We start from the raw sequence: 461,373 nt of genomic DNA, 5'->3' as shown, positions 1-461,373 counted from the left end.
CGTTGCTTACAGAAATCACTAAATAATTTACTTGTGAATTGACTCCCTTGATCACTATGTAAAATTAATCCCTTATCTGGATAATAGCGTAATAATGCTTTATGCAACGTATTAATAGCTAAACGAGAATTAATCGAAGTGCTATTTTGAGAGGCAACCACTCTGCGATCATATACATCAATTATCGTGCAATTATATCGAGGTGTTCCATTCCTCAAGTACAAATAAGTGAAATCAACACACCAAAGACGATTTGGTTTTGTTACATGAAAATTCTGTTGAATAAGATTTGGAAACACTTTATGTTGCTTGCCTGTCTTGAATGGTTGCTTTTTACGCCGAATAATTAATGAAATATTAAGTTCCTTCATATATTTTCGTATAGTTGAAAGGAAGTAGGAGTATCCATGATTAGCACAATAATACGACATCATTTTAACTCCCATCGTTCCGTTACTTCTATGAAATGATTCACTAATAAAGCGTTGTACTTTAGCTTTTTGCTCGTAGTATGGCGCTTTTCTCTGTTTTAGATAGTTGTAGTATGCATTCGTACTTACTTTTAATTTTCGGCATAACCAACGAACCCCAGAGTTTTTACCATGTTCTTTAATAAACTGATACTCACTTAATCGATTTCCTTTGCAAAGTATGCCGCTGCTTTTTTTAAGAATTCATTTTCCTTTTTAAGTGCTCTAATTTCTAGAATAAGTCTTTTTGATTCTTCGAGTGATAATGTGACTTCTTCGATATAAGGGTTGTTTTGGCATTCTTTGCGAAGTTCTCTAAGCCAGTATTGTAGTGTTCCACTTCCACGATGATACTCTTGAGTAAGACTTTTAATCGTTCTTCCTTCTTTAAGATGTAATCGGATGACTTCATCTTTTGTTTCTTTACTATAATTTTTCATAAGTTGCTCCTTGATTTGATTTTATCATTACTCAACCAAGGTGTAGCAATTTTAGTTTACTAGAACAAGTTTATTTATTTGAGATAAATAGGTTCCCTTTCATTTCGTATTGATTATGATTTTTCCTATTTACAGCCTATATTTACAGTATATTACCAGTATTTGAAGTAAGAAATGATGTCGACTCATAATTTGCTAAAATTATTGTAGAAATTAGATGCAGTTCTGAATAGGTATAGTTTAAGAAGAGAGAATTCTATCATTTTATTATGTAAGCAACCGCAAGTTGCGTTACGAATTCTATAAACAAGGATATACTTCTGGTATACGGAGGATTACAAAATGAAAATAAATGAATTACTACGACTTCATCGAGAAAAGATTGGCTTTACACAAGAACAGCTCGCTGAGACAATTTATGTTACAAGGCAAGCAGTCTCTAAATGGGAAAGGGGAGAATCATTACCTGATCTGGAGAATATAATTATTCTTAGTGATTTGTATGATATATCAATAGATGAACTTTTGCGAGGAGCAAAATTTTTGGTGAAACCATTCCAAATTGGAGAGCACTCTTTCAGAAGAAATTTGCTCATTGGTATAATAATTTCATTATCGTTTTCTTTCATAGTATCTGGCGGAAATAATCTTGTTGTGTTTAGTTTCGTGCTAATTTTTCTCGTGTTAATAACGGTAACATCTATTAAGGAAGGCAAGATAATCATTACAAAGCAAGGGATTAAAGTTGTTGACTATAAAAATACAATTCAAAAAATTCGATCAGTTTTTTCTAAAGACCGTAATGTGCTAAATTATTCGTTCAATGAAATAAACAGTTTTTCGATAAATTATGTGAAACGTCTAAGAATGAGTCCATTTGATTTTCATCCAGATATATTTCAGGTAGTGTTTAGAACAAGTGATGGAAAAGTTCATACTCAAACATCGACACCTCAAGTGACAAAAAGTTTACCAATAATATGTGATTACCTAATGAAAAAGGGAGTCACGGTTTATGATGATAATGAAATCATAGAAATCATTATCAAGGGAGAGAATATATACGAAGTGCTGCATCGAGATAACTAGAAATTGTTAATGTTCAAGGTTTTTTTTTTTTTTTTTTTTTTTTTTTTAATACTGTACGAAGGTTGAGCTTTGTAGCATTGTATTTTTCATAATTTATGTTATAACATACTTAAATTAAAGGTAACCGTCCACTGAGAAGCTCAATAGACGGTAAGTAAGGAGCGACATAATCATATAGGTGTGATGTAATCATGAGAATGATTTAGGGCAATGTCCTGGTAGGCATCAAAAAAACATTCAAACAAAGAGGACACTCATTACAAGTGTCTTTTATTACAAAAAGAAAACCTCTGATACTGTTTAATACAGAACTGTATGTTCGTAATTACAGTAGTTGAGGTTTTAAAATTGTAAAAAGTATTAAATGATTGCTTGATTGAAATTCGTGATTACTTTGAGCTATTAATGTTGTGAAGCGAATACAACGAATGGTGTAATATCAGACATTCGTTTTTCTCGTATTAAATAATCTAAAATCATATCAATCGTTTCAGTATCCACAAATGGTGCGAGAGGAATCAAGCCTTCAACACGCGCATTCGGCATAGACAGAGTAAGTTCAACGTGTTTGCGTAGTACAGCATCTTCTACAAACGGATATAGGCCTTCAATACCTTCCATGTCACTTTTCTCGTGAGCATAAGTGAATAAATTATTAATAGTCTCTGCATCCATAAATGGAGCAAAAGGTACGATGTCTGAGAGTTTGAAATCTTCTCGTAGTTTTAATTTTCGGATGATCATATCTAGATCTTCTTCATCTATAAACGCAACCAATGGCACAATGTCCTGAATTTTATAACGATCAATGTTTTCAAGAATCCAGGCATTAATTTGACTTGTTTCCATAAAAGGAGCAATTGCAATCAGTGATTCGACCGTGAAATCTTCAGGGTCAACTTTACTAAATACTTTTTCGAAAAGATCGGGCTTTGTAATTGGAGCAATATCAATAATTTCTTTCTCGTTTAATGGTTCATCATTTTCTATCTTTCGAACAGATTCTGCCATCCTTACATTTCCAAGTAGTTCATCAATTGAAATTGAAAAAATTTGTGAGAGTTCTGATAATTTTCCAATATCGGGACTTGTTAATCCATTTTCCCAAGATGATACTGCTTGATGGCTTACACCAAGTGTTTCTGCTAGTTCTCCTTGAGTAAGGTTTCGTTGTTTCCGTTGTGCGGCAATTACCTTACCAAGGCGATCCATATTAAATGTACTGACATTGTGAGTGATTTTCATAATCATACCTCGCTTTCTAACTAAATCTTACAATCTGAGTGTCACATTATAAAGCAAGCGCTCCTTGAATTATAGATTCAAGTAACGCTTGAATTAGTGTTTACTTATTGTTTTCATAATAATACGGTAATAATCTTCTGTCAATGAGATGTCATGATAGCGATCTTTTGGGAACTAATCAATCCTAGAAATTCACTTAAAATATTCTACATCTTACGTTGGGAATTATTAATTGTTATAAAAGTGTTTAAGGTTAGCGATAAGCATCGTAGTAGAAAAAAGCTATTTTGATAATGGAATACCAACTCGACTTTAAACTGTCGAATGACTTAGCCTTGACTCTTGCAAAGCATCAGTCTGTTTAAAACTACCAAATAAGTGCAAATAACGACGACTTGGACAGATATACTGTAAAATGAAAATTTTGTTTGGTAGTATTTTACTATAAGTCTTAAGATTAATGTATCGAAATTATCATGTGTATCCTGTGATGATGAGAGGAAAAGTAAATGAGGAAAACAATTAACATGATCTTATTAAGTGTTTTTACTTTTACGTTACTAATGTCAATTTTCCAAGTAGATAGGTTTTCTGAGTCAATGACTATCGAAAACTATGATAACGAAGAAGTTGAATCTTATTACATGGTTTTTGATAGTGATTCAGCAGATAGCAACAATAAAAATCGACTGTTGAATGAACTTGATATCTTATCCAGTCAGTTAGAGTTTAATATATATATTATAGATGTGAGTAAAGTGCGCGAAGACCGTTTAAGTATTATAGCAAAAACGAACGATAGATCGTACATTAATAATCTACCGATTCGGAACGCTAAATTGATTGAAATAGGTAATTTCTCAAGCATAAATAACGGATTCACCAATTTATTTCAAGTTTTCTCTAAAAGCGTACTTAGCTTAGACTTGGTGGATACTTTACCCACGAGTCTGCAGTTAGAAAATTTTAAAATTAATGTGACAATACCTCTAAATATTGAAAATAAGCAAATAGTATCTTTACTTAGCTCAATTGCAAGCAATTATAATGCACAAATTGTTAAATCAGAAGTGTATGTGCAAGATTCCTTCATTTTAAGAATATTTAATATGAACACATTTATTTACTTTTCTTTTTTGTGTATCCAGGTACTAGTTGTTTTTAATGCAATTTTATCAAGCTCTAAAGAAATAATCATAAGAAAAATTGAGGGATATAGTTCTCTCAATATTTGGAAAAGTCTCACAATTAATAAACTTTCACTGTGGCCATTCTTTATAATTGTACCGATACAGTTAGGATTAATTCTTTATGTTTATCCGTACAGGAGTATCACAAAATATCTTATCAAAATCGAATTGATTTATTTGATGTTTTCAATCATTGTGTTGCTTATAGCTGCTTGGCTCATGATTTGGATCATTTGTAAGCACAAAGAAAGTGAACTAATTAAAGGAAGATTACCTTTAAGAAGAATCCAATATCTCGTTATGATTCTTAAAATAGCTACTGTATCCATGCTCTTAACCACAGTTTCTGCAGTGGTTGATGATGTTATGAGGTACACTTCGATGCGTTCTAATTCACGAGAATACTTTGAGAAGAATGATGGATATTATGCAATAGACGGAAGCAATAATGATTCTAGAATGATGACAGAAGAATTGTCTCGAGATTTGTATGAAAGCATCGACTTGGAAAAATTTGTCTACAGTGCATATGAAAATGATAATGGGCAAATAATCGTAAGCGTAAATGAGGATTATTTTGAAAGAGCGAAAATTTCAGTGATGGATTATGAAATATATTTTTATGCTCCATCCGATAAAACATTTTTACCGAGTATGTTAGCGGACTACTTCCCTAACAACTTTAATGAATTTGCGTTTAATGAACTTGAGAAACCATTAGGAGATTATGCTCTCAAAAATAGATTGATGATTGTTGATGGCGATGATAGGTTAATAATATATATACCTACTGAGAACACAATCTATCATTCAATCATAAAGTTTGATGGAAGTGAGAGCGATTTTCAAAACTACATTAATTCTCTGACTTTAAGTAAAAACTTGGGAACTCCTCTGACATCAATTAGTTTAAATGAAGCATATGTTGAAGTACAACATATATTTGCGAAGACTGCGCTAAGAGCGATTTGTGTTTTGATTGTGACACTAAGTGTTCTGCTATTGTGCAATTTTAGTAATGTCGCAATATCTAGAAAGAACTATGTAAGCGTAGATAGAATATATATATCGGAAGGGTATGCTTTAAAAAAATCAACGAGAGATTATCTCGTAAACAATATGTTTATGTACTTACTTGTGTCAATATTTGGAAGTGTGATTCTGAAAATAAGTCCAATGAATTATATACTACCGTTGATATTAATATTATTATGTGATCTGCTGGCTATTGTAGGAGGCAACAAATGAAAATTCAAGCTGAAAATATCGTAAAGAAATATGGTCAAAGAGTGGTTCTAAACAACTTCAACATTTTGATTGAATCTGGAGAATTTATGGCTTTAATGGGTGAAAGTGGTTGTGGTAAAACCACATTGGTTAATATACTTGGGCTCATTGATTCTGAATTTGAAGGGGTAGTTAAATATGATGGAAAAATAGTTTCAAGATCGAGTGATAAAAGACAGATTTTGAAAAATGACATTTCTTTTATCTTTCAAAATTACGGGCTTATTGATAATAAAACCGTAGAATACAATTTATCTTTACTTCTAAACGTCAAAAAAATGAGAAAAGTGGAGAGGCAGGAAGCAATTAATTTAGCATTGAGTAAAGTAGGTTTAATTGATATTTTAGATAAAAAAGTTTACGAGCTGTCAGGAGGAGAACAACAAAGAGTCGCATTATCAAAAGTCTTCCTTAAGAAACCTAAGCTAATTATTGCTGATGAGCCAACAGCATCGTTAGATAGTGAAAATGAAAAAGAAGTGATGCAATATTTTAATGAGATAAATCAGGAAGGCTGCACAATTGTTGTCGTAACACATAGTGCAACTGTTGCGAGTTATGCAAAGAGAACCGTGAAAATTGAGTAATCACCAGAGTGAGGGTTAATGGATCGTGTATCTAATAGTATATCTTTAGATAGTGTTCCACAATATCACTTTCGACCATCAAACTATGCCATGAAACTGAATTTTCCAATAATTGATGATGCAGGTATGCAATGATTATATGTATTGAGTGCTACTTATGTTAGGTTGATACATAGCACTTTTCAATGAAGCTACGTCAAAACCTTGGAAATAAGATAAAATATCAAGTATTTCGAAGGAACGAACACTAGTAATTGAGGTAGGAATATTTTAAACAATAGACTTAGTTCAATTTGAATTCTTATTGCTCTACAAACGCTTCATCATCGATCGTATCAGGAATAAGTGTGAAATAGAGGAGGGTGATAATATGAAAAGAGTAACTGTAATCAGTATACAGCTATTACTTGTAGTAGGGTGTGCTTCGAATAATGATTCGTTAAGAACTGTTACAGTATGCAAGAATAATTATTCTTTTTCAAACTACAGTGCATTCACGCATACAATAATTGCCCAGGGTGATGAAATACAAAAAATGGATGCTGTTGGAATACTAAACTTTGATTCTATGGAAGATAGAGATTCGGCTTTTAAAATGTACAAAGAAAGTGAATCAGAGTTTAATGAAAATAATGGAATAAGAATATCAAATGAAATCTATGAAGATACATCAATAGTACAGAACTATGAGTATGATTTGGAATTAGTGAAAGACGAAAGTCTGATCATGAGAAGTATAAGTCCAAATGAAAACATAAATCGAGGGACCTATTTATCTCGCGATATGATGATTAAACAAATAGAGTCTACAGATTTCACTTGCAATACAGAATAGGTTCTTTCCGCATCAATCGAACCTTGAAGTGTCTTGTAGTTTTTATGGTCTTTAACACCACAGGGTGATAACTGGGATATGCGGTTCTTTTACATAATTGTATGTTAAAAGAAATATAGATTATTGTTAAAATTCGGATACTTTTCACGACTTCGACAAGGATATCCAAGGGTAAAAATCAAAGGTTATTAAGAGTAATAGTGATTTTGTTGGAGAAATGCTGCATTCTAATTAAAAGGAGATAATAAGTATGGATCAGAAGCAATACAACGATTTAATCAACCATCATATTGATTACCAAAAATGTATAAATGGTTATTTGGCAGGGGTTTCGAAAGAAACTCTATTGTCACTCAAATACATGTGGGGTGGGGTGGAGAAGCAACTATTTGACGCACAACTTTTCGATCGAAATTCGGTTGTTTCTACATATTCAAGTTTCGTATATTTTTATCCTAATAAACCATCAAATAAAGCGCGTTGCCAGGAGTTTGTAAAGACAATGTCAGATATGAATGCATTTAGCAGGGGAGATTTAAGTGCACAGTTAAATTTCGATACCGTATTCTTCGCACTCAATGCAGGCTCGGGTGGTGAAAACTACTATTTTAGTAATTTTGAAAATTTTCACTATAATGGAGCAAAACCTTCAGCCTCAAAGGCGTACTCACTTCATAAATTTATTTTTAATGAGCGTTCTCACTTACACGGTGCTTACATTACCGATGCATTCAAAGGGTTAGCAACATCGAACGGGAGCGAACTTAAATCAGCCTTTAAACAAATTTCAAAGGTGTGTCCTAATTTTGAAAGTGATATCATTAATGCATATGTTGATGCAATAATTGAAGAACTTACTGTTTTACGCGCTAAGCCAAAGGTGATTTATTATTTGGGAAAAACAGATTTGCTTAATAAATTCATGTCGGTCTTTAAAAAGAAATGGCCTCATCATACAGAGCTCGTCAATATCTATCATTATTGTGCGACTGGAGTATTTAACAAAGATATTAATCGCGTCGTGTCACGAAACGACAATTGGAAACAATACATTAAATAGAGAGTCTAACAAGTTTCAAGTTCGATATCCAATTTCAATTGAAACTAAAATATATGAATTTTATAGTTAATAAAACTGACATGAAATTCAATATTAAAATTACATACAGAAACAGTGTTTTATAAGAAATTAGAGTTCTAATTTCGTTCATATTGGGTCTTTCTGGTAACGATTCGTCATCAAAACTAAATGCTAAATAGAAAGGAAAGTAGAGCATACCTCGTATGCTTAGTGACTTAAAGGTAAACCTATTATAGATACACTCTACTCATTAATTATTAACGATATGAAGCATAAAGTTCTCAATTTACATCGATATACAGACGAGCTATATGGCTATTCATCTGATTTACCAGAGTATCGCGTTATTATGCGGAAACTGTATGTTGATTATAGAGATAGTAATGGAAATATCGTGAAAAATGTATTACTTGAATGTCCAAAATCACCTCTTGAAAGAGACAGGTATAAAAGTCTGATTGAGTTAAGAATATATACGGGACTTCTATATTTACCACTGCACTTGGATGACTTAATGGTGGAGGAGTTTGGCAGGGATTTGTGTGTGATCATTGATGGTATGTATGATAACGAATATGATTTTGTTGCTTTCAGACTTGTCGTGGAGAAATCTATGATTGAAGAAATGTACGAGCAAATTGCCCATGTATTTGAAATAGTGTAGGTTCATACCGAGTAAAAGTGCCTACGTTAGGTTCAAAATAAAGGAAAATTCTCAATTCGGGGGTTTTCTTTTTTTCTGATTATCTGCACATTTTTTGAAAAGTACAGATGAAATATCTCGAATGATAAGATACGTGAAGTTAATGATACCTAGTACGATTCCTAAATAAATGTACAATTACATTCATTTCTTTTAGAACTAATCTGCGTTGACGCAAATGCTATGATACCCTTTTTATTCGTGCATATTTGATAATTTTGGGATTTCTTAGATTAATTACCAATGCTATGACTTATAAAAATATTTTAAAAATTCGCATAAATCACATTCTGGTGCTATTATATTAGTGTAGCGTCAAATCACTACGTGGGGGGAAATATGAAAAAAGGAAAAATCTGTTCGACTTTAGTCGCACTGACACTCTTACTTATGAGTGTTGCGCCAATGGTCGAACCAGTTTTAGCTCATCAAGTTACGATGGGTGGAGCAATACAAGGTGGCGAAACATACGGGGAATTCAATAGTATTCTCGTATATCCGAATTCTGAATCGTCAATTCTTACAAGAACCAATATGTTCAATATGAGACGATTCGATAATTGGGATACATCACATGCATGGTCAAAAAGCTATGCGCCCTTAGACGGAATTCAAAGTATTGCACCAGGTATGGAAGTAAGTCTTCTACTATTGGAAGAACCAAGTAAAATTGAAGATTTCTTGACGAAAGACTTAGAATTTGTGTTCAGCATTACAAATGATGGTGAAAACTATACTGTTGCTACACAAGATCTTCAATACAATGAAGGTACACAAACGTACATTTATCCTAATGAAGTTCAAGGATATAAATTAGAATTCATTAATCATTCATCAGAGACTCAAGCAATTGATTCTGTGGCGAATGTTCAACATACGATTAAATTAAATTATAACAATATGAGTCAAGACCAGCTTGCTGGGAAAGAACCGCTTGCTTATTGGGTTGATTCACAATTTGTCAATCAAGAACCAAAACCAACGACACAAAAAATTTATGTCATCCAGCCTAAAATCTCGGGTCAAGTTAAGTACCAAGAACTTGAAAATGAAACCGATGCACCTCAGTGGGATACAGCAGTTGTAAAAGAAAATGCTGTTGTTCAACTGATTGAAAATACACCGGCTGGTAATGCAGTAGTTGGCGAAACAAAGACCGATGCAAACGGACAGTATACATTCTCAAGTTTGAAAAATAACGCAGACTCCTACAAAATCTCAAACAGTGAAAATAGTCTCAGTGTTCGAGTCATGGAAGATAATGGTGAAACATGGATTCTGTCAGACAACATGTCTGATTTTGTAAAAGGAAATGGCGTTTCCATAGGCCGTATTACAGATATAAGTAGATATGATGAATCATTTGAAACTGCTTTTGCGAAAGTTCGATGGAACCCAGAGTTCAAGACCATAAATGAAGAAGGATCTCATGCGGTAGATATAAAGACAATCATAACTGAGACTAAAGAAGAGCCACAACCAACTGAATTAACTGTTAGATATGTGGATACATTCGGAAATACGATTGCTCCAAATAAAGCAGTTCAAGGTCTTGTCGGTGATGCTTACGATGTTTCAACAGCTGATTACAAGTTAAATATCGAAGGCTACTCATTCAAAGAAACTGAAGGTCTATTGATGGGGTCATTGACTGATGAAGAGCAAATAGTTACTTATATCTATACTAAGAATCCGGTTAGTCCATCAGTATTAACTGTAAATTACATTGATAAACTTGGAAATACAATTGCGCCAAGTAAAGTGATTCAAGGACATGTTGGTGATGTCTATGATGTCTCAACAGCTGAGTTCAAACTAGAAATTAAAGGTTTCACTTTTGATAAAATTGAAGGGGTGTTAAGTGGAACACTTGTTGAAGCAAAACATACTGTTACATTTATATATGATAAGATACCCGCAAACACATCAGAGTTAACTGTAAATTATGTCGATACTTTTGGAAATACGATAGCGCCAAGTAAGGTTGTTCACGGTTTAGTTGGGGATGCATACGATGTATCAACACCAACTTTCAAACTTGAATTAAAGGGTTATACGTTTAAAAATGTTGAAGGACTCGTTGTTGGAAAATTAACACAAGAGTCACAAGTCGTTACCTATATCTACGAACAAGATACAGTTACACCTGTGAAACCGGTCGAACCAGAAAAACCTGTAGAGCCTACATTACCCGCAACCGGAATGAACAATTCATTCATGGTATTAGGTAGTTTAATACTTACACTCGGTCTACTATTGATTGTCAAAGAAGAGACGAACAAATCAACGCGTCAACAATAAAACTTTACGAAAAATGATATCGGAACGAATTATGCAAATAGCATATCTGATTCATTCGAACTAAAAAGTAGTTGCACTAGCATTAAACTATAATAAAAAGCATCTCTTATGGATACTGAATGCCAATTGGCAAAGTATGAACACGAGATGCTTTTTTTTGTGCTAAGTGTTTTTACTTACGTCGTTTCAATGCAATAGTTCCAAATCCCGATATAATTGCTATATAAAATCCAAGGTTATACGTGAACCCCGTATTGTATACTTGGTAAATACTTAACTCGGGATTAAAAAAAGATAAAATTAAAGAAAATGGTGCGATCCAACCATGCCATAGTCCGCTAAAAAAACCAGCAGGATTTACTTCAGTTGCCACGTTATTGGGTACGCATCCTGTGAGTAAAATAAGACTAAAAAGGACTAGTAAGCCAATTCGAATTTTTTTCATAAATGAACTCCTTTCTTTAATAATAGCATAGATAATAGAGGTCTGTTGTTTATTCCTCGTCGTCAGTATTGTGATTCGTTCAATTTTTAAATTCAACGATGTGACAGAACTAATTAATGCCGTGAATCTTAGTGATTACCCAGTGTGTTCTGCATTCATTAAATAATGAGCGTAAAATATCAATGAACAAAGCCACGACACCATGCAGTACTTTAATTTCGAACGATAATTTTTAAAATTTCAAATGAATTGAACCACTGTGGTAACTTAAAGGAAGATATTGTCCTCGTTAACAATTTTTCATGATATATGTCGAAAGTTATGATATGGTTAGTATTATAGAAAGAAATCAAAATGGGGGTTTTGATATGAAAAAATCATTTAAGATTTTGAATAGTTTTCTTGTATTAGTTCTATTGTTCGGTCTGTTATCCATTCATACAGTTGCGGCACAAGAAAGTTTAACACAACAAGAAATATTTGAAGCAATTGTAAAAAAGGCCAATGGCTTCGATCCGAATGAAGATATGGTTCTGGAACAAGAACATTATGATGCTGCAGAACGAGTCTCAACAATGCTGGAGTATCCAATGAATGGCTGGAATAATCCATTTGAGTTGGTATACTTGAACGACTTCAGTTATCTTGAAAAACTTACGAATATGAAGGAATTAAGCATTCATGTTCCAACAGAAATTGATGCATTTGAGTATGATGTCAATTATTTAAATACACTCCCTTACGAACGTTTAACATTAGGTACACGTATCGGCTACAGTATAAATGATTCAGAAATAGTCAACATTCAGAAGAATCAAGTAAAATTACTCGAAATGCTTGATCGTCCTGACAAAGTTGAAGTTAGGGTTGCGAAATTTGGTGTCCTTGATAATGACTTTTTACTTGGTGTCGATTTGAAACCAAGCATTGCACTGCTCACTACAATTGACGAAGAAGCGAATATGCGAGATTTAGCACTCGATTTTGCATTTAGTCATGAAGCGAATGGCGTTCGCTATTATAAGACACATGTTGCGAACCCTTTCGCTACAACACTGACACTCGACGAATCAGCACATGTTATTGCTGATCCAACGCGCACAAATTCTGAATGGGACATACTGATTTTTGACCAAGACAGTCTGCGTCCTATATTTTATGATGTTAGTGGAAATGTTGTCGCAGGTCAAGACGAGTATTGGTCTTATCTAGGGAAAGCTGTAGATTCCATGGACGTATTCTTCACCGAGGATGAACTCAATGAAATCATTTCCAGATTTGTCGATTATTTATCCTATTTAGGAAGTCAAATCACAAATAATTATGAATTTTTATATGAAACTGAAGCTTTACTTGTTGGCGAAACTGACCCTGCTGTCATCGAAGATTTGAATGAAACAATTGCATTTGCTAAAGAATTAATTGCAGAACTAGAACAAGAACTACTTCAATTGAAGACAGATGGTACGTCTAGTGAAACAAAAGTTGTTGACTTTGCGATTATGCAAAAAGGTGTTGATGCTACCCAAGAACATTTCTTTGAAACCAGTCAAAGATTCTTTGGTAACTTGAGAATCACGGACGATGTTTATCAGACACATACCGTCACATTTGACTCAAATGGTGGCACTCGTATCCCACAATTACGTGAAATTAAAACAAATAGTAAAATTGCCGAACCAGTAACGCCAACGAAAGGTTCGATAGCATTTGAAGGTTGGTTCAAAGAGGCATCTTTAACTACCCCATGGGATTTTGATACCGATGTGGTAACTGAGGATATCACTTTGTATGCAAAATGGGACGAGATTATTCACGATGTACACTTTGATTCTAAAGGTGGTACCGCAATTGATTCACAACGTATAGTCGACCAAGAACTTGTCGTAAAACCATCAGATCCAACATATCTTGGACATACCTTTGAGGGATGGTATCTGGATCAATCCTATACAACACAATATGATTTCACATCACCAGTGTCCAATGGCTTAACACTTTACGCGAAATGGAATAAAATTCCTGTAAATTACACGGTCACCTTTGATAGCAAGGGCGGAAGCTTGGTGGACGCCCAGTCAGTATTGGCGGGTACAACTGCATCCGTTCCGAATAATCCTACACAAAGTGGATACACGTTTGGTGGGTGGTATAGTGATGAAGCGTATGCTTTAAGCTATGATTTTACGACGCCTGTTAATGATAATTTAACACTATTTGCCAAATGGGATAAGGCTTCTGTATCCCACATTGTTTCTTTCGAAAGCAATGGCGGTAGCTCTGTAGATAATCAAACTGTACTAGAAAATACTAAGGCAGTTGAGCCATTGACACCGACTCGTGATGGATTCACATTTAAAGGGTGGTATCGAGATACAACTTTCGAAAATATGTACAATTTTGATCAACTCGTAACTGAAGATTTAACACTGTATGCAAAATGGAGTCTAGACGCGATTAATCCAATTGACCCTGTAGATCCAATTGATCCAGTAAAACCAATTGATCCAGTACAGCCAACAGATCCCGTACAACCTGAGCCAACGCTACCTGAAACTGGAGTAGGTAATATGCTGAATAATTTTGGTATGTTCCTCATAGGATTTGGGATTTTAAGTGCTTTTGTAAGTTATTATAATAAACGAAAAACTGTTTAATGGTTTCAAAACATAAAGAGCTCCGCAATTGATCACGTGCAGAGCTCTTTTTCTTTGCTGAAAGTTAGCAGAAATTCTAAATACCATGAAACTTTAGGACAAGCTTACGAGTTAAAGTAAGCATCATGATATACTATAGTTAATCTAATATATGTAATTAAGAAAGAGGTGATTGTATGGTCTTTTTGAAGTCATTTCAGCTTTTGAATGCTATTGGTGAACACAAAGTATATGAATCAGAAACTAAGAATATTTATGCAACTCGGTACCCATTAGGAATTTTTCCTCTAAAACAACTCGAGACGTTGTCTTTTGCACCAATCACAATTTTCTATGGGAATAACGGCTCAGGAAAAAGTACGGTTTTGAACATTATTGCCCAAAAGTGTCATGCAAAACGAATTACACCTTTAAATAAAGGTATATTCTTTGATAATTACATTGAGAGATGTCAATTTGAACTTCATGATGAAGGCCTTCAAGAGATAAAAGTAATCACAAGTGACGATATTTTCGATTATCTTCTGAACATTAGGGCCATCAATACAGGCGTAGATCGTCAAAAGGAACTTCTGATTCAACAATATCTTGACGCAAAATACGACACTCGAAATATAAATCAGCTTGATACATATGACAGTTTAAAAGAAAAAGTTGATGCACGCAGTAAAACAATGTCACGTTATGTCCGAGAGAAACTTATGACAAATACGATTCAAGAACAATCTAATGGTGAGTCAGCCCTAATGTTTTGGGAAAAAGAGATAACTGAGAACGCAGTCTATATTTTAGATGAACCCGAAAATAGTTTATCCGCGAGTAATCAGAAGAAACTCTGTAAGTTTATTGAGGAATCAGCACGCTTTTACAACTGTCAGTTTATCTTATCGACGCATTCCCCATTCTTATTAAGTTTGAAGGGTGCCATGATTTATGATTTGGATGATGTACCGGTACGCGTGAAAAGATGGACCGAATTAGAGAATATTCAGGAATACTATCAGTTGTTTAAGGATCATGACTCTGATTTTTAAATACGCTCAAATTTTTAAAATACCAGACTCGAAATATATGATCCGTCTGGAGTCAGATTTATATTTGGAAGGAAGCTTCGAAGCTTCCTTTTTTATTGCAACAAATTAGATGCTACTAATGCATACATTACGGTTATAAAATTTATATAGTGTCTTATTTGACAGAAGGCTTGATTCATATTATATTATAAAAGAACGTTCATTCCAGAACAGAGGTGATTATGGCGAGACCAAAAGAATTCTCACGCAGTGAGGCTATAGAGAAGGCAATGTTAGCTTTTTGGCAGTATGGCTATTCTCAAACTAGTATGCAAATTTTGACAGATGCAATGTCAATGAGTCGCTCCAGTATATATAGTGAATTTGAAAGTAAGGAGGCATTGTTTACTTTAGCGATTGACCGGTATGCTGAGAAAAAAATGACAAAACGTAATACTGATCTTGAACACTTAAAGGGATCGGGGCGCGATCGAATTCAAGCGGTCTTTGATATATTGATTGACGATTTACATAATCAATCATTGCCTGATGGATGTATGCTTACAGATACTTTGAGTGAAATTCCTGAAATCGATAAAAGTATTGCTGATTTTATATCACAAAATTTCAGTGAGATTCAAGGCATGTACCAAGATCTAATCAGACTTGGTAAGACGGATGGGAGCATTCAATCAACCATTCCGGATGAACAGTTGGCACGAATGGTGTTTAATCTTCATGAAAGTACAATCATTCTGAGTACAATAGACTTTGATGGTTCGTCTCAAAAACAAGTAATCCGAGATTTTCTGCAACTCATTGCATAATACATCTGAAAAAACAGGGGATAGAGTCCCATCGAGGAGATAATAATGACTAAAAGAATCGCAATTAATGGTTTTGGCCGCATAGGTCGTATAACATTGCGTCGTATATTAAGCGATGCACCAGATATGGAAGTTGTTGCAATTAATGATTTAACAGAACCAAAAGTACTCGCGCATTTATTCCGTTTTGACACTGCGTTTGGACAATTTGACGGCACAGTCGAAGCTACTGAGAATGGTATTATCGTTAATGATAAATTCATCAAAGTTTATTCCGAACGTGACGCACATAACCTTCCATGGGGTGAAGAAAACATAGATGTTGTTATAGAATCAACTGGATTTTATACATCGGAAGCTAAATCGCAAGCACACATTGATGCTGGTGCCAAGAAGGTTATTATTTCAGGTCCAGCAGGACCGATTAAAACGATTGTCTTTAATGTGAATGATGAAATTTTAAATGCAGATGATCGCATTATCTCGGTAGCATCATGCACCACAAACGGCCTCGCGCCAATGGCTAAAGCATTGAATGATGCCTTTGGTCTAGAAGTCGGAACGATGACGACAGTCCATGCATATACGGGAAATCAAGCAATGGTTGATGGACCTAAAGGTGATAATCTTCGTGGAGCTCGTGCTGCTGCGGCAAATATCGTTCCGTACACCACGGGTGCTGCGAAGGCGATTGGATTAGTGCTTCCAGAACTAAATGGAAAACTTCAAGGTCATTCACATCGTGTACCAGTAATCGACGGTTCAGTTGTCGAATTAGTAAGTATCTTAAGCACAAAAGTAACTGATGAAATGGTGAACAACGTTATGGTTAAAGCAACTGATAATAATCCATCTTTTGGTTATACTGACCTCGAAATTGTGTCGAGCGATATCATTGGAACACCATTCGGATCAATCTTTGATGCAACACAAACTGAAGTTACAACTGTTGGAGACTACCAGTTAGTCAAAACAGTTGCGTGGTACGATAATGAATTTGGATTTGTAACACAACTCGTGCGCACATTGCTTAAATTTGCAGCATTATAATTTAAAATTCGAATCGTATTAGGACCATCACAATTGAACTCTTGGAGTCGGGTATGTAAGCGACATACCGATATCCAAGAGTTTTTTACGTTCATAAACTTGAAAAGACCGCTCGACAATACGAATTCATTTAAAAAGCTTATTGAATAACTTATCATTGCAAGAAATGACTAAAAATTTGTGTCATTTAAGCATGAAGCATTTGTTAATATTCTAATTCTAATAAACCTGACATTAGGACAAAATATCATAATAAAGTGCAAAAATGAGAACGCATTTTTGCACGCTTTGAGTGGTATTCTTAAAGTAGGTTAAATCGAAGCGAAAAACACTAAGAAAGAAGGACCATCATTTTAAAATACATGTGTCGAATATTTAATTTGATTGATGTGCGATGTATTTTAGAGATGCCCCAACTTCTTCGTAGTACAACTCGATTAACGCTGTAGATACAGAAAAAGTACTGATGACACGCTATCCCGTAACGTATCATTCATTTTCGAGTTTCTGTATAAATAGAGGGGGAAATACAATGAATAAAAAGATTAAAGGAAGCTTAATCGGCTTACTAACAGTAGTCATTGTCGGTTCTACAGTGCCAACATCAATCTTTGCTTTGGAAAATACCAACGAAGATTCGTTGAATACTGTTGAAACTCGTGTCGATTCTAATGTAGATGCACTAGAAGAAACTACAAAAGTGGACACAAAAGACGCATCCGAAAAAGATGCTATCAAAGAAACTGAATTAGCAGAGCCAGTGATTGAAAAAACTATGGAAACCGAACTGAATGAAGACAAGACATTAGATTTAGATAACTCAGTTCGCGTCAATGCCCAACCAGCAGCTGCGGCACTTGATGAGAATGAAATTGTTAATTTTCCAGATCCAGTCGTTTATAATCGCTTATTGTTACATTTTGCAAAACCTGCAGGATATCAATTTACAAAGAAAGATTTAAAGCAAGTTCGATACATTGATTTTCAAGGTAGCTCCACTGAATTTGATCATGTGACAACACTTTCTGGTTTAGAATATGCAACAAATCTAGAAAATTTAGGATTCACATATGTGACGATGTCAGAATCACTTTTACAAGAAATTGGTACACTTTCGTCATTAAAATCTTTAAACTTTAATTCAGTATTTTTCAAAGGTACAGATGCATCATACAATTATGGTGGAAACACTCCTGTATCAATTCAAAATGATGTAGATTTTTCACCGCTAGGAAAACTCTCGAATCTTGAAACTCTTTTTGTTAACTCTGTTAATTCAGAAATGACAGCAAATTACCAAATTAAAGCGCGCGGACGTTTCAATTTTGAAGGTTTAAAAAATCTCACAAACTTGAAAAAATTAGATATTGCCGTCGTTGGTGACATGCATGATAATAGTGCTGCATGGTTATCTGGATTAGTTAATCTTGAAACATTATCCTTTACCGGATCGTCACTGAATAGCGTTGAAGGCATTAAGGATTTACCTAAACTTACAAACGTGAACTTAACAGGTAATAAGATTACAGATTTCACGGCTGTAGGGGGAAAACCTTATCTAAGAGCTACACAAACAAGAACTGCAGTCGCAGAAACCGTATATTTGGAAACAATTGATGGAAAAGACAACGTGGTCACTCTGGATCATATTGCTAAAGGTGCAAACATTGTAAAAAATGATGTACTAACATACTCCGGTTTTACGAATTTCTTACCTATTAGTAAAGAAGACACAACGTCAGGTTCGAAAATGCTCTTGCAGATGACATCGTCTTTAAATATCTCACGTTATAACTACGTTACTGGTGAGAATGATATCAAAACTCGTGGAATTCTTATTGGTCAAACATTAACAGATCAAAATGGAATTAAACTCACTATTCAAACGATTGTTCCTATCGGAATCCAAGTAACATACGATGAAAATTATGATCAAGGAGCAGTAACAACAGTTGGTTATGATCCTTATACACCAATCGAAAACCGTACACCAGTACGCGCTGGCTATACATTTGAAGGCTGGTTCGTTGATCAAGATACACAAACACCATTTGATTTTGACGCTACAATTCTCGAAAATGTAACACTGTATGCAAAATGGGAAAAAGAACCGATTAAATTATACGATGTAACATTTGATAGTAACGGTGGTTCAACAGTTACTTCTCAAACGGGTCTTGTTGCTGGATCAAGTATTACTAAACCAGCAAATCCAACAAAAGATGGATTTACATTTGAAGGCTGGTATGCTGATGAAACACTCACAACACTGTGGAATTTTGAAGCAGATACTATAACAGGTCATACAACACTTTATGCTAAATGGAATGCAATTCCAGTCGCAACATACACTGTAACATTTGAAACAAATGGCGGTACGAAAGTATCACTACAACTTAACCTATTAAGTGGTGCTAAAGTAATTGCTCCTAAAATTCCATCAAAATTAGGAAACATCTTTGGTGGATGGTATAAAGATGCAACGCTTCAAACACCTTGGAATTTTGATGTCGATACAATTTCAGAATCCATTACATTATATGCAAAATGGAACTTAGCACCCGTTGCTAAATTTGAAGTAACTTTTGATAGTAACGGTGGTTCAGCAGTTGCTACACAAAGTGGACTAACGGCTGGTTCGAAGGTTGTCATGCCGGAAAACCCAACAAAACAAGGATTTGTTTTTGATGGCTGGTTTATGGATACATTATTTGTGACTCCTTGGAATTTCGCCCAAGACACAATCAGTGCATCAATGACATTATATGCAAAATGGCGTGTCGCTCCGGTTACGACATTCGAAGTAACATTTGATAGTAATGGTGGATCAGCAGTTGCTTCACAACGTGATTTAGCAGCAGGGTCAAAAGTTACAAAACCTGCGGATCCTACAAAAAAAGGATTCAAATTCGCTGGTTGGTATCGTGATGAAAGTCTCACAACAGCATGGGATTTTAATTCAAATACTGTAAATGAGTCCCTAACACTCTATGCAAAATGGGATAAAGATAGTAAAGAAGTACTTCCAGAAACAGGAATGTATACACAATCTATGATTGGTCTTGCCCTTGTAATTGTTGCAATTGGCGGAATGATGATTGTCTATAGCAAGAAAAAAGAAACTGAGTAAGATTTCATTTATTGAGTCGAATCAATTCTCAAAAACCCAGACTGTAATAATCGACAGTTTGGGTTTTTATATGCTTTTGATGTATGTTGGTCATTAGAATACTTAATGGTACAATTAACTCAAAAGAATGATTGATTCATTTTCATGAAGGAGATTAACAATGATTGGGAAAAACGCACACAAAGCATTGTTATTAGGCATCGGATTTGAACTTTTTGCAATTTATCTTGGACAGATCAATACTGGAGCAGCATCCTGGATTGGATTTTTCTTTGCAATAGCAGGCTTGTTATGCTTTTATATAGGTGTATTTTCACCTGATTAACTTCACTTATGATTCAAAGAATAGATACATCTATAAAATTGGGTATCGAGTAGTAGACATGCACTGATTACTCAAGTATGCTTTTGATAGAGTATACAGCTGTTAAAAATCGTAAGTGTAAACGAGGAGGATGAAATGAAACGACGTTATAAAGCACTTTTAATAGTTTTAACTTGTCTTGGTGTAATTGCAACAATGGGAATAATTGATTATAAACGCATCGGATATGATAAGGATACAGATAATGGGTTTTCCGAACCTATTTTTGCGATTCGAGTAGGAGATGCAGGTGGTGGATTCACGGATGAGTATCGAGGCCTACTCTATTGGATCCGTGTTGGTACTGATGGTAAGGAAGAACCACTTGAAGGCTTTGTATACAAGTGTATTGATTTTTTTCCGGTATCGTTGATACCTACGATGCATGAGAATTTTTGCAGTAAAGGATAATTTTACCGACGTGACAATAAGATGGGAGAGGGATATGTATGTTTCGATTAGCAACTAATGACGATGTTCCACATTTACAACCGCTATTAAGCAAAGCGTGGAAAGTAACCTATGCGGAGTTGTATCCAGAAGAATACATCAATCGCGTCATTTCTGAATTCTATAATTATGATAGGTTGATGCACGAAACAAGCACCAATTCGAAGGAATGGTCCGGTTATTATGTAATTGAAGTTGATAAAGAGATAATTGGTTGCATTGGTGGTGGTGTGGTGGACGACCAGACTGGAGAAATCTATGTACTCTATATTGATCCAGATCAGAAACGTAAGGGCTATGGAAGCGAACTTGTTCACGAATTTACGCGTAAACAAATAGAAAACTATAACATCAAAATACAAAATGTCGCAGTTACAGAAGGAAACGAAATGGGAATTCCGTTTTATGAGAAGATTGGATTTAAAGCTAAAACCATCAAGGAACTGTATTTTAATGATGGAAGCGTTCAATCAAAATCAATCGTAATGCAAAGACCTGTGTCATAGAAGTAGAATGTTTCGATTGTGATTTTCAAATCAACATGATTTCTCTAGAGTAATCAATTATAATAGAGGTAGAAAATGGGTGGGGACAATGAAAAAAATAGTAAGTACTTTATTCTGTATCTTCGTAATTACAGGATGTACACAGCAATCCAATCAAGTAATAACAACGTGTACGGACACGAGTAATCCAGAATTTACGCAAGAACTGGTGTATATTACAGATAAAACTGGAAGCATGGAAGGATATAAAGCAGCCATAGGCATGAAGTTTGAATCGAAAAAAGATCTTGATGCTGCCGTAGATAGGGCAAAAGAAAGTGAAGGGAAATATAATCAATATTCATGGATTGATTTCTCATACACAGCTGAGAACAATATACTAACAACCAAAATTGTGTATGATTTCAAATCAGTAACACCACAGGAAGTTAAAGATGCTGGATTTACTGGCTTTATTGATGGTGATAAATTTTCAAATATTATTAATGATAAGGAAATAGAAAATATTAAATTGCGTGGAGCTGGATTTGTTTGTGTTGAAAAGTAATGACAGCATTTAATCAAAGAGAAATCGAGAGCGAGTTATCTCGATTTTTTTTCGGGAATTGAAAAGTAGCTAATGATTAGCATTATATAATGTCAAATATACTTGACACAGTTACATGTGCATATGTATAATATATTTGACATATGGGAGGTCATGATATCAAAAACTCAAAAATGAAAGCGTTAAGAAAAGCTAAAAACTTATCTCAGATTGATGTTGCGAATGCGGTGGGTGTATCACGTCAAACGATTATCAGTGTCGAAAATGGCAACTATAATCCAACGCTTGATCTTTGTATTCGTATTTGCAAACTGTTGGACGTGACCTTAAATGATTTATTTTGGGAAGAGGGGTAATTGAAGTGTTTTCAGAAAAAATGGATGAGCGAATGATCATGATTCGTGGAAAAGGATTGTTGTATGGTTTTTTTGTAATGATTGGACTCATAGTTCTTAAAAATTTGGCTGTTGATCTATTCGGGCTATCCCTTGAATCAGCAACACGAACAGATTTTGTTATTATCTATATAGCTTTATTTACAGTTGTTGGTTATATGTTGTTGCACGATGGTGTTGCAGATACTTACATCGAGCGCGTTCGCTATATATTTCTTGCTCTTAGCCTGCTGTTCATTAGCATGATATTGATAGTGATTGTTCAAGGAGAAACAATTGGATTTATGCCACTCTTTACGAATTCAATGAGTTTGATTGTTCAGGCAATTGTAACGGTCGTATTTACTATTCTTGTCTTTAGAAAGTATGCTTCACTAAGAAATATTGAAGATATTTAAGAGTTATTAACGATGCTTTAATCAAGCGTCGTTTTTCTATAATGCGCGTATAAATATTTTCCTAAGTCAATATGCATATCCTTAGTGTGCGAACGAATCTTAAAATGATAAAATAGAAATAACAAGGAAAGAGAGAGCAAATATGGATAATTTGATCGAAGCGTCATTAGCGTTGCATAGCAAACTTAAAGGAAAAATTAGTGTTGAGAATAAGATGGACGTTACATCTCTTGATGATTTAAGTCTCTTATATTCCCCAGGGGTGGCTCAACCGTGTCTAAAAATTAAAGAGCATAAAGAAGCAGTCTATGATTATACATGGAAAGGCAATACGGTTGCGGTTGTCAGTAATGGAAGTGCAGTTTTAGGTCTTGGTGATATCGGTCCCGAAGCGGGATTACCCGTTATGGAAGGAAAAGCGATGTTATTCAAAGCGTTCTCAGGTTTAAACGCTGTTCCACTCGTAATTGATGTCAATAACCCCGATGAAATCATTGCTTTCTGTAAAATGATTGCTCCAACTTTTGGAGGTATTAACTTAGAGGATATCAAAGCACCAGAGTGTGTTTATATCGAACAAACTTTGAAAAATGAACTTGATATTCCTGTATTTCATGATGATCAACATGGCACAGCAATTGTAGTGATTGCAGGTTTAATCAATGCATGTCGACTCGTTCAAAAAGATCTTAAAGATGCGAAAGTTGTAGTTGCAGGAACGGGTGCTGCAGGAAGTTCAATCATTCGGATGCTTCATGTCTATGGTGTAACCAATATTTACGCCATCAACAATCTTGGTGTTGTCGATAAGACAAAACGCGAGTCCTATGATTTTGTCGTTCAAGAATTGTGTGACTATCTTGCTGATGTTCAAGACGAAGCTACATTATCAGATGTGATACAGGATGCAGATATCTTTATTGGCGTATCACTTGCAAATTTACTTTCGAAAGAAAATGTTGCACAGATGAACTCTGATGCAATTGTCTTTGCGCTTGCAAATCCTAATCCCGAAATTTCATATCCAGATGCAAAAGCAGCGGGAGCTCGCATCGTCGGAACGGGACGTTCAGATTACCCAAACCAAATCAATAATGTGCTTGCATTCCCTGGTATTTTCAAAGGGGCTTTGGATGTTCGGGCACGGCAAATTAGCGAAGCAATGAAGATTGCAGCTGCCGAAGGCATTGCTTCCTTGGTTGAAGATCATGAACTAACAGAAGAGTATATTATACCAACAGTTTTGGATCCGCGTGTTGTAGGCGTTGTCGCACAAGCTGTTGCTGATAAGGCCGTTGAAACAGGATTGGCTAAGGAGGACTAAATGTCAACAATCAATGATATTTATGGGAGTGTTGAAATTCCAAGTGATGTGTATTGGGGTGCTAATACACAACGGAGTCTTGTGAATTTTCCGATTGGTGAAGAAACAATGCCGCAACCTCTTATTGAAGCACTTATTGTGGTAAAAAAGGCGTGTGCAGCGGTCAATAAATCACATCACAAACTTGATGTTGAAATTGCTGATGCGATAATAATGGCTTGTGATACGCTTCTCGATGGGGATTACAATAACCAATTTCCACTCTCCGTTTGGCAGACCGGAAGTGGTACACAAACGAATATGAACGTAAATGAAGTGATTGCGAATCTAGCCAATGAGCGTTTAGGAGAAACTAAAGTTCATCCCAATGATCATGTTAACTATGGTCAAAGCTCCAACGATGTGTTTCCAACAGCGATGCATGTGAGTGCTGTCTTGGCGATTAAAAATTACTTGGAACCGAGTTTAAACAGAATCATCGATACTTTTACAGCTTTAGGGAATACCTACGGTACAATCATTAAAACAGGAAGAACACACCTTCAAGATGCAACTCCGATTTCGTTTGGTCAAGAGTTAAGTGGTTGGCAATACATGTTCATCGAGGGAAGACGTCAAACAGATGATGCATTAAAATACTTACGAACGTTGCCTATTGGTGCAACAGCTGTAGGAACGGGTCTAAATGCTTATGAAGGTTTTGATATCGCAGTCTGTGACATGTTGAATCGTTATCTAGACGAATCATTCAAAGCAACAGAGAACAAATTCCACGGAATAAGTTCAAAAGATAGTTTTGTCTTCAGTCACGGGGTCCTAAATACAATTGCAAGTAATGCAATGAAAATGGCCAATGATATCCGTTTCCTTGCGAGTGGTCCTCGTTGTGGATTGGGGGAGATTAACTTACCCGCTAACGAAGCCGGCAGTTCAATTATGCCTGGAAAAGTGAACCCAACCCAAAGTGAAGCATTGATCATGGCAACAATTCAGGTTATGAGTAATCAACATGCCGTGACCATGGGTTCGGCGATGGGCAATTTTGAATTGAATGCGTGCATGCCATTGATAATCTATAATACACTACAGTCGACACGTCTACTTGCGGATGCACTTCAATCGTTTAATGATCGTTGTTTGTCCGGAATTACTGTAAATGAGAATAAAATGAATACAAATCTTGAGACATCACTGATGACTGCCACATTCTTGAATCGTAAATTTGGCTATGATGAAACAGCTACTATCGTGAAAGAAGCACATCAAAAGAGTTTGAGTATTCGGGATGTCGTGATAGCACGTGGATTGATGAGTAAAGAAGCGTTTGATGAATTTTTTGACTATGAGAAGATGATAAAGCCAGATTAGATGTAAGGAGGGATAATCTTGAATTCAAGACAACGAAAAATTCTTGAGTACCTATCAGAGCAAGACGCATGGATTAAAGGAAAAGAGTTGTCCAAAGTTGTGGGTGTTACGGATCGAACAATTCGATCGGATATCGATGCCCTCAACCAAAACTATCCTGGTATCGTTGCATCAAGCACGCGTGAAGGATACTTAATTGAGTTATCAATTTATCAAAAATACAAAGAAGCATCCGATGAAATTATCCCGCAAACACCTAACGAGCGAAGTATATACATTATAAAAGAACTACTATTCAGCAAACAACGACGCAGTATTGTTGCATTGCAAGAAGCATTATTTGTTAGTGAACATACCATTGAAGGCGATATCAAGCGTATCCGCGAGTTAATAAAGCCCTATGGAGGCTTAAAATTGGTGCGAACTGACAATCATATATACTTTGATGGAAATGAACACGTGAAGCGAAAAATTTATCGTGATTTACTAGCAGACGAAATTAAAGACAATTTCATTAATATTAATCGAACGGCATCATTGTATAAGCGTTTTGATCTTGTGCGTGTTACGGAAATATTTGAAGCGACACTTGCCGATTATAATTATCAAGTGCGAGAGACTGCTGTGCCAATGATTGTTGTTCATATTGGAATTACCATCGAACGCATGCTTAGTGGTCACTACTTGGATAAAAGCAATAATAATCTTCAGGACAGTGTAGAGTTTCAAATTGCTCAAGATTTCTTTCATAAGATAGTTACGATGATACCAATTACATATTCAGAAGTTGAAGCTGAGGCACTAGCAACTATTCTTATGGGATATAAGAACGCTGTAAAACTGAGTGACACCCTTCAATATGAAGGGAAGGATGTCAATATCTCGAAGCTACTTGCTGATTTAACGGATGTTATCTTTCAAACGTTTGATTTGGATTTCACAGATGATGAGGATTTTCAAAACGGACTTCGCTTACACTTGCAATCGCTCGTTATGCGCGTCACGAATGAAACCGTAATTCCTAATGCCCATTTACAAGAAATAAAAAAATCATATCCCCTAATTTTTGAAATGGGGTTAGTGGTGAGCCGATTGATTGGAAATGCGTTTGGATTTGAATTATCAGAGTCTGAGGTTGGTTTCATAGCAATTCATATAGGTGCGGCTTATGACCGTTTATCCAGTTCTAAAAAATATCAAGTAATGTTGATTGCCCCTAATAACCGCAGTTTGTCGAAATTGACAAAAGGAAAGATCACCAACATGTTTAAAGACCGAATTGAAATCGCTGAAATTCAGGAGTATTTTGTTGAAAAAGATGTATTGAATCATGACATTGATTTAATCATCTCAATTTTACCAATCGAACATAGTCTTGAAATACCAACAGTACAAATTTCGATGTTTGTCAATCATGATGATGAGAGTAAAATCTTTAGAGTTTTAAATGAAATGGATAAGAATCGCTTTAAACATGAATTTGGAAATCAATTTGGGACGCTAATTGATGAACGGTTTTTCTTCAATAATTTAGATTTGGATACACCAGAAGCAGTCATTGATTATGTTTCAAAGGCACTTCAAGATAACTTTATTGTTTCGGAGCATTTTAAGCAATCGGTCTTAGATCGAGAAAAGATGTCATCGACGTCCTTTATTTATGCCATCGCAATTCCACATCCGCTGGATTTGGAAAGTCATCAGTCTAAAGTTGCTGTTGCATTGTTAAAAAAACCAATACGCTGGGGAAGTTATGATGTTAAACTGGTCATGTTACTCGCAATAACAGAAGAAGATAGTGCAAAGATGTGGCTATTCTTCGATTGGTTGTCAGAAACCATTACCAATACCGAAAAAATGTCGAAACTACTTCAATCAAAAAATAGAAATGAATTTGTTCATTGGATGATGAACGACTAGGAGGAAATTATGGAAGATTTAGAATTAGTGAGTTTTAAAATTATTAGTGCTGTAGGCGCAGCGAAATCATCGTTTATGGAAGCAATGACCTATGCAAATGCATATGATTTTGATAAAGCACGTGCACTAATCGAAGAGGGTGAAGCATATCGTGTCCAAGGGCATGAAGCTCATTTTGGCTTAATTCAAAAAGAAGCTAGTGGTGAAAAGACAGCTTTAAATTTAATCTTGATGCATGCTGAAGATCAATTAATGGCAGCTGAAACAATTAAAATTCTTGCGGAACAGTTGGTTGCAAGCTATGAAAAAATTCATACGCTCGAACAACTAATCCAAACTCAATCTTAAGAACTCGTCAGAGTTCTTTTTTTGTATCACATAAAATCACGTAATTTTGTTCCGTTTACTTAGGAAATGTCCTTAGGTGGAAGCACTTTCATTGTACGGTATACTAAAAGTACATAAAGGAGGGAGAGAATCCTATGAAACGTGTCTATTTATTCTGTAATGCTGGGATGTCTACAAGTCTACTTGCAAGTAGGATGCAATCAGTCGCTGATACCCATAACTTACCCATTGAAGTTAAAGCTTTTTCAGATTCTAAGATGGAAGCAATTGTGAATGAATTTAACCCAGATGTTATTCTTTTGGGTCCTCAAGTTAAATACCGCTTGGAGCCAACTATTGAAAAATTCGGACATTTGGGGATTCCTATTGAAGTCATCAGTCTTGAAGACTATGGGAATGTGGATGGAGAACGTGTTCTTAAACGATCAATTTTACTCATGAAGGAGAATAAAAAATAATGTTTGATACACTAGAGAGAGTGCTTGCTCCGATCGCGGAGAAGCTCAGTAAAAATAAAGTTCTATCAGCTATTCGTGATGGATTTATTATAAGTACACCATTTATTATTGTTGCATCGATCTTCTTACTTATTGCCAACTTCCCGATTCAGGGGTATCCGGAATTCATGGCAAGTATCTTCGGTGCAGGATGGGATCGTCAACTATCATCTGTTGTTTCCGCTACATTTGATGTTATTTCGATTCTAACAGTTGTTGGTATTGGATATGCCTTTGCTCGAGAACTCAAGGTTGATAGAATTTCAGGTGGTGTTGTTGCACTTGTTTCATTCCTAATCCTTACACAAACAAGCTATCCAGAATATGTCAATGAAGCTGGAAAAGCATTCCGAGGATTCTCATTTGGCGTTCTTGGGTCACAAGGTATTTTCTTGGCTATGATTGTTGCCCTAATTTCTGTAAAAATCTTTGCATGGGTTCATCACAAAGGGTGGATTATTAAATTACCTGAAGGGGTACCACCTGCAGTTATGGAATCATTTGCTGCATTGATCCCAAGTGCATTTGTATTCGTAGTTTTCTTCCTTACACGTATCGGATTCTCAGCAACAAGCTTTGAATACGCACACGTCTTTATCTATAAAGTACTTCAAGCACCATTAATGGGCTTTGGAGAATTTAAAGCATTTGATGTTATTTACCAATTCTTAAGTAACTTATTCTGGTTCTTCGGAATTAACGGTCCAGCTGTTACAAATACAGTGTTCCGACCAATTCATGAAGCAATGACATTGGCAAACCTTTCAGCATTTGAAGCTGGACAACCACTACAATATATCTTCACTGGACCATTTAGAGATTTCTTCTCAAACTTTGGTGGTGGTGGTTCAACCTTGTCACTCGTTATTGTCATGATGTTCTTTGCGAAATCACAACGCCTCAAACAATTGGGTCGTCTCTCAATTGTTCCAGGAATCTTTGGTATTAATGAAATGATTATTTTTGGATTACCAGTTGTTCTGAACCCAATTATCATTATTCCATTCTTATTTGTACCTGTGATTAACTCAATTCTATCGACGATAATGATGACGACGGGACTCATACCACTGACAACGGGAATTGCGTTACCGTGGACGACACCATTCTTCTTCTCAGGTTGGCTATCGACCGGAAGTATCTTTGCCGGTATATTCCAAATTGGATTGGTCGTTCTCGACTGCTTCCTTTACTACCCATTCTTCAAGATTCTTGATAAACAATATCTTCATGAAGAAAGCTTAAAAGGTAGTGAAAACGACACAATTGATGAGCTCGATGGCATTTCACTCGATGATATCTCATTTGATGATCTGTAAGAATTCATAATTTGCCAAAGCAGCTTTCCTGACATCGAGACGGGATATAAAGCTGCTTTGCTTTATTTAAAGGAGGTATGCTTCATGCGTACATTATTATTTTTTGATCAAACCCAAGCAGGTGCTGGTGGGAAAGAACGTCCCAATGTTGAACTTGCTGTTGAAAAAGGTGGAATCGGTTCCTATCATATGTTTGAGAGTAACCTTAAAGATGTGAATGCTTCGGTTCTTGCAACGATGTATTGTGGCAATCAGTATTTCTTTGATAATCAAGATGAAGTCGTTCGTAAAGTTGTTGGATTGGTCAATAAGTTAAAAGCTGAAATGGTTGTATGTGGTCCATGCTTTAACTACAAAGATTATGCCCATATGTCCGCAATTTTAGCGCACGCAATTGAAACACAAACGGATGCGAAAGCAATTGTTATGTGCTCTGTTGAAAATGACACGGTTATCCAAGAGTTTAAGGATCTTGTGACTATGGTTAAAATGCCTAAAAAAGGTGGCACGGGATTGCGCGACTCATTTGCAAATATGGCGAAAGTCATTGACGTAAAAACGAACAATGGTAATATGGAATTAATTAAAGACTACATTTATTAGAAGGAAGGTACGCTCTATGTGGGGTATTATTGCAACGTGGCGAATGGCTAAAGAAGGTATTGATGATGCTGTGGTAAATCTTCAAGATGGTGGAAGTGCGGGTGATGCTATAGAAACAGCAATCAAAGCAGTTGAAGATTTCCCGTTTTATAAATCTGTAGGATATGGCGGATTACCAAATGAAGAAATGGAAGTTGAATTAGACGCTGCTTATATGGATGGAACAAGTTTTGATGTTGGTGCAGTAGCAGCCCTCAAAGACTTTGCGAACCCAATTTCAATTGCACGTTCTCTCAGTGCGTTCCCTGTGAATAATCTACTTGTGGGTGCAGGTGCTGAAGCGTATGCTCATAAACACGGTTTCGAACGAAAGAATATGCTAACAGATCGTGCTAAAATTCATTATAAAAATCGCGTTAAGGACTTACGTGATACAGAAATTAGTCCATATTCAGGACATGATACAGTCGGAATGGTATCACTAGATCGTGCAGGTCATGTTGTAGCAGGTACATCAACAAGCGGCTTATTCATGAAGAAAAAAGGACGTGTTGGGGATTCACCAATCATCGGTTCTGGTCTTTATGCAGACAGTGAAGCGGGTGGTGCATCCGCAACCGGTCTTGGCGAAGATCTCATGAAAGGTGTCGTATCATATGAAGTTGTACGACTCATGAAAACGGGAATGAGCCCCCAAGATGCTGTCAATAAAGTTACTTTTGATCTAGATCGTGAACTTATCAAACGTCGCGGAAAAGCCGGTGATATCTCAATTGTTGCTATGAACCAAAACGGTGAGTGGGGCGTTGCGTCGAATATCGATAATTTCTCATTCGCAGTCGCAACCGAAGCACAACCAAACACTGTATACACAACAAAACGTGTTGGTGATACGATGGTTCATGAAGTTGCATCTGAAGCATGGTTGGAGCAATATCTAACGGATCGCATGAAACCATTGGAGGAAAAGTAACATGATACCTCAAATATATGAAAAAATAGATGCATTAATGCCAGAGTTACTGCAGTCGATTCAACGACTCGTAGCGATTGAATCGGTTGAAGGCGTGCATACACCAGATGCACCGTATGGTGAGATGCCTAAAAAGGCTTTGCTAGAAGTATTAGCGATTGCTGAAGAACTTGGCTTTAAAACAAAAAATATCGACAACATTATTGGCTATGCGCAATATGGCGAGGGTGATGGTGACTATATCGGTATTTTCGGTCACGTTGATGTTGTGCCTTTGGGCGAAGGGTGGCAATACCCACCACTTAAAGGTGTCATTGATAACGGTCGTATTTATGGTCGCGGAGTTCTTGATAATAAGGGACCTATCTTAACGAACTTATATGCTCTTTATGCTCTCAAAGAACTCGGAGTAACTTTCAATAAACCAGTCCGCATTGTTTTTGGAACCAACGAAGAGTCAGGATTCGGATGTGTGCAACATTACCTTACCAAGGAAAAACCTCCTGTGTTTGGCTGGACACCAGATTGTAAATGGCCTGCTGTCTACGGTGAACGGGGACGGGCACTCATTCAGTTCGTCAATCATGGATCGCTGGAATCGTTTAACGCATTCGTGAATGAGTACATTCTATCCAGTCCAACGAACGGTGTTAAATTGGGTATTAATGTTCGGGATGATGATTTTGGTGAAATGATCATGCGTGGATACAAACTGGGTGTCATTGAAGAAAATCTAATGTTCCAAATATCATTAAGTTATCCCAATGCCAAACCGATATCCGAATTGATCGAAATGATCAAAGCTGTAGTTCCAGATTCAATTGAAGTGATATGTGCCCATAATTGGGATCCTGTTTTTTACGATAAAGAATCGAATGAAATTACGTTGCTGACAGATGCCTATGAAGAGGTTACAGGAACTCGATTGCTTCCGGTGACGACCACAGGTGGTACTTACGCCAAAATAATTCCAAATATTATTGCTTATGGTCCTAGTTTTCCAGGCCAAAAAGATATTGCTCATTTACCGGATGAATGGATGAATCTTGAAGATATCCGCAATAATGGCAAAATATATAGCAATGCCTTGTATAAACTGAGAAATCTATAACAGGAGATCATGATGATGAACGATAAATTTCGAATTGAGAAGGATTCTTTGGGGGAGGTCAAGGTACCTTTTGATGCGTTGTATGGTGCTCAGACTGTCAGAGCGCTCGATAATTTTCAAATTACGGGTCGTCATGTCAACGATATGATGTACATTGCCTTAGCACAAGTAAAAAAAGCATGTGCACTCGCGAATTATGAAGTAGACGAATTAGATAGTGTTCGAAGTGATGCGATTGTGGAGGCGTGTGATGAAATCATTCAAGGATTGCATAAGCACGAATTTGTTACAGATGCGATTCAAGGTGGAGCAGGAACATCGATGAATATGAATGTGAATGAAATTATTGCCAATCGGGCAGCGCAAATTTTAAATAAACCAATCGGTATTTACGATTTTGTGCATCCCAATGATCACGTAAATCGTGCGCAGTCAACCAACGATATCATTCCAACAGCTGGGAAATTAACAGTTTTAAATCTCGGTATGCTGCTTCTTGAAGAGATGTATTTTCTAGCTGACGCATTTCACGCAAAATCGGTGGAGTTTGCTTCGATTATAAAGGTTGGCCGAACGCATCTTCAAGATGCCGTCCTAATTTCTATGGGTCAGGTATTTCAAAGTTATGAGTCTGTTTTGCAACGAGATATTCATCGTTTTAAGCATGCACTTAGTGAAATGCAAGTCGTAAATCTGGGTGCAACTGCGGTTGGGACGGGAATTAATTCGGTTCCAGGTTATCGCGAGAAAGCTGTGGCTAATTTAAGTAAGATTACAGGGAAATCGTTTGTAAGTGCTGAAGACCTCGTTGATGCGACGAAACATGTCGACGGATTTGCCTATGTTCACGCTTCTTTAAAAACATTTGCGATTGGATTGTCACGAATTTGCAATGATATCCGAATGATGGCATCGGGACCTAAAGTTGGTTTTAATGAAATCTTTCTTCCTGAAAAACAACCTGGAAGTTCAATCATGCCTGGCAAAGTAAATCCTGTTATTCCAGAAGTTGTAAATCAGGTGTGCTTTCAAGTAATTGGTAATGATGCGACTGTCACAATGGCGGCGGAAGCGGGTCAAATGGAGTTAAATGTTTTTGAACCAGTATTATTCTATAATTTGTTTGAATCTTTAGAGATTTTACGTCACGCATGCTCGACACTTCGACTCCATGCTATTCAGGATCTAAAAGTGAATGAACATCGGGTTCATGATTATGTTGAACATTCATTGGCAATGGCGACAGCTCTTGTTAAACACTTAGGATATGCAAAGGTTTCAGAAATAACTAAACAAGCCTTAAAAGAAAACAAATCGTTACGTACAATTGTATTGGAACAGCAACTAATGAGTGAAGCAGAAGTGGATGATGCTTTACGACCTGAGTCCATGATTCATCCACGTTAGGAGACATTATGACATATTGTGTTGAAGTACTTGCGGCATCACCAAGTGATTGCGAAATTGCAGAACAGTGTGGTGCTGATCGTATAGAATTAAACAACGGAATTCATCTCGGAGGGTTGACGCCAAGTATTGGTACCCTCGTTATGGCACGTCGTGTGACGAAACTTCCTATTGTTGCAATGGTTCGACCAAGACCGGGAGGTTTTCATTATAATCCAATGGAAGTTGAAACAATGTTCGTGGATGCGAAGCAATTAATCGCAGCAGGCGCGGATGGTTTGGTCTTTGGTTTTCTCAATGCTGATAGAAGTGTCGATGCATCCTTGACACAAAGCTTTGTCGAACTATGCCATGAACATGGTATTGAAGCTATTTTTCATCGTGCTTTTGATTGTGTCGAGGATCCTTTTGCAGCAATCGAAGTGTTGATCGAATGTGGCGTAGATCGTATCTTAACGAGTGGATTGAAAGATACTGCAATTGAAGGCGTTGCACTTCTTAAAACACTACAAGCTCAATATGGTAATCGTATTGAATTATGCTTAGGTTCAGGAATTAATGCAGCAAACGCACTTACACTCATCAATCAAACAGGTGTAAAACAACTACACGGTTCGTTCAAAGGATGGAACGAAGACCCAACCACTCGCACGGAAAATGTTTCGTATGCTTTTAGTGATCTTGGTGACTATGATGGTGTCGATCCAGAAAAACTGAAAGAAATGATAGATGTTATTAATACTAAAAAAGCAGTTTCAATGTGAAACTGCTTTTATTATTCGTTTTTGTCGATGTGTTCTTCTCGAGATTTGTTACAGCGTTGCTCATAAAAGAGAAAGGCGATAGCAACAATAAGCTGAAGAAGCCCAACATAAATAAAAGACTTAAAGAATATAGCTGCATTAAAATATGCGCTATTTGAAACGCCGAATCGGATGTCAACCTCGGATATCACTGAAGCAAAAAAATAATACACGAGAATATAGATTGAGAGGGCATTCGTTAAACTCTTAATTTTTTTCATTGATAGTTTCCTTTCAGTATAGTTGTTAGCTGCGTTCATTATATCAAGTTATGGCGAAATTTGATAATTGAAAGATAATGTGTGTGTTGCAGGTGCAATGATTGTGGTACGATAAATGAAATTGAACTACAAACGTTAGATGAAGTTAGAAAAGGTGAGGCTGCGATATGAAACGAAAAACGATTCTACAATGGCTTGTTGGAATTATTGGTGTTGGTGTAATTTATGCGCTTCTTGTGTTTGGACTCATATTATCGACATATCGTGAAGTTCCCCCTCAAGGAATCGATACAATGATTGTTCTTGGTGCGAAAGCTTGGGGAAATGAACCATCACCAATTTTAAAAGAACGCTTAGATGCAGCGGTTCCATATTTGCAAACGAATCCTCAGACGGTTGTGATTGTGACCGGTGGTCAAGGTCCGGATGAAATAGAACCAGAGGGTGTAGTTATGGGCAGATATCTGGAGTCCAAAGGAATTGATGCAAATCGGATTATCGTTGAATCGACCTCTACAACTACCGTCGAAAATATTCAAAATGCAGCTAAACTCCACGACATTTCAACTGCAATTGTAGTAAGTAATGATTTTCATATCTATCGCGCAAAGCGAACTGCTACCCAAAATGGAGTAAACACAATTTACGGTCTTGCGGCACCGTCTAAAACGAAAGCAACTTTCGTATCGTATCTTCGCGAGATTGTCGCATTGGGCTATCATTTAATATTTACGCACTAGAACAAATAAATGACTTCGTGATTTCTAATCAAAACTAAAACTCTATCAAATTGATAGAGTTTTTTTCTAAATCATTAAAGCGATTCGAAATGGTTAATAATACATGTAATTGAAAGGATTGTTCCGAAGTAGATTACAAACAGAGGTGCTGTTTTGATTGGCGGAAATTTATGGGAGTTTTCGATAAATAAATAGGAAACCCAAAGTACCATCAATAATATACCCAAAAGATTCATATACTTGTTTTTAGCAACGGTACAATAGGCAAGAATGTAGGCTCCTACTATAATTATGCCAGCTGAAAATTGATGGGTGGGTGTTGGCATAATAAAATCCCAAGTAGTGTACATTGTAATTAGAAAAAAACTAAAAGTAACGATTGGAAGAAAGTCGACAAACCAAAGCAGAATCCGTATTGATTTTGCTATCGCAGGTTTCATTGCACAGTGTTACGATCATCTGTCGTTCTGCCATATTTTGTTGCTAAATAAGCATGGTATCCATACACAAAAATACTTAAATCATAAATAGGATACTTTGCTGCAATGATATTTTTAAATTCCTCGAAGAGCGTTGGATCCTTAACTGCATCAACAAACGAAAGGCCATGATCCGTAATACCAATGATATAGGTTTGTTTCGGATTGTAATCATAGGAATCCGAAAACTCAACAGTTCCTATGTGTTCATTATGGATATGTCTTAGACTATCGGTTACATCTTGTTCTGAGTACATTTCTAGATTCAAGTCAGCTTGGGTGATGATCTTTGAAGCATCAGTTTTCTTCGTAATGTAAGTCATCAATACGTCGCGAATACAATCTATATTTAAAGTCATATGAATTACCTCCTATCTAAATTATACACCAGTAAAGGTGTTTTTAATTTCGCATGAAGATATTTATTGATATTTCTTTGCATCATACTTACTAAGTCGAATCTACTATTAAATGTCATGTTAGAACAAATTGTAGTCTTTGGATTGATTTTAAGTCGATTATGGCTAATATTAATAGAAACTGGAGCCAATTTATATGCATAAAACAAAGTTTCAGAAGAATCAATGCAATTGGCTTGTTTATATTCTGACAAAGAACACAAGTTATGTTTCTTCTATAGCATCTTGGAACTTACTAAAAATGAGTATATCAGCATTGAAAAGGCTTATGAAATTAGTAGGAAACCTAGATAATCAAAATTTACATTTAGCCGTTTGCACTGTATGATAGTCCTAAGATAGAAACGAGATTCCGAAGATACTTATGATTTCATTAATGCCTGTTACCGATGTGTATAAAAATGATGTTGAGATGTTATACCAGAATGCATTTCCTGAAAATGAGCGGAAAAATTTAGCATACATCTATGAAGACGAAGGAAAGAATAGTGAGATTTGTGTCTTACTCGATGATGATGTATTTGTGGGTTTCACGATTGTTCTTTTCACTGATACCCTAGTACATTTAATCTATTTTGCAATTGACCCTAAAGTTCAAAGCAAGGGGTTGGGTTCGTCAACATTATTGTTAATTAAAGCACGTTATCAACGTACGATTTTTGCAGATGTCGAAGTAGTTCATCCTAAGAAATCTGATGCACCAATTCGACGTCGAAGAATTAAATTTTATAAAAAGAATCATTACTTTGAAACGAGAATTGTATATAATTGGCGAGGAGAAGATTTTACCATTCTTTCTACTGATTACCCACTTACAGCTCGAGAGTACCACGATTTCTGGGAATCGATTGAAAAGAGCAATCCAAAGCTTCTGGAATATTAATAAAGAGCATCGTATACGATGCTCTTTTAGTATCAAGTAAAAGGATAGGGGTCCCAAACAGTTGAGTCTTGTCCAGGTTGCGTATAAATACCATTTTTATAATTTGAGGATGCTTTCAGGCGATAAAGTCGGTTCTCGCCATTCGAATCGTATGACGCAACAATCGTTGGTGATTCATCCGATTTCTTATAAATCGTAAAGGGATCGTACTGAAGTGTATTTTGAAGATTCCATCCGAAGTCAACACCCGGTTCGGGATTTTGATTAGATTGAATTGTTTCGTTCGCAACATATAATTTTTGCTCGTGATATGTGATGGAACCTTTAGTATAAACGCGTGTCTTTTGCCATTTCAAATCCGAGATAGTGCCTATCTTCTTCCACCCGTTCCAGCCATCGGACTGTTCGGGTGTCATATTTGATGCACCTCCATTATCTGCACGGTACACGATGTCATTCATAATAACCAAATCATTGATAAAGTAGCGTGCTTGGATGAAATGGTGATTACTGTAGAAACGGTAATGGCCACTATAGCCTTCCGAAATGTCTGGTGAATCTGGAAGTTTATCATGCCATCCTGTTCGATACCGTAGCAAATACATATCCTTGTAATAAACGACGTTGCTTTCAACGTATCGGGTATTCTCTTGAAACTCAGTAGCACCAATTGGGTGAATACTTGGTAACGAAAAAGTTCCGATTTTTAAGGAGATATCAGACGCAGTGTCTATGTTGTTTTTGATCGAAATATCTTGCCAGTAACTGTAAGTGGTCGACACTAAGAGACCTAGCATAAGTAGTAGGGTTCCTAACATTAGAATTTTTTTCATGGTTGTTCTATGACATAATGCATAACGTATCCTTTGGTCAAAGGTGGGGGTTCAACGTAGCATTACTATTCTCCGCATTGTTATCGTGCTAATTTTACCACCTGTGATTGTATCGAGCAATCAATTTACGATAAATTTCCTTTATTTTATAGGAGAAATCACACCAATCAACGGAATATTTGAATTTTAGTATAAGATTTATTTTTTATACAATTGTGATATAATCCCTATTTTTGTTGAATTTAGGTATGTGAAAGCGGTTACCAAACAAGTACTATATGTATATGAAAGACATGTATTCATACAATACAGGAGGAAAATATGAAGAAGTTCAAACGCATTAGTATTCTGCTTCTAGTTACATTAATGCTGGTAGCATGTTCTGGCGGAGGTAAGTCAGAAGAGAATAAAAAGCTTGTTGTTTACTCCCCAAATAGTGAAGGCTTGATTAATGCAGTCGTACCACTTTTTGAAGAAAAAACAGGAATCAAAGTTGAAGTTATTTCTGCGGGTACGGGTGAATTAGTCAAACGAATTCAGTCAGAGAAAGAAAATCCATATGGCGACGTGCTTTTTGGTGGAACCTATACGCAGTATATTTCAAACAAAGATTTGTTTGAGCCGTACGTTTCAAAAGAAGATGCAAACGTTGTGGATGAGTATAAAAACGACACAGGATACATTACATACACAGTTTTAGATGGAAGTGTCCTCATCGTAAACAAAGAGCTAACGAAAGATCTCAAAATCGAAAGTTATGAAGATCTTTTACAACCTGAACTAAAAGGCAAGATTGCGACTGCTGATCCATCAAATTCATCAAGTGCTTTTGCCCAATTAACAAATATTCTATTAGCAATGAGTCCAGATGATGACTACATGAACGATGTGGCATGGGACTATGTTGGAAAATTAATTCAACAATGGGACGGCAAAATTCAGTCTGGATCATCTTCAGTTTATAAATCTGTTGTTGATGGAGAAATGTGGGTTGGGTTAACCTACGAAGATCCTGTAGCAAAACTTGTTAAAGATGGTGCTAAAAATGTCGAAATTGTTTATCCGAAAGAAGGAAGTGTCTTCCTTCCTGCTGGATCTGGAATTATTAAAAATGCTAAGAACAAAGAGAATGCAGAACTTTTCATTGATTTCCTTCTTACAGAAGAAGTTCAAAATATCTTCGGTTCTGAGTTAACAAACCGTCCAGTACGTAAAGGTGCGACAACAGGGGATCACCTCAAAGATTACTCAACATTACCATTAATTTATGAAGACATGGAATATGTCTACCAGAATAAGACACAACTTGTAGAGCGTTACACAAAATTATTTGCAGAATTACAATAATTAGATTAGAAACGGGGTTAGATTATGAGTGTAAATATTTCAATCAAAAATGCTGTAAAACGTTATGGCCAAAATACAATCATTCCGGATCTCTCAATTGAAATCAAGGAGGGTGAATTCTTCACCCTTCTTGGTCCATCTGGGTGCGGAAAAACAACACTATTACGAATGATTGCGGGGTTCAACTCAATTGAAGGGGGCGATTTTTTCTTCAATGAAAAACGTATCAATGACATGGAACCATCAAAACGAAATATTGGAATGGTGTTTCAAAACTATGCGATCTTTCCACATTTAACAGTATTTGATAATGTTGCTTTTGGATTAAAAAATCGTAAAATGGATAAAGAGACAATTCAAAAATCTGTTAACGAAATGTTGGATACAATGCAAATTTCGGATTATGCAGATCGTATGCCAGAACGACTTTCCGGAGGGCAACAACAACGTGTTGCTTTGGCACGTGCAGTTGTCATCAAACCAGATGTATTATTAATGGACGAGCCACTTAGTAATTTAGATGCCAAGCTCCGAATAGATATGCGTACAGCAATCAAAGAGATTCAACAATCAGTCAACATTACAACTGTTTATGTGACACATGATCAAGAAGAAGCAATGTCGGTATCGGATCGAATTGCAGTTATGAAAGACGGTGTTATTCAACATGTTGGAACACCACAAAATATTTACCAGCGTCCCCGTAACATATTTGTCGCAACATTTATTGGTCGATCCAATATTCTAACGGGGAATTTAACGAACGCTTCTTTAACATTAAACAATGGTCCAACGATTAATTTGGATGAAACCAAAATGGTTCGCAACGGCAGTGAAGAATTGGTCAAGATTTCAATTCGACCAGAAGAATTCTTAATTACGTCTGATCCATCAGCAGCCATCACAACAGGAACCGTGAAGAAAACCGTATTTTTAGGTCTCAATACTCACTATACGGTTGAATTAGCAACAGGAGATATGGTAGATATCGTTGAAGAGTCAGCGATCAATCACTTATATCAAGAAGGTGAAACTGTTAAAGTAGGGATTAAAATCGAAAAAATCAACGTGTATACGGCTGATGGAGAAGAGAACTTGATTGTAGGTGTTCACCATGACCTTACTTAATAAATTACGCAAACCCGATTTTTGGAAAGCATCAACATTAGTTGTACTAGTACTTTACGGACTTTTCTTCATTTACCCGATTGTTAATCTTCTTGCTCAATCAATCTATGATCCCAGCCTTGGTGGATTTACACTCACACATTTTAATAAATTCTTTAGCCAACCGTATTACCTCAAGACAATCGTCAACAGTTTTCAAGTAACAATTATCGCAACGTTACTCACGTTGCTAATTGGAATACCGTTAGCATATTTTACGACTGTTTATAAAGTAAGAGGTAAAAAATTCTTAAATATTATCATTATTCTTTGTTCTATGTCGGCGCCATTTATCGGTGCGTACTCGTGGATTCTGCTACTGGGCCGTAGTGGTTTAATTACCAAATTTATGTTGAGTACCTTTGGAATTGTGATTCCAGATATTTATGGATTTAGTGGTATTTTATTAGTCTTAACGTTACAGCTATTTCCGTTAGTTTATCTCTATATTCAAGGTGCACTGAGCAGTGTCGATAATTCACTATTTGAAGCATCAGAAAGCATGGGAATAACAGGATTCAAACGGTTCTTCAAAGTTGTATTGCCGTTAATCAAACCAACCATCTACGCAAGCGCATTACTTGTCTTTATGAGAGCATTTGCTGACTTTGGAACACCAATGCTTATTGGTGAAGGGTATCGAACTTTCCCGCGACTTATTTTCGATGAATTTATTTCAGAAATGGGTGGAGATACAGGATTTGCTGCTGCCATCTCTGTAATTGCAATCCTACTCACTACCGTTTTCTTTCTCTTCCAACGTTGGTTATCAAACCGTAATCAATTCTCAATGAGTGCATTACATAGCATCGAACCGAAGCCGATGAAACGATCATTATCTGTGATGGTTCATACATTCGTCTATGGTGTTGTAGCAGTTGCATTTATGCCCCAAGTTTATGTTTTCTATACATCATTCCTTAAAACATCAGGGTTAATATTTGTAGATGGATATTCATTGGACAGTTATCGTGAAGCATTCTCACGCCTAGGGAATAGTATTCAAAATACCTTCATTATTCCAGGAATTGCACTTGTTATTATTGTAATTATGGCGGTAATCATTGCCTATATAGCTGTCCGTCGTCGCAATCCATTGACCGCGACAGTTGATGCTGTTTCAATGATTCCTTACATTATTCCAGGTACTGTACTTGGTATTGCCATGTTAACTTCATTGTCGAAGCGACCATTCATGCTTACAGGAACATTTACTATTATGATTATCGCACTGGTTGTACGTCGATTACCGTATACAATCCGTTCATCAGTCGCAATACTACAACAAATATCGATTAGTGTAGAGGAAGCAGCGATTTCGCTTGGAACCAGTAACTCAAAAACATTCTTTAAAATCACAGTTCCAATGATGTCTGCGGGGGTAATTTCTGGAGCTATTCTTAGCTGGATTACGATGATCTCTGAACTATCAACAGCAATCATTCTCTATACTTCAAAAACACAAACAATGACAGTATCGATCTATACGCAAGTTATCCGTGGAAACTATGGGATCGCAGCCGCTTTATCAGCAATCCTTACGGGACTCACAATAATTTCGTTGCTTGTCTTTATGAAACTATCGAAAGGAAAAAATATACAAATATAGAAAAAGGTAAATCCTTTTTCTCTTTTTGTCTTTATATATTACAATAGGTCTATGAAACATTCTGAATTCAAAACATTTGAGCAAAAAATCGAAGGTACATTTATCAAATATGGCCGCATCCCATTGCTGGTCACTTTACTCATGGCCGGATTGACATTTTTAGGATATTACATTTACACAAATGTTTTTGAAGTTCGCAATGTTCAATCTTATATAACACAAGAAGTTATGCACATCGAATCAAGTATCGATGAAATTTTCGATTTCAATGCTGAAGGGTATGATTTTTCTGACATGAAAGAAAATATAGAAGCCTATTCGAATGATATTTATCAGAAGTATTATGCCATCAATTCGCGTCTTGATGGGAATGTTCATATGATTATGTATGACGACGCAAACTATCCCATTTTGATTACGCAGCCGTCATTAGAAGGTAATGATTTTCTTCGCTATTATCATCGCCTAGTTTTAGAACGTCTGAATTCAAACGATACAATCGCAACTGTGATTACGAATTTAGGGAGTGATCCGTCTACAAAAGTTGTCTATGGTCGTAATTATACAGACATGCATCAAAACCGGCTTAAAGTTCTATATTTTGTGGATGCGAGTGTTTATAGTGAACTCTTGCAGTATCAAAGGGGAAATCACTTAGTGCTAACAGATCGATTTGATAATGTCATTGCATCAACATCTCGGGATTTTGTGACCAAATCAATGAAGTTTCCAAATGTTCCCAATGATACCTTAAGTCTTGAACATACTGCTTATCGGGTAAACTCGAAAATGTTTGGATCGGAAAACTTCATTATTCGTGTTCTCGTGAAGAAAGATTCACTGGCTTTAACCTTTATGGTTGTCTCAGTCGTTGTAGCGGTTGCTTTATATATTGTCGAGCGTATTAATAAACTTTCAGCTCGCAAAATTGGTCGCGAAGCAAGCCGTTCGATTGCGACTTTGATTGAAGCAGTTGATCGCATGAAGAATGGTGATTTAGAAACACATGTCTCGCTTACAACACACGATGAGTTTGAAAAATTAGCGCATGCATTCAATGACATGGGAACGCAATTATCAGAACTCATTTCGAGTAATGAACGCCTCCTAGAATTACGGAAAAATGCGGAAATCAAGCAACTTGAAGCACAATTCAACCCGCATTTCCTCTACAATTCTCTAGAAACGATACGATATCTGATTGTTGATGATCCACAATTAGCTGAAAAATTGATTTTGAACACAACCCGCTTACTTCGCTACAGTATTACCCCAGATGCCAATGAAGTACCGTTCTTAGAAGATATTGAATACATAAAACTCTATTTAGAAGTTAATAAATTGCGGCTTCAAGAACGGTTTGTGTATACGATTGATATCGGCGAAGATGTGTTGCAGGAACAATTACCAAAGCTATTGATTCAACCATTAATTGAAAACTGTTTGAAGCACGGTTATCGCTATAAAGATACGCTGACTGTGGGCGTTTTAGGATATTCTAATGAAACACATATTTTCTTGCATGTGATTGACGACGGTGGCGGTATGAATCCGGCACAACTCGAAGCATTGAAGTCTTATGACAGTAAATCGCATCATGTTGGATATGGAATTATGAGTGTACTTCAAAGGATGGAACTGTTGTACGGAGATGATGGCAAAGTCATAATTGAGAGTGATACGATGGGAACGCATATATCGTTAATTATTCCCAAAGGAGGTAACAAAGATGTATAGAGTATGTATTATTGAAGATGAGGCAATTATACGTAAAGGTCTTCGCCGCGCAATCGATTGGGACGCACTTAAGTGCACTGTAGTTGGGGAAGCAGCAAACGGGAATGAAGGATACCGCCTCATTGAAAAAGAAAAGCCAGATATTATTATTCTGGATATCAACATGCCGATTATGGATGGCATCGCATTATTAGAACTTTTACCAAGAGAAACATACAGTGTGATTATCATTAGTGGACACTCAGAATTTGATTATGCTAAAAAAGCGATTGAATTTGGTGTCACAGAATATCTGCTAAAACCTTTAGATCATGCTGCATTAACACATAGCATCCAACGTGCAATTAATGAAATTCATATGCGCCGTGCTTATGCGAAGGGGGCAAATGAGGTCGCAGATATATACTGCGTCCTACAGCAAACCCCAGCTGTTGCCTCTGTCACGATAATGAAAGCATTGGAATATATTCAGCAACACTATCATGAAAAAATAACATTGGAAGATATTCGCATGTATACAGGGAAAAGTTCAACTTCAATCAACAATCGTTTTCAAAAGTTTATTGGGATGACCTTCAATGAGTATTTGACTAAGTTTCGCATTCAGCAAGCTCTAGATCTGATTAAGACACAGTCATATCATATGTACGAAATCGCGGATATGGTCGGCTTTTCGGACTATAAATACTTTAATCAGGTATTCCACAAAGTAGTAGGTGTAGCGCCAAATATCGTTAAAACGTACTATTCACGAACATAACATCTCATAATACCAACAACATTTGTTCAAAATATATAAAATATCAAATATATTGAACATTTTATTAAATCTGTTACACTATAGTTATGACAAAACAGGAAGAAATTACTAAAATACTGCATACATTAAACCTTGGAGAACCCTTGCGTGTTTCGCAACTTGGAGGACTCACAAATAGAAATTTTAATGTTGAAACGAAAGACAAAAATCTGGTTATTCGCCTTGCAGGTAAGGATACAGATACAATCATTAACCGTTCTCATGAAGGTCTTATTGTACGTACAATTGCACCGTTGCATATAGATGCACCTTTGATGCATTTTGATGATGTCACAGGTTTAAAGATATCGCAATACATACCAGGTGCACTGACAATGAATGCAACACGTTTACAAGAATCAGAAAACTTAGAGAAAGCTGCAAATTTATTGGCACATTTACACCAATCAGCACCGTCATTACCCATTCAGTTTGATGTTATGGAAATGGTGCAAAAGTATGAAGCATCTCTTTCGCAACTTGAAGGGTACTATCCAGAAGGTTATCAAGCAATTCGCGATGACGTATTATTGCTTTATGCGCATCATGAGAATCATGATGTGAAACGCGTTCTGTGTCATAATGATCCATTACCAGAAAACTTCATAGTGAGCGATACAGGTGATATGTTTCTTGTTGATTGGGAATATGGCGGAATGAATTCACGCTATTGGGATCTTGCCGATGTATCGATTGAAGCAGATTATAACTATGCAATGGACCGACTGTTTTTACATGCATACCTTGGAAAAGAACCCGCTGATGAAGACTTCCTACAACTGCAATTAAACAAAGTGTATATTGATTTATTGTGGAGCCTATGGGGTTATATACGCGAAGCTCTGAAGGAAGCGCATGAAACCGAGGATTTCATCGAGTATGGAAACCTGCGGTTCCAACGTTTAAAAGAAAATCTTAAAAGGATTCATGAAAAATAGAACACACCAATAAGGTGTGTTTTCTTTAGCGCAATTTTCACAGGAAAACTTGTTAGGATACCGATGAAAAGAACATACTTTATGGTGTGAAGCGTCGAAACGGTAAGAAATGTTAAGATTGTGATAAACTGTGTGCTTAAATCGTGAATTATTAAAATAAATAGATTAATATATACAGAGATAAAACAACATAAATAATGTATTACCTATGGGGGGTTATACGCGTGTTGCCGATCCTTTGATTTAGGTAAATTAAAATTTTGAGCAAAAATGTAAATTAATTAAGTCTTTTTTGAATCTCATTCGTCTATTTAATGAGGGGTGATAAGATTTGAGTGAATTTGATATGACTCTAAAGAACCTATTTGTAAGTGACTCCAACAGCTATGAGGTTAGCAATTTTAAAAAAGCTGTGATCTGGTTGATTATCTACCAACAATATCAGTCATATACATTACAAATATGTGGAAGAGGGTCTAGAAATGAAACGTAACAACAATACTACAGAAAACGATTGGCCATATACGGAAACGGGCACACATGATTTTGAGAGGCTTTACAATCAAACAATTCGTGCAGTGTATTATATTATTCGAAGGCTAATCAGAAACCAGCATACAGTCGAAGATCTTGTTCAAGATACATATCTGAAAGCATTCAAAAAAATTGATAGCTTAGAAGTCTATACAGTTGCTAATTTTGCTGCATGGATTAATCAAATTGCTTTGAATAATGCGAAAGATTTCTTGAAAAAGAACAAGCCTGTACTATTCTCAGATATAACGCGTGAAGAAGATGTTGATTTTGAGGTTGAAGACACAGATACCTTTACGCAACCTGACGAGAGTGCAAATCAAGCAGAGATATCGGAAATTATCCAGAATATTATGGATAGTCTGCCTGAAGACCAACGCTTATGTACATTTTTATTTTACTATGAAGATATGACGATTCGCGAAATTGCAGCATATTTGGAGTTAAGCGAAAGTACGATAAAAAGTAGACTAAAGTATGCAAAAGATAAGATTCGGAAAAAGATTACAGAACATGAAAACAACGGCATTACATTCTTTAGCATTGCACCAATTGGACTCTTTGTGTATGCATTAAAAATGATGCAATCACAAGCACCAGTCCCCCCATATACGATTGTTGCTGCTGAAGGTATTGCTGAAGGAGTTTCAGCGAAATCCCAAAAACCAAGTCATGTTGCAAGGGTGATTGTGACTGTTGGTGTGGTTTCAACGATTGCAGCATTCGCAATCATCAATCACCCCAAACCACCGGTAACGCCTGTAGTAGAGAACAAGGTTAGCTTTGATCCCTTTGCATTCGTGAGCATTAGTTTCAATGGTGAATCAACACTAGGTACAGCTTCGTTACAGCTTGTAGGTGCACCGGAATCATTGACAACTGCCGCGTATTCAATCTCCAAATCGTCAGAATTGACAAACGGAGATATAATCAAAGTTCGATTTGGACACAACGATTTTGAATCCAACTATGCAATAACAACACTCGAAAAAAACTATACGGTAACCGGTTTAGAAGAACCAAATGTGATAAATCCGTTTGACGATATCCACTTTATAACTTCGGGGGAAGATGGAAGTGGTTCCATAGATGCAGTATGGAATACAGAAAGTCCATGGTATCCATCACATCTGGACGGTATTAATATCGTGTATTCAAAATCGGAAAGCCTTGCAAATGGTGATCAAATCGATGTGTTGCTTATCAACCTGCCCAAATCGGAAAAATACTATAACCAAACAACGATAAAAATAACAGTACAAGGACTTACACCCCAAATAAGTCAAAAACCCACCGCAATCCCACAACCTCCGAAGCCTGAACCAGACTTTGACCCATATATCTTTGTCAAAAATGAAATGACACAAAGTATCGCTGATCGTAATATTCCATCACTGTTAGCGATGTTTAGTAAAGATTACTATGGGAGCACATTGAATCCTGACGAATGGACCTCATATACCCATCTTGGTCAGTCAATTAGTGTCGGAATGCGTGATAATCAATATATTGGATACGCCGAAATGTACCTGCAAAACCGCAACGGTGAATGGATACAATTAAGTATTGTATCGTCTTTCAATGAAGATTTTAATGGGAAGTATTCCCTTTATGCAGCAAGTTTGGATTCAACCCATAAACTGGAAGCATTTAAAGCATTACATTTCGGAGATGTCACTATTTTAACGAATTAATTATGGATGAAGGTAAAGAAATGAAATTAAAAACATTCAATAAAGCAATCAAAAAAGGGTTTATTTTTATTGCATTAGTTGCTTCCCTTGTAATTACATCAATAACGATTAATGCACAAACACACACTACAAATATACGCAATATTCAAGATTTATTTGAGAACTATAACGTAAATGCGTTGGAATCCGCTTCGATGTCATTTTTAACGAAGACGGGTGAAGCGAGTTCTGATTATAATCCAGAAGGACGTCTGAAATTTTCATTACGTTGGCATGTGCCGCATGAATTACGTGATGAGATCGTTAAGGGAGACTACATCGAAGTGTCGTTACCTAAAACATTAGAAGATTTCGTGCTTCTTGATGCCAAGCAAGAGACTATTATAAATCATGCACTTCAAATCAATTTAGATCATGAACGAGAAGGTGTCATCACATTCACTGCAAAACTTAAAAACAATGAAAACAGTACGGTAGTGAATGTCGAATTCATGAATACACTAGAAGCCTTACAAACTTTCCCGATTACAGTTCCTATTGAACAAACTCAAGGAAACGATAGTTTGAAAGAAACGCCAATCGTTTCTTCAATTGCGAAAGAGGGAGTTCAATCATCTCAATCGGAAAAAGAAGGAGAATCTACAAGACAAATCGAAGCGATAGACGAGACCAAGGCAAACATCGCAGTCTCTAGATTTGATATTTACACATTACCCGCTGATGCAAAATTTCTGTCTGGAGAAGAAGTTCTTTTTTACACAGGTTTATCATTAACAGAAGACAGTGGAACGCTTACCGATGCAATATTAGAAGTTAAGATACCTAAAGAACATTTGGTGAACGGTACGTTTGTTGCTTCAGATATTGCATCACAACTATCAAAGGAAGTCGTCGATGCGGGTGACCATTATAAAGTTATCTATAAACTTGCAGCACTAGCTTCAGGAACAAGCTTGGATATTCCGATGAAGTTTGTGACTCATAATGGTGAAACACCCAATGGCTTCCCAGTGGCCATTGAAGCGACTTTAAAACAGCAAAAAGATGAAACGGTTCTTGCTCAAACCGCAAAAGATGTGGTCATTAGCACAATTCAACCCCGTTTAGACAAAATGATATACGCAGGTTCTTGGACATCTTCCGACAATCGTGTGGTGAATGGTGGAGTTATTCATCCTGATGATGGAACACGTTTAACCGATGATTTAACGAAACTCAATAATGTACAATTTACATATTCTCTGAATGCAACCAATACAACATCGGCACCGGGGTCTCGAATCTATGATGAGTTTATATTTGAGGACATTTTACCAGACGGAGCCGTCTTTATAGCAGAAGATAATCCGGGATGGACTTACGACGCATTGACCCGAACGGCTCGTAAAACATATACAAATTCGGACGGAACGCGACTTTACTACCAAAACTTCTCTAGTAATGTGACGCTTAATCTGAAATTCCCGAATGTGCCGGTTAATGAAACGTTGACGAATACAGCAACGGTTACTGCGAAACCAAAGAACCGTCCAGAATATGAGACGATATTAAAGGGTACAGATACTATTGATTTTAAACTCGAAGCATCCAAACCAGTACCAGAACCCACTGCCTTTTCTTTTGGAAAATCAATTACGCCATGGACATTCTTAGACTATCAAAAAGATCGGGATAGAACCCACGAATGGAAATTGTTTATTGGAAACTTAGCAACATCAGCACATCCCAATCTGAACCTAAATTCGTTTGAAATAGTTGATAGTGGACTTGACTCACGTCTCAAGTATACTTATGTGACAATTGACGCTCAGACAAGTGTTGTTGGAAGACTTGATATAATCGCGAAATTGCAAGATGGCACTGAAGAGATAGTCGCAACCAACGTTGATCCAAGGGTAAAGCATACATATCCTCTGAAAGCAGAAACTCTGTCAGTAATGGTGAAATCGGTTGATGAAACATACCTAGCACCTGGAAAAATCTTAAATGTTCTAATTGGAACAGAATTACGAGATAAAACCGTATCTGTTGTGGGTGAAACAGCCACAACAAGCCGTCTCAGCAATGATGCAGCATTCAAGGCAATGTATTCAAACGGTCTAAACTCTACTGGAAAACGTTCTGATTATATTCAATATTCTCGTGTGAATCCAACGGTTTCTTTACGAAAAGACGTCGTAAACAAGAAACTAAACTATTTTATCAATGACCATGTTGCGTTCCAACTTAATGTCGATGTTGCTAATTTAGTTGGTGATATGGCCTTTGTGGACTCAAATGTTTTAGTTGATATCATTCCTGATGGAACATCTTATGTTCCCGGTACTGGCTTTCTCGTTAAATCACCAGTCATTGAATCTTCGATGACTACAGGATCCCTTGAACCCGAAGTTGTTCCAAATTTTAAAGGATCAGGTCACACAGCACTCATTTGGAAGCTTGATGGTTTAACTTACACAGGAACAAGTACAAATGGTTCACAAACAGGAGTACTTTCGATTCAATATGAAACAAAAATTACCGAACTTACCAATCCTGGAACTAATATTAATACCGCGATTCTTTCATGGAAAAACAATCAACTCGTTAAACCAGGGTCTCGTGCCGTTTCTGATGAGTACGATTTAAATGAAAATGGAGTGACTGATGACTTAATTGCTTCGGCGGTTACACAGTTCAATTACGTGCCGCCTCGAGAATTGATGATTCGTAAAGCGGTCAAAGGTTCCCTAGATACAAACTATATTTTACCGCCAAGTACAGGATTGAGTGAAATTGGCACACAAATGAGTTACCAATTTTCGCTATACAATAACTCGGTAACTGACATTACGAATCTTAATATTCTTGACTTACTACCCAATGTTGGTGATGAAACGGTAAGTACTGACATGTCATTAGAGTCACCGAGTCGTGTTGCTCGTAATTCCACGTTCAAATTGAATCTATCAGGACCCATTCAGGTTCCCAATGAATTAGATGTTTTTTATACAACAGACACGGTAACCACAGATGTCAAAACATTCTACAAGGATGCAAATTGGATACAATCACCAGCAGACTATGACGCTGTTACGGCATTTAAGATAGTTCTGAAACCCGGTGCAATACTTCGAAGTGGTCAAGAAATTCAGTTTGATGTCATTTTTGACGTCCCAGCGAATACACAACTCGATCTTCTAGACAAAGCTTCAAACACCTTTGGTGTCGCAACAACTGCAAATCTTGATTTCTTTGAATCCAATCATTCAACGGTAGATATCGTTAAATACAACGTATCTGGCCATGTCTTCGATGATTTTAATGAAGACGGCTTATTTGATAAAGCAACGGACACGGCATTTGAAGCCTACACAGTGCGTCTTGTTGATGTTAATGGCAATGATGTATATGATCTGTCAGGGAATCCATATGAAGTGAAAACTGATGTTGATGGATTTTATAGTATGGATGTCTACCGTCACGGACAATACCGTATTAAAGTCATAACACCAGATGGCTATACTCTGACACATCAGATGTCTGATGAAAATGGGTCGCATATTGAGCCTAAAGGTAACGATACAACCGGCGATTTTACATTAGATCGTTTGAATTCGACAGCAATTCGAAATGCTGGTTACTTCAAAGGAACTGTAGATGTAACGATTCATAAAATCTTGCATGATTCAGATGGTGCACGCCTTGATCAAGACCGAAGTTTTACCTTTGACGTAAGTTTTGATGAAACGGATGATAATATAGATAACTTCAAACGTTATCAAGGTATAGTTCAAGTCTACGACGAAGCCATGACATTTGTTGAAACGCTCACAGTTCAAGATGGTATTGTTACCATTCCTGCAAACCGGAAAATTGTAGTGAAGGGACTTACTAAGAATGCTCGAATTAAAGCATCTGAGATTGCTTCAGAGTTGTATGAGGTAGAAGGCGGAACGATTGAAGCTACGTTAGAATCCACATCTATCACGTTTACAGTTATTAATACTGTGAAAGTTAATAAAATGGATTTTTCAATGAACAAGGTGTGGGTCAATGGGCCTGAGATAAAACCGGAGATAGTTATTCAACTTTTCCAAAATAATCAACCGTATGGAGCACCTGTAACGCTTAAGAATGGAGAGACAACATATCAATGGCTAGATTTAGATGCCAATGATAAAGCAGGTAATTCCTTTAATTATCGCGTTGATGAAATTACGGTTCCTGCTCATTATGAGAAACATGTAGACGGTACTACCATCACGAATACATACATGCCATCAGTGACGGATTTCACTGTGCGGAAAGTATGGATTGATGGACCAGAATTGAAACCAATGATTTCAATTCAACTGTACCAAAACGGATTACCGTATCGAAATGCAATCAGTTTGGAATCAGGCCAAGAATCTTATACATGGACCGAACTTCCAGTGACGGATTTGATGGGAAATCCATATACATATACTGTCGATGAGATTAATGTTCCATTCGGATACAGTAAACATGTTGACGGAGCAACGATCACAAATACCTTCACACCCGGAAAACTTGCGATGCAAATTCAAAAAGTGTGGATCGGTGGGCCAACTTCGCATCCTACGATTACAGTTCAATTGTATCGTAATGGTGTTGCCTATCAAGAACCGCGATCTTTGCTTAACGGTGAAACGTCCATACTATGGCGTGATCTTGACGCTGTAGATTCGGCAGGAAACGTCTTTATTTATACCGTTGATGAAATCAATGTTCCTGAAGGATACGTTAAGTCTTTAAATGGAAATGTGATTACGAACACATATGTGGAAGATGAACCACCAATAGTTAAAGGTGTCGATAAGGATCCTAAACCTAAAGACTCGTCGCTGCCTAAGACCGGTATGTCAAATTCAATGTTAACCATTGGTTTTGCAAGTGTATTAATGGGTATTCTCATTATGCTTCGTTCGTTATATCGAAAGCGACATAATTAAGAAAAAAGCTACCGCAGTCTTTCTGTCGGTAGCTTTTTTAGTGTTAATGAATAAGGAATGGGATAAAACTAATGAAATCGTACAAGATATGACAAATCCAGCTTACCCATATACTCTCAGATCGTTCCCAAATATAATTTAACAAAAGTCGTAATGGTACGATGGTAATAAGTAATTGCATAGGATTAAAACCATATGCAGGAATGTGCCACAGTGCAAATAAAACAGCCGAAACAAGTGAGGCGATGAAAAATGAAACGTTTGCCTTCCGAAGGGACCGAACGATATTAGTCGACAAAATTTCTTCACCCATAAGCATGAACGGAACTTGTGTTAACATCATGGTGATATTTACACTCCCTGCAATCGAATTGGTCGTTGGTTTTCCGAACAATGATGCATAAATGAGACCAGAAACAACACCAACTAAGATAGTAGCAGGTATTCCCCAAGCAAGGACTTTCCAATTAAAACGTTTCAAACGATCAAGAAATGTGTCTTTATCAAAGAAGTATGCAGCAAGTCCACCGAGTGCCATATTCCAAATCACACCAATTATAAGACCAATCGGTCCAGGCAAGCCATAGGTAGCAAAGATTTGGTATGTTATCCCAATGGCTGCGGTAGCAATAAATAACGATAAAGCATTTTTCTTTTGTGTTAAGACCATATAAGTGTCCTCCATATTTTTAATTTACGCTTCATAAACATAAAATACAATATTTTTTGTATTTGTACACAAAAATTTCTTTTTTTTAGATAAGCGCGCCCTTATAAAGAAAAACTATCAAGCACTCTGTGCGTCGATTAGCCATAGATGCTATGATAGATATAAGGATTTAAAAAATGAAGGAGATAAAAATGAAAATTGCCATAACAGAAATGCTACAATTGGATACCCAAAGCACCAAGACAATTGAAAGTTTAGGATTTGAAATTATCCGGTATCCTTTAGAAACAATCTATGAAGGGAATGCGGATGTCATTGTGGGCATGCATTTACCCAAAGAAACAATCCCAAGTGATCTGAAATTTGCACAGTTGCTCTCTGCTGGTTATGATCACATTAATATTGAATTATATAAAAAAGCAGGGATTCCAATTGCTAATGGTCGCGGGATGTATAGTATTCCAATTGCCGAATATTGCTTAGCCTACATACTTAACCATTATAAAAGTATCCCTGGGTACTTGGATCAGCAAGCTGACCATAAATGGGAGCGGTTGAACCAAAATAAAGCACTTGATACCGCAAAGGTTTTGATTCTTGGGACCGGAAGTATTGCTCAAGAAACAGCAAAACGATTGAATGCATTTAATGCTGAGGTTGATGGTATTAATTCTAATGGACGCCCGATTGAACATTTTTCTCAATGTTTTGCCTTGGATGTCTTAGATAGTCGCTTACCGAATTATGATATTGTGATTTGTACACTACCAAGCAACGATGCCACGTATCATATTATGGATGCAAGTCAGTTTGGCCTGATGAAAAATGACGCGATTTTTATAAATATTGGTCGTGGTGCTTGTGTGAACTTAGAAGGACTCATGACTGTGCTGGATACGAATTTAGCAGGTGTTGTTTTGGATGTTTTTGAAACGGAACCACTCGATACCAATCATCCACTTTGGGATCATCCTAAAGCAACGATAACCCCTCATGCCTCATTTGAAACGAGCAAAATCAATGATTACCGGTTGGAAATCGTGATGCATAACTTAAAACGATTTGCGGAGCAAATGCCATTGATGAACCGTATTATATAAAAGAGATGAATTTCATCTCTTTTTTAATATTGTATGTCCAAAGCATATGCTTCCAGTCGTCTTCGATCCATGATTTTGTAGGAAGTACCAATCTTTGAAAGTAACTTAAGTTCTCTCAGTTGCTTAAAGGTATGCATCAAGTGCCGGTAGCTTGTGCTTAGATACTCTGCAATTTCCGTTGCACTTTCATGATAGATGCCATCGTTCTCAGCGAAAAGAATAAATGCAGCTAGTCGATTAATCATGGGGTAATTGAGTGCGTGTGTGAGACGAAAGGTTCGATCTGTTAATTTCTGTGCAAGATAAACGTTGAGGGCACGCGTAAATGCGAGGTTCAAGAGCAATTGTTCGTGTTTATCACGTGGGACTACAATACAGGTACAGTTAGACTGTGCGATAACTTCTTTCGATTGTTCTTCAACACCAAGTAAGCTAAGTTCACCTAAGATATCACCCGCTTGCGCAAAATGAATGATGGATCGCGTTCCATTCTCGTGGTATAGATAAATTTTGACGGTTCCTTCGATGAGAAAATACAGATGCGTCTCAGCTTGTCCAAAGGGAATAATCTGGTCGTTGCGTACGTAAGATTGCGTGAAGCGATCTGTTATATTAATGGAATCTTCCATAGTATGCAATAAATCGTTATGAATTGATGTCGCTTTCATAGTAACCTCCTAATGTGAGATATCTCCTATAATTATCCTGTGTTGCATGATAAATTTCAAGTGGGAGGTTATTATGAATCAAACAATGAAATTACTTCTTTCTTTTGGCTTTTATATGCTGGCGGGATTTGGAATTAGTATCACAATCTTCGCAGGTATTGGTGTTAGTAGTTTTAATGCGTTAAATCTAAGCCTTGCGACTGTGTTGGAAGTCGAAATTGGCACCGTGACGACGGTACTGAATATTTTCTTTTTAAGCGTGTATGCGCTGTTGACGCATTTTAAGTTACAAACGAAGTATTTGATGCAGTTTAGTGCTGCGATTGCCTTTGGAAGTGTTATAAATATTTTTACTTACTACATTTTCAACAATCTTGTATTGACACACTATTTGACTAAAGTTGCAGTCTTTTGTGTAGGTGTGACGATATCGGGCATAAGTACAGGTATGATATTATACTTGGATATTTTAACTTTTCCGATTGAATCGGTTTGTACCGAGCTTTCATCACGATTAGACGTACCGTTTCATAAACTACGTTATAGCTTTGATATCCTTTGTGTAACTGGATCTATAGTGATGACAAAGTACTTCCGGAATCCTGTGAATGTTCGAGAGGGGACGTTGATTAGTATGTTTCTTCTGACATTCTGGATGCACACTACAGTTGCATGGATGTGTAAAAAAAATACCTAAGTATGCAAATTGGGATTATTATTCTTTACATAATCTAATTTTTGAGATAATATAGTCTCACATGAGACAAAGAGGTGTCATATGACAAATCAAGAAAAAATATTTAAGGCTGCGATGCCGTACCTGGTTATGAATCCAACAGCGAGCATCGAGGCAATCGCTGCGTCAGCATCAATAAGTAAAGCCACATTTCATCGAACATTTGAGAGTCGAGATGCTTTCTTTAACCAGATGGCAGATTATGCTATCGAAATCCTGAAAAATGCACTTGATCAGAATACTTTATCAACATTAGAATCAAGAATCTTGCAAGCCGTAGAAATTCTTGTGGCACATGGTGATATGGTGAGCTTTCTATATAACTTCTCACACGAACACAATTTTGATACACTCAATCAAAAACTGCGACAAGAACTTGCAGTATACTATCAAGATATTGAAAAGGCGTATGAACAAGGGGTCTTAAATCGAGAGGTTCCTTTGGTAATGCTTGAAGACGCGATTCATGCACTTGTTTCCAATGCTTGGGTTCAAGTTTATGTGCAAAATGTTACCTATAAACAGGCATCCAGTGCTATCAAAGCAATAATGTATGGAGGAATTGTTAATGAAACACGTCACAATAAATAATGCAAAATATTTGTTTAGAATCGGTGTGCGTGATGATATTGAAATTCGAAGAAGCTACAATCAACTGGTAAATGCAGTGTTTGAATTTGATTTTGAGTTTTGGTATCAGGCAGGATATTGGACTGATGCGAATGTTCCGTATGTTCTGATTCATAATAATCAAGTGGTTGCGAATGTCTCGGTAAATCACATTACGTTTGAGCGAGGCGGAGCGCTTTTTGAAACGGTCCAACTCGGTACGATCTGCACGCACCCCAAGTATCGAAATCAAGGCCTCATTCGGTTCCTTATCAATCAGATATTCGAAGCATACAATTCTGACACGACATCTTTTTATTTGTATGCCAACGAGAATGTGCTGGAGTTCTATCAGCAGTTCGGTTTCAGCAAAATTCAAGAAAAACAATACCGTATTAAGACAGAACCATCTGTTTCTACCTTTTCAAAAATTAGTAAAGAAACACTGATTCAGTCAGAACAGTATCTTAAATTATTGTCTGAAGGAAATCCCTACACAGCGATTGCAATGAAGGACAACCTAGGACTTCTCATGTTTTATCTTCTCGGTCCATTTCAAGACTATCTATATTATAGTTCGGCTTATAATGTGCTGGCGGTTTACGACGTTGCATCGGGCATGCTATTTGATGTGTTTGGTACGACAAAGGTATCGTTAGATACGATTGCATCGGAATTAAGTAATGTGCAATCCCTTGTATTAGGGTTTATGCCTACCACTACCGTAAATGTATCCAAAAATACTGTAAATTATGATGAAACCGCATTATTTGTACGAAACCAAAATCCCATTTTTGATGGAGAATCGTGTGTGCCGTATTTATCGCATGCATAGATAAAATTGGTGTATACTTTTAGCAAGCGTATCTCAATCCATGAGCGTAAAGGAGATTAACATGAATCCGTTCACAACACCTGAAATTGAAAATGTCTATGCACACTATGATCAACAATCGTATGCCATATTGCAAGAAATCCGCACACGTATTTATGAATTGGCGGCGATGAACGATCAAGTAGGAACAATTGAAGAATCATTAAAATGGGGCCAGCCTTCGTATGCAACGGTTAGACCTAAGTCAGGGACACCAATCCGTCTCGATGTTTTTGATGAACAGCATGTTGGCATATTTGTGAGTTGCCAATCAAATTTAATTGAGCGTTTACGACAAATTTATGGTTATGACCTTGAGTTTTCAAAAAATCGTGCAATCGTTCTTGCGAAGAATAAACCGCTCAATTTCACTGTATTAGACGACTGTCTGATGCGTGCGTTGACATATCACAATACTTAAAAGGATCAAGAGATCCTTTTTTTTTTATAAGAACAATCCATAAAGAACACCAATTCCTGCAGTGCAAGCCATACAAAATAGAATAGGTTTTTTACGATACAAACGCAAGTATGCGTTTGAAACAAGCGTGACTGTAATCAATAAAGGTTGCCCATCGCTGGTATAAGCATTATTGACAAGCGAAAGGGCGACAGATAATATCATTGCAATCGCAGCAATCTTCGTATAATGGAGAAAGGTGTTGAACAATGGCATCGAAAGTAATGTGTCCTCATAAGTAAATAAGAGATAAGAAAATACAAATGACGACATGCAAACAGCGATTGTCGCTATAATTGCACCAATAATACCGAATGTAATAAAACCTACATATGTTGCTGAGTTGACGGCGATCGGACCAGGAGCTAATAGGTCCAATGCATTTAAATCTGCAAATTGTGTAGCACTAATTCCAAGATGGAGTGAGTTCTCATAGATGAGCGAAAGCATTGCATAGCCACCACCAAAGCCAAGAAAACCTATTTTTAAGAATGTTAGAAAAAGTTGGATCATTTGAAGTTTCTCCATGCTAGAACAAAAAGACTTAGCAGAAAACATCCAAGAATAATCCAAGGAATTGATACATTCAGAAAAGTCACTAAAATGAATACAAATATGATCATAAAATACGATTGAGCGTTGCGTGTTATAATGTGTGGAATCATTGATACTCCTGCTTCTAGAATGTAAATGCCAGCAGTGGCACGAATAGCGATAAATAAGTATTGAATGATACCGGTTTGCGGAATCATTTGGTAAAGCACCGTCAGAAGCATCATGATAACCAGGACTGGTAGAATAGCGCCAAGTGCGGCACTGTAGCGTCCACTTCGACCATTTATTTTTTCGCCAAGTAGACAAGCTGTTGTGACGGCCGTTACGCCTGGTATCGACTGCGATATTGCAATATAGTGGTAAAAATCATCACTGGATAAATAGTGATATTGCTTTACAAGTTTGTCATCCAGTAGGGGAACCATGGCTAGTCCGCCTGAGAATGTTAAAGTACTTGCTATTGTAAATAGCTTAAATAGTTCAAAATTTTTATTCATTCTTTCACCTCGTATCTAAGTGTATCAAGCATGGAGCATAATGAATAGTAATGATATGTTATAATATACATAAGGAGTGCTTATATGAATATTGATCGAATTAACATGTTTCTAGCGGTGTGTATTCACGGAAGTATTTCACGTGCTGCAGAGGCATTATACATCAGCCAACCCGCAGTAAGTCAGGGTATTAAGGAATTAGAGCTAGAACTGAATGTTACGCTATTTCAACGCTCAGGGCGAACTATTAAACCGACTCAAGAAGCTTTACAATTTTATCCGTATGCACAAGCATTAATCCAAGCAAATGAGCGAGCATTATCAGTTTTTAAACCAGATACATCGCTACCTGTACTCCGTGTTGGATGCACCGTTACAATTGCTACTTACATGCTTCCGGAAATTATCACGCATTTTGAAACCTTACATCATGTCAAACTTCAGATTACGGTTAATAATGTTGCAACTATTAAGGAAAGTGTGATTAGCAATAACTTAGATGTTGCACTAATAGAAGGGGTGCCGGACAATAACACGTTATCGTATTCTCGTGTTGGCACACTTGATTTGGTGTATGTCGCAAACCCACGTTATCTAGAAAATCGTAAAGGACAATATCTCTTATTGACGCGTGAGATTGGAAGTTCTTATCGGAAGTATATGGATCGTATTATTTATGATGACACGATAGAATCAATAGTTTCTTGGACCGCTAATAATAATGAAACATTGCTTCATGCAGCGATTGGTGGACATGGTGTCGCTGTACTTCCAAGAATTGCTGTTGCTGATTACATTCAAAAGGGGATATTAGACGTTGTGGTGTTTCATTATGCAACATTCACAGAAGAGATTGGAACTATTAATAATGCATTTCGAACCCATGAGACGATTATCAAGGCTTTTGTAGATACAGTTACGCATTTTCTCCAATAACAGCTGACGCAAGATAAAAATGTTGTTGCAAAAGAATTGCAACAACTAACAATTTCATATATTCTAATCATAGACACCAAGTGTCTCTAATATCTAGGAGGAAAATTATGATTAAAGATATTCAAAGTAATGTGATATGTGATGAAGGAAAACCGTTCACGCTTTTGCAGTTTTGGGCAGAGTGGTGCGGACCTTGTCAGATGATGAAGCCCATTGTTGAAGCCATTTCGACTGATGAAGCATTTAATGCAGTGTCATTTCAACGCGTCAATGTTGAAGAAAACAACGCACTTTCAGATAAAATGATGATTCATGGAATTCCTGCACTTATCATCATGAAAGGTTCGGTCGAAGTTGAACGTCTTGTTGGATTCAGACCCAAACCAAAATTGGTGGAAGAACTAAACTTGATCATTCAGCGTGAATCATAAGGAACCTACCCGAATACGTAAAAACATATGATACAATCAGATTAGGAAGGTGATTTAATGAAATACTCTAAAGCAACGAACTATGCATTACATGTCGTACAACGACTGTATCGTGAAGACAATCAAGCAAGTATGAGCGTGACGGCGATTGCTGAGGCAATCCATGTTGCTCCATCATACCTTTCGAAAATTTTAACTAATTTGGTAAAAGCAAATATTCTTGAGGCAGTATCAGGAACCAATGGTGGCTACTGTATCAACAATCAACGTGATGCAATCACAATGCTCGACGTTATTCATGCCATAGAGGGAAAACAGTCCATGTTTACATGTGCCCCAGAACACGGCCCAAATTGTCTCATTTACCAAAAGATGCAAGAGTCGGAAGTACAAATGGAATCATTTTTAGCGAATATTAAAATATCTGACCTAATCTAGATTGTATATCTAGATTGAGAGGGTTATATGATTATTATAAATTATTTACTGATTGGATTTGTGCTGGGAATGATTTTTCCAATCCAAGCAACTTTAGGGGCTCGGATAAATTCAGGAAGCGAGAATAAACTTACAGGTTCAATGGTTGCATTTGTCTTTGGATCAGTTATTCTATTCATTATCAACGTTGTTCAGCAACCAACTGTTTTCTTGAATAGCGCAACATATCAAGGCATTCCTCTATACTACCTTATAGGTGGCGGTATTGTTGGTGTTATCTACAATGCGTCCGTGATGAATCTTTTCACACGAATTGGTGCATTTTATACGACGATTTTTACATTAGTGGGTCAATTAATTATTGGAGTTGTGATTGATGCTTTTGGATTGTTTTCAGCCCCAATTCGCACCATTAATTTAATCAACATTATTGGCATTCTAATGGTACTCGCAGCTGCAGTTTATATTAATACTGCGAAAAAAAACGATGCCCAGAAGCTACAACTTCGATATGTCATTCCAACAGTTATTTTAGGGATGTTACCACCGCTTCAACAAGTTTTTAATCGCGGGTTGAGTGAGTATGTTGGTTCGCCTTTAATTGCAACGTTCATGTCTTTTTTTATCGGAGCACTACTTCTGGTTGTGATGATCCTCGCTAAAACTCATCGCATTGATGTTCCAAGACTTGATGGAAAAGGTAAGAGAATTCCTGTCTATAACTATTTGGCGGGAGCAATAGGAATTGCAATCTTAATGGGCAACATACTAATTCTACCGATTTTAGGGTCGACGCTATCTTCGATTATTGCGCTGGTTGGACAAATTGTGATGGCCATGATATTGGATCATTTTGCTCTTTTAGGAATGGAACTGAAACCAATGCAAATACAGAAAGTGGCAGCTGTCTTGACAATGGTTGTCGGGATTGTCCTTCTAAAACTATAAAAAAGGGTCGCTTAACAAAGCGACTCTTTTCTATAGTTCAATGACTGATTTGATAATTAATGGGTTCCAAATCAATTCCTGAAATTTCTCATCAAGATGGTGGTTGCTTAAAGAATTGTGTTGTGATTGATTCCACATATCTAGAAAATCGATGTTTGCGACTATATACGATGCGTAGAATGCTTGATTACTTGAAAGAATATCATAATAATGTTGTTCAAGATTTTTCATCAATACGCGTTTAGCATTTTTAAGAAATTCAAGGTCGCTGTTTTGCTTCTGAATTAGAAATTGAGCATCTGAGTTGATGAAAAATGACTGTGATGTTGCAAATGGCGTCCTTAAAGTCTCGGGTGTTAATGCTCGAAAATAAGCATCCCATAGTTGCATGATGCCAAATTCGAAAAGTTCAAATTTTGAATCAAAATGGCGGTAAAATGTTGAACGATGATACCCTGATGCAGTACAAATATCATGTACTGTGATCTCATGAAAGCGTCTTGTTGGCGCTTCTGTCATCAACTTGAAACTCACATCCCATATTTTTTGTTTCGTGTCCATTGTACCTCCGTGCGACATATATAGAAAATGTCTCTTTTTGTTTACTCTATTCTACTATACACTTTAGAAGGAAGAGAGGTATTTTCATGAAAAGGAATGTTATTTTATTTATATCAATGAGTCTAGATGGTTATATAGCAGATAAAGAGGGAGGTATTGAATGGCTTTCTGTACCAATAGAAGTTGAAGATAATACCTACGATGCATTTTATAAGAATGTGGATACAGTTTTATTAGGATACAAAACATACCATCAAATCGTGACTGAACTAGCTGTGGATGAATATCCATATAAAGATGCACAAACACTTGTGTTCACACATCGAGATCTGACAAGTGATAAAACAAATATTAAATTTATCAATGATGATGTCGTATCTCAGGTAAAGGCACTTAAACAGAAGCCTGGAAACGATATTTGGATTGTTGGCGGTGCGTCTTTAGTACGACCTTTAGTTGATGCGGATCTTATTGATGAGTATCAAATTGCAATCATTCCAAAATTAATTGGTGATGGTACTTCACTCTTTAATAAGAGCTCACACCAACAAGCTCTAAAAGTAGTGAATACGAATGTTGTCAATGATATAGTTTATCTTACCTATCACAAAGTTGTTGAATAAATTCAAACTTTCCGTAAATTCTTAATATTTTCCGCTAAGTTCTCATTCTTTTAGACGCCCAATACACCGAAGTAACATATAATGGATGTATAAGAAGCGAAAAGGAGAAGAAGATGCGTAACAAATTTCAAAAAGGTTTGCTGAGTATATTCGTCTTACTGATTATTTCTGGTTGTGTCTCAAAGCGTAGTTATGAAGCGCTAGAACAAAATGTTTTAACGCTTGAAGATACGATAAGTACGCTAACTGAGGAAAATGATAAGCTCAATGCTGAGCTTACGACGATGAATTTAGCGAAAGAAAATGCGGTTTTATCGTTTGTTGAACATTATGACGGCAAATTCTCTGAAAATGATTATTATTTATTTCAAATGTTCCAAGGTAGGATGTATCTTTTGAATGCTGATCCGGAAACTGTTAATTTTATTGAAAATGAAACGTATTTGGTCACTTTTGACTCTAATCTAACAATTCAACATTTCACGCTTGCGTCAGACTCTCGCGAATAAAAACCATCCTACTTATTAGGATGGTTTTTTTGTAATTAAATCAAGACATGTTTGTATTTGGTCTGATAATAGATGAAGATGTGTCATTACTTCATTCAAAACTATCTCGTACCGCAATCGTTCTGATTCAACCGCTTGCTCGATAATCTCGAAGTCATGAGAACCTATGAAATCAAACAAGTCGCAATGTGTTGGTTTAAATGTAGTACCCCACATCATATTCGCAGTTTCTGACAGAACATTTTGGGTATGATAATAGTATGTATCGCTACTCCAATGAACAGCGTATTTATTATTGTCGACAAGACTTACATATTCCATTGATCGTTTTGGATCATACAACATATGCTCTAGAACACGAACATTTGTTTGATTCTGTTCAAAAGGGAATAATACATCGTCTTCCCACGATAATCGTAGAAACTGTGTTGCTGCAAATCGGAAGATTTTTCTCACGTGCTGCTTAAGTGCTTCGTTTTCCTTAGCATCTGTAATACTTGTTAGTAGCGTGTATAAAGCGTTTGATTGATTACTAATCGTGATGACCAACTCTTTAAAAGCATTGATATCAATATATTCGCTGGCCATTTCAAGATCGAGGGCATGTTTCAATGCTTGAATTCTTTCGCTAAAGTCCAGTGGCAATACGGTGAGCGTATCATACTGCAACATCAGAAGTCCGTAGACATAATGATGGTATAAAAAGGCACCTTCGTGATAGGTATCAACGGTATCAAATTGAGTATGATAATGCGATGCGGCAAATTTTGGTTTTAAAGCAGAAACAGTCGACGGAATTCCAAATATCTCAAATGAAAAATCATCGGACCATGTTTGAATTGGATTGAGCACTTTGATGCCATTTGGATAGACGTCAGACGCTTGCGGTAAAGTAAGTGAAAATTCGCTTAAGTACCGTTTGAGTTCGTAGCTTGCACGAATCCAGTCTGTACCATCTTCGAGCATTGCTGGGAGCTCAAAGTTTATGTTTGCGAAAATCATATCTGCCCACTCTGGTGTTAATGTACTCATCTGTGTATAGGAGCCTGTTAACCAATCATATCGCGTATCAGTTGCACCCCATTCTTCGGCACTTAAAGCCCCAAACATGAGTGTTTTTTCGGGTTTGATTCCTGATGAACATAATGCTTTTGCAATTCCCATCATTAAGCCAACCGCAACAGAGTTATCCTGAAATCCTTCAAAATAGGCATCATAATGAGCGCTCATAAGAATGATTTCCTCACTTTCTCCAGGAATACATCCGAATACGTTATATGCAGTCCCATTCGGATCCAAAAGACTTGAGACATCAAGCGTTAGAGTAGGCTTGAACTTTAAGGCTTTTCGTAAGATTCTTGCATCATGTCGGGACATGGACAGCGCTGCAGCGCCGTGAGGGATAGAGGTATTCTGTGCATTGAGCGTGTGATCACTTATTTCGCCATAGCCGCCGTCTTGGACGGCAATGATGCCCAAGGCGCCACGATAAAAGGCTTCAGTCGCAGGGTAGTTAATCCACCAATCTTCACGCTGATTAATATCGATAAGAATCCATTTTCCAGAAATGTCTAAAGGGAAATCATGACTATCGGATCGACCAACATCAATTATTTCAATAGTTTGAGGTCCTTGAGTATCTAAATGGGAAGGGTATGCACTGAGTGTAAACGTCAAATCTTGTGATTCTGTCTTGCAACGAAGGCGTGCATGCTTAAATGTCCATGATGTGACGGGATAACTGTACCGCTTGATCTTTTGCAGTCCTATCTCAGTCATCTCAAGTTCTAAAAAATCAGCTGCTTCATGTTCGGCAAATGATCCAACCGTACGAAATCCTAGAGATTCATTTGTTCGAAACGTCCCTAGCTTTTGTGCAAGTTTGTAACCATAATCAACATCAACATGTTCCATGAATTGTGATGCGTTGTGTGGGTATCGATTCGTAAATGTATTATCCATTAGATTTTACTTTAACCCAGTAATCCGCCATTGTGACACGTGTTATATCATCAAAACGGTAATTCTCATCGAGGTTATAATTTTGACGTGTCTCGTATGAGTCAATACCGTAAAACGCGCCGTTAGCACCCGTAACAATATCGATAACATCTTGACGGGCACTGGTGTATCCAATTTCTTCAGTGATACGTTGTTGGCTTTCTTTACTTAAAATGAAGTTAATCCATTCATGAGCCAGATCAACATTTTTTGCATTTTTAGTGATGACCATGGCATCCATCCATGAATTCGTTCCTTGTGTAGGTACATAGAAGGCCATATTCTCATTCTCAGATAAAACATATGTCGCATCTCCAGAATACATGGTTCCGATTGGTTTAACTCCAGATACCATGCTATCAATCATTTCATCACGAATGTATACAGGACGTGTTTTTTGGTTCATATCTTTGAGCCAATCAAACGCTTCTTGTAATTCTGTTTCACTGGTTGTATTCATTGAGTAACCAAGTGCTTTGAGTGCAACCATAAACGCATCACGTTCGGAATCTAAAAAGAAAATTTGGTCTTTATAGTTTTCGTTTTTGAAAATATTCCAACCTTGTTGCTCTAAATCTGTGATTGAAACTTTAGTTTTGTCATAGACTATACCTACATTTCCCCAGAAGTAACCTGCAGTGTATTCAGCTGTGGGGTCCATTGCACGGCCTTTCAAACTATCAAGTGTTGCGGTGTAATTTGGAATTTTTGAGTAGTCTAGTTTTTGAAGGCGGTCTTCAACGCGTAGTCGTTCAATCATATAATCGGTAGGGTAGAGAACATCATAGGAGTCTTCACTTGCGACTTTAATGTACATTGCTTCGTTGGAATCGAACTTGTCATAGATGACTTTCGCATCGAATTCTTTTTCGAATTCTGTAATGAGCGACTCATCAATGTAAGATCCCCAGTTATAGACTCGAAGTTCTTGTTTGGTGGTATTTTTGTTAGCGCAACCTGTAAGGACAAGTAGTGCGATGAATACGATAGATAATTTTTTCATACTGTCTCCTTCATTAGTATTGATTTGTTTAGTATTACTAAACTAAAAGATTAGTGATACATGACACAAGACTTATTATACATCGCCAATTCACAAAATCAACACTTTTTATTATGATTTTTTTGCAGCTCATTCTTGTGTAGAAAGTGTATAAAAAAAGCCTCATTAATGAGGCTTGAAATTTTAAAGGTGCGTGTCCATCCAGGTTGTAATTTCTTGAAGACGTTTGAGTCGTGATTGTGGCCGCCCTGTACGGGATAAATCATGGTTTTCACCACGAATCCAAACAAATCGTGTTTCAACACCATTTTGTTTAACTGCCGTAAAGAGTTGCATCGCTTGTTCGATCGGACAACGGTAGTCTTCTTCTGAGTGAATAAATAAAAGCGGCGTTTTAATTGCGTGAGCATGTTTTAACGGAGATTGTTCCCATGCAGTTTCTAAATTTTCGAATGGTGAACCACCTGTTTGGTCGGGACCAAAGTAAATACCAATATCTGAAGTTCCGTAGAATGAAATCCAATTTGAAATGCTACGTTGCGTTGCTGCAGCTGCAAAACGGTCTGTATGACTCACAATCCAGTTCGTCATAAAGCCTCCATAGGATCCCCCCGTAACACCAACCCGTGCGCGATCAATTGCGTAACGGTCTAGAACAAGATCAGTAAAAGTCATGATATCGGTATAATCAATGGTTCCATATTTGCCTCGAATATCTGCAAATTCGTTACCGTAAACATCGCCACCATGTGGATTTGTAAAGAATACAATGTATCCGAGGTTAGCCCAAGCTTGCATCTCATGATACACAACGGCATTATAAATAGTTTTTGGACCACCGTGAATATCAAGGATTGCGGGATATTGCTTCTTAGCGTCATAGTCTTGCGGCAGTAAGACCCAACCATCTAACATATCTCCATTACTTTCATATTGAATATGTTGAGGCGTTGCAAGGTAGTGAGAATCCCAGTATTCGGCGTTGAATGACGTGAGGAGTGTATATGTGGCTTCACTGAAGTTGAACGCATACAATTCTTGATGACGATTATCGAAAAGTCCAATCCCAAAGAATTCGTCGTTTAATTTAATCCAACCATCAATACTTCCTTCGGGACTAAACACTGTTTCAATTGTCTGACCATCGAAGCGATAAAGTACAGTTCGGTCTTGATATGTTCCAACAAAATAGAAGTTATTGTCGATGACGTGTTCTTGAGCACTGCCTAAGAAACGCACATCACTCCCAACTGAGTTCCATGAGCTACGTCCAAATTCACATACGCGAACAAGGGCATCATTATGGAGGCGATAGACATCTGAGTTTTGATTGATTCCGAATTCTTTTCCTGTCGATGCAAAGACATAAATCTGTCCGTCTAAAACGGTCATATTTGAAATCATATAGGCATCGTTTTTGAAAGTTTCGATAATATCATGTGTCTGTGTATTAAAACCAACAATGTCTGCATGGAATTGAGGTAATCCACTTGGTATTTCTTTATAGAAGTAAGCGATTTGTGTTGCTTCATCAAAATGCGCTAAAGCGATATCTACATTTTGTTCTGCAATAGCATGATAGGTGCCTTCTTCAGTATTATAGATAAAAGCTTGTCCGATTTTTGCTTTTGTAAAACCGCCACCATTCGCATAAAAAGGAACACGATCAAAAACTTCGTAATTGGTGTCTTTATTAATTTTTGCGAGATAGTCATTACGTTTTTTAGGATCAAACAGGATGTGATCATCAGCATTCAAGTGTGCTGTGATTAAGAGATTACCATTTTGAAGGACCGTGAGTGATCCAATAGCAATCGGGAAGGTATAAGCTGGTTCAATAATCCCCGTAATAATATGATAACGATAAATAATACTTTTTTGCTGCGATACTGCTTCTGTTTCTTGACTGTTGGTCGTATGGTGGAAAAGAATGGTATCATCATGTTCCCAGTAGAAACGTGCATCCGTGTCCAAATCTAATACTCTTTTAGATTGTGTTCCATCAAATAAGAAAAGACTGTGTATATAATCGTTGTCATCATAGCGTGCTTCTGAGACAACATACGCTGCGTGTGTTTTACTTGGATTTGCTTTAAGTGATCCAAGATAACGATAGTTTAAAAAATCTTCAATTTTCAGTTGTTTCATAAATAATGTATCTCCTTTCAGAAAGTATATCATATATTTTCACCACTGACTTATAATTCATTCAAAGTCTTGTTTATCCAAACAAAACATGAATTGTTATGTTTGTGTTAAAAAATACAAGTAATGTCATGATTGTGTAAATTATATGGATTTACTTGAAATCTAGGTGATGGTATGGAATTATAGACTTAGGTATTACAGGAGGAAATGATGAAAAAATACTTGTTAGTGCTTTTAGTTTCAATACTTGTTTTAACGGGTTGTAGTAGTGGAAGTGAAAAAGGAAATGACAAGAAAATAGAGACTTTAACGGTGTTCTTTATTCCAAGTCGTGATTCAAAAGAAATCATTGCAAAGACAGAACCATTAAAAGGTCTTATTAAAACAGAACTTGCTAAAGATGGCTATGAAGTTGGAAATGTTAATATCCAAGTATCTCCAAATTATGAAGCTGCAGGGGAAGCACTAGATGCTGGCCAGGCTCATATTGGATTCATTCCTGCAAGTACATATGCAATGTACTCACAGGACGGAAACATTGATGTTGCATTAGCGGCATCACGTGATGGTTTGAATAAAGATTTTGTGGAAGCAAAAGAGTGGAATGACGGTGAAGCAACATTACCTGTTGAAGAACAAGTCACATTCTACCGTTCATTGATCTATGCAGGAACATCTGCAAAAGGACGCGAACTTGCTGATAAAGTAAATGCAGGCATGAAATTAACATGGGATGATTTAAATAGTGCATCATGGTGTCATTCAAATACGACATCGTCCGCAGGTTATGTTTACCCATCATTATGGTTAGCAGATCAATTCGAAGGAAAAATGATCTCTGATCTTGCAAATAAAGTTGAAGTAACGGGTTATCCTGATACAGCAGCACGTTTAGCAACTGGACAATGTGATGTCGGAGTCGGTTATGCTGACATTCGCCGTGACTTTGAAACAAACTGGACAACAGAATGGAACCAAGAAAACATTTGGAAGCAAACGGATGTTATCGGTGTAACAGATAAAATCATGAACGATACGATTTCAATTTCAAATAAACTTGTTGATGCAGACTTGAAGAAAGCATTACAACGTTCATTTATTGAAATTGCTAAAACGGATGAAGGAAAAGAAGCTATCTCAATTTATAACCACACCGGATATAAAGAAGTAACAGATGCTGATTATGATTCATCACGTAAAGTATTGGATATGCTAAAAAACAAACAATAATGAGTCAAGGTGGGTCATCGAACCCACCTTTTAAAAGTCTGTGGAGGTCTCAATGATTGAATTTCAAAATGTAACAAAAATTTATCCAAATGGCGTCAAGGCCTTGGATGGTGTTAGCTTAACGATAGAACAAGGAGAGTTTGTTGCGATTATCGGACTTTCAGGTGCCGGTAAATCAACGTTACTTCGAAGTGTTAACCAAATGCATACGATTACTGATGGAACACTTTTGGTTAATGGTAGCAATGTCTCGGAATTAAAAGGGAAGGACCTTCGAAAATTCAGACGACAAATTGGTATGGTATTCCAATCATTCAATCTTGTTAAGCGAACAACAGTACTTAAAAATGTGCTAACAGCACGCGTCGCAGAAATGCCATGGTTTAAAAGCTTATTGGGCTTGTATTCAAAAGAAGATACACTCAAAGCACTTGAGTCATTGGATCAAGTTGGTATCTTAGAAAAAGCATATAATCGTGCTGATGAACTTAGTGGTGGCCAGCAACAACGTGTTGCATTAGCACGCTGCCTGGCTCAAGAACCGCAAATCATTTTAGCGGATGAACCCGTTGCGTCATTAGATCCGATTACAGCACAACAGGTGATGGATGATTTTGTCAAAATAAATGAAAAAACAAATATCACAGTTATTGTTAATATGCACCACGTTGACCTTGCACTTAAATATGCAAAACGTGTAATAGGGATCAACAAGGGAGTTATTGTTTTTGATGGTCCATGTGCAAGTGTAGACGAAGCAGTTTTGAAACAGGTTTATGGACGCTCTTTAGCCGAGGATGAATTGATGGGAGTGACGACACATGTCACAGCTTAAAAATCTTTTCTATCCAAAACCAATTGTTTTAAACAATGGCAAAGAAGTGAAGCCACCTTTTCGAATCGGAATCATCGTTATTGTAATCGTGGGGGTGCTTCTTTACTTTAGTGCAAAAGTTACAAATTTTAATCTTATTTTGCTAATTAATGGAGGGGAAGAGTTCTTTCGCTTTCTCGGTCGTTTATTTCCGCCTAATCTGAAATACGCGTCTACTGTTATGAATCCGATGATTCAAACATTTGCAATGTCATTTTTAGGGACATTGTTTGCTGGTATTTTTGCACTTCCTGTGGCATATCTATCAGCAAGTAACATGAATCAAAATCGAATTGCGAGAGGCATCGTTCGATTTGTGATGAGTTTCTTCCGAACGATTCCTGTATTAATTATTGCTCTAATCATGACTTATATCTTCGGTTTGGGAACATTTTCAGGGATGATTGCTATCTTCCTATTTACTTTCTCAATTCTTACGAAAATGACGTATGAGCAAATTGAATTGGTTGATATGGGACCTTTTGAAGCAAGTATCTCGACGGGTGCATCTCGTTTCAAAGCTTTTATTGCCTCAGTGGTTCCACAAATATCGGGTTTGTACTTGTCTTCTATTCTCTATAATTTAGAAATGAATATCCGTTCGGCTGCTGTATTGGGGTATGTTGGGGCTGGTGGAATTGGGACATTGATGAATGAAAATATTGGTTGGCGCCAGTATCAAAATTTATCAACAATACTTATCATTTTACTAATCAGTGTTATTTTAATTGAAATGCTGAGTCGTTATATTAGAAAGAGGCTCATCTGATGTCGACACGAATCTTAGAAACGTATGAAAATAGACCGCGTTATATTAAACAAGCTTGTTTTATTGTGGGTGTTATTTTACTGATTACAGCATTGAGTCTACCTTATGTTGAATTCAACGGATTAGTTACCAATGGTTTTTCAATAGTTAATAGTATTATTCAAGGGATGATTGCACCCAACTGGGAGGCATTACTCAATTTTACGAAAGAGGGCATTCCTTACTTAGTTTTTGAAACAGTAGCAATTGCTTTCTTAGGTACTTTTATTGGTCTTGTATTATCTGTGCCTGTTGCATTTTTATCTTCACAAAATATTGTAGGTCGTAAATTCGCAACAATAGGAACTTTTATGATAACAGTAATTCGGACTTTTCCTCCGTTTGTTTATGGGCTAATGTTAATTCGAGTGTCTGGGCCAGGACCCTTCACTGGTGTACTAACACTTGCGATTACTTCAATTGGAATGATTTCTAAAATGTTTGTAGAAGTTATTGAAGATTTGGATAATGGCATCATAGAATCTTTGGACGCCGCAGGATGCAATACATTGCAGAAAATTCGTTATGGAATAATTCCTCAACTGATGGGTAATTTTGCATCGATTTCAATTTATCGCTTTGAGATTAATGTAAAAAATGCTTCAATTTTGGGTCTTGTAGGAGCTGGTGGAATTGGAGCGCCACTTCTTTTTGCAATGTCTGGTTTCCGTTGGGCAGATGCAGGAGCACTTCTTTGGGGATTAATTCTTCTGGTGGTTACAGTTGAAGCTCTATCTTCATGGATTCGAAATAAACTAGGATAATACCTGTTAACCGACATTTTAATGTCGGTTTTTTTTGTTATCGTGAAATTTCATGTATACTTTGAGTATAGCGAAGAAGGATTTAGAGGAGTAACGTATACTGTAGCGCAAAGATTAGATGCAAGGGTTAGTAAATGCGATTTTTTCACTCTCTCTAATCATATCGGATCAATCATTTTTGTTAGGATATTTAACCACTTAAAGTGTTGGAATGATTCGTATTGATGCTTTTTTGTATGCAAAGCAGATAAAAACAACGACCTTAAAAAGAAACATTACTTCTCAAGTTGAACGTATACATATAGGAAATGAGGAATTTAGATGAAACTAATCTTAGAAACTGAACGATTGATAATTAGAAACTATGTAGCTACCGATGTCATAGATGCTGCTGAATTTCTGATGGATGAGGAAACAATGTACTATATTCCAGAAACGTTTAAGAGTCTGTCGGAATTGCAACAATTTATTGTTGCCCCTGAACACACGAATAATTATCTACCGGTTGAATTGAAATCGTCAGGGAAGATAATTGGTCATATTTCGTTTATGGATGTATTTCAGGGTCATACTTATGAAATTGGGTGGGTGTTTAATAAGAAGTATCAAGGACAGGGATATGCATTTGAGGCAGCAAAGGCAATTATGATGGATGGTTTTTCTAACCGTGCCCTTCACCGGATCATTGCAACGGCTCAACCTCAAAATTCTAGTTCTTGGAAATTGATGGAACGACTCAATATGCGCCGTGAAGCTCACCATATTGCCTGTATTCCGTTCCAAGACACATGGTGGGATGAGTTTTATTATGCAATATTAAAAGATGAAATGAAGTAATTGTATGGGAATGATTGTAACTATCAATCTGTTGGTATATTTGGGGTAACCGTGATTCTGAATCATTTTCTGCAGATTAAGAATGGCGTTTTATCCAAACTTCAGGTTTATGGTTTATTCAAGCGGTACATGCCGACATTTTAATGAAAAGGGACGCGAATCATTTGTTGGGATGATGCATGTGAAGCTAATATCCTGGGCTTAGCGTTGGATAACGGCACGTCTTTGGTACCTGACTATATAATCAAAGAAACGAATTGCCGCAGCTAATTCTCTTTAATCAAAGTGAAGCAGGTTTGGCCTAGCAAGAACTTAAAGATGATAATTCTATACCTATTATTTTAATGATTTAGATATCGTTTTATATGAGAGTTTGAAGAAAGTATGATGTGTTGTCGTGTCAGGTGTATTTTTACAGTAAAAACTGTGTTAAAATTGAAATAGATAGAGCATAGGCTCTTTAGAAATGGAGGAATAGGATGAGTAAACATCATAACAATACGGGTAAAATTATTAAGTATGTTGCAGCAGGTGTTGCAGTTGCGGGAGTTACATATGGTGCAGTACAAGTTGGAAAATTTGTTGCAAACCACAAAATGGAACAAGAAGCAGAAACATTGCTAACAGAAAAATATGGGGATCGCTTAGAAAACAAGTCAGTGATTATTGTTGATAAGCGCGATTCCATATTCAAAAGATTTCTTAAAGTATTCTCGAGTGCACTTTAATGAAAACAGACAAAATGTCTGTTTTTTTTTGTCTATAAATCAGATATTAATCATATATAATTAAATTATCATGGCTAAGACAAATGATTTGAAATTTTAAATAGAATTAAGATAAACAATGAAATTCACATCGAATTCATACGACATTCATAACACTTTGATTAAATAGCCTTAGGAGGACAACATGGTTAAAATTCTTTACTTAGAAGATGAGCAATATATACGTGAAGTTACGCAGGAATATCTCGTAATGGCACACTATGATGTAGATTGTGTTACAGATGTTTTAGAGGCTCGTGAAGCACTGCGTACCAATACCTATGATATTGCGATTCTTGATATTCTAGTACCGCATGGTACAGGTTTTGATATTTTAGAAGCGATTCATGCGAGCTCAGCAAACACGCGTTGCATTATGCTTACAGCGTTGGACGATGAATCATCACAAATAAAAGCATTTAACGGCTTTGCTGATGACTATATGATCAAACCATTCTCTCCTGTAATTCTCATTAAACGATTAGAAGCGCTGATGCGCCGTAGAGCGTCGACATCTTCGGCTACTGCAAGTGGCTTAGTGCTTAATCCAGAGTCATACGAGGTCCTTTATAACGGCAATTCAATCCTACTTACATACACTGAGTTTTTAATTTGTGAAGCACTCATGACTCACAAGAACCGCGTTTATACACGTGAAATGTTGCTTGATATTATTGCACCGGATGATTATTTGGTAAGTGATCGGGTCATTGACGCCCATATCAAAAATATCCGGAAGAAATCACCAGTATCTATTGTTAGGACAGTGGTTGGTGCAGGTTATCAGTTTCAGGAGGGGAATTTATGAAATTGACGACAAAGGTACTCCTCTATACAGCCCTTACGACACTAACAGTTGGCTTACTAATTATTGGTTATTTCATGTTTATGCTTCCTGGCTTATATGTGGAACACAAATTAAATCAAAATGTTAATATCGTAGCAACGACGCTTGAACAGACTCGAGAAAATAACGGATGTGATATTGCATTACAAAATCATGATGTTATGAATGCTACATTTCGTTTTGCAAAGGCATCTGGGAATTATGAATTACTTGTTTGTACCAATTATTCATCAAGTACAATAGTTGTTAAAGATGATTCACTCCAAAGTATTATGGATCAACTCCGATTGATTCCAACAGCCATAAAAAATGGTGAGCCTGTGACAGAAATCGACTTTTCAGGGTTCGATCTATCAAAATACAGTGCAAATTTTAATAACGATGCACTATTTACAGTTGTTGATCATGCATTTCGTGATTTTGGGACATCATTTCAAGTAGATTCGGAGCGCATTTACCAAAAAGGGGATTCAATTCAAGTAATGAGTTCCCAAGTATCAAATGACTCAGTGAACTATACAAATTATATTGGTTTTACTGAAAACTCTGAGAATATTCTGGTAACAGTGGCGACGACTTTGACACCAAAGTTGAATGAACTTAAGCCAATCTTGCTACAAAGTATGCCAATGATTCTTGTGGTTCTTGTATTCTTTGCAATGTTTACGGCTGCGTTATTTACAAAACTTTTGGCATTACCAATTGATACGCTTGCAAAGCAAGCTCTTCATAATGCACGCGGTGAAACTGTTCGTTTTAAACAAAAAAACCAACATGATGAATACAAAGTTTTGGAAGATGCACTAAACTCAATGCAAGATGCGATCCAACAATCAGTTGATGAGTTACGCAGTGCGAATGAGTCTTTATCATTACAAAGCGAACGTCAAAAAGTTTTCCTTATGAATGCGTCACATCAATTAAAAACACCGCTATCAGGAGCGTTGTTACTTACTGATGGTATGATTCATCAAATCGGAACATATAAGGACGTCTATAAGCACTTACCAAGTGTGCAGCAAGAACTTGTGACAATGAAACACATGATTGACAATATGTTATCGGCATTTGAGACAGAGTTGGAAAGTAGTCCCTATACCGAAGAAGCAATCGCAGCGGTTGTTCAAAGCATTCTTGCTGATTACACCAACCTTATCAACCAAAAAAATCTAAAAATTTCTGTATTGGGTGAATACACTTTAAGAACTGAATCATCGACGTTCCATTCAATTTTAGATCACTTGATTCAAAATGCTATTCAATATTCACCTGATAATGCGAACATCTCGATTTACATATCTTCCTTGGAGATAAAAATTATAAATACCGGTGTGACCATCGAACAGAACATTCTTGATCATATTTTTGATCCTTTTATTAGAGATCATCGATCAAACCACAAGGGGAGTGGCCTCGGATTATACATTGTCGCTCAAATGGTAAAAAGCCTAGACATGACAATCACCATTCAGAATTATGAAAACAGTGTGGTAACACACCTAGACTGGAGACAACATTAAAATGATTACATTTGAAAATATTATCGTAAACTATGGTGATTTTAAAGCCCTAGATTTACAAACAAAAATTGAAATCGGTCCCAATGATCGTGTTGGGATTATTGGTTCAAACGGTTCAGGAAAAACAACCTTGATAAAAGCTTGCCTCGGATTGCTACCTTATACAGGTTCGATTACAAGTGATGCATCTGTAAATGAAATGGCAGTGCACTTACAAGCAAATGATTATGTAGACACTATGAACTGTAAATCAATTATGGAAACTGTGCTGCAATGTCAAATTTCGAAATCACAAGAACTTAAAGAATTAATAGGTTTCTTCGACTTTAACGCTTCACTAAAGAAAAAATACAAACAGCTATCCGGAGGACAAAAACAACGTTTCACCCTAATTCTTGTATTGATGCAAAATGCACCACTGACCTTTTTTGATGAAGTGACGACTGGGTTGGACTTTGAGACACGGATGAGCCTCATGGATAAATTGTCAACATGGTATCAAGATAAAGGGGCAGCAATTGTCTTTGTAACACATTATTTTGAAGAATTGTCACGTCTAACGAATAAACTACTAATCATTGATAAAGGACAATTTATCGATTATGGAGATCGTGATGAACTTTTCAGAAAATATTGCGGACACGCAGTAATTATATTTGATGACAATGAATCTAATCAGCGAATTGCATCCGCATTCACAACATGTAAAGCACCCAATGGTCGTCTCGCTGTTGTTTGTGAAAACCAAGAAAGTGAACTTCAAGTTTTGCTTCAACTTAATGAAGCATCTGTTAATTATGTTCGATCTGATTCGGATGTTGAATTATTATACTTAAATGCATTGGAGGCTTATTATGAAGCATTATCTTAAATATGAACTAAAGAATACATTTGGAAATATCTTTTCCATAATTTTCGGAATTTTGTTTCCGATTATGATGACATTACTCTTCTATAACATGTTTAGCAGCAACGAAGCTATTCCAAAAGATGCATTGGCACTACAATTGTATCTAACCAACGTGTTGATGTCTCCATTAGCTATGGTCTTTGTAGGTTTCTCAGCATTGTTTTCACAAGAGATTGAACACGATGTCACAACACGGATGTTGTTGTTTGGATACACAACATCCAATCAACTCAAAACCAAGTTTGTTGCGCAAATGGTTGCAATGGGAATTGCATTGGCTATCTTCAGTGCTGTTATTGTCCCACTACTTGGCATTGGTGCACCTTCAATCTTTGGCTTCATTGTATTTATTGTTTTCTTTGCAATAATATCCATGATTCTCTTTGTCATTGCATATAGCATTACATTATTAACGCGTAAATTTAGCTTAACATACGGAATTAGCATGACCCTATACTTTGCAACCATGATCTTCTCGGGGATGATGGGAATTCAAACATCTAATTTTAAAGGAATCATGAAGGGGATATCCAATTTATTGCCAACAACATATTTTGTGAATGATATGCCAACAGTTTGGACCGCGACATCTTACAACTTTGCACCAATGATTCAGAGTCTCGTATTCTTTGCTGGAATTGCTGGCATTCTTTATGTGATTGCCTACAACAAAACAAAACGTAGTATTCATTAATTTCTGACAGATACAACAACCTTCAAAAAGTCTCTAAGAACTTTTAAGGAAGCCCAAAAGAGCATCTCAAATGAGAATGTTCTTTTTTGATTGTCAAATATGAGGTTGTTTTGAAACGTTGATTGAAATTCATGGTACAATGGCGATAGTGAGGTAAAACAATGTTCAATCATGATAGCATAATAAAAAGAGTTAGAAACTGGTATTCTCTTACTAATGTTTTAAAAATCTTTATACTGGCTTTTATCGTAGCGGGAATACTTGATTTGTTAGCGCCACAGTTAGCGAAAGTGTACTTTAGTACGATTATGTGGGTGCTTGTCGTGTATACCGGATATGCAGTGATTTCAAAAGTTTTATCGAGCACTAAAGATAAAGACAAAGGGGGCAGTCTATGACGGTAGAAACAGTCGTGCATATCTTAATTGTTATTCTAAATACGATTTCTGTGCTTATATTAGTATTGGGGGTAATCAAAGCAATCATTCGTTTTATTAATGTGGAATTTTCACTTAAAAATAACGTCGATCGTGATGAGGTTGAACTTCGATCTATCAATATTATTAAACGAAATCTAGGAGCATATGTGCTTTTAAGTTTAGAGGTACTCATTGCGGCTGATATTATTGAATCGATTTTAAATCCAACGATTGAAGATATCTTGATGCTTGGTGCAGTTGTCATTATCCGAACAGTAATTTCATTCTTTCTTGGTAAAGAAATAGAAGCTGTCGAAAGTTAATCCATAAACCGTCATAGAAGACGGTTTTCTTTTTGCAGATGGGTTGACCAACAGATTGGGAGTTACTATAATAACTGTATTAATAACCAATTTAATGCCCTCAATATGGGAGAGCAGTCTCTACTGATGAACCGTAAATTCGTCAACAATTGTGGAAGAAATGTGTCTTGTTTCTCCTCAATGCATTGGGGATTAATGATCGTCGAATGACGCAGGAGGAAATAATGACACACGCAACAAAAGAATTCATCTATGGTTTACCAAAGGCAGAACTTCATTTGCATTTAGAAGGCACCCTAGAACCTGATTTAAAACTTAAGCTTGCTCAGAAAAATAATATTGAGATTGCTGCGAAAACTATTGAAGATGTTGAAGCGACTTATAAGTTTAATGATTTAACATCATTTTTAGCAGTGTATTATCCAGGGATGGAAGTCCTTCGAACACAAGAAGATTTCTATGACCTTGCAATGGCTTATTTCCGCAAGGTAAAAGAACATAATGTACGTTACGTTGAAGTCTTTTTTGATCCTCAAGCCCATACGGCTCGAGGTGTTTCATTTGAAACACTATTTGAAGGCTATTATAAAGCAACGCAAGATGCAAAAGAGCTCGGAATTGAAGCTCATTTAATCATGTGCTTCTTAAGAGATCTCAGTGAAGAATCCGCTTTTGAACACTACGAAATGGCACAACCATTTAAGGATCGTATTCTAGGAATTGGGTTAGATTCTGATGAAAGAGATAACCCACCACTTAAATTCCAACGTGTCTTTAAAAAGGCGAAAGATGATGGCTTTAAGATTACAATGCATTGTGATATTGACCAAATTGGTTCAATTCAAAATATTCGAGACGCGCTTCATGTAATTGGTGTTGATCGTATTGATCACGGTACAAATATTGTGGAAGATCCAGAACTTGTTGCATACGTTATTGAAAAAGGCATTGGTCTAACCAGTTGCCCAGTTTCTAACGGATTTGTGACAGATGATATGAAAGGTGAAGAGCTCAAAGCACTCTTACACCAAGGGGTAAAAATCACCGTTAATTCTGATGACCCAGCGTACTTCCAAAGCTACGTTTCAGATGACCTTTATGCAGTCGCACAAAAAGTTTCGTTAACAGAAACGGATATTGTTACCCTTGTCAAGAATGCCTTTGAAATAGCATGGACAAGTGATGAAAACAAAGGTAAGTATCTCCAAGAAGTTGACGCTTATCTGGCACAACAGTAACTTATAAACACAGGTTAACCTGTGTTTTTTTACTTATATTTTATTCGTGGTACAATAGATGTAGAAGAGGTGATGGTGTAAACGATGAATCATGATGTGGATGGCTCAATAAGACAGGTTCCTGAATAGTTTCTATAGGCAATTCATTGAATAGAAACAAGAAGGAGACCATTAATGAGTAAAAACGATATTATGCAGACATTGCAGCGCTTTATTGCTGAATCAAATTCAGTCATTGAAAATGAATCATTAGACTTATCTGAGAAGGGTAAAAAAGTTCTTGCGCTACAAACGGAAATGCAGTTGTATGCGAAAAATTTAAAAAAGAAGCTTAAAGATCAAAGTATCGCATTTAATATAGATGCAATCACGTATGCGCACAGTGCGATAGAATACTTAGAAGACACGTCAGCATTGGATAGTCTAAGGACAAAACGAGAAACATATTTCGATTTTATGAAGACGTTAAAAAGCAATACAAAAGAATTTGCTGAAGCACTTCAATTTAGCATTGAGTAAAAGGAACACAGCACATACTGTGTTCTTTTCTTTATGCAAATGTTTGGATTGACAAAATAATTATTAAATCGTACACTTTATGAAAATACTGATTGAATGATTGAGGTATAAATATGAAAAACAGATATGATTCTGAACAGACAGTGCAAGATATTATCAATGTTTCCATTAAGCTCTTTTCTGAAAAAGGATATGAAAAAACATCAATCCAGGATATTGTAAATGGCTTAAATGGGCTGACACGAGGGGCCATTTACCACCATTTTAACAGTAAAGATGACATTCTAGTTGCAGTCATTCATGAGATTGTCATGAATAGTGACTATTTTAACCAATTTTTAAATGTTGAAGGAAGAACTGCAAAAGAGCAGCTCCAAGCACTTGTTATCAAAGCATTTTCTAACTATGGCCAGGTGAGTAACGATGTCGGTGCAGAGTTTTTAAAAAAGAATCCTGCTATTTTAGTAGAAATTTTCAAACTTACGGTTAACCAAATAGCCCCAAAAGTTGAAATGCTTCTTGAAAGTGGAAATGCTGACGGTTCATTAACGATTAAAAATCCTAAGCAAGTAGCACAAGTTATGGTGTTGCTTGGGGATACATGGTTCTCATCAGCAATGTTTGAAGATACGAGCGCAAATTTTAATGTAAAGATTGACGTCTTGATCGATGCTTTAAATGGACTTGGAGTTACAATTTTTGATGAGGCAACAATTAAAGCATTAAAACGATAAAAGAGCTCTTGATTGAGCTCTTTATTTTTTGTTTTTACGAATGCGGTAGAAGTCTTGGACATCTTCAATAAACTCTTGAAGCGACTCGCTTTTAAGACGTGGGAAGGCTTTAAGTAGACGAACTTCACGTGACTTAAGAGTTGCCTTTAAGGTATCGTAAGAAGTATTAAGTTCTTTCAATCGAATTTCGTACGAACCTTCTAGTTTTGATTTCAATTTATCAATTTCATACTTGATGTTGTTTAACTCGAATAAACGACTTTGAAGGTTCAACGTTGCTCGCAGTGACGCTATGAAGTCGATAATGACTACTACAAACAACGTAAACGCAATATAATTAAGATATTCAATGGAAATGTTGGCAACCAAATCTACAATAACAGGGTGAATGTATTCAACTAGGACGAGCGATAAAGCACCAAACATGGTTGAATTAAGCAAACATACTCGGCCGTTGATATTCATAAACATTTCTGAATAGTCCCACCATCGCATTTTGAATGCTTTCTCCATGATGTAACTCGTCAGATACTCAAGTGAGCTTGTAAGAATCAGTCCGAGTATAAAGACAAGTACCGGGTTGAAAGCATAGGGTAGTAAAGTAGCGAGGATAATCATGGCACCGAAACCATAAATTGGAACCAGAGGTCCATTTAAAAAACCGCGTTCTTCGAATTTTCCGGAGAGGATCGAACAATAAACTGTTTCTAAGATCCAACCAATAAAACTATATATAATCCAATAGACAAATAAAAGTGCAAGCTGTGAATTCATTATGAATCCTCCTAATGAAATCATACCAAAAATAGGATGTGTTTAATAGCGTTTAAGGTGAACAGACACTTACGACTAAATATACTTTACAAGTTGCGTATTGAATGTTATTCTAAATATTACTTTGATTATCAAACTATTGGAGGAATTATGAAAAAAAGAAGAACGATAGTAAGCTCAGTTGTATTAATGTTTTGTCTCGTACTCTGGGGTGCTGGTGAGTATTTTTTTGCACAAGCAATCAAGATTGGTCCTAAATCATTTATTGATTCAGAAGCGTCCGATGTATGGCGTGAAGCGAACGAGTGGTTTGCAACAACAGATTTAGAAACATGGAAGATTACATCAGACAATGGCTTATTGTTGTCGGCAACATATATAGCAGCTACGGAAGCAACGAATTCAACAATCTTTATCGCGCATGGTTATGGAAATAGTACAGCAACTATGACACAGTATATAAAAATGTTCCATGATGCAGGATACAACGTGCTTGCAGCGGATGCACGAGGTCATGGTGAGAGTGAGGGGTCATATATTGGGTTTGGCTGGCCTGAACGGCGGGATGTTGTTCAGTGGACACAGGAAATCGTCAATCGATTGGGTTCACAGCAACAAATTGGACTCTATGGATTGAGTATGGGCGCTTCGACAGTAATGATGGCAAGTGGCGAATCTGATCTTCCAAGTAATGTAAAGGTGATTGTTGAAGACTGTGGTTATAGTTCTGTTGATGCAGAGTTGTCATTTCAACTTGGTGATATGTATAGTTTGCCCGCGTTTCCGATGATACCTGTTACAAGTTTATTGACTGAAGTGAAGGTAGGATACAGTTTTTATGAAGCGAGTGCTATTAATCAATTAAATAACAATGTAAAACCAATTCTGTTCATTCATGGAGATGCCGATACCTTTGTCCCAACATCGATGGTCTATGAACTATTTGAAGCAACACGTGGTCCTAAAGAGTTATGGATTGTTGAAGATACAGATCATGCTGATTCATATGAAAATAAAGGTTTTGAATATGCACAACGTGTGGTTCAATTTATGGATGCGCACATAGAAAAAGCACACGAATGATTCGTGTGCTTAGAAACGCGGTTCTATCTGTAGACTTTACCAATAATGCCTTTGATACCATCTAAGGCAATTTCTTCAGGGATTACAAACCAAAGAGATGTTTTTCCGAAAAGTGGAAAACCTCCCGGTTTGTTATCATCACCATTCCATCGCATTGCATAAACATCTGAGCCTTTCCAATTTATGATCGCAACGGCATATCCATCTGCGCCGCCATCGTAAAGAACTCGGACATTTGTTGCACTTCCGCCAACATCTTGCGGTTTGATGTAAGTCATAATAGTACCTCCTTATATCCATAATAACACACTTATTCGTGTAAATTATGATGTTGGGCATAGAATTGTCTTGAATTATTAGGAAATTAATAAAAATAGTGAAGGTACTGATATAAATATATTTGAAAATATCGTATTATAAAAACATAGGGGGATTCTTCCATGAAAGAAAAAAACTTGGGATTACCAATTCCAGAAGCATTACGGGAAACTGTCGAATTTGTCGATGGCCAAGAGGTTACAGTGACACTGACCGATACCGGTTTATTATATCAGTTAGATAGTTTAGCCAAAAAGGTTACGGTACCATTGATTCCTGTAATCGTAGCATCAGTACTTGCGATGGTGGCGATGGCAATCGTGTTTATGCCATATCATCAAATTCCTTTGGTGGGGATGAAATCAATTGCGAGTGTCGTCATTATAACGGGTGTTATAACAGGTGTCGTAAATTTTACATATTTCTTTACTAAAAATAAAAATAACCAGATGGGGCATCTATCGAGTCAGATTTTTTGGCGAAACTACCCCGTGGTATTGATTTCCTTTACATTACTGCTCGTTGTCTCATTATTGTTTGGGTTTTGGATCATTGGTGAATTGTTTTCCGGAGCGACCTTTGATGTCTATACTTCATCCTTGATGGGTGGGATTGTCATTGGGGTTGTGAACTACTTAATGATTCATACAGCCTTGAGTATTACACCAACGGTAATGATTCGCTCATTAATTACAATTATTCTTGGCGGTGTTGGTGTTGCTATGATTACGAATCGTGACCAACAATGGTGGTTGTACAACTTTAGTTTCCTCGGAACTCCTGAAGCGACACGTAGTTGGCAATTTAACTTAACGCTTATTTTGTCTGCATTTTTAATGATTGCATTGATTGACTATGTTTTCGTGCTCTTGTATGAAGTGCTTGGAAAATCAAAAAACTTATTGATTTTAAAACTTCTCTTGATCGCAACTGCAATATGTCTTGGCGGTGTTGGGTTCTTCCCATACAATGACAGTGTTTTTTATCAAAATATGCACAATCGCGTTGCGGGGTATCTTGTATATCTCTTTATTATTCTGATAATTGCCATTAAATGGTTATTACCAAGTGTATCTAAAGAATTCTTGCGTCTTTCGTATATTCTCGGAGGTGTATTGGTAATTGTGTGTATTCTATTCTTAGGAGTCCACTACTTCTCACTTACAGCGTTTGAATTGATGGCTTTTGTCATCGCGTTTAGTTGGCTTTTACTGCTCATGCAATACCTCATCAATATAATCAATACTCATGGTAAAACATTTAAAGTTACCATTCACACAACAAAAGACTAACAGCCCTCGGGCTGTTTTTTTTAGATAGGATAGGAAATTCTAAGATTAGCACATACTTAAACCTATAGAAGAGGTGAAGTATGTTTAAACATTTTAAGCACACGCAGCAACATGAGTCTTGCGATTGTGGAGTGGCTGCTGTAAGTACAATTCTCAAATCGTATCGTATTTGTGATAGTTATGGAGTTATTAAGGATGCGGTAGAGACTGATAAAACTGGAACCCAGTTAAATCTCATTTCCGAGTATTTTAAATCACTAGGCTTCATAACATGTATGATTCGAACACAAATTAACGAACTAACTCCACGCTTGACCTATCCGATTCTCATTCATGTTTACTTGGAAAATGCTGCGGAACACTATATCGTAATTCATGCAATGACACGTCGAAATAAATTCATTATTTCTGACCCTAGGGATAAGCGTGTTAGAAAAGTATCTAAGGATACATTAGAAGCGATATTCTCAGGAAATGCACTCTTTCTAATTGCAGCATCAGATCAGTCACGTATTTATCATGAGCAAACGACAATATATACATTTATGAGCTCACTTATAAAACCAAATTTATCAGCGGTTATCTTATTAATTGTATCGTCAATCGTAATGAGTATCTTAGGCTTGTTCTCAAGTACCTTTCCAAAATTGGTAATGGACTCTATTATTCCGTATGATTTGAAAAACTCACTTCCAGTCTATGGAATTATTTTTGTAATATGTATAATATTTCAATCCATTCTAAGAGCATATCGTAGCATGGGAATGTATTATTTTATGCGCCGTATTGAGGTGCCGACAATTTTGAATTTTTTCGAACATCTTTTAAAAATTCCTTTACATTCAATATCTCAAAGACAAAACGGTGATTTACTCACACGGTTTCAAGATATTATCAGTGTTATTAATACGCTTGGAACTGTGACTATCAGTGTGGTAGTGGATGTGATAATCGGCACAATTGCACTTTTGCTTATGACAAACACGAACCCCAAATTATTTGGGGCATTAGTTTTAATCATATTTATTAATATTTTGTTGATCTATTTCTTTAAAGGGCCATACCAACGTATTAATCAACAACAAGTCAGTGCTCAAGGTCAGGTAAATTCAGTCATGATAGAGTCATTGCAGAATGTTGAAACTATTAAATCGATGAAAGTTGATAAGTACGCAATTAATCGCTTTGAGAAGTGTTATGAAAAACTTACGCATCTTTCCCATAAAGAACATGCGATGGGAACCCTTCAACAGTTATTGCTTGGATGCATTAATGAAAGTAGTGGTATTATTTTTCTAATGCTTGGAGCTTTCATGATTATGGATGGATCATTGAAAATTGGTGATTTACTAGTTTTTCAGACGTTAAGCCAGTATTTTATGGGACCAATTCAGAACTTTATTGATTTACAGATGCGATGGGTTGAGGCTAAAATTGCATTTGAACGTTTTGATGAAATTGCATCGTTGTCTGAGTATGATGCAGACTATGAACACCATAATCTGAATATGTCAGATGCATATATTAAAATTGAAAAAATTGGTCTGAAACAAAAACATAAAGAAGTATTAAAAGATGTAAATTTAAATGTCATTAAAGGTTCAAGAGTTGCTCTTGTTGGACTTTCAGGTTCTGGGAAAAGCACGTTGAGTAAAGTGTTGGCAGGTTTAATTAGACCGACGACAGGGAGTGTGTCTATAGCGACTAATAGTTTTGACGAAGTAGATGATTTAGAGACTGTAAAAATTGGGTACATGCCACAAAAGCCACAACTCTTCCAAGGAACAATTTTAGAGAACATTTGCTGTGGTCGTGCAGTTTCGGTCGAATCAATCCAATACTTGATCCATCAACTTGGGGTCAAAGATATTTTTGACTCAATGCCTCAAAAACTAAATACAGTGCTTTTTGAAAATGCATCAAATTTATCAGGAGGTGAACAGCAAATCATTACATTAATTAGAACACTCATTCATAATCATGACATTTATATTCTTGATGAACCGACGGCAAATCTTGATAGTCAGCATCAAAAATCTGTCTGCGAGTACTTAATGCAGCAAAGTAAAGAAAGGACAGTGTTTATAATTTCGCATCAAATTTTACCGGTAATTCATTGTGATTTAGTTTGTTTTATGGAAAATGGAACGATATCCGGAACTGGAACACATCACCAATTGCTTCAGATTCATCAAGGATACGCAACCCTTGTTGAAAATCAAAAGGTTGATGGGCTGTAATATGTCTACAAAAAAACAAAAAAGGGCATTAAACTCACGAATCCAACTAATGCAAACGCCGAAGGGGATGACGATATTTCTTCTCATAATTTTGAGTGTTATTGTTTCATCGGGTTATATTGCAGCTGTAACTGTACAACCTACAAAAGTCCTTTCTACTCAAGGGTATATCACAACATCGAATCGTCAGATTCTATCAGTGAACAACCCTCTCAAAGTTAAGTCAATTCACTATAAAAATGGTGACTACGTTGAAAAAGGAGTAAAAATTTTGGAAGGCGATGCATCCAGTCATATCAATAATGTTGAACTAATTGAAGAGCAATTACGAAACTTGGACAAGCGACATGAGGCAGTAAATCAGTTCATTACAAGTTTACAGCAAAAGTATAATCATTTAAGTCAAAGCGGATATCAACTCGAATATTATGGCAAAGTGGCATATTTTTTGAATACAATAAAGCAAGAAAAAGATCAGAAGCAAGTTATTAAGGACAAGATAGACTTGAAGAAGATACAATTGAGCACGATGGCAAGCAATACCCTTGAGGAAAAAGAGCAGATCCAAAATGAAGTGGAAGCGTTGCAGCAACAAAGCGAAAGCTTTACTCAGGCTGACAGCTTATACTATCAGCTATTGTCAGAATCAGGCCATGCCAAAACACAGATAATGAATGAAACCGAGGGTTTAAATTTGAAACGGAACGCGCTCGAAAAAGAAATGGATCAACAATCCATTAAAGCACCTGAAAATGGTATTATTCACTTATATCAACCAATTACGGTTGGAACTGAATTTCAGGCTCAACAGATGTTTGGAGAAATTATTGATGGGACGAACACGGAATCATTTATTGAAACATTTGTAGAGAGCCAGAATCGCTCCAAAATAAGTGAGAAGCAGCAGATTAAGTTCTCAATTATTGGAAACAGGCAATTAAATCGTGAACTTATCAAGGGGTCAGTTACTTCGATTGAAGAATCTCCGACCATGACAACTCAAGATGGCAATACATCATATCGGTACAAGGTAAGGATTCAATCGAACAAGCTTGAAGATTTAATTTCTAAACACCACGTTACTACAGCAGTAGAGCCTCTCCTCATTCATTTCTTAGAAAAGGATGAAACATACATGGATATTTTCTTGAAGGCAATTAATGTAAAGGGTTAACGATTTCCCAATCCATAGATACTATACAATTAAAGTAAACGAAATAATGTGATACAATAAGTTCATAACTTTACTTGTAAGGGGGATCTTATATGGGCGTATCTAGCTTAATTCTGTCGGCTGTTTTACTCAACATATTTGCATATACTACGATTAAACTTAGACCACGAATTTATGGAGTCTCATTGTTTAAGCCGATGATTTGGAACTTTAAATTATCATTATTACCGTTTGCGATTCTTGTCGTAGATATAATTATTTTTCTCTTAGCTGCAATCATTGCTTCATATTCGGGGATTGCATTTATCCGTTATGCTGGAATGTTCACAGCAATCATGGGTTTGTTCGTGTGGCTGTTGGCACTACCAAATTCAGGTTATCTTATTACCGAATTAAATTTGACGCATCGTGATGTTGATGGTGATAAAGTACCGATTTGGTATGATATTATTTCGGTGATGGCATTTGCTATGTCAGGAATTGTGAATACTCTAGTTAATATTGTAATGATTCAAGTAATGATTTTAATTTTCTACGATCCGAGCACTGTAACAAAGACCCATCAATCAATATTCATGTTGACTGCACTCATTTTGAATCTATTAGTTGCAATTGGTGTCTATTTAGGTCGTTCAATACGATTCAACTCATGGGATGTCATCCATATCAAATCATTTTTTACCAAATTGAAAAATCATTTTGAAAAACCAGGAGAATGGAAAAACTGTGTATTATTTGTAGTGTTTCATACATTATTCTTCATGATTATGTATGTCCTGGCAGGAATTCCATTTTTCTTTAAATAAAAAGGAACGATGATCATGGCGAATTTTAGATTTCAAACAAGTGGTAATTTAGTAACGTTTAAAGAGTCTGTTCAAAAAATGACACGTGCACTTAGCATGTCAATTACGCAAGAAGAAGATATTCAGGTTAATGAACATACATATCTTTTAGGATTTGAGCGTTATAGCATGACTGGAAGCAATCGCATCTCCTTAACATTGGTGATTTCACAAAATGGATCAACCATTGATCTGGTTGCAATTTCAACTGGAGGAAGCCAAGCGAAACTTTTTAAATTCAATACTTTTGGTGAATCCCAGTTTATTATCGATTTTGAGCGTGCGCTTGAGCGTCTTCCGCAAACGTGGTAGTTAAAAAAGGAGATTCAATGAAGCAAATAATAGTAACGGGAGTTAGCAGACAAGAAAGTATTGGTCCGTCGGTCGTGCGCCAACTTTTAGCAGATGGTCACCGTGTTATTGTTCACGGGTTTTCACCATTTGATAGTTTAGTTGGTGGCTACAGCGATGCATCTCAGACATTTACTGAATTGTTTGTTAAGTCACTTCAAGAACAAGGTTACGATGTCGATATGGTGTCTTCGAGTGACCTTTCAGATCCCGATAATGCTGAACGACTCATTCACGAAGCTAATTCAAAATTTGGAGAAATTCAAGGCCTCGTTCAATGTCATGCTTACTCCAAGCCTGAGACATTTGAGGATATTACATCTGAAGAAATGAGAATGCATTTTGATGTGAATGTAGTCAGTGGTCTCAAATTAATCCAAGCATTTACTAAGCAAAAAAAATCAGATAAACAGGCATCAATTGTCATGTTTACGAGTGGACAATACTTGGGACTTATGAAGGATGAGCTATCATACGCAATTTCAAAAGATGCCATAATTACTATCGTAAGGCAAACAGCACGGCTTTTGATGGATTCAAACATTCAAATTAATGCTATCAATCCAGGGCCTACGGATACAGGTTACGCAACCGGTTCTGATTATGAAGCAGTTCGAGATCGCTTCCCATTAAGACGTTGGGGAACTCCTCAAGATGTTGCGAATCTAGTTTCAATATTGATGGATACAAAAGCACAATGGATCACTGGTGAAGTGATTGCAAGTGAAGGTGGATTTCGTCGCTAATCATGCACCTAAATGAAAAGTTAACAAATTTTAACAATTTTTTTCAGTCTGTCTAAGGACTAGGATTGAAGCGGTCATAATGATTATTAGAAGGCATACATTTAGACCATTTAACCCTCACTTTTTGAGATTGAACTGTAAAAATGGTATACTTACTCCATTAGTATTCAGTGTTTTACAAATCATACAATCAAAGAACATGTAAATTATGTTCTTTTTATTTACATTTTGAAGGCGTTTTATTTTCAAGTAATTCCACAATTCACAGATTTGTAACATTGGGTACAGAAGACTGGAAGGGGATTTATGATGATAGAATTTAAAAATGTGACAAAAACATACGGTAATAAAAAAGCGGTCGATAACGTAGATATAAAAATTGAAACGGGGTCATTTGTTTGCTTTATCGGAACATCTGGTAGTGGTAAAACAACGACCATGCGAATGATTAACCGTATGATTGACCCAAGCAGGGGAACGATTCTCATTGATGGAGAAGATATTCAAAAAACCAATGAGGTAGCATTACGTAGAAAGATAGGATATGTCATCCAACAAATTGGTTTGATGCCACATATGAGTATTTATGAAAACATTGTTATGGTCCCAAAATTACTGAAGTGGGATGAAACAACAATGCGTGAAAAAGCCGAGACATTGATGAAACGTGTCGATTTACCAATGGAACTACTCGATGCTTACCCATCTGAACTTAGCGGCGGTATGCAACAACGCGTTGGTGTTATTAGAGCTCTAGCTGCAGATCAAGATATAATTCTAATGGATGAACCATTTGGAGCTTTAGATCCAATTACTCGAGATGCGCTGCAAAGACTGGTTAAACAATTACAACGTGACATGAATAAGACCATAATATTTGTAACTCATGATATGGATGAAGCATTAGCATTGTCTGACAAGATAGTCGTCATGGATCATGGTAAGGTTGTTCAACAAGGATCACCCAAAGACATCTTAACGAGTCCAGCCAATGACTTTGTGCGCAACTTAGTGGGTGAAGATCGTTTACATCAAGCGACATTTGAGTACAACTCGGTTGAACAATTAATGATAAAGCCAATTAAAGTAAATGCATCCGTGTCAATTGCTGAAACAGTTCGTCATATGCAACAAACACGTGTTGATGATATTTTAGTTGTTGATGATGAAAATGTTCTAATTGGTAGAGTAGATATCCGTGCACTGATGCGTCGAAACAATCGCGAAGATGCCGTTCAAACTATCATGAAGCAAGTAACATATATCCATAATACGACGACAATTCGTGATGCTATTTACTACATTCAAGAATTAGGACATCGAAATATTTCAGTTGTCGATAGCGATGGGAAGCTCGTTGGAATTGTGACACGTGCGGCAGTTGTTGGAGCAGTCTATGATGCTTTCTGGAGGGACTACGAACCACAAGAAGACCTTGAAGTAATAGACGATGAATTATCAGATAAAGCATCTTCAGCTGTTGCTCAGAATGGTGGTGCTGCTTAATGTTTTTTATTGAAAATGGTCCTATGATTCTTTCGAAAATTGGCGAACACTTATTGATTAGCGCCGCTGCACTCCTGCTTGGGTGTTTAATTGCGATTCCTTTAGGGGTTATCGTCAGTCGAAATAAGAAACTCGCTCAATTTACAATTTCAATTGCTTCTGTTTTGCAGACGATTCCATCGCTTGCGTTGCTAGCGATGATTGTGCCAATAATGGGTGTGGGGCGTGTTCCGGCAATCGTTGCACTTTGCATCTATTCATTACTGCCTATCCTTAGAAATACGGTTTTAGGGGTGGAGGGTGTTAACCCCGGCATCGTGGATGCATCCAAGGGTATGGGAATGAATACTCTACAACAAATTTTTAAAGTACAACTTCCGCTCGCAGTATCTGTAATTATGGCAGGTGTTCGATTATCAGCAACCTATGTATTGGCGTGGACTACTTTGGCATCATACATTGGCGCTGGCGGATTAGGAGACTTTATTTTTAGTGGTCTGAATAATTTTGATTTCAATCTTATCATTGCCGGAACATTACCAATTATGATTCTTGCATTCATTGTTGATCTTCTGCTTGAGAAAGTAGAAATGAAGTTATCGCCTCAAACAGGTTCAGAACTTAGAGAGGGGGCATAACATGAAAAAAATAATCACAACATTAGCAGCACTTATGATTCTTACAGGATGTTCACTTCCAGGTTTAGGTGGAAATGCTCGTAACAATGATATTGTGATTGCTGGTGGTAATACTACTGAACGGCAGATTCTATCTGAAATTGTCAGTCAAATGACACAGCACTACTTACCAGAAACACGTGTGTCCCTTATCAATAATCTCGGATCAACCCTGCTCATATATCAAGCGATGAGTCGTAAAGATGCGAATATTTCGGGAGCTATGTATACGGGAACCTCGCTGACAGGTGAGTTGGGACTTCCGGCATCAAGGGATCCGCAGGATGCGCTCAAACAAGTTCGTGAAGGTTACTTTGAACGGTTTGATATGGTTTGGTTTCCATCTTATGGTTTTGCAAACTCCTATGCATTTATGGTAACGCGAGAATTTTCAGATACACATAACATTACCAAAGTTAGCCAACTTGAAGAACTCGCTCCATCGTTGCGTGCAGGGGTTGACGCATCATGGATGGATCGCAAAGGGGATGGTTACGCTGACTTTAAGACTCAATATGGTTTTGATTTTGGCACAATGTACCCAATGGAGATTGGCCTAGTTTATAACGCCGTTCAAGTAAACGAAATGGATGTGGTGTTGGGTTACTCAACAGATGGCCGTATCGATGGCTATGACTTGGTTGTACTTGAAGATGATAAAAATCTCTTTCCACCGTATGATGCGAGTCCCGTGTTATCACGCGCTGTACTTGAACAATATCCAGAACTTGAGCCAATTATGCTTAAACTTGAAGGTGCTATCCCTCAAGAAACGATGCAACAATTGAATCAAAAATCTGATGAGGGTAAAATCGAACCCAAAGTAGTTGCTCGTGAGTTTTTAGAAGCGCATAACTATTTCGAAGATAAAACGGTTGAACCGTTGGTACAACGTTCCGATTACCAGTTTTTGACAAAAAAGGAGGGTGAATAAATGATTCAGGAAATAATTGAATACTATATTGCGAACGGAGGAATTGTTTTCCAACAATTTCTTCGACACTTTCTAATATCAATTTACGGTGTGCTATTTGCATCACTCGTAGCCATTCCCTTGGGATTCTTTATTGCTCGTCATCGAAAACTGGCACCTTGGGTGATTCGTTTGGGAAATATCATTCAAACAATTCCGTCCCTTGCGATGCTATCAATATTAATGATTGGAATGGGACTTGGGCCCAATACAGTCGTTGTGACAGTCTTTTTGTATTCTTTGCTACCGATTGTAAAAAACACTTACACAGGTGTTCTAAATGTTGATAACCAATTGCTAGACGTTGCTAAAGGAATGGGAATGACCCAATGGCAGATTCTATACAAAGTTGAGTTACCTTTAGCCGTATCGATTATCATCGGGGGAATTCGAAATGCGCTGGTGGTTGCGATTGGAATAACGGCAATTGGCACCTTTATAGGCGCCGGTGGTTTGGGCGATATTATAACCCGCGGTATCAATGTCTCGAATGGGAGTGCAATTGTATGGGCAGGAGCGATACCAACTGCACTTATGGCTATTCTTTCTGATCTCTTGCTAGGTTCTATTGAGAAACGCTTATCGCATAATTAAAAGAAGTGATTCATCACTTCTTTTTTTGTATAATAGAAGCAATGGAGGCATGATCATGCAAGAAACTATTCTATACATTGCCGTGAGTATTGATGGATACATTGCGACAGAATCTGGAACAATCGATTGGCTAGATTTAACTCGTGTTCCACTCGTTTTATCATCACAATACACGCAATTTTATGACACAGTTGGTGCTGTTGTAATGGGGAATAAGACATATAAGCAAATTACGACAGAGCTTGCCGTTGATAATTATCCGTATAATGATGTTCAATCGTACATATTTACGCATCAACCATCTACAAATACTGATTCAATCACATTCCTTAATGAACCGGCCGACGTTGCATTACCGAAGATTCGAGAAGCAACAGTAGGAAATATCTGGATTGTTGGCGGAAACAGTGTCATTCAACCTTTAGTCGAAAAGAATCTTATCGATACATATATTATCACAGTCATTCCAGTGTTCTTAGGTAAAGGCATTCGTCTTTTTGAAACATTTGATTCAGACCAGTACGAATTTATCATGAAGTCTACAACCCTTGAGAATGGAATGGTTACATATACTTTTAAAAAATAATACTACAAACAAGAGGGTGAGGCGATGACATGAAGCGCGGTAAACTAAAAATATTCTTAGGCTACGCAAAAGGCGTTGGTAAAACATATGCAATGCTTGATGAAGCGAAAATCCTAAAAAATGAAGGTGTAGACATTGTGATTGGGTATATGACACCCAATCAAAGTAAAACGACCTTAGCACAAGCAACAACCCTTGAGACTATGCCATACAAAACATATAAAAATGAAAGTCAAATATACTTAGAATTTGATTTGGATGGAGCGCTTCAACGAAAACCAAATACTATAGTGATTGATGAGTTGGCTCATGATAATGTACCAGGTATGCGACATAAAAAAAGATATCAGGATGTAGAAGAATTGCTCAGAAATGGCATTAATGTTTACACAACTATTAACATCAAAAATATTGATAGTTTGCATGATTTTGTTGAGTCAATTACAGGTAAACGGGTTGATGAGCGGATTCCTGATGTTATTTTTGACGCAGCGGATACCATTGAGCTCATTGATATTTCGCCCAAAGACTTATTGCTTCGGGTTGCAAATATAGAAGGTACTGACGCGGAACAAGGTGTTTTATTTCCTAAAGAAATCTTTACGGAAGAAAATCTTATTGCTTTGCGTGAAATAGCACTTCGTAAAGCAGCTGATCAAATTCATCACAGTAGTTACAAGACCGCATCCTACACTACGAAAGAACACATCTTAATCTGCCTTTCGACATCGCCCACAAACGAAAAAGTTATACGGACTGCGAGTCGAATGGCTGAAGCATTTCATGCCAGTTTTACAGCAGTATACGTAGAGAATGAGACGAAGCAATTAAATCCCGATGCTCAGCTTCAGCTTGACCAAAATATAAAGTTGGCAGAAGCTTTAGGTGCACAAGTTACCATGCTTTATGGAGATGATATTGCACTTCAAATTTCTGAATATGCGCGCTTAAGTCAAGTAACAAAAATCGTGATTGGGCGAACAGTTCGTAAACGAGGAAGGTTTCGTGGTCCCGGCATTATTGACCAACTCTCAGAAACGGTTCCTACCATAGATATTTACGTCATTCCAGACCAAAGCACTTCATACTATTTAAAAAGGGAGTCAACTTTACAGAAAGAAGTTTTTCATTGGAACGATGGATTCAAAGCGTTGTTGGTTATATTTGGTGTCACTTTAGTTGGCGGACTCTTTGCCTATCTTGGTTTTAATGAATCTAATATTATCGTTGTGTATTTGTTAGGTGTTCTAGCAATTGCAATGTTAACTGAAGGACGCATTTGGTCATCCATTGCATCAGTGATATCAGTACTTGTGTTTAACTATTTCTTTACGAAACCTCAATTTTCATTGCAAGCGGATGATTCGGGTTATCCGTTCACATTTGTATTCATGTTCGTTGCAGCATTTGTAAGTAGCACGCTAACAACAAAATTGAAAGCTCGTGATCTTCAATCAGCGAAGAAAGCATATCGTACCGATGTACTTCTTGAAACCAGCCTTCGCTTGCAAAAAGCATCGAGCTATAGCGAAATCGTGGACGCTATGGGTCACCAAGTAAAAAAACTTTTGAACACAACGGTTATTATTTATACACCAGAAAATAAACAGCTCATTCCGACGGTATATAGCGACTTAAGTCCTGATTATATTCATCATGAATTATTGTCTGAAGATGAGCGGAATGTTGCACAATGGGTATATAGAAATAACAAACGCGCAGGTGCCTCAACAGACACCATGTCCGAAAGTCAAATGGCCTATATGGCAATTCGCTCAACAGATAAAGTTGTGGCTGTGCTAGCGGTTCATAATGAACATCAAACTATTGATCCATTTTTACGAAATCTTCTGGTTTCACTAATTAACGAGGGGGGCATTGCTCTAGAAAAAGCAGCATTGGATGCCCAACAGCACCACGATGCTATAGTGATTGAACAGGAGAAACTACGATCGACGATCCTTCGAACAATTTCCCATGACTTAAGAACACCACTCACAACTATTTTGGGCAACGTTGATTTGCTCCAACATGGAACTCTTGAAGATGGTGAGGTTCATCGAATTTATACTGATATTAAAAATGATGGTATTTGGCTCATGGATTTAATTGAAAATATACTTGCGATGACAAAAATTGATAATGATAACCTAATTATTCAATTTGAAGGGGAAGTGCTCGAAGATTTAATTGCTGAAAGTCTGCATCGCGTTTCAGGAAAAGCAAAGCATCACACCATTCTTGTAGACGATGCGAAGGATGTTGTGCTAGTCAATGTGGACTCAAAACTTATGATCCAAGTTTTTACCAATTTAATTGATAATGCATTAAAATATACACCAGAAGGAACACAAATCCGTATCCGTACCGATAACAAAGACTCAGAAAAGGTCACGATTCATGTTGAAGATGAAGGACCAGGAATTGCCGACAAGCAACATCTTTTTGAGATGTTCTATACACAAAATCAAGACAGTCGCCGTGGTATGGGTTTAGGATTGTATCTCGTTAATGAGATTGTTAAGGCTCATGGAGGAAGTATCACCGTTAGTGATGTTGAGCCGCAAGGTGTTCGTTTTTCAGTTAGTCTAAGGAGGTATGTTATTGATGAAACCGCACATATTAATCGTTGAAGATGATCCAATTATTCAAAATTTGATTCTTAATACACTTAAGCTCGAAGCGTATCCAGCTTACGTTGCAAATACGGCTTTGGAAGGTGTTCAACTTTTTAATGCCAATAATCCAGAAATCGTTATTTTGGATTTAGGGCTTCCAGATCGTGATGGTGTTTGGGTGGTGCAAGAAATTCGAAAACAATCACTTGCGCCCATTATTGTTGTGAGTGCGCGTGCTGAGGTAGATGATAAGATAGGGGCTTTGGATGCGGGTGCTGATGATTATATCACGAAACCTTTTGAACCCGAGGAACTCATGGCTCGAATTCGAGTTGCGCATCGTCGTCTCCATGTATCGGATACACAATCAACCCAATTTCGAAATGGTAATCTTGTGATTGACAGTGATGCGAGCACAGTTCAAATCCATGGTCAAGATGTACACGTAACACCGACAGAGTTTAAACTGTTATTGTTGATGATTGAAAATGTTGGTAAGGTACTAACCTATCATATGATTCTAAAGGAAGTATGGGGTTTATATTCAGATAATATTCCTGCCTTAAGAGTATTTGTGACTACGTTACGAAAGAAACTTGAACAGTATGATCCAGATCTTCAATACCTACAAACCCATGTAGGTGTCGGATACCGCATGATTAAGCATTAAAATAAAAAGAAACCGCTGATTATACATGATAATCGGCGGTTTTATGATTAGAAATCTGCAGAACCCGGTGTTCGTGGATAGGGAATTACATCACGAATGTTGTCCATCCCGGTGATGTAACGCATAAAACGTTCGATTCCAAGTCCAAACCCACTGTGCTCAACTGTCCCGTAACGGCGTGTGTCAAGGTACCATGTGTACAACTGTTCATCAAGATCATGGGCTTTGATACGCTCTTGCAACACGTCAAGACGTGTCTCACGCTCACTAGCGCCTACTATTTCTCCAATTTTAGGGAAAAGCAGGTCAGTGGCCGCAACTGTAACTTGATCGTCGTTGAGTTTCATATAAAAGGCTTTTTGATCTTTTGGATAATCTGTAACGAATACAGGCTTTTTAAAGATAACATCGGTTAAATAATGTTCATGTTCACTTTGGATCCCGGTTTCCCAAGTTGGATTAACTGTAAAAGCATGATCTGTATCAACAAGTAACTGGATTGCTTGTGAGTACGAAATTCGTCCGTAGGGTTCAGATACTGTTTGTTGTAATTTTTTGATAAGCCCTTTCTCGATGAATTCGTCAAAGAAAGCAAGTTCTTCTGAGGCATGATCAAGAACATATTGAATCATTGCGTTAGACATTGATTCAATGAAGTCCATTAATCCCACAAGATCAACGTAAGCCAACTCAGGTTCCACCTGCCAAAATTCAGATACATGTCGAGATGTATTTGACTTCTCTGCACGAAATGATGGTCCAAAAGTATATACTCTTTGAAATGCTTGGATGAATGGTTCAATGTGAATTTGGCCTGTGACGTTTAAAAATGCTTCTTGTTTAAAAATATCGTCTTTAAAGTCTTGATGAGGTTGTGTAGGGTCTAAGGTACTGATTCGGAAAACATCTCCACCACCTTCAGCATCAGTCGTCGTGATTGCCGGCGCTTGTATATAAGTGACATCTTGAGATTCTAAGTATTTGTGCATCCCTTGTGTAAGGATTGAACGAGTCTTAAATACAGCATAAAAAGTGTTAGATCGTGGGCGAAGATGTGGAATCGTTCGGAGAAACTCAAAACTGTGGCGTTTCTTTTGAAGTGGATAATCACTGTCAGCCATGCCTTCAACGATAATGGTGTCAATTGCAATTTCATGTTTATGTTTGCCTGTAAGCCCAGTTTTCAATTGACCATGGATTCGAACACTGCTCCCAATTGTAAGCTTGGAAATTACAGAATACTGTGAATGATCTGCATCGATGACACATTGAGTCGTTGCAAACTGTGATCCATCATGGATTTCGATAAAGAGAATAGAGCGAGATTGGCGTGTTGTACGCACCCATCCCGCAACGTGAACAGGTGTCCCATGTTCTAAAGTATGTAGTGATTTAAGTGAATGTAATGACATCTTAGGTCCTCCTTGGTATAAAAAAACAGCATTATATCCCAAAGGGACGAAATGCTGTGTTCCGCGGTACCACCCAAATTATCATAATTATGATCACTTTACGATTCTATCAAATCGTGTAGTAAGATAACGGACTACACCCGATTTTCCCTAGTTCAACGTTCAGGAAAATTGCTCAGAGGGGTTATTTACAGTGGGCTTACTTAATGACCTTTCACCATCTGTCATCTCGCTAATAGCAGTTCCCAACGAAACATATCCTCGTCAACGCTTTATTTTGTACTATTATAACGCAGTTTTCTCAGAAAGCAAGTTTTAATGTAAATTAAATGACAAAGCTGTAAGACAGGTGTCATTAAGTTCGATGGCTCGTAAGATTCGCCCGAGGTATACTATGTATACAAAAGGTAATTCATACCACAAGGAGAAACATTATGACCATCGTAACTTTAACATCAACACTTATCACAAAACTTGCTGGTAAGAAACCGGCTACACCAAAACCTGACATGACATTGTTTGATATTGCGGAAAGTGCAAATCTTGATAAAGACCAAGTTGAGAGTTTCTATACAGCACTTAGCAATACATTATAATAGGAGGGATACACCATGACATTCATGACATTAGATTTATCAAAAAATAATAAAACGCAGGCATCAAAAAAAGAAGTGAAAATAGAAACAATTCTTGACATTGCAGCTCAAGAAATTACAAATCCAGAATTGCAACTGGCATTTATTAATCAATTGGCTGCTCAAAACAACCCTTTCTAGTGAAAGGGCTGTTTTTTTTATGAGAAAATGGAAACTAACTGAATGGCACTGTAAATGATGCTATAACAGATAATCATAAAAAAGAATAGGGCAACGATTTTTCGTTTCATAGAACACCTCACGTAATTACCATACCAATTTGTATCATAACTGCCATCGATAACAATAACGAAATCCTTACAAAGATGTAACAAAAAAACTCCCAAGGGAGTTTATTTACGATCGATAATCATTTGTTCGTAGGCAATGAAGTCGTAACCTTTACGTTTGTATAAACGTTTTGCAGATTCATTTGCAGGTGCAACCTCGAGTCGGAACCGTTGCACATTTGGGAACATATCTTGAAGTTGGTCAAGAACTGCAGATCCAAGACCCTGTCCCTGATGGGAATCTAAAATACTCAATTCCTCAATCCATAGTTGAGGTGCTCCGATTTCTGTTGAAAACATTCGAGAGCATAAAACATACCCAGCAATGGTACCATCAACTTTAATAAACCATCCATAAGCATCCGAACTATTTAAGATATATTCAAAGTTACGAGTAAACACAGAAATGTTCGGTGGTGTAAAAGATGCTGGACCACTGTGAAATTCGGATGCGAGTGCAATGTATGCATCTAAATCATTGACTGTAAAATTTTCTAAGTTCATAAGAACCTCCTGTTTATACGAAAGAAAAGCGTAATGTTTATATTCTAACAAGTTGTGTATTAAATTTCAAACAGGAAGTTGGATTGATGAAAAATAATTGATACTTCGAATTTTTTGCAAGGTGGAGTCTTATGGCCATTTAATCTATAATAAAGAAACAAACTAATATCGGAGCCAATTATGTCAAACTTTCTACGTAATCTAAAATATAAAATACTTTATAAAAAACATAAAGATTCCAGTATCCGTGCTGAATATGCTGTTTTTGCTGAAGTTAAACGAAATCTTGCTGGAGCTACATTTATGCGAACGTATGTTCCTATCGCAAAAAATCAGGGAATCCGAGAAATTGATGTTCTGTCGATTTCTAAGTTTGGTGTCTATATCTTCGAAGTGAAGTATTATGCAGGGGCAATACAAGGGAAAAAAGATGCTTCTTCATGGAATCGTCGATATCAAAACGGTACACTTACACAATTTCGAAATCCGCAAATTCAAAACATCTATCATCGTGATGCGTTAAGGGATTTTTTCCATCTGAATACAGTTGAGTCCTATATTGTTTTTACCCATCCTCAAAGTACACTGGAAACTGATGCCGGTAATACCGTCTTATTGAAAAACTTATCGAAAGCATTTGCGAAACGGAAACGTGTTTTAAGTCGAAAAGACGTACGACAAATGAAACGTTCTTTAAAAAAATATAATCGTATGTCATGGATACGGCACTATCAACATCGCCGTTATGTTAAATCGATGAAACAGAAGTAAGGTGATCAACTTTGTGAGGATAACTTCGCATTTCGACAAGCCGTCGTCAAAACGAAACGAACTAAATTTTATGGGTATTAGAAATCGGTACTGATGTAGCGGATAGGCTTTATATTTGAGTGATTTCGTTTAAACTAAAAGGGAAAGAGGGAACCTATGAAAAAAACAGTCATTTTAGGAGTTGTTGTAGTATTCGCAATCGTTCTAGGAGGATGCAGTGCGAAAAAACCAGATAATGTAGTTTTAAACTTGGGAATGATGCCGGCAGTTGACGCCGCACCTATTCTCTATGCTCAAGAAAAAGGAATCTTTGATGGATTAAATTTAGAAGTTAATGTTGATATCTATCAGAATGCGATGGAACGCCAAAGTGCACTTCAAAGCCATCAAATTGATGGCGCATTAACGGACGTTATTGCCTTGATGCAAAATGTTAATGCAGGATTCGATATGAAAATCACCATGTCTACGGATACCAGTTTTTTACTTTTGGCCAAAGACCCTAATCGTTTGGATGCTGAGCACTTAAAAGCAGCATTAATGGAAGTGAGTGTGACAAACTATTTGACGGATCAAGCGTTAGCTGGTAAAAGCGTTGAGAAGATATACATCAATGATATTCCTGCACGATTAGAAATGATTGGTTCGGGCAATGTCGATGTTGCGGTTATACCAGAACCCGTTGCATCTATGGGAGTTTTGAATGGTCTTACGAAAACAGCAATAAAAGTTAATGATAGTTTCAGTCCTAATGTCATTGTATTTACTGATAAAGCAATTGCGGAGAAACACGATGCGATTCAAACATTTCATCAAGGGTACAATCAAGCGGTGACTGCAATGGCAAATGATGAGGCTGGTGTACGATCAATCTTAGTTAATCGTTTAGGTTTAAAACCGGAGATTGAACAAGACATTGTATTGCCACAGTATCAAGTCATTCGCGTACCTTCTAAAGAATATTTAGAGAAACTTGCGACATGGAGTCAAAACGTGCTTAACACAATTGTAACTGTGGATTATGACAGCATGGTAGATGCACAGTTTGTCCAATGATTACAATTCAAAAATTGAATTACGCCTATAATCAAGAACGTGTACTAAAAAATATAAATCTTCAAGTGGCGTATGGAGAAGCAATTGTATTGCTCGGAAAATCTGGATGTGGGAAGACAACACTTCTAAATTTAATAGGAAATATTATAAAAACAGATGCAGGATCAATAAAAGTGGTAGCACAGCGCCCCGCAATGATATTTCAAAATTTTGGGTTAATGCCGTGGTTGACTGTGAAACAGAACATCATGTTGGCAATGCGCGCTTATCCGAATATAAACATGGAAACAGAAGCCCAACAGCAAAGTAATGACTTAGGAATTCAAGCGTATATGGATCGCTATCCGAGTCAACTATCAGGAGGGCAGAAACAAAGGGTTGCGATTGCACGAGCACTCAGTATCCACCCTGATTTATTGCTTGTGGATGAGGCAACATCATCGCTGGATACACAACACGCGGAAACAATACAGGCAATCCTCAAAACATTACAAAAAAGCATGACTCAAATCATTGTAACGCATAATATTGAGGAAGCAATTTTCCTTGGTAAACGAATTTTAATTATGGATCAGGGAGAAATTGTGCACGAGTTTGATAACCCGATTTATGATTTAGAAGATGCCCGTCAAGATATTCGTTTCTATGAAGTCTGTCTAGAATTGCGAGGTTTATTTGATGCGAAAACACGTTAAGTATATTTTTGTTTCAGGATTGTTTATCTATGCAGTGGCGTGGCTCTTTCATGTCATATTTCAAACAGCATTGTTTCCAAATCCGAACACAATTATCATGATATCGATACGGAATTTCAATAAATTTGTTCCCCATCTTCTGGTGAGTGGCTATCGAATTCTAATCAGTATGAGTGTCGCATTGATTTTAGGTGTTTTAATCGGTCTTACGATGGGCGTTGTTCCATTGGTTAAAAAGATTCTTAATCCGTTAGTCTATACGTTGTATCCAATTCCTAAAATAGCCTTTTTACCAGTCTTTATGCTTCTATTTGGCATTAAAGACTTTTCTAAGATTCTATTAATTGTAAGCATCATTATTTTTCAATTTTTGATTGCGACAGTGGATGCAGTTGAAGCAATTGATAATGACATTCTTAAAGCTGCAAAAATCATGAAATTACCGAAAGGTAGTATGTTTAAAAGCGTATACTTGCCCGCTATACTTCCCAATATTCTGACTGCTAGTAGAAATGCATTTGGAATGAGCATTGCTGTTCTATTTTTTGCAGAGAACTATGCGACAACTTATGGTATGGGTTATACCATTATGAATTCGTGGATGATGGTTCAATATAAAGATATGTACGCCGGTATTCTTTTGCTCAGTATTTTTGGATTACTCGTCTTTATTCTTATTGATTATGTTGAAATGCGCTTGATTCGTTGGCGATAAGGCGTATTAGTCTGAGAATGTGCTACAATAATTTTATTAAGGAGAATTTATGGAACCAACACAATATATTACAACTGAGGATGGTCAAGAATTAGCAGTTTATATAAAGGGGAACCCTGAAAAACCTGCAGTGATTTTTTTGCATGGTGGTCCAGGTGGACGTATTTCAGAGGCGTCATTTTCGTTTTTTGATTTAAATGAGTGGTTTGTTATCGCATTTGATCAACGGGGGTGTGGGAACTCAAAACCGTTCGCAACATTAGAAAATAATACACCTCAAGCAGGTGTAGCGGATATCGCACGTATTGCTCATACTTTAGGGATTTCAAAATGGACAGTGTTTGGCGGTAGTTATGGTTCAACCCTTGCTTTGCTTTATGCAATTGCATATCCAGATGCAGTAAAAGCATTGGTTTTAAGAGGAATTTTCTTAGGTCGTGAAGAAGATGTCGCATGGTTATATCAAGAGGGTGCTTCATATTTCTACCCAATAGAGCACGAAGGGTTTAAAAAGATGATCGAACCATCAAAACGTCATGACCTTGTGAGTGCCTACTATGAAATATTCACTGGAGATGATGTTGACCTAAAACGACGTGCTGCTTTTGCATGGTCCCGATGGGAAGGTTCGCTGGTACGTCTTGTGCCAGATCTTTCTGTTCAAACTGACCCAATCACGGATGCAGATATTAGTCTTGCGACACTAGAATGTCACTTTTTCGCAAATAAAATGTTTTGGAATGATGACAATACAATTCTAAATCACAGTGCACAGATTGCACACATTCCAACGTTTATTGTTCATGGTCGCTATGATGTAGATTGTCGAGTGAGTGCAGCATATGAGCTTTACGAGGCTTTATCGGGAAGCGAGCTACACATTGTTGAGTCCGCAGGTCACAGTCCTTATGATGTACCAATGCATGATCGTTTAACAACAATTATGGCACAACTGCAATACTAAAAAAACACGCCTTGTTTTGGATCAAGGTGTGTTTTTTTTGTTGTGATAACTTTAAAGAAGAATAGCGATCAGTGCAGAAGCGGCAAGGATTTGAAAAATACCAATTGCGACTGCTAACATGATTAATTGACGACCGCTTTGGATAAGAACGCGTATATTCAGCCGCAATCCGATAGCCGCAAGTGCAGAAACTTCCAAAAAGGTGCTGACATTACTGAGTGGTTGTGCAATTTCGACTGGAACCAGTGCCATTGAATTTAAGATACATACGACGATAAAGCCAAGAATATACCATGGAACAAATTGTGAAAATTTGCGTTCAACTTTTTGGGAATTCGATGGTTCATCTTTACCAGCAACATAGCCCCAAAGTAAAACTACAAAGACAAGCATTAAGACTCGAATTATTTTGAAAATCATAGCATACTCGAAGACAGGTTTGCTAATACTGCTTGCAGCACCAGCTACTTGTCCAACGGATTGAATGGTTCCTCCAAGAAGCGCGCCAATTTGTGTATCACTGGTAAAAAGGGTTGTCGCAATGATTGGTAGCCCTAGCATTAAGATGGTTCCCAATAGATTGGTAATTGTAATCGAAGAACCTTTATCATCACGTGAAGCCTGAATGCTTGGCGCGACCGACGCAATGGCGCTTGAACCACAGACTGCATTCCCACTTGCCATAAGAATGGCGAAGTTCTTACTGAAGCCCATTTTCTGTGCTAAAAAGTAAACAAACGCCAACGTTAATGCCATTAAAATTACAACGAAGAGGAATGCATTAATTCCAAGATCAATCAAGGTCTGAGTTGTTACCGAGAGGCCAAGCAATACAATCGACACCTCTAAGAAACGTTTTTCAGTAAAACCTGTTCCACGCTCCCATATATTTTGTTTAAACAACGTGTTACCCAAAGCGATACCCAGTAGGATGGCAAGTGTTGCAGCTCCAATTTTAGGGATAAATTGGGCGCCTAAATATGCGAGTCCGCAAATGACAATAGAGAGTCCAATTCCCATGCCATAATCTTTAATAGTTTTCATATGTTACTCCAATCTCTTACGTAAAATTATAAACCTATTTCTTTGAGATACAACTGCAATTTCACGGATATCCAATTTTGGCACTTTGCCTAAAAAAGTCAATATATAAGACAAATGTGTAACGAAGTGTGATGTATCCGCTTACTTGGTGGTGTATGATAAACATAGAAGTGAGGGATAGCATGATTAAATATTTAGAACGTCCAATCTTTGAACACGACCTGCCGGTTATGTATTACCGTCACGAAGGACGTGTCTTAACTGCACCACATTGGCATCAAGAAATTGAGCTCATTTATGTTCAAGAAGGAATCCTTAACTTAGGTGTCGAAGAACACGTCTTTACCCTTGAAAAAGGAGATATTTATATCGTTAATAGTGGAATAAGTCATTATTTTCTGAGTTCACCAGGAAGCGTCCGTTTGGTAGTGCAAATTGATCCAACGTTTTTCACTCATGAAACATCTGCCAGTGATCTCGTTAAACATCTGAACTTAATTGAACCGTATAGTATTCATTGGGATCAAACGATTCGCGAACAAATTTATCATTTTATTGCCACAATTGGGCATGAAATTGGGTCTAAAGATATTGCATATCGATTTCGCATCCAAGAATTACTCTACGGATTTTATGTCAAGACGTTTCGAAACTTTCCGTTAAAACAAAGTGGTTCGGATATATTGGCACCAAGTATCAAGAATCAAGATGTTTTGGATAAATTAAATCGTGTCTACCGTTACATCGAGACCCATTATGACCACGATATTTCTCTGGAGCGTGTTTCGGATCATATTGGTTATAACAGTTATTACTTTACGCGATTTTTTAAAAAGCATACCGGTCAAACTTTTGTAGAGTTTCTGAATGAATTCCGAGTCAATCGCGCTAAATGGTATTTAGTTACAACAGACTGGAGTATTTCTGAGGTTGCATTTGAGTCGGGATTTCAGAGTGTTAAGACCTTTCATAGCGTGTTTCGCAAACATGTAATGGATAGTCCCTTACAGTATCGAAAAAATATTCAAGATCGTGTCGAAGAATCAGCGATCAAAAGGAGCGAATTATGATTAAAATAGGTATTATCGGTTGTGGTGGTATTGCTTTTGGGAAGCATTTACCCAATCTAAAATTGCTGGATGATGTGGACCTTGTCGCGTTTTGTGATCTAGACATCGAGCGTGCTACTAAAGCAAAAGACGAATATGGTACATCCAATGCACGTGTATACACCGATTATTTAGATTTATTGTCAGAGCCATTGGATGTTGTTCATGTTTTAACACCAAACAATACCCATGCAACCATCACAATTGCAGCGCTGGATCACAAAAAACATGTTATGTGCGAGAAGCCAATGGCTAAATACGCATCTGAGGCTCGTGAAATGATTGCTGCAGCAAAGCGTAACGATAAGAAATTAACAGTCGGCTATCAGAATCGTTTTCGAAGTGATTCCATGTTCTTAAAAAAGATTGCACAAGAAAATCAATTGGGACATATCTATCTGGGGAAAGCCAAAGCAATCCGACGTCGCGCTGTTCCAACTTGGGGTGTATTCTTAGATGAGGAAGCGCAAGGCGGCGGACCGCTGATCGACATTGGAACGCATGCGCTTGATTTAACGTTGTGGACGATGAATAACTATAAGCCAAAGTATGCAGTCGGAACAACCTATCATGAACTAAGTCAAACACCCAATACTGCGAATGCCTGGGGATCATGGGATCCAGCCCAATTTACAGTTGAGGATTCGGCATTTGGGTTCGTTGTTATGGAGAATGGTGCAACCATTATCCTGGAATCGAGTTGGGCTTTGAACACATTGGATGTTGGAGAGGCAAAAACATCTCTTTATGGAACCAAAATGGGTGCAGATATGGAACAAGGGTTACGCCTCAATGGTGAGGAACATGGAGCCCTTTACCAAAAAAATATTGATTTTGAAATCGGCGGCGTTGATTTCTACGATAGTAAAGGAACAGAGCCGGGATATCTAGAAGCGCGTGCATGGATTGATGCTATCACTATGGATACACCACCGGTCGTTGATCCATATGAAGCGTTGATTGTAACTGAAATACTTGAAGCTATCTATACATCAGCAAGCACAGGTAAACCTGTATATTTTGAGGAGGAAACACAATGAAATTAGGCGTATTTACACCACTTTTTGCAAATTTATCATTAGATGAACTTCTGATTCGTGCTCAACAAGCTGGATTAAGTATATTGGAAATTGGAAGCGGTGGTAATCCAGGAAGTCATCACTGTCCTGTTAATCTTCTTTTAGAAAGTGAAGAGGCGCGTCAAGATTATCTTCAAAAGTTTGCGGATCACAATATCACAATTAGTGCCTTAAGCTGTCATAACAATCCACTTTCTCCAAATCGGGAAGAGGCAGAATTGGCCGATAAAACACTTCGTGACACGTTGCAACTTGCCCATCTTCTTGGCGTTCCTGTTGTGAACACATTTTCAGGAATCCCAGGCGATAGCGAAACTGCAACCTATCCAAACTGGCCAACGCTATCATGGCCAACTGAGTATCGAAAGATCTACGATTGGCAATGGGAAACTCAAGTAATTCCGTATTGGAAAGACATTGCACAATTAGCAGAATCCCTAGATGTTAAGATAGGTATTGAAATGCATGGCGGATTTTCGGTTCACAGTCCCTATACGGCATTGAAACTACGCCATGCAACATCTGAATATATTGGGGTAAACTTTGACCCGTCGCATATGTGGTGGCAAGGTATAGATCCAGTGGCAGCGATTAAAATTCTCGCTCGCGAAGATGCTATTGTGCACTTCCATGCCAAAGACATTTATATGGATCAAGACAACATTAATATGTACGGTGTGACAGATATGCAACCGTATGGTGATGTTACGACACGAGCTTGGACATTTAGAAGTGTTGGATGCGGTCACGACTTAAAAATATGGTCAGACATGATGAGTCATTTGCGCATTTATGGCTATGATGGTGCAATAAGTATTGAGCACGAAGATCCACTCATGTCAATTGAAGAAGGTTTTGCACGTGCAGTTAAAAATACCAACGCAGTCATGATACACAATGCATCTTCTGAAATGTGGTGGGTCTAATGAACATCACAATTTATAATGAATTTATACACGAACAAACACAAGCGGCTGTAAAAGCAGTGTACCCTGAGGGTATCCATGCGGTGCTTGCAGAAATACTTGGGAATGAAGACAACACGATTTCAGTGGTTACACTTGAAAATCACGATACTGAAGCATCTCGAGAAATCTTGAAAAATACGGATGTGTTGGTGTGGTGGGGACATTTGGCACACGATAAAGTCTCAGATGATATCGTGACAATGCTTCAAAATCAGGTCTTAAAAGGCATGGGACTTGTTGTGTTGCACTCAGGGCACATGTCAAAGTTGTTTATGCGACTAATGGGAACGAGTTGTGATTTGAAATGGCGTGAAGCAGGGGAAAAGGAACGATTATGGGTTCTAGATCCAATTCACCCTATAATGCGTGGCGTTCCTGAATATATTGAGTTGGAAAATGAAGAAATGTATGGTGAATTCTTTGATATTCCCAAACCTGATGATGTTTTAATGGTATCATGGTTTACAGGGGGCGAAGTTTTCCGAAGTGCATGCACATTTACGCGTGGACATGGCAAAATATTCTATTTTAGACCAGGTCATGAAACCTACCCAACGTACTACGATCCCCATATTCAATCAATTATACGAAATGGGGTCGAATGGGTAGCACCTGCACCCAAAATTCATCGTGCATTCGGAAACCGACAAGCACTCGAAGTAATCTAACACAGGAGAGATAGTGTACAATGTTAAATTTAGTAATTATTGGCTATGGTGGCATGGGACGTCATCATGCAAAAGATTTAATTTCTCAAACACGACATGTTCAATGTGTCGGTGCTTATGATACGGACCCAGATAATCTTGAGAAGGCAGGGTTGGATGGATTCATTATGTACCAAACTTTTGAAACAGTACTCGATGATGATGGCGTTGATGCAATTCTTATTGCAACACCGAACGATTATCATGAATATATTGCGATTCAAGCACTGCAAGCAGGAAAACACGTTATTTGTGAGAAACCTGTTACATTAACAGCAGCTTCCTTAGAGCGGATCATGGTTGTTGCTAAAGCAATGGAGCGCACATTTATGGTTCACCAAAATCGCCGTTGGGATGATGATTACTTAATTATTCGAAATATATATGAAAACCAAGAGATTGGTGATGTCTTCCGTATTGAATCACGAATTCATGGTGGCAATGGCATTCCGGGGGATTGGCGTTGTGAAGCAGTCCATGGTGGTGGAATGGTATATGATTGGGGTGTTCATGTCTTTGATCAACTTCTCATGATGATAAAGAGTCCAGTTATATCGGTTTCTAGCGATTTATCGTTTGTTTTGGGTCATGATTCTGATGATGGATTTGTAACTCAACTTATTTTTGAAAATGGTATTCGAGCACATATAGAGGTTGCAACAACTAATTTCATTACTTTACCACGGTGGTATGTCAAAGGGTTAACGGGGACTGCAGTCATCCATGACTGGAATCGAAATGGCGAAATGGTGCTGTTGCGCGCTAATGTCGATCATGTACCACCAAAACCAATTCGTGCGGGTGCAGGGTTCACAAAAACGATGGCACCGCTTCGTGAGGCGTCATTAGAGCGAAAGCCACTACCTGAACCGTTGGTATTGGATACAACGTTTTACGATAACTTTGCGGCGGTTGTGGCGGGGACTGCAATGCCATACGTTGCGAATGACGAAGTCATGCGCGTGATGGTGCTTCTCGAAACAGTATTCGAAGCCTTTGAAACGCAACAAACGATTCACACCCGCATTTAAAAAAAAAAGTCACATTCTCGAATGTGACTTTTTAAGTGTTCAAATTTATAATTTTGAATTGAGTGAAGTTTCAATGCTATCGAAGTGTGCACGAACATAAAGCACCAATGTCATGATGAAAATAATTGGGAAGATTAAGGAGAAGAAATCATCGACGACCCAAAGACTAAGAGCCCCACATACTGCACCACTTAGAAAGGCTATCCACGTTGAAGCAATAATAAGAACGTCGATGCCTGATTTTTCCTTACGAGTCCATTGAGCAAGCGTTGTGCCAATTGCATAAAGTACCCCAGTCATATAACCTTTACCCAAGATTAACCCATTAATTGCGAATTGTAGCCGGTTTTGCATTCCCATCGCAAAGGTGAGCAACAGAAAGCTAGGGAGCGAATCATGAACGGAATCCATGACAAGAGATAAACTCAGTAAGACACATTCGATAAGCATAATTTGAATCATGCCTAAAGCATCTAATGTAGGAACAAGAATATTCGCGACATAGACACCAAATATAAAGAATGTAAGTGCTCCTGTATAAAAGACGACTTCTTTAATAGGGCCATTTGCGATATGAATTCCCAGCCGTGCACTATTTCCACTCATGAATGAGATGAACATGTCTCCGAATTCGAAAATACCTAAAACACTAATAAATGCCGCTATAAATGATAAAGCAGTTAATACAATAAATATATGTTTGTTATTTTTCATGATAAACCTCTTATTTCCAATAGTAGCGAAATCAGAAAATGAATGCAAGAATTTTGTATCGCATGGATGGATAGCAAGAACACATTTCGTTTAATGTATTCGTGATTAAATTTTGTAAAAAATCAAGTAATTGGTAGAAATGGGTTGCACTCTTAGGGTGTTGGTGGTATTATAACTAAGCCTTAAGTGATGCGCTCGTAGCTCAACTGGATAGAGCACTTGATTACGGCTCAAGAGGTTATGGGTTCAACTCCTGTCGAGCGCGCCAATAAGTTAATTCAAACAACATGAAAATGTTGTTTTTTTTGTCTGCACATGTATTTTTGATGCATTAGGGGTCAATTATGAAAGTATATTCAGAAAATGCTTGAAAGCATATTACATGTGCGATAAGATAATGAAAAATTGAAGGAGATTCTTATGAAGCAAACAGTATTAACACGGATGAAATCACGCATAGTTCTTGCATCGCTCTTATTTGGTTTATTTTTTGGAGCAGGAAATCTGATTTTTCCAGTTAATATTGGCCAATTATCAGGTTCAAATATTGCTCAATCAAGTTTTGGTTTCATACTCACTGCGGTGGGATTGGCAAGTCTAGGAGTAATTGTTTGTGGACGATCAAAAGCAGATAGTCTAGAAGATATGCTACAGCCATATGGAAGGCGATATGCTCGCATGTTCACCATTTTGCTACTCCTAACAATCGGACCAATGTTCGCATTGCCTCGAACAGCAACAGTGCCTTACGAGGTTGCGATTAAAGCACTAATGCCACAGGCTAACCATCAATTAGGTATGTTTGTTTACTCGTTCTTATTTTTTGGTGGTGCATTATTAATTGCAATTAAACCCTCTAAAATTGAGGTTTGGGTTGCAAAGATCATTAATCCACTTTTTCTAATCTTTCTAGCAGTCTTCTTCATCATGTTTATGATTAATCCTTTAGGAAGTGCATCGAACACGCTCCCTTCAGGAACCTATGAGACATCAGCATTTCTAACAGGATTTCAAATGGGGTATCAAACCATGGACGTTCTAGCAGCACTATCGTTTGGGTTTGTTATCGTACAATCAACAAAAGTAAACCACCCAGAATCACAATCATCACTCGTTAAGGATGTTGTATATGCTTCTTTGATCTCGGGTGGAACGATGATTTTTATTTATACAATGCTTCTGTTAATTGGATCGTCATCTTTAAATGTATTACCTGTTGCTTCTAACGGCGGTATTGCATTAGGGCAATTATTTCATTATTATTTTGGGAGTGCTGGACTGATATTTTTTGGGATTACAATTACGTTTGCATGTATCACAACAGCCGTTGGTCTTATAACGAGTTGTGCTCGTTACTTTTCCTCGATTATCCCGAAAGTATCCTACGAATTAATGGCGGTTGTAATCGCTAGTGCTGGCTTCTTAGTTTCTAATGTAGGGCTTGAAGCAATCATTCAGCTATCGATTCCGGTTCTAAATTTTATTTATCCTCTAGCAATCATGCATGTCATTGTGGGTTTGGCTTTTGCGAAATTATTAGATAAGAAACGTGTGATTAATATCATGCTTGGGATAATGATTGTAGTAGCTATATTTGAAACAATGATGCAATTGCCGTTACTTGCAAATCAACAATTGCTGAGCCCGATTTTTACCGCATATCAGACATATGTTCCGCTAGCGTCAATTGGGTTAGGGTGGTTAAATTTTATGATTGCAGGACTTTGTATTGGATATTGGCTTCAAAATATCTCAAACCGTAATACTAGACCAAACATTACATAGTACTTTAAATTAAAAATTGATGGAATGTTAGATTATTGGCTAATTTAAGCGGTCTGAATGATAAAGAAAAATGAATGTAAATAAAGTTATGGGTGCGCAAGCATCCTTTTCTTTGCCTGTTTTTATAAATATAAGGATCAAAAATGATTTTAAAATGTAGTTTTTTATAAATGTGATAGTTTTGTAAAGTTTATGTGAATAAATCTTCTATCACAAACAAATGCCTTATTTATGATACTATGAGGCAACAAGGAAGCGCTATCATTTACACTGATAGACATGCATAATACTTTGATGAAACCTTCTGAACAAATTACCTTATCGTATTAATAAAACAAAGGAGATTTATGGAACGAAACATTGTTGTATTACATCATGAACTAACATATTCACGAGCAGTTGTTGTTGATCAAAACAAAGAGATTGTGGCAACTGCATCTGTTGAAATATCACCAATCTACTCTCATCTGCATAGGGTTGAACTCAGTCCAGAAGCAATTTGGGATTCGCAGATGCAAGCGTTAAAGGATGTTTTGACTCAGGGCATCGATATAAAGTCTATAGAGGCAATTGGAATCGCAAATCAAAGAGAGACTATACTTGTTTGGGACAAAAAAACCGGGGTCCCTATATACAACGCAATTGTTTCAACCGATGACTCAACATCACACGTTTTTTTACATCGGCTCAAAAAAAATGACTTGAAGGACATTTACGAGTCAACAGGTTTATCTGCTGACAGTCTTTATGCTGCATCAAAAATTAAATGGATATTGGATAATGTTCCAGGAGCGCGTCTGCGTGCTGAAAAAGGAGAGTTGTTGTTTGGTACAGTTGATACGTGGCTGGTCTATAAGCTAACGCATGAAAAAATACATGTCACAGATGTAACTAATGCAGCCCGCACTATGCTATTTAACATTACATCACGTGCATGGGACGATGCATTACTTCAATTATTTGATATTCCCCGTAAAATGCTTCCAGATGTCAAAAATAGTTCAGATATGTATGGGTATGCCACGATCCAAAACACGTCAATTCCAATTACTGGAATCATAGGTAACGACCAAGCTGCTTTGCTTGGGCAAACATTTTTAGGATCAAGTAACAGTTATACATATAACTCAGGGAATTCCCTAATACTGAATACAGGATTAAAGCAAATTCGCAGCAATCATGGATTAAATACAACAATAGCGATGGGTATCAATAACCAAGTTCACTATGCATTGGAAGGAACTACCGTCCCAGACACCGTTGTTAATCATTGGTTACATCAAGATTTGGGGATTATTCAAAAAACTGATGATTTAGAATTTTTTGCCACGAAAGTAGAAGATACGCTCGGTATTTATGTGATTCCAAAACAGACCAACGCGCTACAGATTGGTTATAATCGACCAGTTCGAGCAAATATTTTGGGATTGACCCGTGCATCTAAACGAGAGCATATAATTCGGGCAGCACTCGAATCAATTGCGTACCAGTCCTACGATATTATTCAGGGAATGCAAACTGATTGGGGTGGCGCATTGACAACACTAAATGTAAGTTCACAAATGACTACTAATAGTTTTCTTATGCAATTGTTAGCAAATCTAACAGGCACGAAAATTAGAGGTATTGACCAGGATTTGGCGATTGCAGTAGGGGTGGCTTTCTTAGCTGGTTTTGCTACTGGGGTGTTTGGTGATGATATTCGCGCACAAAACCAACCCATAACAAACACAGAATGGAACCCTGAAATATCTTTAGAAACGCGCAAAGTGATGATAAATGGATGGCATCAAGCGGTTGTAAGGTCTACGGGTATAGCATGTAGAAGGCAAAGTACAACAGAATATGATTCAGTTGCGGTATAAGTGGAGTAATGTATCTTCACATGCATCCGGTAAAAATCAATTTAGAAAGGTGTAAAATATCATGAAATTAGAGCAGTACGAACTATGGATTCAAGAATTTAATGCATTGATTCAAGATAACGAAGAACTTTTAAATCACTATGATACAATGAGCGGTGATGGTGATCATGGCACTAATATCGTACAGGGGTCAAAGGCTGTTTTAGAAATGATGGAGCGGCGTCCATATTCCGACCATTCGCAATTTATGAAACAAGTCGGTTTGACCTTGCTTGCGAAGTTAGAGGGGGCGTGTGGTCCCTTGTATGGAGCAGCATTTAATACCATGGCATTGCATACTTTTGATCCTTCAAATGTGATGTTTCACACAGGGTATGAGGCGATCGCGAAACGTGGACAGACACCTCGTGACCATCCGATGCTTAAAGTGTGGCAGCACTTTGCGGACAGCGATGTTTTAGAAGTCGCGATTCCTAAGAAACATAAATTAGAGGAACAAGTCATCACAATTGCGAATTCAGCAGATCCAGGGGCATTTTCATCGTACTTGTTGTTTCAAGCCTGGCTTAATGTGTTTGGTGAGTGAGTTGTTTTAAATTGATGAGAAAAAGAAATGACACGGTCGTTTCTTTTTTTTGTGACAATATTGTAAGTCAGATGTTCTGGAATTCGATGGGAGTTAAGTTTAAAAGTGCGTAAGATAGGAGTAGATAAAGGAGAACCGGTATGACCAAAAATTTCAAAAGAATCTTAATTGTTGCAGTTGTTTTCGTAGGTGTCGCGTTCTTGCTAAAAGATCAATTCAAAAAAGACTATCGCACTGCGTATGGATCGACGGAACACGCTGAAATCTCTCAACTTGCAAATGGTAATTTTAAATATCAATTGGAGGTTGAAAGCTCAGATGGGGATAAAAAAATTATCAGTTTCGAATCAAAAGGACAAATTGACCGTCATAGTTATCTGAAAGTAGAAACTGTGGATGATACTTTAACACAATGGTCTTTGGTGGAAGCACATCAAGTACCGCGACGTATTCGAACCCAACAATAAAGAAAGCTAGTTGCTTTCTTTTTTTTGACCTTAATTTAACTAAATATGATGAAATAGCAAAACTATACGACACTTCGCTGTTATTCCTTTGAGAACGATTAAAACATTGATACAATAAAGATAACAAACCGAGGTGAACCATGAAATTTTTACATTGTGCTGATTTACATATAGGAAGACGCTTAATGCAAGTTTCTTTAATTGAAGATCAAAAATACATCTTACGTCAAATACTGGATATTGCGAAGCGTCATCATGTTGATGCACTCATTATCGCCGGAGATGTGTATGATAAAAACAGTCCCAGTGAAGAGGCTTTCTCCCTATGGGATTGGTTTCTTGTTGAATTAGCCAATCATCAGTTAGAAACGATTGTGATATCTGGGAATCACGATTCTAATGATCGATTAGGGGTAGGGAAGCGCCTTTTAGAAAGAACGAATATTCACGTTATTACACATCTGACCTCTACGATTAATCCCATAACGATTGCTAATGTCGATTTCTATCCAATTCCGTTTATTAAACCGGTCTATGTTGCGAATGTTTATGAAGACTTTAAAAGTTCAAATTACCAAGAAGCGTATCAATTTGTTCTTGATCGTCTTGAACTCAAAAATGATCGTAAAAACGTCATGATAGGTCATCAATTCTTTGTGAGTGGAAGTAGTGAACCTGAAATAGCTCAATCGGAAACAGGACTAACTCTGGGTGGTCTCGATGCAATTAATACTACAATTCTTGAAGCGTTTGATTATGTGGCATTGGGACATATTCATCGTCCACAACGAATTGGTAGTGATACAATTCGATATTCAGGATCAATTCTTAAGTATGCATTTGAGGAGGCACAGCAACGAAAGTCAGTAACCTTAGTAACTGTCGACGATACTGTTGTTTATGATCAAATACCCCTTAAACCGTTGCGTGATGTTCGCGTAATCAAAGGGCCAATTGATGAGCTCATAAAGATTGGAGAAACTGAAACTTCGCAAGACTATATCCATGCGATTATTACGGATGAAACCGTTGTTCATAATGCAATTACACGACTTCAACGTGTTTATCCAAACACATTAACCTTAGAAGTTCAAAATCAGCTGAGTACACATAATGGTTCATTACAACGAGCTGAAGAAGTGGTGTCAAAAAAACCACTAGAACTTGTTCATGATTTTTTTGAACAACAGACAGGTCGTGATTTGAATGATGCGGAACAGCACTTAGTAGTTTCCATTTTAGATGAGATTGGAGATGTGTCATGAAGCCAAAAAAATTAATAATGAGCGCCTTTGGCCCATATGCAGAACAGACAACAGTAGATTTCTCAAAATTTAAGAATGGTCTATATGTTATATCTGGAGATACTGGTGCTGGTAAAACGACGATATTTGACGCTATTTCCTATGCATTGTATGAAGATGCGAGTGGGTCAATGCGCCAACGTGATACCTTACGAAGTGACTATGCACCAGCAGAGATAGAAACTGCGGTAATTTTGGAGTTTGAACATTTTAACGAAACGTATACGATTCGTCGAACACCACGATATGAACGTCCTAAACTAAGAGGAGACGGAACAACAACTCAAGAGCCGACAGTTCTTTTAACGATGCCAGATGGCACGCATTTCGATAGCATTAGTGATGTTAAAAACAGGATTGAAAGTCTGCTAGGTATGGATGCAGCACAATTTAAACAAATTGTTATGATTGCGCAAGGAGAGTTTTTGTCGTTACTCACTGCAAGCAGTTCTGACCGAAGTAAAATTTTTCGAAAAATTTTTAGTACGCAACTTTATGATACAGTACAAAGAAAACTTAAGGAGCAATCTCTTCTTGTTCGACGAGAGTTGGACAGCATCCAAAAACTAGCACATGACCAAATGATGCGCATCAAAGGTTTTGATGCTTCAGATATGGATAGTTTTGATCTTCGAATGGTGCTAAGTCAATTAAGTCAATATATTGCAGCTACCCAAGCAGAAATCAAAGAACTTGAGCAACGTGCGCAGCGTTTAGAAACGGAAGCGATTGGGTTACAAGACAGCTTAACACGAATTAATACTCAAGAAGCACTAACACAACAAATTGATGAACTGACGAAACGTCATGAAACGCTCCAACAACAACGCACGCAGGTTCTTCAACGAGAAAAGGACCTAGTACAGTACGATACAATGGTTGCGGCAGTCGATCCAATCGTCAAATCGTACCAAGAAACGACGGACACGTCACAAAATTTAAGCAACGAGTACCAAAATCTTCTTAACCAAGAAATGATTATAGATGAGAAGATAAAAACATTAGGGGCACAAAAAATTGAGATGGATGCACACCGCACCATGATTCAAAATCAATCCTATGCAATGAAAGAATCAGAACAATTGATGCCCAAATATGAAGCACTAAAAACCCTTCAGACAAACCTCGATAAACAGCAGCTTGCATTATCTCAGCTTATTTCTTCATATGACCAAACAACTTTGAAGAATGCACAGATACAAAAGCGTTTAGAGGAAGTTGCACTTGCCGAAGCAGAAATTGTAAATCAACAAAATTTGCTAATTAAAGCGCACGATACCCAACAAGCATTGAATACTCAAAAACAACATGTTGAATCAGTGCTTGAAAAGATTCGCCTCAACACGCAACTCAAAACTTCATTCGCTGCCAAACAGCAAGTGGTTCAAGACGTTGAACAAGGATTAAAGATGCAAAATAAAGTAACCATGGATGTTCAAAAGACATTCTTTATGAATCAAGCCGGAATCATCGCTAAAGACCTACAAGATGGTGAACCATGTCCTGTTTGTGGATCGCTAGAGCACCCACACATTGCCGAATTTCATGATGCTTTAGTGACTCAAGAAACGGTTGAAGACGCCCTTAAAGCTCGTCAAAGTAAAGAAACTGTATTCCAAAAACATCTTGCGGAATTGGGGGATTTGAAGACGCGACGTGATGATTCTGAATCAAGCCTTGTCCAAATTCCGGACTATGATACATTCAATGATTCATTGTTAGAAGCTCTTATTGCACAAATCAACGATCAATCTACTACAATTAATACACTAAAAAGTAAAATTTCGACCTATCAAACGAAGATCGCGAATAAACAACAACTTCTTGATGACAAAAAAATACTGGATCATACGCTTGAAACATTAGCGGGGCAAATTCAGTCTGAAAGAACAGAAGAAACGACGCTTAAAACTGAACTTTCAGCAATTAAAAGCAGTCTATCTTTCGATACATTAAATGAAGCGCAAACACATCTAAAAACGCTCAAGGAAGCGAAACAACGTCTTGAATCACTTGTAGACGTCTATGATGCTGCGGTCACAAAAACTCAAAATGATCGACTCGTGCTTCAAACTACCATGAAACACAATGTTGACCAAAAACAACAAACAGATAAAGCGTTAGAAACGCTGAACGTGTCGTTAAGTCAATTACTGAGAGAGTATCATCTTGATAGTTTGGCAACATACAACGACCATCTAATGAGTGAAGCTGCATACAAACAGGAACAAACGCTAATTCAAAACTATAATCAAAATAGTCGGGATGTCGAAACAGAACTGAAGGCATTACGATCGCAAGTTAATCCAATTGCAGACGGGTCAAAACCAGCACTTTTAGAAGCGATTAACGAAAATAAAACTCACCGTGAGACTAACCAACAACAACTAAATAGTTCCATGCGAGAATATCTAGTGCATGATGAAATACATAACAGTCTTCAAAAGTTGTATCAGCAGAGCAAGGCAAGCCTAAACGAATATCAAACGGTGTCCGATTTAGCGCGAGTCATGAATGGTGAACTTCAAGGAAAAGATAAAATCACGCTCGAAAATTACATTCAAAGTGCCTATTTTGAATATATTATTCATGAGGCGAATAAGCGTTTTAAGATTATGACTGCTCAGCGATATGAACTCGTTCGTCAAGAAATAGCAAGCAACAAGCGCGAAAAATCAGGGTTAGACCTTGATGTCATGGATTATTGGACGGGGAAACGTCGTAGCATAAAATCCTTATCCGGTGGCGAATCATTTAAAGCATCGTTATCGATGGCCCTGGGGCTTTCGGATGTAATTCAAAATAGTTCAGGTGTAGTAAGTGTAGAAGCAATGTTTATCGATGAGGGGTTCGGAACACTGGATGATAAGTCTCTTCAATCAGCTGTCGATGCCTTACAAAACTTAGCATCAAATGATCGGCTTGTCGGTATTATTTCACATGTTTCTGAACTTAAAGAGCGTATTCCGCAACAAATTGTTATAATGAAGACTGATAAAGGCAGTAAGCTGCGTCAAATCACAGTAGAATAACGGGGTAACTATGGATATTAATAAAGCAATCATTCATACTTTGGATGATGATCTCAAATCAATAATTTTGTCACAACAACCGCTGAACTTAAACAATCAGCATGCAATTGAAAACTACTTACTTAAACTTGTGAAAGGGATGCAAAACAGCACTTCTACGACACGGGCAACAATTGGTGAGCGCAGTCCATTTAAAGCGCTAATCGGAACTCAATTTCCATTCTTGGAAACTACACAAGATTTAGCCCGCCAATGGTTCGAACAGTATATCCAAAATATGGACTATACGAGCAACAATCTTGTGTTTGTACTTGCTGATTTAGGAGAATCTGTTGGTTTTGGAATGTTTGAACTTCTAAGCAAAGATGGTGTCATCAAAATCACGCAAAATGTTCAGGGAGTTGAAAATGCATTGGTATACAATCATGCAATTATGCCAAGTGGATTCGCAAGTGTTCAAGCAGGATTTTTAATCGATCTAACAACCGGTGATACTCGAGTTAAGGCAGTGCCAGCGAATCGAGATGCCATCGAAACCTTTTTAGATACGACCTTGATAGCCAATTCTAAACAATCATTTCAAGTTGTTGATACCCTGATTCAATCGATTTCTGATCAACGGGACGTTGACCGATTACCTAATACAATCAAGGCGCGACAAATTATTACAGATAACGTCGAGCTGTATGATGAGATTGAACCCGAGCAAATCTTAAAGGAAATTTTTGAGGATATTGACGAACATGAGGCTTCTCTAATCCATAACGCTTTTGAAGCAAACAACGTTACGGACCTCATTAATTTGAAACTCATGAATAAAACGGCAACTATAAAAAAACACCGTATTCGAACAGAATCAGGTATCGAAATTATCCTACCACTTGATATTTTGGATGTTCAAAACATAATCGATATTAAAACCGACATCAATGGACGGGTCTCAATCGAGCTTAAAGATATCGGGAAAATTGTTGAAGAATAACAAAAACATCATAATATTTGCATTCATACTGTATATTAGCTGTTAATAAGCTATAATTGTAGAAACTAAGGGATTGAGGGAGGTATGTCAGTGAACAGAAAAAAATTATTGTATTTAGAAGTTGCACAACAAATTAAGAAAGACATTCTCTCGGGCCGTTATCCTGTTGGCAGTTACATTCCGACAGAGCGTGAATTAGAAGAAATGTTTGCTGTTAGTAAAATCACAGTTCGTAATGCGGTAGAAATACTGAGTAATGAAGGATATCTTGAGAAAAAGAGTGGTAAAGGAACGACTGTTCTAAGTAATCGACTTTTCAATCGGCTCTCAAAAGCAAATTCATTTTCTTCAATTCTTGAAAAACAGCACGAGTTGAAAAAAGAACTTATGGAAATTGATGTTGTGGATGTACAGAATAATGCCACATTATTTGAGGCGTTTGGTGAGTCTGCAACGTGCCTAAAACGTATGTACTATTTGGATGGTGAACCGTACATTACGTTTGAACACTATTTTCCAGTCATGTCGATAAAACATGCCATTAATGAAATTGAATCAAATTCATTATACAAATGGCTTGCTCTTAAAGGCTTTGATGTGGCAAATTTTAGTGACCGTTTTTATGTGGTAGTGGATGTCGATCCGATGATTCGTAAGATTCTAAAACTCGAAGACCAACCTGTGTTATGTCGTGAACGTCACACAGAAAACGCGGAGGGGGAAGTTGTTGAAATATCCTACGGCTACTACAATACCGATGCGAAAGCATACCAGATTGACTATGAAATCTAAAAAATAGCAATGAAGCATCTTTTAAGATGCTTTTCTTTTGAGATATGAAGGATATATGTTTACTTATATAGTCCAAAATCATATACTAAACATGTTCGAAATTTTTAATAACTAAACTTCATGCGAAATCTTTCAGCACCAATGTAAACTCCACATTGCTGCAACCATGATTTTATTAAGAAATTTAAACCACAATCGATAACATAATCGAAGAAAGAAGGAAACCATGAATACAGATTCATTAAAGAAAAATGATATTCTTGAATTAACATTTATTGATATGTCTTACGAAGGAAAAGGCGTTGCTAAAGTCGACGGTTATCCTATTTTTGTCGAGGGAGGAATTACGGGCGAAACTGCACTGGTAAAGCTTGATCGCGTTGAGAAGAAATATGCCTTTGGTCGTATTACCGAACTTCTCATTCCATCACAAGATCGCGCCTACGTAAAATCGAAAGATCTTGCTCTAAACAGTACTATTCCACTCCAACATGTCAGTTATTCCCGACAATTAGAACTCAAAACAAAAATTGTAGAGGATGCTTTCAAGAAAGATCCTATGTTTAAAAATGTATTGGTAAATCATATTATTGGAGCCGAAAACGAATGGCATTACCGTAATAAAACGCAAGTTCCGGTTCGAAAAGTTGATGATGCTATGGAAATTGGCGTCTTTAAACATAACTCACACCAACTCATCCCAGTTAACAACTTCAAAATTAATGCACTTGGAATTGACGAAATTGTTGTTGGAATTCGCGATATTCTCGTTGAATTTAATGAAAAACCATATGATGCTCGCACAAATACAGGAAACATTCGTCACATCATTGTTCGCCATGGTCAAAATACTGGAGAAGTGATGGTTGTTTTAGTAACACGTTCGAAGAGTTTATTCCCGCAATCTAAAATTGTTCCGGCAATTGCAGCCCTATCGGATAATATTGTAAGTATCGTTCACAATGTGAACCCACATAAAACGGCAGCTATAATGGGTCCAGAATCAAAAGTTGTATATGGCAAGGATACATTCAAAGAAGTTATTCTCGAAAATACTTATGAAGTCACAGCGGAATCATTTCTACAAGTGAACACTCCGCAAGCGGAAGTACTCTATCAAACACTCTTAGATACACTTCAACTTGATGGAACAGAAGTCGTACTTGATGCTTATTCTGGAATTGGAACAATATCCCTGAGCCTTGCACAAAGAGCTAAGGAAGTCATTGGAATTGAAATTGTTGAAGAAGCTGTTATTGTAGCCGTTAAAAATGCAGAGATTAATGACGTCTCGAATATCTCGTTCATTGCAGGAGATGTCATTGAGGGAATTAAAGAACTATCGTTAAAACCAGACGTAGTTGTTGTCGATCCACCTCGAAAAGGTCTTGAATCATCATTTATTGATGACGTTATTGCCTTAAGTCCAGAGAAAATTGCGTATGTAAGTTGTAATCCTGCAACGCTCGTTCGTGATTTAAAACCATTCGTATCTGCTGGCTATAGCATTGATAGTGTTCAACCTGTTGATATGTTCCCACAAACAACACATATCGAATCTATCGTATTATTAGTTAAAAGCAGTATATAGTTTTTAAAGCAATCAAAAATACTATATCGAAAAAGGAGCAAGTCAAAACTTGGCTCCTTTTTTATGTGGGATTGAGTTAAATGCATGGTATTTCGTAAGGCGTTAATCGGATTTACGTCGGTTTGTATTCCGCCACTGAGTCGGTGTATATCCACTTTTACGTTTGAAAATATTGGAGAAATACTGCGGGTCGGAAAATGCCAACCGATCAGAAATTTGTTGTACAGTTAAAAAAGACTCCGAGAGTAGTAATCGTGCCATTTCAAGTTTCTTATCAAGAAGGTAATTGTAGGGTGTTTGATGAAGTTGCTGTTTAAAAATCCGGGTTAATTGTGAGGACGACATGTTCACGTGAGCGGCTACTTCGCTAATCGATATAGTTGTAAACACTGAGTCATCGAATCGTTGTTTTGCCTTATAAACAGGTTCACTGAGATGTAATACGTCGTTTTGGATGGAATGATCGTGAATAAGTAGCATTAATTTATGAAATTGAAGCGATGTTTGCTGTGAACGTTGTTGCGGTGTCAATGTGTAAGTTTCACATATAACCAGAAATTCAGAGAGACAATCAAATACATCCAAATTACGAAATACATAATTATTGTGAATGTGATACGTTTGAAGCAGGTGATCGCATAAACTGCCTGATACATTAATCCATAGTTTATGGAGTGGCTTTTTGGGGTTTGACCAATATTCATGATCATGGTGCTTAGGCAAGATAAAAACATCTCCTTGTTGCACACTGTATTCGATGCCGTCAATTCTCAGCGTTCCGGATCCAGATACAACATACTCGAAACTGTATATATGCGAATGTTGACGTTGGACATGATACGTGCTGAATGGGTATGTGATTCCCGCAATTTCAATACGAAAAAGGGACGGCGTTTGAAAATGACTGGGTAAAAAACTGAGTATATGTTCTTTCATGCGTGTATTCCTCACTTAATTGATTGAATTATCCACCATTTCTGAAATTGGTGATTGTATAATTCAATTATAGATAAAAGAGAGGGAGAACTCAAATGAATAGTATACCCAGACATGAACATCCAAATCCGCAATTTGAACGCCAAACTTGGCAAAATTTAAATGGGTTATGGAAATTTGATTTTGATTTTGGAAAAAGCGGTTTAGATCGTCAATGGCAAAAAGAGCACACCTTTACGCGGCAAATAACTGTTCCGTATCCTCCAGAAAGCAAGCTTAGCGGTATTGAATATACTGATTTTATGCCGGCAGTATGGTATCAAAGAAATTTTGAGGTTGGGGCAGATCAGCTTCAATCCGAGATCATACTTCACTTCGGTGCGGTCGATTATAAAACAGAAATATTTGTGAACGGTCAGTCAATAGGAGCTCATGAAGGCGGTTATGATTCATTTTCATTTGAAATTCGAGAGCATGTCCATGTAGGTATCAATACTTTGACTGTTTACGTAGAGGATGATGTACGTTCGGGAAGACAGCCAAAAGGAAAACAAAGTTCTTTTTACTACTCACGAGGTTGTGATTATACCCGTACAACGGGTATATGGCAGACTGTGTGGTTAGAGTTTGTGCCTTTTACACGACTTGAAAGCATTCGATACTATCCAAATATCCATAATAGTACAATTGCGATTGAAGCTTTTGCTACGGGAAAAGGGCAATTATCAGTTGAAATTACCTATGATGGAAGGTGTGTCGGACAACATCAAACGACCCTCAATAAGCATGGATTTGTTCAAATAAAACTGGATGAGCTACATCTGTGGGAAATCGGTGAAGGTGCATTGTACGATGTCACATTCTCTTTTGAAGATGATACGGTTCATAGTTATTTTGGGATGCGTGAAATTGAACTTGATGGGTATGAATTTAAGCTCAATGGTAAAACAATATTCCAACGATTTGTGCTGTTACAAGGATTTTATGAAGATGGTGTTTATACCGCGAAGGATGATGAAAGCCTAAAACATGACATTACTTTAAGTCAATCTATGGGTTTTAATGGCGCACGGTTACATGAAAAAGCATTTGAACCGAGATTCTACTACCATTGTGATCGCGCTGGATTCATGGTCTGGGCCGAAATGGCAAACTGGGGCATTGATCTTTCGAATTACCAATCGATCACGGATTTTCTACCCGAATGGCAACAACTCGTTAAACGAGATTTTAATCACCCATCGATTATCACCTGGAGTCCATTCAATGAGACATGGAATGTTGAGGGAAGACCTCAACGTGACGAAATTATAGAATTAATTTACCGAACGACTAAAGACATGGACCCAACACGACCATGTGTTGATACGAGTGGTAATTATCATGTTGTTACTGATTTTTATGATGTTCATGATTATACTCAAGATGTCGATCAATTACGGTATCATTTCCAAGGAATTCATCACCCAAATGGTGCATTCTGGGATGAACATGATGCCCGACAAACCTATAAATCAGGACAGGCATTTTGTATTAGCGAATATGGCGGTATTAAATGGGATCCAAGTGGTGAAAGTTCATGGGGTTATGGTACAGAACCACAATCTGAAACTGAATTTTTAGAGCGCTATGAAGGACTTACAAACGTTTTACTTCAGCACCCACAATTGTTTGGCTATTGTTACACACAATTGTATGATATTGAGCAAGAAAAGAATGGGCTGTGTTACTACAATCGTAAACCCAAATTTGATGCCGAACGCATTAAAGCCATCAATCTACAACCAGCGGCCATAGAATTGCTATCAGCGTCGGATGGGAAAGAATAAAAAAAAGCCCGTTGAGGCTTTTTTTATTTCAAATGCTTGTGAATTAAGGCAAGCGCCGCCTGAGATGCTGCATATCGAACACTTTCACGATCAAGATGGCGATGGCCAAACATGTATTTTTCAGTAACACATCCTGCTGTCGTTGCAAGGGCGATATACACTGTTCCTACAGGTTTTTCAACAGTTCCACCAGTCGGGCCTGCGATTCCTGTTATTCCGATACCATAATGAGCGTTAGCAAGTTTTTTAACGCCAAGTGCCATTGCTTCAGCTACTTCTTTTGAAACAGCACCTACTGAATCAAAAAGAGACGAATCGACACCGAGGACTTGAGTCTTCATGGTATTTGAATATGTGACTGCACCATAATTGAAAATGGCAGAACTTCCATTAACATCCGTAATACGTTTCGCAAGTAAGCCACCGGTGCAACTTTCAGCCGTTGCGATAGTTTGATTGCGTTTCGTCAGTTCGAGAACTAACTCTTCTTCTAAAGAGCCGATATTCACTCCCATAATATTGTCTGGGAAGGTTTCGAGAATGACGTTGACTGCGTTTTGATTTAAAGCATGTCCTTCTTCTTGTGAACGTGCGCGAGCACTAACGCGTAACATGACCCCATTTTCATGCAAATAGGGGGCAATCGTAGGATTGGTGCTTTCAATCATAAGACTGGAGAGTGCTTCCTCGATGTGTGACTCTCCAATACCCTGGATGTAGACACGATCAGAAACAATCATAAAGTCACGTTTTTCTGCGAGAAACGGAATAATAGCATTCAAAAACATCGGTTTCAGTTCCCGAGGTGGTCCGGGCAATAAAATGACTGTTTTGTCATTTTGCTCAATGAGCACACCGGGTGCGGTTCCGTAATTATTATCCAATGCTCGCGAACCGTCTGGAATCATGGCTTGCTTAAGGTTGTTGTGAGGCATAGCGCGATGTGATTTCTTGAAATAAGACTCAATCCGTTCTTTGGATGCCAAATCCATGACCATTTCTAAGTTTAATGCTTGAGCAACGATTTCTTTCGTTAAGTCATCATATGTTGGGCCCAGACCGCCAGTGATGATAATCATATCACTACGGCTTAGTGATTGTTTGATTTGTGCTTCTAAGCGGGCGGGATTATCGCCAATTACTGTTTGAAAGTAATTGTTGATTCCGTAATCTTGTAAGTGTTTAGCGATGAATGTTGCATTTGTGTTTACAACATCTCCCATCAATAATTCAGTACCAACATTAATAATTTCTGCGTTCATAAGTTCACCTCAATATGGTTCTATTTTAGATGTAATTGAATATCAGTTCAAGAGCATCACTCAAGAAGTATTGATCTCGAGACAATGAATACGTACCAATTCTGTTTTTATGATATAATTGATTGGATTCAAAAGGAGAATGCGTGTGATTAGTACAAATAATTTATCATTAATGTTTGATGGGAAGGCTTTATTTGAAGATGTATCCATCAATTTTATAGAGGGTAACTGTTATGGGGTTATCGGTGCAAACGGTGCGGGTAAATCAACTTTTTTAAAGTTGTTATCAAAAGAACTTGATGCAACGGGTGGTCATGTATCAGTCCAACCAGGGAAACGTCTTTCATTTTTAAAGCAAGATCATTTTGCATATGATGAATTTACTGTCTTAGAAACAGTTATCATGGGAAACCAAGACTTATATGCCATCATGAAAGAAAAAGATGCAATTTATACTAAAGAAGATTTCACAGAAGCCGATGGAATTCGTGCGGGTGAGTTGGAAGAAAAGTTTGCAGATATGGATGGTTGGAATGCTGAAACCGAAGTATTCATGCTTTTAAATGGTCTTGGAATTGACAGTCAATATCATGAAGCTAAAATGGCTGATGTTCCTGCAGCTGATAAGGTTAAAGTCTTATTGGCACAAGCGGTATTTGGTAATCCAGATATTTTATTACTGGATGAGCCGACTAACCACCTTGACATTGAAGCAATTCAATGGTTAGAAGAGTTTATTATGAACTTAGATAATACAACTGTTATCATGGTTTCTCACGATCGTCACTTCTTAAATAAAACATGTACCCATATTGCAGATATTGACTATGGCAAAATTCAACTCTTTGTAGGAAACTACGATTTCTGGTATGAATCCAGTCAGTTGATGCTTCGTCAAATGAAAGATGCAAACAAGAAAAAAGAAGAAAAAATCAAAGAACTTCAAGACTTTATTGCACGTTTTAGTGCGAATGCCTCGAAGTCCAAACAAGCAACATCACGAAAACAAGCGTTAGCAAAAATTAATATCGAAGAAATGCAACCTTCAAAACGACGTTACCCATTTATCGAATTTAAACCAAAACGTAGTTTAGGTACTTCAATTCTACAAGTTGAAGACCTTACGAAAACAGGGGATGGGATTACCTACTTCAAGAATCTTAATCTTACTGTCGGAAATGGCGAAAAAGTAGCCCTTGTTGGCGAAAATGAGCTTGCTAAGTCAATGTTCTTCGATGTCATTTCAGAAACGACACCAGCTGATTCGGGTTCGATTAACTGGGGATCTAGCGTTGAATATGCATACTTTAATAAAAATTTCGAAGAGAACTTTGAAGTTGATGAGCGCATCGTCGACTGGTTAATGGAATTCTCAGATGAAAAAGATGAAACATTTGTTCGTGGATTCTTGGGACGTATGTTATTCGGTGGCGATGATGCATTGAAGAAGGTCAATGTCCTTTCAGGTGGAGAGAAAGTCCGTTGTATGATGTCAAAAATGATGATTTTAGGTGCCAATGTGCTCTTACTTGATGAGCCAACGAACCACTTAGACATGGAATCAATTACTGCATTGAACAATGCGCTCATTAAATTCCCAGGTACAATTATTCTGGCATCCCATGACCATCAAATTATCGAAACAACAGCAACACGAGTCTTTGATTTTAAAACAGATGGATCTGTGTTTGATTACCTTGGTACTTACGAAGAATATCTCGAGTTTAATAAAAATAAGTAATTCATGATAAACGGTCAAAAATGACCGTTTTTTTTTATACTGGAAAAATGTGATTTCTGATATTTACAACAATAATATCGTTAAATATATTGCTTTCGTTCATTTTATGGTAGAATTAAGGAAATTATGAACAAGGAGAAATATATGATAACAAAAAATGAATTTGATATCCTAAAACTATTTCATCTCAATCAGTTTACAACACAACGCGACGCAAGTGCGCTTAACCAACTATCTTTGGGTAGTGTTAACAGTGTTCTAAACACTTTAGTCGAAAACGAGTATATCAAAGACAACCAAATTACTGAAAAGGGAACAGCTATTATGCAGCAGTACAAAGTCGATAATGCGATTATTATGGCTGCAGGAATGGGGTCCCGGATTGCACCACTCGGTTATGAAAACCCAAAAGGACTCTTGAAAGTCCGCGGTGAAATCCTTATTGAACGCCAAATTAAACAATTACAAGCATCCGGAATCAAAGACATCACACTTGTTCTTGGTTACATGAAAGAGAAGTTCTTTTATTTAGAAGACAAGTTTAACGTAAAAATCGCCATCAATGAAGACTACTACCGCTACAACAATATTTCAACTATTTTGAAAGTAGCATCGCAATTTAAGAATACCTATCTTTGTGTTTCAGACATCTATTATGATGAAAATCCATTTGATCCATATATGTATGGGCCAAGTTATGCAGTAGTTCATGAACATGCAAATGTTTCGGGGGAATTCTATGCATTAATGAACTCACGAAAATTGATTAAAGATATCGAAATTGGCGTTGGTGAACCGTTGATGACAGGACACGCTTACTTTGATAAAGAGTTTTCGGATACATTTATTAATATCTTAAAAGAAGAATTCAAAGATGAAACGACACGTTATCGTCTGTGGGAATATGTCCTCATGAAGCATATCGGAACATTAAAAATGTATGGTAAGGAATATCCAGCGAATTCAATTCATGAATTTGATAGTTTTGAAGACCTTCAAAACTTCGATACTTTGTATATTACGAATACCGACTCACAAATTTTAGAAAACATTACGACATCGCTAAATTGTGAGCTTAAAGATATCAAGAATATTGAGGCAGTCAAAAAAGGACTCACAAACTTGTCATTCAAATTTGAAGTCTTCGATAAAGTCTATATGTACCGTCATCCTGGTGTCGGAACGGATAGCTACATTAACCGCAGAGCCGAAGCCTATGCGCAAGAAGTGGCGAAAGAATATGGACTTGATGATTCCTTTATCTGTATGAATCCAGATAAAGGTTGGAAAATTGCGAACTATATTACCGATACGCATACCATGGACTATCACAATGACTATGAAGTAAATGCGTCTCTTGAAATGATTCGTAAACTTCATGATCTCCAACTGGAAGGTAAATATGAGTTCAATGTTTGGAAAAAAACAAATGATTTTATTGCGATGATCGCTGAAAAAGGTCGTCATGATTTTGACGATTTCGATGAATTATATAATAAATTAGAACGTGTTTTCCAGTTTACAGAATCGGATAACTATCCGAAAATACTATGCCATTGTGATTTCTATGATCCAAATATTCTCTTCCAAGGTACACGTCCATATCTCATTGATTGGGAGTATGCTGGCGTTGACGATCCAGGTGTTGATTTAGGAACGTTTATTGCATGTTCAGATTACACCTTTGAAGAAGCTATGGATATTTTAGACCGCTACGAAGGCAAACCGATGAGCTTTGAACGCCGTCGCCACTTTATTGGCTACGTTGCACTCGCATCATATTACTGGTTTATCTGGGCTATTCTTCAAGAATCAAATGGCGCTACGGTCGGCGAATACCTTTACATTTGGTATCGTTCAAGTATTAAATATGCAAACGAAGCTTTAGCACAGTATGGAGAAACGCTATGAAAATAATTAGTGACGTTGTTGTCTACATCATCATGTTCTTTGCAGTATGGGGATGTTTGGCATCAATATTTAAACCGGAAAGTGAAATGGGAAACCAATTCCTTGAAGGAATTAACGCAATCGGAAGTATTTTCTTACCAGTTGCCGGTATTATGGCATCCTTGCCAATCTTAATCAGTTTGATTACAAACTTTATCAGCCCAGTTTTTGCCTTCTTTGGGGCAGATCCAGCAATCGCAGCAACTACATTTCTCGCTGTCGATATGGGAGGATATCAACTTGCGGAATCATTAGCAGTAACGAAAGAATCATGGATTATGGCAACAACGGTAGGGTATATGGCTGGTGCTACCATCGTCTTTAGTATTCCTGTGGCTTTGAAAACGGTTAAGGAAAAATACCACCGTCAAATGTCATTGGGAATTATGATTGGATTTATTACGATACCAGTTGGGGTTCTTGTAAGTAATATTATTATTGCGTTGATGAGTCCAAGTGTGCGTGCCTTGTCGAGCACAAGCGCTGCAGCTCAAACAGTTATCTTGAACATGACCTTCCAAACAATCTTTCTTAACTTGATTCCATTACTCATCATCTGTTTTTTAATGGCGTTTGGCTTATGGAAAAAACCAGATATGATGATTGCTGGATTCAAAGGCTTCGGCCGTTTCATGGATGCATTTACCAAAATTGTCTTTACTTTAGTCGTAGTTGAGTATTTTACAGGTATCTTCAGTACACTCTTTGGTGTTTGGCCATTTGAACCCATCATTGCAGATGAAGCAGATATTAACCGTGCACTTGAAGTTGCTGGTTATATTGGTATTATGCTCTGTGGTGCATTTCCAATGGTGTATTTCATGCAGACGCGACTCGAGAAACCGCTGGAACGTTTGGGTAACAAAGTTGGACTTTCATCGAAAGTGGTGACAGGTATTCTCGCTGCTGCAGCGAATGTAATCGCACTCTTCTCGATGATTGACGATTCATTCGAAGATCATGAAATCATCGCAGTTATAGCTTTCTCAGTCTGTGGTGCGTTTGTAATCGGGGACCATCTTGCGTTCACCGCTAACTTCCAACCAAACTTAATTGTACCGGTCATGATTGGTAAACTCACTGCAGGAATTGTTGCAGTCACAATCGCTTTAAAGGTCTTTAAACCTAAGAAATCTCTAAACTAGTAAAAAAAGGACTTTGAGTTTCGATTCGAAGTCCTTTTTTGTTTGCACTTTTCTTTAAATAAGTTGTTTTTATAGTTCTTTTTGTAATACTGAGTACCGAAAGTACAGTAATTGTGGTATCTTTTGTGATATATTTCCCATTTATTAGGAAATACGTTACCATAAGGTTAAATAAGCAATTTTGGGAGGCTTTTATGAGTAGTATATATCGCATTAAGGAGAATATGGGGACCTATACAGATACAGAGTTACGGATCGCAAACTATATTCTTGAAAACAAGGAGTATGTTATCACGCTCTCATCACAAAAATTAGCAGAAGCGGTTGACTCATCTGCGGCAGCCGTTGTCCGTTTTTCGAAAAAAATCGGCTATAAAGGATTTACTCATCTCAAGGTGGAGCTTGCGAAATCAAAAGACGATATCGAAGTTATTGATTCGATTAATCGCTTAATTACACAAGACGATTCGGTCCAAACCATGATTCAAAAATCGAAGTTTGGAAATGCCGAAACTTTTGATAAGACATACAAACTTCTTGATGTGGACCAACTTGTAAAGGCAATCGAAACGCTTAAAGGGGCTCGTCGTATTTATCTGCTTGGAATTGGCGGTTCCAGCCTACCAGCACAGGATTTGTATCAAAAGTTAACACGAATTGATAAACAGGTGCTGTATTTTGATGATTTTCACTTGATGGTGTCTGCGATGACACACATAAATCAGAATGATGTCGTTATTGCGTTTTCCTATTCAGGCATGACGCGTGAAATTCTCATTGCACAACGTGAAGCAACTGAAGGTGGTGCTTGTGTTATTGCTGTTACTCAAGTTGGTCGTAATGACCTCTCACGATATGCGGACATCGTTTTACATATTCCAAAAGAAGAGTCAGAGCTTCGTTTGGGATCCATTGCATCACGATTTTCAATGCTTGCAGTTTCCGATTTACTTTATTTAGGTGTTGCGAAAGATGACATTGAATCTACCCGTAAAAAACTGGTTGCATCACGTCAAAGTGTCAAAACAATCCGCGATATTTAATAAAATTTCATAAAAAGTCAAAAGGGTTTGAAATAACATTTCAAACCCTTTATAATGGAATTAAAGTGAGGATGAGATTATGAAAATTGATTTGAGTAAGATAGGGACAGAGCAACAAAATAAAAATACGATGCATATTGATACGCTCGAAACGGAAGCAATGATTCGTTTGATTAATCAAGAAGATCAAGCTGTTATTGATGCAGTTGGCGCAGCTGTACCACAAATTGCGAAAGCAGTTGATGCAATCTATGAAACAATTTTAAATGGCGGACGCCTTGTATACATTGGTGCTGGAACATCTGGTCGTCTTGGGGTTCTAGATGCATCCGAAGTACTTCCAACATTTGGAATGGGTGAAGAAGCCGTTGTGGGATTAATTGCTGGTGGTGATGTCGCATTGCGTCATCCAGTTGAAGCGGCGGAAGATAATGAAACAATTGTAGTTGAAGATCTGAAACGCATTGATTTTAATGAGAATGATATTCTCTGTGCGATTGCGTCATCAGGACGTACCCCATATTGTGTTGGTGGCTTAAAGTATGCACGTAGCCTCAATGCTAAAACAATTTCATTGGCATGTGTTGCTGATAGTGTTATCGCACAATATGCCGATTATCCAATCGAAGCTGTCGTTGGACAAGAAGTTGTTACAGGTTCAACACGAATGAAATCAGGTTCAGCAACAAAAATGGTCCTAAACATGTTATCAACAGGGGCTATGATCAAATACGGTAAAGTATATGGAAACCTAATGGTTGACGTTAAAACAAGCAACGCAAAATTAGTTGAACGTGCAAAAGGTATTATCATGAAAGCAACGGGTGTTGACTATGACCGTGCTGCTTACTTACTTGATGCAAGCGGAAACCATGTGAAAACAGCAATTGTCATGCAAGAGACAGATACAACTCAAGCAGAGGCGAGAGCACTACTAGAAGCAAATGAAGATCGTATTGCACTTGCAATCGCAAATCGAGGCTAAAAATGACAGAAAAAATCGCTATAGGATTGATGTCAGGAACGTCATTAGATGGTGTTGATGCTGTACTTACGAAAATTAGTGGGTATGGTGTGGATACAAATCTTGAGGTTTTAGGATTTACATCACTCGACATCGATGACACACTTCGTCAAAAAATTCTCAATGTCAGTCACCCAGAATCATCACGTGTTGATGACATTACATCTTTAAACATGGAACTGGGAATGATTTGGTCAAAGGCAGTAACAAAATTACTGGATGAAACACAGTATGAAGGAGCAATTGACTTTATCGCATCACATGGGCAAACAATTCATCACTTGCCAAATGCGACAGCACCCCATGTCCGTTCAACCTTACAAATCGGTGATCCGTCTTATTTAGCGTATGATCATAATACTGATGTTGTCTTTAATTTTAGAATGATGGATATGGTTGCTGGTGGAGATGGTGCACCGTTAGTTCCATATACTGAATTTGTGCTTTATCGGGACGCTAAAAAGACCCGTCTACTTCAAAATATTGGTGGAATTGGTAATGTCACTGTTATTCCGGCCAACGCACAACTTGATGATGTCAGCGCATTTGATACAGGTCCTGGTAATATGATGATGAATGCTGCAATGGCATACTTTTACCAAAAACCGTACGATAAAGATGCTGCAATGGCGAAACAAGGCCATTCAATTCAAGAGTTATTTGATACTTTAGCAACGAATCCATACCTAAACATCGCACCGCCTAAATCAACAGGTCGTGAAATGTTTGGTGAAGATGTTGTTAAGGCAATTTGCGAGACGTATCCAAATCAAGCAAATGATGTGCTTTACACTTTGACATATTTTACAGCATATACGATCGCTCAAGCTTACAAAGACTTTGTGATGCCACACCACACTATTGATGAAGTAATTCTTGGTGGGGGAGGAGCATACAATCCACTCCTTGTATCATTAATTGATGAAATGCTTGACGGCATCGTAGTCATCACTCAAGAATCTCTAGGATTCTCAAGTGATGCTAAAGAAGCGATTGCCTTCGTAATTTTAGGGAATGAAACCCTGAATAAACAACCAAGCAATGTTCCAACAGCAACTGGGGCATCAAAACCTGTCATTTTAGGACAGATTCAACCAAAACCATTTTAAGCGCTACGACAGCGCTTTTTTAACGAAAATCACGAAATGTTATTGTTTTGTTAACTGAAAGTGATATCATAAAAGCATTGAGTGAGGGAATTAATATGCTATTTAATGTAAGTCTTATACTTCTGTTTCCGCTTCTAGGAGCATGGATACTAGTTAAAGCAACACGACAAACCATGAAGGTTCGCGATGTAGCAGCGCTAGCCATGTTATTAACGGTAACAATCGGCAATGCAGTGAACTGGATCATGCGCGGTAAATCAGTAATTGGTCATGTCAATCGCAATCCACGATTCTATGCATTACATATTGGTATTGCTCTAGTAGCTGTTTTAGCATCATATTTGATTATTCGAATGATGAAGAAAAACAATTATACAATCAGAATCTACCGGTTTTACACCGCAAGTATACTCAGTATCTTGTTATTTATGATTATTTATATTCTATGGATTCTAAGTACAATGGGAACACTAACCTTTGATATTGTGCTCAATAATCTAATTTCACCAATTAACACACAAACGGGAACGTTTGTAAATGACATAGTTGGTCTTGGTAGCAACTTCGTTGCCATCTTCTTTGGCTTCTTTACAATCGCTTACTCAAAAGATTTCGTTAATCCAATTCGTTGGAAATCACGCCGTAACACACCATTATGGCTTCGTTTCACAAATCGAATGAGTGTCGCCGTAATTGCGGTCTTAGTGGTATCATTATCATCTCAAGCGTTATATGTACCGCAAATTATTAGTTATGCATTGTCGAACGATACATTCTTTGAGGATCACTATGTGAATCCGCATGATGCAAACCTACAGTTTCCAGAAAAGAAACGAAATCTAATCTATATTTTCGTTGAATCATTGGAAACAACATATCTTGATAAAGAACGTGGGGGAAATCATGATGTGAATATGATTCCAAATCTAACACGTTATTTGGAAGGTGGAGCTGTTAATTTTTCAAATACAGATGCGCCTTATGGTGGAATTCAAAATGTCCCTGGCGCAACATGGTCAATTGCAGGAATGTCAACACAGATGTCTGGGATTCCTTATAAGAAACCTCCAGGAGAACGTGAGGATGGCTATGTTGAATCGTTTTTACCAGGAATGGTAAATCTTGGTGACATTCTTCACGAACAAGGTTACCGTCAACGACTGATTGCAGGAGCGAATGCCTCATTTTATGGCATCCGTAGTTTCTATGAGCAACACGGTAATTACGAAATCTACGATTGGGGTAAAGTTAAAGAAGTCGGTTGGCTTGATAAAGACTACTTAGAGTGGTGGGGCTTTGAAGACCGAAAACTCTTTGATATGGCCAAAATGTCATTGAATGAATTCAGTCAATCCGATCAACCGTTTAATCTTGTACTAGAAACTAATGATCTTCACTTTCCAGATGGATATACCGACTCGGCATGTGAAAAACCATTTGGACAACCTTATGCAAATGCAATTAGCTGTAATGACGCTGCAATCGGCGAATTCTTAGACTGGGTCGTTCAACAAGATTTTTATGAAAATACGACGGTAATTATCAACGGTGATCATTTAAGTATGGATGCAACATATTTCCAAACACTCGATCAATCATACGACCGTACAACATTCAGCATGTATCTCAATCCTGCTTGGGATAAAGCATTGCCGCAGACAACGCTTAAAAACCGCACATATTCTGCACTCGATGTTCTTCCAACTGCGCTATCAGCGTTAGGGGTATCGTTTGATGGATCGCAACTAGGAATAGGAGTTGATCTTTCTTCGGGAAAACAAACACTATCTGAAAAGTACACAATCGAGTATTTACGAAAAGTAATGGAAATGCGTAGTGAATTTTACGAATCAAACATTCTGACTGTTTCGTCAGATAATAATTAATATATCTACTGGAGGGAAGTATGTTTTTTCAAATTTTTATAACACTGATCTTACCGCTCATACTTAGTTTGGGACTTTGGTTTCTATCAAAACGAAATATCGATGTAAAGACACATTTTGGATTAACTGTCATTATGACGATAATCGTGACCAATGCTTTTAGTATCGTTAAGTATGATGCGAGTTTTCTAAATCAATATTTTACGGCAAAACGTGCCTTTGTCTATTTTTCGGCGATAGTATTTGTTGCAGCTATTGTTGCATTCATAATTTGTAATGCTAAAACCAAACTAAAAAAATTGCCAGTTTACAGAATGTTCTCATGGATTGCATTATCCGTAGTTTCTGTTGGTACACTATACTATTTATGGTTGCAAGGTTCATTAGGTAATATTACTTTTGATATCATTCTTTTCAATATCTTATCACCAATAAACTCCGAAACCGGAACATTCACACGTGATATTATTGCAATTACAGTACCAAGTGTTGTAAGTGTCATCGCGTGGCGCTTTGTCATTTACTCAGACATTCTCACAACACCGATTAATAAAGAAAGTAAATCACGCGTCGGAATCGTGCCTAAAATTTTTTCCCGAGCATTACCACTTGTTCTCGCAATTGCAGTCCTCATGCATGCATCGTATACTTTAAAAATGCCGGAAATTTATAATTATTTCACTTCGGACAATGAGTTGTTCGAAACGTATTATATTGATCCAAATTCGGTCGACATTAAATTCCCAGAACAAAAACGCAATCTAATCTATATTTTCTTTGAATCGTTAGAAGCAACATACTTTGATAAAGCAAACGGTGGTGCGATGGAGCAAAACCTTATTCCGTCACTGACAAAATACCTTGATGATGGGGAAGCTGTAAACTTTTCACATCAATCGACTTATGGTGGAATCCGTACTGTTCCTGGGGCAACATGGTCTATTGGAGGCATGGTAACCCAAACAAGTGGAATTCCATACGTTTGGCCACCAACATCACATGAAGATGGAACTGTCGAAAACTACATGCCTGGACTAACAAACCTTGGTGATATCCTTTATGCGAACGGATATCACAATCGACTTATAGTCGGTGCAAGAAGTTCAGACTATGGTGTCAAGAGCTTCTACGAACAACATGGTAACTATGATATTTACGATCGTCTCCATTACATCGAAACTGGCCAATCATCACATGAGTACTTTAAAGGTCAATTCGGAATTGAAGATCGTACCATGTTAGAATTCGCAAAAGAATCAATTCTTGAGATGAGTGCCGGAGATCAACCATTCCATGCAGTTGTAGAGACAGTCGATACGCACTTCCCAGATGGTTATGTTGATGAACTCTGTGATGCACCATCAATTCATCCTTATGAAAATTCAATTACATGTGACGAACGCATTGTTGCAGATTTCATTGATTGGATTAAAGCTCAAGACTTCTACGAAAACACAACAATCGTCGTTAATGGGGACCACTTAAGCATGGATAAGACATACTTTACAACGATTGATCCGAATTACGAACGTACGACATTCAATATGATTATCAATCCAGTATGGGATGAGTTGGATCCGAGCATCACTCGTAATCGAGGGTTTAATGCTACAGATATTTTCCCAACTGTTCTATCGGCTATTGGTGTAGAAATTGAAGGATCAAAACTAGGTATCGCAACTGACTTAAGTTCAGGCGTTCCTACTCTGACAGAAACTATTGGTCATGATCCAATCTTTACTGCCTTGGGTGAAACGAGCCAATACTATAACCGTAAAATATTCTGGAACAAAGACAACGAAGAATAAACCCTAAACCTAAAGATTTTCTTTAGGTTTTTTCTTATTTCTGAAATAAGTTTAGTGGTGAAGTAATCATGAGATATTCATCAGGAATGGTTAACTATGACCACCAAATATGATATTATAGATACAGATATTTACGAACTGAACGTATCGGTTTATAAGTGCCGAAAGGAATTGAACAATGAAAGACTTACTTAAAAAAGTCACGCAAATGCCGCGTGACGAAGTCAATGAATTTTTGACACAAAAAATTATGCAACACGAACGGGTCAACTTAGTGACAGCAAACCCAGAAATTATGATGCATGGAAGCCAAGATGAATCCATAGCTCGTTTTCTGCTTGATGAATCTACGCTCATAACTCCAGATGGAATCGGGGTTGTGAAGGGATACAACAAGCTTTTTTCAGCAGATATTAAACGCGTTACAGGTGTTGACACAGTGAGTGACATGCTCAAGATTTCTAGTGAGCAAGGTTTCTCGCTTTTTGTCTATGGTGCGAAACAAGAGGTTCTCGACAAATTTAAAGAAATTCTTGATATTGAATATCCAGGAATAGTTATTAATGAACTGCTTAATGGCTATGACAATACATTTGAAGATGCTATTGAAGCGATGAAAGGGTATAACTCTGACCTTGTACTCGTTGCGTTGGGAGTACCGCGTCAAGAACGTTTCATGATTGAAGCTGCCACAATTCAAAAAGGTGTATTTATTGGATGTGGTGGTAGTATCGACGTTTTAAGCGGTATGATTAAACGCGCACCTAAGTTAATCATGGCAATGAACCTTGAATGGCTCTACCGTATTGCATTTGATCCCAAACGCATGAAACGTTTTTGGAACAACCAAGTTGTGTTTATGAGAAAAATTTACAAACTTAAATCGGAGGAAAAACAATGATTAAAGTATTATCCATATTTGGTACACGCCCAGAGGCGATTAAAATGTGCCCACTTGTCAAAGAATTACAATCCCGCGAAGCGATTCAATCGGTCGTTTGCGTAACAGGGCAACACCGTGAAATGTTAGATGCTGTTCTTGAAGTCTTTGATGTTGTACCTGATTATGACCTTGCAATCATGAAACCAAAGCAAACTCTATTCGATGTTACAACTGAGATTCTCAATAGAATCAAAGAAGTGTTAGAAATTGAAAAACCAGATATTATTCTTGTACATGGTGATACACAAACAACATTCGTTTCAGGACTTGCTGCATTCTACATGCAAATTCCTGTAGGTCATGTTGAAGCTGGATTAAGAACATACAATATCTATTCACCATTCCCTGAAGAATTCAATCGCCGTGCTGTGGGTCTCTTCGCTGCGAAACACTTTGCACCGACACAACAGTCTTACGATAACTTAATTCGTGAAGGAATCTCCAAAGAACTTGTGGTTATTACTGGTAATACCGCAATTGATGCTTTAAAAACGACGGTTCGTGATAATTACGACCATCCAATCCTTCAATGGGCAAAAGGCAGTCGATTAATTCTTATTACTGCTCATCGTCGTGAGAATATTGGTGAACCGATGCGTCAAATGTTTAAAGCCATTAAACGCATTATCGATACTCATCCAGATACTAAAGCAGTCTATCCAATTCATATGAACCCCGTTGTACGAAGTATCGCAGATGAAATCCTCGGAGATGACGATCGCATTCGTATAATTGAACCGCTTGACGTAATTGATTTCCACAACTTTTTAAATGCATCATACCTTGTATTAACCGACTCTGGAGGAATCCAAGAAGAAGCACCAAGTTTAGGGAAACCGGTTCTAGTTATGCGTGATACAACTGAACGCCCTGAAGGAATCGCTGCTGGAACACTCAAACTTGTCGGTGTTGAAGAAACTCCAATTTATGATGCATTCTATGACTTATTGAATAATCAAGAAACTTACGATGCGATGTCTCATGCAACGAATCCTTATGGTGACGGAACCGCATGCGTTCAAATTGCTGACTCCATTATCCAAATGTTCCAAGATAAGGCGTAGAGAAGGGGTAAATTATGTATTATTTACTATTTATCTATCTTTTGGCAATTAGTTTTATCCCGTTGCCAAAGAAATACGAACAGAAAGACAAACTTATACGCTTAATCTTTGCGGCAGTGCCACTGATTCTTATTTCAGTTATGAGATATGGCGTGGGTGCCGATTACTTCTCATATCAATATCTCTACGATAAGACGTCTTATGTATCTACCTCTGTTATGCGATGGGAATTTCCCAACATTGATATTGGCTTTCTTTATCTGATGAAAGGATTCGGTCTGTTACATATCCCATATTGGGGCTTTGTTGCAATCCTCTCAACACTCCAAATTTTAGCAATGTCTTGGTGGATTTATCGAAACTCTGAAAATGTTGGTCTCTCAATGCTTGTCTACTATGCAATGTTCTTGTTTGTATGGAACTTTAGTGCTTTACGACAAGGTCTTGTGATCACATTTGCACTTCTATTATTTGATAAAGATTTTGAGATGCCTGTATGGGCTGAAATCCTATTAATTCTTGGATTATCGCTCTTCCATTCAAGTGCCTTAATTTTACTCTTGTATGTTATTTCAAAACGTATCAATATTTCCAGAAATGCGATACTTGTCATTTTTGTTACATGTATTGTTATCAGTTTATTACCATTCAGTACATTACTTGGAAGATTTGCTCATATTGAAATTGTGGCACGTTTTCTTGAATATGTCGGAACAACAGGGTATCGCAATCTACTATCATTTGCATCCTTAGCCAGAATAGCACTCTTTATAGGAACTGTCTTGTTCTATAAAGCTATTACTTCGGATACTTATTCAAAGAATATTGTAAATGCATTCCTTCTTGGATTTGCACTCTACCTTGCACTGTCATTTGCACCAGTTGCTGCGGGGCGCTTTGCATCCTATTACTATATTCTTGCAATTCTTGTATTCCCAATGATTGTAACGAAAGGTCCTGAAGTTTATGCACGTCTATTCTCAGCAGTCCATATCTTGATTACGAGTGCACTCGTAATTTTCTTGGGCGTTTCGCTAATGAAAGAAGTAAGTACAATGGCAGAACAAACAGAGTATGTTGGGGATGCACGAATGATGCCGTACACGACACTCATGAATAAAGATGCAACACAATTTAAGAGCACTTATGCTCATTTAGTTTATGATTATGAACAACGTGATGTTCGATATCTTGACTTTAAAGCTAAAGAACCAACGGTAACTGGCAACATTAAACCAGCCCGTGAACAAGATACTTTTGTATCGGTATGGTCAGAAAGTCTTCAAACATATATTTACTTGAACCAAAGAGGGGAACGTGTTACTGATTTAACGTCAAATACACGAAGTCCAATCTATGGCTACAATATTATGTACCCAAATTTTTATGGAGGATATCCAATTGATTCTGTTTACAATTTAGTAACTGAGTCAATTTCTGATCCACGCACAATTGGTCCTGAAGTATCGCTTGATTTCGCTCGCAGTAATGAGTACCCAGTGACTGTTGAGATGACGCAAAACGAACTTGATTCGCGAATTCTAGCTTTATTTGATGATGTAACACAAATCACGAGCATTTTAGAACGGACCTTCGTACAAAATGATTACAAAATCTACGAAATTGTCTTCCAAACCGTTCCAATGCATGTCTACACAGATATGGATAATAAACCATTGGTTGATCGTCACTTTTCAACTGGAACACGACTTTACAACAATGCGTTTATAGTCACAGAAGGTTTTAAAACTCGTGAGATTTATAATCTCGACAATACATTAATTTGGGTAGAACCCGCACAATCAACAAGTACGATTAAGAATTAGAAAGAAGGTGTCACTATGAATGTACTATTTCTGAGTTCAACGCATGCTGGCGTCGTCGACAAGGGAATTTATTCCGATCTTATGTTGTATTTCGCAACACAAGGTCATACTGTTACGATTGCTTATAGCAGCGAATCACCTTCAGTCGAAGTATCAGATTCATACGTTCATGACAAGATTCGTTATGTCATGAGCAAATCCGCAAAACTCACAAAAAATAAAAATATGATTCAAAAAGGAATTGCAACAATCACGTTTGATTCAAAGCTCAAACGTACGATAAAGAAAGAACTTGCCAATGAAACCTTTGATATTGTTCTTTACGCAACGCCACCAGTAACAATCGTAAGTACGCTCAAGTATTTACACAAAACAAATCCCAATGCATTCTTCTATCTAATGCTAAAGGATATTTTCCCACAGAATGCAGTTGACTTGAATATTATGGGAAAAGGAATTATTTACCGATATTTCAAACATATGGAAAAACAACTGTATGCATTATCTGATTTTATTGGAACCATGTCACCACGAAACTTAGACTATATCGTTGAAAAAAATCCAGATCTTGTTGATAAAGTTGAGGTACTTCCTAATACGACAAGCCTTAACACCGATGAAGGGCGACCTTTGAGTCGAAAAGAATTGGGATTGCCTGAGAACAAGAAACTTCTGTTCTATGGGGGTAATTTGGGGTTACCTCAATCTGTACCATTCATCCTGGAATGTTACGAGAAGATCAAAGATCGAGAAGACCTTGGCTTCGTTATTGTTGGAAGTGGCGCTCAGGCTGATTTGATTACCGACTACATAGCAAATGAAAAACCACAGTCTCTCTACTATTTCAAACACAAACCCCATCATGAGTACATTCAAGTGATGGCACAGTGTGATGTTGGTTTGGTATTCTTAGACCATAAATTTACCATTCCTAATTATCCGCAGCGAATTCTTGCATATATGGCACAAAGCATGCCAATCATCTGTGCAACAGATGAAAGTAGTGATATCGGAACAATCGCAGTTGCAAATGACTATGGTTTCGCAGTATCAAGTAATGATTCCAATCAGTGGCTTGAAGCAGTGGACGTACTAATCAACAATCCTGATAAAGCTATCCAAATGGGTGAGGCGGCATTCACTTACCTCAAAAACCATTACACAAGTGACAAAGCATATGACATTATCATGAAACACATGGAGGTATAACATGGACGAGAATACAATTATTTTAATCACCGGTGGTACAGGTTCTTTTGGACACGCAGTCGTTAGACGTTTACTTAACGATAATCTTGCTAAAGAAATCCGGATTTTATCCCGTGACGAAAAGAAACAAGATGATATGCGTAAAGAGTTTAATGATGACAGACTACAGTTTTATATTGGCGATGTACGTGATAAATCATCGTTAGCTTATGCAGTACGTGGTGTAGATTTCATATTTCATGCCGCAGCATTAAAACAAGTTCCATCATGTGAATTTTTCCCAATTGAGGCTGTAAAAACGAATGTAATCGGAACCGATAACGTTCTAGAAGTAGCGGTTGAGAATAATGTAAAACGTGTTGTTTGCCTATCAACCGACAAAGCCGCATATCCAATCAATGCAATGGGAATTTCCAAAGCGATGATGGAAAAAACATTCATTGCGAAAGCACGACTCGCACAATCAACAGGAACTGTAATCTGTGGAACGCGATACGGAAACGTCATGGCATCACGCGGATCCGTTATTCCATTGTTCTTTGACCAAATTAAACAAGGAAAGGCACTAACAATTACCAATCCTCAAATGACTCGTTTCCTTATGTCACTAGAAGATGCTGTAGATCTTGTCCTCTTTGCATTTGAAAATGGTGAGCCGGGCGATCTTTTTGTTCAAAAATCACCAGCAAGTACGATTGAAGATCTTGCGACAGCAATCTTAGAAATGACACATTCAGACGTTGGAACACGAATTATTGGGACTCGTCATGGAGAAAAAGTTTCCGAAACACTCTTAACACGCGAAGAATTTGTGAAAGCAGATGATTTAGGAGAGTACTACCGTGTACCTATGGATCAAAGAAGCTTAAACTACGATAAATATTTTATTGATGGTGAAGAACATCCGACTGAAGCAGAGTATAACTCTGATAATACATACCGTCTAAATGTCGAAGAGATTAAAGAACGGCTTGCAAATTTATTTGAAATTCAAGAAGAACTTTCGAGGTTTCAATAATGAAGGTTCTGGTAACAGGCGCTTCAGGATTCATTGGTAAAAACCTTATTGCATCACTTCATAACCTCGGTTATGAGGTTTTTGCGTTTGATAGAGAATCTACACAGCAAGATCTCATTTTGTACACAAAAGAAGCCGACACTGTTGTTCATTTGGCGGGAATAAACCGACCTGAAAATCCTGCTGAATTTAAAGAAGGTAATACCGATTTAACGCAACAAATTTGTGAATTGTTGGCTCAACATCAAAATCAAGCACCACTTATTCTCTCAAGTAGTATTCAAGCTTCCTTAGATAATCCTTACGGACAAAGCAAACATGATGCAGAAACCATAGTGAAAAATCACGCCGCTAAAAACAACAGCCGTGTTATTATATACCGTTTTTCAAACCTGTTTGGAAAATGGTCGCGCCCCAATTATAATTCGGTTGTTGCAACATGGTGCTATAACATCAGTCGAGATCTCGAAGTAAATTTATCGGATCCAAATGTCACCTTAACATTAGAATATATCGATGATGTAGTACACGAGTTGATTCGAGCAATCAATGGCAATCCAAATATTGATAATGAATCCATTGCAACAGTTCCTGTCTCACATACCGTAACATTACAAGAACTCTTGAACCTCATTCAATCCTTCAAGCAATCACGAATTGATTTGAGAATTCCAGACGTTGCGGACCCCTTGACACGAAAACTCTATAGTACGTATTTAAGTTATCTAGATATTAATGATTTCTCGTATCCGTTAATGATGCATTCCGACAACCGTGGAAGTTTCACGGAAATATTCAAGAATGACCATGCGGGACAAGTTTCTGTAAATATATCGAAGCCCGGAATTACAAAAGGTAATCACTGGCACCATTCAAAAATTGAAAAGTTTTTGGTTGTCCAAGGCGAAGGCACATTTCAATTTCGACATATTATTACAAACGAAATCATTGAATATCAAATCAATGATGAGAATATGACGATTGTTGATATACCACCAGGATATACTCACAATATTATTAACACCGGAACAACTGATCTTGTCACCATTATTTGGGTGAACGAGTATTATGATCCAAATAATCCAGATACATATAGCATGGAGGTCTAAATGAAAAAGTTAAAAGTTATGACTGTCGTGGGAACACGACCAGAAATCATTCGATTATCAGCAGTAATCAACCGTCTTGAGAGTAGTGATGCTATTGAACATGTTCTCGTTCATACAGGGCAAAATTACGACTATGAATTAAATGAAGTCTTTTTCAAAGATTTCAACATTCAAAAGCCTGATTATTTCTTAGAAACTGCAACAGGACAGCCAATTGGAACGATTGGTAATATCCTCATTAATATTGAACCAATTTTACAAAAAGAAGCACCGGATGCATTCTTGGTACTCGGTGACACTAATAGTTGTTTATGCGCGATTGCTGCGAAACGAATGCACATTCCGATTTTCCATATGGAAGCAGGGAATCGCTCCTTTGATCAACGAGTGCCCGAAGAAACAAACCGAAAAATTGTTGATCATATATCTGATATCAATCTTACTTACAGTGATATCGCACGTGAGTATCTACTACGCGAAGGTATTTCATCTGATCGAATCATTAAGACCGGAAGTCCTATGTTTGAAGTTATCGAATCACGACGTCAAGATCTTGAAAACAATACCATATTGGAATCTCTGGGTCTTCGTAAAGGACACTATTTTGTGGTGTCTGCCCATCGTGAAGAAAACATTAGTTCTGAGGTGAACTTCATGAATCTGGTGGATACACTCAATACCATAGCTGAAGTTTATGATATGCCAGTTATTGTTAGTACACATCCACGAACTCGAAATATGATTGAAAAGAAAAATATTACGTTCCATTCTAATGTTCAAATTCTCAAACCAATGGGATTTAACGACTATGTTACGTTACAAATGCACGCAAATGTAACACTTAGTGATAGTGGTACAATTTCAGAAGAGTCATCAATTTTGGGATTTAAAGCACTGAATCTTCGCGAAGCACATGAACGTCCTGAAGCAATGGAAGAGGCTTCTGTCATGATGGTTGGACTTCATAAAGATCGTATCCTTCAAGCATTACGCATTCTCGAGACACAATCAACCGAAACATTACGAACCGTCGCCGATTACAGCATGCCTAATGTTTCAGAAAAAGTACTTCGAATCATTATTTCATATACCGATTATGTTAACCGAACAGTTTGGCAAAAAATATGAAAGTACTCTTTATAAATTCAGTTGTAGATTTCGGTAGTACAGGTAAAATTGTACGACAACTGTCAGATGCACTTATTCAAGAGGGCCATGAAACACTCATAGCATATGGTCGAAATTATGATGAGAATGCTGCTAATTCATATTACATTGGTGATAAACTGGCGACGTACTGGCATGTTGGTATGACAAGACTTTTTGGTCAACACGGACTTCACTCGAATAAAGCAACAACAAGGCTGATTCGAAAAATCGAAAGCTACAATCCTGATGTTATTCACATACACAATATTCACGGATACTATCTTAACGTTAAAATGTTGATGAATCATTTGAAGAATAGACCTCATACGCGCATCGTCTGGACACACCATGATTGCTGGGCATTTAGTGGGAGTTCTGCATATTTTTCTTATAGTGGATGCAAGGTGTGGGATCAAGGCTGTGTTGAATGTGTATCGACAAAAGAATATCCTGAAGTTAAACTTTTCGCTAATCAAAAAGAAAACTTTAAATGGAAACGCGAAGCTTTTTCCAACTTTAATAATCTAAACATTGTGGTTCCTTCTGAATGGCTCAAAAATCTTGAAATGGATACTTTTTTTAATGAGTATCCAATTACGAGAATTTACAATGGCATCGACTTAGAAGTCTTTAAACCACAAGAACCAACACAAAATAAAAAAATTGAAATTTTAGGAGTCGCTAATTTATGGGAAACGCGCAAAGGCTTGCAAGATTTTATTGAACTCGCAAAGCGCTTGGATGAGCGTTATCACATAACTCTAGTTGGTGTTAGTGAATCACAAATTACAACGTTGCCCCAAAACATAACAGGAGTTCAACGTACTAATAACCAGCAAGAACTAGTTCAACTCTATAGTAATACTGATGTCTATTTGAATCTGAGTGTTGAGGAAACACTCGGTATGACGACAATTGAAGCACTTGCTACTGGAACACCTGTTATCACCTATGATAAAACTGCTGTGCCTGAAGTTGTCACAGAAGCAGTAGGGAAGGTTGTTGCAGCAAATGATATTGATGCCTTAGTGAATACACTTGAGACATTCTCATTTGATGCGTACACTATTGACCAATGTGTTGCACGCGCACATGAATTTGCAAAAGAATCGATGATCAAGAACTATATAAAAATGCTTATTAATGAAGAAACAGCGAATGGGTAAATTTGCTGTTTCTTCATTTATGTGAATGTTCACATATCCGTATGTTTTTAATCAAAGTGTAATACAATAGATAGTGCAGATTTCACTAATAAACAAAGGAAATTATGCATTTTCAAAAACTTGAACACATAATTTATCAATGATATAATTATGCTAGTTTTGCCAAAATAGAGAAAGGGATATAAAGATGACAATCAGTGTAATTGTACCCGTATACAACGTCGAAAAATATCTTGCAAAGTGTCTTGACTCACTCGTGAATCAAACACATAAAGAATTCGAAATCATACTTGTTAACGATGGATCAACAGACAGCAGTCAATCAATTATTGAATCGTATCAAGCGCAATACCCACAACGAATAATACTTATTAACCAGGAAAATGCAGGCCAAAGTGCCGCACGTAACCGAGGAATTCAAGAAGCTAAAGGGAAATACATCTACTTCTTGGATAGTGATGACTACATTAAACCAGATACATTGGCTATTATGTATAAAACAGCAGAAATGAATAAACTGGATTATGTTATTGATGGCTTTGAACAGGTTGACGAAGATGGCATTAAACTTAGTACCTATTCAATACCAACAATTCCGCATAATGTCGTATTTGACCCACGAACCAATGATGAATTGTTCTTGATTCATAATTCTGTATGGAATCGACTATACGTTCGAGATTTAATTATAGATAACGATCTCCATTTCATGTCAGGTGTTTGGTATGAAGATCTTCTCTTTGGACATCAATACCTCATCTATGCAAAAAGAGCTATGGTTATTAACCAACAATTCTACTATTATGTTCAACGTCCTGGTTCAATCATGTCCTCAATGACGTCTGAAAAAAACCTCGATATTAAGATAGTATTTGATGAACTCATTAAGTACTATAAAGAAAAACGTGTGTATGGACAATATAAAGAGCTTATCGAATTTATGGCAATTAATGAATTTTATATTGCAACCATGGTACGGTTAATTCGAACCAATACCATGGACTTGGCACATCAAGTACGCGATGCGTTCGAAACATCTTTCCCAAATTACCAAAAGAACCCACGTATCGCAAGTTTTCCTATGAAACGAAAACTTGTGTACAAACTTTTAAACATGAAAATGTATCGAATACTCGCAAAATTATTTAAGTAAGGAACCGTATATGAATATTTATGAAGACAAACCACAGCTAATATCAACACGAACAGTTATGATTTCCTTTGCTGTTGTTATGATTATCCAGCCTTTGTTTGACATTATGTCATACTTCACTAACCAAATCGGAATTACATCAATATCAACGCTAGTACGATTTGGCTTGCTAGGACTTGTAACACTCTTTGGATTTATTATTTCTAAACGCAAAGGTCGATATTTTATTTGTGCAGGGGTGCTTGCCGCATTTTTTGCATTGCACTTTATGGCCAATTATCTGGCCGGTTACTTATCAATTGGATCAGACATTGCCATGTATGCACGGGTCATCCAATTGCCACTCTTTTTTCTTGCGTTCTTAGATGTCTTTGATGTCATGAAAAAAGAATACACAACTGAAGAAATTAATCATTATGTCAACAAACTCGTTGTTGGAATTCTGCTCACAATCACAGCATCCATTGCCTTATCATACATAATCGGCATGCCTGAATACACCTATAACAATGGACTCGCAGGACCACACGGTATCAAAGGATGGTTCTTAAATGGGAATTCACAGAGTGTGATTTTGTGTGTCGTTGTCTCGATTACTTTAATGACTGCCGTTCAATCTAAAAACTGGTTCATTACAATCGGACTCTTTGCAATAGGTTATGGTTCTTTGTTCTTCTTTGGGACAAAACTATCCTTCTATGCAATGTACTTAATTTCAGCAGCATTAATCGTTATCATTCTTCTTTCAAAAGAAAAACAATGGTTAAAAATCTTACTAGTTATCGTCGCAATTGTTTCTGTCTATGCATTTAGAACACAATCGCCAATGTATGTGAATACTTACTACACTGATCAATCATTTGCGGAATGGCAGCATCAAATTGAGGATATAGAGAAAGAAGATCCTACAAAACCAACGAATCCAATTTCAGTAAAAACAGATAAAGCATACTTCGAGCAAAATCGTGAGCTTTATATTAAAACATATAGCTTGAACTCTAAATCGCTCGTCGATGTTTTTGGAATTGATCGCGTTGCTGAAAAATACGATTATACTTTAGATGCTACAATTCTCATCAATAATCGCAATATTAAACTCGTTGCTGCATCCTTAGTCTATGATGATGCATCAACTTTACAACATGTTTTTGGATTTGAGCAACAACGTTACTATGTTGGCGGTGAGAATTTTGATTTGGAAAATGACCTTCATGGTATATTCTATTCATATGGTTATGTCGGCTTTGCGATGTACCTCGGATTCATTCTTTATGTGCTCCTACGTGGTATTTACAGTTACTTCTTTAGCAAGGAATTCCGATTCAACCAAAATTTAGCAATTTATCTTGTCGCATTAGGTTTAATCATGGGTGCTTCGCAATTCTCTGGACATGTACTTAAAAGACCGAATGTTGTCTTCTACATTTCGCTTGTAATGGCACTTGTAACCATAAATTCGGAAACCATCCTAAAACGGTTTAGATTAAAAAAATAGATGCTTCGAGGGGTCAGTGGTTTTTCCATTGACCCCATGATATTGAAGCGGTTGGTACTAAATGGTAAAATAAGACTATGAAATTAAGAGGGATTCTATGATAAAAATAAGTGTCATCATTCCAGTATATAATACTGAAGAATATATTGGAGAATGCTTGGATTCATTAATTAGCCAAACATATCCCAATATGGAAATAATTGCTGTAGATGATGGATCAACGGATGGAACGCTAGAGATTATGAAAACATATGAAGCACAACATCCTGATAAATTAAAAGTATTAACACAAGCAAATCAAGGTCAAGCTGTTGCGCGTAACTATGGATTGGAGTTTGCTACTGGAGAATACTTAGGATTTGTAGACAGTGATGATTGGGTTGACAAAGATATGTATGAAAAAATGATTCATCAAGCAACTGCTACATCGGCAGACATTGTCATTGTAGATATGGTTGATCATTTTCCAAATCGAACAATCTACCACCATGCATCCGTATTTGATAATAAATTCAAAGTTACGCCATCTGCGTGCAACAAGTTGTTTAAACGTGATTTTGTAGGGGACGTTCGTTTTCCAAAGGGATTATGGTATGAAGATTTTTGCTTCACTACAAAGCTACTCTTTACAACAGATGCAATAGCAACGATTCATGAAGGACTTTATCATTGTCACGCACGTGAAGTTTCAACAATGTTCAACAATAACTCCGAGAAAAATTTAGATATGATTGTAATCTTGGATGAATTAAAAGACTATCTACATAAGCAGAATTTATGGGATAGCAATAAATACGTATTCAATTACTTGATTGTTGACCACGTACTCATTACGACGATTAATCGTGTCTCAACACAGAAAAATGAAGCAAGAAATCACGTCATTAAAGAGCTTCGTCGTTATGCGACTAGCAATGATGTATCCATTTCAGATGCTCAAGAGAAATTCAGTATTCCTAGCAAGCGTGCGTTGATTGCAAAATTAAACTTAAATGGAATGCACGCTGTTTCAAGAACAATTCTAGACATTACTGCAAAAATTAAGCGAGGATAAATATGAAAAATATACTAATACCAACAGGTTATATGAGTTCGGGGTCATCAGCCATTACAAATATTGTCTCTGAATTTGATGGTTATTTTGCCGATTATGGTACTCATGAGTACGTATTCCTACACTGTCCTAACGGTCTATTCGACCTAGAAGATAAATTACTAGTAGGTAATAATGCGATTCGTAGTGATGAAGCAATGCATTCATTCCATAATACGATGAAAATGCTTTATAACAAAAAATACTGGTGGGTTGGCCATTATAACGAGACCTTTGGCAAAGACTTTTTGAAACATACAGAAGAGTTCATGGAATCCATCACAACGCTCAAAACAACACAGTATTGGTACTATCAAGAGAATACGACCTTTAAAATGGCAATTCGTTTAACATGGAATCGTATTCTAAAACTTGTCACAATGAATAAAGTTAAAGGTAAGAAACCATTGCTTTATCCAGAAATGTGGATAGCAATACCAACTGCAGAAGAATTTTATGATGCTTCAAGGGTTTACTTGGATAAATTATTCCATATGATTGGTAATGACAAGAGGGCACTCATTTTAGACCAATTTTTATTACCATTTAACCTACACAGGTATGAAAACTATTTTAATGATCACATTAAAGTTGTAGTTGTTGAGCGTGATCCACGAGATGTCTTCTTGTTAAACAAATACGTTCACATCGCATCTGGAGAATCTGTTCCTTATCCAACTGATGTCGTCCACTTCTGCAAATACTATAAACGTATGCGTGAAAGTGAAAAACTTTTCGACAATCCAAATATTCTACGCATAAATTTCGAGTCATTGATTTATGACTATGATGCGTCCATTCAAAAGATCATGAATCTACTTGAATTAGATGAATCCGCTCACGTTCGTAAATTTGAAAGCTTCAATCCAGATATTTCAATCAATAATACCCAAGTCTTCACCAATCGGGTAGAGTACGAAGCAGAAGTTAAGATCATTGAACAAGAATTAAGCGATTATTTGTTTGATTTTCCGTATGAACGTGAAGCAAATCAGAAGGTCACATTCTGATGAATAACTCGCGAAATATCTATATTACAAGTCTTCATATGCAACATGGAGGTGTCGAAAAAGTTATTGCGTCTCTAGCAAATATGTTTGTAGAATTTGATTACAATGTCGAAATTTTATGTACTTATAATCTAGGCCCTATGGCATATCCTTTGAATAGTGCAGTAAAAATCACTTATTTGACTGAAAATGCACCAAATCGCGATGCCTTCAAAGCAGCTGTTAAGTCGAAAAACCCATTTTCAATCTTAAGTGAGGGGCTTAAAGCATTTAAAACGTTACGCCTCAAAAAAGAATCGATGATTCAGGCGATTAAAAGCATTGAGTCAGGGACTATCATTTCGACACGAAACGAACATTCTGTATTATTATCAAAGTACGGTCATAAGAATGTCCACAAAATTGCACAACTTCATCACGACCACAACTTTGATGAAGGACTGATTAAAGACTTTAAATATCATTATCAAAATATCGACGATTTCTTACTTCTAACACCTGGACTTACTGAAGAGGTACAAGAAATAATGATGCCCACAAACAAACATACGCATTGTTCAACGATGCCCAACTTTATTGATGTAGCATCGCCAAATCAAATGGCAATGAAACAAAAGCAAGTTATAGCTGCCGGTCGTTTGCATGCAGATAAAGGCTTTGATCGTCTCCTTGATATTTGGGCTCTTTTTGTAGAAGCACACCCAGATTATCAATTAAAAATATATGGGGATGGGCCACTACGAAACGATCTAATCGACAAAGCAGCGAAGCTTCAGATTACATCGACTGTGTCTTTTCCAGGAAACATAGATAATACCGATTTAATTACAGAAATGGGTTCATCAGTAGCTTATGCTTTGACTTCCATTTCAGAAGGTTTTGGTTTAGTGCTTATTGAAGCTATGAGTCAATATACGCCAGTTATAGCATATGATGTTCGCGCATCACCATCAGCAATCATTACTGATGGTGTTGATGGATATTTGATCAAAGAAAATGATGCTCAAAGTTTCGCTGATAAATTGGCATTACTTGCAACAGACGACACAATGCGTGACACAATGTCTCGCAATGCTCAAAAAACGTCACAAAAATACACTAAGGAATATATACAAAATAGCTGGTTGGCTCTTATCGAAAACCATTCAGTCAAAAAGGAGTTAAGATGAAACGAATTACCATTTTAATGATGTTATTGTCCATCCTATCGAAACTGTTTGGTTTCGCTCGAGAAATAACATTATCAACAACCTATGGCGCAGGTGCCATTTCAGATTCATTTATATTTGCTTATAACCTTCAATCGACATTGTTTTCAGTCTTTGTTGCTGCATTCGTAACTGGATTTATTCCAATGTTTACACGGATTGAACGCGAAGATGGGGAAGAACGGGCGATTGAATTTACAAATAATGTTCAAAATGTCATGCTCGTCATTGCTATTATCGTCAGTGCTCTTGTATTTATATTTACAGAGCAATTTATATCAATCCTTGTACCATTAGCAACTCCAGAAGCACTTTCTTATATGATTCCATTCACGAAAGTAGCCATCTTTACGGTTATGTTTACTTGTGTTATTCAAATACTAACTGGATTTTTACAAATCCGCAAAAGTTTCTTATTTCCAGTAGCACTTGCTTTCCCAATGAATATCATCCTGATTGGAACAATCATTTTATCTAAATCTACATCGGTTAATATTCTTCCGTACGGAATACTATTCGCATATGGAACACAAGCGCTTCTCATCATGCTCTATGCTCGAAGAAAAGGATTTAAGTTTAAGTTTCACCTTGATCTACACGACAAACATTTACATACTATGCTTATCCTTGCAATTCCACTCATTATCGGTTCAGCAACCTCAACAATTGGAGGCTTAGTTAACCAAGGTCTCGCATCGGGGATTAATGGTGGTATCTCACATGTCAACTACGCAACAAAAATTGGAGGTATGGTTGAGGGAATCTTCGGTATGGCAATCGTATCAGTCATGTACCCAACCCTATCCGCAGCTGTAGCCAACCGAGAAATGGATAAAGCAGAACACGAATTTCAACATTCGCTAAGCTCATTACTCATTTTCATCATTCCATGTGCGTTAGGAATGGTATTATTGGCACAACCAATCGTTGAATTTGTATACATGCGTGGTGAATTCAGTATGGATGAAGTTCTCGTTCTTGCTCCTGTATTTAAAATGTACAGCTTAGGACTCGTTAGTTATTCAGTTTATGGCTTACTCGCTCGCGTGTTTTATTCATTCCAAAACACACGTACACCGATGCTTATTTCCATTATGAATATTTCAATCCAAATCGGACTTGGCCTCTTATTAGCAAATATGATTGGCTTACACGGGATCACTTTAGCAATGGCTATTGCATCAACTATCGGTATGATTACGCTGCTCTCGCTAGCCATTCGTTTATTTGATAACTTTAATTATCAATTATTCTTTAAAGAATTAGGAAAGGTCGTACTTGCGGCTATACTAATGGGAGTTGTTGTCAAGTTTGGCCATACTATGTTTGTAGGTATGATGTCAGATAAAATTGCACTGGTGGTTACCATAGCAGTTGCAGCAGTCTCATATCTTATAGCTCTAATTATTCTAAAAGTGGACGTCATTAATGATTTAGTAATCTCATTCAAACAACGCTAATATTTAGAATCCAACCTCAGCACTGATTGAAACACCAATCAGTGCTTTTTATTTGTTTATAAAGCTAACATTATCATTTTATTAATCAAAATAGAGCTCAAAGATGGCTTTTGTTCAATAAACTGTGTAAAATATAAGGAAATGAACGAATGGAGTTTTAAGGAATGAATATAGACTTATTAAGAACACTGAGGCTCATTAGCGAAACTTCTTTGGCGAATCAACGTCAATTAAGTATGCAGTTGAATATCTCACTTGGGAAAATAAATCGTATTGTAACGGAACTACAAGAGCAACAATTAATCGAAGCACAGGTTGTTCCATATCACATTACAACCCAAGGAATGGAATTACTTAAGGAATATCGTGTAGATAGCGCGATTATTTTAGCTGCTGGGATTGGCGAACGTATTGTTCCATTATCATTTGATAAACCCAAAGCTTTACTACGCGTTAAAGGAGAACGTCTTATTGAACGTCTCATCGAACAATTGCATGAACGCGAAATTTACGATGTCACAGTTGTTATTGGGTACATGAAAGAAAAAATGGAGTATCTGAGCGATAAGTATGGCGTAAAACTTATCTACAACCCCCAGTTTGATGCAACGAATAGTGTAACTTCGCTTTCGTTAGCCTCGAGCCAAATTAGAAATACTTATATCATCCCGTCGGATGTATATTTTACGGAGAACATTTTTAGTAAATATGAATTTCAATCATGGATTGGTGCAGTTAATGATCCAAACAAACCAACGTATTGGTCGATTGAAACTGGCACAAACAAACGTGTTACAGCGATTATAGGTGATTCCGAGGCAACAACTGTAAATACAATTTATGGACCATCCTATATTGCCAAAGAAGAGGCTCGGGCATTATCCCATTATGTTCAAAATGATAGTCGATTGAGTTTTAAATCAGGTTTCTTCTGGGAGAATTCAATTGCGGATCATTTAAAAGATTTTCCAATCTATGCGAATATTTTTGAAAATTCAATCATTTACGAATTTGATACTTTTGAACAACTTCGAGAATTTGATGCAGCGTACCAAGATGATTCTCAAAGCCGAATCATTAGTATTATTTGTGATGTCTATAATATTACACCACTTGAAATAAGTGATATTCAAACACTAAAAAAAGGGATGACAAACGATTCCTTCCTTTTTACAGTTCGAAACAAACGCTTTGTATTCAGAATGCCTGGACGCGGTACAGACGCCCTCATTAACCGAAAGGAAGAAGGGGATGTCTATACTCAAATTGATCCGCTTCGTATCGCAGATAGCCTGTATTACTTTAATCCGGATACTGGGTATAAGATTTCGCGCTTCTATGATGGTGCAAAACCAATAACATACGATGATTACCCAACAGCCTTCGGAATTCTACGCAACTTACATACAAGTAATCTTCATGTCGATCACGAATTTGTACTAAGTGAGCGTATTAAATTCTATAAGTCGCTTTGCGATGATGCTGATGCTACATACTTTGAGGACTTTGATGAAGTATCAAGTATTGTTGAAGACGTCGTTACAATTATTGAAGCCATGAATCGACCTAAGGTTCTGGCACATATCGATCCAGTTATCGATAACTTTATCAAAATCCAAGATGGAACTATTAAACTAATAGACTGGGAATATGCAGCAATGGCAGACCCGTATCTTGATCTTGCAATGCATGCAATTTATAGTGGATTCAATCAAACCCAAATTGATGATATAACTTCGATTTATTTAGAGGAACAACCTACCGACGCCCAACAACATCTCGTTTATGGTTATGTCGCTCTTGGTGGATTCCTGTGGGCGCTCTGGACTTTATTCAAGGAAGCAAAAGGTGAGAACTTTGGAACATACGGCCTTGAACAATATCAGTATGCACGAACTTATGGTAGAAAATTCTTAGAATTTAATAGGAGTGAACATGAAGCGTAATGGTACATTAATCGGTCTTGGGTCAGGTCTTTTTTGGGGACTTGATACAGTTTTACTTGGAATTGCGACCTCTTCCACATTATTTCTTACAACACTTGCAGAAACAGCACCTTTGATTACAACGTTTCTCCATGATGGCGCATCGTTTGCCTTTTTGATGGTCATTATCCTAGTTCTTGGGAAGCATAAGCAATTTCTATCAACTCTACGTTCTAAAGCAGGGCTCGTAATCATTGGGGCCGCACTTCTTGGTGGACCAATAGGAATGACAGGTTATATTTTATCAATTAGAAATTTAGGACCTTCGATATCAGCAAGCATTTCAGCGATTTATCCGGCCTTTGGTCTTGTTTTAGGATACATCATTCTAAAAGAAAAACTAAAACCGAGAGCCATTGTAGGGATCATACTATCCATCGCAGCAATCGTTTTTATGGGTTTAAGTACAATTGGAGATATTCCAAATATGATGGCAGGATTATTCTTTGCCTTAATGTGTGTCATAGGGTGGGGTAGTGAAGCAGTTATCATTGGCGCTGCTTTAAAAGATGACGTTCCAGCAGAAATTGCTCTTGCAATTCGACAAATGGTAAGCTTTTTAACATATGGCTTGATCATTATTCCAATAATTGGTTACGATAAAATATCACTAATTGGACTCACAAATCCAAGTTTATGGTTGATTCTTTTTACAGGTATTATTGGATCCATTTCATACTTGTTCTACTACAAGGCAATTGCGCTAATTGGACCTGGTAAAGCTATGGGTTTAAATATCACATATCCAGCTTGGGCATTCCTGTTTAGCTATATTTTAATGGGAGATTTCGACTTCAAAACACTTGTATTTGTAATCATAATCTTTATTGGTGCCATCATGAGCATGGATGATCCAACTGAACTCATTCCATTTCTAAAAACTTCACAAGCTGAAGCACAAGAAAACAGTTAAAAAGACACTTTGGTGTCTTTTTTATGATAGAATTATCACAGTGAGGTTACAAAATGCATATTAATAATTACATGACAAACAATGATATTGAAGTAGTCGATTCAGGCATTGATTTCGCAACAACCCGAGTCGAATTTAGTGAAAAATTAACAAACTATTATGGCTATTTTCATGGGGGTTTATATTTTTCAATGGCAGATTCAGCTGCAGGAATTGCAGCTCGTAGCAATGGATCAAATTATGTGACGCTTAATGCAAACATTAACTTTATGGTTGCTGTTAAATCAGGTCATATTTACGCAAAAGCGCGAGTAATTTCGAGAACATCGAAAATATGTCTCGTGGAAGTTAATATTTTTGACGATCACGACCGTTTGGTTAATTCTGGTACATATACAATGTATCGCGTTCAATAATATCTTCGTGATTAAAATCTTGATATAATGAGTTATAGGAGGTTTATCATATGAAAACAGTATTTCACGTAAATGATGTACAGAATTTAGATGCTGCAGTGGCTAATATCGAAAACTTACTCGTATTTGAACCCATTGAACAAATTATTCTTGTAATCAATGGTCCAGCTATTAAAGTAGTTAAAGACAGTCCACAGATTGTCAAATTGGTTGCAATGGAAAAAGTTACTGTGTATGCATGTAACAATGCAATGAAGGCACATGATATTGATTATGTCCTTGAGGGCGTAAAAGTTGTGCCAGCGGGTGTTTATTCATTAACTCAATTGCAACTTACAGGTTTTGCATATATTAAACCTTAAACAGTCTGAATTAACCGACTGTTTTTCTCTTTTATTAGTTACTTCGCATAATGTATATTATGTAACTTAAATATATCCGAAGTCGATGAACTACTTAGCAATTTGATTAATTATTAATAAGACTAATAAAAAACCGCTTTCGCGGTTTTAAACTATTTGAGTAGTGAAAGTACGGAGTGGCCATTTGCTGTTGGTTCTGCACCGAAGTTATCGGCTACTGTTGCACCAAGGTCCGCAAACGTTTCATTTTTGGGAAGCATGCCACTACCCTCAAATGATGGTGAGTAGTAAAGTACTGGAACTTCCTCACGTGTATGATCGGTTCCATGATGAATTGGGTCGTTACCATGGTCAGCAGTGATGATGAGTAAGTCATCCTCTTTAATGAATGGTAATAATTGACCGAGTTCTTTATCGAACGTTTCAAGAGCTTCACCGTAGCCAATTGGATTACGACGGTGTCCGTACAATGCATCGAAATCAACTAAGTTAACAAATAAGAATCCATTAAAATCAACATCTTTAACGATACGAATTGTTTCTTCCATTCCATGAGAATTGCTCTTAGTGCGGAATGACTCTGTAATACCTTCATTATCGAAAATATCAACAATTTTCCCTACACTGATTACATCTTTTCCAATTGCTTTCAAGGAATCGAGTGCTGTCTTGCCAAATGGTTTTAGCGCGTAATCATGACGGTTGGATGTACGTGCAAATTCACCTTTACGAGGTCCAACAAATGGTCTTGCGATGACACGCCCTACTTTCCATTCGTCTTTCATGGTTAATTCACGAGCAATCTCGCATACACGATACAACTCATCCAATCCAAAAACTTCTTCGTGAGCAGCAATTTGGAGTACGGAGTCTGCTGATGTATAAACAATCATTTTCTTAGTAGCCATGTGTTCTTCACCAAGTTCGTCGAGAATCTCTGTTCCACTTGCTGACTTATTACCAATGATTCCATAACCAGTACGTGCTTCAAGTTCATCTAAAAGTTCTTTAGGGAAACCAGTTTCGGTAAACGTAATGAATGGATTTTGAATATTAAGTCCCATCATTTCCCAGTGACCTGTCATTGTATCTTTTCCGTTTGAAGCTTCAATCATTTTTGTATAGTAAGCTGCAGGATGATCAACAGGGTTTACACCTTGAATTTTATGTAAATTTCCAAGTCCTAGTTTTTCCATATTTGGCATATTAAGGCCATTCATACGCTCTGCGATATGACCAAGTGTATCGGAACCTAAGTCACCAAATTTTTCAGCATCATGAGCAGCACCTGCTCCGACTGAATCCATAACTATGGTAATTATACGATTATATTTCTTCATCTGTATTGCCTCCTTTATTAGCAAATGTACCGACCAAAAACTGATCATACTCTTTCTTGAGTGCATCTTTTGATACGTGCGTATAAATTTGAGTTGTGCGGATATCCTGGTGTCCCAAAAGCTCTTGAATCACCCGTAAATCTACACCAACATCAAGAATGCTTGTAGCAAATGCATGTCTTAAAGTATGGGCGGAAATAGCAGTACTTAAATTCATTTCCTTACTTCTTAATTTTATCATATTGTGAATGTATTGTCGTGTAACTTGGTTACCTTTTGAACCAACAAATATATATTCACTAGAACTTACAAGCCATACTGGCCTAACTAATTGAATATAGGTATCCAATGCTTCTTGTACATCTTGTGTCATCGGAATCACCCGTTGCTTGTTCCCTTTACCTACGATTCTCAAAAGTTTTTCTTGTGGATAGTAATTGCTAAAGGTTAAATTGGTACACTCACTGACTCGAAGACCGCACCGATACATGATTATAAGTAATGCATAGTCAAATGTATCTTTGGGCGTCTTTCGGGCAAAGGATAATAACGTCACAATTGCCTCATTTTCGGCAATGTATGGGAGCCTTTGTCCCTGGTTTTTTAGGTTCATATATTGTGTGGGATCGTGTTGTGTCACATTCGTTTTAACAAGGTACTGATGAAATTGTCGAATGCTTACTACTTTGTGCTGAAGTGTTGCTGGTGCATAACGAGACTGAATGGACGCCATATAGGATGTTATATGTCTATATTCAATCATTTCAGGTGTTCGAATGTCTTGAGATTCAAGAAATTCTATATAATCACGTACATCGGTAAGATACGATTTAACGGTTAATTCGGATTTGGGATCAATAAATTGAATGAAATGATTGAAGTCATTGAGATATTTTTTCATATCATCCCACCTCCTCTATTTCTTTATAAGTGTGCTGGTTCGTTTAAATGCATCAATATTTAGTTCTTTGTTCAAGCGGGAAATAATGTCATTAATTGTTGGTTCTTTCAAATCATCAAAGAGATTGAGTTGTTCTATCTTGTCTTCAAGCGTTACGAGGTTTGACATTGATACGGATATGAAAGTAACACCATCCATGCTATCGAATTCTTCATATAGGTCCATCACACGTTCATAAATTAAATGCCTGTCATCTGTATAGTTTTCAAGGGTTATGGACCGTGCAGCAGTTTTGTAATCAGCCATTCGAATTGCAAACGTTAGTGTTTTCCCTACTAAATCATAGCTTTTCATGCGTAGTGTCATCTGTTCAATTTCATGACGGATTGCATGTTGAATTTCATCCAAGTCGACCATTGGTGTTGTGAAAGTTTTTGATTGTCCGACTGACTTTGCTGAGGTATCGGTTTCGATCTTTGAATTATCGCGACCATTTGCCTTTTCCACAAAACTTTGTGCGTTATTTCCGAGTATGTGGCGAATCGAATTTGGATCTGTTTGCGCTAAATCCTTGATAGTATGAATTCCATAAGCAATTAACTTCGGTACAGTTTTCTTTCCAATCCCATGCATCTCGTTGATTGGCAATGGCCACAAGAACTTGTCAATTTCACGAATTCGCAGCACAGTAATACCATTGGGTTTCTGCATATCACTCGCCATTTTTGCTAAAAACTTATTTGGAGCAACACCGATAGAAATCGGCAATTTGAGTTCTTTTAAAACACGTTGTTGAATTTCGACTGCAAGATCCAATGGTTTGGGATAGTTCCTAATTACATCGGTAACATCAACATAACACTCATCAATGCTTGCTTGTTGTAATTTTGTAGAATAACTCCGTATTATATCCATAAAACGTCGGGACAGGTCATTGTACAAGTCAAAATCAATCTCCACTACAACTAAGTCTTGGCATAAACGTTTTGCGTGACTTAAGGGCATTGCAGATTGAATTCCGAATTGTCGTGCTTCATAGGAAGCAGTTGTAATTACAGATCCACGGTGATTCGAACAAACCACAACAGGTTTTCCAATCAAGGATGGATCGGTAATAACATGTGCACTTGCAAAAAATGCATTGATATCAATATGAAAAATTACATTAGCCATTAAAACGATTGCCCTTCTTTTAATAATTCTTGTGCTGCAAGCAGTGACGCGCTGGATACAGATCCGCTCATGATTAATGCAAGTTGTTCCACTTGCTCTTCAGGTGTTAGCTGATCAATAGATGTCATGGTAGCTTCATCTTCTTGAGATTTGGATATTTTGTAATGTTGGTGCGCATGTGCAGCCACTGAGCTCAAGTGAGTAATTGTCAGTACTTGTGCTTCCTTTGAAAGGTCCTTCATTTTTTGTCCAATTCGCATTCCAACACGTCCTGAAACACCAGTATCGATTTCATCAAAGACGATTGTATCAATATGTTGAACACGACTGAAAATGACTTTAAGACCGAGCATTAGGCGTGACAACTCCCCTCCACTCGCGACTTTGTCGAGTGGGGCTAAATCCTCACCTTTATTCATACTGACATAGAATTGTACATTATCATGACCATTTTGATTTAAGTTTACACTTGAAAATTTGACTTCAAAACGCGCATGTTCGAGCATCAGATCATGCAATTGAACTTCCACAGCCTTCTCCAGTTCAACTGCAGCATCGCGACGCTTTACACTTAATGACTTGGCCGATTCTGTCGCTGCATCAAGTGCAACATCACGGATGTTCTGAAAGTCTTCACGGATTTCATCAAAGTGTTTTGCACGATGTAGCAATGCATCATAGGTTTCCATAACCGCTAAAATACCCTCAACATCGCCAAATTTACGAAAGTATTGTTGATACTGGTACATGCGTGATTGATATGTATCAAATTCATATGGATCGAATTGCAGTTCATGACTAAGTGCCTGGACGGTATCTCGGACATCTTCGAGTAGAAAATATGCTTCGCGATATTTTTCACCCAGTGTATCGTTATTAAGCTCTTCGTATAACGATAAACCATCATAAAGACGCGCAAGTGCATCATTTTGCTTGAATATCTCAAGCATATCACTATAAATAGTTTGGTATCGTTCGAAATTTGACATCGTTTCAAGGTTTTCAGTCAAACTTGTATAGTCATCCACACTTGGTTTGAATTTCTCCAGTTCACGTAACATTGCTTCAGCACGCTCAATCTCGTCCGGCGAAATATCACTGGATTCAAACGTTTCTAAATCTCGTTGGGCATCTTTATACGTTTGATACAGATGAGTATATGTTTCAAGAGCCTCTTGTATTGAAGCAAATCGATCAAGTAGGTTTAAGTGTTGTTTACTATTAAGCAAACTTTGAGTTTCATGTTGAGAGTGAATATCAATGAGGTATCCTGCTAATTCACGTAATAGTGAAGCTGTTACAATTCGGTGATTGATACGAGCATTACTCTTCCCATCACGATTCATATCACGGGAAATGATGATTGGATCGCTAGGGTCGACATCAAACCCTATTTCCTCAAGATAAGGAATTACTGGATGATTATCAGCGACTGTAAAAATCACTTCTACACGAGAAACATCATCATACTTTCCAACAATACTTGCACTGCTTCGCTGTCCAAATGCAAAATTCAAAGCATCGACAAGCATGGATTTTCCTGATCCAGTTTCACCAGTAAACACGTTGAAATTATCAGATAAGTCTACGGAGATATCTTGAATGAGGATATAATTTTTAATAGCAAGATGTTGGAGCATAGTTATTTCCCTTCTATTAGTAATCGAATTGCATCATCAATATGTAAATGATGTGCACGTTTAAGTTCTTTAGATCCAGCTGTTAGCTCGAGACCTCTTAAATCAACACAATGAATTTCTAAATCAAGTTTTTGTTCATAGCAGTGACGTAAAATGTGATAGTATAACTCGTTGTGAATATCTTCTATATTATAAATAAGAATTTTGTGATGAAACTCCGCAATTTTTTGAAGCAATTCGGAATCAACACTTGATAAATTTCGTGTATTTACTACACCAACATTTAGTGCGTTAGCTTCTATTTTTTTGATAAAATCTTGAATCGAGGTTCCAAATGTTAAGATGACCCCTTCACTAGAAACATCAAAAGGGTGCGCTATTTCCCAAATGGCATCCAAATCAAGCAATTGTGGCATGTGTTTTTCTGCATCATTTTGATATCGAATCGCATTAATTCCTGGTTTTTGTAAAATTTTGTTCAACAAACCACTGGCCTCGTTAAGGTCTTTAGGCATATAAACGTTTGCGAGGTGTTCTAAAGCACCAATATCATAAACCCCTTGCTCAAAACGGTTACCTGTTGAATTTAGTCCCGTACCGCGAATAAGGAGTGTCAACGGTAATTCGGAAAGTTTGAATTGATTGTTGATGTGACTTTGTACCTCTAACACACGTTGTGAGGATAGTGCTACTACGACACGATATCCCATCCGAACATATCCAGCAGCCATTGTAACTAATGATTCAGTGCTACCAGATGTCACGACATAATTGTTTGGGTATGCTTCAGCGAATTCACTAAAGTAATCTCCAAAATTAAGTGCGTCTACAAGCAGCATCAATTTAGGATCACGAATCCCTACAAGCGTAGAGTCAAAAATCTCATGATAGGTTTTATAATTGTCTGGTGTTGCATCATCCAGTTTAAAATTGGGAAATTCTAACTTGCGACGTTGTTTTTTACGAAGGCGCGTTTGAACATGAATAAGATTTGGACCTTTCATTGTTTTCGCCATCTCAAAAACACGAACTAAATCACTGATGTTTTGTCCATCAATTGGACCATGATAATCAATTCCAAATTGCGTAAAGATTGTAGGTTCAAGAACCGTCTCTTTCAAGGCATCTCGAACGCGTACCAACGTGTTTAAAATGGGACGTGAAATTGGATTGGAATCCAAAACAGTCTTCATATCTTTCTTTAAACCGGTATATGTTTTACTAATTCGAATACTTTTTACGAATGTATTCATTGACGTATAGTGACGCAGTAACGATTGTTGTTCATCAATCATCACAATAATGATATTCGGTTTTTCTTTACTTATTTGAACCAACGTTTCATAGGTTAGTCCATAATTTAGTGCATGGTCATCGATTACAACGATTGTATGGTTTTGTGGAGCATCTAGTGCATATGCAAGTCCGACACCAAGTCCCTCTCCAATATCACCACCTGTATATGCGTCAAAAGGATTGGTAGCGTCCAACGTTAATGGAATGTTGGTACGCAACGCAAGGTCCTGTGCACGACCCGTCAAAATTTTATGGGTCATAACTTGTTGCCCACCATCAAAAACAACACGATCTTTGTTTAGGTCAAATACCTTATGCAAAGCAAGTGTTGTCTCGAGGACATTGATATTTTTTATGATTGTTTCGACATCAAATCGTGTCTCTTGAGCTAAAAATGTTGCGATTTCATCAGTTAGTGCATCAAGCTCTGCTGGTTTAAGATCACGAATTGCATTCGAATTCTTAAATTGATTAAACAAGACTGTCTCCTAAAGATCGCGTGCGATCATTTCTTCAATGAGTTTTTGTAGTTCTGTGCCATTTAAATCAAGACGATCCAACAGCACTTTGATTTCTTTAAATAGGCCTTCTGTTGCGTTTTGAGCACGTTTTAAACCTAATAACGTTACAATAGTACTCTTTTCACGTTCACCATCGCTAAGATGGCTCTTCCCAATTTCGTCACTTGTCTTCGTTACTTCTAAAATATCATCCTGATATTGAAATGCGACGCCAAGTTTCAAACCCAGGGTACGCGCAGTATCTTGCAAGTCATCTTTCCCTGCAATAACAACTGCCATTTCTAAAGCAGCAGCAAACAAACATCCTGTTTTCATTTCATAGCATTGGATAAGTGCTTCGACGGAATCAATGTTATCAACAATATCAAGCTCTTGCCCTAAAATCATGCCGTGTGCACCGGCATTACGAGCTAAAATTTCAACAGTTTTCATTTGAATCGCGGCGCTGACGGTATCTGCTTTGGCAAGTGTCGTAAAGGCTGCAGTAAGTAAACCATCTCCTGCAAGAATTGCCATTCCTTCACCGTATACTTTATGATTCGTTGGTTTAAAACGGCGGAAATCATCGTTATCCATAGCTGGTAAGTCATCATGTACAAGCGAGTACGTATGAATCATTTCAAGAGCACATGCCTGATTTAATCCTTGATATAAATCAACACCATAATCAGCAAGTAGACTCAACAAAAGGCGTGGTCGAACGCGCTTACCCCCACTCAGCAGTGAGTAGGACATTGCATCTTGAACTGTCGTATTTCCATATTCTTGGACTAGCTCTCGTAAACGGCTTTCGATCATTAAATTCATGTTATTCTCCTTGGTGCTTCTGAACAAGCTCTTTAACTGTTGTTTCGTATTGGGTTAAGCGGGTCTGACACTGTTTTGATAATTGTAACCCTTCATCAAACAGTGCGATGGCATTGTCTAATGACAAATCGTCTTTTTCAAGCAAAGTTGCAATCTCTGCCAATCGTTTCATTGCTGCTTCAAAATTAAACGTTTCACTCATACTGGGTCCTTTCCACTCACTGTCGCCTGAATTACACCATCTTTTACAGCGATGGTTAATGCATCCCCTTCCTCCACATTCTTTATGGATGTAATGGGTTTTGAATCCATGCTTACACGAGCAAATCCTTTTGCATAAATTGTTTCTAATTTCGCAACCGGATTATTGTTGCTTATTGTTTTTATTATATCGCCAAACTGACTGGCTTTCAAGTTGATTAATCGTTCAATACGCCGTTTTAAAGCCACATCAGTCTCTTCTGTGATTGTGTAAAATTGTGGTATTTTACGTTGAATTCCACTAACTGAAAACATCAAACTTTGATCAAATTGTTTTCGGCGGACATCATCCTGTCGAATGCGTTGTTCGACGTTGTAGTAGAATTCACTCTCGAATATCTTTATGTGTCCTTTACTTTCTTGAAATTTAAGATTTAACATTTTCTCATAACCATGAATTTGTTGTTGAAGTGTTTGTTTAATCGTATCAAATCGGTAAATTTGATGTGTCACTTTGTTCTGATGATAATCCAAGTATTGTTGTTTCATTTCAATAAAACGTAAAGGGTCTTGCAAATAGTGTTGTGACATAATCGTTTGATAAACTTGTTGGTTTTGTCTTAATTTATTGCGAACAGACTTATAGTATGCATTTTTATAATCTCGTAAATTTTCGACTAAATCTTTAGTATTGGGTGTTGCATGAACTGCAGCAGCGGTCGGTGTCGCAGCCCGATAGTCTGAAACATAATCAACCAAGGTGACATCACTTTCATGCCCTACTCCTGAAATAATCGGTGTTTTCGAGTTATAGACAGCCTCCACCACTTTGGGTTCATTAAATGACCACAAATCTTCTATTGATCCACCCCCACGAGCAAGAATTATAGTGTCGAGATTTAAGGTGTTTGCATAAGCAATTTGCTTAACGATACTGTCCACCGCATATTCCCCTTGAACAAACGCATAGAGAACATGAACCTGAGCAACAGGCCATCGTTCATGCAGTGTTCGCGCAATATCCGCAGCAGCAGCACTTCCTTCACCAACGATAACCCCAAGATTATGCGGGTACTTCGGTATCGGTTTTTTATGCTCTACAGCAAAATACCCCTTCTCCAAGTACTCTTTCTTCAAAGCTTCAAACTGAATGAATAAATCACCCAGTCCATCCAAGTTCATGCGCTCGACATAGATCTGGACAGATCCTGTCGACTCAAAGACATCAATAGATCCGTGGATGACAACTTTATCCCCATCTTTAGGTTTAAATTTAACCATACTAGATTTGCTGCGAAACATAACACACGAAACTCTACTTTTTGCATCCTTCAGAGAAAAATAAAAATGCCCACTGTGGTGAGCTTTAAAGTTTGAAAGCTCTCCTACCAATGCGACATTCTTAAAAGACGGATGTTTCTGAATAACACCTTTGAGTTCATTAACAAATTCTGAAACCGTAATGACCTTCTCTTTTGGCATCATATTGCGTCTAATACTCCGTTTATAAATTTGTATGAGTCTTGGTCTGCAAATTCTTTTGCTAAACGCACTGCCTCATCTAAGACAACAACTTTTGCTTGAATTCCGAGTTCTAACTCAGCTGCAGCAATAAGCATAATCGCTTGTTCGATATAACCAAGACGATCAAACTTCCAGTTATTTAAGTATTGATTTAAAGCTAAGCCATAAATCTCTTTTCGTGCAACAGCACGATGAATGACTTCAAGCATTTCTTCACCAAACTCAAATTTGGGAATAAAGTCACTTACATTTGAAATAAAGGCGTTATCTTCCAATACTTCCTCGATTGCTTGATCACGTACTAAGTGAATATACACTGCACGCATTGCATCTTGTCTCTCAACACTACGACTCTTCGTCATAAAACCTCCACACTAAAAGAAGCAGATATCTGCTTCTTAATTAAACTTAAATCCGACGACATTAACGTTGATTGTAACACTGCTGAAGTCAACCATCATTTCAATGTTACGACGTAATTCATCTTGTAATGCTCGAACTACGCGTTCGACATCTTGACCGTACTGAACTCGGACTTTGACATCAATATTAACGTGTCCATTCGCATTGCTTACAGAAAGTGATTTTTTTCCTGTACCATCTTCGAAGAAGATGTGTTTGTTTTCAGCAACTGTAATTGCAACAATGTGATTAAAAACGTTATTTGATACTGCAATTTGACCAAATCCGTCATTTTTTTCTTGAATTAATACATATTCATTTGCCATATTTATCACCTACTACGGCTATTATAACAGAAATATTTAAGAAACAAAAGGCAGTCGATTAATTATTTAGTGTCTCTTTCTCTTTCTAGAGATTTCGACAATTTCGTAGCGTCTTCAACAAAAAAAGCACATCTGTGCTTTCTCGAAATTTAGATATTAAGCCGAGCTTCTCGTTTAGTTTTTAGTGCTGCATAACGCATAAATGAAGCATCAATTGTTTCTTCTGTTCCCATCGCAAGCGTGAGGAATGTCGAATCTTTTGGAATCTTTATGAAACACTCAGATTCTTCAAATTCTAACAAGGTATTCGTAAGCAATTCCAAGTAGCTTTCGGGTTTCTTTGCATAATATGCTTCATAGAGATTGTCGGGCATCGGTTGAATAACTGCAATTGCCTGATAGTTCCAGTCTCGAATTGAATATCGCAAATCAACAATTGAGACCGTTTCCTCACTATTTCGTTCATAGTAGCGTCGTTTCCGATGAAAATCAAACTCCGTGTTCATAGACACTGTAATTTCCAGTGTCTCAAGATTTGCCTCCAATGCGAGTGCGTTAAAAATAATATCGATTTCCGAATCTAACAGTGTTTTTACACTTGTAGTTACGGCATCAATGAGATCTCTTTTAAAATTCGCAACTGCGGTTCGTTTACTTACAGTCATAATCATTCCCCTTTGTTAAAGCGTAACAGATTTTAATTGAGAATCCATCTTTTTAAGGTAAATGTATGGCATTTATTAAGTAAGAACCGGAAACGATTCTTAGTTTTAAGAAAACTCGTGATTGTAACAACAATGTTGCACAATCACGAGTCATTTTTACAATTTATCTGCTAAAACAGTTCGTGTTTTTCGTTCGTCTTCTTTCATCTGTTCGACAAGTGCTTCAACAGAATCAAATTTGACCTGTCCACGAAGATGTTCAACAAACGTATGTTTGATGAGTTCACCATAGATATCACGATCAAAGTCCAGAATATGCGTCTCAACAGACAAACGTTCTGTACTGTTGAAGGTTGGATTGTGACCAATACTTAGCATTGCTTTAAAGATTTCACCTTGCACTTCAACTAAGCCAGCATATACACCTTCAGCTGGTATGACATATTCGTCGACAATGTCCATATTAGCCGTTGGGAACCCAATTTTACGACCTTGTTTACGGCCATCCACGACAAACCCACTGATAACATAATCACGTCCCAATAGCTCAGATGCTGTTTTGACATCACCACGCAATAATGCTTGCGTTATCATCGTAGTACCAATCTTTTTTTCGTTGGTTAAATCTAGCTCATGAATCAATGTATCGAAGAAATAATGGGCGTGTTCTTTTAAGAATGCCACATTACCTTGACCTCGGAATCCAAATTTAAAATCAGCACCTACAATTAATGCACGAACATTCATTGACACCAAATAAGCCTCTATAAATTCCATCGGTGACAATTTCGAGGTATCTTTCGTAAAATTTATAATGATCAAATGGTCAATCCCTAGCGACTGTGCGACTCTGACTTTTTCTTTCATAGGTGTTATATGATTTACTTTGTGTTTATCATTGACCACGGTCCACGGATCTGGATCAAATGTAATAATCGCTGATTCGAGGTTACGTTCTTTCGCAACTCGAATTGTCTCATTGATTAAACTTTGGTGTCCTAAATGAAGGCCATCAAAATATCCAATCGTAGCTGCTATTTCATTACCAAATGTGTTTAATGTCATATGATCTTTAATTATTGTTTGTTTCATTACCATAATCCTCTCACTGATTTGAACGTCGTTTCATCAATCCGTTCATAGACGGCGTAATACTCGCCTGCATCCACGAGTACACGGTCCTCGGGGATGTCCAATTTCAGTGTCTTTCCATTCTTAACAAAGTGTATCATGCGTTCATTTTCAATTTTTGGCAACTGAATTGCTTCTTTTGTAGGTATCAATTTATCAACCAACGTGTCCAATGCATCCAATTCAATGCAATCTTCCAATGTAAAGCGACCAACTTGTGTCCGTTGTAAGTAAGACATTGCCCCGATCATTCCTAAACCGGTTGCGATATCTTCACATAGCGTACGGATATACGTGCCACTCGATACATGCGCTATAAATTCAACGCCCTCTGCATCAAAATGAAGCACATCAATTGCATAGACTTCGACATCAGCATATAACTGCTTGACCTCTTTGCCTTCTAAAATATAATCGTAGGATCGTTTCCCATCAATTTTCTTCGCCGATACTTTGGGAACGCGTTGGTTCTGTTTCCCTATTAAAGCTGTAACTACCGCCTTAAGTTGGGCCTCATCATAAGGTACAAGAGCCCCTTCTTCCTCAGTATCACCCCAAATATCTCCAGTATGAGTCCTTAACCCAAATTTTATCTTTGCATGATAGGTTTTATCTTCAATTCCAAGGTAGGGCAACGCCTTTGTTCCTTGATTTAATGCCAATACTAAAACACCCGTCGCCATTGGATCAAGTGTGCCACTGTGTCCAACTTTTGCACGTGTGTATCGACGTATTTTTGCAACAACATCAAAAGATGTCATCGCTTCTGGTTTGTTAATACAAATTATTCCGTTCATAAAAGCCCCGTTTCCTTATAAATTATAGCTTTTTTCAACAATTAGTCAAAACGAAATCATCATTTCATTGACTTTTTAGCGATCAGTGATACGATTATTGATGTTAAAGACATTTTATAGAGGTAGCGATGCAGATGAGTACATAGTCGAGCCGGCAGGCAGCGACACTATGGAAAGGCAACCATCGCCGAACGACTTTTGATTTGCAAGCAAGATTCGTGGGGTTCCAGGTAATACCTGTAACACTCCTTCCAAGAAACCTGGAAGTGGAGCTAGATATCCGAAATTACAAGGACCTCTAGCTATGGGGTCTTTTTCTGTATATATGGAGGAAAGTATGTTTCATCGTCGCTTTAAATTCGCAAGTCTAATTCTTGCATGTATGGTAATCCTATCATTACCAACAACTGCTGTTTTTGCAGCAAAGGATAATGTATTAACAGTCGGAATGGAGTGTAATTATGCTCCATTCAACTGGACACAAACACAAAAGACTGATTTTTCAGAACCGTTGCCAGACGGTCGGTCATACTGTGATGGCTATGATGTTCAAATTGCTCGCAAAATAGCTGATGATCTTGGAATGGAGCTTAAAGTTAAAAACTATGCTGTATTCTCTAGTTTAGTTGATGGCGTTCGTATCGGTGATGTGGATCTTGTCATTGCTGGTATGAGCAACACAGAAGAGCGTCGTCAAGCTATCGCCTTCACTGATGTCTATTACAAAAGTGAAATGGTTCTCGTGGTGCCAAAAGCAAGTCCCCTTGCCGGCGCCAAATCCCTTAAAGATTTTTCTGGGAAACATGTGGCAGCCCAAATTGGGACGCTTCACGATACTCTAGTTCCGCAGATTCCCGATGTGAACCACGGGATGCCAATGGAATCTTTCCCGCTTTTAACGACAGCTGTAAAATCAAAGGCAATCGATGCATTTGTATCTGAAAAACCGGTTGCGCAAGCAATTACCAATAGTAATCCCGACTTAGCATATGTTGCGTTTGAAGCAAATCAAGGATTTACGGTATCTGAAGAAGATGTAACAGTTTCAATCGGAATTGCGAAAGAAAACACAGAATTATTGGAAGACGTCAACCGCGTTCTTAATAGTCTGACGGACGAAGATCGGGATACTATTATGTATGACGCAATTTTACGTCAACCTTCATCAGATACATCCGGACAAGAGCAAATGCCTTCTGGATTTATTGCCGGTGTTGGCTTCTTAATTCAAAATTACTGGCCCATGTACCTAAGTGGACTTGGCACCACACTCTTAATTGCACTCTGCGGTACTGCATTTGGTCTTACAATTGGGTTGGTAGTTGCCGGGCTTCGTCAAATTAAAATCAACAAACGAGATAAAGCGTTTGTACGTTTTATCAAACATATAAACAGTATCGTAACCACGGCCTATGTTCAGTATCTTCGTGGTACACCAATGATGGTTCAAGGGATTCTCTTCTATTATGGAATCCGTACCCTTGGAATTGAAATATCACCGCTTATTTCAGGGATTGTCGTTATTTCAGTTAATACGTCATCGTATATGTCAGAAGTCATTCGTGCCGGAATTCAATCGATTGATCCCGGGCAAAACGAAGCGGCACGGGCTTTAGGGATGACGGAAATCCAAACACTGCGTTTCGTTATCTTACCACAAGCGCTTCGTAATGCTTTACCAGCGATTGGAAACGAATTTGTTGTTAATATTAAAGATTCTTCAGTATTGAACGTTATCTTAGTTGCAGAGCTTTTCTTCCAAGGGAATCGAATTTCCGGAATTTACTACCGTCAAATGGAATCGTTCTTTATCGTATCCATGATTTACTTATCGTTAACACTAATATCAACCAAGATATTATCAATAATCGAAACGCATATGGATGCACCTAAAGGAAACTACCCAAACTCACAAACACATAAAGCGAACTTCGATACATTGAAAGGAGACGAATAATGGCTTTTCTAAAAATTGAACACCTGAGTAAATCATTTGGTGATTTATTGGTCCTTAAAGACATAAACCTTGAAATCAAAAAAGGTGAAGTTGTGACCGTTATTGGATCAAGTGGAAGTGGTAAATCGACGCTTCTACGCTGTATTAACCTCCTTGAAGAATTTGATGAAGGTAAAGTTTTCTTTAATGACTTAGAAGTTAATGACCCTCAAATCGATGTTAATAAATACCGTTCTCAAGTTGGGATTATTTTCCAATCATTTAATCTTTTTAGTAACATGACGGTTCTTGAAAATCTCATGGTTGGCCCAATACGTGTATTGAAAGAAAATCCCAAAGACGTCGAACAAGAAGCGCTTAAGAATCTCGAACGGGTTGGGATGCTTAATTTCAAAGACGCCTCGGTTAAACGCCTTTCAGGGGGTCAGAAACAACGGGTTGCAATTGCTCGAGCACTAACGATGAAACCTGAATTTCTCCTCTTAGACGAGCCTACAAGTGCACTAGATCCAGAAATGGTCGGTGAAGTCTTGCAAGTCGTCAAAGATCTTGCAGACGAAGGCTTCACAATGTTTATTGTCACACACGAAATGGCCTTCGCTAAAGAAGTGAGCGATCGCATTCTATTTATGGAGCAAGGGATTATCCTAGAAGAAGGCTCTCCTGATGAACTCTTCAATAACCCAAAACACGAACGGGTACGACAATTTTTAAATCGCTTTAATCAACTCTGATCATAAAAAAAACCGCCTCAGTCGAAGCGGTTTTTTTATATATAGTTTTTAGTAAGCGATTCTGGTGCATCGAAGATATCTTGTGGTGCGCCTTCAAAGACAACTCGACCACCTTGACTCCCACCTTGCGGTCCCATATCAATGATATGATCTGCAACCCGCATAACTTCAAGATTATGTTCAATTATTATTACAGTACTGCCTGAATCGACTAAACGATCGATAATACGCATAAAGGTATCTATATCCGACATATGTAATCCAGTTGTAGGTTCGTCTAAAACATACAAATCACTTTGCTTGTGTAATTCACTTGCCAATTTAATCCGTTGCGCCTCTCCACCAGAAATGGTGTCTAGCGGTTGTCCTAATGATAAGTAATGTACGCCCACTTCAGCAAGCGTGATCAATGTCTTTCGAATTGTTTTATCATCGAAGAAATCAACTGCTTCTTCGACGGTTAATGCGCCCACTTCAATAATATTAAGGTCTTTGTAGCGATAATTGATAACTTCTGGGATATAGCGATTGCCATCGCATACATGACAAATCGTCTCAACGTCTTCCATAAACGCCAAGTCAGTGACAATAACCCCTCGCCCCTTACATTCGGGACATGCTCCTTTGGAGTTGAATGAAAAAAGTGCCTTATCGACATTGTTTGCCTTCGCAAAAACTGTTCGAATCTTATCAAAAATACCGGTGTAAGTCATTAAATTAGAACGAGAACTTGTATGGAGTTGTTTTTGATCGATTACAACGGCTTCTGGATAATGACTCATAAATTCTTGATGAATTAAAGATGACTTACCACTTCCGGCAACTCCAGTCACAACAGTCAAAACATTTTTAGGTATCGACACAGTTACGTTCTTAAGATTATTAGTTTTGGCATTTTCAATTGTATAGAATCCTGTATTAGGACGCAGAGTGTCTTTGAACGCTGGCAGTGCATGTAAATGCAACCCGGTAAGTGTCTGTGATGCAAGAAGTCCTTCATAAGAACCTTCAAACATAATTTCACCACCATGAATACCTGCCAGCGGCCCTACATCAATGAGGTGATCAGCAACTTTAATAACATCACGATCGTGTTCGACGATAATAACCGTATTCCCTGCGTCGCGAAGATCACAAAGCATGCCATTTAGATTTTCGACATCACGAGGATGCAATCCTACACTTGGCTCATCAAAAATATAGATAAGACCATTCAAACTGCTACTTAAATGCTTCATCATCTTAACCCTTTGCGACTCCCCTCCAGATAAGGTACTCGTCTCACGGGTTAAGGTTAAGTATTCTAAACTCATCTGTATGAGTTGATTTACGCGTTTCAGTGCTTCTTCCACGATAGGTTTTACTGGCTCAACATTGTGTATATCTTCCAAGAAAGCCTTTAAATCCGTTAATTCCATATCCGTCACATCAAAAATATTTAAATCTCCAATTTTACAATCAAGAATTGCAGGAGCATAGCGTGTTCCCTGACATTTCGTACAGGTTTGTAGTGTGGTATACGTGTTAACGATATCTTGTGTTCGTTTGGAGTGTCCGCTTAAGTCTCGGGTAATAAACATCGAACGAAACTTCGCTAGAATCCCTTCATATTCAAGATTCGTTGGTTTTGAACCTCCAGGTCCCATGATTTGCACTTTGCGTTTACTTCCATAGAGCAGTAATTCCAACGTTTCGTCATCGTATTGATTTAATGGTAAATCAAGATCAAACCATCCTGAAGCTTCATAAATTTGGAAATACCACGATTCCCGATCAAATACGGGAAATGTGATAGCACCATCATTTAGCGATCGTGTCATATCTAATATTAAGTCAACGCGTGGTTCAATTCGTTTACCAATGCCCTGGCATGATTCACACATACCAGCCGGATCATTAAAAGAAAACATAGATGCTGTACCCGCTGAAGGCAATCCGATTCTTGAAAAGATAGTTCGTAGGAACGCATTAATGTCCGTAATCGTACCTAAGGTAGAACGAGCATTTCCACCGATTCGCTTTTGATCAATAATAATCGCTGGATTTAGATTTGTAATGCTATCAACGGATGGTTTATCAACTTTCGGAAGAAAGTTTTGAATAAATGTTGAGTAAGTTTGATTCAGTTGTCGTGTCGCCTCATTTGCGATTGTATCGAAAACGATTGAGGATTTTCCTGATCCTGATACACCCGTAAAGACAGTTATCTTGTTTTTGGGGATATCTAAATCAATATTCCTTAGATTGTTTGTGGTCATACCACGTAATTTTAATTGTTGTTCCATAGGCTATCTCCATTTCTATAAAAACTATAGCACATTAATGCAAGAAACAAACTTAATGGTAAATTAAGTTAGATATCGCCAAATAAGTTTATTTAAGGACTCTAAGGTTTAAATTATAGGTTTTGGAAGAAACTATAGTCCTGTTGATAATGTTGTGCAACGATTCCCTGAGATAAACACAATGTATACAGTGCGTGCATCCCTTGATGTTGATAGAGATTCATTTTGTATAAATAATTTAAAGCATCCAACGCTACTTTATATGCTTCTTCAGGTTGCTTGTTGTCAAAGTCTCGCAATACTTCACGAACATGTTCCAAAGACCACACAGCAGCCTTTATTGTTTTAATAATCAAGAGACGGGCAATTTGATTTGCATCATACATTCGATAGTTATTATCTTTGTTCCGTGATGGGACAACCAGTCCCTCTTTTTCCCAGTGTCGTAATGTAGTATCCGGTACATCAATCAGCTGAGAAACTTCTTGAATCGATAGTTTTCGTTTTAACTTCAATTCTCTAAAGATGTCACCAGATGTAAACATGTTGACGGTCTTTTGAGCATGTGATAATTCTCGAATCAACTCGGATTGATGTCTTGAACAAATTAAGAGTGCTTCATTTGCTTTGCCATCCATCATACACGCCATGACTTGAATTATTTGGCTACGACTAAATCCAGCTTGCATCGCTAATACACAAGCCATATATTCTACGTGTTTTGGCTCATACTTCCGATATCCGTTTGCACTTCGAATGGACGGAGGAATCAATCCTTCATCTTCATACTTCCGAACAGTCGATGTGCTAATATTAAATTGTTTTGCTACATCAATGGGTCTCACAGAATCCTCCTAAGTTACCAAAATACCATCCAACTTCGCCATTATGTTTTCCATAGTAACCTGTCGATGTTTTCAATAGTGGGTGGAATAAGTCATGTTTTGACACTTGAAGCACTGTATCTGTGACATCATCAATAACTTCATTTTTTTCTTCATCAACGAATGATTCATGAATCCACGCTTCATTTCCAGTACTACGTTGTTTTACCCGTATAAATTCAGGCTTTTTATCCAATATTTCGATTTCACGATCCATCCACGATATATGTGTTCCTTTATTTCCATCTTGGTGATTTAAGATGGAATAATAGTCAAATCCATCGACATAATCAACTGTAAAATGACCCTGCTCATAGATGAGAACGTTTAATTGGCCATCATCTTTGATTACATTACCGCCATCTATGGAATAGATGTTTTTTATGACGTCCAAGATTGGCTTATGATCGATCGTTTGATTGTGATACAAACACACGGGATAATGACCTACAATAACAGGCTTATCAAATTCCGTATCGACCAAGCCAAAGTATGGCATTGTTTGAATTAAGTCAACATCCTGATCTGTAAGTGACTTCTGCTCAAGACCTGCATGAACAAGTGTAAATGCATCTGTTTCGATAATATTAGGCAATGCACCCAAGAAATCGATATATTCTGGATAGTGTGATTGTAGTAAAGTACGCGCTGCTAGCATATCCATGTGTGGGGTAATATCAACACCAATGGCCACTAACATTTCATGAATTAGCGACTGTGGTCGATTATTTATATAATTTCGTAACATTTCAAAGTGCTCAGGATTGTCTAGATATTGCAATGTTTCACAATTTCCTTGAACAATATGAATTTCATGAGTCTTCGATAGTTCATACGTGTAGCGTACAGTTTCAAGAGATGCAGCTCCCTTTTCGGTTAAATCTCCATTAATTATCAAGACATCATCAGTACTAAATTGAACATGTTGGAGCAACTGCTTAAACCGTTCTAGATTTCCGTGAATATCTGATGTAATGAGAACACGTCGATTTTTCTTAATTTCGAGTTGTTTAATAATTGGCATTGTGAGACTCCTTTACAAAATATACTATGATTGTATCATTAAGATACTAAAAAAAGGAACCCATCTTTCGATCGGTTCCTCATTCTTATTCTTCGTCTTTACGAAGTGATTCTAAGATTGTATCAATTCGTGTTCCATGTTCACTTGATTCATCTAATTTAAAGAGTAACTCAGGTGTACGACGGATTGATAATGATTTTGCAACTTCAGAGCGAAGGATTCCCTTCGCACGACGTAATGCTTCCATTCCCTTTTTCTTATCTTTATCTTGTAAGAAACTGACATAGATTGTAGCAAATGAGAAATCATTTGTTACTTCAACATCTGTAATACTTACAAACGACAAGCTTGGATCGTTTAGACGATTTACAATTAAAGGTGCAAGTTCACGTTTAATAATTGATTCAATACGTTCTTTTTTAACTGACATAGTAATTACCTCTGTTCTACTTCAACTTCACCGTAGGATTCGATAACGTCTCCCATTTTGATATCATTAAAGTTCTCGATTGTGATACCACACTCGTAACCAGCAGCAACTTCTTTTGCTTCATTTTGGAATCGTTTCAATGTTGCCATACGTCCTTCATAGACAACAACACCGTCGCGCATGAGGCGAATTCCGGATTCTTTAACCATTTTACCGTCTGTAACCATACATCCAGCAATAGTACCGACTTTAGATACGTGGTATAACTCACGAACTTCTGCTTGACCATGAATAACTTCTTTAAAGACAGGTGCAAGCATCCCTTTCATGGCATGTTCCATATCTTCTACAGCTTTATAAATAATGTTGTAAAGTCGAATTTCAATACCTTCATCATCCGCTTTTTTACGGATTGCTGCAGTTGGACGAATGTTAAATCCAATGATAATAGCATTTGATGCCGAAGCAAGCATAATATCACTTTCGGTAATTCCACCAACAGTGGAACGAATAACTTTAACAGCAACTTCTTTTCCATCTCCAACTTCTACACGTTCTAATGCAGCTTTAACGGCTTCAGCAGAACCTTGTACGTCAGCTTTAAGAATTACGTTGATGTCTTTAATATCGCCGGATTCAATTTGATCTGATAAATCATCAAGGCTCAGTGCACTTGATTGATTACGATCTTTTTCAATACGTGCATTATTACGTTTTTGAGCAACAGCACGTGATTCTTTTTCTTCTTTAAATGCTCGGAATAAATCTCCAGCAATTGGCACTTCATTCAATCCAATAATTTCGACTGGCATTGATGGAACTGCTTCTTGAAGCTCACGTCCACGGCTATCAACCATTTTACGGACACGACCATATGTTGTACCAACAACGACCGGATCTCCTTGACGAAGTGTTCCTTTTTGAATTAGTAATGTTGCGACTGGCCCACGACTCTTATCAAGTTTCGCCTCAATGACGCTACCGAATGCAAGACGGTTAGGATTCGCTTTTAATTCTTCAAGTTCAGTTGCAACTAAAATTGTTTCTAGAAGGTCATCGATTCCTTCTCCAGTTTTCGCGGAAATTTTCGCAAAGACTGTTTCTCCACCCCACTCTTCAGGTGTAACACCTAAATCAGTGAACTCAGAGTAAATACGATCAATATTTTGTTCTGGTTTATCAATTTTATTGATTGCTACAATAAGTGGTGCACCCGCCGCTTTAGCATGGTCAACCGCTTCACGTGTTTGAGGCATAACCCCATCATCTGCAGCAACAACTACTACTACGATATCTGTTACACTGGCACCACGAGCACGCATCGCTGTAAAGGCCTCGTGACCTGGTGTATCTAAGAATGTAATTTTACGACCGTTATGTTCGATTTGGTAAGCACCAATATGTTGCGTGATACCACCAAACTCACCATCAACAACTTTAGCATTACGGATTGTGTCAAGTGTTGTCGTTTTCCCATGGTCTACGTGACCCATGATTGTTACAATTGGTGGACGTTCTTGCAACATTGCAGGATCATCTTCGATTGTATCTTCAAGTGTTAAAGCATCGACAGCTTCAACTTTAGTTGGAGTCATATCGTACTCCATTGCAATAAGTTCAACAGTATCATCATCAAGAGATGTATTAATGGTTACCATTGTACCCATCATGAAAAGCAATTTGATAATATCAGCAGGACTCTTGTTGATAAGTTCTGATAAATCTTTAACAGAAACTCCTTCTGTATAGTCAAACTCTTTTACTACGATATCTTTTGGTTTAAATGTGTCCTGGCTTTGTTTTTTGCCACGACCTTTATTGTTACGATTGTTTCTCGTTGGTTTTCTCTTACTCACTTATACAGTCACCTCTATTTTCTATAAGTTCGTTTTTAATACCTTCACCAAACCTGTGTCTGAAATACCGATTGCAACACGGTTATCCATGCCTATGGCCCACGAAAGTTCTTCTTTTGAAACACCCGTGACAACATCAACATTTGCCGTTTTACTTTTATCGATAATTTGTTTCTTCGTACGTTCAGATGCATTGTCAGCTAGCACAACTAACTTAACGCTGCGTTTTTGAATTGCAGGCAACAATTCGTCACCAGCTACGATTTTACCGGCACGGCGACATAGGCCGAGACCGTTTAGAAATTTTTCTTTATTTAACATATTCACCCAACATTTCGTAAATAGCATCGTCGACCTTGGTTTTTAAAGCCCGGTCAAGTGCCCTATTTTTCATTGCAAGTGATACAGTTTCAGGTTTACGTGAAATGTACGCCCCTCGGCCATTTTTACGGCCTGTTTCATCAATTTCTACGGTTCCTTCTGGGGTCAAAACGATTCGCAGAAGGTCCTTTTTCGGAAATTGCTCTTGTGTTACAACACATTTACGCATTGGAATTTTTTTCATAATAATTCCTATTCTTGATCGTAATAGTTGTCAAATTCATCGAAGTCGATTTCATCCTCATACCATGAGTTGTCTTCAACTTCTTTTTGACGGTTAATTTCTTCAAGTTCTTCTTTTGTATACTCCGGAACAATTTCATATTCCATTTCTTTGAGAAGCTCAGCTGTATTAACAGGTTTTTCTTCATCTTTATCACGACGTGGTTTACGACGACGGACTTGTTGCTCTTCTTGGCGTGAAGTATTTGCCAATTCTTCAAACTTGGAGACATACTCTGTACGAGGACGGAAAATATCTTTACGTTCAATTTTTGTTGTTTCTTCCGATGTTTCTTCAACAACAACTTCAGGAGCCACTTCAACTTCTACAGTCTCTTCAATGACTTCATCAGCTGGTACATCTGTTGCTACTGTTTCAGCGACAACTTCTTCAGTACTTACTTCAGTTTCATCCATTGTATCCATTTCAACGACCGCTTCGACCGTTTCTTCAACTTTCGGAGCCATTTTTTCATTAATTTCTGCTTGGTAAGCTGCCATTAATGACACGTAGTCAACGCCTTCATTTTGTGCTTCAGATACTGATTTAATATCAATTCGTTGTTTTGTTAAGCGAACTGCAAGACGGGCATTTTTACCACGCTTACCAATTGCTAATGATAATTGTGAATCATCGACAATTACGACAAGACCTTTGTTCTCTTCATTTGGGAAAACTGCAATAATTTCCGCAGGTGCCAATGCATTCTTAACAAGTTCAATCATGTCTTCGCTCCACTCAAAGATATCAATTTTTTCACCTTTAAGCTCTTCGATAATTGCTTGTACACGTTGTCCACGTGGTCCAATACATGCTCCAATAGGATCAATATCTGGATCGTGTGAATATACAGCAACCTTCGTACGTTCGCCCGCTTCGCGTGCAATCGCTTTGATTTCGACCTGACCATCAAAAATTTCAGGAACTTCATTTTCAAACAGACGGCGTACAAGCATTGCATCTGCACGTGAAACTAAGATTTGAGCTCCTTTAGTATCTTTGTTTACATCTGTTATAACAACTTTTAGGGTATGTCCTTCACGGTACATTTCCCCTTCGATTTGTGCTGCACGTGGCATCACCGCCAATGATTTTCCAAGGTTGACGACAACAAATTTTTCTTCAACACTTTCAACCATTGCCATGACCATTTCACCAAGTTGATCAATGTACTCGTCATACACAGCTTGTTTCTCAGCTTCACGAATTTTTTGTTTAATCACGTTCTTAGCTTGAGTTGCTGCAGCACGACCTAATTCAACGATTGGTTGTTCTTCTTTATACCAATCTCCAACTTTTAAACCTTGACTATTGTCTTCGAGTTCATGGATTCCTTTTTCCAATTCATCGTCTTCAACTTCTTCAACCACAAGGAAATTGTGGAATAGACGCATCTCTTCAGAATTGGGATCAATTATTACTTCGACAATCGCATCAGGAACGCCTATTTGACGGCGATAAGCTTTCACTAATGAGTCTTGTAACGCTTCAATAATTACTTCTTTTGAAATATTGCGATTGTTTTCAATTTCTTGCATCGCTAATATGACATTTTTAACGTTCATCTAAAAATTTCTCCTTATACTTTAACTGCAAGGCGCAGGTATTTAATGTTTAAACGTTCAATTGTTACTTCTTTAAGTGCTGTTTTAACGCGATAGGATACGACGACAGCATCATCACTAACACTGACTACAGTACCTTCCACATTTTCAGCATCTTTAAATGTGTTCTTGAATTGAATGAACACATACTGACCTTCTACATCTTTGTAATCATCAGGTTCAATCATTCGTTCAGCACCTGCTGAACCAACATCCAAACTGATTTCAAAATCTATTGCTTCACCAAATGCTTGTGCAGCCGCCGCGCACATATTTAAATCAACGGATTCAAAGTCTTGACGTGCAATGCTAATGTCAAGAATGTCCTTACCGATATACTCAATATCGATAATATTTAAGCCCATCTCATTCGCAACTGGTTGTAATTTTTCCAAATACTTTTCCATAATCGCTCCTTAAGACAATATATAAGGAGTGGCGTGACCACTCCTTGTTTCAAAGTATACTAATATTATAGACTATTATTTCGTTGTTTGCAAATATATTGACGTGGGTCTTAATTGACCTTTGAAGCACTCATTAATGCATATTATGTAGAATATCGTGCATTTCACGTAACTTAAGGGTAACACATTGTATTTCATGTTTTTACTCAGTATGATAACTGTAAGAGGTGACCTTATGAAAATTCAACTTGGACGTGGCATCGCTTCCGATAATATTGTTGAATCGTTAAAGCATGCCGAAATTGTGACAGAGAATGGTGAGTATGTTTTATACGAAAACAATCAACGTTTTTTAGTAACCAATGGCCATACAACACAGTATTTGAATAGCGACGAAATCAGAACCGTTACGACCCAAGAATCTAGTTTGTTGGTTGAGACTGAAACGGAATCTTTTTATACTCATGATCCGCTCAAAACATTTGAAGTCTTACCCCTTTTACGAATCAATAAATTCACGGTCATCAATTTACATTATATCACTGATATTCGTGTTAAATTGAATATGAAATATGCTGTGAAAGTTACTGGTTCATGGCATGACGTTAATCGAACTTATTATCATGCGTTCAAAGAACACATCGGTATCTAGGAGGACCTATATGAACCTTACTAATCTTTATTTAAAAGTGTTGGTCGTCATCGGACTTATTTTAATCTTTTGGCAATATCAACGCTCAGCTCTAACCTACAACGCCCGATCTACTTTAAAACAATCACCAAGACGCCGCTTCGTCTTATCTCATGGAGGCTTCACAGTTACAATAATTGCAACATTTGTCTTCGGTGCATTTTTGATTGTTTACACAAATACAATTAATGCTGCTCAAACGCTCACACAACAATGTGTCAGTGATCCATACCCTTCAGTTTTGGAAGATACTGACGTATGTGTAAACAGATTTGGCTATGAAATTTTTCTAGACCAAGAACAGGCATTCCGATCATTTGAAAATCACTATAATGATGAGTTACCTGCTAACTTTAGTAGGATCACCATCAACAATATCAAATCACTATCATTTAACGCAAATAGCTATTTAACTCCTAATTTAAAATATTTAACAACAACAGCACTTAATGCCTACAACTTCCATACCAATGTCAGCACTGTTCCAAATACACATTTGTATCTTGTTGATAACACTTGGCTCATTGATATCAAACCAGTAGCTCAGAAACCAGATAGTACAGACATTACATTCGTAATAACCAACACGACATCAATACCCCAAACGTTTTCAGCTATTAATCCGATACTAATCACCGACGGCACAACCATGGTTTCACGTGAAGTTTTAGAACCTCTAAATGTGACCATTCCAGCTCACCAAGAGCAAAGCATCACACTAACGATTCCTCTAAAAGATCAACTTTCGATTCGTATCAATGCTGCCAACCAAAGCTGGATTCATCAAGGAGGTCAATCATGAAACAAAAACATCTCGATATAATTATTATTGTGCTCACCCTTTTCATTTTTCCGCTTTACATGTTAGGGATATGGGGTGTGGGATTTGACGCCGCTGATGAATCTTGGACATACCTTCATCGCAGTGTAGCTTCGATGCCCTATGTTATCGTCTATTTCTTATATTTATTCATAATTATGTTGCTCTCAGCCATTCGTATTCAACGAAACTCCCGAACATCGCAACTATTGATGTACGCGTACATCACAACTCTTGCTATTCATGCATTATCTCAAATGTCGCAGCAATTGTTGGAGCTCCATGCTTTATCACGAGGTAGATTTGCTATTTCTTACTATACAACCGGCGGAATCGTACCATTTATAGTGCTTGTGCTATTTATTGGACTACCTATCATCCTCGTAATTTTAAGTATTCTTATGACTGTAACCAACACGCAAAACCAGTCTGCAATTAAATAGTTAAAGCCACCTACTTGGTGGCTTTGTTTTTATGAAATGTTTCAAAACCATGTCCATTACAATATCCAGGATAAAGTCTCTTATAATATTTACGAATCAACAGTCAAAATCAATTGATGTTTTGATTTTGTTTTGTCGTATTTCCATCCCCAGACGTGAAGAATGCTTCAACAGCGAAACCATCTTCAAGTAGAATTGAAATCACCACAATCGTAATAATTATATAAATACCGAAACTGTAAAAAGATGCGAGTCGATACACTTCTCCGCTTTTTAGTAAAAAGTGTAGAAATGCGATGTATGCCAAGAGATAAATTCCTGCAAAGAGGATCATCAACGCTAAATCAATATAACCACCTTTCATCCACAATCCAATAGTTGATACCATAACAAAGCCAATTAGAACAACCCATAGATTACGAAAATGTGTGATTGATTTTCCGATACGTCTTTGGAACATTAAGGTATAAAGATAAGCGATTAAAAAGCTTCCGACAACAACTAATGGAACTAAATAGCCACGAAATATGACAGATTCTACATTAAAATATGTTCCAAAAGATAATCCAGTCCCAATCATATTGACTACAAAACACACAATATATAGTGTTTTGTAATGACTATTGGTATATGCAGCACTATGAATAAATATGGTTAAGAGTACAAGACCCATACCAAACCACAACATCCCCCACTCAAAGCTCAACTTTGTAGCAAACAATGTGGTCATAAAAAATATTAATATCGAAACAAGAAACATCATCAATACTTGCATCATTAAAGACTCGAGTTTTAGCCTCTTCAAGATTATCACCCTCTCTTTATCTTATTATAGCGTGTCTCTATCGTTTCACAGAAAAAAGAGTGCAACTTGCACTCTTTTATGTTTAAGATGTCATAAAATCTTGAGAGATTCTAGAATAAACTCATTTGATTGGTTTCTTGTAAGTGATCAGTGACACCAAGTTCATCAAGTTTTTTGACTGTTGTCGCAGATATTCCACCGCGAGACATCAGATCTTTTTTAGATATAAACTCTCGCTCTTCACGAGCACGCACGATCTGATTTGCAACGTTATTTCCAAGTCCATCAACGACGTTGAATGGTGGAATAATCGCTGTCTCATCACGTGGATCAAGTTTATACTCAGTTGCATCAGAATAGTACAAGTCTAATGGACTAATCTTAAATCCACGACTCATTAACTCTAAGGTAACTTCTAATGTATCAATCAAGTTCTTCTCTTTGATCGTGACTTGATTTTTAGTTTCAAAATTTTTCAAACGCGTGTTAATATTGTTGATTCGACTTTGAACTGTTTCGATGTTTGTGGTTTGTGTTTCAATCTCATGCGCATTAACACGTAGCGTAAAGTATGAACAATAGTAAGCTCTTGGGTGGTGAACTTTGAACCATGCCACACGATTTGCCATCATAACATAAGCCACGGCATGGGCTTTCGGGAACATATACTTAATTTTCAAACATGAATCAATATACCATTCTGGAACATTATTCTTACGCATGGATTCAATCCAGTTCTCGCGTAATCCTTTTCCTTTACGAACACTTTCCATAATATCGAAAGCTTCTTTCGCTGGTAATCCTGCATGCATAAGATAAACCATAATATCATCCCGACATCCTATAACTTCATCAAGTGTCATGCCTTTATCTTTGATCAAGTCTTCCGCATTCGTACGCCAAACATCCGTACCATGAGAAAGTCCAGATATACGAACTAAATCTGAAAACTTATCCGGTTTCGTCGCTTCAAGCATACCACGAACAAACGGTGTTCCAAACTCAGGAAGTCCAAGTCCACCCGTAATCTCGTGATAGTTTCGTTCATCGACATGAAGTGCCTCTGTACTATTAAAGAGCGATAACGTTGGAACGTCATTCATCGGAACTGTTTTAACATCAATTCCAGTAAGGCGTTCGAGCATTTTCATAGCCGTAGGATCCACATGTCCAAGAATATCCAGTTTGAGGACGTTGTCATCAATATCGTGGAACTCAAAATGAGTTGTATACCACGATGACTCGGGGTTGTTTGCTGGATATTGAATCGGAGTAAAGTCGTGAACGTCCATATAATCTGGAACAACGATGATACCACCCGGATGTTGTCCAGTAGTTCGTTTGACACCCTCAGCACCGTAGGCGAGATAAGTATTCCATGCATTTGTTGAATCGGTAATATTCATACTCTCATTGTAGCCAAGCACATACCCAAAAGCGGTTTTCTGTGCAACAGTTGAAATGGTTCCGGCGCGATAAACATAGGCTTCCCCAAATATCTCTTTTGTATAGTTATGAGCATGTTCTTGATACTCACCAGAAAAGTTAAGGTCAATATCAGGAACTTTATCGCCCTCAAATCCAAGGAATGTCTCAAATGGAATATCTTGTCCATCACCTACTAAAGGTTCACCGCAACTTGGGCACACTTTTGCTGGCAAATCGTAGCCACTTGAAACACTACCATCCATGAAAAACTCTTGATGATGACAGTTCAAGCAAATATAGTGAGGTGGTAATGGGTTAACTTCCGTGATTTCCGCAAGCGTTGCAACGAGCGATGATCCAACCGAACCCCGCGACCCAACCAAATAACCATCATCTAGAGATTTTTTTACAAGAAGATGGGAAATATAGTAAATAACCCCAAATCCGTTTCCAAAAATAGATTTCAATTCACGTTCAATTCGTGAACTTACGACTTCAGGTAATTGGTCTCCATAAATACGATGCGCATTTTCATAAACGATATCTTCTAAGAGTTTATCAGAATTATCCAATTTTGGTGTGAACAGTTCTCCTTTTTTTGGTGCCACATCATCTATTGACTCCAAAAGTTTTACAGGATTTTTAATAACGAAATCATAGGCTTTTTGGTCTCCTAACCAAGCAAACGCCGCCAGCATTTCATCGGTTGATTTAAAATGCATATCTGGCGCCACAAAATTCATTCGTTTTTGTTCATTAAACATGAATAATGGGTGTCTTGATCCACCAATTCCTTGAGAATGAATGTAAACATCACGAATAACTTTCTCTTTAGGATGGTTATAGTGCGCATTCCCTACCGCAATTATTGGTTTATTAAGGCGCGTTGCAGTCTCGATGATTCGGTTGAGTATGGCTTCTAAACGTTCTTTATTTTCAATCTGTCCCATATAAATTTGTGGACCGTAGTAATCCAAAGGCATAATCTCTATATAGTCATAAAAGTCAATCGTTTTATCCAACGCTTCTTGACTCTTGTTCATTGCGACTTCAAACACTTCAGACGAAGTACATCCAGCACCAATCAATAAATTTTCTCGGCGTGCAGTCAGCTCTTCTCTGATAATCCGTGGTTCAGCCATAACAGCATCCCCTTTAGATGTATTCCCAAAAAACGCAAGATTTTTGGTATGTGAGATTGAAATCAACTCATAAAGGCTTTTAATACCAGCTTCATTTTTCGCAATAACATTCGCATGATGTTTACGAACTTTTGAATAACCGTTTTCGTCACTCAAAGTTTGCAGATCATCAATAACTTGGAATGCAGACAAACGTGGATCACGAATCATTTCTAAGAAGACAAGACTTAACACTTCCGCATCATAATCGGCACGGTGAGCAACACTCTCATCGTAGGAAATTCTGAGTAAACGTGCAATTGCACCCAGACGATACGAACGTCGGTTATCATACATCGCACGGGCTAAATCAAGCGTGTCAATGACAGCATTTTGAAGCGGTTTACGGCCAAGTTTTCGTAACGTCTCTTGCAGGAAATCAATATCAAACTGGGCGTTGTGAGCAATTAAAGGATCATCACCCATAAAGTTTAAAATATCATCAATTGCTGTTTCAATCGGTTTTGCATTTTTGACATCATCATTTGAAATGCTCGTAAGTTCTGTGATGAATGGTCGAATCGGAATCGGTGGTTTCACGAATGTTTGGAAGTTCTCGACCACTTTCCCATTTCGAATTCGAACAGCACCAAATTCAATGATATGATCAAAGAAGTTCGATAACCCAGTTGTTTCTAAGTCAAAAGCAACATAATCACCACTATGAAGTGGTTGACCTTGAGCATGACTCACAATCTTAAGGTCCTGATCAACAAGATTCATTTCCACACCATAACCCAGTTTGAAATCATGATCTGGATAGTCTTTACGCATTCGCTTTAAAGCACCATATGCCTTAGGAAAGGACTGAACAGCTGTGTGGTCAGTAATAATCATTCCAGGATGACCCCATTCAAAAGCCTGTTTCATATATTCTGATGCATCACTAATTCCATCCATCTCGGAAAATTTGGTATGGAGATGGAATTCAACGCGCTTTTCTTGAGCTGTATCAAAGCGTTTAAAGATATCTCCAACCTCTTCATAGCGATCCATTTTGAAAACATAATCTTTTTCAAATCGTGGTTCAAAAATGTAATTTCCGTAAACTTTGATACATTTCCCTTTTTTGATAATTTCATCTTCAGTTTTAGCAAAGTCTGTAATAACAATCGCAGCTTTACCATCTGAAATGTAATATTTAACAATGAAATTTCCAGTACGGGTTTCGCGAACTTCTACTTCGAAAATTTCCCCCGTAACTGCCACATTATGTGCTTCATCGGTCAAGACTTCCATCGCGACGGTATTATAATCCTTACCACCACGACGTGGCTGACGCGATACGGTCTTCCGTTCTTGATGATCATCTGGACGTTTCATTTGTGGCATCACAACGATTTCTTTTTCAAGATTATCTACACGAACTTGCGTTAAAACATCACAATGAATTCCAAAATCTTTCAGACCTTCTATAAGTACATCTAATTGACGGTCGGCATCTAAACGATGTGATTCATTATCGCAAATAATTGTAAGATTGGTATCATCAAGTGTATAGTGCGCATCTTTTATGGCACGCAATGCCAAGCGTGATGCGACAAGGTTCACATAACGATTCATATCTAAAGCTGTAATCGTCATTGATTGCGCAATGACCGTAACATTTGCCTTAGATTTAGTGTTAAGTTGTAATTTACGTACGAAGTCCTCAAAGACAGAAAAAGGTAACACACTGTTTACCTTGAGGATTAACTCGAGTACCTTTTCTGATTGATTATAACGGACTGACTCGACGCTTGCATCTTCATAAAATGGAAGATAGTCTTTATTAATTTTGATTGTATTTAATAACTGTTGCACGTACCGTCACTCCTTTATTATTTTACAAGTTTTTGAAATGCATCTTTCGCAGCTTGTTGTTCTGCTTTTTTCTTACTCGTTCCTTTACCAAGACCAAAGATAAGGTCATCCAATTTTACGACGACTTCGAACTCAGGAGCATTGGAAGGACCCGTAATATTAATGACATCATAGCTTACTGACTTACGTGAATCCGCTTGAATAAATTCTTGTAGTTTCGTTTTGTAATCCGTAATGCTCAACGACTGGAGATCTTCAAAGACTTCTTTGAGAACAACATCCAGTATTTTATTAACACTATCAATCCCACTATCGAGATAGACAGCACCAATAAAACTTTCAAACAAATCAGCAATTATAGACTGACGCTGACGGCCACCATTACGTTCTTCTCCTGTCCCCAGTAAAAGATAGTCATTTAATTTTAAAAGTCGACTGTAATCAGCTAACGCTTCTTCACAAACAAGTTTGGCACGATAAAGTGTCATATCACCTTCACTGAAATAGTCCGGATGCTTGAAAAGACGTTCTGAAACGGTAATCTGTAGAACCGCATCACCCATAAATTCAAGACGTTCGTTATCTTCAAGTGCAACCGGTGCTTCATTCACATATGATGAATGCACGAAAGCATGCTCTATTAATTTTTTATTGTTATAAGGGATTCCTAAAGAATCCAATAAATCCCATTGTGTCATGTTTATCACCTGCGTTTATTATACACGATTAAGTTGTCTTAAAATAGTCTTGTGATAAGACCGAATTTATGATTGCTTTATACTCTGGGTTCTCTTTATCCTCAGAAATATGCTTCGCATCAATTTTTGCCTGGTATAATATTTTTTCATCTTTTTCAATGTCACCAAGAATGAAATTAGGAACTCCCGACTGTCGAAAGCCCAATGCATCTCCAATTCCACGCATACGCATATCCATCATCGATAATTCGAATCCGTCATGCGATGATGCCAACGCATTCAATCGCGCTTCCGCAATATCTGTATCAGAGCTGCTAAGCAAGAAACAACGGCCTTGAATACGACCACGACCTACACGACCTCGCAGCTGATGTAATGTCGCCAATCCAAACTGCTCTGCGTTATAAATTACCATTGTATTCGCATTATGAACATCTACCCCCACTTCAATAACAGTGGTCGTCACAAGGATATCAATGTGCCCTGCATTGAACGCCGCCATCACAGTATCTTTTTCTAAACTGGTCATTTTACCATGAAGCATCCCAACACGACGCCCCTTAAAGACTTGACTCAAATTCTTGTAGATGTCACGTACATTTTTTACATTTGGACGTTCTCCTTCTTCAATCGCAGCACAGACAACATAAACTTGTTCCCCTTCATCTAACACGTGATTCAAATCTTCAATAATACTACGTAGAGAGTTTTCTTTAATCACAAATGTTTCAGTCAACTTTCGATGGCTTGGATAACCTGAAATTGTCGATACACTTAAATCAAAATATAAACTATTTGCTAAAGTTCGAGGAATTGGCGTCGCCGACATCATCAGTACATCTACCATCTTCCCTTTGTCAATAAGAGTTTGTCGTTGGCGTACACCAAAACGATGTTGCTCGTCAATAATCACATATCCAAGATTGTCAAAGACGACATCTTCGGTGAGTACTGCGTGGGTTCCAATTACAAAAGACACCGACCCGTCCATTATTCCTTCTAAACAAATTTTCCGATCTTCAGTATTTTGAGAGAGTCCCACTACCGTAATGTCGGGAAACAGTGATTTGAAAGACGCAAGATGTTGGTTCATAAGAATTTCTGTTGGCACCATAAAAACAACTTGGTATCCTGCCTTAATAGCTGAAATCGCACTTAAGAATGCAACGACTGTTTTTCCAGACCCAACATCCCCTTGCAATAACCGGTGCATTTGTTGGTCACTTCGAATATCATTCAAGATCTCAGACAGCGCATCATTTTGACTTTTTGTTAATTCATATGGCAGTTGATTTAAGTACGATATCAACACATCATTTGAGATTGCCTTCGCGATTCCAAATGAAAAACCCGATTGATTCAGTGCCACTGATAAATGGTAGCGCAAAAACTCTTCATACTTTAGTGTACGAAGTGCAGCCATAAGTTGGTCTTTGGTTTGGGGTCTATGAATCCACTGCAGTGCCTGTTGCTTCGATTGAAGTCGGTAAGCCTCTTTATAAATTGTCGGAACCGTTTCCTCAATTCGTATTGATTCTAAAATTTTTTTAATCAATCGTTCTACTTCGTAATTTTTTATTCCTGCTTTTAATGGATAGCTCGGTTTTAATCCCAAAGTTTCCTCAAGAGGTTTATTTGTCACAGTTTTTGCCATTACCTTGTGATCACTTTGTACCGTTCCTATAACGACAATTCCTTCTTTATAGTGGAAATCACGCAAAAAAGGACGATTGAAAATTGACACTTTAATTAACGTATCGTCTGAGAATACCTGGAAGTTTGTGACACTTTGATTTCCTTTGAAGCGCACTGTCCTAAAACCAGATGCAAGTTTTCCTTCAAATACAACAGTTTCACCTTCAACCCAGCCATCAATTGCCTTTGTTTCATACGAATCGTAACGGTAAGGATAATGATTTAGAAACTGTTCAGGTGATGAATAATCAAAAGTCTCGATGATTCGAGTTTGCTTATCAGTTAATTTCATATAAGAGAAAAGAGCGAAAATCGCTCTTATTCAACTCCAATAATGTATGAGTAAACTGGTTGTTGTCCGTCAATGACTTCAACTTCGACATCATAATTTGATTCAATATGTGCTACTACAGTTTCTACTTCTTCTTCAGCAACACCTTCACCTGTGATTAATGTTACCAATTCGTTTTCTTCTGTAATAAGTTTGTCGATTAAAGATTGTGTTACTTCGATACGTTCTGTACCTGTAACCGCGATATCTTTTTCGAGAATCCCCATGAAATCATTTGCTTTAATTTCAAGTGATTCAAACATCGTGTCTTTAATCGCATAGGTTACTTGACCTGTTTTTGTATTTGAAATTGCTTCAAGCATTTCTTCTAGGTTTTCTTGAACATCAACATCTGGATTGAACATTACACATGCTGCAAGACCTTGCGGAATTGTTTTTGTTTCAAGTACATGAATGTCTTTATCCTCAAGAATATCTTGAGCTTGTTTAGCTGCCATTATAATATTTGAGTTATTTGGCAAGATGAAAATGTGATCTGCGTTGATACTTTCAATTTTTGCAATGAAGTCTTCTGTCGATGGATTCATTGTTTGACCACCACTAATGATGTGATCAGCACGCAACTCTTTAAACATCGCTTCAACACCAGATCCTGCCGCTACAGAAACAATTGCATATTTGCTATGTGCAAGTTCTTTTGCTTTTGATTCAGCATCTAAAATTGTATTGTGTTGTTCCGTCATGTTTTCAATTTTTAATTTAACAAACTCTCCGTATTTTTGTCCAATATTCAAAGCATTACCAGGAGTTAATGTATGAACGTGAACTTTAACGATGTCTTCATCAGTAACAACAACGAGTGAGTTTCCAATTGCTTCCAATTGTGAACGCAGTTTATCTTCGTTATAACGATCAGTTGATGTTTCATCTACTTTAATAATAAATTCTGTACAGTAACCAAATTCATCGTGTTCGAAATCAGTTTGAGCTGCTTCAATATCGTTTGCACCTTCAATAAGGTCAATTGAAACACCTTTTAATTCTGAAAGGAAGCCTTCTAATACTGTCGTATAACCTTTACCACCACTGTCAACAACGCCAACTTCTTTGAGAACTGGTAAGAGTTCTGGTGTATTATCGAGTGAAATATTTGCTTCACGCACTAACACTTCGAAAAACTCGATTACATCGATTTCTGGATTTTCATCTACATATTTGCGAGTAGCATCAGCACTTTCACGAAGTACAGTTAAAATAGTACCCTCAACTGGACGCATAACAGCTTTATACGCCACAACTTTTCCGTTAACAAAAGCATCTGCCAATTCATTGACATTAACTTCCATTTTTCCTTCAACAGCTTGTGCAAACCCACGGAAAATTTGAGAAAGGATAACTCCTGAGTTTCCACGTGCTCCCATTAAAAGTCCACGAGATAAAGTTTTTGAAAGTTCACCAATGTTTGATGTCATAACTTTCTTCGCATCATTTAATCCACTTGTAAATGTCAAGTTCATGTTTGTACCTGTATCACCATCTGGAACAGGGAAAACATTTAGCGCATTAATTTCGTTGTATTTATTTGTTAGATTGTTTGCTCCACTTTGAAGCATCTTTAAAAAGATATCACCATTTATTGTTTTCATTATTTCACTACCTTGATCCCTTGAACAAAGACATTAATCGAGTTGAACTCTTGTTGTAATGACTTTTCAAGCATATACTTCGCTTTCTTTTGAACTTCTAAAACTACTTCTGAGATTTTTACATTATAACTAACAATAATGTAAACATCTAAATCGTAACCTGCATCGGTTTTACGTACGATTACACCTTTTGAGTAATTTTCCCCTTTGAGTAACTCAGCAAGTCCATCTTTAAATACTTGTTGAGAAGCCATACCAACGACACCATAACTTTCTGTTATGACACCTCCGGCTAGCATCGCAATTGCATCATTCGAAACTGAAATCTTTCCAAACTCATTTGTTTTCTCGATTGCCATATTCTTCTCCTCCTCTATGTTTATATAGGTTTGTTTTTTGTTTTATGGTGTACACGGTACAATACTTGCTATCGCCGAGTCCGATGTCGGCCCGTGTTCATTTATGATGATACAACGATCATCAGTTTGATTAGCACTTACTATACTAGCATAACTCTTCATTTGAGGTAAAGTTTCTGTCTTAATAAAAACAGTATAATTGTTATTCATAACCAGTGTCATCACACTTGGATCATACTGAACTTGCCCAATGTGTACTTCAGATATTGCGTTGAGAATTCCTGGATCCAATGCTCCAAAAGCGTTTAATAACTGCTTTGAAAGCGTATTCTCATCAAATCCAACGAAAACTGGAAGACCTAATATTGCGGATAGTGAATCCTTTGATATTTCTTTCACTTCTCCATTTGAAAATAATATTCTAAAATTGTTATTTCCAGTCGGTTCATACCCTATCGCTGCATCTTCTGTAACATTTACGGTTAAGATTCCTTGTGTATAATACATCTTACTCGATGTATTATCAACTCCCGGTATCGATGATGTCTTACGATCTACCAGAAAAGGAAGCTTTAGAATCATTCGGTCCCCTTCATTAATACCCATAGCTTCGCGAATTTCCGTTTCCGAAACAACTTGGTTTCCTTCAATCCGAATTTCGCGAATTCGCGAATACTGACTTTGATCAAACGCATAAATACTGGCAATAATTGCCAAAACAATGCAAAGTCTAAAGAATCGTGACATAAATCGCTTTCGTTTTCGCTTCTTCTCGACTCGCTTTTTAAGTTCAAGATCCGCTTTGATTTTTTTTAGTGAATCATCACCGTTATTCTCTTCAATTGGTTCAAATTTGTTTTTTCTCACGTTGTTGGTCCACCACCCTTGTCACCAGTTCTGTGATATCACGCACCGCATTTGGCATTGCCATTTTATGTGCATTGTTTCCTAACGATTCGCGTCGTGATGAATCGGATAAAAGTGATTCAACGCGCTCGTTAAGATTTGTTTCAGTAATTTCATTTTCTTGCATCATATCACAAGCATCTTGATCAAATAATGATTTAGCATTGTAATACTGATGATTATTCGCAACATGTGGACTTGGAATCAGTAGAGATGCCAAACCGAACGACTGAATTTCTGCAATCGTTGATGCACCACTGCGACATACAATTAAATCTACTATTGGAAGTAAGGCCTTTTGGTCCACAAATCCTTCGATTCGAATATTTTCATGAACGTCTCCAACCGCTTCTTTGAATGAAGCGACATGCAATGGCCCAGTCGTTACAATGACTTGATAAGCGTCGCTATCAAATTTTTTCACAAAGGTTTTTAATTTTTCATTCATTGATGTCGAACCTTGAGAACCCATAACAATCAGCACAGTAGGTAACGATGGTTTCAAATTCAAACGTGTCTGCTCAGGTATTGAATCAATCGTTTCATGCACTAATGATGCGCGAGGATTTCCATGATAATGAACTTGCGGCATGTCTGAAAATGCTTCAGGATAGCATGTAATAATTGCTTGTGCTTTATCCGCAACCATCTTATTCGCTTTACCTGGAAATGCATTTTGTTCATGCAATACTAAAGGTATTTTAAGTTTACTTGCAGCAAACGCGACAGGTGCACTTACATAACCACCAAACGCCATCACAACATCAGGTTTAAGCGCTTTTAGATGTTTCTTTGCGGCTTTGTAAGCACCATATTGTGAGAAAACTGCCTTGATACGATCAATTTTACTTCCTTGAAGTCCTAAATTGTGAATTGAGTAGAACGGATAACCCGAATCTGGCACTATCCACGACTCCATTTTATGATCATTTCCAATAAAGAATATTTCATTATCGGTCGTCTTTTTTACATAATCGGCAAAGGTTATCGCAGGGTAAATATGTCCGCCACTACCGCCTGTTACAATACAAATTTTCATACGTTACTCCTGTTCAAAAAGGCTAGTTTGTGTCGTGATTTTTAAATGCTCATAAGCTTTGGGTGTCGCGACACGGCCTCGTGGTGTTCGATTAATAAATCCAAGTTGTAATAAATAAGGTTCATAAACGTCCTCTAGTGTCATTGTTTCTTCTGAGATTGATGCGGCCAGTGCCTCAATTCCAACAGGGCCACCATCAAACCGTTCAATAATCCCTCTTAGATAGCGTAAATCAACATCATCAAGACCCAAACTATCTACTTTGAGTTTATCAAGAGCATGTTGTGTAATTTCTAAATCGATAAGATTATCATTTAGAACTTGGGCAAAGTCACGAACACGACGGAATAAGCGGTTTGCAATCCGTGGTGTTCCACGGGAACGTTTGGCTACTTCAGAGACTGCTAGACCTTTAATTTCTGTTTCCATAACACGACCTGTTCGTGTCACGATATCCTCAAGTTCTTCTTGCGAATAGTATTCCAATTTTGAGATAATACCAAATCGATCCCGTAGTGGACTCGATAGGTCTCCTGCACGCGTCGTGGCACCCACAAGTGTAAACGGTGGTAAATCAATTTGAATACTTCGGGTTGATGAATCCTTTCCAACGACAAGGTCTATGGAGAAATCTTCCATTGCAGAATAGAGCACTTCCTCTACAACTTTAGGTAGACGGTGAATTTCATCAATAAAGAGGACATCTCCTGGGTCTAAACTTGATAATATTGCTGCAAGATCGCCACTTCGTTCAATACTTGGTCCGCTCGCAACTTTAATGCCTGTCTTCATCTCATGAGCAATGATATAAGCCAATGTGGTTTTTCCAAGACCTGGAGGTCCATAAAAAAGCAAATGGTCAATTGTTTCATTTCGATTGCGTGCTGCTTCAATAAAAATTCTAAGATTTTCTTTTAGAGCATGTTGTCCGATGTATTCTTCCAAGGAATGTGGACGTAACGCTTCTTCGAAGTCTTGGTTAGTTTCTATCGGTTCTCCCGAAACAACTCGTGTCATCCCTATCCTCGCCTTCTAGCATTCATTAACTGTAATCCGTACTTAATGAGTGCATTTACATCTTGTTGCTCATACAACGTGAGTTCGTTTTTAATGGAGCCAACTTCAGCACGCTTGAAACCTAATGTCATGAGCGCATCCATCGCTTCTTCAATGTTTGTTGATGTTTTTTCTGTTTTTGGTGCATCCTTACCTGTAGAAACAAATTTACCTTTAAGATCTAGTAATATTTGTGATGCCATCTTTGGTCCTACACCTGGCAGGGTTTTTAAAAACTTTAAATCTTCTTGATCGACCGCAAGAATAAGATCTTGAGGCGATACTTTCGATAAGATAGCCAGACCAGTTTTAGGTCCAACCCCTTTAACGCTAATGAGTTGTGTAAACACAGCAAGATCTTGTCTACTCTCAAAGCCAAAAAGAATGATTGCATCCTCACGTACATGTTGGTACGTATGAACAATCATTTGTGTATCTAGTGCGACTGTTTCTGGTCTACCATAATAGATGTAGTACCCAATTCCTTGATTATCAATAATTATTGCATCTTCGGTCCGATTTACGACCGTTCCTGATATATATGCGATCATTTTATCACCGTGTATATTTTACCATATTTAGCCTTCATTGAGTACTGATTACGATATGGAATTCTAATGAAAAAACCCCGAGTGTCTCGGGGTTTACTTTTAGTAGGCTTCGCCTTCTTCAAATATGAACTGTACATCGGATAGAATAATAACATCACCATCACGTGCACCAGCGTCACGAAGTGCTTGGTCAACACCTAAACGTTTCATGGACAGACCAAATTGAACTGCCGATTCTTCTGAATCAAAATCAAATTGACGGAACATACGGTCGATACTATCGCCGCTAACACGCCATTTTGTTTCATTAATACGCTCGATTTCAAAGCTTCTACGAGGTGCCTCATATTTATAGACAACCGCTTTACTTTGCTCAACAACGGCTTCTTCAACATGTTCATCAAGAATGTCTGCAACTCGATAAAGGAGTGATTCAATTCCATCACCAACCATTGTAATGAGTTCAAAGACTTCAACTTCTGGATATGCGGCTTTAAAACGTTCAAGATTATCAGAAGAAACCTCTAAGTCCATTTTATTCGCCACAACCACCATTGGTTTATTCATAAGCGTTGCATCATATTTTTCAAGTTCTTCATTGATGACTCGGTAATCCTCAACAGGATCACGCCCATCTTCAGCACCCATATCCACAACATGTACTAAAACACGTGTTCGCTCGATATGTTTCAAAAAAACATGACCCAAACCTTTTCCAAGATGGGCATCTTCAATCAATCCTGGCATATCAGCAACCGCAAAAGAACGGCCATCAGGACTGGAAGCAATACCTAAATTAGGAACGATTGTTGTAAAGTGGTAATCTGCAACTTCAGGTTTTGCACGTGTTATAACAGATAAGAGTGTTGATTTTCCAACAGAGGGAAAACCAATAATTCCGACATCTGCTAAGAGTTTTAATTCAATTGTAATTTCTAATTCTTCACCCAACTCGCCTTTTTCAGCATAATGAGGTGCAGGATTATTGGCAGTTGCGAAGCGGGTGTTTCCACGGCCACCACGTCCACCATGAGCGATAATCTCACGTTGTCCATGTTCCGTTAAATCCGCAATAACAACACCTTTTGCATCATCGTAAACGACTGTTCCTACTGGAACTTTTAAGATGACAGGTTCCGCAGCACGTCCATGCATTTTTTTATTCTTACCTGCTTGGCCATGTTTCCCTTTGATGACACGATTAAAACGAAGGTCTAATAATGTAGACTTATTGGAATCGGCAACAAATACAATATCTGCACCTTTTCCACCATCGCCACCGTATGGTCCGCCAAGAGGCACAAATGCCTCACGACGAAATGATGCCATACCATCGCCACCATCTCCTGCGATTACTTTTATATTAACGCGATCGACAAACATAATATCATCCTCTCAATTAAAAATCCCCGGTTTAGAGGGGATTTGGTTTAAAATTTAAGCAACTGGGTAAACTGAAACGCATTTACGGCCTTTGCCGATACGTTCAAATCTAACAACGCCTTCAACTTTAGCGAATAATGTATCATCGCCACCACGTCCAACGTTTGAACCTGGATGAATCTTAGTACCACGTTGACGGTAAAGAATTGTACCAGCAGTTACGGTTTGTCCATCAGCAGCCTTTGAACCAAGACGTTTTGAATGTGAATCACGACCGTTTTTTGTTGAACCTACTCCCTTTTTAGAAGCAAATAATTGGATATCTAATAAGAATTTCATGAAATAACCTCCTTTTCGTTGATTTCAATATATTCTGGGTGTGCAAATTCAATTGTTTTTAATTGAATCAACACAAACTCAAAGAGTTTTTGATTAAGATCAGATTGATTTAATATTTCAATTTTAACAAGTGGTTCTTGTGTCATAGTCAAGTCAACAGTGTTATCCAAAGTATCGAAACCATTAAGTGCACCAGTCATAATACTACTTACTCCAGCACACACCAAGTCAAAGCCCGGTTCACCGGAACCCGCATGGCCGCTCACTTCCATTGATTGGAACTGATTGTCCTTTGTTAAAATGGATACTTTAATCATTGATTATCCTGAGATAATGTCTTCGACAACTAAACGTGTGTATGGTTGACGGTGACCTTGTTTTTTACGAGTTGAACCTTTTTTGGATTTGTATTTGAAGACAATAATCTTCTTAGCTTTTCCTTGTTTTTCAACTTTAGCTGTAACTGAAGCACCTTTAACATAAGGAGCACCAACTTTTAATGTGCGGTTTTTAACAGCAACAACTGTTTCAAAAACAACTTCTTCCCCTTCTTGAACATCTAACTTTTCAACAAAGATAGTTTGTCCCTTCTCAACGAGGATTTGTTTTCCACCTGTTTCAATAATTGCGTACATAGTACACCTCCTTCAATTTGCCATAAGACTCGCCACCTAAGGTGGATTTCTCTCTTAAACCTTAGCTATGTGCGGTTGTACGCCTTTCGGACATGCAACTTACGCCTTTTTATGCCTTAACATTATAGCCTATGAATTATCATATGTCTAGTATTCATTGACTTTTTAAGCATTTTTTTCGTTTTCTTATAACAAGAACTATTTTAGCATATTTCATGTCGTAATTGTAGCTGATATTTCTCTAATCTCTAAATTTGCGTTGTTTGAGAATATCCGAGAATTTCATACGGTTTCCATAGTTTAACGATCCTTTACGATAGATATAAATGGAAAGATTCGCAATCGCCACCGTAACACCCAGCATTAGCACTAAAGATGCCACTAATTCATAGACTGGAACCGTCGTCATCATATAACGAATCGGTGTTGTAAAGAGTGACACAAACGGAACGTATGACGCAATTTTAATAACTGTGGCATCTGGCATTCCCATTGCAAACGATGCGAGTAGATAAGCAATCACAAATACAAAGGTAATTGGTGTAACTGCCGAAGAAACATCTTCGACTTTTGTTACGAGTGAGCCAAGCGATGCAAAGATAAATAGATATAAGAAATATCCTGAAATTGAGAAGATAGCATAAATGAGTGCAGCATCCCAGGTAATTGATGCTTGAATCATTGCAGTAATAAATTCTGGATAGTTCCCTTTATTAATCATATATCCCAAAGTCAATCCAAGAATCATGACAACAACCTGTAAGATTCCAATAAGTCCGACCGCAAGCACTTTCCCAAGAATCAACACTTTGGGTTTTGTACTTGTGATTAATAATTCCATCGTACGGCTATCTTTTTCACGCGCAACGGATGTCGCAACTGATTGACCGTATAAGAGAATCAACATATATAAAACGAATAATACTCCAAACGCTACAAATGTGCTTTGGGATGCATCTTTTCCAAGTATTTGGACATTATTGCTTAGTGTTACCGTAGACGCTTCGCGCACTTGGTTAGGATCGATACCCTTTTGAGTCAAGTTAGTATCGATGACATTTTGTGTCATGATTGCTTCAACAATTTGTTGATTTTGATTAAACATCGAGCTCTTCAACGTTAACATTGAGTAGCTTGTATCACTATTTATAATTATTCCATCTGTCACCGTTTCATCTTCAACCGCTTCTTTTAGAGCTGTTTCGGATGAATAAACGTGAATTTCCGGTAACGCTTTGAAGACTGGCGCATGAATTGACGTGTCGTCTACTACAACACCAAGTGTCTCATATGTCTTAGGTTCAGCCGTAGTGCTTGTATCATCACTTGAACCTTTATTGAGAAAAATACTCGGTACAAACGTCATTGCCACAAGAATCATCGTAATGATAAGCGTAGAGATAATTGTTGATCGTTTCTTTGCCATTTCTAAGAATTCAAATCGAAATACTGTGCTTAGATTTTTCATGCATTAGTTCCTCCCGCAACATCAACAAAAATATCGTGCAGACTTGGTGTATAGTCACTGAACAATGTAATCGCCATACCTTCTTTAATGGTAAATTCAAGAAGCTCTTGATGGGTCATTGCTTCTGGCAATGTTAGAATCATTGTTTTATGGTCATGCTCAACAGTAACGCCCTTTGTATTTAAGAGTTGTTCAAAAGCGTCATTCGGTGTATTCAAGGCAAGTTTCACTTTATTCATCCCGCGTTCTTGTTTTATTGCTTCTAGTGATCCTTTTAGAATAATCTGCCCAAAATTTATGATTGCTATGTCATCACAAAATGTTTCAACATATGACATCTGATGACTTGAGAATATAATAATGCGGTCATCTGAAATATATTCAGTAAGGGCATCTTGGAACACCTGTGAGTTGACGGGATCAAGCCCACTAAATGGTTCATCAAGAATCAGAATATCCGGTTCATTGAGAAATGCTTGTGTGATTTGAACCTTTTGTTGATTTCCTTTTGATAGGGTTTCAAGTTTACTGTTTAGATAAATGTCTACGCCAAATTTCTTGGACCAATATTCAATTGATTCTTGGGCATGTTGACGTGTTGCTCCTCGAAGCATCGCAAAATACAATAATTGATCTTTTACGAGTGTCTTTGAGTACATCCCGCGTTCTTCTGGTAAATACCCTATTTTATAATCACCAGGTTTAAATGGCTTATCATCCATCGTGATAGTTCCATCACTTGCTGCAAAAACATCCATTAAAATTCTTAATGAAGTTGTTTTCCCAGCTCCATTTCGGCCAAGATAGCCAAAAATTTGACCTGACTTGACTGTGAATGAAATATCTTTAAGTACATGTTTTTCCCCAAAGTACTTATTTACTTTATGAAAAGTTAGTTTCATTATTTCCCCTCGTTTCTTGTGGCACTATGTTAGTAATGTAACACACTCTATTAGAAATGCAAGGCTTTTATTAAAAAAGAGCCCCTTTTGATTCGGACTCTTGTTCTTATTTTTTTGATCGTGGTTGCTTCTTTTGTTTCTTTACATGGGCTTGGGGCATTGGAGACTGCGCTGGTTTTAGCGTATAGAAGAACGTTGAACCTTTTCCAACCTCAGATGTAACCCAATATTTAGAACCCGTCGCTTCACAAATTGCGCGTACAATTGATAAACCAAGACCTGAACTACCTCCGGTACGTTGATAGTTTTTATCAATCTTATAGTACCGATCCCAGACATGATTAATGACATCAGCATCAATTCCTGGACCATGATCGCTGACTGAAACGATGACTTCTCTTGGGTCAACATGGGCGTGAATTTCAATAATACGATCATCACCAACATATTTAGTTGCATTATTGATGTAATTGTAAAGCACCTGTCCCATTTTAATTTCATCCGCAATCACTTCCAATGTTGGATCCACATCAATCACAAAATCAATATCTAACCCTTGGAATAAATTGACACTTCCGAGAACTTGATCATAAAGCTTGAAGGTTGTTTCTTTTATATCGAATACTTGTGATTCATATTTAGATAGCGTGAGCATATCATTGACTAAACGCTCTAAGTGATTCACTTCATCCACGATAACACCCAGATGTTTTTCGCGCATTTCAGGATCGTCTCCCGAAATATCTTGAATCATCTCAGCATATGCTTTAATCATTGTTAGCGGCGTCTTAATATCATGGCTCACGTTCGCAACAAGATCACGGCGTAGTTCGTCTGTCTTGCGGAATTCATGCGTAGCAAAGTTTAATGTTTTGGAAAGTTCTTTTACTTCACTGTATTCATCTTCATTAAATTTAACACTGAGATCCCCATGCGCCAATTTACGCGCATTTTCAGTTATTTGAACGAGTGGTCGTGATAACCGTCGTGACAAGATAAACGTTACGATCGTAGCAAACGAGAAGACCATGAGTGCAACCAATCCAAATTGACGTTTAAGAACAAATATCGTCGAATCCAACAACTCGATGGGCGTATTTAGGAAGATGTAGAAATCATTATCTTGAATCTTTGCATTTTTACCGTAAAAGTACATACCTTGTTCAAAAATTTCACTATCGAAGCGAATTGAAAAGTCATGAGATTGTGAATTTTGAGTCATCTTCATATATTCTTGGACTGCATCTGAGGAGAGATTTGAGATATGACAGTTTGTCCCAACTGCATCCGCATTGATAATTCGTATTCCGCGTTCATTATAAACGACAGCACACATGTTTTCTTTCGCTAACATCTGCGTCATTGCTTTTTCGGAATTGTAGAAATCTTCACGCATTAAAAGGCGTTCAATTTCAAGAACGTTCTTCTGAATGGTCTGCGCACGGTTTCGTTCATAATAGGGTCCAATAAATGAAATTTGGAGCATCCACAAAAATAAAAGCATGAGTCCAGTTAGTACCAAAAAGTACAACCAGACTCGAAATGCCATATTTTTAGTTGATGACTTCAAATTTATAACCTGTTCCGCGTACTGTCACAATATAATCTCTGTAAGCACCGAGGTTCTGGCGCAACATTTTAATGTGGGTATCCACGGTACGATAATCACCATAATAATTATAATTCCATACTTTATCTAATAATACATCTCTAGATAAGGCTTGATCTTTGTGTTGAATGAGAAATACAAGTAAGTCGAATTCCTTAGGTGTAACATTGATACGTTCACCATCCACCGTCAAATTACGGCCCGTAATATCAACTTCAAGTCCGCCAAAAGTATAGACAGAGTGTTTCATTCCTTTTGATCGTTCTGCTACGGCTTTAATGCGTGCCATGAGCTCACGAGGTGAGAATGGTTTCGTTACATAGTCGTCAATTCCAAGTTCAAATCCGAGAAGTTTATCAAACTCTTCTTGGCGTGCTGAAAGCATAATAATTGGTACATCTTTGATTTTTTTAATTTCTCGGCATGCTGTAAACCCATCAAGATTAGGCATCATGATGTCCAGTACAACAACATCATAATCTTCTTCTTTTACTTTATCGATGGCTTCTTGACCATCGGATGCTTCATCCGCAATCAAACCAGATGCTTTTGCATATTCTTTTGCTACTTCGCGAATTTTGACTTCATCGTCAACAATTAAAAATTTAATCATCTGTATCACCTCTTAGTTGTAGTTATATCATACACGAAACGGGTACTAGTTTTCAAACGTAAACATATCTTGAACAATAATTGAATCTGTTTCTTTTACCTGGACTTTGATGAGAACAACCGCTCCAACTTCAAGTTGGTCTTTAATTTTTTCATAGACATTATTGAACACAACAACATCTTTATTATCCGTGTCATCACTAATTTGGAGGAACGCCATCATTTTGCCATTCTTTGCGCGATGCTGTTTGACTGCTTCAATCATTCCAATGACACGATAGTATTCATAACGTGGCTCGAGTTGAACTAGCGAATCCGTGCCATGTTTGACTTTTAAAGATTTCGTTGGATGGTCTGAAAAGTAGAAGCCTAATAAATCATGCTCATACGCTAAAGTCGCTCGAACATTCTCATTAACCTGCGTAAATATGGGTTCGCTAATTAGTGAAAAGTTGAGTTGTTTTCGACCGTCTTTTTCAACTTTAATAATATTGGCATAGCGAATGGCTTCTTCTAATGATGCGAGCATCGACTCACGATTAGCACCAAAGTAATCCATCGCACCCGCTTTAATCAACATCTCAAAATGACTCTTTTTAACCCCGACAAGATTTAAACGGCTCACCGCGTCATAAAATGATTTGTACGATCCATTCTCTGAACGTTCTGCTTCAATCTCTGCAGCAATTGTTGCACTGATTCCTTTAATGATAGTGAACGGCATGCGAATTTTAACACCATCTAATGTGTAAGCACTATGACTATGGTCTAAATTGACACTTAATAGACTCACATTGCGGCGACGACATTCGTCAATATATTGTCGAGTCTTGACATCGCTCCCTAAAACACTCGAGAGGAGTTCTGTATAAAAAAGATGTGGGTAGTTTGCTTTGAGATATGAGAGTTGATAGGCAATCAAACCATACGCAACAGAGTGTGATTTATTGAACCCATAATTTGCGAATTTTTCGATTAAATCATAAATTTCATTTGCAAGTTCGCGATCATGGCCTTCACGAAGACATCCGTTAATAAAATCTTCCCGAAGTGCATTGAGTTCAGCTGCATTTTTCTTACCCATCGCTTTTCGCAAGATATCCGCTTTTCCAAGTGTGAAACCTGCCATTATTTGCGCAACCTGCATAATTTGTTCTTGATAGATTAGAATTCCATAGGTAGATTCAGTAATTTCACGTAATTTCGGATGTAAATATTTGACGCTTGACGGGTCATTACGAGACGCCAGGTACAGTGGAATATTTTCCATCGGTCCTGGACGATATAACGCGATTGTGTCGACGATGTCCATAAACTTGCTTGGCTTTAGTTTTTTAAGCAATGCTTTCATTCCATCCGATTCTAATTGAAATACCCCGACAGTTTCGGCAACCGACAGTAGTTGGTAGGTTTTTGCATCGTCCATTGGAATTTTCATAATATTAAATGCGGTCGTTTCATTAATTTTACGTGCGATGTTGTCAATGATCGTTAGGTTTCTTAGTCCCAAAAAGTCTATTTTGATAAGTCCAATAGCTTCTAAGTATGTCATATCATACTGTGTTACATGCGTTTCATCATCAAACGCGAGCAGTGGCACAACATCGTCAAGTGGTTTGCGTGACATAACCACTCCAGCTGCATGTTGTGAAGCATGGCGCAGTAACCCCTCTACTTTTAAGGCAATTGTAAAAACACGCATAAGGTTTTTATCGCTATTAAGAAAGGTTCTAAATTTCGGAACGTTGTCATAATTTTCTTGAAGCGTACTTGCACTAATTAACTTTGCACCCGTATCTACAGTGCGAATTGGAATTTGTAACACTCGACCAACATCACGGAACGCTTGACGCGCTCGTAATGTCCCGAATGTCACAATGTTCGCAACATGGTTGTGACCATATTTTTCTTGGACATATTGAATTACAAGATGACGCTTGTCATCTGGAAAGTCGATATCAATATCCGGCATCGAGATTCTCTCGGGATTCAAGAATCGTTCGAAAAGCAAACCATATTCAATCGGATCAACTTCGGTAATTCCCAAGGCATAAGCTACCAAAGATCCGGCAGAACTCCCGCGACCCGGCCCAACATAAATGCCCTCTTTTTTTGCGTATCGGATGATATCGTAAACAATTAGAAAATAATCTGTGAAATTCATACCATTTATGATTGATAATTCGTACTCGAGACGATCTTCATAAACTTTGTTCACTGGTTGCTTAATACGACGACTTAAGCCAAAAGCAGCAAGTTTGGATAAGTATACATCGTTGCGAACCGATTGACCTGTCTCAAAATGGGGCAATGATGTTTTAATACTAAAAACATCAACGGTGCACATATCCGCTATTTTCAGTGTGTTTTCCAAACAGCGTGTATCATACATCGATGCCATCGCTTCTTGGGAATAGAAATTACGATGGGGCGACGAAACCAACGTCTTATCTTCTAAATACGTTCCTTTACCTATCGCTTGAACAACCCTAAAGGCTTCTTCATCACCTTCAAGTTCATAGTAAACTTTAGACATAGCAACCGGCTCAATATCGCTAAAAATGGCCATATCAATAAGCTGCGAGTTTGTTTTTCGGAAGAAATTCGATTCTTGGTGTGATATTCCAATGTATAGGTGAGAAAACATTTGCTTCAAAACATTAAGACGGTGCTGAACCTCATCTAAATTTTGATTTAATAATGCTTTTTCAAACGGACCACCTTCCGAATGTGCTATCACTATCAGCGATTTTTCATACGGCAATATTTCTTCGAATGTAAGTGCTGATTTTTGACTTAACACATGACTCAGATGCATCAAGCCAATATATCCGGAGTTATCTTTCGCAAGCAATGTCGTTGTAAACGTCTCTTCTTCATGTGAGAGCGTCACTTCCATCCCAAACAATGGCTTAACACCAGCTTTTTCGGCTACTTTTTGAAACTCCAAAGCACCAAAAAGGACATGCGAATCTGTCAGAGCAACAGCTTGCATGTTATTTTCTTTAGCATTTTTGACGATTGCTTCCACCGACATCAGCCCTGCCAGTAACGAATACGAACTCCGAACGTTTAAATGTATCATGGGTCACCTCATTGTCTTTATTATAGCGTATGTTCGAAAAGAAAAGAACGTATATACGTTCTTTTTATCCTTCATAACCATTCGGGTTGTTACTTTGCCAACGCCATGTATCTTCGCACATTGTATTAATGTCACGGGTTGCTTCCCAACCGAGTTCTACTTTTGCTTTATGAGCATCTGCATAGCATGTTGCAATGTCTCCAGGGCGTCTAGGTTCAATTGTATACGGCACTGCTTGACCTGATGCCCTTTCAAATGCCTTTACAACATCCAACACAGAATAGCCATTCCCAGTCCCTAAGTTATAGACAACATAGCCCTGACGGTCACGAATTGGCTTAAGTGCGGCTACATGACCTGTCGCTAAGTCAGCAACGTGGATATAATCACGAACACCCGTTCCATCTGGCGTATCATAATCATCACCAAAAACTGATAATTTTTCTCGCTTACCGACAGCAACCTGAGCAATGTAAGGAACCAAATTATTTGGAATTCCTGCAGGATCTTCACCAATAGTACCCGATGCATGGGCTCCAATTGGGTTAAAGTAACGTAAAATTACGACATTCCACTCTGGATCTGAATTTTGGAGGTCCTTAAGAATATCCTCTGTCATCAATTTAGTTGCACCGTATGGATTAGTCGTCGACAATTCAAAGTCTTCTAAGATTGGATTTGTTTTTGGCGATCCATATACTGTTGCTGATGAGCTGAAGATAATATTTTTGACATCATGGTCACGCATCACTTCGAGCAATGTCAAAGTACCCGAGATATTGTTTTTGTAATATTCAAGAGGTTTAGAAACCGATTCACCAACTGCCTTGAATGCAGCAAAATGAATTACAGCATCTACTTGTTCAGCATCAAACACAGCACTAAGGGCTGGTTTATCTGTGATATTCACTTTATACATTCTCGGTCTTTGACCTGTAATAGCCTCAATGCGATCTAAAACTATGGGACTCGCATTAGAATAGTCATCTACAATTACAACTTCATGTCCTTGTTCTATCAATTCTATTGTTGTGTGGCTTCCAATATATCCAGCACCACCTGTTACTAAAATTCTCATGTTTCTAACTGCTCCTTATCTGTATTTGTTGACAACAGCATGCATCGCATCCCATTGTGCTTCCATATCTTGAATCAGTTTCATTTGTGTTCGTGAGCGAACAAGATTGTGAGTATCGTAATCTGTTTTGAAATAATTATCGCCATCAATGTAATCCGTTAAGAAACGCATACCACATTCTAATGTCATCATTTTAGCACCGACTGCAAATTGATCCAACTCAACATCCGTAAATGATCCATTACCACCTTCGATGAACCCTTTCGTAAATGCTTCATAGTACTCAATACTAAAGTTTACTTTATTCAGATCTTGTTCATCTTCAAGAGCTGTACTGGCTCCAAAGCGAATGGCATCACCAAAGTCATCAACCGCAAACCCTGGCATGACGGTATCTAAATCCACAACACATAACGCTTGTTTTGTCACATTGTCTATCATGACGTTATTTAGTTTTGTGTCATTATGCGTGACTTTAAGGGGCATTTCTCCTTTTTCATGCAGATCCCATAGGATGTTCATGAAATCAGCTCGTTCTTTATAGAAATTAATATCTTCTTGAACTGCTGCAGCACGACTATGTGGGTCACGGGCAATCGTCTTTTCAAAAGTTACATAACGTGATGGTGTATGATGAAATTTCTCAATTGTATAGTGCAATGTTTCTACTGGAAATTCTGAGAGTTGATATTGAAATTTACCAAATGCAACGCCACTTTGATAGAAGACTTCTGGATCTTCAACCAAGTTAAAAGATGTAGCATTGGAGATATATTGGTAAGCCCTCCAATAGTTTCCTTCTAGATCTTGCGTGTATAATGCATCATCGTGAGTGCGGATAATTTCAAGAACTTCACGTTCGGCATTTCCGCCTTCCTCAGTGACAATTTTCTTGATATACTGCGTAACACGTTCGACATTTTCCATCAAACCAACTGGATTGGTAAAAATTTGATGATTGATGCGCTGAATAACATATTGATTCGTATCAAAATCGACAAGATACGTGTCATTAATGTGACCATCGCCAACTGGCTTATGGTTTTTATATTCCCCATTGAATTTAAACTCGTTTATTACAGTTAACATAATGCCTCCAATAATTTACTTATACTATATAGTATACACCTTTGCCCTTTCGTTTTAAATAAGATAAAGGGCTTTCATCACCTCACAAACATTCACAATATTGAGATATAATTGAATGAACAAGAATACACAATAAACTCATATCTCCCATCACCAAAATAAAAGACCATTAAAAATGGTCTTTTATCCCAATCCAACATCCAACAACATCATGATGGTAAACCCAATCATACATCCTATAGTAGCAATGTCTGAACGCATATTATCGTTACCAATATGAGCTTCTGGTATTAACTCTTCAACAACAACATAAATCATTGCACCAGCCGCAAATGCTAAGGCAAACGGTAATAAGGGTTGCATTACAGTTACCGCATATGCGCCTATCATTCCTGCGAACGGTTCAACAATCCCACTTGCTTGTCCATACATAAATGCTTTACTTCGTGACATTCCCTCGCGACGCAAAGGAATTGAAACAGCAGCCCCTTCAGGAAAGTTTTGAAGACCAATCCCTATTGCAAGGGCAATTGCACCAGCAATAGTTGCACTTGGCATTCCTTGAGCAGCAGCACCAAAAGCAACCCCTACGGCGAGCCCTTCAGGAATATTATGAAGTGTAATCGCCATCACAAGTAAAACAGAGCGTTGCCAATGTGTTTTGATTCCTTCTGCCTCATCAGTTGGTTGGCCTAAATGAAGGTGAGGTAAAATCTTATCTGCAAGAAATAAAAATGCGCCTCCTGATAAGAAACCTCCTGCAACAATGAGCAAGACATTTTGATCAATAGCTTCAGCCATATCAATGGCTGGTGCTAATAATGACCAAAAGCTTGCGGCAATCATAACCCCCGCCGCAAAGCCCAACATTCCATTGAGAACCCCTTTATGGATTCGTTTAAAAAAGAAGACAGTGGCAGCACCAAGTGCTGTAACACCCCAAGTGAAGAGTGTCGCAAGAAGTGCTTGAATTACAGGTTGTTGTTCCAAAAACCAAGTCATCATAATCTTTCCCCTCTATAGTGTGAAAAAGCAGTTGCCCTTAGGCAACTGTTCTTTTTCTTATTCTCCAATACTTCGTTTTGCAAGAATTTCAATGATTTCAGATACATTTTCTTTCGTAAGTTTGCTGACGCCAGATGCCAATCGGTGACCACCGCCACCAAATTGTTGTGCAATATCGTTAATTGTGTACTCGCGTGAGCGAATTGAACCTTCATATGAGCCATCTTCATCTTGAGTAAAGATTGCCCAAATGCTAAATTCTTGAACACCTGACATTACATTGACAAATCCTTTAATTTGCTTACTTGTAGAACCTACTTCAGCAATGCGTTCGGAATCCATGACTATGAAAGAATGTGCTTCTTTGACTTCTACAAACTGTGCAATCTTATTTTTAAGTTCAAAGACTGCGCGAGGTTGTGTAAAGAGATCTTGATTCAATTTAGAAATGTTTGCACCTTGTTCAATTAAAAAGGATGCTGATGCAAGAGTTTTTCCAGATGTCGCTTCTGTTGAGAAACGAATTGTATCTGTTAAAATTCCACTTAATAGTGTATTCGCAATATCTTCGGTAAATGACTTGTCAAAACCACGGAGAATATCGGTGACGATTTCACACGCACTTCCACGTGATGTATCCACCATCTGTAAGTCGCCATATGGATCAACTTCTGGATGGTGATCAATCTTAACAAGTTGTTTACCTAGAGTGTAACGCTCATCGTCAATGCGTGGGCGGTTAGCTGTATCAATAACAACTGATAGAAATTCACCCGATAATTCAACGTCATCCATCATTGGATAAATTGAATAATGATGGTCATTTGACCCTAAAAGGTGAACGGTCTTATTAGGATAATTATGCTTCACCCATTTTGCAAACCCAACCTGTGATCCCAAAGCATCACCATCTGGATTTACATGACGAAAGACAGCAATTGTATCGTAGGCTTCAATGAGTTGAAGCAGTTCTTGACTACCCTTCATTGTGAATGCGGAATGCATCTTGTGCAATCATCAATTCTTCATTTGTTGGAACAACCCAAACAGCAACTTTTGATGCATCTGTACTTAAACGAACTTCATCGCCATGTGTTGCATCATTAAGTGCTGGATCGTACTCAATACCAAGTCCTTCTTTAATAACATCAAGAACTGCAGCACGGGTGCCGTTGTCGTTTTCGCCCAAACCAGCTGTGAACGCAATTACGTCTACACCGCCCATTTGAAGTGCATATGCACCAACGTACTCAAGTACGCGTTGTGCATACATTTTACGTGTTAAGATAGCACGCTCGTGTCCTTTTTCAATAGCATTTTCGATATCACGTGCATCACTTGAAATCCCACTGATTCCAGCCATTCCTGATTTTTTGTTGAAGATGTTTAAGACTTCTTCTGCTGAAATGTTTTCTTTTCTCATAAGGTATGTCACGATTGCTGGATCCAAATCACCAGTACGTGTTCCCATGATAAGACCTGCTAATGGTGTGAATCCCATTGATGTATTTACACAAATACCATCTTTTACAGCACTTACAGAAGCACCGTTTCCTAGGTGAAGTGTAATAACACGTAATCCTTGTTCATCACGACCCATGAGTTCTGCAGTACGTTTTGAAACATAGTCATGAGAAACACCGTGTGCACCATAACGACGTACTTTATGATCTGTATAGTAGTCATATGGTAAAGCATACATAAATACTTCTTCAGGCATTGTTTGGTGGAATGCTGTGTCAAATGCAAAGATATGTGTCGCATTTGGTAATTCTTTACTAAATGCACGGTATCCGATTAAGTTTGCAGGGTTATGTAATGGTGCTAAATCTGCCAATTCTTCAACTTTTGAAATTGAATATTCATCACAAATTACTGATCCTTGGAAATACTCTCCCCCGTGAACGACACGGTGTCCAGCTGCTTCAATTTCTGATAAGTCAGAAACAATATTTTTTTCAACGAGGCCACTTAAAACAAGGTCCGCTGCAAGTTGATGATCTGGAATATCCATTGTAACTGTTTCTTTTTTTCCATCATATTTGAATGTTAAGATTGAATCATTTAATCCAATACGCTCAACGATTCCGTTTACTAAAATTGTAGCTTCTGGCATTTCCAATAATTGGAATTTTAATGAACTACTTCCGGCATTTACTGCTAATACTTTACTCATAATTTCCTCCCTTTGATAAATGTATCGAGTATGGCATTGACGTCATTGTTTTCAAGAGCATACAGTTTATCAAACAACGTCTGATAACCATTTGCTACACCGAGTTTTTCTTCGTACTCGATCAATAACTTTGAAGTTCGATTTAAATTATCGAACACGGCCGCACGACTAATTCCAAGAATATCGGCAATCTCTTGATATGATAAATCATCATGATAATAATATCGAAAGACCTCCTGCTGACGTTGGGTCAGTAGTTTCTCATAATAATCGAACAGCTTATTTAAAAATACTGTTTTTTCAATATTCATCAGGCATTGTCACTCACAAGGTTATAGAGGTATGCTTCAATATCAAATGGGCGTAAATCTTCCATTTTTTCACCCAATCCAATATGACTTACTTTGATACCCAGTTCATCCTTTATACTTAGGAGAACTCCACCTTTTGGTGAACCATCGAGTTTTGTAACAATTAATGAATCAATTGGCGTAACTTCGGTGAAAGTTTTTGCTTGTAACAAACCGTTTTGGCCTGTATTTCCATCAATCACAAGATATGTATGGTCGATTGCGCCAACTTCACGTTCTAAAACACGTTTCATTTTGTCGAGTTCTTTCATTAAGTTGACTTTATTTTGAAGACGACCTGCGCTATCGCAAATCATGACATCATACGCTTCTGCTTTCGCATGACGCGCTGCATCAACATAAACTGACGCAGCATCACGACCCTCATCGCCTCCAATAAAATCAACACCAATTTCATCTGCCCAAACTTTTAATTGATTACTACCAGCTGCTCTAAAGGTATCGCCTCCAACCAGGAGAACGCGTTTTCCTTCGGATTTATAGTAGTGTGCAAGTTTGGCACATGTCGTCGTTTTACCCGACCCATTAACACCAACAACTAGTATAGCATTTAGACGACCATCTTCAAGTGCATAGGGTTCGATATTTTCACCATATTGGCGCATCATAACCCCTGCTAGGGTCTCTAAACTCTCTTCTTGCGTCATTGAAGGCTTAACTTCTTTACGAAATGCCTTGATTATTTTTTGTGCACTTTTTAATGAAACGTCTGATTGGATTAAAACCGCAAGCAAATGATCATACCATGCATCATCAAATTTTGGCTTTCCTGTAAACATTTCTTTGAGTTTTGTACCAAACGTTGCTTTTGTTGAATCTAGCCCCGTACTGTATAACTCTTTGTCTTCTTTTTTAGAGAACGATTGTTTTAATTTGTCAAAAAATCCCATTATGCTTTCGCCTCCTTCATTTCTACTGCTTCCTCAAGTCGGACACGTAACATTGACGAAACACCTTTTGTAGGCATCGTCACACCATATAAGACATCAGCTTGCGCCATCGTTCCTGGACGGTGTGTAATTACGATAAATTGTGTATCATCGCTAAATTTTCGAATATAGTTTGCAAAACGTTCAACGTTCGCGGAATCAAGTGCTGCTTCGACTTCATCAAAGATACAAAGTGGTACATGACGTGCTTTAAGAATTGCAAATAGAACTGATATTGCAATCAGTGATTTTTCACCACCAGAAAATAGTCGAATATTTTGTACTGATTTTCCGGGAGGCTGTACATCGATATCAACCCCCGTATTAAGTAAGTCATTTTCATCTTCAAGAATTAAACGAGCGCGTCCGCCACCAAATAAGGCACTAAAGACAGCCGGAAGTTCCTCGTTAATTTTGTCGAACATTTCTTTGAATTGCTTGACCATGATTGTATCCATTTCTTCGATGACAGCAAGTAACTTGTCGCGTGCGCCATGAAGATCTTCAAGTTGCGTCGTATAGAATTCATAACGTTCTTTCGTCTCCGCATATTCTTCAGGCGCTTCCAGGTTCACATTTCCAAGCGCTGTAAGTTCATTACGAAGTTTAAGGACTTCATCACGACTCATTGCTGCATCTTGGTCATATACGTTTTCAAATGCATAGTCATACGTCATTTGGTATTCAGATGATAATCGCTCTAATCCTGTTTCCAAACGTGTATTGTTTTTAGTAATATCTAGTGCTAGTTGATGACGTTTTTGTGTGAGACCATTTAAATCTTGACGATACTGACGTAACAGAATCTCTTTCCGTTGAATTTCAGTGCTAATGCCTTGGCGTTGTTCCCGCATCAATGCAATGTTAGTGGTGAGTTCGTCACGTTCCATGTAAGCTTTATTGAGTTGTGCGACAATATCATCGCCTTCCCCTTCTGGTACTTCTGTGACATCATCAGGATTTAAATCTTCATACTCTTGTTTTAATCGTTCATATTTGGATCGTTTAACATCTAAGAGCGGTTCCAATTGCGCTAGCGAAATACGGCGTTGCATTAAGATATCACTTTCGTTTTTATGCGTTGTTGTTAATGCGTGCATGGCATTTTCGCTTAAGATAAGCTTTTCTTTATTTTGGATGATTTCTTGTTCAAGATTCTCTTTATCTTTTTTTAGTGTCATAACAGAAGTGTTGTTATTGCGGTTTTTACCACCCGTCATCGTTCCACCACGGTGAATCACATCACCATCCATAGTTACGATTTTATAGTTGTGGTTCAACATTTTTGCGATTCGGTTAGCTGCTTCAATCGTATTCACGACGAGCACATTTCCAAGCAAACTGTCACGTAACTGATCATAAACTGCATCATTTGTTACAAATTCGCTGGCCACACCTGCAAAGCCATCAACGTGTGATGCAACCGTAATTGCATCCTCTGAAACACTGCGAGGCTTCGCAACGGTTAACGGAATAAATGTTGCACGACCCGCATTGTTCTTTTTCAAGAAGTTAATCGCATTAACAGCTGCCTTGTCATCATTTGTTACCAGATGCATCATGGAGCCTGCTAATGCTGTCGTAATTGCAATTTCATAATTTTCAGTTGCAGTAAATACATTACCCACAACATCATGAACACCAAATAACGAACTCTTGTTATTCATAATTGCTTGAACACCATGATTTGACTCATAAGGACGTTCCAATCGTGAATTTACAATATTGAGTCGGTTTTCTAACTGTTGAATTGCTGTTGTAAGTCGAGCGACATCTTGTTGCTGATCTGCAAGTTTGCGATTTCGTTCATAGCTGTTTTCAACCAACATTTCAACTTCTGCACTTAATTCTTGATGGCGTGCTTTACGATCATCGTATTCAAGTTTTGCATCGTTGAGCTGTGCTCGCATTTCTTTCGCTTTTTCTTGGGCATTTCCAACTTCCAGCGTATATTTACGGCGTTCTTCAATTTCAACTTTTCGCGTTTCCAAGAGTCCGATTTCGCGAATCGCTGCCATCATGTGTTCTTGTGCTTTTGAAACATCACGATCCAATTCATGGAGTGCTTGGCGTTTGGATTCTAATTCGTGTTCGTAAACCCCTTCAGATGTCTCAAGTGAAGCAAGTTCGGCATCAATTTTAAATAAGTTTTGTTTGATAACTTCGTTTGCTTCAGTGAATTCTTGAATTTCTTTAACCAATACCGAAACTTCTACTGCTTGTAGGAGTTCTTTTTTATCACGATATTGTTCTGCTTTTTTAGCTGCACGTTTTAGTGAATTCACTTGACGTTCAACTTCATCAACAATGTCTTGCATCCGTTCCATGTTTTCACGTGTTCGCTCCAACTTGTTGATGGATTCAATTTTTCGTTTCTTGTATTTCGAAACACCTGCCGCCTCTTCGAATATCATACGACGTTCTTGTGGTTTGGCTTCCGCAAAATACGAAATTGTTCCTTGTGAGATAATGGACAGTGAATCTCGTCCTAACCCAGTATCCATAACCAAATCATGAATGTCACGAAGACGCACAGCTGTCTTATTAATCAGATACTCTGATTCACGCGTATCACGGTATAAACGTCGTGTAACTTCAACTTCTTCGTAATCACTGTTTAATGGTTTAGAACCATTATCAAAGACAAGCGTTACTTCAGCTAAATTTACTTTTTTTCGGTTCTCAGAACCGTTAAAAATAACGTCTGTCATACTTGACCCACGCATCGATTTTACTGATTGTTCACCTAATACCCATCGTATCGCATCACTAATGTTACTTTTACCGCAACCATTAGGACCAACCACACCAGTTACAGGATCCTCGAAATTTATGACTACTTTATCTGCAAAGGATTTAAATCCTTGCATTTCAATTTTCTTGAGGAACATAGTTACCCCCATTCTTATCTTGTCTATTATAGCGTAATTTCACAATAAACAAAAGGTTATGAAAGTCGAAATTTGCTTTCTTCTGTGAAGCGTGGTAAAGTAAATTCGTGAGTGAGGAGACATTATGGCTAAAAAAATAATACTCGTTGCATTTACAGCGTTTGCTATAGTTGCGATATTCATTGGACTTTATAACCAATTTAGTAGTCAAACAGTAGCGATGACGCGTACTGTAGACACAGTTGATTCTGTAATTTCTACATCTATTTCAATCGATGACATTTCAAAATATTCAAAAGAAAACCCTGGTAATCACGTATTTTTAATTCGTGATGGTAAATCCGATTCCGATTATGTAATTAATTCTATTCTGACACCACTCGCTAAAGAACAAGAGAAACGTCCAACACCGGAAATTGTTTCAATTGATATTAGCAGTGCTGAGAATATGACCGGAACCCGTCTTAAGAATTTATTTGGTGTCGATTCGTATCCTGCGTTTGTTTATGCAAACTTTGATACAACAAAAAATCAACTTAACGTAGAATCAAGCATTTCGTTTAATTCTAAAAAACCAATGACTGTAGATGAATTAAGAACATGGTTCTTCAACAACAAACTTTGGACTGGCTTATATAAATCATAAGCCAGTTTTTTTATTGAAAAAGGGTACCCTCTTAGAAGGTACCTTTTTTGTTATGCTTTGACTTTACGTCTTTTTGTTGTAAGTACACGCAGTATGACACCAGAAGCAAGTATGATATAACCAGTTTGATGCGATGTAACACCTGTTGGAGGAAGGACTACTTTATCCTTTTTCCAGATAGCAAATACATTCACATCAGCATGCATTGTAACTTCTTGACCAATTGCGAAGGCTGTACCTTGACCATCCGATTGCGTATTCCACCCGACAAATGTATAGCCTTTACGCGTCATCGTTGGGCTCGCAATTACAGCGACTTCACCGTCTAAATACTGTTTTGTATCTACTGGAACTGATCCGTCAGTAAATCCATTTCCATCATACATTACACGATATGTTTCCGTGATGCCCTCTTTTGTCCAAATGGCATAAAGCGTTACATTGTCTGTAATCGTCATCTGAGAACCTTCGCGATACGTTGTTCCTGTACCGTCTTTTTGTGTATTCCAACCCATAAATGTGTATCCTGTTTTCAGGAGTGTTTCTGGACCTTTAACAGAAACAAGGGCTTGGGTTTCATACGCATTCGCATCAACCGGCTCAGTTCCTGCAGTATGTCCGTTTCCATCATACACCACAACATATTTTTCAGGTAATTTCATCCATTGAGCATAAAGATCTAAGTCTTGAGATATTATGATGTCCTGACCACCTACATAAGCATCACCCGTTCCATCTGCTTTCGTATTCCACCCTGTAAATTGATATCCAAACTTAATAAGATTTCGCGCACCTAATATTTTGGTTTGTGCACCGTTGAGATAGTTATTGATATCGATTGGAACAACTCCCGCAGTATGGCTATTTCCAAAATAGGTAATTCGATACGTTACTGGAATGACATCCCACATTGCATACAATGAAACATTTTCTGTCATCGTCAGTGTATCCTGTGGAAGGTATACTGTCCCTAATCCATCAGCTTGTGTATTCCAACCAATGAATCGGTAACCATCTTTAATGAGTGTACCTTCACCAAGAAGTGTCGCAGTCGCTCCTTCTAAGTACTCAGTTACATCAATTGGTGCCTCACCGGCCGTATTTGTGTTTCCAAAGTATTTAATTGAGAATGTTGTTGGGATTTCTTCCCAAAGCGCATAAAGCACTTGGTTTTCTGCTTGATAGTTGATGATTTCATCTGGTCCGTAGACTAGCTCTGTAGCATCCGGTTGAAGGGCCCATCCAATAAATCGGAATCCATCTCGACCTAACTTCGAAGTATCAGGATTCAATGTCGATCCAGTTCCTCCAATCACGCTGACAGTATAGTAGTCGTAGATTTTGCCATCAGCGGCAGCTTCGTAATAGACTTTACCTTGATATCGATCTAAGGTTTCGAGCTCATAGCGACCACCATTTGCATTGTATCGAATTGACGCAATCTGTACCGCCCCATTTGCTTTATGACGGGCATAACCACGTTGATCGGTAGTACCAGTTACATCATTATTAGTGTTATCGGCAACACCATCCGGTTTTATGATTAGTGTTAGAATCGGTTCTTGGTTGTAACCTGCAACAAATTGTGTGCTATTCGCTTCTAATGTTACATTGTCATTTCCAAATACTGACTTTAAAGGATGTGTATTGGCATCGAGATTAATGACATTGTTCGATCCTAAATCAGTTCCCCCGAGCCTGGATACATCTTTATAGTCACTTGCCACATTGAGGTTCCCGTTGGCATCATATACGCGGTTACCGGCAAAAAGACTCCCCTTAATGGATGCACTATTGCTTCCGTATTGACCACTAAGCCCGATAGCCCCGCCGTTTTGATTTTGGCGTGAGGACTCATTACCCGCTTGATTATTTACAAAAGTTGAGTTTGTGACATTATTGGTCATGGAGCTAAAAAGACCAATTTTGAAGAATTGAATCGCACCACCTGATAGATTTCCTCCGTTCAATCCCAATGCTAGATTATCGGTAAAGGTACTGTTCGAAATATATGTTTTCCCTTTACCTTCAACCATTATTGCTCCACCATCATCAGATGCGAAGTTGTTGGAGAAGGTCGACTCCGAGATGTTTAGGGTCGAGTTTGGATTCGCATTTTTAATGAATATTGCTCCACCATCATCAGCAGTACGGCTTGGAGAGCTTGCACTCCCTTGTGCTTTGTTGTTATCAAAGACTGATTGTTTGATGTTCAATGTCCCATTAAAATTATTCATGTGAATGGCACCACCGCCACCACCTAGTACTCCTGAGTAAAATCCCACATTAACGTTGTTTCGGAATACTGAGTTTTCAATAGTCATAACCGCCGTATACCCTTTAGTCGAGATTGCACCTGCTTCATAGCCAGATGCTGACCCAACGTTGTTTGCAATGGTTGAATTTCGAACAGTTAAGTCAACATCTGAGCTAATCCAAATTGCAGACCCAGTGTTATGACCTTTACTATCATGAATGTACATACCCTCCAAGACAGTCGTAACATTTAACTTCATTGTCCCATCAGCACTATTTGAGATACTTGAGTTTGTAAAATTTAACGTTCCGGAACGACGTCCATCTTCAAAGATGTACCCATTTCTTCCTGAACCATTTAAATGAATATTGGTTATCGTTAATGTCTTGTTTCCATTTCCAGTTAACGTTATTTTTCCTTCAGTCCAGTTTACATTATTACCATCTATGGTAAAGGCGACATCAGGAATTGCTACTGACATTGGCCCTGAGATAAATGTTGGTGCAAGTTTAATCGTTTGTCCATCTTGAACATTTACAATCGCTTCTTGCAACTCTGCCACAGTTTGAATATTCGCGATATCATATTGCATGGCTTCAGCTGATGCAGGTTGTATTGAATCCGTTACAGGGTCTACTAATTGTTCTTTCGCTAATTGGGATGGTTCATCATCCTTTTCTTCGTCATCAATTTGATCATCAGTACGATCTTCTAGCTCATCAACATTTGTAGTTTCAGCATTTGTATCAGTAGTTTCATCTGTCTTTTCATCGCGGATGGAGGTTTCTTCTTCAATTTCAGTGGAAATTGTCGCTTTTTCTGTCTTATCATCCGTGTACATTTGCTCCTGACTGGTGGTTTCTGTAGATGTTTGCGTTGCATCTATAGCCATCGCCGGATAGATTGAACCAATGTATAAAAGCATTGCTAACGCAATGATAGCAATTGATTTTAAACGTTTCATAATAACCCCCCCGTTAAACAAAACTGTTTATATATACATTATAAGTTATTTTTTTCTTCACGTTTTGCTATATAAAATAATATGTTATTTATTTCACTAATAAAAAACATACGGACTTAACATAGTTCACCTCCGCATTATCTTGTGAAATATCGCTTATTATTAATAAACATCATAAAAAAACCTTCTGATTACCAGAAGGTTTTTAATTATAGATTTTGAACAAATAATTCACAAATGTTTGCGGAATTTGCACTGGCAATCGGTAAATATTCATCGAAGGATATTTCATTTCCCTCAATAAATGTTACATCACTTAAGCTACGTAAAACAATAAACGGTGTTTTCGAACGTGCACATACTGCTGCAATCGCAGCCGCTTCCATCTCAACACAAATTGCGTGTGGAAATGTTTGTTGGATAACATTAAATTGTGGCTGATGCTTCGTAATAAATTGATCACCAGTAACAATTAAACCTTGATGGTATGGCATTTCTAATGTTTTAAGTGTTTCTGTAGCTTTCGCCATCAGTTTTTCATCCGAATAAAAGATAAATCGAGGATCTTCATGGGTTGTAGGCCCGATATCGAGATCATGATACTGAAGCTTTTCAGCTACAACAACATCCCCAATATTTTGACCTTTTTGCAATCCTCCGGCACTTCCGATGTTTATGACAACTTCAGGTTTTAAAGCATGAACAAGGACCGATGCAGTATACGCTGCATTAACCTTCCCTACACCACTCAAAGCAACGGTAACGGTTTGATCAGATAGCAACCCTTCCCATACATTAACCCCTTGCACTGTCTGTTCATGAACATTTTTCATTTTATGTGTCAGCGCCGACACTTCTTCAATCATTGCACCAATTATGAGAATCATAGTGTCTCCTTTGTTGCAACTAAGACAATTTTTTCACCTTCAGGTAAGAAACCCTCATGAATATAATCTGTGTACACAGTTACTTTATAACCACGTTTTTCGAATCCATCAATTAAGAGTTTTGGATCAAAAACCCATTGGTAAATAGCATCAAACGTTCCGTCCAAGAAATTGATGACATGAACCAAGTGTTCTTCATTGACTTCAATTTGGTATGCATAGTCAAATGTATCAGTTGAGCCTTCTTCATAATAATCATCCGCGAACTCATTAAGTCTATGGGGATGATGACAATCAACAATTAAATGGTTTGAAGTATTACTCATTGTTTCAATAAATTGTTCGAGATCTTCTGGTGTTAGAATGTAGTTGGTACTATCGCCAATACAGAAAGCTGTATCGAAGGGTGCTTCAGGCGTGTAATCAAGGAAATCACCAACTGTGGTGACGTCCTTTAACTCAGGATATTTTTGGTGAGCAATTTCAATCATCTCAGGATCTATATCGACACCCACAACTTCAAAATCAGGGCTTAACATCTTCATGATATCCCCAGTTCCACATGCAAACTCAATGACACGCGGTCCGACTGCATGCTTGTTTACAAAGTCGTAGTAGCGTTTTGCCCCTTCTGGATCATAGAAGAGTGCATCGTAGTAGCTTTTCATTTAATAAGATCCTGATATAGTTTCTCTAAATTATAGTGAGCACGATCTTCCGTTAAGAAAATATGTGCAACCACATCATATGCATCAATGAGAATCCATGATGATTCTCGCTCACTCTCAACCGTTTTAATTTTGTATCCTGCTTTTTCTATTGCATCGACAACATGGTCTGCAAGTGCCTTAATTTGGCGATGACTTGCTGCATCTGCTATAACAAAGTAATCTACCAATGGGTTTCCATTTTCAAAATCCACAACTTTTATATCGTTGGCTTTACGTTCATCTAACGTCGCCACAATTAAATCTTTTAATTCTTTCATTTTAAATTTCCTTTCGCTTGTTCAAATTCACGTTGATACTTTCGTAACGCTTTGAATCCTTTTCGTAAATCTTGTTTTGCGAGCTTAATAAAGGGTTCGCTGTCCCACGAACGACCACGCTCACACTTGTCTGCTATGTAAAGAATCATCCCCACCGGATTCGTACTATGACCATCAACATGACCTTCAATTGCCTGAAGAACATGCTTGTTTTTGATGTAGTACTTCCGTGTGAGTAAGTATTTTGCAGCAAATGCATGATAGAACGCTGGATGTAACACTTCGTGCTGCGGTGCTTTTGCTTGCATGGTCATTTTTAAATCTTCTTTATCTGTCTCTTTTTTTAAATCGTGTGCATACGCAGCTAAAGTAACTGCCTCATAATCAACGTTATGTGCACGTGCTAACTCTTGAGCTAAGGCGACAACTCGGAACACATGCTCTGCCCGATAGGGTGTGAGATTGGCTCTGTTTAGTGTTTGCATATACAAACTTTGTTCCGTCATGTATCGCAATATTGATGGTTTGGTAGCCATCGATTTCCCTTCACGAATCTCAGTCGAACTGTATGGAAAGACGCTCCCAGAGATTATTGGATAATCGGTTGTTAAATGTTCGGTTCCTCGATTGTATACAACAAATTGCACACTGTCTTTAAGCACATCAAATTGTTTCCATTCATGCATTCTTGGAAGTTGGTCTGAACCAATCAACCAATCAAACGTGTAATCAGGGAACTGCTTTCTTAATTCACTGACAGTATCAATCGAATATGAAGGTTCTGGCAACATCGATTCGACAGAATTTACGGACATTTTTTTATGTCCCGAAATCATCATCTCAATCATATGTTTCCTATCGTCAAACGATGTACTATCATTTTTAAACGGACTTCGTTTCGTTGGAATAAACCATAACTCATCGGCATTACGTGATACAAGAGCAGCTTTGGCTATCTCAAGATGACCATAGTGGATGGGATCAAAGCTCCCTCCAAATAAAATGACATGTCTCAAACTTTAATACGGCCTTTTACGCTATAGCGGTAGAAGACAACAACACGCCCTACTTTGCTGACAGTTGTTGCGCCAAAACGATCTTCAATTTCTTCGATGAGTGCTTCTTTGGTAATGTCTGAGTTTTTTTGAATCGATACCTTAACAAGGTTGTGTGCAAGTAATGCGGATTCAAAACTTTCGAGAAGTGTTGGTGTCATACCATTCTTCCCTACGGATACGATTGCGTTTTCATTGTGTGATAAACGACGTAATTCTTTTAATTGATCTTTGTTTAACATTAAATCATTGCCTTTCTAATTGTGATTACAGCAGACTTATCAAAGTATGTCTCGACAGCCACTGTTTCGCCTTGAATGCTTACGAATCCAAGGTCATAGATTTCCATATCAATTTTGTCTTCAAGCTGAGGCCAGTTACGAAGACGATATTCTGGATTTTCGATCATGAACTCGTGTTCTAGAGCTAAGTTTGCATCCAAACGTTCTGGTTTAATTCGTTTTAAGGTTACCGGTAAATAAGAAATGATGTTGACGGTTGACTTTGGCGTAATGGTGATTGCTCCCAAATTACCAAATAGAATCGTTTGCTTTTCATAAATTTGGAAAACCGTTGGCTTAATCGTTTTTTGTGGGGACAATGACACTAAGGTATCATCAGAGATTTTATCGACAAGTTCTGTCTCATTACTTAATCCTGGTGTATCAATAACATCTCCAAGCCCTGTTTCAATGCGAACAACATCTGCGGTCGTAGATGCAACAGGAGATACCGATAAGTTCTGATTTCCAAGAAGTGCGTTGAGAAGTGATGATTTACCTGCATTCACACAACCCACAAACGCCGTTTCATCGTTTTCGATATACGGAAGCAGTGGTTCAAGTGTTTCTCGTTTAAGAGCTGAAACATAGACTATTTCCATAACTGATACTGGTTCGTCACGGAGTGCACGCATAATTGCATGCTCAATTTTAGTATTTGATACTGATTTTGGTAGTAAATCACGTTTATTCACGACAAGTACGACTTTTTTACCACGGAGTGAGCGCAATAATCCTGTATGAATACTTTGGTTCAGGTGCATGATATCCAACACCCAAAAAATATTACCTTTGAAGCCATCAATAAATTCGAGCGTTGCTCCATCATCAACACGTGCTTTAACTCGTTTAAAATCACGGTAGTGTTTCAGCCTAAAGCATGATTGACAATAGTCGTGATCCATCGACCGTGCATAACCACGTTGATCCGCATGTGCTATCTGTAGTTCGCTACCACATCCCATGCATTTTTTAATTTCCATTTATATTTACCCTTTCATATATTGTATCGACTTCGCGTAAGAAGTATGCGACATCGAAACATGATTCCAATGTTTGAAGATCCATGTAATCTAAAATTCTTTTATCCTCTAAGAGGACATTTTTGAAATGTTCAGATGAATTGAACGCACGCATCGAGAGTGGCTGAATAAAATCATATGCCCCTTCTCGACTCATGTCTCCTGTTTCAATGAGAGTCGTCATCACACGTTGTGCAAAAATGACACCATGCGTTAGATGAATGTTCTTCATCATCACTTCTTCATAGACAACAAGATTGCTAACGATACGGTTAAAGCGAACAAGCATGTAATCGAGTAACATTATTGCATCTGGGAAAATAATGCGTTCGGCACTTGAATGTGAAATATCACGCTCATGCCAAAGTGCAACATTTTCAAAGGCGGTTGTCATATAGCCACGAATTACGCGTGCACAGCCACTCATATTTTCGCTACCGATTGGGTTTCGTTTATGTGGCATTGCGGATGAACCCTTCTGACCTGGATTAAAATACTCTTCAGCCTCACGAACTTCTGTACGTTGTAAGTGGCGAATTTCGGTCGCCATCTTCTCGATGGATGTCGCAATAAGCGCTAGTGTTGACATGTAATAAGCGTGGCGATCACGTTGGAGCACCTGTGTCGAAATATGCGTTGACGTAATGCCAAGTTTTTCACACACATAATCTTGAACGAATGGTGGCGTATTGGCAAAATTTCCAACTGCGCCAGATATTTTCCCAGCTTCAATATCTTTTCGAGCATGGCGAAAGCGATCAAGTTGACGATTCATCTCGTCATACCATAATGCAAACTTAAGACCAAAACTCGTTATATCCGCATGGACGCCGTGGGTACGACCGATTGTTGGAACGTCTTTATATTTTATTGCTTGGAGTCTTAATGACTCAAGAAGTGTTACGATTCCTTGTTCAAGAATTTCATTCGCTTGCTTATAAATGTAACCATACGCTGTGTCGACAACATCAGTACTTGTTAACCCATAATGAATCCATCGTTTTTCAACACCGAGCGACTCACTAACGGCACGCGTAAATGCAACCACATCGTGTCGTGTTTCTTGTTCAATTTCGTAAATTCGGTTAATATCAAAGCGCGCTTGTTCACGCAGCACTTTCACATCGTCACGCGGAATAACTCCCATTTCAGAAAATGCTTCCGCAGCACATAGCTCAACTTCAAGCCATGCGTTGAAACGAGCCGAATCTTCAAATAAACGTCGCATTTCAGGTCTTGAATAACGATTGATCATAAAGCCTCCTTAAAAAGAAACATCTGGTGGATATTACCACCAGATGTTGGTTGTATTTGCTTGGTTATATCACCTAACAATTATACAGAATTATATATCAAACTTCAAAGGTTCAGTATGCGTTATTTCCGCATTTTGTGGGATTGCAACAACTGGAACGTGAATTCGTGGATGCAAGATTGTGAATCCTGCTTCTGAGGTTACGTTTGAGAATGTTGCATCAACACCCATAAGTGGAACATCTTTCACCAATACAATTGCGAGATGGTCGTTATAGATGAAAATATCATCTTGTAGTTTAGCAATTACAACATCTTGAACGTAATGAGGATTACTCTTAACAGTTTTCATAATACTTGAGCCAAGTGTTGCTCGATTATGAACTGGAATCTCATCTTGTTTCATACGTTTGAATTGACCGCGTTCAGACATGATCACAACTTCTGTTTCATCATGGAAAATCCCTGCAGCAACAGCACGATCCCCCACTCGAACTTTAATTCCAATCACACCTTTAGCTCGAACACCAATTGGATTTACATCAGCCAAATCAATGCGAATTAATTGACCCAATCGCGTTACAATCATGAGATGGTCATGTTCGTAGGCAATCGAAGTATCAATGAGAACATCATCTTTACCCAGCTTCATGATGTCATAAAGTCTATTAGTGCGCTTAACTTCCAAATCAGCGATTGCGGTTTTCTTAATCATACCTTGCGCACTCGTGGTTACAACAAACATGTGTGTGTCAAACGATTTAAGTGTAAATGCACTAATTATTTTCTCTTCAGGATCCAGTTTCATATATTGCGTCATATGTGATCCAATATCGCGCCAACGTGCTTCTTCAATTTCATGAACAAGAAGGATACCATATCGGCCCTTTGTTGTCGTATAAACAAGATAATCCGTTGTTTCAACTTCACTACTCAAGACGATACGATCGTCTTCGTTAAGTGCAAAGATTTCTTTCTGGCTGGATCCATAAGAACGAAGTGAAACACGTTTGAGATATCCATTTCGTGTAAGTGTGAGCATTACTTGTTCATTTGAAATCAAACTTAAATGGTCAACTTCCAGGTTAGAAATTTCATTTTCAATAACAGAACGACGTGGCACTTCAAACGTGTCACGAACTTCTTGGAATTCTTTAATGATGAGGCTATTTAACATTTCTTTGTGTTTGATAACCGTCTCTAGATAATCCATTTCATTCGCAAGTTTCGCAAATTCATCGCGTAACGCATTGATATCAGTTGATGATAAACGGTAAAGTTGTAAATCAACGATTGCACTTGCTTGCTCATGAGTAAATCCAAACGCTTCCATAATGTTATCGCGTGACTCCCCTCGGTTATTGGAAGCACGAATAATTGCGATAATTTCATCTAATATCGATGTCGCTTTCATGAGTCCTTCGAGAATATGGATTCGTTTTTCTTTTTGTGCATAGCGGTGCTTACTTCGATTCAGGACAATTTCTTGACGAAATTCTAGATACGCATCAAGAATTTCGAGTACACCACAGACTTGCGGACGTTGATCAACAATCGCAACCATGTTCGCATTATAGTAAACTTGTAGTTCTGTCTGTTTGTAGAAGAGATTTAGAATGCTTTCAGCATCTGCGTCGCGTTTGCAATCGATAACAATTCGCAAGCCATTTCGGTCTGATTCATCACGAACATCCATAACGTCGCCAAATCCTTGATTCGCTTTCGTAAAACGAAGTTCATCAATCTTTTTAACGACATTGGACTTAATAACTTCATAAGGTAATTCCGTAATTACAATTTGCTTCATTGTCTTGTTTTCGACAATTTCTGTTTTTGCACGAACGACAACTCGACCGCGACCTTTAGTTAAAATATCACGAATGCCTTCTTTTCCTTGAATAATTGCTCCCGTCGGAAAGTCAGGTCCTTGGATAAATGTCATGATATCATCGACATTGCTTTCAGGATTGTGTAGACGGAAAATTGCTGCATCCATAACTTCTTTTAAATTGAATGGCGGAATATTCGTTGCATAACCCGCAGCAATTCCAGTAGATCCATTGATCAATAAGTTTGGATAACGAGCAGGTAATACGGACGGTTCCCATTCTGTATCATCAAAGTTCAATACAAACGGAACAACATCTTCATCAATATTCTCTAACAACGAATGAGATATTTTGCTCAGACGTGCTTCGGTATATCGCATCGCCGCTGCAGGGTCATCATCAATACTCCCGTTGTTTCCTTGCATATCGATCAAAGGCATGTTGTATTTCCAATCTTGCGACATCCGAACCATGGCATCATAGACCGAACTGTCACCATGAGGATGATAGTTACCAATTACGAGTCCAACTGTCTTCGCAGACTTACGGTATGCTTTGTCAAAATGGTTACGATCATGATGCATCGCATATAGTATTCGACGTTGAACTGGTTTTAATCCGTCACGAACATCTGGAAGTGCCCGTTCTTGAATAATATACTTGGAATAACGACCAAAACGTTCACCAACTATGTCTTCAATTGGTAATTGAATTATTGTATCATGCGACATTTTGTTCCTCCTCCAATGTAAACGCGACATTCTTTTCAATCCAGTCACGGCGTGGATCAACTTTATCTCCCATGAGGACTGACACACGTTTATCAGCAGCTAAAAAGTCGTCAATTTGAACTTGAATAAGTGATCGTGTCGAAGGATCCATTGTAGTTTCCCATAGTTGATCAGCGTTCATTTCACCAAGTCCTTTATAACGTTGAATTTCAATTTTGCCATATTTTTCACGGTAACTATCAAGTTCTTCATCACTATAGCAGTAATGGAGATTTTTTCCCGATTTTACACGATACAATGGCGGTTGAGCGATGTAAACATACCCTGCTTCAACAAGCGGACGCATATGTCTAAAGAAGAAAGTTAACAATAGCACCTGTATGTGCGCACCATCAGTATCCGCATCGGTCATAATAATGATTTTGCGGTAGTTGCTGTCATCAACATCAAATTCTTTCCCAACACCAGCACCAATTGTATGAATAATCGTGTTCAACTCTTCGTTTTTCAAAATATCATCAAACTTTGCTTTTTGTGTATTCAATACTTTACCACGTAACGGTAGAATTGCCTGAAACTTACTGTCACGACCTTGTTTAGCACTTCCACCAGCAGAGTCACCCTCTACAAGGAAAAGTTCGTTTTTATTCTTGTTTCGCGTTTGAGCATTCGCAAGTTTACCTGACAACAAGCGTTCGATACGGTTTTTCTTCCCTGAACGGGCTTGTTCTCGAGCTTTCCGCGCTGCCTGGCGGGCATGAGTCGCTTTTTGGATTTTTTGAATAATCTTCATGGCTTCTTCATGATGAGTATCTAAATAGTATGGCAGTTGTTCAGTTATAATTGAATCAACCACAACCCGTGCGACGGGCGTTCCTAGTTTCCCTTTTGTCTGGCCCTCGAATTGTAAAATATCTTCAGGAATTCCTACTGAAATAATCGTCGATAAACCTTCACGAATGTCTCCACCCTCAAAATTCTTATCTTTTTCTTTTAGAATATTGTGTTTACGCGCATATTCGTTAATAACCTTGGTAAAACCACTACGAAAACCTGCTACGTGAGTTCCACCATCATGAGTACGCACTAAGTTTACATAAGAGTATGTATCTTCGTTATAGCCTTCATTGTATTGTAATGCAATTTTCACATCGATGGATTCAGACTTTCCAGTCAATGTAATAACTTCACTTAAGACTTCAGTATCTTCATGAACATATGCCATGAATGCATTGAGTCCGTCTTCGTACTCAAAGTCACGCGTCTCATCGATGCGTTCATCGACAACGGTAAAACGAATGCCTTGCAAAAGAAACGCACTCTCTTGAACACGCTCGCAAATGGTGTCGAAATTAAACTTACTATTTTTAAAAATTAGTGGATCCGCTTTGAAACGTACGTAACTTCCAATTGGCCCGCGTTCAGAAATCTGTTCAAGTTCTGTTGCGGCTTTACCACCATTACTAAAATTCATTTTATAAGTACCATCTTTACGGTACACTTTGACTTCTACTTCTTCACTTAAGGCATTAACGACAGATGCTCCAACACCGTGAAGCCCTCCACTCGTTTTATAGCCTCCTTCAGCAGAAAATTTTCCACCTGCATGCAGCACAGTAAAAATAACCTGAAGTGCACTAACTCCACTTTTATGGAGTTCTATTGGCATTCCACGTCCTTCATCACGTACTGAAAGTGTCATATCATCTTCAATCACTATTTTAATAGACTTACCATAACCGTTAAGCGCTTCGTCTATCGCATTATCCATAATTTCCCAAACTAAATGATGTAGACCACGTTGATCTGTAGATCCGATATACATCCCGGGACGCTTACGAACGGCTTCAAGCCCCTCAAGTATTTCAATACTTGATGCTGAATAATCTTGTTTACTCAAGTTACCCCAACTCCTTTTCAAGCGTAATTATAACACGCTTTTCAAAGAATTGAAGTTATCACTAATTCTTTTGCTTCAAAACTACCAAATAGTGTATAATTATTTGGTATTCAAACAATTTGAGGTGAACTTATGAATTATTTTATTGCATCCTTGATTGGTTATCTCTTAGGATCCATTCCATTTGCATTAGTTATTGGAAAAGTTTTCTATAAAACAGATATACGCCAACACGGATCCGGAAATCTTGGTGGGACCAATGCTGGTCGTACGTTAGGTAAAAAAGCTGGGATTTTCGTCATTATCTTCGATGTATTGAAAGCTGCAATAGCAATGGTGATTACGTATTTTATTGCTCCTGATGCAATGATTTTTGCAGGCTTCTTTGCAACAATCGGTCATTGTTTCCCTGTTTTCGCAAATTTCAAAGGTGGAAAAGCCGTTTCAACTGCTATGGGATTTTATTTAAGTGTTTCCATATTAATAACACATAATGTGTTATTGCACTTTGTATTACCACTCGCGATTTTTGTCTTATTACTTTATATTACAAAGATTGTTTCGCTCTCATCAATCATTGCTGTTCCTGCTGGAGCATTGATTATTGCATTAACACAACCTGATATTCGTGTAACGTTGGCTAGCGCCATTATTTCCGTCATTGTCGTTGTTAGACATCGCGAAAATATCAAGCGTATTATGAGCCATACTGAACGAAAAATAACATGGATGTAAGCAACGATTTCGTTGCTTTTTTTGTACTGTCGTGCTATTGTGTTAGTGTAGTCACACACTAAAAGGAGAAGTTTATGATTGCTATTCAAAATGTATCAAAGACTTACAGCGGAGATCACAAAGCCGTTGATGATTTAACATTAACAATCCAACCAGGGGAAATTGTTGGATTTATCGGACCAAATGGTGCTGGGAAAACAACAACCATTAAAATGCTTACAGGGATTCTTGCACCGGATTCAGGGAATATCGAGATCAATGGTTACAATATCTTCAGTGATCCCATCCATGCAAAACAACAATTTGGATATGTATCTGATGATCCAAATGCTTTCTTAAAATTGAAAGGCATTGAGTATTTAAACTTTGTCGCTGATATGTACGGAGTCGATACGCAGTTACGTCAAGAACGAATTCGCCATTATTCTGAATTATTAAAAATGGAGGAGGCACTCGGTGATCGGATTGATTCGTATTCACATGGAATGCGTCAAAAAATGATGGTTATGGGTGTCTTAATTCATGATCCATACCTGTTGATTTTAGATGAACCACTTACAGGACTCGACCCTCAATCTTCATATGTTCTCAAGCAATTAATGCGTGAGCGCGCTAATCAACAAAAATCAGTCTTCTTTTCGACACACGTCCTAGAGGTTGCAGAAAAACTATGTGATCGCATTGCAATCATTAATCATGGAAAAATCGTCTATACCGGTATTCTTGAAGACTTGAAAGCTCAGTATGATGAACTTTCACTTGAAGAAATCTTCTTGGAGCTTACCAAATGATAAGTCGCATCATCACCTTGACTCGAGTGCTCCTTAAAACATCTCGCGATCAGATTATGCAATCTGGCCTCAGTCAACGTAAAAAGAAGAAAAACAAGCGTATGTCCTCTGTAGGGCGTAAAGTCCTATTCGGAATTCTCTATCTGTATATCTTCGGAATTGTCGGATTCTTCTCATACCAATTAATTGCTGCACTCAATGCAGTCGGTCAACCTGGCCTTGCGATCCAAATGTTATTTATTGGAGTATCTGTTTATCTATTACTAATGGGAATTATCTTTACACCCACTGTATTCTATTTTTCTAAAGATATAGAGCGGCTACTCGTTATGCCGATACGACCACTTGAGATTGTAAGTGCGAAATTGCTGACAACGTTTGTCCTTATGGTTGAACAAATGGCAATGTTTACGATTCCATTTGGAATCGCATACTTTGTTGTTGTGAATCCGGGATGGTCCTTCATTCCATTTTACATCCTTGCGAATCTCTTCTTACCACTTTTACCGGTCGCATTGTCAGTCGGAATTATCATTATTCTCTTTACATTTATTCCTTTCTTTAAGAATAAAGATGTATTTACCTATATATCCATGTTCATTGGATTTGCGATGGTATTCTTCTTTATATTTGCAATTCAAATTGCTGATCCAGAGTCATCCTTCAATATCGAGCAAATGCTCCTATCGCTACAATCTGGTGATAACGCACTTATTAATCTCTTAAGTGGCATCTTCCCAAGCAGCGATTTCTTGGCAAGAGGTATCGTGAATACGTCTTTATTGTCAATTATAATAGGAATTGTTATTTCGATCGTAAGTACGATTGCAATTATTTTCTTAACACAATTTATGTATTTTAAAGGTGCTATCGGTATCAGTGAAGGTACAGCCAAAAAACGTAAAATGTCACATTCCGAAACCTACAGTGAAAGCATTTCAAAATCACAACGCCGAGCTATACTGGAATACGATTTTAAAAATATTTTACGAACACCAACATACATGATGAATTACTTCTTAATTGTATTAATCATGCCTCTCTTTATGTTCCTTCCAATATTGCTCAGTGGTGGGTTGGTGGAAATTATGGGTGGTTTACCAATGGTTGCAGACTTCTTCAAACAAGTTGACAGTATGCAACTCCTCATGATTTTCTTTATCGGAGGATTCTTAATCGCATTTTTCATGAGTGCGATGGGAACAATATCTTCCACCGCATTCTCTAGAGAAGGACGCTCAATGCTTAGCTTCTCAGTCATGCCGATACCGTTTGAAACGCTACTCCAAGCAAAAATATTACTTGGTACACTAACGATGGTTATCGTTCCACTTCTAATCGGGGTGGTCGGACTTATTATTGTTAGAGTCCCAGTCTTATCATTTATAGGTTATATGATTGCCGCAGTACTTGCTACTGTCTGTGAGAATACAATCGCAATGGTGACTGACGTATACGCACCAAAACTGAATTGGGAAAATGAACAACAAGCCGTTAAGAACAACTTTATGGCCGTTGTCCCAATGTTTGTCATGATGGGGCTATCGATTATTAGCGTCTTTATTATCTTAAATACTGAGCTTATTATATCTGCACCTTTAATAACGGTGATGATCGTTGTCTTTGCATTTGTATGCTATAAATGGATGATTCGTTTGGGACGCATACACTTCCCTAAAAAACTCGAAGAATTATAAGAAAAAAACTGTCAGTTCTCTGACAGTTTTATTTTTGAAAAGATGTCCTTGCGTTGAGCCACGCAATTGAATCCATGATTACAGTATCACCATCAGGCTCATCATAGAGGACATGGTGCATACCTTCGTACAACTTCCACGACTTGTCTTTCGACGAAATCGTATCATAAAAGTGTTTCCCAACACTTGGATGGACTGTTTTATCCAATGCGCCATGCATAATAAAGCATGGATAACGATAATCTTGAAGTACATCTAAAAGATAATTAGGCGCCGCAACAAATACCGTATTAACAAATCGCATCGTGTAGTATTTTCGTTGCAATGGATTTTTGCTCGTGAAAACAAAGTTATCCTCAAGAGTCTCTTTTTTGCGCGGATCATTCAGACTTATTGTATCACCCTTAAATTCAACCCATAGATTTGGGGCAATTTTGCCACCTAAAGACGTTAAATATTTCAAATTCCCTTCGACTGCAGCAACATAACCAACTGCAGGACCTAGAAAGAGTTGCCCACTAAGAGTATTCGGATATTGAACGCCAAACATAGCCGAAACCAACCCACCCATGCTAAACCCAAGTGTAAATAATGGTATGTGTAGGTTTTCTCTTAAAGCCATGCGAACCATGACATGTAAATCATTGATATACGTCTGATAGTGATCAAGATCTCCCAGTTCTGAAGATGTTTTTCCATGACCACGCATATCATAACTGTACACTGAATAGTTCTCGGCATTTAGCATTTTGATATAATGTTCATAATCTCCACTATGATTTGTAAATCCGTGACACATCACAATAGTCCCACGTGGATTTGGAACCAAGTGCTTCATGTAAAATAGCGAAACATTATCTGAAACATTTAGATAGTCAAACATCGCAATCCCTCCGTTTTCTTTATCATATCATACACCGATTTCATTTACACACCCACACATAAAAAAACGCCTGATGGCGTTTTTTATTTATTAAACTTTTCTTTGATGTCTTCAACGACATCTTCAGCTTTGTCTTTTAGATTTTCAGCAGTTTTTCCAGCTTTATCGGCTAGTTCATCTGCTTTTTCTTTAAGATCTTCAGCTACATCACTGGCTTTATCTTTAAGTTCGTCGGTGGTTTCGCTTGCTTGATCTTTTGTTTTTTCTAAAAGTTCTTTTGCTTTATCTACAATATTATCCATATGTATACCCCCTTTTCATATTTAAATTATAAGGGGTTTGTTAAGAAGTCTCAAGTATGGTGATTATTTACCACACAATTTTCATCTTAAAGTTGCGCATTATGGAAGACATTTTGAACATCTTCAACTTCATCAAGCATATTAATGAGTTTTTCAAAATTGGCTTGATCTTCTTCATCAACCGCTACATATTCATGTGGTAAGAATGTGATTTCAAGAAGATCAAACGTCACGTCTGGTAATAATGTTTCGATTGCTTCTTTTGCTTTATGTAGGCTAGCAGTATCTACTGTTACTGTAATAGAGCCTTCTTCCAGTTCGATATCTTGAAGATCAACATCATTTTCGAGTAAGACTTCCATAATCGCTTCGTCGTTATCGTATTCAAACGAAAGAATGCCGACATGGTCATAACCATGCATTACACTACCACTGACGCCCATTTTACCTTTGGATTTTGTGAAGCAGTTTCGCACCTCACTGACAGTACGGTTATCGTTATCCGTCAAACATTCAACAATAAAGGTTGAAGCTCCAGGTCCAAATCCTTCATACGTTACTGCATGATAGCTTTCTTCTGATCCACCTCTAGCTTTTTCAATAGCACGTTTAATGACATCAGCAGGAACTTGTTTTGCACGGGCTTCATCAATAATACGTTTCAAGCCAACGTTCATTTCCGGGTCAGGAACCCCTGCCTTCGCAGCCATATAAATCTCTTTTCCATAGCGTGAATAAACTTTTGTTTTAGCTGCGTTCGTTTTCGCCATGGATGCTTTTCGAACTTCAAATGCGCGTCCCATAAATTTTCCTCCTCTAGTGTCTATGTTAACGAATTTCTACATTATATTTTGATACAAGTTCTTGCGTAATGGCATCCATTACTTCTTGAACTTCTTCAACCGATAAAGTACGGTTTTGACCCATTGATAATTTAAATGCAATGGATTGCTTGTCACCAAGTTTTTCTGATGTAAACACATCAAATACATTTAATCCAACAAGGTAACGACGAGATGCTTTCTCAATTGATGCACTCAAGTCGCTAACTTTAACAGACTTCTCACATAAGATTGCAAGATCTCGGGTAACAATTGGATATTTCGCAACAGGTGCGGCTTTAATTTGACCACGCTTTTGATTGAGCAGGAAGTCCAAATCAATTTCAACATACATAACATCTTTGAGGTCATGTTCAGCTGCAAGTGTTGGATGCACCTGACCAATCACACCAAGATGTTGTCGGTTCAAGGTAATTTCCGCAGATTTGTAAGGATGTAAAACAGATGTATCCACAGTATCTGTATTAAAGCCGATACGTTTTTCGCTAAAGCCGAGTTTATCAAGTAACGACATCAACATTCCTTTTACGTTAAAGAAGTCAATATCCACTGACGACTTTGTCCAGTTTTCACTGAACACTTTTCCTTGCCCAATTATTGCAAGTCGGTATGATGTTTTATCTTTTGCTGTAATTGCACTATGTTCGAAATAAAGACCATCAGACACTTTATGTGCATTGTTATAAGCAACTACTTCCAGCATTGATGGGAATAATTGGGTTCGCAGATATGCACGTTTATCGCTCATTGGACTCATAAGACCAACAGGTTCACCAAGACTTTCGAACCCCTCAGTCATCGCTTTTTCAACTAAAGTATAGGTGTTGGTTTGATAGGCTCCAAACCCTAACATCACTGATTCAATTAATCGAATATTTCTTTGGAATGGTGTCAAGTTACCCAATGTTAAATCCATAAGCGGTAATGTTTCTTCAAGAACATCGTATCCAACAACGCGGATGACTTCTTCGATTAAGTCTACTTCAATTTCGATATCGTTTCTAAATGAAGGTGCAGTACATGTAATAACACCATCCGTAACCGTCGGTGCGAAATAGAGACGTTCAAATACATCCATCACAACATCTTCCGTTAAATGCGTTCCAAGGTAAGCATTGATCCGGTCAACTGTAATGGATACTTGTTTTGGTTCGTAGGAAATAGATCCATATTGAACTGTTGCTTCAATTTCGGATGCACCAGCATATTCAATTAAGAGTTGAACTGCGCGGTCCATTGCTTGGTGTGCCGATAAAGGATCCATTGCTTTCGTGAAACGTGCTGAAGCGTCTGTGTTTACACCAATTCGAGTTGCCGTTTTTCGTACTGAAACATGATTAAAACGAGCTGCTTCAATCACAATCCCTCGTGAGTTATCCTGAATCATTGAATTTCCAAGTCCCATGATGCCGGCAATTCCAACTGGTGTATCGCCATTCATAATTACGAGGTCACCTTTGTTCAATGTGTAGGTTTTATCGTCAAGGGCTTCGTAACTTCCTTCAATGTCATCACGAACGGATAAATCTTGATTCTCTAAGAAATCAATGTCATAGAAATGTAGAGGTTGGCCTGTTTCTAACATAACAAGGTTTGAAATATCAACAACGTTATTGATTGGCTTAATGCCAGAACCAATCAGTGCTTCACGAATCCAGTCTGGAGATTGGCCTATTGTGACGCTATTGATAACTTTACCCAAAAATAATGGACTTTTCTCTGTGTATGATGTGATTTTTAGATTTGTTGGTGCACCATCGGATGCAGCATTTTCAAAAGTTGGTAATGTCAATGGACGTTTAAAGAGTGCACTCACTTCGTGTGCTATCGCAAACATAGATAAGAAATCTGAGCGATTTGGTGTTTGTGAGACATCCATAATCTCATCGTCCAAGCCCAATGCTTCTGCTGGGTTACTCCCTGGTTTTGCTTCTGGTAAAACAACGATGCCTTCTTTTTGTTCGTCTGTGAGGAATTTTTCTGCAACGCCTAACTCAGTTAAAGAACAAATCATTCCTTTTGATTCGACGCCGCGAATTTTAGTTTCTTTGATTGTCAAATCTTTAAGCTCTGCGTCCACTGTCGCAACAACAACGTATTGCCCTTTCGCAATATTCGATGCACCACAGACAATTTGCTCGACATGAGTCCCTAAATCAACTTGAGTGACGTTCAAATGGTCACTGTCTGGATGTGGTTCACACTCAAGAACATGACCCACCACAAGTTTTGTTCCTTGCAGTAAACTATCGACGCCTTCAACTTCTAATCCAGCATTTGTTAAGGTATCTGCAATTTCTTGAGTTGTAATTCCTTTAATATCTACATATCTTCCTAATAATTTTCGACTAACTAACATAGACTCCTCCTACTCGTATCGCTTAAACTGCTCGATAAAGCGCTTATCGTTAATATAGAATGACCGAATATCTTCGATTCCATACTTGAGCATGGCAATACGTTCAACACCAGCACCAAATGCAAATCCTGTAAGGGTTTCATCGGTGTAACCAGCATCTTTCAATACTTGGGGGTGAACCATCCCAGCACCTAAAATCTCAATCCAACCAGTTTGCTTGCAGACATTGCAACCTTTACCATCACAAATGTGACAAGATACGTCAACTTCAACTGAAGGTTCAGTAAACTGGAAGTATGATGGACGGAAACGAATCACACGTGACTCCCCAAACATACGCTTAGCAAATAGTGATAAAGTTCCTTTTAAGTCACTCAGTGTAATACCATGACCGACAACAAGTCCTTCAATTTGAACAAATTGGTGGGAGTGTGTTGCGTCATCATCATCACGTCGGTAAACTTTTCCAGGACAAATTACTTTCAATGGAACATGAGGTGCATATGCTTCCAAGGTGCGTGTTTGAATGGCTGTGGTATGCGTACGAAGTAACGTATGTTCATCAATGTAAAAAGTGTCTTGCATCTCACGAGCTGGGTGATCTTGAGGAATATTGGCACGTTCGAAGTTGTAGAGATCCAATTCAACCTCATCCCCTTCAACGACTTGATACCCCATCTCACGGAATAGCTCTTCAATTTCTCGTTGAATTGAAATGATTGGATTCTGTGTTCCAATATTAAAGAGCGTTCCAGGCATCGTGACGTCAATTGCATCAGCTTTCATTTTTTCGTCTAATCGGACTGATTCCAATTGTTGTTGTTTCGCTTTAAGCGCTGAATCAATCGCTTCTTTAGCTTCATTGACACGCTTTCCAAATAGTGGTTTCTCATCATTTGAGAGATCCTTCATTGTTCCCATTACTTTGGTTAGATGGCCTTTTTTGCTTAAATATTCGATACGTACATCATTCAATGCTTCTAATGAATGTGCATGCCCGATTGCTGCAAGACCTTTTTCCATAATTTCTTTTAAGTCCATAACTTCCTCCTAAAATATAAAAAAGTACCACACGTCCAGGAACGTCAAGCGCGGTACCATCCTGATTTATACTAATGTATACATCTCTAAAGTTTTTAACGCAAACAACACGGAAGTGATTAGCTTCTCTTCAAGGTGAATTCATAACAGTTTAATTCCTAGGTCTCATCATCCTAAGTTTCTGTAAATTAAAGGGTGTTATTACTATTCCTCTTCAACGATTTATATCGAATCAATTATACCTAATTCACTGGTATTAATCAAGGATGTTTCCTTGTTTACCATTTATCTACCGCATTAGAAATAATGTCTTAAATTGCTACGACCTTAGTCATCCCCTCAACAGGTACAGGAATTAAATCATAATCGTACATAACCCGTGCATGATTCCTTTTTAGTAATTCTCTTTTTAATTGAATTCCTGTAGTTTTATCATTCATGACCCGGTAAATTTCATTATTTCGGTAAACAACCCCATCATCCATAACAAAGGCTTCATTTTCACATCGGACGTGATATTTCATCGGGAGCGGATTTGAACAGTAGATTTCACCGTTTAAATACGCATCATCACACCATACACATAATTGATAGGTGTTTTCTGTTTCGTTTTTAAAACAATAATCAAGGTAATTGTAGTAAATAGATGTTCCAATTCCAAATGGAACTTGGCGTTTATAATCCGGAAACAAATCAAATCGATCATGAGAATGATATTCAGTTACTGTTAAAGGTGTGTGCAAGACAATCCAGTGTAATAAATTGGTGAATTGACACATGCCGCCGCCATAGTCCTGAGATATCCGATCGTTTGATATGGTCACACCCTCAAGATACCCTCTTCTCGAAGATTGTGGTCCCACAAGACTCCAAAAAGAAAAGGTTTCTTGAGGGTGAATTAGAATATTCGTGATTTTTGGTGCAGCGATGCCAAGGTTGACTTTTTTATTGGCTTGGAGCTGCAGGTTTGTATTTCCTAGCTTTCTCATTATTAATGACTTATGACTATAGATTTTATAAGGTAACGTTTCATCGGAAAATGTTTTAGCATAACGATTAGAGTCCAAAAAATTGCGAGCATGTCGCTTAAAGATATGACCTTTCACAGCAATCTTGAATGTAATCGGTGAAATACTTGAGAATCTCATGATAACCTCCTAATAAAAAAAGTGTAAATCATATTGTAATTTACACTTATATTTATAGTATATCATAGTCATTATGACTTAAGTCGATGCTTTACAGCTGTTGGAATGATGACTGCAAGTAAAATCAGAATCCCAGCCATAACGATGGTTCCTCCAGGTGCAATATCGAATGTGTACGATGCAGCAAGACCACCCCAAACTGACATAAGCGAGAATAGGATTGCATAGTACATTGTTTGACGATAGCTCTTTCCAACTTGCATTGCTGTTGCAGTCGGAATTACCATCAGAGAGGAAACAATTAAAGCCCCAACAATTCTAGAGGCGACAGATACTGTTAATGCAGTTAGAATTAAGAAGATTATGTTTGTCCTTTTGACATTAATTCCCGAAAAATGTGCAGAAGTTTCGTCAAAAGCGATAAAGAAGAATTGACGGTAAAAATAAATGGATGCAATTATCAGTACAATTGATAGAATGATAGCCAAAATATTATCACTTCCGCCTATCGCCACGATACTTCCAAAAAGGAAACTGTTGAAATTGGCCGGATTGTCTACAAATCCCATCAAAATTGCTGATAATCCGATCCCAAAAGACATGATCACTGCAATCGCTAACTCAGTATACTTCCCAAAACGATTTTGAATGATTTGGATACTTAATGTCGCAATCAGCGCCATCACAATCGCACCTATTAATGGATTAACATTTAGAATAAGTCCTAACGCAATACCGCTCAAAGATACATGGGACAATGCATCCCCAATCATCGACATGTGTTTAAATACAATCACGACCCCGATTAAAGGAATAGCAACTGCCAAAATGCCACCAATAATAAAGGCATTTCTCATAAATTCATACTGTAACATTCTATATCTCCTTCACATCATAATCGGATACTGTCAGTACACGATTAATGGGTAAGTTCTCTTGATCCAATTGATGCGTAACCATTACTATAGTTATATTGTGCTTTTCGTTAATATGTTGGAGTAATTCGAAAAGAGTCGCAATCGATTGACTATCCAATCCACTTGCAGGTTCATCAAGAAACATAATTTCCGGATTCATCATGAGTTCACGTGCAATAAGAACACGTTGCAATTGCCCCCCTGAAAGATTTGAAATTAAATCATTCGCTTTTGATTCAAGTCCAACGTGACGTAATGCATCCATCGCCTGTTTTTTTCGTTTTTTGTTTGAAAAATTGAAAAAATTACCACCCTTGATTCGTAATAATACAACCTCTAAAGCAGTTGCTGGAAAGTTAGAAACGGTACCCAGGCCACCTTGTGGTACATATCCGATTGACGCAAAATTTTTGAGGTTCAAAATATTGGATCCAAATATTTCAACCGAACCTTGTTGGGGTGTTAGAAGACCCAACATAAGTTTCATCAATGTTGACTTACCTGATCCATTTGCGCCAACAAGCGCCAAGAAATCTCCCTGATTGATATCAAAACTAACATCTTTTAATACGGACCGTTTATCATACGAAAATGATAAGTCACGCACCTTTATTACTGATCTATTTTCCATAAGATAATCCGTCCTTTAATGAATCTAAGTTTTTATACATAATGGTTGTATAGTTCTCTCCTTCCGCAATCTGTGCTCGGGTCAAACTTTCTAAGGTATAGAGTTCCAAAATGTGAGAACCCGTTTCTTTTTGAATAACATCAAGCGTTTTGGAAGAGCCAGAAGGCGTCGCATATAATACAGAAATATTATTTTCCTTAATATAGTCAATTGATTGCTGCAGACGTCGAGGTGTCGGTTCTTCACTAAGAAGTCCATTTATAACGCCACGTTGTTCTAATCCATATGCGTTTGCTAAGTAACCAAAAGCTTCATGCTCAACAACAATAGTATTCCCCTCATACGGACCTAATGCAGTTCGGTAGGCATTGTCTAAGTCTTCCAGTTCTTTTTTCAGTATCTCAAAATTATCTGTGTAATCCGAAGCATGCACTGGATCAAGAGCGATAAAAGTATCCTTGATTGCCTCAACCTGACGGAGTGCATTAAGCGGATCTAACCAAGTGTGAGGATCCATCGGACCATGATCGTGGTCATCGTGATCATGGTCATGACTTTCATGTCCCGTTTCACCTTCATCATTGTGAATCTCTTCACGTTCGATGACTTCACTATACATACCGCTTGTTAATACGTGCGTATTTTTCACAATCGAACTTTTGAGTACTGAATCTGTCCAAGCTTCAAATCCAAGACCATGAACTATAAATACATCTGCTTCTGAGATTTTTTGCATATCTTTGGGTGTTGGTTCAAAACTGTGAGCATCTGCACCACTCGGCAGAATATTATAGACGTTTACATGCTCTCCACCCACTCGTGTAGCGAAATCTGCAAGTGGGTAGAAACTTGTAACGACATTCAAAGAGGCTCTTTGTTGTGCCGCTGAACACCCTGCTAACATAAGCATTGTGCTTATGATGATCAGTATTTTTTTCATATTCCCTCCAGTTGCAAATCTTTTGCAACTACAATTATAGATTTGCTTGTTATTTTTGTCAACGATTTTCACTACTTTTCACTTTTAAAGTATATCTTCTCTCAAATTGCTCACGTATAATTGGAAAGTACATATAGGAGGTTTATGTATGAAAGTAGTAGTAATCGGATGTACACACGCGGGTACATCAGCAGTTAAAGCAATTTTGAAAGAAGCACCACAAGCAGAAGTTAAAGTCTTCGAAAGAAATGATAACGTATCATTCCTATCATGTGGTATCGCTCTCTATGTTGGAGGCGTTGTTAAAAAAGCGGAAGAACTTTTTTACTCAAATCCAGAAGAATTAAAAGGTCTTGGCGCAGACGTACATATGGAACACAATGTCACCAACATTGATGTTGACACAAAAACTGTAAGTGTAACTAATATGCTTACAAATGAATCATTTACTGAGTCATATGACAAATTGGTGCTAACAACAGGATCATGGCCAATCACGCCACCAATCCCTGGTATCCAATCTGAAAATATCTTGTTATGTAAAAACTACAACCAAGCTCAAGAAATCATCGCTCGCAAAGAAGATGCTGAACGAATCGTTGTTGTCGGTGGTGGATACATCGGAATCGAACTCGTTGAAGCTTTTGTTGAATCAGGAAAACAAGTAACACTTGTAGATGGTCTTGATCGTATTTTAAATAAATATCTTGATCCTGAGTTTACAGACGTTTTAGAAGCAGACCTTACAGAACGTGGCGTAAACATAGCATTGAATCAAGTGGTTCAAGAATTCAAAGCTGATGAAAACGGTAAAGTTAATAAAGTCGTTACATCAGAAGGCGAATTTGAAGCAGACATGGTCATTCTTTGCGTTGGATTCCGTCCAAGTAATGAATTAATCCAAGGTAAAGTAGATACATTACCAAATGGTGCTGTTATTGTTAACGAATACATGCAAACAAGCCGCCCAGAAATTTTTGCAGCTGGTGACAATGTTGCTGTTCATTACAATCCTAATGGACAAAATGCATACATTCCCCTTGCAACAAATGCGGTACGTATGGGATCACTTGTAGGTCGTAACATCGTCGAGAATAAAGTAAAATACCGAGGCACACAAGGAACTTCTGGTCTTTACTTATTTGGTTACAACATTGGATCAACTGGAGTCACTGTAAACTCAGCACCACACTTCGGTCTTGAAGTTGATTCTGTAGTTGTTAAAGATAACTACCGTCCTGAGTTTATGCCTACAACTGAAGAAGTTATGATGAAACTTGTTTGGGAAAAAGGAACTGGACGTATTGTTGGTGGTCAAGTTATTTCAAAATATGACGTAACTCAATCAGCAAACACATTATCCTTGGCAGTTCAAAATAAAATGACGATTGAAGATCTTGCATATGTTGATTTCTTCTTCCAACCACATTTTGACCGCCCTTGGAACTATTTAAACATTCTTGCTCAAGCCGCACTTGATAAAGAAAATGCTTAATAAAAGCTCAGCTTCGGCTGAGTTTTTATTTTACCAATTTTTGGAGCTCATCTTTAAACTCTTTTTGATTCCATAAGATAAGTTGGTTTATGCTATCATTCGATACATAGCGGTATTTCTTCTCGATTGGGAGAACTAAAATTGTTCTAGTAACACTATGATTATCAAAACGATACTTTATTTCTTGTTTGCCAGGTCTACGCGTATTAACTGATGATTGACTTGGCTTCACTTGATGCGTTACTGATTCTTTATCATAGCCCTTAGCAATTACATTGTGCATTACATCAATGGTTTCATACTGCGATACCGTTAAATCCGGAGCCATGATTACCGGATCACTTTTAAGTGAAACAACACTCAATGTTAAGCCTTTATCTTGCGGATACGATACAAAATTGCTTTGTACGAAAGCTATATTTTCATCACCTTCTACAACACGATTACGCAAACCATCACAGCTATCCAAACGAACACCCAGTTCGATTGCTTTTACCAGCCCGTTCGACCGGATACTCTTGATCTTCTTAAAAGAGGTATTGTGCATGTAAAAACTATCTCTTCCATAGTTTTGTGAGCATTTTCCATACTGAACAGTTGGTGTTTGAAAATTCAAATATGGTTTAGCTCTAGCAACTACTGTGGGATGTATGATTTTAATATTTTGAAATCGAAAATCACTATTTAGTGTATATGATAACATTTTAGATTTGTGCGCTATGTCACTCTCGTTTAGATAGTTGAGTCGACTCGAAAAACTTTCGTCTGTACTTGCTACGTTCATATGAATTCGTATTGAGTAATTGTCAATTTTTAGTTTTGAAAGTGGAACTTCAAATTTGAACCCAACATTTTCATAGTCGTAATTGCAATCCGTTTTATACTTGTCGAAAAAGTTACATTTAGGATATCCACGATATTCCATCAAATCCGTAAGTGAAATATTTTTAACGGTACCCGTTTCCCAGATTGAATGCATATTCCCTCTTAATTCCAATTTGAATGCATGTGTTTTTTCATTCAATAAGTGAGTACGATTTCGCACTAATGCCCACCCTTCTATCACTAATCCTGTTTCATTCAATTGGATGTTCGATACTTCATGCATAAAACTCTGACGTTCCGCTACAACTCTTATCGAAGTACAATGAATAAAAATGTAACAAACTAGCATGATAAAGATACTGTAGAATCGTTTCATCACATCACCTCTATCTTAAATATGCTATCTACTCGCCTAATCATAAAAAAACTAGCATGTGTATGCTAGTCTTTTCTGCTATTAAAAATTGCGATGTATCTGAGCACCGACATTAATGTCGCTACTAAAGCTGCAACATATGTTAATGCGGCTGCTGATAGCATTTTACGAGCTCCTGGAAGCTCATTTTGGGTCAAAATTGCTTGTTGATCTAAAATTTTCAAGGCTCTTGCAGAAGCGTTGAACTCAACTGGAAGTGTAACCAACTGGAATGCAGCCATCAATAACAAGGCTCCAATTCCGACATAGAAAATCGTAGTATCTTGCGCAAAAATCCCAATCATGATTGCTATCATAGAAATACTGTTACCTGTAATTGCCAGAGGCAATAACTTGTTTCTCATTCCGATAAAAGCGTATGCTTCCGCATGTTGAATAGCATGCCCGACTTCATGGGCTGCAACTGACACTGAAGCAATTGAATTATTTTTATATACATCTGGTGAAAGGGCTACAATTTTCTTAGTAGGATCATAATGGTCACTTAAGACCCCTCCTTTTGATTGAACCACTTCAACATCTGTAATATTATTCAATTCGAGAATACGGCGTGCTACATCAGCACCTGTCATTGATCCCATAGTTTTGACTTTACTATATTTGCTATAGTTAGATTTTACAAACATTTGTGCAACTAATGATAAAATTGCGGCAACTAGAATAAAACCCATACCTACGGGATTAAAATAAAGATATGGCATCATAAATTAATCTCCAAATTTCTATTAATAAAAGAGGAGCATCGCTCCTCAATTAATTATTATTTAACTGCGTCTTTTAATGCTTTTGCAGGTTTGAACCCTACACTGTATGAAGCTTCGATACGGATCTTTTCTTTTGTTTGTGGATTGAAACCATCACGTGCTGCGCGGTGACGAACTTCAAATTTACCGAACCCTGCAAGATCAACTGTACCTTTTTCTTCTAAGACTTTTTTGACTTCATCTAAGAATGCATCAATAAACTCATTAGCTTGTTTCTTACTTACGTCTAGGTTTGTTGCAATTGCTTCCCCTAATAACTTTTTGTTGTATGTTTCACTCATATTGAAACCTCCATTTCATATTGAAATAATATCATTATACTGCTTAAAACACAAGTTAAAGCTACTCTGCTTTTAAATCGCGTTGCATTAATTCACGAATTGCGGTGACTGGTTCTTTGCCTTCAAAGACGACTTTATAGACCTCTTCTGTGATTGGCATCGATACATTCATTGATTTCGCCATATTATGGACAACTTTAGCCGCAAAAACACCCTCAACGGTCTTGTCATTTGTGTCAAAAAATGCTTGGGCTGAGTTGTTTTTTCCAATCATAAACCCTGCTTGAAAATTTCGTGAATGTTGACTTGTAGCTGTTACAATCAAATCTCCAACCCCGCAAAGTCCTAAAAATGTCTCTGCTTCTCCACCCAATGCAACTCCAAAACGTGTCATTTCTGCAAGACCACGGGTCATTAATGCAGCACGAGCATTATCCCCATAGTCTAATCCTTGCAAGCATCCACTTGCGATCGCAATGATATTTTTGATTGCCACACCAACCTGTGCACCAATCACATCATTATTAGTATAGACACGGAAATAATCATTTGAAAAAAGATTCTGTACAAGCTCTGCAGCATTTTGATTTAAAGATACCGCATTAATTGTTGTCAAATCACGTAATACAACTTCCTCAGCATGGGAAGGCCCAATCAGACTCACAACCCCAAGACGCTTTTCAGCATCAACCACTCGCTCAATAACATCAATTAAGAGCTCGTGAGTCTCGGGATGAAACCCTTTGGCAACATTAATGATTGTTACTGGTCTTGTTAATGTTTCATTCAAACGCTTCGCGACTTCTTCAACAGCACCTGTCGGTACTGCAAGTAATACGACATCGGCATTTACTACTTCTTCAAAATCTTGTGTTGCATCCAAAGATTCATTCAATTTAATACCTGGAAAATATGTTTCATTTTGGCTGTACAAATGTATATCAACAACTTCATCCAGCTTACGCCCCCAGATGAGAACTTCATGTTGATTATCAGCAAGAACTTGTCCTAATGCGGTTCCCCAACTTCCTGAACCAATAATCCCAATTTTCATTATGCTCCTCGCTTCCTGACTAAAATACGAATCGGCGTACCATCAAAGTTAAACGCACGACGTAAAGCATTTTCTAGATAACGTTTGTATGAGAAATGTAATAACTCTGGATCGTTTACAAACACGACAAACGTTGGTGGTGCTGTAGCAACCTGTGATGTATATAGAATTTTTAAACGTTTTCCATGGTGTGATGGAGGTGGCGTTAAACGAATTGCATCTTGAATAACTTCATTAAGAACGCTTGTTCCTATACGGCGTTTACTATTTTCATACGCTTGATCAATAAGAGGTAGCAATGTATGAACACGCTTTTTGGTTAGAGCCGATACGAACGCAATCGGCGCATATGAAAGATACAAGAATTCACCTGCAACTTGCTTACGCACATCATCCATCAATGTTTCTTCTTTATCAACTGTATCCCATTTGTTATAAACGATAATGATAGGTTTTCCTGCATCGTGCGCAAAACCAACAACGTGCTTATCTTGAGCACGAATTCCTTGCTCTCCATCCAACACAAATAAAACCACATCTGATCGTTCAATGGCACTCATCGCACGTAAGACTGAATACTTTTCAACGTCTTCGTATACTTTACCACGCTTACGAATTCCTGCTGTATCAATAACGACATAATCTTTATCGTGAAATCTAAACGGTGTATCAACTGCATCACGAGTTGTTCCTTCAATATTAGAAACAATTACACGTTCTTGATTAAGCATTGCATTCACAAGTGAACTCTTCCCTACATTCGGACGACCAATGATTGAAAATTTCAATTCATCTTCATACATTGTCAGACCCTTTTCAGGGAGTTTTCGAATAATCGTATCAAGTAAGTCCCCAACACCAATTCCATGCAAACTACTTACTGCCATTGGCTCATCATAGCCAAGTGCATAGAATTCATAAATATCTGCTTGAAATTGAATATCATCAACTTTATTGACCGCTACAATAACAGGTTTATTCGTTTCACGTAATAGGCGGGCAATATGCTGGTCATCATTAGTCAGACCTTCCATTCCACTAACAACAAAAACAATTACATCTGCTTCATCAATAGCGATATCGACTTGCATTTGAATTTCATCCGCGAATGCTTGTCCCTCGATTTGAATTCCACCTGTATCAATAAATCTTAAATCTTTAGTTAACCATGTTGCTTTTCCGTATAAGCGGTCACGTGTGACTCCTGCTTCATCGTGAACGATTGATAATCGCTCACCCATGATACGGTTGAACAATGAGGATTTCCCTACATTTGGGCGACCAACGATCGCAACAACTCCATCTATCATTTTTACTACCTACTCTCTATATATTTCTTAATTAACGCTACAATTTCATCAACACTGAGATAGGTTGTATCAATTTCAATTGCATCTTCAACTTTGATTAATGGTGATTCTTCTCGATTCATATCACGATAATCTCGATCCACTAATTCTTTGTATAAGGTATCAAATTCTACATCGAATCCTTTTTTGGTTAATTCTTCAAATCGCCTCTGAGCACGTACAGTAACGTCCGCAGTTTGAAAAATTTTAATCTCAGCATCTGGAAGTACAACGGAGGTTATATCTCGACCATCCATCACAAACCCCTTCTTTTCAGCCATTTTACGTTGTTTTGCAACGAGCAGCTCACGTATTCTTGCAAATTTTGATACTTTTGAAGCACCTTGAGATACTTCATCAGTACGAATATTATTGCTTACGTCCTCGCCATTCACAAAGATAGAACCTTCTGGCGAAAGTTCTATTTCTGTTTTCATAGCAACCTCAAAGCAAGCTACTTCATCCTCGAGATCCACGTTTTGTCTAATACACTCATATGCTACTGCACGATACATCGCACCAGTGTCAATATGTGTATATCCTAAATCTTTTGCTAACCGCTTTGCGATCGTACTTTTTCCCGATGCACTCGGCCCATCAATTGCTATATTAATCACTTTTTCACCTCTAATTATACTTTTTGAATCAATATTAAAATAATAACAACAAAAATAGCTAAGACAAGAAGTGAAATAACGACATTCATCATACGATTCGTTTTAACCATCGTATCACTGATTTCCTCAATATGACGTTCTTGATCTATAATTTTGTGTTGTAACGTTTGTGTTTGGTCTAATAATTCTCGTTTGAACTTTTCTGAGTCAAAATTAAATGATCCAACCTCATCTAAGTTCTCTTCATATTTATCATCTAACATATCGATATCCAATTCAACAACTTCATCAATTGGTGCAACATCAACATAATCATCTTGAGATACTTCGACAGCAGGCTCCGCTTCAGTTTCTTGAGTTTGTGTTTTAGCCACTTGAGTATCCGCAGGAGTATCAACATCTTGCGCCATCTCATGAACGGCCATTGAAATTGTTTTTTCTAAATCTGGAACACTATGTTCGTCTTGAAGCGAATCAACACGGAAAACACGAGTTTCTTCAAGTATGTTAGCATCCGCTTTTAGACTTGGATCAATTTCATTGATAACCGATTGCATAATGTCTGGGTTGATTTTTTGAATTGTTTCAGCATCAATATCAAGTTCTTTAAAGATATTGGACTGTGTATTGCCTTCATCACGATACCCTTTTTTAACATTGTACTCTTTAACTTCATTCAAAAACTCTTTTAAATATGTATTCTCAAATGTGTCAAATGTGTTGGGTTCAACTGGTTCACTTTGTGATGGAATATGTTGGCGCGCCCGAGTTGGTTCATGGTCGACTTTGGGTTCGTTTTCATCCATTTTTCTAAACTGATCATCAATTTGATTTAATCGATTAGCAAATTGTGAAAGATTTGAATTTTCGATTCCACTCTCTGCATTTGAAGACAATGCCTCATGTAGTGCTTGATTTTTTTGAACGCGAGATTTCATGACAATATCACTCCTTTGATAAATTATAGCATATTAAAAGTCACTAATGATTGGATTAGTTACATAAGTTATTTTAATTGCTTCATGACCTTTATCTATTATAACAAATTTTTCCTTGCATTCATAAAAAAAAGGACCGGAGTCCTATTGAATTCTTTTTAGTGTTGGTTTAATAAGCATAAATAAGACCATAAGTATGGTACCTTTAACGATATTGAATGGTAAGTAAACGGCATTTAGTATGTCCCATGCATTCGATTGGTCTAACCCATACAAAGGAAATGTTACGTAATAGTTGAACACGTTCATTATTAGAGAAACGCCGACGACAGAAACAATCGTGAGTATCCCATTCTTGAATTTACGATCGGTTTTAATGAACACTACTGGAAGCATGAGTAATACCGAAAATCCAAAGTTTGCAAGTTCTCCAGCAATATTGCCATCACTTGAAATTGTTAGAAAGTGAACTAAATTTTTCAATAGCGCAATCATAAAACCTGCAAGTGGTCCCATTAACCACGCGCCAATTAAGACTGGTACATCGCTCAAATCAACTTTTAATGGCGATCCAGGTATAACCCTAAATTCAAAATAGTAAAATATCACCGACATTGCTGTAAGTATTGATATCTTCACCATAATTCGAGTGCTTAATTTTTTCATTTTTGTCCTCCTTGTGAAAAAATAAGACTCAAGGCGACATGAAAAAACAACTTCTTTCATCCAGACTATACTGTCGCCATTGGAATTTCACCAATTCAACCATCATTGATGGGTCGCGGGGTTTACCGCCGGTCGGGAATCTCACCCTGCCCTGAAGTACATTGTAATTATATGAACTCAGTACTTATTTGTCTACACTTATACTCTTTCTGACGTTATGATTTGTGATAATTATTTACAAATATAAAAAAAGACCTTTATCTATGTGTAATAAAGGTCTTTTTTAATTAATTATGCACGTCCTGAGTATTTTCCGTCAGAAGTATTTACAACAACAACTTCACCTTCGCTAATGAATAATGGAACACGGATTTCATATCCTGTTTCAAGTACTGCATTTTTTTGTGCGTTAGTAGCTGTATCGCCTTTAACCGCTGGTTCTGCTTGTGTAATTGTAAGCGCAATTTTTTCTGGAAGTGTAACTCCTAGAATTTCACTTTCATAAACTACAACTGTTACTTCTGAATTTTCTTTCATAAAATTCAATTCCCACTCAAGACGAGCTTTATCGATTTCTATTTGTTCATATGTTTCATTGTCCATGAACACGATCATCTCACCAGCATCGTACAGATATTGCATTGGTCGTTTTTCAACGTGAGCTTGCTCAATCTTGTCTCCTCCGATGAAGCTGAGTTCAGTTACTGAACCTGTACGCATATTACGTACTTTTGCTTTAATAATCATTTGACGTTGTGCTGTTTTATTGTGTGATGTATCAATAACTACATAAAGATTGCCTTCATGTAAAATTGACATTCCAGAACGTAAGTCGTTTGATGAAATCATAATTATTCCTCCGTTATGTAAAGTTTGAAACTTTCGTCTTTCATTATAGCATACTCTAATCTATATGGGATAACTCCATTTATATTTATATAGATTTTATCTTCAATTTTTTCAGCAGAAACCTGGTTTCCACTATCCTCATATGCGGTACTTTCGGGATTTTTTCTAAAATAATTAAAGACTGTTCTTTCTATATTTAGACGTTTTTCAATCTTTTCCATATAGCTTACAGTTTCATAATACTCTTTGGATATAGAAACTTCCCGTTTAATCCAGAAACAAACAACTGTCAAAAATATAAGACTATGTATTAAAATCATGCCACGTTGATATCGCTTCACATTTATCTTTTGTACATACATTCATAAGACTCCTATCAATTTGACATGTTGTTACTTCATCAATTAAAATTTCATATCCCGGTTCTTTGACTACCCGTGAATCCTTGCATGAAATACCAAATTGTTTCTCATCAAAAGAAAAAAATATGGTGCCATTCTCGGTATTAACATTGGCTGCACGGTTTAAAAGTTGCGTAAGCTGGAGTTTAAATACTGAAATCGGGTATATTGTTGGACGGTGAATTTTCACCATTAATATGAGGATTTGATGAATCAATATGGTAATAAGTCCCCACACTGTAAAACTTATCATGCACTCAACTAACGTGAAACCAGCTTGAAAACATCGACGATTAACTTAAATACACCTCCAACTATCAAAATTGCCAAAAGAAGCTCCACCATTAAGTATCCTTTATACACAACGATAACGTCCAAAACCTAGTTGTATCGTACATTTTTTGTTGTTGTAATCAAAATCCCCTGCATGATTTACATTTCCGTTAGCATTAAACCACACATCTGCAGTAACATACTTGCGTCTCAGCTTATACATCGCTTCAACTTGACGTGTGATAATCCCTTTGTTAGCATACGGTAATTCCTTGAAAATCTGATGGTGACTGACCATCGTTGTAACAAAGATAACAAAACTAAGTACAATTAATAGTTCGATCATCGTGAAGCCATTACTGTATTGTCGCTTGACCGTGAACAATTTCAATATTTTTTCCATCAGAACATCGTGTCTGCCTTTCTGTTATAAACTCATCTGTAACGAGATTTTGAATTGATACAGGAACTCCATCGTGCTTTAGTTGCCACTGTAGAATAGCAGCATCGATTATTTTTAGTTGTGCATCGCATCCTTTTTCATTAATTACATTCAATGTTCGTTGAATATTCGGGATTGTTAGCAACAACAATACAACAATAACCGCCATAACCAAGACCATTTCTATCAATGTAAATCCTTTTTTCATAGTCCCTCCATCAAATTGATTGGAATCAACATTACTTGATAGTATCCATACACAGTTAATATCACAAAACCATATACAAGCAGTTTGTAAATCATGATTACACGCCCGAAATATCTACTAAGTTTCTTTGTAGCGTGACGTATGTATGAATCGAGCCCTTCTTTTTGCTTTAAAACATTTTGTTTGAATACGTAATATCTACCTAAATCCTTGTCAAAAATATCATGCGAAAATATTTCTTGTATGCTTTTCCCAGTTTCTAAATTGTCTAGAACGTGATATCCATACCATTTTAGGATCTCACAATTCGAGGTTTTTAGTAATGAAAACGTATCATGAAATGAGATTGCAAAAAGTGTACTATTGCTATAGAGATTAATAATCCGTATTGTGCCCATGAGTCGATATATCCGCGAAAATTTGTTAATTATGATTAAACTTAGTGTTGGATAAACACGCAGACTAAAACAGCAACATGCAATTATTCCAACTACGATGCAATGTATTGCTAAAATGATTGCAAATAGATTGGATACAGTTTCAATACTAGTACTACTCAATGCACTATCTTCCAAAAGAACACTTATCTGGTACCTTATCTGATTAGAATAAATGCTAATCATCACGATACACACTACATGAAGAAGAATTGGATAAGCTATTTTCTGTGCAATTTCGCTGTATATTTTTTGCTTGAGTTTAATCCAAAATACATAAGATTTTAAACTAACAAAGGGATTTATAACAATACCCTCACCTTTTGCGTCCAAGCACTCATAGAGTCTCTCCAGTGAAGTAAAGTCACAACCGTACTGTGTATTGATATCTTGAATATTCATACCGTTTTTTAAAGACTCTAGGATTTCTTCGCTTTGCATCTTCAATCGACGTTGTTCATAGATTTTCTCTAATTTTTTCCTTATCAAACATTTCAAAAAAAACCTTCACCTCTCCATTAACATCCATCTTCATTTCCTGAAGTACAACGCCTTCCAGTAATTCGCGTAAATCTTCCACACTTGCCCCCAATTCAGCGAGCCTTCGTAATGCCTGTTGTAACGTTGATGCGTGCATTGTTGCGACAATCATATGCCCACTGAGTCCTGCACGTATTAACTCAGATATATCTAGAACGGTTCTTAGTTCTCCAAGTACAATAATATCCGGATCATGGCGCAATAGTTGCGTTAGATGAGTACCAACACATTCTGTATCGATTTGAATCCACCGTTCGTTGATCCGTTCGACCGGATTCTCTAAAGTATAAATTTGCTTGGTCTTGAGTTGTGATAGTGCATAAAACATACTTGTTGATTTTCCACTTCCAGTTCGACCAACAAACAAAAGGATTCCGCAATTACTTTGTATGATTTCATGAATTTTGCTACGAATCGTTTTAAATGGGCATAAATCAGCCCAAAGATTACTATCATTAATGTTTAAAACTCGAGCAACACCACTGTATTTATTTGAATTGTGGATGCCCGCAAACCGTATTTGAAGGTCTTGTTCCGCAATATAGTAATGGAATACCTTCGTCTGCGGATTTGGATTTGTAATGTCAAAACCCGCGATAAACTTCAAATAAATAAATAACGTTTTCGGATCAATGTCATCTACTTTCATTACCATATGCTTATGCTTACGTAAAACTATCTCTTGTTGTGATTCCGACCCATAAATATGAATATCACTGATTCGATGTTGAACACACTGTTTAATAAGTTGGTCGAATTGTATCTCTATTTTAGTCATACTTCTAAATACACTTGTTTATTAATTTAACCTAAAATAAAAAAAAATAGCCTTTAGGCTATTTTAGTTTTTGAATAAATGGGTTACTTAATTTCTCGGTATCTAAATCCGTAATATCGCCATGTCCGGGATAAAGATTTAATTGCTCATCCTCAAACATTTCAATAAACATCTTTAAAGAGTTATTCATCGTTGCCATACTTCCCGTAGGTAAATCAGTACGTCCAATGGTTCCTTTAAATATAAAATCACCAACAATGGCATCCTCTTCAAAAATAAAGCTCACTGAACCACTTGTATGGCCTGGAGTTTTGATGACATCAAAACTAAACGGTCCGATTGTTTGTGGTTCCTCAAAAAATGTCTCAAAATCCGAAGTCAGAACAACAGATTCAGGCATTTGATTTGAGAGATTAACATTGGGGTTCGTTAAATAGTGTGCTTCTTCATGAAATACAAAGACTGGACACTTATATATTTCTGTAATTGCATCAACACCAGATATATGGTCAAAGTGTCCATGGGTAAGGTAAATTGCAATGACTTCTTTACCTTCTAGTGGTTTTAATAAACGTTGAGCGTTATTTTTCGGGTCCATACATGGATCAATTACAACTACCTTATTATCAATTTCAAGATAGTATGTATTGGTCTCAACATACCCCATTACTTGTTTCGTTATTTTCATAATAGAAAAAAAGTCGATTTACGACTTATTTTTTCTCTTTATGTAAAGTGTGTTTACGATCACGTGGGCAATATTTATTGATTTCCATACGCTCTAATTGGACTTTTTTGTTACGTGATGTGTAGTAGTTTTCTTCGCCACACTCTGTGCATTTTAAAATAGCTTGTGCTCTCATAATTACCTCCATTTACTCATAGCCTAGACATTATACCATACTTTATTTGCAATGCCTATACTAAATTATTGTGATTTACGTGCCATATAGTAATCCATAACAGCATGCGTTGCATACCCGCATTCGTTAGCGATTGTTTGTCGCGTCGCTTGTGCTTCAGTTACAGATTTCGGTGCAATACAGCTGACTGCGATTTCTGGTTGTTCATACGGAGCATATCCGATATACGTACTATTTCGTAATTCGATGCCGTCAGAACTAATTTGAGCCGTTCCAGACTTACCGGCTGATTTGTAATTTTCTTTTCCAGATGCATACCCTTCTCCAGAGGAAATATAAAGTCTCATCCCCTCTTGAACAACACGCAACGATTCAAGATCATCAAGCGTACTCAATGCTTGAGGCGTGTTTTCACTGACCATCGCTTTAGTATCTTGGTTGAACGTCCCTGTTGCGAGACGTGGTTTCATTCTCGTTCCATTATTTGCTATAGTTGCAACAAATTGATTCAATTCCATGACGTTATAGGTATCATATTGACCAATAGCAAGTTCGAGTAATTTACTATCAGCTTCACGAGATCCAATGTATCCAATTTCTTCACGTGGGAAGTCAACATTAGTTGGAACCCCTAAACCAAATTGTGAATAGTATGAACGCATTAAGTCATATGTTGCTGGTCCATCTGGGAAAATCAGTGAACTTCCAGGTACGTAAGTTGCATTACCAAGGCGAATTGCAACATTGAACATATAGATGTTACTTGACATCTGAAGCGCCGAACGCGCATCAACATTGCCAATGCCATCTTTCCATGAATGTCGAATGAGTCCTCCGATATTCATCGGTGCATCAAGAATTAATTCATTCGGTTGAATTACATCTTCGGATAGACCCATATATACCGTTGCCGGTTTGACAGTCGAACCGACAGCAAACGTTCCGTTTGAAAGCATTGTACTTTGAATATCATTCCAATACTTCATTTCACCACTTGAATTATTTTCCTTCATAGCAGCAATTGCAAGAATATCTCCTGTCCGTGGATCCGAAACAATCATATGCATTTGATCCATAGCTGTACGTTGCGGATCTTTATTAACATCCGTAATTCTTTTGGTAAGCTCTGCTTCTACAAACTTCTGTAGATCCGTATCCAAGGCAAGTTTTAAACCATAACCTTTACGTCCTTCAGAACGCAATTGTTTTGTTCCTGACTGATACTCATATTGTGTGTCAATACCCGATAATTCATTTTCATATTGATACTCAAGTCCCGAAACACCAACTTCATCATCTGCTTGATATCCCTTGGCAATGTAGGTATCAAGTTTTTGTTCGGGAATATCTCCAAGTGATCCGTATAAATTTTTAATATCAACCGTTTCGTTATAAACACGTTCCCACTCTGTATCATAGCTAAACCCTGGAAAATCATTTGAATGTTCAGCAAGATATGAAATCTGTTCGTTGGTTGCATTTTCATATACGATAGACGACTGACCCAGTTGACCATTATTCATCTTTACTTGGATTTCAAATGTGGCCTTGTCTTCTTCTGTAAGTGTATTCAAATGATCTGGAGTAATACGTGATTTTATAAGTTCATCATACTCCTCCTTCGTCATATTGCCTTTTGTATACGACTTGTATTCTTCTTCAGTAACTAAATCTTCGCCATAGTCATTTAGTCTTAGCCATAGTACCTTGTTGTCATCTTCATTCAATGAATGTTGGATATTAAAAGTTTTGGCAAACAATTTTGCAACATCCCATTGATCAGCTGCAGATGTATTCCTTGGTCGGTCATAAACAATAACTTTTTTAGCTTGATTTGACACTAAGTTAACACCATTACGGTCCACCATTTCGCCGCGCATTGTTTGAGAGTAAAGTGGTGGTGTTTGGTATTTCTCATATAGGTTTGCATAATGATCTGCTTGAACAATTTGAATCGTATAAAGACGATAAATCAAACCTCCGGCAATTGCCGCCAACAAAATCATAAATATCTGCAAACGGACATCGATGACTTTTTTGATATTGAGATCTTTTTTCAAATGTTCACTACTACCACTGTAGTTTTTGACTTTATCTTTTTGTCTTCGACGATCCATAACTACCTCCTATGAATTTTCGTAAGTCTCACGTTCACGTTGGCGTTCTTTAGCACGTTCTTTCTTTTGCTCACGAATCTCATTTCGAATCATATCTCTACGTTTCTTTTGCATTAGTGATTCAATTTCACGTTTTCGTTTTTTCTTATAACCCGGTTTAACTTTAACGTTTTTACGGTTTAGAATTTGAACAACTTCAGGATCAAGTTGTTTTGTACGTTTTTGAATATTATACCAAGGACGGACATCATCCAATTGACCATCACGAATTCGTTTATATTCAAAGTTCACACCAGTTTTCATCAAACGTGTAACCGAACTTTGATCTTTAGGTCCAACGATACTTATCGCAAACCCTTCACGACCACTTCGTCCTGTACGTCCTGTACGGTGTGTGTAGAAGTCCAAATCGTGGGTTGGCAATCCTGCATTAATAACATGGCTAATCTCGGGTAAATCGATACCACGAGCCGCTAAATCAGTTGCAACGATGTAACGAACTTTCTTGCTATGAATTCGGCTAATAACTTGTTTACGTCCACGGTCACTCACATCACCATGAATTTCAACACAATCAATACCATAATCACGTAAATATGAAGCAATCTCAGTTGCCTGTGTTTTTGTATTTGTAAATACAATGGCAAGTAATGGATTAATACTTCCAAGAACATCCAGAACCGCCTCGTTCATATCACGATGACGTTGATTAATCAAAATATGTTCAATTCGAGGTTTTAAAACTTCTTCCTCTGAAACGATTTCAATTGGGTTTTTCAAATATTTCTTAATGAATGCACGCAATCCTTGTGGAATTGTCGCACTAAACAACATAAATACTGCATCATCTTTAATTCGTGACGCAATAGTGTTTACTTCTTCGATAAATCCATAGTCAAGCATCATATCGGCTTCATCAACAATAAATGCTTTGATGTAGTCCATACGAATAACATTCCAAGATAGTATATCTAAAAGTTTTCCTGGAGTTGTAATTAAAATGTGGGGCTGTTTTTCAAGTTTACTGCGTAAACGTGAGTTGTCCATCCCTCCAATGGCTAAATCGATGCTATATCGATTATCGATTTCCATGATATCTTTCGAAAACTCGAAAATTTGCATTGCTAGTTCGCGTGTTGGCGCGAGTATTACTGCTTGTGTTTGTTCTAAATCTACTTCAATAAGTTCTAAAATCGCAAATAGAAAGGCATGTGTTTTCCCTGTACCCGTGTCCGATTTTACAATCAAGTCACGTTTTTTTGAGATTTGGTCGAGCACCTTTTCTTGAACTGATGTTAATGATTTAAAACCATTTTTCTTAATTAGTGCTTTATTGATATTATTCATACTAACACTCCTTTCTATACAATTTTATTTAATAATTGAAACTCTTCTTCAAGTGTCGCATCATGTTGCTTGATGCGATCCAGATGTTCTTTACGTCCTATCAGATATTTTGTGTAGTCAGTATCCAGATTCTTCATAAGAATTGGACCAAGAGTCATCTCTTCATAACTTAGTTTGACGGCAATTCCGGACTTTTGGAGCTTCATCATAAAGACTGGGATATCGCGTTCCATTAGAAACGCTTCGTCGACAATCGTAAACCCCGATTGTGACACAATATCCCGAAACCATGCATTTTTAGTATTAGACTGTATCAAAATTACATCATTGTCTTTAAATTGGTATTCTTTGATAATTTCCCAAATAGTTTCCGCTCCCATACCAGCAGCGACATAACAATTTGCAAGCCCATTAAATGATTTAAGACCATCGCTTAAAACAAGCTCCGTCACATCTTCATAACCATGCTTCACGACGTTTTGACGTGCTGCATCCAAAGGCATCGGGGCAATATCAAGTCCATAGGCATAGTCACAAATGCCATCTTCAAGGCATTTGATCATTAGTAAACCATGATCGGTCCCAATATCTGCCATTCGAGCCCCTTTAGGAACCATATCTAATAGTCTTTGTAATCGTTGCGATAACTTCATAAATTATCGTTTGTCAACAAAGTCACGAAGACGTTTTGAACGTGTTGGATGTTTCAATTTACGAAGCGCTTTTGCCTCAATTTGACGAATCCGTTCGCGTGTAACATTAAATTCTTTACCAACTTCTTCAAGTGTACGAGTACGGCCATCTTCAAGACCAAAACGAAGACGTAGAACTTTTTCTTCACGTTCAGTAAGACCCTCTAAGACCATATTGATTTCTTCTTTTAAGAGTTGATTATTTGCATAGTCATCTGGTGACATCGCATCTTTATCCTCAATGAAATCACCAAGATGTGAATCATCTTCTTCACCAATTGGGGTTTCGAGTGATACCGGATCAAGTGCAATTTTTTGAATCTCGCGTACTTTATCAGGTGTCATATTTTCCATTTCAGCAGCAATTTCTTCTGCTGTTGGCTCGCGCCCTAATGTTTGAACTAATGAACGTTGAATACGTGTTAATTTATTGATAGTCTCGACCATATGAACTGGAATACGAATCGTACGTGCTTGGTCAGCGATCGCACGTGTGATTGCTTGGCGAATCCACCATGTTGCATATGTTGAGAACTTAAAGCCTTTAGTATAGTCAAATTTTTCAACAGCCTTAACAAGCCCCATGTTTCCTTCTTGAATTAAGTCAAGGAACAACATACCACGACCAACGTATTTTTTAGCAATTGATACGACGAGACGTAAGTTTGCTGAAATCAAAATACGGCGTGCTTCAAGCCCGTCATAATAGGTAGTTTCACAGTTTTCGATATAAGCAAGGTTTGCTTCATCATCAACAAAATGTTCTTTCAAGATTTCAAATATTTCTTCAATTTTAATCGTCGTTAATAATTCATCAAATTCTTCATCGGTTACATCTGGTGCATAGCGTTCGCGATAAATATTTATAATGAGAACCCGTGCTTCTTCCCCTTCTTGGAGTCGACGTGCAATTTCTGGCTCATCTTTCGCATCGAGTAAGTTAACGCGGCCTATCTCTTTGAGATACATTTTAACTGGATCATTAATACGAACCATGTTTGCACTTGTTAATTCATTTTCATAGGAGCTGAGGTCAACTTTGTTCATTGAATCGTCAAATGGCCCTTCGCCATCTTCACCATCTTCACCAAGATATTCTTCAGCAATTTCATCATCGTCTTCGATCATCTCTTCAGAAATTTCTGCTTCGCCGATTTCATCTACTAAACGAATATCGTTATCGCTAAACCATTGGAATAATTCCTCGTTATCTTCGTCACTTAGTGATAAATGACTTGTCGATTTTTCAACAACAGCATTCAGTAAGGCACCTTGCTTTTCATTTTCTTTAATAAAAAACTCTTTTACTTCATCAAGTGTTTTCATTTTTTTACGTGTCATACTAATTCTCTCCTCCTTGATTATTATTCTCTCTTTTTAATCGTATTGCAGCTTCAAGAAGCCTTTGTTGCTCATCAAGTTGAAGTTGCTTCCGTCCTTCATCTTTTAGCCCTCGAATCCCAAGGCGACTCAATTCAGTGCGAATTAGTGCTATGTTTTGTTCAAGACTGCGAACATCATAGTCACCAACAACATCACTCGAATCGATTTCTATTGCAAATTGTCTCATATTTTCTTGAATATCATGTGATAAAATATCAGCGATTTCAATTGCATCGTTTTTACGATACAAATCAAGAATAATTAATGCAAAATCAGTTGCGATATCATTGACCAAAAAACCAAGTTGGTCACGGTATTGGTATGCTGCTTCCTTCGACTCCAACATTTGCTTTAAGATAGCACGCTCAGGTATCAGTACTTTATAGTCTTTACTCTGAACAACTATGGGTGTCTGTCGATGGATTGGCGCTTGAACTTTTGCTTGTAATTGTTGATTTAAAACACTTACTTCAAAATTCGTCATATCTGCAATTTTCTTCGTGTAGTAACTTTGGGTCAATTCATCTTCGGTTCGTAAATGTTCGAGCATAAATTCTACGATACGTTTACGATTTTCAAAGGATTCAAGACCATAATTTCCGATTGCATAACTAATTAGAAAATCAAGCCAACCAAAGCGGTCTACCAGACCGCTTTTCACTTTTTCTGGACCGAGATTTCGTATCGCATCATCTGGATCCATACCTGTATCATTATACCATATTGACACTGTACATTGCGCGTCTCTTAACTTCTGTCCAATTGCAAATGTCGCTTCAAGACCGGCACGGTCCCCATCGAACGCTAACACGATGTCATTAGTTGCTTGTTTCAAGATTCTAATCTGCTGTGGAGTACAAGCTACCCCTAATAGGGACACGACATTTTCAACGCCTATGGTGCTAAATGAAATCGCATCTGTTACCCCTTCAGTAATGATTAAATATCCTTCTTTTCGCGCATATTCCTTCGCATTATGAAAGTTATAGACCATATTTCCCTTGGTGTACACTTCAGTTTCGGACGTATTGATGTATTTGACGGAATTCGAATCATGTAAGGCCCGGGCACTAAACCCAATTGCTTTCCCGTATGGATCGTGTAAAGGGAACATAATCCGATTATAAAAAACATCTCTGAAGCCATCGTCTGTCATTCGAATAAGGTCTGCTTTAATCAATAATTCATCATCAAACCCTTTAGCGGACAGATAATTATATATTTGATTATTACCAAGTGCTACACCAATGCCAAAGCGGTCAATCGTAGCTTGAGTATACCCTCTTTGTTGCAGCTTTTCGTGTGCTTCTTTACCATCTTTAGTTGATAATTGTAATGCAGTAAATTGTTGCGCCTCTTTGAGTGCTTCATAAATTTTTTCTTTTTCGGGGTCCTTGGGCACAACATTGACCGTTTGGTACTCCGAGACGTCTATGTTAAGGCGACTCGCGGCCCGTGTGACTGATTCAATAAAGGTAATATGTTCAAAATTCTCTATAAATGAAAATACGTTACCTGCCGCACCACATACAAAGCATTTATAAATTTGACGATCGGGTGAAACCGACATCGACGGATCGTGGTCATCATGAAAAGGACAAACTCCCCAATAGTTTTTGCCCTTTTTCGTCAGCGTCATATACTGTGAAATTGTATCAACGATATCGCTCTTTGAGCGAATATCGTTGATGAGTTCTTCTGGCATTCGCCGCATTTACATCACCCGTAAATTTCTTGTTTCATGATTGATTTAGCTTCATCAATCGTAACACGTTTTTGTTCCATTGAATCGCGGAAACGAATTGTAACTTGGTTATCTTCTAAAGAGTCAAAGTCAACAGTAATACAGTAAGGTGTTCCGACTGCATCCTGACGGCGGTAGCGTTTTCCGATGCTTCCAGTTTCATCATAATCACATGCGAAATCACCAATTAATTCGTGCATCACTTCAGTCGCTTTTTCGCCTAATTTTTTTGAAAGTGGCAATACTGTTACTTGAGTTGGTGCAACTTTAGGATGGAAATGCATAACAATACGTGTATCGTCATTTTCAAGTGTTTCTTCATCGTATGCTTCACACATAAGTGCAAGCATTAAGCGTTCCACTCCCAATGATGGCTCAACAGTATAAGGAATATATTTTTCGTTAGTTTCAGGATCATGATACTCCATGCTTACTTTTGAATGTTCTTGGTGTTGTTTAAGATCAAAGTCAGTTCTATCAGCAATACCCCAAAGTTCATCAAAGCCCCATGGATAGCGGTATTCGATATCTGAAGTTGCTACTGAGTAATGTGACAATTCTTCAGCATCATGCTCGCGAATTCGTAAATTATCACGATCAATACCAAGACTTACTAACCAATCCATTGCAAATTTTTGCCAGTGCTCATACCATTTAATGTCTTCACCAGGTTTAACAAAGAATTCAAGTTCCATTTGTTCAAACTCACGTGTACGGAAAATGAACTGCCCTGGTGTGATCTCATTTCTAAAAGATTTACCAATTTGAGCAATACCAAATGGTAATTTTTTACGCATTGAGCGTTGAACATTACGATAGTTTACAAACATTCCTTGTGCAGTTTCCGGACGCAAGTAGATAGCATTTGAACTGTCCTCGATAACTCCTTGAAATGTTTTAAACATTAAGTTAAATTGGCGAATCTTTGTGAAATCGTGTCCACCACATTTTGGACATGGAACTTTATGTGCTTCGATATAGTTTTCCATTTCTTCCAATGTCATAACTCCCGCATTAATTTCCACATCACTAAACTCTTCGATAAGTTTATCAGCACGGTGACGTGTATTACAAATACGACAATCCATGAGTGGATCATTAAATGTATCTAAGTGCCCACTTGCTTTCCAAACCTGCGGATTCATTAGAATCGCAGATTGGATTCCAACGTTGTAGGGATTACGTGAAACAAATGATTCCCACCATAATTTCTTTACATTTTCTTTGAGTTCAACTCCTAATGGTCCAAAGTCCCATGTATTTGCTAAACCACCATAAATTTCACTTCCTTGGAAAACAAATCCAGAAGTTCGTACATGGTTAACGACTGTTTCAAAATTTTTATTCTTCATAATATCACCTTTCAATATTTAAACATTCAACATGAGTTGCCAACTATTTAATGTCATATCAGAATGATATTCTAAATAGCGCACAAGTCTCTCTAATAGTGGCGTAGTATCAAATGAGTTGAGATATGCTTCAACATTTTGATTATCAAACAGACCTTTTAATGCAACCAATACCATTTTTGAATCTTTATGTGTCGACGGGCTGTGCTTAGCACACAGAAAACCACCGTACTCAATGGAGAATGTATTAATTCCCGTATTCCCACATCGGACACACGCATCGACATTGGGAGAAACTCCCTGGAGCCTAATTATTTCAGTGATAGCCAGAATTATTTGTGTCTGTGTCGCATCACTTCCCATAATTTTATCCATTCTCGCATAGAAAATGTCATGATGACTTGGATCATAGGTCCGAATGATTATCTCACAAATCAATGACATTTGCAGTAACCACTTGAAATTTTGTCGTAATTGGTGATGACTCTCTAAGAGTTCTCCCGTTCTGACTCGAATTAAACTGTTTTCTTTAAAGTTAAAACGATAGTTTACTTTCGAAAATTCTAACCCCAATCTTCCTTGTTTTGAAGTGGGTTTATAGTATCCTGGAACAACAAGTCTGATCAGACCGGACTTTTCCCCAAGAAAATGCACCATACAGTCAAATTCTCTATATGGTGTCGCACTTAATACAAAACCAATATCACTTGATTGGTTATTCATACTCAGTTTCGATATAACCTAATTGATTTAGCATTCGACTGCGGTTGCGCCAGTTTTTTTCAACACGAACAAATGTCTCTAAATAAACACTTTCACCGATAATTGTTTCTAATTCTTCACGGGCACGCAATCCAATTTCTTTAATCATTGACCCTTGTTTACCAATGATTATTCCTTTTTGAGACATTCGATCAACAAGAATTACCGCATTAATAAGTGTCGAATTCTTTTTCTTTACAATCCGTTCAATCGTTACAGCAACTGAATGAGGAATTTCTTCTTCAGTTAATTGCAAGATTTTTTCACGTATAATTTCTGCGTAAATAAATTGTTCAGGATAGGCACTTACTTGGTCTTTAGGGTAATACATAACCCCTTCTTCCGTATAATCAAGTGTTACTTCTAAGAGTTTGTCGACATTATTGTTTTCTTTCGCAGAAATCGGAATAATTTCAGTGAACCCAAACTCAGAAAATTGGTTGATTTTCGCAATCAAGTCATTTTCGCTCATCGCATCAACTTTGTTGATGATGAGGAATTTCGGAAGTTTAACCGTCGCTAATTTATCCATAACGAACTGATCACCTTTACCAAAAGGCTCTGTCCCATCAATGATATAGTAAATCACATCAACACCTTTAAAGTGAGCGTATGATGCACGATTCATACGTGACCCTAATTCATGCTTTGGTTTATGAATTCCGGGTGTATCAATAAATACAAGTTGATACTCCTCTTCTGTTAAAACCCCGATAATTGCATCGCGAGTCGTTTGCGCTTTCTCGGAAACAATTGCAATTTTTTGTTTTACGAGTTGATTAATTAATGTGGATTTCCCTGCATTAGGTCGTCCAATAATAGATATAAATCCTGATTTAAAACTCACTATTTAAGGTCCTTCTTTCCAAACATCATTGGCAATAAATTCTGCATATTCGTTGTCTGTGTTTCTTTGCGATTCGATAGATAGATTGGCGTATCTTCATGAAGAAGTTCCGAAAGTACTTGACGACAAATCCCGCATGGTCCTGCAAGAATATCGCCATCTGTTACAATCGCAATCCCTACAATATCATCCGCACGATAACCGTGTGAGTAGCATGCAAATACGGCAGATCGCTCACCACAGTTAGTTGCTCCATACGAAGCATTTTCAATATTTGCGCCAATGAATGTTTGTCCATCACGTGTACGTATGCATGACCCAACATGGTAGTTGGAATATGGTGCATATGCATTTTCCATTGCACCAAATGCTAATTCAATCAATTCTTCTTTCATAAGATTCTCCCCGCCAGAATAACACTGGCCACTATAATTGCGTATATCGCTGCTAGAAGCACTGCCGCCGCTGCAATATCTTTTATTTCTTTTACATGTAAATTGTAACTTTGAATGAGTAAGTCACATAAATCTTCCACTGCAGAATTTAAAAATTCTGTGATTAAGACAATGAAAATCGCACTGATCACAAACAACCACTCTACTGTACTTATATCAAGTAGTGCAAAAACAATGACTGTAATTACACCAAGAACAACTTGAAGCAGTATGCTTCGATCGTATAAAAGTCCAGCTTTTATTCCAGCGAATGCTGCACCGAATTTTGATGCCCCGCGCTTAATCGTTTTTTGGAGCGATGTCATTGAGTATCTCCTTTTGAAGCCCAAACATTTCTTTCTCTTCCTCAGGAGTATGGTGGTCATATCCCAGCAAATGAAGATAGCCATGTGCGACTAAAAAACAGAACTCTCTTTTGAGTGTGTGTTCATAGTCTTTTGCTTGGCGTCGAATTGCATCAACACTAATGATAATATCTCCCATTTGGAAAATTCCGTCTTCAGTTTCTCCATCTTCAAAACTAAGTACATCGGTTGGTCTATCAATATCACGGAAATCCTTGTTGTATGTATGAATCTCAGGATCGTCAACCAACACGACGTTGACACTTACGTGCTCTTGGTTACCTGTTAAGCGTAACGTTTCTTTCAGAATTGGTTTCAAATATTTCTGATAGGCACGCCATGACGCTTCCGAACTGTTATTAATATAGTTAATTTGCATAATTATCACATCCTAATCTATTATATCACAGGCTAAAACACATTGAAACAAGATAACCTCCACTTAGAATGCCTGTTTTTCACTCTGAGATGTTATCTTTCACAATTGTTTTTAGTATGTTCATTATATAAAAAACCAGTAGCAAATGCTACTGGTTAAGTGGTTTAATTGTTGACCTGCATTTCAGCATAACACAGATATCTCCACATTTCTTATAATTTGCGATTTTGCTGTTTACGACGGATCAAGCCTGTATGTAAAATTAACACACTTAATCCACCTACCAATAACATCATACCACCATTTCGTTGTGATACTCCCGTTTGTGGTAAGGTTACCGGTTGTCCTGTTTCCGGTGTTGTTGTTTCCGGTCCGATCGGTTTTACCGGATTAACAGGTACTGTCGGATCAACTGGATCGATAGGCTCAGCAACTTTGTCCCACTTAGCGTATAATGTAATATTTTCGGTCACAGCATGCGATGAAAACTCCCACCGATTATTGAGTGTCGCATCTTGATACCAACCACCGAACACAAATCCTTTTCGGATTGGTGCGACAGGTTCTTCGACAAAAGCACCCTTTTCGATATCAATGTATGATGCTACTGCTGTACCACCTTGTGAATCAAAATGAACGGTGAACGTCTCAGTCATCACCTTTTCCCATGACGCATACAATGTTGTATCCGCATTGATACGATGTTCCACAAAATTCCATGGCGTAGTCAATTCGGGATTAACAAACCAACCTTTAAACACATATCCTTCTCTGGTTGGATTTAACGGAGAAGCAATTAACGATCCCGCTTGAATATCCTTAAGCGACGTTATTTTAGATCCGCCATTGCTTTCAAATGTGACAATATACATTCTAATTTTTTCAAATTTTCCATAAAGTTCATGGTGTGTTTCGGGTTGCGCTTCACCTTCAAAATTCCAAAGTGAATCGGAACCATCAAACCATCCTATGAAGCGGAATCCTGATGCAGTTGGCATTAATGGTGTTTGTGTCTTTTCTCCTACAACAGAATGAATATACTGGAACGATTCGAAGTTATCCGCAATATCATTATCATCGAGAAATTCAAAGTATGTAAATCCACTGTATGGGTAGTAGACATCGTCATTATTTAATGCATTGGAGTATGCACTCATAAATGAGTTTCGACCAGTACTTGGCGTCACATCTTTGAAGTTCGACGTATAATAGGCGCTTAAACCTGATGTCCCTTCTTTGTACTGCCAATATGTTGGTGCTTGAGACACATTGTTTTCGAACTGGACATTTTCCAATCTTAGCAGTGAGGGATAGTTTTCGATATCTGCATAATAAATAGCACCACCATCACCACCCTCATTGTATCCAGAATCTTCGTGATGTCCCAAAACTGTACTGTTAGCAATACGACTATTCTTAATGATATACAAATCGTCTGATGTCATGTCATTGTTGTTATTAAAGTTTAATGTACCACCAGTATAGTCTGCAGTGTTACCATCAAATTCCACATTATCTATCCGGACTTGGGTCGTTGCTCCATGTTCATTGTCCAGGTAGAATGCACCACCAGTTGTGGCTTCATTATTTGCAAATTGACTGTTTGTGATTGCAACACGACTAGAATTTCTGAGTTGCGTTATCGAAATAGCACCTCCATCACTCAATTCACCTACTGATTCACCTGTCTCTGGATTATAGACGATGCGCGACGCTTTGTTATTTGTGAAGCTTGAATTATCAATCGTCAGTGCGCCACCATCTGAATCGATATCTGCATAAATAGCACCACCACCTCGGTTTGAAGTATTACTTTCAAAATTACTGTTTAATATTTGCACATTCGCGGCGCCCTCTAAATCAAACGAAATGGCACCGCCTTTATATCCGTGATGGATATTATTCTCAAAGCGCGAATCGTCAATCGTTAAATTTGAATTTGAAGATCCAGAATAGGCAATCCCTGCGGATCGACCATGACTTAAATTATCCAAAAACGAAACACGCTCAAATGTGTAATTACCATTGTTATTGAAAACTTGCAACGGTTCACCATCTTGATTCGCTGTTACATTCTTTGAGAATACAACATCGGACACCGTGACATCTGTTTTTACCGTGTCAAGAATTACAATTCCTGATCCTTTTCCATCCGTCCATGCTTTAAATGTATTGCCATCAAAAAGTGCATTCTCCAAACGGAAAGAGCCACCATTTCCAGCTACTTTAATAAAACCGTCATACCAATCCGTCTTCAAAACATTATTACGCACAACAAGTCCCGACAGAACGTGATTATTATTTTTAACATTATAGGTTATTCCACCTTTTGTAGCTGAGTTATCTCCCGACAACACAATATTATTAAAATGAATGGAGGAATGATTTGTTCCCATTACTTCCACATGTCGATGGTTGGACGTACTTAATAAAGTAACTGCAGCATCCCCACTGGATTTGAAGGAGATATCCGAAAGTGAACCAGTATTGATTTTCAAGCTCTGGTCTAAAGTGATAACCGCCCCTTCTTGAATTGTGATAGTATCACCATTTTGGGCAATAGCGAGTGCATCAACCAATTGCGTATAGGTGGAAACGATAGTCTCAGGATCATCAGCTAAAACCACTACTTCTTGTTGTTCCATTAATGCGGGTTCATTTGTGTTTCCATCTGCAATCAACGCTTCTGATTCATAGTTTTCAAGAGTTGATGCATCAACAACATCCTCCATTTCACGATTTTTAAGATTTACATTGCCTATTTCTTCTGCATGCATAGGTACTGTAAAACTGTTCATAACTAAAAAAACTGCAAGTAAACTTGCTGTATACTTTTTCATAATTACCCCCCTAGATAATAAGAATATGTTAACGCTTCTATATGAAACACACAAATCATAAATTAATAGACTTGTTCAAAATATAATTATCTCTTAATATTCGTGAATTTATAATTGAGTCTTTCTCGGCCCACCTAGTAAAAAAAAACTACCGAATGGTAGTTTTCTTTTATCAAATCTCAACCGCACCACTATTCATTTTTAAAAATTCTATCTCATAAGCAGTTTTAAAGTCAAATATTTTACGCGGCATTGAGTTGATTTTAAAGGCAATGTCATCTAGATATTGTTGTCCAATGCTGTAAAGTGACTTTCCTTTCGGTATAAATCTTCTAACTATCGCATTGGCTCGTTCATTGGAACCACGCTGAAAAGAACAGTAAGGATCGCATTTATAAAGTTTGACACCGAGTCGTTTTGCAGTAATTCCCATTGTGTTAAATTCTAATCCATTATCAACGGTTATTGATTTCGTTACTATTTTGTTTTCTTCTATAAATTTTCTAATTAATGAGGATGTGTAATAGTCTAATCGATACTCAGCCTTTATCAGCCAATTCATTCTGGAACATCGATCTACGATTGATATTATTGCTGCACTTTCATTTTTCTTTCCGATTATTGAGTCAATTTCAAGGTGACCGATTTCATCTCGGGCCTCTATATAATTGGGTCTCAGACTAATTGGTAGCACAGTTCGATTTTCCAAATTCCATTGAAAGTGGTTCATCATTCCACTCATTCGCTTCTTTCGTCTACGTCTTTTGTAACACATCCTAAGAGGGTCAATCGTAAGTTTTCCTTGGTTGATCCAGTTATACACTTGTTGAACGGATACACAGGGTTTATGAGGATGATACCTTCTATAGTTGTTGAGGCAGACATCGATAGAACGGACTTTCGGATCATAACGAGAATTGAGGTAATCGATTAAGTGGTTATATTTATGTTGAATATCTATTTTTCTTTTCTTATAATGATTGCTTTTATACCTCGAAACAGTTGAATGCGAAATATTCAGTTCGCGTCCAACTTGTCGCATCGAATATCCTACACTCAATAAAATATCGATTTGGTCTTTTATTTTTCTATTTAATTGCTTATACTTCATATGGGAGCTCCTTTTAGTCGGGTGGGCTCCTTTTATTATACAAAAACAACCGCACCTTGGTGGTGCGGTTGAGATTTGAATTTAGGAAACTACCGAATGGTAGTTTTTATCCAAAATCAACGTGTTGACCTTTGGCGATATAGATTATCTGCTCACAGATATTCTTAGCATGGTCACCGGCACGTTCAATATTTCTTAGAATTCCTGTCGTCTCAATTGGAAAGCGACCTTCTTTTTCCGCAATATCAACGAATTTCATCATAACTTTTGCGAATGCTTCGTCAAGGTTATCATCTAACTCTGCAGCTGCATACGCTTGTTTTACATTAAGTGCCTTCAAGGCTTCAATAACACTATCGAAATTTTCAAGGAAAATATTTCCTAATTCTGTAATTTCTTCATTAAGAAATTCTTTATCAACATTGCTTTTAATCACAAATCGACCTATATTTTTCGCATAATCACCGATGCGTTCAAGATCAGTCGCAATTTTAATACCCCCTACAAGCAAGCGTAGATCGCGTGCGACCGGTTGCATTAACGATAATGTTTGGATTGCTGAGTCATTGATGCTTTCGTCGTAGTAGTTGACTTGATCATCACGCTCAATAACATGTAATGCAAGTTCTTTATCATGTGTATTTAGAGCTTCTATGGCTTGTGACATTGATTTACGGACGCGTGATGCCATTTCTAGCAATTCGCTTTCGAAATCAATCATTTTGTCTTCAATTCTCATTGTGGACCTCCCTATCCGAATCGACCTGTAATATAGTCTTCCGTACGTTTATCCTTAGGCGTATGGAATAATTTCTTCGTTTCATCATACTCTACAATTTCCCCTAACAAGAAGAATGCTGTCATATCACTAATACGCGCCGCTTGTTGCATTGAGTGCGTAACGATGACAATGGTAAAGTCTTTCTTTAATTCTACTATAAGTTCTTCGATTTTTGCAGTAGCAATTGGATCTAATGCTGATGTAGGCTCATCCATCAAAATAACTTCAGGTTTGAGAGCAATCGCACGAGCAATACAAAGACGCTGTTGTTGACCACCAGATAAACGAAGTGCTGATTGATTTAAACGATCTTTAACTTCATCGTAAAGTGCCGCTTTTTGCAAGGATTCCTTAACAACTTCGTCAAGAATTTTACGATCTTTAATCCCTTGAACCCGTAAGCCGTATGCGACATTATCATAGATACTCATTGGGAACGGGTTTGGATGTTGGAAAACCATCCCAACCTTTGTTCGCAATTCAACAACATCTGTTTTGGGCGCATAAATGTTAACCCCATCAAATTCGATGACCCCTTCAATGCGCGCATTGGGAATTAGATCGTTCATACGGTTAAATGTACGTAGGAACGTTGATTTCCCACAACCTGATGGTCCAATAAATGCGGTTACCTTTTGTTTTTTGATATCAATACTTAGACTCTTGAGGGCTTGATTATCGCCATAAAACAAATCAAGGTCTGTTACGTGAAAACTATTCATCTTAAGCTCCTAACTTCTTATTGAGTCGACGACTCATAAGTTTTACTGATAAATTTAAAACGAGTACTAAAGCAAGAATAATAATAGAGATGGCACTTGCTAATTCAAAATTCGGTTGTTCGTGACTCATTACGGACCAAATGTGGACTGCTAGGGTCGTAGCACCTTCACCCACGCGTGGTGCATCATTAATAAATGTACCCATGGTATAAATAAGTGCGGCGGATTCTCCAATAATACGACTTACAGCAAGTAAAATTGCCGAAAGAATTCCAGGCAGTGCCGATGGCAAAATAACTCTAAAGATCGTTTGCGTTTGGCTTGCGCCTAGGGATAGTGAAGCAGAGCGATAATCTCGCGGTACAACTATGAGCGATTCTTGAACCGATCGAATAATGACCGGCAAAAGCATTACAGACATCGTCATACCACCAAGTAGGATACTTAAACCATTAATATTAAAAAATGCAGTAATCGGGTACAAGACAACAATTCCCATTAACCCAAAAATGATACTTGGAACACCTGCTAGCATTTCAATACAACGTTCAATAAAACTGTTGAATTTTGAAGGCTGGGCAATTTCCGTCAAATAGATTGCTGCAAAAATTCCAATTGGAAGTGCAAAAAGCAATGAAATACCAATGAGCATTAAGGTTGCGATGAGTGATCCCCAAATTCCGCCACCTGGTGTTTTATAGTATAGCGATGTAAGCGTCTCAGTAGAATCAAGTTTCATAACCATCGATTCAGCTTTATCCGCAAAGGTTGTTCCCATTAGAATTGTGGTTCCTGTTGCGTTAATACCTTCAATCTTTTCGATTTGATCACCAATGGACACTGTTAGACTCTCACCATAACTCGGACCTTTGGTTGCGTTGACCGATTGATTAAACACAGAATCATCATCGATGTATGATACGCGAATCAGGCGTTGTTTTTCATGATTGATCTCATTCGTAAAACCAATACCATATTTCGTACTATAAACGACATCGTCACCCAAATGATCGGGTTTTATAAATGTTTGTTGTGTTTGGTTTGTCCATTCTACAAGGTAGTTTTGTGACCAATAATCATTCCGTAACATTTCCATGCTCAGCGTATCTTTACCAGTTGCAATAACAAAGGCAAAGATTGCAATAAGAATTAAGAATGTTGCAGATGATGCAAGATAAGTAAAGAAATTAGCAATACCATCTTTAATTTTACGTGATTGTGTCATTGTCCTTCTGCCCCCACTTTCTTCTTAACGATATGAATGATGAGGTTTGACAGAAGAATCGTAACCATTAGCACAATTCCGACTGAAAAGCGAATATCATAATCAACACCCGTCGTTTCTTTTAAACCTGAGAGCATAGTTGATGTTAGTGTACGTGTAATATCAAATGGATTCCATGTTGGTCCCATGGCTTTATTACCCGCAACCATAGATACCGCTGTCGCCTCTCCAAATGCGCGCGCTAGTCCTAAAATGAGACCTGCAAAAATACCGGATTTAGCGCTTGTAAGAACTACTTTAAAGTTTGTTTGTGTTTTAGAAGCGCCAAGTGCAAGCGAACCTAATTCAAGTTCCGGTTTAACAGCTTTAATTGCAACTATTGAAAGAGATGTCATTGTTGGGATAACCATAATCGCTAGCAAAATAACAACAGCAAGCATTGAGCGACCACCAAATGTTGAATATCCGAACACTTGCGCGACATTGTCAACCCAAGAAACGATAACCCCGGACGCGAAAACCCCGTAAACTACCGACGGAATTGCGGCTAATAGCTCAATAACAGTTGTTAGAATCGATCCCAATGCTTTGGGAGCAATTTTTACAATAAAGAGCGCTGTTAAGACTGATACTGGGAATGCTATCAGCATCGCAAAGAATGCTGTTATGAGCGTATTGATAACGATAAACAAGACACCATAGATTTGTTTATCATTACGCCATGTAAAGCCTGATATAAATGACCAAAAATTAACCTGTGAATCGCCGTAAGTTGGCAAGAACACAGAAATCCCTTTTTGGAAAATAAAGATGAAAATAAAAACAATCATCGATGCAGCTAAAATTCCTGCAATTTTAAATAATGAACGGAATATCAAATCGATTATCTTTTTTCGTTTTTGATATGATTCGGACCACTGAGTATTCATAATCTAACCCTTCTTTTCTTTTACATTTCAATTACTGACAAAAAGCTTAGCGATTGCTAAGCTTACTTAATGTCTGCCCATGTTTTAGCGTTTCCACTAAAAATTTCCACGAGCTGAGCTGCTGTAAGATCTTTGATTGCGTCGTTCTTTACTGGAACAACAACAACGACTGCATCTTTTGCATATTCTCCAGACATTAAGCCTGATGCTACTGTTTCTTCGGATTTAAATGCACGGGATGCGAAACCAATATCGATTGCGTTTGCACCGTCTTTTTCACCGCCGAGTGTACGTTTGAAGCCATCTCCTGAACCTGTATGGTTTGGCTCAAATTTGAAATTACCTGCCATCGGAATGAATGATTGAACTGCAGCAGTGATTGTTTTATCAACTGATGTTGATCCCCCTGTTTTAAGAGTGATGCCACTGTTATCTTGATCAACAATTGGATGGTTTGCTTTGAGTTCAGACCAAGGTTTTCCAGCTCCGACATCAACAATTCCACCAGCTGCAAGCACGACTTGTCGTCCTTCTGTTGAATTTACAAGGTAGTCAAGGAATGCAGCAACAAGTTGCTCTTTCTCTTGTGAACCAAAATCACCAGCAGCACGTGTTACAAAACTAAATGGACGTGCTAACTTATAAGTTCCGTTGTTAACCGTTTCAACAGTTGGATTAACGCCTTCATATGAAACCGGTGTTAATTCATTGGCTTCAAAGTCAGTTGTTAATGAAACATAACCAATTCCGGCTGGACTAGAACTTACTTGTTTCGCCATATCTCCATTTGAAGTTGTTTCAGCACTATTGCTTGTAAGTGATTCAAGTCCAATAATACTTTCAAAGGCTTCTCGAGTTCCTGATGATCCATCACGAGTATAAACTTTAATTGATTCTGATGATTTTGAGCCTTGTGCTCCACATCCTACTAATACTAATAAAGCTAATGCACTAACTAATAGCTTTTTCATGGTGTCCTCCTGCAGTATCAACCTGCTACGTGTATATTACCCCCTATTCATGAAAATAAAGTTGTCGTTTTGTTAATTGTGCGTTAATTAATACGAAGAATTGTTAAATACATAAGAAAAGGAACTCAGATGAGTTCCTAGATATTGATTGTGAAGGTTGTTCCTTTTCCTTTTTGACTTGTGACACTCAGTTGGCCACGGTGTGCTTCAATTATTGATTTGGATATCGCTAGCCCCAAGCCACTTCCGCCGGTATCTCGGGTACGAGAATCTTCACCACGGTAGAAGCGTTCAAAGATATGCGGTAGCAAATTCTCACTGATACCGTCACCATCATCTGAGAAATCAATCTTTACACGACGGCCTTCGGCAGTACAGACAATACGAATGCATCCGCCATGAGCATAGTTAATGGCATTATTGAAGAGGTTCAAGAATACCTGGCTCATTCGGAACTGATCAGCGAATATCTCTAAATCAGATGGACAATTGAGCTGTACTTCTATATTGTGTTGATGCAACGCTTGGCGACGATCATAGATCAAACCTTCAAAAAACTGTTTCAAATTGAAATGTGTTTTCTCAAGATATACTTGATTGGCACGCAGACGGGATTGTAACAACAAGTCTTCAACGATACGGTCAAGACGCTCTACTTCTTTTTTTGTTTGGTCCAAAAACTCAGTTCGTGTTTGATCATCATCAAAGTCTGGTCGTGTCATAATCTCGACCATCCCCTTAATCGACGTAATGGGAGTGCGAAGTTCATGCGAAGCATCTGCAATAAATCGTTTTTGCATCTTCTCACCTTCAACGACACGGGTAACATCTTGAAATATTAGCATACACCCATGATAACGTCGCGTTTCAGTCAAAAGTGGAATTGACAAGACTTGATAATCGATGTCCTTATAGCTGAATTGACGCACAAATTGTTGTTCATTGAGAAAGGCATCAAGAAGCGTTTGACGGATTGGCGAATCAATATTCACATCATAGACATTTTGTGCTTGTGATACGAGCATTTGATCGAAGTATTGATTGCTAACCTCAAAATCACCACGTTGGTTGATATAGACCAATGGCGATGGGATTGCATTAATCAGCTTAACAAGCTTATCTGTAGCATCATCTGCACGATAATGTGCTTCTTTTTTTTCTTTTTCTGCGTGCTTACGAATACTATGGACAGCATCACTTTGCTTAAGGCTGTTCACAGCAAGCATACATATTGCCGCAATAATGAGGACAATTATCGAAATCAAGTTCTGATAATAAAGGGTTATCCCTGCAATAAACAGGAAAATAATAACATTAATTCGATTCACGTTTCGCAACGTATCCAACCCCTCTCAATGAATTTATTTTAACATCCGATGCTTCTAGTTTCGATCGCAACTTAAACACGTGGACATCAACAATACGGGTGTCACCATCATAATCATAATTCCATATTTCTGATAGAATTTGATCTCGCGATAGAACAATATTCTCATTTTGCAAGAGATAGATTAATAAATCAAACTCTTTCTTCGTAAGTTCGATAATATCTTCGTTGACTTTTACAGTATGTTGATCTAACAGAACCGTTATATTTCCAACTTCAATGGTATGGCTCTTTGACGACGTTGTTGCTCTACGCAGATGTGCTTTGATTCGAGCAGTTAGTTCGCGTGGCGAAAATGGCTTTGTCAGATAATCATCCACACCAGCCTCAAATGCATCTAATATATCACTCTCTTCATCTTTCGCTGTTAACATGATGAGAATGGAATCCATCCCAAGTTTACGAAACTCTGTAACTAATTCAACACCAGAGTGATACGGAAGCATCCAATCCACTATAATGACGTCATAGTTGGTTTCCTTTGCCATCTGTAAGCCTTCACGACCATCTCGCGCAGATTCTACTTCAAAATCCATTTGACGTAAATCATACCGTAATAGTCGGCGAATGCCCTCCTCATCTTCGATTATTAGAATTTTCCGATTCATTGCGATCTCCTTCCGCAAACTTCTTAAGTATTTTTATGACAAGTGGATGTCGCACAACATCCGTATGCGATAAATTAACAAATGCTATTTCTGGGATATCACTCAAGTACGCTTTCGCAACTTTTAATCCCGACTGAGTGTTACGCGGCAAATCGATTTGATCAATATCACCTGTAATGATCATTTTCGAATTACGACCAAGTCGTGACAGGAACATCATCATCTGAGCTTTGGTAGTATTTTGGGCTTCATCAAGAATGACCACCGCATCATCCAATGTCCGACCACGCATATACGCGAGTGGCGCAATTTCGATGATACCTTTATCTATGTAACGTTGTGTTCGCTCAGCTGAAAACATATCATCCAAAGCATCATACAATGGACGAAGGTAAGGATCTACTTTCTCTTTCAAGTCACCTGGAAGGAATCCAAGATTCTCTCCAGCTTCTACGGCCGGACGCGTTAGAATAATTTTTTGAATTTCATTCTTTTTAAGAAGTTCTGCTGCATATGCAACTGCCAAGTATGTTTTACCAGTTCCAGCAGGACCAATTGCGAACGTCATATCCCTTTTCTTCATGCCATCTATCAATTGTTTTTGTCCAAGTGTTTTCGCACGGATGGGCTTACCAGCAAACGTACGAGTCAAGACATCGTCCATAACCTCAATAAAACGATCAGATTGACGATTATCAACAAGTACAAACAAATAGTCCAAGTCTTGAGCATCAATACGCTTATAGTGTTTAATGACCTCAGAAGCAAGTTCAAAAAAACGAACTGCTTGCTCCACATCATCTTCAACCCCTGAAATTTCTAAGGCATTATTTCGTTCGTTAATCCGTACTTTATAATGGTTTTCAACCGCTTGTACTGTTTTACTTTCAACGCCTACCAAATCCTGTAGGCTAATACTACTATCCGATAAATCAAAATTTCGAGTTGTCAAAAGAAATCCTCCTTGTTATTTACATCATATCATAAAAAAAACTTGTATCACTATTCGGATACAAGTTAATTAATTATTTACGTTTTTTACGACGCGCTTTACGAGCCGCTTCTGATTTTAGTTTACGACGGACGCCTGGTTTTACATAAAACTCTCTTTTACGAGCCTCAGCAAGGGTTCCATTACGAGATACTTGACGTTTAAATCTGCGCAATGCATCATCCAAACCTTCGTTCTCTTTAACTACTATTCTCGACATGACTAACCTCCCTTCTGATGCAAGCTGACACGGTTACAAATAAGTTTTTATCTGTAGGAATGAGATAGATTGATGAATATAATAATATGCATTAATTTAGCACTTTCCTGTGACTGCTCAATCATTTTAACATAATAAATCATAGAATGAAACGCTTTTCTTAAGGTATTTCACTTTTTTTACCATTTTTTAAGGGTTTTTCTTGTTTCTTGCCTAATGGTCAATTTATAAGCCAATTTCTATCCAAATAATACATATATTACGATGTTCAATTTGCATACTAAATGAAGATTTTTCGACAAATCAATCCTTATTTTAGAGTAACAAAATTTTCCTAGCAACAAAAAATAGGACGGCTGTCCTATCTTTTATTATTAGTAGTCACTATCTGATTTTAGACCTTCCATAATTGCAACTCCTGAGGATGATCCGATACGAGATGCTCCTGCTTCAATCATTGCATTCATTTCTTCAAGTGAACGAACGCCACCAGAAGCTTTGACACCTGCTTTATCTTTGACGGTCTCACGCATAATGCGTACTGCATTTACTGTTGCTCCTTCTTTATTAAAGCCTGTTGATGTCTTAACAAAATCTGCGCCTGCATTAACAACAAGTTGTGACACCGTTGCAATTTCGTCGTCAGTTAATAGGCATGATTCAACGATTACTTTTAAAACTTTGTCGCCAACAATTTTCTTAAGTTCCCGAATTTCATTTTCTACGAAATCAAGACGTCCTTCTTTTAACGCACCGATGTTAATGACCATATCAACTTCTGTTGCACCATCTTCTAGGACAGCCTTTGTTTCGAACGCTTTAACAGCTAGTGGTGTTGCCCCCAATGGGAAACCAACAACTGTACATACGTCAACATCCGTTCCTGCAAGTTCTTTAGCAGCAAGCGCTACATTAACAGGGTTTACACATACACTCATAAAGTTGTAGTGTTTTGCTTCTTCGCACAATGCAATAATTTGTGCTTGTGTTGCTTCTGGCTTTAGAAGCGTGTGATCGATATATTGATTGAGTTCCATGGTTATTCCTCCTCTTTCATTTTCCTCAAAATTTCTGATGCAGCGACTTCGTCACCCATCCATTTTTCTTTACCGAATGCTCGATAAATGAATTTCTCTTCACCTTTTCCAATGAGAACAACTGAATCATGTGGTTTTGCCATTCTCAATGCCTTCTCAATAGCATCATATCGGATTGGCACAAACTCATAATTATCATTTGGCATCCCTGAAATAATATCTTGTGTAATGTCAACCACTTCCTCATTGCGGTTGTCATGCTCTGTTATTATAACATGGTCCGTTAAAGTTGAGCTTACTTTTCCCATTATTGGGCGTTTTAAATGATCACGTGCACCTGCAGCTCCAAAAACTGTAATAATTTTATTACCAGGAGGTGTCACGGTACGTACAAATTCATAGACATTCTTCATACTGTCTGGCGCATGACCAAAGTCAACAAAGACTTTAAAGTCTTGACCTTCATCGACAATTGTCTGGCGACCATCAACATGTTCGATGTCCTTTAATTCTGGAATAATCGTTTCAATCGAATAACCCCGTTGATTTAAAATTGCAATGACGCCAAGCATATTGTAGACATTGAAAATTGCAACAAAACTTGTCTCGACAGGATACTCTACACCTTGGTGCACCAAGGTAAAGCGCGTATAACGGTCAAATAATTCAATATCTTTGGCCATATAATCCGCTGGATTCTCAATGCCATACGTCACCGTGTGCGGGTAGTTCATTGCAATCAAACGTTGGCTATAATCGTCATCAGTATTAAATACGTTAAACGTTTCTGGCCCCATACTATCGAACAACATTTTTTTGGCTTGGAAATAGTCTTCCATGGTCTTGTGGTAATCTAAATGATCATGTGTAAGGTTTGTAAACGATGCATTGTTGAATTTTATGGATTCAATGCGGCGTAAAGCGAGACCCTGACTGGATACTTCCAAACACAATTCCGTAACACCCTCATCAACCATGTCACGAAGATATGATTGCAACTCTACGATATCTGGAGTGGTTAAACTAGGTGAGAACTTGTGGTCACCATATTCCACTGAAATGGTACCAATGTAACCGGCTTTTACACCAAATCGGTCCAGAATATTACGCACCGTTTTCATCGTCGTACTTTTTCCATTAGTACCTGTAATACCATAGATATAGAGTTTTTCGGATGGATTATCATAGAAAAGCGACGTTATTTTATGCAATGCTGTCATTACATCAGGAACTTGTATGTAATCTATGCCTGCAATACGTTCAAGTGGTTTTGAATGTACAATGGCAACATTACCATTTGCAATAGCCCCTTCAACATAGTCATGACCATCTACCGTCAATCCTTCTAGACAAAAAAACATTCCGTTATTAACAACGTCTCGCGAATCAAGCACCAGCTTTTCAATCATTCGATCACTTTTTATATTTGTGAGTTCGCTGAGTTTTTTCATAGTACTATTTCCTTGTCCTTCTTTTTCAATTTTTCAATCTTTTTAACACATCGTTTTGAAATCATTTCATGTTGGATTAGCAAATCCAAAAATTTGCCTGTGTCCGATTGGTCAAGCAAAGCATGTCCAAGAGTTTCCAACAGTTCGCGTTCAACTGGTATTCCTTGCAATATTGGGTACTGTTTGAATGCATCATCAGAGATTTTGTAAAAAACTCCCTGCTTTTTATCATAAAGTACGATTGTAGTTGCATCACTGGCAATACAATGAGCACACGACATATTCGCTTTATAAGGTTCAAAACCATATAAATCTAATTGAATTCGTGCGTTAAAATCATTGTAGAGTTTGAAATACTGGGGTAATTCTAAAATTGCTGTTTCACGATCATACAGCGTATTGAGTAACTTGTCGAAAAATGGGATGTAGATTGCTTGTTCTTCGAAAATGAACTTCTTCATTTTTGCCTTCTGAGTTGCGTTGTCGCATTTAACAATAAAATTACGTTCATTAAAAGAAAGGTTCTCCCACATATCAAGATTCTTTGAACGAATTGCTTCGAATGTCTGTTCAATCGTAGTCTTATTTGCTAACGCTGTTTCAAACAACGATAATTTCAGATAATCGTATGGTTCTTTAGCCTTCAAATTTAAGGCATATTGTTTCGACAATGAATCATATTTTCGAATCATCATTTTGACTGGTTTTTGTTTATGATATTTTTGAAGTAGTCCCATTAAATCACCTCCGCAGCAGAAAGCATATTCGCAATATAGAGACTCGCTGTTTCTGCACGCAACACATTATGTCCCAAGCTCACTTCCTTAAATCCTATATCTTTAAAATAATCGCGCTCTTTTAGTGAAAAGCCACCTTCAGGGCCCACGATTGCAGTAACGGACGAAACCTCATCTGTTAATACCGTTAACAAGTGCGGTTGATCACCGATATCTGCAAAGACATTTAAATCTGATAAATACTCTTTTATTTCCGGTTTTCCGATTAGATTTACAACTTTTATAGCATGTTGTCGATACGATTGTTCTGATGCTTCTTTAGCAATCAGATTCAATCGTTCTAACTTTCGGTCAGCGCGTTTACCAAAATCACGAACAACACCATGATCTGCACTATAAAGAACAATTTCGTCGACGCCACATTCACATGCTTTTTGAATCATCCATTCCAATCGCTCGCTTCGTATTAATGATGCAATAAGTCTAAGTGTACGTTTCTTTGGTTTCCATTCGAGTGATTCAACTTCAACAATTTCGGTCAGGTCATCGTTGTTGAACTCAGCAAGAATACCACGTCCATTATTGTCGACAATCCGAATTTGATCACCTTTTCGCATTCTCAATACTTTTTTGCATTGATTCCATTGGTCTTGCGAAAGGTATGGCGCACTCAACGCTTCAACAAAAAATTGTTGCATTAAATCTCACCCTTTGCTGTTAATAATAGTTTTTTGACCTCGAATGGTCGTAATTCTCGATACATTCCAATTTTCATATCTTCAAGTTCTAACGTTCCAATTGCGTAACGGTGTAATTTTAAGACTGGAATTTTAAAATGAGCAAACATTTTACGAATTTGACGGTTCTTTCCTTCATGCAAAGTAACGGTAAACTGACTGCGATTTTTCTTTAAATCATACGTTACCATTTCGAACTCAATTCCTTTATACTCAACGCCATCAATTATAACTCCAGATTCAAGCTGACTTGATATTGCTCGTGTGAGTTTTCCATCAACACTTACCCGGTACTTTTTAGGCATGTCGTAGCGAGGATGTGTCATAAAATTCGCAAATTCACCATCATTAGTTAGTATCAATGCACCGGTTGTCTCACGGTCTAAACGACCAACAGGGAAAACACGTTGATGATCTGGTACAAAGTCGGTAACATTCGTACGGTTTTTTTCATCTTTTGCCGTTGACACAATCCCTTTTGGTTTGTTTAAGAGATAGTAAACCTTTTGAGCTTCTGAGCCGATTAATTTGCCGTTAACACGGACTTCATCGCCAGGAACAACATGGATTCCCATTTCAGTAACTTTTTTGCCATTAAGGCTGACCCTGCCCTGTGCGATCAATTCTTCGGCTTTGCGACGTGATGCAACACCAGCTTGGGCGATAAATTTTTGTAATCTAATTGCTTGATTTGAAGAGTTCATGAGTTTCATCCAACATTTCTAGTTTTATTTCTGGTAGTTCTTTTAGGGATGTAAGCTTAAAGACATCCATAAATGAGTCTGTAATTTCATAGAGAATCGGTCTTCCCGGCGTCTCCGCGCGGCCCGATTCTTTCACGAGATCAAGGGCTTCTAAACGACGCATCATCATATCCGAATTAACGCCGCGAATTTCTTCGATTTCAACTCGTGTAATCGGCTGTTTATAGGCAACGATTGCCAAGGTTTCAAGAGCTGCTTGTGATAATTGGCGATTTTTCTTGAATTCCAACATATCCGTAATCACTTCATGAAGTGCTTCTTTGGTAACAAGTTTTAGCAATCCACCAAATTCGACAAGTTCAAGACCACGTAATTGAGCATCTAAGCTTTGTTTATAATTTTGAATTAATTGTTCGAGTTGTTCTGCATCAAGGTTCATCGCAAGCATTAATTGTTCTCGATCTACACCTTCGTCACCAAATGCAAAAAGTATTCCCTCGATTATTCCGAGATTTTCCATTTATATTCCTCCTCTTAAAAAGACATCATCACCTTGGAAGTTTACTCTGAGTTCTCCCATGCGCAGCATATCTAATACCGCTAAAAAACTTACGAGTAAATGTTGAAGTGAATATGACTCTTGTAAGAGTGTTTCCAATTTGTACACTTTATCGTTTGTAAATTTACGACGTAAATCTTCAATCACATCATCTACCGAGAGTTCAACTCTCTCAATTGAAACATCTTGTGGATTTGCAATTTTAAACCGTTCCAAGACTTTTGTCATTGCACTCATTAAGTCATACGGTGTCTGTTCGTAAGTAATGGTGTCGTTGAGTTCTTGACGCAACTGCTTGAAGAGACCTGCAGAAACAGGTTTAGAGAATTGCTTCGATCGTTCTTCATATCGTTGTGCCAGTTCAATACTGACATCTTTATAACGTTGATATTCGACTAATCGGCGCACTAAATCGGTTTCTGCATCGTCTACAGCATTTGCATCCAACTCTGATTTGTCACGAGGCAACAGTCGCTTACTTTTGTATTCGATAAGCCCCGCTAACTCACTCATGTACTCGCTCGCCACTTCAAGTTTTTGTTCTTGCGCTTGGTTAATAAACGTGATGTATTGATTGGCAAGTTCAAGGATATTTAAATCAAAAAGGTCAAGTTTCTTATCCTTGATCAAGTATAGCATGAGGTCCAAAGGACCGTTGAATTGTTCGAGTGTAACTTCAAAGTTCATGAGTGACTCCGTTTCATTATTGTTTCGTTGTTATAAGATTGCAGCGATTAATTCTGGTTTTTCGATTGTATCGTTATTGATTTCAAAACATGCTACTGCATCCTGTACATGTGATTCAAGAATTTCTTGGTCACTGTAAAGTGTTGCAAGAACATCCCCGACTTCAATTTTATTCCCTACTTCTTGTGAAAGCATAATTCCAGCTTTGTAGTCAATTGTGTCTTCTTTCGTTTGACGACCCGCACCAAGATGCATGGATACAAGTCCAAGTTCCATAGCTTTCAGATCATGGAGATATCCTTCTTTGTTTGCAATGACTTCTTTTGAATAGGTTGCATGTGTGAAGGTATCAAGATCTTCAAAGACTGAAATATCGCCACCTTGAGCAGCAATCCAACTTAAGAATACCTCGTAAGCTTTGCCACTTCGCAGTGTTTCCAAAGCCATATCGTACCCTTTTTCAGGTGAATCTACAAATTGTGCTTGAAATAACATGTATCCGGCTGCGACGAGGCAAAGCTCTTCAAGGTCTTTAGGACCATTGTTTTTCAGTGTTTCAACGGCTTCGCGGACTTCCAATGCATTACCAATTGCATTTCCAAGTGGCTGATTCATGTTCGTCAGCATCGCATTTACTTCACGGCCTAAGTTTTGACCAATTTGAATCATTGTTTCAGCAAGTTGACGTGCATCTTCAACAGTTTTCATAAAGGCTCCTTCGCCATACTTAACATCAAGAAGAATACAATCCGCACCTCCAGCTAATTTCTTTGACATAATTGATGATGCAATTAATGGTAACGCATTAACTGTTCCGGTTACGTCACGTAAGCTATATAGCACTTTGTCTGCATAGACTAGATTTCCAGTTTGACCCACAACCGCAACATTAATGTCATTTACTTGTTTTATAAATGCGTCTGATGTTAAAGAGATGTTGTATCCTGGGATAGCTTCAAGTTTATCAAGCGTACCCCCAGTATGACCTAAACCACGTCCACTCATTTTCGCAACTTTAGCGCCTGCAGCAGCAACTAAAGGGCTCAAAATAATCGTAGTTTTATCCCCTACACCGCCGGTTGAATGTTTGTCTACTTTTTTTCCAGCAATTGCTGTTAAGTCAATAATATCGCCACTGTGGAGCATCGCTTCGGTAAGTACAGTTGTTTCTTCAACATTCATTCCTTTAAGAACAATTGCCATTAACAAGGCACTTGTTTGATATTCTGGTATTGTATTATTTGTAACACCTTCAATCCAAAATTTGATTTCTTCTTGCGTTAGCGTTAAGCCATCTCGTTTCTTTTCAATGATATCGACCATTCTCATAATTATTGTTTCCTCTCGTATATATTTAATTCAAAAGTATCAAAATGTTTTGTTTCAGTTAGGGCAAACATTTCTAAGTCAATCGCTGGAAAAAAGGTATCGCCTTCAACTTCATTATCAATTTTAGAAATGATTAATTTATCTGCAAATTCCATACTTTGTAGATAAATTTCACCACCACCTGCAATAAAATAAGTTTCTTTGTCTTCTTGATGAGCTTTCAAGAAACTTTGCAAATCATGAATCGCGTTCGGATAGGTTGTGTCACGAGTCACGACGTAAATATCACGTTTATCGAGTTTCTTAGGTAGTCCTTCATATGTTTTGCGGCCCATAATAAGTTTTTGATGTAACGTCGTATTTCTGAAATGTTGCAAATCTTCTTTATTATGCCACGGCATGCTACCATCTAACCCCAGCGTATTTTTATGATTGACGGCAGCGATAATAATGTACATTAAACGCTGACCTTCGCTTTTATCAGTGGATGCGGATCGTAACCTGCTAGCTCGAAATCTTCATAGGAGAAGTCATCGATTGATGATTGATTGCCATGAATCACTAATTGCGGTAGCGTCCGAACGTCTCTTGCCAATTGGGTTTCTACAGCATCAAAATGATCGGCATAGATATGTGCATCTCCAAACGAGTGAACAAATTCACCAACTTGGAGATCACACACCTTCGCAATCATATGTACTAATAATGCATAGGATGCAATGTTAAATGGAACACCTAAAAAGATATCTGCACTTCGTTGATACAATTGAAGTGACAACTTTTTGTCTTCAGAAACATAAAATTGTAGAAATGCATGACACGGTGGCAACGCCATCGCTTCAATAAATTCAGGATTCCATGCACTTAAAATGATGCGTCGTGAATTGGGATTGTGTTTGATTTGTTCAATAACATTATTCAATTGATCAACCCCATTAAAATCGCGCCATTGTTTACCATAGACTGGTCCCAAATCACCAAACTGTTTTGCAAAAGCATCATCAGTTTTAATTCGTTCAATGAATTCAGCCATGGTTTCACCAGTATAAAACTCAGACGCTACGAATTTCTGATAAGGCCATTCATTCCAAATTCGTACATTGTTTTTAACAAGCCATTGAATATTCGTGTCACCACTAATAAACCAAAGCAACTCTTTCGCAACAGAAGCAAAGTGAACTTTCTTCGTTGTGAGGAGCGGAAATCCTTCTTGTAAATCAAAGCGCATTTGATAGCCAAAAACACTACGTGTTCCCGTTCCGGTACGATCACCGCGGTCTTGCCCATGATCTCGAACAAAACGCATCATTTCTAAATAGTTTTTCATTTTATCACCTATACATTATTATACAAAAAAAACCTTCGTAAAGATACTACTTGGGATGTAAGTACTCGATATGTTCGGCAATTATCATCATTTCACCATTGATGAATTCAAGCCGTCCTTTCACAGACATGATATCGTTGATTTTCGCATGATCTAGAATTTCAAGACATCCACCCTTCCAAATTCTCATTGGAAGGATTGTGTTTAAAAACGTTCCATCAGATTGTCGGAAATTCGAAGTCACTTCGAGTTCAAAGTCTGCATAATTTTGTACTGTATGGTTTACTGCTTTTTCGGGGAGTCGGTGTAAATACCCGACTGTTTGGACAACATTCATATGTCACCTCCTTTTCGCTTAGACTAAAGAAATCATTTTTGATTTGCAAACACCAAAAAAGCAGTGAAATTCACTGCTTTTAATCCAATGGCACTGCCATCTTTATTGATTTTGGGACATCAATAAGAAACTTGAATTGTCAGTTTTGACCTTATCTTTTATTTCGAGAATATCCTCAAAGGTAAGTGCTTGAACCATGCTTAAGAAGCCAAAATAGTGCATTTCTTGGAAATGTTCTCTGGCCACATTAACGGCTAAATCATCTGCATTTGATAGCGACATAACCATCTCACCATAGTATCTTTTTTTGAGCTGATCGAACTGTTCTTGATCTGCAATAAGGTGGACCATTTGGTCAATAATTATTTCTTCAAAACGTGCGTATTCGGTACCTTCGTTAAAAAAAGTAATCAAAACAAAGGTATTTTGAACCTCAGTTCCATACGCAAATGAGTGTGATATTGCACCTTCGTCGAGCCATGTTTGATAATGTGGGTTTAATTCTGAAAAATTCATTTCTAAGAGCATGTCGAATAGAAACTCTTCTTTTTGAAGACTCGTCCCTGTATACGGAAGCTTAAACGATAAACTCATTTTAGGTGTTTCTACATTTTCGAAAATTTCGCGACGTGTGTGTTTTACCTCAAGTGGTTCATCAGGGTAAACATCTTCAACCTGACTTTCTACTTTAATGTGGTTCTTAGTTTTTCGTTCAACAATTTCTTTGACGACCTCAGGATCTTCTGGGGTAACAATAGCCAGAACCATTCGACTATCGTTATAGTTCAGGTCATAAGCCTTACGAAGATCTTCTAGAGTGGTTGCATTAATACTTTCTTCCGTTCCAACGATGTCATAGATAAATGGAAATTGATGTAATGCATTCCGATAGGTTTCATTGATAAGGCGTGTTATTGGTCGTTGTTCATACATTTTCATTTCTTCAACGATAATTCCTTTTTCCTTTTCGACACTGTCTGCAGTCACCGTAAATGAGCTTACGAAGTCTAACAGCAAGGAAAGTGGCGCCTCTATCGCACCATTATGACCAAAGTAATAAAATGTTTGTTCATAGGATGTAAATGCATTTCCACTTGCTCCCATCGCTGCGAATTGAGACAGGATGTCTCCAGCTTCATCTTCAAACAACTTATGTTCCAAGAAATGTTGGACACCTTTCTTGTGTTCTATTATTTCGCCATCTTTACGTTGTTGTATATTTAGTGCTCCAAAAGGTGTACCATATACAGCCGCAGAGCGTTTAAATCCAGGATGATGAATAATATAGGTATACAATCCACTTTCTGTTACGAATGTCGAAACTGATTCATTAAAGCTGTTGTCAATTTTATTCATGGTTATTGTCTCCTTCCCCTTGTGCACGATACGCATAAGTAAATGGCGCACCCAGGTGACCAATAACTTCTTTCACCTGTTCTACTGTTACATTTGTTATTTTCTCTTGTAGTGCTTCAATACTTTCGTCAACACCTAATAACTCATTTCTAAATTGACGGTCAGCAATCCGTTTAAGATTTTCTGTAGTACCTTCTAAACCTAAATTAAGGTATTGAATCGCAGGTTGGATATCCAGTGATTCCTGCTTCATAATTTCAAATTGCTCCTGAATCAGAGTTAGTGTCTTGTCAAGATTACGATCGTTGATACCTGTCGCAATAATCATGACACCGTCAAAAAGCTGACGTGACGCATAAATTGAATACGCCAAACTATGTTTCTCCCGTATATTTTGGAACAGCAGTGATGACGGCAATTGTCCAAGATACGCAACAAATACTAAATACGCAGCATACAGATCATGGTATGGGTCAATGTCTGTAGCATATAACGAGACGATTTCTGTTTGTCCACCTGCATGATGCTGTGTCATCATTTTTTCCGTGATTTCGGGATAGATAAGTGGGGTTTCTATATTGTTTGAAAATCCCTGATTAAAACGCGAGACATCAATGTCGTGAAGATCTCCAACAATATAAATGGACTTAAACGCTTCCTCAACGAGTGTTTGGTGAAAGTCTTTCACCATCTCTACTGTGACCGTTTCGATTGCTTCAAGCGTCCCAAATGAGTTAGCCGAAAATAGCGAATCGGGTGCAGCGTTCAAAAATGCTTGTTGTTGCGCATAATGAGCGCTGCTTTCCTTGATGCGAGCATGATGCAAACGCAGACCATCCTTGGCTTCGTTTACCGTCTCTTCATTGATAAGCACTTCATAAAACATATCTGCTAAAAGGTCAACTTGTGCTTGTTGTACAGGTTCATCTGTAAACTTCGCATGAATACTTTTAACGGCAATGTCGATGACTTGATACTTACCAGCAGTATATGTATTGCTACTTGTTTTTGTACCATACATAAAGTCCAAACGTTTTTGTAACTGTTCTTTCGTAGGCGTTGCAGTAGTGCGGTCGTTCATCATTCTACTTAAAATATTTGCGACGGTGTTTTGCTGATCATTTAATTCGAAAACAACTTTCAAATTGATCAGTACTTCTTTAAATTTTGGTTCATAAATCTTAGTGATGTGAATATTATTTGCCAGATTAGTGTGTTCAATCATGTTATACGCTCCTAAAAATGATACAATAATGCTATAATTGTACATCAATCACAATTAAATAGAAAGCATGGTGACATCATGATTCAACCTAAAGATTCTGTTTTCTTAACAGACCTCTACGAGTTTTCAATGGCGTATACATATTTTAAAGAACAACGTCATGAGGAAATTGTCTATTTTGACATGTTCACACGAAAAATCCCCAACAAAGGAGGATATTTGATTTTCAATGGTTTATCGAAACTCATTGAAGCAATCAACAATTTTAAATTCCAACAAGAACATATCGATTATTTAAAAACACAAGGATTTGATGATCCGGAATTCTTGGATTACTTACTTAATATGGACCTTAACATCGATGTTTGGGCCGTCGAGGACGGTACTGTCGTCTTCCAAAACGAACCACTTGTAACAGTTCGTGGTACAGTCATCGAAGCTCAACTCATTGAAACGATATTGTTACTTTCAATAAACTATTCAACCTTGGTCACGACGAAGGCAAGCCGTATTGTTAATGCGGCTCGTGGGCGCACGGTTCTCGAATTTGGTGCGCGTCGCGCTCATGGATTTGACGCCTCACTTGATGGTGCACGTGCAGCAATTATTGCGGGGGCAGTGGGAACATCACATACGCTAGCCGGTCATAAATATGGGGCATATGTTGCAGGAACAATGGCCCATTCTTTTATCCAACTTCATGATAATGAACTGGATGCATTTATGACATATGCTCGCAACAATCCCGACAACTCTGTCTTCTTAGTCGATACCTATGACACCTTGAAATCTGGTATTCCAAATGCAATCAAAGTTGCTAAAGAATATCTAGAACCAAACGGATACCGCCTTAAGGCAATTCGTCTTGACTCTGGAGACTTAGCGTATTTATCAAAGGAAGCACGCCGCATGCTCGATGCAAGTGGACTTCAGGATTGTAAGATTATGGCTTCGAATTCACTCGATGAATACTTAATTGATGACTTAATTTATCAAGGTGCAGCAATTGATCAATTCGGAGTTGGCGAAAACTTAATTACCTCCAAATCCGAACCAGTCCTTGGTGGTGTCTATAAACTTGTAGCACAGGAGCGTGATGGGGCAATCATTCCCAAAATTAAAGTTTCGGAAAATATTGAAAAAATCACGAACCCAGGTCACAAACGACTATACCGTTTTTATGACAATACAAGCGAAAAAGCCCTTGCCGACTATATCGCTCTTGCCGATGAGATCATCCCTACAGATGAAATAACAATCTTCGATCCTGCAGCACCTTGGAAGAAGAAGACCTTAACGAATTACCAAGTACGCGAACTTCAAGTTCCAATCTTCGTGAATGGTAAGTGTGTTTATGCACTCCCTCACTTGGATGATATTGCTATCTACTCGAAACGAGAACTAGAAACAATGTGGGATGAAGTGAAGCGTCTGCATTATCCACACCAGTATTATGTGGATTTATCGCAAAAACTTTATGATTTGAAATTGTCCTTACTCCACGACATTAACGAAAACAAATAAAAGGAAATACCCAATCACATTCAGATTGGGTATTTTTAATGATAATAACAAGCATGTTGTGAAAAAAGCACTTTGTGTTTGCATCGTGAAAGCGTATACTTATTTTAGGAGGATTGACCAATGACCCACACATCGCTTATGAATCATATTAATACGATTCACTTACGTTCTATTCATCATTCAAAATTTGATGCCGATTGGCATTCAACACTACACTCCCATGCTTTCACCGAACTATTTTACGTAATTCGTGGAACTGGTCGTTTCATTTTTCAAGATAACACTACAATTAATGTTCGCGAGGATGATCTCGTCCTTGTTAACCCCAATATCCTACATACTGAATTTTCGGATTCTCATGATCCCTTAGAATATATTGTTGTGGCCATTGATGGAATCGAGTTTGTTTCTGAGTATGAAAATGACGGTTTTTCTGTCCATAACTATTACGAATACAAACACGAAGTTCTCTACTTTCTAAAATCTTTAGTCACAGAAACTCGGCTTAAAGAACCTTATCACGAAATGATCGTGGATCTTCACCTCAAAAGTCTCATTATAAGTATTGTACGTCGAACCATCTTGAACCTCACGGTTGTTGTCAATCGTGAAGATGTCAACAACGATTGTATCTTCATCGAAAATTACATTAATAAGAATTTTAGAGATTCAATCACACTGGATAAGCTCGCTGAACTAACGTTTCTGAATAAGTACTATATCTCACATATCTTCAAAAAACATTCGGGGATGTCACCCATCGATTTTGTCCTTAACAAACGGATCACAGAAGCAAAACGCTTGCTTGAGAGCACTGATTATTCAATATCACAAATTTCGGCAATTGTCGGATTCTCGAGTCCGTCCTACTTCTCGCAGTTTTTCAAAAAAGAAATTGGTATGAGCCCTAGAAAGTATAAAGACACCTTTCAACCAAAATAATTACCCAAACAAGTTAAAAAACGCTTCAGAAGAAGCGTTTTTTAATTAGGGATTAGAACGTCGTTTAAATTTAGTGAAGCAAAGCACGATACCTATTATACTCATCATACTTCCAAATATAACTATCATTGAATTTACAGCAACACCTGTCGAAGGAAGGTTCGAGTTTCCATTATCTGAAGATCCTTCTGGCTTCACTCCCGGATCGGATGGATCCATCGGATTTACGGGTTCTAGAGGATCGACAGGGGTGACGGAATCTCGTAGTTCTAGGTTTTCAAAACCACGTTCAATTTCCATGATAATACTGTCAATTTCACTTTGTGAAGGCTTATCCAATAATGCTCTTTCATCAATTTTCGCTAATAGTGCAACACCCTGTTTAACACTTGTTTCTAAATGTGTGTACGAGTCTACTGTATAGTTGTTCACCTCAAGTGCTTCAAATTGTGCAATGAGTGTACGTAAGCGCTCGATACTTAAATCTGTTAATGGTGGAGTTATATTAGTTTGATTTACTATAGATATATTATCTAGAATGAAATCATTATACCCGCGGAAGTTGATGTCTTTATTTGATGCATCTTCGACATCTGCCTTCGTAGCTGTCGAGTAAATAGCAAACCATGTCTGGCCCGTCTCAGATCCCGTAATCTCAAATTCCATTCTTTGAGGCCCTTCTTGGTCTCTGGTTGATACCATTTCAAGCATCTGTTCATTATTACTTAAGTGTCCATCACCTATCATCACTGCATAAGTATAATCTGAACCCATCTCGTAGTCGAACGATACCATGTATTTTTGTCCGGGTTCGAAACGCACCATTTGTGGAATCGTTTGATACACGCGTCGTTGACGCCCGGTCAGTCCATTTGTTTTAAGTGACCAATCTCCATCGATTACATCGCTAATTCGTTTATTATTCCAACCTCGTTGTGTGTACGGATCATGCTTTTCGGATAAATGAGTTCGGTTATCTTCTACCCCCTCTATATCACCGACGACAAATGGGTAAATGCCCTGAGCATTATTCTCAAAATCATTAAAAAAGTTACCCCTTTCATCGATTGGATTTCCTGCATTTTCCGTTATTCGTACACCGTCAAAGTACGTCGCACCACTTCCCGGTTCACGGGTCAATTGAAGCGTTACGTCGCCAGTTTGAGGTGCTTTAAAGAAGACAAACATATTTTGAAAGTAACTTGTATCATCCACAGTTGATGATTTCGTATTATGCTCATAGGCCTTGACATAGTTCTCCGCAATGGAGCGATTTGTGTACGCTTCTTTTCGTTCTTCATCCGTAACAATTGAAAGTGTTGCTTTCGCATCGCTACGGTTATCCACGCCAACATAAGCCACGTAATCTGCACCAGGGGTAAGATCGGTGAGAACTTGTGATACAGATGAAAGTGAATCATTATCCCGCACCACAAGCATATCATTCGAAGCTTGTGATTTTTCGATTGTAATCGAATCAGTATCACCTTTTTGTGTCCATGCATCCAGGTTTTGTGTATTGAACCCAGGGTCAACGATATGTGCTCCTTCACCGTAAGTCATTTCAGCTTGCTTCTGAGTACCACGATAAACGGAATACGGCATATCAGCCTCTGCATTCAGTGTTATCTTTCCGTCAACTACCGGAATTTCAGAAACCAGTTCTTTACCCGTTTCTGTGAGTTTGTAGTACATCACAGAACTCACATTCCAATCTGAAGGGAGTTCCCACTCAGTTTTTCCACCTATTTTATTGAAGTGATACAGTTTTTCTTCTGCATTAGAAAGCGTCTTGCCCGTTGCATCCCATGACCAAGGAATTAGGTACGTTTCACCATCTAATACGACTTTATCATTCAACGTCATTGTACGATGTGTATAACCATCGTAATCATTTTTAAAATCATTTGAACCCCGTTTGATTTTTAGTGTATTGTTCATCTCGTCGATGAGTGTTACTTCCATTTCCGGAGTCCATTCATAGGACAATCCATCTTGATTCGTCATCGTAACCACTTCACCATTGACCCATTGATTTACTGTAAAATGTTGAACAAACTTAGTCGGGACATTGTTCTCAAATAGATTAACGATGTATCCGTTGTAATCATTTCGCCCTTGCCATCCTTCGAAGTCTTTCATATCGTAACCCCCAAGAAGTGGCGCAATCGCTGCTCCGGTATAAGCTGGATAATCAGCAACCCATACATCTTTTTGATGATTATAAATAAATCGCGCAACATTACTATTGATACCTTTTAATTTGTAACCGCCATAAGTCAAATCAGCAGCCCAATGTGAGAATGTCGTATCTGGTTCAAAGGCATATCCCCATTCACCACCAAGACGCCATCCTTGATCATTAATTTCCTTCGCTAACTGATGGCTTGCCCAGGCACCATTATCACCAGATTGTCCATTACCCCAAACATCAACATAAATGAAATCTAAATTGTTGTTGGGCCCTAAGACATTCCCTAATTCTTCAAATCGTTCACGCCGGCCACCTGCAAGATCTTTAGCAGCATCAATGTTAATCCCTTGATCAATCCAATTCCAACCATAATTGTATGAACCGTCCGCATTTTTTCTCAGCAACGTTTCAGAAAAGTATTTAGATTCTGGGTACGTCTCACTAGCGTTCACGTGTATCCCAATACGTGCTCCATAGTCTACGGATCGATCAAGTAATTTTCTAAACTCCGTGACACCACCAATTCTACTTCCAATATTCGCATAATCTAAGTGACCAGAATCATGACCCTCACTACCGTATCCTTTGAGCAGAATAGATTGACCGAGACCATCTGTGTGAAGTCCGATTTTTTTGATACCATCCAGTGTCGTTAAAAATGGATTTTGTGCGTGTGAACCAAAATTCATTGCAATGCGATATGCAACTAAATCTGGGACATCTTCAGCTCCTTTAGCAACATACATGATATCCCGATAGGCGATTGCAGCATCTTGCCAATTTACTGTTTGATCATTATTTCGATCTTCACTGAGTACTACCTTAACAACTGGCAACTCTAGAGTATCATCGTCATACATCACATCACGATGATAATACCATGGCGAACTTTGCAGTCCCATTGAGTTAAAACTCAGATATTCTTGAACACGTGCATTTACGCGAGTAAAGTCATTGGAACCACCACCCGCTGAATATTGTGAGTTTGAGTAGATTCCGGCAGCGACTTCACCATTAGAAATAAACCCATACATAAGTGGCTGATTATATCTGCGTAATTGTGAATCTACAGGTACAAGCGTATCGCCCGAAACAGTAGTATCAGTAGACATTCGTGTCGCCATGAGCTGTGAATCTGCTTCACTGCTACGAACAGAAACTAAACTATGATTCGGGATTTCAATCGTCCGTACTGTTGTCTCGTTAGTGTACGGTGTCGGATTGTTGTTTTGAATTTTTGTTACTTCAAACGTAACACTTTCCCCGTCCACCCTAAGTATCGCAGTAAGATCGACATTTAGCATGTGAGCTTCATCCCGTACCTTCATGAGATACTCAACTTGATTTTCAGCCAAACGTGTCATAGAAACCTCAGGAATTACATCAATCCCGTTAAGTACCAATGTATTTAAAATGCTAGGTTGTCCATGCATTATAGTTCCATTATTAAGTTCATACTTAACAATCCGTGGAAATGTTTCGTCAATGGTGACTGTCATTGCATCAGACTTTATTGTTGTGAGTGTACCACCTTCAATTGGATCTGTAGGACGTTGTTGCGGAATATGACGAATCACTACATTATCGAGCAACACTTCCAGTGTTCCACGGTCTTTAAAGATTCCAATTTCCGCAGCATTAGGATGAAGACTTCCCATGATATTTGAGAACACTTCTTCCCCATCAACAGAGAGAGCCAACGTAGAATCAGACACTTTAGCAGTCATTTTAAATGTTTTTCCTTGTTCGATACGTGGTCCTTCGGCCATACTAGAATAACTCGACTTCGTCCCGAAATGCTCACTGAAAAAGAGATTCGTTTCATCTCCTGTTGAGACAGTTGCAAACGTTTTAGAGTCTACAGCACGCATCGCAAAACCAAACCGATTTGCTTTTCCTTTAACAGTCACATCAGCTTCAATTGTGTAATTATCCATAAGTGCGACTCGTTCGAAAGTTGCAATTTGTTTTCCTGATGCGCTATCAAAATTAACCTTTAGTGCTTGGCCTGATTCCGTGGTTACGATTTCTTGTTTAACATCGCCAAGCATTGGAAAGAGGACCTTCGTTTCGCCCAGAGATTCTGATTCGAAGTCCAATTTAAATTCATAATCATCATATATATCCACAGTTTCGCGTGGTTCACGAATAATTTCTTTAGGAATATCTGTTTGATCGGTCGATTTGATCATAATACTCGAAGACTCACTACCAAATTGACCCAATCTAATCGCAATATCTTGATATGGAGCTAAAGCATCGACTATTCCTGGGTCAAACATATGATCACTAATTACAGTTTGCTCGCCTTCAGATTGAGCTCCTTTCAAAATAAACTTATTATCTTTAAATGTAACATCAAGGCTGTAAGATTCATTTTGAAGTGGTAATGTTCCGCCGAGGGCACCATACGTTCCTTGACCATCGACTGCATATTGCCAAAACCATCCACTTGCATTGTATCCGATAGAAATGTAATTATTGAAGTCTTTAAAAAACAACATAATATTTAGTCGTGTTTTTTGTGGGTTGGATAACGGAATAAAAGTCAGTGAAGTTCCAACTTCTTTTCCATTCATTTTCCATCCGTTCTTTTTGGTGAAAAAAGCAGACTTATCACTATTATTATTTGCTTCATGAGATGACAATTGAATATAACGCGTTTCATTTTCAATTCTCTCCTCTATTGTTCCTTGTGGACTTAACAAACTTATCCAATCTGGATTGGTATCAGTAGTAGCACTAACTATTTGTGGGTTAACAACACATAACGTTAAAACTAATACCAATGACCACAGACCAATCATTAATTTTTTCATATTTCCTCCATCTAGAGCCTTTGCCCAAATTAATGATAGCACTTACATTGTGGGTGTGTGTTTAGTTAAATTGTGATAGAAGTTATATATGTTGAGGTTTAAATAAAACAAACATACAATAAAAAAACGCTTCTTTCGAAGCGTTTAACGTTTTCCTTGGTCGTATGGATCCCCAAGAGCTTTTGGAGCTGCTTGTGTTTTCGAAGAGAACCATAAGACAATTAAGGTTGCAATATACGGGAACATCTTGAAGAATTGTTCTGGTATATTTAAATTTGTAAAGAATGGAATTGCAGAGTATACATTTGAGATTGTAAGGGTTAATGCAAAGAAAATTGATGAAATGAATACCGGTATCGGTTTCCATTGTCCAAAAATTAAAATCGCAAGCGCTAAGAATCCGTAGCCACTCACAGTTCCCGAGAATGATGTACTTACTGGAATCATAATCGCAAATCCACCAAGTCCACCCAGTGCACCAGAGATTAATACAGCTGCCCATCGAATTTTGTAGACATTTACTCCGGCCGCATCAAGTGCATTAGGGTTTTCACCCGCCGCACGCAAACGTAATCCAAAACGTGTTTTGTACATTACGAATACAACAACAATCAGAATAATGAATCCGAGGTACGTTGTAATATACGCATTTTTAAAGAATAAGTCACCAATGACAGGTATGTCCCCTAACAATGGAACTTTTCGAATTAAGAATACATTTTTGAATGGAATTTCTTTAACAGAGTAAACCAATCGGGCCATAACAACCGCAAAAGCAGGTGCGAACATATTGATCGCAGTACCCGAAATAGTTTGATCCGCCTTCATGTTGATTGATGCAAATGCGTGTACTGCGGCAATTGCCATTCCTGCTAGAATCGCTGCGAGCATTCCGATTACAAACAGAAGTTGCGGCGCAAACATTCCTTGTAACATGAATAACGTTAAGATTCCAAAGAAGGCACCAAATACCATGATTCCTTCCAAGGCAATGTTTACAACACCACTACGTTCTGAAAAGAGTCCACCAAGTGAAACCATGAGTAATGGAATCGCTACATAGAGCATTTGTTGAAATACAAAGTATGCCATTGTCATGATTCTTTACCTCCTGATTTTTTATCTCGTGTTAGTTTACCAATAACACCTCGCAAGAATACAGTTAATGCAGAAATATAGATAATTGCGGATGTGATGACTTGGATGATCTCGGGCTCTAAACGGAATAATTGTAAGTTATTACCACCATATGTAATTTGAGAGATAAAGAGACCTGAGAAGATTATACCTATTGGATTGTTTTGACCCAACAAGGCAACAGCAATTCCATCAAATCCTTCTTTGAGTAATCCATATAAGGTAGTCATGTATATTCCAACATCAGATAGATACATCAACGCTCCACCTAGTCCAGCAAGACCTCCAGCAATCATCATTGATAAGATGATACTACGTGTCTCATTAATTCCAGCATAACGGCTTGCATGTCGGTTAAATCCAACAGCGCGAAGTTCATACCCAAATGTAGTTTTTTCAAGCACGATATACAGAACTATAGCACTAATTATTGCAATAATGATACCAATATTCAATGATGAATTCGGGAAGATTGTATCCAATCCCATTCTTGGCAAGTATGCATTTTTAGGCGGTAGTGTACGACTGTATTGCGCATCAAATGCTGTACGCATAATCAAGAAGTTAACCAGATAAACTGCAATATAGTTCATCATAATTGACGAAATAACTTCGTTAACATTTCGATAGGCTTTTAAAGCACCAACTACAAGTCCCCAAATAGCTCCTGCAAGAGCACCTAAAACAATACCTACAATCCAGCCAAATCCAGGCGGCAAGAATGTCCAGTTAACACCAACATAAATTGCGGTGAAGGCACCAACAGTAAATTGTCCCGTTACCCCGATATTAAACAGTCCAGTTCTAAATGCAAATCCAACAGATAAACCCGTCATGATAATTGGTGTTGCATTAAAGAGCACGTTACCAATTCCACGTAGTCCATCATGTAAACCACCCTTTAGGATTAACGCAAATGCGCTTAAGACAAATTGTGGTTTAATCGCTAAAATAACGATAAATCCAAAAACGAGTCCAATTGCTACTGCTAATAATGAAGCAATTAAGTTGTGGGATTGTTCGTTTTTAAAATAGTTTATGATTTTACTCATCAGTATTTCCTCGTTTCGCTCCAGCCATGTAAAGTCCTAATTCTTGCTGTGTTACGGAATCTGGAGTAAATTCTCCTACTAATTCACCATTATGCATTACAAGAATTCGATCACTTACATTCATTATTTCAGATAGCTCATAGGATACAAGAAGTACGGATTTTCCTGCATCACGCTGTGCAACAAGTTGTCTATGAATATATTCAATCGCACCAACATCAAGGCCCCGTGTTGGTTGTACTGCCATTAATACATCACTACCCATATCAATTTCACGGGCTAAGATAGCTTTTTGTTGATTACCACCTGACATGCTACGAACAATTGTATGAGGCCCTTTTGAACTTCGAATATCAAATTTCTCAATCATTTCTTTTGAATATACATCAATGGCATCATACTTCATAAAACCATTTTTTGAGAAACGGTCTTCAAAATAAGACTTTAATACGATATTGTCTGCCAAATTGTATTCCAAGACAAGACCATCACGGTGGCGATCTTCTGGGATATGTGAAAGCCCATGAGTGTTACGATAACGAATCGATTTATTTGTAATATCATTGTCACCAAGCGCAATGACACCCGACTTAATTGGCAACAAGCCTGCTAACGCATATACAAGCTCATGCTGGCCATTTCCTTCAATCCCTGCAATACTTACAACTTCACCACGTCGTAAATCAAAGCTAATATTTTTGATTGCGTCATGACCTCCATGCGTGGAATCAATGGATAACCCATTAACAGATAGTACAACATCGCCAAGTTTTGCAGGTGCTTTGTCGATCGTCAGATCAACCTTACGTCCAACCATCATTTCTGACATTTCTTCAATTGAAACATCTTTAACATCTACAGTTCCAATATACTTACCTTTACGTAAAACAGTACAACGGTTTGCTACTTTTTTTATCTCGCCTAATTTATGTGTAATGAAAACTAGTGACTTACCTTCTTTCTGAAGTTGTAACATAATTTGCATCAGCTCATCAATTTCTTGAGGTGTAAGTACCGCTGTCGGTTCATCAAATATCATGACATCACTTTCGCGATAAAGCAGTTTGAGAATTTCAACACGTTGTTGCATTCCCACAGAAATATCTCTAATTTTTGCATCAGGATTTACATTCAGTCCATAACGTTCACTAAGCTCAACAATTGCTTGGCGGGCTTCTTTTTTATCTACGACACCTTTTGATGTTTGTTCAACACCAAGGATAATATTTTCTGTAACTGTAAACGTATCAACAAGTTTGAAGTGTTGATGCACCATCCCTATTTTAAGTGCCGTCGCTTCATGCGGATTTGAAATTTTCGTAGGAACTCCACGAACAATAATCTCTCCGCCATCTGGTTGATACATACCAAAAAGGATTGACATCAACGTTGATTTTCCCGCACCATTTTCCCCTAGTAGTGCGTGAATTTCACCTTCGCGAATATTTAATGTAACTTGATCATTCGCAATGATGCCAGGAAATACTTTAGTTATTTCTTTCATTTCGACGATATGATTCATCGGTTTCACTCCTTCAATGAATTTTAAACAGAAAAAGCCCCAACGAAGGGGCTTTTCTAATTACTAGTTGGTTTAGACAATTTTAACTTTTTCTAATTTCAAGTCGCTGAAATCATTAGCATGTGTTGTTGGAATTGATGAACGTATTCCATCTTTGTCTGCTTTGAAATCTGCGTAGATTTTATCATAATCTGCTTTTGTGAATGTCTCGAAACGATCAAATTTGTCTGGCAATCCTACTGAATCATTAGCGATTCCATAAGTTGTTGCCTTACCACCTTCGAATTTACCTTCGTAGTGATTTTTCAATGCTGCGTGAACAGATCCTTGTAACTGCTTGACTGCTGATGTAATGATTGTTTCACTGTCAGCGCTTTGATCTTTGTCAACACCAATAGATTTCTTGTTTGCTGCTTGTGCGGCTGCAAAGACTGAGTTTCCTGCACCACCCGCTGATGCGAAGATTACTTCAGTACCCGCTGCATACCATCCAGCTGCAAGTGTTTGAACTTCTGGTTTTGGCTCAAATGTATTTGCGTAGTTGTAACGGACTTCAACGTCAACGCCTAACTCTTTAGCTGCTGCATCTGCTCCATATAGATAACCAATACCATATTTTTCAACTGCTGGTACTCGGTATCCACCAATAAATCCAAGTTTAGTCATGCCATCTTTAACTGCTGCATATCCTGCAAAGAATCCTGACTCATGTTCATCATATAGCAATGAGTTTGTATTGCTTCCAATTACTGGCTCAGCGTCCTTATTTTCTTGAGGTAAACTATCCACAAAGATAAAGTTTACATCAGGGAAATCTTTTTGTGCTCTAAATACTGCATTATTAAATAGGAATCCAGGTGTTACAATAACTTTAGCTTTTCCATCTTTGATAGCTTTACTAATTGTATTGTAGTACTCATCATCATTAGCTGTTGATGGTCGGTAATAAGTTGCTGAGATTTGTTTGTCCTTGTTTGCTTCGTTATGTTCTTTAACATACGATTGGACACCTTCCCATGATCCTTGGTTGAATGATCCGTCATCGATCGTTCCAACGTCTGTGATTAAAGCAATTTCACCACCGGTACCTTCTTTGCCTGTTTCTTGCTCCTTTTCAGGTGAAGCACAAGCTGTCAGTCCAAATACCATTAATGCGACTAATGCTATAGTCCAGAATTTCTTCATTGTTATCCTCCGTACAAGTTCTCCTTGTAAGACAATAATAAGCAATATTATGTCTAAAATCAAGTCAAACAAACGCACTCTAGAGTGCGTTGAAATCGCTATCATTGATTGTTGTGGTAATTTGATTTAGAACATTGTATAATGAAATGTTACTAGGGTATTTTTTATTTTTCATCATGTGATATTTATATGAAGTTCAGCAATCAGAAATATGTACTATTTAAAGGTTTTTTCCTACATTTCTTAAATTTCACTTTTTACCCTTCATACATATTATTTCTATGTTTATTAGGTATGTGTGGCAACGAAAATAATTTCACATATTATTCAAATAAAAAGAATCCCTGCCTAAGCAGGGATTCTTTTACGCTTCCTTGTTAATTGTATGAATGTATTTTGATTTTACTTCTTCGTTAACAAGAGCAACAAAGTCTTCAAGACTGAATGGATTCTGAGCACGTTCACCAAAACGTCGAACGTTGACAGAGCGTTCCTCGATTTCTTTATCACCAATAATTACTTGCATTGGAATTTTATGCATTTGAGCTTCACGCAAGCGATAGCCCAGTTTTTCGTTACGTCCATCAACCGAAACACGAATGCCTTGTGCTTCTAAGATTTCTTTGACTTCATTTGCATATTCCATGTGGAATTCTGTATTCACAGGAATAATTTCGACTTGTTTTGGTGCTAACCATAATGGAAATGCTCCAGCAAAGTGTTCAATAAGAATTCCAATAAAACGCTCGATTGAACCAAATATAGCACGGTGAAGCATGATTGGTCGCTGTTTTGAACCATCCTCCGCAACATATGTTAGATCAAAGCGTTCTGGTAGATTTGTATCCAACTGAACGGTTCCACATTGCCAAATACGGTTTAACGAGTCACGGACTTTAAAGTCAAGTTTAGGTCCGTAGAATGCCCCATCGCCAGGATTGATTTTGAATTCTTTACCAGCCGCAATACATGCTTCCTCAAGAATCTTCTCAGAACGATCCCAATCCTCGATTGATCCAATATACTTATCTTCTGGACGTGTCGAGAGTTCAATGGAATATGTTAATCCAAAGACAGAATAGATTTCTTCAATAAAGTCTAAGATTTCAATAATTTCGTCTTGTAACTGTGCAGGCGTCATAAACAAGTGAGCATCATCTTGCGTAAACATACGAACGCGGAATAAACCATTAAGGGCTCCACTCGCCTCATGACGGTGTACAGTACCCATTTCCGCAAGGCGAATTGGAAGATCACGGTATGAATGTAAGTCATTTTTATAAACTAACATACCGCCTGGACAGTTCATTGGCTTGATTGCGAAATCACGATCATCAATTGACGAAGTATACATGTTTTCACGGTAATTTTGCCAGTGTCCAGAAACTTCCCATAGGTCCTTATTTAACATCGTAGGTGTTTGTGTAAAGACATAACCACGACGTGTATGAGCTTGTTGGTAATAAGCATCAAGGGCTTGTCGTAACTTCATTCCATTTGGCAACCAGAATGGGAATCCAGGACCATACTCACTCATCATGAATAGTCCAAGTTCTTTCCCAAGTTTTTTATGATCTCTAAGTTTTGCTTCTTCAAGCCAGTTTAGGTAATTGTCGAGATCTTCTTGTGTTTCAAATGTAATTCCATAAACACGTTGCAACATTTTATTATTTGCATCGCCTTTCCAGTATGCTCCGGATACCTTGAGAAGTTTAAAATATTTCATTTTTTTCGTTGTCTCAACATGAGGTCCGCGACAAAGATCGATAAATTCTGCTTGACGGTATGCTGAAATTGTTTCGTTTTCATCTAAATTTGAAATGATATCAAGTTTATAGGAATCATCTTTGAATTCTTCCATTGCTTCTGCTTTTGAAAGCTCAATACGTGTTATTCGTTTGTCTTCTTTGGCAATTTTACGCATCATCGCCTCAATTTTTGGCAAATCGTCTTCTGTTAATTTGACGTCACCCAAATCCATGTCGTAGTAAAAACCATCTTCAATTACTGGACCTACCCAAAATTTTGCTTCTGGATAAAGGCGTTTCACGGCATGCGCAAGTAAGTGTGCGGATGAGTGATTCAGAACATTTAATTCTGGATTTTCTTTAATATTAATCATTCTACTTTCCTTCTCTTTCTAATAAAAAAGTACCACGATAACAAACCCTAAAAGGACGTGTTAACGCGGTACCACCTTCATTCACTGTAATAGTGCACTTTATCTGTTAACGCCAGCAACGGAATTTTTTCGAAAATTCACTCAAAGGTTGTAAATGTAAATGTCTACGAGAAGTTTTCAGCGACCACTTCACTCTCTAGTTCAACGTTTTTACATTCATGTCCTTATCATCGATTTATAGTATTATTATACTCGACTCTTTTTAAATTACAAGCCTAAAGACTACAGAACAATATTTCCCTCTTTAATGATTGTAACGGTATTTCCATCAAATGTTGTACCTTCTGCATGCATATCCTCACTCCCAAACATAAAGTCCACGTGAATGAGGGATTGATTAATACCTCGTTCTAAAAGTTCATCATGATTCATGCTTCCACCATTCTCTATTAGAGGATATCCTTTTCCAAGAGCAATATGGCACGATGCATTTTCATCAAACAGAGTATTGTAGAACAATGTTTTTAGATTTGAAATTGGTGAATCAAACGACACCAATGCAATTTCACCAATACGTCGACTATTTTCATCTGTATTGAGAAGACCTTCGAGTGCCTCTTTTCCTTGTTCGGCATCAAAATCAACGACGACCCCATCTTCAAATTTTAACCAGAATTTGTCGATGAGTCGACCATTATTGTTTAGCGGCAACGTATTGTAGACGATTCCATTTACATTCATACGATCTGGAGTCGTAAATGACTCTTCAGTTGGAATATTGGCGTTAAATGGGATTCCTTTTTGTGATGGACTATTACCGCCCGACCAGATGTGTCCTTTAACAAGACCAATTGTAATGTCTGTTCCCAAACCATTTTTAAAATGAACTGACTCGAAATTGTATGCGTTTAGAGCACTATTTTGCTTATGAAGTTGGGCATTATGTTTCTCCCACTCTTGTTTTGGATCATTATCTTCGGTTACGCGAGTAGCATATAGAATGTACTCATAAAGCTTATCATAAGCTTTTTGCGCTTCTAATTCAGGAAACACTGCCTTAGCCCAGTTATATGTAGGGTAAGCTGCAACCAACCATTGTCCTTGATTACTCATGGAGTAGTTTGCAAATGCTTGTAATGCTTTTCCTCTAACTTGAGATACGGCCATAACTTTCGAAGCATCGACATCATTCATGAGGCCAGGATTCGGACTACGTAATGCTAGTTTAACTAGGTCTTCTTTAAGGTACTCGTCGTGTTCAAGAATTAATGATTCTGGGATATGTGTTAGTGTTTCTTCACTTTGATAAAGATAGTGAAGTCTTGAAATTTGCTCACTTGTAAACTTGACGATAACTTGTTTTGCTTTTAATTTGTATGCTTCTTCGGTTAGAAGAGCAACAAATTCATGGTGTTCTGGTCCCGCATTAATAATCAGCGTCTGATTAGGTTGTACATTAAGAGCCGTTTCAACCAACAAATTTGCATATTTTCTATCGATATTTTTCATAAGTACCTCTTTCTTTAACTAAAAGCGTGGTTTCCCACGCTTAGATTACAAAGTTTCCAGCTTCAAATACAACAACTTCAGTGTCATCTTGCGTTACTCCAATAACACTCATATCTTCACTTCCAAACATGAAATCTTCATGGTTAATTGAATCGTTTGAGTTATGAGCGAGTAATTCCTCTTGTGACATTGATGTACCGTTTTTGATGTTCATAGGATAAGCACGTCCAAGAGCCATGTGGCATGAAGCGTTCTCATCAAATAATGTATTGTAGAACAAAATATTTAGGTCGGAAATTGGTGATTTGTGCGAGATAAGGGCAATTTCACCGATGTGACGGCTTCCTTCATCAGTATCAAGAAGTTGACGTAATGTCTCTTTTTCTTGTTTTGCATCAAAATCAACAACTTTACCATCGACAAAGTCTAACCAGAACTCATCGATGAGTTTTCCGCTATAGTTCAATGGTTTTGTACTGTAAACACGTCCATTTACATTAAGACGATCTGGCATCGTAAATGATTCTTCAGTTGGCATATTCGGATTGAACTTATGTCCACCTTCAGATGTTTCTTCTCCACCTGCCCACACATGATCTTTTACAAGACCAACTGTGATGTCGGTTCCTTTACTATTTTTGAAGTGTAAAGATTTGAAGTTATAGTCATTAAGAACCGTATTTTGATGTGCTAAGACAGCGTTGTGTTCAGCCCATGCAACAACTGGATCTTTGTCTTCAGTGACGCGAGACGCATAAAGAATTGCTTCAAGTAATTTTTCATAAGCCTCTTCCACTGGTAACTCTGGGAATACTACATGTGCCCATTCATTTGTTGGTAAAGAAATTAATGACCATTGTCCACGATTTGCCATCGTATACTCACGCATTGCTTTTAAAGCTTCACCTTGAGCTTTTGCTGCAGCAGCGAGTTTATCGCCATCTACATCCGCAAATAAGCCTGGAGATGGAGCATAAACTGACAAGCGACATAAGTCTTGTGTTAAGTAATCATCATTCTCGTCAACAATCCATTGAGGCACACGTGTATATGTTTCTAAATCTTGATGTAATGCGTGTTCTTTTCCAATAATGTCGTCGCTGAACTTAACGACAACTTTTTTAGCACCAACTGCATAAGCTTCTTTTACGAGAAGTCTTGCAAACTCATAGTGCTCTGCTTTTACGTTAATAAGTAGTGTTTGTCCTGGTTGAACATTAACACCGACTCTAACGGCTAATTGTGCATATTTTTCAATTAATGTCATACATTTTTCTCCTGTGAGTAGCATAACATCGCCGCTCCAATAACTCCTGGTTCTTCTAATGACGCAAGCACAAATTCACGATCACGCATTGTAGGATGAACCAATGATTTGTACGCTTCAATCATCTTGTCCCAATATAAATGGCGAGAGAATGTGACTCCTCCACCTAGGACAAAGATATGAGGATCTGTAACATGTGAAATGATTGATAAAAGCATTCCTACGTCGTAAGACATTTCTTCAACAAGTTGAACTGCCTTAGGATCATTTGATTCGTACAATTTAAATATTTGAGAAGCAGATGTTATTTCTGGGTCAATTGATTCTTGAGCTTTGCGAACCATTGCTGATCCACTCGCTTCATTTTCAACCGCACCAGCATTCAATGTGTTTACGTCATCGCGTCGTTTGCGATGTCTGTCAATTACAATATTTCCAATTTCACCAGCATATCCGTGAATTCCGGATACAAGTCTTCCGTCAACTACGAGCGCACCACCAATTCCTGTTGAATGCGTAACATAGTAAACTATTTTCTTGCCTTTTCCCGAACCAACTAAAGCTTCAGCTAAACCAGCAACATTTGCATCATTATCCATGTAAATGGGTAAATCAAAATGTTTTTTTAAGTAATCAACTACTGGAAAACCAGTAAATCCAGCAAGATTTGTCGATAGAGTTACCGACCCTTTTTCTGTATCTACTGGTCCAGGAATTCCGATTCCAATTCCAGCACATTGATCACAGTTTTCTAAACTGTTGATCATGTCAACGATATTGTTTAGAACAGTTTCTGGTCCTTGAGATGCTAAAGACGGACGCTTGATTTCTTCAACAATGTCACCAAGTTCGGTAACAATTGCAACACGAACATTCGTACCACCTAAATCAACACCAATATACTGTTTCATAATTTTACCTACTATTTAACTTCAATAATTTTCATTAAGTTAGTGTTACCTGTTCCTGTTGGATATCCAGCAGCAATGATAACTTTTTTACCAGGTTCAATACCAAATGTTTTCGCAAAAGTTGATGCAATTTCATCATCATTTGTCATATCATTACGGACGTCTGAGTAAACTGGAATGACACCCCATGATGATTGAAGGCTACGTTGAACTGCTTTATCAAATGTAACTGCAATAACAGGAACATTTGGACGGTATTTTGAAATACGACGTGCTGTTGAACCTGATTGTGTAAAGGCAACAATTGCTTCTACATCATTCATATTCAATGCTGTTTCAGCAACTGACATACCAATTGAATCTTGCATTGTACGTTTTGAAGTACTGATTGCGTGTGATAAGCGTTCACGGTAAGGAATAATTTCTTCCATTGCTAATGCAATTTCACGCATAACACGAACTGCTTCGATTGGATATGCTCCAACAGCTGATTCTCCTGAAAGCATGATTGCATCAGTTCCATCAAGAACTGCATTTGCAACATCACTTGCTTCGGCACGTGTAGGACGTGGGTTTTGTTGCATTGATTCTAACATATGAGTTGCAGTAACAACTGGTTTACCCATACGGTTAGCTAATGCGATCATACGTTTTTGGTAAATTGGAACTAAGTGTGTACTTACTTCAACACCTAAGTCTCCACGGGCAACCATGACACCATCAGCAAGTTCTAAAATGCTTTCTAAGTTATCGAAACCTTCTTGGTTTTCGATTTTTACGATGATTTGAACATCTGGACGTCCTGCTGCTTCTAAAACATCACGAATGTCTTGAACATCTTGAACACGACGAACAAATGATGCTGCAACAAAGTCAATTCCGTTGTTAGCACCAAAAGTAATATCATTACGGTCTTTTTCTGACATAAATGGCATACTTAGTACTACGTTAGGAATATTCACACCTTTACGTGTTTTGATGAATCCTGGGTTTTCAACACGGCAAATTAGGTCTTTGTCATCTTTATCGATAACTGTTAACTTCATTTTTCCATCGTCGATGAGTAGGTAATTTCCGACTTGAACGTCAGCATGTACTTCAGGTACTAAAAGTGTGAAACGTTCTTTAGTTCCCATGAAATCTGCATCAAATCCAACGCGAACGACATCACCTGTCTCAAAAGCGATTGCGCCATCAGTCATGTCACCACAACGGATTTCAGGTCCTTTTGTATCAAGTAAGATTGCCAAGTTGATACCAATTCGGTCGCTAACTTCACGAACAACGTTCATGCGTCGTAAGTGGTTTTCTTGGACGTCATGTGAGAAGTTGAAACGAACAATATTCATTCCCTCTTTTGCCAATGCCTCAAGCATTTCTGGTGACTCTGAAGCTGGTCCAATCGTACAAATAACTTTTGTTTTTTTCATTTCTTGCATTAAATAATGTCTCTCTTTCTTATACCAATCGATCGTGTAACTCAAATAAAGGTTTTCTGGATTTCTTAGGTGTACGTAGCGCTTCAGTAATATCGATTGTCATTACTTTTTCGCTTACGATTCCAACACAACGGCCACCTTCGCCCGACATTAATGCCTGCACTGCTTTATCCCCAAACTGTGTCGCAAGAATACGGTCACGCGCAGTAGGTGAACCACCACGTTGAATATGACCTAAAATTGTTGCACGTCCGGAGAATCCAGTATGTTGTGATATTTTTTGCGCTAATAAGTGTACATCAGTAATTTTCTCACTGATGATAAGGATCGCATGACGCTTTCCTTTCACTTGTTCAAAGTAATTGAGTCGCTCAAGAACTTCAGCTTCATCATAGCCGGTTTCTTTTGTAACGATAACTTCTGCACCAGTGGTAATTCCTGCATAAATTGCAAGGTCACCACAACGGTTCCCCATTACCTCAACTACTGAACAGCGGTGATGTGAACTTGATGTATCACGTAATTTATCAACGTTTTCGATAACAGTGTTTAGTGCTGTATCAAAACCAATTGTGTAATCTGTTGAATCGATATCATTATCGATTGTCCCAGGAATACCAATACAGTTTATTCCCATTTCCGTTAGAGCAAGTGCCCCGCGATAACTTCCGTCACCACCAATGACTACTAGTCCTTCAATACCATGTTTTGCGAGATTTGCGACTGCCTTTTCACGAACCTCAACGAGCTTGAATTCTTCTAATCGGGCGCTACCTAAGATCGTTCCACCTTGAATGATAATATCACTCACGTCGCCACGATCTAATTTACGAATGTTGTCATTGACTAATCCTTCATAGCCATTAAATACACCATAAACTTCAAGGCCTGCACTTATTCCAGAACGCACAACTGCTCGAATTGCAGCGTTCATTCCTGGCGCATCACCACCAGATGTCAAAATGCCAATTTTTTTCATAATCCACCTCTTGAGTAATCATACCACTTTTCGCCAATTATTTCGCCTTTAAATATCTATTTTTGTGCAATTCGACGGTTTTTACCCGTCATTTCTAATGGGCTTGTTAACGCATGGATTCTATCCACTAGTCTTCGTGCTCTGATTTCATCTGAAACCCCTCTGGTATCCAGTTTATAGAGCCCTACCAAAAGTTCCGGACGGTAGTTACTTGTGATAATTGTCTTCCGTTTATTCTCAAGTCTATCATTGAGAATAGACAGTAATATTTCATCACGACTCCACGACGTAATCGGCTCTGCACCGAGATCATCAAGTACAAGTACTTTAACGGACCTAAGTTTCCGTAAAATTCGATCCAACTCGTATGAGTTATTAAAATTTTGCTTTAACAGGCTAAGTAATGATGGGACATGAACAAATGCTACTGAATGGTTTTTCTTTGCAAATTCATTCGTTACAGCTGCACTTATATAGCTTTTTCCAATTCCTAAATCACCAAAAATAAAGTAACCTAGCGAATTGTCTTCGACGAATTTTACCAACGTACCCATCACAGATTTAAAATGGGCACTTTCATTTTGATAGTCAATCTTATCGAAGTGTGCTTCACGTAAATTTAAGGGTAACGGCATCACTTGGTATTTATTCAAATATGAATATTCATTTTCAATTTCATCGAGAATCGGAAGTTCTGTCACGAATTCATCAATGATTCCTGTATGCTTATCGTAAGCTAAATCTACAAAGCTGGCTAACTCCGGATTAGCAACAACTTCATGTTTTGCATATGAGTGTGCTTTACGTTTTGATTGAACCCATCGTTTGAATTTGGATGCATTCTCGACGATAACCTGTTCAGGACAGTCATACTTTTCAATAAATAATTGAATTTCAGGTAACTCAAGTAATTTCTTACCCAATTCATCACGTGCTTTAATCTGATCAGGTGTTAGTTCAAATGACATATTTCTAAAACTCATGATTGTCCTCCTTTAAGATATGCTTCGATAATTCTCGTGTTTTCATCATCCGACTCTTGGGTTACTTCAATTGCTTCTGTATAATCAGGAGATTGAATTTCTACACGAGCCTTAGGTTGACTTTGCACTTTAGTTATTGGTCTTGATACTTCATCTTGAGCTTGCTTAGCCGTTTCAATTCCTTTACGTTTCCACGTTGCCGCAATTTTTTCTACATAGTTTTTATTCAAGTTTTTATTATTATTGTCTAGGATGTATTCTATTAGAATATTAACAACCTCATCATTGAATTTAAAGTTACTCTGTAGCGACTTAATAAGATTTTTATCTGCATCCACAACATAATCATTTTCTTGTTTATATGCAATAAAACTGATGGGATCAAGTTCATAAGCATTTGAAACAGTATTAACATTTTGAATTCCATGGTCTCGATCAACAAGAACCTGAAACTTCCGTTTATCAAAAATCATTGTTTCAAAATTAGTTGCCGCTAGGAGCTTAGACTTCATGTCAGCATAGCTTATTTTATAGTTGCTTCCAAACTCTTCAACAACATCAATAACTTCCCGGGTTCTAAGCTGCATTGGAAAAATCATTGGATTTAAGGTCTTAAAGAAAGAACTTGCGTCAAAACGTCTTTTTCGTGATGTCTCGGCAACCGGCCTTGTAATGAATGCTGATTCAGATTGTTCGTCCCAAGTGGACAATCTTGCAATATCAAACGGTGCAGTAATTTCTTCAGCTGTATCCGGGATTATCGGAACCTGAACATGTTCACATGCTTCGATATACTTTTCGCGACCCATCACAATAGCATACAGACGACCAAATGTACTGTGTTCCATAAAATCAACGGGACGAAGCGGCTCTAGCAACTCCAAGGAAAGTGACTTATCAAGTTCAAATGTACGTATTAATCCAAAGCGCTCGAGCTCTTTCCGATTTGCTTCGAATTCGCGTACATCAACTTGAAGAATTCGTAGTAATTCTCTTATTTCAACACTAGAATCTAATGTAGAAAATTCGTAAAGCGTCAAATAGAGCGATGCTGCGGGATACGAGAAAAGTGGTTGATAGTACACTAATAAACTATGCAATTGGTCGGGTGCAAGATCATATTTTTTGTTTACATGAATCACTACTTTCGCCACTATTGTTCTCCTCTCAATTTATGAATAACTGCATCAATACAGTCGTGTAATTCAGCTAACGAACCGTCGTTATTGATTACAAAATTCGATTTTTCAATTTTGGAAGCCTCATCAAGATGACGTTTCGACCGGCGATTCACTTCAGCCTCATCAAGCCCCCGTTGAGCTAGTCTTTGAATACGTGTCGAATATGGTGCAGTTATCATCATTACTTTATCAAAAGCCTTTTCGGAATGTGATTCAAACAAGAGCGGCACTTCAAAGAATATAATTTGATTCTGGGCATTTACACGATTTACATCTTGTTGAATGTGTGGGAAGACTAAATTTTCCAGGGCATCAAGTTTTTCATAATCATTGAACACAATCGACGCTATTTTACTGCGATCAATGTCGCCAGTTGACGTAAGAATATCATGACCAAACATTGTTATTAGAGCGTCATAAAGGCGCCCGTTCTTTTCATAATAATCATGGACCATTTTATCGGTATCATAGACTTCATATCCACGAGCACGTAGATACTCACTTGCCTGAGATTTACCGCCACCGATTGTTCCTGTAATCGCAATTTTCATCGTTTCACCTTCTGACATTTTGGACAAAATACACTTGACCTTCCACCTATAACAATTCGATCCATCGTTGTCCCACATCGAGGACAAGGCTTACCGCCCTGTCCATAGGCCGCAAGTTGAATTTGAAATCGACCATGAACATTGAGTCCAGATGTATAGGATCTAATTGTGGTTCCGCCTGCTTGAATCGCATTTTCCAAAATGCGACGCGCAGACAGAATAAGCTGTGACAATTTGACCGTCGAAATCATCTTCGCAGGAGTTAATGGATGAACGCGAATATCATGAAGTATTTCATCTGCATATATATTTCCGACCCCCACAAAAATAGCTTGATCAAGCAATACTAGCTTGATTGGACGACCAATTGTACTGTATTTCTTCTTTAAATATTCTGGAGTAAGTTCATTGTCCCATGGTTCATACCCCAATCGCTTACTCTCAAAGAATTGCTCCGGATGCTTTGTAACCACCATTCTCGAAAACTTTCTTGTATCCAAGTAATGAACGTAATGGTTAGCTGTATTGAATGTAAGATGCGTATGTGCGTTAGGTCGTTGTTGCGAGTCATAAAGATGGAATTTGCCTTCCATTCGCAAATGAATAATCCAATTATATCCATTGGTAAGCTCAAACCAAACATATTTTCCGCGACGTTTGAAATCAACAAACGATTCACCTACGAGCACATCAATTGGATACTCTGAACCAGTTTCCAATAATGGTTGGTATCGAAGGTTAATGGCTTTAATCTGTTCATTTAGTAGCGAGACACCCATTGTTTTAACAATAGTCTCTACCTCTGGCAATTCTGGCATTCGTTACTCTCCTAACCAATTTGATCCGATATCAACTGAGACTTTTAATGGAATTGGCCAATCAACGATACTCTCCATTACTGATGTCATCAGTGAAATCACTTGATCCACTTCTTCATCTATTACATCAAAAACAAGCTCATCATGAACTTGTAGAATCATGACTGATTTTAAATTTGCTTCTTTCAATGCACGATGTGCTTTAACCATTGCAATTTTTATTATATCTGCTGCAGTTCCTTGGATTGGTGCATTCATTGCTGCACGTTTTCCAAATTCTTTGACTGCACGATTCTTATCGAAAATTTCTGGAATATAGCGTCGTCTTCCAAAATACGTTGTAACAAAACCATCTACCTCACATTTTGCAATGACCGAATCCATATATTTTTGAATATTTGGGTAAGCTTCATTGTACTTATCGATAAATGCACTTGCCTCCGCAATCGAAATATCAAGTTGTTTTGATAAACCAAATCCTGAGATACCATACACGATTCCGAAGTTTACAGATTTCGCTTGGCGACGCATAGCTCCATCAGCTGAAGAAACACCAAAAATTTCATTTGCAGTGGCCGTGTGAATATCAACATCATGCTTAAATGCATCCATCATTTTTTCTTCATGTGCTAAGTAGGACAAGACCCGTAACTCGATTTGAGAATAGTCAATACTTACAAGCTTATGTCCTGGACTCGCAATGAATGCTCCGCGGATTGCACGTGTCTCCTCGTCACGAACCGAAATATTTTGTAAATTGGGATCACTTGATGACAAACGGCCTGTTTGTGTTGCATGTTGATTAAACGACGTATGAATACGATTATCTGCACCAATAAATTTTGTGAGTCCAACTGCATACGTGCTATAGAGCTTAGCGTACTTGCGGTATTCCAAGATCGGCTTGATTATTGGGTGCACACCCTCAAGTGATTCTAAAACGGACACTGCCGTAGAGCGCTTTTTACCACTAGGAAGTTGAAGATGATCGAATAGTACTTCGGAAAGTTGTTTCGGAGAATTAATGTTAAACTCCTCGCCTGCTTCGTCATAAATTAATTGAGTCAGCATATCAATCTTTGACTTGGTTTTTTCGGCAACATCATCAAGTATGCTACGATCCACATTAATTCCTAAGAATTCACATTCCGCAAGCACCATAACTAGCGGTAATTCGATGTCATCATAAATAGCAATGAGATCATCTTTCAAAGCCTTTTCTTTCAACTCTGAATATAATGTGTGCATTCTTTTAATTATCGCAAAATTTTGCTCTAGACCTTCATAATTTAAATACCACGCATTGTATTCGTCTTTTAACTTTTCAAATGTCGTCACAGACGGATTAATTATAAATGCGAGTAAGAGAATATCTTCAATGCCCGCCTGAATCGCTATATCATGCTCTAATGCGAAACGATAAAGGGCTTTGGAAGAAACTGCAAACAACTGTTTCTCACGACCAAGTAACCCGTGGAATACACTGTCTAGAATCATTTCTGGAAGTGTCAGATAGGCAAAAGCTACATCATTAGCATTGTATATGGTAATCCCTTGAAGTACATCTTTCTTGTCATAATCTAACATCAATGTCACATCGTCTGCCAACCACGATTCTTCGAGATCAGCCATTTTAAAGTTTTCTTTAACTGTATCAGTGATTTCAACATCTTCTGTTATTAAGGAATTCATATCATATTTTCGATAAAATGCATTCAAAGTATTGTCAGGAAGGGCATATCGAAGCGTATCCAAGGTTATGGAATTGGGTACTTCGACATCAATTTTAGCAAGTTCGTAGGACAAACGTGCTTGAGCTTCATAATTACGAACATTCTCACCCATTTTCCCTTTAATTTCATCTTTATGAGCATACAAGTTCTCAAATGAGCCATACTGTTGAATTAATTTAAGTGCTGTTTTCTCACCAACTGAAGGAACTCCGGGAATATTATCACTTGTATCACCTTGAAGTGCTTTAACATCTACGATTTGTGATGGTGTAATGTTCATTTCCGCTTCAAGATTTTGAAGGTTCATCGTTTTAATGTCGGTAATTCCCTTTTTCATGAGAAGAACTTCAACGTTTGTATCAATTAACTGTAGTAAGTCACGATCACTGGATAATATTTCCACCTTTACATTGTTATATTGCTTTGACAAGGTTCCAATAATATCATCCGCTTCATAACCACTGATTTCTAATCGAGGAATTGGGTATGCATCAATGAATTCTCGTACAAGAGCGAATTGGGAAACTAACTCATTATCAACTTCTTTTCGGGTCCCTTTATATTCACCAAACATCTCATGTCTAAATGTTTTATCCTTAGTATCAAAAGCGACAAGGATATAGTCCGGTTTTGTAAGTTCAATGGCTTTCGTAAGCATTGTCGAAAAGCCATAAACAGCATTGGTCACAACACCTGTTGAAGACATCATATGTCCTCGTGATAATGTTCCATAATATGCTCGAAACAACATCGAGTTTCCATCTATTAATAGTAATTTTTCCATAATTTCCTCCATTTAAAGAAAGGAAACCCTTAGGTTTATCGACTTATCGATTTAAGGGTTTCCAAGTTTTGATACATGATTCGAATGTAATCATACTGTTCCGCAACATCCTTTTCAGATAATGAATAAACATTGCTTAATTGTATCTCAGTTAGCGATAGTTCTGTTTTTAACTGATTGTATAGTGCTGTTTGTTCTTCCGTCATACCTTCTTCAAAGGCAATATGTTTTACATTATTTGTTTGAATAGATGTACGAATATCGTTGAGCATCGCTTCCGTTGGAAGAGCACCGAACTTAGAAATGGTTACCGGATATACTTCGACCCCAAAACTCTTTTGCCAGTTTCCAAATGTCGGTGTCATCGTGACAATTTTAATGGGAACTGCTGGTGTTTTGATTTGTTGGAAATCGGCTTGCAAACTCGTTAATTCAATTTCTAGTTTAGAAAATCTATCTTCAAATTTTGCAGCATCATCAGGATATGTCGCAACTAACCAATCTTTAATGGTTCGAGCCATCGAAGTCATCGCTAGCGGATCCATCCAAATGAACGGATCTTTATCATAAACATCTACCCGCTCAAAGTTTGGAGTATCATAATACGGTGATTCGACTACGTGTGTCGAATTCGCAGCTGTTACTGTTGTAAAGCGAGCAAAGTTGTAAAGTGATGAGCGTTCCGCCATATCTATAACTTCAATCTTATTGTTAGAGATGATATCATCACGATAAATTTCCCAGTAAGGTTGAATTTCATTGATATAAAACATCGTATCCGCTTTTTCGAGAACTTCTTTGTAATCATCTCTAATTTGAGCAGTTTGAGGCGTTGACCCAACATCAAGTCGTTCGACATTTACGCGGTCTCCTGCCAATGTTGTTACGAGGTATTCTAAAGGATAACTTGTAACTACTACATTCTTATTTTTTGGAACGCAGCCCGTCAACATCAGTGTAAACATTACTACAACCAATGTACTTTTAATTAATCTTTTCATAAATACCCCTCTTTCAAATTACGCTTCTACTTTTGATTCTAATTCCCAATTATTTTTCTTCAACGCATAAATTGCACGCAATGAGAAGTAAATTGGCATTGAAAGTAAAATACCGATAAATCCAAACATGACACTCGATGCAAAGAACACAAAGAGAGAAGACACCGGATCAATTTTATCTCGTTTTGAATATACAAATGGTGAGATGACATAGTTGTCTAAGTTTGAAAGGATAAACAAGCCAATTGCTAATGCAATAATGCGCGGTACTGGAAGCATTAGTGAAGTTAAAACAGCAAGGACTTGAACTGTGATTGGACCAATGTATGGTATTAGCAATGCAAATGCAGCCATAACACCTAATACTAATGCATAGTTATGCCCAACCAACGAATAGAGAATCGTATATTCAACAAACGTTATTGTCATGATGACAATAAGTGTTTGAAGATATTGTAACACAGCGCGGTTCACGACAATGAGTGAATTCGCAACTTTTGGAGAAACTTTATACGCACAATTCAATACTTTTCGCGTTACATCTTCATAATCGAAAATGAGATAAAGACCAATAACTAATGAGAAGAGCGCAGTAGTCAAGAAATTAATCAGTTGACCGACAAATTGTGATGCAAATGTTGGAATTGTTGGTACGCTTTTAATAAGGCCCTCCAAGATTTTAACACCTTCATTTACAAGATTTGTAACCCATGGTTCTGGTTTCCCTTGTTGGAAATCTGTGTAGTACTTTAGCAGTTGTTGAATACCATCAACACTTGAATTGATTATAGTCATCATATCAGTAATGAGCTTTGGTAGTATTGATGAAATCAATAAGACAACGAGTGCTACAAAAACGATGAGTGTTAGTGGCACAACAATTTGTCGCTTGATTCCAAATTTTTCAAAATACTTCGTGATTGGATGTAGGATATAAGCAATTCCGAATCCAATGATGAATGGCATCAAGATTGATTGAAGTTTTCCAAATGCGTAAATCCAGAATCCTTCTGTAAGCATTAGCAAATATAATGTAACTAATGACATAATAACGATTAACAGTCGATTGAGTGTTAAGTTTTTATTAATAAACGTCTTAACTTTTTCCTGTGTGTTCATAAGTCCCCCTTTATCTCATATAGAGATTTTGTGCTTTTTTTAGGATATACTGGTGCATTTTACTGTAACCAAATCTGACAATTGGAATCAACATTAAATTACCAAGTAATACCCAGAAGCTGCGATAAGCTAGAAAAGCCATAAACTCTTGGTTATACCCCTTGCTATACCAAGCCATGATGTAAGTTATTATTTCTTTGATAAATAAACTTACGATAATTAACAGAATAAACTCTGATACAGAGTAACCGATATGTCGATCGAATAGTCGCACGATCAACATTGTAAGTGCAAACGATACAAAGAAGATTGGAAAGCTATCCATATAGTTGAATTCCAACCAAATGCCCAGTATCATCGCTTTGATGATGGACTCTTCTCTACTATCATTTTGGCTCAACATGATTAAACCCATAAATGCCATATTGCTTACAAACGTAAATTGTGGAATCAGAAATTGACGCCCGAGCGCATTTAGAACTCCATCTAAAAACAAGAGTATGACAATATAGACAAAATGCATTAGTCGAATTGTTCTCATGGTCGTTTAACCACCGATATAAATCGAAGATCATCAAAGTCAACATTCGACTTCACATAAACGACAACACCAATTCCATCCGCAATATTTCGTTGTGAATGAACATTTCCAATAAGTAATCCTGCTGGATAGACACCACCAATTCCTGCGGTGGATACAACCATATCCGGCGATATTGACGAATTCGTCTCTAGCAAATTAATTGAGAACAGATTGGTTTCATGATTATAGGAATCTAAAATTCCCTGAACATATTCACCTGGTGCCGTTTCGATACGGACAGATACTTTTGAATTATCATCATTTGCAGTTAAAATTGAGACTTCGGATTGATTTTCACTCACGTGTTTAACACGACCGATGACTCCTTGCGGAGCAATAACACCGTCACCAACACTAACACCATCTGCGGCGCCAATGTCTATTGTAATTGTGCTATCCCAACTCTCACTGGAGTGATACTTCACGGTTCCATTAATTTGAACTAACTCTGTATAAACACTTTTTAATTCATTTTGTGCTTTTAGCTGACTAATTTCTTCTTCAAGAGCTTTTACGCGTGTCTGCCAATGTGCCGCATTTTCCAATTCATGGCGTAACAAGTCATTTTCGTATCTTACGTCCCACATTGTCGCTACATCCGTCATAAAGCCACTTGCTGTTTCAATTGGATAGTCAATTAATCCATATTTCATCATAGAAAAGAAGCTGAAGAAATTACGGTCTACATTTTGATAAAATTTTGATCCCTTTATCATTCCTGTTCCCATAATTGCTACGACTATGATTAGTATGAGCGTCTTCATCACGCTATTGAAAGTACTTTTTCTTTTCATTGAATCACCTATTTTATTATACTTAAGAATGACTGTCTTTACAAATAAAAGCGTGATTCTTCACACACTATTCTATAAACAATTCCGGTAATTGAAATCTAAGTGAAATGTAGTTTGACTGCGAGACAATTAAATGGTCATAAACTTCCACACCTACAAGGCGACACGCCCTTATCAACACAGTCGTCGCTTCGATATCACTACGACTTGGTGCCATCGTCCCACTCGGATGATTATGTACAAATACCACTTTCATCGCTCCGACGATACTCGCTTCACGAATGATGTCTCGAGGATGTATTAGACTTCGATCTACAGTTCCCACAAACAAAACTTGATGATTTAGAATACAACGATTTTGATTTAGGTATATTACTAGAAATTGCTCTTGTTTTGCATATCCTATTTTTATGAATAACCATTTAATAATTGATGCAGTATCATAAATTTCGACAATTTGACCACAATGTGGCTCAACCATTCGTTTGGCAATCTCGATGATTGCCAATACTTCAATTGCCTTCACTTTTTTAATCCCATTAATTTTAATTAGTTCATGTAATGTCATTTTTGGCAATCCCGTAATGTTACCACATCGTTCAAAAATTAAATCCGCAATCTCAAGCACGGATTGGTACTTGGTTCCAGAACGTAATACAATCGCTAGCAATTCCCGATCGGATAATACTTCAATCCCTAAATGCTCAGCACGCTCTCGTGGACGCAAAGAAGGATGCATATCATGGATTTTCATGTCATCATCTCCATTAATAAATATGCATCCTTCTGTTTAATACTTAAATTATTTCAAGACACTTGTAACCGCTGGCGCAAATTGAGCTTCAATGTAATCTTTCACACGTTGATCTTCAAATGCTTTAATAATAGCTTTGGTCTTTGGACTATCTTCATTTCCTTCTTTAACTGCAACGACATTAACAATGTCGGCAATTGTTTCTGGTGAGATCGTTTCCGTTTGAAGTACACGATCAACTACTTTCGCAGTGATTGCGTAGTTTCCGTTTAACACAACATACTCTGCATCATTTATGAGTGGTGCAATTCCATCACTTTGAACTTCTTTAATGGTGATTTCTTGGTTAAATTTAACGATATCTTTAACAGTTGCGGTATCACGATTATCCCCAAGCTCAATCCAACCGATTTCTTCAAGAACCTTCAGTGCTCTTGGTAAATTTGTTGCATCATCTGGCACAAGTACAGTATCACCTTTAGCAACATCAGCTAAAGAAGATTTCTTCCCTGCATAGATCCCTATTGGTTCATAATGAACTTTTAATACGTCCACTAAATGCGTTCCATTATCCTTATTGAAGTTTTTGAGGTAAGGAATGTGTTGGAAGTAGTTTGCGTCCAAACCACCTGATTCAACTTCAGTGTTCGGAATTTTGTAGTCGTCAAACTTTTTAACCGTTAACTCAAAGCCTTGCTCTTTGAGTGGTTCGCGAAGTTGCTCTAAAATATCTCCATGTGGAAACGGTGTTCCACCAATTACGATAGTTTTATCATCGCCACTTTTCGAAGCACCACAACCAGCCAATACCAATAATGCTGCTAATACAACGAGTAATTTCTTCATATGTTCTCCTCCTTATTGTTTCTACATATAAAAAACGCCCATCCCTAAGGATGAGCGTGCTCATGTTACCACCTTAATTTAATTATCTTTCACAAGATAATCCTTATCGAGTACTATCATACTCTGTCGCGTTAACGGGCGAACCCGGTCTTACCTAAATATACTATCTCAGTAAAACTGCTCCAAGGCCATTTTCATTTAACTGCCACTATCTGCTCTCACCCTACACAGACTCTCTGAAAGTTTTCATTAAACTACTTTCCTTTTCATCGCTTTTACATATTATGAGTTACATTTTCAGATATGTCAACACATATTTAATAAATCTTGTTTGTCGTGTTCTATTTTTAATGAACATGATGCAAAGACGTCCCCTAGACATCTGTTTGTTAAAGATTGCTGTTTTTGCATTAACCCAACGTTCATTAAGCTATTTCTAAGTACCATTCACAAATTATCCGACTTCACATCATTGCATCTCAATATTATTTTCGGTAAACAGTGTTATAATTTCCTTAGGAGTGATAACTATGAACCTTTTTGATAAAACTAAGATTAAAAACTACGAGTTGAAAAATCGCCTCGTTATGGAACCTATGTGCATGTATTCAGTATTTAAGCATGATGGTATCCCCACATACTTCCATTTTGCGCATTATGTCTCGCGCGCAATCGGCCAAGTTGGGATGATCATCATCGAATCAACAGGCGTTGCACCAGAAGGACGCATCACTGACGATTGCCTAGGATTATACAACGACGACCAAATTGCACCATTCAAAAATATTGTTGATGCTGTCCACGAGGAAGGATCCATTATCGGCGTTCAATTGAATCATGCGGGCCGTAAGTCAACTGCAAGTGATGGAATTGACACCATCTACGGACCTAGCGCAATAGCTTATTCTGATGATTCACGCACACCCGTAGCCCTCACAACCGACGAGATAAAACGTATCATCAAAGATTTTCAAGAAGCTGCTGTTCGTGCCGATAAGGCAGGGTTTGATGCAATTGAAATTCACGGTGCACACGGATATCTTATTTCTGAATTTATGAGCCCTGCTTCAAATCATAGGACTGACAAGTACAAAGATGGATCCGTGTTCTTACAAGAATTAACGGCTGCGGTTACCCAAGTTTGGCCAAAACATAAGATATTGTCACTACGTGTTAGTGCAACTGATTATGAACCCAATGGACAGACTGTGGACGATACCATTCGTATGCTCGAACCTGTTGCGGCTTCATATGACTTCATTAATGTTTCATCTGGCGGAATTACAATTAATCCACCAACTAAAATATATCCTGGATATCAAGTTCCGTTTGCACATAAGATTAAGAAGGCTTTCCCCAACAACAATATTATTGCTTGTGGTATACTAGGGAATCCCGATCTTGCGGCCTATGTCATTGAATCAGAGCAAGCTGACTACATCGGACTAGCGCGGCCTCTTCTCTCAAATGCTAACTGGGTGCTTCACGCAGCCCATGCTCGACGTAAAAACGATCTCATTACCCAACAATATAAACGTGCTTTTAAATAGAAGAAAAGGTTGTGATGAATTATACATCACAACCTTTTTTATGCTTTAAGTTTATTCGCAAGTTCGAAGAGCACAGGTTCTGCACCGACACCAGTTCTTAATGATGTACCATCAATGACTTCAATATGTTCATTTGCATCGTCATATGTAACCATTGAGACCGCTACAGCTTCATTTTCGGTTACACGTTCAAACAATTCTGGCGTTGTCGCTTCAATTGTTGCTTCAACATCCATCATACGCAAGTACTCATCAATTTTATTGATTATTTTCGGATTGTATGACGCTTCGTTACGAAAAATTACAAATACTTTTTTCATATAAACTCCTCATAGTGTGCAAACTGCACACCGTATTAACGTGTTCTAAAAAATTCAGGAATATCGTTATTAGTTGTTTCTGTACGTTCGTTTTGTGATGATTGTGATCCTGAACGTTCTACTTGAGCGACTGTTTCTTGAACATCACGAACTGAATCATCAAAACCTGTGGCAATCACAGTTACAATAATTGCATCCCCAATATTTTCATTAATGGCAACTCCAAAAATAATGTCGATATCATTTCCAGCCGCTTCACGAATGTATTCAACAGCTTCACTCGCATCTTGAATCGAAATTGAATCTCCACCAGTAACGTTCACAATCGCGTTACGAGCGCCATCAATTTGCGCTTCTAGTAATGGTGACGTAATTGCTTTTTGTGCAGCTTCGATTGATTTGTTCTCGCCTTGAGCCATACCAATTCCGATTAGAGCGCTACCTTGTCCTTGCATAACAGAACGAACATCAGCAAAGTCCAAGTTAATCATTGCAGGAACAGCAATTAAGTCTGTAATTGTTTGAACACCTTGACGTAGTACATTATCTGCTTCTTTAAATGCTTCTTGGAAAGGAATACGGCCAATTACTTCAAGCAATTGATTGTTACTTACGATAATTAGAGAGTCTACATATTGTTTTAGCTCATCGAGGCCTGAAGACGCTTGTTCGCGACGGCGACGTCCTTCGAAAGTAAATGGTTTTGTAACGATCCCAACGACCAATGCTCCTTCTTCTTGAGCAATCTTGGCAACAAGTGGCGATGCTCCTGTTCCCGTTCCACCACCAAGACCAGCAGTAACAAAGACCATATCTGCATCTTTAACTGCAGCACGGATTTCATTTTCACTTTCGACTGCAGCTTTGCGTCCCATTTCTGGATTAGCACCAGCTCCAAGCCCTTTGGTTACTTCACGTCCTAATTCAATACGATTCACGACTGGTGAAACATTAAGCACTTGTAGATCAGTATTGGCTACATAAAACTCTACACCCTTCATGCCTTCATCAACCATTCGGTTAACGGCATTATTTCCGGCCCCACCGACGCCAATAACTTTAATTCTTGCTACACTATGTTGAAAATTTGTACTCATTTTGTTCACTCCTCCAATTTATCGTTCAAAGAACATGTTTTTAAGTTTTTGAGTAATCGAATCATCTTTTATATCTGTTTCAATATTCAATACCGTATTCATAAAGTCAATTTCATCAACGCTTGCCATCGTCATTTCTCGATAGACATGTTGATCTTTATAGTAGTAAAACGAACCGAGCACAGCTGTTAAGCCTGGCTCCTTCGCTCCAAACGTTGTCGACCGATACGTTGTTACTTCAGAATTACTTTCATTCGCAATCACGGTCTCGAGTCCCGCTATGACGCTAGCCTCACCGGTCACGACAAATTTTGGTGATCCTAATTCAAATATTGGTTCACATCGCATTACCAAATCTTTTAAAAACATTTTGATATCATCCGCAACAATTGCCATTAGTTCTTCTTGTGTCAACACATGTGTTGTTGATTTTGTTGACCACATGAAGATTGGGTCATTGCTTGGGTTCTCTAAATCTAAATCTACATTGTAATACATCAATCGGTGTACCACATCACTGGGCACTTTTAATGTTGTTTCTATCTGTTTTAAAAATCTCTCGAATCCCATTTCAAGGTAGTCACTGGATAGCAGAACCCCTTTATGAAACAAGGATAACCGTGTCATTTTTTCATGGAGCGTTATCGCAATTATAGGCTTATCGATTGACGCTTCAAATAGAGATGCTTCTTTACCAAATCCGATATCATCAGAAATGATATCCAAGATTTTCAATCCCGATTTCTCTACGACACTTACATAAGGGAATATTACTGATTGTTTTCCATAGTAACACTCTGCTTCTATTGTAAGTGCGTCGCTTTTTTCGTTTAATGGGAGCTTGCGTGTTGAGCTTCCATTAACAAAAAATTTACTCATTAATATGTTTGTTAAGATATATCCTTCAGGATATTGTGTTTTCGCTAATTCATTATATGCGCGCCGGACATCCGACTCCGAGATACGTCCTGTAATTGGGACCCTTAACTGACGGTTTATGCGCTTGGTATGTACTCCAGGTACAACCAATAATATGCGCTTTACAACTACCCCCAAGTTGCGAGATGCATTCTCAACAGCTTTTTTAATTGAATCTACAACATGTGTTTCACTCATAATCGTATATCCTGAGATACCCAGATGGGGAACACGTTCTACTTTTAAAATATTTAATCTACCATTGAAAAATTGTCCAACTAATAAGCGTACTTCGTGATCCGCAATTTCTAATGCTGCAATGATTTGTTTTTCCATTTGCGAACCTCCTTCATGCTTAGTATAATAATATCATAATCAAAGCTAAGATTAAAGGCATTAGGGCTTGACTTCAACAGAAATTTCACAATCATATTTTGTCTATTTTTTTTAGGAAACCTACTTGATTAAACATATTGCGTATGGTATAGTTACTAAGCGTTAAAGAATAGACAAGAAAGGGGGTTACGGTATGCCTAGAGTATGTTCAGTAACTGGAAAGAAAACCATGTCTGGAAACAAACGCTCACATTCACTTCGTGCAACACGTCGTAAATGGAATGTTAATCTTCAGAAAGCGACAATTATGGTCGATGGAAAGCCAACTAAGGTCCGTATTTCCGCCCGTGCATTAAAAACTATCAAAGCACAACAAGCTCGATAATAAAAATAACGGTGGATCACCGTTTTTTTATTATTGATTTGCTTGTATTATAAGTGCAGGCCCACCTTGAAGCGTCACAACCCCTATATCATCTAGAATCTCATTTGATGTTAGATAAGTATCACCAAATTTAACATCACGTTGATTAAGCGGATATTTGAATCCTTCAAGTGTAATCGTAATCGGCTCAAAAACAAGCACAGATAAATAGTAATAATCATTTTTAGCGATATGGTGAGTACCCTCATCATATCTTTTTATTTTGTTTTGACCATCGTACAAGGTGATCCGCGAATCAAGCATTGCTGTTATCACATTGCTGTATTCGTGATCACGGCGGCGACCCAATCCCCCATAGACTATAATTTCATCATAATCCCCTGCTTGTTTGTACGCGAACAGAAAATCAGTATCATCTTTTATTGGGTTGAGTCGGATTGTTGTTTCGGCATAGTTTTTAATTCGCTGGAAATCATCTTCACTAACAGAATCAAAATCTCCACATGCCAACATAACAGGAATGCCCTTGTTTAAACAAACAAGGGCTCCATAGTCAACACCGATAACATCACCTTCAACGGTTCCTTCAAAGTCCCCTAGAACGAGTGTGACGGTTCTCATAATAAAGAAATAACTGCCTTTTCAATATCATCACTGAAAACATAACTTCCAGCAACTAAAATATCTGCGCCTGCTGAACGTGCACGAATACCAGTTTCGTCATTAATTCCACCGTCAACAGAAATGAGATACTCGTAGTTATTTGATTGTCTGAACGCGTCAACTTCTTTGATACGCTCCAACATTTCAGGCATGAATGCTTGGCCTCCAAACCCTGGTTCAACACTCATGACAAGAACAATATCTACATGTTTAAGATATGGAACAATAAGCGAAATATCTGTGCCTGGCTTTAATGTGATTCCAGCTTTTACACCACGTTTTTTTAAATCCTTAACAGCGGCAATTCCATCCATGACATCATCAAAACATTCAGCATGAATCGTGATGGCATCAGCACCTGCATCGATAAATGCATCAAAATACTGAACAGGGTCACTGATCATCAAATGGACATCCATCAATAAATCCGATACATGATCAACTTGTTTGAGAATGCCAGGACCAAAACTAATATTTGGCACAAAGTGACCATCCATAACATCAAAGTGTAACCACTTAGCCCCCGCTACTTCAACACGTTTAAGCTGTGTCTTCATTTCTGAAAAATCTAAAGATAATACTGATGGCGATACTATTTTCATCCCCGTGTGTCCTCCTTGATTAGTTTTACTACATCCACATAATTTGTGTATCGAATTTTTGATACAGCATCATTTTCTACTGCTTCTTTGATTTTACAACCTGGTTCTTTTAAATGCAAACAATTACGATATTTGCATTGCCCAATGTAAGGCGCGAAATCTGGGATCGATTCAGCTAACATTTGAACATCAACTTGTGAAAAATCAAGTGATGAGAATCCTGGTGTATCAGCAATCCATCCTCCAGCAATTTCATAAAGTTGGTTATGACGGGTTGTATGGCGTCCTCGACCGAGTGCTTTAGAAATCGCTTGCGTATTTAACTGTAATTCTCCATTAATGCGATTTAAAATACTTGATTTTCCAACACCACTTTGGCCTGCAAGCACCGATAGTTTATCTTTTAGGATATTCTCTAAAGGGTCCGTTGGTAAATTTTGGCCCGTAAGAACCACTTGATAACCACGCGTTTGGTATTCTTGAATGATTTCATTTTGCGCCTCTTTTGTAATCAAATCAGCTTTAGATATGACAATGACGGATTTAATACCTTCAAGTGAAATCAAAAATATAAGGCGATCTACAAGTGTGTATGAAAAATCTGGTTCTTTCGCCGACATTACGATTAAGGTTTGATCTATGTTAGCAACCAGTGGGCGTATGAGATGATTCTCCCGTTCAAGAACTTCCTGAATCACCCATTGTTCCTCAAGAAACTCGACATGAACATTGTCCCCTACAATGGGTTTTTGTCCCAGTCGAAGTTTTCCCATTGCCTTCGCAACATGAAATTCGCCGTCCATATAAATCGTGTAATGATTCGAAACGATTCGCGTAATTCTTGCTTTTTTCATACTTTACCTCATACCTCTATTTTAGCAATTTTCTCAGTACGTGCAGTTTTATGCACTTAGTTTACATTACTCCGATCCTGGTTTGTTTGATCCTGAATTTCCAGATTCAGGTTTTCCATTATCAGGGTTGCCGGTATCTGGTTTTTCTGGTTCCGGTTTTGTTTCAGGCTCCGGATTGGTCATCTTTTCATAATAATAAAGCGTTACAGAACTTCCCTCATCTTGAACATAATAGCTTCCTGCTAATGGATTAGTACGTTTGACAACATTGTACTCAAGTTCTTTAATTTCAGCGAGGCTAAGCCCTGCCTGTGGCAATAATTCTGTTCGCGTTACGATCCCCAACGCTTCAAGTTCTTGTTTGGCTGCCGCAACTGATTTACCTGTAACATCTGGAATTAAAAGTTGCATCTTTGAACTTACTGTCAGCGTCAATTCACGTCGTTGGTTCGGGACAATTTTATCACCTGGATTTAACCCTGATTGACTAATTACAATTCCTGGAGCCATATCTTTTCGCGGCTCAGTTACTGTCTTAATTTCAACATTAACATCTTTAAGCGCTTGTGTCACGGCTTCCACCGTCATACCCGTATAATCTCCTACTTCGAACATCTTTCCATGGGATACCGTTAATTTAATCTGGTCTCCTTTAGCAACAGTTGCTCCTTCACCAGGCTTTGTTGCCATAACAATGCCGGATTCGTATTCGTCTGAGTAACTGTAACTCACAGAAGCATTTACATTTAATCCTAATTGTTCAAGTGCTACTTTCGCTTCTTCGACTGTCATACCGGTAACTTTCGGAACTTGAATATCAACTTTAGGTTTTGGTCTGAATAGAAACCATGCAAAGAGTCCCACCACAACAACAGCGGCAACACTTCCCCCAATTATCATCATTTTTTTACGTTTTTTCTTTTTGGCCTCGAGTTCAGCTTCTTCTTCAGTTAATGTTCCGAGTACACGTGTCCCTTGGTCATCTTCAGGTGTTTCAAACTCCCACAAGGGTTCATCGGCACGAGAAGGATCCAAAATATCTGACAAATCCTCGATAAATTCATCGATATTACGGTAACGGTAGTTTCGATTTTTGACCGTTGCTTTGGCAATAACATTTACGATTGAATTGGGCAAGCTCGGATTGAATTTTTGAACCGAGGGAAACGGGTCACGCATATGTTTCATCGCAATTTCGACAGGATTTTCCCCACGATACGGAATTTCACCCGTTAAGAGTTCATAAAATACGACGCCCAGTGCATAGATATCTGATTGCTTCGTTGCACCTTCTCCACGCGAAAGTTCGGGAGCCATATAATGGACCGACCCTAATACCGAATCATGACGTGTTAATTGGATTGCGTCGCCTGCAAGGGCGATACCAAAGTCAGTTAGTTTTACAGTTCCATCATCTTTGATGAGCACATTTTGTGGTTTGATGTCACGGTGAATTACTTGATTCGCATGTGCAACTTGTAGTGCTTGTGCAAGCTGTTTGATAATCGCAACAGCTTCAAACTTATCCAAAGCGCCACGTCGATGAATCAACTCTTTTAATGTTGTACCTCGCACCACTTCCATTACAATATAGTGTTGCCCATTGTCTTCACCGACATCGTAGACTTCTACAATTCCTTGATGACTAAGGCGACTCGCAGCAGTTGCTTCACGTTGAAAACGAAGCAGTGACACTGGGTCTGTAGACATTTCGCCACGCAGCCGCTTTAATGCAACCTCACGGTCTAAAACTGTGTCTTTCGCAAGAAAAACATCGGCCATTCCGCCATTTCCGATTCTACGAATGAGTATGTATCGATTCCCTATGATTTCCGTCATTTTTTGTCACCCTCCAACAATATTATCGAGATGTTATCATAGCCCCCAGAACGGTACGCCATTTCCATAAGTCGATGTCTTTTTTCTAGTATATTTCCTTCATTCATTATTTGTGTGATCATTGAGTACGGAACATAGCCGTGAAGACCATCACTGGATAAGAGAAGATAATCCCACCCTTTTTCAATGGTAATTGTTTCAAATGAGATTCTTTCATCGATTCCAACTGCATTCATGAGTACATTTCGTTTTGGATGTTTATCAATTTCTTCTTTAGAGATTTGATTACGACGGTACATCTCGTACGCATACGTTTGATCTTCTGATAGTTGTGTTAAGTTTTGATTCTCAAAACGATAAATGCGACTATCTCCAATATTAAAGGCAATTGCACCATCTGATAAAATAATGCAAGCAATCATAGTTGTACCCATCCCTTGGAATTCAGGGACCACTAACGATTCATGATATACAGCTCTATTTACTTCAGTAATCGCTTTATTAAACCAGGTAGTTACCTCATCTAGCGTCGTAAAGTATTTATGGTCTACAAACGATTCCGCTAACATACGTGCGGCCATTTCACTAGCAACTGAGCCAGCATTAGCACCACCTATACCATCACATACCATCGCTAAAAGGGCATTATGATTTTCTACAACTGCGACATTATCTTGGTTTTCTTTTCGTAATAATCCTATTTCGCTAATGCTTGTATATTTCACGGTTAGACCTCTCATTTCTTCTTGTCTATCTTAATATTTACGTTGTAACTTGGCAATATAGAATCCATCACCCATGGTTTCCATCGGGTTCATGGTTTCATCGTGAAGCAACGTAAAGTTGTCATGATTCTCTAAAAACTCTTTAATTTGTTTTTCATTCTCTTTTCGATTCAGTGTACAGGTTGAATACATCAAGATACCTGATTCTTTTACCATCGGTGCAATGTGACTGAGCATGTCTTTTTGAAGAGTCACTAGCGTATCTAAATCTTGTGGATAAATATGATATCGTAAATCATGTTTGTGCGAAAGAACGCCCAATCCTGAGCATGGTGCATCAATAAGAATACGATCGTATTGTTCCTTCGATTGATACTCAAGTACATCTTGCGTGTGAATTGTCGCAATTTGTACATTTGTTCGTTCCATCAATTGACGTGTGGATGTTGCTCGCGATTCATATAATTCTACGCCGTCAATAACACCATTATTTTCCATAAGTGCGGCAATTTGGGTTGTTTTTGTTCCTGGACCACAGCAGCAATCAAGAACGCGCATACCTGGCTCCAACGCCATCCGTTTCACAACCTCTTGAGAATTAACATCTTGAATTAAGAGGTATCCCTCATCAAGGTAGTTTGTCTTAAATAATTCAGCTTTCGCAATCGTGTGTCCTCCAAGTGTATCAAACACTGAAGGATCCAAAGTATCGGTTGGTTTTAGTGTATTTAAGCGAACATATGCAGGCTTGATTTGTTGGCAGTAAATTGCGTAATCCAGTGCAAATGCTTCCGAGTATTGTTTGCTTAAAAGTTTTAAAATCCATAATGGCATGCTGTACTGAATTGATGCTACTTGAAGTGTATCGCCTTCAATAGGTCGTTCGCCTCGCTTCATAACATTTTTCAAAACAGCATTAACGACACCCGCATAGCGGAATTTTTTTATTTTCTTTGCTAGATCCACTGACTCATTTACGATGGCATAATCGGGTATTTTATCCATTTTGAAAAACTGTGCCAGTCCCATTTTAATAATTAACTGAATCTCATTCGGGAGTTTCTTATCAATTAAATCTTCGAATTGATAATCAAGATACAAACTATGTTGCAACGTTGTGTACACAAGTGCACTTACAAACGCTTGATCTTCAGGTTTTAAATCCAATTCTTTTAACACAAGGTGAGCATGTCTATCTTTGAAGTAAACTTCAGATAGAACTTTGTAGGTTTCGGTTCTTCTCATCTTTATTCGAGCGTTAATGGATTAACATCAACACTCACTCCTGTTCTATTTATTTTCTTATACAACTCTAATGCTTGATGCGTTTTAGCGATCATAACATCGAGATCTTTTCCTTTTAATATTATACGGCTTCTGTGCCTACGATTCAAACGTCGTAACATGACTGGACCGATTTGTTGAATTTGTGGGTCTTCGACAAACGGAACGAACCCGTTTGCAGCTGCGAATGCTTTGTCTGCATCTTCATCACTAAATATTATAGAAATAAGGTAGCGATACGGTGGATAATTTGCGATTTGACGGTAGTTCATTTCAAATTTGAAAAAGTGCTTATATTTTTGGTGAATCGCTGTTTGAATCGCGTAGTGATCTGGATTGGCCGTTTGAATCATGACTTCCCCTGGATATTGGCCGCGCCCTGCACGCCCAGATGCTTGGAGTAGCATTTCAAATGAAAGCTCTACAGCACGGTAATCTGTGTGAGCTAATGCAGTATCGGCATTAATAATCCCTACTAATGTCACATTCTCAATATCGAGACCTTTCGCGATCATTTGGGTTCCAACAAGAATATCTGTTTCGTGATTCATGAAGGCATTTAGAATTTTTTCGTGAGCATTTTTTTGACGGGTAGAATCTGCATCCATACGACCAATTCGAGCCTGTGGAAACAATACTTGTAAATGCTCTTCCAAACGTTGTGTTCCAACGCCACTACCAACTATGTTTTGATTTCCCTTCGCGTTCGCATTGTGATGTGCTGCGTATCCACACACATGACATTTCAAACTTGCTTCATCTTTATGATAGTTTAATGAGACATCGCAATTCGGGCATTGAATTACCTCATTATTGACATCTTTAAGTAAGGTCATATATCCACGCCGATTCAGCAACAACATAACCTGTTGTTTTTTTTGTAGGCGATCATAGATTCCGTCGAGTAACGTCGGTGTCAGCAAATGAGATGCACGGTTTTTAAGTGCCTGACGCGTATCGATTACGGTTACTTTGGGAAAGGTTTGATTGACACGTTCTGGTAGCTCCAAAAGTGTATAGACTCCTTTTAGAGCTCTTGCATAAGTCTCTAATGCTGGTGAAGCGCTCCCTAAGACCAAAGGACATTTATGATACTTGCTTCGGTGAATCGCAACATCACGAGTGTGGTAGAATGGTGTATTTTCTTGCTTATAACTACTGTCATGTTCTTCATCCATTACGATTAATCCTAAATTTTGAAATGGCATAAAGGCCGCGGATCGTGTGCCAACGACAATATTGACCTCACCCCGTTTAACCCGCATGTACTGTTCATATTTTTCTTGGTCATTTAATGCAGAGTGATAAATCGCGACGTCTTCACCAAAGCGCGTAGAAACACGATCAATCATCTGTGGTGTTAGTGAAATTTCAGGAACTAGAATTAATACTTGCTGCCCCTGACTCACAACATCATGTGCCAACTGTAAGTATACCTCAGTTTTTCCACTACCTGTTACACCATGTAACAAGTAAGTGTGTGCACTGTTAAAGTGTACCCGCTTCAGGATATCTGATTGCGCATCTGTTAATGCGTACTTTGCATCCTGCTGAACTATTGGCTTACTTTCGTAGATAACCTCTTGATCTTCGAGTGCAAGGATTCCCTTATCGATAAGACTACGGAAACCAGAGTACATTTTTTGTGCTTCTTTTACAGGTAATGTTGTATCCGTGCGAAATGCATCTAGAAATTGTTTTTGAGTCGGTGTCAGTCCTTGGATATTCCCATGCAATCGGCGAACTACCCGTTGTGTTTTAATACGCTTGGTATTCGATTTAGGTCGTAATTTATTGGGCAAAATTGTTTGAAGACAACGGATCATTGGAGCTATCGTTTGGTCTTTCATCCATTCTGCCAATTCAAAAAGTTCCTTATTTATTACCGGTTCGTCATCCAAAACTTCTATAATTTCAGCAATCTCATAATCCATAGGAATTGGGGGATATACTTGATTCACGAAGCCAATAAGCTCACGGTTATTCATCAAAACCTTAACACGCATACCCGCTTTTACATCATGACTACCGCTTTGGTAAGTCAGTGTTTTGTTTCCTAAAAAACTATTTTCTATATAGACATCAAGATACATGCTCATCCTCCTATAAAGACTTAAAACAACTCCTAAAGAGTTGTTTCAATGTTTCGCTTAATAATTAGTGCAACAGAGTCTGCTGCGAGTTGTGGGTTCTCATTACAAATAACGTATCGGTAGTGGTTCATTAGTTCCATTTCTTTACGTGCCTTATCCAATCGTTCTTGGATAACATCTTGTGACTCTGTTTGACGTCCTTCAATCCGTCGTTTTAATTCTTCCATACTTGGTGGTACTAAAAAGATACTCAAGGAATCTGGTACTTTATCAATAACTTGCCGTGCACCTTGTACTTCAATTTCTAAGAGTACATTTTTCCCAAGATCGCGTAAGCGGTCCACTTCCGCCATCAATGTACCATAGTAATTGCCAACAAACTCTGCATATTCCAACATTTCATCATTTTCAATTGCTTCTTTAAAACGTTCTTGACTCACAAAATAGTAGTCTTTTCCGTCAATTTCACCATTTCGCGGTTTACGCGTCGTCATTGAAATTGAAAATGCAAGATTCAGTTCTTCCTTTTCAAAAAAAATCTTTCGTACAGTTCCTTTACCGACACCGCTTGGACCCGAAAGAATAATGAGTAATCCTCGTTTCATAAACACCATCCTCTTAAATATTTTTATTATTATACCACAGCTTCTCTTAAAATGCTTTTAAACTCGTGTATTTTACAGTGATTCTGCGACAATTTAACACATTAAATTTCATACATTTGAATGATACTCCAATTCTACAGTTATTCTGTGCTTTGCTTTCGAGACGCATACCGGTATGATATAATACTATCACTTGAGAGGTTGATACTATGGCTATAGATGGCGTTTTACTACATCGCATTGTTACTTTAATGGACGAATCGAGTCCAATCAAAATTAATCGCATTACCCAACCGTCAAACCACGAGTTTTTAATTCATGGTTTTGCTGGTAAAAAAATGAATTTAATGATTTCAACACATCCGGTATTTAGTCGCGTTCAATGGACCCGATCAAAACCTACAACGAACATTGACCAAACACACATGCTCACCTTGATGCGTAAGCATTTAGATGGTGGTATTATTACAAAAATTGAACAATATGGTTTTGACCGAATCATTGAAATACATGTTGAACATCGCGATGATATGGGTGTGATTCGCCCGTATCGATTAATTGTCGAGCTTCTTGGGAAGTACGCAAACGTTATTATTGTGGATGATAATGGCATTATTGTGGACGCCCTCAAACGAATTTCTCCCTTTGAAAATACGTCACGGGCAATTGTAAGCGGAAGCACCTATGATTACCCACCACAATTTGATAAAAAGTCATTCATGGACTTAGCGACATATGATCCTGAGAGTGCATTACGAAATCAATTTAATGGTATTTCACCTTTACTTGAACGTGAGTTGACACATCGTCTAAAAACCGAAGATGCCGATACCATCGTTCAAGAACTGATGACATCCACAACTCTTTATGTTTATGATAATGACTTTCATATCATCCCGTTAACGCACCTCAATAAACCACATCAAGAATTTCCAATCATGGAAGGATTGGATGCTTTCTTCCACGATTTACAAGAACAAGACCGGATTAAAGCACAAACAGGAGATTTGGTTAAACTCATTCGACGGGAACTTAAACGCAGCAAACAAAAGTTACCACGATTGTACGAAGATGTAGAAAAGGCATTAGACAGTGATCATCTACGTGAATATGGAGACCTTCTCTTCGCCTTCGCTAGCACACTTCCAAATGGGCAAAACGAGATTACGCTTGAAGACTTTAGTGGCAATCCAGTCACGATTCCGTTGGACCCTCGTTACTCTGGAAAAGACAACGCGCGACTTTATTTCAAAAAGTACCAAAAAGCGAAAACATCGATTCGTTATTTAGAAGAACAAATCGATAAAACTGAAGCCCGGATTCATTATTTTGAAGGGTTGCAAGTTCAAGTCGAACAAGCATCCGTTGAAGATGCACAGGAAATTCAAGAAGAATTAGTATCACAAGGGATCGTTCATCAACGACGACTTAAACGACGTCAAACACAACAAAAGAAGAAAAAACCAAATTACACAACGATTGTGTATGACGATGAAACAACCATCTTTGTTGGTAAAAACAATATTCAAAATGATGCAATCACCTTTAAGCTTGCACGAAAAGATGACATGTGGTTTCATGCTGCATACGACTTTGGCGCCCATGTCTTAATCAAAACGCCCGAATTGGACGAACAAAAGATTAGATTATGTGCTCACCTTGCAGCTTATTTTTCTAAGAGCAGACTCGGTAGTTCCGTTGAAGTACACTATACCCAAGCCCGTAATATCAAAAAAATTCCAGGTGGTCAGTTAGGTCTCGTAAGTTTATCCACTCACAAAAGTATCTTTATAGATCCTGATAAAGAACTCATCGACCACTATATCGGCAATTAATAACCATTACATAGCAAACAACACCATGCTATACTATATATAGAGCAAGTAAAATAAAGGAGGCATTGTACATGACACCATTTTTAGCTATTCTTCTTCCTGTATTCTCGGTCATTTTTATGTATTTCGTAATCAAACATCTCTATATCATGCGTTGTGATGTTCGAGAAATGAAAGTGATGATGCAAGAAGCATTTGATAAGCAACACCGCCCCCATAATGATTTTGATGCACACACGCAAGAAAAAGAGTCGGAATAATCCGACTCTTTTTTATGTTTGAGAAATTACACCTATAACTGGAAAATGATCCGAATTATAACGCCCTTTTTCGTTTACGGCGACTACAATATCACTAGCATGAATTGTCCATGAATCGTCCAAGAAAATATAATCAATTCGTTCCATATCCATGACATCCTGTTGAGTATCAAAATCATTAAACGTTCCAAACTTTGAATCTTTCGCAACACTTTGGTACTTTGCTTCTAAAAGTTGAATCGGGGCTGCATCGGGTGTCAAGTTAAAATCACCAGTGATGATCACAGGTAAGTTTTTGTCCATCAATGTCGTTAAAACATATATTTGTTTTGCTTGTGCATCCGTTACAATATGGTCAATGTGACATGAAGCAAATTGAAAGACAACATCTGATTTCTTAATTCGAAATGTCGCAATCGTTGCGACACGATTGCATGCTGAATTCTCAAATTTACTTGGCACATCAGGTGTATCGGACAACCAATACGTTTTATCCTCAAGGCATTCCAATGTCTGTTCATTAAAAAGAATGGGAGATGCTTCACCTGAGCCATCAACTTCACGGGCCTGTCCAACAAGCCGATATCCGGGAATCTGTGCCAAATCATGGTATTGCTTTGGTGTTACTTCTTGTAAACCAATCACATCATAAGCATCCTTTTCCAAGGATTCTATTAAGTACTGTGACCGATATTTCCAAGAATCAACACCATCATCGGCTAATAAACGAATGTTATATGTTCCAACTTTCAACATTATAGTCTCCTAACGCCCCTTGCGTTCTTTAATTACATATTTATAGTCTGGCATTTGTTTTTCAATAATTGCATAGAAAGCAGCACTATGATTAAATTCTAAAATATGTGCACATTCATGCAACACGACATACTCAATGAAACGGTGATTTTCATGAAAGAGGTACGTGTTAAAGGCTAACTCACCACCACGGTTACAGCGACCATGGATTCGCTTGTACTTTCTGATTTTATACTTTGGTACTTGGATTCCCAGCGCCAAGGCATAGTGTGTCACCAAAGCGTCAAGCTGTTTATCCAACAAATCTTTAAGGTGAAGAAGCACCGTACGTTCTAATCGATCCACACTCCATGATGGCGGATACCTTAATATTACCGTATCCTTTTCTAGTTGAATCTCAAATTTAGCACTGGCATAATACGTGATTGGGTATGTCGTACCAAATATCTTTAACGACGGTTGTTCCCACGTAAATCCTGCCGGTTCATACGCATCTAGATGCTTCATAATCCAATGTTCTTTTTCTTTCACAAATGAATCAATCAATGGTTTTGGAGTTTGATGTGGTGCCCGTACGAATACTTCCCCATCTCTAACATGTAATGCAAGTGTTTTCCTGTTTGAGTATATAATTTCTATTTTCATAGACATATCATATCATGTTCGTTATGAATTATTAACGAAATTAATAAGTCCAACTTTTTCGTTGCATAAACGTGGTATAATACGTTAGGTGATAAAAATGAAAAATTCAGAGATATTTTATTTTGACGTAGATGGGACACTCTTAGACAATAAGAGTCATACAATTCCCGAATCTACAATTGAAGCTTTAAAGCAATTAAAAGCCGCTGGTTACAAAATAGCTTTATGTACAGGACGTAGCCTTTCTGGCGCATATGAGGTTGGTGTCGTTGATATGATGCCATGGGATGGATTTGTTCTCGCAAATGGTTCACAAATCTTAGATGCTTCTTTAAATACTATTAAAGAAACACCACTTCCTGTAGCATGGCTTCATGACTTACTTAAAGTCCATGATGGTCCATTTTTAATGGAAGGTGATACCCTCTTTTTAAGTAGTGAACCCAATCAACGTCTTGTTGATTCATTTGCGCATTTTCACATTGATACTTACTATCCAGTTCAAGCGTACAATGATGAAAAAATCTTCAATTTGATGTCGTATGCTTTTGACACAATTCCTGAAGCACTTCGTGAGGAAATGTTTAAAGATACGATAACCGTTCTTGATCAACTTGGAAATACAGAAATTATGAGCATTGAATCCGGAAAGCACAATGGAATTCAACATCTAAATAGACATTTAAAGACAACACGTTACACAATGTTTGGAGATGGCGAAAATGATATGGATGCGCTCGCAGGTGCAACCTATTCTGTTGCTATGGGAAATGCAGTTGCTCACGTCCAAGAAAAAGCAAAATATGTGACCAAGCCAGTAAATGAAGATGGAATCTACCATGCCCTTAAAGCGCATGATGTCATTTAGGAGATACTATGAGTAAGAAAAAAAATGGATTAAGTGAACTCGAAGAGTTATACCAATTTGGTATTATCAAAGATAAGAGACGCCGATTGATTTTAGTGATTCCCAACAAGCAAGAAGGCTATCACCTTCAAGCAGGAGATATGACTAAAGTCCGTTTGCTTGATGGACAATATATTTGGGCGGCTTTACTCTTTGTTTTAGGGATTGGACTTTTAAAACTTCCATTAATTGCCGTGACTGTATTTGCCGTTGCCGTAATTGTTGGATTTGAAGTGTTCAAACGGTTTGTCTTCCTGAAAGACAAGCAAATCATCAAAATATCAGATACTGATTATGCAAAACTTGAATCCGAAGAAGCACTCCGTGCACTCAAGTCAGATCGCTTCATGGATTTCATTTTGCCAATTTTCGTTGCTCTTGTCTTAATTTCAAGACAATTCGAAATTGGTGGCTACCAAGGTATTGAAGCTACAGTCTTTAGTCTCCTCATCGCATTATCAGCAGGATTCTTTGCTTACAACTTCTTTAACTGGTTGAAGATTCTCAAAAAACTTAAAGCATTCAAAAAGAAATAATCATAAAGCACATCTCTCGATGTGCTTTTTTTAATAAAAAGCGATATCGAGCAGGATATCGCTTTTCGTCGTTCAGCGTAATCAGAAAGTGAGGACTGATTACTGGTTTATTCTACAGTTACTGATTTTGCAAGATTTCGAGGTTTATCAACATCAAGACCTTTCAAGTCACTGATCATATAGGCAATGACTTGCAATGGAATGATTGCCACAAAAGGTGCGACCAACGCCGGAACATTTGGAATAGTAATAATTGAATCCTCTGGATCCAATCGATACGCCTCCTTTTCCATAATAACACAGAGAATTTGACCATCTCGTGCCTTTATCTCTTGAATGTTACTGATTGTTTTTTCGATTAAATGTGATTGCGTTGCAACTGCAACCGTTAATATTTGGTCATCTATGAGGGCAATGCTGCCGTGTTTGAGTTCGCCCGCTGCATAAGCCTCACTATGAATATATGTAATCTCTTTAAGTTTCAAAGACCCTTCGACTGCTAAGGCACTATCCAAACCTCTACCCACATAGAACGCACTGTTCAAATTTATATACGGCTGGACGATTGCCTCAATATCGTTTCTATGTTGAATCATTGTGTCCATAGCATCTAACATTGTATTCACATCTGTCATGTTGATCGACGTTTGGGATAATTTGTGTGCAAGTAAATAGAAACATGTTATCTGACTCATATATGCTTTGGTACTCGCGACTGAGCGTTCAATCCCTGCTTTTGTTAAAATCAATGCATCGACATCACGCGCAATTGATGAACCATCGACATTAACGATTCCCAGTGTTCTAATATTTTTAGATTTAGCTAAACTTAAACATGCTAGTGTATCCGCAGTTTCTCCCGATTGACTTACAACGATTACTAAGTCTTGGGGATTTAGAATTGGATTGCGATAACGAAATTCACTTGCAACGTCAACATTTACTGATTTACGAGCAAGCGTCTCAATCCAGTGCTTACCAACTAAACCTGCATGCATTGCAGTACCACAAGCAACAATATGAATCGTCTCAATGTCTTCAAAGAATAGGTCGTCAATTCCATCTGCCTCAAAGCTTGCGAATCCATCTTGAATACGATTTTGCAGGGACCGCCTCACAACACTTGGCTGTTCAATAATTTCTTTCATCATATAGAATTTTTCGCCTTGCAGGCCGACTTCATCAATATTCCATGATGCATGTTGTACATCAAATTGCATTTCTTCACCACTGCCAGCATCAAAGATTTCGAGCTTATTTGATGATATCATCGCAATACTCGATTCATCCAATAAAACAAAATCTCGAGTATAGTCCAAAATTGGTGTCATATCAGATGCAATGAAATACTCTTGATTACCAATTCCAATGAGGAGCGGACTCCCCTTTCTGATAGCATAAATTGTATTCGGTACATCTACAAACATCACTGCAATTGCATATGAACCCTCGATGCGCTTAAGAAACGCTTGAATCGTCTGTAATGGATGTTTGATCGTTGAATACATACTATCTAGCAGCTTTGCTGCTACTTCTGTATCTGTTTCAGATTCAAATTGATACCCTTCGCTTATTAATTCCTGTTTAATTGATTGGTAGTTTTCGATAATTCCGTTATGAACCAATGTCACCAATTTACCACGGTGTGGATGCGCATTTTGCTGCGTTGGTTTTCCATGAGTTGCCCACCGCGTATGCGCAATTCCTACACAGGGTTGAAGCGATTGAACCGATCGACTGGGTTCAATAATGTTTGCTACACGACCCAATACTTTGACCGTGCTAAAATCTGTATCCGTTGCAACAGCAAGACCTACAGAATCGTAACCACGATACTCCAGATGAGACAAGCCCGCAATTAAAACATCGACTGCATTTCGTGCGCCGACATATCCTACAATTCCACACATAAAAAATCTCCTTCGATTATGATTATATTTAAGTTTTAATGTCGTTGATCGTATTATTATGATTGAATCAACATTGTAATGGTTAATAAGGGTTTTGTGTCTTTGTCCTTATCTAACGGTCCATTAACCGAAGAGGCATCCGCCGATATTCGATACTCCTCTTTCCTCGTCACTCTTCTTTGAGCCGGGCGCTATAATTATCGTCTTTTTTATCTCCTTTCATTAGGGTAAAAGAATATCACATGCACTTTCAAAGCACAATAAATTGGTATAAGTTTTCAATATTTTTCAAAATTATGTCCCTATTTAGTGGCGCATCGCTATGGCATTTTTATTTTTTATTGACTGAATGTATCGTTTTAAATATTTTTTTCAAAAAAAAGACCGACGTGTGTCGGTCTTTCGATGTTCTTAATTTAGTAATTCAGCTGCGTTGACTACGGATAATACAAACTCACCGTCTTCAACATCAACAACTATGGTTGCGTGTGGTGCAACATCTTGTTCAATTAGTAAATAAGCGATACGTGTTTCGATTTCACGTTGAATAAAACGTTTCATTGGACGCGCACCGTAAGTTACATCACTTCCTTGTTCAACGATAGCATTGATAGCTTCCGAAGTTACGTCTAAATTAATATCACGACGTTGAATACGAAGTGCCAACTCGTGAACAAACTTAATTGCAATATCACGTAAGACCGCATCATTCAATGCATTAAAGACAATAATCTCGTCAATACGGTTGATGAACTCTGGTTTGAAGTGACTTTGAACTGCTTGCATATAATTGTTGTTGCGGATTGATGTATCCTTTTCAAATGCAAACTGGCTTCCTAAGTTTGAGGTCATAATAATAATTGTGTTTTTAAAATCCACTGTTACACCTTTACTATCTGTGATCCGACCATCATCAAGAATTTGTAATAAGACATTGAATACGTCTGGATGAGCCTTTTCAATTTCATCCAATAGCACGATTGAGTAAGGATGACGACGGACTTGCTCCGTTAATTGTCCCCCTTGTTCATAGCCAACATATCCTGGAGGCGCACCAATTAAACGCGCCACACTGTGTTTTTCCATGTACTCACTCATGTCAATCCGTATGATTTGATTTCGGTCATCAAACAACTGTTCAGCAAGGACGCGGGCAACTTCAGTTTTACCAACACCTGTTGGTCCCAAGAACATAAAGGATCCTAACGGACGGTTCTCGTCTTGGATTTGTGCTTTCGAACGCAGTATCGCATCCGTTACGATTTGTAATGCGTCATCTTGACCCTTAACAGATTTTTGAAGCTCAGCTTTAAGATTCAAGAGTTTTTCTCGTTCTGATGCTACAAGTTTGGTAATGTTAATACCTGTCCATTTCGAAATAATTTCAGCAATTAATTCTTCAGTAACGACCTCTTGGATCATACCACCTTCTTTTTCAAGCTCACTGTCCGCTTGGATTTGTTTCTCCAATGCCGGAATCGTTTCATACTGAAGTCGAGCAGCATCTTCATACCGTGCTTCATTTTGAGCACGTTCGTAATCTAATTTTGCTTTCTCGAGTTCTTCTTTAGCATCCTTCATACCGTCGACAGCTTGTTTTTCTTTTTCCCATTGTGCGAATAGAATATCATGTTCTTCTTTTAGATTACTGAGCTCTTCGACTATTTCATCTAAGCGGTCAAGTGCCCGATCATCCGTTTCATCTTTCAATGAAATTTCTTCAATCTCAAGCTGACGGATACGACGTGTTAACTCATCCAACGCCTCAGGCATTGACTCCATCTCAACTCGAATCGAAGCACTCGCTTCGTCAATCAAGTCAATTGCTTTATCCGGTAAGAATCGGTCAGTGATATATCGATCTGATAATTTCGCTGCGGCGACAATCGCTTCGTCCAATATGGTAACACCATGGTGAGATTCAAAACGATCTTTAAGTCCACGTAGGATGGAAATGGTGTCGTCTACAGTTGGCTCTAAAACTGTAACACGTTGGAAACGACGCTCTAGTGCTGCATCTTTTTCAATATTTTGACGGTATTCATTAAATGTGGTTGCTCCAATCAAATGAAGTTCACCACGCGCAAGCATCGGTTTTAGTAAATTTGCAGCATCCATGGATCCTTCTGTTTTACCTGCACCAACAAGATTATGAATCTCATCAATAAAGAGGATGATATTTCCGTCTGCTTTCTCAACTTCTTCAAGCACCGCTTTGAGCCGCTCTTCAAACTCACCGCGATATTTTGCACCTGCTATTAGCGATCCCATATCCAGTTCGATAAGCTGTTTGTTTTTCAAACTGTACGGAACATCACCACGCATAATACGCCATGCTAGACCTTCCGCAATTGCTGTTTTACCTACCCCAGGTTCACCAATTAAAATTGGATTATTCTTTGTTTTTCGACTCAATATTTGGATAACACGACGAATTTCATCATCACGACCAATGATTGGATCGACTTTACCATCACGAACATCTTTAACGAGATCGCGACCATATTTTAAGAGTGCATCGATGTTATTTTCTGCTTGCGGTGAATCAATAGTTCGACCTCCGCGATGCTCAAGCATAACTTTCTCTACTTCATTGTAAGGCAGTAAATTTTTATAGATTGATTCTAACTCCACTATGGCTAAGAAAATTGCATACAAGGATACATAGACATCCCCTTGTTTCTTTGACCATTCCGTTGCTTTCATCATCATCTGACCAAATTCATTGCTTGCACCAAGCTGAGCTCCTTGAACCTTAGGCAAACGCGATAATGCCTCTTCGGTTATATTGGATAATGCAGCTTTCTCGACATTGCTCTCCATAAGAATAATGTCGAGGTCATTGGTGTTTAAGATTGCTTTCATCACATGAAGTGGTGTCAGCGAACTATGACCCATTGCGGTTGCGTAGTTTACAGCCTCCATAATGGCTTGTTGGGATTTTTCAGTTAAGTTATCGTTGTTCATTGCTTTACCTCCTTTATGTTTTAGCAATTAAACTCTATGAGTGCTAATTGATAGTTTAAAGAAAAGTGATTTGCATCACTTGAACGCGTTTTTAAAACGGTCAAAGACGCTCTCACCTTTTTCTTCTCTTAGTGTTTCATAAGTTTCACGTTCTTGACGTGAAAGTTTTGTTGGGACTTCCAATTTAACTTCTACGAATTGGTCTCCCATACGTGAGGAACGTAAATCTTTAATTCCTTTATCACGCATTCTAAATTTCGTGTTTGGTTGGGTACCAGCAGGAATTGTGAGAGTCACATCTCCATGAACTGTAGGAACATCAATTTCAGTTCCCAGTGCTGCATCAACTACAGAAAGCGGAACTTGAATATGAATGTTGTTTCCATCACGTTTGAAGTGTTTATGCGGTTTCACACCAATCTCTACGAAGAGATCACCATTAGGACCACCATTTAAACCACGTTCCCCTTTGCCAGAGACGCGAAGTTGTTGTCCTGATGCAATACCTGCAGGAATTTTAATATCAACGTTTACACGTTTGCTATTGAATCCTTTACCACCACATTCTTTACAGAATTTCGTGATTGTTTTACCCGTTCCACCACAATCTGGACATGTTGTCGCAGTTTGGAATGTACCAAACGGTGTACGTTGTTGTGTTACAGTTTGACCGGTTCCACTACAACGGGAACATGTTTTAATATCTTCTTTTGAATGGGCGCCTGTTCCGTGACATACATGACATTGTTCATCAACGTTTAAAGTAACTGTTTTCTCAACTCCGAAAACAGATTCCATAAAGTCAATGTTCATACTCATGAAGCGATCTTGACCTTTTTGTGGCGCATTTGGATCGGCACGGCGTGTACCGCCGCCACCGAATCCGCCACCAAAGAAGGAACTAAAGATATCGCCAAAGTCATCGAAGCCTGCAGCACCACCGCCACCATATCCAGCATTTTGATCAAATGCAGCATGACCGAATTGGTCATAATTCGCACGTTTAGAACTATCAGAAAGAATATCATATGCTTCCTGAACCTCTTTAAATTGCGCTTCTGCTCCATCTTCTTTATTAACATCTGGATGATACTTTTTCGCAAGCTGACGATAGGCCTTTTTAATTTCTTGATCAGATGCACCTTTCGATACACCTAAGACTTCATAATAATCGCGTTTAGCCATATCTAACCTCCGTATTCAAATTCATTAATTTTTTTCTTCAAATTCTGCGTCAACAACTGTTTCATCAGTTTCAGGTTGTGCTTCACCTGCTTGTTGTGCTTGTTGCTCATACATTGCTTGTGACATCGCTTGAGCAGCTTGTTCAAGCGCATCAAGTTTTTCACGCAATGTATCCATATCATTTTCATCTAGTGCTGATTGTAATTCATCACGTAGTTTCTTAACTTCTTCTTTTTGTGCCTCATCAACGTTTGCATCTTCATTTTCTAATGTTTGATCAATTTGGTTGATAAATTGTTCTGCACGGTTTTTGAGCTCAGCTTCTTCACGAAGTTTAGCATCTGCTTCAGCATTTTCTTCAGCTTCACGAACCATACGATCGATTTCTTCATCGCTTAATCCTGAACTGTTTGAAATTGTGATTGATTGTTTTTGGTTAGTACCTTTATCAAGTGCTGACACGTTAACAATACCGTTAACATCGATATCAAATGTAACTTCGATTTGAGGAACACCGCGACGTGCTGGTGCAATACCATCAAGTTTAAATAAACCAAGAGATTTATTATCTTTCGCCATTGGACGTTCACCTTGTAAGACATTAATATCTACCGCTGGTTGATTATCCGCATAGGTTGAGAATACTTGTGATTTCGATGTTGGAATCGTTGTGTTACGTTCGATCATTGCAGTCATAACGCCACCTGCAGTTTCGATACCTAATGATAATGGCGTTACGTCTAATAGTAAGACGTCTTTAACATCACCTGAGATAACACCACCTTGAATAGCTGCTCCCATAGCAACAACTTCATCAGGGTTTACAGATTTGTTTGGTTCTTTACCAAGTTCTGATTTAACAGCTTCAACGACAGCTGGAATACGTGTTGATCCACCAACCAAGAGAACTTGATGAATGTCATTTCGTGTTAAGCCTGCATCTTTCAATGCTTGGCGTACAGGAATCATTGTGCGTTCCACTAAGTGTTTTGTCATTTCTTCAAATTTAGCACGTGATAATGTTGTTTCTAAATGGAGTGGTCCTGCTTCACCAGCTGAGATAAATGGTAATGAAATTTGTGCATTTACAGTTGATGATAAGTCTTTTTTCGCTTTTTCAGCAGCTTCTTTGAGACGTTGCATCGCCATTTTATCATTTGCTAAATCAATGCCATTTTCTTTTTTGAAAAGTGCTACTAAATGATCAACGATAATGTGGTCAAAATCATCTCCACCAAGTTTGTTATCACCTGCAGTTGATAATACTTCGAAAGTTCCATCTGCTAATTCTAAGATTGAAACGTCAAAGGTACCACCACCTAAGTCAAAGACTAATACTTTTTGTTCGATATCTGTTTTATCGATACCAAAAGCTAATGCTGCAGCTGTTGGTTCGTTAATAATACGTTCTACTTCTAAGCCTGCAATACGTCCCGCATCTTTTGTTGCTTGACGTTGAGCATCGTTGAAGTATGCTGGTACTGTAATAACAGCTTTTGTTACTTTTTCTCCAAGATAATCTTCCGCATATGATTTAATGTATGACAAAATCATTGCCGAGATTTCTTCAGGTGTATAGTCTTTATCTTCAAGATGTACTTTTTCACCTGTACCGATTAAACGTTTAACGGATACTGCTGAGTTTGGGTTCGTTACAACTTGACGTTTTGCGGCATCCCCAACGATACGCTCTCCGTTTTTAAAACTTACGACTGAAGGCGTTGTACGATTTCCTTCTGGGTTTGTAATAACTTTAGCTTCGCCGCCTTCCATGACAGCGACTGCTGAGTTTGTTGTTCCTAAGTCAATTCCAATTACTTTACTCATAATTTATATTCTCCTTTACTGACTCACTTTTACAAGACTCGCACGTAAAATGCGATCTTTTAACATATAACCTTTTTGTAATTCCATAACGACGGTGTTCGGTTCTACACCTTCGACTTCTTCCATCATCATCGCTTGATGAATATTTGGATCAAAGGGTTGGTTCAATGCTTCGATTGGTTCAACACCCTCTGCTTGCAATGAAGCCATGAGCTGATCATAAATCATTTTTACACCTTCACGGAAGGCTTCATCACTTGTATCTTGACTTAAAGCGCGCTCCAAGTTATCAATCACTGGGAGGACACTCAATGCAAAACTTTGAATACGATACTTACGTGTTTGTTCATGTTCGCGTTGTAATCGTTTCTTCAAGTTTTCTGTATCTGCAAACGTTTTAAGATAATCATTTTTTAATGTTTCAATTTCAAGCAATAATGCTTCATTGATTTCTTCTAACGTTGGCTCTTCAGTTGCCTCTTCTACTTTTTCAGCAACTACAGCTTCTGTTTCTAAATTTTCTTCATTTGTTGTTTCATTCTTCGTTTCGTTCATTTGGACCACCTTTCCCATACACTTCATTTACCAATTCTGAGACGTAATCAATGAGCGACACGACTCTGCCGTATTCCATACGGTTTGGACCAACTACCATCAACTGGTGTTCAGAATCATCACCAAGTTTTAAGGTGCTTGATACAACCGCCATATCATCGACCCACATTAATTCACTATGCGTTCCTTTTTGGAGTCGAATATTCTCATGATTAATTGAGAGTTCTTGCCACATTTGGCTGTTTTCCAACATGGCCATGAGCTGTCTCAATTTCTCAATATTTGAGAACTCTGGTTGATAGAGCATATTATGTTCACCACTTAAGTAAACTTCACTTTGGGCAAACTTCACAAATGCACCTACAAAGGCCTCAAACAGCACCTCATATTGGTGTAACTTCGCAGCTAGCAAAGGACGAATGCTTTCCATTTTTTCAACGACATCACCCAAACGCGAACCTTTTAAACGCTCGTTAAGGATAATTGTGCATTGTTCGATATCTTCAATACTAACTTGTTGTTCAAAATTAAAGATTCGATTCTCTGCATGTCCAGTCTCTGTAACAAAGACTGCCATCGCTGATAATTCATTTAATGGAATCAGCTGAACACTTTTCAGAATTTCAGCTTCTGCACTAGGACCTAACACAACAGCTGTTAAGTTGGTCATATGTGAGATAATATCACTACTTTGACGAATGGCTTCATCGATATCTAAACGACGGTCAGAAAAGACTTGGGCAATCGCATGCTCAACGCTGGCATTCTCTTGGTCTTCCATGAGATGCTCAACGTAGAAACGATAACCTTTTGTCGAAGGAACCCTTCCAGACGATGTATGTGTCTTTTCAATAAGTCCCATTTTTTCTAGATCTGACATTTCATTGCGTATCGTCGCAGACGAGTACGGTAAGTTAAATTTATCAATCAGTGTATTCGAACCAATTGGTTCCGCTGAGTTAATAAATTCCGTAACAATCGCTTTAAATATTTCTACTTTACGCGGTGTTAGCATATTATTTCTCGCCTCCTAAACACACATTTCTGTGCCTGTTATTATTATAGTACACGAGTTTAGCAGTGTCAACGCCAAAGTGCTAAAACTTCCTTTTTTTGTTTGAAATCATCGTGAAAAAAATTATTGTGAGCAAGTTAGTTGAAAAGTGGACTATTTTTGAATTACACTACTAACATAGTTCGTGATACAAAAACTAACAGGAGGTACACACTATGAATATCGGAGTTATTTTAGGAAGCGTTCGCGAAGGACGCAATGGCCAAGCCGTAGGAAAATGGGTAATGGATTATGCAGCGACTCGTTCTGACGAGAATGTTACATATGAACTCGTTGACCTTAAAGATTATGACCTACCACTTTTAGGAACACAACCCACAGAAGCTCAAGGACAAGCAATCCAAAATTGGTCATCAAAGATCGCTTCATTCGACGGATATGTTATTATTACTGCAGAATACAATCGTGCAGTTCCTGGAGCATTAAAAAATGCACTTGACTATTTACATCCAGAAGTACACAATAAACCAGTCGGATATGTTGCTTATGGCGGACTCGGCGGTTTATCTGCAATTCAAACACTACGCTTAGTCGCAGCTGAACAAGAAATGGCATCAGTACGAACAATGGTAACATTCTCATTAATGGCAGATTTTGAAAACATGTCAGTGTTTAAACCACATGACTACCATACCGTTAATGCTGAGAAAATGTTCGATCAAGTCCTTCTTTGGGCTAAAGCATTTAAAACAATTCGTTAATTATAAAATAAGGGGGTAATTATGGACACCAACGATCTTTCTATTATTTATGATAAATTACTTGTCATTCACCAAATGATGAATAATAACTTAAACGAACAAGCAAGATTATTGGGCTACAATACCTCAGAGTACCTTGTGCTGATGGATCTTGCAGTTCATCCTGATACAGATTTAACCAGTCTCTACAGTCGCTTAGGCATGAAGAAAAGTGCTGTTTCCAAAATTGTACAAAATCTTGTAGAGCGGGATATAATCACACGCCAGGAAGATCTTGACGATAAACGCAAAGTTCATCTCGCATTATCTGAGAGTATCGCAAATACAATTTGCAAACACAGTGCGGTCAAACAAGCTTTTGCTGGAATTGAACAAAAACCATGTGACCTTGCAAATATTCAAAATGCACTGGATGATGTCATTGCGATGCTAGACTCGAAAAATCAAATACTTTAAACCTCTTCTCACCAAGAGGTTTTTTTAGATACAAAAAAGCACTATGTTGGGGACATAGTGCTTTTTTCATATTTTTGGGGAAAGAATATGTGTATGCTTGTTATTTCTGATAGGAGAAGAAATATTCATACTTAGTAAGATGTATTATCTCTTACACCTACGAGTATACACATTTATTGTGTTAGTAAAACGATAGCACAATGTTAGATTATGTGAGTGGCAATTGTTTCATTGCCGCATCATACGCTTCACGAATTTTTTGAATCGATACATGAGTATAAATCTGAGTTGTACTCAATGATTCATGTCCGAGTAGTTCTTGTACAACCCGTAGGCTTGCACCATTATCCAATAAGTGGGTCGCGAAACTATGTCTTAGCATATGGGGGTGGACTTTTTTCCGTAGGCCTGCTTTCTCCCCTTGTTTTTCGAGAATGTACTGTATACCCCGAGGTGTTAAAGGTTTCCCCGAATTATTTACAAAGAGTTGTTCAACATTCTCATGAACTAAAGACGATCTATAAAACTCGATATATCGTCTTAGCTTTGGCACAAGTTCTGGATAGATAAACAAGAGACGCTCTTTGTTACCTTTTCCGATAACACGAATTGTTCGTGCCCCTAAATCAAGATCTGAGATGCGAAGATCGACCGCTTCACTGACACGTAATCCAGCTGCATACATAACTTCAATAATCATTTGATTTCGGACACCCAAACTATTGTTCTCGCAACTCAAAAGTAATTTTTCAATTTCATCATACATCAGAAAGTCTGGTAACTTACGACTTCTTGATTTAACTTTAATAAGTGTAAACGGATTGTTTAAAGCACCATAGTTAAGTTGTAAGAATTTTAAAAATGAACGTAGGCTCGAAACCTTTCGCGCAACACTTGCTGATGAAAGACTGCCTTCGTACAATTCACTCAGAAATCCATACGCTACTTCTTGGGGTAAATTTAGAACATCGTAATCTGAACCGATAAACTCTAAAAATTGAGACACATCACGGTGATAGGCATCCGTCGTATGATCCGAAGATGTGTTTGTCAGCGCAATGTGTCTCAAGAATTCATCAAGATAATTGTTCAAGTAAATGATTAATATGTTCCTGACTACGAATTGCCATCGCTTCACGATCTTTAAGTCGGTTCCCTAAAAGACCAAAGTTAGCATTCATAGGTTGGAAATGATTGGAATTCGCATTCGCAATATACTGTGCCATCGAACCCATAACAGTTTCAGTAGATAAATCAATAAGCTCTTTTCCTTCAAGATAGTGAATCATATTCAAAGCAGCAAACAATCCGCTTGCGGCCGATTCTACATACCCTTCGACACCACTAATTTGTCCTGCGAAGAACAAGGAGTCACGCTTCAGCGTTTGAAAGTGCTTATTAAGAATTAGTGGTGATTTAATGAATGTATTTCGGTGCATTACACCATAACGTACAATCTCAGCATTTTCAAGCCCAGGAATCATTTGGATGATTCTTTTTTGATCACTCCACTTAAGGCGTGTTTGGAATCCTACTAAGTTGTAAAGAGAACCCGCAGCATTATCCTGACGCAATTGAACCACGGCATAAGGACGTGTCCCATCAGGTTTCTCAAGACCAACTGGTTTAAGTGGACCAAATAGCATCGTTTTGATGCCACGACGAGCCATAACTTCAACTGGCATACACCCTTCAAATACTTTAATGTCTTCAAAATCACGGGCTGCTGCTTCTTCTGACTCAAGAATTGCACGATAAAATGCATCAAACTCATCACGCGTCATCGGACAGTTAATATAATCTTGCCCATCACCTTTGTCATATCGTGATTTCCGATATGCAATATCAAAGTTAATGCCTTCTACCGATACAATAGGTGCTATTGCATCATAAAAGTGCAATTCACTTTGTCCCAAATAGTTCATTAAGTATTCCGAAAATGCATCAGAGGTTAGAGGACCAGTGGCTACAATTGTTGGAATATCATCGAGTTCTACAACTTCTTGATTTATGATTTGGATATTTTCCATTGCTCGAATTGCCTCAGATACTGCTTCACTGAATCCAACACGGTCAACGGCGAGGGCACTTCCCGCAGGAAGTTTATGCTGTTCACCCATGCGCATAATCAAGCTATCAAGCATTCTCATTTCTTGTTTTAATAATCCCACCGCATTCGTAATGTCGTCGGAGCGAAATGAGTTTGAGCATACAAGCTCCGCAAAGTTTTGAGTAACGTGCGCAGGTGTCATTTTAACAGGTCGCATTTCAACGAGTTCAACATGATATCCACGCTTTGCTAATTGATATGCTGCTTCACTACCCGCTAACCCTGCTCCAATAACTCTAACTTGCGTTTGTTTCATCTTCTGCCTCTTTTTTCTTTGCTTTTTTCTTACTGTTTTCATTGGGTTGAATGTAACGACATTTAGGGAATGATGAACATCCTACAAACCAAGTTCCATAACGACTCTTACGTTTCACTAAATCACTACCACATTCTGGACATTGTTCACCCGTTTTTTCTGGTTCCGGACGACTTTCTTGCTCTAAAGCACGGTTATAGCGGCATTCTGGGAAATTCGCACAAGCAATAAACTTGCCATAACGTCCGAAACGGTAGACAAGCTCTCCACCATCTAGAGGACATACTTCGCCAACTTTTTCGACTTCAACTTTTTCCATTTTTTCATCAGCTTCAGCAAGCAATGGATAGAATTTATCAACAAATCGTTGAAGTGCTTCGATATTATTCATATCTCCATCTGCGATTTGATCTAACTCACTTTCCATTTCCGCCGTATAGTGAACATTAATCACTTCAGAGAAATGTGACTGAAGGCTATCATTAGTTAAAACACCCTGTTCTGTAGGTTTGAATACTTTCGTACGCGATGTCTCAGAAACCGCTCCAAATGTCGCATAAGCTCGATAAACGATAGTATCAAGAATCATTGAGTAAGTACTTGGACGCCCAATGCCTAATTCCTCAAGTTCTTTAATGAGACGGGCTTCAGTGTAACGAGATGGTGGCTGTGTAAAGTGTTGGTTTTGTTCGATATTACGAGCTTTATAGGCTTTCGCTTCATCAAGTTCACCGAGCATTTTATCGGTACTCTTCTCGTAATCATAAACTTTGAGGTAACCGTCAAATTTCAACGTGGATCCACTACCATTAAAGTCGTAATCATTTTGACTGAAAACAACACTTACCGCATCATATTTCGCAGCCGACATGAGTGATGCAACAGCGCGATAATAGATAAAGCGATATAATTTATACTCGTCAGGTGTTAGATATTGTTTTACGGATTCTGGTGTACGATCAATGCTTGTTGGGCGGATTGCCTCATGGGCATCTTGTGCATTATCATTCTTTTTACCTTCACGGTATTTACCAACGTATTCTTTGCCATGTGTTTTTAAGATATATGCTTTCGCATCCGAAACAAATGAGTCACTAAGACGGGTTGAGTCGGTACGCATATAAGTAATCAAACCTTCTGCTTCTGACCCCATTTGAATACCCTCATAGAGTTTTTGTGCAACACGCATCGTTTTCTTCGCTGCAAAACCAAGTCGCGTTGAAGCTTCTTGTTGTAGCGTTGATGTAATAAATGGTAATTTCGAATCTTTCTTACGTTCTTTTTTCTCAAGTTTTGTAATCGTAAATTCGCCTTGAACCGCATCATATACGACTTGAGCCGCTTCAGCATTTTTTATTTCGAGTTTTTTTCCTTTATAACGTTCAGCACTTGTTTCAATAAGGTATTCTTGATTCTCAAAGAACGCCAAGACTGACCAGTACTCTTCAGGAATAAATGCATCGATTTCTTTTTCACGATCGACAATCAGTTTTAAAGCAACGGACTGAACACGACCAGCACTTTTACTCTTAATTTTTGATTGAAGTAATTTCGAAAGTTTAAAACCGATAATTCGGTCAAGAATACGACGTGTTTCCTGTGATTTGACTAAGTCCATATCGATTTTACGTGGCTTTTCAAAAGCACTTAGAACTGCATCTTTTGTAATTTCATTAAAAACAACACGATTGGTTAAATCCGTGTCAATTCCCAATTCATCTGCCAAATGCCATGAAATGGCTTCCCCTTCACGATCGGGGTCAGTTGCAAGATAAACATTATCTACTTTTTTAACTTTCGCTTTTAATTCTTTTACGACATCTTTTTTGTCTTTACTAATTTTGTATGTTGGTTCAAACTCATTTTCAAAATCGACACCTAAACCATCTTTACCACGTGTGGCAAGATCACGAATATGTCCTTTGGATGAAACGACTTCAAAGTCACTTCCCAAATATTTTTCTATCGTTTTTGATTTTGATGGTGACTCAACAATTACCAGATTTTTCATAGTTGTCACTCCTTATTTATATATTGGATAATTCTTTAATATTTGTCAATACCGTCGCACCTTCTTGAATGAGTTGGTTACAACCGCACCCAGATTCATCATGAATTGGATGTGGAAGGACGACAATTTCGCGATTTAACGATAACGCAATGTCAACAGTACCCATTGTACCACTTTTTTGACGCGCACTCATAATGTATATACATTTACTTAAACTTGCGATGATACGATTCCGAAACGGAAAATGATACCGCTCAGGATTCACACCTCTAGGATATTCCGAAATAATGAGATGATCCTTCCCTATTTGATTGAAGATATCACGGTGAGCAACTGGATAACATATATCCAAACCACATGCTACTACCGCAATTGTATGATGATGTATTGCACTCAGATGGGCACATACATCAATGCCATACGCTAAACCGGAAACTATTGTGTAGCGTTCTCGAAGTACCGCAACCGCTTCATACGTTGCTTGAACGGCATATGAAGAGGGCTTACGGCTACCAACAACACCAACACACGAACTGTTCAGTAAACTCACATCACCTTGATAAAACAAAATGAATGGTGGTTGGTCTAACTCCAACAGACGTTTTGGATAGGATGGATCCACAATTGTCACAAACGTGTCTACACACGAATAATTGGCTACAGGCTTCTTTTCAAGGAGATGCCGGTGCATTTTAGCATAATCACCTTTGTACAAAATTGCAACATTTTTTATATAATTTCTCATAACTATCACCCATAACAAATAGTTATAAAAAAAGATAAGTCCTAAATATCTAGTGATATTTGATCCTCATCTTTAAATTTAAATGTTTTACGATGGTGTTTCGTACGACCATATTTTAAGATGGCTTCACGATGCGCCTTCGTACCATAGCCCTTGTGCTTAGCAAAGCCATATTCTGGATACATCCGATCAAGTTCAACCATTAATGCATCTCGATACGTTTTAGCAAGGACACTAGCGGCAGCAATTGACATAGAACGCGAGTCTCCTTTGACAATAGACTCGAATGGTTGTCGAGAATCCAAAAGGGGCATTGCATCAGTCAAGATATAGCTTGCCGGTGCAGAGTTCGCAATTTCTTCCATTGCCATTTGTGTTGCTCGATAAATATTGTGCAAATCAATCTGATCAACATCAACCACTACAACTTTGTACCACAAAGCATGTTCTTTAATTAATGAGACGAGTTCATCACGCTTCTTAGGCGATAATTTTTTTGAATCATTAATGTCTGCATGATAATAGTTCTTTGGAAATATGACTCCAGCAACTACGCAAGGACCCGCCATCGGACCACGTCCAGCTTCATCAATTCCACACACACTATGATTTTCTTGCCACAGTATGTTTTCAAACTCGTCTATAAGCGATCCCATGTTATCCGTCCCAGTTTTCCATTTTGAATATCACTCAAGAACGTGCTACGAGTTCGATCTAATTCTACATCGCCACCTTCTTTGATATATCCACGATGAATTCCAATTTGAGGATAGAATGTCATAATATCAAAATCTTTCATATTGTATCGCTCAATTAATACCTCACGATTTTCTTGCAAGAAGTAATCGCGCGCATAATTTGTAACGAGTTCAATTGGATATCCTGTTTCTTTAATTGATCCAATGAGTGCACAATGAATACCCATTGTCTCAGACTCAAATTTCGGCCATAAAACACCTGGAGTATCGACCAACTCAAGTTGTTCGGTTACTTTAATGAGTTTTAGTGCTTGAGTCACACCCGGACGATTTTCAACACCCGCGGCTTTTCGTGACGCAATTTTATTAATGATACTGGATTTTCCAACATTTGGGACACCTACGATTAATGCTCGTGCTGGGCGAGGACGAATCCCACGACGCTCATCTCGTTGACGTTTTTCTGCCATCACGATATCTGTTTTTTCAACCATGAGTTTTTTTACGTCATCTTGAAGCACATTGACCACCAATACCTCATGGCCTTCATCTTCAAGATGCTTTACCCATTTTTCAGTTTCTCGGGGCTCAGCTAAATCTTTCTTAGTTAAAACAATGAGACGTTTCTTTTGTCCAATTGAGTATGATAGAGCTGGATTTCGGGTTGACATAGGCGCTCGTGCATCACGACACTCAATGACAAAATCAACCACTTTTAATTGTTCTTCGATAAGACGCATGGCTTTTGCCATATGTCCTGGATACCAATGAACTTGTGACATATTATCTACCTTCCTACTGGGCGTAGTTTATTTAAGGGCAAGAATACAAACACACCCTTACTAATGATTTCTTCATACGCAAACGCACCATACTGACGTGAATCAGACGAGTTACGGCGGTTATCTCCGAGCACAAAGTAATGCCCTTCTGGAACAATAAATTCCGGTTCGTCCGCAGTAAACACAAGATCGTTATCTTCGACCCATTTTTGTTTAAACGGGTTATCTAAAAACGGTTCTTCAACTGCAACGTCATTGACATACAATACATCTTTTTCATAACGAATTTTCTCGCCTGGAAGTCCAATAACGCGCTTTACGATGTTTCTATTTTTTTCTTCCATGTGAACGACAACTACATCAAATCGTTCAATATCAGAAACTTTCAATCCAATCACATTAGAAAATCCAAATTCGTTATCGTTAAGGGTTGGATACATAGATAATCCCTCAACACGAACTGGTCTCGCAATAAACTGTGTAATGATAAAGACAGCAATTAAACTAATTATTAAACTCTTAATAAAATCTTTGATTAAGAGTAAAAATTTATCATCTTGTTTTTCTCGCATAGTTGTGACTCCTTTGGAAACAATAAAGAAAAAGCCGTATAAATACGGCTATTAGCGAACTTCTTAACGAATTTCTTTAAGACGTGCTGATTTACCTGAACGCTCACGTAGGTAGTATAGTTTACTACGACGAACTTTACCACGACGTAATACTGTTACGCTGTCGATAATTGGTGAGTGTACTGGGAAAGTACGTTCAACTCCAACACCTGAAGACATTTTACGAACTGTGAACATTTCAGCGATTCCGCTTCCTGTACGTTTGATAACAAGCCCTTCAAAAGCTTGGATACGTGTTTTTCCACCTTCTTGGATACGCACGTCAACGCGAACTGTTACACCTGAACGGAATTCAGGGATATCTGTACGCATTTGAGATTTTGTAATTTCATTTACTAAATTTAATCCCATTTCGATTCTCCTTTTTCTGTATCTTAAACTGGCTCATAAATCCGAGATCAGCGGAACCAGAGTGCATGAATGCTTTAATAATTTAACACATCTACTGTAATAATGCAAGATAATCCGCATTTTTATTGCATTATAGGTAGTTTATTATAAATCGATAACTTCTGTCGTCATATTACTGAAAAATTTGACTTTATCAGCAGTAAAACGAAGCACACAGTACGTTTTTGGATCAACGCCTTTCGCAAACACAGGAGCATTCTCTGTCTCCATAAGTTCTTGAATAATTATTGGATCTGTTTCGACCGTCATTGTCCCATAAAATGATGCCGTTTGAAAACGTGCTTCATCCATAAAATAGACCATTGCCTGTTGATTCGCTCTGTATGATTTCACCATCTGTGTATTATTGTGTGTTGTAAAATACATTGTCTTTAATCCATCACGTTTACGAGGAGATCTCACAACTTTTACAGTTGGATAACCAGCGTCATCGATTGATGTTAAGAATGCATTTTCTTGTCTTGTAATAAGTGCGTCAATATGTTTATTCATAGTCCCTCCAAAATGATTACTAGTTAAATGATATAGCAATTAGACTTACTTTGCAATTTAAGATTACATTGTCGTATAAGTCTCATTCTTTAATAGAAAAGTATCCTTCGGGATACTTTTCTATTATGTATTATTGTTTTCCCATCATGCGGGAGAACATACGCATTTGTTTTTTCATTTTATCATATTGACTTAGTAATCGGTTAACATCTGTTGTTGTTACCCCAGATCCTTTGGCAATACGGTGTTTACGACCGGAACGAATAATCGTTGGATCATTTCGTTCTTCTTTCGTCATACTTTGAATCATAGCTTCAGTTTTTTTCATACCTTTTGACGCATCATCATCATCGATTTGATTTGCCATTTGGTTTGCCCCTGGAAGCATTTTCAATAATCCTGAAATGGGCCCCATTTTTGAAACTTGTTGCAACTGTATCAACATGTCATCAAGTGTGAACTGACCGTTCATCATACGTTCCGCTGATTTCTCACTTGCTTCAATATCCATTTTTTCTTGAGCTTTTTCAACGAGTGAAACAATATCACCCATTCCCAAGATACGTGATGCAGTTCGATCCGGATGGAATGCCTCTAACTCTTCAATGCCTTCACCAACCCCAACGTATTTTACAGGAACTTTCGTCATGTATCGGACAGAAAGAATTGATCCGCCACGTGAGTCACCATCAAATTTTGTCGCAACTAATCCCGTTAAATTTAGTTTTGATTTAAAGCCGTTCGCAACATGAATAACATCTTGCCCTGACATCGCATCAACACTTAAAAGAATTTCTTCAGGTTTTGCAAGTGCTTGGATATCAACCAATTGTTGCATCAGTGCTTCGTCAATTTGGAGTCGTCCGGCGGTATCGATAAGGATAACATCGAAATCTTTACCATAACTTAGAGCATCCGTTACCACTTCAACTGGTGTGCTGTTCTCTTTAGCAAAAACCTCAACACCGATACGTTCACCAAGAATTTTCAATTGTTCAATAGCTGCCGGACGTGCAAGGTCTGCTGCAACCAACAACACTTTTTTGTCTTCTTTGACTTTGAGTTCACGCGCTATCTTGGCAATACTTGTTGTCTTACCAGAACCCTGAAGACCAACCATCATCATGACACCAGGTTTACGAGTAAATGTTAAGCCTTGGTGTTCTTCACCTAAAATTTCAACTAATTTGTCATTAACAATTTTGATGAACATTTGTGATGGATCAACATCACGAACAACTTTCATCCCCATTGCTTCTTTACGTGTATAGTCTAATAGTTCATTAATAACTTCCAAACTAACATCCGCTTCAAGTAGTGAAATACGAATTTCGCTTAATGCATCCGCGATGTTCTTTTCTGTAAGTTTCCCCTTACCTGTTAAGTTTTTAAATGTATCTTGTAGACGATTTGTCAGATTATCAAATGCCATAATTGCCTCCTGTTAGTAAATTATAAGAATGAGTCTGTAACTTCTGCTGTAGCTTCAGCCATCGCTTTCGTCACTTCGATTACTTCAATATTTTCCATTGCCTGATCAATAAGATCCTCAATCACAAGTTTTGACTCAAAGAGTTCAACCTTTCGTGGATTGGGTTTCGTTGTTGGTTTTGTTGGTGTAAATATTGTGCAGCAATCTTCAAACGGAAGGATTGATGTCTCATATGTATCAATTTTACGCGAAAGATCAATAATTTCAACCTTATCATAAGTAATTAGTGGTCGAAGAATTGGTAATGTGCTGATATTTGTGATTTCCTTCATACTGTGGAGTGTTTGTGATGCAACTTGACCTAAACTCTCTCCATTAGCAATTGCTAATGCGTGACGCTCATTTGCAAGACGTTCTCCGATGCGAAGCATATATCGACGCATCATTGTGATTGCATAGCTTTCTGGTACTTTTTTATAGATTTCGAGTTGAATATCTGTAAATGGCACAACATGTACTTTAATCGATGATTGATAGTTTGTAAGTTTTTGTGCAAGGTCAATGACTTTTTTCTGAGCTTCTTGTGATGTGTACGGCGGTGACGCAAAGTGGACCGCTTCGAGTGTAACACCGCGTTTCATCATGAGATATCCCGCAACAGGTGAGTCAATTCCACCCGAAAGCATCAACATGACTTTTCCTTGAATACCGACCGGATAACCACCAGCACCTTCAATTTTACCCATCATAATGTATGCAGCATCGTTACGAATCTCTACAATAATTCCGATATCAGGATTTTTAACATTAACTTTATAGTCTGTATTTTGTAGTATACGCGTAGCAACATGACGATTTATAACATCAGACACGTGTTCATAGTTTTTATCATGACGGCGGGCGAGAACTTTAAATGTTGACCCGCTTTCTTTTTGAATGAGTTCGGTTGCAAGTTGAGCTATAACTTCTAGATCACGCTCCACTTTGATTGCTAGTGAAAATGAACTGAGTCCAAATACATGTTTCAGCTCTTCACTAACCGCTAAACCGTCTTCTTCATGAAGTGTGATATACAAGCGATCATATGTTTCTTTAAATTCAAGTGTTGGGAAAGCTTTTAATTGCGCGCGAACGTTACGAACGAGTTGTGCTGTAAAGTTGCGGCGGTTTTTTCCTTTTGTTGAAAGTTCACCGTAGCGGCAAACAATAAATTCATAATTAGTGGTTGACATATTTCTTAATCTCCAAAATTTCTTGAACGACTTTTTCTAACTCTTCCATTGTCGTTAAATGGGATAAACTGATTCGAATACTACTTAATGCAGCGGTGTCACTTTTCCCCATGGCTTTTAAAACATGTGAGGGGGCCAGTGATTTTGAGTTACATGTACTTTGCGCAGATACCGCAAATCCTGCGGAATTTAATCCATTCATCATAATTTCTGATCCAACATTCAGTATTGATAAGTTAAAGATGTAAGGCGAACCTTCATAGGATGAGTTAATAACAACGCCTTCCATGTTTTCGAAAGTATCATACAAGTATTTTTGCATCTTTTCAATCTTTGGCAGAGCTTTCGCATTGTCTTCTCGTGCGAGACGTAAGGTCTTCGCCCAGAGTATTGCAGCAGTATTATCGATTGTACCACCACGAACACCAAATTGTTGCTGCCCGCCATTAATAAGTGGAAGTGCATGAACATTTGATCGCTTCAACCATAGTCCACTGCCTTTTAATCCGTAGATTTTATGAGCGGAGTAAGCGACAGAATCAATCTGAGTCATTTCAAAATCATGACGGGCTAAGGCTTGGACTCCGTCAATATGAACAAATGCATTGGATTCTTTCTTCACGAGCTTTGCAAGTGCCTGAACATCGGTTATAGCCCCTACTTCATTATTAATCGCTATCACAGCAACAAGAACAGTATCCTTGCGTAGTTTATCGCGAAGTTCATCAAAGCTGATATTACCTTGATCATCAACATGTAGATAATCCACTGTATAACCAAAATAATCTCGAAGTTGTGCTACAGCACCCATAGTTGAGCTGTGTTCAACTTCAGTTGTAATAATATGTTTACCAATATGTTGATTCGCGAGTGCTATCCCTTTGATTGCGGCACTGTTTGACTCACTCGCCCCTGATGTGAAGATAACCTCTTGCGGTAAGACTCCTAATTGGTTAGCGAGTGTATTGCGTGATGCAGTCACTAAGTCAGAAACACGCTGACCCCCAAAATGCAGTGAGTCAGCGTTTTCGTAGTATTCGTTCATAATCTTAAATGCATCTTGAGCAATTTCAGGACGCGTTGGGGTTGTACTTGCGTAATCTAAATATATTGGTTTATCGTGCGCTTTTTGCATTGTCACGAATCATCTCCTCATAAGCTGTATTAGGTCTGTATTTATCAATTGCATTGATAACGGTTGTGAGTGCTTGAGTGTACTCACCATTGTTGAACGCGAGTTCTGCACGGGTTAATTCAGCGTCAATATCTGGTACAAAGGCGCGGAATTTGTTTGCATAGACAATAGCATTTTCACACATATCGACTGCACCAACTAAATTGTTAACGTTGTTGTGGAGTTTATATGTATAATCAATGGCTTCATCGACCGTTTTGTTCAATGTTTCGACTTCAATCATGTCGTGTTTTAAGATATCGGAAATTTGACGCGTATAAAGTTGTGCTTTTTCGACATCTTCTCGGTATGATTCAGAAATCATTGGCAACGAGCGTTTTTTCATGCGAACTTGAACATCATTAATAATAAGATATAACTTCATTAATTGACGCTCTGCGCGTAATTCATCTGCATTGGCTTGTTCGACCTTCTCAACGAGTTTATCAAATTCACCACGGAAGATGGAAACATCTTGCCCTAATTCATTAACTGAAATAAGGATTGTTGTTGCTGGAATTTTTTCTTCTTGAATCATTCGCATGATTTTGGCACGCATTTGATCTTGTGTTTCAATAATCGCAGCATACTCTTCAACTTGGTCTACATATCCTTCAAAGCCGAAGCGTACTTCAACTTTTTCGGCATCAGTTTTGATATCTTTAACGGCTTCCACAAGATATTCAAGTGTCGTGAATAACTCCTCTGAAACGCCTTGGAGTTCTGTATGTGCCTTTTCTTCTTTTTGGATTGCAATTCCTAACTGTTCCAAACGTTTTTGACTTTCAATCAAGCTTTCTTTTGATTTTGAAATATTCCCTTCGCGAATCCCAATTAAATCATCTTTAAGAATTTCACTGAGAACACCAATATTTTTGGGAACTTCCAAGTGATCAACATAAATACCTGATTGACGTACCCCTTGATACAATTTTGATACTTCATCTAATAATTGAGGAATGTATCCTTTGGCAACTTCGTACAGTTTCGGAATCGTTTTGATTCGTGCTTCTAAATCATCCACACTCTCTTTTGTTTCATCACTAACATCTTTTGCTTTTTGGAAGTCCGATGCGTACATCCATTCTTCAAAAACTGAAAAGGCATGCTCAATATCGCGGATTTGAACTTCTATTTGCCCATATGCATCACCTAAAACTGCAGATTGATCATTTGCTTGTTGTTTGATTGCTCTGAAGCGTTCTTTGAGATTCGTAATTTCAAGACGTTGTTGTGTCTCTTGTTCCAACAGTGATTCAAGTTCTTTGTTTAAGGTTTCGGTTTGTTCTAATGATTCAGTAATCGTTTCTTCTAAATCAACCAAGTAGTATTTAGCGTCTTTTAGCTTCCCGTATGCTAACGCATCTTCTGTATCAGCCAAGAGCTGTGTTACCACTTCTTGTTGACGGTTAATTTGGTTGAAAAGGTCCTTACACTCAATCACTTTATTTTCAACTTCAGGATTCAATTTTGCAAGTCCTGTTGCCTTGTTAATCTTGAAAAGAACCGGAATACTCATAAGTTCATTGTAGCGAACTTCTAAAGCATCAAACTGCTTTCTTAATCGTCGTTTTTTGTTTGATCTCGAAATAAAAAATACCATAATGACAATCACAACAACTACAATTGCAATTGGCACTTTGTATTCAATTATAAAACTCGGAATAGATTGTAAGTTCATAGGTCCACCTCTTTGTGACATTGTATCATATTTTAGTGTTTCTTGGTAAGTCCTTGATTGACTTTTACCGCTATCTTTTGTATATTAGTAAGGTCATGAAAAATCAGCACACAAAGTTGGTAGCCACGCGTTCATCCCGCGGCAGGAACTAAAGTACCTTAGCTGAATAAGGGAAACAGTAATAGATGAACTCAACTATTAGTAATTTGTGGTTGACTCGACATATAGGAGGTCAGCAAATGGCAACAGTTAATGGTCCAGTATGGAAAAAATCACGTCGTCTTAGTTTCTCAATTTTAGAAACAGGTAAAGAATTACAACGTCGCGATTACGCTCCAGGACAACACGGAAAAGCACGTCGTCCAAAACTATCAAACTACGGTTTACAACAACGTGAAAAACAACGTATTCGTTTCACATATGGTGTTACAGAAAAACAATTCTACAACACATTCAAAAAAGCTGTAAAACAAGAGGGTGTTGCAGGTCACAACTTCTTATTCATGCTTGAATCACGTTTAGATAACGTCGTATACCGTATGAACTTATCACGTACACGTCGTGGTGCACGTCAATTAGTAAACCACGGTCACATCCTTGTTGATGGAAAGAAAGTGGATATCCCTTCATTCCAAGTTAAACCAGGACAAACAATCGAAGTTAAAGAATCATCACGCTCAATGGCATCAATCAAAGAAGCTATGGAAGCATCAGTTGGAACAGTAGCATACGTTACTTTCGACGCTGACAAGATGAAAGGTGAATATGTTCGTTTACCAGAACGTAGCGAACTAAACCAAGAAATCAACGAAGCACTTGTTGTTGAGTTCTACAACCGTTAATCTTCAGATTAAAAGAGGCATCCGCCTCTTTTTTTTATTGGAGACACAAAAAGAACTTTGGGTTTAACCGCAAAGTTCTTTTTATTATCGTTGGTGTTCCTGTGCTTGGAGCTCACGATCATATCGTTTAAAAAATGGAAAATAAACTACAAACGAAATTGCAATCAAGATTAGCGATAATATGACACTCCTAAAGTCTCCTAGGCTTGAAATAAAAATCCCTAGCGGTGCAGGCAAAACCCACGGTGACACAATACTAGGTATCGAGACATAACCCCACGCCATTGCACCATACCCTACTACAGCACATACAATCGGTGCCACAAAGAACGGCACTCTAAAGTTTTTGTTATCTACAATTGGAACTCCAAATAAAATCGTCTCATTAATATTGAACAGACTTGAATTGAGTCCCACTTTGCCAAAAGACTTAAGGTGTTCACTTTTAGCGAAGAAACGAATTGCGATAGCCAAACCAAGGGTGCAGCCTGAACCGCCTAACCAAACAATCCACTGGAAGAAGGTCTCACTCCCAATATATAAAATAGGTTGTTTTGTAATCACTTGGTAGCCATTCACAATCATCATATAAAACCAAAATGGCCGTAACAAAGTTCCAATCACCGCAACACCATGGATGCCCAAGACCCAGAATCCACAAATCAGCAGAATTGTTGCAATCACCATACCAAATGATGCTACAAAGCGTGTAACATACACCAAAATGTCCGCTGATAAATCTATTATGGCTGTGAACTGAACTAAGATCAAGACATTAAGAATCAGAAGAATCACGATAGGGATAAGCTTCGTCATGTAGTCATTCACGGCTTGTGGTACATGTTTTGATTTGAACTGCATACGCGACAATTTTTCGCTCGCAAGAATCGTAATCCATGCAAGAAACAATGCAACGATTGGGAACTCGAGGAATCGATTGCTTTCCATAAATCGAACCCCATACATCATCACAAAGAACGTTACGGTATAGATCTGATATTCACGTTCAACAGGAATCAAAGCCTGTGCCATTACAAACGTGAAAATGATTCCAAGCAGTATGCAGTAATACCCATAGTAGAGAGCAACTTGATTGAATGTCTCTGCACTGATCATTTTGCGTTGGTCGAAAATATGAATCATGAAAATGGCAACTGCTACCCCTATTTGGATAAATGCCACTTTAATAATGGCTGTTTTCATTGCATTTAAATATTTGTTTTGTTGAATCCCATTCACAATGGCTTCAATTGTCATACTTTTACTCCTTTGTGCACCTTATTCATAAAAAAGAAGGAATAAATTCCTTCTTATGAAATAGGTACAAATACAATTCGTGTATCGCGTTCCATATAATGGACTAAATCAATATAATCAGGATGAATAAATCCGATGACGTTTGTACGTGCATCCATCATGAAATCTTTCTTAGTCAATTGGATTTCTCCGCTATAACGTCCTGATAACGTATTTTCAATTGTAATCGATCCTTTATTACGATAGTTGTTATTGTTAATCGCAATGTCTGGAATACGTGGTGTTGCAAGTCGAATAACGTTTTCAGATAAGTCTTTACGGATTGCATACGGTTGCTCGTACATTGATGCATATGCTTTATCTAAGCAGACTGGGATATGCATTGTTTTGTCTTCCATATAGCTTTGAATGTAACGTAGTGTTTCATTATGTGCTAATGAATCACCAATCAAAATATCTTGAATACCGCAACTGTGGATTAACTCAACAGCAGCAACATATGGATGTACTTGACGGTGTTTCTCGACAGTTGGCAATCCTTCATACAGTGGGAATCGTTTCAAACGATCACCAGGAACAAATGCCATAATTGGAATGTTATATTTAATGAATGCTTCATTCTTTTTATTGAAGTATTCTAATGATAGACCGGTTTCAGTTTTTGGATAAAAGTTGTGCATTACTGAAATGTGTGTAAAGTCTACACCATGGGCTTTAGCGTCAATGATGTATTGCTCGTCCACAACGCTTGCATTAAGCACCAATTCAAAATCTTGAAGTAATGTTTTAATAATTTCAAAATCATCAAAACCATAGTCTAATCGCAACACTTTGAATCCTTTTTCTTTCAAACCAACATAATTGTTTGGCTCAATATTGAGCTTTTCAAATGTCATTGGTGAAATATCAGGGACTAAATTTAAGTTCAATTCCTGACATTTATCGAGAAATTTGGGAAGCATTGTATCTAATTGGGATAAGTCTTCTTCTGGAATGTGAAGCGAAGTAAAGACATACTTCGCTCCCAAATTCGCAGCATATTCCAGATAGTCATAATCCAAATCTTTGAAATAGCAGGAAATTCCTAACATTAGGCTGCCTCTGTTTTATGTGCTTCTTCAGCTGCTGCGATTTCTTTCAAGTCTTGTTTTTCTAACGCTTTTACAAATGGGTAGAATGTTAAGTACATGAAGACCCAACCAGCAAGAACGAATAATACTGCCGTAATACTTCCGCTCGTTGCTAACCATGTTTTAAGTGGTGCAGGCGTAATCCAAGAAATAATCATTACCGGAACTGGTAGAACACCGGTTAATGTTAAGATAATCGCTACGATAGCAAGAACCATGTATGACAAGATAAATGGAATCATCATCAATGGGTTCAACATAATTGGAAGACCAAAGATTAGTGGCTCACCAATGTTAAAGAGTGCTGCAGCAATTGACAGTTTTCCAAGTCCTTTGAGACGTGGTGATTTTGAACGAATTAATGCTACAGCGAGCGGGAATAATCCTGTCCAAATATAGTTATCAATCCATACTGATGTAAATGTATATGGCAATTCTTGCATTGCTTGAAGTGCTTGCAAGTTTTCTTGAGTCATTTGGCCCCAGAATGTTCCACCTACTGAGTTAACAATATTTGAACCATGGATACCAACTGCCCATAGAATACGGTTTAGGAATGTTGAAATCAAGACAACAACTGGACTATCACCAACACGTACAAGTGGTGTAAAGATACCAGCGATTGTTTGTGGTAAGTTAATCTTGAATACCGATCCCACAAACCACCACATGATAATAACAACAAATGATGGAATTAAAGCGATGAATGATTGAGAAACCATTGGTGGAACACCTTCTGGCATCTTAATAACTAATTTACGGTTAATAACAAAACGATATACTTCAACAGTTACAATTGCAATAATAAGTGCGGCAAATACCCCGACTGCACCTAAGTATGCTGTTGGAACTCCTGTAAATTTCCCTGGCTCTGCAATACCTTCAATAAGTGTTGTGACTGTTTGAGCTGGGTTTAGAAGTAAGAATGATGCTACTGATAAAATCATTGGTTGAATGATGTCATGGTTTTCACCACGTTGTTTGTTGTAGAACTCAACCAAACCATATGAAGCAGTGATTACTGTATAAAGAGCAATAAATGATGTCCCCACACCAGATGCTGCTGCGATTACCCAGCGGAAATCTCCTAAGAAATTCAACCATGGGTCAAATGGAAATGATGCTACGAGTAAGAATACTGATCCTACTACCAGTAAACTCATAATACCAAGTCCGGTACGTTGCATTACTTGAACGTATTTCAATTGTGAAAATTTGATTAGCGGTGGTGCTATACGTTCTTCAATAAAGCGTGTTAAAGCTTCCATATTACTTTTCCCTCCTGATGCACTGATAGTGCTTACACCCATAGGATACACCGTTCGAAAATAATTTTCAACACTTTTTAGCAATTATTGAAAAACTTTTTTAATTGGATTGAAAATAATTTCCAATATTGGTATGATAGTAGGGAAGTTAATGGAGGCATTATTATGATTATCGTAAACAGTCCGATCATGCAAAGCAAAATTCAAACAATTTTGGAATCTATGGAATCACCAACTTTTACATTTGTAAAGAAAGATGGAATCCGCCTTTACTTTGAAACAAGCGAACAAGATACAGAATTGGCATGTAAAATTGCAAAAGCAGAAATCAAAAAAGACCCTATGGCAGGGGCTATTATGTTCACTGTTAAATCAGAAGAATATATCTAAGAGTAACTATCTACTCCATAAAGAAGAGGCTATCGCCTCTTCTTTTTTATTGTTTGATTGTGAACGTTCTTTGATTGGGGTCAATAATCCCAATACCGCCATAAGGTATCGAAAACATTGGTTGGGTATGACCAAAATTCATATTGGCGACAATGGCACCCTGGTAGTCGATTTCTTGTACTATCTTTTCTATAATTTCCCGGTATTCTTGATAATATTTATTATTATAAGGCTTTCCAAAGATGATACCGGAAGTCTTTTCGAGTGCACCAACCATAACCAATGCCCGTAGCATATCCTCAAATAACCATGGTTCTGCCATCACTTCACTGGTTTCGAGGAAAAGAATTGCACCATCGAAAGACTCAAATGATGGCCATATATCTGTACCTCTAAGGTTACTCATCACTTCGATACACCCACCAATTAAAGGCCCTCTAACCACCTTATCACCTTGGATAAAATCGAAACCGTCATTTGAATACATTGTTTTTAACTGATTTTGATTTTCTATTAACCACGGAATTCGCTCACTCGTCCATTGCGTTGCCGCTTCAATTGTCACACTTGCTTCTTGATTTAAGACAATCCTTTGGAAATAATCACGGCTGTATTCAAACATCCCACTGTTTTCAGAAAACTCTGAAAGGATTGATGGGCCATAGTATGTTTTAATGCCTAGCTTATTGAGATACAAGTGTAGTGTTGTGGAATCTGAGTAACCAATGAATGGTTTTGGGTTATTTATAAAAATAGCATCATCTAAATATGGTAATATTCGAACACTCTCTGACCCACCAATACACGACAGCACCATCGCAATGTCATCATCTTCGTATGCTTCCATAAGATCTTGAGCGCGGTGTTGTGGATTCTGGTATACCGACTCACTACCATCGAGAGTATGGGTCATTGGTAGGACCTCGATATCAAATGTATCCTTGAGGTATTGAACCCCTTTTTCATAGCGCCAACGTAGGTCCTTATCCCCTGCGCCGCCCCACGATAAGCTGACACTTGCAGCTTTTAGTCTAGTTTTTTTCATTTGTTTTCTCCAACATTCTGAGTCCGAATCGAATCCCGATAACATCTGTTTCTTCAAAAATAATTTTCAGATAAATCGGATTGTTGTCAGTAGACACCCTAATATAGTCACACTTACATGTCGTGTAGGTATGATTTTCACCATCAATTTTTACGTTTTCATTTGATATTTCAACGCTATACCCTTCACCCGCACAGTAACTTCCGTATAAAGCGTTCATTTTTTCTAAACACCATGATACTTCATCTGGCGTATCTTTCGGCATAGCATCTAACATCATAAGGGCTAACTTCTGTACAGGAATATCGCTTGTATTACAAAGTACTATGGCAGCTTCAGTTTTCGTTTCATTTATAAACAATGCACTTGATACTCCGGTTAGCGAACCTGCATGCCCTACCACATTACCTATTTCAGTTTGAATGTACTGACTTCCGAATCCATACTGAGTCCCATATCCAACCTCACGCAAATGTGTCTCAAGGTGCGCTAACATGTCGTTTGATGGTTGCATTAGCCACGTTGCTAATTTTCCCATGTCTTGAAGCGTTGACTTAGCTGCGCCACCGCCTTGTAAAGCAAAGGCATTGTCATAGTAGTCTTTAATTTCGATACACTGATCCTCAATCCAATAATATTGGAATGTGGTTTGGTCGTCTTTGTTCACATCTAAATACGTTGTAGTTGAATTATGCATGCCAAGTGGCTTAAAAATTAAGTCTTGAACTGCTGCTTCATAGTGTACATACAGGCTTGCTACACGGATGACTTCGCCAAGTAATGCATACCCATCATTAAAGTAACTTACATGAGTTCCCGGATGACTGTGTTGCTTTGTCTTTGCATTTAGCTTATCAATGAGAATTGCTACAGCCTGGTCCATGTATTCAGGTGATAAGCCACAGTCATGAACTTCTTGCTTAAATCCAGTCTTTTGGCATATTTGCGAAATTGTTGTGCGCGGTTGCGGATAGTATCCTGAAGTGTGATTCAAAAAATGATGGATTCGAATATCTCTTCTATTAAAACTTGGAAAGTAATCAGATATAGAATCGTCAAGCGACCACCAATTTGATGTTACCCCTTTAAGCATGACAATGGCTGTCAACAGTTTCGTTATTGAAGCAATACCATAGCGCGACTGCTCTGCGACCGGATGTGGACACATAGCATCATTGTATACCTTTTTGTACTTCCATTGGCCTTTGTGGTCTATAACCCCCACACAGGCTCCTTGTGCCTTATATTGCGCTAAAAATGATTCAATCATTCTATCCATTACCTTACCACCTCTCCATTATTTATAAAAAGAAACTACCTGGTGGTAGTTTCTTTCAAATGTTACGCTTCCTCGTCAGCCGGAGCATCTTCGGCAGGTGCATCCTCAGCTGATGCATCTTCAGTTGGCGCCGTCGGTGCAACTTCTACAGGCACGACTGGGCCATCTTTATATTCGAGATTGAATTCGAGAAATTCTCGTGTTGTTTCAAGATGAGAATAATCTTTCCAACTTACAAGAATTTTTAAATTGACTGTTGATTCGGATGTTTCACCGTTAAGTTGGAATCCCCCAACAAATGTTTTTTCTGTATCTGTTTGATTTGGAATCATTGAATATTGTCCATCAAAAATTCCAGCAGATGGCATCATTGTTTCTTTATTGTAGGGCTCATTGTTTGCAACGACTACAACTTCAACTTCATACAATGCAATCCGTGGCTGATCCACAACGATTTCATAGACGTAGCCATCACCTTTTTTACCCATAGTTGCTTTAACATTGAAATATGGTGATGACGCCGCAAATTTATCTTGATCTAAGATTGCTTTCCAAGATGACTCATAGCGTTTTACTTTTTCAGCATAAAGACTCTTCTCTCCGAATGAACATCCAGTCACAAGTAATGCAAGTACTATTAATGTAAGGAACTTTTTCATCAAGGCCTCCTTAGACGCTAACGTGGTTGATTAAATGATATGTTTTCTTACCACGTCGAATGACGGTAAGTTGTTCGCCAATTGCGTTTTCTTTTGTAATGATAAACTCGGCATCGTTCACAACTTCGCCATTGACACGAATCGCACCATCTTTCACGAGTTGACGCGCTTCACGCTTACTTGGAAGAATGTTGGTATCAACGAGTAAATCAACGATTGTTTTTGCTTCCGCAACATCGAGTGAGCTACTGCCTTTAAATGCTGATCGAAGTTCTTCAACAGATAAGTTTTGGACATTACCAGAGAATAATGCTTCAGTCATTCGTAACGCCATGTCAAGACCAGCATCACCATGAACAATTTGTGTCAATTCTTTCGCAAGTTCTTTTTGAGCATGTCGTAAGTGCGGTGCTTCTTTAAATGCAACTTCAATTGCTTCAATTTCTGCAACTGATTTAAAGGATAGACGTTTGGTAAAGTCAATAATGTCTTCATCACTTGTATTAATCCAGAATTGGTAGAACTCATAGGCATCAGTACGCTCAGGGTCTAACCAAATGTTTTGCCCTTCACTCTTACCAAATTTAGTACCGTCTGACTTCATAATCAAGTGTGATGTGACACCATAAACTTCGGATTCATGTCCTTCAACACGACGAATTAACTCAGTACCACTAACCAAGTTTCCCCATTGATCAGATCCACCAATTTGTAATTGTACGCCTTCATGCTTAAAGAGATGAAGGTAATCGATCGCTTGAAGAATTGTATACGAGAATTCAGTATACGAAATACCTGTTTGAATACGTTTCGCAATCGTATCTTTTGAAAGCATTGTCGCAACACTAAAGTGTTTTCCATAATCTCTTAAAAAATCAAGCATGGATAAATCACCCAACCAATCACGATTATTTAAAATACGAACTGGATTATTATCTGAACTGACGATGCGTTCAATTTGGCTACCAATTCCTGCGATGTTACGAGCTAAATCTTCGTCAGTTAGCATTGAGCGTTCTGTCGTTGGTCGTGGATCCCCAATCATTCCCGTAGCGCCACCAACAAGCGCAATTGGATGGTGTCCTTGTGCTTGGTAACGTTTTAGAAGGATGATTTGTTGAAGATGTCCAACATGCAATGAATCCGCTGTTGGGTCAAATCCACAGTATAGGGATATTGGATTTTCAAGACGTTCATTCAAAGCATCTCGGTTTGTAACGTCTTTAACAAGACCGCGCCATTCTAATTCATCTAAAAATTTCATTGTTTCCACCTTTATTTTTCTTGTGTATCAAATAACATTTTTATCTTCAGGTAATAACGTTGCATGATATCTAACATACATGTTATCACAAGTAGGGTCGTATCGTCATAGGGGTAAATGTAACTTGAACTACAGAATTTGTCCAATTCAATCCATTTATCCTCTTTATGAATCAAGTTCTTCGAAAGAAACTGAACTTTTAACAAGTTTTGGTCGCCATTATGCAAAATGATCGACTGATCATCATGACGACTCATGATATAGAGCAATGTTGATGTGATTGATTTATTCTTTTGAAGAAACGGAACGTAGTGGTTAAAGACCTCACGCATCCCGATTTCCACAAATTCATAGCGTTTTGGATCTTCATCAAAAAAGCCATGCTGTGCAAATCCTTCACCAAATTGTTTGACCTGCTTGGTAATATCTGCATACCCTCTTGAGTTTATAAACGCAAACATAATAATGCTTGTCATAAAAACAGGATATTTATAGGTCTGTTGGTTTAAAACAGCACGTTGAATTTTTGTTTCAATGTCATGTTGATATCGGTTTATATCGGAAACATTATGACTGTTTACGTTAAAAATACGATGTGCTTCATCTTTGTAGGCCCGTACTAAATGAATAAATTTCTCAAAGTTCATTTGTTCGTTACTGCCTTTATAGTTAGGTCCATACATTCCAAATCCAAGTTCTTTGGTATATGCACTGACATATCCATAAACTAAAATATTGGAAAGGATTGTTTGCTTATCGCCTTTAACAATATAGCCTTCAACACGTTTAATATAGTTATCAATGTATTTAGGATCTACAACAATATCATTCATGAGTTCATCCAAAGCAACTTTAAAATACTCATCACGGCGTGGTGTTAGGCCAAGAGAATCTCGGGTCCACTCTTGTGTAGCATCAAAAACATCACTATCGATAGCAAAGCCTATTGGATGGTGATCTTCATAATGGACAAGGATGTCTTTCACTTTTTTGGCATCTTCATCCAGTTTAATGTAAAAAATAAGTCCTTCTTCATCAAATGTATAGGACCACGATTCCATATTAAATCTTTCCCATATTTCAAAGAAAATTGTGAACACTGCATACGATACAACGTTTCTTTGTCGGTCATTCCCTGCGAACGATCCTCCAAGGACGAGGAGTGATCCTTCTTGACCTTCAATCATGCCACGCATAATTCCATTGCGTTTCGCACGTAGCTCTCGAATTGATTCCGATGTTAATTGAACAATATTCATATCGATCCCTCTTTCAATATCCCTATTTTACCATAAATACAATCTTTTTCTTATCAAAATATCAATTATTTTCACAAAGTTTGAAGAAAAAAGGGCTTTCGCCCTTTTCTCGATTGTTACAGTTATGAAATCTATTCCTAGGATAGAGAAATAGCCTTCTGCAAACCAATTGATTTACAGGATTATTGTATCGTTATAATTTGTAAATGTGTTGATAAGCATATGTTAAACTGTGTGATTATCTGGTTTATAAAAGAGCATTAATGTTGCTGGAATAATCATCAATAAACCAAACACAGTGAGTGCTGTTCGAATCGTTGTCATCTCAACAATTGCTGCAGCAAAAATTGGTGTAAATACGGCACTTAAACCAATGGTTATCGATATTGCAACCATCTGTCCGGTCGAACGTAAATGTTCGGGCACTTCACGATAGACAAGATCCTTTTGCGAAATCAGTAAGAATGGATAAGACAGCATTTGCAATACGGTCATGATTAAAATGCTTGTAACACTTGGTGCCATTGCATAAAGAAAAAAACGCATAGCAGTAATTACGGATGCAAAAATCATGAGTTTCTTACCACGATATTTAATTAGGAGACGTCCCATGATAATCATCATCGGAATTTCACTGATGGCTTGCACAAACCATTTGGTCCCAACATTTGACGCATTACCACCCAAATCAAATATCAAATCGATAACGGTGATGCCGTCTGCATTGTAAACAAAGTAGGCGACAAAATAAACAACTAGTAGTAGCACATAGTTTTTATTTTGAAATAGTGCTGCCATATCTTTAAACTTGATGGGATCAGGGGATTCAGTTTTAGCCTCTTCTAGTCGAAATGACAAAAAGATAACGCACAAACTAAGCACACCTGATAGGATACCAATACTATGGAATCCCATACTGGTTGCAAGGTACCCACCTACTAAAGATGTAAGTGCCCACCCGAGCGAACCCAGAGAACGAATGCGACCAAACTCGTGATACAACCCATCAGTCTCTAAAACCCATGTATCGTATAAGTTACTCGCAATCCGGGTAAATCCAGCCATGGTTCCAACTGCAAAAAAGTGAAACCAATAATTGGCGCCATCGAAGCTAAAGGCCATCAACCCTGTCATAAACAGAATAAAGGTAGTATAAATAAAGAAACGTTTAATGGCTCCGAATCGATCACTGAGGTAACCTACTAAAATTTGCCCCACAATCGATACCACTGCAAAATAGGACAAAATATATCCCCTTTGCGTCCCCGTATATCCAAGTTGGGTTAAGTATGGAATCAATTGTGTAAACATAATTGCATGGGATGCATACACAAGGAACATTACCACACTAAACTTAAACATTTTATTTCTATTGTTTTGCATGTATTACCTCTCTATTTGTAATGATTGCATCACACGGTATATCATGCATTTCTTCAAAGGAAACTGTTGTTTCTTGAAAGTCATATGCAAGACCAATTTTGATGAAATCAGTATCTTTTAAATATCGATCGTAATACCCCGCCCCATAACCTATACGATATCCATTTCGGTTGAATGCTACCATTGGGATTAACATCATGTCAATATCTTTTGCGTCAATGGTCACCGCTGTCGTAGGTTCGAGGATTCCAAGTTGTCCTGGTGTCAAATCTTGAAACCCTGTAACTGGGTGAAAGGTCATCGCCTTATTACTAATTTTAGGCAAGACTAACGTCAGTGTGGGATCCCACCACAGCGTTTCCATAATCGTGTATGTATCGACTTCATGGTTAAATGCGGCATATAAAGCAATAACCTTATGCCCTGACGTTCTTTCTATCACTTGGTCATGGATTGCTTTGTCCCACGGCAAGCGCGTTTCGACATCATATTTTTTTCGCTGTGCAATAATCGCGTCAGCAATGTCTCGTTTCACTGACATAGGCATGTCCTTTCTATTACCCAACAGATCCTTCCATCTCCATCTTCATCAATTGATTTAATTCGACGGCATATTCCATTGGTAATTCACGTGTAAATGGTTCTAAGAAACCAAGAATAATGGTTTCGGACGCTTGCTCTTCGCTAAGTCCACGACTCATCAAGTAGAAGAGTTCTTCTTCAGAGATTTTGGAAACGCGTGCTTCATGTTCGATGATTGAAGCATTGGTCTCTACAATATTTACAGGCATCGTATCACTCATCGATAGTTGGTCCAAAATGAGTGTGTCGCACTCGATTTTCGTTTTAGCATTTATAGCGTTTTTATCGTGATGGACAATTCCTCGATAGTTTACAGTCCCACCATTACGTGAAACAGACTTTGAGATAATGGTACTTTGCGTATTGGGTGCTTTATGTATCATTTTAGCGCCAGCATCTTGCCATTGATTTTTACTTGCGACAGCAATCGAAATCGTCATTCCCTTCGCAGCATTTCCTGCAAGAATGCAAGATGGGTACTTCATTGTCTTATAAGCACCAATGTTTCCGTCAATCCACTCCATCACCCCGTGAGCATCAACTGTTGCACGTTTGGTTACGAGATTGTAGACATTGGTTGACCAGTTTTGAATGGTCGTATAGCGACATTTTGCATTTTCATGTACAAAAATTTCAACGACAGCAGCATGCATTGAATCTTTCGAATAGATTGGCGCTGTACATCCTTCAACATAATGAACATCCGCACCCTCATCAACAATGATGAGCGTTCGTTCAAATTGCCCCATTGATTCAGCATTAATTCTAAAATAGGATTGCAATGGTTTATCCAACACAACACCTTTTGGAATATAGATAAAGGAGCCTCCAGACCACACCGCAGTGTTGAGCGCTGCAAACTTATTATCATTGTAGGGTACGAGTTTATTAAAGTATTTTTGAACAATTTCTGGATAATCACGGAGTCCTGTATCCATATCAAAAAACAGGACCCCTTTTGCTTCAACTTCCTGAAGCATATTGGCGTAGACCACTTCTGAGTCGTATTGTGTCGCAACACCTGACAAGTATTTCGCTTCAGCTTCTGGAATTCCAAGACGATCAAACGTGTTCCGAATAGTTTTTGGAACATCTTCCCATAACGTTTCAGCACGATCGCTTGGTCGTAGGTAATAAATATAGTCTTCAAAATCAATGGCCGATAAGTCAGCCCCCCACGTTGGCATGGGTTGCGCTTTAAAGTGCTCGTATGCTTTTAGACGCAGATCTAGCATCCAATCTGGTTCTTGTTTAATTCGAGAAATTTCACGCACGACATCTTCATTAAGCCCTTTATCAAATTGGACTACAGCTTCGACGTTATCATGAAATCCGTATTCGTACGTTTCGCTGGGTAAACGATCTCGATCGCTAATTTTTTCTTCACTCATCTTGATCCCTACTTTCTTCAATTAATTCCGTAATGCCACGCCATCCTAATGTAGCACAATGAATACGGTTGGCTTGACGTCCAACATTTTTAAATGCATTCGCTTCTTGCAAGACATCGTGGTCATACGTATCGAGGTGTAGCATTTTATTGTATTCAGCAATAATTGCGGTTGCTTCTTCAATCGTTTTATTTTTAAGTAATTCTGTCATGATTGAAGCTGCCGATGTTGCAATCGTACATGCTTGACCTTCAAACGCAACATCCACAATCTTTCCATGTTCAATCTTGGCTTGAATCAAAAGATCATCAATACATGAGTCAGTACTCATTTGAATACTTGGATAGTCTGACTCCATGCGTTTATTTCGTGGATTTTCATAATGGTCCATGATAATTTGTCTTAAAAATTGTGGGTTATCAAAATAATCCATATACCCTCCTATAAATATAAATCGATTGTTTTTTCAATCGTAATTGTTTCGACTGCTTCAATGAAACGGTCCACATCATTTTCGTTATTGTAGAAATAAAGTGACATTCGGACACTTTTCTCTGCTTTTAAAGCACCATTTAACATTTTGGCGCAATGTTCGCCAGAACGAACCGATATTTTCAAACTATTGAGGTATGCCGCAACATCTTGAGCAAATATTCCTTTCACGGAAAATGAGATAATCGCATTATCAGCTTGTGGATTATATACCGTTACATGATCCATACCAAGTAAAGCATTTAAGGCTTTCGTGTGGAGTGGTTTAATCGTATTATGAATCGTTTCAAATCCAACGCTTTGAAGATAATCAATAGCGCTCCCAAAGCCAATGACACCTTCAATATTTGGTGTTCCCGATTCGAATTTTGTAGGTGCTTTTTTGAGAACAACATCACCGCATGCACTATAACGCACATTGTTGCCACCACCAGTATTTAGTGGTTCCATAATTTCAAAAATTTCCGGCTTCGCATATAAAACACCCACACCAGTTGGGCCGAGCATTTTATGGGCACTGAAAGCAAAAAAATCAACATCAAGGTCACTCACATTAACGGCTGTATGACCGACTGATTGCGCGCCATCCACACAAATAAGTGCACCAAATTCGTGAGCAATTGTTGCGAATGCCTTGATATCATTCTCATAGCCTAATACATTCGAAATATGTGCAATAGAAACAAGTTTGACACGGTCATGCATTGCTTGACGCAGCGCATTCGTTGAAATTTTTCCATCATGATCCAATTTAATGAATTCAACTTCAATCCCGAGTGTTTCGCTTAATGCGAACCAAGGGAGTGTATTTGAGGCATGTTCGGCTTCGTTAAGGAGCACAACATCCCCCTTCTTAAGATGGTGTAGCCCATACCCATGAGCCACCAAATTCAAACTTTCACTTGCACCGGAAGTAAAGACAATGTTCTTTGGTTCCGTATGAATAAATGCTGCGACTTTTTTTCGAGTTAACTCGTATAAATTACTGGTTTCCAGTGATTCATTATAATCCCCACGATGAATGTTGGATGATAAGCGTTCATAGTAATCGACAACTGCATCAATTACTACCTGGGGCTTCAAATTTGTTGCTGCATTATCAAGGTAAGCAACATCAGGGTGATGTTTATAAAAGGGGAAATCATCTCTTATTGCCATTGGTTATTCACCTTCTCTGTAATTTCTTGTGTTAATTGTTCTTTAATTGCAGGATCATCAATGCCATCAACAATCGGCATCAAATAGCCCGTTATAATCAGCTTCAAAGCATCAAGACGCGATAAACCACGTGATTGCAGGTAATAGATATGTTCTTCATTCGGTTGACCCACTGATGCTGCATGAGATGCTGCAACGTCATTCTCGTCAATTAGAAGCATCGGATAAACTACACCGTGAACCGTCTCACCTAAATTCATGATACGACTCATTTGATGGGTCTCTGATCCACCATTACCTTTAGCAATAGACCCAATAACTTCTAAGTGAAGTTTTGCTTCATCTAAAACGATCGCATTGCAGGTTACCATTGCATAACTCTTCTTCGCTTGATGATCTGCTTTAATTGTCCATTTGAGATTATTGAAACTGATAATAGCCCCTCTAAAATCGACATGACTCCCTGCACCGATATATTCAATGTGTGTTTTTTTATGATGATTTCCAAGGGACATTTCACCATAGTTTGCGACAAGATGAGCGCGCTCATTTAAAATAAGGTGTTCATCAACAACTAATGCTTCGTTACTCTGATTGATCCATAGGTATTTCCAATTGGAAGATTCTTGGGCATCAAGAGTAAATTCTAAGTTCCCTGCACCACTCACAACAAGGTAAACACTACCTTCTGTTTGGGCAGGAATGGTTAAGCTCACATTCATGGAATCGTGAACATGTATATGAACTTCATTAAAGCCTGCTTCAAGGCTTACGTTTTGTGATGTTTCAATTACGATTGCCATTATTTGTTACCTTGGATTCGATCTTTGATAACACACGATTCTAATGCAATTCGTTGCTTATGTTCTTTTTCTGTTTCCGCTGGTTTTGCTTCAATCCAGTCATAACCTTCACGGTCAATTTTTGTAACGAGTGTTTCATCTGAACTTAAAACAATTTGACCGTCCATCATGATATGGGTATGCGTGGGTTTAATCAATTCAAAGAATCGCTCATAGTGGCTGACAATAATCAGTCCCATTTGCCGTTTATCTTGTTCTTCTTTTAAGACTTCTGCAACGAGTCCAAGTGCATCAATGTCCAAACCTGAATCGATTTCATCAAGCATTGTAAAACGGGGTTGCAACATCATCATTTGTAGAATTTCATTGCGTTTCTTTTCGCCACCTGAAAAGCCTTCATTTAAGAAACGGTGTGCTAGGTCTTCTTTCATGCGAAGACGTTTTACACTGGACTCCATTCCCTTTACGAATTCAAACAATCCGATTGGTGTTTCACGACGTGCGTTTAGCGCTGATTTCAAAAAATCAGAGTTTGTAACACCTGATACTTCTTGGGGATACTGCATCCCTAAAAAGAGTCCTAATTTACTTCGTTCATCCACTTCAAGCTCCAAAACATCTTCTCCATCAAATGTAATTGAACCTTCCGTTACTTCATAGCGGGGATGTCCCATTATTGCAGAGAGTAACGTTGATTTACCATTTCCATTAGGCCCCATGATTGCATGAATCTCACCTTCGTTGACAACCAAGTTTACTCCCTTTAAGATTTGTTTTCCTTCAATTTCAACATGAAGGTTTTCAATACGTAATTGTGCCATGATAATTCCTCGCTTCTTTATACTTTTATCATTATATCACAGTGGTACAATTCTTAAACGCACCAACGCAATTCTCTTGTTAATAATTAATTAAAAAATACATGCTTTTTCACACGAAGTTCATTCACTTGTGAGACACTCATTACATTGCCGTGTTTTATTGCAATGGGGTTGTAAATAACCTATAATGAGAAAGTTAAAAGGAGGATTATAATGATTGACAATTTAAAAAAATATTGGTTTGTCGTCGTTATCTGTTTAGTACTAGTTGCCGGAATTGGCTTCTATGCAAAACAGCAAATAGGTACTGTTTTACGCGGTAAGACAGTCGAGGGGAAACAAGTCGTCTCCGAAATCGCTGGCGTTAATTATTTTGCCGAAGACTATAACAAAGATCTTAAAGAGCGATATGGTTTGACTCAAACATATGCACTTTTCGAACGTTCCGTTTTATCTTCAATTGAAACGACACCAGAAATTGCTAAGAAATCGAAAGAAATTGCAGAAACAGCAAAAGCTGGAACTGCGCAGCAACAAGGTCAAGCAGGAATGCAACAACTTGAAAGCTATGTCATTTCATTGGGCTACAAAGGGCTTGATGAGTTAAACATTGTTTATGAAGACATGGCAAAACGCGATCAAATTATCTTAGATTACGTGAATGCGAATAAAGAAACATATTTAGATCCTTATGTTGAAGCAAGCTCACCACGCATGGTTAGCCACATCTTGATCAAAATGACCGATTCAAAAAATCCAACAGCAGAGGAACAAGCGAAGATTGATAAAGTTAACGCACAACTTGCTGAAGGAAAACCATTTAACGAAGTAGCGATGGCCCTATCCGATGATACTGCATCCGCACAACGTGGTGGTAGCATTGGATTTACAGATAAATCCTCACAATTAGTACCAGAATTTTTAGCAGCTGCACTTGCAACTGAAGCAGGACAAACATCAGAATGGACCGCTTCACAATATGGAATGCACTTAATTAAAGTTGATTCAACAAATCCAGAAGACTTTGTAAGTAATGATGAAGAAAAAGCAAAATACATCGCATCACTTACAGCTTCAAATAAACAAATTGTTTACAATGCAATTTGGGATAAAGCAAAAGACTTAGATATTAAATTTACTGATGACGCCGTCAAGAAAGAATTACTCACATTAATGGGTATCGAGGAAGGACAATAATATGAAAAAAATTACAGCATTATTAGTCGCTCTTCTTGTTCTTGCAGGATGTTCTGATGCACGCGTGAAGCCAGCATCAAATGACACAATTTTTACAGTTGGTAACCAAACTGTGACAGAAACACAATTGTTTGAAGTTATGAAACGTCAAGACAACGGTGCTACTGTTATTCAAAACGCAGAGCAATCTGTAACCAAAGACATTAACGACCCTTCAATTGAAGAAGCTGCTCAAGCACAACTTGCTGAAGCAAAATCAATTCTTGGTGATCAGTTCCCACTCTTGTTAGAACAATTAAACATGGGTTCAGAACAAGATTACCTCGATAAAGTTGTTTACCCAACACTGAAAATGGAATTCTTAGTCAAACAAACTATCGAAGCAGATTTCGACGCTCTTGTAAAAGAGTATCAACCACGCAAAGCAAATATACTTCAAACTCAAACCGTTGACCAAGCAAACGAAGCGTTAACACGTATTCAAGCAGGTGAAAAAATGGAAGATGTTGCCAAAGATGTTGCTATGGCAAATTCCCAGTACACTGGAAAATCAGCAATTTACAACCTTAAAGGAACACAGTTCCCATCACCAATTTCACAATTCATGAACCAACAACAAGCTCCTGGCTTAAGTGGTGCATTAAAAGATGAAACAAATGGTACAGCGTACATTGTTGAAATCGTTGAAACCGATGCAAACAAATTTAAAGATGATCTTTTAAACCAATGGAAAAAAGATCAAGCACTTACAAAAACATACCGTGCTAAAGTCTTTAGCGATAATAACTTCAAAGTTTATGACAAAGATATTCTTGATGCAATCACTGCATCCTATCCAGGTTACCTCGCTTAAGCATACAAAAACACACCATCCGGTGTGTTTTTTTTACCATCAAATCAGACTGTGCTATACTTAATCAAAAGGAGACGATTATGACACTATTCCAAAAAATTATTGACCGCGAGATTCCTGCATACATCATTTACGAGGATGAATTTACACTTGCATTTCTCGATATAACACAAGCAACCCCTGGACATACTCTTGTTATCCCTAAAACGCCTACAACCTCGTTTATGAGCGCAGATACCAAAACCCTTGCCCATGTTCAATCAGCAGCACAAATCGTTGCTAAACGGCTTCAAGAGCGTCTCAATGTACAAGATTTCAATATCATCAGTAATTCCGGTCCACTTGCAGGACAAACCGTCTTTCATTATCATGTGCACATTATTCCACGCTACAGTGACAAAGACCTGATCATTGAACACGGATCGCATGCAGATGCCATTGAATCTATCTACCAAAAAATTAGTACAAACCCTAAATAACGGCACACTCAGTGACGCTATTCTTTACACAGAAAAACCACCCATTAAGGTACATGGGTGGTTTTTTTCGTTGACATCTTAACGATGAGTCACGAATTAAGCTTTACGTTTTTTTGAGAATAGTAACGCTACTGCACCTGCAAGAACAATCAATATTCCAAAGTATGGTGCTTGTGTTGCCATACCTGTTGCTGGAAGTTTTGTAGGATTTTCTGTATTGGTGTTTGTCTCTTTCTCTTCTTCTTTCTTCACAGCTTCTTTAATCGTTACTGTTGCACGCTGTACAGTTCCGTCTGAAGATGTGAATGAAATAGTTGTTGTTCCTGTTTTTAGAGGAATGAATGTTGCAGGTGAATTGAATGTTGCTGCAAAGAAATCAGCATCAAAAATCCATCCTTGGCCACCCTTCAGATCATCAAATTCTGGGTAAAGTGTAAATGCTTCCCCAACACGAATCACATCAGGTAGTCCTTTAAAGCCTTCAATTACGCCACCATTTACTTTAACTAATTGGTTTACGGTACTTTGTAAGTGTGCGACTGCTTCATCCAATACTGTTTGTGTACTTAATGGATTGTTTGCAATTGCTTCCGCTTGCGCTTTTGCAGCTAACATTGTATTCCAACTGGATTCTGTATACGACTCCGGTGATAATGCATTGATTGATTCTAGGAGTTTGTTTAATGCATCTTTATTGAGTGTATTTGGTGTTATTTCACCATCTGGATTATTAATCAGGTCCATGAGTGATGGAATCATTTCTAGGTAAGATTTCGCATCTAGATCTGATAGGTTTTCTTGAGCAAGTGCATCCGTGAATGTTGATGCAGCTGTCGTAATCGTTTCAAATGTTGTTGCTTTATAGTCTTTTGCATTTAATTTCGCAACGACATCAATGAAATCTTGAAGCGTTTGACGTTGGGTTGGATTTGCTTTTACGACAAGTCCATTATAAGCCGTTTCAAGTGCAGTAAGTGCTTCATTGAGAGCTTGTTGGGTTGTCGCTGTTGATAAAGCATTTTGTGCCGACTCAAGCGCTGTATTAAGGGCAGATACACTGAGTGGTGTATAACGCGCTGTATCAAGTGCAACGACTGTGGTGACAAGCGTGTCAAGTGCTTGGCGATCTAGTCGAACCATGCTTGCTTGTGCTGATTCCATTTTTGTTACAAATTCAGCGACAGTATCCAAGTTTGCAAGAATATCATCTAACATTTCAATAGCTTTTTCTTGAAGTTTAATGAATGCTGATGTCGTACTTGAATCGTACTCTGCAAGGTCCATCGTAGCTAATGTTTCTAGTTGAACTACACTTCCATTATGTGCCAAATCACTGAATGCTTTTTGAAGCGTGTTGTAGTGTGTTTGGATGTCATTTGCTGTAACTGATTGCGGATCAGATTCAAATGCCTGAATCAATGTCGTCGCAGCATCAAGTGCTCCATTCACGTGTTCATAGAGTGCTTCATGTAACTGTTCAACATATTCTGTATCCGAGAGTTTGGTTGTTACTTGTTGTGCAAGTGTCTTCAGACTTTCGATATCGATTGCTTTAACAGTTATGGTTAGTTCATTGGATGCAACTCCCTTAGCAGAATGTGCCTGAATTGTAACAACACCTGCTTTGTGCGCTGTTATGACGCCATCTACGACACTTGCGATTGTCTCATCAGTTGATGTCCATGTGAATGCTTCTGTCGCATCAGCTGGTGTTAATGCAGCATTAACAATTTGAGTATCGTTAATGTTTAATTCCGTCTTATCTGCGGTTAATACGATAGATTCAATTGCAATCTCTGTATCCATCAATTCACCGAAGAGTTTCATCTCAGCCATGGATGCGAATTTATTCATTTGTGCTACCGTTGAACTTGTTCCCAAGGACTCAAGGGCAATGAATTTTACGTAACGTGCTGGAATCTTATCAAATTTTGAAACTTGATAGTTTGAACGACCGATGAGTCCACTTACGTCGTATGGTAATGTATCTTCAACGACGGGTTCGAAGGTTTCACCATCTAAGCTTGTTTCAATACGGTAACGTACAATGTCCCCATTACGATTTCGCGTATTAGGCAAGAAATTAAGTTGTTCTAAGTTATAAGTATGTTTGAGATCAACGGTTACTGAGATTGGCAGTTTTGCATTGGTTCCATAACTCGTATGCCAAATTGTTTCTGGATCATTATCGAGAATATTTGTGACATAATCGGAATCAGCTTGATTGGTGAAATCGACAATTTCAGCATTTCGTGTATCAATTGGATGGATACTATCAGCTTGATCTGTGTTCGATCCTTTTAGTTGGAGTTTCGAGAATGCAAGGTTTAATTTAATAGTTGCATCTTCAATTTGAGAAATTGTTTGTGGATTATCGAGAACAGCTTGAGCTACTGCACGTGCTTCCATAACTGCTGTATACGTTTCTTCAGTATAGAGACGTTGGTGTAAGCCGTCTGTTTTTGCAAGAACGGTTTCAAGCATTGTTGTATCGAATCGATCACTCACTGTTAAATTATGCTCAACTGTGATTGATGAGTCAGCAAGTGATGTTGCTGTCAATACAACGGTTCCAGCTTTTTTACCGGTAACATAATATTCATAGCCTTTTTCGGTCACAATTTTTGTAATGGTTGCGACACTTGGGTCTGAACTGGTTATTTCATAGAATGGATTAATCGCATTCAATGGTCCAACATTCGCTTGGATGCGTGTTAGGCTTTCAAGACCGATGTGATCTGGCGTTGTAGCATCAAATGCTATCGATGATACAGCTGAACCGATATTGGATATAAAGTCTATTTCATATAGGGATAGCATTCTATTTTCAACAGTCCCTGTTGTAGTACCAGTTGCAGATCCTGAAGCTGTAAGTGGTGTAATTTCGATTCGGTCAATGGCTTGACCTTCTGGAACATTCCACTCGAAGATAGATTTAAAGGTGCTAATCGTACCTAAGTCAATCGCTGTTTCACCACTATATGCTGTGGCTTTAATTGATGTGACACTTCCATTTGATCCTGAAGGACGGTTGTGAACACGAACTTTTGAAATTGGATGTGATTCTTTCAATTTAAAGTTCATCGTTGTTGGGAGTTTGACATAGTCTGGTAAATCACCATCTGTTGGTTTCCATTTGAATTCAGCCAATTCTCCTACTTTGCCATCAAACAAGAGTGATGCATAGTTACCTTGTTGCCATAATTTCGCACCATTTGAACCATCATCTGTTGGCATCAAGTCATTGGTAAAGGTCATGGCTTCAATATCATTAAGTGTTAACTTCGTTTCTGTACTTGGTAATACAGGCTCTTCCACTTCATTAAGTGCGTTAATCGTACTTAAATTATCACCAACAAATTGAGCACTTTGTGGTGTAATTGCTGTTGGGCCCGCAAATTTCTGAGTCATCTTGAAGCTACCGATCACACCTGTTCCATTTAAGGTTTCGGTTGGTCCAACATTTGTAAAGATTAGATAGTTTACGCGTGATTTGTCGGTGTGTAAACGATCTTTACTAAAGCTCTTCATAAATTGAGTTAGTACTGATGTACTGTTCGATTCGAATTTGTATTCTGTATCGTTGTATGGAATTGCAAGGTCTAATGCATAAACATTTTCCATACCCATTCCATAAACAGTGTATGTAACAACCTCTCCCGCTTGTGCTTCTGTTACGGAAGGTACGATGAGAACCTGTCCTTGTACTTTATTCTTTTGAGGTGTGACACCACCATTGAGTTGTCGTGCTACGAAAGAAATGTCATACGCATCGATTTTATTGTCATAGTTAATATCTGCTGCATCGACATAACCCTCAAAGTCAGCATCACCAAATTTGAGACCTGCATAGTTTTCAAAGAAAATGAGATCTTCTTCGTCTAGCGTGCCACTGTTATTCCAGTCACCAACAATTTGTGATGGTGATCCTTCGACAGCATATGGACGTAATTCATGTGCCGTGAAGAATCCACCGACTGAATCTTTGACACTAATTCGTAAGTAGCGCGCACGTAACGGCTGATCGAAAGTCAGTGTCTTCATTGTTTCACCTTTGGAATAACTCCATGCTGGTGTATCGACCCCTACTTTAGCACCTGACTTCCATGTTTCACCATCTAAACTATAATCAACTTCAAACTTACGAATCGTACCATTTCCAAAGTCTGGTCTAGGGACGTATTCCAGTTTTTCGATGTGATAGCTCTTTTGCATGTCAATTGTGAAGGTATTCGTGTATGCATCCCCTCCGGTTGCGGAGTGGAATTGTGTCGCTTCATCACCATCAACGGCATCTTGTGCGACTGTTCCTGCATAGCCACCGCCACCTGTCCATGTTGCAGTCATATCTTTTGGAACATTACGATATGGATCCAGTGCTGTTTTAACTGTAATTGGCGCTGTCCACTTCGAATGACCGGTTTCATTAACCGCACGAACACGGTAACTATAATCAGTATCATAATTGAGTTCTTGATGCGTAAATGTAGATGTTTTTATATTTGAGAATACGATACCATCGATTTCCACATCATATGTTTTCGCTTCGCTAACATCGTCCCAATCTAATGTGATTGTTGATGATGTTTGTTCTGGTGATGTTAGATTCGTTGGCACTGCAAGATCTGGTGACTCAACATTTGGTGAGACTTCTTGCTCATTCGCAAAACCATCGACAATCACTGTAAATTCATGATCTTGGACATTAATTTTGTCTGTTGATTTGATGAACACTTTTGGTCGTGTTGTAAGTTTGTTTGTATCAAACGTTGTGCCTTCTGTAGCATACTCGCTGATAATTGAGACTGGAGCTTCATCATAGAAGTAAACATTACCCGTAGCAGCATCATAAGCTTCTTTTGATGTTACTTTTGTAAATGTCACATCATTTCCAGCAACATTACCACGAACAGCTTGAGGGGCTTGTGATACGTTAACGATCATTTCTGTATCTCGGTCTGTAACCATACTTGGATAAGCACCCGCTGTTTTACCAATAGATAGAGTTGCTTGATCACCGCTAACAGATGATGAAATTACGGTATTCGTTGATGCACCATCTAACGTAATACCATCGTCTTCATAAAGTTCGAAATTTGTGTCGCCATGTGGATAGAATTCCACAATTCGGTGTGATTTATCAAGTCCCTTAGGATTTGATTCACTGATTGGACGAGGGTTATTATTTTCCGCATACATAGGAACAATTGCTCCGTTTTTAACGAATACTGGTGTTTTCCAAATTGGTGCATCAAAGTTATTTAAAACGGATCCACCACGGTATTGTTCACCTGTAAAATAATCAATCCAAATTTGTTCAGCATCTGGAAGATAGATGTCGTTACGAATGTCATTCCCTTGTGCATCTGAAGCTGTATCTTGATAAATAGGCGCTACAAGGAATGAACTTCCCCACATGTATTGGTACTGTGTTGCTTTTGAATAAGTATGCGCATCTGGATACTCAAGCATCATTGCACGAACAAGTGGCATACCAGTTTGCGATGCTTCGTGTGAAAGTGTCGCAATATATGGCATCATTTCTGCTTTTAGTTTTAGATATGCACGGTTAATTGACGTTGTATCTTCACCAAATTCCCAAGGATTTTTCTGTGAAGCACCCCATCCATCCATATCGAGCATATACGGTGTAAATGCTTTCCATTGGAAATCACGTGTTTGAATGATTGGGTTTTTACCACCAAAAATTCCATCTAAGTCACTCCCAATATTTGGCATTCCCGACAATCCGGTTCCAATATATGTAGGAATATGGAAACGAATATACTCCCAGTTACCACCAGATTGGTCCCCTGACCATATACCTGCGTAACGTTGTGTTCCTGCCCAACCATCAAGACTTATAATGTTTGCTTTGGATCCAGATAATTCCGTAATTGCATTGAATGCATGTTGGACACCATCAAGTGCCATTGAATATCCTGCTCCGACCCACGCAACGTCAGTTTTAACTGCACGTACGCCAGCATCTTGAACTTCACGTTGGATATCACGTTCACCTTTTTTAGGATTATCTTTGTCAGCTGGCCATAGGTTTGCTTGTGTCCAAAGTCCAACTTCAATTCCTTTGCTGTTTGCAAAATCTGTAAATGCTTTTAGTTCCGCAATATCACCATCAAATGAATCGGATTGACCATAACCACAGCCATAACCATCATTTGGATAAAATGCTCCAATCGGCAAATCATATTCTTCGTGAAGTTCAATTTGTCGTTGGGCGGTAAATGTTTTATTACCATCTTTTTCCATTAACGATTCTTGAACTTCACCTGGTTGAATTTCACCGGTTTGTGCTTGACGCTCTGTATAGTATTGACCATCAATCTTCTTACCATTTGTACCCGAAGCTGGTTTCCAAACATCACGGTTATAGCAGTTTAAATGTGCAAGATAGAAAGCATAATCCGGTTGTTGTGCTGGTTTCCCAGTTAAATTTGTATATGAATTTAGAATTCCTTGTGGGTTATCATCAACCATAATGTAGGCGTCAAAACGTGATTCATTATGCGTTGCAGAGACAATTCCTGGTAAGGTTTTACCAAAGTCATATTCCCCTGGTTTAAATGTGTTACGAACAATCCCATATCCTTTTGTTGTCCAATAGAAAGGATTCGGACTTGCTACACCACCGTCAACCCAGTTGTTACTGTTGACAGCTTTAACAATTTCCCCTTTGTGAGAGAAACGTCCATTTTGGGTTCCTCCACCATAGAAGTATTCATCGCTCTGTTCAACTAATGACTGAATTGTTTGATTGTTCTTGTACATAATCGGTGCAGCTTCCTGCATAACAATCGAACCGTTTGCACGGCGTACAGTCATTTTCGAACTCGCTTTTTCAACTTCTATCGTTATTTTGGATGTCTTAATTTTAAGAACATCGCCATCCTCAACAGTAATTTCTACACCGCTATTGGCTGCAACGGTATCATCATTGTTGACAACAATATTAGCACGGTGTTCCTTTTTATTTGGAGTTGGATATTCTTGAAAATCAGTGTCATTGATGTCGACATAGTATCTAAAGAGATTCTCATCAATAACGGAAATACGTGTTTTATTACCATCACTGTGTGTCAATGTTACCTTGTTATCTGTAACTGTGACACTTTCAACAGAGCCCAATACTTCATATCCCGTCTGATCGACTGTTGGAATATCAGTAAGTTCGTCTGTTGTAGCAGAGATTGCGATGGTCATATTTGGACTAATAAGACTCATAGCAATCAATAAACTTAAAAAGAGACCACTTATTTTCTTCACTACTTTCCCTCCTCAGCGTGTTACCGCTTACATAATCAGTCTAAGGAAAATAGTGAAACGAATATTTGCACTTTTGAGTAGGGTATTTATATTTATAAGCGATTTGTTAATTAGGATAAGGAAACTGTTGATATGTGTAAATCAATGAAAGACATTCTTCGTTACTCCATTTTTAAATCACAAACTTTTGTTAAAAAAAAGATGCATTTAGAATGCATCTTTTTACTTTTATGATTTTGTTTCTGGTGTTTCTGTTACTTCTGGTTTCTTGACTTCTGGTTTTGGTAGCAATGCTTTACGTGATGCATTGACACGTCCACGATCGTCAATTTCAGTAACTTTAACTTGGATAATATCTCCGAGTTTCAGTACATCTTCAACATTTTCTACGCGCTCGTGCGCAATTTTTGAAACATGAAGCAATGCATCCGTTCCCTCAAACAACTGCACGAAGGCACCGAATTTTTCGATACGTACGACTTTTGCGTCATAGATTTCGCCAACTTTAGCTTCACGCACAATGTTTTCAATAATTGATTTTGCTTTGTTAATAGCTGCCATATCGCTATGGTAGATAACAACACGACCGTCATCTTCGATATCAATTTTGACATTGTCAGCATCTTCGATAATTTGGTTGATGATTTTTCCACCAGCACCAATGACATCGCGAATCTTGTCTGGAGCAATTTGTAGTTGTGCAATCTTAAGTGCATAAGTACCAACTTCAGGACGTGGTTCGGAAATAACAGCATCCATCGCATCCATCATTTCGGCGCGACCAATTTTCGCTTGAGCAAGAGCTTCTTGTAAAATTTCACGGCTCAATCCCTTAATTTTAATATCCATTTGAAGTGCTGTAATACCATTTTTTGTACCGGCAACTTTAAAGTCCATATCTCCGAAATGGTCTTCCATTCCTTGGATATCTGTAAGGATGGTGTAATCATCACCCAATTGAACAAGACCCATCGCAATACCACTCACTGCTGCTTTAATAGGAACACCTGCTGCCATTAATGCAACAGAACCTGCACAGATACTTGCTTGTGATGATGATCCATTAGATTCTAAAACTTCAGCAACTAAACGGATTGTATATGGGAATTCTTCGACTGTTGGTAATACGTATGATAACGCACGTTCTCCAAGTGCACCGTGACCAATTTCACGACGTCCAGGGGCACCCATACGTCCTGTCTCCCCAACTGAGTAAGGTGGGAAGTTATAGTGGTGCATGAAGCGTTTTTCTTCAACATCAGATAAGTCATCAATAATTTGAGTATCACCCATTGCACCTAAGGTTGCAACAGAAAGAACTTGAGTTTCACCGCGTGTGAATAATCCACTACCGTGAACACGTGGAAGAATGTCCATTTGTACATTCAATGGGCGGACTTCCGCAACACCACGACCATCAGGACGAATCTTTTCGACAGAGATTAAACGTCGAACTTCACCAGCAACAATAGTGTGTGTATATTCTTTAACATGTTTAAGTGTCTTCGTTTTAGTTTTTTCATCTTCGTATTCTTTAGCTTCGAAGTGTAATTGTGCTTGTTCTTCCAAGTCATCAATTGCACCATAACGTTCAAGTTTTTTCTCGATAGCAACTGCTTTACGTAATGATACTCCTACAAGAGCTTCAACTTCTTCTTGAATGGCTTCAGGCACTTCGTATAAGGAAACTTCCATTTTCTCTTTAGCAACTGCTTGAGCAATTTCAATTTGATAATCGCATAGTTTTTTGATCCATTCGTGACCAAACATCATCGCATCTAAGAATTCTTCTTCCGAAACTTCTTGTGCTCCTGCCTCAACCATGTTGATAGCATCTTTGGTTCCGGCAACAACTAAATGCATACGTGATTGTTCTTGTTGCTCAAGGCTTGGATTCACGATGAATTCGCCATCGATCATTCCAACAGTAACACCCGCAATCGGTCCTTCAAATGGAATATCGGATACACATAATGATAATGATGCTCCGAACATCGCTGCCATATCTGGCGCATTATCTTTATTTACCGAAAGTACCGTATTTACGACTTGTACTTCATTTCTAAACCCTTCTGCAAAAAGAGGACGAATTGTACGGTCGATAAGACGTGATGTCAATGTTGCATGTTCACTAGGTCTTCCTTCTCGACGTAAAAAACCTCCTGGGATTTTACCTACAGAATATAATTTTTCTTCATACGTCACTGTTAGTGGGAAGAAGTCAATATCCTTTGCTTTTTTACTTGCAGTTGCTGCTGAGAGCACCACTGTATCTTCATATCTTACTAGTACGGATCCACCTGCTTGTTTCGCAAGTTCGCCGGTTTCAACTATTAATCGCTTACCATCGAAATCTAATTCGAATACTCTCTTGTCCATAGTTCACCTCATATTTATCTTTATCAATTTTATCATACTATTGCTGTAATGCCTATTAAAAAAGGAGCGTTGCGCTCCTTTCGATTATTTTCTTAATCCTAAACGTGTGATTAATTCACGGTAACGGTTGATGTCTTCGTTACGTAAGTATGTTAATAAGTTACGACGACGTCCAACTTTTTTAAGAAGTCCACGGTTTGAGTGGTAATCTTTCTTATGTTCTTTCATATGAACTGTAAGAATGTTGATTTCTTCTGTTAATACGGCTACTTGTACTTCTACTGAACCTGTATCTTTTTCATCACGAGCGAATTCTTTCATGATTTCTTGTTTTCTTGCTTTTGATAACATGTATTTGTCCTCCTATGTTTCTAAGCCCTTTGAAACCGCGTATTCCGTCGAGGAGACGTGAAACCCAGTCACAAAGCTCATTTATAATATCATAAATATTTCCTTGCGACAACATTATCTCCAATAAATTCCACTTTTTGTGGTTTAAACAAAGACTAAGTACGTTATCAGCATCGCAACTGCCGTTAAAACCGCAGCAACCGTTAAAATCAGTGGGACATAGGAACGAGCATATCGCTCAACATACGCAACTTGAGGACGCGTTTCATCATAATACACATTCAGCGATGAACCAATTGGAAAATGATCACGCATCACCGTATTAACGGATACCATCGAATTACCTCGTAATCGTAATACTGTATCAAGTAGATCCGTCTTTACTTCTGTGTTAACTCGATGAAATGGCGTACTGACTGATTTTACATATGAATATTTTAATGCCTTACGATAGTTAACACCATTGACAGTATATTCGACAACAGGTGCCCTCGAGTCATTGACCGAGTACTTAACTACAGTTCCTTTGGTTCGTACTTTATCTTCTGATTTGTAGTTATTGTCGCGGCGTTTTAACGCTATTGCAAAACCTGCAAGTACCACCAAAATCAAACCATAAATTGCCATCATAATATTCAAAAACGAGTGTGTCATAACTATTTCCAACTTTCTTAATACTTACTTTAATTATTGATTTTCAAGTGTTTCAATGTCTTGATACGATCCAAAGTGATAACGATAGTATGTGATATCATAGGCATGCTTTACACCTTTTATATTGATCACAATTGTATCCGTATTGGGAGCCTTGATATATGCATTTACAATCCCCGCACCATTTATAACCGTTGCACCACCATCACCATTACGCAATTGTCCACACAGATAACTGTAATGTGATGATTCGATGGATTTATTGACTTCAAGCACCGTATTGGTACAATCGTCAAAAGAGTCATACCGTAACGTATCAACATTCAAAGCGGGGTCTTTGGAAAACAATGTAATTTCATTATTTCGTGTCTCGTAGGCGATGCTCACATCCGCAGGATCTAGGTTAGATGCTTTTAAATCGATAATACGACCAACGCCTAAAGGTCCGACTGCTGGTATAATTATTCGATCATTGAATACCAAATTTTCATGTTTTGAACCTTCACTTACCTGATTAAGTGCTTGTTCAACTGTAAAGGTGTGAGTCGCCGCGTTGTTATTTAAGTCACGCGTTTCGGCAAGATAATGTGTGATACCTGTCGTAGGATCTGAATTAATAATTTTAAATGCGATTCGTTTTTCACCTTCAATTGCATCTTCCGCAGTAAAATATGATGCTAAGTCCAAGGTCTCACCAGGTTCCAATTTAATTGATGATGGTCCCGTAATGATGGGTGGTTTCGAATCCCTTACATGATAACTGAATAAATAGGATTGGCGCTCGCCATTTTTTTCAGCCACTAATGTTGCTACGAGTGGCAATTCTTTGTCGTTATTTTTTGACATCATCGCATTAATCATTTCATAGCTCGCATTAGAGTAGCGGTCAAAAAGTGCACCACTGTCGCTTATACGCATGTGACGCCCATAGAAATTCGTGATGTCATATTTCGCAATGCTTTCAGGATACTCGTTTCTTTTCTTAATTCTTAGTACATTATCGTTCGTATGCATCATGAAATCCTGATTTGCATCAATTACCTGTTTTGACTCATTTGTGACACGGAATTCTGTAACCGTCGTCACATCAATTCCCGTAATCGAAATAATGCGATCATAATGCGATTGCTTAGTATCGATAATCGCATTCTTAAAATCACTAAATTCTGGTTTTGTATTATTTATATCAAATTCGAGAACAATATTCTCATTGAAAACAATATTGAGTGGCTCAGACTTTTCTTTTAAATACCGTCCACCTACAACTACCCCAAGAACCACAATAATACTTACGATACAAATAATAATTCCCTTTTTAGATTTCATGTTTCGCTCCAATCATTTTTACACAATCAATCTTGTAATATCAGTGCTGCAAGCAACACAACCCCAACTGCTTTAAGAATGGCTATCGCAATAAAAATCAATAAAAATGACGATGCACGCGTAACATCAGGTGTACCCACAATTGCTTGACTGCTTACATACATATTTCCTGATACTATGTTCATCAAATCAAAAAACGAAGCAGCAATGAGTAAACCAACGCCAACCCGCGCCTGTTTGGTATTGGTAATATTTGTCGCAATGATAAATAGTGCGAACGAAAGAGTTAGCACCGTCACAAAGACGTACAAATTAGACGGGACCAAGTACGCAATGATTTCGCCGATTAACACAATGGCGATGAGTACTGCAAAGTATTTTTTAGAATCCTTTTTCCCCATATAAGAATCCTCCTCACCTTCTCTATTAAGCATAGCACAGAATCAAGGTCTTGCCGTCATATTTCGTTACAAAAAAAACTGCTTTTGGCAGTCTAAAGGGGTAAGTCAGTGAGTATATGGCGAAGGCGTTCTGCATCAACACGGTAGTAAACCATTTCATACAATTCTTCATCTTTATACATTATATACCCGAAGTCATCATCATGAATGCGTGGATCTCGGACAATAAAGTAAAGTTGATTTGTTTGCGGAATATCATTTCCTTTGAGTTGATAGATATGCGTTGCTTCCCATTTAGGAATGGCCGTAAATGCTTCGGCCGATTGAAATAGTTCATCTAGTTTTTTAGCTTCAACTGTGACATCGACGTGTTCATCTTCAAAACGGCTAATATTAATACTTTGTGTTAGTATTGGTAAATCTGGAAATTCGTACATACGGTTACCTCTAATCTATGTTCAAGTATACGAGTTTCAGCGTATTGCTTCAATTTATTTGCCTGTGTATCGCTGCAAAAGGCGACAAAAAAGAGACCGTTTAGGTCTCTTGCGGATGCCAAACCACTTCAAATTCTTCGCAGACAACATCAATTTGGTCAATTTCAATAGCAAGCCCTCGTGCTTCAAATGTTCGCTGCCAATATTGATGGTGAATCTTTCGCCAACTATCCAAGCTGCGATCCGCCTCACCTTCTTTATAGGCATGTTCAGGCGTAACATCTAAAAATGGAACGACATATACTTTTGTAACCCGTATAACCGCAACTGGTTGTCCTTGACCATCAAGAATGATATCTAAAGCATGATCCGATACTTGGGGCAATGCTTCATGATCCAACACATACTCAATGTACGCACTCGCAGTTGCTGTTTTAATACCCTTTACTGTCAACGATGCTAAATCATCCGCAAGTGAAGCACTATCCCCAAATGCCCACGCATCATGAAGTTGCACATTCTCTAATTTTGTTTCTTTGAGAAAATTATCCCAAAAAGCGTCTATCGTTTGTTTCATAATTAATCCCCTTTCTCCCATTATACGCCAATTCAATAAAAAAAACTCCAAGGATGACGTCTTGGAGTTTTGGAATTCTTATAGGAAGATAATCATTGATAAAACGAACATAAAGACAACACCAACGATCATTGGGACTGATGTACGTTTTACAATTTCAAATGGATCTTGTTTGACCGTTCCAGCTACAATAACGATAACGGCTGAAACTGGTGAGACTGCACGAAGTAAGTTTCCAGCAAGTCCCATTGGAACTGTAACTGCATATGGACTGATTCCTGCTGCAACAGCCAGTGGGACCATCAATGGAACCATAGCGTAGAACAATGCAGTTCCACTACCACTTAACAAGACGATAAGCGCTGTAAAGGCTACGAGAATTAATGGTAAGACAAATCCAGAAGCTGTCGTTGTTGACATGATTGTTTGAAGTTCTGTAATAAGTCCTATTGCTTTTAATCCATCAACAAATGTTGATGCAGCAACAAGTAAGACGACAATTCCCATTGCATTTCCCATACCTGAGAAGAATGACTCGGTTGTTTTAAGAACTTCTTGACCGTTACGATGACGGACAATTTCACAGAATACAGCAATCATGAAACTCATGATTGTAACAACTTCAACTGATAGATTTAAGGAAGCACCTGCCATTGCATTATATCCAAAGACACCCAATAAGATTACAATTGGAAGTAAAGGAAGTAATGTGTAGACTGTTTTGTAAAGTGCGCCACCTGTAATTTCTTTCACATCTTCAAGTTCTAAATCCATATCTGCAGATTCTGTAACTTTTTTGTCACAGTATTTTTGCCATAATGCATGTACTAAAGCCATTACAAGAATCGTTGGTACAGAAATGATTGCATGATAGTTAAAGACATACTCAGCAACTGGCATACCCAATTCAGCTGCAATAGCGACGTTATCTGCACCTAAAGGTGTTGGCATAACAGTTGCGGTTGTTGCAATTACTGCAGCGGCAGTGAGTGTTGACATTCCAGAACGTCGAAGTACTGGATAAAGTGTAGCGAGCAATATAATTGCTAAGTTTGATGCACTTGGAATAACAAGTGATAGTAAGTTACCTAACAAGAAAACTACTGGTACGAGTACATATGGTGACTTAACAATTGATAATGGTTTTGTTAGCGTATTAACCGTTACTTCATTCGCACCAATTTTACTCATGTAGGCTGTATAGCCACCTAATAGTAAAATTACGAGTCCAGCACCAGAAAGTTGTTTCTTGAACTGATCAATAATCGATAAAATCGGATCAACCATTACGTTTACAGGTTCTTTAATAATTGCATTACCATTTAAGATTGCAATTACCATTAAGATAATTCCAACAGCAAATAGTGTAATTTTAATATCCATTTTCTTGAGAAGCATATATACAACAGCAACAACTGCTAATGCTCCTACAATAAACATTAATGTAGTATTCATAGTCTTTCTCCTATTGTTCTATGTTACATTTACGAATTGCATCCATAAACCATGTTTTGAATGCATCAGCATCTACATCTGACGTTACAGTTGCATTTGCTTCTTTTCCTAGATAACCACGAAGGTCGACAAGTGTCGCACCCGCTGTCATTTCCCCTACTGTCTCAATTGCAACATGCGTTGTGACAGTTTCAAATAATTCTGGTTTTAATAGGTATGCTACTGCACATGCATCATACATTTTTAAACCTGTTCCAAATGATCCACCACGGTACTGTTTAAACAAACTGTAGAACATGTGACCAATTGGGTTCATATCTTTGATGACTTCAGAATCTTCAGGATAAACAAGTGCTTTTAAACCAACATCTAATCCGACCATAGTTAATTTGATGCCACTTTCAAATACAATTTTAGCGGCTTCAGGGTCAACTGCGATATTGAATTCTGAATAAACTCCAAAGTTACCACGTCCCATAGAACCACCCATTAATACAATTTCATCAATGCGATCAATGACCTGTGGGTATTCACGAATTAGCATTGCAATATTTGTAAGTGGACCAATTGGGAGTAATACGGTCTTGTCGTTGGCCATCAATGTTTCATACATTGCTTCTACTGCCGATTTATCTAAAACAAGATCGTGTTGTGGTTCTGGGAAGTCATATCCATCCATTCCGCTTGCGCCATGAACACCACTAGCATCACGCGGTTCGCGAAGTAATGGACGTCCTGCACCAATCGCAACGGGGATTGGTTTTTTATAAAAACATAAAAGCTTCAATAAGTTGTTCGTTGTTTTTTCAATTGAAACATTACCAGCAACTGTTGTAATTAATGATACATCCAACGTCTCATCAAACAAGGCAATCGCAATTGCAACTGCATCATCAATCCCAGGATCAGTATCAATTATAACTTTACGTTTATTCATAGCACTATTCCTCCTCTTGCGCTTTCATAAATGCTTCTAGATCACTTAAACGAGGCATTGAAGCTTGTGCTCCAACCTTCGTACAAGCAAGCGCTCCTGCAGCACTCGCGAGTTTTAGCGTCCTTTCAATTTCAATGTTTTGTGTCAAACCATAGAGCATCGTACCGATGAACGCATCGCCCGCTCCTGTCGTATCTACGACTTCAACTTTGAACGGTGCAGCTTCGACCGTTTTTTGTTGATCACAATAGACACTTCCTTCTGAACCCATTGTGACGACAACTGCATGGACCCCTTTTTCAAAGAAGATTGCCGCTGCTTGCTCCACATCACGAACATTGTTTGGGAAAATCCCCGCCAATATTTCTGTTTCAGTTTGGTTCAAAACTAAATAATCAATATTTTGATAAATTGCATCAGCGACTGCGACTGCTGGTGCAGGATTAACAATGGTCGTCATGCCTTGTTTTTTTGAAATTTCCAAGCCATACGCCACATGTTCCAACGGAACTTCAAACTGCGCTAAGAAGTAATCGTCCGTGCCACCCTTTACATATTTATCAATTTGCGATGATGTCACGACTTCATTCGCACCAGCATCAAGAATAATTCGGTTATCATTATCAACACGGATAATAACTGCAGTTCCTGTTGGTACTTCATCATTCACATGAATTCCCGCAACGTGGACACCATATCGATTCATTTCAGAAATAGCATGATTTCCAAAACTATCATTACCCACATTACCAATTAGATGTGTCGATGTTCCCAAGCGGGATACACCAACTGCTTGATTCCCACCTTTTCCACCAAGTGTTTGTACGAAACCATGGCCGTTCATTGTTTCGCCTTGATGTGGTAGACGATCTGCGGAGATCATTAAGTCTGTGTTGATACTGCCTAACACAAATACTTTACTTTTGCTCATAATACATCACCATTCCACTTCCTAAACCATCATTGGGTCGTTCAATAAACCCAAACTTCTTGTAAAAGCTTTCCATCCCTCGGGTTGACATTAAACCGATATAAGCATTATCACAGGCAACTGTACTGATATACTTGAGTGCATAATCCACAAGTATCTTACCAACACCATTGCGTTGATAATCCTTTCGGACAATGACATCTTTGAGGAAAAAGACAATACGACTGTCACCAATGACACGTGCACAACCGATTGCTTCGTCATATTCATCGTAGACAACAACATCATACAAATCATGTGCTAAAGCAGTTTCAATATCTTTAACATCGTAATCCATAAAATTTGCATCTGTATGTAATGCTTGATAAATCTGGGGTGTTAAACTGTTGTCAACAATTTTATATTTCATGATAAAGCGCTTTACCTTTCTTACGCCACCATAATACATCGAAATGTAAACGCTGTCAAATGATTTCATAAAAAAAGAACCTGAGGTTCTTTTAGACTTTGTGCAAATACGGCTTGAGAACTACGTTCGGAAGCTTTTTTTTATTTTTTATTCCTTCAAATAAAATGCTTACAGCATGCGATCCCAACGCCTCTACATCTTGAGCGACGGATGCAATCACATAACCAAACATATTCGAGAGTTCAAGATTATCATAGCCAACAACTTCGATATCACGATCTTGTTGTTTCAAGAGCTCTGAAACGAGCGCATACGCCATAATATCATTGGATGCAAAAACTGCTGTTATCATCTCGTTAGCAATTATTTGAGGAACGTGAACTTGGGCACTTTTATATCGAAAGTCCCCTTCAAAAATCATCGCTTCATCAACGTGAAGATTTGCATCCGCCATTGCCGCAGTATAGCCTTCTAAGCGGCGTTTTCCAACAAATGTATCCAATTTACCTGTAATACACGCAATCCCAGTATGACCCTTTTCGATAAGATATTGTGTCGCAATGTAACTTCCGTAATAACTATCAAAGAGAACTTGATTCTCATCAACATTTTGATAGCCACGGTCCAATAATACATAGGGCACATCAATCTTCTGAATAACTTTCTCATAGAAAGCTTGTGAGGCATTACTCTCATTGGATACACATAGAATTAACCCATCAACCTGCCGATCCAAAAGTTCCTTAATGAGCCGTTTATCAGCTTCTAACGATTCATCACTATTCGCAATTAGAACCATGTAACCTTCTTTTGATAACGTATTTGTAATGACTTTGGCTACGGTCGCAAAGAATGGGTTCTCTATATCTGGAACAATCAAACCAATGGTGTGGGTGGTCTGTGTTGATAAAGAACGTGCAAGGTGGTTTGCACGGTAATGGTGCAACTCTGCAAGTGCTTCAATTTCATCGCGTTTTGCTTGCGAGATTCGTGATGGTCTACCGTTTAAAACAAGTGATACCGTCGTTTCCGATACACCTGCCATTTGCGCTAAATCTTTCAATCTCACTTTTTTCATAGGTACCCCTTTCAATGTCTTTATCTTTATTCTATGTTGTAATGGTACCATAAATCAATGCTATAATATTAACAGGAGGTAATTGTTATGAAAATTGCTTGGATTGGAACAGGTGTTATGGGTGCGCCGATGGCGAAACACCTTGCGAAAGCAGGACACGATGTTCATGTTTACAATAGAACTTTTGAAAAGGCTAAACGTTTAGAACCCGAAGTGACAGCACACGAAACGATTGAGGCAGTAGTTCGCGATGCTGATGTTATTTTTTCAATCGTTGGATATCCAACCGATGTCGACGCTGTGATACACGAAGTGATGAATCATGCGAACCCACAATCAATTCTTGTCGATATGACCACATCATCCCCTTCACTCGCACAAGCATTGTATGAAGAAGGTGCGACACGAGGATTTAAAGTTGTGGATGCTCCGGTAACAGGTGGAGATTTAGGTGCAATCAATGCGACCCTCTCGATTATGGTTGGTGCGGACCAAGACGTCTTTGATACGATTAAACCATTACTCGATATCATGGGTAAAACAATTACATATATGGGTCCTGCCGGTAGTGGTCAACACGCTAAACTTGCTAACCAAGTTGCGATTGCAGGTGCTATTGGCGGTGCCGCTGAGTCATTACGCTATGCAGAAATGAAAGGGTTGAATCTTGATGCAATGCTACAAGTTATCACCGGTGGATCTGCAAACTCGTGGCAAGGGGCAAACAATGGTCCGAAAATGATTGTTAAAGATTTCGAGCCTGGCTTTTATGTTAAACACTTTTTGAAAGACCTTAAGCTTGTGATGTCTGAGAAAGGTGATTTACGACTCCCTATTACCGAAGGAATTACAGAAATCTATGAAATTCTTTCTCGAAATGGGTATGATAATTTTGGAACACAAGCAATCATTGATTACTATCTTAAAGATTTAAAATAGTTCCTAAACATTAAAAAAGTAGATATGTCTTAGACATGTCTACTTTTTTTTATTTAGAAATGAACTGAGGTTAGTCGTTAAGAATATCCATGAATGGCAACAGCACATCGTCAAGCATGATGAATCCATTATCTGTGGTAACAATTCGGTCAGCTTCAACAGTGAGTAGTGATTCTGACACTCCTTGAGCTATCGCCTCTTTAAAGATATCAAACATCGAGATACCAAAACGCGATTCAAATCGAGCGAAGGTAACGCCATCGCGCATTCGTAATCCCATCATCATAAACTCAAAATACTCATCTTCACGTGAAAGCGAAATTTCCTCTTTATATGCATCTTTTTGCAGATATTCAGCAAGACGAACTGACCACGTACGACGGTAACCGTCAACTTTCATACTTGAACCCGGGCCGAGTGCATAGAAATCCTCGTAACGCCAATAGACTTGATTGTGGCGGCTACGAGCACCCGGCTTCGCAAAGTTAGAAATTTCATACTGTTCAAAGCCTGCCTCTTTCATGATTTCCATACATAGAAGAAACATTTCTGTTTCGAGTTCGATAGGCACCTGTTTGACGCCGCGACGCCCAAATAGTGAATTTGGTTCAACTGTTAACGCGTAGATTGACACATGATCGGGATTCAAGGCAATGACATCCATCATCGATTCCTTAAAACTTTCAATTGTTTGTCCTGGTAGTCCATACATCAAATCCAATGAAACATTTTGAATTCCAACTTGACGTAACAACTTGAGGCCTTTTTCGACATCATAAAATTTGTGGTGTCGGCCAATCGCTTCTAGCAATGTATCATTTGTGGTCTGAACACCTAAACTCATCCTGTTAACACCGTAGTCATACAACATCTGCACATTTTCAAGAGTTAAGTTCTCTGGATTTCCTTCAAAAGTCCACTCATAGTTTTCAGCTAGATGCGGTTTCAGCGCTTGAAGCAATGCTTCAAGCTGATCGTTCTCTAACGATGTCGGGGTACCCCCGCCAACATAGATTGTTTCTAAGTTATTGGGTAGCGCATTAATTTGTTGAATTAAACGAATCATAAAATTATCGGAAATTTTACGACCATACTTAAAGCGCGTAAAATCACAGTATCCGCATATATGATCACAGAACGGAATATGTACATACAATGCTTTAATACTCACGTTGCATCACCTCTTTGATTTTTTCATTAATTATTGTTTCGACATCAAGTTGCTTATCAATGCAAATCGATAATGCGTACATGAGGACATCCGCAAGTTCTTTTTCAAATGCCGCTTCGGATTCTTGAAGACTGTCTTTGAGTTCTTGCCCTTCTTCAAGTATGCAATCGACCATAAACGGAATCGTATCGGTCTGATCCCATCCAAAGTGCTCGCGCATTTTTTGAATGTCTTTGAGAACTTTATTCATCATCCATTGAGAGAACAGACATAAAGGCTTCTTGTGGAATTTCAACACTACCGACTTGCTTCATGCGTTTCTTACCTTCTTTTTGTTTTTCAAGAAGTTTCTTCTTACGAGTGATGTCCCCACCATAACATTTAGCAATAACGTTCTTACGAACAGCTTTTATGGTTGAGCGTGCAATAATTTTTTGATTGATTGCCGCTTGAATAGGCACTTCAAATTGTTGTCTTGGGATAAGTTGTTTCAGTTTTTCTGTAATAACCTTACCGCGGTTATGGGCAAAATCACGGTGAACAATTGTGGATAAAGCATCCACAATTTCGCCATTAAGTAAGATATCCATTTTTACAAGTTTTGATTCTTGATATCCAATGAATACATAATCGAACGATGCATATCCTCGGGTTGAAGATTTTAGGCGATCAAAGAAATCAAAAACAATTTCAACAAGCGGCATATGATAGATAATATTCATACGTGTCGCATCTAGTGCTTGCATATCGACATAAATTCCACGTTTATTTTGGCATAATTCCATAACTGAACCAACATATTCCGATGGCACAATAATTTCTGCTTTCACATATGGTTCCTCAACACGTTCAATCACGTTTGAGATTGGCATTTTGGACGGGTTTTCGATTTTCATCATATCCCCATTTGTTAAGTAGACATGGAATTCTACTGATGGCGCGGTAGCAATTAAATCAAATTGATATTCGCGTTCTAAACGCTCTTGAATTACATCCATATGCAATAGACCAAGGAAACCACATCGGAAACCAAATCCTAACGCTTGAGATGTCTCCGGTTCAAAAACCAACGATGAATCGTTAAGAGCCATTTTTTCAAGTGCTTCACGCATATCTGTGTAACGTTTACTATCGATTGGATACAAACCACAATAAACCATTGGGTTTAACTTACGGTATCCTGGTAGTGCTTCAGCAGCTGGATTCTCGTCAAGTGTTATCGTATCACCAACTTGAACGTCCTTAATCGATTTGATTGATGCTCCAATCCATCCTACTTCCCCAGTTACAAGTTCTTTTTTCTTCACTTCTTTTGGTGTTCTAATTCCTAATTCGGTCACTTCAAAGACGGCACCTGTTTGCATAAAACGAATTTCATCACCTACTTTAACGCTGCCTTCTTCGATTCGAACATACGCAATAACTCCACGGTATGTATCATAAATTGAATCAAATACTAAAGCTTTGAGCGGTGCATTGATGTCACCACGTGGTGCTGGAATTTTGGAAACAATTGCTTCCAATACTTGGTCAATGTTTAAACCTGTCTTCGCTGAAATTAATGGAGCATCACTTGCATCAATACCTAAGACATCTTCAATTTCTTTTTTTACACGATCTGGGTCTGCAGAAGGTAGATCGACTTTATTGATAACGACCATAATTTCCAAATCATTTTCAATTGCAAGATATGCATTCGCTAGTGTTTGAGCTTGAATACCTTGTGTTGCATCAACTACAAGAATTGCACCCTCACACGCAGCAAGTGATCGCGAAACTTCATATGTAAAGTCGACGTGACCAGGCGTATCAATCAGGTGGAAAATGTACTCTTCCCCATCATTCGCAGTATAGCTCAGTTGAACTGAGTTTAATTTAATCGTTATTCCACGCTCACGCTCTAAATCGAGTTGGTCAAGCAATTGTTCTTGCATGTCGCGTGTCGCAACAGTTTGTGTTTTCTCTAAAATACGGTCCGCCAGAGTTGATTTCCCATGGTCGATATGCGCAATAATTGAGAAGTTTCTTATGTTTTTTTGATTCATGAATCGAGACTCCTTATATGCCCAATTAGTTTACTAAACTTTGGATATAGAACCGTCGCCAAGCCTGCTGAAATCAGCCCTTGAGGAATGTTCATTGTTAGTGAAGCTATGCCTGCTTCGAGGCTTTGATAAATAACTGCATCCACAATTCCATATGATAAAGCCATCGCTAGACCCGCGGCAAAAAAAGGAACTGCGTATTTCTTTGTGGTTAGGAATCGTTTTAGTAGTAAAATAATCACCACTTCAAACGCTTTAATGAATAATGTGAACAATGCATATTGTGGATATCCTAAAAAGATATCAGCAATTGCAGATCCAACTCCAGCAGCAAATAAGGCACCACGAACTGGAAGCAAAATAACTGACAACATAATCATTGCATCACCCAGGTTCATATATCCGTATAGTGGGACTGGGATTTTAACAATCATCGTAGTTGTTGTAATCACTGCTGTCGTAAGCGCAATTAGTGTTAAGAGTTGGGTTCTTTTGATTTCATATTTTTCGTTCATTCAAATGTTCTACCTTTCCATGTACGGCCAATGCCGTTCGCAAAATCCTTTGCTGAAATTGCAGGTTTCCCTGCCGGTTGAATTTTATGAATAACGACACTTCCATCAATGCAGGCAATACGAACACCACCATCACTTACCTCAAGAATCGTTCCTGGGTCAGCATTCGGTGTGTTGTATTCAACACTAACTTCGTGAAATTTTACAGTGTTTCCTTCAAATACCCCATAACCAACAGGCCACGGAATTAGCCCGCGGATATGGTTATAAACATCTTGTACCGGTCTGTTAAAACTGACGAACTCATCATCACGTTGAATCGTGTACGCTAAGGTAACACGGTCTGTATCTTGAGGGATAAACTTAAGCTCGCCATCAAGATAACGCTTCAAGTCGATGTGAATTAAATCTTTCGATACTTCCATCAGTTTTGCCTCAACATGACCCATTGTATCATCTGCCCCAATTGGAACAGCCCGTGATGTTAACATATCACCACTATCCATTCCAACATCCATAAGCATAAGTGTTACACCAGTCTCTTCTTCCCCTCGAATAATCGACCAATGTATCGGCGCACCACCTCGGTATTTAGGCAGTAATGACGCATGCACATTCAGACATTTATATTTTGGATAATCCAGAATAACCTTTGGTACAATTTGACCATAAGCACAGGTTATGATTAAATCTGGTTCATAATCTAAAACAGCTTGAAAATCACTTCGTATACGTTCAGGTTGTAAAACATCAATGTTATTTGCGATTGCTAATTCTTTGATTGGTGAAGCTTTGAGCTCACGTTTTCGTCCGAATGGGCGATCGGGTTGTGTCACAACAGCGACAACATCATAGTTGTCATCAAGTAGTTGTTGAAGCACTACACATGAAAAAGGGGTCGTCCCCATAAATATTACTCGCATTTTATCACATCCTAGGGCTATTATAGCATGCTTTACGGCTAAGTTAAAAGTTATATCTTTCAATGGATTATCACTTTCTATGTTTCAAAAAATGTTATGATTAATCCACATAGGAGGTGTGTTTATGCCACAAATTGAAAGTCAAAAGAAACGAGTGTTGACGACACGTAAAGCTACAGCAGCTAACAAACGTCAAAAGTCGTCATTACGTACTACAATGTCAAATCTTCGTCTTGCTGTTGAAGAGGGTCGTAAAGACGATGCGGTTGCATATTTCAACCGTGCAAACGAATTACTTGATAAATCAATTACAAGTAATATCCATCATCCAAACTACGTAAGTCGTCAAAAGTCGACACTTGCTAAACTCATTAATACTATCTAATTTATAGTATCTATAAAAAACAAAAGCCGTGTATCGGCTTTTTATTTTTTTATTTGCAAGAGAAAAAGTTCAAATGCGATGTATTGGTCAATCTTTCCTAACTTAACGTTTTGGTCTATTTCCGCAAGCATATTAAGTAACATTAAAACACTTCGTGAATCGCGTATTTGATTTCTAATTAGGAAGGCTGCTTGTTTCGAAGATATTTCTAAAATCTCACTAATCGTGTTTGCCATTAAATGTGCTTCATAGAGTGCGCTAACTTGATAAATGCGTCGAAGACTGAATGCTATGAGACCAATGAGCGATAGTGGATCCATTTTTAATTCGAGGAAATCTTGATATAGCGCAAACGCTTCCGAAACATTACGATCTAAGATTGCATTGGATAATTTAAACATCTCGCTCTCAAAAGGGCGAGACACTAAAACATTAACGTCTTCTTTTGTGATGGGGCGCCCCAACACGCTAAGCTTATTTAGCTCTGATTCAAGCTGAACGAGGTCATTCTCAATTCGTTGTACCAACAATTGGATTGCCGCTTCTTGAATTTGAATATTTTGAGCTTTAATGGCATCTCGGATACGTTGATTGATAAGTCCAACATCGACAGTGTCAAGAACATGGTTCTGCGCATGCTTATCTAAGAATTTCTTTATTTTTGTTTTAGCAAGTGGTTTTTTATCAAAAATTATGACAATTCTGACTTCTAGTGAGGATCGTTCCAAAAGCTGTATGAGCTCTGCTTCCGGAGCTTTTTTCTGCTCTTTATCACGATGTGAAAAAACAACAAGTTTGTTACCGCCAAAGAGCGAGAACGTCATTACTGCTTCTTCGAGCTGATCGATGTGAAACTCTTTTGAAGCCATATCAATTTTAACAAGATCAAAATCACCGTGCTGCCCACGATGTTCATTTTCAATACGTTTTATGTGTTCCTGAATTTGAAATCGGTCAGTACCGTAGATTACATCTAACATTTTATCACCGGTTCTATTATATCAAATGTATGTTTCTTTGTAAGTACTACATGAAAAATAGAATTGATATAGATTGTTATATCCCCATGTGTTTCTGTATGCAAGTAAGGGATACGTCGATTATGTAGCTTTCTTAACACTTGCTGATGCGGATGCCCATATGTTGATTTCTTCGAACTAATTACTACGTATTTCGGTCGTGTTGCATCTAGTAATATATCCGATGTTGAGGTTTTTGAGCCGTGATGACCCAATTTTAATACACTCAAGCAGCCAACCAGATGATTTTTAGCAATAATCTCTTCTTGTGATTGATAGGCATCACCCGTAATTAAGACGTTGTACGGCAAAACCAAAATTCGAGAATTTTCGTTACCTTCCGGAAATGATTGTTTATCTAAGATAGTATCTGCTAAAACCACTGGTTCTGTTTTGTGTGTTATTGCTTTAAGATGGAACCTCTGCTCTATGAATTCCTGATTCCCATTGTGATCATTATCCGGATGCGTGATGACAAGTTGATTAACCTTAACGACACCCTGACGCGTTAATGCTTTAAGCAATTTATATTTAGCCGACGCTTTTCCAGTATCAATTAGCGTCGTGTAACTGTTAAAGGGGTACTGGACTAAAGTGGCATCCCCTTGCCCGACATCAATAAACGTAACGCGATAAAATGGATTGTAAACAATGAAAATAGAAACAAGAAGCAACGTATAACAGAATTGTTTATGACTCATTTGTCGATATAAAAGTATCAAGCCAATAGCAAGCATTCCATGCAACTCACCAACAATAGCAAAACGATTTGTAAACGCACTATTCAAGTTTGATTCAATTGCATTCATGAGTGAAAGAGCAATATTCTCGATTCCCGGACATAAAAGTGCAAGAATGGCAAAAGCATAAACGAGGCCATAGATATAACGAATCCACCGAAAGCATAAGTGTTCAATTATATTGTTGCGATAAAATAGAGCCTGATAGAACATGAAGCGCACAAGCGTCGGCGAAAGTCGTTCCCAATGTCTTCCAAACCCATGTATAAGCTCTACTCCATAACACATTATAAATGTCGGGGTTAACAGACTATTTGGAAACAATGTTAAGATCAAAATAATTTGAGCGTGTATTGGTAAGAATGACTTCAGTACAAGTCGCGCTGTGGATAAACGAAAACCAAAAGCTAAAACAATTACACAGCTCAAAACTTGATTCATCAGCAATGCTCGATATGTTCCAATCCACCTTCGAAAAAAAGTGTAAACAAGTAGTAGAAAACCTGATATGTGTACCGAGACCAATACGCGCCAATCGTGCACATCACTGCCGATACCATAGAGGACATGTTGCAAAATAGAAGAATGCTTAACACGATTCCATATCCACGACCGTATACCCATAGAAGTTTCAGTTTTAATCAATTTCGCATTACTAACACTATAAACAACACGCTCAGAAGTTATGGGTATTGTTTCAAAATTACCATCAACTTGAACTGTGTCCCCAATACTGACATCGTAAGACCCGTTTACTCGATAACCTTGGTAGTTGTCATAGATAATTATTGAATGTGGCTGGATGCGTTCAACATGGCCAACAACATATGTAGTAACGGGTAGGCGATTTCGAGATAAGCAGAAAACTAAAATAATCGCTATAAAAAACAATGTTCGATAAGAATAGCATCGATACATCGGCATCACCATAAGGATAGATAACATTACTTGTAGTGTTACTTCACCCTCAAAGACACATAATATAACGAGCGAGTATGTTACAATCCGATAAAAGGAAGAAGTTTCTCGAATTTCTTAGCCCCCATTCCCTTTACCGATTTTAACGATTCGAGCGTTTGAAAAAATCCAAACTGAGTACGATAGTCAATGATGTCTAAAGCCATTTTAGGGCCGACGCCTGGTAATGACTCTAAGTCTTTTGCATCCCCATGATTAATTGAAATTAAAGCTTGTTGCTGTTTCACTGGTATAGAAATGACATCTCGATGACTCAGAATTCTTTCCGGATTAATCTTTTGGAGGTCAACATCGTTGCCTAGTTCTACCTTAGTAAGTAATTCGCGCATCGTCGCATATGGTTCCATTTTAATAGGAAAAGCATTTTCGTTATAAATCACAGTTACCTGTATCTCTTCATGACTTACTGATTGCATTCGCTTTATATCTAAAATATTCCAAACACCTGTCCCAACGACTGCACCTAAAACTATAAAAAAAAGAATACGTTGCATACTATCACCTATTTCTAAGTGCGTATGTAATGCAACATATCCTAATTATTTAATTTTTAAAATTTTAACTTGGTAAGGTTCTTCAACATTGACTTCAACGATATCACCTTCTACTGCTTCAAGCATTGCTTGAGCAAGTGGTGAAACGTTGGAGATTTTACCATTTTCTGGATCGGCTTCAACAGATCCAACGATATTAAATGTCTCTTCTTCGTCAATACCCATATCCAAAATTGTTACTGTGGCACCAAGGCTCACCGTTTTGTGTTTTTTCTTACTTGATGTATCAATAATTTCAACTTTTGAAATTGTTGCTTCAAGCTCGCGTACGCGCGCTTCAACGCGTGCCTGACGGTCACGTGCTGCATCATAGTCAGCATTTTCGGACAAGTCACCTTGTGCACGTGCTGCTTTTAAGTCTTCAATTACTTCTGGTCGTTCTACTTCAATTAAATGACGAAGTTCGCGATTCAGCTCATCAAGACCTTCCTGAGTTACTGGAATTCTTTCTGTCATATTATCACTCCTTGTTTTTGAATTATAACACACTACTATTTATGATACTACTTATTTTGGTTGTTAACAAATCAATAGCCACAGTATTATGAGCTCCCTCTGGGATAATAATATCTGCATGGCGTTTTGATGGCTCAACAAATTGATCATGCATTACACGAACTGTACTTACATACTGCTCAATGACGTGATCCATTTCACGGCCACGTTGATTTACGTCACGCTTCAGACGTCTAATGAAACGAACATCTGCTTCTGTATCAACAAACACTTTGATGTCTAGCATTTCACGCAGGCTATCATTGTCTAATGTCATAAGACCTTCAACAACAATAACGTCGCTTGGCATTAAGTCCTCATAAAATTGACTGCGGGTATGATTCATAAAATCATACACAGGTTTTTTAATTGCTTCTCTATTTTTTAATTTTTGAATATCACTAACAAGCAATTCCATATCAAATGCGAACGGATGATCATAATTAGTATTCAAACGTTGTTCCATAGGAACATCAGTTTGATCATTATAATAATCGTCCATACGGATGATTGCGACGCTATTAGTTTCTTTGTAACATTCTTTTAATTTCTTTGCGATACTAGACTTTCCAGAAGCACTTCCTCCGGCAATTCCGATGACAATTGGGTCCATATTTCCTCCTAATATCCAAGTAGTTCCTTACGAACGACTTCATGTTCTTCATATGTTTTTTGGTAATGTACTTTTCCATCTCCATGAACATCTGCGATAAAGAAGATATAATCATGCTCAGCATAATCTAATGTTGCTTCAATTGCTTTGATTGATGGATTTAGAATTGGTCCAGGTGGCAATCCTTGATTCAAGTATGTGTTGTAAGGTGAGTCTGGTTGTTCTGATTCACAATCTTCCCAATTTTTAAAATCGTAAAGCGCATAACATACGGTAACACTTGATTCTAATTTAATATCTTGTTTCAAACGGTTCATGAAGACACCCGCGACCATTCGCATATCTTCTTCAGTACTTGCTTCGTATTCAACAATCGATGCAAGTGTTGTGAGTTGATATGGTGTGAGTCCAGTTTTCTCGATGCGGTCTTTATATTTTTGATATTGAAGATCTGCATTTGCGACGAGTAATTCTGTTATTTCTTTTTCACTCGCTTCGATATTAAATGTATATGTATTTGGATACAAATATCCTTCTAATAGAACACGCGCATCTTTATTGTTCAATAATTCTACAGGTAGTACGTCATAGTATTCCATTAATCGTGCAATGTATTCTTTATCATTCCATAGTTCAAGTAATTTTTCTTGAGACGCTGTAGTATGTTGCGAAATTTTCTTTGCCATATCTTTCGCCCAACTACCTTCAACGAGCATAATGTTTACTTCGTCTGGTGCAGCATTGGTTTCGTCGCTTAGGTATTCGAGAATTTCTTTAGTACTCCATGCTTTATCAAGTTCAAAGTTTCCTTGGAATGTATCGCCATAACCGGACACTTTCGCTTGAATATTCGCAAAGAATGATGATTTGATGATTCCTTGCTCCTCTAAATTACTGAGAACTTCTTTTTGAAATTCTCCTTCTTTTATTTGGAATAATACTGGATCAGTGGATGATGCCACAGGTTTGGTATTTATGTTGTAGAGAACAGCAAACATAACACCAGCCGCTACAAGTAAACTTACAACGGCTGCTATTACTTTAATTGCTGTTTTTGACCTAGTGTTCATGACTGTGATCATGGTCATGGTCATGATCGTGATGATGATCGTGGTCGTGATCGTGATCGTGATCATGATCGTGTCCTTCTTCATGCTTAATGATAAATGCGTTGAATACTTCTTCGATCATTTCCCATTCTTTTTCATCAGTAATGCTTTCTAATTCACCCTCTGGTGTATAACTAGATACGAATACTTCACCTGACTCATCTTCAGGATTGATGTAAAGGACGTATGATTTGTTGAATGTATCATCTTCAAATGTGAAAAGGATATCCATTGCTTGTTCGGTACCGTCATCATTGATGACGATGATTGTTTTTTCATCTGTATTCATTTTATTTTCCCTCCAGGAATCGTTGTCTATCGAGGTACGATTGCAGAATTTGAACTGCAGCCAACTGATCGACTACTTGTTTTCTTTTTTTACGTGACATGTCTTGGTCAATAAGGACGCGGTTTGCCGCAACACTCGTGAGACGTTCATCCACAAGCGTAACCTTAACATTAAACCAAGTTTCTAATGTGTTTTTAAAATCTTCTGATAATTGCGCGCGGTCTCCAACATCATTGTTCATCATTTTGGGATAACCTAGGGCAATATTTTTTATGCGTTCTTTTGTAATTAGTTCTTCTAGCGGAGCCTTAAGTTCGTCTATAGACTCTTTATAATAGAGTGTTGCAACTGGGTGCGCATACATTCCTAACGCATCCGACATTGCAACCCCACATGTTTTAGAACCGAAATCTAATCCTAATGCTTTTCCGAGCATTACTTCTCCTCGAGATAGAAACGCACTAGTTCTTCAATGATTTCATAACGTTCAACTTCTTGAATCGTATTTCGTGCGTTTTTGTGTGAAGAAATATAAGCGGGATCATTTGAGATTAAATAACCAGATATCTGACTGACAGCTTGATAGCCGCGGTCGTCAAGAGCCTCTTTTACTTCCTTAACAATTTCTTTAATTCTTGCTTGACGAACTACTTCAGAATTATAAGCCATTGTTTCTGCTACATTATCTTTAGACATTTGTATCACATCCTTTGTTTCTATTTTATCGTATCACTGTGAAAAATTAAAGGATAATCCCTACTTTATTGTAGATTTCGCCTTTCGCATCACTGAGTTTGCTTAAATCTTTACCACCCGCTTGTGCGAAGTTTGGACGACCGCCACCGTTTCCGCCAGTTGTGACAGCTGCAAGTTTTGCTAAATCACCAGCCTTAAACCCTGCTTTAATTGCATTTTCGCTTGATCCAGCAACAAATACGAGTGATGATTCTTTCTTGTTTACTGCAACAACAATATCAACACTGTTTCGAACGCGTTCGACCATATCTTTTACGAAGTCAACATCTTGATCATCTAATTCAATCCACGAGAAGGATAGTCCGGCTTCGTTGCTTAGTGCATTCGCAATGTGATTTTGTGCTTGAACTGCAATAATTTCTGAAATCATCGCTGCGTATTTTCCTTCAAGGTCTTTCATTTCATCAACCATTTCATCGATTCTCATTTTTAATGTTTTTTGCGGTGTAAGGTGCAAGGTATCGCGTAAATCAGCGACTTCATGTTCATAAGCTTGATATGCTTCCAAGGCACCTTTACTTGTTTTACCTGTTATACGACGAACTCCTGAGCCCACACTTTCTTCAGAAATGAGTTTGAATAAACCGATTTCTCCGGTTCCTGTTGCATGAGTTCCTCCACATAGTTCTATTGAAACATCGCCCATTGAAACAACACGAACAACATCACCGTAGTTTTCTGAGAAAAGTGCCATCGCTCCCATTGCCTTAGCTTCATCGAGTGGTTTTTCTTCCGTAATGATTGGGAGGGATGCAGCAATCCATGCATTGAGTTGATCTTCAATTTGTTTATGCTGCGCATCTGTAAGTTTGTCAAAATGTGTAAAATCAAAACGGAAGTATTGATCATCGACATAAGATCCCGCTTGTGTAACGTGGTCTCCAACAATCTCACGCAACGCAGCTTGCAACAAGTGAACTGCAGAGTGGTTCTTACGAATTAAAATGCGACGTTCTCGGTCTACCTTTAAAGTTAGAATCTGCCCAACTTCAAGTGTTCCTTCAATATTCACAAAATGAAGGTTTTGCCCTCCGTTAGCACGTTTAACATCCAATACATGACCGTGAACAGTATCTGAAGCAAGCACTCCAGTGTCAGCAACTTGGCCACCACTTTCAGCGTAAAACACTGTCTTATCAAAGATAACATGACCTTTCCCTTCGAAAGATGTCACTTGTTTTCCATCAACAAACAATCCGATCACTTTAGCCTGCGTTTCAAGAGCGTCATACAAGAATTCACTTGGTTCTTTGAAATTCATGATATCTTCTTGTTGAGATCCCATTGATTCAGATTTTGTTCGACTTGAGCGTGCGAGTTCACGTTGTGCTTCTAGACTCACTTTAAATCCTTCTAAATCAACTTCAATGTGGTGTTCCTGAGCAATTTCTTGTGTTAATTCAATTGGAAATCCATAGGTATCGTAGAGTTTAAAAGCAACAGTACCTGGTAATTTGTCATCTTCGAGATGTTCAATTGTATCCAATAATAATTTTTCACCACCACTTAATGTTTTTGCAAAACGTTTTTCTTCATTAAGAATCAATTCTTTAATCATCTCTTGACGATCTGTTAGATATGGATATGCCGGTTTCATGGTATCTACTACAACATCAACCAATTCACTTAAGAATAAACCTTCAATATTGAGAACCTTACCGAAACGAACTGCACGACGTAAAAGACGTCGAAGAACATATCCGCGTCCTTCATTTGAGAACAGTGCGCCATCAGCAAGTGTAAAGACTAATGAACGAATATGATCCGCAACGACGCGATATGCCATCACATTCTCTTCGTATTTTATATCTGTCAAATTCGAAATTGCTAATAATAATGGTTGGAAAAGATCTGTTTCAAAGTTAGTATCTGTTTCTTGAACAATACTTACAAGTCGTTCAAACCCCATTCCAGTATCAATGTTTTTCTGTGGTAATTCTTTGAACGTCTCAATGGGTTGACCTTCTACAGCATCAAATTGAGAGAACACAACATTCCATACCTCGACATAACGATCATTTTCTAAATCTTCGAAAAAGAGTCTTTCACCGATGTTTTCGGGATCATATTTTTCACCACGATCATAGAAAATTTCACTATTCGGACCACTTGGACCATTTCCAATCATCCAATAGTTATCATCGGTACGTAAGATTCGGGCAGGATCTACACCGTGATCATTTACCCAATAGTTGAATGCATCATCGTCAAGTGTATGTACACTAAAGTATGCTTTATTAACATCGAGTCCTAACCATTGGTCAGAAAATAAGAATTCGTATGCATATGCAATTGCTTCTTTTTTGAAATAATCTCCAATAGAAAAATTACCCATCATTTCAAAGAATGTATGGTGACGAGCAGTACGACCTACATTATCAATATCATTTGTACGTAGGGACTTTTGAATATTTGTAATACGCGGATTTTGTGGTTTTACAGAACCGTCAAAGTAGCGCTTTAAAGCTGCAACACCTGAGTTAATCCATAGCAATGTATCATCATTAATTGGAACAAGGGGAGCCCCTGGTTCAATCATATGGTTCTTTGATTCAAAGAATTCCAAGAACATTGTCCGTATTTGTTGACTTGTTAGTTGTTTCATTGTTTCTTCCTCCTGAATATAAAAAAAACATCCCCAACAGGAACGTTTTCACGCGGTACCATCCTGATTTATACTAGCCGTATACACCTCAATGTTTTTAACGCAAACACTACGGGGTACACGACCCATCTGTCAAAGGAGCACTTTTATTTATTCCACAAGATGTTTCACCAACCCATCTCTCTCTTAAGAAGAATTTAATATAAGTATATCTTTGGTACGATTTTCTCTTTGATTTTATCACAAAAAAAAGGCTATGCCTAGCCTTGTACCAACATTTCAACCTTAATCACATCTTGAATATGTCCGACAACCACAAGAACATCTTGTGCTTCAAAAACTGCGTCAGGACCTGGTGACAACATCATCTCTCCCTGTCGGCTAATTGCAATGATTGTCATATTCGTAATTTGGTAAAATGACGAACTGCGAATACTCTTACCAACTAGCTTGGACGATGGATCAATGTTGTACTCAAATCGTCTTAGGGGATCTGACGATGCAAAACGACTGGAGATATCCATTATTTCTTGAATCACATTGTTGATTTCTACATCAAGTTCATGACGTTTATCCATTAGAGACGTCAGTTTATGTTTTAAGGCCGTCGCATCATTTACCGATGCATTCCCATCTAAGTAGGCAAGAGCCTGAACCTTTGTACCAACAATGACACCGTAATTTGGTGCGACTTCGACGACATTTTCTTCCTCAAGTAGATTGATTGCTCTACGAATTGTTTCGGGAGACACTGCATATTCACTCGATAGTACCGAACGTCCAGATATACGTTGCCCTTCTTCAAAATCATTACGCGCGATCCGGGCAGCAATATCCATTGCAATTTGTTGATAGCGTGGTTGTTTCTTCATATCTTTCATTCGGTCACCTCTTCTTTTACTAATATATCAAAAAAGAACTGTTAATAACAGTTCTTACTCTGCAAACATTGGTGTTGAAAGGTAGCGCTCACCCGTATCAGGTAAAACAACTACAATTGTCTTTCCTTTGTTTTCGGGTAGTATGGCCAGTTTCATTGCAGCACTAACCGCCGCTCCTGAAGATACCCCAACGAGAAGTCCTTCTTCGCGTGCTAATCGGCGTCCCATTGCAATTGCTTCATCATCAGTAACTTTGGATATTGAATCATAGATTTTTGTATCTAGAATTCCAGGTACAAATCCAGCACCGATTCCTTGAATTTTATGAGGTGATGGACTCTCGCCACTTAATACCGCTGAACTTGCAGGTTCTACTGCAACAACTTGGATATCAGCATTCTTTTCTTTAAGGAATTTTCCAGTTCCGGTAATCGTACCACCAGTTCCAATTCCAGCAACAAGAATGTCAACAGTGCCGTCGGTATCATTAAAGATTTCTGGTCCAGTTGTTTTATAATGCATTTCTGCATTGGAGTAGTTTTCAAATTGTGAAGGGATAAATGCATTATCATACGACCCCTTGAGCTCTTCAGCCTTCGCAATCGCACCTTTCATCCCAAGTGGACCTTCAGTTAATACGACTTCTGCACCGTACGCCTTTAAAAGATTACGGCGTTCAACACTCATCGTTTCAGGCATCGTAAGGATTACTTTCATTCCAAGAGATGCCCCGATTGATGCGAGTCCAATACCTGTGTTTCCACTTGTTGGTTCGATAATAACGGTGTCTTTATCGATAGCACCCTCTTCAAATGCTTTTGTAAGCATCCCTAACGCGGCGCGATCTTTCACACTTCCGCTCGGATTGAAGTATTCAACTTTAGCGTAGACATCAGCAACTGCACCTTCTGTTTTAGAAATATTTTCTAGTGCAATCAGTGGTGTATTTCCAATTAATTCACGTATGTTTTTATAGATTTTCATTTTAAACCCACCTTTTCGATATGTTAACTATGTTTTAAGTATACCATACCGTTTATCGGTTCGTAAACTGAAATGGTTAGAATGATTGACATTAATTTTCAAAACGAATAACATAGTGAATAAGGATGTGATAAAAATGAAATTATCCGCACGTACACGTTATGGCATTGCAGCCTTAACTTATATGCATATCAACGACCAAGAACTTACCACTCTAGTAAATATTGCAAAACACCTCAATATTTCTAAGATTTATCTTGAACAAGTCTTTTCGAGTTTGAAACAAGCCAACCTTGTAGACGCTGTGAAAGGTCCCGCAGGTGGTTACTATTTAAAATCTAATAATTGTAATATGTTGAATATCTTACTTGCTTTGGAACCTTCACTTTTTGAAAAAACGCCACCATCAACAGATGATGATGTTATCAATCGCGTGTTATGCACACATTTGTATACACCTTTGGATCAATCAATTCGTGAACGCCTCGAAGCGATTCGATTAAAAGACATCGCCGAAATCATAAAATCTGAGTCCGGCGATGCCATAATGTATTATATTTAGATTAATCTTGCAAGTCGTCTTCGACTTGCTTTTCTTTTGTCACGCGGACTTTTGCGATAACCTTCTCATCGAGTTCGATAATAGAGAATCGATAGCCGCCAAAGACAGTATCAGACTCATCATTGATTACGTCTTCCATTGTTGGAATCCGTCCAAGTTCACTTACAAGGAACCCACTAAGTGTATCGTAGTCATCAATCGGTAAACCAATATCCAATACATCTTCAAGTTCTTCAAGATCAACAAGACCTTCGACAAGGTATTCCCCTTCATGCACTTCGACAATTTCGTTACCTTCCTCGTCATCATACTCATCCATGATATTTCCCATGATTTCCTCAATAAGGTCTTCCATGGTTACAATTCCAGCCGTTCCACCGTATTCATCGATAACAATGGCCATATGCATTTTGACATTTTGAAGTTCTCTAAAGAGTTCATCAATTCGTTTTGAATCAGGAACATAGTAAGGTTCGCGAATTAATTCTTTAATATCAAACGGTTTTCCGTTTGCTTCTTTAACGTATCGAAGTAAATCACGCAAATGGATAATCCCAATGATTTTATCAATGCTATCGTCGTAGATTGGATAACGCGTAAAACGTTCTTCATCCACAAGATTCATAATTTCTTCAAAAGTACTTGTTGCATCGATACCAACTATATCTGTACGGTGCGTCATAATATCTGACACTTCTTGGTTGTCAAATTCAAAGATGTTATTGATCATTTCTTTTTCATTGAGATCAATTTCTCCTGCGTCAACCATGATTCGGATTTCTTCTTCCGTTACTTCTTCTTCCGCAGCATGTGGATCAATTCCAACTAAACGTAAAATTAGGTTGGTCGACATTGACAAGAACTTAACGATTGGTTTCGTAATTTTTGAAAGTATCGAAATTGGGTAAACTACAAAAAATGCAAATCCTTGCGGATTGGTCATCGCAATTCGTTTTGGAACAAGTTCTCCAAATACAAGCATCAGATATGATGTCAATAATGTAACTGCAATCATAGCCCCTGGTTTAACAACGGCTGGTGTTAAGTTCGCATTCGCTGTAATCCAATCTGTTAAGACTTGCGCAAATGCTTCAGACGCAAATGCCCCAGATAAAATACTTGCAAGTGAAACACCAATTTGGATGGTTGATAAGAATTGGTTTGGGTTTTCTTTTAAAGCTAAAACCGTAGCCGCCTTCTTATTTCCTTCCTCTTTCATTTGTTTAAGTTTGTTATTGTTAATCGATACGAACGCAAGTTCGCTTCCTGCAAAGAACGCATTAAGCATTACCAATACAAGTAACATTACTATTTGTAAACCCATATTATGCCTCCTCCTTTATAAACAAAAAGGATCTGAACGCCTTCTCCACATCAATTTTATGATTTATTATATTTAAAATAAAACACGTAGGACTACAACTGTCCTGGTCACTGTTTTCCACAAACAATCCTCCATTAATATATTCTACTCATAATTTTACACAAATCGGGTCTTTATTGTCAACTAAGTTGGTCTGATTCAAGTCGCTTTCTCGATAAAAAAACTCCCGAAGGAGTTTTAGTTATCAAAGGTCTTAAGCGCTTCGCTCATGTTAACATCATTGGCACGACGTGACATCACAAGATTGGTCACAACCGAGATAATGAATGTGATGAGTGTCGCGATAATAATACTAGACCACTGCAGTTCACGGTTAAACATAATTGCATCCAGTTCTGCCGATAAAACAACATAGCGATGCAGAATAAATCCAAAGATGATTCCACCCATTACACTTATAAACGTTAAGATAATATTCTCACGCATGATATAAGTTGACAATTCTTTAGGATAGAATCCTAGAACTTTTAATGTAGCCAGTTCTTTTTTACGTTCACTCATATTCATAGTAATAAGATTGAGTAGAACTATTAGCTCGAGGGCAAATGCAGCACCAACGATAACATACACAACGATATCAAAGTTACCCATGGACTCTCGGTAAGTTTCTTGCATAACATCCATATATTGCACCGAATAGACATTATCATTGGCGAGAATTTTTTCCGAAAGCATTGTATGATCGGCGTCTGTATTAAAGAGTGTTAAATTGGGATGAATGGTCTTCCCTGTTACCGACTCATACGTTTCGTCACTCATGTAAACATAATGAAGAACATAGTTTTCTGTGATTCCACCCACTGTAAAGGTGTAGTCAATATCATTTTGTTGGAGTGTAAATGGATCCCCAATGCTTAACCCTTCAAGAATTGCTAATTTTTCAGTGATTACAACAGTATCATTCTTTAAAGGAATGGGTTCTTGATTACGTCGTGTTTGCATCGAAACAAATTCTGGTAATTTTTCAAAATCCTCAACTACAAATAATTGGCTATTTGTACCCGCTACATCGACAAACTCAGATGTGACATCTAATGTCGCAGTAAACGAAACATCACCAAAATCGCTCGCACCATCGTGCATAATCATGCCATCATATTTATTAATGGTATCAAACTGTTTGTCGACGATTGAGTAAATTGAATGGCGAATTCCAATCCCAGTGATTAGTAATCCGGCACAGCCACCGATACCAATCAGGGTCATCATAAACCGTGTTTTGTTTCTAAACAGATTCCGCAAGCTTACTTTATAGAGGAAACTTAGACGACTCCATACTGGCGTTACTCGTTCTAAAAGCATCCGATTTCCTGCCTTAGGCATTGGAGGACGCAAGAGATTTGCAGTACCTTCACGACTCACTTTCGCAGCTTTCACAAATGCAATTCCGACACTCGAAATAAAACTTACGAGCAACGGTTGCCATGCATACGACCAGACAATTTCTGGCACAAGCGGTGGTGTTTGATACATAATTCGATACGCATCATAAATAAGTGTTGGAATAAGATAAAAGCCAAAAATAATCCCTAATACCGAACCTATGAACCAACTAAAGAATGCAAAACCAACAAACTTCATTGAGGCATAAATCCAACTATAACCCAAGGCTTTATATACGCCAATTTGTGATCTTGATTCATCAATCATTCGTGAGATGGTACTTAAAGTGACGAGAATTGCGACACCAAAGAAAATCAGTGGAAAAACCTGACCAATTGCTTCAATACGGTCACTATCTTGATAAAATTCATTGTACCCTATGAGGACGTCTTTACGCTCAAGTACAAATTGTTTTCCATTGTTTTTACTTTCAAGTTCAGTGTAGCCATTATCGATTTTACGTTGTGCATCATTGATTGCGGCTGCAACTTCGGTTGTTTTAGTTTCTAAGGATTGGACACCGTGTTCGTAGGTTGCCATTCCTGCATTATATTGTGTAATACCTGCTTGAAGTGTTCCTTGTGAACTTCGAAGTGAATCGATGCCTGCATTTGCTTCCGCAAGTTTCGATTCTAATTCTTGTTTCATTGCGATGGCTTCGGCCTTTTGGGCAAGCAGTTGGTCTTTTTGACTATTCAATTCCACAAGGCTAGCATCAAACTGTACAATGCTTGCTTCAAGAGCAGCTTTTTCCTCATCCGTTAAAGTTGGATTTGCCAGCAATGCAATAGCATCTGCTTTCTTTGTTTCAACTTGGGCAATCCCCGTGTTTAATTCAGCTTCGGTCGCTTCAATCACGCTAAGATTTGCGTCAATTTGTGCAATTCCATCAGTCAATTGTTTTACATCAATATTTACTTTTCCATCAGTAATTCGTACGAGAGCATCAAGCTTGTCTTGAAGAGATCCTGTGACAGTTTGCGTTCCAAGACCTTGCGCCATAGTGTTTAATCCCGCGTTTAAATCAATATAGGCTGCATCAAGAGTTTCTTTCGCTGCGGCTAGGTCTTGTTTTGCTTTATTAATTTCTGTGACAGCCGTTTCGTTTTCTGCATTTAACGTTTCTTGGGCTGCTTCAAGTTCTTCAATGATCGGAGCACTTAGGCGATCAAATCGATTCTTAATTAATGACTGCTCTTGATCAATAACAGCTTGTCGTTGGACACTCACATCTGCTTCAGGATTTAGATTAAACCGTGCGCTTGTAAAAACATCTACCTTTTTATCCAAGTCTTGTGCATAAATAAAGCCTGAGACATTTCCCGAACCGATGGTTGTGGACCCACGTTCAAGATTCATATAAAGATTAGACTGGACATAGCCAACAATCGTCAGATCTGATGCCTCAAAGATATCATTACTCTTAAGTTGAACCTTACCGCCAATTTGGAAGTTGCTGCGTTCCTTAAACATACTATCGACAACAACTTCATTTTTTTGTGTTGGCATACGTCCTTCAATAAGTGTTAAGTCACGCGCAGTGCTATCATTTAGTTCCACAACATGAACGACAGCGTCTCCCTGAGAAATACCGATAAATGCATCCGTATCGTACACTCCCACCGCATTTCCATCAACGATGGCACTCAGCTCATCTAACATTTGTTGGTCAATTCCTAATGTATTGCGGTATTCAAAGTCGAGTGCCTCACTTGTTTCCATATAGCGGTCAGCTGTAGTTCGCATGTCGTATCCTGTAACGCGAATTCCAGCAAAGAAACCAACACCCAATGCAGTAATCGTAACAATTGCGATAAATTGAAACCATTTGGCTTTAATTTCACGCAGTATATCTTTTACCATTTGATATCATCCACATCTTTCACAAACATGTTTTCGCGATCGGATACTACGCGGCCATTTTTAATTTCAATGACACGATCGGCGACTTCTGTAATTGTCTGATTATGCGTAATGATGACGACGGTCATACCGTAAATATCTGAACATTCGCGAAGGACACGCAAGATTTGCTGCCCAGTTTCAGTATCTAAAGCACCTGTTGGCTCATCACACAATAAAAGTTTTGGGTTTTTGGCAATGGCCCGTGCTATCGCAACACGTTGTTGCTCTCCACCACTTAACTGTGCTGGAAAGTTATCTAAGCGAGCTTCCAGCCCTACTTGTTTTAATACATCTTTGGGGTTTTTCGCTTCTTTTCGAATTTGAGTTGCAAGTTCTACGTTTTCCAGTGCTGTGAGATTAGAAATCAAGTTGTATGATTGAAAGACAAAACCAACATCATCACGACGGTATTGGGTCATTTCTCGATCGTTAAGATCGGTGATGGTTTTTCCATCAACGATAACCGTTCCCGATGTCGGTTGATCCATACCTCCAAGAATATTCATGACTGTCGTTTTACCAGCACCCGAAGGTCCCACGACAACAATAAACTTTCCTTGGTCCAAATTAAACGTCACACCATCAGATGCTCTGATTTCGACGTCACCGACTTTGTATACTTTTGTAATATCTTGAATTTCTATATAGCTCATTGTAATTCCTCCATTATGTATGCAGTTAATGCTTCTTTTGTATTTGTGATGGTTTGGTTAATGACGCCATCTAAAAGACGTTCTAGAACAATTTGAGTCTGCGAAAGTGCAACTCCTAACGCTTGAATTTCTAGTGGTGACAACGCTAAATCTCGGACATGGGTCGGGTAATTTTCTTCTTGTATGGTTTGAATGAGTTGTTCGAATTGCGCTGTCTTCTCCAACTGATACGCTGCTTTATCCGATTTAGCTAAATTATCTGCGTGCTTGAGTCGAATTAGATCTTGGGTCCATGCAAGTCCATGAACTCTAATTAATTGTTGCATCTGACTCAATGATATTTCTAAATGCATGCTGTGATACGTTATTAAATCAAGAATATAGTTAATTTGCTTTTTGGGAAGTTGCAATGACTCTAAGATGGGTTGTGCTAGGTGTTTGCTTTCAATGGCATGGCCACGGTAGTGTGCAATCCCTTGATTGTCAATTGTCTGCGTGTTTACTTTACCGATATCATGAAATAATGCCGCATACCGGATTTCTAGTTTTCGGGGTGTTCCTGCGACGACAGTCAATGTGTGGTTAAAGAGATCTCGATTGTGGTAGGGATTCTTTTGGTCAAAATGGATCGTCGCTTCAAGGGGCGCAAATACCTTTCCCAATACCCATGGATTCGCAATCATCGTTGGATAACATCCAACACTTAATAAGAGTCGTGTAATTTCATGACGTAAATTTACACCCTGAACTGACATTAAATGGTCTCGATTCATGTAGGCTGCATTAAACGTTGCAGCATCAACCTGATACTGATGTTCACCCTGGAATCGAAATAAACGTAAAATTCGAATGGGATCTTCTCGAAAGCGGACAATGGGATCACCAATCATTCGTATGCGCCTTGAGGCTAAATCAGCCATGCCACCATGAAAATCAAGAATGCCATTGCTACGATTGTAATAAAGAGCATTAACTGTGAAGTCACGGCGAACGGCATCATCAAGTGGCGTCGTAACGAATTCAAAGGCGTCAGGGTGACGTGTCGTATCATTATAAGTCTCACGTCGCATGGTGGTAATCTCAAAATTGTATGCGCCACGTTCAAATTTAATGCCATATTGGTTCATTTTCACGTTCGTTTCAATTGTTTTGAACAATGGATACAACTGCTCTGGACGGGCATCTGTTGCAATATCGAGATCAGTACTCAGTTGACCTTCAAGGGCATCGCGAACAAATCCCCCGACAATATAAGCTTGGTATCCTTGGTGTTCTAAGTGTTGTAATACGTCTTGAATTTCATCTGAAAGTCTAATCATAGGCCACCTCTTTTGATAAGTATAACAAATTTTTGCAATCGAAACGTGAATCCTAGTTGATAATCTTAACAAAAAAAGAGTTGCCTGAGGCAACTCTTAAACCGCTGTTTCGTTTTCAATCTTCTCTACTTTAGTGAGTAATGCATATCCAATTATAAATAGAACCACCAATAGTAAGACACCATAACGTGAATGTCCGAATACAACCGATGAAATTGCTATGATTAAAGGTCCCATAAAATCGGCAAATTTTCCAAAAATATCAAAGAAGCCAAAGTACTCGTTTGCTTTGTGTTTGGGAATCATTTGTCCAAAGTATGATCGTGATAAAGATTGAATTCCACCTTGGGCCATTCCAATCAAAATCGCTAAGAACCAGAACTGCCATGTATATTTCAAGAAGAAACCAAAGACCGCAATAAACATATACATGAGAATGTAGAATTTGATGACTTTAATTTGTGAGTATCGTTTCGCAAAATTAACTGAGAAAATTGCAAATGGGAATGCTACAAATTGCGTTAATAACAACGCAAGAAGCATTTGGTCCGATGAAATTCCGACTTCGCCACCATACGCTGTCGCCATCGATATAATCGTATAAACTCCATCAATGTAGAAGAAATAAGCTAAAATGTAGAATAAAATACGTGGTGATTGTTTAATATCTACCAGTGTTTTTCGAACGCGACTCACGCTTGAAGTCACAATATTATCTTGTTTTTCTAAATAATGAATTTGCTCAACATTTTTGATGAGAGGAATAGATAATACTAACCACCAAACAATAATGATGACAAATGATAATTGTGTTGCCAGTTGTGTTGAAATTCCAATTTTCTCACCAAAGAAAATAAGCAAGATTCCTGCAATAAATGGAATGGTACTTCCAATATATCCATATGCATACCCTAATGACGAGATATGATCCATCCGCTCATCTGTGGTGATATCAACAAGCATTCCATCATAGAAGATATTACACGCGGAATATCCCAAACGCGCAACAATATAAAGTGCGATAAATACTTGCCAATCTGTCGCAAACGTAAATGCGAAAGCAGAAACAACTGAAATCAGTAATCCAATAACAAACAAACGTTTTTTATAGCCTTTATAATCAGCCATTGCGCCTAAAAATGGTGATAAGCACGCTAATACAAGTAAAGAGATTGATGTCGCAGTTCCCCACCACGCACTGACAATATTGTCAGCTACGCCAGCGGATTCTGCCATCGCCCGAAAGTAAATTGGAAGTGTCGCTGTAATAATAAGTGTAAACGCTGAATTCGCGACATCATAAAGAATCCAAGATCGTTCTTGTTTTGTTAGTTTCATAGTAATCCCCCTTAAGGTTACCGGAATAGTATACCGCCGATTAGTTTGGTAGTCAAAGTAAATCGTCTCTCCCTACTATCTTTATACCACAAACAAAAAAAGCATGATACCTTTTCAGGAACCATGCTTTGTGATTAACAGAATCTTTACTTAATCGTTATTCTGTTAACGATATCTTCTTTATTCTTTTTCGGTAAAATAACTTTTAGAACACCATTTTCATAACTGCCGTCAACTTTGGATTCATCAACGTCTGCAAATCGAATTTGTCGGTGTACACGATCTGTACGACGTGATTTATAGAAATAATCCTTTGTTTCATCTTCAGATTTTACGGTATGGGAAGCTTGAATGGTTAAAACATCACCATTAAACTGGACATCAATATCTTCTTTTTGGAAGCCAGGAATTTCCAAATCCACGATATATTTATCATCTTCTTTATAAATATCGATTCCTGTTCCGTAAGTAACATTATTCGCGATATCATCGCCGAAGAGGCTTTCGAATAATGTACTTGGTCGTTTCGTTACTTCATTTCTCATAATATACCTCCTTGGCACTCTCATGTATAGAGTGCTATTACATAGTTAGTATATCACATCATTTAGCAATGTCAACACAAGAGTGCTAAAATACCATAAAAAGAAAACTCAGTCTCCTGAGTTTTAGGTTTTAGAATACTTTTACTTTGTCGGCAACAGGTGCAAGTTCTTTTGCTTGAGGTGTATCAACTGCTTCACCAAATGGCATTTGAGCTACCAGTTTCCAGTTTGCAGGAAGATCCCACTCTTGTGCAGCAGCAGCGTCAACGATTGGATTGTAGTGTTGTAAGCTAGCACCAAGACCTGCTTCGGTTAATGCTGTCCAAACTGTATATTGGAGCATTCCATTTTCTTGTTGTGCCCAAATTGGGAAGTTATCTGCATATAATGCGAATTGTGATTGTAACCCTTCAACAACGTTTGTATCGTAGAAGTAAAGAATCGTTCCGTTACCTTGTTTGAATGATTCTAATTTAGCAATTGTATTTTCAAATCCTTCTGCGGGAGCAACTTTACGAAGTTCTTCACGTGTTAAATCCCAGAATTTGTCTGATGCGTCATCAAATAATACTACAACTCGTTGTGTTTGTGCATTGAAAGCTGATGGTACAACTTGAACTGCTTCTTCTACAAGTGCACGCACTGCATCGTTTGAAACTGTTGTACTCTTAGCTAGACCGTAACGTGTGCGGCGTTCGTTCATGATTGATAAAATCTTTGACATTTTAATTCCTCCTGTGTCACTATGTTTTACAATCGTCATTATATAGTGGTTAACTATGTTATTCAATACTTTCGCACTATTATTTTATTTTTTTTATACCACCTCACGTGCAAAGATTCACAATTGGGTGTACACTATAATTATCTTATGAGGAGGAATCAATTTATGATGCAATTAGTATTAGTACGACATGGCGAAAGTGAATGGAACCGAAAAAACCTCTTTACTGGGTGGGCTGATGTCGAATTATCTGAAAAAGGCGTTGAAGAAGCAATTCAAGGTGGTAAATTACTGAACGAAGCACAGTTTGATTTTGATATTGTTTATACGTCTTATCTAAAACGTGCCATCCACACAATGGAGTACATCCTTAATGAAATGGATCGCAATTGGTTACCAATCGTTAAAGATTGGCACCTAAATGAGCGTCATTATGGCGCCTTGCAAGGTCTAGATAAAGCCGAAACGGCAGCAAAATATGGTGAAGATCAAGTACTTATCTGGCGCCGTTCATTTGATGTCAAGCCACCCGTTCTTGAAAATGACGACCCACGAGCACCTCGGAATATGGATGCCTATCGTGATGTCAGTGATAAATCGATATTACCACTCCACGAATCATTGAAAGAAACAATCGAGCGAGCTGTTCCCTATTTTGAAACGGTCATCAAACCACAAATGGTTGATGGTAAACGCGTGCTCATTGTTGCTCACGGAAATTCATTACGTGCTCTGGTTAAATATTTTGACAATATGAGTGATGATGCAATTATGGGTGTCAATATCCCTACAGGTGTTCCTTTAGTTTACGAATTTAACGAAGACTTCACTGTCGCGAACTCGTACTATCTTGGTGACCAGGACGCATTAAAAGCAAAAATGGAAGCTGTTGCCAACCAAGGCAAAGCCAAATAATAAAAAATCCGCGCATCAATGCGCGTTTTTTTGTGACTATTTAAGATAAAAGAAAGTTACATGACTAGGCGAATATCGTGTCATGTTGTACAATGATACCAGAACTTGGAGGTAGTTTATGCAAACAAACAATATAGGTGTCATCGGATTAGCCGTAATGGGTTCAAATCTCGCACTGAATATGGCAGATCACGGGTATCAGGTAGCAATTTATAACCGTACATACGCTGTAGGGGAAGCTGTTATTGCCGATAATCCACATGACAATTTACATTTATACAAAACACTTGAAGATTTTGTGGCTTCATTAGAAACCCCACGAAAAATGGTACTTATGGTCAAGGCTGGAATGGCTGTTGATAAAGTGATTGAAGGATTACTTCCTTTATTAGATGAAGGCGATATTATTATGGACGGTGGTAATTCCAACTTCCACGATACAATTCGTCGTACACAAGAAATTGAAGCTCAAGGATTCCGCTATCTAGGTGTTGGAATTTCTGGTGGTGAAGAAGGAGCACGCTTCGGCCCTGCTATCATGCCAGGCGGAAGTGCTGATGCATACCAATATGTCCAAGCCATTCTCGAAGACATTTCAGCGAAATATAAAGGTGAACCATGCGCAACATACATGGGAACTGACGGTGCTGGACACTATGTCAAAATGGTTCACAACGGTATTGAATATGCAGATATGCAATTAATTGCTGAAGCTTATTCAGTGCTGAAACACATTGGTGGTTTCAACAACGACGAGCTCGCCACCATTTTTGATACATGGAATAATGGTGAGTTAGAAAGTTTCTTAATCGAAATTACAGCTCAAATATTCAAAGAAATTGATCCCAAAACTGGTAAGCATCTTGTCGATGTCATTACAGATACAGCCGCTCAAAAAGGAACTGGTAAATGGACTGCTGAAGAGGCGCTCACAACAGGAACTGATGCTTCCTTATTAGCATCCGCAGTTTTCGCACGCTTCATGTCGAGCCAAAAAGATGCACGTATTCATGCAGCATCCATTCTAAACTTTGATGCTCCACGTGTTACCATTGAGGACAAAGATGCATTTATCGAATCCGTACGTCAAGCATTATATGCAAGCAAGATTATTGCTTATGCACAAGGATTTGATCTCTTGAAGAATGCTTCAGTTGAGTATAACTGGGACTTAGACTTTGGAGCAATTGCACGTACTTTCCGCGAAGGTTGCATTATCCGCGCCGCATTCTTAAACCGCATCAGTGATGCATATATCACAGATTCAAGCTTAGCAAATCTGATGATTGATGCATCCTTTAAAGAAAATCTCATGGACTACCAACAATCTTTGCGTGATGTCATCGCATCCGCAATCCAACAAGGAATTAGTATGCCTGCTTTCACCAGTGCAATTAGCTACTTTGACGCTTACCGCACCGGACGCGGTAATGCAAATCTAATTCAGGCACAACGTGACCTCTTTGGCGCACATACTTTCGAGCGTCTTGACGAACCTGGACATTTCCATCATGAATGGAATCAAAAAAATGCATAAGGACAATCACATTGTCACTATCTTTGGCGGTACGGGGGACCTTACGTATCGTAAGCTCCTCCCTGCTTTCTACAATCTGAAGTGCACGGATAACTTTCCGGACCACTTACATATTGTCGTAATTGGTCGTCAACCGCTAACCTCTGAATCATACCGTGACCTTGCGCGCCCATGGCTCCAAGAACATAGTCGCATTCATGTGAGTGATGACCACCTCGATGCATTTTTAAATCATGTCACCTATTTTGAAATGACCTTTACCGAAGATGAAGGTTACGAACGTCTGTTCACACGGTTCCAAGATATCGATGCCAACGCAAAAAAACTCTACTATTTTGCAGTCGCCCCTTCTTTTTTCGAGATAATTGCTCAGAAACTTGAGAAACACAACCTCGCCAAAGATAGTAAAATTATCATCGAAAAACCGTTTGGTAATGATTTAAAATCTGCAGAATCCATCAATCACACACTTTCCAATATATTTGATGAAGATCATATCTATCGCATTGATCATTATGTTGCGAAAGAAATGGTACAAAACATCTTCACCATTCGCTTTGCAAATGAAATCTTCAAAAATATCTGGAATGCTGATAATATCGCGAATATCCAGATTTCTGCAAATGAGCTTGTCGGTGTCGAAAATCGTGGAAACTATTATGACCACACTGGTGCACTCAAAGATATGTTCCAAAATCATTTACTTCAAATTTTATCAATTGTAACGATGGATAAACCTGAAACAATGGATGCAACATCAATTCATGAAGCACAAGAAGCGATTCTCGATAACTTATACATTGAAAATATGGATCAAGACGTCATCTTTGGTCAATATACACAAAATCAAGAATCCATGAGCTATCGTGATGAAGATAAAGTGGATGAGCATTCACGTACTGAAACATTTGTTGCGTTGAAACTTGGTATTCGAACACCGAGATGGCGCAACACCCCAATCTATGTTCGAACTGGTAAAAGGATGCATAAACGCATAACCGAAGTAGTCGTTGAATTTAAGCAACAAGATCATGCACCGGCAAACGTCTTGATTATCAAAATTCAACCGGAAGAAGGTATCTACCTACGCTTCAACATCAAGAAACCTGGCCAATCCCATGAAACACAATCTGTGTTAATGGACTTCTGCCAATCATGCGACTATGAAAACCGTATGAATACGCCTGAAGCCTATGAACGCCTTCTCAATGCAGCTCTTGAAGACGACCACAGTCTCTTCGCTAGCTTTAATCAAGTCAAACGTAGTTGGGCCTTTGTTGAAGACATAATTCGACACCATCAAGGAGATGAACCGGAAACTTATCCAGCGTTTACCAATGGTCCGCAGGGATCACACGATCTCTTAGCACGTGATGGATTCACATGGATTGAAGAAGAAATTCGCAATGATGCCTATGACCTTTAAATCTACTCTCGGGTAGATTTTTTGTTTAATTTCGAAAATAAGTTATACTTAACATAGTGCAGCTTTATTAAAAAGCGTCAAACACAAATATTTTACTGTATGAATAGAGAAAGGATGATTTTTTGGACATACTTTTAGATAAATTTAAAGAAGTTGCTGGGTCCGTGTTGCCAATTGTTGCGATCGTACTCCTTCTTCATTTCACCATTGCACCACTTGCATTAGATGTACTCATTCGCTTTATAATCGGATCCATCTTTGTAATCATCGGATTGGGTATCTTCCTATTCGGAGCTGAAATTGGAATTACCCCCATTGGTTCATTACTTGGAAAGACCATTGCGAAAACAAATAAAACGATTGTAGTTATTGTTTTAGGCTTTATCCTTGGGTTTTTAATAACAGTCGCTGAACCGGATCTTGCTATCTTAGCCAATCAAATTTTTAGCGCTTCAGGGGGTGCTTTAGCTCCAAGTTTTATTATTACGATTGTTTCAATTGGAGTTGGAATTATGGTTGTAGTAGGACTTTTGAGAATCCTCTTCAATGGATCCTTAAATCGCTTTTTCATCGGTTTTTATGGATTGTTATTTGTTTTGGCATTTTTTGTCTCCGAAGAATTTCTCGCTATTTCAGTGGATGCTTCCGGAGCAACTACAGGTGCCATGACAACACCATTCATCCTAGCACTGGGATATGGTGTCTCTCAGCTTAAAGGTGGTAAAACAGCTGAAGAAGACAGTTTTGGACTTGTTGGGCTTGCTTCAATCGGACCTATATTAATGATTATGTTGATGAGCATCATCCTTAACTTTACGGAAATTCAAGGTGATGCGGTTGCTGTAATTCCGACTGTCGGAATCCTTAAACCATTTTTAATAATGCTTCCGCATGAATTTCAAGCAGTCACAATAACGTTAATTCCATTAACAATCGTCTATCTTTTATTCAATCATTTTGGGTTTAAATTAAAACGCCGGCGCCATCATCAAATACTACGAGGACTTGCCTATACACTTGTCGGATTGACCTTATTTTTAACTGGGGTTAATGCAGGGTTTATGGAAGTGGGGCGTATCATGGGTGAGACACTCGCACGTGACGTATCTGGACTCGTACTTGTTCTAGTTGGGTTTGGTATAGGAACCGTTGTTGTTTTAGCAGAGCCCGCTGTATATGTTCTCACCGAGCAAATTGAAGATGTTACAGCTGGTGGGATTCCGAAAAAAATTATACTGATTACACTTTCCATTGCGATTGCTCTAGCTGTCAGTCTTTCAATGATCCGAATTCTGATTCCTTCAATTAAGCTTTGGCACTTCTTACTCCCAGGATTTGGTCTTGCGCTCTATCTTTCGCGTAAGGTACCACCTATTTTTGTTGGGGTCGGATTTGATGCCGGAGGCGTAGCTTCAGGTCCCATGACTGCCACATTCGTACTTGCTTTTGCTCAAGGTGTCGCCACTGTCATCCCTACTGCGAATGTTATGGTTGATGGCTTTGGTATTATTGCAATGATTGCTATGATGCCAATTGTTGCTGTACAAATCTTAGGTGTTATTTACAAGAAAAAGAGGTCTCAATCATGATCGATACACAATTCGCACATTTAAAACTTATCATCGGTGTTGTTAATGTACATCAAGCGTCACGCTTTTTGGATTACACAGACCCTAACCTACATCTTGGTTCATTGATTATTCCAGGGCATACCGTAATTCATGATATGTTGATGAATTGGTTTGGCTTTGAAGATCAACGAAAAGAACTTGCGCTATTGATTGCTGAATCGTCATATGAAGAAGCAATTTATGAAAATATAAAGAAACGGTGGAAGAAACGTCTGAATGGGACAATTACCACAATTAGTTTAGATATTGATTATGGAATGACACCGACAACCTTATACAACTGTCGCCAAGAAGGAGGAACCGATATGGGTTATGAAATAATAGTTACAATCGTTGATCACGGTAAAGCAGATACAGTCATTGATGCTTCAAAAGAAATTAGTAGTGTTGGTGCTACCGTGATTCATGCTCGAGGACGTGCAAATCCAAACGATCCGAAACTTTTTGGTATAAATATTGAACCTGAAAAAGATATGGTATTAATCCTTGCACCTAAGGATCAAACATTAGCCATTATGGAAAAAATCCGTGAATCATTGGATATTGAATCACCGAATAAAGGAATCATATTTACCCTTGATGCAAGTCGGGTTATGGGCTTAAACGATTACAATACATCAAAATAAAAAAAGGGAGACTGCATGAAGCAATCTCCTTTTCTTTACATTTTCTTCTGAACTGAACGTGCAATCGCTGTCGACAGCCTTGGTATGATCTGGTTCTTACGTGACACAACGTCAGGTAGGAATGAGCGATCGTCCGATTCTGATTGTGGGAAGGCATCCAGAACCGAAGATTTCAATGAACCCGCTGAAACAATAATCGATCCATTATCTTCGATACTTGTGAAGACAACGACAAGTAAGTCTAAGCCATGTTTATTGACATACTCTTCCATTGATTCTTCAAAAGTTTCGTGGATGGCATCGAGTTCGGTGAAGTGATAAATAACCACTTGCGATACCATAACTTCTTTTCCTGAGATGTGAAATGTCTTGATATCTTGATTAATGATGTCTTCATACGGTTTGTTTCGTAATGATGACGTGACTTCATACATCTCTTGCGAGAATGAGTAGCGATCCAATCCTGATATTGCCTCAAGTTGGTGTGCTATGCGAAAATCTTGCTTCGTTGTTGTTGGCGACTTAAGATTTAAAGTATCGGAAATCAATGCCGCTAATAAAATAGATGCAATATTACGTGGAATGTTGACACCATTTTCATGGTACATTTTTGTAATAATTGATGCGGTAGAACCGATAATTTCGTTGCGGAAATAAATGGGTTTAACCGTATTTAAATCTCCAATACGGTGATGGTCAATGACTTCAAGAATTTCAGCCTCTTCCACCCCTTCAACACTTTGGGAATATTCATTATGGTCTACCAAAATCAATCGTTTACTTGGGCTGTTGAGAATGTGGTAGCGTGCGACAAATCCGAAAATACGGTTATCATCATCAACAACTGGGTAGGATCTGAATCGCGTTTTAAGCATCTGTGACTCTACATCGTCTACAAATTCGTTCTTATTAAAGTAGAGTAAATTGGTTGTCATGATTTCACGAACACTTGGCGAAAAAATAAGATAACGTGACGTATTCATTGAACCATGGGACGATAAAATAATGGCACAACCGAATTCAATTGCATGTTGTAAGACTTCATCACTAATTTCTTCCGTCCAGACAGCAACAATACATGCTGCACCTTTATTGATTGCTTCAAGCTGGGCTTCTGAATCATTCCCTAAAATGACCAAACGGTCTTTGAGATTATAGTTTTCTAACTTTGATGATGCTAACGCAACGATGCTAGTTTTTCCATTGAAACGGAATTCTTTAGGTTTATAGACTAGTGTTCCATCGATTGCATTTACAATATTCTCTACGGGTGTTCGTTTCAAGAGTTCAATAGAGTGCGCCGTATCACCCATGGCAATGTGTGCCAAATTTGATGATGTAACAACCCCAACCAGATTATGGCGGTCATCAACGACAGCAAGCGTTTGACGCTTTTCTTGAAGAATGTCCATCGCATCCTTGATCGATGTATCCAAATGAATTTCAGTTGCCTCATCCAACTCAATTTCATCCAAAGTTGCACGTGCATCTTTTAATAAGATTGGTGCCTCAAAACCGAACTTATCAAGAATGTACTCTGTTTCTTCGCTTAACTTCCCCAAACGACACGCTATGGCAGGAATCCCTTGTTCGTTTTTCAAATGTGCATAAGCGATCGCTGATACAATTGAATCCGTGTCGGGATTACGGTGGCCATGGATATAAATGTAATCCTTTTCGTTTTTCATATATTACCCCTTTATAAAGTTATATCTGCATATAGTGTACCATAAACCATCCATAATGGAATAGAATCTAAGTGTCTAAAACAATACAAAAACAGGTAGCATAATGGAGTATATGCTACCTGTTTCTTATGAGAACAATGGTGTTAGTTCATTAACCATATCTAAAATTGCTTGGTATCCGCCTTCTGTTAAATACCAGCTTTCTGGATTTACATAGATAATTCGATTGTTTTTTGCTGCTGGAGTGTTGTTGACATAATCGTTATCCATGAGTGTTTTGGCTAAAGTTTTGCCACCTGTTACTGCAGCTCGGTCCATAACAATCATAATTTCTGGTTGTAATGCATTAATAAGTTCAAATGATACGGATGCACCATGTGTTGATGGATCAAGTTCATGATCAACTGGAGTAAAACCAAATTCGTTAAAGACATGATCGTAACGACTCTTGGCTCCGAATGATTTTGCTTCATCACCATTTGCCATGATAAACATAGTTGAAAGGTTCGATGCTTTTGCTTTCGTAGCCAGATTTGTTACAGCATCATTTAACGGTTTCATAGCATCTTTGAAATCTGTATCTGTATAGATTTTTGAAAGAGTATCGATATTTGTTGCGACGGATTCTAATAATCCAGCATCACTTGAATCACGTCCCATATAAATTGTAGGCGCTATTTTCGAAAGTTCATCGTAGTGTTTTGATGCACGCCCCGAAACAATAATTAGCTCTGGTCCATATTCTGCTAGAGCCTCTAAATTAGGCTCAAACAATGTTCCTGCGTCCATAACGGCCTCATCATTATAAGCATCCAACGACTTTGGTAGAGACGCTTTAGCAACTGCACCAACCGGCAGTTCAAACTTTTGATAAATATCTAAAATTCCCATGTCAAATATGACTACTTTATCGGGATTTAAGGTAACATTGGTCGTTCCAAGTTTATGGGTTATTTCAATATTTCCCTGTGTTTTTCCTTTGGGTGCACACCCTGCTAACACGAGCACCGCCATTAAAACTACAATAATTTTTTTCATATTTTCCTCTATTCTATAAATGCAACTTTATGAGAAGCACATCCTTGTACCGTAAACTTCATTCCATAAATATCAAACAACATGCGAGGATTGAGCACATCCTCAACACACCCATCACACATCAAACGACCATGTTTTAGTGCAATCACATTGTCAGCATAACGGTACACCATATTAATATCATGCATAATAATCACGACAGTTTTGTTTCGTTCATCCACAAGTCGACGAATGATTTCCATCATTTCATGTGCATGTTTTAAATCAAGATTATTTAAGGGTTCATCAAGCAACATGATATCTGTATCCTGTGCAAGTATCATCGCTATATAAACCCGTTGGAGTTGGCCCCCACTCAACGTATCAATGTATTTATCACGCAAATCTAAACAATTCATAAACGCTAATGATTCTTCCACAATCAAAAGATCCTCATCACACAGTTTCCCCTGGTTGTGTGGATACCTGCCAAAACAGACGAGATCTTTAACCGTCAATCTGAGGTTAATACCATTCGATTGTTTTAAGGTTCCTACCTTTTGCGCAAATTCCAAGTGACTATAGTCGTGGATATCTTTATGCGCTACAGATACACGTCCCTGAGTAGCTGGTTGGAGACGCCCTAAAATATTAAGTAATGTTGATTTCCCAGAACCATTCTCGCCAACAATGGCTGTGATTTTATTGCGATGAATGTCGAGTGTTAACGTATCCAATGCAAGAAAATCACCATATTTTTTTGATAGATTTGTTATTTCAATCATTTAAATCGCTCCCTTAACATGAGATAAATAAAGTAGACGCCCCCTAAAAGGTTAATAAATACACTAACACTTGTATTCAAATTCAACAGTCTTTCAAAGAGAAGTTGTGATGCCAGTAGCAAACTTGTAGAGAAGAAGACACCCTGCGTAATAATCGAACGCGTTGTGTGTTTCTGCAAGAATTCTCGTGCTACGTTCGTGCCGATAAGTCCTAAAAATCCTATAGGACCGACAAGCGCTGTAGAAATCGCAGTAAATAGCGCAACAATCGCTAAACTATAAATCTGAAATTGTGGTATATGGATGCCAAGATTTATAGCATGGTCAGTACCCAGAGCCACAACATCAATTTGATGATGGATGCGGTACACAAGAAACCAGCCTACCAAGGATAATCCCATACCAATAAATAATACATTGGTATCAACTGCATTAAACGATGCGAACGATTGACTTTGAATCATCGAGAATTCATTCGGATCCATCATCATTTGCATCGTGGCATTGATACTGGAAAATAACGTTCCAAGAACCGTTCCAACCAATAGTAATACAAACAGATCCCGTTGCATTTTTTTAAGAATAATGCCATAAAACAATGTACCAATACCGACCATTACAAAAACGGATACAAGAAAGTTTAAGGATGGTTTCATGAAGATTCCCAGTAAAAACACAATAACTGTTTGAACCAGAATATACATGCGTTCGAATCCCAACAGTGATGGCGTTAGAATTCGGTTGTTAGTCGTAACTTGAAAATAAGTTGTCGCGGTTGTAGTTAGCAGTGAAACGAACCACATCGCCAGCAATCGCGTACTACGACGATACATCAGGTATTGATAATTATTGCTATTCATTCCCCAAAAGAAGTATACAAGGGATAACATTACGGCAATTATGAGCCATTCATATCTACGTTTCATAATTACCTCGCAACAAAATAAATAAGAAGTACGCTGAACCTATAATCCCTAAAACTAGACTTACAGGCACTTCATATGGATAAATAACTAAGCGTGCTATGAGGTCACAAACGAGCAATAAATTTGCGCCCAACAATGCTGTATCTAAAAGCATGTCTTGATGACCATCGCCAAACCGATACGCAATGACATTGGGTACAATTAACCCTACAAACGGAATGCTTCCTATTGTTACAATGACACTTGCGCTTAGTGTTGCGACAATCAAGATTCCTAATAGCATGACACGTTTGTAGTTCATACCAATGTTATGGGCAAAATCTTCACCCATGGCGACGATACTAAACCGATGGACATAGTGAACCGCAATTATAATAAGTGGAATACTAATAAATAATAACTCGTATTTTCCTTGCAGGATTGGTGTGAAGCTACCTGTCATATAGCCTGACAAAACTTGTAACAAGTCAAACTTAAGGGCTAAAAATGTTGTGATAGAATCGATGATCATACCAATCATAATTCCTAATAATGGGACAAACACGATATTCTTAATTTTTAGTTTTGAAACTGCAGTCATAAATAGCACTGTGCTGACTGCAGCAAAGAGTAATGCAAAAATGGAAATGCTCCACAGCGATTGGTTTGATAAGACGATAAACGCAACCAAGATTCCCAAACGGGCGCCGTCCATCGTCACCGCAGTGGATGGTGAAACAAAGCGATTTTGTGATAGCTTTTGCATAATGAGACCTGCAATTGACAGCGAAATACCCGTGAGAATAACTGCAATAACTCGTGGCAAACGACTATACATTAATGTATGCCACGCATTGGTATTACCTGCGAGTAACTGTAACAACGACATGTCCAAAGCGCCTACGAATAGCGATGCAAGTCCTAAGAGAACAAGACATCCAACAGCTAAGTATCGATACTGATTACGATCAACTAACATATGAATTACCACATTCCTTGTACTCAATATCACAAACTTCACGATTTCTGACATTGAGTAAAAGCACTGCAAATGATGCATTATAAACATAGACTCGAGATTTTATTTGCATTATGTTCATTGAAATGCCTCCCTTGCTCTCTTAGTTTAGTTTTATTTAGAGAGCAAAACAATACAATTCACTAATCTAATTCGCAAATACTTTCACAAAGAACTGAATACTGCGGTTGTAACAATATTCTTGTGAAACACTGCACAAATTATACTAATGGATGATGATGGCTATTGAAATCATTATCATATAAAAAAAACAGCATGTGCTGTTCTCTTTTAAAATCTAGTACTGTGCATTATAGAGAGATGCATAAACTCCTTCTTGACGGATTAACGACTCATGGTCTCCAGTCTCTGCGATTTTATGATCATCCAACACAATAATCCGTTTCGCATTTCGAATTGTCGAAAGACGATGCGCAATGACGATTGTGGTTCGGTTAGCCGCAAGAGTTTCCATAGCTTCTTGAACGACACGCTCACTTTCATTATCCAACGATGAGGTTGCTTCATCAAAAATAAGTACAGGTGGATTCTTTAGGAACACACGCGCAATGCTTAAGCGTTGACGTTGTCCTCCCGACAATTTCACACCACGATGACCTATATCGGTTTGGTAACCATTTGGCAGTGACATAATAAAATCATGGGCATTGGCTTGTTTGGCTGCCGCAATGACATCGTCCATACTTGCATCATGTTTCGCATAAGCAATGTTCTCGTAGATTGTGCCCGAGAATAGATAAACTTCTTGCTGAACAATTCCAATGTTATTGCGCAATGAGTCAAAGGTAACATCACGGACATCTACCCCATCAATTCTAATCGCGCCGTGTGTAACGTCATAGAAGCGAGGTAATAAAGAAGTTAATGTTGATTTCCCCGATCCCGATGCACCAACAAGCGCTACAAATTCTCCTGAGTTGACTTCAAAATTAATGTCATCAAGAACATTGATTATTCCATCGTCATAGCAAAATGATACATGTTCAAACTCAATATTGCCATCCACTGTTCCAAGTACAATTGCCAGATCTTTTTCTTTAATGTTTGGCTCGATATCCATAAACTCTAAAAAGCGTTTGAACCCAGATGCACCATCTTGGAATAGAAGCATTGAGTGCATAAACTTAAGAATCGGATTGGTGAAATTAGACATGAGTAAGAAGAAAGCAAGAAGGTCTGCTAAGTCAATCGCATTCATGTACAATGCAAAGCCTCCAAAAGCAAGTAAGATTGCAGGCAAAGCCGTTATAAACCCATCAAGACCTTCATAGAATAAAATCTCCGATCGATAGAACGCCTTTTTACCTTCGATAAAAGTATTGCCTAACTCTGCAAACATCGCTTTTTCATGATCCTCATTCGCGAATGATTTAACGACACGAATTCCCGACAATGATTCTTCAATCGACGCATTCATATCGCTCATAATACCTCGGTTAACACCATATTGCTTCCCCATTCGTTGACTCATAACAAGAGCATAAATGAAAATTAAAGGAATCAAGGCGAAGAGTATCAGCGCAAGCTTTACATTTATGAGAAGCATTAGAATTAACGCTCCGACAAAACTCACGCTCGTCATAACCATATCTTCTGGTCCATGGTGTGCAAGCTCTCCAATATTGTATAAATCACCGGTGATTCGTGACATTAAAGAACCTACTTTATGATTGTCGTAAAAATCCAGGGACAAATCTTGATAATGTGAAAATAATTCTTTACGCATATCATTCTCAATACGAGCCCCCATCATGTGGCCTTGGTACGATAAATAGAATGATGCTGCTGTATAGATAAGAACCAGTAATAACATTCCTGTGACAACTGGTACAATGATTGAAACGTTACCGACTTCAAGTTCTTTTGTCGCATAGCGAATAATCATTGGAAAAAGTAGCGAAATCAGTGATAATGCAAAAGCACTCAATAACACCACAGTAAAAATAGCCTTATATGGCTTATAATATGAAAAAAAACGTTTAATATTGTTCATGTGAACCCTCTCTTAATTAATAATCGCGAGGTGTTTTCACAGTCAGAGTATTCTTATAGACTCGAGTGGAGCTGTGAACGCACGCTCATTTCGTTTTGGTTAGTAATCTTATGTAGAATTTTTTGCATGGTAATGCTCCTCTCTTTAATATGATTTACTATACACAGATTTATTTTGAATTGCAATCATTGTTCTATTATTCGAGAAAAAAGGAGCCTTAATTGGCTCCTTTGTATACATTTTCACTATTTTTGAAGACGTCGACGTTGCACTATTAGAAGGCCAGCCGCTGATAATACCAGTCCCACAAATACAAAATTATCGGAACTTTGTCCCGTTGCTGGTAACGTTTTATCAATAGATTTTGCTTCCCACTTCGCGAAAAGTGTAATATTTTTATCGACAGTGTCTGTATCAAAATTCCAAGATGTTGTCATGGCTTCATCCACAAACCATCCTTTAAAAGTATATCCTGAACGGCTTGGATCTAGCGGTTTGGAAATTTTTGCACCTTTTGATAGCCCCACTTGACTTGAAATGGCAGAGCCGCCATTACTGTCAAATGTAACATCAAACGTTTCAACCACTGGATTTACATCCCACTTAGCATAAAGTGTTGTGTTTCCAGTAACTGTGTTCGTATCGAAATTCCATGACGCTGTCATGGCTTCATCCACAAACCATCCTTTAAAAGTATATCCTGAACGGCTTGGATCTAGCGGTTTGGAAATTTTTGCACCTTTTGATAGCCCCACTTGACTTGAAACGGCAGAGCCGCCATTACTGTTAAATGTAACATCAAACGTTTCAACCACTGGATTTTCATCCCATTTTGCGAAAAGAGTCATATTATTCTCAACACGATTGAATGCAAAGTCCCATTTTTGGGTCAATGCTTGGTCAACGAACCACCCTTTGAAAGTAAATCCAGTTCGTGTTGTTTGCGGCATGGATATTGTTGAACCTGCTACAATATCGAGAATACTCTGAACTGCGGTTCCGCCGTTCGTCTCAAAATTTACAGTAAACTTCGGTTTCGCAATATTTATCATGAGATTCTCAATATCTGTTTTGTTCGCAAAATCACCGTTCGTGTAAAGACCGCCTTCAAACGTGTAATTTGCCTTAACGGTTGAATCATCAAGCTTAAATTGTTGAACAAATTCACGCGACTCACCAGGTGCGATCACATCATAACCCGCTTCAGTAGTTATGGGTTTGACGAAAATATCATCAATCAATTGCCAACCACCCTCTACTGGCACAAAGCCGTTTGCTTTTTCAAATAGATTAATATTTGTAATGTTATACGGACCTGTGTTTGTCACGGTATATTTGAGCGACAACGTTTTGTCTGCTGGGTTGAACGGTGTCTCAACTTCACGTGTTAATCCGTAATCTGCAAAGTAAACATAGCCAAATTTATTGTTTGCAGGCAAATCGCTTTCTGGACTAAAAGCACTGAATACAAAATATGGGTATGGCTTATCTGCACGTGGTTGTCCATTACCAACGACTTTATAATTAAATTTGATTGGACCTGATGCCTTCATTGATTTATATTGGGCACCATAAACACCATAATCACTGCCTTCTTCTGTTGGGCGCACATAGACACGGTATCCATTCTTTGTAAAATCTTGCGTTAGTTCCACAAATTGATCACGGTTAATTGTTGTATAATCTTCTCCACTTAACCATGTTGTAAATTCAATACCATCCGTTTGACCAAAATCCATAATTTTAACAACAGCACCATAATGTTGGTTGTCTTCAGTTACAAATTCTAATTTTGGAAATTCGATGCTTTGGAGTTCAATCGAACTATCCGTGGACTCAGAAAAGAAGTGAAACATCAGTGCCTCACGATACATCCCCTGCATGTGAGTTTGAACATCTGTATCAAATTCAAAGTTATTAATGGAATACGTAAATTCATCTCCAACTTTGACTGATTTGGAAGATGTGGTGAGACTGAGATCCGGATAGACCACTTTCTCTTGCGCATCCGCATGAACATTCATGCTTGCACCACTCATTAGTAAAACAAGGGTGACAAAAAGACTCATTATTTTTTTCATATTATACCCCCCGGTATGTTTTAATTATAGACCTATTTTATGTGTTTGTGAATATTTTTACATAAAATTAATATTTGCATGGCGTTCACATCAATAAAAAAACCAATTCCACAAAAAATTGTGAAATTGGTCGAGAAATATTATTTTTTAATTAAAGATGTTTCCCATACTGGATTTGGTTCAATATCAAGTAAGTCGGCAACTGTTGCTGCGACGTTAGCGAGTCCATAATTACCGTCTTGTTTTAGTTCCACATCGCGGTTGTAAACGATGAATGGTACTGGGTTCAGACTGTGTGATGTCTTCGCATTACCTTTTTTATCAATCATTTCATCAGCATTACCATGGTCTGCAAGAACGATTAAAGTTGCATCATGTTTTTCAACAACTGGTAACAAACGACCGATTGCAAGATCAACTGCTTCAACTGAAATAATCGAAGCGAGCATATCACCAGTATGTCCAACCATATCCCCATTAGGGAAGTTGAGACGAATGAAGTCATAGTTTCCACTTTGAATTGCAGCAATAACTTCATCAGTGATCTCTGCTGATTTCATCCAAGGACGTTGATCAAAAGTAACATCATCACCTTTGATTTCAACAAATGTTTCGAGTGTCTCATCAAATTTATCAAGTTTATTACCATTCCAGAAATATGTAACGTGTCCATATTTTTGAGTTTCTGAAATTGCGAATGATGACTTGTTATTTGCGATGAGTGTTTCAGTTAATGTATTTGAAATACGTGGAGGTTCAACTAAGAAGTTCGCTGGAATTCCTAAATCTCCATCGTATTGAAGCATCCCTGCAAATTTGACATTAGGAACACGAACACGGTCAAATTTATCAAATGACGCATCCCCTTCAAATGTTTTTGAAATTTCAAGCGCACGGTCACCACGGAAGTTAAAGAGAATTACGGAATCTCCATCAACGATTGGTGCAACTGCTTTACCATCTTTACCAACCACCCAAGCTGGAATATATTGGTCTGATAATTTTGGATCTTCAGTACGGAAGTGTTCGATTGCAGCTTGTGCCGATTCAAACATTTCTGCTTCACCCAAGACATGAGTTTTCCATCCACGTTCGACCATGCCCCAGTCCGCATCATAGCGATCCATTGTAACGAGCATACGACCACCACCACTTGCGAATTCAGCGTGGAATGTGTCATCATTCAATGCATCCATAACTGCTTGGATACGGTCAATATAAATAAGTGCTGATTGTTGTTCAACATCTCGACCATCTTGAAGTGCATGTAATGCTAAGTGTTTAACACCAGAATTTTTAGCTTCTTTAATTAATGCCTCGACATGGTTAACATGTGCATGAACATTTCCATCTGATAATAACCCTAAAAGATGTAACGTATTGTTTTCGAGTGAATCGGTTAATAGGTTCCATGCTTTTGATTCAAAAAGACTGCCATCTTCGATTGATTCATTAACAAGTTTCGCACCTTGTGAGAAAATTTGTCCAGATCCTAAAGCATTGTGACCTACTTCTGAGTTTCCCATGTCTTCATCTGTTGGTAATCCAACTGCAAGTCCATGAGCTTTTAATTCAATATTTGGTGAGCTTTCCATTAATTTATCGAGGAATGGAGTATGTGCTTGAGCAACTGCGTTACCTTCAACTTGGTCTGTTAAACCAACACCATCCATGACAATTAAAACTACAGGTTTCTTATTCATAAAATCCTCCTACATACTGCTCTATTTTAGCATTTTTTTTGGGTGCTTGCTAGACAAAAGAAAAGCCTGTATGCTACAGGCTAAAAGAATGTTAGAATTTCATCCATAGATGCTAGTATTTGTGAAGCGCCATGCATTTTTAACTCTTCCACAGCACGGAAACCCCATGCGACCCCGATTGGTGTCATGCCAGCATTTGCGGCAGTCTTCATATCGACATCACTATCACCTACAAAAAGAATCTCGCTTGGATCTACACCCATTGTTTGTGCAATGGATAATGGATAATGTGGGTTTGGCTTATGTTTGCCATCAAACTGATCACCAATCACGGCCACAAAATCAATATCACCCAGATACGCTTCTACAATTCCATCAGTATATTCCTGTTTTTTGTTGGTTGCGATTGCGATTGGAACATTACGCTCATTCAACGTCGTTAATGTTGCAACAACGGTATCGTAGGGCTCAGAATCATCCGCATAATGATGCGCATAATCATCGAGGAAATCTTGAAGTAATCCCTCAAAATCACCATAACCCTCAGGCATGGAACGCTCTGCGAGTTTAGGAATGCCATTACCAACAAATGTTTGATAGGTTACGAGTGTATGTGTTGGTAAACCACGCTTTTCAAGTGAGCGGTTCATACTGTTTCCCATATCTGCGATGGTATTCATCAATGTCCCATCCAAGTCAAAAATTACTGCTTTATACATTTAATACTATGCCTCGATTCTAAAAATATGATTTTTATACAATGGTTTGTAACACTGTGTACTTGCGATTTGCTCTGTCCAATTCAAGAACGATTCAAGATTATGAATACTTTCTCCAAACTGCATTGGGAAAAAGTACTTCGGTTTAAAACGCTTGATAACAGTTCGTGCACCTAAGTCATAGTCTTGCATCATTTCTGGATCAATTGAAAACATCATTAGATCGATTGTCTCAAAGCGATGGAGTGGAATCAAGGCATTCTCAAAGCGTTCAACAGCTGACTTGATTTGTCGTTGTGTTGAAAGTCGTGACCAATGCCAGTTGTTCAAATCACCACCGTGAACAATCACGCGATGCTTTTCCTCGATTACGAAATAGACACCCGAGCGGGTCGCTTGATAGACATACACACGTGCATGACCCAGGTGAAGGATATCCCCGGGCTCAACCTTTTGTACATCAATCGAGCCTGTTACATTCTTTGTACCCCCATAAAATACAGGTTTACGATATGCCAAGATGGAGTCACTAAACCGCTTCTCATCTGTGCTCGTCACAAAGAAATAGTTAGGCTTCTTACTAAATAAATAATGCGATGGTAATTGTCCCCCTACATAATCAAAAACATAAATACCAGACTCTGTTTCAACCGTATATCCACAATTATCTAAATATTCTACATTTAACATATATGTTACCCCCGACAGGCTAATTATAACAAGAAAAAGGTGGCAAAAGCCACCTTTACGTTAATTGTGTTTGACCTGAGTACAGCGATGCATAGCGACCACCCATAGCCACTAATTCATCATGATCCCCACGTTCAATAATTTCTCCGTGTTCTAAAACGATAATTGCATCGGAATTTCGCACCGTTGAAAGACGGTGAGCAATAATGAAGGTTGTTCGACCTTCCATTAATGAATCCATTCCTTGCTCGATTAGACGTTCTGTTCGGGTATCAATAGATGATGTTGCTTCATCAAGGATTAAAATACTTGGGTTCGCAACCGCTGCTCGCGCAATATTGAGCAGTTGCTTCTGTCCTTGTGAAAGCTCAGAACCCGTACCACTTATTACAGTATTATAACCATGTTCTAAAGTTTGAATGAAATGATGCGCGTTCGCAAGTTTCGCTGCGTCGATACATTCTTCATCGGTTGCTTCAAGATTTCCATAACGAATATTTTCCATGATTGTTCCACTAAACAAGTGTGTATCTTGAAGTACCATTGCAATATGCTTACGTAAGCTATAACGGTTGATTTCCGAAATTTCCTGACCATCTATAAAAATTTTTCCTGCATTGATTTCGTAGAATCGTGAAATCAAGTTCGTAATGGTTGTCTTACCAGCACCCGTTGATCCAACGAATGCGATTTTCTGGCCAGGGTTTGCCCAAAAGGAAACATCTTTAAGAACAGGAACATCTGGATTATAGCCAAATGTAACATTCTCAAAACGAACATCTCCAATTACGTTATCCAAGATAACATCATCAGCATTTACCATTTCCTCTGTCCAATCAAGCAATTCAAAGATACGCTCAGCTGAGGCAATTGCAGATTGCAATGTTGTGAACTGACTCGATATCTCATTGATTGGTTTTCCTTGTGTCCGTGTCATATTAACATAGGCACCAAGGTTTGCGACACTCAACATCCCATTAATAGATAACCAACCACCCGCAATCCCAATGATTGCATAGCTTATTGTATTAATATTCTGCATTAAAGGATAAATCATAATAGAAATAATTTGTGCAAACTGCGAGTTTTTTCGATAGATTTTATTCTTAACTTGAAAATCTTCTCGCGCTTGTGCTTCATGGTTGAAAAGTTGCATCACCATTTGGCCTTCCATCGTTTCCTCGATATAACCATTTAAATCACCCAATGATTGTTGTTGTCGCTTCGAGTAAATTCGCGATTTCTTAATAATGACATTTGACATCAAACTTAATAACGGAATGATAATCAGGGTTAAAACAGTTAAAATCGGACTCAACATAAACATAACGATAATTGTACCAATCAACGTAAAAACATTGATGATAATGGAAGCTGCAGCGGTATTTAAGCCTTCACCAACCAAATCAATATCATTGGTGAAACGACTCATTAAATCCCCATGTGCATTCGCATCATGATGGCTGACTTTCATACGTAAGACATGTGAGAACATTTCTTTCCGAATGGTTTCCACCGTTCTCTGAGATATCTTTACCATCAAACGTGCAGACAAATACATTGTTGCAACTTCAATAGCAAAAATTACAGCCAACACTAGAATTTGAACTCCTAATTGTTCAATCATCATGTTGCGGGTAATAACACCATTTAAAGCATTTTGAATAATTTGAATCATTGGTGAGATGGCATACGCTCCATAAAGCCCACCTAATGTCGATAAGACCGACGCAATGATAACTACTGTCAATAAGACTTTACTTTCACCAAGGTATGAAATCAAACGTCCCAAAGTTTTCTTCTGATCTTTAGGCTTATGCTTTCCGATAACTAAACTTTTTTGACTCATTACTCCATACCTCCTTTACTCATTTGACTGTGATAGATTTCTTGGTAAACGGTACATGATTCAAGGAGTTCATCATGTTTACCCAAACCAACAATCCGTCCTTCGTCCAATACCACGATTTTATCGCTGTCAGCAACTGAGCTGATTTTTTGAGCGATACTAATTACCGTAGTTTCACTATACATTTTGGCAATGGATGCTTTGACAGTTTGTTCCGTTGCAGCATCCAATGCGCTCGTACTGTCATCCAAAACAAGGATACGTGGATTCACCATTAACGCACGAGCAATACATAAACGTTGACGTTGTCCACCTGAGAAGTTCGTTCCACCCTGTTGTACAGGATAATCAAATCCTTGCGGATTTTCTTGGATAAACGAGTAGATTGAACTTGCCTCAGTAGCCCGACGCATGTCCGCTTCAGTTCCATTTTCGTTACCGAGTCGTAGGTTTCCACCAATTGTTCCAGTAAACAGGACATTCTTTTGCGGCACAAAGCCAAATTGGCTACGTAAGAACGCCATATCCAGATTTCTGATATCAACACCGTCTAGCGTGATCTTTCCTTCAGAGACGTCGATTAAACGTGCCATGAGGTTTATTAAGGTAGACTTACCACTTCCCGTAGATCCAATAATTCCAATATGCTCACCCGGGTTAATATCTAGATTAATGTTATGAAGTACATTATTCGCATCATCATAGTAACGATACGACACATCTTCAAATCGAATGTGTCCTTTAACATCATCTAATTGGTATGCGTCTGTAGCATTACGAATATCTGAATCAGTATCCAATACTTCTGATAAACGAATGACTGACGCTTTACTTCGTGATACCATCATCAGAACATTCGTAATCATCATCATAGAGAACATCGTAAATCGTAAATAGTTGATGAACACAAGCAAGTCTCCAACTTGAATCATATTTTGATCCACAATCAAGAATGCCGAAATCCAAACGATAAATAATGTTGCAAAGTGAACCGCACCCGTTAAGGCCGGGTTCATCACAATCATCAAATTCATTGCTGATACGTTCGCATCAAACAATTGTTTATTCTCTGTATCAAATCCGTCATCCTCAAAATCTTCTCGAACAAATGATTTGATAACGCGTATATTCATGAGCGACTCTTGAACTTTACGGTTCATATGGTCAACCATTTTTTGTAATTTTACAAATCGTGGGAACCCTGCTTTAATGACATAAATTAAAACAAGTGATAGAAAAACTACAGCACCGAGCATTACCCAAGATAACTCTGGGCTAATAATGTATGTCAGGTATACTGTACTCACCAAGAACACCGGCGCCCTTACTAAAAGACGCAAACACATCATAAGTGTTCTTTGTAAAAAGTTAACGTCATTGGTTAAACGTGTAACAAGTGAAGACGTTTGAAACGTTGACATATTCTTAATTGAAAATGTTTGAATCCGTTTAAATAAATCTTCACGTAATCGTAATGCAAAGTTATTTGAGACTTGAGATGGAAACACAAGACCTAACATTGCCACTGCAGCTGCGAATAAAGCCAGCCCCATCATCTTGAGACCTACAGACAAAATAACATTAAAGTCTGATTGTGCAATCCCTACATCAATGATTTCAGCCATCAATTGTATTTGGTACAGTTCGATAAACGCAACACCACCTACAAAGATAATTCCCAATATCGCAGCTGGAATTTCAGGTTTAAAATACTTAAAAAATTTCTTCATCTTTCCAACTCCTTTTCCAAATCATCTAACATAATTTTAAATGTAACAGCTAAATTTTCGCGTTGTGATTCTGACAGTGATTGAAAAAGCACTGTATCAATACGCTCAAACCCTTCTGTAAAATCTAGTACGAGCTCTTCCCCTTTGTCAGATAGAAATAGGTGCTTCTCCCTACGATCTGACTCACTTACTGCTCTATTAATGTACCCAGCTGCTTCGAGGCGCTTCACGGTCACTGAAACGGACTCCTTTGATACGTTCATAATTTCAACAAGTTCTTTTTGCGTAATTCCCGGATTACGTTTCAAAGTCGATAAAAATCGTGGTTGTCCAATATAGAGATCGTAATCATCTAAATAGTTTTGAACAACTGCACGATGTTTTGACGTCACTTGTCTGAAAAGCGTAATAAGCTGGTTTTCCATACTATCTCTCCTTAATTAGTTAGTCGACTAACTAATTATAGCATAGTCACTTTCTGTTGCAACCTATAATGCTCTAGATAAAGAAAAAGCGTCGCATGGACGCTTTTTTTGATTATTGCGTTGCAAGTTCTGCTCGGTAAGCAGTAACTTCTTCTTCATTTGCCCAAACAAAATGTCCAGGTCGAATTTCTACGAAAGAAGGTTTTGACGTTTCATAATCGTGCATATCTTCTTTATAGATGATAAGTTTTTTATTGCGTTCAACTTGTGGATCCGGAACCGGAACCGCAGAAAGCAATGATTTTGTATATGGGTGAATTGGGTTACGGAACAATTCTTCTGTCTCTGTTAACTCAACAATAACCCCATGATGGATAACTGCAATACGATCCGCAATGAAACGAACAACAGATAAATCATGCGCAACAAATAGGTATGTGAGCGATTTATCTTCTTGAAGTTCTTTCAAAAGGTTTAGAACCTGCGCGCGAATTGATACATCAAGTGCTGAAATCGGTTCATCAGCAATAACAAACTTGGGTTCCATGACAAGCGCACGAGCGATCCCAATACGTTGACGTTGGCCACCTGAGAATTCATGCGGATAACGTGTCAAGTGTTCTGGAAGTAAACCAACGCGTTGAATGATATTTTCAACTTTTTCAATACGGTCTTCTTCATTTTTATAGAGTTTAAAGTTATGAAGTCCTTCAGAGACAATATAGTCTACAGTAGCACGTTCATTTAATGATGCAGCTGGATCTTGGAAAATCATTTGAACATTTTTAATAATGTTCTCACGATCTTTCTTCGCCATTTTACGCTTAATTTGAAGATCTTCAAATTGAATTTCTCCATCAGCAATTTCGTTAATTCCGACGATTGTACGACCAATAGTCGTTTTACCGGATCCTGATTCACCTACAAGCGCAAACGTTTCGCCACGATAAATATCAAAGCTAACTTTATTTACAGCGGTAAATACATTTTTACCACTACCGAATTGAACAACAAGGTCCTTAATCGATACTATAACATCTTTATCTTTAGACATTTGTTGATTCCTCCTCAGTGTGCATATGTTTTGATTTATTCATGCTTTCAATTTTCAGAATTTTACTGTGTAAGTCACGAATAACTTCTGGTTTCTCAATTTTTGGAGCACGTTCATCACACAACCATGTTCGCGCAAAATGAGTTTCTGAAAGTTGGAAACGTGGTGGTTCTTCTTCAAAATCAATTTGCATCGCAAATGGATTACGCGGTGCAAAAGCATCCCCCACAACTTCATTATAAAGTGATGGTGGTGTTCCTGTAATCGAGAAGAGTTTTTCACCTTTAACGCCTAATTGAGGTAATGATGATAGTAATGACCATGTGTAAGGATGGCGGCTTTCATAGAAGATTTCCTCTACCGAACCATACTCTACAATTTGGCCTGAATACATAACAGCTACTTTATCTGCAACCGATGCAACAACACCTAAATCATGCGTAATATAAATTGTTGTAAATCCATAGTCTTTTTGTAAGTCTTTGATTAATTCAAGAATTTGAGCTTGAATGGTAACATCCAATGCTGTAGTTGGTTCATCACAAATTAAAATATTTGGACGACACGCCAATGCAATGGCAATAACGATACGTTGACGCATCCCTCCTGAGTATTGGAAAGGATAATCATCAAAACGTTTCTCAGCCATCGGAATTCCTGTACGCTTCATCAAACTGATAGCCTCAGCTTTAGCTTCCACTTTTGACATACCTTGATGCTTGATAATTACTTCCGTAATTTGCGAACCAATAGTACGAATTGGGTTCAATGATGTCATTGGATCCTGAAAGACCGTTGCAATTTTTGCACCACGAATGGATTCCCATTCTTTGTCTGTTTTAATATCGGTTAAAACAATGTCGTTATAGCTAATTTTACCAGATGAGATATATCCATTAGATTCTAACATCCCAGTAAATGTTTTCGTAAGAACCGATTTACCAGATCCTGATTCACCTACAATTGCGAGTGTTTCATTTTCTAGAATATCAAGCGAAAGATTACGGATCGCTGTTAACTCGCGATCACGAACCTTAAACTTTACGACGATATCTTCTACTTTTAATATAGTTTTATTCATAATGCACCGCCTTACATGTGTGTTCTTGGATCTGAGGCATCAGCAAGTGTTTGTCCAACGATATAGAGTGAGACAGATACAAGCGCTAAAACTCCTACAGGAATCCAGAACAGATATGGATGAGTTGTCATACTTGATGTATACGTTGAAATAATACGACCAAGTGATGGAATATTCGCTCCAAGTCCAACACCAATATAGGAAAGGAAAACTTCACTAGAGATGAAAGCTGGAAGAGAACGAGACATTTGCGTTACGATAACTGAAATTAAGTAAGGCAAAATGTTCTTTTGAATAACACGCGGAAGCGGTGTTCCTAATGTTTGTGACGCAAGGTTATATTCACGATCACGCATGATCATAACTTGAATCCGAATGCTATATGCCGTACCAACCCAACTGGTGATACACATCGCAAATAGAAGATTCCAGAAGCCCGATCCCATTGCATATGAAATAACGATAACAATTAAGATGTATGGAACGTTACTTACAACGTTATATACTTCGATCATAATTCGATCTAAATGTTTTGAATAACCCCACACAGCTCCAACAGTAATACCTACAACAAATGTAAAGAGCGTTGCAAGCAACCCGATTGAAAGAGACGTCTTAGCCCCCGCCCATACGGCATCGAAGAGTGAGTGACCATTTCCATCGGTACCAAACCAGTATTGGAATGATGGCCATTGGTAACGAGCACCAATATCATTAATGTTTGATGTATCCATGAAGTCATATCCTGAGAACATCGGTTGAATAAATGACATAAGTAATGTTAATGCCAATACGACAAGCATCGTAACAGCTACTTTATTACTAATAAATTTACGCCAAACAGAGTTCCAATAGGAGTAGCGTGGTGCATCAATACGTTCTGACGCTAGAGCATCAAGTTTTACGAACTGAAATCTTTCGTCTGCTGTTTTTTGCATGCTATTTTCCTCCCTTTGTATCAAGTTTGATTCGTGGGTCAACTTTTGTTAACAGAATATCCCCAAGGAGTACTGAAATAATTGACATTGTTGTAAAGATGAATACTAGTCCAATAACGATTGCATTATTATGTTGCAATATCGCATCCGGTAACATTTTACCCATCCCAGGCATAGCAAATACTTGCTCAGTAATTGTTGCCCCTGCAATCGCACCGATCACAGATGCTGGAATACCTGCTGTAATTGGAATAATTGCATTTTTGAAAATATGATTTTTAGAAATTTCTTTATCTGAAAGACCTTTTGCTTTCGCAAATTTAACATAGTCTGCGGATTGTTGGTCAATCATATAACGACGAATCCACATCATAATTCCAGAAACTGAAAGAAGTGCAAGAATAATCGTAGGCATTACGTAAGATAGCGGATTTGAAGGTCCCAATGTTGGGAAGTTCTCAGGCATTCCAAAGAATGATGATCCAATCATACGGAAGAAGTAAACTGAAGCTAAACTTGGAACCGAGATTAAAACAGTAATGATTGCAACACCAAAACGGTCCACAAACATTCCTTTTTTACGTGCCATAACAACTCCAGCAGGAACTGCTATTGCATAAGCTAGAATAACCGACATTACTCCTGTAATAAATGACATACTCAACATTGAAGGGGCATCATTTACTGAAAGACAGTCTGTATAGTTATCATTAAAGTTTTCTTTATCGAGTCGGTCTAGGCGATCGGATGGACGGTACTTACATGTTCCAAAGTCGAGTGCGGAATTCCCTGTTTTTCCAGTTTCAAAAGTAACTTGACGTGATACTGGTGATCCTTGTGACCCACCAATTACCTGTGTTACATCTTGTCCCTTGTAAGTTGGATATGCTTTTCCTAGATTGATTTTAATAAAGTTTTGATGAATAAATGGGAATGTACCATTTATATAAAGTTGATTTTTGCTTTCACAGCCATCACAAGTGACAGCTAATCCAACATTCTCATTCATTGATAGCCCTAATCCACGGGATAAATCAGGATTTGACGCATCCTGAACTCTCCATGGATGGTCAATTTGTAAGAATGATCCGTAAAAACGGACAACTTTTTCGAGTGTAGGTATTTCTCGTGTTGCATAAGGTTTTCCTGACATAGGCATAGTGTTAACTACCCATTTGGAATTCGCTTGTGCCCAAGCATCGATATATTGTTTACCATTTCCATCAACACAGTCTGTGTACTCTGCATCTGTTGATGTAGCAGCTGTACAAAGTTGTGAAGGATTATAGTAATCCAAATAACCGTTACTTTGGTATGTGACATTTTCATAGTCTAAAAGTTCATCTGGTTGTGCTTTCAATTTTGTATAGGTAGGATCTGAGACAAAAATATCTTGACGTGGAACCAATGAGTATACAAGAACGAAAGCAATTGTTGTTACGATAAGAATCGAAAGAATTGAACGCAGAATACGTTGCAATACATATTTTTTCATTGCTTTACCTCCTTAGCGCCACAAAATGAGGGTTAAATTATTAACCCTCACCTTACGGCTGTTTAAATGTATTTAATATTTATTAGTTTTGTTTTGTGCGTTCTGCATCCCATGCTTTTTTCGCTTCATCGCGTTGAGCAACTGTTACAGGTTCTTTTTGCACTTTCATGAACTTGAATCGGTTTGTTGATAAACCTGACCAACCCCATGTACGTGAGTAAGGAACTGTAGTTGTTACACTTGGTGTTCCACCTTGTGCATAGATAGGAATGAATAACATTTCATTATTTAACCAAGCTTCTGCTTTAGCAAATTCTTTGAAACGTGCTTCTGGGCTATCTGTTATTGCAGCTGCTGCATCAAGTAATGCATCGAATTCAGCAAGTCTGACTGCTTTAATTGCGTCAACTGAGCTTGCGTTTCCGTTAGGGTTTGTTGAACCATCTAATCCAAGAACTTGAAGAACATCACCATTACGTGAGTTAAAGATATTCAAGTATGTCATTGGATCTAGGTAGTCTGGACCCCATCCTGATGCTGTTGAGAGGTCGAAGTCTGATTGAGCACCTGACTCTGCAAAGTATGTAGCATTGTAGTATGGATCTTTATCAAGCAATTGTAAGTCAATTTGTACATTTTCTGTACCTAATGATGTTTCAACTGATTGTTTTAAAGATTTAGCCATATTTACTTGGATTTCGCTTGTTTGTAATACTGGAACATCAATACGAATTGGGAATGTTACACCTGGTAACTCAGCTTTTGCTTTTTCGATTAATCCTTTAGCAACTTCTGGGTTGTAAAGTGCGTCATGTCCATCTTCGATTTTGAAGTCTTTGTATAGTTCAGCATCCAATGCTTGCATTTCAGCTGTTACAAGTTGTCCATAGTCATGACCAGGAACAGTAACAAATGTAGGTGGAATTAAAGTGTTACGTAAAGCAACTGACTTCAAATCATCTCCAACTGATTGTGCATTGTATGATCCACGATCGAATGCATGACCAATAGCTTGACGGAAGCTACGGTTTTGAATCGCTGCTTGTGTATCCGCTTTTTCTTGATCTGTTGTTTTGCTTGTGTGGTTGTATGATGCACGGTTAACATTGAATGTAGCATAGAATGTTGTTCCGTTTGTATCTGACGTAATAATATTGTCAGCGTATTTTTCTTTAACTTGTGCATATCCAGGTGAGTTAGGGTAAACACGAGCAGTTGTTAATTCACCTTTTTCCATACGGTTGATGAATTCATCTGGTTTTTTACCATCATCATAGATAAGTTTGATTTCATCTAAGAAGACATTTTTTTCATCCCAGTATGCTTTATTTTTTTCATAACGAATTTCTGATTTTGCAGTGTTATTTACAAGAACATATGGTCCGTTATAAAGGATACTTGATGGATCCGCTCCACCAAATGCATCCCCTTGATTTTTCAAGAATTCAGCATTGATTGGGTATAAGATACCGTAAACAAGTTTTGATTGCCAGAATGTTTCTGGTTGGTTCAATGTAACTT

General features: G+C 37.9%; 425 protein-coding genes, 1 tRNA gene, 3 riboswitches and 4 other annotated features (2 of these 433 cut by a window edge). Of the genes, 160 read left to right on the top strand and 266 right to left on the bottom strand.

Annotation, left to right across the window (positions count from 1 at the left end; translation table 11 throughout):
* Window positions 1–614 carry the 5' portion of an IS3 family transposase gene (locus tag G7061_RS06765; RefSeq protein WP_240914436.1) on the bottom strand. It extends 235 nt beyond the left edge of the window, so 614 of the gene's 849 nt are visible here — the first part of the coding sequence; its start codon is at window positions 612–614; the stop codon falls past the left edge of the window.
* Between the two features lie 14 nt (window positions 615–628).
* Window positions 629–910: a hypothetical protein gene (locus tag G7061_RS06760; protein ID WP_159640310.1), complete on the bottom strand. Its 282-nt coding sequence runs from the start codon at window positions 908–910 to the stop codon at window positions 629–631.
* Between the two features lie 342 nt (window positions 911–1,252).
* Here G7061_RS06760 and G7061_RS06755 point away from each other — a divergent pair, with 342 nt between their 5' ends.
* Entirely contained in the window at window positions 1,253–1,999 is a 747-nt protein-coding gene (locus tag G7061_RS06755; protein ID WP_166119993.1) for a helix-turn-helix domain-containing protein, read from the top strand.
* 402 nt (window positions 2,000–2,401) lie between these two features.
* On the opposite strand, the gene G7061_RS06750 is transcribed toward G7061_RS06755, so the two are convergent.
* Window positions 2,402–3,244, bottom strand: coding sequence for a helix-turn-helix domain-containing protein (locus tag G7061_RS06750; RefSeq protein ID WP_166082816.1), 843 nt, complete (start codon window positions 3,242–3,244; stop codon window positions 2,402–2,404).
* Between the two features lie 509 nt (window positions 3,245–3,753).
* On the opposite strand from G7061_RS06750, the gene G7061_RS06745 reads away from it, so the two are divergent.
* The 6 genes from G7061_RS06745 to G7061_RS06720 all read left to right on the top strand — a co-directional run bounded on the left by G7061_RS06745 (window position 3,754) and on the right by G7061_RS06720 (window position 11,228).
* Window positions 3,754–5,682: a hypothetical protein gene (locus G7061_RS06745; RefSeq protein WP_166119988.1), complete on the top strand. Its 1,929-nt coding sequence runs from the start codon at window positions 3,754–3,756 to the stop codon at window positions 5,680–5,682.
* Window positions 5,679–6,308 carry an ABC transporter ATP-binding protein gene (locus G7061_RS06740; protein WP_166119985.1) on the top strand — a complete coding sequence of 210 codons (630 nt, stop codon included), beginning with the start codon at window positions 5,679–5,681 and terminating at the stop codon, window positions 6,306–6,308. Before G7061_RS06745 ends, G7061_RS06740 begins: the two co-directional genes overlap by 4 nt.
* 370 nt (window positions 6,309–6,678) lie before the next feature.
* On the top strand, window positions 6,679–7,143 hold the full coding sequence (locus G7061_RS06735; RefSeq protein WP_166119982.1) for a hypothetical protein: 465 nt from the start codon (window positions 6,679–6,681) through the stop codon (window positions 7,141–7,143).
* A 250-nt stretch (window positions 7,144–7,393) separates the two neighbouring features.
* Window positions 7,394–8,203, top strand: a complete 810-nt coding sequence (locus G7061_RS06730; RefSeq protein ID WP_166082811.1) for a hypothetical protein — start codon at window positions 7,394–7,396, stop codon at window positions 8,201–8,203.
* Between the two features lie 286 nt (window positions 8,204–8,489).
* Entirely contained in the window at window positions 8,490–8,888 is a 399-nt protein-coding gene (locus tag G7061_RS06725; protein WP_166119979.1) for a hypothetical protein, read from the top strand.
* Window positions 8,889–9,266: 378 nt separating this feature from the next.
* Entirely contained in the window at window positions 9,267–11,228 is a 1,962-nt protein-coding gene (locus G7061_RS06720) for a MucBP domain-containing protein (RefSeq protein WP_166119976.1), read from the top strand.
* Window positions 11,229–11,400: 172 nt separating this feature from the next.
* On the opposite strand, the gene G7061_RS06715 is transcribed toward G7061_RS06720, so the two are convergent.
* A complete protein-coding gene (locus G7061_RS06715; protein ID WP_159640334.1) occupies window positions 11,401–11,673 on the bottom strand; it encodes a hypothetical protein in 273 nt (90 codons plus the stop codon).
* Window positions 11,674–12,041: 368 nt separating this feature from the next.
* On the opposite strand from G7061_RS06715, the gene G7061_RS10955 reads away from it, so the two are divergent.
* The 22 genes from G7061_RS10955 to G7061_RS06605 all read left to right on the top strand — a co-directional run bounded on the left by G7061_RS10955 (window position 12,042) and on the right by G7061_RS06605 (window position 34,644).
* The gene (locus tag G7061_RS10955; RefSeq protein WP_166119972.1) at window positions 12,042–14,330 is read left to right on the top strand and encodes an InlB B-repeat-containing protein; all 2,289 of its coding nucleotides are present in this window, start codon (window positions 12,042–12,044) and stop codon (window positions 14,328–14,330) included.
* A 176-nt stretch (window positions 14,331–14,506) separates the two neighbouring features.
* Complete coding sequence (locus G7061_RS06705) at window positions 14,507–15,364, top strand: AAA family ATPase (protein WP_166119969.1); 858 nt, start codon at window positions 14,507–14,509, stop codon at window positions 15,362–15,364.
* Window positions 15,365–15,585: 221 nt separating this feature from the next.
* Window positions 15,586–16,170, top strand: a complete 585-nt coding sequence (locus tag G7061_RS06700; RefSeq protein ID WP_166119964.1) for a TetR/AcrR family transcriptional regulator — start codon at window positions 15,586–15,588, stop codon at window positions 16,168–16,170.
* Between the two features lie 45 nt (window positions 16,171–16,215).
* On the top strand, window positions 16,216–17,220 hold the full coding sequence (gap, locus tag G7061_RS06695; RefSeq protein ID WP_159640346.1) for a type I glyceraldehyde-3-phosphate dehydrogenase: 1,005 nt from the start codon (window positions 16,216–16,218) through the stop codon (window positions 17,218–17,220).
* A 532-nt stretch (window positions 17,221–17,752) separates the two neighbouring features.
* Window positions 17,753–20,350, top strand: coding sequence for an InlB B-repeat-containing protein (locus G7061_RS06690; protein WP_166119961.1), 2,598 nt, complete (start codon window positions 17,753–17,755; stop codon window positions 20,348–20,350).
* A gap of 160 nt (window positions 20,351–20,510) precedes the next feature.
* Window positions 20,511–20,675, top strand: coding sequence for a hypothetical protein (locus G7061_RS06685; protein WP_159640352.1), 165 nt, complete (start codon window positions 20,511–20,513; stop codon window positions 20,673–20,675).
* A 135-nt stretch (window positions 20,676–20,810) separates the two neighbouring features.
* Window positions 20,811–21,125, top strand: a complete 315-nt coding sequence (locus G7061_RS06680) for a hypothetical protein (protein ID WP_166119957.1) — start codon at window positions 20,811–20,813, stop codon at window positions 21,123–21,125.
* Between the two features lie 38 nt (window positions 21,126–21,163).
* On the top strand, window positions 21,164–21,670 hold the full coding sequence (locus tag G7061_RS06675) for a GNAT family N-acetyltransferase (RefSeq protein WP_166119954.1): 507 nt from the start codon (window positions 21,164–21,166) through the stop codon (window positions 21,668–21,670).
* A gap of 88 nt (window positions 21,671–21,758) precedes the next feature.
* Window positions 21,759–22,217 (top strand): hypothetical protein, encoded by a 459-nt coding sequence (locus G7061_RS06670; RefSeq protein WP_166119950.1) that lies wholly within the window; start codon window positions 21,759–21,761, stop codon window positions 22,215–22,217.
* A 173-nt stretch (window positions 22,218–22,390) separates the two neighbouring features.
* Window positions 22,391–22,573, top strand: a complete 183-nt coding sequence (locus tag G7061_RS06665; protein WP_268891294.1) for a helix-turn-helix transcriptional regulator — start codon at window positions 22,391–22,393, stop codon at window positions 22,571–22,573.
* A 5-nt stretch (window positions 22,574–22,578) separates the two neighbouring features.
* Window positions 22,579–23,010 (top strand): hypothetical protein, encoded by a 432-nt coding sequence (locus tag G7061_RS06660; RefSeq protein WP_166119947.1) that lies wholly within the window; start codon window positions 22,579–22,581, stop codon window positions 23,008–23,010.
* 142 nt (window positions 23,011–23,152) lie between these two features.
* Window positions 23,153–24,334, top strand: coding sequence for an NADP-dependent malic enzyme (locus G7061_RS06655; protein ID WP_159646935.1), 1,182 nt, complete (start codon window positions 23,153–23,155; stop codon window positions 24,332–24,334).
* Window positions 24,335–25,702 (top strand): lyase family protein, encoded by a 1,368-nt coding sequence (locus G7061_RS06650; protein WP_166119944.1) that lies wholly within the window; start codon window positions 24,335–24,337, stop codon window positions 25,700–25,702.
* A gap of 18 nt (window positions 25,703–25,720) precedes the next feature.
* Window positions 25,721–27,622 carry a BglG family transcription antiterminator gene (locus G7061_RS06645; RefSeq protein ID WP_166119941.1) on the top strand — a complete coding sequence of 634 codons (1,902 nt, stop codon included), beginning with the start codon at window positions 25,721–25,723 and terminating at the stop codon, window positions 27,620–27,622.
* A 9-nt stretch (window positions 27,623–27,631) separates the two neighbouring features.
* The gene (locus tag G7061_RS06640; RefSeq protein WP_201288206.1) at window positions 27,632–27,970 is read left to right on the top strand and encodes a PTS lactose/cellobiose transporter subunit IIA; all 339 of its coding nucleotides are present in this window, start codon (window positions 27,632–27,634) and stop codon (window positions 27,968–27,970) included.
* A 134-nt stretch (window positions 27,971–28,104) separates the two neighbouring features.
* The gene (locus G7061_RS06635; RefSeq protein ID WP_159638664.1) at window positions 28,105–28,428 is read left to right on the top strand and encodes a PTS sugar transporter subunit IIB; all 324 of its coding nucleotides are present in this window, start codon (window positions 28,105–28,107) and stop codon (window positions 28,426–28,428) included.
* Window positions 28,428–29,786, top strand: a complete 1,359-nt coding sequence (locus tag G7061_RS06630) for a PTS sugar transporter subunit IIC (RefSeq protein ID WP_159640376.1) — start codon at window positions 28,428–28,430, stop codon at window positions 29,784–29,786. The genes G7061_RS06635 and G7061_RS06630 overlap by 1 nt, the downstream gene beginning before the upstream one ends.
* An 84-nt stretch (window positions 29,787–29,870) precedes the next feature.
* The gene (locus tag G7061_RS06625) at window positions 29,871–30,389 is read left to right on the top strand and encodes a GrdB-related putative oxidoreductase (protein WP_166082798.1); all 519 of its coding nucleotides are present in this window, start codon (window positions 29,871–29,873) and stop codon (window positions 30,387–30,389) included.
* Between the two features lie 16 nt (window positions 30,390–30,405).
* Window positions 30,406–31,362, top strand: coding sequence for a N(4)-(beta-N-acetylglucosaminyl)-L-asparaginase (locus G7061_RS06620; RefSeq protein ID WP_159646941.1), 957 nt, complete (start codon window positions 30,406–30,408; stop codon window positions 31,360–31,362).
* A gap of 1 nt (window position 31,363) precedes the next feature.
* Window positions 31,364–32,473 (top strand): Sapep family Mn(2+)-dependent dipeptidase, encoded by a 1,110-nt coding sequence (locus G7061_RS06615; RefSeq protein WP_159640385.1) that lies wholly within the window; start codon window positions 31,364–31,366, stop codon window positions 32,471–32,473.
* Between the two features lie 15 nt (window positions 32,474–32,488).
* Window positions 32,489–33,880 (top strand): aspartate ammonia-lyase, encoded by a 1,392-nt coding sequence (locus G7061_RS06610; RefSeq protein ID WP_240914410.1) that lies wholly within the window; start codon window positions 32,489–32,491, stop codon window positions 33,878–33,880.
* A gap of 8 nt (window positions 33,881–33,888) precedes the next feature.
* The gene (locus G7061_RS06605; RefSeq protein WP_166119934.1) at window positions 33,889–34,644 is read left to right on the top strand and encodes a copper homeostasis protein CutC; all 756 of its coding nucleotides are present in this window, start codon (window positions 33,889–33,891) and stop codon (window positions 34,642–34,644) included.
* A gap of 11 nt (window positions 34,645–34,655) precedes the next feature.
* Here G7061_RS06605 and G7061_RS06600 read toward each other — a convergent pair whose 3' ends face one another.
* Window positions 34,656–34,904, bottom strand: coding sequence for a hypothetical protein (locus tag G7061_RS06600; RefSeq protein ID WP_166119931.1), 249 nt, complete (start codon window positions 34,902–34,904; stop codon window positions 34,656–34,658).
* Window positions 34,905–35,071: 167 nt separating this feature from the next.
* On the opposite strand from G7061_RS06600, the gene G7061_RS06595 reads away from it, so the two are divergent.
* Window positions 35,072–35,644, top strand: a complete 573-nt coding sequence (locus G7061_RS06595) for a YdcF family protein (RefSeq protein WP_166119928.1) — start codon at window positions 35,072–35,074, stop codon at window positions 35,642–35,644.
* Between the two features lie 436 nt (window positions 35,645–36,080).
* On the opposite strand, the gene G7061_RS06590 is transcribed toward G7061_RS06595, so the two are convergent.
* Complete coding sequence (locus G7061_RS06590; protein ID WP_159640400.1) at window positions 36,081–36,482, bottom strand: DUF2513 domain-containing protein; 402 nt, start codon at window positions 36,480–36,482, stop codon at window positions 36,081–36,083.
* A gap of 424 nt (window positions 36,483–36,906) precedes the next feature.
* Here G7061_RS06590 and G7061_RS06585 point away from each other — a divergent pair, with 424 nt between their 5' ends.
* Window positions 36,907–37,425 (top strand): GNAT family N-acetyltransferase, encoded by a 519-nt coding sequence (locus G7061_RS06585; RefSeq protein ID WP_166119925.1) that lies wholly within the window; start codon window positions 36,907–36,909, stop codon window positions 37,423–37,425.
* Window positions 37,426–37,457: 32 nt separating this feature from the next.
* Here G7061_RS06585 and G7061_RS06580 read toward each other — a convergent pair whose 3' ends face one another.
* Window positions 37,458–38,258, bottom strand: a complete 801-nt coding sequence (locus G7061_RS06580; RefSeq protein WP_166119922.1) for a hypothetical protein — start codon at window positions 38,256–38,258, stop codon at window positions 37,458–37,460.
* Between the two features lie 321 nt (window positions 38,259–38,579).
* Here G7061_RS06580 and G7061_RS06575 point away from each other — a divergent pair, with 321 nt between their 5' ends.
* The 8 genes from G7061_RS06575 to G7061_RS06540 all read left to right on the top strand — a co-directional run bounded on the left by G7061_RS06575 (window position 38,580) and on the right by G7061_RS06540 (window position 53,038).
* Complete coding sequence (locus G7061_RS06575) at window positions 38,580–39,605, top strand: ABC transporter substrate-binding protein (protein ID WP_159640412.1); 1,026 nt, start codon at window positions 38,580–38,582, stop codon at window positions 39,603–39,605.
* Between the two features lie 24 nt (window positions 39,606–39,629).
* Window positions 39,630–40,733, top strand: coding sequence for an ABC transporter ATP-binding protein (locus tag G7061_RS06570; RefSeq protein WP_159646955.1), 1,104 nt, complete (start codon window positions 39,630–39,632; stop codon window positions 40,731–40,733).
* Complete coding sequence (locus tag G7061_RS06565) at window positions 40,720–42,381, top strand: iron ABC transporter permease (protein ID WP_159646957.1); 1,662 nt, start codon at window positions 40,720–40,722, stop codon at window positions 42,379–42,381. Before G7061_RS06570 ends, G7061_RS06565 begins: the two co-directional genes overlap by 14 nt.
* 51 nt (window positions 42,382–42,432) lie before the next feature.
* Complete coding sequence (locus G7061_RS06560; RefSeq protein ID WP_166119918.1) at window positions 42,433–44,118, top strand: sensor histidine kinase; 1,686 nt, start codon at window positions 42,433–42,435, stop codon at window positions 44,116–44,118.
* On the top strand, window positions 44,111–44,878 hold the full coding sequence (locus tag G7061_RS06555) for a response regulator (protein ID WP_159640421.1): 768 nt from the start codon (window positions 44,111–44,113) through the stop codon (window positions 44,876–44,878). Before G7061_RS06560 ends, G7061_RS06555 begins: the two co-directional genes overlap by 8 nt.
* Window positions 44,879–44,964: 86 nt before the next feature.
* Window positions 44,965–45,855: a choline kinase family protein gene (locus tag G7061_RS06550; RefSeq protein WP_166119915.1), complete on the top strand. Its 891-nt coding sequence runs from the start codon at window positions 44,965–44,967 to the stop codon at window positions 45,853–45,855.
* 482 nt (window positions 45,856–46,337) lie between these two features.
* The gene (locus G7061_RS06545) at window positions 46,338–48,083 is read left to right on the top strand and encodes an RNA polymerase sigma factor (protein WP_166119912.1); all 1,746 of its coding nucleotides are present in this window, start codon (window positions 46,338–46,340) and stop codon (window positions 48,081–48,083) included.
* Window positions 48,084–48,103: 20 nt separating this feature from the next.
* A complete protein-coding gene (locus G7061_RS06540) occupies window positions 48,104–53,038 on the top strand; it encodes a Cna B-type domain-containing protein (protein ID WP_166119909.1) in 4,935 nt (1,644 codons plus the stop codon).
* Window positions 53,039–53,081: 43 nt separating this feature from the next.
* Here G7061_RS06540 and G7061_RS06535 read toward each other — a convergent pair whose 3' ends face one another.
* Window positions 53,082–53,708: a CPBP family intramembrane glutamic endopeptidase gene (locus tag G7061_RS06535; RefSeq protein WP_205700087.1), complete on the bottom strand. Its 627-nt coding sequence runs from the start codon at window positions 53,706–53,708 to the stop codon at window positions 53,082–53,084.
* A 191-nt stretch (window positions 53,709–53,899) separates the two neighbouring features.
* Between G7061_RS06535 and G7061_RS06530 the strand changes: the two genes are divergently transcribed.
* Window positions 53,900–54,808, top strand: coding sequence for a D-2-hydroxyacid dehydrogenase (locus G7061_RS06530; protein WP_166119903.1), 909 nt, complete (start codon window positions 53,900–53,902; stop codon window positions 54,806–54,808).
* A 23-nt stretch (window positions 54,809–54,831) separates the two neighbouring features.
* Here G7061_RS06530 and G7061_RS06525 read toward each other — a convergent pair whose 3' ends face one another.
* Complete coding sequence (locus G7061_RS06525; protein WP_166119899.1) at window positions 54,832–55,476, bottom strand: cyclic nucleotide-binding domain-containing protein; 645 nt, start codon at window positions 55,474–55,476, stop codon at window positions 54,832–54,834.
* Between the two features lie 73 nt (window positions 55,477–55,549).
* Here G7061_RS06525 and G7061_RS06520 point away from each other — a divergent pair, with 73 nt between their 5' ends.
* The 4 genes from G7061_RS06520 to G7061_RS06505 all read left to right on the top strand — a co-directional run bounded on the left by G7061_RS06520 (window position 55,550) and on the right by G7061_RS06505 (window position 58,116).
* Entirely contained in the window at window positions 55,550–56,173 is a 624-nt protein-coding gene (locus G7061_RS06520; RefSeq protein WP_166119894.1) for a hypothetical protein, read from the top strand.
* A gap of 81 nt (window positions 56,174–56,254) precedes the next feature.
* A complete protein-coding gene (locus tag G7061_RS06515; protein ID WP_166119891.1) occupies window positions 56,255–56,803 on the top strand; it encodes a TetR/AcrR family transcriptional regulator in 549 nt (182 codons plus the stop codon).
* Window positions 56,781–57,656, top strand: a complete 876-nt coding sequence (locus G7061_RS06510) for a GNAT family N-acetyltransferase (RefSeq protein WP_166082778.1) — start codon at window positions 56,781–56,783, stop codon at window positions 57,654–57,656. Before G7061_RS06515 ends, G7061_RS06510 begins: the two co-directional genes overlap by 23 nt.
* Before the next feature lie 61 nt (window positions 57,657–57,717).
* Window positions 57,718–58,116, top strand: a complete 399-nt coding sequence (locus G7061_RS06505; RefSeq protein ID WP_166119888.1) for a DUF1801 domain-containing protein — start codon at window positions 57,718–57,720, stop codon at window positions 58,114–58,116.
* A gap of 24 nt (window positions 58,117–58,140) precedes the next feature.
* Here G7061_RS06505 and G7061_RS06500 read toward each other — a convergent pair whose 3' ends face one another.
* Together G7061_RS06500 and G7061_RS06495 are read right to left on the bottom strand one after the other, a co-directional pair.
* The gene (locus G7061_RS06500; RefSeq protein WP_166082776.1) at window positions 58,141–58,668 is read right to left on the bottom strand and encodes a chromate transporter; all 528 of its coding nucleotides are present in this window, start codon (window positions 58,666–58,668) and stop codon (window positions 58,141–58,143) included.
* The gene (locus tag G7061_RS06495) at window positions 58,665–59,207 is read right to left on the bottom strand and encodes a chromate transporter (RefSeq protein ID WP_159640454.1); all 543 of its coding nucleotides are present in this window, start codon (window positions 59,205–59,207) and stop codon (window positions 58,665–58,667) included. The genes G7061_RS06500 and G7061_RS06495 overlap by 4 nt, the downstream gene beginning before the upstream one ends.
* Before the next feature lie 84 nt (window positions 59,208–59,291).
* Here G7061_RS06495 and G7061_RS06490 point away from each other — a divergent pair, with 84 nt between their 5' ends.
* From G7061_RS06490 to G7061_RS06475, 4 genes are all read left to right on the top strand, one after another.
* Window positions 59,292–60,143 carry a LysR family transcriptional regulator gene (locus G7061_RS06490; RefSeq protein WP_166119885.1) on the top strand — a complete coding sequence of 284 codons (852 nt, stop codon included), beginning with the start codon at window positions 59,292–59,294 and terminating at the stop codon, window positions 60,141–60,143.
* A 107-nt stretch (window positions 60,144–60,250) separates the two neighbouring features.
* Entirely contained in the window at window positions 60,251–60,574 is a 324-nt protein-coding gene (locus tag G7061_RS06485; protein WP_159640460.1) for a co-chaperone YbbN, read from the top strand.
* A 57-nt stretch (window positions 60,575–60,631) separates the two neighbouring features.
* Complete coding sequence (locus G7061_RS06480; RefSeq protein ID WP_159640463.1) at window positions 60,632–61,012, top strand: Rrf2 family transcriptional regulator; 381 nt, start codon at window positions 60,632–60,634, stop codon at window positions 61,010–61,012.
* Window positions 61,013–61,039: 27 nt separating this feature from the next.
* Entirely contained in the window at window positions 61,040–61,960 is a 921-nt protein-coding gene (locus G7061_RS06475; protein ID WP_166119882.1) for a DMT family transporter, read from the top strand.
* A 30-nt stretch (window positions 61,961–61,990) separates the two neighbouring features.
* On the opposite strand, the gene G7061_RS06470 is transcribed toward G7061_RS06475, so the two are convergent.
* Window positions 61,991–62,521: a TetR/AcrR family transcriptional regulator gene (locus G7061_RS06470; protein WP_159640468.1), complete on the bottom strand. Its 531-nt coding sequence runs from the start codon at window positions 62,519–62,521 to the stop codon at window positions 61,991–61,993.
* 86 nt (window positions 62,522–62,607) lie between these two features.
* On the opposite strand from G7061_RS06470, the gene G7061_RS06465 reads away from it, so the two are divergent.
* Window positions 62,608–63,144, top strand: a complete 537-nt coding sequence (locus tag G7061_RS06465) for a dihydrofolate reductase family protein (protein WP_166119877.1) — start codon at window positions 62,608–62,610, stop codon at window positions 63,142–63,144.
* Between the two features lie 113 nt (window positions 63,145–63,257).
* The gene (locus tag G7061_RS06460; RefSeq protein WP_159640474.1) at window positions 63,258–63,653 is read left to right on the top strand and encodes a hypothetical protein; all 396 of its coding nucleotides are present in this window, start codon (window positions 63,258–63,260) and stop codon (window positions 63,651–63,653) included.
* A 15-nt stretch (window positions 63,654–63,668) separates the two neighbouring features.
* Here G7061_RS06460 and G7061_RS06455 read toward each other — a convergent pair whose 3' ends face one another.
* The 3 genes from G7061_RS06455 to G7061_RS06445 all read right to left on the bottom strand — a co-directional run bounded on the left by G7061_RS06455 (window position 63,669) and on the right by G7061_RS06445 (window position 68,805).
* Window positions 63,669–65,615 carry a M28 family peptidase gene (locus G7061_RS06455; RefSeq protein ID WP_166119874.1) on the bottom strand — a complete coding sequence of 649 codons (1,947 nt, stop codon included), beginning with the start codon at window positions 65,613–65,615 and terminating at the stop codon, window positions 63,669–63,671.
* Window positions 65,608–66,657, bottom strand: a complete 1,050-nt coding sequence (locus tag G7061_RS06450; protein WP_166119869.1) for an ABC transporter substrate-binding protein — start codon at window positions 66,655–66,657, stop codon at window positions 65,608–65,610. Before G7061_RS06450 ends, G7061_RS06455 begins: the two co-directional genes overlap by 8 nt.
* A 183-nt stretch (window positions 66,658–66,840) precedes the next feature.
* Window positions 66,841–68,805: a S9 family peptidase gene (locus G7061_RS06445; protein WP_166119864.1), complete on the bottom strand. Its 1,965-nt coding sequence runs from the start codon at window positions 68,803–68,805 to the stop codon at window positions 66,841–66,843.
* Window positions 68,806–69,015: 210 nt separating this feature from the next.
* Between G7061_RS06445 and G7061_RS06440 the strand changes: the two genes are divergently transcribed.
* From G7061_RS06440 to G7061_RS06375, 14 genes are all read left to right on the top strand, one after another.
* Window positions 69,016–70,035, top strand: a complete 1,020-nt coding sequence (locus G7061_RS06440) for a phosphate/phosphite/phosphonate ABC transporter substrate-binding protein (protein ID WP_201287486.1) — start codon at window positions 69,016–69,018, stop codon at window positions 70,033–70,035.
* A 52-nt stretch (window positions 70,036–70,087) separates the two neighbouring features.
* Window positions 70,088–70,870: a phosphonate ABC transporter ATP-binding protein gene (gene phnC, locus G7061_RS06435; RefSeq protein ID WP_166082767.1), complete on the top strand. Its 783-nt coding sequence runs from the start codon at window positions 70,088–70,090 to the stop codon at window positions 70,868–70,870.
* Window positions 70,857–71,678: a phosphonate ABC transporter, permease protein PhnE gene (gene phnE, locus G7061_RS06430; RefSeq protein WP_159640489.1), complete on the top strand. Its 822-nt coding sequence runs from the start codon at window positions 70,857–70,859 to the stop codon at window positions 71,676–71,678. The genes phnC and phnE (G7061_RS06430) overlap by 14 nt, the downstream gene beginning before the upstream one ends.
* Entirely contained in the window at window positions 71,678–72,481 is an 804-nt protein-coding gene (gene phnE, locus G7061_RS06425) for a phosphonate ABC transporter, permease protein PhnE (RefSeq protein ID WP_159640492.1), read from the top strand. Before phnE (G7061_RS06430) ends, phnE (G7061_RS06425) begins: the two co-directional genes overlap by 1 nt.
* Window positions 72,482–72,802: 321 nt before the next feature.
* Complete coding sequence (locus G7061_RS06420) at window positions 72,803–73,318, top strand: GNAT family N-acetyltransferase (protein WP_166119859.1); 516 nt, start codon at window positions 72,803–72,805, stop codon at window positions 73,316–73,318.
* 479 nt (window positions 73,319–73,797) lie between these two features.
* Window positions 73,798–74,046: a hypothetical protein gene (locus G7061_RS06415; protein ID WP_159639090.1), complete on the top strand. Its 249-nt coding sequence runs from the start codon at window positions 73,798–73,800 to the stop codon at window positions 74,044–74,046.
* 184 nt (window positions 74,047–74,230) lie between these two features.
* Complete coding sequence (locus G7061_RS06410; protein WP_159646371.1) at window positions 74,231–74,893, top strand: response regulator transcription factor; 663 nt, start codon at window positions 74,231–74,233, stop codon at window positions 74,891–74,893.
* Window positions 74,890–76,452 carry a HAMP domain-containing sensor histidine kinase gene (locus G7061_RS06405; RefSeq protein ID WP_166082764.1) on the top strand — a complete coding sequence of 521 codons (1,563 nt, stop codon included), beginning with the start codon at window positions 74,890–74,892 and terminating at the stop codon, window positions 76,450–76,452. The genes G7061_RS06410 and G7061_RS06405 overlap by 4 nt, the downstream gene beginning before the upstream one ends.
* A gap of 1 nt (window position 76,453) precedes the next feature.
* Window positions 76,454–77,323, top strand: a complete 870-nt coding sequence (locus G7061_RS06400; RefSeq protein WP_166119856.1) for an ATP-binding cassette domain-containing protein — start codon at window positions 76,454–76,456, stop codon at window positions 77,321–77,323.
* The gene (locus tag G7061_RS06395; protein ID WP_159638868.1) at window positions 77,307–78,056 is read left to right on the top strand and encodes an ABC transporter permease; all 750 of its coding nucleotides are present in this window, start codon (window positions 77,307–77,309) and stop codon (window positions 78,054–78,056) included. Before G7061_RS06400 ends, G7061_RS06395 begins: the two co-directional genes overlap by 17 nt.
* Window positions 78,057–78,450: 394 nt before the next feature.
* On the top strand, window positions 78,451–78,798 hold the full coding sequence (locus tag G7061_RS06390; RefSeq protein WP_159638872.1) for a DUF1622 domain-containing protein: 348 nt from the start codon (window positions 78,451–78,453) through the stop codon (window positions 78,796–78,798).
* Between the two features lie 67 nt (window positions 78,799–78,865).
* Window positions 78,866–78,967: riboswitch (purine riboswitch) on the top strand.
* Window positions 78,968–79,022: 55 nt separating this feature from the next.
* Window positions 79,023–80,036: an adenosine deaminase gene (gene add, locus G7061_RS06385; RefSeq protein WP_159646361.1), complete on the top strand. Its 1,014-nt coding sequence runs from the start codon at window positions 79,023–79,025 to the stop codon at window positions 80,034–80,036.
* 174 nt (window positions 80,037–80,210) lie between these two features.
* Window positions 80,211–80,555, top strand: coding sequence for a hypothetical protein (locus G7061_RS06380; RefSeq protein ID WP_159640510.1), 345 nt, complete (start codon window positions 80,211–80,213; stop codon window positions 80,553–80,555).
* Between the two features lie 113 nt (window positions 80,556–80,668).
* Window positions 80,669–81,289, top strand: coding sequence for a TetR/AcrR family transcriptional regulator (locus G7061_RS06375; protein WP_166119849.1), 621 nt, complete (start codon window positions 80,669–80,671; stop codon window positions 81,287–81,289).
* Between the two features lie 21 nt (window positions 81,290–81,310).
* Here G7061_RS06375 and G7061_RS06370 read toward each other — a convergent pair whose 3' ends face one another.
* The gene (locus tag G7061_RS06370) at window positions 81,311–82,063 is read right to left on the bottom strand and encodes a putative ABC transporter permease (RefSeq protein ID WP_159646353.1); all 753 of its coding nucleotides are present in this window, start codon (window positions 82,061–82,063) and stop codon (window positions 81,311–81,313) included.
* Window positions 82,064–82,213: 150 nt separating this feature from the next.
* Here G7061_RS06370 and G7061_RS06365 point away from each other — a divergent pair, with 150 nt between their 5' ends.
* Window positions 82,214–83,146 (top strand): alpha/beta hydrolase, encoded by a 933-nt coding sequence (locus G7061_RS06365; RefSeq protein ID WP_166119842.1) that lies wholly within the window; start codon window positions 82,214–82,216, stop codon window positions 83,144–83,146.
* A gap of 23 nt (window positions 83,147–83,169) precedes the next feature.
* Here G7061_RS06365 and G7061_RS06360 read toward each other — a convergent pair whose 3' ends face one another.
* Window positions 83,170–83,424, bottom strand: coding sequence for a hypothetical protein (locus G7061_RS06360; RefSeq protein WP_159640522.1), 255 nt, complete (start codon window positions 83,422–83,424; stop codon window positions 83,170–83,172).
* A 162-nt stretch (window positions 83,425–83,586) separates the two neighbouring features.
* Here G7061_RS06360 and G7061_RS06355 point away from each other — a divergent pair, with 162 nt between their 5' ends.
* From G7061_RS06355 to G7061_RS06295, 13 genes are all read left to right on the top strand, one after another.
* A complete protein-coding gene (locus G7061_RS06355; protein WP_159640525.1) occupies window positions 83,587–84,756 on the top strand; it encodes a DUF998 domain-containing protein in 1,170 nt (389 codons plus the stop codon).
* Window positions 84,757–84,836: 80 nt separating this feature from the next.
* Window positions 84,837–86,996, top strand: a complete 2,160-nt coding sequence (locus G7061_RS06350; protein WP_166119835.1) for a peptidase domain-containing ABC transporter — start codon at window positions 84,837–84,839, stop codon at window positions 86,994–86,996.
* 1 nt (window position 86,997) lies between these two features.
* Entirely contained in the window at window positions 86,998–88,170 is a 1,173-nt protein-coding gene (locus tag G7061_RS06345; protein ID WP_166119832.1) for an HlyD family efflux transporter periplasmic adaptor subunit, read from the top strand.
* Between the two features lie 92 nt (window positions 88,171–88,262).
* The gene (locus G7061_RS06340) at window positions 88,263–88,976 is read left to right on the top strand and encodes a DUF1361 domain-containing protein (RefSeq protein ID WP_159640534.1); all 714 of its coding nucleotides are present in this window, start codon (window positions 88,263–88,265) and stop codon (window positions 88,974–88,976) included.
* A gap of 15 nt (window positions 88,977–88,991) precedes the next feature.
* The gene (locus G7061_RS06335) at window positions 88,992–89,327 is read left to right on the top strand and encodes a DUF6054 family protein (RefSeq protein ID WP_159646335.1); all 336 of its coding nucleotides are present in this window, start codon (window positions 88,992–88,994) and stop codon (window positions 89,325–89,327) included.
* Window positions 89,328–89,344: 17 nt separating this feature from the next.
* Complete coding sequence (locus G7061_RS06330) at window positions 89,345–90,112, top strand: SDR family oxidoreductase (protein ID WP_166119828.1); 768 nt, start codon at window positions 89,345–89,347, stop codon at window positions 90,110–90,112.
* Window positions 90,113–90,418: 306 nt separating this feature from the next.
* On the top strand, window positions 90,419–91,618 hold the full coding sequence (locus G7061_RS06325) for an ABC transporter ATP-binding protein (protein ID WP_305038661.1): 1,200 nt from the start codon (window positions 90,419–90,421) through the stop codon (window positions 91,616–91,618).
* Window positions 91,618–92,256, top strand: coding sequence for an ABC transporter permease (locus G7061_RS06320; RefSeq protein ID WP_166119824.1), 639 nt, complete (start codon window positions 91,618–91,620; stop codon window positions 92,254–92,256). The genes G7061_RS06325 and G7061_RS06320 overlap by 1 nt, the downstream gene beginning before the upstream one ends.
* 1 nt (window position 92,257) lies before the next feature.
* On the top strand, window positions 92,258–93,229 hold the full coding sequence (locus tag G7061_RS06315) for an osmoprotectant ABC transporter substrate-binding protein (RefSeq protein ID WP_166119820.1): 972 nt from the start codon (window positions 92,258–92,260) through the stop codon (window positions 93,227–93,229).
* Entirely contained in the window at window positions 93,230–93,862 is a 633-nt protein-coding gene (locus G7061_RS06310) for an ABC transporter permease (protein WP_166119816.1), read from the top strand.
* A 55-nt stretch (window positions 93,863–93,917) separates the two neighbouring features.
* Window positions 93,918–94,448, top strand: coding sequence for a dihydrofolate reductase family protein (locus G7061_RS06305; protein WP_166119810.1), 531 nt, complete (start codon window positions 93,918–93,920; stop codon window positions 94,446–94,448).
* A gap of 29 nt (window positions 94,449–94,477) precedes the next feature.
* On the top strand, window positions 94,478–97,081 hold the full coding sequence (locus G7061_RS06300) for a sensor histidine kinase KdpD (RefSeq protein WP_166119805.1): 2,604 nt from the start codon (window positions 94,478–94,480) through the stop codon (window positions 97,079–97,081).
* The gene (locus tag G7061_RS06295) at window positions 97,056–97,736 is read left to right on the top strand and encodes a response regulator transcription factor (RefSeq protein WP_240914409.1); all 681 of its coding nucleotides are present in this window, start codon (window positions 97,056–97,058) and stop codon (window positions 97,734–97,736) included. Before G7061_RS06300 ends, G7061_RS06295 begins: the two co-directional genes overlap by 26 nt.
* Before the next feature lie 47 nt (window positions 97,737–97,783).
* Here G7061_RS06295 and asnS read toward each other — a convergent pair whose 3' ends face one another.
* A complete protein-coding gene (gene asnS, locus G7061_RS06290) occupies window positions 97,784–99,148 on the bottom strand; it encodes an asparagine--tRNA ligase (RefSeq protein WP_166119794.1) in 1,365 nt (454 codons plus the stop codon).
* 39 nt (window positions 99,149–99,187) lie between these two features.
* Window positions 99,188–99,425: a binding site (T-box leader), on the bottom strand.
* Window positions 99,426–99,582: 157 nt separating this feature from the next.
* Here asnS and G7061_RS06285 point away from each other — a divergent pair.
* Both G7061_RS06285 and G7061_RS06280 read left to right on the top strand, forming a co-directional pair.
* A complete protein-coding gene (locus G7061_RS06285; protein WP_166082749.1) occupies window positions 99,583–99,744 on the top strand; it encodes a hypothetical protein in 162 nt (53 codons plus the stop codon).
* A 15-nt stretch (window positions 99,745–99,759) separates the two neighbouring features.
* Complete coding sequence (locus G7061_RS06280; protein ID WP_159640566.1) at window positions 99,760–99,924, top strand: hypothetical protein; 165 nt, start codon at window positions 99,760–99,762, stop codon at window positions 99,922–99,924.
* A 212-nt stretch (window positions 99,925–100,136) separates the two neighbouring features.
* Here G7061_RS06280 and G7061_RS06275 read toward each other — a convergent pair whose 3' ends face one another.
* A complete protein-coding gene (locus G7061_RS06275; RefSeq protein WP_159640569.1) occupies window positions 100,137–100,577 on the bottom strand; it encodes a GNAT family N-acetyltransferase in 441 nt (146 codons plus the stop codon).
* Between the two features lie 180 nt (window positions 100,578–100,757).
* Here G7061_RS06275 and G7061_RS06270 point away from each other — a divergent pair, with 180 nt between their 5' ends.
* From G7061_RS06270 to pip, 5 genes are all read left to right on the top strand, one after another.
* Window positions 100,758–101,348, top strand: coding sequence for a nuclease-related domain-containing protein (locus tag G7061_RS06270; protein ID WP_166119789.1), 591 nt, complete (start codon window positions 100,758–100,760; stop codon window positions 101,346–101,348).
* Between the two features lie 156 nt (window positions 101,349–101,504).
* Window positions 101,505–102,404 carry an ABC transporter substrate-binding protein gene (locus G7061_RS06265; protein WP_166119785.1) on the top strand — a complete coding sequence of 300 codons (900 nt, stop codon included), beginning with the start codon at window positions 101,505–101,507 and terminating at the stop codon, window positions 102,402–102,404.
* On the top strand, window positions 102,401–103,099 hold the full coding sequence (locus tag G7061_RS06260) for an ABC transporter ATP-binding protein (protein ID WP_159640579.1): 699 nt from the start codon (window positions 102,401–102,403) through the stop codon (window positions 103,097–103,099). Before G7061_RS06265 ends, G7061_RS06260 begins: the two co-directional genes overlap by 4 nt.
* On the top strand, window positions 103,083–103,814 hold the full coding sequence (locus tag G7061_RS06255; RefSeq protein ID WP_166119780.1) for an ABC transporter permease: 732 nt from the start codon (window positions 103,083–103,085) through the stop codon (window positions 103,812–103,814). Before G7061_RS06260 ends, G7061_RS06255 begins: the two co-directional genes overlap by 17 nt.
* Before the next feature lie 49 nt (window positions 103,815–103,863).
* On the top strand, window positions 103,864–104,778 hold the full coding sequence (gene pip / locus G7061_RS06250; protein ID WP_166119773.1) for a prolyl aminopeptidase: 915 nt from the start codon (window positions 103,864–103,866) through the stop codon (window positions 104,776–104,778).
* A gap of 51 nt (window positions 104,779–104,829) precedes the next feature.
* Here the strand turns inward: pip and G7061_RS06245 are convergent, their stop codons facing one another.
* Window positions 104,830–105,822 carry a YeiH family protein gene (locus G7061_RS06245; protein ID WP_166119768.1) on the bottom strand — a complete coding sequence of 331 codons (993 nt, stop codon included), beginning with the start codon at window positions 105,820–105,822 and terminating at the stop codon, window positions 104,830–104,832.
* 182 nt (window positions 105,823–106,004) lie between these two features.
* Here G7061_RS06245 and G7061_RS06240 point away from each other — a divergent pair, with 182 nt between their 5' ends.
* From G7061_RS06240 to G7061_RS06220, 5 genes are read left to right on the top strand one after another with little or no spacing between them, the layout of a single operon-like run.
* Window positions 106,005–106,892 carry an AraC family transcriptional regulator gene (locus G7061_RS06240; protein WP_159640591.1) on the top strand — a complete coding sequence of 296 codons (888 nt, stop codon included), beginning with the start codon at window positions 106,005–106,007 and terminating at the stop codon, window positions 106,890–106,892.
* A complete protein-coding gene (locus G7061_RS06235; protein ID WP_240914408.1) occupies window positions 106,889–107,971 on the top strand; it encodes a Gfo/Idh/MocA family protein in 1,083 nt (360 codons plus the stop codon). Before G7061_RS06240 ends, G7061_RS06235 begins: the two co-directional genes overlap by 4 nt.
* Window positions 107,968–108,936, top strand: coding sequence for a sugar phosphate isomerase/epimerase (locus tag G7061_RS06230; RefSeq protein WP_166119763.1), 969 nt, complete (start codon window positions 107,968–107,970; stop codon window positions 108,934–108,936). Before G7061_RS06235 ends, G7061_RS06230 begins: the two co-directional genes overlap by 4 nt.
* Complete coding sequence (locus G7061_RS06225; RefSeq protein ID WP_166119760.1) at window positions 108,936–109,646, top strand: ThuA domain-containing protein; 711 nt, start codon at window positions 108,936–108,938, stop codon at window positions 109,644–109,646. Before G7061_RS06230 ends, G7061_RS06225 begins: the two co-directional genes overlap by 1 nt.
* Window positions 109,647–109,666: 20 nt before the next feature.
* Window positions 109,667–110,716 (top strand): Gfo/Idh/MocA family protein, encoded by a 1,050-nt coding sequence (locus tag G7061_RS06220; RefSeq protein WP_166119757.1) that lies wholly within the window; start codon window positions 109,667–109,669, stop codon window positions 110,714–110,716.
* 45 nt (window positions 110,717–110,761) lie between these two features.
* Here the strand turns inward: G7061_RS06220 and G7061_RS06215 are convergent, their stop codons facing one another.
* Window positions 110,762–111,430, bottom strand: coding sequence for a YoaK family protein (locus tag G7061_RS06215; protein ID WP_159646278.1), 669 nt, complete (start codon window positions 111,428–111,430; stop codon window positions 110,762–110,764).
* 191 nt (window positions 111,431–111,621) lie between these two features.
* On the opposite strand from G7061_RS06215, the gene G7061_RS06210 reads away from it, so the two are divergent.
* The 10 genes from G7061_RS06210 (at window position 111,622) to rlmD (ending at window position 123,834) form a co-directional block, all read left to right on the top strand.
* Window positions 111,622–111,698 (top strand) — tRNA-Arg (locus G7061_RS06210).
* Window positions 111,699–111,850: 152 nt separating this feature from the next.
* The gene (gene brnQ, locus G7061_RS06205; RefSeq protein WP_166119754.1) at window positions 111,851–113,215 is read left to right on the top strand and encodes a branched-chain amino acid transport system II carrier protein; all 1,365 of its coding nucleotides are present in this window, start codon (window positions 111,851–111,853) and stop codon (window positions 113,213–113,215) included.
* 347 nt (window positions 113,216–113,562) lie between these two features.
* Window positions 113,563–115,080, top strand: coding sequence for an FGGY family carbohydrate kinase (locus G7061_RS06200; protein WP_166119750.1), 1,518 nt, complete (start codon window positions 113,563–113,565; stop codon window positions 115,078–115,080).
* A 61-nt stretch (window positions 115,081–115,141) separates the two neighbouring features.
* A complete protein-coding gene (locus G7061_RS06195) occupies window positions 115,142–115,666 on the top strand; it encodes a DAK2 domain-containing protein (RefSeq protein WP_166119747.1) in 525 nt (174 codons plus the stop codon).
* Between the two features lie 140 nt (window positions 115,667–115,806).
* Window positions 115,807–116,133, top strand: a complete 327-nt coding sequence (locus tag G7061_RS06190; protein ID WP_159646264.1) for a DUF1093 domain-containing protein — start codon at window positions 115,807–115,809, stop codon at window positions 116,131–116,133.
* 140 nt (window positions 116,134–116,273) lie between these two features.
* Window positions 116,274–117,398 carry an exonuclease SbcCD subunit D gene (locus tag G7061_RS06185; protein ID WP_159640618.1) on the top strand — a complete coding sequence of 375 codons (1,125 nt, stop codon included), beginning with the start codon at window positions 116,274–116,276 and terminating at the stop codon, window positions 117,396–117,398.
* On the top strand, window positions 117,395–120,469 hold the full coding sequence (locus tag G7061_RS06180) for an AAA family ATPase (RefSeq protein ID WP_166119744.1): 3,075 nt from the start codon (window positions 117,395–117,397) through the stop codon (window positions 120,467–120,469). The genes G7061_RS06185 and G7061_RS06180 overlap by 4 nt, the downstream gene beginning before the upstream one ends.
* Window positions 120,470–120,479: 10 nt before the next feature.
* Entirely contained in the window at window positions 120,480–121,451 is a 972-nt protein-coding gene (locus G7061_RS06175; RefSeq protein ID WP_159640624.1) for a nucleoid-associated protein, read from the top strand.
* 90 nt (window positions 121,452–121,541) lie between these two features.
* A complete protein-coding gene (locus G7061_RS06170; RefSeq protein ID WP_159640627.1) occupies window positions 121,542–122,243 on the top strand; it encodes a GntR family transcriptional regulator in 702 nt (233 codons plus the stop codon).
* 226 nt (window positions 122,244–122,469) lie between these two features.
* Complete coding sequence (gene rlmD, locus G7061_RS06165; RefSeq protein WP_166119741.1) at window positions 122,470–123,834, top strand: 23S rRNA (uracil(1939)-C(5))-methyltransferase RlmD; 1,365 nt, start codon at window positions 122,470–122,472, stop codon at window positions 123,832–123,834.
* Between the two features lie 102 nt (window positions 123,835–123,936).
* Here the strand turns inward: rlmD and G7061_RS06160 are convergent, their stop codons facing one another.
* Window positions 123,937–124,770 (bottom strand): AraC family transcriptional regulator, encoded by an 834-nt coding sequence (locus tag G7061_RS06160; RefSeq protein WP_166119738.1) that lies wholly within the window; start codon window positions 124,768–124,770, stop codon window positions 123,937–123,939.
* 95 nt (window positions 124,771–124,865) lie between these two features.
* Here G7061_RS06160 and G7061_RS06155 point away from each other — a divergent pair, with 95 nt between their 5' ends.
* Window positions 124,866–126,599, top strand: a complete 1,734-nt coding sequence (locus G7061_RS06155) for a glycoside hydrolase family 2 protein (protein ID WP_166119735.1) — start codon at window positions 124,866–124,868, stop codon at window positions 126,597–126,599.
* A gap of 23 nt (window positions 126,600–126,622) precedes the next feature.
* On the opposite strand, the gene G7061_RS06150 is transcribed toward G7061_RS06155, so the two are convergent.
* Window positions 126,623–127,861, bottom strand: coding sequence for a competence/damage-inducible protein A (locus G7061_RS06150; protein WP_166119732.1), 1,239 nt, complete (start codon window positions 127,859–127,861; stop codon window positions 126,623–126,625).
* A gap of 145 nt (window positions 127,862–128,006) precedes the next feature.
* On the opposite strand from G7061_RS06150, the gene G7061_RS06145 reads away from it, so the two are divergent.
* The 26 genes from G7061_RS06145 to G7061_RS06020 all read left to right on the top strand — a co-directional run bounded on the left by G7061_RS06145 (window position 128,007) and on the right by G7061_RS06020 (window position 160,146).
* Window positions 128,007–129,602: an ABC-F family ATP-binding cassette domain-containing protein gene (locus tag G7061_RS06145; protein WP_166119729.1), complete on the top strand. Its 1,596-nt coding sequence runs from the start codon at window positions 128,007–128,009 to the stop codon at window positions 129,600–129,602.
* Window positions 129,603–129,746: 144 nt separating this feature from the next.
* Window positions 129,747–131,513: a phosphotransferase gene (locus tag G7061_RS06140; RefSeq protein WP_159646240.1), complete on the top strand. Its 1,767-nt coding sequence runs from the start codon at window positions 129,747–129,749 to the stop codon at window positions 131,511–131,513.
* On the top strand, window positions 131,510–132,697 hold the full coding sequence (locus tag G7061_RS06135; RefSeq protein ID WP_159641214.1) for an ethanolamine utilization protein EutH: 1,188 nt from the start codon (window positions 131,510–131,512) through the stop codon (window positions 132,695–132,697). Before G7061_RS06140 ends, G7061_RS06135 begins: the two co-directional genes overlap by 4 nt.
* Window positions 132,698–132,891: 194 nt before the next feature.
* A complete protein-coding gene (locus G7061_RS06130) occupies window positions 132,892–133,740 on the top strand; it encodes a MurR/RpiR family transcriptional regulator (protein WP_159636216.1) in 849 nt (282 codons plus the stop codon).
* Between the two features lie 79 nt (window positions 133,741–133,819).
* Window positions 133,820–134,725, top strand: coding sequence for an N-acetylmuramic acid 6-phosphate etherase (gene murQ, locus G7061_RS06125; RefSeq protein WP_166119724.1), 906 nt, complete (start codon window positions 133,820–133,822; stop codon window positions 134,723–134,725).
* Window positions 134,726–134,727: 2 nt separating this feature from the next.
* Entirely contained in the window at window positions 134,728–135,873 is a 1,146-nt protein-coding gene (anmK, locus tag G7061_RS06120) for an anhydro-N-acetylmuramic acid kinase AnmK (protein ID WP_166119721.1), read from the top strand.
* Window positions 135,874–135,968: 95 nt separating this feature from the next.
* On the top strand, window positions 135,969–137,759 hold the full coding sequence (locus tag G7061_RS06115) for a sulfatase-like hydrolase/transferase (RefSeq protein WP_159641223.1): 1,791 nt from the start codon (window positions 135,969–135,971) through the stop codon (window positions 137,757–137,759).
* Between the two features lie 20 nt (window positions 137,760–137,779).
* A complete protein-coding gene (locus tag G7061_RS06110; protein ID WP_166119716.1) occupies window positions 137,780–139,567 on the top strand; it encodes an LTA synthase family protein in 1,788 nt (595 codons plus the stop codon).
* 178 nt (window positions 139,568–139,745) lie between these two features.
* Complete coding sequence (locus tag G7061_RS06105) at window positions 139,746–140,468, top strand: WecB/TagA/CpsF family glycosyltransferase (RefSeq protein WP_166119712.1); 723 nt, start codon at window positions 139,746–139,748, stop codon at window positions 140,466–140,468.
* Window positions 140,465–141,574 carry a non-hydrolyzing UDP-N-acetylglucosamine 2-epimerase gene (gene wecB, locus G7061_RS06100; RefSeq protein WP_159641235.1) on the top strand — a complete coding sequence of 370 codons (1,110 nt, stop codon included), beginning with the start codon at window positions 140,465–140,467 and terminating at the stop codon, window positions 141,572–141,574. Before G7061_RS06105 ends, wecB (G7061_RS06100) begins: the two co-directional genes overlap by 4 nt.
* A 14-nt stretch (window positions 141,575–141,588) precedes the next feature.
* Window positions 141,589–143,400 carry an EpsG family protein gene (locus G7061_RS06095; RefSeq protein WP_166119709.1) on the top strand — a complete coding sequence of 604 codons (1,812 nt, stop codon included), beginning with the start codon at window positions 141,589–141,591 and terminating at the stop codon, window positions 143,398–143,400.
* Window positions 143,401–143,415: 15 nt separating this feature from the next.
* A complete protein-coding gene (locus G7061_RS06090) occupies window positions 143,416–144,609 on the top strand; it encodes a glycosyltransferase family 4 protein (protein ID WP_166119706.1) in 1,194 nt (397 codons plus the stop codon).
* 1 nt (window position 144,610) lies between these two features.
* Window positions 144,611–145,627: a polysaccharide biosynthesis protein gene (locus G7061_RS06085; RefSeq protein WP_159636242.1), complete on the top strand. Its 1,017-nt coding sequence runs from the start codon at window positions 144,611–144,613 to the stop codon at window positions 145,625–145,627.
* Window positions 145,627–146,736, top strand: coding sequence for an NAD-dependent epimerase/dehydratase family protein (locus tag G7061_RS06080; protein ID WP_159646213.1), 1,110 nt, complete (start codon window positions 145,627–145,629; stop codon window positions 146,734–146,736). Before G7061_RS06085 ends, G7061_RS06080 begins: the two co-directional genes overlap by 1 nt.
* A complete protein-coding gene (gene wecB / locus G7061_RS06075; protein ID WP_166119702.1) occupies window positions 146,737–147,864 on the top strand; it encodes a non-hydrolyzing UDP-N-acetylglucosamine 2-epimerase in 1,128 nt (375 codons plus the stop codon).
* Entirely contained in the window at window positions 147,861–149,051 is a 1,191-nt protein-coding gene (locus tag G7061_RS06070) for a glycosyltransferase (protein ID WP_166119699.1), read from the top strand. Before wecB (G7061_RS06075) ends, G7061_RS06070 begins: the two co-directional genes overlap by 4 nt.
* A 187-nt stretch (window positions 149,052–149,238) precedes the next feature.
* The gene (locus G7061_RS06065; protein ID WP_159636250.1) at window positions 149,239–150,204 is read left to right on the top strand and encodes a glycosyltransferase; all 966 of its coding nucleotides are present in this window, start codon (window positions 149,239–149,241) and stop codon (window positions 150,202–150,204) included.
* A 10-nt stretch (window positions 150,205–150,214) separates the two neighbouring features.
* The gene (locus G7061_RS06060; RefSeq protein ID WP_159641253.1) at window positions 150,215–151,699 is read left to right on the top strand and encodes an O-antigen ligase family protein; all 1,485 of its coding nucleotides are present in this window, start codon (window positions 150,215–150,217) and stop codon (window positions 151,697–151,699) included.
* Window positions 151,700–151,796: 97 nt separating this feature from the next.
* Window positions 151,797–152,753 carry a glycosyltransferase family 2 protein gene (locus G7061_RS06055; RefSeq protein ID WP_159646207.1) on the top strand — a complete coding sequence of 319 codons (957 nt, stop codon included), beginning with the start codon at window positions 151,797–151,799 and terminating at the stop codon, window positions 152,751–152,753.
* Between the two features lie 2 nt (window positions 152,754–152,755).
* Window positions 152,756–153,802, top strand: coding sequence for a sulfotransferase domain-containing protein (locus tag G7061_RS06050; protein ID WP_159641259.1), 1,047 nt, complete (start codon window positions 152,756–152,758; stop codon window positions 153,800–153,802).
* Entirely contained in the window at window positions 153,802–154,971 is a 1,170-nt protein-coding gene (locus G7061_RS06045) for a glycosyltransferase (protein WP_166119695.1), read from the top strand. The genes G7061_RS06050 and G7061_RS06045 overlap by 1 nt, the downstream gene beginning before the upstream one ends.
* Window positions 154,968–156,470 carry a murein biosynthesis integral membrane protein MurJ gene (gene murJ / locus G7061_RS06040; RefSeq protein ID WP_159641265.1) on the top strand — a complete coding sequence of 501 codons (1,503 nt, stop codon included), beginning with the start codon at window positions 154,968–154,970 and terminating at the stop codon, window positions 156,468–156,470. Before G7061_RS06045 ends, murJ begins: the two co-directional genes overlap by 4 nt.
* 164 nt (window positions 156,471–156,634) lie before the next feature.
* Window positions 156,635–158,416, top strand: coding sequence for an NTP transferase domain-containing protein (locus tag G7061_RS06035; RefSeq protein WP_166119692.1), 1,782 nt, complete (start codon window positions 156,635–156,637; stop codon window positions 158,414–158,416).
* The gene (locus G7061_RS06030) at window positions 158,406–159,368 is read left to right on the top strand and encodes a DMT family transporter (protein WP_159646198.1); all 963 of its coding nucleotides are present in this window, start codon (window positions 158,406–158,408) and stop codon (window positions 159,366–159,368) included. Before G7061_RS06035 ends, G7061_RS06030 begins: the two co-directional genes overlap by 11 nt.
* 53 nt (window positions 159,369–159,421) lie before the next feature.
* Window positions 159,422–159,784: a PaaI family thioesterase gene (locus G7061_RS06025; protein ID WP_159641274.1), complete on the top strand. Its 363-nt coding sequence runs from the start codon at window positions 159,422–159,424 to the stop codon at window positions 159,782–159,784.
* A 50-nt stretch (window positions 159,785–159,834) separates the two neighbouring features.
* Entirely contained in the window at window positions 159,835–160,146 is a 312-nt protein-coding gene (locus G7061_RS06020; RefSeq protein ID WP_159636259.1) for a DsrE family protein, read from the top strand.
* Window positions 160,147–160,298: 152 nt separating this feature from the next.
* Here G7061_RS06020 and deoB read toward each other — a convergent pair whose 3' ends face one another.
* From deoB to truB, 13 genes are all read right to left on the bottom strand, one after another.
* On the bottom strand, window positions 160,299–161,486 hold the full coding sequence (deoB, locus tag G7061_RS06015; protein ID WP_159636260.1) for a phosphopentomutase: 1,188 nt from the start codon (window positions 161,484–161,486) through the stop codon (window positions 160,299–160,301).
* A complete protein-coding gene (locus G7061_RS06010; protein ID WP_166119687.1) occupies window positions 161,473–162,387 on the bottom strand; it encodes a tyrosine-type recombinase/integrase in 915 nt (304 codons plus the stop codon). The genes deoB and G7061_RS06010 overlap by 14 nt, the downstream gene beginning before the upstream one ends.
* A gap of 15 nt (window positions 162,388–162,402) precedes the next feature.
* Window positions 162,403–163,560, bottom strand: a complete 1,158-nt coding sequence (gene dinB / locus G7061_RS06005) for a DNA polymerase IV (protein WP_166119683.1) — start codon at window positions 163,558–163,560, stop codon at window positions 162,403–162,405.
* A complete protein-coding gene (gene recN, locus G7061_RS06000; RefSeq protein ID WP_166119679.1) occupies window positions 163,560–165,200 on the bottom strand; it encodes a DNA repair protein RecN in 1,641 nt (546 codons plus the stop codon). Before recN ends, dinB begins: the two co-directional genes overlap by 1 nt.
* A gap of 2 nt (window positions 165,201–165,202) precedes the next feature.
* Window positions 165,203–166,975, bottom strand: coding sequence for a 1-deoxy-D-xylulose-5-phosphate synthase N-terminal domain-containing protein (locus G7061_RS05995; RefSeq protein ID WP_166119676.1), 1,773 nt, complete (start codon window positions 166,973–166,975; stop codon window positions 165,203–165,205).
* Window positions 166,976–166,984: 9 nt separating this feature from the next.
* The gene (locus G7061_RS05990) at window positions 166,985–167,824 is read right to left on the bottom strand and encodes a polyprenyl synthetase family protein (RefSeq protein ID WP_159641289.1); all 840 of its coding nucleotides are present in this window, start codon (window positions 167,822–167,824) and stop codon (window positions 166,985–166,987) included.
* 1 nt (window position 167,825) lies between these two features.
* On the bottom strand, window positions 167,826–168,026 hold the full coding sequence (xseB, locus tag G7061_RS05985; protein ID WP_159636283.1) for an exodeoxyribonuclease VII small subunit: 201 nt from the start codon (window positions 168,024–168,026) through the stop codon (window positions 167,826–167,828).
* Window positions 168,023–169,510 carry an exodeoxyribonuclease VII large subunit gene (xseA, locus tag G7061_RS05980; protein ID WP_240914407.1) on the bottom strand — a complete coding sequence of 496 codons (1,488 nt, stop codon included), beginning with the start codon at window positions 169,508–169,510 and terminating at the stop codon, window positions 168,023–168,025. The genes xseB and xseA overlap by 4 nt, the downstream gene beginning before the upstream one ends.
* Window positions 169,507–169,911, bottom strand: coding sequence for a transcription antitermination protein NusB (locus tag G7061_RS05975; RefSeq protein WP_159636285.1), 405 nt, complete (start codon window positions 169,909–169,911; stop codon window positions 169,507–169,509). The genes xseA and G7061_RS05975 overlap by 4 nt, the downstream gene beginning before the upstream one ends.
* Before the next feature lie 36 nt (window positions 169,912–169,947).
* On the bottom strand, window positions 169,948–170,277 hold the full coding sequence (locus tag G7061_RS05970) for an Asp23/Gls24 family envelope stress response protein (protein ID WP_159636287.1): 330 nt from the start codon (window positions 170,275–170,277) through the stop codon (window positions 169,948–169,950).
* A gap of 149 nt (window positions 170,278–170,426) precedes the next feature.
* A complete protein-coding gene (locus G7061_RS05965) occupies window positions 170,427–170,942 on the bottom strand; it encodes a DUF4303 domain-containing protein (RefSeq protein WP_159636289.1) in 516 nt (171 codons plus the stop codon).
* Window positions 170,943–171,098: 156 nt separating this feature from the next.
* A complete protein-coding gene (locus tag G7061_RS05960; RefSeq protein ID WP_159641295.1) occupies window positions 171,099–172,034 on the bottom strand; it encodes a bifunctional riboflavin kinase/FAD synthetase in 936 nt (311 codons plus the stop codon).
* Window positions 172,034–172,870, bottom strand: coding sequence for a tRNA pseudouridine(55) synthase TruB (truB, locus tag G7061_RS05955; RefSeq protein WP_166082716.1), 837 nt, complete (start codon window positions 172,868–172,870; stop codon window positions 172,034–172,036). Before truB ends, G7061_RS05960 begins: the two co-directional genes overlap by 1 nt.
* Before the next feature lie 109 nt (window positions 172,871–172,979).
* Window positions 172,980–173,153: riboswitch (Lysine riboswitch) on the top strand.
* Between the two features lie 54 nt (window positions 173,154–173,207).
* Here truB and G7061_RS05950 point away from each other — a divergent pair.
* Together G7061_RS05950 and G7061_RS05945 are read left to right on the top strand one after the other, a co-directional pair.
* Window positions 173,208–174,827 carry an ABC transporter substrate-binding protein/permease gene (locus G7061_RS05950; protein ID WP_240914406.1) on the top strand — a complete coding sequence of 540 codons (1,620 nt, stop codon included), beginning with the start codon at window positions 173,208–173,210 and terminating at the stop codon, window positions 174,825–174,827.
* Window positions 174,827–175,561, top strand: a complete 735-nt coding sequence (locus G7061_RS05945) for an amino acid ABC transporter ATP-binding protein (protein WP_159636295.1) — start codon at window positions 174,827–174,829, stop codon at window positions 175,559–175,561. The genes G7061_RS05950 and G7061_RS05945 overlap by 1 nt, the downstream gene beginning before the upstream one ends.
* Before the next feature lie 35 nt (window positions 175,562–175,596).
* Here G7061_RS05945 and G7061_RS05940 read toward each other — a convergent pair whose 3' ends face one another.
* The 9 genes from G7061_RS05940 to G7061_RS05900 form a co-directional block, all read right to left on the bottom strand.
* Entirely contained in the window at window positions 175,597–177,846 is a 2,250-nt protein-coding gene (locus tag G7061_RS05940; protein ID WP_166119673.1) for an excinuclease ABC subunit UvrA, read from the bottom strand.
* A 113-nt stretch (window positions 177,847–177,959) separates the two neighbouring features.
* The gene (locus tag G7061_RS05935) at window positions 177,960–178,691 is read right to left on the bottom strand and encodes a MerR family transcriptional regulator (protein WP_159636299.1); all 732 of its coding nucleotides are present in this window, start codon (window positions 178,689–178,691) and stop codon (window positions 177,960–177,962) included.
* Window positions 178,678–179,754 (bottom strand): metallophosphoesterase, encoded by a 1,077-nt coding sequence (locus G7061_RS05930; protein ID WP_166119670.1) that lies wholly within the window; start codon window positions 179,752–179,754, stop codon window positions 178,678–178,680. The genes G7061_RS05935 and G7061_RS05930 overlap by 14 nt, the downstream gene beginning before the upstream one ends.
* An 85-nt stretch (window positions 179,755–179,839) precedes the next feature.
* Complete coding sequence (gene rbfA / locus G7061_RS05925) at window positions 179,840–180,184, bottom strand: 30S ribosome-binding factor RbfA (protein ID WP_159636303.1); 345 nt, start codon at window positions 180,182–180,184, stop codon at window positions 179,840–179,842.
* Window positions 180,185–180,189: 5 nt separating this feature from the next.
* Complete coding sequence (gene infB, locus G7061_RS05920) at window positions 180,190–182,040, bottom strand: translation initiation factor IF-2 (RefSeq protein WP_159636305.1); 1,851 nt, start codon at window positions 182,038–182,040, stop codon at window positions 180,190–180,192.
* A 21-nt stretch (window positions 182,041–182,061) separates the two neighbouring features.
* Complete coding sequence (locus tag G7061_RS05915) at window positions 182,062–182,361, bottom strand: ribosomal L7Ae/L30e/S12e/Gadd45 family protein (protein WP_240914405.1); 300 nt, start codon at window positions 182,359–182,361, stop codon at window positions 182,062–182,064.
* Entirely contained in the window at window positions 182,351–182,605 is a 255-nt protein-coding gene (gene rnpM, locus G7061_RS05910) for an RNase P modulator RnpM (protein WP_159636307.1), read from the bottom strand. Before rnpM ends, G7061_RS05915 begins: the two co-directional genes overlap by 11 nt.
* A gap of 8 nt (window positions 182,606–182,613) precedes the next feature.
* Window positions 182,614–184,209, bottom strand: a complete 1,596-nt coding sequence (gene nusA, locus G7061_RS05905; RefSeq protein WP_159646159.1) for a transcription termination factor NusA — start codon at window positions 184,207–184,209, stop codon at window positions 182,614–182,616.
* Window positions 184,210–184,223: 14 nt separating this feature from the next.
* Window positions 184,224–184,655, bottom strand: a complete 432-nt coding sequence (locus tag G7061_RS05900; protein WP_159636311.1) for a ribosome assembly cofactor RimP — start codon at window positions 184,653–184,655, stop codon at window positions 184,224–184,226.
* A gap of 235 nt (window positions 184,656–184,890) precedes the next feature.
* Between G7061_RS05900 and G7061_RS05895 the strand changes: the two genes are divergently transcribed.
* The 3 genes from G7061_RS05895 to G7061_RS05885 are packed head-to-tail and all read left to right on the top strand — an operon-like array spanning window position 184,891 to window position 186,609.
* Window positions 184,891–185,307 (top strand): LytTR family transcriptional regulator DNA-binding domain-containing protein, encoded by a 417-nt coding sequence (locus G7061_RS05895; RefSeq protein ID WP_166119668.1) that lies wholly within the window; start codon window positions 184,891–184,893, stop codon window positions 185,305–185,307.
* A 10-nt stretch (window positions 185,308–185,317) separates the two neighbouring features.
* Window positions 185,318–186,148 carry a hypothetical protein gene (locus G7061_RS05890; protein WP_166119666.1) on the top strand — a complete coding sequence of 277 codons (831 nt, stop codon included), beginning with the start codon at window positions 185,318–185,320 and terminating at the stop codon, window positions 186,146–186,148.
* Window positions 186,145–186,609: a hypothetical protein gene (locus G7061_RS05885; RefSeq protein WP_166119664.1), complete on the top strand. Its 465-nt coding sequence runs from the start codon at window positions 186,145–186,147 to the stop codon at window positions 186,607–186,609. Before G7061_RS05890 ends, G7061_RS05885 begins: the two co-directional genes overlap by 4 nt.
* A gap of 109 nt (window positions 186,610–186,718) precedes the next feature.
* Here the strand turns inward: G7061_RS05885 and G7061_RS05880 are convergent, their stop codons facing one another.
* From G7061_RS05880 to G7061_RS05750, 27 genes are all read right to left on the bottom strand, one after another.
* A complete protein-coding gene (locus G7061_RS05880; protein ID WP_166082707.1) occupies window positions 186,719–187,387 on the bottom strand; it encodes a hypothetical protein in 669 nt (222 codons plus the stop codon).
* Between the two features lie 137 nt (window positions 187,388–187,524).
* The gene (locus tag G7061_RS05875; protein ID WP_166119661.1) at window positions 187,525–191,826 is read right to left on the bottom strand and encodes a PolC-type DNA polymerase III; all 4,302 of its coding nucleotides are present in this window, start codon (window positions 191,824–191,826) and stop codon (window positions 187,525–187,527) included.
* A 17-nt stretch (window positions 191,827–191,843) separates the two neighbouring features.
* A complete protein-coding gene (gene rnc, locus G7061_RS05870) occupies window positions 191,844–192,524 on the bottom strand; it encodes a ribonuclease III (RefSeq protein WP_159636323.1) in 681 nt (226 codons plus the stop codon).
* A gap of 28 nt (window positions 192,525–192,552) precedes the next feature.
* Window positions 192,553–194,511 carry an ATP-dependent DNA helicase RecG gene (locus G7061_RS05865; RefSeq protein WP_166119657.1) on the bottom strand — a complete coding sequence of 653 codons (1,959 nt, stop codon included), beginning with the start codon at window positions 194,509–194,511 and terminating at the stop codon, window positions 192,553–192,555.
* 26 nt (window positions 194,512–194,537) lie between these two features.
* The gene (locus G7061_RS05860; protein WP_166119652.1) at window positions 194,538–196,157 is read right to left on the bottom strand and encodes a DAK2 domain-containing protein; all 1,620 of its coding nucleotides are present in this window, start codon (window positions 196,155–196,157) and stop codon (window positions 194,538–194,540) included.
* On the bottom strand, window positions 196,157–196,516 hold the full coding sequence (locus G7061_RS05855) for an Asp23/Gls24 family envelope stress response protein (protein ID WP_159636329.1): 360 nt from the start codon (window positions 196,514–196,516) through the stop codon (window positions 196,157–196,159). Before G7061_RS05855 ends, G7061_RS05860 begins: the two co-directional genes overlap by 1 nt.
* A gap of 42 nt (window positions 196,517–196,558) precedes the next feature.
* Window positions 196,559–197,383, bottom strand: coding sequence for a cell division protein FtsQ/DivIB (locus G7061_RS05850; protein WP_159646132.1), 825 nt, complete (start codon window positions 197,381–197,383; stop codon window positions 196,559–196,561).
* The gene (gene murG, locus G7061_RS05845; RefSeq protein ID WP_166119648.1) at window positions 197,364–198,461 is read right to left on the bottom strand and encodes an undecaprenyldiphospho-muramoylpentapeptide beta-N-acetylglucosaminyltransferase; all 1,098 of its coding nucleotides are present in this window, start codon (window positions 198,459–198,461) and stop codon (window positions 197,364–197,366) included. The genes G7061_RS05850 and murG overlap by 20 nt, the downstream gene beginning before the upstream one ends.
* A 3-nt stretch (window positions 198,462–198,464) precedes the next feature.
* The gene (gene ruvB / locus G7061_RS05840) at window positions 198,465–199,478 is read right to left on the bottom strand and encodes a Holliday junction branch migration DNA helicase RuvB (RefSeq protein ID WP_166119646.1); all 1,014 of its coding nucleotides are present in this window, start codon (window positions 199,476–199,478) and stop codon (window positions 198,465–198,467) included.
* Between the two features lie 2 nt (window positions 199,479–199,480).
* Window positions 199,481–200,068, bottom strand: a complete 588-nt coding sequence (ruvA, locus tag G7061_RS05835) for a Holliday junction branch migration protein RuvA (RefSeq protein ID WP_159641335.1) — start codon at window positions 200,066–200,068, stop codon at window positions 199,481–199,483.
* A gap of 99 nt (window positions 200,069–200,167) precedes the next feature.
* The gene (gene obgE, locus G7061_RS05830; RefSeq protein WP_159636339.1) at window positions 200,168–201,451 is read right to left on the bottom strand and encodes a GTPase ObgE; all 1,284 of its coding nucleotides are present in this window, start codon (window positions 201,449–201,451) and stop codon (window positions 200,168–200,170) included.
* 54 nt (window positions 201,452–201,505) lie between these two features.
* Window positions 201,506–201,790, bottom strand: coding sequence for a 50S ribosomal protein L27 (gene rpmA, locus G7061_RS05825; RefSeq protein ID WP_159636341.1), 285 nt, complete (start codon window positions 201,788–201,790; stop codon window positions 201,506–201,508).
* Window positions 201,787–202,107, bottom strand: coding sequence for a ribosomal-processing cysteine protease Prp (locus G7061_RS05820; protein ID WP_159636343.1), 321 nt, complete (start codon window positions 202,105–202,107; stop codon window positions 201,787–201,789). Before G7061_RS05820 ends, rpmA begins: the two co-directional genes overlap by 4 nt.
* 3 nt (window positions 202,108–202,110) lie before the next feature.
* The gene (gene rplU / locus G7061_RS05815) at window positions 202,111–202,425 is read right to left on the bottom strand and encodes a 50S ribosomal protein L21 (RefSeq protein WP_159636345.1); all 315 of its coding nucleotides are present in this window, start codon (window positions 202,423–202,425) and stop codon (window positions 202,111–202,113) included.
* Window positions 202,426–202,440: 15 nt separating this feature from the next.
* Window positions 202,441–202,512: a sequence feature (ribosomal protein L21 leader region), on the bottom strand.
* Window positions 202,513–202,666: 154 nt separating this feature from the next.
* Complete coding sequence (locus tag G7061_RS05810; protein ID WP_166119643.1) at window positions 202,667–203,893, bottom strand: ABC transporter permease; 1,227 nt, start codon at window positions 203,891–203,893, stop codon at window positions 202,667–202,669.
* Complete coding sequence (locus G7061_RS05805; protein WP_159646117.1) at window positions 203,890–204,795, bottom strand: ABC transporter ATP-binding protein; 906 nt, start codon at window positions 204,793–204,795, stop codon at window positions 203,890–203,892. The genes G7061_RS05810 and G7061_RS05805 overlap by 4 nt, the downstream gene beginning before the upstream one ends.
* Window positions 204,796–204,901: 106 nt before the next feature.
* Window positions 204,902–206,344, bottom strand: a complete 1,443-nt coding sequence (locus G7061_RS05800) for a cell wall metabolism sensor histidine kinase WalK (RefSeq protein ID WP_159636873.1) — start codon at window positions 206,342–206,344, stop codon at window positions 204,902–204,904.
* A 4-nt stretch (window positions 206,345–206,348) separates the two neighbouring features.
* Window positions 206,349–207,017 carry a response regulator transcription factor gene (locus G7061_RS05795; protein WP_159636351.1) on the bottom strand — a complete coding sequence of 223 codons (669 nt, stop codon included), beginning with the start codon at window positions 207,015–207,017 and terminating at the stop codon, window positions 206,349–206,351.
* Window positions 207,018–207,062: 45 nt separating this feature from the next.
* On the bottom strand, window positions 207,063–210,101 hold the full coding sequence (gene dnaE / locus G7061_RS05790; protein ID WP_166119640.1) for a DNA polymerase III subunit alpha: 3,039 nt from the start codon (window positions 210,099–210,101) through the stop codon (window positions 207,063–207,065).
* Between the two features lie 64 nt (window positions 210,102–210,165).
* Window positions 210,166–211,179, bottom strand: coding sequence for a UDP-glucose 4-epimerase GalE (gene galE, locus G7061_RS05785; protein WP_166082700.1), 1,014 nt, complete (start codon window positions 211,177–211,179; stop codon window positions 210,166–210,168).
* Window positions 211,180–211,194: 15 nt separating this feature from the next.
* Complete coding sequence (locus tag G7061_RS05780; RefSeq protein ID WP_159641353.1) at window positions 211,195–212,268, bottom strand: phosphotransferase enzyme family protein; 1,074 nt, start codon at window positions 212,266–212,268, stop codon at window positions 211,195–211,197.
* Window positions 212,269–212,451: 183 nt separating this feature from the next.
* The gene (locus G7061_RS05775; RefSeq protein ID WP_159636886.1) at window positions 212,452–213,270 is read right to left on the bottom strand and encodes a ZIP family metal transporter; all 819 of its coding nucleotides are present in this window, start codon (window positions 213,268–213,270) and stop codon (window positions 212,452–212,454) included.
* A gap of 60 nt (window positions 213,271–213,330) precedes the next feature.
* A complete protein-coding gene (locus G7061_RS05770) occupies window positions 213,331–214,260 on the bottom strand; it encodes a bifunctional oligoribonuclease/PAP phosphatase NrnA (protein ID WP_159641356.1) in 930 nt (309 codons plus the stop codon).
* Window positions 214,250–215,449 carry an acetate/propionate family kinase gene (locus G7061_RS05765; protein ID WP_166119638.1) on the bottom strand — a complete coding sequence of 400 codons (1,200 nt, stop codon included), beginning with the start codon at window positions 215,447–215,449 and terminating at the stop codon, window positions 214,250–214,252. Before G7061_RS05765 ends, G7061_RS05770 begins: the two co-directional genes overlap by 11 nt.
* Complete coding sequence (ylxM, locus tag G7061_RS05760; protein WP_236261706.1) at window positions 215,446–215,760, bottom strand: YlxM family DNA-binding protein; 315 nt, start codon at window positions 215,758–215,760, stop codon at window positions 215,446–215,448. The genes G7061_RS05765 and ylxM overlap by 4 nt, the downstream gene beginning before the upstream one ends.
* The gene (gene ftsY, locus G7061_RS05755) at window positions 215,760–216,710 is read right to left on the bottom strand and encodes a signal recognition particle-docking protein FtsY (RefSeq protein ID WP_159641362.1); all 951 of its coding nucleotides are present in this window, start codon (window positions 216,708–216,710) and stop codon (window positions 215,760–215,762) included. The genes ylxM and ftsY overlap by 1 nt, the downstream gene beginning before the upstream one ends.
* On the bottom strand, window positions 216,710–219,640 hold the full coding sequence (locus tag G7061_RS05750; RefSeq protein WP_166119636.1) for a chromosome segregation protein SMC: 2,931 nt from the start codon (window positions 219,638–219,640) through the stop codon (window positions 216,710–216,712). The genes ftsY and G7061_RS05750 overlap by 1 nt, the downstream gene beginning before the upstream one ends.
* A gap of 124 nt (window positions 219,641–219,764) precedes the next feature.
* On the opposite strand from G7061_RS05750, the gene G7061_RS05745 reads away from it, so the two are divergent.
* Window positions 219,765–220,286 carry a hypothetical protein gene (locus G7061_RS05745; protein WP_159636365.1) on the top strand — a complete coding sequence of 174 codons (522 nt, stop codon included), beginning with the start codon at window positions 219,765–219,767 and terminating at the stop codon, window positions 220,284–220,286.
* A 50-nt stretch (window positions 220,287–220,336) separates the two neighbouring features.
* Here the strand turns inward: G7061_RS05745 and G7061_RS05740 are convergent, their stop codons facing one another.
* From G7061_RS05740 to parE, 10 genes are all read right to left on the bottom strand, one after another.
* On the bottom strand, window positions 220,337–223,507 hold the full coding sequence (locus G7061_RS05740) for an InlB B-repeat-containing protein (protein WP_166119632.1): 3,171 nt from the start codon (window positions 223,505–223,507) through the stop codon (window positions 220,337–220,339).
* A 209-nt stretch (window positions 223,508–223,716) separates the two neighbouring features.
* Window positions 223,717–224,394: a 5'-methylthioadenosine/adenosylhomocysteine nucleosidase gene (locus G7061_RS05735; RefSeq protein WP_166119629.1), complete on the bottom strand. Its 678-nt coding sequence runs from the start codon at window positions 224,392–224,394 to the stop codon at window positions 223,717–223,719.
* Window positions 224,391–225,062, bottom strand: coding sequence for a class I SAM-dependent methyltransferase (locus G7061_RS05730; RefSeq protein WP_159641377.1), 672 nt, complete (start codon window positions 225,060–225,062; stop codon window positions 224,391–224,393). The genes G7061_RS05735 and G7061_RS05730 overlap by 4 nt, the downstream gene beginning before the upstream one ends.
* Window positions 225,059–225,382 carry a ribosome silencing factor gene (rsfS, locus tag G7061_RS05725; protein WP_159636373.1) on the bottom strand — a complete coding sequence of 108 codons (324 nt, stop codon included), beginning with the start codon at window positions 225,380–225,382 and terminating at the stop codon, window positions 225,059–225,061. The genes G7061_RS05730 and rsfS overlap by 4 nt, the downstream gene beginning before the upstream one ends.
* Window positions 225,379–226,398, bottom strand: coding sequence for a nicotinate (nicotinamide) nucleotide adenylyltransferase (nadD, locus tag G7061_RS05720; RefSeq protein WP_166119624.1), 1,020 nt, complete (start codon window positions 226,396–226,398; stop codon window positions 225,379–225,381). The genes rsfS and nadD overlap by 4 nt, the downstream gene beginning before the upstream one ends.
* Window positions 226,395–226,679 carry a YhbY family RNA-binding protein gene (locus G7061_RS05715; RefSeq protein ID WP_159636377.1) on the bottom strand — a complete coding sequence of 95 codons (285 nt, stop codon included), beginning with the start codon at window positions 226,677–226,679 and terminating at the stop codon, window positions 226,395–226,397. Before G7061_RS05715 ends, nadD begins: the two co-directional genes overlap by 4 nt.
* Window positions 226,679–227,701, bottom strand: a complete 1,023-nt coding sequence (gene rsgA, locus G7061_RS05710) for a GTPase RsgA (RefSeq protein WP_166119621.1) — start codon at window positions 227,699–227,701, stop codon at window positions 226,679–226,681. The genes G7061_RS05715 and rsgA (G7061_RS05710) overlap by 1 nt, the downstream gene beginning before the upstream one ends.
* Window positions 227,691–228,995, bottom strand: coding sequence for an adenylosuccinate lyase (purB, locus tag G7061_RS05705; protein WP_166119618.1), 1,305 nt, complete (start codon window positions 228,993–228,995; stop codon window positions 227,691–227,693). Before purB ends, rsgA (G7061_RS05710) begins: the two co-directional genes overlap by 11 nt.
* A 90-nt stretch (window positions 228,996–229,085) precedes the next feature.
* Window positions 229,086–231,554 (bottom strand): DNA topoisomerase IV subunit A, encoded by a 2,469-nt coding sequence (gene parC, locus G7061_RS05700; protein ID WP_159641384.1) that lies wholly within the window; start codon window positions 231,552–231,554, stop codon window positions 229,086–229,088.
* On the bottom strand, window positions 231,544–233,454 hold the full coding sequence (parE, locus tag G7061_RS05695; protein ID WP_159645909.1) for a DNA topoisomerase IV subunit B: 1,911 nt from the start codon (window positions 233,452–233,454) through the stop codon (window positions 231,544–231,546). Before parE ends, parC begins: the two co-directional genes overlap by 11 nt.
* A 132-nt stretch (window positions 233,455–233,586) precedes the next feature.
* On the opposite strand from parE, the gene plsY reads away from it, so the two are divergent.
* The 3 genes from plsY to G7061_RS05680 all read left to right on the top strand — a co-directional run bounded on the left by plsY (window position 233,587) and on the right by G7061_RS05680 (window position 236,677).
* Window positions 233,587–234,189 carry a glycerol-3-phosphate 1-O-acyltransferase PlsY gene (gene plsY, locus G7061_RS05690; RefSeq protein ID WP_159636387.1) on the top strand — a complete coding sequence of 201 codons (603 nt, stop codon included), beginning with the start codon at window positions 233,587–233,589 and terminating at the stop codon, window positions 234,187–234,189.
* Window positions 234,190–234,263: 74 nt separating this feature from the next.
* Entirely contained in the window at window positions 234,264–234,980 is a 717-nt protein-coding gene (locus tag G7061_RS05685) for an ABC transporter ATP-binding protein (protein ID WP_159641387.1), read from the top strand.
* Entirely contained in the window at window positions 234,977–236,677 is a 1,701-nt protein-coding gene (locus tag G7061_RS05680) for a hypothetical protein (RefSeq protein WP_159641388.1), read from the top strand. The genes G7061_RS05685 and G7061_RS05680 overlap by 4 nt, the downstream gene beginning before the upstream one ends.
* A gap of 28 nt (window positions 236,678–236,705) precedes the next feature.
* Here the strand turns inward: G7061_RS05680 and G7061_RS05675 are convergent, their stop codons facing one another.
* The 9 genes from G7061_RS05675 to G7061_RS05635 form a co-directional block, all read right to left on the bottom strand.
* Window positions 236,706–237,560, bottom strand: coding sequence for an alpha/beta fold hydrolase (locus G7061_RS05675; RefSeq protein ID WP_159641389.1), 855 nt, complete (start codon window positions 237,558–237,560; stop codon window positions 236,706–236,708).
* Window positions 237,561–237,643: 83 nt separating this feature from the next.
* Window positions 237,644–237,862, bottom strand: coding sequence for a YtxH domain-containing protein (locus tag G7061_RS05670; protein ID WP_166083458.1), 219 nt, complete (start codon window positions 237,860–237,862; stop codon window positions 237,644–237,646).
* A gap of 86 nt (window positions 237,863–237,948) precedes the next feature.
* Window positions 237,949–238,665 (bottom strand): YebC/PmpR family DNA-binding transcriptional regulator, encoded by a 717-nt coding sequence (locus G7061_RS05665; protein ID WP_166119614.1) that lies wholly within the window; start codon window positions 238,663–238,665, stop codon window positions 237,949–237,951.
* A 25-nt stretch (window positions 238,666–238,690) separates the two neighbouring features.
* Window positions 238,691–241,063, bottom strand: a complete 2,373-nt coding sequence (pheT, locus tag G7061_RS05660) for a phenylalanine--tRNA ligase subunit beta (RefSeq protein WP_166119611.1) — start codon at window positions 241,061–241,063, stop codon at window positions 238,691–238,693.
* 9 nt (window positions 241,064–241,072) lie between these two features.
* Window positions 241,073–242,104, bottom strand: a complete 1,032-nt coding sequence (gene pheS, locus G7061_RS05655) for a phenylalanine--tRNA ligase subunit alpha (RefSeq protein WP_159641392.1) — start codon at window positions 242,102–242,104, stop codon at window positions 241,073–241,075.
* Window positions 242,105–242,138: 34 nt separating this feature from the next.
* Window positions 242,139–242,331, bottom strand: a binding site (T-box leader).
* A gap of 84 nt (window positions 242,332–242,415) precedes the next feature.
* Window positions 242,416–243,252: a VanW family protein gene (locus G7061_RS05650; protein ID WP_166119608.1), complete on the bottom strand. Its 837-nt coding sequence runs from the start codon at window positions 243,250–243,252 to the stop codon at window positions 242,416–242,418.
* A 71-nt stretch (window positions 243,253–243,323) separates the two neighbouring features.
* Complete coding sequence (locus tag G7061_RS05645) at window positions 243,324–244,127, bottom strand: metal ABC transporter permease (protein ID WP_166119605.1); 804 nt, start codon at window positions 244,125–244,127, stop codon at window positions 243,324–243,326.
* A gap of 1 nt (window position 244,128) precedes the next feature.
* Window positions 244,129–244,800: a metal ABC transporter ATP-binding protein gene (locus G7061_RS05640; RefSeq protein WP_166119602.1), complete on the bottom strand. Its 672-nt coding sequence runs from the start codon at window positions 244,798–244,800 to the stop codon at window positions 244,129–244,131.
* Complete coding sequence (locus G7061_RS05635; RefSeq protein WP_166121288.1) at window positions 244,790–245,740, bottom strand: metal ABC transporter substrate-binding protein; 951 nt, start codon at window positions 245,738–245,740, stop codon at window positions 244,790–244,792. Before G7061_RS05635 ends, G7061_RS05640 begins: the two co-directional genes overlap by 11 nt.
* A gap of 148 nt (window positions 245,741–245,888) precedes the next feature.
* Here G7061_RS05635 and G7061_RS05630 point away from each other — a divergent pair, with 148 nt between their 5' ends.
* Window positions 245,889–247,235, top strand: coding sequence for an FAD-dependent oxidoreductase (locus G7061_RS05630; RefSeq protein WP_159641396.1), 1,347 nt, complete (start codon window positions 245,889–245,891; stop codon window positions 247,233–247,235).
* A gap of 25 nt (window positions 247,236–247,260) precedes the next feature.
* Here G7061_RS05630 and G7061_RS05625 read toward each other — a convergent pair whose 3' ends face one another.
* The 50 genes from G7061_RS05625 to G7061_RS05380 all read right to left on the bottom strand — a co-directional run bounded on the left by G7061_RS05625 (window position 247,261) and on the right by G7061_RS05380 (window position 293,649).
* The gene (locus G7061_RS05625; RefSeq protein ID WP_166119597.1) at window positions 247,261–248,436 is read right to left on the bottom strand and encodes a hypothetical protein; all 1,176 of its coding nucleotides are present in this window, start codon (window positions 248,434–248,436) and stop codon (window positions 247,261–247,263) included.
* Window positions 248,437–248,501: 65 nt separating this feature from the next.
* Window positions 248,502–249,200 (bottom strand): zinc metallopeptidase, encoded by a 699-nt coding sequence (locus G7061_RS05620; protein WP_236261707.1) that lies wholly within the window; start codon window positions 249,198–249,200, stop codon window positions 248,502–248,504.
* A gap of 56 nt (window positions 249,201–249,256) precedes the next feature.
* Window positions 249,257–249,541 carry an HU family DNA-binding protein gene (locus G7061_RS05615; protein WP_159636411.1) on the bottom strand — a complete coding sequence of 95 codons (285 nt, stop codon included), beginning with the start codon at window positions 249,539–249,541 and terminating at the stop codon, window positions 249,257–249,259.
* 61 nt (window positions 249,542–249,602) lie between these two features.
* Window positions 249,603–250,595, bottom strand: a complete 993-nt coding sequence (locus tag G7061_RS05610; RefSeq protein WP_166119594.1) for an NAD(P)H-dependent glycerol-3-phosphate dehydrogenase — start codon at window positions 250,593–250,595, stop codon at window positions 249,603–249,605.
* Entirely contained in the window at window positions 250,595–251,905 is a 1,311-nt protein-coding gene (der, locus tag G7061_RS05605; RefSeq protein WP_159636415.1) for a ribosome biogenesis GTPase Der, read from the bottom strand. The genes G7061_RS05610 and der overlap by 1 nt, the downstream gene beginning before the upstream one ends.
* Before the next feature lie 5 nt (window positions 251,906–251,910).
* Entirely contained in the window at window positions 251,911–252,561 is a 651-nt protein-coding gene (gene cmk, locus G7061_RS05600; protein ID WP_159641399.1) for a (d)CMP kinase, read from the bottom strand.
* Between the two features lie 14 nt (window positions 252,562–252,575).
* Window positions 252,576–253,499 carry a hypothetical protein gene (locus G7061_RS05595; RefSeq protein WP_159641400.1) on the bottom strand — a complete coding sequence of 308 codons (924 nt, stop codon included), beginning with the start codon at window positions 253,497–253,499 and terminating at the stop codon, window positions 252,576–252,578.
* A 144-nt stretch (window positions 253,500–253,643) separates the two neighbouring features.
* On the bottom strand, window positions 253,644–254,165 hold the full coding sequence (locus tag G7061_RS05590; protein ID WP_159641401.1) for an ECF transporter S component: 522 nt from the start codon (window positions 254,163–254,165) through the stop codon (window positions 253,644–253,646).
* Window positions 254,166–254,209: 44 nt separating this feature from the next.
* Window positions 254,210–254,328: riboswitch (FMN riboswitch) on the bottom strand.
* A 128-nt stretch (window positions 254,329–254,456) separates the two neighbouring features.
* The gene (gene efp / locus G7061_RS05585) at window positions 254,457–255,014 is read right to left on the bottom strand and encodes an elongation factor P (protein ID WP_159641402.1); all 558 of its coding nucleotides are present in this window, start codon (window positions 255,012–255,014) and stop codon (window positions 254,457–254,459) included.
* A 2-nt stretch (window positions 255,015–255,016) separates the two neighbouring features.
* Window positions 255,017–255,376: a hypothetical protein gene (locus G7061_RS05580; RefSeq protein ID WP_166083452.1), complete on the bottom strand. Its 360-nt coding sequence runs from the start codon at window positions 255,374–255,376 to the stop codon at window positions 255,017–255,019.
* Window positions 255,377–255,770: 394 nt separating this feature from the next.
* A complete protein-coding gene (locus G7061_RS05575) occupies window positions 255,771–256,091 on the bottom strand; it encodes a prepilin-type N-terminal cleavage/methylation domain-containing protein (protein ID WP_159641405.1) in 321 nt (106 codons plus the stop codon).
* Window positions 256,045–256,338, bottom strand: a complete 294-nt coding sequence (comGC, locus tag G7061_RS05570; protein WP_159641406.1) for a competence type IV pilus major pilin ComGC — start codon at window positions 256,336–256,338, stop codon at window positions 256,045–256,047. Before comGC ends, G7061_RS05575 begins: the two co-directional genes overlap by 47 nt.
* An 894-nt stretch (window positions 256,339–257,232) precedes the next feature.
* Window positions 257,233–258,093 carry an ATPase, T2SS/T4P/T4SS family gene (locus tag G7061_RS05565; protein ID WP_166119589.1) on the bottom strand — a complete coding sequence of 287 codons (861 nt, stop codon included), beginning with the start codon at window positions 258,091–258,093 and terminating at the stop codon, window positions 257,233–257,235.
* A 58-nt stretch (window positions 258,094–258,151) separates the two neighbouring features.
* Window positions 258,152–258,781 carry an MBL fold metallo-hydrolase gene (locus G7061_RS05560; protein WP_166119583.1) on the bottom strand — a complete coding sequence of 210 codons (630 nt, stop codon included), beginning with the start codon at window positions 258,779–258,781 and terminating at the stop codon, window positions 258,152–258,154.
* A 25-nt stretch (window positions 258,782–258,806) separates the two neighbouring features.
* Window positions 258,807–258,956: a 50S ribosomal protein L33 gene (rpmG, locus tag G7061_RS05555; RefSeq protein WP_159636437.1), complete on the bottom strand. Its 150-nt coding sequence runs from the start codon at window positions 258,954–258,956 to the stop codon at window positions 258,807–258,809.
* Window positions 258,957–259,021: 65 nt separating this feature from the next.
* On the bottom strand, window positions 259,022–261,073 hold the full coding sequence (locus G7061_RS05550; RefSeq protein ID WP_159641409.1) for a penicillin-binding protein 2: 2,052 nt from the start codon (window positions 261,071–261,073) through the stop codon (window positions 259,022–259,024).
* 9 nt (window positions 261,074–261,082) lie between these two features.
* Window positions 261,083–262,420 (bottom strand): DEAD/DEAH box helicase, encoded by a 1,338-nt coding sequence (locus tag G7061_RS05545; protein ID WP_166119578.1) that lies wholly within the window; start codon window positions 262,418–262,420, stop codon window positions 261,083–261,085.
* Window positions 262,421–262,434: 14 nt separating this feature from the next.
* On the bottom strand, window positions 262,435–263,073 hold the full coding sequence (locus G7061_RS05540) for a class I SAM-dependent methyltransferase (RefSeq protein ID WP_166119574.1): 639 nt from the start codon (window positions 263,071–263,073) through the stop codon (window positions 262,435–262,437).
* A 3-nt stretch (window positions 263,074–263,076) separates the two neighbouring features.
* Window positions 263,077–264,159, bottom strand: a complete 1,083-nt coding sequence (gene rpoD / locus G7061_RS05535) for an RNA polymerase sigma factor RpoD (protein ID WP_370456906.1) — start codon at window positions 264,157–264,159, stop codon at window positions 263,077–263,079.
* Window positions 264,160–264,454: 295 nt separating this feature from the next.
* A complete protein-coding gene (gene dnaG, locus G7061_RS05530; protein ID WP_166119569.1) occupies window positions 264,455–266,209 on the bottom strand; it encodes a DNA primase in 1,755 nt (584 codons plus the stop codon).
* Between the two features lie 5 nt (window positions 266,210–266,214).
* Window positions 266,215–267,591 carry a glycine--tRNA ligase gene (locus G7061_RS05525; protein ID WP_159641414.1) on the bottom strand — a complete coding sequence of 459 codons (1,377 nt, stop codon included), beginning with the start codon at window positions 267,589–267,591 and terminating at the stop codon, window positions 266,215–266,217.
* 18 nt (window positions 267,592–267,609) lie between these two features.
* Window positions 267,610–268,314, bottom strand: coding sequence for a DNA repair protein RecO (gene recO / locus G7061_RS05520; protein ID WP_166119562.1), 705 nt, complete (start codon window positions 268,312–268,314; stop codon window positions 267,610–267,612).
* On the bottom strand, window positions 268,307–269,200 hold the full coding sequence (gene era / locus G7061_RS05515; RefSeq protein WP_159636454.1) for a GTPase Era: 894 nt from the start codon (window positions 269,198–269,200) through the stop codon (window positions 268,307–268,309). The genes recO and era overlap by 8 nt, the downstream gene beginning before the upstream one ends.
* Window positions 269,200–269,595 (bottom strand): cytidine deaminase, encoded by a 396-nt coding sequence (gene cdd / locus G7061_RS05510; protein ID WP_159641416.1) that lies wholly within the window; start codon window positions 269,593–269,595, stop codon window positions 269,200–269,202. The genes era and cdd overlap by 1 nt, the downstream gene beginning before the upstream one ends.
* A complete protein-coding gene (locus tag G7061_RS05505) occupies window positions 269,592–269,960 on the bottom strand; it encodes a diacylglycerol kinase (RefSeq protein WP_159636458.1) in 369 nt (122 codons plus the stop codon). Before G7061_RS05505 ends, cdd begins: the two co-directional genes overlap by 4 nt.
* The gene (ybeY, locus tag G7061_RS05500) at window positions 269,935–270,378 is read right to left on the bottom strand and encodes an rRNA maturation RNase YbeY (RefSeq protein WP_159636459.1); all 444 of its coding nucleotides are present in this window, start codon (window positions 270,376–270,378) and stop codon (window positions 269,935–269,937) included. Before ybeY ends, G7061_RS05505 begins: the two co-directional genes overlap by 26 nt.
* Before the next feature lie 212 nt (window positions 270,379–270,590).
* Window positions 270,591–273,218, bottom strand: coding sequence for an InlB B-repeat-containing protein (locus tag G7061_RS05495; RefSeq protein ID WP_166119558.1), 2,628 nt, complete (start codon window positions 273,216–273,218; stop codon window positions 270,591–270,593).
* A gap of 172 nt (window positions 273,219–273,390) precedes the next feature.
* Window positions 273,391–274,329 (bottom strand): IS30 family transposase, encoded by a 939-nt coding sequence (locus G7061_RS05490; RefSeq protein WP_166118291.1) that lies wholly within the window; start codon window positions 274,327–274,329, stop codon window positions 273,391–273,393.
* Window positions 274,330–274,435: 106 nt separating this feature from the next.
* The gene (gene phoU / locus G7061_RS05485; RefSeq protein WP_159641418.1) at window positions 274,436–275,068 is read right to left on the bottom strand and encodes a phosphate signaling complex protein PhoU; all 633 of its coding nucleotides are present in this window, start codon (window positions 275,066–275,068) and stop codon (window positions 274,436–274,438) included.
* Between the two features lie 11 nt (window positions 275,069–275,079).
* Window positions 275,080–275,832, bottom strand: a complete 753-nt coding sequence (gene pstB, locus G7061_RS05480) for a phosphate ABC transporter ATP-binding protein PstB (protein WP_166083445.1) — start codon at window positions 275,830–275,832, stop codon at window positions 275,080–275,082.
* Between the two features lies 1 nt (window position 275,833).
* The gene (gene pstA / locus G7061_RS05475) at window positions 275,834–277,057 is read right to left on the bottom strand and encodes a phosphate ABC transporter permease PstA (protein ID WP_166119554.1); all 1,224 of its coding nucleotides are present in this window, start codon (window positions 277,055–277,057) and stop codon (window positions 275,834–275,836) included.
* Window positions 277,054–277,986, bottom strand: a complete 933-nt coding sequence (gene pstC / locus G7061_RS05470) for a phosphate ABC transporter permease subunit PstC (RefSeq protein WP_159636469.1) — start codon at window positions 277,984–277,986, stop codon at window positions 277,054–277,056. Before pstC ends, pstA begins: the two co-directional genes overlap by 4 nt.
* Window positions 277,987–278,048: 62 nt before the next feature.
* Entirely contained in the window at window positions 278,049–278,957 is a 909-nt protein-coding gene (locus G7061_RS05465) for a substrate-binding domain-containing protein (protein ID WP_159641420.1), read from the bottom strand.
* 137 nt (window positions 278,958–279,094) lie between these two features.
* A complete protein-coding gene (locus G7061_RS05460) occupies window positions 279,095–280,285 on the bottom strand; it encodes a cell wall metabolism sensor histidine kinase WalK (protein WP_236262221.1) in 1,191 nt (396 codons plus the stop codon).
* Window positions 280,272–280,952, bottom strand: a complete 681-nt coding sequence (locus G7061_RS05455; protein WP_159641422.1) for a response regulator transcription factor — start codon at window positions 280,950–280,952, stop codon at window positions 280,272–280,274. The genes G7061_RS05460 and G7061_RS05455 overlap by 14 nt, the downstream gene beginning before the upstream one ends.
* Window positions 280,921–281,904 (bottom strand): PhoH family protein, encoded by a 984-nt coding sequence (locus G7061_RS05450; protein WP_240914430.1) that lies wholly within the window; start codon window positions 281,902–281,904, stop codon window positions 280,921–280,923. The genes G7061_RS05455 and G7061_RS05450 overlap by 32 nt, the downstream gene beginning before the upstream one ends.
* Before the next feature lie 73 nt (window positions 281,905–281,977).
* Window positions 281,978–282,163 (bottom strand): 30S ribosomal protein S21, encoded by a 186-nt coding sequence (gene rpsU, locus G7061_RS05445; RefSeq protein ID WP_159636479.1) that lies wholly within the window; start codon window positions 282,161–282,163, stop codon window positions 281,978–281,980.
* 374 nt (window positions 282,164–282,537) lie between these two features.
* Window positions 282,538–283,200, bottom strand: a complete 663-nt coding sequence (gene deoC, locus G7061_RS05440; protein WP_159641424.1) for a deoxyribose-phosphate aldolase — start codon at window positions 283,198–283,200, stop codon at window positions 282,538–282,540.
* Window positions 283,201–283,202: 2 nt separating this feature from the next.
* A complete protein-coding gene (locus tag G7061_RS05435; protein ID WP_159641425.1) occupies window positions 283,203–284,651 on the bottom strand; it encodes a UDP-N-acetylmuramoyl-L-alanyl-D-glutamate--2,6-diaminopimelate ligase in 1,449 nt (482 codons plus the stop codon).
* Entirely contained in the window at window positions 284,648–285,388 is a 741-nt protein-coding gene (locus G7061_RS05430) for a hypothetical protein (protein WP_159641426.1), read from the bottom strand. The genes G7061_RS05435 and G7061_RS05430 overlap by 4 nt, the downstream gene beginning before the upstream one ends.
* Window positions 285,388–286,086: a 16S rRNA (uracil(1498)-N(3))-methyltransferase gene (locus G7061_RS05425; protein ID WP_159636497.1), complete on the bottom strand. Its 699-nt coding sequence runs from the start codon at window positions 286,084–286,086 to the stop codon at window positions 285,388–285,390. The genes G7061_RS05430 and G7061_RS05425 overlap by 1 nt, the downstream gene beginning before the upstream one ends.
* Window positions 286,086–286,829 carry a pseudouridine synthase gene (locus G7061_RS05420; RefSeq protein WP_166083441.1) on the bottom strand — a complete coding sequence of 248 codons (744 nt, stop codon included), beginning with the start codon at window positions 286,827–286,829 and terminating at the stop codon, window positions 286,086–286,088. The genes G7061_RS05425 and G7061_RS05420 overlap by 1 nt, the downstream gene beginning before the upstream one ends.
* Complete coding sequence (gene scpB, locus G7061_RS05415; RefSeq protein ID WP_166119549.1) at window positions 286,804–287,349, bottom strand: SMC-Scp complex subunit ScpB; 546 nt, start codon at window positions 287,347–287,349, stop codon at window positions 286,804–286,806. The genes G7061_RS05420 and scpB overlap by 26 nt, the downstream gene beginning before the upstream one ends.
* On the bottom strand, window positions 287,350–288,075 hold the full coding sequence (locus G7061_RS05410) for a ScpA family protein (RefSeq protein WP_159641428.1): 726 nt from the start codon (window positions 288,073–288,075) through the stop codon (window positions 287,350–287,352).
* A 30-nt stretch (window positions 288,076–288,105) separates the two neighbouring features.
* Window positions 288,106–289,404 carry a pyrimidine-nucleoside phosphorylase gene (locus G7061_RS05405; RefSeq protein ID WP_159636532.1) on the bottom strand — a complete coding sequence of 433 codons (1,299 nt, stop codon included), beginning with the start codon at window positions 289,402–289,404 and terminating at the stop codon, window positions 288,106–288,108.
* A 2-nt stretch (window positions 289,405–289,406) separates the two neighbouring features.
* A complete protein-coding gene (locus G7061_RS05400; RefSeq protein ID WP_159641430.1) occupies window positions 289,407–289,862 on the bottom strand; it encodes a dihydrofolate reductase in 456 nt (151 codons plus the stop codon).
* On the bottom strand, window positions 289,862–290,731 hold the full coding sequence (gene thyA, locus G7061_RS05395) for a thymidylate synthase (protein ID WP_166119545.1): 870 nt from the start codon (window positions 290,729–290,731) through the stop codon (window positions 289,862–289,864). Before thyA ends, G7061_RS05400 begins: the two co-directional genes overlap by 1 nt.
* Window positions 290,732–290,777: 46 nt before the next feature.
* Window positions 290,778–291,068 (bottom strand): hypothetical protein, encoded by a 291-nt coding sequence (locus tag G7061_RS05390; RefSeq protein ID WP_159636559.1) that lies wholly within the window; start codon window positions 291,066–291,068, stop codon window positions 290,778–290,780.
* Window positions 291,069–291,170: 102 nt separating this feature from the next.
* Window positions 291,171–292,424: an EF-P 5-aminopentanol modification-associated protein YfmH gene (yfmH, locus tag G7061_RS05385; protein ID WP_166119541.1), complete on the bottom strand. Its 1,254-nt coding sequence runs from the start codon at window positions 292,422–292,424 to the stop codon at window positions 291,171–291,173.
* Entirely contained in the window at window positions 292,417–293,649 is a 1,233-nt protein-coding gene (locus G7061_RS05380; protein WP_166119538.1) for a pitrilysin family protein, read from the bottom strand. Before G7061_RS05380 ends, yfmH begins: the two co-directional genes overlap by 8 nt.
* A 78-nt stretch (window positions 293,650–293,727) precedes the next feature.
* On the opposite strand from G7061_RS05380, the gene G7061_RS05375 reads away from it, so the two are divergent.
* Together G7061_RS05375 and G7061_RS05370 are read left to right on the top strand one after the other, a co-directional pair.
* Complete coding sequence (locus G7061_RS05375) at window positions 293,728–295,173, top strand: nicotinate phosphoribosyltransferase (protein ID WP_159641434.1); 1,446 nt, start codon at window positions 293,728–293,730, stop codon at window positions 295,171–295,173.
* Between the two features lie 120 nt (window positions 295,174–295,293).
* Entirely contained in the window at window positions 295,294–296,115 is an 822-nt protein-coding gene (locus G7061_RS05370) for an AraC family transcriptional regulator (protein ID WP_159645991.1), read from the top strand.
* A 45-nt stretch (window positions 296,116–296,160) separates the two neighbouring features.
* On the opposite strand, the gene G7061_RS05365 is transcribed toward G7061_RS05370, so the two are convergent.
* From G7061_RS05365 to G7061_RS05260, 22 genes are all read right to left on the bottom strand, one after another.
* On the bottom strand, window positions 296,161–301,128 hold the full coding sequence (locus tag G7061_RS05365; RefSeq protein ID WP_166119532.1) for an endo-alpha-N-acetylgalactosaminidase family protein: 4,968 nt from the start codon (window positions 301,126–301,128) through the stop codon (window positions 296,161–296,163).
* A gap of 144 nt (window positions 301,129–301,272) precedes the next feature.
* Window positions 301,273–302,226, bottom strand: a complete 954-nt coding sequence (locus G7061_RS05360) for an ABC transporter permease (protein WP_159741608.1) — start codon at window positions 302,224–302,226, stop codon at window positions 301,273–301,275.
* A complete protein-coding gene (locus G7061_RS05355) occupies window positions 302,223–303,317 on the bottom strand; it encodes an ABC transporter permease (RefSeq protein ID WP_166119529.1) in 1,095 nt (364 codons plus the stop codon). The genes G7061_RS05360 and G7061_RS05355 overlap by 4 nt, the downstream gene beginning before the upstream one ends.
* Window positions 303,310–304,839: an ABC transporter ATP-binding protein gene (locus tag G7061_RS05350; protein ID WP_159641438.1), complete on the bottom strand. Its 1,530-nt coding sequence runs from the start codon at window positions 304,837–304,839 to the stop codon at window positions 303,310–303,312. Before G7061_RS05350 ends, G7061_RS05355 begins: the two co-directional genes overlap by 8 nt.
* Before the next feature lie 72 nt (window positions 304,840–304,911).
* Window positions 304,912–306,024 carry a BMP family protein gene (locus tag G7061_RS05345; protein ID WP_159641439.1) on the bottom strand — a complete coding sequence of 371 codons (1,113 nt, stop codon included), beginning with the start codon at window positions 306,022–306,024 and terminating at the stop codon, window positions 304,912–304,914.
* Window positions 306,025–306,388: 364 nt separating this feature from the next.
* Window positions 306,389–308,146 (bottom strand): threonine--tRNA ligase, encoded by a 1,758-nt coding sequence (gene thrS, locus G7061_RS05340; protein ID WP_159641440.1) that lies wholly within the window; start codon window positions 308,144–308,146, stop codon window positions 306,389–306,391.
* A 282-nt stretch (window positions 308,147–308,428) separates the two neighbouring features.
* A complete protein-coding gene (locus tag G7061_RS05335) occupies window positions 308,429–309,655 on the bottom strand; it encodes an aminopeptidase (RefSeq protein ID WP_159645997.1) in 1,227 nt (408 codons plus the stop codon).
* A 40-nt stretch (window positions 309,656–309,695) separates the two neighbouring features.
* Window positions 309,696–310,922 carry an aminopeptidase gene (locus tag G7061_RS05330; protein WP_159636684.1) on the bottom strand — a complete coding sequence of 409 codons (1,227 nt, stop codon included), beginning with the start codon at window positions 310,920–310,922 and terminating at the stop codon, window positions 309,696–309,698.
* Window positions 310,919–311,833 carry an ROK family protein gene (locus tag G7061_RS05325; protein ID WP_159641442.1) on the bottom strand — a complete coding sequence of 305 codons (915 nt, stop codon included), beginning with the start codon at window positions 311,831–311,833 and terminating at the stop codon, window positions 310,919–310,921. The genes G7061_RS05330 and G7061_RS05325 overlap by 4 nt, the downstream gene beginning before the upstream one ends.
* 11 nt (window positions 311,834–311,844) lie before the next feature.
* Complete coding sequence (gene pyk / locus G7061_RS05320) at window positions 311,845–313,272, bottom strand: pyruvate kinase (RefSeq protein WP_159636701.1); 1,428 nt, start codon at window positions 313,270–313,272, stop codon at window positions 311,845–311,847.
* Window positions 313,273–313,291: 19 nt separating this feature from the next.
* Window positions 313,292–314,251, bottom strand: a complete 960-nt coding sequence (pfkA, locus tag G7061_RS05315; protein ID WP_159636714.1) for a 6-phosphofructokinase — start codon at window positions 314,249–314,251, stop codon at window positions 313,292–313,294.
* A gap of 56 nt (window positions 314,252–314,307) precedes the next feature.
* Window positions 314,308–315,234 (bottom strand): ATP-binding protein, encoded by a 927-nt coding sequence (locus G7061_RS05310; RefSeq protein WP_159641444.1) that lies wholly within the window; start codon window positions 315,232–315,234, stop codon window positions 314,308–314,310.
* Complete coding sequence (locus tag G7061_RS05305) at window positions 315,231–316,388, bottom strand: DnaD domain protein (RefSeq protein ID WP_159641445.1); 1,158 nt, start codon at window positions 316,386–316,388, stop codon at window positions 315,231–315,233. The genes G7061_RS05310 and G7061_RS05305 overlap by 4 nt, the downstream gene beginning before the upstream one ends.
* Complete coding sequence (gene coaE / locus G7061_RS05300; RefSeq protein ID WP_159641446.1) at window positions 316,388–316,966, bottom strand: dephospho-CoA kinase; 579 nt, start codon at window positions 316,964–316,966, stop codon at window positions 316,388–316,390. Before coaE ends, G7061_RS05305 begins: the two co-directional genes overlap by 1 nt.
* Entirely contained in the window at window positions 316,963–317,784 is an 822-nt protein-coding gene (mutM, locus tag G7061_RS05295) for a bifunctional DNA-formamidopyrimidine glycosylase/DNA-(apurinic or apyrimidinic site) lyase (RefSeq protein WP_159646006.1), read from the bottom strand. The genes coaE and mutM overlap by 4 nt, the downstream gene beginning before the upstream one ends.
* Window positions 317,785–317,787: 3 nt before the next feature.
* Window positions 317,788–320,301 carry a DNA polymerase I gene (polA, locus tag G7061_RS05290; protein WP_166119524.1) on the bottom strand — a complete coding sequence of 838 codons (2,514 nt, stop codon included), beginning with the start codon at window positions 320,299–320,301 and terminating at the stop codon, window positions 317,788–317,790.
* Window positions 320,302–320,336: 35 nt separating this feature from the next.
* The gene (locus tag G7061_RS05285) at window positions 320,337–321,302 is read right to left on the bottom strand and encodes a metal ABC transporter substrate-binding protein (protein ID WP_159641449.1); all 966 of its coding nucleotides are present in this window, start codon (window positions 321,300–321,302) and stop codon (window positions 320,337–320,339) included.
* Window positions 321,303–321,320: 18 nt separating this feature from the next.
* Window positions 321,321–322,421 (bottom strand): AI-2E family transporter, encoded by a 1,101-nt coding sequence (locus tag G7061_RS05280; RefSeq protein ID WP_159641450.1) that lies wholly within the window; start codon window positions 322,419–322,421, stop codon window positions 321,321–321,323.
* 10 nt (window positions 322,422–322,431) lie between these two features.
* Window positions 322,432–322,962, bottom strand: a complete 531-nt coding sequence (locus G7061_RS05275) for a hypothetical protein (RefSeq protein ID WP_159646012.1) — start codon at window positions 322,960–322,962, stop codon at window positions 322,432–322,434.
* Window positions 322,959–323,798, bottom strand: coding sequence for a rod shape-determining protein MreC (mreC, locus tag G7061_RS05270; RefSeq protein WP_159641452.1), 840 nt, complete (start codon window positions 323,796–323,798; stop codon window positions 322,959–322,961). Before mreC ends, G7061_RS05275 begins: the two co-directional genes overlap by 4 nt.
* Before the next feature lie 67 nt (window positions 323,799–323,865).
* The gene (radC, locus tag G7061_RS05265; protein WP_159641453.1) at window positions 323,866–324,552 is read right to left on the bottom strand and encodes a DNA repair protein RadC; all 687 of its coding nucleotides are present in this window, start codon (window positions 324,550–324,552) and stop codon (window positions 323,866–323,868) included.
* A gap of 48 nt (window positions 324,553–324,600) precedes the next feature.
* Window positions 324,601–325,398, bottom strand: coding sequence for a MetQ/NlpA family ABC transporter substrate-binding protein (locus tag G7061_RS05260; protein WP_166119520.1), 798 nt, complete (start codon window positions 325,396–325,398; stop codon window positions 324,601–324,603).
* Window positions 325,399–325,441: 43 nt separating this feature from the next.
* Window positions 325,442–325,677: a binding site (T-box leader), on the bottom strand.
* A 251-nt stretch (window positions 325,678–325,928) separates the two neighbouring features.
* Between G7061_RS05260 and G7061_RS05255 the strand changes: the two genes are divergently transcribed.
* Complete coding sequence (locus G7061_RS05255) at window positions 325,929–326,948, top strand: NADPH dehydrogenase (RefSeq protein WP_166119516.1); 1,020 nt, start codon at window positions 325,929–325,931, stop codon at window positions 326,946–326,948.
* A 38-nt stretch (window positions 326,949–326,986) separates the two neighbouring features.
* Here the strand turns inward: G7061_RS05255 and G7061_RS05250 are convergent, their stop codons facing one another.
* From G7061_RS05250 to G7061_RS05240, 3 genes are read right to left on the bottom strand one after another with little or no spacing between them, the layout of a single operon-like run.
* Window positions 326,987–327,268 (bottom strand): hypothetical protein, encoded by a 282-nt coding sequence (locus G7061_RS05250; RefSeq protein WP_159638720.1) that lies wholly within the window; start codon window positions 327,266–327,268, stop codon window positions 326,987–326,989.
* Between the two features lie 35 nt (window positions 327,269–327,303).
* Window positions 327,304–328,365 (bottom strand): cell division protein FtsZ, encoded by a 1,062-nt coding sequence (gene ftsZ / locus G7061_RS05245; RefSeq protein ID WP_159640250.1) that lies wholly within the window; start codon window positions 328,363–328,365, stop codon window positions 327,304–327,306.
* A gap of 18 nt (window positions 328,366–328,383) precedes the next feature.
* On the bottom strand, window positions 328,384–329,619 hold the full coding sequence (locus tag G7061_RS05240) for a cell division protein FtsA (protein ID WP_166119510.1): 1,236 nt from the start codon (window positions 329,617–329,619) through the stop codon (window positions 328,384–328,386).
* 193 nt (window positions 329,620–329,812) lie between these two features.
* On the opposite strand from G7061_RS05240, the gene rpmB reads away from it, so the two are divergent.
* On the top strand, window positions 329,813–330,004 hold the full coding sequence (rpmB, locus tag G7061_RS05235) for a 50S ribosomal protein L28 (RefSeq protein WP_159638724.1): 192 nt from the start codon (window positions 329,813–329,815) through the stop codon (window positions 330,002–330,004).
* Between the two features lie 30 nt (window positions 330,005–330,034).
* Here rpmB and G7061_RS05230 read toward each other — a convergent pair whose 3' ends face one another.
* The 8 genes from G7061_RS05230 to gmk form a co-directional block, all read right to left on the bottom strand.
* The gene (locus G7061_RS05230; RefSeq protein ID WP_166119506.1) at window positions 330,035–330,625 is read right to left on the bottom strand and encodes a thiamine diphosphokinase; all 591 of its coding nucleotides are present in this window, start codon (window positions 330,623–330,625) and stop codon (window positions 330,035–330,037) included.
* Window positions 330,622–331,269 (bottom strand): ribulose-phosphate 3-epimerase, encoded by a 648-nt coding sequence (gene rpe / locus G7061_RS05225; protein ID WP_159640244.1) that lies wholly within the window; start codon window positions 331,267–331,269, stop codon window positions 330,622–330,624. The genes G7061_RS05230 and rpe overlap by 4 nt, the downstream gene beginning before the upstream one ends.
* Complete coding sequence (gene rsgA, locus G7061_RS05220) at window positions 331,266–332,123, bottom strand: ribosome small subunit-dependent GTPase A (protein WP_159640241.1); 858 nt, start codon at window positions 332,121–332,123, stop codon at window positions 331,266–331,268. Before rsgA (G7061_RS05220) ends, rpe begins: the two co-directional genes overlap by 4 nt.
* Window positions 332,124–332,189: 66 nt before the next feature.
* Window positions 332,190–333,962, bottom strand: a complete 1,773-nt coding sequence (gene pknB / locus G7061_RS05215) for a Stk1 family PASTA domain-containing Ser/Thr kinase (RefSeq protein WP_159646018.1) — start codon at window positions 333,960–333,962, stop codon at window positions 332,190–332,192.
* On the bottom strand, window positions 333,959–334,687 hold the full coding sequence (locus G7061_RS05210; protein ID WP_159640235.1) for a PP2C family serine/threonine-protein phosphatase: 729 nt from the start codon (window positions 334,685–334,687) through the stop codon (window positions 333,959–333,961). Before G7061_RS05210 ends, pknB begins: the two co-directional genes overlap by 4 nt.
* A gap of 30 nt (window positions 334,688–334,717) precedes the next feature.
* Complete coding sequence (locus tag G7061_RS05205) at window positions 334,718–335,932, bottom strand: transcription antitermination factor NusB (protein ID WP_166119502.1); 1,215 nt, start codon at window positions 335,930–335,932, stop codon at window positions 334,718–334,720.
* A gap of 2 nt (window positions 335,933–335,934) precedes the next feature.
* Window positions 335,935–338,064, bottom strand: coding sequence for a primosomal protein N' (gene priA / locus G7061_RS05200; RefSeq protein ID WP_159646024.1), 2,130 nt, complete (start codon window positions 338,062–338,064; stop codon window positions 335,935–335,937).
* Window positions 338,065–338,096: 32 nt separating this feature from the next.
* A complete protein-coding gene (gene gmk / locus G7061_RS05195) occupies window positions 338,097–338,669 on the bottom strand; it encodes a guanylate kinase (RefSeq protein ID WP_159638740.1) in 573 nt (190 codons plus the stop codon).
* Window positions 338,670–338,878: 209 nt separating this feature from the next.
* Between gmk and G7061_RS05190 the strand changes: the two genes are divergently transcribed.
* Both G7061_RS05190 and G7061_RS05185 read left to right on the top strand, forming a co-directional pair.
* Window positions 338,879–340,504 (top strand): NFACT family protein, encoded by a 1,626-nt coding sequence (locus G7061_RS05190; protein ID WP_159646027.1) that lies wholly within the window; start codon window positions 338,879–338,881, stop codon window positions 340,502–340,504.
* A 71-nt stretch (window positions 340,505–340,575) separates the two neighbouring features.
* Window positions 340,576–340,764, top strand: coding sequence for a hypothetical protein (locus G7061_RS05185; RefSeq protein WP_159640223.1), 189 nt, complete (start codon window positions 340,576–340,578; stop codon window positions 340,762–340,764).
* Window positions 340,765–340,776: 12 nt separating this feature from the next.
* Here G7061_RS05185 and G7061_RS05180 read toward each other — a convergent pair whose 3' ends face one another.
* Together G7061_RS05180 and G7061_RS05175 are read right to left on the bottom strand one after the other, a co-directional pair.
* Window positions 340,777–341,520, bottom strand: coding sequence for an endonuclease/exonuclease/phosphatase family protein (locus G7061_RS05180; protein WP_166119498.1), 744 nt, complete (start codon window positions 341,518–341,520; stop codon window positions 340,777–340,779).
* A 9-nt stretch (window positions 341,521–341,529) separates the two neighbouring features.
* Complete coding sequence (locus G7061_RS05175; RefSeq protein ID WP_166083014.1) at window positions 341,530–342,165, bottom strand: M48 family metallopeptidase; 636 nt, start codon at window positions 342,163–342,165, stop codon at window positions 341,530–341,532.
* Between the two features lie 97 nt (window positions 342,166–342,262).
* Here G7061_RS05175 and G7061_RS05170 point away from each other — a divergent pair, with 97 nt between their 5' ends.
* Complete coding sequence (locus G7061_RS05170) at window positions 342,263–343,033, top strand: HAD family hydrolase (protein WP_166083015.1); 771 nt, start codon at window positions 342,263–342,265, stop codon at window positions 343,031–343,033.
* Window positions 343,034–343,041: 8 nt separating this feature from the next.
* A complete protein-coding gene (locus G7061_RS05165) occupies window positions 343,042–343,608 on the top strand; it encodes a hypothetical protein (protein ID WP_159638752.1) in 567 nt (188 codons plus the stop codon).
* A gap of 107 nt (window positions 343,609–343,715) precedes the next feature.
* Here the strand turns inward: G7061_RS05165 and glmS are convergent, their stop codons facing one another.
* The 6 genes from glmS to hrcA all read right to left on the bottom strand — a co-directional run bounded on the left by glmS (window position 343,716) and on the right by hrcA (window position 353,067).
* Window positions 343,716–345,518 carry a glutamine--fructose-6-phosphate transaminase (isomerizing) gene (glmS, locus tag G7061_RS05160; protein ID WP_166119495.1) on the bottom strand — a complete coding sequence of 601 codons (1,803 nt, stop codon included), beginning with the start codon at window positions 345,516–345,518 and terminating at the stop codon, window positions 343,716–343,718.
* Between the two features lie 411 nt (window positions 345,519–345,929).
* Entirely contained in the window at window positions 345,930–348,485 is a 2,556-nt protein-coding gene (locus G7061_RS05155) for an ATP-dependent Clp protease ATP-binding subunit (protein WP_159638756.1), read from the bottom strand.
* A gap of 75 nt (window positions 348,486–348,560) precedes the next feature.
* Window positions 348,561–349,670 carry a molecular chaperone DnaJ gene (dnaJ, locus tag G7061_RS05150; protein WP_159638758.1) on the bottom strand — a complete coding sequence of 370 codons (1,110 nt, stop codon included), beginning with the start codon at window positions 349,668–349,670 and terminating at the stop codon, window positions 348,561–348,563.
* 24 nt (window positions 349,671–349,694) lie between these two features.
* Entirely contained in the window at window positions 349,695–351,497 is a 1,803-nt protein-coding gene (dnaK, locus tag G7061_RS05145) for a molecular chaperone DnaK (protein ID WP_159638760.1), read from the bottom strand.
* Between the two features lie 15 nt (window positions 351,498–351,512).
* A complete protein-coding gene (gene grpE / locus G7061_RS05140) occupies window positions 351,513–352,052 on the bottom strand; it encodes a nucleotide exchange factor GrpE (RefSeq protein ID WP_166083019.1) in 540 nt (179 codons plus the stop codon).
* Window positions 352,033–353,067, bottom strand: coding sequence for a heat-inducible transcriptional repressor HrcA (gene hrcA, locus G7061_RS05135; protein ID WP_159638764.1), 1,035 nt, complete (start codon window positions 353,065–353,067; stop codon window positions 352,033–352,035). Before hrcA ends, grpE begins: the two co-directional genes overlap by 20 nt.
* 215 nt (window positions 353,068–353,282) lie before the next feature.
* On the opposite strand from hrcA, the gene G7061_RS05130 reads away from it, so the two are divergent.
* Window positions 353,283–353,828 (top strand): NADPH-dependent FMN reductase, encoded by a 546-nt coding sequence (locus tag G7061_RS05130; RefSeq protein WP_159638766.1) that lies wholly within the window; start codon window positions 353,283–353,285, stop codon window positions 353,826–353,828.
* A gap of 21 nt (window positions 353,829–353,849) precedes the next feature.
* The gene (locus tag G7061_RS05125; RefSeq protein ID WP_166119490.1) at window positions 353,850–354,284 is read left to right on the top strand and encodes a MarR family winged helix-turn-helix transcriptional regulator; all 435 of its coding nucleotides are present in this window, start codon (window positions 353,850–353,852) and stop codon (window positions 354,282–354,284) included.
* A gap of 208 nt (window positions 354,285–354,492) precedes the next feature.
* On the opposite strand, the gene xerA is transcribed toward G7061_RS05125, so the two are convergent.
* The 13 genes from xerA to G7061_RS05060 form a co-directional block, all read right to left on the bottom strand.
* Window positions 354,493–355,353 carry a site-specific tyrosine recombinase/integron integrase gene (gene xerA / locus G7061_RS05120; RefSeq protein WP_240914429.1) on the bottom strand — a complete coding sequence of 287 codons (861 nt, stop codon included), beginning with the start codon at window positions 355,351–355,353 and terminating at the stop codon, window positions 354,493–354,495.
* A gap of 7 nt (window positions 355,354–355,360) precedes the next feature.
* A complete protein-coding gene (trmFO, locus tag G7061_RS05115; RefSeq protein WP_166119484.1) occupies window positions 355,361–356,650 on the bottom strand; it encodes a methylenetetrahydrofolate--tRNA-(uracil(54)-C(5))-methyltransferase (FADH(2)-oxidizing) TrmFO in 1,290 nt (429 codons plus the stop codon).
* A complete protein-coding gene (gene topA, locus G7061_RS05110) occupies window positions 356,631–358,661 on the bottom strand; it encodes a type I DNA topoisomerase (RefSeq protein ID WP_159638772.1) in 2,031 nt (676 codons plus the stop codon). Before topA ends, trmFO begins: the two co-directional genes overlap by 20 nt.
* Before the next feature lie 16 nt (window positions 358,662–358,677).
* Complete coding sequence (gene dprA, locus G7061_RS05105) at window positions 358,678–359,406, bottom strand: DNA-processing protein DprA (RefSeq protein ID WP_166083022.1); 729 nt, start codon at window positions 359,404–359,406, stop codon at window positions 358,678–358,680.
* Window positions 359,407–359,447: 41 nt separating this feature from the next.
* Window positions 359,448–360,062: a ribonuclease HII gene (locus tag G7061_RS05100; protein WP_159640193.1), complete on the bottom strand. Its 615-nt coding sequence runs from the start codon at window positions 360,060–360,062 to the stop codon at window positions 359,448–359,450.
* Complete coding sequence (gene ylqF / locus G7061_RS05095) at window positions 360,047–360,886, bottom strand: ribosome biogenesis GTPase YlqF (RefSeq protein WP_159640190.1); 840 nt, start codon at window positions 360,884–360,886, stop codon at window positions 360,047–360,049. The genes G7061_RS05100 and ylqF overlap by 16 nt, the downstream gene beginning before the upstream one ends.
* A 5-nt stretch (window positions 360,887–360,891) precedes the next feature.
* Window positions 360,892–361,458 carry a signal peptidase I gene (lepB, locus tag G7061_RS05090; RefSeq protein WP_159640187.1) on the bottom strand — a complete coding sequence of 189 codons (567 nt, stop codon included), beginning with the start codon at window positions 361,456–361,458 and terminating at the stop codon, window positions 360,892–360,894.
* Between the two features lie 63 nt (window positions 361,459–361,521).
* The gene (gene rplS, locus G7061_RS05085) at window positions 361,522–361,869 is read right to left on the bottom strand and encodes a 50S ribosomal protein L19 (protein WP_159640184.1); all 348 of its coding nucleotides are present in this window, start codon (window positions 361,867–361,869) and stop codon (window positions 361,522–361,524) included.
* A gap of 144 nt (window positions 361,870–362,013) precedes the next feature.
* Window positions 362,014–362,421 (bottom strand): pyridoxamine 5'-phosphate oxidase family protein, encoded by a 408-nt coding sequence (locus G7061_RS05080; RefSeq protein ID WP_166119481.1) that lies wholly within the window; start codon window positions 362,419–362,421, stop codon window positions 362,014–362,016.
* Window positions 362,422–362,551: 130 nt separating this feature from the next.
* Window positions 362,552–363,853: a signal recognition particle protein gene (ffh, locus tag G7061_RS05075; RefSeq protein WP_159640178.1), complete on the bottom strand. Its 1,302-nt coding sequence runs from the start codon at window positions 363,851–363,853 to the stop codon at window positions 362,552–362,554.
* A 20-nt stretch (window positions 363,854–363,873) separates the two neighbouring features.
* Complete coding sequence (gene thiI / locus G7061_RS05070; protein WP_159638805.1) at window positions 363,874–365,085, bottom strand: tRNA uracil 4-sulfurtransferase ThiI; 1,212 nt, start codon at window positions 365,083–365,085, stop codon at window positions 363,874–363,876.
* Complete coding sequence (locus tag G7061_RS05065; protein WP_159640265.1) at window positions 365,072–366,220, bottom strand: cysteine desulfurase family protein; 1,149 nt, start codon at window positions 366,218–366,220, stop codon at window positions 365,072–365,074. Before G7061_RS05065 ends, thiI begins: the two co-directional genes overlap by 14 nt.
* Window positions 366,201–367,940, bottom strand: a complete 1,740-nt coding sequence (locus G7061_RS05060; protein ID WP_159646061.1) for a septation ring formation regulator EzrA — start codon at window positions 367,938–367,940, stop codon at window positions 366,201–366,203. The genes G7061_RS05065 and G7061_RS05060 overlap by 20 nt, the downstream gene beginning before the upstream one ends.
* 239 nt (window positions 367,941–368,179) lie before the next feature.
* On the opposite strand from G7061_RS05060, the gene rpsD reads away from it, so the two are divergent.
* On the top strand, window positions 368,180–368,782 hold the full coding sequence (gene rpsD, locus G7061_RS05055) for a 30S ribosomal protein S4 (RefSeq protein ID WP_159638818.1): 603 nt from the start codon (window positions 368,180–368,182) through the stop codon (window positions 368,780–368,782).
* An 84-nt stretch (window positions 368,783–368,866) separates the two neighbouring features.
* Here rpsD and G7061_RS05050 read toward each other — a convergent pair whose 3' ends face one another.
* Genes G7061_RS05050 through G7061_RS05040 form a run of 3 tightly spaced genes read right to left on the bottom strand, consistent with a single transcriptional unit; the run spans window position 368,867 to window position 372,437 of the window.
* A complete protein-coding gene (locus G7061_RS05050) occupies window positions 368,867–370,039 on the bottom strand; it encodes a PTS transporter subunit EIIC (protein WP_166119476.1) in 1,173 nt (390 codons plus the stop codon).
* Window positions 370,040–370,092: 53 nt separating this feature from the next.
* Window positions 370,093–371,130 carry a MupG family TIM beta-alpha barrel fold protein gene (locus G7061_RS05045; protein WP_166119473.1) on the bottom strand — a complete coding sequence of 346 codons (1,038 nt, stop codon included), beginning with the start codon at window positions 371,128–371,130 and terminating at the stop codon, window positions 370,093–370,095.
* Window positions 371,130–372,437, bottom strand: coding sequence for a PTS sugar transporter subunit IIC (locus G7061_RS05040; RefSeq protein WP_159638824.1), 1,308 nt, complete (start codon window positions 372,435–372,437; stop codon window positions 371,130–371,132). The genes G7061_RS05045 and G7061_RS05040 overlap by 1 nt, the downstream gene beginning before the upstream one ends.
* A 165-nt stretch (window positions 372,438–372,602) precedes the next feature.
* On the opposite strand from G7061_RS05040, the gene G7061_RS05035 reads away from it, so the two are divergent.
* A complete protein-coding gene (locus G7061_RS05035) occupies window positions 372,603–372,827 on the top strand; it encodes a hypothetical protein (protein WP_207948928.1) in 225 nt (74 codons plus the stop codon).
* A 46-nt stretch (window positions 372,828–372,873) separates the two neighbouring features.
* On the opposite strand, the gene G7061_RS05030 is transcribed toward G7061_RS05035, so the two are convergent.
* From G7061_RS05030 to sufC, 12 genes are all read right to left on the bottom strand, one after another.
* Window positions 372,874–373,872 carry a S66 peptidase family protein gene (locus G7061_RS05030; protein WP_166119468.1) on the bottom strand — a complete coding sequence of 333 codons (999 nt, stop codon included), beginning with the start codon at window positions 373,870–373,872 and terminating at the stop codon, window positions 372,874–372,876.
* Entirely contained in the window at window positions 373,859–375,151 is a 1,293-nt protein-coding gene (locus tag G7061_RS05025) for a serine hydrolase (protein ID WP_166119463.1), read from the bottom strand. The genes G7061_RS05030 and G7061_RS05025 overlap by 14 nt, the downstream gene beginning before the upstream one ends.
* Before the next feature lie 62 nt (window positions 375,152–375,213).
* Window positions 375,214–375,810: a membrane lipoprotein lipid attachment site-containing protein gene (locus G7061_RS05020; RefSeq protein ID WP_166083066.1), complete on the bottom strand. Its 597-nt coding sequence runs from the start codon at window positions 375,808–375,810 to the stop codon at window positions 375,214–375,216.
* A gap of 10 nt (window positions 375,811–375,820) precedes the next feature.
* Window positions 375,821–377,074 carry a tyrosine--tRNA ligase gene (gene tyrS, locus G7061_RS05015; protein ID WP_159640157.1) on the bottom strand — a complete coding sequence of 418 codons (1,254 nt, stop codon included), beginning with the start codon at window positions 377,072–377,074 and terminating at the stop codon, window positions 375,821–375,823.
* Between the two features lie 11 nt (window positions 377,075–377,085).
* The gene (locus G7061_RS05010; protein ID WP_166119460.1) at window positions 377,086–378,333 is read right to left on the bottom strand and encodes a citrate lyase holo-[acyl-carrier protein] synthase; all 1,248 of its coding nucleotides are present in this window, start codon (window positions 378,331–378,333) and stop codon (window positions 377,086–377,088) included.
* A gap of 225 nt (window positions 378,334–378,558) precedes the next feature.
* Complete coding sequence (locus tag G7061_RS05005; RefSeq protein ID WP_166119455.1) at window positions 378,559–379,716, bottom strand: MFS transporter; 1,158 nt, start codon at window positions 379,714–379,716, stop codon at window positions 378,559–378,561.
* Window positions 379,703–380,257 (bottom strand): 5-formyltetrahydrofolate cyclo-ligase, encoded by a 555-nt coding sequence (locus G7061_RS05000; RefSeq protein WP_166119450.1) that lies wholly within the window; start codon window positions 380,255–380,257, stop codon window positions 379,703–379,705. The genes G7061_RS05005 and G7061_RS05000 overlap by 14 nt, the downstream gene beginning before the upstream one ends.
* Window positions 380,258–380,273: 16 nt before the next feature.
* On the bottom strand, window positions 380,274–381,689 hold the full coding sequence (gene sufB / locus G7061_RS04995; RefSeq protein WP_166119445.1) for a Fe-S cluster assembly protein SufB: 1,416 nt from the start codon (window positions 381,687–381,689) through the stop codon (window positions 380,274–380,276).
* Window positions 381,682–382,122 (bottom strand): Fe-S cluster assembly sulfur transfer protein SufU, encoded by a 441-nt coding sequence (gene sufU, locus G7061_RS04990; protein ID WP_159638840.1) that lies wholly within the window; start codon window positions 382,120–382,122, stop codon window positions 381,682–381,684. Before sufU ends, sufB begins: the two co-directional genes overlap by 8 nt.
* A gap of 8 nt (window positions 382,123–382,130) precedes the next feature.
* Window positions 382,131–383,339, bottom strand: a complete 1,209-nt coding sequence (locus G7061_RS04985) for an aminotransferase class V-fold PLP-dependent enzyme (RefSeq protein WP_166119439.1) — start codon at window positions 383,337–383,339, stop codon at window positions 382,131–382,133.
* Window positions 383,330–384,142, bottom strand: coding sequence for a SufD family Fe-S cluster assembly protein (locus G7061_RS04980; protein ID WP_236262324.1), 813 nt, complete (start codon window positions 384,140–384,142; stop codon window positions 383,330–383,332). The genes G7061_RS04985 and G7061_RS04980 overlap by 10 nt, the downstream gene beginning before the upstream one ends.
* The gene (sufC, locus tag G7061_RS04975; RefSeq protein ID WP_159638844.1) at window positions 384,142–384,963 is read right to left on the bottom strand and encodes a Fe-S cluster assembly ATPase SufC; all 822 of its coding nucleotides are present in this window, start codon (window positions 384,961–384,963) and stop codon (window positions 384,142–384,144) included. The genes G7061_RS04980 and sufC overlap by 1 nt, the downstream gene beginning before the upstream one ends.
* A 213-nt stretch (window positions 384,964–385,176) precedes the next feature.
* Between sufC and G7061_RS04970 the strand changes: the two genes are divergently transcribed.
* The 3 genes from G7061_RS04970 (at window position 385,177) to G7061_RS04960 (ending at window position 387,492) form a co-directional block, all read left to right on the top strand.
* Window positions 385,177–386,160: a peptidylprolyl isomerase gene (locus tag G7061_RS04970; RefSeq protein ID WP_159638846.1), complete on the top strand. Its 984-nt coding sequence runs from the start codon at window positions 385,177–385,179 to the stop codon at window positions 386,158–386,160.
* Window position 386,161: 1 nt separating this feature from the next.
* The gene (locus G7061_RS04965; protein ID WP_159638848.1) at window positions 386,162–387,013 is read left to right on the top strand and encodes a lipoprotein; all 852 of its coding nucleotides are present in this window, start codon (window positions 386,162–386,164) and stop codon (window positions 387,011–387,013) included.
* Between the two features lie 80 nt (window positions 387,014–387,093).
* Window positions 387,094–387,492, top strand: a complete 399-nt coding sequence (locus G7061_RS04960; RefSeq protein WP_159640127.1) for an HIT family protein — start codon at window positions 387,094–387,096, stop codon at window positions 387,490–387,492.
* A gap of 96 nt (window positions 387,493–387,588) precedes the next feature.
* Here the strand turns inward: G7061_RS04960 and G7061_RS04955 are convergent, their stop codons facing one another.
* The 13 genes from G7061_RS04955 to G7061_RS04895 form a co-directional block, all read right to left on the bottom strand.
* On the bottom strand, window positions 387,589–394,776 hold the full coding sequence (locus tag G7061_RS04955) for a discoidin domain-containing protein (RefSeq protein WP_166119435.1): 7,188 nt from the start codon (window positions 394,774–394,776) through the stop codon (window positions 387,589–387,591).
* 228 nt (window positions 394,777–395,004) lie between these two features.
* Window positions 395,005–397,155 carry a polyribonucleotide nucleotidyltransferase gene (gene pnp, locus G7061_RS04950; RefSeq protein ID WP_159647492.1) on the bottom strand — a complete coding sequence of 717 codons (2,151 nt, stop codon included), beginning with the start codon at window positions 397,153–397,155 and terminating at the stop codon, window positions 395,005–395,007.
* 84 nt (window positions 397,156–397,239) lie between these two features.
* On the bottom strand, window positions 397,240–397,506 hold the full coding sequence (gene rpsO / locus G7061_RS04945) for a 30S ribosomal protein S15 (RefSeq protein WP_159640118.1): 267 nt from the start codon (window positions 397,504–397,506) through the stop codon (window positions 397,240–397,242).
* Between the two features lie 144 nt (window positions 397,507–397,650).
* Entirely contained in the window at window positions 397,651–398,160 is a 510-nt protein-coding gene (locus G7061_RS04940; protein WP_159640115.1) for a DUF3592 domain-containing protein, read from the bottom strand.
* 33 nt (window positions 398,161–398,193) lie between these two features.
* The gene (locus G7061_RS04935; protein ID WP_166119432.1) at window positions 398,194–399,486 is read right to left on the bottom strand and encodes a hypothetical protein; all 1,293 of its coding nucleotides are present in this window, start codon (window positions 399,484–399,486) and stop codon (window positions 398,194–398,196) included.
* 26 nt (window positions 399,487–399,512) lie between these two features.
* Window positions 399,513–399,887: a hypothetical protein gene (locus G7061_RS04930; protein WP_159647486.1), complete on the bottom strand. Its 375-nt coding sequence runs from the start codon at window positions 399,885–399,887 to the stop codon at window positions 399,513–399,515.
* 92 nt (window positions 399,888–399,979) lie between these two features.
* A complete protein-coding gene (locus G7061_RS04925; RefSeq protein WP_159640106.1) occupies window positions 399,980–400,324 on the bottom strand; it encodes a hypothetical protein in 345 nt (114 codons plus the stop codon).
* A gap of 100 nt (window positions 400,325–400,424) precedes the next feature.
* On the bottom strand, window positions 400,425–400,901 hold the full coding sequence (locus G7061_RS04920; RefSeq protein ID WP_159647482.1) for an ASCH domain-containing protein: 477 nt from the start codon (window positions 400,899–400,901) through the stop codon (window positions 400,425–400,427).
* Window positions 400,902–400,979: 78 nt separating this feature from the next.
* Window positions 400,980–402,356 carry a C4-dicarboxylate transporter DcuC gene (gene dcuC, locus G7061_RS04915; RefSeq protein ID WP_166119429.1) on the bottom strand — a complete coding sequence of 459 codons (1,377 nt, stop codon included), beginning with the start codon at window positions 402,354–402,356 and terminating at the stop codon, window positions 400,980–400,982.
* 10 nt (window positions 402,357–402,366) lie between these two features.
* Window positions 402,367–403,293: a ribonucleoside hydrolase RihC gene (gene rihC / locus G7061_RS04910; RefSeq protein ID WP_166119424.1), complete on the bottom strand. Its 927-nt coding sequence runs from the start codon at window positions 403,291–403,293 to the stop codon at window positions 402,367–402,369.
* A 4-nt stretch (window positions 403,294–403,297) separates the two neighbouring features.
* Window positions 403,298–404,224 (bottom strand): ribokinase, encoded by a 927-nt coding sequence (locus G7061_RS04905; RefSeq protein WP_166119421.1) that lies wholly within the window; start codon window positions 404,222–404,224, stop codon window positions 403,298–403,300.
* Window positions 404,211–404,633 (bottom strand): GNAT family N-acetyltransferase, encoded by a 423-nt coding sequence (locus G7061_RS04900; RefSeq protein ID WP_159638206.1) that lies wholly within the window; start codon window positions 404,631–404,633, stop codon window positions 404,211–404,213. Before G7061_RS04900 ends, G7061_RS04905 begins: the two co-directional genes overlap by 14 nt.
* A gap of 91 nt (window positions 404,634–404,724) precedes the next feature.
* Window positions 404,725–405,711: a LacI family DNA-binding transcriptional regulator gene (locus G7061_RS04895; protein ID WP_159638178.1), complete on the bottom strand. Its 987-nt coding sequence runs from the start codon at window positions 405,709–405,711 to the stop codon at window positions 404,725–404,727.
* 87 nt (window positions 405,712–405,798) lie between these two features.
* Between G7061_RS04895 and G7061_RS04890 the strand changes: the two genes are divergently transcribed.
* Window positions 405,799–406,650 (top strand): NAD(P)-dependent oxidoreductase, encoded by an 852-nt coding sequence (locus tag G7061_RS04890; protein WP_159647478.1) that lies wholly within the window; start codon window positions 405,799–405,801, stop codon window positions 406,648–406,650.
* Between the two features lie 70 nt (window positions 406,651–406,720).
* Here the strand turns inward: G7061_RS04890 and hemW are convergent, their stop codons facing one another.
* The 5 genes from hemW to fmt are packed head-to-tail and all read right to left on the bottom strand — an operon-like array spanning window position 406,721 to window position 411,304.
* The gene (gene hemW / locus G7061_RS04885; RefSeq protein WP_159647110.1) at window positions 406,721–407,821 is read right to left on the bottom strand and encodes a radical SAM family heme chaperone HemW; all 1,101 of its coding nucleotides are present in this window, start codon (window positions 407,819–407,821) and stop codon (window positions 406,721–406,723) included.
* Entirely contained in the window at window positions 407,811–408,071 is a 261-nt protein-coding gene (locus tag G7061_RS04880) for a MazG nucleotide pyrophosphohydrolase domain-containing protein (protein WP_236261719.1), read from the bottom strand. Before G7061_RS04880 ends, hemW begins: the two co-directional genes overlap by 11 nt.
* The gene (gene lepA / locus G7061_RS04875; protein WP_159640085.1) at window positions 408,064–409,866 is read right to left on the bottom strand and encodes a translation elongation factor 4; all 1,803 of its coding nucleotides are present in this window, start codon (window positions 409,864–409,866) and stop codon (window positions 408,064–408,066) included. The genes G7061_RS04880 and lepA overlap by 8 nt, the downstream gene beginning before the upstream one ends.
* Window positions 409,863–410,381 carry an ECF transporter S component gene (locus G7061_RS04870; protein ID WP_159640081.1) on the bottom strand — a complete coding sequence of 173 codons (519 nt, stop codon included), beginning with the start codon at window positions 410,379–410,381 and terminating at the stop codon, window positions 409,863–409,865. The genes lepA and G7061_RS04870 overlap by 4 nt, the downstream gene beginning before the upstream one ends.
* A complete protein-coding gene (fmt, locus tag G7061_RS04865) occupies window positions 410,378–411,304 on the bottom strand; it encodes a methionyl-tRNA formyltransferase (RefSeq protein WP_166119417.1) in 927 nt (308 codons plus the stop codon). The genes G7061_RS04870 and fmt overlap by 4 nt, the downstream gene beginning before the upstream one ends.
* Window positions 411,305–411,428: 124 nt before the next feature.
* Here fmt and rpsT point away from each other — a divergent pair, with 124 nt between their 5' ends.
* Window positions 411,429–411,689 (top strand): 30S ribosomal protein S20, encoded by a 261-nt coding sequence (rpsT, locus tag G7061_RS04860; RefSeq protein ID WP_159638164.1) that lies wholly within the window; start codon window positions 411,429–411,431, stop codon window positions 411,687–411,689.
* A gap of 41 nt (window positions 411,690–411,730) precedes the next feature.
* Here rpsT and holA read toward each other — a convergent pair whose 3' ends face one another.
* The 12 genes from holA to cysK all read right to left on the bottom strand — a co-directional run bounded on the left by holA (window position 411,731) and on the right by cysK (window position 422,712).
* Window positions 411,731–412,669, bottom strand: a complete 939-nt coding sequence (gene holA, locus G7061_RS04855; protein WP_166119411.1) for a DNA polymerase III subunit delta — start codon at window positions 412,667–412,669, stop codon at window positions 411,731–411,733.
* Entirely contained in the window at window positions 412,663–414,393 is a 1,731-nt protein-coding gene (locus tag G7061_RS04850; RefSeq protein WP_166119406.1) for a ComEC/Rec2 family competence protein, read from the bottom strand. Before G7061_RS04850 ends, holA begins: the two co-directional genes overlap by 7 nt.
* A 53-nt stretch (window positions 414,394–414,446) precedes the next feature.
* Complete coding sequence (locus G7061_RS04845) at window positions 414,447–414,920, bottom strand: ComEA family DNA-binding protein (protein WP_166119399.1); 474 nt, start codon at window positions 414,918–414,920, stop codon at window positions 414,447–414,449.
* Between the two features lie 45 nt (window positions 414,921–414,965).
* Window positions 414,966–415,436 (bottom strand): transcription elongation factor GreA, encoded by a 471-nt coding sequence (gene greA, locus G7061_RS04840; RefSeq protein ID WP_159638156.1) that lies wholly within the window; start codon window positions 415,434–415,436, stop codon window positions 414,966–414,968.
* Between the two features lie 22 nt (window positions 415,437–415,458).
* Entirely contained in the window at window positions 415,459–416,088 is a 630-nt protein-coding gene (gene udk, locus G7061_RS04835; RefSeq protein ID WP_159638154.1) for a uridine kinase, read from the bottom strand.
* Window positions 416,089–416,096: 8 nt separating this feature from the next.
* Complete coding sequence (mltG, locus tag G7061_RS04830; protein ID WP_240914428.1) at window positions 416,097–417,224, bottom strand: endolytic transglycosylase MltG; 1,128 nt, start codon at window positions 417,222–417,224, stop codon at window positions 416,097–416,099.
* Window positions 417,148–417,486 (bottom strand): DUF1292 domain-containing protein, encoded by a 339-nt coding sequence (locus G7061_RS04825; RefSeq protein ID WP_159640066.1) that lies wholly within the window; start codon window positions 417,484–417,486, stop codon window positions 417,148–417,150. Before G7061_RS04825 ends, mltG begins: the two co-directional genes overlap by 77 nt.
* A gap of 1 nt (window position 417,487) precedes the next feature.
* Window positions 417,488–417,922, bottom strand: a complete 435-nt coding sequence (gene ruvX / locus G7061_RS04820) for a Holliday junction resolvase RuvX (RefSeq protein ID WP_159638148.1) — start codon at window positions 417,920–417,922, stop codon at window positions 417,488–417,490.
* A complete protein-coding gene (locus G7061_RS04815; RefSeq protein ID WP_159638146.1) occupies window positions 417,922–418,182 on the bottom strand; it encodes an IreB family regulatory phosphoprotein in 261 nt (86 codons plus the stop codon). Before G7061_RS04815 ends, ruvX begins: the two co-directional genes overlap by 1 nt.
* 46 nt (window positions 418,183–418,228) lie before the next feature.
* On the bottom strand, window positions 418,229–420,847 hold the full coding sequence (gene alaS, locus G7061_RS04810; RefSeq protein ID WP_166119394.1) for an alanine--tRNA ligase: 2,619 nt from the start codon (window positions 420,845–420,847) through the stop codon (window positions 418,229–418,231).
* A gap of 260 nt (window positions 420,848–421,107) precedes the next feature.
* Complete coding sequence (locus G7061_RS04805) at window positions 421,108–421,728, bottom strand: TrkA C-terminal domain-containing protein (RefSeq protein ID WP_159640060.1); 621 nt, start codon at window positions 421,726–421,728, stop codon at window positions 421,108–421,110.
* Window positions 421,729–421,782: 54 nt separating this feature from the next.
* Window positions 421,783–422,712 (bottom strand): cysteine synthase A, encoded by a 930-nt coding sequence (gene cysK, locus G7061_RS04800; protein WP_166119391.1) that lies wholly within the window; start codon window positions 422,710–422,712, stop codon window positions 421,783–421,785.
* 136 nt (window positions 422,713–422,848) lie between these two features.
* On the opposite strand from cysK, the gene G7061_RS04795 reads away from it, so the two are divergent.
* On the top strand, window positions 422,849–423,274 hold the full coding sequence (locus G7061_RS04795; RefSeq protein WP_159638138.1) for an Rrf2 family transcriptional regulator: 426 nt from the start codon (window positions 422,849–422,851) through the stop codon (window positions 423,272–423,274).
* A 1-nt stretch (window position 423,275) separates the two neighbouring features.
* Here G7061_RS04795 and G7061_RS04790 read toward each other — a convergent pair whose 3' ends face one another.
* From G7061_RS04790 to G7061_RS04760, 7 genes are all read right to left on the bottom strand, one after another.
* Window positions 423,276–424,598 (bottom strand): hemolysin family protein, encoded by a 1,323-nt coding sequence (locus G7061_RS04790; RefSeq protein ID WP_159640054.1) that lies wholly within the window; start codon window positions 424,596–424,598, stop codon window positions 423,276–423,278.
* Window positions 424,599–424,835: 237 nt separating this feature from the next.
* Entirely contained in the window at window positions 424,836–427,904 is a 3,069-nt protein-coding gene (locus G7061_RS04785; protein ID WP_166119388.1) for an FtsX-like permease family protein, read from the bottom strand.
* Window positions 427,898–428,599 (bottom strand): ABC transporter ATP-binding protein, encoded by a 702-nt coding sequence (locus tag G7061_RS04780; protein ID WP_159638132.1) that lies wholly within the window; start codon window positions 428,597–428,599, stop codon window positions 427,898–427,900. The genes G7061_RS04785 and G7061_RS04780 overlap by 7 nt, the downstream gene beginning before the upstream one ends.
* Window positions 428,596–429,918, bottom strand: coding sequence for a CCA tRNA nucleotidyltransferase (locus tag G7061_RS04775; protein ID WP_166119383.1), 1,323 nt, complete (start codon window positions 429,916–429,918; stop codon window positions 428,596–428,598). Before G7061_RS04775 ends, G7061_RS04780 begins: the two co-directional genes overlap by 4 nt.
* Before the next feature lie 96 nt (window positions 429,919–430,014).
* Window positions 430,015–431,256 carry an MFS transporter gene (locus G7061_RS04770; protein WP_159638128.1) on the bottom strand — a complete coding sequence of 414 codons (1,242 nt, stop codon included), beginning with the start codon at window positions 431,254–431,256 and terminating at the stop codon, window positions 430,015–430,017.
* A 146-nt stretch (window positions 431,257–431,402) separates the two neighbouring features.
* On the bottom strand, window positions 431,403–431,801 hold the full coding sequence (locus G7061_RS04765) for an Hsp20/alpha crystallin family protein (RefSeq protein WP_159638126.1): 399 nt from the start codon (window positions 431,799–431,801) through the stop codon (window positions 431,403–431,405).
* A gap of 130 nt (window positions 431,802–431,931) precedes the next feature.
* Complete coding sequence (locus G7061_RS04760; protein ID WP_159640046.1) at window positions 431,932–432,525, bottom strand: nitroreductase family protein; 594 nt, start codon at window positions 432,523–432,525, stop codon at window positions 431,932–431,934.
* Window positions 432,526–432,693: 168 nt separating this feature from the next.
* Between G7061_RS04760 and gpmA the strand changes: the two genes are divergently transcribed.
* The 5 genes from gpmA (at window position 432,694) to G7061_RS04735 (ending at window position 438,660) form a co-directional block, all read left to right on the top strand.
* Window positions 432,694–433,440 (top strand): 2,3-diphosphoglycerate-dependent phosphoglycerate mutase, encoded by a 747-nt coding sequence (gene gpmA, locus G7061_RS04755; protein WP_166083068.1) that lies wholly within the window; start codon window positions 432,694–432,696, stop codon window positions 433,438–433,440.
* A 118-nt stretch (window positions 433,441–433,558) separates the two neighbouring features.
* A complete protein-coding gene (gndA, locus tag G7061_RS04750) occupies window positions 433,559–434,977 on the top strand; it encodes an NADP-dependent phosphogluconate dehydrogenase (protein WP_159638120.1) in 1,419 nt (472 codons plus the stop codon).
* Window positions 434,952–436,403, top strand: a complete 1,452-nt coding sequence (gene zwf, locus G7061_RS04745) for a glucose-6-phosphate dehydrogenase (protein WP_236262192.1) — start codon at window positions 434,952–434,954, stop codon at window positions 436,401–436,403. The genes gndA and zwf overlap by 26 nt, the downstream gene beginning before the upstream one ends.
* 122 nt (window positions 436,404–436,525) lie before the next feature.
* Window positions 436,526–437,992 (top strand): DUF1538 domain-containing protein, encoded by a 1,467-nt coding sequence (locus G7061_RS04740; protein WP_166119378.1) that lies wholly within the window; start codon window positions 436,526–436,528, stop codon window positions 437,990–437,992.
* Window positions 437,989–438,660, top strand: coding sequence for a hypothetical protein (locus G7061_RS04735; RefSeq protein WP_159640038.1), 672 nt, complete (start codon window positions 437,989–437,991; stop codon window positions 438,658–438,660). Before G7061_RS04740 ends, G7061_RS04735 begins: the two co-directional genes overlap by 4 nt.
* 35 nt (window positions 438,661–438,695) lie before the next feature.
* Here G7061_RS04735 and G7061_RS04730 read toward each other — a convergent pair whose 3' ends face one another.
* From G7061_RS04730 to G7061_RS04645, 19 genes are all read right to left on the bottom strand, one after another.
* Window positions 438,696–440,348, bottom strand: coding sequence for a putative manganese-dependent inorganic diphosphatase (locus G7061_RS04730; protein ID WP_159640036.1), 1,653 nt, complete (start codon window positions 440,346–440,348; stop codon window positions 438,696–438,698).
* Between the two features lie 126 nt (window positions 440,349–440,474).
* On the bottom strand, window positions 440,475–441,386 hold the full coding sequence (locus G7061_RS04725; RefSeq protein WP_166121270.1) for a siderophore ABC transporter substrate-binding protein: 912 nt from the start codon (window positions 441,384–441,386) through the stop codon (window positions 440,475–440,477).
* An 8-nt stretch (window positions 441,387–441,394) separates the two neighbouring features.
* Window positions 441,395–442,150 carry an ATP-binding cassette domain-containing protein gene (locus tag G7061_RS04720; protein WP_159640034.1) on the bottom strand — a complete coding sequence of 252 codons (756 nt, stop codon included), beginning with the start codon at window positions 442,148–442,150 and terminating at the stop codon, window positions 441,395–441,397.
* On the bottom strand, window positions 442,147–443,076 hold the full coding sequence (locus G7061_RS04715; RefSeq protein ID WP_166119373.1) for an iron chelate uptake ABC transporter family permease subunit: 930 nt from the start codon (window positions 443,074–443,076) through the stop codon (window positions 442,147–442,149). The genes G7061_RS04720 and G7061_RS04715 overlap by 4 nt, the downstream gene beginning before the upstream one ends.
* Entirely contained in the window at window positions 443,066–444,034 is a 969-nt protein-coding gene (locus tag G7061_RS04710) for an ABC transporter permease (protein ID WP_166119368.1), read from the bottom strand. Before G7061_RS04710 ends, G7061_RS04715 begins: the two co-directional genes overlap by 11 nt.
* The gene (locus G7061_RS10935; RefSeq protein ID WP_255466701.1) at window positions 444,024–444,155 is read right to left on the bottom strand and encodes a hypothetical protein; all 132 of its coding nucleotides are present in this window, start codon (window positions 444,153–444,155) and stop codon (window positions 444,024–444,026) included. Before G7061_RS10935 ends, G7061_RS04710 begins: the two co-directional genes overlap by 11 nt.
* 216 nt (window positions 444,156–444,371) lie before the next feature.
* Window positions 444,372–446,087 (bottom strand): ABC transporter ATP-binding protein, encoded by a 1,716-nt coding sequence (locus G7061_RS04705; RefSeq protein WP_166119363.1) that lies wholly within the window; start codon window positions 446,085–446,087, stop codon window positions 444,372–444,374.
* A 245-nt stretch (window positions 446,088–446,332) separates the two neighbouring features.
* Window positions 446,333–448,168 (bottom strand): InlB B-repeat-containing protein, encoded by a 1,836-nt coding sequence (locus tag G7061_RS04700; RefSeq protein WP_166119358.1) that lies wholly within the window; start codon window positions 448,166–448,168, stop codon window positions 446,333–446,335.
* 140 nt (window positions 448,169–448,308) lie between these two features.
* The gene (gpmI, locus tag G7061_RS04695; protein WP_159640024.1) at window positions 448,309–449,871 is read right to left on the bottom strand and encodes a 2,3-bisphosphoglycerate-independent phosphoglycerate mutase; all 1,563 of its coding nucleotides are present in this window, start codon (window positions 449,869–449,871) and stop codon (window positions 448,309–448,311) included.
* An 80-nt stretch (window positions 449,872–449,951) separates the two neighbouring features.
* Window positions 449,952–450,590: an HAD family hydrolase gene (locus G7061_RS04690; protein WP_159640022.1), complete on the bottom strand. Its 639-nt coding sequence runs from the start codon at window positions 450,588–450,590 to the stop codon at window positions 449,952–449,954.
* Between the two features lie 6 nt (window positions 450,591–450,596).
* Complete coding sequence (locus G7061_RS04685) at window positions 450,597–451,280, bottom strand: metal-dependent hydrolase (RefSeq protein WP_166119354.1); 684 nt, start codon at window positions 451,278–451,280, stop codon at window positions 450,597–450,599.
* Between the two features lie 55 nt (window positions 451,281–451,335).
* Window positions 451,336–453,129, bottom strand: coding sequence for an ABC transporter ATP-binding protein (locus G7061_RS04680; protein ID WP_166119351.1), 1,794 nt, complete (start codon window positions 453,127–453,129; stop codon window positions 451,336–451,338).
* Window positions 453,129–454,859: an ABC transporter ATP-binding protein gene (locus tag G7061_RS04675; RefSeq protein ID WP_159647073.1), complete on the bottom strand. Its 1,731-nt coding sequence runs from the start codon at window positions 454,857–454,859 to the stop codon at window positions 453,129–453,131. Before G7061_RS04675 ends, G7061_RS04680 begins: the two co-directional genes overlap by 1 nt.
* The gene (locus tag G7061_RS04670; protein ID WP_159638092.1) at window positions 454,856–455,284 is read right to left on the bottom strand and encodes a MarR family winged helix-turn-helix transcriptional regulator; all 429 of its coding nucleotides are present in this window, start codon (window positions 455,282–455,284) and stop codon (window positions 454,856–454,858) included. The genes G7061_RS04675 and G7061_RS04670 overlap by 4 nt, the downstream gene beginning before the upstream one ends.
* A gap of 112 nt (window positions 455,285–455,396) precedes the next feature.
* Window positions 455,397–456,338 (bottom strand): ATP-binding cassette domain-containing protein, encoded by a 942-nt coding sequence (locus tag G7061_RS04665; RefSeq protein ID WP_166119346.1) that lies wholly within the window; start codon window positions 456,336–456,338, stop codon window positions 455,397–455,399.
* A complete protein-coding gene (locus G7061_RS04660) occupies window positions 456,331–457,419 on the bottom strand; it encodes an ABC transporter ATP-binding protein (RefSeq protein ID WP_166119339.1) in 1,089 nt (362 codons plus the stop codon). The genes G7061_RS04665 and G7061_RS04660 overlap by 8 nt, the downstream gene beginning before the upstream one ends.
* 11 nt (window positions 457,420–457,430) lie before the next feature.
* Window positions 457,431–458,357: an oligopeptide ABC transporter permease OppC gene (gene oppC, locus G7061_RS04655; protein ID WP_159638086.1), complete on the bottom strand. Its 927-nt coding sequence runs from the start codon at window positions 458,355–458,357 to the stop codon at window positions 457,431–457,433.
* A 1-nt stretch (window position 458,358) separates the two neighbouring features.
* Window positions 458,359–459,852: an ABC transporter permease gene (locus G7061_RS04650; RefSeq protein ID WP_159638084.1), complete on the bottom strand. Its 1,494-nt coding sequence runs from the start codon at window positions 459,850–459,852 to the stop codon at window positions 458,359–458,361.
* Between the two features lie 82 nt (window positions 459,853–459,934).
* Window positions 459,935–461,373: the 3' portion of a peptide ABC transporter substrate-binding protein gene (locus G7061_RS04645; RefSeq protein ID WP_159640012.1), read on the bottom strand. It continues 499 nt past the right edge of the window; 1,439 of the gene's 1,938 nt are visible here — the last part of the coding sequence; its start codon lies off the right edge, out of view; the stop codon is at window positions 459,935–459,937.

Origin of the sequence: Erysipelothrix sp. HDW6B (assembly GCF_011301115.1) — a bacterium.
Lineage (GTDB): Bacteria > Bacillota_I > Bacilli_A > Erysipelotrichales > Erysipelotrichaceae > Erysipelothrix > Erysipelothrix anatis.
Note: the sequence above shows the minus strand (reverse complement) of the source record. Positions and strands in the feature narration are given on the sequence as shown.

Bases quoted from the DNA above. Each gene is read 5' to 3' on its own strand.
- G7061_RS06760 (WP_159640310.1), bottom strand. From the start codon at position 910: ATGAAAAATTATAGTAAAGAAACAAAAGATGAAGTCATCCGATTACAT.
- G7061_RS06755 (WP_166119993.1), top strand. From the start codon at position 1,253: ATGAAAATAAATGAATTACTACGACTTCATCGAGAAAAGATTGGCTTT.
- G7061_RS06750 (WP_166082816.1), bottom strand. From the start codon at position 3,244: ATGAAAATCACTCACAATGTCAGTACATTTAATATGGATCGCCTTGGT.
- G7061_RS06745 (WP_166119988.1), top strand. From the start codon at position 3,754: ATGAGGAAAACAATTAACATGATCTTATTAAGTGTTTTTACTTTTACG.
- G7061_RS06740 (WP_166119985.1), top strand. From the start codon at position 5,679: ATGAAAATTCAAGCTGAAAATATCGTAAAGAAATATGGTCAAAGAGTG.
- G7061_RS06735 (WP_166119982.1), top strand. From the start codon at position 6,679: ATGAAAAGAGTAACTGTAATCAGTATACAGCTATTACTTGTAGTAGGG.
- G7061_RS06730 (WP_166082811.1), top strand. From the start codon at position 7,394: ATGGATCAGAAGCAATACAACGATTTAATCAACCATCATATTGATTAC.
- G7061_RS06725 (WP_166119979.1), top strand. From the start codon at position 8,490: ATGAAGCATAAAGTTCTCAATTTACATCGATATACAGACGAGCTATAT.
- G7061_RS06720 (WP_166119976.1), top strand. From the start codon at position 9,267: ATGAAAAAAGGAAAAATCTGTTCGACTTTAGTCGCACTGACACTCTTA.
- G7061_RS06715 (WP_159640334.1), bottom strand. From the start codon at position 11,673: ATGAAAAAAATTCGAATTGGCTTACTAGTCCTTTTTAGTCTTATTTTA.
- G7061_RS10955 (WP_166119972.1), top strand. From the start codon at position 12,042: ATGAAAAAATCATTTAAGATTTTGAATAGTTTTCTTGTATTAGTTCTA.
- G7061_RS06705 (WP_166119969.1), top strand. From the start codon at position 14,507: ATGGTCTTTTTGAAGTCATTTCAGCTTTTGAATGCTATTGGTGAACAC.
- G7061_RS06700 (WP_166119964.1), top strand. From the start codon at position 15,586: ATGGCGAGACCAAAAGAATTCTCACGCAGTGAGGCTATAGAGAAGGCA.
- gap (WP_159640346.1), top strand. From the start codon at position 16,216: ATGACTAAAAGAATCGCAATTAATGGTTTTGGCCGCATAGGTCGTATA.
- G7061_RS06690 (WP_166119961.1), top strand. From the start codon at position 17,753: ATGAATAAAAAGATTAAAGGAAGCTTAATCGGCTTACTAACAGTAGTC.
- G7061_RS06685 (WP_159640352.1), top strand. From the start codon at position 20,511: ATGATTGGGAAAAACGCACACAAAGCATTGTTATTAGGCATCGGATTT.
- G7061_RS06680 (WP_166119957.1), top strand. From the start codon at position 20,811: ATGAAACGACGTTATAAAGCACTTTTAATAGTTTTAACTTGTCTTGGT.
- G7061_RS06675 (WP_166119954.1), top strand. From the start codon at position 21,164: ATGTTTCGATTAGCAACTAATGACGATGTTCCACATTTACAACCGCTA.
- G7061_RS06670 (WP_166119950.1), top strand. From the start codon at position 21,759: ATGAAAAAAATAGTAAGTACTTTATTCTGTATCTTCGTAATTACAGGA.
- G7061_RS06665 (WP_268891294.1), top strand. From the start codon at position 22,391: ATGAAAGCGTTAAGAAAAGCTAAAAACTTATCTCAGATTGATGTTGCG.
- G7061_RS06655 (WP_159646935.1), top strand. From the start codon at position 23,153: ATGGATAATTTGATCGAAGCGTCATTAGCGTTGCATAGCAAACTTAAA.
- G7061_RS06650 (WP_166119944.1), top strand. From the start codon at position 24,335: ATGTCAACAATCAATGATATTTATGGGAGTGTTGAAATTCCAAGTGAT.
- G7061_RS06640 (WP_201288206.1), top strand. From the start codon at position 27,632: ATGGAAGATTTAGAATTAGTGAGTTTTAAAATTATTAGTGCTGTAGGC.
- G7061_RS06635 (WP_159638664.1), top strand. From the start codon at position 28,105: ATGAAACGTGTCTATTTATTCTGTAATGCTGGGATGTCTACAAGTCTA.
- G7061_RS06630 (WP_159640376.1), top strand. From the start codon at position 28,428: ATGTTTGATACACTAGAGAGAGTGCTTGCTCCGATCGCGGAGAAGCTC.
- G7061_RS06625 (WP_166082798.1), top strand. From the start codon at position 29,871: ATGCGTACATTATTATTTTTTGATCAAACCCAAGCAGGTGCTGGTGGG.
- G7061_RS06620 (WP_159646941.1), top strand. From the start codon at position 30,406: ATGTGGGGTATTATTGCAACGTGGCGAATGGCTAAAGAAGGTATTGAT.
- G7061_RS06615 (WP_159640385.1), top strand. From the start codon at position 31,364: ATGATACCTCAAATATATGAAAAAATAGATGCATTAATGCCAGAGTTA.
- G7061_RS06610 (WP_240914410.1), top strand. From the start codon at position 32,489: ATGAACGATAAATTTCGAATTGAGAAGGATTCTTTGGGGGAGGTCAAG.
- G7061_RS06605 (WP_166119934.1), top strand. From the start codon at position 33,889: ATGACATATTGTGTTGAAGTACTTGCGGCATCACCAAGTGATTGCGAA.
- G7061_RS06600 (WP_166119931.1), bottom strand. From the start codon at position 34,904: ATGAAAAAAATTAAGAGTTTAACGAATGCCCTCTCAATCTATATTCTC.
- G7061_RS06595 (WP_166119928.1), top strand. From the start codon at position 35,072: ATGAAACGAAAAACGATTCTACAATGGCTTGTTGGAATTATTGGTGTT.
- G7061_RS06590 (WP_159640400.1), bottom strand. From the start codon at position 36,482: ATGACTTTAAATATAGATTGTATTCGCGACGTATTGATGACTTACATT.
- G7061_RS06585 (WP_166119925.1), top strand. From the start codon at position 36,907: ATGATTTCATTAATGCCTGTTACCGATGTGTATAAAAATGATGTTGAG.
- G7061_RS06580 (WP_166119922.1), bottom strand. From the start codon at position 38,258: ATGAAAAAAATTCTAATGTTAGGAACCCTACTACTTATGCTAGGTCTC.
- G7061_RS06575 (WP_159640412.1), top strand. From the start codon at position 38,580: ATGAAGAAGTTCAAACGCATTAGTATTCTGCTTCTAGTTACATTAATG.
- G7061_RS06570 (WP_159646955.1), top strand. From the start codon at position 39,630: ATGAGTGTAAATATTTCAATCAAAAATGCTGTAAAACGTTATGGCCAA.
- G7061_RS06565 (WP_159646957.1), top strand. From the start codon at position 40,720: ATGACCTTACTTAATAAATTACGCAAACCCGATTTTTGGAAAGCATCA.
- G7061_RS06560 (WP_166119918.1), top strand. From the start codon at position 42,433: ATGAAACATTCTGAATTCAAAACATTTGAGCAAAAAATCGAAGGTACA.
- G7061_RS06555 (WP_159640421.1), top strand. From the start codon at position 44,111: ATGTATAGAGTATGTATTATTGAAGATGAGGCAATTATACGTAAAGGT.
- G7061_RS06550 (WP_166119915.1), top strand. From the start codon at position 44,965: ATGACAAAACAGGAAGAAATTACTAAAATACTGCATACATTAAACCTT.
- G7061_RS06545 (WP_166119912.1), top strand. From the start codon at position 46,338: ATGAAACGTAACAACAATACTACAGAAAACGATTGGCCATATACGGAA.
- G7061_RS06540 (WP_166119909.1), top strand. From the start codon at position 48,104: ATGAAATTAAAAACATTCAATAAAGCAATCAAAAAAGGGTTTATTTTT.
- G7061_RS06535 (WP_205700087.1), bottom strand. From the start codon at position 53,708: ATGGTCTTAACACAAAAGAAAAATGCTTTATCGTTATTTATTGCTACC.
- G7061_RS06530 (WP_166119903.1), top strand. From the start codon at position 53,900: ATGAAAATTGCCATAACAGAAATGCTACAATTGGATACCCAAAGCACC.
- G7061_RS06525 (WP_166119899.1), bottom strand. From the start codon at position 55,476: ATGAAAGCGACATCAATTCATAACGATTTATTGCATACTATGGAAGAT.
- G7061_RS06520 (WP_166119894.1), top strand. From the start codon at position 55,550: ATGAATCAAACAATGAAATTACTTCTTTCTTTTGGCTTTTATATGCTG.
- G7061_RS06515 (WP_166119891.1), top strand. From the start codon at position 56,255: ATGACAAATCAAGAAAAAATATTTAAGGCTGCGATGCCGTACCTGGTT.
- G7061_RS06510 (WP_166082778.1), top strand. From the start codon at position 56,781: ATGAAACACGTCACAATAAATAATGCAAAATATTTGTTTAGAATCGGT.
- G7061_RS06505 (WP_166119888.1), top strand. From the start codon at position 57,718: ATGAATCCGTTCACAACACCTGAAATTGAAAATGTCTATGCACACTAT.
- G7061_RS06500 (WP_166082776.1), bottom strand. From the start codon at position 58,668: ATGATCCAACTTTTTCTAACATTCTTAAAAATAGGTTTTCTTGGCTTT.
- G7061_RS06495 (WP_159640454.1), bottom strand. From the start codon at position 59,207: ATGAATAAAAATTTTGAACTATTTAAGCTATTTACAATAGCAAGTACT.
- G7061_RS06490 (WP_166119885.1), top strand. From the start codon at position 59,292: ATGAATATTGATCGAATTAACATGTTTCTAGCGGTGTGTATTCACGGA.
- G7061_RS06485 (WP_159640460.1), top strand. From the start codon at position 60,251: ATGATTAAAGATATTCAAAGTAATGTGATATGTGATGAAGGAAAACCG.
- G7061_RS06480 (WP_159640463.1), top strand. From the start codon at position 60,632: ATGAAATACTCTAAAGCAACGAACTATGCATTACATGTCGTACAACGA.
- G7061_RS06475 (WP_166119882.1), top strand. From the start codon at position 61,040: ATGATTATTATAAATTATTTACTGATTGGATTTGTGCTGGGAATGATT.
- G7061_RS06470 (WP_159640468.1), bottom strand. From the start codon at position 62,521: ATGGACACGAAACAAAAAATATGGGATGTGAGTTTCAAGTTGATGACA.
- G7061_RS06465 (WP_166119877.1), top strand. From the start codon at position 62,608: ATGAAAAGGAATGTTATTTTATTTATATCAATGAGTCTAGATGGTTAT.
- G7061_RS06460 (WP_159640474.1), top strand. From the start codon at position 63,258: ATGCGTAACAAATTTCAAAAAGGTTTGCTGAGTATATTCGTCTTACTG.
- G7061_RS06455 (WP_166119874.1), bottom strand. From the start codon at position 65,615: ATGGATAATACATTTACGAATCGATACCCACACAACGCATCACAATTC.
- G7061_RS06450 (WP_166119869.1), bottom strand. From the start codon at position 66,657: ATGAAAAAATTATCTATCGTATTCATCGCACTACTTGTCCTTACAGGT.
- G7061_RS06445 (WP_166119864.1), bottom strand. From the start codon at position 68,805: ATGAAACAACTGAAAATTGAAGATTTTTTAAACTATCGTTATCTTGGA.
- G7061_RS06440 (WP_201287486.1), top strand. From the start codon at position 69,016: ATGAAAAAATACTTGTTAGTGCTTTTAGTTTCAATACTTGTTTTAACG.
- phnC (WP_166082767.1), top strand. From the start codon at position 70,088: ATGATTGAATTTCAAAATGTAACAAAAATTTATCCAAATGGCGTCAAG.
- phnE (WP_159640489.1), top strand. From the start codon at position 70,857: ATGTCACAGCTTAAAAATCTTTTCTATCCAAAACCAATTGTTTTAAAC.
- phnE (WP_159640492.1), top strand. From the start codon at position 71,678: ATGTCGACACGAATCTTAGAAACGTATGAAAATAGACCGCGTTATATT.
- G7061_RS06420 (WP_166119859.1), top strand. From the start codon at position 72,803: ATGAAACTAATCTTAGAAACTGAACGATTGATAATTAGAAACTATGTA.
- G7061_RS06415 (WP_159639090.1), top strand. From the start codon at position 73,798: ATGAGTAAACATCATAACAATACGGGTAAAATTATTAAGTATGTTGCA.
- G7061_RS06410 (WP_159646371.1), top strand. From the start codon at position 74,231: ATGGTTAAAATTCTTTACTTAGAAGATGAGCAATATATACGTGAAGTT.
- G7061_RS06405 (WP_166082764.1), top strand. From the start codon at position 74,890: ATGAAATTGACGACAAAGGTACTCCTCTATACAGCCCTTACGACACTA.
- G7061_RS06400 (WP_166119856.1), top strand. From the start codon at position 76,454: ATGATTACATTTGAAAATATTATCGTAAACTATGGTGATTTTAAAGCC.
- G7061_RS06395 (WP_159638868.1), top strand. From the start codon at position 77,307: ATGAAGCATTATCTTAAATATGAACTAAAGAATACATTTGGAAATATC.
- G7061_RS06390 (WP_159638872.1), top strand. From the start codon at position 78,451: ATGACGGTAGAAACAGTCGTGCATATCTTAATTGTTATTCTAAATACG.
- add (WP_159646361.1), top strand. From the start codon at position 79,023: ATGACACACGCAACAAAAGAATTCATCTATGGTTTACCAAAGGCAGAA.
- G7061_RS06380 (WP_159640510.1), top strand. From the start codon at position 80,211: ATGAGTAAAAACGATATTATGCAGACATTGCAGCGCTTTATTGCTGAA.
- G7061_RS06375 (WP_166119849.1), top strand. From the start codon at position 80,669: ATGAAAAACAGATATGATTCTGAACAGACAGTGCAAGATATTATCAAT.
- G7061_RS06370 (WP_159646353.1), bottom strand. From the start codon at position 82,063: ATGAATTCACAGCTTGCACTTTTATTTGTCTATTGGATTATATATAGT.
- G7061_RS06365 (WP_166119842.1), top strand. From the start codon at position 82,214: ATGAAAAAAAGAAGAACGATAGTAAGCTCAGTTGTATTAATGTTTTGT.
- G7061_RS06360 (WP_159640522.1), bottom strand. From the start codon at position 83,424: ATGACTTACATCAAACCGCAAGATGTTGGCGGAAGTGCAACAAATGTC.
- G7061_RS06355 (WP_159640525.1), top strand. From the start codon at position 83,587: ATGAAAGAAAAAAACTTGGGATTACCAATTCCAGAAGCATTACGGGAA.
- G7061_RS06350 (WP_166119835.1), top strand. From the start codon at position 84,837: ATGTTTAAACATTTTAAGCACACGCAGCAACATGAGTCTTGCGATTGT.
- G7061_RS06345 (WP_166119832.1), top strand. From the start codon at position 86,998: ATGTCTACAAAAAAACAAAAAAGGGCATTAAACTCACGAATCCAACTA.
- G7061_RS06340 (WP_159640534.1), top strand. From the start codon at position 88,263: ATGGGCGTATCTAGCTTAATTCTGTCGGCTGTTTTACTCAACATATTT.
- G7061_RS06335 (WP_159646335.1), top strand. From the start codon at position 88,992: ATGGCGAATTTTAGATTTCAAACAAGTGGTAATTTAGTAACGTTTAAA.
- G7061_RS06330 (WP_166119828.1), top strand. From the start codon at position 89,345: ATGAAGCAAATAATAGTAACGGGAGTTAGCAGACAAGAAAGTATTGGT.
- G7061_RS06325 (WP_305038661.1), top strand. From the start codon at position 90,419: ATGATGATAGAATTTAAAAATGTGACAAAAACATACGGTAATAAAAAA.
- G7061_RS06320 (WP_166119824.1), top strand. From the start codon at position 91,618: ATGTTTTTTATTGAAAATGGTCCTATGATTCTTTCGAAAATTGGCGAA.
- G7061_RS06315 (WP_166119820.1), top strand. From the start codon at position 92,258: ATGAAAAAAATAATCACAACATTAGCAGCACTTATGATTCTTACAGGA.
- G7061_RS06310 (WP_166119816.1), top strand. From the start codon at position 93,230: ATGATTCAGGAAATAATTGAATACTATATTGCGAACGGAGGAATTGTT.
- G7061_RS06305 (WP_166119810.1), top strand. From the start codon at position 93,918: ATGCAAGAAACTATTCTATACATTGCCGTGAGTATTGATGGATACATT.
- G7061_RS06300 (WP_166119805.1), top strand. From the start codon at position 94,478: ATGAAGCGCGGTAAACTAAAAATATTCTTAGGCTACGCAAAAGGCGTT.
- G7061_RS06295 (WP_240914409.1), top strand. From the start codon at position 97,056: ATGAAACCGCACATATTAATCGTTGAAGATGATCCAATTATTCAAAAT.
- asnS (WP_166119794.1), bottom strand. From the start codon at position 99,148: ATGTCATTACATTCACTTAAATCACTACATACTTTAGAACATGGGACA.
- G7061_RS06285 (WP_166082749.1), top strand. From the start codon at position 99,583: ATGACCATCGTAACTTTAACATCAACACTTATCACAAAACTTGCTGGT.
- G7061_RS06280 (WP_159640566.1), top strand. From the start codon at position 99,760: ATGACATTCATGACATTAGATTTATCAAAAAATAATAAAACGCAGGCA.
- G7061_RS06275 (WP_159640569.1), bottom strand. From the start codon at position 100,577: ATGAACTTAGAAAATTTTACAGTCAATGATTTAGATGCATACATTGCA.
- G7061_RS06270 (WP_166119789.1), top strand. From the start codon at position 100,758: ATGTCAAACTTTCTACGTAATCTAAAATATAAAATACTTTATAAAAAA.
- G7061_RS06265 (WP_166119785.1), top strand. From the start codon at position 101,505: ATGAAAAAAACAGTCATTTTAGGAGTTGTTGTAGTATTCGCAATCGTT.
- G7061_RS06260 (WP_159640579.1), top strand. From the start codon at position 102,401: ATGATTACAATTCAAAAATTGAATTACGCCTATAATCAAGAACGTGTA.
- G7061_RS06255 (WP_166119780.1), top strand. From the start codon at position 103,083: ATGCGAAAACACGTTAAGTATATTTTTGTTTCAGGATTGTTTATCTAT.
- pip (WP_166119773.1), top strand. From the start codon at position 103,864: ATGGAACCAACACAATATATTACAACTGAGGATGGTCAAGAATTAGCA.
- G7061_RS06245 (WP_166119768.1), bottom strand. From the start codon at position 105,822: ATGAAAACTATTAAAGATTATGGCATGGGAATTGGACTCTCTATTGTC.
- G7061_RS06240 (WP_159640591.1), top strand. From the start codon at position 106,005: ATGATTAAATATTTAGAACGTCCAATCTTTGAACACGACCTGCCGGTT.
- G7061_RS06235 (WP_240914408.1), top strand. From the start codon at position 106,889: ATGATTAAAATAGGTATTATCGGTTGTGGTGGTATTGCTTTTGGGAAG.
- G7061_RS06230 (WP_166119763.1), top strand. From the start codon at position 107,968: ATGAAATTAGGCGTATTTACACCACTTTTTGCAAATTTATCATTAGAT.
- G7061_RS06225 (WP_166119760.1), top strand. From the start codon at position 108,936: ATGAACATCACAATTTATAATGAATTTATACACGAACAAACACAAGCG.
- G7061_RS06220 (WP_166119757.1), top strand. From the start codon at position 109,667: ATGTTAAATTTAGTAATTATTGGCTATGGTGGCATGGGACGTCATCAT.
- G7061_RS06215 (WP_159646278.1), bottom strand. From the start codon at position 111,430: ATGAAAAATAACAAACATATATTTATTGTATTAACTGCTTTATCATTT.
- brnQ (WP_166119754.1), top strand. From the start codon at position 111,851: ATGAAGCAAACAGTATTAACACGGATGAAATCACGCATAGTTCTTGCA.
- G7061_RS06200 (WP_166119750.1), top strand. From the start codon at position 113,563: ATGGAACGAAACATTGTTGTATTACATCATGAACTAACATATTCACGA.
- G7061_RS06195 (WP_166119747.1), top strand. From the start codon at position 115,142: ATGAAATTAGAGCAGTACGAACTATGGATTCAAGAATTTAATGCATTG.
- G7061_RS06190 (WP_159646264.1), top strand. From the start codon at position 115,807: ATGACCAAAAATTTCAAAAGAATCTTAATTGTTGCAGTTGTTTTCGTA.
- G7061_RS06185 (WP_159640618.1), top strand. From the start codon at position 116,274: ATGAAATTTTTACATTGTGCTGATTTACATATAGGAAGACGCTTAATG.
- G7061_RS06180 (WP_166119744.1), top strand. From the start codon at position 117,395: ATGAAGCCAAAAAAATTAATAATGAGCGCCTTTGGCCCATATGCAGAA.
- G7061_RS06175 (WP_159640624.1), top strand. From the start codon at position 120,480: ATGGATATTAATAAAGCAATCATTCATACTTTGGATGATGATCTCAAA.
- rlmD (WP_166119741.1), top strand. From the start codon at position 122,470: ATGAATACAGATTCATTAAAGAAAAATGATATTCTTGAATTAACATTT.
- G7061_RS06160 (WP_166119738.1), bottom strand. From the start codon at position 124,770: ATGAAAGAACATATACTCAGTTTTTTACCCAGTCATTTTCAAACGCCG.
- G7061_RS06155 (WP_166119735.1), top strand. From the start codon at position 124,866: ATGAATAGTATACCCAGACATGAACATCCAAATCCGCAATTTGAACGC.
- G7061_RS06150 (WP_166119732.1), bottom strand. From the start codon at position 127,861: ATGAACGCAGAAATTATTAATGTTGGTACTGAATTATTGATGGGAGAT.
- G7061_RS06140 (WP_159646240.1), top strand. From the start codon at position 129,747: ATGATAACAAAAAATGAATTTGATATCCTAAAACTATTTCATCTCAAT.
- G7061_RS06135 (WP_159641214.1), top strand. From the start codon at position 131,510: ATGAAAATAATTAGTGACGTTGTTGTCTACATCATCATGTTCTTTGCA.
- G7061_RS06130 (WP_159636216.1), top strand. From the start codon at position 132,892: ATGAGTAGTATATATCGCATTAAGGAGAATATGGGGACCTATACAGAT.
- murQ (WP_166119724.1), top strand. From the start codon at position 133,820: ATGAAAATTGATTTGAGTAAGATAGGGACAGAGCAACAAAATAAAAAT.
- anmK (WP_166119721.1), top strand. From the start codon at position 134,728: ATGACAGAAAAAATCGCTATAGGATTGATGTCAGGAACGTCATTAGAT.
- G7061_RS06115 (WP_159641223.1), top strand. From the start codon at position 135,969: ATGCTATTTAATGTAAGTCTTATACTTCTGTTTCCGCTTCTAGGAGCA.
- G7061_RS06110 (WP_166119716.1), top strand. From the start codon at position 137,780: ATGTTTTTTCAAATTTTTATAACACTGATCTTACCGCTCATACTTAGT.
- G7061_RS06105 (WP_166119712.1), top strand. From the start codon at position 139,746: ATGAAAGACTTACTTAAAAAAGTCACGCAAATGCCGCGTGACGAAGTC.
- wecB (WP_159641235.1), top strand. From the start codon at position 140,465: ATGATTAAAGTATTATCCATATTTGGTACACGCCCAGAGGCGATTAAA.
- G7061_RS06095 (WP_166119709.1), top strand. From the start codon at position 141,589: ATGTATTATTTACTATTTATCTATCTTTTGGCAATTAGTTTTATCCCG.
- G7061_RS06090 (WP_166119706.1), top strand. From the start codon at position 143,416: ATGAATGTACTATTTCTGAGTTCAACGCATGCTGGCGTCGTCGACAAG.
- G7061_RS06085 (WP_159636242.1), top strand. From the start codon at position 144,611: ATGGACGAGAATACAATTATTTTAATCACCGGTGGTACAGGTTCTTTT.
- G7061_RS06080 (WP_159646213.1), top strand. From the start codon at position 145,627: ATGAAGGTTCTGGTAACAGGCGCTTCAGGATTCATTGGTAAAAACCTT.
- wecB (WP_166119702.1), top strand. From the start codon at position 146,737: ATGAAAAAGTTAAAAGTTATGACTGTCGTGGGAACACGACCAGAAATC.
- G7061_RS06070 (WP_166119699.1), top strand. From the start codon at position 147,861: ATGAAAGTACTCTTTATAAATTCAGTTGTAGATTTCGGTAGTACAGGT.
- G7061_RS06065 (WP_159636250.1), top strand. From the start codon at position 149,239: ATGACAATCAGTGTAATTGTACCCGTATACAACGTCGAAAAATATCTT.
- G7061_RS06060 (WP_159641253.1), top strand. From the start codon at position 150,215: ATGAATATTTATGAAGACAAACCACAGCTAATATCAACACGAACAGTT.
- G7061_RS06055 (WP_159646207.1), top strand. From the start codon at position 151,797: ATGATAAAAATAAGTGTCATCATTCCAGTATATAATACTGAAGAATAT.
- G7061_RS06050 (WP_159641259.1), top strand. From the start codon at position 152,756: ATGAAAAATATACTAATACCAACAGGTTATATGAGTTCGGGGTCATCA.
- G7061_RS06045 (WP_166119695.1), top strand. From the start codon at position 153,802: ATGAATAACTCGCGAAATATCTATATTACAAGTCTTCATATGCAACAT.
- murJ (WP_159641265.1), top strand. From the start codon at position 154,968: ATGAAACGAATTACCATTTTAATGATGTTATTGTCCATCCTATCGAAA.
- G7061_RS06035 (WP_166119692.1), top strand. From the start codon at position 156,635: ATGAATATAGACTTATTAAGAACACTGAGGCTCATTAGCGAAACTTCT.
- G7061_RS06030 (WP_159646198.1), top strand. From the start codon at position 158,406: ATGAAGCGTAATGGTACATTAATCGGTCTTGGGTCAGGTCTTTTTTGG.
- G7061_RS06025 (WP_159641274.1), top strand. From the start codon at position 159,422: ATGCATATTAATAATTACATGACAAACAATGATATTGAAGTAGTCGAT.
- G7061_RS06020 (WP_159636259.1), top strand. From the start codon at position 159,835: ATGAAAACAGTATTTCACGTAAATGATGTACAGAATTTAGATGCTGCA.
- deoB (WP_159636260.1), bottom strand. From the start codon at position 161,486: ATGAAGAAATATAATCGTATAATTACCATAGTTATGGATTCAGTCGGA.
- G7061_RS06010 (WP_166119687.1), bottom strand. From the start codon at position 162,387: ATGAAAAAATATCTCAATGACTTCAATCATTTCATTCAATTTATTGAT.
- dinB (WP_166119683.1), bottom strand. From the start codon at position 163,560: ATGGCTAATGTAATTTTTCATATTGATATCAATGCATTTTTTGCAAGT.
- recN (WP_166119679.1), bottom strand. From the start codon at position 165,200: ATGCTCCAACATCTTGCTATTAAAAATTATATCCTCATTCAAGATATC.
- G7061_RS05990 (WP_159641289.1), bottom strand. From the start codon at position 167,824: ATGAATTTAATGATCGAAAGCCGTTTACGAGAGCTAGTCCAAGAATAT.
- xseB (WP_159636283.1), bottom strand. From the start codon at position 168,026: ATGAGTGAAACGTTTAATTTTGAAGCAGCAATGAAACGATTGGCAGAG.
- xseA (WP_240914407.1), bottom strand. From the start codon at position 169,510: ATGATGCCAAAAGAGAAGGTCATTACGGTTTCAGAATTTGTTAATGAA.
- G7061_RS05975 (WP_159636285.1), bottom strand. From the start codon at position 169,911: ATGACGAAGAGTCGTAGTGTTGAGAGACAAGATGCAATGCGTGCAGTG.
- G7061_RS05970 (WP_159636287.1), bottom strand. From the start codon at position 170,277: ATGGCAAATGAATATGTATTAATTCAAGAAAAAAATGACGGATTTGGT.
- G7061_RS05965 (WP_159636289.1), bottom strand. From the start codon at position 170,942: ATGACTGTAAGTAAACGAACCGCAGTTGCGAATTTTAAAAGAGATCTC.
- G7061_RS05960 (WP_159641295.1), bottom strand. From the start codon at position 172,034: ATGAAACAAACAATAATTAAAGATCATATGACATTAAACACATTTGGT.
- truB (WP_166082716.1), bottom strand. From the start codon at position 172,870: ATGAACGGAATAATTTGTATTAACAAACCAGAAGCGATGACATCTTTT.
- G7061_RS05950 (WP_240914406.1), top strand. From the start codon at position 173,208: ATGTTTCATCGTCGCTTTAAATTCGCAAGTCTAATTCTTGCATGTATG.
- G7061_RS05945 (WP_159636295.1), top strand. From the start codon at position 174,827: ATGGCTTTTCTAAAAATTGAACACCTGAGTAAATCATTTGGTGATTTA.
- G7061_RS05940 (WP_166119673.1), bottom strand. From the start codon at position 177,846: ATGGAACAACAATTAAAATTACGTGGTATGACCACAAACAATCTAAGG.
- G7061_RS05930 (WP_166119670.1), bottom strand. From the start codon at position 179,754: ATGCCAATTATTAAACAACTCGAAATTAAGAAAAATCGACGTGTTCTC.
- rbfA (WP_159636303.1), bottom strand. From the start codon at position 180,184: ATGTCAGTTAAAAAAGAACGTATTGAATCAATTATTAAACGTGAACTT.
- G7061_RS05915 (WP_240914405.1), bottom strand. From the start codon at position 182,361: ATGTTAAATAAAGAAAAATTTCTAAACGGTCTCGGCCTATGTCGCCGT.
- rnpM (WP_159636307.1), bottom strand. From the start codon at position 182,605: ATGAAAAAAATTCCAATGCGTAAATGTGTTGTAACACAAGAGCAATTT.
- nusA (WP_159646159.1), bottom strand. From the start codon at position 184,209: ATGAACGTTAAAAATGTCATATTAGCGATGCAAGAAATTGAAAACAAT.
- G7061_RS05900 (WP_159636311.1), bottom strand. From the start codon at position 184,655: ATGGAAAAGTATTTGGAAAAATTACAACCAGTTGCGAATGAGATGGGC.
- G7061_RS05895 (WP_166119668.1), top strand. From the start codon at position 184,891: ATGAAAATTCAACTTGGACGTGGCATCGCTTCCGATAATATTGTTGAA.
- G7061_RS05890 (WP_166119666.1), top strand. From the start codon at position 185,318: ATGAACCTTACTAATCTTTATTTAAAAGTGTTGGTCGTCATCGGACTT.
- G7061_RS05885 (WP_166119664.1), top strand. From the start codon at position 186,145: ATGAAACAAAAACATCTCGATATAATTATTATTGTGCTCACCCTTTTC.
- G7061_RS05880 (WP_166082707.1), bottom strand. From the start codon at position 187,387: ATGATGCAAGTATTGATGATGTTTCTTGTTTCGATATTAATATTTTTT.
- rnc (WP_159636323.1), bottom strand. From the start codon at position 192,524: ATGACACAATGGGATTTATTGGATTCTTTAGGAATCCCTTATAACAAT.
- G7061_RS05865 (WP_166119657.1), bottom strand. From the start codon at position 194,511: ATGAAATTAACTGATAAGCAAACTCGAATCATCGAGACTTTTGATTAT.
- G7061_RS05860 (WP_166119652.1), bottom strand. From the start codon at position 196,157: ATGAAAACAATAAATGGTGATATCTTTTTAAAGATGCTTCAAAGTGGA.
- G7061_RS05855 (WP_159636329.1), bottom strand. From the start codon at position 196,516: ATGGCAATCGAGAAAACAAATGAGTTTGGAAAGATTTCAGTTTCGAAT.
- murG (WP_166119648.1), bottom strand. From the start codon at position 198,461: ATGAAAATTTGTATTGTAACAGGCGGTAGTGGCGGACATATTTACCCT.
- ruvB (WP_166119646.1), bottom strand. From the start codon at position 199,478: ATGACACGAGTTGTTTCGGGAGAACCGATAGAAACTAACCAAGACTTC.
- ruvA (WP_159641335.1), bottom strand. From the start codon at position 200,068: ATGATCGCATATATATCAGGAACGGTCGTAAATCGGACCGAAGATGCA.
- obgE (WP_159636339.1), bottom strand. From the start codon at position 201,451: ATGTTTGTCGATCGCGTTAATATAAAAGTAATCGCAGGAGATGGTGGC.
- rpmA (WP_159636341.1), bottom strand. From the start codon at position 201,790: ATGAAATTCTTATTAGATATCCAATTATTTGCTTCTAAAAAGGGAGTA.
- G7061_RS05820 (WP_159636343.1), bottom strand. From the start codon at position 202,107: ATGATTAAAGTATCCATTTTAACAAAGGACAATCAGTTCCAATCAATG.
- rplU (WP_159636345.1), bottom strand. From the start codon at position 202,425: ATGTACGCAATTATTGAAACAGGTGGAAAACAAATCCTCGTTGAGAAG.
- G7061_RS05810 (WP_166119643.1), bottom strand. From the start codon at position 203,893: ATGAAAAATCTAAGCACAGTATTTCGATTTGAATTCTTAGAAATGGCA.
- G7061_RS05805 (WP_159646117.1), bottom strand. From the start codon at position 204,795: ATGAAACTAACTTTTCATAAAGTAAATAAGTACTTTGGGGAAAAACAT.
- G7061_RS05800 (WP_159636873.1), bottom strand. From the start codon at position 206,344: ATGGCATTTCGAGTCTGGTTGTACTTTTTGGTACTAACTGGACTCATG.
- G7061_RS05795 (WP_159636351.1), bottom strand. From the start codon at position 207,017: ATGATTAAATTTTTAATTGTTGACGATGAAGTCAAAATTCGCGAAGTA.
- dnaE (WP_166119640.1), bottom strand. From the start codon at position 210,101: ATGATACATTTAAACGTTCGGAGTTCGTATTCGTTACTGGCAGGGCTG.
- galE (WP_166082700.1), bottom strand. From the start codon at position 211,179: ATGAGAATTTTAGTAACAGGTGGTGCTGGATATATTGGAAGCCACACA.
- G7061_RS05780 (WP_159641353.1), bottom strand. From the start codon at position 212,268: ATGTTAACTGTAATAAACGAGTTTAAATTCAATGGGGAATATAAAAAC.
- G7061_RS05775 (WP_159636886.1), bottom strand. From the start codon at position 213,270: ATGACTTGGTTTTTGGAACAACAACCTGTAATTCAAGCACTTCTTGCG.
- G7061_RS05770 (WP_159641356.1), bottom strand. From the start codon at position 214,260: ATGAAGGGTAGTCAAGAACTGCTTCAACTCATTGAAGCCTACGATACA.
- G7061_RS05765 (WP_166119638.1), bottom strand. From the start codon at position 215,449: ATGAGTAAAGTATTAGCAGTAAATGCCGGAAGTAGTTCATTAAAATTC.
- ylxM (WP_236261706.1), bottom strand. From the start codon at position 215,760: ATGAATATTGAAAAAACAGTATTTTTAAATAAGCTGTTCGATTATTAT.
- ftsY (WP_159641362.1), bottom strand. From the start codon at position 216,710: ATGGGATTTTTTGACAAATTAAAACAATCGTTCTCTAAAAAAGAAGAC.
- G7061_RS05750 (WP_166119636.1), bottom strand. From the start codon at position 219,640: ATGTTCCTCAAGAAAATTGAAATGCAAGGATTTAAATCCTTTGCAGAT.
- G7061_RS05745 (WP_159636365.1), top strand. From the start codon at position 219,765: ATGGCTAAAAAAATAATACTCGTTGCATTTACAGCGTTTGCTATAGTT.
- G7061_RS05740 (WP_166119632.1), bottom strand. From the start codon at position 223,507: ATGAAACGTTTAAAATCAATTGCTATCATTGCGTTAGCAATGCTTTTA.
- G7061_RS05735 (WP_166119629.1), bottom strand. From the start codon at position 224,394: ATGATTCTCATAATTGGTGCAATGATTGAAGAAGTGTCGGCGCTGACA.
- G7061_RS05730 (WP_159641377.1), bottom strand. From the start codon at position 225,062: ATGAAAAGCTACTACGATGCACTCTTCTATGATCCAGAAGGGGCAAAA.
- rsfS (WP_159636373.1), bottom strand. From the start codon at position 225,382: ATGAAAGAATTAAAAGATTTAATTGTGGCGACGTTAGATGAACGTAAA.
- G7061_RS05715 (WP_159636377.1), bottom strand. From the start codon at position 226,679: ATGTTAAACAAAGATCAATTAAAAGAATTACGTCGTTTATCACACAAT.
- rsgA (WP_166119621.1), bottom strand. From the start codon at position 227,701: ATGGAAATTAAAAAATGCATGGGATGTGGTAGCGAACTACAGATAGCA.
- purB (WP_166119618.1), bottom strand. From the start codon at position 228,995: ATGATCAATCGTTATTCAAGACCTGAAATGCGACGTTTATTTGAAGAT.
- parC (WP_159641384.1), bottom strand. From the start codon at position 231,554: ATGTCGCATGATACAATAATTCAATTACCAATTGAAGACATAGTTGGT.
- plsY (WP_159636387.1), top strand. From the start codon at position 233,587: ATGAATTATTTTATTGCATCCTTGATTGGTTATCTCTTAGGATCCATT.
- G7061_RS05685 (WP_159641387.1), top strand. From the start codon at position 234,264: ATGATTGCTATTCAAAATGTATCAAAGACTTACAGCGGAGATCACAAA.
- G7061_RS05680 (WP_159641388.1), top strand. From the start codon at position 234,977: ATGATAAGTCGCATCATCACCTTGACTCGAGTGCTCCTTAAAACATCT.
- G7061_RS05675 (WP_159641389.1), bottom strand. From the start codon at position 237,560: ATGTTTGACTATCTAAATGTTTCAGATAATGTTTCGCTATTTTACATG.
- G7061_RS05670 (WP_166083458.1), bottom strand. From the start codon at position 237,862: ATGGATAATATTGTAGATAAAGCAAAAGAACTTTTAGAAAAAACAAAA.
- G7061_RS05665 (WP_166119614.1), bottom strand. From the start codon at position 238,665: ATGGGACGCGCATTTGAAGTTCGAAAAGCATCCATGGCGAAAACGAAC.
- pheT (WP_166119611.1), bottom strand. From the start codon at position 241,063: ATGTTAGTTAGTCGAAAATTATTAGGAAGATATGTAGATATTAAAGGA.
- pheS (WP_159641392.1), bottom strand. From the start codon at position 242,104: ATGGACTTAAAAGAAATTATGGAAAAAGGTCTTGCAGCAATCGGGCAT.
- G7061_RS05650 (WP_166119608.1), bottom strand. From the start codon at position 243,252: ATGAGATTCTCAAGTATTTCACCGATTACATTCAAGATTGCTGTGAAA.
- G7061_RS05645 (WP_166119605.1), bottom strand. From the start codon at position 244,127: ATGTTACAGTATGAATTTATGAGAAATGCCTTTATTATTGGTGGCATT.
- G7061_RS05640 (WP_166119602.1), bottom strand. From the start codon at position 244,800: ATGGAAAATAGATCAGTAATAAAGGTGCGTGACTTATCATTTTCGTAT.
- G7061_RS05635 (WP_166121288.1), bottom strand. From the start codon at position 245,740: ATGAAAAAAATACTGATCATCATAAGCACAATGCTTATGTTAGCAGGG.
- G7061_RS05630 (WP_159641396.1), top strand. From the start codon at position 245,889: ATGAAAGTAGTAGTAATCGGATGTACACACGCGGGTACATCAGCAGTT.
- G7061_RS05625 (WP_166119597.1), bottom strand. From the start codon at position 248,436: ATGAAACGATTCTACAGTATCTTTATCATGCTAGTTTGTTACATTTTT.
- G7061_RS05620 (WP_236261707.1), bottom strand. From the start codon at position 249,200: ATGATGCCATATCTTTATTTTAATCCCGTAGGTATGGGTTTTATTCTA.
- G7061_RS05615 (WP_159636411.1), bottom strand. From the start codon at position 249,541: ATGAGTGAAACATACAACAAAAAGTTATTAGGGGAAGCAATTGCAACA.
- G7061_RS05610 (WP_166119594.1), bottom strand. From the start codon at position 250,595: ATGAAAATTGGGATTATTGGTTCAGGAAGTTGGGGAACCGCATTAGGA.
- der (WP_159636415.1), bottom strand. From the start codon at position 251,905: ATGATAGATGGAGTTGTTGCGATCGTTGGTCGCCCAAATGTAGGGAAA.
- G7061_RS05595 (WP_159641400.1), bottom strand. From the start codon at position 253,499: ATGAAATCTCGCGTTCAAAAAAATCAAGCACTACATGAGGCATTGTCT.
- G7061_RS05590 (WP_159641401.1), bottom strand. From the start codon at position 254,165: ATGAAAAAATTAAGCACTCGAATTATGGTGAAGATATCAATACTTACA.
- efp (WP_159641402.1), bottom strand. From the start codon at position 255,014: ATGATTTCATCAAACGACTTACGTTCTGGAATGTCAATTTTACATGAA.
- G7061_RS05580 (WP_166083452.1), bottom strand. From the start codon at position 255,376: ATGTATGTACAAAAGATAAATGTGAAGCGATATCAACGTGGCATGATT.
- G7061_RS05575 (WP_159641405.1), bottom strand. From the start codon at position 256,091: ATGGAAAAAATATTGAAATTGTTCACGGTCAAGCGACAATACAGTAAT.
- comGC (WP_159641406.1), bottom strand. From the start codon at position 256,338: ATGAAAAAAGGATTTACATTGATAGAAATGGTCTTGGTTATGGCGGTT.
- G7061_RS05565 (WP_166119589.1), bottom strand. From the start codon at position 258,093: ATGACTAAAATAGAGATACAATTCGACCAACTTATTAAACAGTGTGTT.
- G7061_RS05560 (WP_166119583.1), bottom strand. From the start codon at position 258,781: ATGAAAATAACGAAACAAGTAATGGGGTATGTTGAGACCAATACATAC.
- rpmG (WP_159636437.1), bottom strand. From the start codon at position 258,956: ATGAGAGCACAAGCTATTTTAAAATGCACAGAGTGTGGCGAAGAAAAC.
- G7061_RS05550 (WP_159641409.1), bottom strand. From the start codon at position 261,073: ATGGATCGTCGAAGACAAAAAGATAAAGTCAAAAACTACAGTGGTAGT.
- G7061_RS05545 (WP_166119578.1), bottom strand. From the start codon at position 262,420: ATGAATAATATCAATAAAGCACTAATTAAGAAAAATGGTTTTAAATCA.
- G7061_RS05540 (WP_166119574.1), bottom strand. From the start codon at position 263,073: ATGAAGTTATCGCAACGATTACAAAGACTATTAGATATGGTTCCTAAA.
- rpoD (WP_370456906.1), bottom strand. From the start codon at position 264,159: ATGAACAAAGTTGACCTCAGCTCCTATGAAAATGAATTAACAAGTGCA.
- dnaG (WP_166119569.1), bottom strand. From the start codon at position 266,209: ATGCGGCGAATGCCAGAAGAACTCATCAACGATATTCGCTCAAAGAGC.
- G7061_RS05525 (WP_159641414.1), bottom strand. From the start codon at position 267,591: ATGAAGAATAAAAATTTTGAAACAGTCGTTAACCATGTACGAACTTCT.
- recO (WP_166119562.1), bottom strand. From the start codon at position 268,314: ATGAATAACCAATCAAGTGATATTGGTTTTGTATTAAGTGCGACACCA.
- cdd (WP_159641416.1), bottom strand. From the start codon at position 269,595: ATGAAAGAAGAATTGATTGAATTAGCATTTGGTGCAATGGAAAATGCA.
- G7061_RS05505 (WP_159636458.1), bottom strand. From the start codon at position 269,960: ATGACATCGCTCCAAAAAACGATTAAGCGCGGGGCATCAAAATTCGGT.
- ybeY (WP_159636459.1), bottom strand. From the start codon at position 270,378: ATGCAAATTAACTATATTAATAACAGTTCGGAAGCGTCATGGCGTGCC.
- G7061_RS05495 (WP_166119558.1), bottom strand. From the start codon at position 273,218: ATGAAAAAGTATACAGCAAGTTTACTTGCAGTTTTTTTAGTTATGAAC.
- G7061_RS05490 (WP_166118291.1), bottom strand. From the start codon at position 274,329: ATGAAGTATAAGCAATTAAATAGAAAAATAAAAGACCAAATCGATATT.
- phoU (WP_159641418.1), bottom strand. From the start codon at position 275,068: ATGAGAATTGAAGACAAAATGATTGATTTCGAAAGCGAATTGCTAGAA.
- pstB (WP_166083445.1), bottom strand. From the start codon at position 275,832: ATGAATAGTTTTCACGTAACAGACCTTGATTTGTTTTATGGCGATAAT.
- pstA (WP_166119554.1), bottom strand. From the start codon at position 277,057: ATGACACAATCACGTAAAATTAAAGATGGTATTGCTAATTTCTTTACT.
- pstC (WP_159636469.1), bottom strand. From the start codon at position 277,986: ATGAATACTCAGTGGTCCGAATCATATCAAAAACGAAAAAAGATAATC.
- G7061_RS05465 (WP_159641420.1), bottom strand. From the start codon at position 278,957: ATGAAAAAGCTATTAGTTAGTGCATTAGCTTTATTAGTATTAGTAGGA.
- G7061_RS05455 (WP_159641422.1), bottom strand. From the start codon at position 280,952: ATGAATCGGAAAATTCTAATAATCGAAGATGAGGAGGGCATTCGCCGA.
- rpsU (WP_159636479.1), bottom strand. From the start codon at position 282,163: ATGTCGAGAATAGTAGTTAAAGAGAACGAAGGTTTGGATGATGCATTG.
- deoC (WP_159641424.1), bottom strand. From the start codon at position 283,200: ATGGAACTCAATCAATATATCGATCACACGCTTCTAAAGCCAGAAGCA.
- G7061_RS05435 (WP_159641425.1), bottom strand. From the start codon at position 284,651: ATGAAAAAACTCAGCGAACTCACAAATATAAAAAGTGATCGAATGATT.
- G7061_RS05430 (WP_159641426.1), bottom strand. From the start codon at position 285,388: ATGGGACTACTTCAAAAATATCATAAACAAAAACCAGTCAAAATGATG.
- G7061_RS05425 (WP_159636497.1), bottom strand. From the start codon at position 286,086: ATGCAACAATTTTTTGTTGAAGCGTTGAGTGCGCCATACCTTTCGCAA.
- G7061_RS05420 (WP_166083441.1), bottom strand. From the start codon at position 286,829: ATGAACTCTTCAAATCAAGCAATTAGATTACAAAAATTTATCGCCCAA.
- scpB (WP_166119549.1), bottom strand. From the start codon at position 287,349: ATGGAAAATCTCGGAATAATCGAGGGAATACTTTTTGCATTTGGTGAC.
- G7061_RS05410 (WP_159641428.1), bottom strand. From the start codon at position 288,075: ATGAACTTTGAAGTTACACTCGAACAATTCAACGGTCCTTTGGACCTC.
- G7061_RS05405 (WP_159636532.1), bottom strand. From the start codon at position 289,404: ATGAGAATGGTCGATATCATTGAAAAGAAACGAGATGGCTTAACGCTA.
- G7061_RS05400 (WP_159641430.1), bottom strand. From the start codon at position 289,862: ATGTACATTATTATCGCTGCCGTCAATCATAAAAATACGCTGGGGTTA.
- thyA (WP_166119545.1), bottom strand. From the start codon at position 290,731: ATGAAAAACTATTTAGAAATGATGCGTTTTGTTCGAGATCATGGGCAA.
- G7061_RS05390 (WP_159636559.1), bottom strand. From the start codon at position 291,068: ATGAATGTTGTCCAAACAGTCGGGTATTTACACCGACTCCCCGAAAAA.
- yfmH (WP_166119541.1), bottom strand. From the start codon at position 292,424: ATGAATAAAATTGACAACAGCTTTAATGAATCAGTTTCGACATTCGTA.
- G7061_RS05380 (WP_166119538.1), bottom strand. From the start codon at position 293,649: ATGATTGAACACACTAATCTGGCAAATAATATTCACATCACTAAGATT.
- G7061_RS05375 (WP_159641434.1), top strand. From the start codon at position 293,728: ATGATTCAACCTAAAGATTCTGTTTTCTTAACAGACCTCTACGAGTTT.
- G7061_RS05370 (WP_159645991.1), top strand. From the start codon at position 295,294: ATGACCCACACATCGCTTATGAATCATATTAATACGATTCACTTACGT.
- G7061_RS05365 (WP_166119532.1), bottom strand. From the start codon at position 301,128: ATGAAAAAATTAATGATTGGTCTGTGGTCATTGGTATTAGTTTTAACG.
- G7061_RS05360 (WP_159741608.1), bottom strand. From the start codon at position 302,226: ATGACAATGGCATACTTTGTATTTCAACAAATGCTCTATGTAGCGATT.
- G7061_RS05355 (WP_166119529.1), bottom strand. From the start codon at position 303,317: ATGAGTAAAATCATAAACTATTTTAAAAACGAACAATCCCACAACTTA.
- G7061_RS05350 (WP_159641438.1), bottom strand. From the start codon at position 304,839: ATGAATCATATCGTCGAAATGAAAGAAATAACTAAAGTATTTCCTGGC.
- G7061_RS05345 (WP_159641439.1), bottom strand. From the start codon at position 306,024: ATGAAGAAATTCTGGACTATAGCATTAGTCGCATTAATGGTATTTGGA.
- thrS (WP_159641440.1), bottom strand. From the start codon at position 308,146: ATGATTAATATTAAAGAAAATCCAGAATTAAATGTTCTGAATCACTCA.
- G7061_RS05335 (WP_159645997.1), bottom strand. From the start codon at position 309,655: ATGAAAAATATCGATAGAAAATATGCAAATTTGTTGGTTGAAACGGCT.
- G7061_RS05330 (WP_159636684.1), bottom strand. From the start codon at position 310,922: ATGACATTAATTGAAAAATATGCACAATTAGCCGTTAGAGTCGGTGTT.
- G7061_RS05325 (WP_159641442.1), bottom strand. From the start codon at position 311,833: ATGAAACAGTATATTGGTGTTGATTTAGGTGGTACGAATGTTCGTGTT.
- pyk (WP_159636701.1), bottom strand. From the start codon at position 313,272: ATGCAAGAAATGAAAAAAACAAAAGTTATTTGTACGATTGGACCAGCT.
- pfkA (WP_159636714.1), bottom strand. From the start codon at position 314,251: ATGAAAAAAATTGGCATTTTGACATCTGGTGGTGATGCGCCAGGAATG.
- G7061_RS05310 (WP_159641444.1), bottom strand. From the start codon at position 315,234: ATGAGTTTTAGAAATATGTCATTTGAACTAACACCTGATCAGATTAAA.
- coaE (WP_159641446.1), bottom strand. From the start codon at position 316,966: ATGAAAATTGCGATTACAGGAACAATCGGTGGCGGTAAATCTCAGGCA.
- mutM (WP_159646006.1), bottom strand. From the start codon at position 317,784: ATGCCAGAATTGCCAGAGGTAGAGACTATTGTTAAAACAATGGGTGTC.
- polA (WP_166119524.1), bottom strand. From the start codon at position 320,301: ATGGAAAAATTACTATTAATAGATGGAAACTCGATGTTGTTTCGAGCA.
- G7061_RS05285 (WP_159641449.1), bottom strand. From the start codon at position 321,302: ATGAAAAGATTAATTAAAAGTACATTGGTTGTAGTAATGTTTACACTG.
- G7061_RS05280 (WP_159641450.1), bottom strand. From the start codon at position 322,421: ATGAACACACAGGAAAAAGTTAAGACGTTTATTAATAAAAACTTAACA.
- G7061_RS05275 (WP_159646012.1), bottom strand. From the start codon at position 322,962: ATGAGAACAATTCGACTAATGCATTTTGTCTATATTGTCATACTCTTG.
- mreC (WP_159641452.1), bottom strand. From the start codon at position 323,798: ATGAAAAGAAAAAGTACTTTCAATAGCGTGATGAAGACGCTCATACTA.
- radC (WP_159641453.1), bottom strand. From the start codon at position 324,552: ATGAAAATCCATGATATGCATCCTTCTTTGCGTCCACGAGAGCGTGCT.
- G7061_RS05260 (WP_166119520.1), bottom strand. From the start codon at position 325,398: ATGAAGAAATTACTCGTTGTATTAGCAGCATTATTGGTATTGGCTGGT.
- G7061_RS05255 (WP_166119516.1), top strand. From the start codon at position 325,929: ATGAACCTTTTTGATAAAACTAAGATTAAAAACTACGAGTTGAAAAAT.
- G7061_RS05250 (WP_159638720.1), bottom strand. From the start codon at position 327,268: ATGAAAAAAGTATTTGTAATTTTTCGTAACGAAGCGTCATACAATCCG.
- ftsZ (WP_159640250.1), bottom strand. From the start codon at position 328,365: ATGAGTACAAATTTTCAACATAGTGTAGCAAGAATTAAAGTTATTGGC.
- G7061_RS05240 (WP_166119510.1), bottom strand. From the start codon at position 329,619: ATGGAAAAACAAATCATTGCAGCATTAGAAATTGCGGATCACGAAGTA.
- rpmB (WP_159638724.1), top strand. From the start codon at position 329,813: ATGCCTAGAGTATGTTCAGTAACTGGAAAGAAAACCATGTCTGGAAAC.
- G7061_RS05230 (WP_166119506.1), bottom strand. From the start codon at position 330,625: ATGAGAACCGTCACACTCGTTCTAGGGGACTTTGAAGGAACCGTTGAA.
- rpe (WP_159640244.1), bottom strand. From the start codon at position 331,269: ATGAAAATAGTATCGCCATCAGTATTATCTTTAGATTTTTCAGAAATG.
- rsgA (WP_159640241.1), bottom strand. From the start codon at position 332,123: ATGAAAAAAGCAAGAATTACGCGAATCGTTTCGAATCATTACACGATT.
- pknB (WP_159646018.1), bottom strand. From the start codon at position 333,962: ATGACGGAAATCATAGGGAATCGATACATACTCATTCGTAGAATCGGA.
- G7061_RS05205 (WP_166119502.1), bottom strand. From the start codon at position 335,932: ATGAGAAGAACCGAAACCTACAAAGTTCTATCTGAAGTTTACTTCAAA.
- priA (WP_159646024.1), bottom strand. From the start codon at position 338,064: ATGTATCTTGATGTCTATATAGAAAATAGTTTTTTAGGAAACAAAACA.
- gmk (WP_159638740.1), bottom strand. From the start codon at position 338,669: ATGAAACGAGGATTACTCATTATTCTTTCGGGTCCAAGCGGTGTCGGT.
- G7061_RS05190 (WP_159646027.1), top strand. From the start codon at position 338,879: ATGGCTATAGATGGCGTTTTACTACATCGCATTGTTACTTTAATGGAC.
- G7061_RS05185 (WP_159640223.1), top strand. From the start codon at position 340,576: ATGACACCATTTTTAGCTATTCTTCTTCCTGTATTCTCGGTCATTTTT.
- G7061_RS05180 (WP_166119498.1), bottom strand. From the start codon at position 341,520: ATGTTGAAAGTTGGAACATATAACATTCGTTTATTAGCCGATGATGGT.
- G7061_RS05175 (WP_166083014.1), bottom strand. From the start codon at position 342,165: ATGAAAATAGAAATTATATACTCAAACAGGAAAACACTTGCATTACAT.
- G7061_RS05170 (WP_166083015.1), top strand. From the start codon at position 342,263: ATGAAAAATTCAGAGATATTTTATTTTGACGTAGATGGGACACTCTTA.
- G7061_RS05165 (WP_159638752.1), top strand. From the start codon at position 343,042: ATGAGTAAGAAAAAAAATGGATTAAGTGAACTCGAAGAGTTATACCAA.
- glmS (WP_166119495.1), bottom strand. From the start codon at position 345,518: ATGTGTGGAATTGTAGGATATGTCGGCGCACGAAATGCAGTCGATGTT.
- G7061_RS05155 (WP_159638756.1), bottom strand. From the start codon at position 348,485: ATGAACAACGATAACTTAACTGAAAAATCCCAACAAGCCATTATGGAG.
- dnaJ (WP_159638758.1), bottom strand. From the start codon at position 349,670: ATGGCTAAACGCGATTATTATGAAGTCTTAGGTGTATCGAAAGGTGCA.
- dnaK (WP_159638760.1), bottom strand. From the start codon at position 351,497: ATGAGTAAAGTAATTGGAATTGACTTAGGAACAACAAACTCAGCAGTC.
- grpE (WP_166083019.1), bottom strand. From the start codon at position 352,052: ATGAACGAAACGAAGAATGAAACAACAAATGAAGAAAATTTAGAAACA.
- hrcA (WP_159638764.1), bottom strand. From the start codon at position 353,067: ATGCTAACACCGCGTAAAGTAGAAATATTTAAAGCGATTGTTACGGAA.
- G7061_RS05130 (WP_159638766.1), top strand. From the start codon at position 353,283: ATGAATATCGGAGTTATTTTAGGAAGCGTTCGCGAAGGACGCAATGGC.
- G7061_RS05125 (WP_166119490.1), top strand. From the start codon at position 353,850: ATGGACACCAACGATCTTTCTATTATTTATGATAAATTACTTGTCATT.
- trmFO (WP_166119484.1), bottom strand. From the start codon at position 356,650: ATGAAACAAACGCAAGTTAGAGTTATTGGAGCAGGGTTAGCGGGTAGT.
- topA (WP_159638772.1), bottom strand. From the start codon at position 358,661: ATGAAAAATCTGGTAATTGTTGAGTCACCATCAAAATCAAAAACGATA.
- dprA (WP_166083022.1), bottom strand. From the start codon at position 359,406: ATGAGAAATTATATAAAAAATGTTGCAATTTTGTACAAAGGTGATTAT.
- G7061_RS05100 (WP_159640193.1), bottom strand. From the start codon at position 360,062: ATGGGATCGCTTATAGACGAGTTTGAAAACATACTGTGGCAAGAAAAT.
- ylqF (WP_159640190.1), bottom strand. From the start codon at position 360,886: ATGTCACAAGTTCATTGGTATCCAGGACATATGGCAAAAGCCATGCGT.
- lepB (WP_159640187.1), bottom strand. From the start codon at position 361,458: ATGCGAGAAAAACAAGATGATAAATTTTTACTCTTAATCAAAGATTTT.
- rplS (WP_159640184.1), bottom strand. From the start codon at position 361,869: ATGGGATTAAATTTAGTAAATGAAATTACAAAATCTCAAATGCGTACA.
- G7061_RS05080 (WP_166119481.1), bottom strand. From the start codon at position 362,421: ATGAATAAACATATTGACGCACTTATTACAAGACAAGAAAATGCATTC.
- ffh (WP_159640178.1), bottom strand. From the start codon at position 363,853: ATGGCATTTGATAATCTGACAAATCGTCTACAAGATACATTTAAAAAC.
- thiI (WP_159638805.1), bottom strand. From the start codon at position 365,085: ATGTCAACCACTAATTATGAATTTATTGTTTGCCGCTACGGTGAACTT.
- G7061_RS05065 (WP_159640265.1), bottom strand. From the start codon at position 366,220: ATGCAAAAAGCGCACGATAAACCAATATATTTAGATTACGCAAGTACA.
- G7061_RS05060 (WP_159646061.1), bottom strand. From the start codon at position 367,940: ATGAACTTACAATCTATTCCGAGTTTTATAATTGAATACAAAGTGCCA.
- rpsD (WP_159638818.1), top strand. From the start codon at position 368,180: ATGGCAACAGTTAATGGTCCAGTATGGAAAAAATCACGTCGTCTTAGT.
- G7061_RS05050 (WP_166119476.1), bottom strand. From the start codon at position 370,039: ATGACAATTGAAGCCATTGTGAATGGGATTCAACAAAACAAATATTTA.
- G7061_RS05045 (WP_166119473.1), bottom strand. From the start codon at position 371,130: ATGTTAGGAATTTCCTGCTATTTCAAAGATTTGGATTATGACTATCTG.
- G7061_RS05040 (WP_159638824.1), bottom strand. From the start codon at position 372,437: ATGGAAGCTTTAACACGCTTTATTGAAGAACGTATAGCACCACCGCTA.
- G7061_RS05035 (WP_207948928.1), top strand. From the start codon at position 372,603: ATGATTATCGTAAACAGTCCGATCATGCAAAGCAAAATTCAAACAATT.
- G7061_RS05030 (WP_166119468.1), bottom strand. From the start codon at position 373,872: ATGAAAAAAACTAGACTAAAAGCTGCAAGTGTCAGCTTATCGTGGGGC.
- G7061_RS05025 (WP_166119463.1), bottom strand. From the start codon at position 375,151: ATGGATAGAATGATTGAATCATTTTTAGCGCAATATAAGGCACAAGGA.
- G7061_RS05020 (WP_166083066.1), bottom strand. From the start codon at position 375,810: ATGAAAAAGTTCCTTACATTAATAGTACTTGCATTACTTGTGACTGGA.
- tyrS (WP_159640157.1), bottom strand. From the start codon at position 377,074: ATGAAATTTTTAGATGAATTAGAATGGCGCGGTCTTGTTAAAGACGTT.
- G7061_RS05010 (WP_166119460.1), bottom strand. From the start codon at position 378,333: ATGAATATTGTTCAATTAACATCGGAATCAATTCGAGAGCTACGTGCG.
- G7061_RS05005 (WP_166119455.1), bottom strand. From the start codon at position 379,716: ATGCAAAACAATAGAAATAAAATGTTTAAGTTTAGTGTGGTAATGTTC.
- G7061_RS05000 (WP_166119450.1), bottom strand. From the start codon at position 380,257: ATGTCAGTGAAACGAGACATTGCTGACGCGATTATTGCACAGCGAAAA.
- sufB (WP_166119445.1), bottom strand. From the start codon at position 381,689: ATGAGTGAAGAAAAAATTAGCGATCGAGATCGTTTACCCAGCGAAACG.
- sufU (WP_159638840.1), bottom strand. From the start codon at position 382,122: ATGGATTATTTTGATAACCCACAATTTTTAAGACAAATTATCATGGAC.
- G7061_RS04985 (WP_166119439.1), bottom strand. From the start codon at position 383,339: ATGGCAATAAGAGATGATTTCCCCTTTTATAAACATCACCCTGATGTT.
- G7061_RS04980 (WP_236262324.1), bottom strand. From the start codon at position 384,142: ATGGCAATCGTAATTGAAACATCACAAAACGTAAGCCTTGAAGCAGGC.
- sufC (WP_159638844.1), bottom strand. From the start codon at position 384,963: ATGGCACAATTACGTATTGAAAACCTTCATGTTGAAATTGAAGGAAAA.
- G7061_RS04970 (WP_159638846.1), top strand. From the start codon at position 385,177: ATGATTGACAATTTAAAAAAATATTGGTTTGTCGTCGTTATCTGTTTA.
- G7061_RS04965 (WP_159638848.1), top strand. From the start codon at position 386,162: ATGAAAAAAATTACAGCATTATTAGTCGCTCTTCTTGTTCTTGCAGGA.
- G7061_RS04960 (WP_159640127.1), top strand. From the start codon at position 387,094: ATGACACTATTCCAAAAAATTATTGACCGCGAGATTCCTGCATACATC.
- pnp (WP_159647492.1), bottom strand. From the start codon at position 397,155: ATGGACAAGAGAGTATTCGAATTAGATTTCGATGGTAAGCGATTAATA.
- rpsO (WP_159640118.1), bottom strand. From the start codon at position 397,506: ATGTTATCAAAAGCAAGAAAACAAGAAATCATGAAAGAATTCGCTCGT.
- G7061_RS04940 (WP_159640115.1), bottom strand. From the start codon at position 398,160: ATGACACACTCGTTTTTGAATATTATGATGGCAATTTATGGTTTGATT.
- G7061_RS04935 (WP_166119432.1), bottom strand. From the start codon at position 399,486: ATGAAATCTAAAAAGGGAATTATTATTTGTATCGTAAGTATTATTGTG.
- G7061_RS04930 (WP_159647486.1), bottom strand. From the start codon at position 399,887: ATGGGGAAAAAGGATTCTAAAAAATACTTTGCAGTACTCATCGCCATT.
- G7061_RS04925 (WP_159640106.1), bottom strand. From the start codon at position 400,324: ATGTACGAATTTCCAGATTTACCAATACTAACACAAAGTATTAATATT.
- G7061_RS04920 (WP_159647482.1), bottom strand. From the start codon at position 400,901: ATGAAACAAACGATAGACGCTTTTTGGGATAATTTTCTCAAAGAAACA.
- dcuC (WP_166119429.1), bottom strand. From the start codon at position 402,356: ATGAATACTACATTAATGTTTATTGTAGGAGCATTAGCAGTTGTTGCT.
- rihC (WP_166119424.1), bottom strand. From the start codon at position 403,293: ATGAATAAACGTAAAGTTATAATTGATACTGATCCTGGGATTGATGAT.
- G7061_RS04905 (WP_166119421.1), bottom strand. From the start codon at position 404,224: ATGAGCAAAAGTAAAGTATTTGTGTTAGGCAGTATCAACACAGACTTA.
- G7061_RS04900 (WP_159638206.1), bottom strand. From the start codon at position 404,633: ATGAAATATAAAATTGTTGACAACAGTTTAACACCCCAGATTTATCAA.
- G7061_RS04895 (WP_159638178.1), bottom strand. From the start codon at position 405,711: ATGAAAAAAGTGAGATTGAAAGATTTAGCGCAAATGGCAGGTGTATCG.
- G7061_RS04890 (WP_159647478.1), top strand. From the start codon at position 405,799: ATGAAAATTGCTTGGATTGGAACAGGTGTTATGGGTGCGCCGATGGCG.
- G7061_RS04880 (WP_236261719.1), bottom strand. From the start codon at position 408,071: ATGAATAAAGTTCTCAAAGACATTCAAAAAATGCGCGAGCACTTTGGA.
- lepA (WP_159640085.1), bottom strand. From the start codon at position 409,866: ATGAATCAAAAAAACATAAGAAACTTCTCAATTATTGCGCATATCGAC.
- G7061_RS04870 (WP_159640081.1), bottom strand. From the start codon at position 410,381: ATGAACGAAAAATATGAAATCAAAAGAACCCAACTCTTAACACTAATT.
- fmt (WP_166119417.1), bottom strand. From the start codon at position 411,304: ATGCGAGTAATATTTATGGGGACGACCCCTTTTTCATGTGTAGTGCTT.
- rpsT (WP_159638164.1), top strand. From the start codon at position 411,429: ATGCCACAAATTGAAAGTCAAAAGAAACGAGTGTTGACGACACGTAAA.
- holA (WP_166119411.1), bottom strand. From the start codon at position 412,669: ATGTTAGATGTAATCTACGGTACTGACCGATTTCAAATTCAGGAACAC.
- G7061_RS04850 (WP_166119406.1), bottom strand. From the start codon at position 414,393: ATGTTATCTATCCTTATGGTGATGCCGATGTATCGATGCTATTCTTAT.
- G7061_RS04845 (WP_166119399.1), bottom strand. From the start codon at position 414,920: ATGCAACGTATTCTTTTTTTTATAGTTTTAGGTGCAGTCGTTGGGACA.
- greA (WP_159638156.1), bottom strand. From the start codon at position 415,436: ATGACAGAAAGAATTCCAGTAACTCAGGAAGGTCTTGATGAGCTGAAT.
- udk (WP_159638154.1), bottom strand. From the start codon at position 416,088: ATGGACCCAATTGTCATCGGAATTGCCGGAGGAAGTGCTTCTGGAAAG.
- mltG (WP_240914428.1), bottom strand. From the start codon at position 417,224: ATGATCACGATCACGATCACGACCACGATCATCATCACGATCATGACC.
- G7061_RS04825 (WP_159640066.1), bottom strand. From the start codon at position 417,486: ATGAATACAGATGAAAAAACAATCATCGTCATCAATGATGACGGTACC.
- ruvX (WP_159638148.1), bottom strand. From the start codon at position 417,922: ATGCTCGGAAAAGCATTAGGATTAGATTTCGGTTCTAAAACATGTGGG.
- G7061_RS04815 (WP_159638146.1), bottom strand. From the start codon at position 418,182: ATGTCTAAAGATAATGTAGCAGAAACAATGGCTTATAATTCTGAAGTA.
- alaS (WP_166119394.1), bottom strand. From the start codon at position 420,847: ATGAAACAACTAACAAGTCAACAAATACGGACAATGTTCTTGGAATTC.
- G7061_RS04805 (WP_159640060.1), bottom strand. From the start codon at position 421,728: ATGAAAGATATGAAGAAACAACCACGCTATCAACAAATTGCAATGGAT.
- cysK (WP_166119391.1), bottom strand. From the start codon at position 422,712: ATGAAAATCTATAAAAACATACGTGAATTAATTGGAAATACACCACTG.
- G7061_RS04795 (WP_159638138.1), top strand. From the start codon at position 422,849: ATGAAATTATCCGCACGTACACGTTATGGCATTGCAGCCTTAACTTAT.
- G7061_RS04790 (WP_159640054.1), bottom strand. From the start codon at position 424,598: ATGGGTTTACAAATAGTAATGTTACTTGTATTGGTAATGCTTAATGCG.
- G7061_RS04785 (WP_166119388.1), bottom strand. From the start codon at position 427,904: ATGGTAAAAGATATACTGCGTGAAATTAAAGCCAAATGGTTTCAATTT.
- G7061_RS04780 (WP_159638132.1), bottom strand. From the start codon at position 428,599: ATGAGCTATATAGAAATTCAAGATATTACAAAAGTATACAAAGTCGGT.
- G7061_RS04775 (WP_166119383.1), bottom strand. From the start codon at position 429,918: ATGATTAGACTTTCAGATGAAATTCAAGACGTATTACAACACTTAGAA.
- G7061_RS04770 (WP_159638128.1), bottom strand. From the start codon at position 431,256: ATGAAACTAACAAAACAAGAACGATCTTGGATTCTTTATGATGTCGCG.
- G7061_RS04765 (WP_159638126.1), bottom strand. From the start codon at position 431,801: ATGAGAAATGAAGTAACGAAACGACCAAGTACATTATTCGAAAGCCTC.
- G7061_RS04760 (WP_159640046.1), bottom strand. From the start codon at position 432,525: ATGTCAAAGATTTTATCAATCATGAACGAACGCCGCACACGTTACGGT.
- gpmA (WP_166083068.1), top strand. From the start codon at position 432,694: ATGCAATTAGTATTAGTACGACATGGCGAAAGTGAATGGAACCGAAAA.
- gndA (WP_159638120.1), top strand. From the start codon at position 433,559: ATGCAAACAAACAATATAGGTGTCATCGGATTAGCCGTAATGGGTTCA.
- zwf (WP_236262192.1), top strand. From the start codon at position 434,952: ATGAATGGAATCAAAAAAATGCATAAGGACAATCACATTGTCACTATC.
- G7061_RS04735 (WP_159640038.1), top strand. From the start codon at position 437,989: ATGATCGATACACAATTCGCACATTTAAAACTTATCATCGGTGTTGTT.
- G7061_RS04730 (WP_159640036.1), bottom strand. From the start codon at position 440,348: ATGAAAAACGAAAAGGATTACATTTATATCCATGGCCACCGTAATCCC.
- G7061_RS04725 (WP_166121270.1), bottom strand. From the start codon at position 441,386: ATGAAAAAAATTATTGTAGTTTTAATGGCGGTGCTCGTGTTAGCAGGG.
- G7061_RS04720 (WP_159640034.1), bottom strand. From the start codon at position 442,150: ATGATTGAAATAACAAATCTATCAAAAAAATATGGTGATTTTCTTGCA.
- G7061_RS04715 (WP_166119373.1), bottom strand. From the start codon at position 443,076: ATGAAACGTAGATATGAATGGCTCATAATTGCCGTAATGTTATCCCTT.
- G7061_RS04710 (WP_166119368.1), bottom strand. From the start codon at position 444,034: ATGTTAGTTGATCGTAATCAGTATCGATACTTAGCTGTTGGATGTCTT.
- G7061_RS10935 (WP_255466701.1), bottom strand. From the start codon at position 444,155: ATGAACATAATGCAAATAAAATCTCGAGTCTATGTTTATAATGCATCA.
- G7061_RS04705 (WP_166119363.1), bottom strand. From the start codon at position 446,087: ATGAACAATATTAAACGTTTTTTTTCATATTATAAGCCATATAAGGCT.
- G7061_RS04700 (WP_166119358.1), bottom strand. From the start codon at position 448,168: ATGAAAAAAATAATGAGTCTTTTTGTCACCCTTGTTTTACTAATGAGT.
- gpmI (WP_159640024.1), bottom strand. From the start codon at position 449,871: ATGAATAAGAAACCTGTAGTTTTAATTGTCATGGATGGTGTTGGTTTA.
- G7061_RS04690 (WP_159640022.1), bottom strand. From the start codon at position 450,590: ATGTATAAAGCAGTAATTTTTGACTTGGATGGGACATTGATGAATACC.
- G7061_RS04685 (WP_166119354.1), bottom strand. From the start codon at position 451,280: ATGTTAAATGTAGAATATTTAGATAATTGTGGATATACGGTTGAAACA.
- G7061_RS04680 (WP_166119351.1), bottom strand. From the start codon at position 453,129: ATGAGTCAAAAAAGTTTAGTTATCGGAAAGCATAAGCCTAAAGATCAG.
- G7061_RS04675 (WP_159647073.1), bottom strand. From the start codon at position 454,859: ATGAAGAAATTTTTTAAGTATTTTAAACCTGAAATTCCAGCTGCGATA.
- G7061_RS04670 (WP_159638092.1), bottom strand. From the start codon at position 455,284: ATGGAAAACCAGCTTATTACGCTTTTCAGACAAGTGACGTCAAAACAT.
- G7061_RS04665 (WP_166119346.1), bottom strand. From the start codon at position 456,338: ATGTCTAAAGATAAAGATGTTATAGTATCGATTAAGGACCTTGTTGTT.
- G7061_RS04660 (WP_166119339.1), bottom strand. From the start codon at position 457,419: ATGAATAAAACTATATTAAAAGTAGAAGATATCGTCGTAAAGTTTAAG.
- oppC (WP_159638086.1), bottom strand. From the start codon at position 458,357: ATGCAAAAAACAGCAGACGAAAGATTTCAGTTCGTAAAACTTGATGCT.
- G7061_RS04650 (WP_159638084.1), bottom strand. From the start codon at position 459,852: ATGAAAAAATATGTATTGCAACGTATTCTGCGTTCAATTCTTTCGATT.